Source organism: Brevundimonas sp. FV1ps31S (assembly GCF_058681265.1).
In genome coordinates, this window is record NZ_CM178735.1 from 732,288 (window position 1) to 1,188,431 (window position 456,144).

398 protein-coding genes, 6 tRNA genes, 3 rRNA genes and 3 pseudogenes (1 of these 410 cut by a window edge) are annotated in these 456,144 nt (G+C 66.6%); 229 read left to right on the forward strand and 181 right to left on the reverse strand.

The annotated features are described in order from the left end of the window. Nucleotides 1-36: 36 nt before the first annotated feature. From ACVPT3_RS03430 to msrA, 3 genes are all read right to left on the reverse strand, one after another. On the reverse strand, nt 37-1,884 hold the full coding sequence (locus ACVPT3_RS03430; protein ID WP_492042809.1) for an acyltransferase family protein: 1,848 nt from the start codon (nt 1,882-1,884) through the stop codon (nt 37-39). Nucleotides 1,885-1,999: 115 nt separating this feature from the next. Beyond that, nucleotides 2,000-3,319: a VOC family protein gene (locus ACVPT3_RS03435; RefSeq protein WP_492042810.1), complete on the reverse strand. Its 1,320-nt coding sequence runs from the start codon at nt 3,317-3,319 to the stop codon at nt 2,000-2,002. Nucleotides 3,320-3,432: 113 nt separating this feature from the next. Continuing rightward, entirely contained in the window at nt 3,433-4,083 is a 651-nt protein-coding gene (gene msrA / locus ACVPT3_RS03440) for a peptide-methionine (S)-S-oxide reductase MsrA (RefSeq protein ID WP_492042811.1), read from the reverse strand. 138 nt (nt 4,084-4,221) lie between these two features. Between msrA and ACVPT3_RS03445 the strand changes: the two genes are divergently transcribed. After that, nucleotides 4,222-4,311: transfer RNA gene (locus ACVPT3_RS03445), tRNA-Ser, on the forward strand. Here ACVPT3_RS03445 and ACVPT3_RS03450 read toward each other — a convergent pair. Continuing rightward, nucleotides 4,279-5,520, reverse strand: a complete 1,242-nt coding sequence (locus ACVPT3_RS03450) for a recombinase family protein (RefSeq protein ID WP_492042812.1) — start codon at nt 5,518-5,520, stop codon at nt 4,279-4,281. The genes ACVPT3_RS03445 and ACVPT3_RS03450 overlap by 33 nt on opposite strands. Here ACVPT3_RS03450 and ACVPT3_RS03455 point away from each other — a divergent pair. From ACVPT3_RS03455 to ACVPT3_RS03475, 5 genes are all read left to right on the forward strand, one after another. Then, nucleotides 5,519-6,202, forward strand: coding sequence for a hypothetical protein (locus ACVPT3_RS03455; RefSeq protein WP_492042813.1), 684 nt, complete (start codon nt 5,519-5,521; stop codon nt 6,200-6,202). The genes ACVPT3_RS03450 and ACVPT3_RS03455 overlap by 2 nt on opposite strands. Nucleotides 6,203-6,320: 118 nt before the next feature. Beyond that, entirely contained in the window at nt 6,321-6,893 is a 573-nt protein-coding gene (locus ACVPT3_RS03460) for a DUF1353 domain-containing protein (RefSeq protein ID WP_492042814.1), read from the forward strand. A 499-nt stretch (nt 6,894-7,392) separates the two neighbouring features. Then, complete coding sequence (locus ACVPT3_RS03465; RefSeq protein WP_492042815.1) at nt 7,393-9,528, forward strand: TonB-dependent receptor; 2,136 nt, start codon at nt 7,393-7,395, stop codon at nt 9,526-9,528. Nucleotides 9,529-9,601: 73 nt separating this feature from the next. Continuing rightward, nucleotides 9,602-10,948, forward strand: coding sequence for an MFS transporter (locus tag ACVPT3_RS03470; protein WP_492042816.1), 1,347 nt, complete (start codon nt 9,602-9,604; stop codon nt 10,946-10,948). Between the two features lie 96 nt (nt 10,949-11,044). Next, nucleotides 11,045-13,003 carry a cellulase family glycosylhydrolase gene (locus ACVPT3_RS03475; protein WP_492042817.1) on the forward strand — a complete coding sequence of 653 codons (1,959 nt, stop codon included), beginning with the start codon at nt 11,045-11,047 and terminating at the stop codon, nt 13,001-13,003. A gap of 16 nt (nt 13,004-13,019) precedes the next feature. Here ACVPT3_RS03475 and ACVPT3_RS03480 read toward each other — a convergent pair whose 3' ends face one another. From ACVPT3_RS03480 to ACVPT3_RS03490, 3 genes are read right to left on the reverse strand one after another with little or no spacing between them, the layout of a single operon-like run. Then, nucleotides 13,020-14,240, reverse strand: coding sequence for an amidohydrolase (locus ACVPT3_RS03480; RefSeq protein ID WP_492043779.1), 1,221 nt, complete (start codon nt 14,238-14,240; stop codon nt 13,020-13,022). 6 nt (nt 14,241-14,246) lie between these two features. Then, on the reverse strand, nt 14,247-14,954 hold the full coding sequence (locus ACVPT3_RS03485) for a TetR/AcrR family transcriptional regulator (RefSeq protein ID WP_492042818.1): 708 nt from the start codon (nt 14,952-14,954) through the stop codon (nt 14,247-14,249). Beyond that, the gene (locus ACVPT3_RS03490; protein ID WP_492042819.1) at nt 14,951-16,474 is read right to left on the reverse strand and encodes a carboxylesterase/lipase family protein; all 1,524 of its coding nucleotides are present in this window, start codon (nt 16,472-16,474) and stop codon (nt 14,951-14,953) included. The genes ACVPT3_RS03485 and ACVPT3_RS03490 overlap by 4 nt, the downstream gene beginning before the upstream one ends. Before the next feature lie 321 nt (nt 16,475-16,795). Here ACVPT3_RS03490 and ACVPT3_RS03495 point away from each other — a divergent pair, with 321 nt between their 5' ends. Beyond that, nucleotides 16,796-17,881: a DUF2855 family protein gene (locus tag ACVPT3_RS03495; protein WP_492042820.1), complete on the forward strand. Its 1,086-nt coding sequence runs from the start codon at nt 16,796-16,798 to the stop codon at nt 17,879-17,881. A gap of 84 nt (nt 17,882-17,965) precedes the next feature. Here the strand turns inward: ACVPT3_RS03495 and ACVPT3_RS03500 are convergent, their stop codons facing one another. The 3 genes from ACVPT3_RS03500 to ACVPT3_RS03510 all read right to left on the reverse strand — a co-directional run bounded on the left by ACVPT3_RS03500 (nt 17,966) and on the right by ACVPT3_RS03510 (nt 20,537). Next, nucleotides 17,966-18,598, reverse strand: coding sequence for a hypothetical protein (locus tag ACVPT3_RS03500; protein ID WP_492042821.1), 633 nt, complete (start codon nt 18,596-18,598; stop codon nt 17,966-17,968). An 8-nt stretch (nt 18,599-18,606) separates the two neighbouring features. Beyond that, a complete protein-coding gene (locus ACVPT3_RS03505; RefSeq protein ID WP_492042822.1) occupies nt 18,607-20,262 on the reverse strand; it encodes a sulfatase-like hydrolase/transferase in 1,656 nt (551 codons plus the stop codon). A 107-nt stretch (nt 20,263-20,369) separates the two neighbouring features. After that, nucleotides 20,370-20,537 (reverse strand): hypothetical protein, encoded by a 168-nt coding sequence (locus ACVPT3_RS03510; protein ID WP_492042823.1) that lies wholly within the window; start codon nt 20,535-20,537, stop codon nt 20,370-20,372. A 400-nt stretch (nt 20,538-20,937) separates the two neighbouring features. Here ACVPT3_RS03510 and ACVPT3_RS03515 point away from each other — a divergent pair, with 400 nt between their 5' ends. Both ACVPT3_RS03515 and ACVPT3_RS03520 read left to right on the forward strand, forming a co-directional pair. Further along, the gene (locus tag ACVPT3_RS03515) at nt 20,938-22,536 is read left to right on the forward strand and encodes a GMC family oxidoreductase (RefSeq protein ID WP_492042824.1); all 1,599 of its coding nucleotides are present in this window, start codon (nt 20,938-20,940) and stop codon (nt 22,534-22,536) included. Next, the gene (locus ACVPT3_RS03520; RefSeq protein ID WP_492042825.1) at nt 22,536-23,966 is read left to right on the forward strand and encodes a coniferyl aldehyde dehydrogenase; all 1,431 of its coding nucleotides are present in this window, start codon (nt 22,536-22,538) and stop codon (nt 23,964-23,966) included. Before ACVPT3_RS03515 ends, ACVPT3_RS03520 begins: the two co-directional genes overlap by 1 nt. Before the next feature lie 20 nt (nt 23,967-23,986). Here the strand turns inward: ACVPT3_RS03520 and ACVPT3_RS03525 are convergent, their stop codons facing one another. Further along, a complete protein-coding gene (locus tag ACVPT3_RS03525; RefSeq protein WP_492042826.1) occupies nt 23,987-24,358 on the reverse strand; it encodes a hypothetical protein in 372 nt (123 codons plus the stop codon). 240 nt (nt 24,359-24,598) lie between these two features. On the opposite strand from ACVPT3_RS03525, the gene ACVPT3_RS03530 reads away from it, so the two are divergent. From ACVPT3_RS03530 to ACVPT3_RS03540, 3 genes are read left to right on the forward strand one after another with little or no spacing between them, the layout of a single operon-like run. After that, nucleotides 24,599-27,067, forward strand: coding sequence for a TonB-dependent receptor (locus ACVPT3_RS03530; protein ID WP_492042827.1), 2,469 nt, complete (start codon nt 24,599-24,601; stop codon nt 27,065-27,067). A 25-nt stretch (nt 27,068-27,092) separates the two neighbouring features. Beyond that, complete coding sequence (locus ACVPT3_RS03535; protein ID WP_492042828.1) at nt 27,093-28,439, forward strand: DsbA family protein; 1,347 nt, start codon at nt 27,093-27,095, stop codon at nt 28,437-28,439. After that, nucleotides 28,436-29,521 (forward strand): MBL fold metallo-hydrolase, encoded by a 1,086-nt coding sequence (locus tag ACVPT3_RS03540; protein ID WP_492042829.1) that lies wholly within the window; start codon nt 28,436-28,438, stop codon nt 29,519-29,521. The genes ACVPT3_RS03535 and ACVPT3_RS03540 overlap by 4 nt, the downstream gene beginning before the upstream one ends. Here the strand turns inward: ACVPT3_RS03540 and ACVPT3_RS03545 are convergent. Next, nucleotides 29,518-30,156, reverse strand: coding sequence for a TetR/AcrR family transcriptional regulator (locus tag ACVPT3_RS03545; protein ID WP_492042830.1), 639 nt, complete (start codon nt 30,154-30,156; stop codon nt 29,518-29,520). The two genes, ACVPT3_RS03540 and ACVPT3_RS03545, sit on opposite strands and share 4 nt — an antisense overlap. Before the next feature lie 107 nt (nt 30,157-30,263). Between ACVPT3_RS03545 and ACVPT3_RS03550 the strand changes: the two genes are divergently transcribed. Continuing rightward, the gene (locus tag ACVPT3_RS03550) at nt 30,264-30,566 is read left to right on the forward strand and encodes an SCP2 sterol-binding domain-containing protein (protein WP_492042831.1); all 303 of its coding nucleotides are present in this window, start codon (nt 30,264-30,266) and stop codon (nt 30,564-30,566) included. Between the two features lie 20 nt (nt 30,567-30,586). Here ACVPT3_RS03550 and ACVPT3_RS03555 read toward each other — a convergent pair whose 3' ends face one another. Further along, a complete protein-coding gene (locus ACVPT3_RS03555) occupies nt 30,587-31,750 on the reverse strand; it encodes a glutathione S-transferase N-terminal domain-containing protein (protein ID WP_492042832.1) in 1,164 nt (387 codons plus the stop codon). 11 nt (nt 31,751-31,761) lie between these two features. Further along, nucleotides 31,762-32,832: a glutathione S-transferase family protein gene (locus ACVPT3_RS03560; protein ID WP_492042833.1), complete on the reverse strand. Its 1,071-nt coding sequence runs from the start codon at nt 32,830-32,832 to the stop codon at nt 31,762-31,764. 123 nt (nt 32,833-32,955) lie between these two features. Between ACVPT3_RS03560 and ACVPT3_RS03565 the strand changes: the two genes are divergently transcribed. The 7 genes from ACVPT3_RS03565 to agaR all read left to right on the forward strand — a co-directional run bounded on the left by ACVPT3_RS03565 (nt 32,956) and on the right by agaR (nt 41,648). Next, entirely contained in the window at nt 32,956-33,981 is a 1,026-nt protein-coding gene (locus tag ACVPT3_RS03565; protein WP_492042834.1) for a glutathione S-transferase family protein, read from the forward strand. Next, the gene (locus tag ACVPT3_RS03570; RefSeq protein ID WP_492042835.1) at nt 33,978-36,380 is read left to right on the forward strand and encodes a sulfatase family protein; all 2,403 of its coding nucleotides are present in this window, start codon (nt 33,978-33,980) and stop codon (nt 36,378-36,380) included. Before ACVPT3_RS03565 ends, ACVPT3_RS03570 begins: the two co-directional genes overlap by 4 nt. Next, complete coding sequence (locus tag ACVPT3_RS03575; RefSeq protein ID WP_492042836.1) at nt 36,377-37,231, forward strand: formylglycine-generating enzyme family protein; 855 nt, start codon at nt 36,377-36,379, stop codon at nt 37,229-37,231. The genes ACVPT3_RS03570 and ACVPT3_RS03575 overlap by 4 nt, the downstream gene beginning before the upstream one ends. Next, a complete protein-coding gene (locus ACVPT3_RS03580) occupies nt 37,228-37,929 on the forward strand; it encodes a glutathione S-transferase family protein (RefSeq protein ID WP_492042837.1) in 702 nt (233 codons plus the stop codon). Before ACVPT3_RS03575 ends, ACVPT3_RS03580 begins: the two co-directional genes overlap by 4 nt. 5 nt (nt 37,930-37,934) lie before the next feature. Next, complete coding sequence (locus ACVPT3_RS03585; RefSeq protein WP_492043780.1) at nt 37,935-39,725, forward strand: long-chain-acyl-CoA synthetase; 1,791 nt, start codon at nt 37,935-37,937, stop codon at nt 39,723-39,725. Then, nucleotides 39,722-40,726 (forward strand): formylglycine-generating enzyme family protein, encoded by a 1,005-nt coding sequence (locus ACVPT3_RS03590; RefSeq protein ID WP_492042838.1) that lies wholly within the window; start codon nt 39,722-39,724, stop codon nt 40,724-40,726. Before ACVPT3_RS03585 ends, ACVPT3_RS03590 begins: the two co-directional genes overlap by 4 nt. 127 nt (nt 40,727-40,853) lie before the next feature. Beyond that, a complete protein-coding gene (gene agaR, locus ACVPT3_RS03595) occupies nt 40,854-41,648 on the forward strand; it encodes a transcriptional repressor AgaR (protein ID WP_492042839.1) in 795 nt (264 codons plus the stop codon). 17 nt (nt 41,649-41,665) lie between these two features. Here the strand turns inward: agaR and ACVPT3_RS03600 are convergent, their stop codons facing one another. Both ACVPT3_RS03600 and ACVPT3_RS03605 read right to left on the reverse strand, forming a co-directional pair. Beyond that, nucleotides 41,666-43,597, reverse strand: a complete 1,932-nt coding sequence (locus tag ACVPT3_RS03600) for an NPCBM/NEW2 domain-containing protein (protein ID WP_492042840.1) — start codon at nt 43,595-43,597, stop codon at nt 41,666-41,668. 13 nt (nt 43,598-43,610) lie between these two features. Then, a complete protein-coding gene (locus ACVPT3_RS03605) occupies nt 43,611-44,627 on the reverse strand; it encodes an amidohydrolase family protein (RefSeq protein ID WP_492042841.1) in 1,017 nt (338 codons plus the stop codon). Between the two features lie 7 nt (nt 44,628-44,634). Between ACVPT3_RS03605 and ACVPT3_RS03610 the strand changes: the two genes are divergently transcribed. The 11 genes from ACVPT3_RS03610 to ACVPT3_RS03660 all read left to right on the forward strand — a co-directional run bounded on the left by ACVPT3_RS03610 (nt 44,635) and on the right by ACVPT3_RS03660 (nt 62,214). Beyond that, nucleotides 44,635-44,853, forward strand: coding sequence for a hypothetical protein (locus ACVPT3_RS03610; protein ID WP_492042842.1), 219 nt, complete (start codon nt 44,635-44,637; stop codon nt 44,851-44,853). Then, nucleotides 44,850-46,919 (forward strand): glycoside hydrolase family 36 protein, encoded by a 2,070-nt coding sequence (locus tag ACVPT3_RS03615; protein ID WP_492042843.1) that lies wholly within the window; start codon nt 44,850-44,852, stop codon nt 46,917-46,919. Before ACVPT3_RS03610 ends, ACVPT3_RS03615 begins: the two co-directional genes overlap by 4 nt. A gap of 11 nt (nt 46,920-46,930) precedes the next feature. Continuing rightward, the gene (locus ACVPT3_RS03620; protein WP_492042844.1) at nt 46,931-47,836 is read left to right on the forward strand and encodes an EamA family transporter; all 906 of its coding nucleotides are present in this window, start codon (nt 46,931-46,933) and stop codon (nt 47,834-47,836) included. Nucleotides 47,837-47,935: 99 nt separating this feature from the next. Beyond that, on the forward strand, nt 47,936-49,234 hold the full coding sequence (locus ACVPT3_RS03625; RefSeq protein WP_492042845.1) for a D-tagatose-bisphosphate aldolase, class II, non-catalytic subunit: 1,299 nt from the start codon (nt 47,936-47,938) through the stop codon (nt 49,232-49,234). Further along, nucleotides 49,227-50,390, forward strand: a complete 1,164-nt coding sequence (locus tag ACVPT3_RS03630; protein ID WP_492042846.1) for an SIS domain-containing protein — start codon at nt 49,227-49,229, stop codon at nt 50,388-50,390. The genes ACVPT3_RS03625 and ACVPT3_RS03630 overlap by 8 nt, the downstream gene beginning before the upstream one ends. Before the next feature lie 25 nt (nt 50,391-50,415). Then, nucleotides 50,416-51,381, forward strand: coding sequence for an N-acetylglucosamine kinase (locus ACVPT3_RS03635; RefSeq protein WP_492042847.1), 966 nt, complete (start codon nt 50,416-50,418; stop codon nt 51,379-51,381). A gap of 381 nt (nt 51,382-51,762) precedes the next feature. Beyond that, nucleotides 51,763-54,528: a TonB-dependent receptor gene (locus ACVPT3_RS03640; RefSeq protein ID WP_492042848.1), complete on the forward strand. Its 2,766-nt coding sequence runs from the start codon at nt 51,763-51,765 to the stop codon at nt 54,526-54,528. 398 nt (nt 54,529-54,926) lie between these two features. Beyond that, complete coding sequence (locus ACVPT3_RS03645; RefSeq protein ID WP_492042849.1) at nt 54,927-55,397, forward strand: sigma-70 family RNA polymerase sigma factor; 471 nt, start codon at nt 54,927-54,929, stop codon at nt 55,395-55,397. Between the two features lie 8 nt (nt 55,398-55,405). After that, the gene (locus tag ACVPT3_RS03650) at nt 55,406-56,368 is read left to right on the forward strand and encodes a FecR family protein (RefSeq protein WP_492042850.1); all 963 of its coding nucleotides are present in this window, start codon (nt 55,406-55,408) and stop codon (nt 56,366-56,368) included. Between the two features lie 7 nt (nt 56,369-56,375). Beyond that, entirely contained in the window at nt 56,376-59,507 is a 3,132-nt protein-coding gene (locus ACVPT3_RS03655; protein WP_492042851.1) for a TonB-dependent receptor, read from the forward strand. A gap of 340 nt (nt 59,508-59,847) precedes the next feature. Continuing rightward, nucleotides 59,848-62,214 carry a TonB-dependent receptor domain-containing protein gene (locus tag ACVPT3_RS03660; RefSeq protein WP_492042852.1) on the forward strand — a complete coding sequence of 789 codons (2,367 nt, stop codon included), beginning with the start codon at nt 59,848-59,850 and terminating at the stop codon, nt 62,212-62,214. Nucleotides 62,215-62,294: 80 nt separating this feature from the next. Here the strand turns inward: ACVPT3_RS03660 and ACVPT3_RS03665 are convergent, their stop codons facing one another. From ACVPT3_RS03665 to ACVPT3_RS03710, 10 genes are all read right to left on the reverse strand, one after another. Next, entirely contained in the window at nt 62,295-62,900 is a 606-nt protein-coding gene (locus ACVPT3_RS03665; protein WP_492043781.1) for a phospholipase domain-containing protein, read from the reverse strand. Nucleotides 62,901-62,905: 5 nt separating this feature from the next. After that, nucleotides 62,906-63,784, reverse strand: coding sequence for a glycerophosphodiester phosphodiesterase family protein (locus ACVPT3_RS03670; protein ID WP_492042853.1), 879 nt, complete (start codon nt 63,782-63,784; stop codon nt 62,906-62,908). Beyond that, nucleotides 63,784-65,097, reverse strand: coding sequence for a purple acid phosphatase family protein (locus ACVPT3_RS03675; RefSeq protein ID WP_492042854.1), 1,314 nt, complete (start codon nt 65,095-65,097; stop codon nt 63,784-63,786). Before ACVPT3_RS03675 ends, ACVPT3_RS03670 begins: the two co-directional genes overlap by 1 nt. Before the next feature lie 65 nt (nt 65,098-65,162). Next, the gene (locus ACVPT3_RS03680) at nt 65,163-68,063 is read right to left on the reverse strand and encodes a TonB-dependent receptor (protein ID WP_492042855.1); all 2,901 of its coding nucleotides are present in this window, start codon (nt 68,061-68,063) and stop codon (nt 65,163-65,165) included. Nucleotides 68,064-68,207: 144 nt separating this feature from the next. Next, nucleotides 68,208-69,209, reverse strand: coding sequence for a serine hydrolase domain-containing protein (locus tag ACVPT3_RS03685; RefSeq protein WP_492042856.1), 1,002 nt, complete (start codon nt 69,207-69,209; stop codon nt 68,208-68,210). Nucleotides 69,210-69,275: 66 nt separating this feature from the next. Then, nucleotides 69,276-69,905 (reverse strand): TetR/AcrR family transcriptional regulator, encoded by a 630-nt coding sequence (locus ACVPT3_RS03690; RefSeq protein ID WP_492043782.1) that lies wholly within the window; start codon nt 69,903-69,905, stop codon nt 69,276-69,278. A 97-nt stretch (nt 69,906-70,002) separates the two neighbouring features. After that, complete coding sequence (locus ACVPT3_RS03695; protein ID WP_492043783.1) at nt 70,003-71,592, reverse strand: AMP-binding protein; 1,590 nt, start codon at nt 71,590-71,592, stop codon at nt 70,003-70,005. Further along, on the reverse strand, nt 71,589-73,232 hold the full coding sequence (locus tag ACVPT3_RS03700) for a carboxylesterase/lipase family protein (RefSeq protein WP_492042857.1): 1,644 nt from the start codon (nt 73,230-73,232) through the stop codon (nt 71,589-71,591). Before ACVPT3_RS03700 ends, ACVPT3_RS03695 begins: the two co-directional genes overlap by 4 nt. Then, entirely contained in the window at nt 73,232-74,557 is a 1,326-nt protein-coding gene (locus ACVPT3_RS03705) for a spinster family MFS transporter (RefSeq protein WP_492042858.1), read from the reverse strand. The genes ACVPT3_RS03700 and ACVPT3_RS03705 overlap by 1 nt, the downstream gene beginning before the upstream one ends. Before the next feature lie 2 nt (nt 74,558-74,559). Next, nucleotides 74,560-76,866, reverse strand: coding sequence for a TonB-dependent receptor (locus ACVPT3_RS03710; RefSeq protein WP_492042859.1), 2,307 nt, complete (start codon nt 76,864-76,866; stop codon nt 74,560-74,562). A gap of 207 nt (nt 76,867-77,073) precedes the next feature. On the opposite strand from ACVPT3_RS03710, the gene ACVPT3_RS03715 reads away from it, so the two are divergent. Then, complete coding sequence (locus ACVPT3_RS03715; protein WP_492042860.1) at nt 77,074-77,958, forward strand: SDR family NAD(P)-dependent oxidoreductase; 885 nt, start codon at nt 77,074-77,076, stop codon at nt 77,956-77,958. Between the two features lie 52 nt (nt 77,959-78,010). On the opposite strand, the gene ACVPT3_RS03720 is transcribed toward ACVPT3_RS03715, so the two are convergent. Together ACVPT3_RS03720 and ACVPT3_RS03725 are read right to left on the reverse strand one after the other, a co-directional pair. Further along, a complete protein-coding gene (locus ACVPT3_RS03720) occupies nt 78,011-78,418 on the reverse strand; it encodes a hypothetical protein (RefSeq protein WP_492042861.1) in 408 nt (135 codons plus the stop codon). After that, a complete protein-coding gene (locus ACVPT3_RS03725) occupies nt 78,418-79,257 on the reverse strand; it encodes a TIGR02587 family membrane protein (protein ID WP_492042862.1) in 840 nt (279 codons plus the stop codon). Before ACVPT3_RS03725 ends, ACVPT3_RS03720 begins: the two co-directional genes overlap by 1 nt. Nucleotides 79,258-79,353: 96 nt before the next feature. Between ACVPT3_RS03725 and ACVPT3_RS03730 the strand changes: the two genes are divergently transcribed. Both ACVPT3_RS03730 and ACVPT3_RS03735 read left to right on the forward strand, forming a co-directional pair. Further along, nucleotides 79,354-80,088 carry a cytochrome c oxidase assembly protein gene (locus tag ACVPT3_RS03730; RefSeq protein ID WP_492042863.1) on the forward strand — a complete coding sequence of 245 codons (735 nt, stop codon included), beginning with the start codon at nt 79,354-79,356 and terminating at the stop codon, nt 80,086-80,088. Further along, a complete protein-coding gene (locus ACVPT3_RS03735; protein ID WP_492042864.1) occupies nt 80,085-80,819 on the forward strand; it encodes a cytochrome b in 735 nt (244 codons plus the stop codon). Before ACVPT3_RS03730 ends, ACVPT3_RS03735 begins: the two co-directional genes overlap by 4 nt. Here ACVPT3_RS03735 and ACVPT3_RS03740 read toward each other — a convergent pair. Beyond that, nucleotides 80,812-81,639: pseudogene (locus tag ACVPT3_RS03740) on the reverse strand (c-type cytochrome); the annotation flags it as partial. The gene ACVPT3_RS03735 and the pseudogene ACVPT3_RS03740 sit on opposite strands and share 8 nt — an antisense overlap. On the opposite strand from ACVPT3_RS03740, the gene ACVPT3_RS03745 reads away from it, so the two are divergent. The 4 genes from ACVPT3_RS03745 to ACVPT3_RS03760 are packed head-to-tail and all read left to right on the forward strand — an operon-like array spanning nt 81,545 to nt 85,682. Further along, entirely contained in the window at nt 81,545-81,892 is a 348-nt protein-coding gene (locus ACVPT3_RS03745; protein WP_492042865.1) for a c-type cytochrome, read from the forward strand. The pseudogene ACVPT3_RS03740 and the gene ACVPT3_RS03745 sit on opposite strands and share 95 nt — an antisense overlap. Beyond that, nucleotides 81,885-82,841, forward strand: a complete 957-nt coding sequence (gene coxB / locus ACVPT3_RS03750) for a cytochrome c oxidase subunit II (RefSeq protein ID WP_492042866.1) — start codon at nt 81,885-81,887, stop codon at nt 82,839-82,841. The genes ACVPT3_RS03745 and coxB overlap by 8 nt, the downstream gene beginning before the upstream one ends. Then, nucleotides 82,838-85,372 (forward strand): cbb3-type cytochrome c oxidase subunit I, encoded by a 2,535-nt coding sequence (locus ACVPT3_RS03755; RefSeq protein WP_492042867.1) that lies wholly within the window; start codon nt 82,838-82,840, stop codon nt 85,370-85,372. Before coxB ends, ACVPT3_RS03755 begins: the two co-directional genes overlap by 4 nt. Nucleotide 85,373: 1 nt before the next feature. Further along, nucleotides 85,374-85,682 (forward strand): hypothetical protein, encoded by a 309-nt coding sequence (locus ACVPT3_RS03760; protein WP_492042868.1) that lies wholly within the window; start codon nt 85,374-85,376, stop codon nt 85,680-85,682. A gap of 48 nt (nt 85,683-85,730) precedes the next feature. Here the strand turns inward: ACVPT3_RS03760 and ACVPT3_RS03765 are convergent, their stop codons facing one another. The 5 genes from ACVPT3_RS03765 to ACVPT3_RS03785 form a co-directional block, all read right to left on the reverse strand. Next, nucleotides 85,731-87,377, reverse strand: coding sequence for a M56 family metallopeptidase (locus tag ACVPT3_RS03765; RefSeq protein ID WP_492042869.1), 1,647 nt, complete (start codon nt 87,375-87,377; stop codon nt 85,731-85,733). Next, the gene (locus tag ACVPT3_RS03770) at nt 87,374-87,748 is read right to left on the reverse strand and encodes a BlaI/MecI/CopY family transcriptional regulator (protein WP_492042870.1); all 375 of its coding nucleotides are present in this window, start codon (nt 87,746-87,748) and stop codon (nt 87,374-87,376) included. Before ACVPT3_RS03770 ends, ACVPT3_RS03765 begins: the two co-directional genes overlap by 4 nt. A 320-nt stretch (nt 87,749-88,068) precedes the next feature. Further along, nucleotides 88,069-88,893, reverse strand: a complete 825-nt coding sequence (locus tag ACVPT3_RS03775; RefSeq protein ID WP_492042871.1) for a hypothetical protein — start codon at nt 88,891-88,893, stop codon at nt 88,069-88,071. Between the two features lie 117 nt (nt 88,894-89,010). Then, nucleotides 89,011-90,048, reverse strand: a complete 1,038-nt coding sequence (locus ACVPT3_RS03780; RefSeq protein WP_492042872.1) for an oxidoreductase — start codon at nt 90,046-90,048, stop codon at nt 89,011-89,013. Between the two features lie 7 nt (nt 90,049-90,055). Then, nucleotides 90,056-91,492 (reverse strand): helix-turn-helix domain-containing protein, encoded by a 1,437-nt coding sequence (locus ACVPT3_RS03785; RefSeq protein WP_492042873.1) that lies wholly within the window; start codon nt 91,490-91,492, stop codon nt 90,056-90,058. A gap of 131 nt (nt 91,493-91,623) precedes the next feature. On the opposite strand from ACVPT3_RS03785, the gene ACVPT3_RS03790 reads away from it, so the two are divergent. Next, on the forward strand, nt 91,624-93,159 hold the full coding sequence (locus ACVPT3_RS03790; protein ID WP_008259414.1) for an acyl-CoA carboxylase subunit beta: 1,536 nt from the start codon (nt 91,624-91,626) through the stop codon (nt 93,157-93,159). A 62-nt stretch (nt 93,160-93,221) separates the two neighbouring features. Beyond that, nucleotides 93,222-93,482 carry a phosphotyrosine protein phosphatase gene (locus ACVPT3_RS03795; protein WP_492042874.1) on the forward strand — a complete coding sequence of 87 codons (261 nt, stop codon included), beginning with the start codon at nt 93,222-93,224 and terminating at the stop codon, nt 93,480-93,482. Between the two features lie 209 nt (nt 93,483-93,691). On the opposite strand, the gene ACVPT3_RS03800 is transcribed toward ACVPT3_RS03795, so the two are convergent. Further along, nucleotides 93,692-94,054 (reverse strand): GIY-YIG nuclease family protein, encoded by a 363-nt coding sequence (locus tag ACVPT3_RS03800; protein WP_492042875.1) that lies wholly within the window; start codon nt 94,052-94,054, stop codon nt 93,692-93,694. Nucleotides 94,055-94,195: 141 nt separating this feature from the next. On the opposite strand from ACVPT3_RS03800, the gene ACVPT3_RS03805 reads away from it, so the two are divergent. From ACVPT3_RS03805 to tdh, 8 genes are all read left to right on the forward strand, one after another. Further along, a complete protein-coding gene (locus tag ACVPT3_RS03805; protein ID WP_492042876.1) occupies nt 94,196-96,175 on the forward strand; it encodes an acetyl-CoA carboxylase biotin carboxylase subunit in 1,980 nt (659 codons plus the stop codon). 157 nt (nt 96,176-96,332) lie between these two features. Next, entirely contained in the window at nt 96,333-97,712 is a 1,380-nt protein-coding gene (locus ACVPT3_RS03810) for a methylmalonyl-CoA mutase family protein (protein WP_492042877.1), read from the forward strand. Continuing rightward, the gene (gene scpA, locus ACVPT3_RS03815) at nt 97,709-99,865 is read left to right on the forward strand and encodes a methylmalonyl-CoA mutase (protein WP_492042878.1); all 2,157 of its coding nucleotides are present in this window, start codon (nt 97,709-97,711) and stop codon (nt 99,863-99,865) included. The genes ACVPT3_RS03810 and scpA overlap by 4 nt, the downstream gene beginning before the upstream one ends. Further along, nucleotides 99,862-100,284: a methylmalonyl-CoA epimerase gene (gene mce, locus ACVPT3_RS03820; RefSeq protein ID WP_492042879.1), complete on the forward strand. Its 423-nt coding sequence runs from the start codon at nt 99,862-99,864 to the stop codon at nt 100,282-100,284. Before scpA ends, mce begins: the two co-directional genes overlap by 4 nt. A 110-nt stretch (nt 100,285-100,394) precedes the next feature. After that, on the forward strand, nt 100,395-101,225 hold the full coding sequence (locus ACVPT3_RS03825; protein ID WP_492042880.1) for an alpha/beta fold hydrolase: 831 nt from the start codon (nt 100,395-100,397) through the stop codon (nt 101,223-101,225). A gap of 83 nt (nt 101,226-101,308) precedes the next feature. Continuing rightward, nucleotides 101,309-102,250 (forward strand): DUF4232 domain-containing protein, encoded by a 942-nt coding sequence (locus tag ACVPT3_RS03830; RefSeq protein ID WP_492042881.1) that lies wholly within the window; start codon nt 101,309-101,311, stop codon nt 102,248-102,250. A 42-nt stretch (nt 102,251-102,292) separates the two neighbouring features. Next, nucleotides 102,293-103,483 (forward strand): glycine C-acetyltransferase, encoded by a 1,191-nt coding sequence (locus tag ACVPT3_RS03835; RefSeq protein WP_492042882.1) that lies wholly within the window; start codon nt 102,293-102,295, stop codon nt 103,481-103,483. Between the two features lie 165 nt (nt 103,484-103,648). Continuing rightward, nucleotides 103,649-104,701 (forward strand): L-threonine 3-dehydrogenase, encoded by a 1,053-nt coding sequence (tdh, locus tag ACVPT3_RS03840; protein ID WP_492042883.1) that lies wholly within the window; start codon nt 103,649-103,651, stop codon nt 104,699-104,701. A 190-nt stretch (nt 104,702-104,891) separates the two neighbouring features. On the opposite strand, the gene ACVPT3_RS03845 is transcribed toward tdh, so the two are convergent. Then, nucleotides 104,892-106,169 (reverse strand): lytic murein transglycosylase, encoded by a 1,278-nt coding sequence (locus ACVPT3_RS03845; RefSeq protein ID WP_492042884.1) that lies wholly within the window; start codon nt 106,167-106,169, stop codon nt 104,892-104,894. A gap of 182 nt (nt 106,170-106,351) precedes the next feature. Between ACVPT3_RS03845 and ACVPT3_RS03850 the strand changes: the two genes are divergently transcribed. From ACVPT3_RS03850 to ACVPT3_RS03870, 5 genes are all read left to right on the forward strand, one after another. Beyond that, a tRNA-Ala gene (locus tag ACVPT3_RS03850) sits at nt 106,352-106,428 on the forward strand. A gap of 241 nt (nt 106,429-106,669) precedes the next feature. Continuing rightward, a complete protein-coding gene (gene ykgO / locus ACVPT3_RS03855; RefSeq protein WP_008263184.1) occupies nt 106,670-106,795 on the forward strand; it encodes a type B 50S ribosomal protein L36 in 126 nt (41 codons plus the stop codon). Between the two features lie 159 nt (nt 106,796-106,954). Continuing rightward, entirely contained in the window at nt 106,955-107,230 is a 276-nt protein-coding gene (gapR, locus tag ACVPT3_RS03860; protein WP_271164237.1) for a nucleoid-associated protein GapR, read from the forward strand. A 180-nt stretch (nt 107,231-107,410) separates the two neighbouring features. Then, nucleotides 107,411-107,704, forward strand: coding sequence for a hypothetical protein (locus ACVPT3_RS03865; RefSeq protein ID WP_492043784.1), 294 nt, complete (start codon nt 107,411-107,413; stop codon nt 107,702-107,704). Then, nucleotides 107,704-108,285 carry a DUF805 domain-containing protein gene (locus tag ACVPT3_RS03870; protein WP_492042885.1) on the forward strand — a complete coding sequence of 194 codons (582 nt, stop codon included), beginning with the start codon at nt 107,704-107,706 and terminating at the stop codon, nt 108,283-108,285. Before ACVPT3_RS03865 ends, ACVPT3_RS03870 begins: the two co-directional genes overlap by 1 nt. Here the strand turns inward: ACVPT3_RS03870 and ACVPT3_RS03875 are convergent. The 3 genes from ACVPT3_RS03875 to ACVPT3_RS03885 form a co-directional block, all read right to left on the reverse strand. Next, nucleotides 108,282-109,733 (reverse strand): sigma-54-dependent transcriptional regulator, encoded by a 1,452-nt coding sequence (locus ACVPT3_RS03875; RefSeq protein WP_492042886.1) that lies wholly within the window; start codon nt 109,731-109,733, stop codon nt 108,282-108,284. The genes ACVPT3_RS03870 and ACVPT3_RS03875 overlap by 4 nt on opposite strands. Before the next feature lie 114 nt (nt 109,734-109,847). Beyond that, nucleotides 109,848-111,617, reverse strand: a complete 1,770-nt coding sequence (locus tag ACVPT3_RS03880; protein WP_492042887.1) for a DUF4153 domain-containing protein — start codon at nt 111,615-111,617, stop codon at nt 109,848-109,850. A 76-nt stretch (nt 111,618-111,693) separates the two neighbouring features. Next, a complete protein-coding gene (locus ACVPT3_RS03885) occupies nt 111,694-112,179 on the reverse strand; it encodes a DUF1203 domain-containing protein (RefSeq protein ID WP_492042888.1) in 486 nt (161 codons plus the stop codon). 103 nt (nt 112,180-112,282) lie between these two features. On the opposite strand from ACVPT3_RS03885, the gene ACVPT3_RS03890 reads away from it, so the two are divergent. From ACVPT3_RS03890 to ACVPT3_RS03925, 8 genes are all read left to right on the forward strand, one after another. After that, the gene (locus ACVPT3_RS03890) at nt 112,283-114,091 is read left to right on the forward strand and encodes a M3 family oligoendopeptidase (RefSeq protein ID WP_492042889.1); all 1,809 of its coding nucleotides are present in this window, start codon (nt 112,283-112,285) and stop codon (nt 114,089-114,091) included. 258 nt (nt 114,092-114,349) lie between these two features. After that, nucleotides 114,350-114,622: an aa3-type cytochrome c oxidase subunit IV gene (locus ACVPT3_RS03895; protein ID WP_492042890.1), complete on the forward strand. Its 273-nt coding sequence runs from the start codon at nt 114,350-114,352 to the stop codon at nt 114,620-114,622. 165 nt (nt 114,623-114,787) lie between these two features. After that, nucleotides 114,788-115,921 (forward strand): Re/Si-specific NAD(P)(+) transhydrogenase subunit alpha, encoded by a 1,134-nt coding sequence (locus tag ACVPT3_RS03900; RefSeq protein WP_492042891.1) that lies wholly within the window; start codon nt 114,788-114,790, stop codon nt 115,919-115,921. Continuing rightward, nucleotides 115,918-116,148, forward strand: coding sequence for a hypothetical protein (locus ACVPT3_RS03905; RefSeq protein WP_492042892.1), 231 nt, complete (start codon nt 115,918-115,920; stop codon nt 116,146-116,148). The genes ACVPT3_RS03900 and ACVPT3_RS03905 overlap by 4 nt, the downstream gene beginning before the upstream one ends. Before the next feature lie 3 nt (nt 116,149-116,151). Beyond that, nucleotides 116,152-116,487 carry an NAD(P) transhydrogenase subunit alpha part 2 gene (locus ACVPT3_RS03910; RefSeq protein ID WP_183195948.1) on the forward strand — a complete coding sequence of 112 codons (336 nt, stop codon included), beginning with the start codon at nt 116,152-116,154 and terminating at the stop codon, nt 116,485-116,487. Next, nucleotides 116,484-116,750 carry a hypothetical protein gene (locus tag ACVPT3_RS03915; protein WP_492042893.1) on the forward strand — a complete coding sequence of 89 codons (267 nt, stop codon included), beginning with the start codon at nt 116,484-116,486 and terminating at the stop codon, nt 116,748-116,750. The genes ACVPT3_RS03910 and ACVPT3_RS03915 overlap by 4 nt, the downstream gene beginning before the upstream one ends. Before the next feature lie 13 nt (nt 116,751-116,763). Next, on the forward strand, nt 116,764-118,185 hold the full coding sequence (locus ACVPT3_RS03920; RefSeq protein WP_492042894.1) for an NAD(P)(+) transhydrogenase (Re/Si-specific) subunit beta: 1,422 nt from the start codon (nt 116,764-116,766) through the stop codon (nt 118,183-118,185). Further along, the gene (locus ACVPT3_RS03925) at nt 118,182-118,583 is read left to right on the forward strand and encodes a hypothetical protein (protein ID WP_492042895.1); all 402 of its coding nucleotides are present in this window, start codon (nt 118,182-118,184) and stop codon (nt 118,581-118,583) included. Before ACVPT3_RS03920 ends, ACVPT3_RS03925 begins: the two co-directional genes overlap by 4 nt. A 9-nt stretch (nt 118,584-118,592) precedes the next feature. Here the strand turns inward: ACVPT3_RS03925 and ACVPT3_RS03930 are convergent, their stop codons facing one another. Next, on the reverse strand, nt 118,593-118,874 hold the full coding sequence (locus tag ACVPT3_RS03930) for a DUF2442 domain-containing protein (protein WP_492042896.1): 282 nt from the start codon (nt 118,872-118,874) through the stop codon (nt 118,593-118,595). After that, the gene (locus ACVPT3_RS03935) at nt 118,867-119,133 is read right to left on the reverse strand and encodes a DUF4160 domain-containing protein (protein WP_492042897.1); all 267 of its coding nucleotides are present in this window, start codon (nt 119,131-119,133) and stop codon (nt 118,867-118,869) included. Before ACVPT3_RS03935 ends, ACVPT3_RS03930 begins: the two co-directional genes overlap by 8 nt. A 27-nt stretch (nt 119,134-119,160) precedes the next feature. Here ACVPT3_RS03935 and ACVPT3_RS03940 point away from each other — a divergent pair, with 27 nt between their 5' ends. The 3 genes from ACVPT3_RS03940 (at nt 119,161) to ACVPT3_RS03950 (ending at nt 121,202) form a co-directional block, all read left to right on the forward strand. Then, nucleotides 119,161-119,592, forward strand: coding sequence for a cupin domain-containing protein (locus ACVPT3_RS03940; protein ID WP_492042898.1), 432 nt, complete (start codon nt 119,161-119,163; stop codon nt 119,590-119,592). A gap of 2 nt (nt 119,593-119,594) precedes the next feature. Continuing rightward, the gene (locus ACVPT3_RS03945; RefSeq protein WP_492042899.1) at nt 119,595-120,014 is read left to right on the forward strand and encodes a DUF1801 domain-containing protein; all 420 of its coding nucleotides are present in this window, start codon (nt 119,595-119,597) and stop codon (nt 120,012-120,014) included. A gap of 78 nt (nt 120,015-120,092) precedes the next feature. After that, complete coding sequence (locus ACVPT3_RS03950) at nt 120,093-121,202, forward strand: acyltransferase family protein (RefSeq protein WP_492042900.1); 1,110 nt, start codon at nt 120,093-120,095, stop codon at nt 121,200-121,202. 2 nt (nt 121,203-121,204) lie between these two features. Here the strand turns inward: ACVPT3_RS03950 and ACVPT3_RS03955 are convergent, their stop codons facing one another. Next, complete coding sequence (locus ACVPT3_RS03955; RefSeq protein ID WP_492042901.1) at nt 121,205-121,426, reverse strand: hypothetical protein; 222 nt, start codon at nt 121,424-121,426, stop codon at nt 121,205-121,207. Between the two features lie 92 nt (nt 121,427-121,518). Between ACVPT3_RS03955 and ACVPT3_RS03960 the strand changes: the two genes are divergently transcribed. The 3 genes from ACVPT3_RS03960 (at nt 121,519) to ACVPT3_RS03970 (ending at nt 124,934) form a co-directional block, all read left to right on the forward strand. Then, nucleotides 121,519-122,508: a helix-turn-helix transcriptional regulator gene (locus tag ACVPT3_RS03960; protein WP_492042902.1), complete on the forward strand. Its 990-nt coding sequence runs from the start codon at nt 121,519-121,521 to the stop codon at nt 122,506-122,508. 66 nt (nt 122,509-122,574) lie between these two features. Further along, the gene (locus tag ACVPT3_RS03965; protein ID WP_492042903.1) at nt 122,575-124,032 is read left to right on the forward strand and encodes a hypothetical protein; all 1,458 of its coding nucleotides are present in this window, start codon (nt 122,575-122,577) and stop codon (nt 124,030-124,032) included. A gap of 71 nt (nt 124,033-124,103) precedes the next feature. Further along, on the forward strand, nt 124,104-124,934 hold the full coding sequence (locus ACVPT3_RS03970) for a universal stress protein (protein WP_492042904.1): 831 nt from the start codon (nt 124,104-124,106) through the stop codon (nt 124,932-124,934). Between the two features lie 4 nt (nt 124,935-124,938). On the opposite strand, the gene ACVPT3_RS03975 is transcribed toward ACVPT3_RS03970, so the two are convergent. Genes ACVPT3_RS03975 through ACVPT3_RS03985 form a run of 3 tightly spaced genes read right to left on the reverse strand, consistent with a single transcriptional unit; the run spans nt 124,939 to nt 127,022 of the window. Further along, on the reverse strand, nt 124,939-125,211 hold the full coding sequence (locus ACVPT3_RS03975) for a type II toxin-antitoxin system RelE/ParE family toxin (protein WP_492042905.1): 273 nt from the start codon (nt 125,209-125,211) through the stop codon (nt 124,939-124,941). Next, the gene (locus ACVPT3_RS03980; protein WP_492042906.1) at nt 125,208-125,555 is read right to left on the reverse strand and encodes a hypothetical protein; all 348 of its coding nucleotides are present in this window, start codon (nt 125,553-125,555) and stop codon (nt 125,208-125,210) included. The genes ACVPT3_RS03975 and ACVPT3_RS03980 overlap by 4 nt, the downstream gene beginning before the upstream one ends. Before the next feature lie 36 nt (nt 125,556-125,591). Further along, entirely contained in the window at nt 125,592-127,022 is a 1,431-nt protein-coding gene (locus ACVPT3_RS03985) for a helix-turn-helix domain-containing protein (RefSeq protein ID WP_492042907.1), read from the reverse strand. Between the two features lie 156 nt (nt 127,023-127,178). Between ACVPT3_RS03985 and aceA the strand changes: the two genes are divergently transcribed. Both aceA and ACVPT3_RS03995 read left to right on the forward strand, forming a co-directional pair. After that, nucleotides 127,179-128,459: an isocitrate lyase gene (gene aceA / locus ACVPT3_RS03990; protein WP_492042908.1), complete on the forward strand. Its 1,281-nt coding sequence runs from the start codon at nt 127,179-127,181 to the stop codon at nt 128,457-128,459. Nucleotides 128,460-128,480: 21 nt separating this feature from the next. Beyond that, nucleotides 128,481-128,690, forward strand: a complete 210-nt coding sequence (locus ACVPT3_RS03995) for a hypothetical protein (RefSeq protein ID WP_492042909.1) — start codon at nt 128,481-128,483, stop codon at nt 128,688-128,690. A gap of 73 nt (nt 128,691-128,763) precedes the next feature. Here the strand turns inward: ACVPT3_RS03995 and ACVPT3_RS04000 are convergent, their stop codons facing one another. Continuing rightward, nucleotides 128,764-129,846 (reverse strand): hypothetical protein, encoded by a 1,083-nt coding sequence (locus ACVPT3_RS04000; RefSeq protein ID WP_492042910.1) that lies wholly within the window; start codon nt 129,844-129,846, stop codon nt 128,764-128,766. Nucleotides 129,847-129,933: 87 nt separating this feature from the next. Next, entirely contained in the window at nt 129,934-130,869 is a 936-nt protein-coding gene (locus ACVPT3_RS04005; protein WP_492042911.1) for a ribose-phosphate pyrophosphokinase, read from the reverse strand. Nucleotides 130,870-131,061: 192 nt separating this feature from the next. Here ACVPT3_RS04005 and ACVPT3_RS04010 point away from each other — a divergent pair, with 192 nt between their 5' ends. The 6 genes from ACVPT3_RS04010 to ACVPT3_RS04035 all read left to right on the forward strand — a co-directional run bounded on the left by ACVPT3_RS04010 (nt 131,062) and on the right by ACVPT3_RS04035 (nt 137,895). Then, nucleotides 131,062-131,916, forward strand: a complete 855-nt coding sequence (locus tag ACVPT3_RS04010) for an outer membrane protein assembly factor BamD (protein WP_492042912.1) — start codon at nt 131,062-131,064, stop codon at nt 131,914-131,916. A 97-nt stretch (nt 131,917-132,013) separates the two neighbouring features. Further along, nucleotides 132,014-133,711, forward strand: coding sequence for a DNA repair protein RecN (recN, locus tag ACVPT3_RS04015; protein WP_492042913.1), 1,698 nt, complete (start codon nt 132,014-132,016; stop codon nt 133,709-133,711). A 134-nt stretch (nt 133,712-133,845) separates the two neighbouring features. After that, entirely contained in the window at nt 133,846-134,421 is a 576-nt protein-coding gene (locus ACVPT3_RS04020) for a hypothetical protein (RefSeq protein ID WP_492042914.1), read from the forward strand. Beyond that, a complete protein-coding gene (locus ACVPT3_RS04025) occupies nt 134,418-135,290 on the forward strand; it encodes a hypothetical protein (protein WP_492042915.1) in 873 nt (290 codons plus the stop codon). The genes ACVPT3_RS04020 and ACVPT3_RS04025 overlap by 4 nt, the downstream gene beginning before the upstream one ends. A 210-nt stretch (nt 135,291-135,500) precedes the next feature. Continuing rightward, nucleotides 135,501-136,706 (forward strand): saccharopine dehydrogenase family protein, encoded by a 1,206-nt coding sequence (locus ACVPT3_RS04030; RefSeq protein ID WP_492042916.1) that lies wholly within the window; start codon nt 135,501-135,503, stop codon nt 136,704-136,706. 10 nt (nt 136,707-136,716) lie between these two features. Next, on the forward strand, nt 136,717-137,895 hold the full coding sequence (locus ACVPT3_RS04035; protein WP_492042917.1) for a carboxynorspermidine decarboxylase: 1,179 nt from the start codon (nt 136,717-136,719) through the stop codon (nt 137,893-137,895). A gap of 51 nt (nt 137,896-137,946) precedes the next feature. Here the strand turns inward: ACVPT3_RS04035 and ACVPT3_RS04040 are convergent, their stop codons facing one another. The 4 genes from ACVPT3_RS04040 to ACVPT3_RS04055 form a co-directional block, all read right to left on the reverse strand. Next, nucleotides 137,947-138,852 (reverse strand): cobalamin biosynthesis protein CbiG, encoded by a 906-nt coding sequence (locus ACVPT3_RS04040; RefSeq protein WP_492042918.1) that lies wholly within the window; start codon nt 138,850-138,852, stop codon nt 137,947-137,949. Between the two features lie 90 nt (nt 138,853-138,942). After that, complete coding sequence (locus tag ACVPT3_RS04045; RefSeq protein ID WP_492042919.1) at nt 138,943-139,458, reverse strand: hypothetical protein; 516 nt, start codon at nt 139,456-139,458, stop codon at nt 138,943-138,945. Nucleotides 139,459-139,461: 3 nt separating this feature from the next. After that, entirely contained in the window at nt 139,462-140,259 is a 798-nt protein-coding gene (xth, locus tag ACVPT3_RS04050; protein WP_492043785.1) for an exodeoxyribonuclease III, read from the reverse strand. A 105-nt stretch (nt 140,260-140,364) separates the two neighbouring features. Then, entirely contained in the window at nt 140,365-141,294 is a 930-nt protein-coding gene (locus ACVPT3_RS04055) for a hypothetical protein (RefSeq protein WP_492042920.1), read from the reverse strand. A 126-nt stretch (nt 141,295-141,420) separates the two neighbouring features. Here ACVPT3_RS04055 and ACVPT3_RS04060 point away from each other — a divergent pair, with 126 nt between their 5' ends. The 6 genes from ACVPT3_RS04060 (at nt 141,421) to ACVPT3_RS04085 (ending at nt 146,329) form a co-directional block, all read left to right on the forward strand. Beyond that, the gene (locus ACVPT3_RS04060) at nt 141,421-142,506 is read left to right on the forward strand and encodes an MBL fold metallo-hydrolase (RefSeq protein WP_492042921.1); all 1,086 of its coding nucleotides are present in this window, start codon (nt 141,421-141,423) and stop codon (nt 142,504-142,506) included. Continuing rightward, entirely contained in the window at nt 142,503-143,276 is a 774-nt protein-coding gene (locus ACVPT3_RS04065) for an enoyl-CoA hydratase (RefSeq protein ID WP_492042922.1), read from the forward strand. The genes ACVPT3_RS04060 and ACVPT3_RS04065 overlap by 4 nt, the downstream gene beginning before the upstream one ends. A 70-nt stretch (nt 143,277-143,346) precedes the next feature. Beyond that, nucleotides 143,347-143,853, forward strand: a complete 507-nt coding sequence (locus tag ACVPT3_RS04070; protein ID WP_492042923.1) for a GNAT family N-acetyltransferase — start codon at nt 143,347-143,349, stop codon at nt 143,851-143,853. Nucleotides 143,854-143,904: 51 nt separating this feature from the next. Further along, nucleotides 143,905-144,450: a DUF1285 domain-containing protein gene (locus ACVPT3_RS04075; RefSeq protein WP_492043786.1), complete on the forward strand. Its 546-nt coding sequence runs from the start codon at nt 143,905-143,907 to the stop codon at nt 144,448-144,450. Next, a complete protein-coding gene (locus ACVPT3_RS04080; protein ID WP_492042924.1) occupies nt 144,447-145,124 on the forward strand; it encodes a CoA pyrophosphatase in 678 nt (225 codons plus the stop codon). The genes ACVPT3_RS04075 and ACVPT3_RS04080 overlap by 4 nt, the downstream gene beginning before the upstream one ends. Then, nucleotides 145,121-146,329, forward strand: coding sequence for a CCA tRNA nucleotidyltransferase (locus ACVPT3_RS04085; protein WP_492042925.1), 1,209 nt, complete (start codon nt 145,121-145,123; stop codon nt 146,327-146,329). Before ACVPT3_RS04080 ends, ACVPT3_RS04085 begins: the two co-directional genes overlap by 4 nt. Here the strand turns inward: ACVPT3_RS04085 and ACVPT3_RS04090 are convergent. Continuing rightward, the gene (locus ACVPT3_RS04090; RefSeq protein WP_492042926.1) at nt 146,310-147,263 is read right to left on the reverse strand and encodes an endonuclease/exonuclease/phosphatase family protein; all 954 of its coding nucleotides are present in this window, start codon (nt 147,261-147,263) and stop codon (nt 146,310-146,312) included. The two genes, ACVPT3_RS04085 and ACVPT3_RS04090, sit on opposite strands and share 20 nt — an antisense overlap. 69 nt (nt 147,264-147,332) lie before the next feature. Between ACVPT3_RS04090 and ACVPT3_RS04095 the strand changes: the two genes are divergently transcribed. The 17 genes from ACVPT3_RS04095 (at nt 147,333) to ACVPT3_RS04175 (ending at nt 161,158) form a co-directional block, all read left to right on the forward strand. After that, on the forward strand, nt 147,333-147,794 hold the full coding sequence (locus ACVPT3_RS04095) for a DUF4112 domain-containing protein (RefSeq protein WP_492042927.1): 462 nt from the start codon (nt 147,333-147,335) through the stop codon (nt 147,792-147,794). Between the two features lie 144 nt (nt 147,795-147,938). Next, a complete protein-coding gene (locus ACVPT3_RS04100; protein WP_492042928.1) occupies nt 147,939-149,420 on the forward strand; it encodes a DUF2793 domain-containing protein in 1,482 nt (493 codons plus the stop codon). A 145-nt stretch (nt 149,421-149,565) separates the two neighbouring features. Further along, nucleotides 149,566-149,850 (forward strand): hypothetical protein, encoded by a 285-nt coding sequence (locus ACVPT3_RS04105; RefSeq protein WP_492042929.1) that lies wholly within the window; start codon nt 149,566-149,568, stop codon nt 149,848-149,850. Next, nucleotides 149,847-150,230, forward strand: a complete 384-nt coding sequence (locus tag ACVPT3_RS04110; RefSeq protein WP_492042930.1) for a M15 family metallopeptidase — start codon at nt 149,847-149,849, stop codon at nt 150,228-150,230. Before ACVPT3_RS04105 ends, ACVPT3_RS04110 begins: the two co-directional genes overlap by 4 nt. Then, nucleotides 150,227-150,706, forward strand: a complete 480-nt coding sequence (locus ACVPT3_RS04115) for a hypothetical protein (RefSeq protein ID WP_492042931.1) — start codon at nt 150,227-150,229, stop codon at nt 150,704-150,706. The genes ACVPT3_RS04110 and ACVPT3_RS04115 overlap by 4 nt, the downstream gene beginning before the upstream one ends. Then, entirely contained in the window at nt 150,693-150,860 is a 168-nt protein-coding gene (locus tag ACVPT3_RS04120) for a hypothetical protein (RefSeq protein ID WP_492042932.1), read from the forward strand. Before ACVPT3_RS04115 ends, ACVPT3_RS04120 begins: the two co-directional genes overlap by 14 nt. 219 nt (nt 150,861-151,079) lie before the next feature. Continuing rightward, a complete protein-coding gene (locus ACVPT3_RS04125) occupies nt 151,080-151,859 on the forward strand; it encodes a flagellin (protein WP_492042933.1) in 780 nt (259 codons plus the stop codon). Between the two features lie 324 nt (nt 151,860-152,183). Further along, entirely contained in the window at nt 152,184-152,951 is a 768-nt protein-coding gene (locus ACVPT3_RS04130) for a flagellin (RefSeq protein WP_492042934.1), read from the forward strand. Nucleotides 152,952-153,037: 86 nt separating this feature from the next. Continuing rightward, nucleotides 153,038-153,331 carry a hypothetical protein gene (locus ACVPT3_RS04135; protein WP_492042935.1) on the forward strand — a complete coding sequence of 98 codons (294 nt, stop codon included), beginning with the start codon at nt 153,038-153,040 and terminating at the stop codon, nt 153,329-153,331. A gap of 135 nt (nt 153,332-153,466) precedes the next feature. Then, the gene (locus ACVPT3_RS04140; RefSeq protein WP_492042936.1) at nt 153,467-154,291 is read left to right on the forward strand and encodes a flagellin; all 825 of its coding nucleotides are present in this window, start codon (nt 153,467-153,469) and stop codon (nt 154,289-154,291) included. Nucleotides 154,292-154,349: 58 nt separating this feature from the next. Next, nucleotides 154,350-157,043 carry a transcriptional regulator gene (locus ACVPT3_RS04145; protein ID WP_492042937.1) on the forward strand — a complete coding sequence of 898 codons (2,694 nt, stop codon included), beginning with the start codon at nt 154,350-154,352 and terminating at the stop codon, nt 157,041-157,043. Between the two features lie 90 nt (nt 157,044-157,133). Next, complete coding sequence (locus ACVPT3_RS04150) at nt 157,134-157,811, forward strand: hypothetical protein (RefSeq protein ID WP_492042938.1); 678 nt, start codon at nt 157,134-157,136, stop codon at nt 157,809-157,811. Then, nucleotides 157,811-158,236: a PDC sensor domain-containing protein gene (locus ACVPT3_RS04155; RefSeq protein ID WP_492042939.1), complete on the forward strand. Its 426-nt coding sequence runs from the start codon at nt 157,811-157,813 to the stop codon at nt 158,234-158,236. The genes ACVPT3_RS04150 and ACVPT3_RS04155 overlap by 1 nt, the downstream gene beginning before the upstream one ends. 185 nt (nt 158,237-158,421) lie before the next feature. After that, on the forward strand, nt 158,422-158,919 hold the full coding sequence (gene ssb / locus ACVPT3_RS04160; RefSeq protein WP_492042940.1) for a single-stranded DNA-binding protein: 498 nt from the start codon (nt 158,422-158,424) through the stop codon (nt 158,917-158,919). 18 nt (nt 158,920-158,937) lie between these two features. Continuing rightward, the gene (locus ACVPT3_RS04165) at nt 158,938-159,393 is read left to right on the forward strand and encodes a thiol-disulfide oxidoreductase DCC family protein (protein ID WP_492042941.1); all 456 of its coding nucleotides are present in this window, start codon (nt 158,938-158,940) and stop codon (nt 159,391-159,393) included. Then, entirely contained in the window at nt 159,390-160,691 is a 1,302-nt protein-coding gene (locus tag ACVPT3_RS04170) for an SDR family oxidoreductase (RefSeq protein ID WP_492042942.1), read from the forward strand. The genes ACVPT3_RS04165 and ACVPT3_RS04170 overlap by 4 nt, the downstream gene beginning before the upstream one ends. Next, on the forward strand, nt 160,688-161,158 hold the full coding sequence (locus ACVPT3_RS04175; protein WP_492042943.1) for a DUF2269 family protein: 471 nt from the start codon (nt 160,688-160,690) through the stop codon (nt 161,156-161,158). The genes ACVPT3_RS04170 and ACVPT3_RS04175 overlap by 4 nt, the downstream gene beginning before the upstream one ends. 3 nt (nt 161,159-161,161) lie before the next feature. Here ACVPT3_RS04175 and ACVPT3_RS04180 read toward each other — a convergent pair whose 3' ends face one another. Beyond that, complete coding sequence (locus ACVPT3_RS04180; RefSeq protein WP_492042944.1) at nt 161,162-161,542, reverse strand: type II toxin-antitoxin system VapC family toxin; 381 nt, start codon at nt 161,540-161,542, stop codon at nt 161,162-161,164. Continuing rightward, a complete protein-coding gene (locus tag ACVPT3_RS04185) occupies nt 161,539-161,817 on the reverse strand; it encodes a hypothetical protein (protein ID WP_492042945.1) in 279 nt (92 codons plus the stop codon). The genes ACVPT3_RS04180 and ACVPT3_RS04185 overlap by 4 nt, the downstream gene beginning before the upstream one ends. A gap of 95 nt (nt 161,818-161,912) precedes the next feature. Between ACVPT3_RS04185 and ACVPT3_RS04190 the strand changes: the two genes are divergently transcribed. Then, a complete protein-coding gene (locus tag ACVPT3_RS04190) occupies nt 161,913-162,842 on the forward strand; it encodes a DMT family transporter (RefSeq protein ID WP_492042946.1) in 930 nt (309 codons plus the stop codon). A 28-nt stretch (nt 162,843-162,870) separates the two neighbouring features. Continuing rightward, nucleotides 162,871-163,398 carry a DUF1003 domain-containing protein gene (locus ACVPT3_RS04195; RefSeq protein ID WP_492042947.1) on the forward strand — a complete coding sequence of 176 codons (528 nt, stop codon included), beginning with the start codon at nt 162,871-162,873 and terminating at the stop codon, nt 163,396-163,398. Nucleotides 163,399-163,402: 4 nt separating this feature from the next. On the opposite strand, the gene ACVPT3_RS04200 is transcribed toward ACVPT3_RS04195, so the two are convergent. Then, nucleotides 163,403-163,978: a superoxide dismutase family protein gene (locus ACVPT3_RS04200; RefSeq protein ID WP_492042948.1), complete on the reverse strand. Its 576-nt coding sequence runs from the start codon at nt 163,976-163,978 to the stop codon at nt 163,403-163,405. 122 nt (nt 163,979-164,100) lie between these two features. Between ACVPT3_RS04200 and gyrA the strand changes: the two genes are divergently transcribed. From gyrA to ACVPT3_RS04225, 5 genes are all read left to right on the forward strand, one after another. Then, the gene (gene gyrA / locus ACVPT3_RS04205; protein ID WP_492042949.1) at nt 164,101-166,878 is read left to right on the forward strand and encodes a DNA gyrase subunit A; all 2,778 of its coding nucleotides are present in this window, start codon (nt 164,101-164,103) and stop codon (nt 166,876-166,878) included. Nucleotides 166,879-167,050: 172 nt separating this feature from the next. Further along, a complete protein-coding gene (locus ACVPT3_RS04210; RefSeq protein WP_492042950.1) occupies nt 167,051-167,872 on the forward strand; it encodes an aminotransferase class IV in 822 nt (273 codons plus the stop codon). 265 nt (nt 167,873-168,137) lie between these two features. Next, the gene (gene coaD / locus ACVPT3_RS04215) at nt 168,138-168,626 is read left to right on the forward strand and encodes a pantetheine-phosphate adenylyltransferase (protein WP_492042951.1); all 489 of its coding nucleotides are present in this window, start codon (nt 168,138-168,140) and stop codon (nt 168,624-168,626) included. A gap of 8 nt (nt 168,627-168,634) precedes the next feature. After that, nucleotides 168,635-169,522: a peptidylprolyl isomerase gene (locus ACVPT3_RS04220; RefSeq protein ID WP_492042952.1), complete on the forward strand. Its 888-nt coding sequence runs from the start codon at nt 168,635-168,637 to the stop codon at nt 169,520-169,522. A 25-nt stretch (nt 169,523-169,547) separates the two neighbouring features. Beyond that, the gene (locus tag ACVPT3_RS04225; protein WP_492042953.1) at nt 169,548-170,420 is read left to right on the forward strand and encodes a peptidylprolyl isomerase; all 873 of its coding nucleotides are present in this window, start codon (nt 169,548-169,550) and stop codon (nt 170,418-170,420) included. A 307-nt stretch (nt 170,421-170,727) separates the two neighbouring features. Here the strand turns inward: ACVPT3_RS04225 and ACVPT3_RS04230 are convergent, their stop codons facing one another. Continuing rightward, nucleotides 170,728-171,837, reverse strand: coding sequence for a Ppx/GppA phosphatase family protein (locus ACVPT3_RS04230; RefSeq protein ID WP_492042954.1), 1,110 nt, complete (start codon nt 171,835-171,837; stop codon nt 170,728-170,730). A gap of 147 nt (nt 171,838-171,984) precedes the next feature. Between ACVPT3_RS04230 and hspQ the strand changes: the two genes are divergently transcribed. Next, nucleotides 171,985-172,293: a heat shock protein HspQ gene (gene hspQ, locus ACVPT3_RS04235; RefSeq protein WP_492042955.1), complete on the forward strand. Its 309-nt coding sequence runs from the start codon at nt 171,985-171,987 to the stop codon at nt 172,291-172,293. 58 nt (nt 172,294-172,351) lie between these two features. Further along, nucleotides 172,352-173,227: a phenylalanine 4-monooxygenase gene (gene phhA, locus ACVPT3_RS04240; protein ID WP_492042956.1), complete on the forward strand. Its 876-nt coding sequence runs from the start codon at nt 172,352-172,354 to the stop codon at nt 173,225-173,227. A gap of 439 nt (nt 173,228-173,666) precedes the next feature. Here phhA and astB read toward each other — a convergent pair whose 3' ends face one another. From astB to ACVPT3_RS04280, 8 genes are all read right to left on the reverse strand, one after another. Next, nucleotides 173,667-175,001: an N-succinylarginine dihydrolase gene (gene astB, locus ACVPT3_RS04245; protein WP_492042957.1), complete on the reverse strand. Its 1,335-nt coding sequence runs from the start codon at nt 174,999-175,001 to the stop codon at nt 173,667-173,669. Nucleotides 175,002-175,158: 157 nt separating this feature from the next. Beyond that, the gene (astD, locus tag ACVPT3_RS04250; RefSeq protein ID WP_492042958.1) at nt 175,159-176,577 is read right to left on the reverse strand and encodes a succinylglutamate-semialdehyde dehydrogenase; all 1,419 of its coding nucleotides are present in this window, start codon (nt 176,575-176,577) and stop codon (nt 175,159-175,161) included. Then, a complete protein-coding gene (locus ACVPT3_RS04255; protein ID WP_492042959.1) occupies nt 176,574-177,581 on the reverse strand; it encodes an arginine N-succinyltransferase in 1,008 nt (335 codons plus the stop codon). Before ACVPT3_RS04255 ends, astD begins: the two co-directional genes overlap by 4 nt. After that, a complete protein-coding gene (locus tag ACVPT3_RS04260; protein WP_492042960.1) occupies nt 177,582-178,832 on the reverse strand; it encodes a hydrolase in 1,251 nt (416 codons plus the stop codon). It lies immediately after the preceding gene. Nucleotides 178,833-178,887: 55 nt separating this feature from the next. Further along, entirely contained in the window at nt 178,888-183,120 is a 4,233-nt protein-coding gene (locus tag ACVPT3_RS04265; RefSeq protein WP_492042961.1) for a translocation/assembly module TamB domain-containing protein, read from the reverse strand. Next, nucleotides 183,117-184,913 (reverse strand): autotransporter assembly complex protein TamA, encoded by a 1,797-nt coding sequence (locus ACVPT3_RS04270; protein ID WP_492042962.1) that lies wholly within the window; start codon nt 184,911-184,913, stop codon nt 183,117-183,119. The genes ACVPT3_RS04265 and ACVPT3_RS04270 overlap by 4 nt, the downstream gene beginning before the upstream one ends. An 86-nt stretch (nt 184,914-184,999) precedes the next feature. Beyond that, nucleotides 185,000-185,317 (reverse strand): hypothetical protein, encoded by a 318-nt coding sequence (locus ACVPT3_RS04275; protein ID WP_492042963.1) that lies wholly within the window; start codon nt 185,315-185,317, stop codon nt 185,000-185,002. A 30-nt stretch (nt 185,318-185,347) separates the two neighbouring features. After that, a complete protein-coding gene (locus ACVPT3_RS04280) occupies nt 185,348-186,439 on the reverse strand; it encodes a CaiB/BaiF CoA transferase family protein (protein ID WP_492042964.1) in 1,092 nt (363 codons plus the stop codon). Between the two features lie 89 nt (nt 186,440-186,528). Between ACVPT3_RS04280 and ACVPT3_RS04285 the strand changes: the two genes are divergently transcribed. Continuing rightward, nucleotides 186,529-186,605, forward strand: a tRNA-Lys gene (locus ACVPT3_RS04285). A 99-nt stretch (nt 186,606-186,704) separates the two neighbouring features. Here the strand turns inward: ACVPT3_RS04285 and ACVPT3_RS04290 are convergent. From ACVPT3_RS04290 to putP, 4 genes are all read right to left on the reverse strand, one after another. Then, nucleotides 186,705-188,354, reverse strand: a complete 1,650-nt coding sequence (locus tag ACVPT3_RS04290; RefSeq protein ID WP_492042965.1) for a response regulator — start codon at nt 188,352-188,354, stop codon at nt 186,705-186,707. Nucleotides 188,355-188,383: 29 nt separating this feature from the next. Next, nucleotides 188,384-189,886 carry an ATPase domain-containing protein gene (locus ACVPT3_RS04295; protein WP_492042966.1) on the reverse strand — a complete coding sequence of 501 codons (1,503 nt, stop codon included), beginning with the start codon at nt 189,884-189,886 and terminating at the stop codon, nt 188,384-188,386. 155 nt (nt 189,887-190,041) lie between these two features. Beyond that, complete coding sequence (locus tag ACVPT3_RS04300) at nt 190,042-192,072, reverse strand: TonB-dependent receptor (RefSeq protein WP_492042967.1); 2,031 nt, start codon at nt 192,070-192,072, stop codon at nt 190,042-190,044. A 101-nt stretch (nt 192,073-192,173) separates the two neighbouring features. After that, nucleotides 192,174-193,694: a sodium/proline symporter PutP gene (gene putP / locus ACVPT3_RS04305; protein WP_492042968.1), complete on the reverse strand. Its 1,521-nt coding sequence runs from the start codon at nt 193,692-193,694 to the stop codon at nt 192,174-192,176. A gap of 217 nt (nt 193,695-193,911) precedes the next feature. Here putP and ACVPT3_RS04310 point away from each other — a divergent pair, with 217 nt between their 5' ends. Continuing rightward, nucleotides 193,912-194,778: an ROK family protein gene (locus ACVPT3_RS04310; RefSeq protein WP_492042969.1), complete on the forward strand. Its 867-nt coding sequence runs from the start codon at nt 193,912-193,914 to the stop codon at nt 194,776-194,778. A gap of 38 nt (nt 194,779-194,816) precedes the next feature. Beyond that, complete coding sequence (locus ACVPT3_RS04315; protein ID WP_492042970.1) at nt 194,817-195,359, forward strand: hypothetical protein; 543 nt, start codon at nt 194,817-194,819, stop codon at nt 195,357-195,359. 36 nt (nt 195,360-195,395) lie between these two features. Here ACVPT3_RS04315 and ACVPT3_RS04320 read toward each other — a convergent pair whose 3' ends face one another. The 4 genes from ACVPT3_RS04320 to ileS form a co-directional block, all read right to left on the reverse strand. After that, the gene (locus ACVPT3_RS04320; RefSeq protein WP_492042971.1) at nt 195,396-195,704 is read right to left on the reverse strand and encodes a hypothetical protein; all 309 of its coding nucleotides are present in this window, start codon (nt 195,702-195,704) and stop codon (nt 195,396-195,398) included. A gap of 16 nt (nt 195,705-195,720) precedes the next feature. Continuing rightward, on the reverse strand, nt 195,721-196,833 hold the full coding sequence (gene tgt, locus ACVPT3_RS04325) for a tRNA guanosine(34) transglycosylase Tgt (protein WP_492043787.1): 1,113 nt from the start codon (nt 196,831-196,833) through the stop codon (nt 195,721-195,723). Continuing rightward, nucleotides 196,830-197,315, reverse strand: coding sequence for a hypothetical protein (locus ACVPT3_RS04330; RefSeq protein WP_492042972.1), 486 nt, complete (start codon nt 197,313-197,315; stop codon nt 196,830-196,832). Before ACVPT3_RS04330 ends, tgt begins: the two co-directional genes overlap by 4 nt. Nucleotides 197,316-198,628: 1,313 nt before the next feature. Beyond that, a complete protein-coding gene (ileS, locus tag ACVPT3_RS04335) occupies nt 198,629-201,604 on the reverse strand; it encodes an isoleucine--tRNA ligase (RefSeq protein WP_492042973.1) in 2,976 nt (991 codons plus the stop codon). 339 nt (nt 201,605-201,943) lie between these two features. Between ileS and ACVPT3_RS04340 the strand changes: the two genes are divergently transcribed. Further along, complete coding sequence (locus tag ACVPT3_RS04340) at nt 201,944-202,828, forward strand: hypothetical protein (RefSeq protein WP_492042974.1); 885 nt, start codon at nt 201,944-201,946, stop codon at nt 202,826-202,828. A 133-nt stretch (nt 202,829-202,961) separates the two neighbouring features. On the opposite strand, the gene ACVPT3_RS04345 is transcribed toward ACVPT3_RS04340, so the two are convergent. Beyond that, the gene (locus tag ACVPT3_RS04345; protein WP_492042975.1) at nt 202,962-205,871 is read right to left on the reverse strand and encodes a M16 family metallopeptidase; all 2,910 of its coding nucleotides are present in this window, start codon (nt 205,869-205,871) and stop codon (nt 202,962-202,964) included. 248 nt (nt 205,872-206,119) lie between these two features. On the opposite strand from ACVPT3_RS04345, the gene ACVPT3_RS04350 reads away from it, so the two are divergent. From ACVPT3_RS04350 to ACVPT3_RS04365, 4 genes are all read left to right on the forward strand, one after another. Beyond that, entirely contained in the window at nt 206,120-206,290 is a 171-nt protein-coding gene (locus ACVPT3_RS04350) for a hypothetical protein (RefSeq protein WP_492042976.1), read from the forward strand. Nucleotides 206,291-206,815: 525 nt separating this feature from the next. Continuing rightward, nucleotides 206,816-208,066 (forward strand): efflux RND transporter periplasmic adaptor subunit, encoded by a 1,251-nt coding sequence (locus ACVPT3_RS04355; RefSeq protein WP_492042977.1) that lies wholly within the window; start codon nt 206,816-206,818, stop codon nt 208,064-208,066. 2 nt (nt 208,067-208,068) lie between these two features. Next, the gene (locus tag ACVPT3_RS04360) at nt 208,069-208,749 is read left to right on the forward strand and encodes an ABC transporter ATP-binding protein (RefSeq protein ID WP_492042978.1); all 681 of its coding nucleotides are present in this window, start codon (nt 208,069-208,071) and stop codon (nt 208,747-208,749) included. A gap of 2 nt (nt 208,750-208,751) precedes the next feature. Next, nucleotides 208,752-209,957 carry an ABC transporter permease gene (locus ACVPT3_RS04365; protein WP_492043788.1) on the forward strand — a complete coding sequence of 402 codons (1,206 nt, stop codon included), beginning with the start codon at nt 208,752-208,754 and terminating at the stop codon, nt 209,955-209,957. Between the two features lie 35 nt (nt 209,958-209,992). On the opposite strand, the gene hfaD is transcribed toward ACVPT3_RS04365, so the two are convergent. Genes hfaD through hfaA form a run of 3 tightly spaced genes read right to left on the reverse strand, consistent with a single transcriptional unit; the run spans nt 209,993 to nt 212,641 of the window. Further along, the gene (gene hfaD / locus ACVPT3_RS04370; protein WP_492042979.1) at nt 209,993-211,252 is read right to left on the reverse strand and encodes a holdfast anchor protein HfaD; all 1,260 of its coding nucleotides are present in this window, start codon (nt 211,250-211,252) and stop codon (nt 209,993-209,995) included. Beyond that, nucleotides 211,179-212,195, reverse strand: a complete 1,017-nt coding sequence (gene hfaB / locus ACVPT3_RS04375) for a holdfast anchoring protein HfaB (protein ID WP_492042980.1) — start codon at nt 212,193-212,195, stop codon at nt 211,179-211,181. Before hfaB ends, hfaD begins: the two co-directional genes overlap by 74 nt. Next, nucleotides 212,192-212,641, reverse strand: a complete 450-nt coding sequence (gene hfaA, locus ACVPT3_RS04380; protein WP_492042981.1) for a holdfast anchoring protein HfaA — start codon at nt 212,639-212,641, stop codon at nt 212,192-212,194. The genes hfaB and hfaA overlap by 4 nt, the downstream gene beginning before the upstream one ends. A gap of 118 nt (nt 212,642-212,759) precedes the next feature. Here hfaA and ACVPT3_RS04385 point away from each other — a divergent pair, with 118 nt between their 5' ends. The 10 genes from ACVPT3_RS04385 to ACVPT3_RS04430 all read left to right on the forward strand — a co-directional run bounded on the left by ACVPT3_RS04385 (nt 212,760) and on the right by ACVPT3_RS04430 (nt 224,399). Continuing rightward, nucleotides 212,760-213,476: a rhomboid family intramembrane serine protease gene (locus tag ACVPT3_RS04385; protein WP_492042982.1), complete on the forward strand. Its 717-nt coding sequence runs from the start codon at nt 212,760-212,762 to the stop codon at nt 213,474-213,476. A gap of 93 nt (nt 213,477-213,569) precedes the next feature. Continuing rightward, a complete protein-coding gene (locus tag ACVPT3_RS04390; protein WP_492042983.1) occupies nt 213,570-213,998 on the forward strand; it encodes a CBS domain-containing protein in 429 nt (142 codons plus the stop codon). Between the two features lie 633 nt (nt 213,999-214,631). Further along, nucleotides 214,632-216,092: ribosomal RNA gene (locus ACVPT3_RS04395) — 16S ribosomal RNA — on the forward strand. A gap of 179 nt (nt 216,093-216,271) precedes the next feature. Beyond that, a tRNA-Ile gene (locus ACVPT3_RS04400) sits at nt 216,272-216,348 on the forward strand. 88 nt (nt 216,349-216,436) lie between these two features. Further along, a tRNA-Ala gene (locus tag ACVPT3_RS04405) sits at nt 216,437-216,512 on the forward strand. A gap of 200 nt (nt 216,513-216,712) precedes the next feature. Continuing rightward, nucleotides 216,713-219,493: ribosomal RNA gene (locus ACVPT3_RS04410) — 23S ribosomal RNA — on the forward strand. A gap of 87 nt (nt 219,494-219,580) precedes the next feature. Next, a 5S ribosomal RNA gene (gene rrf, locus ACVPT3_RS04415) occupies nt 219,581-219,695 on the forward strand. Together the 16S, 23S and 5S rRNA genes with 3 tRNA genes alongside form the textbook arrangement of a ribosomal RNA operon. A gap of 90 nt (nt 219,696-219,785) precedes the next feature. Then, nucleotides 219,786-219,862: transfer RNA gene (locus ACVPT3_RS04420), tRNA-Met, on the forward strand. Nucleotides 219,863-220,100: 238 nt separating this feature from the next. Beyond that, entirely contained in the window at nt 220,101-220,367 is a 267-nt protein-coding gene (locus ACVPT3_RS04425; RefSeq protein ID WP_492042984.1) for a hypothetical protein, read from the forward strand. A gap of 330 nt (nt 220,368-220,697) precedes the next feature. After that, nucleotides 220,698-224,399, forward strand: a complete 3,702-nt coding sequence (locus tag ACVPT3_RS04430; protein ID WP_492042985.1) for a hypothetical protein — start codon at nt 220,698-220,700, stop codon at nt 224,397-224,399. A 695-nt stretch (nt 224,400-225,094) separates the two neighbouring features. Here the strand turns inward: ACVPT3_RS04430 and ACVPT3_RS04435 are convergent. Beyond that, nucleotides 225,095-225,325, reverse strand: a complete 231-nt coding sequence (locus ACVPT3_RS04435) for a helix-turn-helix domain-containing protein (RefSeq protein WP_128115729.1) — start codon at nt 225,323-225,325, stop codon at nt 225,095-225,097. A gap of 135 nt (nt 225,326-225,460) precedes the next feature. Here ACVPT3_RS04435 and ACVPT3_RS04440 point away from each other — a divergent pair, with 135 nt between their 5' ends. From ACVPT3_RS04440 to ACVPT3_RS04455, 4 genes are all read left to right on the forward strand, one after another. Further along, entirely contained in the window at nt 225,461-225,841 is a 381-nt protein-coding gene (locus ACVPT3_RS04440) for a hypothetical protein (protein ID WP_492042986.1), read from the forward strand. Beyond that, a complete protein-coding gene (locus ACVPT3_RS04445) occupies nt 225,838-226,278 on the forward strand; it encodes a HEPN domain-containing protein (RefSeq protein ID WP_492042987.1) in 441 nt (146 codons plus the stop codon). The genes ACVPT3_RS04440 and ACVPT3_RS04445 overlap by 4 nt, the downstream gene beginning before the upstream one ends. Beyond that, on the forward strand, nt 226,275-226,529 hold the full coding sequence (locus ACVPT3_RS04450) for a sigma-70 family RNA polymerase sigma factor (RefSeq protein ID WP_492042988.1): 255 nt from the start codon (nt 226,275-226,277) through the stop codon (nt 226,527-226,529). Before ACVPT3_RS04445 ends, ACVPT3_RS04450 begins: the two co-directional genes overlap by 4 nt. Nucleotides 226,530-226,710: 181 nt before the next feature. Continuing rightward, the gene (locus ACVPT3_RS04455) at nt 226,711-226,935 is read left to right on the forward strand and encodes a helix-turn-helix domain-containing protein (RefSeq protein ID WP_492042989.1); all 225 of its coding nucleotides are present in this window, start codon (nt 226,711-226,713) and stop codon (nt 226,933-226,935) included. Nucleotides 226,936-227,155: 220 nt separating this feature from the next. Here ACVPT3_RS04455 and ACVPT3_RS04460 read toward each other — a convergent pair whose 3' ends face one another. From ACVPT3_RS04460 to ACVPT3_RS04510, 11 genes are all read right to left on the reverse strand, one after another. Further along, nucleotides 227,156-229,435: a hybrid sensor histidine kinase/response regulator gene (locus ACVPT3_RS04460; RefSeq protein WP_492042990.1), complete on the reverse strand. Its 2,280-nt coding sequence runs from the start codon at nt 229,433-229,435 to the stop codon at nt 227,156-227,158. After that, nucleotides 229,425-230,072, reverse strand: a complete 648-nt coding sequence (locus ACVPT3_RS04465; RefSeq protein WP_492042991.1) for a chemotaxis protein CheX — start codon at nt 230,070-230,072, stop codon at nt 229,425-229,427. The genes ACVPT3_RS04460 and ACVPT3_RS04465 overlap by 11 nt, the downstream gene beginning before the upstream one ends. Next, the gene (locus ACVPT3_RS04470) at nt 230,069-230,449 is read right to left on the reverse strand and encodes a response regulator transcription factor (protein ID WP_492042992.1); all 381 of its coding nucleotides are present in this window, start codon (nt 230,447-230,449) and stop codon (nt 230,069-230,071) included. The genes ACVPT3_RS04465 and ACVPT3_RS04470 overlap by 4 nt, the downstream gene beginning before the upstream one ends. Nucleotides 230,450-230,520: 71 nt before the next feature. Further along, nucleotides 230,521-230,781: a hypothetical protein gene (locus ACVPT3_RS04475; RefSeq protein ID WP_492042993.1), complete on the reverse strand. Its 261-nt coding sequence runs from the start codon at nt 230,779-230,781 to the stop codon at nt 230,521-230,523. Then, nucleotides 230,778-232,700 (reverse strand): chemotaxis protein CheA, encoded by a 1,923-nt coding sequence (locus ACVPT3_RS04480; protein WP_492042994.1) that lies wholly within the window; start codon nt 232,698-232,700, stop codon nt 230,778-230,780. Before ACVPT3_RS04480 ends, ACVPT3_RS04475 begins: the two co-directional genes overlap by 4 nt. Beyond that, nucleotides 232,700-233,530, reverse strand: a complete 831-nt coding sequence (locus ACVPT3_RS04485; RefSeq protein WP_492042995.1) for a CheR family methyltransferase — start codon at nt 233,528-233,530, stop codon at nt 232,700-232,702. The genes ACVPT3_RS04480 and ACVPT3_RS04485 overlap by 1 nt, the downstream gene beginning before the upstream one ends. A 17-nt stretch (nt 233,531-233,547) precedes the next feature. Beyond that, nucleotides 233,548-234,639 (reverse strand): chemotaxis-specific protein-glutamate methyltransferase CheB, encoded by a 1,092-nt coding sequence (gene cheB, locus ACVPT3_RS04490; protein WP_492042996.1) that lies wholly within the window; start codon nt 234,637-234,639, stop codon nt 233,548-233,550. Then, nucleotides 234,636-236,096, reverse strand: a complete 1,461-nt coding sequence (locus ACVPT3_RS04495) for a chemotaxis protein CheW (protein WP_492042997.1) — start codon at nt 236,094-236,096, stop codon at nt 234,636-234,638. The genes cheB and ACVPT3_RS04495 overlap by 4 nt, the downstream gene beginning before the upstream one ends. Continuing rightward, nucleotides 236,093-238,003 carry a methyl-accepting chemotaxis protein gene (locus tag ACVPT3_RS04500; protein WP_492042998.1) on the reverse strand — a complete coding sequence of 637 codons (1,911 nt, stop codon included), beginning with the start codon at nt 238,001-238,003 and terminating at the stop codon, nt 236,093-236,095. The genes ACVPT3_RS04495 and ACVPT3_RS04500 overlap by 4 nt, the downstream gene beginning before the upstream one ends. 343 nt (nt 238,004-238,346) lie before the next feature. Then, nucleotides 238,347-239,006: a hypothetical protein gene (locus tag ACVPT3_RS04505; protein ID WP_492042999.1), complete on the reverse strand. Its 660-nt coding sequence runs from the start codon at nt 239,004-239,006 to the stop codon at nt 238,347-238,349. A gap of 213 nt (nt 239,007-239,219) precedes the next feature. Next, nucleotides 239,220-240,383, reverse strand: coding sequence for a site-specific integrase (locus tag ACVPT3_RS04510; RefSeq protein ID WP_492043000.1), 1,164 nt, complete (start codon nt 240,381-240,383; stop codon nt 239,220-239,222). Between the two features lie 1,057 nt (nt 240,384-241,440). Between ACVPT3_RS04510 and ACVPT3_RS04515 the strand changes: the two genes are divergently transcribed. After that, a complete protein-coding gene (locus tag ACVPT3_RS04515) occupies nt 241,441-243,756 on the forward strand; it encodes a GH92 family glycosyl hydrolase (RefSeq protein WP_492043001.1) in 2,316 nt (771 codons plus the stop codon). On the opposite strand, the gene ACVPT3_RS04520 is transcribed toward ACVPT3_RS04515, so the two are convergent. Beyond that, a complete protein-coding gene (locus tag ACVPT3_RS04520; RefSeq protein WP_492043002.1) occupies nt 243,753-245,141 on the reverse strand; it encodes a glycoside hydrolase family 47 protein in 1,389 nt (462 codons plus the stop codon). The two genes, ACVPT3_RS04515 and ACVPT3_RS04520, sit on opposite strands and share 4 nt — an antisense overlap. Before the next feature lie 133 nt (nt 245,142-245,274). After that, on the reverse strand, nt 245,275-247,242 hold the full coding sequence (locus ACVPT3_RS04525) for a calcineurin-like phosphoesterase C-terminal domain-containing protein (protein ID WP_492043003.1): 1,968 nt from the start codon (nt 247,240-247,242) through the stop codon (nt 245,275-245,277). A 485-nt stretch (nt 247,243-247,727) separates the two neighbouring features. Between ACVPT3_RS04525 and ACVPT3_RS04530 the strand changes: the two genes are divergently transcribed. Further along, nucleotides 247,728-250,664 (forward strand): TonB-dependent receptor, encoded by a 2,937-nt coding sequence (locus ACVPT3_RS04530; protein WP_492043004.1) that lies wholly within the window; start codon nt 247,728-247,730, stop codon nt 250,662-250,664. Nucleotides 250,665-250,838: 174 nt separating this feature from the next. Further along, nucleotides 250,839-251,594, forward strand: coding sequence for a DeoR/GlpR family DNA-binding transcription regulator (locus ACVPT3_RS04535; protein WP_492043005.1), 756 nt, complete (start codon nt 250,839-250,841; stop codon nt 251,592-251,594). Here ACVPT3_RS04535 and ACVPT3_RS04540 read toward each other — a convergent pair. Next, entirely contained in the window at nt 251,570-252,820 is a 1,251-nt protein-coding gene (locus tag ACVPT3_RS04540) for an MFS transporter (RefSeq protein ID WP_492043006.1), read from the reverse strand. The genes ACVPT3_RS04535 and ACVPT3_RS04540 overlap by 25 nt on opposite strands. 261 nt (nt 252,821-253,081) lie before the next feature. Between ACVPT3_RS04540 and ACVPT3_RS04545 the strand changes: the two genes are divergently transcribed. From ACVPT3_RS04545 to ACVPT3_RS04570, 6 genes are all read left to right on the forward strand, one after another. Further along, nucleotides 253,082-254,320 (forward strand): putative DNA modification/repair radical SAM protein, encoded by a 1,239-nt coding sequence (locus ACVPT3_RS04545; RefSeq protein WP_492043007.1) that lies wholly within the window; start codon nt 253,082-253,084, stop codon nt 254,318-254,320. Further along, nucleotides 254,320-255,906, forward strand: coding sequence for a UdgX family uracil-DNA binding protein (locus tag ACVPT3_RS04550; protein WP_492043008.1), 1,587 nt, complete (start codon nt 254,320-254,322; stop codon nt 255,904-255,906). Before ACVPT3_RS04545 ends, ACVPT3_RS04550 begins: the two co-directional genes overlap by 1 nt. A 227-nt stretch (nt 255,907-256,133) precedes the next feature. Then, entirely contained in the window at nt 256,134-257,252 is a 1,119-nt protein-coding gene (locus ACVPT3_RS04555) for an MlaE family ABC transporter permease (RefSeq protein ID WP_492043009.1), read from the forward strand. Beyond that, the gene (locus ACVPT3_RS04560) at nt 257,249-258,052 is read left to right on the forward strand and encodes an ABC transporter ATP-binding protein (protein WP_492043010.1); all 804 of its coding nucleotides are present in this window, start codon (nt 257,249-257,251) and stop codon (nt 258,050-258,052) included. The genes ACVPT3_RS04555 and ACVPT3_RS04560 overlap by 4 nt, the downstream gene beginning before the upstream one ends. 12 nt (nt 258,053-258,064) lie before the next feature. Beyond that, nucleotides 258,065-259,003: an MlaD family protein gene (locus ACVPT3_RS04565; protein ID WP_492043011.1), complete on the forward strand. Its 939-nt coding sequence runs from the start codon at nt 258,065-258,067 to the stop codon at nt 259,001-259,003. Beyond that, on the forward strand, nt 259,000-259,650 hold the full coding sequence (locus ACVPT3_RS04570; RefSeq protein ID WP_492043012.1) for an ABC-type transport auxiliary lipoprotein family protein: 651 nt from the start codon (nt 259,000-259,002) through the stop codon (nt 259,648-259,650). Before ACVPT3_RS04565 ends, ACVPT3_RS04570 begins: the two co-directional genes overlap by 4 nt. Nucleotides 259,651-259,653: 3 nt before the next feature. On the opposite strand, the gene ACVPT3_RS04575 is transcribed toward ACVPT3_RS04570, so the two are convergent. The 3 genes from ACVPT3_RS04575 to ACVPT3_RS04585 all read right to left on the reverse strand — a co-directional run bounded on the left by ACVPT3_RS04575 (nt 259,654) and on the right by ACVPT3_RS04585 (nt 262,129). Beyond that, nucleotides 259,654-260,607: an SRPBCC family protein gene (locus ACVPT3_RS04575; protein WP_492043013.1), complete on the reverse strand. Its 954-nt coding sequence runs from the start codon at nt 260,605-260,607 to the stop codon at nt 259,654-259,656. Nucleotides 260,608-260,768: 161 nt separating this feature from the next. Then, complete coding sequence (locus ACVPT3_RS04580) at nt 260,769-261,425, reverse strand: 3-oxoacid CoA-transferase subunit B (RefSeq protein ID WP_492043014.1); 657 nt, start codon at nt 261,423-261,425, stop codon at nt 260,769-260,771. Continuing rightward, complete coding sequence (locus tag ACVPT3_RS04585; protein ID WP_492043015.1) at nt 261,425-262,129, reverse strand: CoA transferase subunit A; 705 nt, start codon at nt 262,127-262,129, stop codon at nt 261,425-261,427. Before ACVPT3_RS04585 ends, ACVPT3_RS04580 begins: the two co-directional genes overlap by 1 nt. A 186-nt stretch (nt 262,130-262,315) precedes the next feature. Between ACVPT3_RS04585 and ACVPT3_RS04590 the strand changes: the two genes are divergently transcribed. The 6 genes from ACVPT3_RS04590 to ACVPT3_RS04615 all read left to right on the forward strand — a co-directional run bounded on the left by ACVPT3_RS04590 (nt 262,316) and on the right by ACVPT3_RS04615 (nt 267,930). After that, nucleotides 262,316-263,341: an SAM-dependent methyltransferase gene (locus tag ACVPT3_RS04590; protein ID WP_492043016.1), complete on the forward strand. Its 1,026-nt coding sequence runs from the start codon at nt 262,316-262,318 to the stop codon at nt 263,339-263,341. A 34-nt stretch (nt 263,342-263,375) separates the two neighbouring features. Next, entirely contained in the window at nt 263,376-263,789 is a 414-nt protein-coding gene (locus tag ACVPT3_RS04595) for a DUF2177 family protein (protein WP_492043017.1), read from the forward strand. A gap of 90 nt (nt 263,790-263,879) precedes the next feature. Then, a complete protein-coding gene (locus ACVPT3_RS04600; protein ID WP_492043018.1) occupies nt 263,880-264,764 on the forward strand; it encodes an SGNH/GDSL hydrolase family protein in 885 nt (294 codons plus the stop codon). 2 nt (nt 264,765-264,766) lie between these two features. Then, entirely contained in the window at nt 264,767-266,023 is a 1,257-nt protein-coding gene (locus tag ACVPT3_RS04605) for a GDSL-type esterase/lipase family protein (RefSeq protein WP_492043019.1), read from the forward strand. Further along, the gene (locus ACVPT3_RS04610; protein WP_492043020.1) at nt 266,023-267,426 is read left to right on the forward strand and encodes an MBOAT family O-acyltransferase; all 1,404 of its coding nucleotides are present in this window, start codon (nt 266,023-266,025) and stop codon (nt 267,424-267,426) included. Before ACVPT3_RS04605 ends, ACVPT3_RS04610 begins: the two co-directional genes overlap by 1 nt. A 15-nt stretch (nt 267,427-267,441) precedes the next feature. Next, nucleotides 267,442-267,930, forward strand: a complete 489-nt coding sequence (locus ACVPT3_RS04615) for a hypothetical protein (RefSeq protein WP_492043021.1) — start codon at nt 267,442-267,444, stop codon at nt 267,928-267,930. 61 nt (nt 267,931-267,991) lie between these two features. On the opposite strand, the gene ACVPT3_RS04620 is transcribed toward ACVPT3_RS04615, so the two are convergent. Further along, nucleotides 267,992-268,453, reverse strand: coding sequence for a peptidylprolyl isomerase (locus tag ACVPT3_RS04620; RefSeq protein ID WP_492043022.1), 462 nt, complete (start codon nt 268,451-268,453; stop codon nt 267,992-267,994). 73 nt (nt 268,454-268,526) lie between these two features. On the opposite strand from ACVPT3_RS04620, the gene ACVPT3_RS04625 reads away from it, so the two are divergent. Continuing rightward, nucleotides 268,527-269,237, forward strand: coding sequence for an RlmE family RNA methyltransferase (locus ACVPT3_RS04625; RefSeq protein ID WP_492043023.1), 711 nt, complete (start codon nt 268,527-268,529; stop codon nt 269,235-269,237). A 21-nt stretch (nt 269,238-269,258) separates the two neighbouring features. On the opposite strand, the gene ACVPT3_RS04630 is transcribed toward ACVPT3_RS04625, so the two are convergent. After that, a complete protein-coding gene (locus tag ACVPT3_RS04630; RefSeq protein ID WP_492043024.1) occupies nt 269,259-269,807 on the reverse strand; it encodes a DUF2061 domain-containing protein in 549 nt (182 codons plus the stop codon). Nucleotides 269,808-269,934: 127 nt separating this feature from the next. Here ACVPT3_RS04630 and guaB point away from each other — a divergent pair, with 127 nt between their 5' ends. From guaB to guaA, 5 genes are read left to right on the forward strand one after another with little or no spacing between them, the layout of a single operon-like run. Continuing rightward, a complete protein-coding gene (gene guaB, locus ACVPT3_RS04635) occupies nt 269,935-271,392 on the forward strand; it encodes an IMP dehydrogenase (protein WP_492043025.1) in 1,458 nt (485 codons plus the stop codon). Between the two features lie 4 nt (nt 271,393-271,396). Further along, nucleotides 271,397-271,789 (forward strand): MAPEG family protein, encoded by a 393-nt coding sequence (locus tag ACVPT3_RS04640; protein WP_492043026.1) that lies wholly within the window; start codon nt 271,397-271,399, stop codon nt 271,787-271,789. A 16-nt stretch (nt 271,790-271,805) separates the two neighbouring features. Then, nucleotides 271,806-273,107 (forward strand): RsmB/NOP family class I SAM-dependent RNA methyltransferase, encoded by a 1,302-nt coding sequence (locus tag ACVPT3_RS04645; protein WP_492043027.1) that lies wholly within the window; start codon nt 271,806-271,808, stop codon nt 273,105-273,107. Further along, nucleotides 273,107-273,811, forward strand: coding sequence for a 5'-methylthioadenosine/S-adenosylhomocysteine nucleosidase (locus tag ACVPT3_RS04650; protein WP_492043028.1), 705 nt, complete (start codon nt 273,107-273,109; stop codon nt 273,809-273,811). The genes ACVPT3_RS04645 and ACVPT3_RS04650 overlap by 1 nt, the downstream gene beginning before the upstream one ends. After that, nucleotides 273,808-275,370: a glutamine-hydrolyzing GMP synthase gene (gene guaA, locus ACVPT3_RS04655; protein ID WP_492043029.1), complete on the forward strand. Its 1,563-nt coding sequence runs from the start codon at nt 273,808-273,810 to the stop codon at nt 275,368-275,370. The genes ACVPT3_RS04650 and guaA overlap by 4 nt, the downstream gene beginning before the upstream one ends. A gap of 719 nt (nt 275,371-276,089) precedes the next feature. Here guaA and ACVPT3_RS04660 read toward each other — a convergent pair. Together ACVPT3_RS04660 and ACVPT3_RS04665 are read right to left on the reverse strand one after the other, a co-directional pair. After that, on the reverse strand, nt 276,090-276,611 hold the full coding sequence (locus ACVPT3_RS04660; protein ID WP_492043030.1) for an RNA polymerase sigma factor: 522 nt from the start codon (nt 276,609-276,611) through the stop codon (nt 276,090-276,092). A gap of 8 nt (nt 276,612-276,619) precedes the next feature. After that, nucleotides 276,620-276,991 carry a hypothetical protein gene (locus ACVPT3_RS04665; protein WP_492043031.1) on the reverse strand — a complete coding sequence of 124 codons (372 nt, stop codon included), beginning with the start codon at nt 276,989-276,991 and terminating at the stop codon, nt 276,620-276,622. Nucleotides 276,992-277,156: 165 nt separating this feature from the next. Between ACVPT3_RS04665 and ACVPT3_RS04670 the strand changes: the two genes are divergently transcribed. From ACVPT3_RS04670 to ACVPT3_RS04680, 3 genes are all read left to right on the forward strand, one after another. Continuing rightward, nucleotides 277,157-279,175 (forward strand): M13 family metallopeptidase, encoded by a 2,019-nt coding sequence (locus tag ACVPT3_RS04670; protein ID WP_492043032.1) that lies wholly within the window; start codon nt 277,157-277,159, stop codon nt 279,173-279,175. A gap of 179 nt (nt 279,176-279,354) precedes the next feature. Further along, nucleotides 279,355-280,926, forward strand: a complete 1,572-nt coding sequence (locus ACVPT3_RS04675) for a serine hydrolase domain-containing protein (protein ID WP_492043033.1) — start codon at nt 279,355-279,357, stop codon at nt 280,924-280,926. 255 nt (nt 280,927-281,181) lie between these two features. Further along, nucleotides 281,182-282,180, forward strand: a complete 999-nt coding sequence (locus ACVPT3_RS04680) for a polysaccharide deacetylase family protein (protein ID WP_492043034.1) — start codon at nt 281,182-281,184, stop codon at nt 282,178-282,180. Nucleotides 282,181-282,368: 188 nt separating this feature from the next. Here ACVPT3_RS04680 and ACVPT3_RS04685 read toward each other — a convergent pair whose 3' ends face one another. The 20 genes and pseudogenes from ACVPT3_RS04685 to ACVPT3_RS04780 form a co-directional block, all read right to left on the reverse strand. Then, the gene (locus ACVPT3_RS04685; RefSeq protein WP_492043035.1) at nt 282,369-282,839 is read right to left on the reverse strand and encodes a nuclear transport factor 2 family protein; all 471 of its coding nucleotides are present in this window, start codon (nt 282,837-282,839) and stop codon (nt 282,369-282,371) included. A 75-nt stretch (nt 282,840-282,914) separates the two neighbouring features. After that, nucleotides 282,915-283,961 (reverse strand): serine hydrolase domain-containing protein, encoded by a 1,047-nt coding sequence (locus ACVPT3_RS04690; protein WP_492043036.1) that lies wholly within the window; start codon nt 283,959-283,961, stop codon nt 282,915-282,917. 373 nt (nt 283,962-284,334) lie between these two features. After that, a complete protein-coding gene (locus tag ACVPT3_RS04695; protein ID WP_492043037.1) occupies nt 284,335-285,774 on the reverse strand; it encodes an IS1182 family transposase in 1,440 nt (479 codons plus the stop codon). Nucleotides 285,775-285,921: 147 nt separating this feature from the next. After that, nucleotides 285,922-286,164, reverse strand: a complete 243-nt coding sequence (locus ACVPT3_RS04700) for a hypothetical protein (RefSeq protein ID WP_492043038.1) — start codon at nt 286,162-286,164, stop codon at nt 285,922-285,924. Between the two features lie 459 nt (nt 286,165-286,623). Then, nucleotides 286,624-286,841: pseudogene (locus tag ACVPT3_RS04705) on the reverse strand (hypothetical protein); the annotation flags it as partial. A 20-nt stretch (nt 286,842-286,861) separates the two neighbouring features. Beyond that, the gene (locus tag ACVPT3_RS04710) at nt 286,862-287,908 is read right to left on the reverse strand and encodes a DUF2891 domain-containing protein (RefSeq protein WP_492043039.1); all 1,047 of its coding nucleotides are present in this window, start codon (nt 287,906-287,908) and stop codon (nt 286,862-286,864) included. Nucleotides 287,909-287,910: 2 nt separating this feature from the next. Further along, the gene (locus tag ACVPT3_RS04715) at nt 287,911-288,876 is read right to left on the reverse strand and encodes a DUF979 domain-containing protein (protein WP_492043040.1); all 966 of its coding nucleotides are present in this window, start codon (nt 288,874-288,876) and stop codon (nt 287,911-287,913) included. Then, a complete protein-coding gene (locus ACVPT3_RS04720; protein ID WP_492043041.1) occupies nt 288,873-289,616 on the reverse strand; it encodes a DUF969 domain-containing protein in 744 nt (247 codons plus the stop codon). Before ACVPT3_RS04720 ends, ACVPT3_RS04715 begins: the two co-directional genes overlap by 4 nt. 53 nt (nt 289,617-289,669) lie before the next feature. Further along, a complete protein-coding gene (locus ACVPT3_RS04725; protein WP_492043042.1) occupies nt 289,670-293,275 on the reverse strand; it encodes a hydantoinase B/oxoprolinase family protein in 3,606 nt (1,201 codons plus the stop codon). A 137-nt stretch (nt 293,276-293,412) separates the two neighbouring features. Next, nucleotides 293,413-294,537: a P1 family peptidase gene (locus tag ACVPT3_RS04730; RefSeq protein WP_492043043.1), complete on the reverse strand. Its 1,125-nt coding sequence runs from the start codon at nt 294,535-294,537 to the stop codon at nt 293,413-293,415. Then, on the reverse strand, nt 294,534-296,150 hold the full coding sequence (locus tag ACVPT3_RS04735) for an ABC transporter ATP-binding protein (RefSeq protein ID WP_492043044.1): 1,617 nt from the start codon (nt 296,148-296,150) through the stop codon (nt 294,534-294,536). Before ACVPT3_RS04735 ends, ACVPT3_RS04730 begins: the two co-directional genes overlap by 4 nt. Continuing rightward, on the reverse strand, nt 296,147-297,010 hold the full coding sequence (locus ACVPT3_RS04740) for an ABC transporter permease (protein WP_492043045.1): 864 nt from the start codon (nt 297,008-297,010) through the stop codon (nt 296,147-296,149). The genes ACVPT3_RS04735 and ACVPT3_RS04740 overlap by 4 nt, the downstream gene beginning before the upstream one ends. Next, nucleotides 297,007-299,586 (reverse strand): ABC transporter substrate-binding protein, encoded by a 2,580-nt coding sequence (locus tag ACVPT3_RS04745; RefSeq protein WP_492043046.1) that lies wholly within the window; start codon nt 299,584-299,586, stop codon nt 297,007-297,009. Before ACVPT3_RS04745 ends, ACVPT3_RS04740 begins: the two co-directional genes overlap by 4 nt. 51 nt (nt 299,587-299,637) lie before the next feature. Next, entirely contained in the window at nt 299,638-300,957 is a 1,320-nt protein-coding gene (gene aptA, locus ACVPT3_RS04750; protein WP_492043047.1) for an omega-aminotransferase AptA, read from the reverse strand. 192 nt (nt 300,958-301,149) lie between these two features. Further along, a complete protein-coding gene (locus ACVPT3_RS04755; RefSeq protein ID WP_492043048.1) occupies nt 301,150-303,375 on the reverse strand; it encodes a TonB-dependent receptor in 2,226 nt (741 codons plus the stop codon). A 274-nt stretch (nt 303,376-303,649) separates the two neighbouring features. Further along, nucleotides 303,650-304,201, reverse strand: a complete 552-nt coding sequence (locus ACVPT3_RS04760; RefSeq protein ID WP_492043049.1) for a cupin domain-containing protein — start codon at nt 304,199-304,201, stop codon at nt 303,650-303,652. 5 nt (nt 304,202-304,206) lie between these two features. Then, nucleotides 304,207-305,493, reverse strand: a complete 1,287-nt coding sequence (locus ACVPT3_RS04765; RefSeq protein WP_492043050.1) for an acetylornithine deacetylase/succinyl-diaminopimelate desuccinylase family protein — start codon at nt 305,491-305,493, stop codon at nt 304,207-304,209. Nucleotides 305,494-305,503: 10 nt separating this feature from the next. Beyond that, nucleotides 305,504-306,643 (reverse strand): 3-isopropylmalate dehydrogenase, encoded by a 1,140-nt coding sequence (gene leuB / locus ACVPT3_RS04770; RefSeq protein ID WP_492043051.1) that lies wholly within the window; start codon nt 306,641-306,643, stop codon nt 305,504-305,506. Then, nucleotides 306,624-307,388 (reverse strand): glucose 1-dehydrogenase, encoded by a 765-nt coding sequence (locus ACVPT3_RS04775; protein WP_492043052.1) that lies wholly within the window; start codon nt 307,386-307,388, stop codon nt 306,624-306,626. Before ACVPT3_RS04775 ends, leuB begins: the two co-directional genes overlap by 20 nt. Before the next feature lie 12 nt (nt 307,389-307,400). Beyond that, nucleotides 307,401-308,846, reverse strand: coding sequence for an aldehyde dehydrogenase family protein (locus ACVPT3_RS04780; protein ID WP_492043053.1), 1,446 nt, complete (start codon nt 308,844-308,846; stop codon nt 307,401-307,403). Nucleotides 308,847-309,120: 274 nt separating this feature from the next. Here ACVPT3_RS04780 and ACVPT3_RS04785 point away from each other — a divergent pair, with 274 nt between their 5' ends. The 7 genes from ACVPT3_RS04785 to ACVPT3_RS04815 all read left to right on the forward strand — a co-directional run bounded on the left by ACVPT3_RS04785 (nt 309,121) and on the right by ACVPT3_RS04815 (nt 317,040). Next, the gene (locus ACVPT3_RS04785; RefSeq protein WP_492043054.1) at nt 309,121-310,626 is read left to right on the forward strand and encodes a CoA-acylating methylmalonate-semialdehyde dehydrogenase; all 1,506 of its coding nucleotides are present in this window, start codon (nt 309,121-309,123) and stop codon (nt 310,624-310,626) included. Nucleotides 310,627-311,245: 619 nt separating this feature from the next. After that, complete coding sequence (locus ACVPT3_RS04790) at nt 311,246-312,961, forward strand: O-linked N-acetylglucosamine transferase, SPINDLY family protein (protein ID WP_492043055.1); 1,716 nt, start codon at nt 311,246-311,248, stop codon at nt 312,959-312,961. Nucleotides 312,962-312,965: 4 nt separating this feature from the next. Beyond that, nucleotides 312,966-314,033: a class I SAM-dependent methyltransferase gene (locus ACVPT3_RS04795; RefSeq protein ID WP_492043056.1), complete on the forward strand. Its 1,068-nt coding sequence runs from the start codon at nt 312,966-312,968 to the stop codon at nt 314,031-314,033. Then, nucleotides 314,033-314,815: a phytanoyl-CoA dioxygenase family protein gene (locus tag ACVPT3_RS04800; protein ID WP_492043057.1), complete on the forward strand. Its 783-nt coding sequence runs from the start codon at nt 314,033-314,035 to the stop codon at nt 314,813-314,815. The genes ACVPT3_RS04795 and ACVPT3_RS04800 overlap by 1 nt, the downstream gene beginning before the upstream one ends. After that, on the forward strand, nt 314,812-315,585 hold the full coding sequence (locus tag ACVPT3_RS04805) for a class I SAM-dependent methyltransferase (RefSeq protein WP_492043058.1): 774 nt from the start codon (nt 314,812-314,814) through the stop codon (nt 315,583-315,585). Before ACVPT3_RS04800 ends, ACVPT3_RS04805 begins: the two co-directional genes overlap by 4 nt. After that, nucleotides 315,546-316,145, forward strand: coding sequence for a GNAT family N-acetyltransferase (locus tag ACVPT3_RS04810; protein ID WP_492043059.1), 600 nt, complete (start codon nt 315,546-315,548; stop codon nt 316,143-316,145). The genes ACVPT3_RS04805 and ACVPT3_RS04810 overlap by 40 nt, the downstream gene beginning before the upstream one ends. A gap of 148 nt (nt 316,146-316,293) precedes the next feature. Continuing rightward, the gene (locus ACVPT3_RS04815) at nt 316,294-317,040 is read left to right on the forward strand and encodes a GNAT family N-acetyltransferase (RefSeq protein ID WP_492043060.1); all 747 of its coding nucleotides are present in this window, start codon (nt 316,294-316,296) and stop codon (nt 317,038-317,040) included. Here ACVPT3_RS04815 and ACVPT3_RS04820 read toward each other — a convergent pair. From ACVPT3_RS04820 to ACVPT3_RS04830, 3 genes are all read right to left on the reverse strand, one after another. Further along, a complete protein-coding gene (locus ACVPT3_RS04820; protein ID WP_492043061.1) occupies nt 317,037-318,083 on the reverse strand; it encodes an aspartate aminotransferase family protein in 1,047 nt (348 codons plus the stop codon). The genes ACVPT3_RS04815 and ACVPT3_RS04820 overlap by 4 nt on opposite strands. Before the next feature lie 85 nt (nt 318,084-318,168). After that, complete coding sequence (locus tag ACVPT3_RS04825) at nt 318,169-319,194, reverse strand: aminotransferase class I/II-fold pyridoxal phosphate-dependent enzyme (protein WP_492043062.1); 1,026 nt, start codon at nt 319,192-319,194, stop codon at nt 318,169-318,171. A gap of 186 nt (nt 319,195-319,380) precedes the next feature. Next, nucleotides 319,381-320,319, reverse strand: a complete 939-nt coding sequence (locus ACVPT3_RS04830; RefSeq protein WP_492043063.1) for a phytanoyl-CoA dioxygenase family protein — start codon at nt 320,317-320,319, stop codon at nt 319,381-319,383. Between the two features lie 440 nt (nt 320,320-320,759). On the opposite strand from ACVPT3_RS04830, the gene ACVPT3_RS04835 reads away from it, so the two are divergent. The 3 genes from ACVPT3_RS04835 to pseI are packed head-to-tail and all read left to right on the forward strand — an operon-like array spanning nt 320,760 to nt 323,331. Continuing rightward, nucleotides 320,760-321,752 (forward strand): hypothetical protein, encoded by a 993-nt coding sequence (locus tag ACVPT3_RS04835; protein WP_492043064.1) that lies wholly within the window; start codon nt 320,760-320,762, stop codon nt 321,750-321,752. Then, a complete protein-coding gene (gene pseH, locus ACVPT3_RS04840; RefSeq protein WP_492043065.1) occupies nt 321,752-322,309 on the forward strand; it encodes a UDP-4-amino-4,6-dideoxy-N-acetyl-beta-L-altrosamine N-acetyltransferase in 558 nt (185 codons plus the stop codon). The genes ACVPT3_RS04835 and pseH overlap by 1 nt, the downstream gene beginning before the upstream one ends. Beyond that, nucleotides 322,306-323,331 (forward strand): pseudaminic acid synthase, encoded by a 1,026-nt coding sequence (gene pseI, locus ACVPT3_RS04845; protein ID WP_492043066.1) that lies wholly within the window; start codon nt 322,306-322,308, stop codon nt 323,329-323,331. The genes pseH and pseI overlap by 4 nt, the downstream gene beginning before the upstream one ends. A 79-nt stretch (nt 323,332-323,410) precedes the next feature. On the opposite strand, the gene ACVPT3_RS04850 is transcribed toward pseI, so the two are convergent. Further along, nucleotides 323,411-324,811 (reverse strand): ATP-binding protein, encoded by a 1,401-nt coding sequence (locus ACVPT3_RS04850; RefSeq protein ID WP_492043067.1) that lies wholly within the window; start codon nt 324,809-324,811, stop codon nt 323,411-323,413. Continuing rightward, nucleotides 324,808-325,521 (reverse strand): response regulator, encoded by a 714-nt coding sequence (locus ACVPT3_RS04855; protein ID WP_492043068.1) that lies wholly within the window; start codon nt 325,519-325,521, stop codon nt 324,808-324,810. Before ACVPT3_RS04855 ends, ACVPT3_RS04850 begins: the two co-directional genes overlap by 4 nt. Before the next feature lie 221 nt (nt 325,522-325,742). Here ACVPT3_RS04855 and ACVPT3_RS04860 point away from each other — a divergent pair, with 221 nt between their 5' ends. The 4 genes from ACVPT3_RS04860 to ACVPT3_RS04875 are packed head-to-tail and all read left to right on the forward strand — an operon-like array spanning nt 325,743 to nt 334,654. Further along, nucleotides 325,743-326,966, forward strand: a complete 1,224-nt coding sequence (locus ACVPT3_RS04860) for an efflux RND transporter periplasmic adaptor subunit (protein ID WP_492043069.1) — start codon at nt 325,743-325,745, stop codon at nt 326,964-326,966. Nucleotides 326,967-326,970: 4 nt separating this feature from the next. After that, complete coding sequence (locus tag ACVPT3_RS04865; protein WP_492043070.1) at nt 326,971-330,096, forward strand: efflux RND transporter permease subunit; 3,126 nt, start codon at nt 326,971-326,973, stop codon at nt 330,094-330,096. Further along, a complete protein-coding gene (locus ACVPT3_RS04870; protein ID WP_492043071.1) occupies nt 330,093-333,281 on the forward strand; it encodes an efflux RND transporter permease subunit in 3,189 nt (1,062 codons plus the stop codon). Before ACVPT3_RS04865 ends, ACVPT3_RS04870 begins: the two co-directional genes overlap by 4 nt. After that, nucleotides 333,278-334,654, forward strand: a complete 1,377-nt coding sequence (locus tag ACVPT3_RS04875; protein WP_492043072.1) for an efflux transporter outer membrane subunit — start codon at nt 333,278-333,280, stop codon at nt 334,652-334,654. The genes ACVPT3_RS04870 and ACVPT3_RS04875 overlap by 4 nt, the downstream gene beginning before the upstream one ends. 205 nt (nt 334,655-334,859) lie before the next feature. Here the strand turns inward: ACVPT3_RS04875 and ACVPT3_RS04880 are convergent, their stop codons facing one another. Further along, nucleotides 334,860-335,876, reverse strand: a complete 1,017-nt coding sequence (locus ACVPT3_RS04880) for a LacI family DNA-binding transcriptional regulator (protein ID WP_492043073.1) — start codon at nt 335,874-335,876, stop codon at nt 334,860-334,862. 293 nt (nt 335,877-336,169) lie between these two features. Here ACVPT3_RS04880 and ACVPT3_RS04885 point away from each other — a divergent pair, with 293 nt between their 5' ends. The 3 genes from ACVPT3_RS04885 to ACVPT3_RS04895 all read left to right on the forward strand — a co-directional run bounded on the left by ACVPT3_RS04885 (nt 336,170) and on the right by ACVPT3_RS04895 (nt 339,502). Next, nucleotides 336,170-337,081 carry an alpha/beta hydrolase gene (locus ACVPT3_RS04885; RefSeq protein ID WP_492043074.1) on the forward strand — a complete coding sequence of 304 codons (912 nt, stop codon included), beginning with the start codon at nt 336,170-336,172 and terminating at the stop codon, nt 337,079-337,081. Further along, nucleotides 337,078-338,070: an alpha/beta hydrolase gene (locus ACVPT3_RS04890; protein WP_492043075.1), complete on the forward strand. Its 993-nt coding sequence runs from the start codon at nt 337,078-337,080 to the stop codon at nt 338,068-338,070. Before ACVPT3_RS04885 ends, ACVPT3_RS04890 begins: the two co-directional genes overlap by 4 nt. A 91-nt stretch (nt 338,071-338,161) precedes the next feature. Further along, a complete protein-coding gene (locus ACVPT3_RS04895; RefSeq protein WP_492043076.1) occupies nt 338,162-339,502 on the forward strand; it encodes an MFS transporter in 1,341 nt (446 codons plus the stop codon). A gap of 31 nt (nt 339,503-339,533) precedes the next feature. On the opposite strand, the gene ACVPT3_RS04900 is transcribed toward ACVPT3_RS04895, so the two are convergent. Both ACVPT3_RS04900 and ACVPT3_RS04905 read right to left on the reverse strand, forming a co-directional pair. After that, entirely contained in the window at nt 339,534-340,457 is a 924-nt protein-coding gene (locus ACVPT3_RS04900; RefSeq protein ID WP_492043077.1) for an alpha/beta hydrolase, read from the reverse strand. Between the two features lie 19 nt (nt 340,458-340,476). Then, on the reverse strand, nt 340,477-341,580 hold the full coding sequence (locus tag ACVPT3_RS04905) for an alpha/beta hydrolase fold domain-containing protein (protein WP_492043078.1): 1,104 nt from the start codon (nt 341,578-341,580) through the stop codon (nt 340,477-340,479). Nucleotides 341,581-341,840: 260 nt separating this feature from the next. Here ACVPT3_RS04905 and ACVPT3_RS04910 point away from each other — a divergent pair, with 260 nt between their 5' ends. The 4 genes from ACVPT3_RS04910 (at nt 341,841) to ACVPT3_RS04925 (ending at nt 348,070) form a co-directional block, all read left to right on the forward strand. Then, nucleotides 341,841-342,905, forward strand: a complete 1,065-nt coding sequence (locus ACVPT3_RS04910; protein ID WP_492043079.1) for an alpha/beta hydrolase — start codon at nt 341,841-341,843, stop codon at nt 342,903-342,905. 132 nt (nt 342,906-343,037) lie between these two features. Then, nucleotides 343,038-345,203 carry a TonB-dependent receptor gene (locus tag ACVPT3_RS04915; RefSeq protein WP_492043080.1) on the forward strand — a complete coding sequence of 722 codons (2,166 nt, stop codon included), beginning with the start codon at nt 343,038-343,040 and terminating at the stop codon, nt 345,201-345,203. A gap of 171 nt (nt 345,204-345,374) precedes the next feature. Then, entirely contained in the window at nt 345,375-347,177 is a 1,803-nt protein-coding gene (locus ACVPT3_RS04920) for an alpha-amylase family glycosyl hydrolase (protein ID WP_492043081.1), read from the forward strand. After that, nucleotides 347,174-348,070: an ROK family protein gene (locus tag ACVPT3_RS04925; protein ID WP_492043082.1), complete on the forward strand. Its 897-nt coding sequence runs from the start codon at nt 347,174-347,176 to the stop codon at nt 348,068-348,070. The genes ACVPT3_RS04920 and ACVPT3_RS04925 overlap by 4 nt, the downstream gene beginning before the upstream one ends. A 27-nt stretch (nt 348,071-348,097) precedes the next feature. Here ACVPT3_RS04925 and ACVPT3_RS04930 read toward each other — a convergent pair whose 3' ends face one another. Next, on the reverse strand, nt 348,098-348,532 hold the full coding sequence (locus ACVPT3_RS04930) for a hypothetical protein (protein ID WP_492043857.1): 435 nt from the start codon (nt 348,530-348,532) through the stop codon (nt 348,098-348,100). A gap of 32 nt (nt 348,533-348,564) precedes the next feature. Here ACVPT3_RS04930 and ACVPT3_RS04935 point away from each other — a divergent pair, with 32 nt between their 5' ends. Continuing rightward, nucleotides 348,565-348,765 (forward strand): hypothetical protein, encoded by a 201-nt coding sequence (locus ACVPT3_RS04935; protein WP_492043858.1) that lies wholly within the window; start codon nt 348,565-348,567, stop codon nt 348,763-348,765. Here the strand turns inward: ACVPT3_RS04935 and ACVPT3_RS04940 are convergent. After that, a pseudogene (locus tag ACVPT3_RS04940) lies at nt 348,688-348,906 on the reverse strand (hypothetical protein); the annotation flags it as partial. The gene ACVPT3_RS04935 and the pseudogene ACVPT3_RS04940 overlap by 78 nt on opposite strands. A 290-nt stretch (nt 348,907-349,196) precedes the next feature. Between ACVPT3_RS04940 and ACVPT3_RS04945 the strand changes: the two are divergent. Next, entirely contained in the window at nt 349,197-349,829 is a 633-nt protein-coding gene (locus tag ACVPT3_RS04945; protein ID WP_492043083.1) for a response regulator transcription factor, read from the forward strand. Between the two features lie 45 nt (nt 349,830-349,874). Here ACVPT3_RS04945 and ACVPT3_RS04950 read toward each other — a convergent pair whose 3' ends face one another. Further along, on the reverse strand, nt 349,875-351,797 hold the full coding sequence (locus tag ACVPT3_RS04950; protein WP_492043084.1) for a PAS domain-containing sensor histidine kinase: 1,923 nt from the start codon (nt 351,795-351,797) through the stop codon (nt 349,875-349,877). Between the two features lie 183 nt (nt 351,798-351,980). Here ACVPT3_RS04950 and ACVPT3_RS04955 point away from each other — a divergent pair, with 183 nt between their 5' ends. From ACVPT3_RS04955 to ACVPT3_RS04965, 3 genes are read left to right on the forward strand one after another with little or no spacing between them, the layout of a single operon-like run. Next, on the forward strand, nt 351,981-352,502 hold the full coding sequence (locus ACVPT3_RS04955) for a Dps family protein (protein WP_492043085.1): 522 nt from the start codon (nt 351,981-351,983) through the stop codon (nt 352,500-352,502). A 40-nt stretch (nt 352,503-352,542) separates the two neighbouring features. Beyond that, nucleotides 352,543-352,923 carry a response regulator transcription factor gene (locus tag ACVPT3_RS04960; protein ID WP_492043086.1) on the forward strand — a complete coding sequence of 127 codons (381 nt, stop codon included), beginning with the start codon at nt 352,543-352,545 and terminating at the stop codon, nt 352,921-352,923. Next, a complete protein-coding gene (locus ACVPT3_RS04965) occupies nt 352,920-353,219 on the forward strand; it encodes a UBP-type zinc finger domain-containing protein (RefSeq protein ID WP_492043087.1) in 300 nt (99 codons plus the stop codon). Before ACVPT3_RS04960 ends, ACVPT3_RS04965 begins: the two co-directional genes overlap by 4 nt. 61 nt (nt 353,220-353,280) lie before the next feature. Here ACVPT3_RS04965 and ACVPT3_RS04970 read toward each other — a convergent pair whose 3' ends face one another. Continuing rightward, the gene (locus tag ACVPT3_RS04970; RefSeq protein ID WP_492043088.1) at nt 353,281-354,957 is read right to left on the reverse strand and encodes an FAD-dependent oxidoreductase; all 1,677 of its coding nucleotides are present in this window, start codon (nt 354,955-354,957) and stop codon (nt 353,281-353,283) included. A gap of 199 nt (nt 354,958-355,156) precedes the next feature. Between ACVPT3_RS04970 and ACVPT3_RS04975 the strand changes: the two genes are divergently transcribed. Beyond that, entirely contained in the window at nt 355,157-355,732 is a 576-nt protein-coding gene (locus ACVPT3_RS04975; protein WP_492043089.1) for a helix-turn-helix domain-containing protein, read from the forward strand. A 6-nt stretch (nt 355,733-355,738) separates the two neighbouring features. Here ACVPT3_RS04975 and ACVPT3_RS04980 read toward each other — a convergent pair whose 3' ends face one another. From ACVPT3_RS04980 to ACVPT3_RS05005, 6 genes are all read right to left on the reverse strand, one after another. Next, nucleotides 355,739-357,328, reverse strand: a complete 1,590-nt coding sequence (locus ACVPT3_RS04980; RefSeq protein WP_492043090.1) for an MFS transporter — start codon at nt 357,326-357,328, stop codon at nt 355,739-355,741. Next, complete coding sequence (locus ACVPT3_RS04985; protein ID WP_492043091.1) at nt 357,325-357,747, reverse strand: DoxX family protein; 423 nt, start codon at nt 357,745-357,747, stop codon at nt 357,325-357,327. Before ACVPT3_RS04985 ends, ACVPT3_RS04980 begins: the two co-directional genes overlap by 4 nt. A gap of 2 nt (nt 357,748-357,749) precedes the next feature. Then, nucleotides 357,750-359,633 carry an amidohydrolase gene (locus ACVPT3_RS04990; RefSeq protein ID WP_492043092.1) on the reverse strand — a complete coding sequence of 628 codons (1,884 nt, stop codon included), beginning with the start codon at nt 359,631-359,633 and terminating at the stop codon, nt 357,750-357,752. A 77-nt stretch (nt 359,634-359,710) separates the two neighbouring features. Beyond that, complete coding sequence (locus ACVPT3_RS04995; RefSeq protein WP_492043093.1) at nt 359,711-359,929, reverse strand: DUF1427 family protein; 219 nt, start codon at nt 359,927-359,929, stop codon at nt 359,711-359,713. Continuing rightward, nucleotides 359,926-360,081 carry a hypothetical protein gene (locus ACVPT3_RS05000; RefSeq protein ID WP_492043094.1) on the reverse strand — a complete coding sequence of 52 codons (156 nt, stop codon included), beginning with the start codon at nt 360,079-360,081 and terminating at the stop codon, nt 359,926-359,928. Before ACVPT3_RS05000 ends, ACVPT3_RS04995 begins: the two co-directional genes overlap by 4 nt. Nucleotides 360,082-360,116: 35 nt before the next feature. Beyond that, entirely contained in the window at nt 360,117-360,776 is a 660-nt protein-coding gene (locus ACVPT3_RS05005; protein ID WP_492043095.1) for a hydrolase, read from the reverse strand. Between the two features lie 327 nt (nt 360,777-361,103). Here ACVPT3_RS05005 and ACVPT3_RS05010 point away from each other — a divergent pair, with 327 nt between their 5' ends. Together ACVPT3_RS05010 and ACVPT3_RS05015 are read left to right on the forward strand one after the other, a co-directional pair. Then, a complete protein-coding gene (locus ACVPT3_RS05010) occupies nt 361,104-362,078 on the forward strand; it encodes an alpha/beta fold hydrolase (RefSeq protein ID WP_492043096.1) in 975 nt (324 codons plus the stop codon). 10 nt (nt 362,079-362,088) lie between these two features. Next, entirely contained in the window at nt 362,089-362,430 is a 342-nt protein-coding gene (locus ACVPT3_RS05015) for an efflux RND transporter permease subunit (protein ID WP_492043097.1), read from the forward strand. Nucleotides 362,431-362,510: 80 nt separating this feature from the next. On the opposite strand, the gene ACVPT3_RS05020 is transcribed toward ACVPT3_RS05015, so the two are convergent. The 5 genes from ACVPT3_RS05020 to poxB form a co-directional block, all read right to left on the reverse strand. After that, entirely contained in the window at nt 362,511-365,675 is a 3,165-nt protein-coding gene (locus ACVPT3_RS05020; RefSeq protein WP_492043098.1) for an efflux RND transporter permease subunit, read from the reverse strand. Nucleotides 365,676-365,677: 2 nt separating this feature from the next. Then, the gene (locus ACVPT3_RS05025; RefSeq protein WP_492043099.1) at nt 365,678-366,838 is read right to left on the reverse strand and encodes an efflux RND transporter periplasmic adaptor subunit; all 1,161 of its coding nucleotides are present in this window, start codon (nt 366,836-366,838) and stop codon (nt 365,678-365,680) included. 105 nt (nt 366,839-366,943) lie between these two features. Beyond that, a complete protein-coding gene (locus ACVPT3_RS05030) occupies nt 366,944-367,285 on the reverse strand; it encodes a hypothetical protein (RefSeq protein ID WP_492043100.1) in 342 nt (113 codons plus the stop codon). Nucleotides 367,286-367,686: 401 nt separating this feature from the next. After that, nucleotides 367,687-368,883: an MFS transporter gene (locus tag ACVPT3_RS05035; RefSeq protein ID WP_492043101.1), complete on the reverse strand. Its 1,197-nt coding sequence runs from the start codon at nt 368,881-368,883 to the stop codon at nt 367,687-367,689. A 104-nt stretch (nt 368,884-368,987) separates the two neighbouring features. After that, nucleotides 368,988-370,706 carry a ubiquinone-dependent pyruvate dehydrogenase gene (gene poxB / locus ACVPT3_RS05040; RefSeq protein ID WP_492043102.1) on the reverse strand — a complete coding sequence of 573 codons (1,719 nt, stop codon included), beginning with the start codon at nt 370,704-370,706 and terminating at the stop codon, nt 368,988-368,990. A gap of 64 nt (nt 370,707-370,770) precedes the next feature. Between poxB and ACVPT3_RS05045 the strand changes: the two genes are divergently transcribed. The 15 genes from ACVPT3_RS05045 to ACVPT3_RS05115 all read left to right on the forward strand — a co-directional run bounded on the left by ACVPT3_RS05045 (nt 370,771) and on the right by ACVPT3_RS05115 (nt 384,552). After that, complete coding sequence (locus ACVPT3_RS05045) at nt 370,771-370,893, forward strand: hypothetical protein (protein WP_492043103.1); 123 nt, start codon at nt 370,771-370,773, stop codon at nt 370,891-370,893. Nucleotides 370,894-371,084: 191 nt separating this feature from the next. After that, entirely contained in the window at nt 371,085-371,654 is a 570-nt protein-coding gene (locus tag ACVPT3_RS05050; RefSeq protein ID WP_492043104.1) for an SRPBCC family protein, read from the forward strand. Nucleotides 371,655-371,685: 31 nt separating this feature from the next. Then, complete coding sequence (locus tag ACVPT3_RS05055) at nt 371,686-372,858, forward strand: zinc-dependent alcohol dehydrogenase (RefSeq protein ID WP_492043105.1); 1,173 nt, start codon at nt 371,686-371,688, stop codon at nt 372,856-372,858. 335 nt (nt 372,859-373,193) lie between these two features. Beyond that, entirely contained in the window at nt 373,194-373,280 is an 87-nt protein-coding gene (locus ACVPT3_RS05060; protein ID WP_492043789.1) for a potassium-transporting ATPase subunit F, read from the forward strand. Between the two features lie 12 nt (nt 373,281-373,292). Continuing rightward, a complete protein-coding gene (gene kdpA, locus ACVPT3_RS05065; RefSeq protein WP_492043106.1) occupies nt 373,293-375,002 on the forward strand; it encodes a potassium-transporting ATPase subunit KdpA in 1,710 nt (569 codons plus the stop codon). Nucleotides 375,003-375,017: 15 nt separating this feature from the next. After that, nucleotides 375,018-377,084: a potassium-transporting ATPase subunit KdpB gene (kdpB, locus tag ACVPT3_RS05070; protein ID WP_492043107.1), complete on the forward strand. Its 2,067-nt coding sequence runs from the start codon at nt 375,018-375,020 to the stop codon at nt 377,082-377,084. Between the two features lie 21 nt (nt 377,085-377,105). Beyond that, nucleotides 377,106-377,684 carry a potassium-transporting ATPase subunit KdpC gene (kdpC, locus tag ACVPT3_RS05075; RefSeq protein WP_492043108.1) on the forward strand — a complete coding sequence of 193 codons (579 nt, stop codon included), beginning with the start codon at nt 377,106-377,108 and terminating at the stop codon, nt 377,682-377,684. Between the two features lie 85 nt (nt 377,685-377,769). Then, complete coding sequence (locus ACVPT3_RS05080) at nt 377,770-380,364, forward strand: DUF4118 domain-containing protein (RefSeq protein ID WP_492043109.1); 2,595 nt, start codon at nt 377,770-377,772, stop codon at nt 380,362-380,364. Nucleotides 380,365-380,388: 24 nt separating this feature from the next. Then, the gene (locus tag ACVPT3_RS05085; protein WP_492043110.1) at nt 380,389-381,078 is read left to right on the forward strand and encodes a winged helix-turn-helix domain-containing protein; all 690 of its coding nucleotides are present in this window, start codon (nt 380,389-380,391) and stop codon (nt 381,076-381,078) included. Between the two features lie 85 nt (nt 381,079-381,163). After that, the gene (locus ACVPT3_RS05090) at nt 381,164-381,790 is read left to right on the forward strand and encodes a peroxiredoxin (protein WP_492043111.1); all 627 of its coding nucleotides are present in this window, start codon (nt 381,164-381,166) and stop codon (nt 381,788-381,790) included. Then, nucleotides 381,787-382,200 carry a metalloregulator ArsR/SmtB family transcription factor gene (locus ACVPT3_RS05095; RefSeq protein ID WP_492043112.1) on the forward strand — a complete coding sequence of 138 codons (414 nt, stop codon included), beginning with the start codon at nt 381,787-381,789 and terminating at the stop codon, nt 382,198-382,200. Before ACVPT3_RS05090 ends, ACVPT3_RS05095 begins: the two co-directional genes overlap by 4 nt. Before the next feature lie 217 nt (nt 382,201-382,417). Beyond that, a complete protein-coding gene (locus ACVPT3_RS05100; RefSeq protein ID WP_492043113.1) occupies nt 382,418-382,864 on the forward strand; it encodes a hypothetical protein in 447 nt (148 codons plus the stop codon). A gap of 225 nt (nt 382,865-383,089) precedes the next feature. Then, nucleotides 383,090-383,482, forward strand: coding sequence for an NADH:ubiquinone oxidoreductase subunit NDUFA12 (locus ACVPT3_RS05105; RefSeq protein WP_492043114.1), 393 nt, complete (start codon nt 383,090-383,092; stop codon nt 383,480-383,482). Further along, entirely contained in the window at nt 383,479-384,159 is a 681-nt protein-coding gene (locus ACVPT3_RS05110; protein ID WP_492043115.1) for a DUF2155 domain-containing protein, read from the forward strand. The genes ACVPT3_RS05105 and ACVPT3_RS05110 overlap by 4 nt, the downstream gene beginning before the upstream one ends. A 27-nt stretch (nt 384,160-384,186) precedes the next feature. Then, the gene (locus tag ACVPT3_RS05115; RefSeq protein ID WP_492043116.1) at nt 384,187-384,552 is read left to right on the forward strand and encodes an EF-hand domain-containing protein; all 366 of its coding nucleotides are present in this window, start codon (nt 384,187-384,189) and stop codon (nt 384,550-384,552) included. A 30-nt stretch (nt 384,553-384,582) separates the two neighbouring features. On the opposite strand, the gene lepB is transcribed toward ACVPT3_RS05115, so the two are convergent. The 5 genes from lepB to aroQ form a co-directional block, all read right to left on the reverse strand. Then, on the reverse strand, nt 384,583-385,368 hold the full coding sequence (lepB, locus tag ACVPT3_RS05120; protein WP_492043117.1) for a signal peptidase I: 786 nt from the start codon (nt 385,366-385,368) through the stop codon (nt 384,583-384,585). Between the two features lie 81 nt (nt 385,369-385,449). Then, a complete protein-coding gene (gene aat / locus ACVPT3_RS05125) occupies nt 385,450-386,136 on the reverse strand; it encodes a leucyl/phenylalanyl-tRNA--protein transferase (protein WP_492043790.1) in 687 nt (228 codons plus the stop codon). Further along, entirely contained in the window at nt 386,133-387,485 is a 1,353-nt protein-coding gene (gene accC, locus ACVPT3_RS05130; protein ID WP_492043118.1) for an acetyl-CoA carboxylase biotin carboxylase subunit, read from the reverse strand. Before accC ends, aat begins: the two co-directional genes overlap by 4 nt. 9 nt (nt 387,486-387,494) lie before the next feature. Next, complete coding sequence (gene accB / locus ACVPT3_RS05135; RefSeq protein ID WP_492043119.1) at nt 387,495-387,983, reverse strand: acetyl-CoA carboxylase biotin carboxyl carrier protein; 489 nt, start codon at nt 387,981-387,983, stop codon at nt 387,495-387,497. Nucleotides 387,984-388,030: 47 nt separating this feature from the next. Further along, nucleotides 388,031-388,477 carry a type II 3-dehydroquinate dehydratase gene (gene aroQ, locus ACVPT3_RS05140; protein WP_492043120.1) on the reverse strand — a complete coding sequence of 149 codons (447 nt, stop codon included), beginning with the start codon at nt 388,475-388,477 and terminating at the stop codon, nt 388,031-388,033. Nucleotides 388,478-388,592: 115 nt separating this feature from the next. Between aroQ and thiS the strand changes: the two genes are divergently transcribed. Beyond that, complete coding sequence (thiS, locus tag ACVPT3_RS05145) at nt 388,593-388,790, forward strand: sulfur carrier protein ThiS (RefSeq protein ID WP_492043121.1); 198 nt, start codon at nt 388,593-388,595, stop codon at nt 388,788-388,790. Here the strand turns inward: thiS and ACVPT3_RS05150 are convergent, their stop codons facing one another. Together ACVPT3_RS05150 and ACVPT3_RS05155 are read right to left on the reverse strand one after the other, a co-directional pair. Further along, entirely contained in the window at nt 388,791-389,177 is a 387-nt protein-coding gene (locus tag ACVPT3_RS05150; protein ID WP_492043122.1) for a type II toxin-antitoxin system VapC family toxin, read from the reverse strand. It abuts the gene before it with no gap. Then, complete coding sequence (locus ACVPT3_RS05155) at nt 389,174-389,419, reverse strand: type II toxin-antitoxin system Phd/YefM family antitoxin (RefSeq protein WP_492043123.1); 246 nt, start codon at nt 389,417-389,419, stop codon at nt 389,174-389,176. Before ACVPT3_RS05155 ends, ACVPT3_RS05150 begins: the two co-directional genes overlap by 4 nt. Before the next feature lie 115 nt (nt 389,420-389,534). Between ACVPT3_RS05155 and ACVPT3_RS05160 the strand changes: the two genes are divergently transcribed. Further along, nucleotides 389,535-390,317, forward strand: a complete 783-nt coding sequence (locus ACVPT3_RS05160) for a HisA/HisF-related TIM barrel protein (protein ID WP_492043124.1) — start codon at nt 389,535-389,537, stop codon at nt 390,315-390,317. 381 nt (nt 390,318-390,698) lie between these two features. On the opposite strand, the gene ACVPT3_RS05165 is transcribed toward ACVPT3_RS05160, so the two are convergent. Further along, entirely contained in the window at nt 390,699-391,454 is a 756-nt protein-coding gene (locus tag ACVPT3_RS05165) for a tRNA1(Val) (adenine(37)-N6)-methyltransferase (protein WP_492043125.1), read from the reverse strand. A gap of 165 nt (nt 391,455-391,619) precedes the next feature. Between ACVPT3_RS05165 and ACVPT3_RS05170 the strand changes: the two genes are divergently transcribed. Both ACVPT3_RS05170 and ACVPT3_RS05175 read left to right on the forward strand, forming a co-directional pair. Further along, complete coding sequence (locus ACVPT3_RS05170) at nt 391,620-392,594, forward strand: polyprenyl synthetase family protein (RefSeq protein ID WP_492043126.1); 975 nt, start codon at nt 391,620-391,622, stop codon at nt 392,592-392,594. Continuing rightward, nucleotides 392,584-393,237, forward strand: coding sequence for a squalene/phytoene synthase family protein (locus tag ACVPT3_RS05175; RefSeq protein ID WP_492043127.1), 654 nt, complete (start codon nt 392,584-392,586; stop codon nt 393,235-393,237). The genes ACVPT3_RS05170 and ACVPT3_RS05175 overlap by 11 nt, the downstream gene beginning before the upstream one ends. Here ACVPT3_RS05175 and ACVPT3_RS05180 read toward each other — a convergent pair. Both ACVPT3_RS05180 and trmFO read right to left on the reverse strand, forming a co-directional pair. Next, the gene (locus ACVPT3_RS05180; RefSeq protein WP_492043128.1) at nt 393,234-393,713 is read right to left on the reverse strand and encodes a DUF2867 domain-containing protein; all 480 of its coding nucleotides are present in this window, start codon (nt 393,711-393,713) and stop codon (nt 393,234-393,236) included. The two genes, ACVPT3_RS05175 and ACVPT3_RS05180, sit on opposite strands and share 4 nt — an antisense overlap. Nucleotides 393,714-393,732: 19 nt before the next feature. After that, nucleotides 393,733-395,148 carry a methylenetetrahydrofolate--tRNA-(uracil(54)-C(5))-methyltransferase (FADH(2)-oxidizing) TrmFO gene (trmFO, locus tag ACVPT3_RS05185; RefSeq protein ID WP_492043129.1) on the reverse strand — a complete coding sequence of 472 codons (1,416 nt, stop codon included), beginning with the start codon at nt 395,146-395,148 and terminating at the stop codon, nt 393,733-393,735. Between the two features lie 76 nt (nt 395,149-395,224). Between trmFO and ACVPT3_RS05190 the strand changes: the two genes are divergently transcribed. After that, the gene (locus tag ACVPT3_RS05190) at nt 395,225-396,019 is read left to right on the forward strand and encodes a hypothetical protein (RefSeq protein ID WP_492043130.1); all 795 of its coding nucleotides are present in this window, start codon (nt 395,225-395,227) and stop codon (nt 396,017-396,019) included. A 100-nt stretch (nt 396,020-396,119) separates the two neighbouring features. Further along, nucleotides 396,120-396,920 (forward strand): hypothetical protein, encoded by an 801-nt coding sequence (locus ACVPT3_RS05195; protein WP_492043131.1) that lies wholly within the window; start codon nt 396,120-396,122, stop codon nt 396,918-396,920. Between the two features lie 25 nt (nt 396,921-396,945). Here the strand turns inward: ACVPT3_RS05195 and uvrA are convergent, their stop codons facing one another. Further along, nucleotides 396,946-399,891, reverse strand: coding sequence for an excinuclease ABC subunit UvrA (gene uvrA, locus ACVPT3_RS05200; RefSeq protein WP_492043132.1), 2,946 nt, complete (start codon nt 399,889-399,891; stop codon nt 396,946-396,948). A 130-nt stretch (nt 399,892-400,021) separates the two neighbouring features. Here uvrA and ACVPT3_RS05205 point away from each other — a divergent pair, with 130 nt between their 5' ends. Next, a complete protein-coding gene (locus ACVPT3_RS05205; RefSeq protein WP_492043133.1) occupies nt 400,022-400,264 on the forward strand; it encodes a hypothetical protein in 243 nt (80 codons plus the stop codon). Further along, the gene (locus ACVPT3_RS05210; protein WP_492043134.1) at nt 400,261-400,548 is read left to right on the forward strand and encodes a type II toxin-antitoxin system RelE/ParE family toxin; all 288 of its coding nucleotides are present in this window, start codon (nt 400,261-400,263) and stop codon (nt 400,546-400,548) included. Before ACVPT3_RS05205 ends, ACVPT3_RS05210 begins: the two co-directional genes overlap by 4 nt. A 2-nt stretch (nt 400,549-400,550) precedes the next feature. Here ACVPT3_RS05210 and ACVPT3_RS05215 read toward each other — a convergent pair whose 3' ends face one another. After that, nucleotides 400,551-401,045: a group III truncated hemoglobin gene (locus tag ACVPT3_RS05215; protein WP_492043135.1), complete on the reverse strand. Its 495-nt coding sequence runs from the start codon at nt 401,043-401,045 to the stop codon at nt 400,551-400,553. A 230-nt stretch (nt 401,046-401,275) separates the two neighbouring features. Between ACVPT3_RS05215 and ACVPT3_RS05220 the strand changes: the two genes are divergently transcribed. Next, nucleotides 401,276-402,886, forward strand: a complete 1,611-nt coding sequence (locus ACVPT3_RS05220; RefSeq protein ID WP_492043136.1) for an ABC-F family ATP-binding cassette domain-containing protein — start codon at nt 401,276-401,278, stop codon at nt 402,884-402,886. On the opposite strand, the gene ACVPT3_RS05225 is transcribed toward ACVPT3_RS05220, so the two are convergent. Further along, complete coding sequence (locus tag ACVPT3_RS05225) at nt 402,883-403,332, reverse strand: tRNA (cytidine(34)-2'-O)-methyltransferase (RefSeq protein ID WP_492043137.1); 450 nt, start codon at nt 403,330-403,332, stop codon at nt 402,883-402,885. The genes ACVPT3_RS05220 and ACVPT3_RS05225 overlap by 4 nt on opposite strands. Nucleotides 403,333-403,526: 194 nt before the next feature. Here ACVPT3_RS05225 and petA point away from each other — a divergent pair, with 194 nt between their 5' ends. The 5 genes from petA to ACVPT3_RS05250 all read left to right on the forward strand — a co-directional run bounded on the left by petA (nt 403,527) and on the right by ACVPT3_RS05250 (nt 409,832). Continuing rightward, complete coding sequence (gene petA, locus ACVPT3_RS05230; protein WP_492043138.1) at nt 403,527-404,069, forward strand: ubiquinol-cytochrome c reductase iron-sulfur subunit; 543 nt, start codon at nt 403,527-403,529, stop codon at nt 404,067-404,069. Nucleotides 404,070-404,085: 16 nt separating this feature from the next. Further along, on the forward strand, nt 404,086-405,414 hold the full coding sequence (locus tag ACVPT3_RS05235) for a cytochrome b (RefSeq protein ID WP_492043139.1): 1,329 nt from the start codon (nt 404,086-404,088) through the stop codon (nt 405,412-405,414). Between the two features lie 32 nt (nt 405,415-405,446). Then, nucleotides 405,447-406,292, forward strand: a complete 846-nt coding sequence (locus ACVPT3_RS05240) for a cytochrome c1 (RefSeq protein ID WP_492043140.1) — start codon at nt 405,447-405,449, stop codon at nt 406,290-406,292. Nucleotides 406,293-406,443: 151 nt separating this feature from the next. After that, a complete protein-coding gene (locus tag ACVPT3_RS05245) occupies nt 406,444-408,111 on the forward strand; it encodes a M28 family metallopeptidase (protein WP_492043141.1) in 1,668 nt (555 codons plus the stop codon). Nucleotides 408,112-408,182: 71 nt separating this feature from the next. Then, entirely contained in the window at nt 408,183-409,832 is a 1,650-nt protein-coding gene (locus ACVPT3_RS05250; protein ID WP_492043142.1) for a M28 family peptidase, read from the forward strand. A 60-nt stretch (nt 409,833-409,892) separates the two neighbouring features. On the opposite strand, the gene ACVPT3_RS05255 is transcribed toward ACVPT3_RS05250, so the two are convergent. Together ACVPT3_RS05255 and ACVPT3_RS05260 are read right to left on the reverse strand one after the other, a co-directional pair. Beyond that, entirely contained in the window at nt 409,893-410,906 is a 1,014-nt protein-coding gene (locus ACVPT3_RS05255) for a DUF6607 family protein (protein ID WP_492043143.1), read from the reverse strand. Between the two features lie 6 nt (nt 410,907-410,912). Continuing rightward, nucleotides 410,913-413,117 carry a TonB-dependent hemoglobin/transferrin/lactoferrin family receptor gene (locus ACVPT3_RS05260; RefSeq protein ID WP_492043144.1) on the reverse strand — a complete coding sequence of 735 codons (2,205 nt, stop codon included), beginning with the start codon at nt 413,115-413,117 and terminating at the stop codon, nt 410,913-410,915. Between the two features lie 108 nt (nt 413,118-413,225). On the opposite strand from ACVPT3_RS05260, the gene ACVPT3_RS05265 reads away from it, so the two are divergent. After that, complete coding sequence (locus tag ACVPT3_RS05265) at nt 413,226-413,762, forward strand: hypothetical protein (RefSeq protein WP_492043145.1); 537 nt, start codon at nt 413,226-413,228, stop codon at nt 413,760-413,762. On the opposite strand, the gene ychF is transcribed toward ACVPT3_RS05265, so the two are convergent. From ychF to ACVPT3_RS05305, 8 genes are all read right to left on the reverse strand, one after another. After that, nucleotides 413,755-414,849, reverse strand: a complete 1,095-nt coding sequence (gene ychF, locus ACVPT3_RS05270) for a redox-regulated ATPase YchF (RefSeq protein WP_183195761.1) — start codon at nt 414,847-414,849, stop codon at nt 413,755-413,757. The two genes, ACVPT3_RS05265 and ychF, sit on opposite strands and share 8 nt — an antisense overlap. A 69-nt stretch (nt 414,850-414,918) precedes the next feature. Further along, entirely contained in the window at nt 414,919-415,407 is a 489-nt protein-coding gene (locus ACVPT3_RS05275) for a copper chaperone PCu(A)C (protein WP_492043146.1), read from the reverse strand. Nucleotides 415,408-415,422: 15 nt separating this feature from the next. Continuing rightward, a complete protein-coding gene (locus ACVPT3_RS05280) occupies nt 415,423-416,778 on the reverse strand; it encodes a PepSY-associated TM helix domain-containing protein (protein ID WP_492043147.1) in 1,356 nt (451 codons plus the stop codon). Continuing rightward, nucleotides 416,778-418,844 carry a TonB-dependent receptor family protein gene (locus ACVPT3_RS05285; RefSeq protein ID WP_492043148.1) on the reverse strand — a complete coding sequence of 689 codons (2,067 nt, stop codon included), beginning with the start codon at nt 418,842-418,844 and terminating at the stop codon, nt 416,778-416,780. Before ACVPT3_RS05285 ends, ACVPT3_RS05280 begins: the two co-directional genes overlap by 1 nt. A 66-nt stretch (nt 418,845-418,910) precedes the next feature. Then, nucleotides 418,911-419,297 carry a DUF2946 family protein gene (locus ACVPT3_RS05290; RefSeq protein ID WP_492043149.1) on the reverse strand — a complete coding sequence of 129 codons (387 nt, stop codon included), beginning with the start codon at nt 419,295-419,297 and terminating at the stop codon, nt 418,911-418,913. 37 nt (nt 419,298-419,334) lie between these two features. Continuing rightward, entirely contained in the window at nt 419,335-419,955 is a 621-nt protein-coding gene (gene pth, locus ACVPT3_RS05295; protein WP_492043150.1) for an aminoacyl-tRNA hydrolase, read from the reverse strand. A gap of 87 nt (nt 419,956-420,042) precedes the next feature. Continuing rightward, the gene (locus ACVPT3_RS05300; protein ID WP_492043151.1) at nt 420,043-420,666 is read right to left on the reverse strand and encodes a 50S ribosomal protein L25/general stress protein Ctc; all 624 of its coding nucleotides are present in this window, start codon (nt 420,664-420,666) and stop codon (nt 420,043-420,045) included. A gap of 144 nt (nt 420,667-420,810) precedes the next feature. Further along, nucleotides 420,811-423,195 carry an ATP-binding protein gene (locus ACVPT3_RS05305; RefSeq protein ID WP_492043152.1) on the reverse strand — a complete coding sequence of 795 codons (2,385 nt, stop codon included), beginning with the start codon at nt 423,193-423,195 and terminating at the stop codon, nt 420,811-420,813. A 52-nt stretch (nt 423,196-423,247) separates the two neighbouring features. Here ACVPT3_RS05305 and ACVPT3_RS05310 point away from each other — a divergent pair, with 52 nt between their 5' ends. The 6 genes from ACVPT3_RS05310 (at nt 423,248) to phoB (ending at nt 429,954) form a co-directional block, all read left to right on the forward strand. Then, nucleotides 423,248-424,660, forward strand: coding sequence for a sensor histidine kinase (locus ACVPT3_RS05310; protein WP_492043153.1), 1,413 nt, complete (start codon nt 423,248-423,250; stop codon nt 424,658-424,660). A 143-nt stretch (nt 424,661-424,803) separates the two neighbouring features. Beyond that, nucleotides 424,804-426,234, forward strand: a complete 1,431-nt coding sequence (pstC, locus tag ACVPT3_RS05315) for a phosphate ABC transporter permease subunit PstC (protein WP_492043154.1) — start codon at nt 424,804-424,806, stop codon at nt 426,232-426,234. Then, nucleotides 426,227-427,531, forward strand: coding sequence for a phosphate ABC transporter permease PstA (gene pstA, locus ACVPT3_RS05320; RefSeq protein WP_492043155.1), 1,305 nt, complete (start codon nt 426,227-426,229; stop codon nt 427,529-427,531). Before pstC ends, pstA begins: the two co-directional genes overlap by 8 nt. 4 nt (nt 427,532-427,535) lie before the next feature. Next, entirely contained in the window at nt 427,536-428,516 is a 981-nt protein-coding gene (gene pstB, locus ACVPT3_RS05325) for a phosphate ABC transporter ATP-binding protein PstB (protein WP_492043156.1), read from the forward strand. Beyond that, on the forward strand, nt 428,516-429,244 hold the full coding sequence (phoU, locus tag ACVPT3_RS05330) for a phosphate signaling complex protein PhoU (RefSeq protein ID WP_492043157.1): 729 nt from the start codon (nt 428,516-428,518) through the stop codon (nt 429,242-429,244). The genes pstB and phoU overlap by 1 nt, the downstream gene beginning before the upstream one ends. A 20-nt stretch (nt 429,245-429,264) precedes the next feature. Beyond that, nucleotides 429,265-429,954 (forward strand): phosphate regulon transcriptional regulator PhoB, encoded by a 690-nt coding sequence (gene phoB, locus ACVPT3_RS05335; protein WP_271163955.1) that lies wholly within the window; start codon nt 429,265-429,267, stop codon nt 429,952-429,954. On the opposite strand, the gene ACVPT3_RS05340 is transcribed toward phoB, so the two are convergent. The 3 genes from ACVPT3_RS05340 to ACVPT3_RS05350 are packed head-to-tail and all read right to left on the reverse strand — an operon-like array spanning nt 429,930 to nt 431,502. Beyond that, the gene (locus ACVPT3_RS05340) at nt 429,930-430,259 is read right to left on the reverse strand and encodes a type II toxin-antitoxin system RelE/ParE family toxin (RefSeq protein ID WP_492043158.1); all 330 of its coding nucleotides are present in this window, start codon (nt 430,257-430,259) and stop codon (nt 429,930-429,932) included. The genes phoB and ACVPT3_RS05340 overlap by 25 nt on opposite strands. Beyond that, nucleotides 430,256-430,537 (reverse strand): hypothetical protein, encoded by a 282-nt coding sequence (locus tag ACVPT3_RS05345; protein WP_492043159.1) that lies wholly within the window; start codon nt 430,535-430,537, stop codon nt 430,256-430,258. Before ACVPT3_RS05345 ends, ACVPT3_RS05340 begins: the two co-directional genes overlap by 4 nt. 41 nt (nt 430,538-430,578) lie before the next feature. Beyond that, nucleotides 430,579-431,502, reverse strand: a complete 924-nt coding sequence (locus ACVPT3_RS05350; protein ID WP_492043791.1) for an Hsp33 family molecular chaperone — start codon at nt 431,500-431,502, stop codon at nt 430,579-430,581. A gap of 209 nt (nt 431,503-431,711) precedes the next feature. Between ACVPT3_RS05350 and ACVPT3_RS05355 the strand changes: the two genes are divergently transcribed. The 3 genes from ACVPT3_RS05355 (at nt 431,712) to ACVPT3_RS05365 (ending at nt 437,088) form a co-directional block, all read left to right on the forward strand. After that, nucleotides 431,712-433,154 (forward strand): SDR family oxidoreductase, encoded by a 1,443-nt coding sequence (locus ACVPT3_RS05355; RefSeq protein ID WP_492043160.1) that lies wholly within the window; start codon nt 431,712-431,714, stop codon nt 433,152-433,154. Between the two features lie 121 nt (nt 433,155-433,275). Further along, nucleotides 433,276-435,168, forward strand: coding sequence for a phosphoglycerate dehydrogenase (gene serA, locus ACVPT3_RS05360; RefSeq protein WP_492043161.1), 1,893 nt, complete (start codon nt 433,276-433,278; stop codon nt 435,166-435,168). Between the two features lie 114 nt (nt 435,169-435,282). Next, the gene (locus ACVPT3_RS05365; protein ID WP_492043162.1) at nt 435,283-437,088 is read left to right on the forward strand and encodes an autotransporter domain-containing protein; all 1,806 of its coding nucleotides are present in this window, start codon (nt 435,283-435,285) and stop codon (nt 437,086-437,088) included. A gap of 22 nt (nt 437,089-437,110) precedes the next feature. Here ACVPT3_RS05365 and ACVPT3_RS05370 read toward each other — a convergent pair whose 3' ends face one another. Next, nucleotides 437,111-437,674: a GGDEF domain-containing protein gene (locus ACVPT3_RS05370; protein ID WP_492043163.1), complete on the reverse strand. Its 564-nt coding sequence runs from the start codon at nt 437,672-437,674 to the stop codon at nt 437,111-437,113. Between the two features lie 180 nt (nt 437,675-437,854). On the opposite strand from ACVPT3_RS05370, the gene purE reads away from it, so the two are divergent. Continuing rightward, nucleotides 437,855-438,346: a 5-(carboxyamino)imidazole ribonucleotide mutase gene (gene purE / locus ACVPT3_RS05375; protein ID WP_492043164.1), complete on the forward strand. Its 492-nt coding sequence runs from the start codon at nt 437,855-437,857 to the stop codon at nt 438,344-438,346. Then, the gene (locus tag ACVPT3_RS05380) at nt 438,347-439,429 is read left to right on the forward strand and encodes a 5-(carboxyamino)imidazole ribonucleotide synthase (protein WP_492043165.1); all 1,083 of its coding nucleotides are present in this window, start codon (nt 438,347-438,349) and stop codon (nt 439,427-439,429) included. A gap of 203 nt (nt 439,430-439,632) precedes the next feature. Here ACVPT3_RS05380 and ACVPT3_RS05385 read toward each other — a convergent pair whose 3' ends face one another. Beyond that, nucleotides 439,633-440,280, reverse strand: a complete 648-nt coding sequence (locus tag ACVPT3_RS05385) for a COQ9 family protein (protein WP_492043166.1) — start codon at nt 440,278-440,280, stop codon at nt 439,633-439,635. Nucleotides 440,281-440,479: 199 nt separating this feature from the next. Here ACVPT3_RS05385 and rpsU point away from each other — a divergent pair, with 199 nt between their 5' ends. Continuing rightward, nucleotides 440,480-440,740: a 30S ribosomal protein S21 gene (rpsU, locus tag ACVPT3_RS05390; protein ID WP_492043792.1), complete on the forward strand. Its 261-nt coding sequence runs from the start codon at nt 440,480-440,482 to the stop codon at nt 440,738-440,740. Nucleotides 440,741-440,919: 179 nt separating this feature from the next. On the opposite strand, the gene ACVPT3_RS05395 is transcribed toward rpsU, so the two are convergent. From ACVPT3_RS05395 to ACVPT3_RS05425, 7 genes are all read right to left on the reverse strand, one after another. Further along, nucleotides 440,920-442,281 carry an ABC transporter permease gene (locus tag ACVPT3_RS05395; protein WP_492043167.1) on the reverse strand — a complete coding sequence of 454 codons (1,362 nt, stop codon included), beginning with the start codon at nt 442,279-442,281 and terminating at the stop codon, nt 440,920-440,922. Next, nucleotides 442,278-443,222 carry an ABC transporter ATP-binding protein gene (locus ACVPT3_RS05400; RefSeq protein ID WP_492043168.1) on the reverse strand — a complete coding sequence of 315 codons (945 nt, stop codon included), beginning with the start codon at nt 443,220-443,222 and terminating at the stop codon, nt 442,278-442,280. The genes ACVPT3_RS05395 and ACVPT3_RS05400 overlap by 4 nt, the downstream gene beginning before the upstream one ends. 75 nt (nt 443,223-443,297) lie before the next feature. Continuing rightward, a complete protein-coding gene (locus tag ACVPT3_RS05405; RefSeq protein ID WP_492043169.1) occupies nt 443,298-445,184 on the reverse strand; it encodes a CocE/NonD family hydrolase in 1,887 nt (628 codons plus the stop codon). 66 nt (nt 445,185-445,250) lie between these two features. Then, the gene (locus tag ACVPT3_RS05410) at nt 445,251-445,886 is read right to left on the reverse strand and encodes a M23 family metallopeptidase (RefSeq protein WP_492043170.1); all 636 of its coding nucleotides are present in this window, start codon (nt 445,884-445,886) and stop codon (nt 445,251-445,253) included. A 210-nt stretch (nt 445,887-446,096) separates the two neighbouring features. Continuing rightward, entirely contained in the window at nt 446,097-446,321 is a 225-nt protein-coding gene (locus ACVPT3_RS05415) for a YdcH family protein (protein ID WP_492043171.1), read from the reverse strand. Nucleotides 446,322-446,357: 36 nt separating this feature from the next. Next, nucleotides 446,358-446,834 (reverse strand): TIGR02444 family protein, encoded by a 477-nt coding sequence (locus ACVPT3_RS05420; protein ID WP_492043172.1) that lies wholly within the window; start codon nt 446,832-446,834, stop codon nt 446,358-446,360. Then, a complete protein-coding gene (locus ACVPT3_RS05425; protein WP_492043173.1) occupies nt 446,831-447,430 on the reverse strand; it encodes a UbiX family flavin prenyltransferase in 600 nt (199 codons plus the stop codon). Before ACVPT3_RS05425 ends, ACVPT3_RS05420 begins: the two co-directional genes overlap by 4 nt. A 116-nt stretch (nt 447,431-447,546) precedes the next feature. On the opposite strand from ACVPT3_RS05425, the gene ACVPT3_RS05430 reads away from it, so the two are divergent. Further along, nucleotides 447,547-447,720: a YdcH family protein gene (locus ACVPT3_RS05430; RefSeq protein ID WP_008262715.1), complete on the forward strand. Its 174-nt coding sequence runs from the start codon at nt 447,547-447,549 to the stop codon at nt 447,718-447,720. A gap of 104 nt (nt 447,721-447,824) precedes the next feature. Here ACVPT3_RS05430 and ACVPT3_RS05435 read toward each other — a convergent pair whose 3' ends face one another. Beyond that, complete coding sequence (locus tag ACVPT3_RS05435; protein ID WP_492043174.1) at nt 447,825-448,490, reverse strand: DUF1013 domain-containing protein; 666 nt, start codon at nt 448,488-448,490, stop codon at nt 447,825-447,827. Between the two features lie 220 nt (nt 448,491-448,710). On the opposite strand from ACVPT3_RS05435, the gene ACVPT3_RS05440 reads away from it, so the two are divergent. Further along, nucleotides 448,711-449,307, forward strand: a complete 597-nt coding sequence (locus ACVPT3_RS05440; RefSeq protein ID WP_492043175.1) for a beta/gamma crystallin-related protein — start codon at nt 448,711-448,713, stop codon at nt 449,305-449,307. Here the strand turns inward: ACVPT3_RS05440 and ACVPT3_RS05445 are convergent. Beyond that, nucleotides 449,304-450,275 (reverse strand): NAD(P)H-quinone oxidoreductase, encoded by a 972-nt coding sequence (locus tag ACVPT3_RS05445; protein ID WP_492043176.1) that lies wholly within the window; start codon nt 450,273-450,275, stop codon nt 449,304-449,306. The genes ACVPT3_RS05440 and ACVPT3_RS05445 overlap by 4 nt on opposite strands. A gap of 91 nt (nt 450,276-450,366) precedes the next feature. Here ACVPT3_RS05445 and ACVPT3_RS05450 point away from each other — a divergent pair, with 91 nt between their 5' ends. Further along, nucleotides 450,367-450,570 (forward strand): DUF1192 family protein, encoded by a 204-nt coding sequence (locus ACVPT3_RS05450; protein ID WP_492043177.1) that lies wholly within the window; start codon nt 450,367-450,369, stop codon nt 450,568-450,570. A 106-nt stretch (nt 450,571-450,676) separates the two neighbouring features. Further along, nucleotides 450,677-451,192, forward strand: coding sequence for a protease adaptor protein RcdA (rcdA, locus tag ACVPT3_RS05455; RefSeq protein WP_492043178.1), 516 nt, complete (start codon nt 450,677-450,679; stop codon nt 451,190-451,192). 48 nt (nt 451,193-451,240) lie between these two features. On the opposite strand, the gene ACVPT3_RS05460 is transcribed toward rcdA, so the two are convergent. Both ACVPT3_RS05460 and rpmE read right to left on the reverse strand, forming a co-directional pair. Beyond that, the gene (locus ACVPT3_RS05460) at nt 451,241-452,788 is read right to left on the reverse strand and encodes a L,D-transpeptidase family protein (RefSeq protein WP_492043179.1); all 1,548 of its coding nucleotides are present in this window, start codon (nt 452,786-452,788) and stop codon (nt 451,241-451,243) included. Between the two features lie 180 nt (nt 452,789-452,968). Continuing rightward, nucleotides 452,969-453,193: a 50S ribosomal protein L31 gene (rpmE, locus tag ACVPT3_RS05465; protein WP_492043180.1), complete on the reverse strand. Its 225-nt coding sequence runs from the start codon at nt 453,191-453,193 to the stop codon at nt 452,969-452,971. A gap of 136 nt (nt 453,194-453,329) precedes the next feature. Between rpmE and ACVPT3_RS05470 the strand changes: the two genes are divergently transcribed. Then, nucleotides 453,330-455,213 (forward strand): ABC transporter transmembrane domain-containing protein, encoded by a 1,884-nt coding sequence (locus ACVPT3_RS05470; RefSeq protein ID WP_492043181.1) that lies wholly within the window; start codon nt 453,330-453,332, stop codon nt 455,211-455,213. A gap of 111 nt (nt 455,214-455,324) precedes the next feature. Here the strand turns inward: ACVPT3_RS05470 and ACVPT3_RS05475 are convergent, their stop codons facing one another. Beyond that, nucleotides 455,325-456,144, reverse strand: partial view of a glycerophosphodiester phosphodiesterase gene (locus tag ACVPT3_RS05475; RefSeq protein WP_492043182.1) — the 3' portion only. It continues 209 nt past the right edge of the window; the window shows 820 of its 1,029 coding nt (coding positions 210-1,029); its start codon lies beyond the right edge, outside the window — the gene reads right to left on this strand; it ends in the stop codon at nt 455,325-455,327.

The following is a 456,144-nucleotide window of genomic DNA, read 5'->3' on the forward strand; positions in this document are numbered from 1 at the left end:
CGCAATGTTGATATAGGCGAAAAATATCAGAGATATTTAACTAGGTTCGCCGGCGGTGCGGTCATTTAGCCCGTCGTGCGGCGACTCCAGCGCGATGCGCAGCAGTTTACGGTCCAGAACCCAGGCCGCAACCCCCACCCAGCAAACCAGCACCAGAGCGTAGGCACGCTCCCAATAGCCGACATTGGCGTCGTTGACCGTGCCGGGAAAGACGAGATGTTTCGTAACGACGGTCAATATCGCCATTATGACAAAGGTGACGGTGAGGAAGATCTTCAGCCGCGGCACGTCCCGGCGCGAGGCCAGACCCCATAGCAGAAGCACCGGCGCCAGCTGGATCCCCAGGGCCAGGTTGATGATCATGTGGCGCGGATCGGGCCAGGGATAGAGGGTCGAGGCCGACATCCCGGCGCCGGCCAGGACGAAGACCACGGCGATGACGGCCCCCGCGACCCGCGCCGCGGTCAGGGCGTAGACGGCCAGGCCGAAACCGATCCCCGCCAGGGCCGCCATGAGCCCGGCGACGAAGACCCCGCCGTTGAAGATCATCGGCGCCCGGGCCGTCGCTCCGCCCAGTTCGCTCAGATACTGGGTGGCGTTGTTGAAGCCGGGGTAGGCGGCGATGGCGGCGGCCACCACCGTCAGGGCCAGAAGCGGCGCGGCCACGCCCACCGCAAGCAGTCGACGGCGACGGTGATAGGCCCCCGAGGGTCGGCGCAGCGCCTGCAGATCCAGCGGCCAGGGGCGGTCGTGCAGCGGCTTGAGCCCCCACAGCGGACGGATGGCCGGAATGCGTTTCACGACCTCATAGATCGCCAGACTGCCCAGGAAGGTGATCAGGATCAGCGACAGGGCCTCCAGGCCCACAGGCAGACGGGCGGTGCGGATAATCCAGACGGCGGCGACCAGCACGGTCTGGTGGGCCAGATAGAGGGGGAAGGTCGCCTCGGTCAGATAGGTTAGGACCGGGCCGCCGCGAGACCGCAGATGCCGGCTGCCGAAGCCCAGGATGGCGACGATCACCGCCCACTGGTCCAGGCCGTACACCATGGCCTTGGGCACGCCCCAGAAGGCCCGCCCGCCCGGATGCCAGACCTGGGCCATCATGATCGGCAGGGCGACCGCGGCCAGACCCAGGGCGACCCAGCGATAGCGCTCCATGTCGCGCCAGATCGTCTCGCGCCGGACGATGCAGAAGCCGAACAGGAAGGCCCCCAGCGACAGGGCGTGATTGTACCAGTCGGCGTGCAGGACATTGGTCACGCCGAACCAGGGAAACAGCAGGATGCGGATGGCGATCAGATAGAGGATCGGCAGGATCAGGACGCGCGGCCCCCGGAGAATTGTCTCCAGCCCGTTTCCGATCCGGTCGATCAGGCCCGGCGCGCGCCACAGCGCCACCGTGACCAGACTATAGGCGGCGATATAGACGATGAACCACAGGTGGTTGACCGGAACCCCGTCGGCCAGGCCGCTCCAACTGAACTCATGCACCATCCAGGCGGCGAAGCCCGCCAGGCCGCCGGGCCAGCCGGCCTTGTCCATCGCCTCGATCCACGACTGGATCGGCACCAGGACCACGGCGCCGAACAGCAGGGGCGGGACCAGTCGCGCGAACCGGGCCCGCGCCACTTCGCGCGGGGTGCGGCGGAAGGTCATGAACCGCAGCGCCGCCCCCGAGACCAGGAACAGCAGGGTCAGCCGCCAGGGATTGGTGATCAATATGGCTTCACGCATCCACCCGAAGGTGTGGACGCTGTGCACGTGCCAGCCGTAGACTCCGTAGACCAGACCCACATGATACAGGATCAGCAGGCCGAAGGCGCCGACCCGGATCCAGTCCAGATCATGACGGCGCGCGGACGGGGAGGTGGAGGGTGACACGGCCGCGTCTATGATCCGGAGCGCGGCGCGAGGCAATACGGCGGATGGTCTCGGGCCAGGGGCGCGTCGCGCCGCAACCGTTCATTTCCGCGCGGCCGGGCAGGAGAAGCGGGGGCTATCCCGCCTCAGCCATGCCGAGCGCCTTCATGGTCGAGGCGATCGAGGCGTCCTGTTCGGCCTGGTACAGAGCCATTTCGTCCAGGACCGACCGGCCCAGGGCCTGTTCGAAATCGGCCCTGGCCGGATCGACGGCGTAGGCGGCGCGCGCCTCTGCGCCCAGGTTGGACTGGAAGATGCCGGCCGCGCTGACGGGCAGGAAATCCTCGTAGGTGAGCGGCTCCGCGACGACGTGTCCCAGGGCAATCAGGGCCTCGAGATCTTCGGTCTGGGCGGGGGTCGCCAGGCCCTGCGGCGTCGCGCGATACCGGAACCAGGCCAGGCCGTCGCGGCGCAGCGCCGTCCAGTCGTCGGGCAGGGCCGAGAAATCCTTCGTCGCCAGCGCGGAGTCATAGAGGGCGCGGCCGGCGAGGGTCAGGGCGCAGCCGCGCTGTTCGATCTCGCCGAACCGGGCCGTGTGGACCCCTTGGACGGCGCCGTCGGCGCCGGGGAAGGCGATGGCCTCCTGCAAGGCCTTGAAACTGGTCTGGCGCAGCAGGATGGGGCAGGCGCGGGCGGGCGGGCCCTCTATCGTCTCCTTGGGCGTCACGCCGCGTTCGGGCATGGCGGCCTGGGCCGCGTCGATGTCGAGGGTGCGCGGCGTCAGATGGTTGATGTGCGGCCCCCTGAAGCTGACCACGTCGGCGATCAGCCGGTGGGCGGCGACCAGCCGTTCGTAAGTCTCCGCGCTGACTGTCGCCTCGGCGTGCCAGCGGAAGGTCTCCAGCAGTTCCGAGACGAAACGGTCGGCCTGGTCCTCGTCCAGCCCCCCGGCGGTTTCGGCCGCCTCGATCAGGGCGCGGGCGCCGGGCGTGAAGATGTCGCGACGGGCCAGGGCGGCGGCCGCCTCCCGACGCAGGGCCTCGTCTTCGATCAGCTCAAGCCGCAGCAGCGAGCAGAAGACCCGGAACGGATTGCGCGCCAGGGCCGCCGGCTCGACCGGGCGGAAGGCCGTCGAATGAACCGGCACCCCCGCCGGGGCGAGATTGTAGTAGCTGACGGGAACCATGCCCATGATCGCGAAGGCCCGGGCGATCATGGCCAGCTCCTGGGCCGTGCCGACGCGGATGGCGCCGTGCCGTTCCTGGGACAGCCGCGCCAGTTCGCCCGACGCCGCCAGCCGATCCGCCTCCGCCCGGTCCCCCTTCAACGCGTCGGCGTTGATGTCGGCCACCAGGCTCAGCAGTTCGCCGTACTGCGGCACCTCGGCCCGGTACATGGCGGACAGGGCCGCCGAGAAGCGGGCGCGGATGTCGTCAGGATGGACGAAGGCGGGCATGGATGAAGCTCCCTGGACGGTTTTCGCCCTTCCCTACGCCGGTCGGCCGCCGACGCAAAGCCGACGGTCGCGTACGCTAGCCTGGGCCGCAGGCGGAGAGCCGCCGTGCCCGATCAGGCCTCGACGCCGACCCCGATGGGGCAGACCACGCCGGTCCCGCCGATGCCGCAATAGCCTGCGGGGTTCTTGTCCAGATAGGCCTGATGATAGGCTTCTGCGTAATAATAGGGGCCAGCCGGCTCGATCTCGGTGGTGATCGTTCCGCGCCCCGCCTGGGTCAGGGCGGCCTGATAAGCGTCGCGCGACGCCTCGGCCTCGCGCTGCTGGGCGTCGTTCAGCGTATAGATGGCCGAGCGATAGGTGGTGCCGACATCATTGCCCTGGCGCATGCCCTGGGTCGGGTCGTGGTTCTCCCAGAAGGCCTTCAGCAGTTCGGCGTAGGTAATGGTCTTCGGGTCGAACACCACCTTGACCACCTCGGTATGGCCGGTGCGGCCGGTGCAGGTCTCTTCATAGGTGGGATTGGGCGTGACGCCGCCGGAATAGCCGGCCGAGGTCACCCAGACGCCTGGCAGTCGCCAGAAGATCCGCTCCACGCCCCAGAAGCAGCCCATGCCGAAGATCGCCGTCTCGAATCCGTCCGGATAAGGGCCTTTGAGCGGATTGCCGCTGACATGGTGCAGCGTGTCCGTCGCGAGTGGCTCGGCACGGCCGGGCAGGGCGGTTTCGGCAGTGGGCAGTTCGGCGCTCTTGTTGAACAACATGGGCATGGTCTCCGGAGGAAAATGACTTCAGCGCTATATGGGGACGTCAGAGGCGCTTGCCGAGGGGGCCATGGTGTTCTATCAGGCCCGCCTCCCGCCGGATCGACCTCCGGCGGCGCGCACGACGTGGCGTGGAACGGACAGGTGGCGGAGTGGTCGATCGCGCACGCTTGGAAAGCGTGTGTAGGTGAAAGCCTACCGAGGGTTCGAATCCCTCTCTGTCCGCCACTTCAGTCCCTGAGTGGGCACTGCTGCTGCATTGCCGTTCGCGGCTAGCGTCTGAAGCAGCCGGTCCTTCGATCCCATAATACGAACCTCGCCTGTATGAACCTCGACCCTCTGGGCCAGAGCGCGCAGGTGGTCGCGGCGATAGCCGCCGCCATCCAGGCGCATGCGCTGGCGGGCCGTGCGAGCGAAGCGCTTCAACATCTCCGGCGTGATGGCTTGGCACCTTGAGCCGTTCAGCAGAGCCTGGGCGCGGTCGGCGTCGGCTCTGGCCTGGTCCCGGACCGCCTTCAGGCCGTCGAGGCGATCCTTCAGCGCCGGGTCGTCCAGATCGGCCACACCGGCCTCTATGGCGTCATACAGCCGCTTCAGCCTCTGGCTGGCCTCCGTGGCGCGCTTGTTCAGTTCGGCGATGTGGTCCCGCCGACGCTCTGCCTGCTCCTGGCGCCGGTCGAGCACAGCCTCCAGCACCTCTTCCAGCCGCTGGGGCTGAAGCAAGCGCGTCTCCAGGTGCTGGGCGACCAGATCGTCCAGCTTTTGCATCGGGACCGCCATGCCATCGCAGGCGGTCGGGCCTTGGCGAGCCTTGATCGAGCACGCGTAGTAGCGATAGCGCCCGCCCTTGCCGGTGCGGATGGTCATGGCGCCGCCGCACTTGCCGCAATGGATCAGGCCCGTCAGCAGCGTTGGGCCGGATACCACCCGCGCAGGCATGACCTTCGGGTTCCGGGCCTTGAGAAGCGCCTGAACGGCGTCGAAGGTTTGCCGGTCGATCAGCGAGGGCACGGAAACCAAGACCACTTCGCTGACCGGCTTCTTCTTGCCGTCCTTGTCCTTCCGATTGAACTCGTGCTCGCCAATGTAGGTGCGCCGGGTCAGGATGCGGTGCACCTGACCGATGCCCCAGCGCCCGCTGTCGCGCGTGAAGATGCGGCGACCGTTTAGGTAAGAGACGATGGCCTTGATTCCCATCTGGCCAGAGGTACCGTCGCCCTGGAGCGCCAGCCGGTACATCAATCGCACCGTGTCGGCGTGGAGCGGATCGATCTCCAGCACCTTCTTGACCTTGGTCCCGCGCGTCTCGGCCGCGACAATGCGATAGCCGAAAGGCGGACGCGCGCCGTTCCAGAATCCCTGCCGCGCATTCTCCTTCAAGGCGCGGGAGACGTGCTTGCCGTTCTCTTTGGACTGATACTCGTCAAACAGGGCCATGAACAGACTCTATGACAACCCGCGCTGGCGGGAGGAGCACATAGGGTGGGCCGTTCGGACCGCTCCGACGCTTTTTGCGCAGTACGAGCGCAAAGACAGCGACACGACCGCCGACGCCGAAGAGACCAATAATCTCAACTTCGGGCTCCAGACGTCGGGCTTCCTGCAAACCCGAGGTGATTGGACGCGAACCCACTATTTCGTCCTCAACGGCCGGTTCCTGTCAGACGACAATCTGGACGCTCGCGCCTGGTCGGCCGTGGCCCGCGTCACGCCTGACCTGGCGTTGCCGGGGTTTGACACGCCCCTGTACTTCGCCGCAGACCGCGCGACCTTCCGATGGCTCGTGACAGGAGTGGCCGACTACGAAGCGGTCGATGAGCCGGGGGCGAAAGTGAAATGGGCGACCAAGCCCGAGTTCGGACGGATCGGTATCGATGTCGAAGGGGAGGTCCGGTTCTTTGTCGATATGGAGCAAAAACAAGCCTTCCGCATGAACCTGTCCTATGGCCTGCGCGAAGCTCTGTCCGGGAGTGAAGGCGACGCCGACCTTCTTACCGCCAAGCTCCTATTCGAGCCGACCCCGAGCTATTCGTTAGGTCTGGTCTATCGTCGGGGAAGCAATCTCGACAGTTTCGAAGCCGTTGATCAATGGACGGTGACAATAGGTGTACGCCGGTGATGCCGCTCCCGGAGGCTGGGCCGACCCACGACTATCCGGCGCGTCACGGCCGGCGCCGGCCGGGGCAGAGCCGGGCCTTGGGCGGGAAACTCCATCGGAAGTCGGGAGGGAAGAGGGGATGAGCGCAAAATTTGGGACCTTCAGCGGCGAGCCGGAGACTGTATGGCTGACGTCGCCGCTCGGTGGCCGGCTGATGCGGCTGACGGCCGATTTCACCTTCACCCATGCGAGGGACGGGCGGATTTGGTCGGCGCCGAAAGGCCTGGTTCTGGACGGGGCCAGTATTCCGCGATCCCTTTGGACCGTCGTGGGGTCACCGTACACGGGCGACTACAGGCGCGCCTCGGTGGTTCACGATCAGGCATGCCTAGACTATCCCACGGAAGGCCCTGAGCGAAAGGCGGCCGATGTAATGTTTGAGGCGGCGTGCCGGGCCGGGGGCTGTTCTGCCCTTCAGGCTAAAGTCCTCTACGCCGGGGTCCGCGTGGGGTCCCGCCGGTCACGATCCTCGCTAGTCGAGAGGGATGAGGCAAACGCGATCTGGTTCGATCTGCCGGAGGAGGAGGAGGCGCTTCGGGCGCGTTTCGTCACCATGGGACGCGAGCTCGCCGTGACGGAAGGCCTAGTGGACGAGGAGCCCGAAACCGCAGTGGCCGAGGTCGATGCGCTGTTGGCCGCGCACGGGTTCTAGTGATGTTGCGACCAGGCTGTGGCGACGCCTCGACGGTACCGCCTGCAGGTCGCTCGGGCCGTCCGGAGCGCTGGTCGCGATCAGCGATCGGTTGAGCCCACCATGAACCTCGACAGGCAGACTAGTTTTGTCCTGGCGCACAGATAATGCTGTCCCCGACGATTTGATGAATTGTCGGCGTTGTAGCTGCCCGGGCCTTACGCCTTAGCTCACCGGTCTTCCGGCTTTCCGGCCTTCGGCAGGACGCGCTGCTTCGAGTTTGGCGCACTCATTCACATCCGGAACCACCGAACCACGCAGGCGGGACGCCGTGCCCCCGCAACCTAGCGGTCACACGGCCGGTCGTGGACGTCAAAGATGTTCATTCTTTCATGAATGACCGTTGACGAGGCCGGCCTTCGGTGAAACACCTTTGCGTATGGCGACGGAGATCGCCTTGGAAACACCAGCGAGAAGGGGGCCTATGATGGGTCGCAGCATTTGGATTTCGAGCTCAGCCTTGGCACTGATCTGGTGCGGGGCGGCTCAGGCGCAGCAGGCGGTCCCGGAGCCGGACACGAGTCCGGCGCTGGAGGAGGTTGTGGTCACGGCGGAGCGCCGCACCAGCAACCTGCAGCAGACGCCGATCGCAGCGGCGGTCTTCAGCGGCGAGCAGCTGCAGAACAAGGGTGTGACCAATATCGAATCCCTGCAGTTCGCCGCACCGTCAGTGACTGTCCAAAATTCGGGCATGGGCAACAGCTTCAATATCCGCGGGATCGGCAAGACCGAGAATTCCTCGAGCATCGGCGTGGGGGTCATCACCTACCGTGACGGCGTCGCGGTCTTTCCGGCCTATCTGCAGAACGAACCCCTCTACGACATCGCGAGCCTGGAGCTGCTCCGCGGTCCCCAAGGGACGTTCGCCGGCCAGAACGCCACGGGCGGAGCGGTCTTCATCACCCAGAAGAACCCAGACCTGTCGGGCGTCGGGGGCTATTTCACCGGCCAGTTCGGCAACTATGAGCATGTCCGCCTGCAAGGCGCCTTGAACCTGCCGATCGCCGACACCCTGGCCGTCAGGCTGGCCTTCAACACGGACCAGCGCGACAGCTTCTATAATGTCGTCGAGGGCGCCCCCACCGAAGGCGAGCCTGGCGCCGTGGACAATCAGAGCTACCGCGTCAGCGTTTTGTGGCAGCCGACCGACGCTCTGCGCGTCCTGTTCAAGACCGACTACAGCAAGTTGGATCTTGGGGGCTATCCCACCACCCCCGTCGGCTCGACGGACGGTCTGTTCGACATCCGCACCAACGGGCCGTTCGCGGCTCAGGACGAGATGCTCCGGTCCGTTCTGAACATCAGTTATACGTTCGACAACGGCATGATCCTGCGGTCGATCTCGGGCTATCAGGACGGGAGTTCGCTGGTCGATTCCGATACGGACGGAACTGCGACCCTGCCGTTCACCTCCCACATCGACGTGAGCCAGAGGCTCTGGTCACAGGAGTTCAACCTGATCTCGCCCGACACCGGCCCGCTGCGCTGGATCATCGGGGCCTATTATCAGGATGATCTGATCACCTTCCCCGAGGGCGGGTACATCACCACCCAGTATCTGTCGTCGACCGTGCCGCTCCTGATCGCGACCACCCTTGAGGGCCGCAATCCGAAGACGACTGCGGCCGCCTTCGGCCAGGTGAGCTATGATCTCACCGACCGGCTGGAGCTTCAGGCGGGGGCGCGCTTCTCGCGCTCGACGGTCGAGAACGACGCCGTCAGTGCGATCCCGGCCCTGGGGCTTTCGATCACCCAGGACGACCGGGTCGTGGATGAGAAGGTCACCGGCAAGGTCGCGCTGAACTGGACGCTCGATGAGGACAACTTCCTCTATGGCTTCGTGGCGACCGGCTACAAGGCCGGCGGGCTGAACGGCCCGAACATCCTGGGCGTCACCCCGGGAGCCTTCGAGGGTGAGGAGGTCGTCGATTTCGAGGCGGGCTGGAAGTCCACCCTGCTGGACGGACGCCTGCGGACCCAGATCGGCGGCTACTACAACATCTACGAGAACTTCCAGGTCATCATCGGCGACCCGACCACCCCGACCATCACCACCATTTCCAATGTCACCGGCGAGACGAAGATCTACGGTCTGGAAGCCTCGGCCCAGGGGCGTTTCGGAGCGCTCGGGCTTGATGCCGGATTGTCGCTGTCGCACTCGGAGCTGGGGGACTTCTTCGCCATTGACCAACGGGGCTCCCTGACGGGCGGGTGTGACCCTGACACCGGTCCGGCCTCGACAAACTGCGTCAATGTCGGGGGCAACGCCCAGACCTATGCGCCGGAGATGACGTTCAATCTGGGCCTCGAATACGACTTCGTCGTCGCCGGCGGCCTGCTGACGCCTCGCGTCGATTACAGCCATATCTCCGAGACCTTCGGCACCATCTTCGCCAATGAGGCCCGTGGCGACCGGCTGGAGCCCCGCAATATCGTCAACGCCCAGCTGACGTTCGAACCCTCGGGCGGCGCCTGGAAAGTGCAGGCTTACGGGACCAATGTCTTCGACGAGGAATACATCGGCGCCGTGAAGAGCGGGCAGCGCTATGCGGGACCGCCGCGCCAGTATGGCGTCCGCATTACCCGCAACTTCTAGACGCCAGGGCGGGAGCGGCCATCAGGGCGCTCCCGCCACCCAGCCAACCGTGCCGGTACCGAGTAGATCAGAGATGACCACATCGTCCGTGGAGCCGGTCGCGCCGCTCGCGCCTCAAAGCTCAGGCGGCAGGTTTCGCAAGACCGGCTGGAGCGTCATCTGGCTGCTGACCCTGACCACCTTTTCGGCCCTGACCGTCGGCGGGCTCCTGGCTCCCCTACAGGAGGCAGCCAAGGCTGAACTCGGGCTCACGGACCTTCAACTCGGCATGATCATCGGCACGGCGACGGCGGTTCCGGTCGCCGTCCTGTCCCTGCCGATCGCCTGGATGGTCGATCACGGGACACGCATCCGGCTTCTGATCGGGCTCTCCGTGCTCTGGGCGGCCGGGACCATCGGCACCGCCTTCGTGCAGGACTTCTACAGCCTGTTCGCCGCCCGACTGGTCGCCGGCATCGGCGCCGGCACCGTCTTTCCTGTCGTCGTCTCCCTCCTCGCCGACGTCTGCATGCCCGAACGCCGGGGGCGGTCGATGCTGCTGGTCTCGATCGGGGCCTGGGCCGGGGCCGCCGCCGCCTTTGCCCTCGGCGGGGCGCTGTTCGGCTATCTCTCCGCCCATCCCGGGGCCGGCCTGCTGGGCCTCGCCCCCTGGCGCGAGAGCCACCTTCTGGTCGGCATAGGCGCCGCCCTGCTGGTCCTGCCCCTGTTCCTGATAAAGGAACCGGCGCGGCACGAGGTCGAACAGACGAGCACGGCGCTGGGCCCGACGCTTCGCGCCTTCTGGAAACGCCGCCGGTTTCTCGGGCCGTTGTTCGTGGGTCAGTTTTCCGGATCGCTCGCTGAGGGCGCAGCCGCGCTCTGGGTCGGCTCGGTCCTGATCCGCCAGTACGGGCTGGGGCCCGCCGAGTTCGGAACCTGGATCGGGCTGGTCATCCTGGGAGCGGGGATCCTCGGGTCCCTGATCGGGGGGTATACGGCCGACGCCGGCCAGAAGCTCAGGATGCGCGGCGGCATTCTGCTGCCGGCCCTGATCGCCACCGCCATCAGCATACCGGCTAGCCTGTACCCGATCATGCCGACGGTCGGCGGCTTCGCCCTGGTCCTGTTCGTCCTGCTGGTGGGAGGGACCATCGTCAATCTGGTCAACGCCGCCGCCATCGCCGTGCTGATCCCCAATGAGGAGCGCGCCACGAGCCTGGCGGCGCTGAAGATCATCGGCACGCTCGTCGCCGGGCTGGTGGTCCCGCCGGTCATCGCAGGAATGACCACCCTGCTGCCGGGGCCGTCGGGCCTCGGCCAGGCCCTCGCCTGGCTGGGGGGCGTGACCGGGGTGATCTCCCTGATCGGCTACTGGCTGGCCATGGTCAACGCGCCCGCGTCCGTGGCGTCGGAGCCGGTTGCATTTGGGCCCGCCGCCTGATCCCGGCTTTGACCTGTTTCAGACCGAGTCTGAGGATCGGACATTTACCTGCCGGGGCCGCCCCGGCGCTTTTTTATTCTTTAGTGGCTGAAACTCATGGCTGAACGTGACGACAAGGCGAGAGCGGCGGCCCTCGCTCCCCTAACCCGGGTAAGCTTCGGGGAGCGCGCCTTCCGGGATCAACAGGGGCGTGATCTGATCCTTCGGGGCGTCAACTTCGGCGGCGACAGCAAGGTCCCGTTCAGCCCGGCTCAGCCGACCTATCTGCCGACGGACTTTGCGGACCACAGGACGGTCAGCTTCATCGGACGGCCGGCGCCCCTGGACGAGATCGACAGCCATTTCGCCAGGATGCGGCACTGGGGTTTCAACTGCCTGCGGCTGCTGACGACCTGGGAGGCCGTCGAGCACGCGGGCCCCGGAATTTATGATGAGGCCTATCTCGACTACTATGCCGAGGTCTGTCGCCTGGCCGGCGCCCACGGCCTGTATGTTTTGGTCGATTTCCATCAGGACGCCTGGGCGCGGATGTCCGGGGGCGACGGCGCACCCGGCTGGACCTTTGAGGCGGCGGGGCTCGATTTCACCCGCTTCCATGCCTCCGGCGCGGCCCATGTCATGCAGCAGGCCTATGATCCGGTGCTGGGCGGACGCCAGGACAGCTACCCGGTCATGAGTTGGAGCGGGAACTACGCCCGGCCCGCCAATGGCGTGATGTGGACACTGTTCTTCGCAGGCCGCGATCTGGCCCCCGACGCGAAGGTCGCAGGCGTGCACCTGCAGGACCTGTTCCAGGATCACTATCTGGGAGCCATGCAAGCCCTGGCCGCCAGGCTTGTCGACATGGATCATGTCCTGGGCTTCGACACCCTGAACGAGCCGGGCGCCGGCTATATCGGCAAAGGCCTGTCGGACCCCATCGTCCGCTATCGGGGGCCGATCTGGTCGGCGCTCGACGGTCTGGCCCTTCTCTCTGGCCTCACCCGCACCCTGCCGGTCGTGGCGCCCGGTCAGGGGATCTGCGGCGAGACCCGACTGAACACCGATGGGGTCGCCGTCTGGTTGCCTGGACGCGAGGATCCATTCCGCGCCGCCGGTGTCTGGGACATCCGCGAGGGGCAGGCCGTCGCGCTGAAGGAGGACCATTTCAAACTTAGGTCCGGCCAGCCCATCGATGTGGGCCGGGACTGTATGGCGCCCTTCTTCCACCGTGTCGCCAGGGGTGTGCGCGCGCTGCGTCCGGATTGGCTGCTGTTCGCGGAGGTGGATCCGTTCGAGGCCTTCATGGGCCATGGCTTCCCCGACGGATGTCCGCTCAATACGGTCAACGCCAGCCACTGGTATGATCTGACGACCCTGGTGACCAAGACGTTCGACCTAGAGGGCAAGCATGTCCTCACTGGTGAGCCGCGCGACACGCGCGCTGCGATCGAACAGAACTATGTCGCCGAGATGAGCCGTATTCGGGCTGCAGGGGACCGTCTTGAGGGCGAGGCGCCGACCCTGCTCGGGGAATGCGGGATTCCGTTCGACATGAACGATGCGCAGGCCTACCGACGCTGGGCCGAAGGAGAGCGTGGCCCGCAACTCTGGGAGTCACACACTCTCGCCCTGGACATGATGTACAATGCGATCGACCAGCTGGGCCTGTCCTCGACCCAGTGGAACTATACGGCGTCCAATCGCAACGATCCGATGATCGGCGACGGGTGGAACCAGGAGGATCTGTCGATCTGGTCGGCGGATCAGGCGGCGACGCCGGGTGATCCGAACAGCGGTGGACGCGCGGTGGAGGGGTTCTGCCGCCCGTTTGTCCGGTCCGCTCAGGGACGACTTCTCCGCCAGCGGTTCGATCGCGACAGCGGCGTTTTCGAAGCCGAGATCGAGGTGCGCGGGACTGCGACAGGCCCAACGGAAGTCTATGTGCCGTCCGTCCAGTACCCGAACGGCTATGATCTCGCCGTGAGCGGCGGAGCGGTGGTTCGAAACGACGCCCAGATCGTCAGCATTGCCGCGGACGGCGAAACCCTGGTCGTGAGGGTCACGCGCCGCTGACCGCCGCGCGGCCTCCTCACCGCTGCGGCTCAGGTCTTTCGGCCAGCCGCGTCTCCTCAAAGAAGGTCTCGACCAGGGCGGTCCAGAAGGCCACGCCCGATTCCAGAGCGCCGTCATTGAAGTCGTACCGGGGATTGTGGAGCAGGCATCCGCCCTCGCCCGGGCCGTTTCCGAAGCCGAGGTAGGCCCCCGGCGCATGTTCCAGCATGAAGGCGAAATCCTCGGACCCCATGACGGGCGCGATGTCCGTCGCGACGCGCTCATCTCCCACGGCGCGCCGGGCGGCGCGGGCGGCGAGCTCCATCGCGGCGACATCATTCACCAGCGCCGGATACCGCTCGCGATAGGCCATGGTGATCCGCACGCCATAGGCCGTGGCGACCCCCTGACGATGGGCCTCCATCCGGCGCCGGATCTCCTCGATCACCGGGCGTTCGAACCAGCGCAAGGACCCGCCCAGCGTCACCGCGTCCGGCAGGATGTTGTGCGCGGTCCCGCCTGAAATCATCGTCACAGCCAGAAGCGCGGCGGAACTCGCCGGCGTCTGGCGTGGCACGATGGTCTGAAACCCCATGATCAGGGCCGCCGCCGCGACCACGGCGTCACCGCCATCGGCGGGATTGGCCGCATGTCCGCCCTCGGCCTCGATCCGGATGTCGAAGGTGTCAAAACCCGCCAGCATGGCGCCGGGCCGCGTCACGAACCGGCCCACCTCCAGGCCCGGGAGATTGTGCAGGGCGAAAACCTGGCGAACCGGGAACCGTTCGAACAAACCCTCCTCGACCATACGCTGCCCGCCGCCTTCATTCTCTTCGGCGGGCTGGAAGATGAAGACGACGTCGCCGGCGAACCGGCCGCGCTCCTGGACCAGATCGACGATCCTGCGCGCTGCCCCCAAAAGCATGGCGGTGTGGCCGTCATGGCCGCAGGCGTGCATCACGCCGGGACTCCGCGAGCGGTGGCTGGCCCCCGTCGCTTCCTCGATCGGCAGGGCGTCCATGTCCGCCCGCAGACCAAGGGAGGGCGCGTCCGGCCCTCCCGTTCCGCGCAGGATCCCGACAACCCCGGTGCCGGCGATCCCGGTGTGAACCTCCAGCCCCCAGTCCCGCAGACGTTCGGCGACGAAGGCCGAGGTTCTGTGCTCCTCGAAGGCCAGCTCAGGGTGGGCGTGGAGGTCGCGCCTCCAGGCCACGATCTCGGCGCCGTGCCGATCAAACCAGGTCTCCAGGTCCGCCATCACGCCTCAACCGTCACTGCCGTGTTCCCCCACGCCGGACTGCCGCAGGGCTTCAAACCCCCCGGTGAAGACGACTTCCATCGCCTCGCAGATGGCGAGCATTTCCGAAGATCGGCACTGACCGCCCGACAGCACGTCGATCCGTCCGGTCTGGGCGAGCGAGAGCGTCAGGGCTCCGGAGAGCAGATGGTAGAACCAGAAAAGCTGGCGCTCGGGCGCCTCCGGGGCGATGCGTCTGAGCAGGGCGATGAAGCGCTGGACCACGGGGTCGAAATGCTGATGCATGGTGTCGCCGCCCCAGACAGGGGTGTTGTTCACCTGCGCCACCAGGGCCGCATAGTTCAGCCAGGCGGGATCGCCCTCCTCCAGCAGGAGGAACATCGGCTTGAGGAAGGCTTCGATGACGCCGCGCACGGCCATGGCCTGGCCGTGTTCCGCCTCGTAGCGGTTCAGACTGTCCAGACGCATCTGGTTCACCACCTCGGCGCGACGGCCGAACGTGGCGCTGAAGAGCCGTGTCTTGTCCTCGAAATAATAGTGGACCAGGGCCGTATCCACGCCGGCTTCTGCGGCGACCGCCTTCAGGGTGACACCGTGCAGGCCGTCCCGCGCAAACAGGGCTTCGGCCGCATCAAGGATGCGGTTCATCGCCTCCTCGCGCCTTTGCGCCTTGGACTTGATGGGGGGGCGGGGGCGGGCGATGCTGGCTGTCATCGGCTAATCCTAACTGAAAACAACCTCCGCAGGCGATCCCGGGCCCGTATCAGAAGGATGAGCAGGCGAGCCTTGCGTTCGTGATGGTCCAGAGACGCCTTCCACCAGCCCGGCCGCATCGTTCCGCCCGGCGTCCTGTCGAAGACACGCCACGCATCCTGTGTACGGTCATAGGCGGGCCAGTCCGCACCAGGATCCCCGTCCCGGGCAAATGCGATCCAGCGCGCGTGGACGCCCGCAGCGACAGCACGATCCGCAGCGGTCGCCGACGGGGCGCCGTCCGGCCGATGATCCAGCGTCTCGAAGACATGAAAGATCTCGGCGCCGTGGGCCGCGCGGTTCATGGTTTCGCGGCGCGCCTCCTCCACATAGTCGAAGGCATAGAGCCACGCTCTGGACCGGCGCGGTCGGGCGGCGATCCAGCGCGCAGGGCCGGCGAACCCGAAGTCCCGGAAGCCCAGGCGGACAAGCTGGTCCTCATCGCCCGCAGCCTCGGGGTACAGCCGTGCGAGAGCCGCGTTCGGCTTGATCATCGACCGGAACCGCTTCACGCCGTCGCCATAATTCAGCAGTGAATCCTCGCCGCTGTTGACCCCGATCATCAGCGGGATGTCGGCAAAGTCTCCGCGAGCGAAGGCGCTGATCGGGTCGCGCACCAGCAGGCGACCGTCGATGACCGGTCCGAAACCGCCCTCGACCCCGGCAAGACGGTCCGAGGGCACAGCGCGTAGTTCGGCGGCGTCCGTCCCTGCCACACCTAGGGCGGTCATGGCGGCCACGCCTCGGGCTTCGGCCGTCTTCAGCGGCGTCGCCGGCAGCCAGCCCCCGCCGGACTGGACGATCGCCTTCTGGAACAACCCCCTCGCGCGGGGCGCCGTCATCAGGGCCAGGATATCCAGTCCGCCCGCAGACTCGCCGAAAAGGGTGACATTGGCCGGGTCGCCCCCGAAGGCGGCGATGTTGTCACGGACCCATTCCAGGGCGGCGATCTGATCCAGCAGGCCCGGAGCGCCGAGGGGCTGGTCGTTCGGAGCTTCCCGCGTCAGGGCAGGGTGGGCGAAGAAACCGAAATGACCCAGCCGGTAGTTGACGGTGACCAGAACGACGCCGTCCCGGGCAAAGGCTTGGCCGTCGTAGAAGGGCAGGGATCCCGCGCCCATGCGGTTGGAACCGCCGTGCAGCCAGACCATGACGGGCGCCCCGCTCTCGACCTCGGTCGGAGCCCAGATGTTCAGCGTCAGGCAGTCTTCAGATGTGGGTTCAGGCGCGCCCCCGATCGAGACGATGTCTGCGACATCCCGAGGGCCGGCCTGCGGCCCGGGGAGCCCGAACTGACCTGCGTCACGTTCGCCCTTCCAGCCCGGATGCGGCTGCGGCGGGCTCCAGCGGAGCTGACCGACCGGAGGCGCCGCATAGGGCGCCCCGCGCCACACCCTGGCGTCCCCCTCGCGCCGCCCCCTCAGCAATCCCGCAGGCGCGTGAACAAGCGGCTGCGCCTCTTCCATCGTGATCCGATCCATTCTTTCCATCCCGCCCGGCTCGCGCCGTGTTCTTCATCCGGCATTTGGACGATCATGGCAGAAGCCCCGTCGGCCTGACTAGGTCATTCATTGTATAATGAACGAATACCTTCGCCAGCGCCTCGCCACCGCGCCTTGCCTCGTTGAATGTCTCCAACCAATCCGCTTCATGGCGCGATGACGCCTGATCGGCGGTGATTGGCGGCGCTGGCGGCGTGAATCCGGTCGGGACCCGAAGAATGCAGCCGACAATCTCTTTTCTATTAGCATATCGAGTGCCATAAGTTTGGCGTTGAGCAAGGCTGAGCCGGAGACGAGCCGATGACGGACCTTATCCAGATCCAGGTGGGCAGGAAGGCCCTTCGGACTGCGCGGATCGAAACCCTGGCCCTGCCCGTCCCGGCGGAGGGCGAGGTGCTGGTGGCGGTCGACCGGTTCGCCCTGACGGCCAATAACATCAGCTATGCGGTCACAGGCGATGTCATTGGATACTGGGGCTTCTTCCCGGTGGACGCCGAGTGGGGGCTCGTGCCGGTCTGGGGCTATGGCACGGTGATCGCCGCGAACGCCGCTGGGCTGGCGGTCGGCGAGCGTCTCTACGGTTTCTTCCCGATGGCCTCCCATGTGGTGTTGCAGCCGGGCAAGGTCACGGACGGGTCCTTTGTGGATGTCGCCGCGCACCGACGCGCGCTGCCGGGCCTCTACAACCTTTACTCCCGTGTCGCGGCAGACCCGCCGGAAATCGCGGCCATGGGAGACGAGCGGTGCCTGTTCTTCCCGCTCTTCGCCACCTCCTACATCCTGGCGGACTATCTGGAGGACAACGCCAATTTCGGCGCGACGCGGGTCTTGATCGGCAGCGCTTCGTCAAAGACGGCCTTTGGCTTGGCGTGGCTGCTGGCCAGGGCTGCGGACAAGACGCTGGAGGTGGTGGGCCTGACGTCTCCCGGAAACGCCGCCTTTACGGAATCGCTGGGCCTCTATGACCGGGTCCTGACGTACGATCAGGTCGATACGCTTGAGACCGGCGTCCCCACCGCCCTGGTGGACATGTCCGGATCAGGGGCGGTGATTGGCGCCGTCGATGATCATCTGGGGGAGGACGTGGTCCTCAGCGCCATCGTCGGGGCGACCCACTGGGACGCCAGACGGCACAAGGGCGAAACCCGAGGCGCGACCCCAGCCTTCTTCTTCGCTCCGGCCCAGTTCGGCAAGCGCGAGCAGGACTGGGGGCCCGGCGTCGTGATGCGCCGCGCCCAGGAGGCCAGCGCGCGGATCGCGGCCGACGCCCGCACCCTGCTGGACGTGCGTCATGACCGCGGCCCCGAGGCCGTGCGCGACGCCTGGGTGGAAATGGTGGACGGGCGCACGCCGCCCAATATCGGGGTGATGCTGAGCGTGGTCTGAGCCCTTCAGATTGTCGGCCCTATGGTCCGCCCATGAGGATCGCGACCTGCCTTAAAGCTGAGCCATCAGGCGCTCCCGCGTTGATCAGACCGCTGTCCAGATGAGGTGGCCCAGCGCGGCCGTCAGGCCCAGCATCAGGGCCAGCGCCAGCCGCGGTCCGGCGACAAGGCCGGATAAGGGGCGGGCCGGAAAGGCCATGGCGTGGGTCAACGCCGCCATCTTCAACTCGTGAGCCTGGAGGAAGCGGGGATTGGTGGCGAGAACCATCATGTCGCGGCGGCTGCGATATCGCATCAGGCCCGTTATGCTCCAGCCGGGGTCCTGCGGCACGTTCAGCGCGTCCACATAGCCTGAAATTTTGCGGTAGTTCAGCAGCGGCAGTCCGCCGTTGACGATCAGGGTGGGGGCGAAGACGGCGAAGTAGGCCTTCAACATCGACCGGCCGCTTCTCTCCTGTCCCGTCACCGGATCGGCGACCTGACCCGGCCGGACCCGGATCAGATTGACCATGATGAACTCCCGGCCGTCATCGTCTTCGAGGAACCGGCGGATCTGGGCCATGTCGTTCAGACCGGCCGGCCACAGGGCCTCCGCCCTCGCCATGAACTGGTCGATCTCATGGGCCTGGATCGGCCCGCGCCAATTGTCATACCAAAGGCGAAACCCGAGGTAGAGCCCCGCCGCAGCCGCCCAGATCATCCAGGGGTGAGCTTCCATCGCCGGTCTCAGTTCGACCAGGTGACATAGGTGTCGCCCGGCTGAATACGCTCCTCGCCGGTACGGTCCACACCCACGGGCGCTTCGACGAGCGCCGGCCACATCGTCCGGCCCTGACGCGCATTGTGGGCCTCGAGTTCAGCGGTCAGAGCGGCCACGATATCCGGGCGGCGGGCTGAAAGGTCGTGCTGTTCCGTGGGGTCCGAAGCCAGGTCGAAGAGCCAGGTTCGGTTGGGTCGGTCCAGCACCTGAAGCTTCCAGTCGCCAGACCGGACGACGCGATACCCGCCCGATCTCCAGAACAGGGAGGTGTGCGGACGTCCCGAGGCCGCGCCGGTCAGGAAGGGTGAAAGATCGACGCCGTCCATCTTCCGATCGGCGGGCAGGGCGGCCCCGGCGGCGGCGGCGGCGGTGGCGTAGATGTCGAAATGCGAGACAGGCGCGGTCAGCCGGGCGCCGGCGGGTATGCGCTTTGGCCAGTGCATGAAATAGGGCACGCGGATGCCGCCTTCGAAGAAGGTCAGCTTCCACCCGCGGAAGGGCTTGTTGATCTGCGGCAGGCCCAGGTAGTTGGCCCCGCCATTATCGCTGGTGAAGACCACCAGGGTATTCTCATCCAGTCCCTGCGCCTTCAGTTCGTTCATGATGCGTCCCACGCCCCTGTCCAGGGCCACGATCATCGCGGCATAGACGCGCTCGCGGTGATTGGTGATGTGGCTGAGGGCGTCGTAGTCGGACTTCAGCGCCTGAAGCGGCGTGTGCGGCGCATTGTAGGCCAGATACATGAAGAACGGCCGGTTTCGGTTGGCCCTGATCCCGGCCAGCGCCTGGTCGGTCAGATAGTCGGTCATATAGGCGTTGGGATGGAACCGGTCGCCGCCGTTGTACTGAACGCTGTAGGGCAGATTCGCCCATAGGAATTTGTCGATGGGATCAAAGTCCTGACGGGAGTTCACAACGTTCGGATCATTGGCGGGGAGAAACATCTGGGCGCCGACGATGAAGCCGAGGCTTTCATCGAACCCCTGTTGTTCGGGGCGCATTCCATCGGTCTCCCCCAGATGCCATTTGCCGAGGTGGATCGTGTGGTAACCGCGGCCCTGCATCAGTTCCGCCAAGGTGATTTCCGAAGCGGGCACCCCCATCTGTTCATACGGCGGCGTGTCCTTCACCCGGTCGCGCCGGAAGACCGGTCGCGGTCCATCGCCGCGCGGCGCGAGCGTCGGGATCAACTGGGCCAACTGGACGGGAACCGCCGTGAATTCGAAGCCGAACCGGGTGGGATAGCGACCCGTCATCAAGGCCGCGCGTGACGGCGAGCAAGTCGCATTGCCGGCATAGCCGGTGGCCAGGACGGCGCCGGTCTGCGCCAATCCGTCAATGTTTGGGGTGCGGACGGTTCCATTCCCGAGCCCGCCGTTCAGGCTGATGTCGTTGAAACCGAGATCGTCCGCCAGGATGACGATGACATTGGGTGGCCGATCCGACGGGGCCGCGGGCGGCGTTGCGGGACCCGCGTTCCAGACGACCTCTCGGTTGGGCCCGACCTTGGGCCCACGCCAGCCCGCGATATGAAGGATCACATAGTCCTTGAGGGCCAGCCCGCCGAAGCCCAGGACGACCAGCCCTGCGAGCGCCCCCACGATCCACAAACCACGCTTCATAGCCGCTCCTCGTCAGGCTCTTTCGGCCTGTGCCCCGATATATTGGCATGCAAGATGCCGATATATCGGGGCGGCTGTAAAGCCCTGCGGAAACGCAGCCCTATCCCTCAGCTTCTCCGGTCGGCAGACAGACTGGCAAGCCAGGCGATCGCGACCAAGAGCAGCAGGACGGTGTTGAACATCTCGCCCGGCGCCTCGACCGGCAGGGGCTTCCACGCTTCGAGGACCAGGACCGCGCCCGTCGTCATCATGGCTTGCAGGCCCAGGGTGACCAAGTCCCTTCGCGCCGCCAGTAGAAAGGTCTCAAAAAGACCGAGCGAGAACGCTTTCCGACCGTTCTTCTGCGCACCCCTAGCGACTTCAAATCCAGATCTGCGTTCGGTTGCGTGCCCCGACATGCTTGAATAATAATGCATCATGAGTGCAGATAGATTTCAACTTGTATTCGCCCCGTCCAGAGAGAGGCCAATGCCGCAAATCATCGCTGCCGACGGTCTTGCCACGCGACTGAGGAAGGCTCTGGGCATGACAGACGCGCCCTGGTCATGGTGGTTCGTCGAGGCGACGGGCAGGCCTGTTCTTGCCGACGAAGGGTCCGTGACGGGGATGAACCCGGGAGCGGGAAGGGGGCGACCGATCACAGCCTCGCTGTTGCTGCAGTCGGCGGCTTAGCGCGTGGACGGCGGGGTTTTCGATTTCATCATCGTGGGGGCAGGCTCGGCGGGGTGTGTGCTGGCTGAACGCCTGTCGCGGGATCCGGCCCATTCGGTTCTGCTGTTGGAGGCCGGCGGATCGGATGACAGCGCGCGGGTGCGCACCCCTATGCTGATGGGCCTGGCGATTCAGTCCCGGTCCTTCAACTGGGGTTATGAAACCGAGCCTCAGGCGGAGTTGAACGATCGCAGACTCTACTGGCCGCGCGGTCGGACACTGGGCGGATCGAGCGCGATCAACGCCATGCACTATATTCGCGGCGCCCCTGAGAATTACGACGAGTGGCGTGACGTCTACGGCTGTGAGGGCTGGGGATGGGGCCAGGCCCTGCCGGCCTTTCGCGAGGTGGAAGGCCAGTGCCGGGGGGCGGATCACTGGCACGGAGCCGACGGTCCGCTCACGGTTCAGGACGTGCGCCCGCTGAATCGGCTGACGGAGGCGTTTTTCGAGGCCGGCGCCGGCCTGCAGTATCCGCGCAATCCGGATTTCAATGGCGTCGCCCAACTGGGATTCGGCCCTTATCAGGTGACCCAGCGCGGCCTGCGCCGCTGGAGCGCCGCTGACGCCTTTCTGAAGCCGGCGCTCGTGCGGCCGAACCTGACGCTGCGCACCGGGGCGCTGGTCCGCAGGGTCGAGCTGGAAGGCGGCGTCGCCACGGGGGTGGAGGTCGAGATCGCGGGGCAGCGCCAAACCCTCTCGGCGCGCGAGATCATCCTGTGCGGCGGCGCGGTCAATTCGCCCCAACTGCTGCAACTGTCCGGCATTGGCGACGCCGCAGACCTGCGCGCGGCCGGCGTCACCCCCAAAGTGGATCTGCCTGGCGTGGGCCGTAATCTGCAGGATCACATCGATATCATCGGCCAGATCTCGACCCGAAGCGCCACGTCGATCGGCCTGTCGCTGCGGGCCATGCCGACCCTGATCGGCGGGCTGGCGGCCTGGATGGGCGGCCGCCCCGGGCCGATGTCGACCAACCCGATACAGGGCGGAGCCTTCGTGCGCTCGTCATACGCCGGGGATCTGCCGGATATCCAACTGGTGTTCACGCCCGGTCTGACGGCGCCGCATGGCCGGGGCCTGCCGTTGGGCCACGGGGCCACGCTTCACGCCTGTGTCTTGTATCCCGAGAGCCGGGGCCGGATTCGGATCACCTCGCCCGATCCCACGGTTCCTCCCGCCATCGATCCGGCCTATCTCACGGCCGGCCGTGACATAGAGGTGCTGACGGACGGACTGGAGATGATCCGGACCCTGCTGGGCTCCGCGGCCTTTGCGTTCGACCGGCGGGCAGAACTGCTGCCGGGGCCGGATCGGATCCAACGATCGCAACTGATGGATGATGTGCGCGCCAGGGCGGAAACCCTCTACCATCCGGTCGGAACTTGCGCGATGGGGACGGGAGACCTGTCGGTGGTTGATACGAAGTTGAAAGTCCGCGGCGTGCGAGGTCTGCGCGTTGTGGACGCCTCGGTCATGCCGCGTCTGATCGGCGGCAACACCAATGCGCCGACGATCATGATCGCCACGCGCGCGGCGCCGATGATTCTGGAGACGAACTGATGCCCCATTCTCGCGAGACCGCCTCCGACATCGCCGCCATCGGCCCCTTGATCGCGGCGCAGAGGGCCGCCTTCGCGCGCCAACCGCGGCGGCCGCTCGCGGATCGCCGCGCCGACCTGCTGGCGATCGAACGGCTGGTGCTGGACCACGAGGGGGATATCGCCGAGGCGATCAATGCGGACTTTGGCGGCCGTTCCCGCAATGAGACCCGGTTGGTCGAGATCGCCGTCACTGCTCAGGCGGCGCGACACGCCCGCGCCAGCCTTGGGCGCTGGATGGCGCCGCACGCCGTGCCGACGCCGCTTATGGCCGCGCCTGGGCGCTCTCGCATTCGGCATGAGCCCAAGGGCGTCGTCGGTATTGTCTCGCCTTGGAACTATCCGGTTCAGCTTACGCTCGTCCCGTTGGTCGCAGCGCTCGCGGCGGGGTGCCGCGCCCTCATCAAACCATCGGAGCTTACGCCGCGCACCTCGGGTTTGATGGCGCAGTTGCTGGCCGATCATTTCCCGACCGATCAGGTGGCTGTAGTGACCGGCGACGCCGAGGTCGCTGCGGCCTTTTGCGCCGAGCGTTTCGACCACCTGTTCTACACAGGGTCCACTCGGGTCGGGCGTTCGGTCGCCGAGGCGGCCGCCCGTCATCTGTCCCCCGTGACCCTCGAACTCGGGGGCAAGTCGCCCGTCATCCTGGCCGCCGATGCGCCGCTCGAGCGGCTGGCCCACCCTCTGGCCTGGGGCCGGTTCCTGAACGCCGGGCAGACCTGCGTGGCGCCCGACTATGTCCTGGCGGTCGGCGACCGGTCCGAGGCCGTGGGGCGAGCGGTCATTCGTCAGGCCGAGATCTTCTATCCCGCCGTGGGCGCCAACGACGACTACACCGCCATCATTTCGGACCGTCATTACGCTCGGCTCAACGCGATGATCGAAGAGGCGCGAAGCCGAGGGGTTCATATACTGCAAGCCGGGCATGACGCTCAGGCGGCGGCGCGGACCCGGCGAATCCCGCCCACTGTCCTGATCGACCCGCCTGCCGACCTTGCGGTCATGCGCGAAGAGATATTCGGACCGCTGTTGCCCATCGTGTCGACGGCCTCGATCGACGCCGCCTGCGCCCACGTGAACGCCGGGGAGAGGCCGCTGGCCCTGTATGTCTTCAGCGACGACCCGCGCGTGGTGCGCCATGTGCTGGACGCCACTCATTCCGGCGGGGTTACGGTCAACGCCACCATGCTGCACCTCACCAATGAGAACCTGCCGTTCGGGGGCGTGGGCGAGAGCGGCTCTGGCGCCTACCATGGCCAGCGCGGCTTCGAGGAGTTCAGCCATGCCCGCAGCGTGTTCGAGGCGGGGCGCTGGCACGCCAGTCGGCTGATCGCCCCCCCTTACGGGGCGGTTTTCCGCATGATCTCCGGGTTGGCCCTCAGGTCCTGAGACTGACGGCCTGAGGAGGTTCAGGGCAGGGTGCGGTAGCCCAGCACGAGCAGACTCAGCATCAGGACCTCGACGATGATCAGGGTCAGCGCCGTCTTGCCGCTGTTGTCCAGAACGGCGCTGACCAGACGGCCGGCGATGATGGCCGCCAGCATGATGATCGGCGCAATCAGCACGTCCCCGCGATTGCGGACGGCGGCATATACGGCCGATCCGCCGATCAGCGCGAAGACGCCGAGAAAGTCGCCGCGCAACGTCGACAGCCCCAAGGGACCCACCGCTTCGAGGCCCAATCGGGCCGCCGCGCGAGCCGGAGTAAGCAGAAAGCCGAGCGCCAGAGGCAGGGTAAGGCCGCCGACGAGCAGCAGTGCGATTCTAAGAGCTGTGATCAAGGCGGGACTCCTTCGTTGGGAAGCGATGACACCCGGAGCGACAAAAGAAGCGTTTTTGCGCTGAGGGCCGGTTCTCCCAAAAAGCCATATTCCCGAAGGCTCGCAGCGGCAAAGCCTAATGAGAAAGGTCTGGCTTTATTTTGGCACTAATGGTGCTAATGTATTTCAAAGTCCGCCGTTCTAAACGAGATTGGGCATTAACGAGACCCGCAAACGGGCGGGCGATCCAGGGGGAAGACGATGAAGGTCACTACAAGAAAGGCCGCTGCACGACTGGGCGTATCGCTGCTGTCGCTCACGGCAGCCATGGCGGCGGGCGTTCCTGCCATCGCGCAGGATAGACAGGAGGAACCGGACCAACCGGTCGTGTTGGACGAAGTCATCGTCCTGGCGACCAAACGCCCCGAGACTCTCTTCGACGTTCCTGTGGCCGTGACGGCCTATTCATCCGAACAGCTGCAGGCCGCCCAGGTCCGCGACGTCCGCGACCTGCAGATCGTGGCTCCGACCCTGGTGGTGAACTCCAGCGCCGGCTCTACACAGACCATATTCACCATCAGAGGAAACGGCACTCCGGGGCAGAATACGGGTCTGGAGCAGTCGGTCGGCGTCTTCATAGACGGCGTGTACCGAGGGCGTCCGGGCGCGGCCCTCGGAGATCTGGCCGACGTCAGCCAGATCGAGGTCTTGCGCGGCCCTCAGGGCACGCTGTTTGGCCGCAACACATCCGGCGGCGTCATTAGCGTGCAGACCCAACCCCCGGCGTTCGTCCCTGGCGCACAGCTGGAAAGCTCGTTTGGCGATTACGGCTATCGCCAGGTCCAGGCCTCCGTTACTGGCCCCGTGGTCGGGGACGTCCTGGCGGGCCGTCTGACGGTGAGTTCGCAGGAGCGAGACGGTTATATCGAGGACACCGGCACGGGCGACACCTACAATGATCGTTCGCGATGGGCCGTGAAGGGCCAGTTGCTGTGGGATATTTCGCCGGCCGCGACCCTTCGCCTGATCGTGGATCATTCGGAGACCGATGAGGTCTGCTGCGTCGCCGTGCCGATCTTCTACGGGCCGACCGCCTCAGCCATGACAGCGCTGGGCGGTGTTCTCCGCTCGGGCACGGCCGGGACCTACGGCGGCGTCGCCGGGGTGTTCGTGGACAACAGCGTCTATGAGGTCGCTCTCAACCCCGCCAGCCAGCCTGTCGACGACTCGTCCGAGGACGAGGGCGTCTCAGGCCAGTTGGACTGGAACCTCGGGTCCACCGATCTGACCGTCATCGCCGCGCGACGCACCTACAAGACCCTTCCGACCACGGACGCCGACTACAGCAATCTGGATCTGCTCAGCCAGACCAGCGGCCAGGACATAACCGAAGGCTCTCTGGAGGTGCGGCTCGCCTCCGCTGATCCCGACGCCCGGCTCGATTGGCTGGTCGGCGCCTTCCTGTTCAGTCAGGACATTTTTGCAGATCAGGACTTGCGGTACGGGACGCAGTTCCGCGCCTATCTCGAGGCCATTACGCCGCGGGTGACGGTTGCGCCGGGCGTGACCGTGCCCGTTCTGACCCGCCTGGAGCAGGTGACGGGTCGGCCAGTCGGCACCTTCGGGGCGGCCGGCGTGGCCGTGAACGACGACTATGACTACGAAAGCCGCAGCGCCGCTGTCTTTGGTCAGGCGACCTGGTACGCTACCGAAAAGCTCTCGATCACCGGCGGTCTGCGGTATTCTCGAGAGGAAAAGAGCGCGGACTATCGAATTCAGTCGCTGGATCCCCTGTCCCAGATCCAGTTCGTGGGCCCCTTGGCGCCCTTTGCGGCGCTAAAAAGCCTGCAATATTTCCCGGCGGTGAACCCCTTCTCCACCGACTTCAAGGACGATGACCTTTCGGGCACGGTAAGCGCGGCCTGGGAGGTGAACGACGGCGTCAACCTGTTCGCCCGCTACGCCCGTGGCTACAAGTCTGGCGGTTTCAATCTCAGCCGGACCGCAGCCCAGACCACCCCCGGCAATCCCGTCGCCGATCCCGACCGTGTGGTCTTCGACCCCGAGACCGTGGACGCCTGGGAAGCGGGGGCCAAGCTTCGATTCTGGAGTGGCCGTGCCCAGGTCAACGCCAATGTCTTCTATCAGACGCTGGACAACTATCAGACCAACGGCTTCGACGGCACGGGCTTCCGGATCGTCAATGCGGGCGGGCTGGACAGCCGGGGCCTCGAGTGGGACTACCGGATCCAGTTGACGGACAGCCTCGTTCTGGACGGCGGCGGCACTCTTCAGGACGCCGAGTACACGGACTTCGCCAACGCCACTCCGACCGCCGCGCAGATCGTCGCGGGACAGACGGTGCAGGACCTCAGTGGGCGGACGCCGAACTTCGTTTCGGACATTCTGGTGTCGGGTGGAATCACCTGGTCGGCGCCGCTCAATGCGTCGCTCGGTCTGAAAGCCAACCTGAACTACCTGTATCGGTCCGACTATATGACGGCTCAGGATCTCGATCCCCTCTCGTTGCAGGAGGGTTATGTCCTGATGAACGCCAGTGTGGGCCTGGGGGCGCTGGACGGGCGGTGGGGGGCTGAGATCTGGGTTCGGAACCTGACCGACGAGCGGATCGCCAACATCGTGTTCGATACGCCGTTCCAGACCGGTAGTCAGAGCGCTTACATGGAAGCGCCCCGAACCGTCGGCGTAACGCTGCGGCGCAAGTTCTGACCACCACGGACGTCAGGAGGCGGCTTTGGGACTGCGTGCGATCATCGGCCCTCTGGTCGCTCAGTCCATCACCTCGACCCGTCGACGCGACGCGCGGCGGCGGCGGTTCGAGGCCGAGCGCATCCGCAGGGGGCGACCGCACGAGATCCTCTATTTTCATCAGGTGGACGATCCCTATTCGGCCCTGACGGTCCAGAAACTGCCGGAGGTGGCGGCCCGCTACGGAGTCAGGATTACGCCGTATCTGGTCCCGCCGCCGCCAGATTGGGCGGCTCCCGAGCGCGCCCGGCTGGAGTCGTTTTCGCGCAGAGACGCGGCCCTGATCGCTCCGGCCTGGGGCCTGGATTTCGATGGTGTTCGCCGGCCGTCCGCGGCGGACGTTGATCGGGGGCAGGCTGTTCTGCAGGCCGCGATTGCAGCGGGGCGATTTTTCGAGGCGGCGTCGGGCGTCGCTCGCGCCATCTGGAGCGGCCAGGCTCTGGACCAGGCCGCCACTGTCTTCGGCGTCGCGTCGACGGCGGAAACCGAAGCGGCGCTGGCGGCGGGCGAGCGGTTGCGACATCGTCTCGGTCACTATCTGGGGGCGACGCTCTTCCATGCCGGAGAGTGGTACTGGGGACTGGATCGTCTGGGTGATCTTGAAGCCCGTCTACAGGCCCTGGGGCTCGGCGACGGCGCGCGGGCCGACCTGGTCGCCGAACGGCCGCGGGTTCGCCTGGGCGAGACCGCCCGAACTCCCGACGCGAAGACGCCCGCGCTGGAGATGTTCCTGTCCTTTCGCAGCCCCTACACCTGGCTGGCGATCGACCGCACGAGGGCCTTGGCCCGTCACTATGGGGTGTCGCTGCACCTGCGCTTTGTCCTGCCCATGGTCATGCGCGGCCTGCCGGTCCCGGCCGCCAAACGGAACTATATCCTGCGCGACTGTATGCGCGAGGCCGAGCGGTTCGAGCTGCCCTTCGGTCGAGTGGCCGATCCGGTGGGCCGTCCTGTGGAGCGGGGGCTGGCGATCCTGCACGGCGCCGCAGATACCGGTCGCGCGCCGGACTTCGCATCCTCGTTTCTGCGCGGCGTGTTCGCCGAGGGCGTGGACGCCGGTTCGGACCGGGGTCTGCGCGGCTTGGTCGAACGCGCCGGTCTCGACTGGCGCGACGCGCAGGACTGGATCGCGGATGAAGGCTGGCGGTCGGTGGCCGAGGATAACCGCCGCGCCATGTTCGCCGAAGATCTCTGGGGCGTGCCTTCCTTCCGCTTCGGCGGATTGGCGACCTGGGGACAGGACCGTCTTTGGCTGGTCGAGGCCGCCATCGTCGACTCGCTTGGTGGAACGCCTTCCAACGCATCTCCCGTCACTCTCAGGATCCTACCATGACCTTGCGGCGCATCGCCTTGGCTTTTGTCGTGCTTCTCGCCCTGGCGATCGGAGCTCTGGCCGTCTTCCAGCGTCAGATCGGCGCCCGGGTGCTGGAGCGGATCGCCGATAGTCAGGTCGGCCGCGACATGGTCGCGACTTTGCCGGACGGCCTCAGTGTGGCGCTGTGCGGCACGGGGTCCCCCATGCCGGACCCGACGCGGGCGGGTCCTTGCAGCGCGGTCATGGTCGGCGGCAAGGTCTTCCTTATCGATAGTGGTGAGGGCAGTGCGCGCAACCTGGCGCGTATGGGTATTCCTGCCGCCAGGATCGAAGCGATCTTCCTGACCCATTACCATTCGGACCATATAGACGGGTTGGCGCCTGTGCTGCTCCAGCGCTGGGTGGGGGGCAGCCATACACGGCCCCTGCCGCTGTTCGGCCCCGAGGGCGTGGATTCGATCGCCGCCGGGTTCAACGCGGCCTATGCGTTGGACGGCGAATACCGGACCGCTCATCATGGGGCCGCTCTTACGCCCCCGTCAGGACATGGCGCGACGCCCCAGACCTTTCGAGCCGAAGCGGCGGCGGCTCCGAACGGCCTTGTCGTCTATCGCGCCGACGGTCTGGTCGTGACCGCCTTCACCGTCAATCATGAACCGGTCGCGCCGGCCGTCGGCTACCGGTTCGACTATGCTGGCCGCAGCGTGGTCTTCAGCGGCGATACAGCCGTTTCCTCGCATCTGAACACCATGGCCGCAGGCGCGGACCTGCTGGTCCACGAGGCGCTGCAACCCGCCTTGCTGTCAGCCATCGACGAGCGACTGGACAATCGCGGCCTCGCCAATCTGGCCCAGATCATGCGCGACATCGTCGACTATCATTCCACCCCGGAGCAGGCGGCGGACGCAGCAAGGGCGGCGGGCGTCGACGCCCTGGTCCTGAATCACCTCGTGCCGCCTCAGCCGCTCGATTACGGCTACGCCGCCTTCCTCGGCGACGCGAAGAAACACTATGCGGGACCGATCACAGTGGGCGAGGACGGCATGTTGTTCAGCCTTCCGCGCGGAACCGACACGATCATACGCAGGCGGCTGTTCTAGCCGGCAGCCTGGCTCGACGCCGAGCGTGCGGCCTGCAGCAGCGCGCGCAGGGTATGCTCCATGACACGCCGCGCCTCGACCACCGTCAGGTGCTGGTCCCGGCGCAACCCGATCCACGTCGGCCATGACGAGGCCGAGACCATGGATTGAAGGAATAGCGGGCGCTCGGCGTCCGGAGCCTCGGCTAGAGAGGCGGAGAAGATCGCGTTCAAATAGCTGCTGTGGGTGATGTCATCCTCGCTCAACATCCGGTCGATCACCGGGTTCTCGGCCCGCATGGCGCCGGCCACCGCCCGGGCGGGGGTCACATATTCCCACAGTCGTCCCAGCCGCTGGGCCACAGCCTTGACCCGCTCGGGCTCCGGCATCTGGCTGATGTCTGGTGAGCCAAACCGGGCGAATACCTCGTCGCGTTGCAGATGGGTGGCGGCGATAATCAGTTCATTGGTGTCTGAGAAATGCCGAAACACCGAGCGGCGCGACACATTGGCCCGGTCCGCGACGGCGTCCATCGTCGGCATCTGACGCGTCTCACGCACCAGATCCAGCAGGGCCCGCGCAATGGCGAAACGACTACGCTCGCTGCGAACACGTCGTCCGTCCACCGCAGGTTGGACGTCAGCGGAATCAGCCAAAGGGAGGGGCTCCAAATATTGACATTCTGAATGCCATAACACTAGGCGGGCATGGTCACCAACTGCGCCATTCGGCGCAATCAGGCAAATTACCGAAGGAGCCCGACATGACGCTAGACGAAATCACATCCCAGATCCGCGCGCGGGTCGCTGGCAACGGCGGCGTCAAGGGCAAGATTGTGAAGTTCCAGTTCGGAGACGACGGAGCGATCAGGATCGACGCCACGGGTGAAGCCGTGACAGTCGACAATGAAGACAGCGCAGCGGATTGCACCGTCAAGATCTCCAAATCCGACTTCCTCGACATGGCCGCCGGAAAGCTGAATCCGACCGCCGGCTTCATGTCCGGCAAGATCAAGATCGACGGCGACATGGGCCTGGCCATGCAGCTGGGCGCCATCCTGAACTGATCGAACCTGAGGGCGATCCTTCAAGTCGATGGATCGCCCCAGATCTCGCGATTTTCGGCCCGCAAGAGCCGACGACGCGCCTTCAGGGTCAGCCAGGGCGCCAAACCGAGAGGCTCCAGATACTGCACCACCGTCTGCGCGTCAGCCGGTGAAAGCCGATCGAACGCATCGGTTACGGCCTGAAGTTTAAAGACGCTGAACGCCCTGAGCGCCGTCGTCATCGGCGTGCCCATAAGGTCGAACGCGACGACGCCCCTGGGGCGTCGCTCGCGCTCCGGAGACTGCAACGGATCGCCCGCTGCGATCTCGGGGTGTTCGGCCAGCCAGCCGTCGAGACCTGCGACCTGGGCGGCCAGTTCTGCGCCATAGATATCGCCCACGATCTTGAGCACGGGCGCCAAGGTCGGCGGAACCGCATCGTCCGCGACATAGGTTTCAGACATGCCGGGGAACTCCGGCATGTCGGCGTCCGCTGCGATCATTCTTTCGACCCAGCGCCACACGAAATAGGCGCGCGTCTTCATTTGATCTGCGGGGAAGGGATCGCGCGAAAGATGGGCGTGGAAGGCGGCGATAAGTCCGAAATCCCCAACGCACGGCGCGCCGCCAAGCAGATAGGGCACGCATTGGAAATGCCGGTTCAGCGCGTCCAGCAACGCTTCATATCCGGCTTCGATCACCGGCATTGTCTGGAGTGAAACGCCCAGCGCCGGCAGGTAGCTCTGCATTTTCGTCATCGCCCCCCCTGCGACGGTGTCCGCGTCCGAAGAGTCTGCGCCCGGCGCGATGCCAGCTGCAAAGGCGATGCGCAGGAAGGCCAGATTCTGGTCCAGGTAGTTCCAGCGATAATGCATCGCTGTGCGGATCATGCCCTCGTCGCCGAACACCTCGAAAATACGGGCGATCAGCGCATGGCGCGGCGTCGACGGATAGATCGACACCGAGCTGGGGAAAGCCTCTTCGACATGCTGCAGGATGTCGGCCGTGTCCTGGATGATTTGTCCGTCGGGCGTTTCAAGAACCGGGATGATCAAGCGACCCATCGAGGGGGCGATCTCGCCCACGAACCGCGGGTGGCTGATCAGCCGTTCCTGAAAGGGGGCCCGGCGTTTGCGCAAATGGGCGCGGGCCTTGCCCGAGAACATGGAGACGGGCATGGCATAGAGGACATAGGGTCGGTTCATTCGGTTTCCGATCAGCGTGTAGGGCGACCCCAGCGGTCGCGAAGGCCCCCGGCCGGGCCGTCAGGCTTGGCTTCGGCGACGGGCGAAAACGAGGGAAGCAACAGGTCGGCCCCAAACGCCGTCGCCACACGGGCTGCCGCCGGGGCCGCTAGCGCCGTGTGTTCACGCTGCAGCTGCGACAGGCGTTCGGCTCGATAGGGGTTCGGCCTGTAACGGATCGTCGTCGAGGGGCCGATGCGGTGAACCACCGTACCGGCCCTGGCGGCGACAGCGGCTGCATTGGCCGCCATCTCCGGCAGGAACCGCGTCCTTATGAGATCGAACAAAGGCGCCAGATCCTCGGGGATTGTATTCAGCGTCCGCGCATCCACGCCGTCTGCGCCCCGCAGCGCCCACAGCCGTGTGACCCAGGCTGCGACGGCCGGCGCGCGCGCCCGCATGATCCGCCCTGGCGTGGGGTCGCAGTGGAAATGCCGAAACAATGGGCCGAACAGACCGATATCGGCGCGTGTCGGCGCATCCCCCAACACCCAGTCGCGCCGCCGCAGGACCGGCTCCAGCGCATCCAGAAGGCGCAGGTAGTCCGCTTCGATTTCCAGCCGGTTGCCGCGGTTCACGCCCTCCCCGCGGAGGTAATGCATGCGTTGACGGGTCAAAATAAACTGGCGTTTCAGCGCCGTCGGGCCCGCCACATCGCGCAACATGCCTGATGCGAGTCGCCCGCTCAGCAGTCGGGCGTCGTCAGTGAAAGCCCAGCGGTAATAGAGGGCCGGCCGCCACAGATGCTCGTCGCCGAACGCCTCGATCAATCTTGCGATGAAGGCGCAGGCCGGGTCGCCGGGCGTCAATGTCGGTGCGGGATGTTCCGCCTCCAACGCGTCGATGATCCGGACCGTGTCCGTCATCCAGCGCCCGTCGGGCATCTCCAGCTGAGGCATCTGACGCACGCCGGTGAAACCGGCCAGCCGACGAAAAGCGCCGGCGTCCATCTCTTCGAGCCGATAGGCCAACCCCTTGGCGCGCAGATACCCTTCCAGCTTGCCGGTGAAGTAGGAGATGTCCAGCCCGTGTACCGTAAGCATGAAGCTCTCCCCGACCAGATAGATTGACCCGCCGTCCTGCGGATATCATTATGGCATCATGGATGCCAATAGTGGCCGGCGAAACGGTTCGGGCGGAGGACAATGATGAACGAGGAAACGGTCGTGGGAGGCCTCTATCAGCTGAAAGGGGCGATCGGTTCGCCCTATTCGATGAAGATGCGCGCGGTTCTCCGCTACCGGCGCATTCCCTTCGTGTGGGAGGGCGGCATGGCCGGCTTCGTCGCGGCCCAGTCCATGAAGGCCAAGGTCGTTCCCGTTCTGGTCACCCCTGAAGGTGAGGCGTTCAATGACTCGACGGCGCTCATCGCCCTGTTGGAGGCCCGTCATCCCGCCGTCCGCAGCCTGGTCCCGGCGGACGCGGCTCTGGGTTTCCTGTCCATGTTGCTGGAGGATTTTGCGGACGAGTGGCTGGCCAAGGCCATGTACGCCTATCGCTGGGCGCGACCCGTGGATCAGTTGCAGATGAGCCGCTGGCTGGCGTTCGACGCGCTGCGCGGGCAAGGGGCGATCCAGATCGAGGAACAGGCGCAGGCGTGGCGGGAGCGCCAGGTCTCGCGTGTGGATCTTGTCGGGGCCGGCGAGGCGGCGCAACCGGTCCTTGAGGCGTCGGCCGACAGGATTATGGCGGCCCTTGATCGTCAGGTGGTCGAGGTCGGCTATCTCTTTGGCCGCCGGCCCAGCGCCGCCGATTTCGCCTTCTATGGTCAGCTCAGCCAGCTTGCCACCGATCCGACGCCGCAGGGTCTGATGAGGGCGCACTATCCGTGGCTTTACCGCTGGGTCCAGACGACCGAGGATCTCTCGGGAGAGCCCGAGGGGGCCTGGGACGTCACGCTGGACACGCCGTGCCTGCGTCTTCTGCTCACCGAATGCGCCACCCACTATCTGCCGTATTTCGCCGCCAACGCCGCCGCCGTGGCCTCGGGCGAGTCCATGTTTCAATACAGGGCCGACGGCGACCTACTGACCCAGGCCGCGAATAAATACCAAGCCAAATGCCTGCTGGCGCTGGTGCAGGCCTTTGAGGCCCTGGAGGCCGGGGATCAGGCGCGCCTCGTTCCCCTGCTGTCGGAAACCGGGTGCCTGCCTTACCTCCGCAAGGCTGTCGATACGGAAGCTGCGGCATGACCGGTCAAGATCCGGACGCCCGTCCGCCGCGCCGCATCGACCGCAGATCCCTGCTGATCGGCGCCGCCGGGGGCACAGCCGCCGCAACCGGCGGCGCCCTGGCCGTCGGCGCGGTCCGCGCGGCGATGGCTCCCTATGTCACGCCGTCCGCCGTCGCCGAGGGACAGCCGGCCAAGGTCCGTGAGTCCTTCCAAGATTCCAGACCGTCTTATGCGCGGCTTCCGACGGCCCCGGATGGGGCGCCCAATATCATCACCATCGTGCTGGACGATGTCGGGTTTGCGGATCTGGGCTGCTACGGCAGCGAGATCAGAACGCCGAACCTCGATGCCCTGGCCCAGGCCGGCGTGCGATATTCCAACTTCCGGACCTGCGCCATGTGTTCGCCCACTCGCGCGGCCCTGCTCACCGGGTTGAATTCCCATTCGGCGGGTATGGGGTGGCTGGCGGACATCGACAGCGGCTATCCCGGCTATCGTGGGGATCTCACGCGCGAGGCGGCGACCCTGCCCGAGATCCTGCGCGACGCCGGATGGTCGACCTTCCTGTCGGGCAAATGGCATGTGAACAATTCGGCCAGCAACGGGCCCTCTGGTCCTTTTCACAACTGGCCGACGTCGCGCGGGTTCGAGGGCGCCTACTGGTTCCAGGGCCATTCGACGGACTATTTCAAGCCCGCCGAACTCTACGACGGCGTCGCTCCCATCCCACCGCCGGCGGTGGAGGACTACTATATCTGTGATGACCTGGTTGATCGGGCCATCCGCTACATTCGGACGCAGAAGGCGGTCTCGCCCGACAAGCCCTTCCACCTGCAATTGGCCTTTCCCGGAGCCCATTCGCCGCTCCAGGTTCGGGGGCGCGAACGGGACGTTTACAAGGGCCGCTACGACATCGGTTGGGACGCCGTCCGCGCCGCGCGGCTCGAGCGCCAGAAGGCGCTGGGGCTTTTGCCGCCGACGACCAGCCTGCCGCCCCTGTCGTTCGGAGCGCGTCCCTGGGCATCGCTAAGCGCCGTCGAGAAGCGGGTCTTTGCGCGGTACATGGAGGTCTACGCCGCCATGATCTCGAACATGGACGCCAATATCGGCCGGCTGATGCAGACCCTGCGCGAGCTGGGGCAGTCGGACGACACTCTGGTTCTGGTCATGTCGGATAATGGCGGTTCCGGCGAGGGCACCCCCGACGGCTCGCCCAACGTCTTCGCGCCCGCCTTCGGACGGCCGGTCCCGATCGAAAAGGCGGCCGAGCTCTATGACGTCATGGGCGAGGATGCGACCTTCCCCCACTATCCCATGGGCTGGGCCTGCGTTTCGAACACGCCTTTTCGGCTTTACAAACAATATGCTCATCTGGGCGGGGTGGCGGATCCCCTGATTGTGTCCTGGCCTCGCCGTATACGCGAGGGCGGTCAGGTTCGGGACAAGTTCGTCCATGTTGTGGATGTCCTGCCGACCCTTCTCGAGGCGGCTGGGGTTGCTCGACCGGCGACCTATATGGGTCTGCCTCAGAAGCCGCTCGAAGGGGCCAGCTTCCTCGCCAACATCTTCTCCGCTGGGGCGGACACCCGGACTGGGCAGTACTACGAACTGGGTGGAAACCGCGCCTATGAGGATGGGCGTTGGCGGCTGACCTGCCGACATACCCGCGGCAAGGATCAGGACGAGGACGTCTGGGAGCTCTATGATCTGAGCGCGGACGTCAATGAGATGCGGGATCTGGCGTCCGCTCATCCGGAGATCGTGCAACGACTGAGGGCCGCCTGGCAGGCCGATGCGGAGAAGTACGGCGTCTTTCCTTTGGACGACCGCAACCTGATGCTCAAACTGGTGCAGGACCGCCAGCTGAAGGGCATTCGGCCCCGCTGGGAGTTTCACCCTCCGGTCGACCGGATCGCCTACGACGTGGCTCCGCTGGTCTGTGGCCTGGATCACAAGATTACGGTCGATCTCGAATGGGAGCCGGGTCAGGACGGGGTGCTTGTCGCCTCCGGCTCGAAACACGCCGGCTATGTCCTGTATGTCGAGGACGGTCGGCTGACTTATGAGTACAGCCTCGTGCCCTGGGGCGAGCGGATCGTGGCCAATGCGCCGCTTCGACGCGGTCAGAATACGGTGCGCTATGTCCAGACCATGACCGGCCGGCCATTTGACGGTCGAGGGGCCCTGTTCGTGAATGGTCGCAAGGTCGGAGAGCGCACTTGGGAGCAGGCCTTGTTCGCGACCGGTTATGACGGTTTCACCATCGGCGCGGATTTGGGAAATCAGGTTTCGGCTCACTACGCCGGGCCCAATCCGTTCGGCGGCCGCATCGCCCGTGTCCTGATCGAGGTCGACAACAAGCCGACCAATCCCGTGGAGACCCGACGCTTCCTCGACCGCATGGGGATGACGGTATGATTCCGGAAGCCGCGACGGCGGCTATGGCCGTCATCCCGGGCGGAAGCTTTCACCTGGGATCGGACGACCATTATGCGGAGGAGCGGCCGGCGCGTCGTGTCGAGATGGCGAGCTTCGCCATCGATATCGGCCCCGTGACCAACGCCGCTTTCGCAGCCTTCGTCGCCGCCACCGGCTGGGTGACGACGGCGGAACGGCTGCAGCCCGCAGGCTCTGCAGTCTTCACCATGACTTCCGAACCGGTCGATCTGGCCCGCCCAGACCAATGGTGGGGATTTGTGGAAGGCGCGGCCTGGCGTCGGCCCGAGGGCCCCGCCTCGTCCGTGGAAGGTCGTGACGATCATCCCGTGGTTCATGTCTCCTTCGAGGACGCCCAGGCTTACGCGACCTGGGCGGGCAAGCGGCTGCCGACCGAGGCGGAATGGGAGGCTGCGGCCCGAGGCGGGCTGGACGGAGCCGTCTATGCCTGGGGCGACGAGTTCGCCCCCAATGGCTCGGTCATGGCCAATGTCTGGCGCGGCGCCTTTCCGTGGTGGTCAGAACGCCCATCGCCCGGGACGTCCCCGGTCGGCGCCTATCGCGCCAACGGCTATGGCCTGTTCGACATGATCGGGAACGTCTGGGAATGGACCGCCGACCGATTTGACCGCGGGGCGACATGCGGCTGCTCTGCGACCGTTGTCGGCGAAATCAGACAGGCCTTGAAAGGCGGTTCCTTTCTGTGCGCCGGCGAGTACTGCGCCCGCTACCGCCCGGCGGCGCGCATTGGCCTGCCGCGGGAAACCTCGACCGCCCACATCGGCTTTCGTTGCGCCCGCGACCTGCCTTCTGGACTGGAATTCACCCGATGATCGATCTCTATACCGCACCCACGCCGAACGGCTGGAAAGCCTCCGTCGCGCTGGAGGAACTGGGGCTGCCCTACGAGGTGCACGCCATCGATCTCCTGTCCGGCGCCCAACGCGCGCCCGACTATCTGGCCATTAATCCGAACGGTCGAATCCCGGCGATCGTGGACCGAGACGCCGGAGACTTCGCCGTGTTCGAATCCGGGGCCATACTGATGTACCTGGCCGAAAAGACCGGCCGACTGATGCCTGCCGATGCAAAGGGCCGCAGTCTGGTCATCCAGTGGCTGATGTTCCAGATGGGCGGCGTCGGTCCGATGATGGGCCAGGCCAATGTCTTCCATCGATATTTCCCCGAGAAAATTCAGGTCGTCATCGACCGCTATCAGGGTGAAAGCGGCCGGCTGTTCGGCGTGCTGGACGCCCGGCTGGCGGATCACGAATGGCTGGCTGGCGACTATTCCATCGCCGACATCGCCAACTGGTGCTGGGTGCGGACGCACAAGTGGTCGGGCGTGGACATTACACCCTATGCGCATTTGCAAAGGTGGGTCGCTGCGATCGCGGCTCGTCCGGCGGCCGACAAGGGCATAAAGATTCCATTCGATCTCGACGCCCTGATGGCGGCGACCCGTGACGGACGCGAGACCTTCGCCAAGGGCGGCCAGACCCTGGTGAACATGGGCAGGCCCGAGGCGTGACGTCGATGTGGGCCGCCATGCGTCGCGAGATCCGTTTTCTGACCGGCGGTCTGCGCACCCTGGCGCGGGTGTCCCGGCTCAAACCCGGGGCACGGGTCAATGTCGCCGATGATCTGGAAGCCGCCGTCGACCGTCACGCCCACCGGACGGCCGTGCTGTTCGAGGATGTGCGCTGGACCTATGCCGATCTTGACCAGAGGGCCAATCGCTATGCGGCCTGGGCCCTGGCGCTAGGAATCGCGCCGGGTGCGACGATCGCCTTGTTCATGGAAAATCGCCCCGACTATCTCGCGGTCTGGTTCGGCATGGCCAAGGTCGGGGTGGCGACGGCCCTGATCAACAGCCAGCTGATCGGCCAAGGATTGGCGCATTGTATCGACACGGCCGGCGCCGACCATGTCATCGTCGATGCACCCCTGGTCCAGGGCTGGCATTCAGCCTTGCCGCATCTGAAGACCCAGGCAAAGGCGTGGCTGTCGGGCGGTGTCGCCGACGACTGCGCCCTTCTCGACGACCATCTCGCTCGCGCTTCGCCCGACCGTCCGGATCGCGCCGCGCGGGCCGGCTGCCGGGCCGAGGATCTGGTGCTGCTGATCTTCACGAGCGGCACCACGGGGTTGCCCAAGGCCGCGCGGATTACTCATCTGCGCACTCTCCTGACCATGCATTCCTTCGCCGCCGCCACAGGGGCGGGGGCGCGGGACGTGATTTACGCGCCTCTGCCGCTTTATCATACGGTCGGCGGCGTCTGCGCTCCGGGGATCGCCTTGACGACAGGCGGGGCGATCGTCTTGCGCCGACAGTTCTCGGTCACCGCCTTCTGGAGCGACTGTGTCCGGTATGACGCCACCCTGTTCCAGTATATCGGCGAGCTCTGCCGCTATCTGGTCAATGCCCCGCCCCATCCTGACGAGCGGCGTCACCGCCTTCGATTGGCGGTCGGCAATGGTCTGCGGCCCGATGTGTGGGACCGTTTTCAGACACGCTTCTCCGTCCCCCGGATTCTGGAATTCTACGGCGCCACGGAGAGCAATCTGACCCTGTTCAACTTCGACGGGGGCCCCCACGCCGTCGGCCGAGCGCCCGCCTACATGAAATCCGCCGTGAACCTCGCCCTGATCCGCCACGATCCGGTCTCTGAACGTCCAGAACGGGCCGCCTCAGGGCGCTGCATAGCCTGTGTCGATGACGAAGTCGGCGAGGCCATCGCCCGGATCGATCCAGCGAAGGCCGCGATGCGGTTCGAAGGCTACTCCGATCATGGCGCGACCGAGAGCAAGGTGCTGCGCGACGTCTTCGAGCCGGGAGACGCCTGGTTCCGATCCGGCGATCTGATGCGGCGCGACCGCCTCGGCTACGTCTATTTCGTCGATCGGATTGGCGACACCTTTCGCTGGAAGGGCGAAAATGTCTCCACCACCGAGGTCGCAGGCGTCCTGTCTTCCGCGCCGGGCGTGCTGGAGGCGAATGTTTATGGCGTCGAAGTGCCGGGCTGCAATGGGCGCGCCGGCATGGCGAGCCTGGTGGTGGATCAGACCGTGTTCGATCCTGATCAGACACGTCGCGTCGTCCAAGAGGCTCTGCCCGCCTATGCGCGTCCCTTGTTCCTGCGCCTGACGCCGGCCATGGAGACGACCGCCACCTTCAAACAGAAGAAGACCGAGGCCGTTCGCGAAGGCTTTGATCCTCGTGTCGTCGCCGATCCCATCTTGTTCGATGATCCCCGGATCGGGGGATATGTCCCGTTCTGTGAGACCCGGTACGCAGAGATCGTTTCCGGGGCGGTTCGTCTATGATCCGGCGGCTTTTCTCAGCCGGCGTGGCGGCGGCCGTTGCTCTGGTCGGCCTCGGAAATTGCGCGCCGCCCGCCATCCGTTCCGCCGTCTGTCCAGCGACGCCGACGGCGGACGACCCCGGGGCGCTGGTTCTCGTCCCCGCAGGCCGTTTCATGATGGGCGACGACGTCTATGCAGATGAGGGGCCGCCGCAGCCGGAGACGGTGGCGGCCTTCCGCATCGACGTCACAGAAGTCACCAACGCCCAATTCGCCCGGTTCGTGAAAGACACGGGCTACGTCACCGTCGCTGAACGTCCGGTCGATCCCCGGCAGTATCTCGGTCTGCCGGCAGGCGCGGTGCAGCCGGGCTCAGCGGTCTTCCGTTTCGACGACGCCCGCTTCGATCCCCGCGACGCCTCGACCTGGTGGGTGTTTGTCCCCGGCGCCTCCTGGCGACGTCCGGAAGGGCCGGGCAGCGACCTTCGCGGGCGAGATTTTCTGCCGGTTGTCCACATCGCCCTGGCTGACGCCCAAGCCTATGCGCGCTGGGCAGGAAGACGGCTGCCGACCGAGATCGAATGGGAATGGGCGGCTCGGTCCGCTGACCCCGATGTGACGAATTTTGATCGCCAGCCGACCCAGGCCAATACCTGGCAGGGCGTGTTTCCGGTCCTGGATCAAGGCCAGGACGGCTACAAGGGGCCTGCGCCGGTGGGGTGTTTCGCGGCCAACGGCCTCGGCGTCCACGACATGATCGGCAATGTCTGGGAGTGGACAGCGGACGCCTACAGGACGACGCGGTCCGCGAAGCCTACGCCGGGCGACCCCGGCGCCGATCCCCGCCAGCCGGGCGTGCCCGTCGGCGTGATCAAGGGCGGAAGCTATTTGTGCGCCTCCAACTATTGCATGCGGTATCGGCCCGGGGCGCGTCAGGCGCAGGATCTGACACTCGGCGCGTCTCACATCGGTTTCCGCACCGTCGCCCTAACGCCCGGTGAAGCCGCCACTCCGTCATCCTGACTCAGTGATCGACCACTGCCCGGGGTTTGCGTCGGGGGACATGCCCGCTCGCGCTTTCGTTTTGTAGGCAAAGTGAAAACGGGATATGCAGGGTGGCGGCAGTTCGCCGTCTTGGGAGATGAAGTGCATGGCGGACGGGTCCCGCGCAATCTCGCGCGATACTTCAGAGCGTCGGCGTGAAATCACGACCATGATCCGAGCCCGCGGCAGCGTTCAGGTCGCAGCCCTGTCGGACATGTTCAATGTTTCCATGCAGACCATCCGCAAGGATCTGCACTATCTCGAGGAACGGGGCGTCGCGACGCGCGCCTATGGCGGGGCGATCAGCACCGAGGTCGTGAACGCCCCGGTCGAGCCGGCTATCGAGACGAAACGGGTCAGCCACACCGAAGCCAAGGAGCGCGTGGGCAGACTGGCGGCAGGCATGGTCGGGCCCGGCGAGTCCATCATGCTGGACTCCGGCACGACCACCTTGCAGATCGCGCGCTTCCTGCCGGACGACGAGGATCTGACCGTCGTCACGAACGATTTCGACATCCTCACGGTGCTGACGCAGAAACGAAAGATAAAGATCGTCATGCTGGGCGGGGAGCTGCGTCGGCGGAACATGGCCTTCTACGGCGCCCAGACCGTCGCGGCCCTGGACGACCTGTTGCTGGACAAGCTGTTCCTGGGCGTGGACGGGCTCGACATCGAGCGGGGCGTCACCACCCACCACGAGCCCGAGGCGCAACTGAACCGCCGTATGGTCGAAACCGCACGCGAAGTCATCGCCGTCACCGACGCCTCCAAGTTCGGCAAGATCTGCCTGCACCGCATCATCGACGTGGCGGACCTCGACGCCCTGATTACCGACACCGGCGCGCCGGCCTATATCGACGAGGCCGCCGAACGACTGGGCTTCCGGCTTCACAAGGCCTGAGGCGTCGCTCGGACGCCTCAGCGCCGCAGGGCCGCGTCGCCCCAGGTGACGACAAGCGGGAGGTCGCTGGTCAGAGTCTCCGACCGGGCCACGATCTCCACGATGCCCACGCCGCGGATGTCGGCGGACAGGGCGGCCGGCGCGGCGCCAAAGCCCATGGGCGCGCTTTCGGCGAGCAATCGGCCGTCGCCGTAGACGGCGAACCGCACGGTGTCGCGGGTGTTGCGGGTGGAGTCGTCCACGCCGACGCTGGCTTGAAAGCGAGTGTAGCCCGTGTTGCGCACTTCCAGGCGCGAGTTGGTCAGCACGCCGATGCCGGTCTCGAAGCCGTGGCCCGAGATCCTAAGCGCCTCGTCATAGGGAGTGGCGTCGGCCTGTGCGCCGCCCCAGCCGGCATAGGTTGGTCGCTCGCCCGAACCGCGGGTCTCGCCCCAGGCGTTGCGCATCCGGTGCACGACGGGATCGGGCTCGGGCGCGATGACGCCGTCGACCGCCACATTCACATTGCCCGGGATCTCGGAAAGATAGACGCCGTCGGCCAGTTGGCGTTCGCCAGCCGCCCGAAACACGAGGGTCTGACGGGGGGCGAGGGTGAAGCTTGTCTCGCCCGTGAAGGTCGATGTGGTCTTGTCCCAGAGGTCCCGCATCTGGATAGGCGCGCCGGCGGCGAACTTCAGCTGGGCCGCCGTCAGGGTGACGTCCGTTTCGGCCAGGCCCCGGTTGAACAGGGCCACGGCCTTGTCCCTGTTCGACAGCGTCTTGACGATGATCTGCACGTCGTCCGAGGCGTAGGTGATGACGCCCTGATGGCCGCCCGGATCCTGGTTCAGCCGCACCAGGTCGGCGTTGCCCCAGATGTCCATCAGGCTCTGCGGGGCTTGGCGTAGATCGTAGCTGATCAGCAGCGGCGCGTTGATCATGGCCCATAGGGCGAAGTGCGATCGGGCCTCGGTCAGGTGGTCCTGATCGAAGTCGCCGTGACCGACGAAGAGGATGTCCGGGTCGTTCCAGGCGCCCGGCTTGGCGTAGAGGGCGCGGGTCGAGGCGCTGTCGAAATTGTGCAGCATCCGCGTCCAGGTCGGGGTGATGTCGCCGCTGGTGCGCCATAGGTGCCCCACGTCCTTGCCCCAGGCCCGGACATTGGCCGAGCCCCAGTTGCAGATGGCGAGAATATAGTCGCCGTCCGGATTGTGCCGGACCAGGGCGTCGGCGACCTGCTCATAAAGAGCTTGAACAGCGGGAACGTCGGTGCGGTTGATCGAGACCTGGTCGATCAGGGGCGGCACGGGCGTATAGGCGTGCTCGGCGACGAGCGGGTTCTCGGGGCCGTAGACATTGATGCCGCAGGCGTCGACCTTGATGTAGTCGAAGCCCCAGTCGTTGAAATACAGACCGATGTCCTGATCCACGTGGCCGTGGAGGCCGACTTCGCGCTCGGCGGTCGTGCCTTCCGGGAGGTTCGGAGAATGCAGGTCATAGGCCTGGGAGCAGGCGTTGCGCCCGATGTCGGTGTAGATGCCGGCCTTCAGGCCCATCGCGTGCAAGGCGTTGGTGAAGGGCCGGAAGCTGGAATCCGCGCCCTCGATCTGCGCCGATGGAAAGATGGCGGTGCGGATCTCCAGTCGGCCGTCCGGCTGTCGGCGCCTCAGCCACCAGCCGTCGTCGATATTGACATAGGTGTAGCCGAGTTCTGACAGCCCGCTGTCGACCATGGCCTGGGCCGCGCCCAGCACCTTGGCCTCGTCGACCTCGGTGCGGAAGGCGTTCCAGGAGTTCCACCCCATCGGCGGGGTTCGCGCTTGCGACCGCTCGGGGATGGACCATGCGCCGGTGGCGGCCAGGAGATCGGGCAGGGGGTCGGGCGGGGAGCCGGTCTGGGCGAGGGCCGGCCAGGCAAGGCTCAGAAGGCCACAGGCCGCGACTGAAATGAGGAGGGAGCGCGCGGTCATGGAACGGCTCCGATCAGCGGCCCGGACGGGAGAAGAATACGCGACGCGCATTGGCGGAATAGATCTTGTCGATCACCGAGCGGGGCAGGGCGAGCCCCTTCGCTTCGGCGTCGATGTCATCGACACGCTGGCTGTTCCCGGTGGCCAGATAGGTCCAGTCCGAGGTCCAGACGTCGTGGGCCGACTGTCTGAAGGCCTGCGCGTCTTCGCCTGGATTTAGCGTCAGGTCAGTGCCGTAGAGAATGCGGTCCTGGTACTTGATGAAGAAGTCCCGCACCTTCCGATGGTCCCGCACGGACTGGTACTGGATCTGGGCCATGCGGGCCGCCAGTTCGATGACGGCGTTTGGATGGGCGTCCAGGAATTTCGCCGCCTCATCGACGCTCCACTCCAGGCTGGCCATATGGGCTCCGACGAACTGCAGGTTCGGGTTGCGCGCCGCCATAGCGTCGCGCCTGGCCATCAGGGCCTGATAGCTCGGCATCTCGGGGTGCAAATACATGTGATATTCGGGGTGGGCGGAGAAGTAGAGCCGGTCGTTGCGGGTCGTCATCTGCTCGATCGGCAGCCAGCAATTATAGGGTTCGCCCTGGTGTGCGATCAGCGGCACATGGGTTGCGGCGAGATGGCTGAAGACCGGGTCGAAACCGGCGTCGTCGATGAAGATCAGACGCCCCTCGGCGTCACGCTCGACCATGCCGATATTTTTCCACACCTTCACGGCCACGGCGCCCTGGCGGACTTCGGCGTCGATCTGGGCCTTGGTGCGGTCCGCCCAGCCGGCCTGGCCGAACCCCTGCATCGAGAAGGTGGCGGCGTAGTGGAAGCGCTCGGGGTTCGCCTGGGCGTAGTGGTGCGCGACTGCGGCCTGATCGCTGATCGACGGGAAGGCGGGGTAGTCGACATTGATCGACAGGATCTCGAAATTGTCGGCCGCCGCCTGGTCCAGGAAGGCGTCGTCGGCGACATTGACGTGCACATGGGCGTCGATCTTGCGCACCGTAGCAAAGTCGGCGGCGTCGTAGGTCATCCCGGTCTTGAGCGTGCTGCAGGCGGACATCGCGCAGAAGACGAGCGGCGCGGCTGCAGCCCAGGACAAGCGGATATTGAACTTCATGACGACCTCCATTCAGCCGGAAGGGGCAGGCGTCGAAACGAACGCCAATGTTTCGTTGTGCGTCTTTTTGTTTGCCTTTGGAAAGGGGCCTATGCAAGGTTATTTCCAGGCTGATCGTCAAAAGAGGGTGAGACGATGATGACGAAACCCCTTCTGCACCGCCGTGGCCTGCTGGCCTTGTTGGGTGGAACTGTCCTGGCCGCTGGAGCAATCGGACCCCGCCGCGCTTGGGCGGGTCCGGTGGTGGCGCGCGCGGGCGATCAGGCCCTTACGGTCGAGTTTGACTCGGCCCTGAACAGCCGGCTGATCTCCAACCTCGCCGGCCGTCCCGCCGCCCTGACCGAGTTCGGCCCCTCGGAAACCGTGACGCTTCAGGATGATCGGATCATCGACAGCTTCGCGTTCGTCGATCAAAGCCAGATCCCGGTCAGCGATATCCACGGCGAGGGCGTTCGGCACACGGTGCGCGGCGTTTCCGCCGAAGGGCTGGAAAAGAGCGTCAGCCTGACCTTCTATGATCGCTATCCGGGCTTTCCCCTGGTGAAGGTCGTCTGGCGCAGCACGCGGGGCGCGCCTGTCGCCATCAAGAGCTATCGCCTCGGGGCGCATGTGCTGAAGTCGTCCGGCGCGGGCTTCTGGTCCTGGTCCGGCTCGACCCATGCTGACCGCCGCGACTGGGTTCAGCCCGTGGGCGATGGCTTCGAGCAGGCCAATTTCATGGGCATGAACGCCTCCGACTACGGATCGGGCACGCCCGTCGCCGACGTCTGGCGGCCTGACGCCGGCGTTGCTGTCGGCCATATCGAGCTGACGCCGAAACTGATTTCGCTGCCGATCATCGCCTCGCCCGGCGGGGCCTCCGTGGCCATGGAAGAGGCGCGGGCCGTGACGTTGAACCCGGGCGACGCCATGAGCTCGCTCGACGCCTTCATCGCTGTGCACCGACGCGACTATTACGCGACGCTCGACGCCTATCGCCGGGTGATGGCGGATCGAGGCCTGGCGGCGCCGAAGGCTCCAGACGGATCCTATGAAGCCATCTGGTGCGCCTGGGGCTACGACCGCGATTTCACCGTCGCCGAGATCGAGGGCACCTACGCCAAGGTCAAGGATCTGGGCTTCAAATGGGCGGTGCTGGACGACGGCTGGCAGACCAACGAGGGCGACTGGGCGCTGGATCCCCGCAAATTCCGCAGCGACGCAGACATGATCGCCTTTGCCCGCAACATCCGCGCGGCGGGCCTGAAGCCCAAGCTGTGGCTGGCGCCCCTGGCGGTCGATCCGGGGTCGGACCTGCTGCACGACCACACCGACATGCTGCTGCTGGACGAGAACGGCGCGGTTCAGGACGTGACCTGGTGGAACGCCTTCTACCTGTGCCCCGCCTATCAGCCGACCCGCGACTACACCCAAGCGCTGATCCGGAAGATGATCGGCGAGTGGGGCTACGAGGGCCTCAAGCTGGACGGTCAACACATGAACGGCGTGGCCCCTTGTCACAACCCGGCTCACAATCATGCGCGCCCGGAGGAGTCGGTCGAGCAACTCCAGAACTTCTGGAAGATGGTCTACGACACGGCTCTGGACGCCAATCCGCAGGCCGTGGTGGAGTTCTGTCCGTGCGGGACGTCCTACGCCTTCCACAATCTGCCCTATACCAATCAGGTTCCGGCGTCCGATCCGCTGTCGTCCTGGCAGGTGCGCCTGAAGGGCAAGTCGCTGAAGGCCCTGATGGGGCGCGACGCCGCCTACGCCGGCGACCATGTCGAGCTGAGCGACGGCGGCGACGACTTCGCCTCGTCCGTCGGCATAGGCGCGGTGATCTCGACGAAGTTCACCTGGCCGAACGAAGGCCGGGGCAAGGACGCCAACTTCCGGCTGACGGCCGAACGCGAGGCGGTGTGGCGCAAGTGGGCGGACGTCTACAATGCGAAGATGCTGCCCAAGGGCCAGTACTTGGGGGAGCTGTACGATATCGGCTTTGACAAGCCGGAAGCCCACGCCGTCGAGAAGGACGGCCGGCTCTACTACGCCTTCTATGCGCCGGCATGGGACGGGCGGATTGAGCTGCGGGGGCTGGGCGCAGGCGACTATCGCCTGACGGACTATTTCAACGGCGCGGACCTGGGCACGGTGACCGCGCAGACCGCACGCATTCCCGTCCGTTTCGAGCGCTTCCTGCTGATCGAAGCCACCCCCATTTAAGGCTGACGCCCGTGACCGACCCGACTTCGCCTGCCGCAGCGCCCATGGTCGCGTCCCGACGCTGGCTGGTTTTCGCCCTCATGACCGTGGGTCTGTGGGGGGTGTGGGGCGCATTCGCCAGCGTCTCGGCGCAGCGCGGCTTTCCCGAAACGCTGGTCTATTGCGTCTGGGCCCTCACCATGGTGCTGCCCGCCCTTATCGTGCTGAAGCGCGAGAAATGGCGGCTGGACCGCGATCCTCTGTCGATCCTTTACGGCCTGCTGATCGGCTTGACCGGCGCCGGGGGGCAGATGGTGCTGTTTTACGCCGTGACGACCGGGCCAGCGTATCTGATTTTCCCGATCATCTCCCTGTCGCCATTGGTCACCATCCTGATGTCGCTGGTCCTGCTCAAGGAGCGCACCTCGCGTCTGGGCGCGCTGGGCGTGGTGCTGGCCCTGGTCGCTCTGCCGTTGTTCGACTTCTCCCCCCAAGGCTTCTCCTTCTCCCAGGGCGCGGCCTGGTTCCCGCTGTCGCTGATCATCATGCTTTGCTGGGGCGTGCAGGCCTTCTTCATGAAACTGGCCAATACGCGGATGAGCGCCGAGAGCATCTTTTTCTACATGATGCTTAGCGGTCTCCTGCTGACGCCGGCGGCGATCGCGATGACGGACTTCTCGAAGCCGATCAACTGGAGCTGGGACGGGCCAGGGCTGGCCGCCGTCATACAGATGCTGAACGCCGTGGGCGCCCTGTTCCTCGTCTATGCCTTCCGGCACGGCAAGGCGATCGTGGTGGCCCCGCTCACCAACGCCGGCGGCCCTCTGGTCACGGCCGTCATCGCCTTGCTGATCGTCGGCGTCATGCCGGGTGAACTGAAGATGGTCGGCCTGGCGCTGGCCTTCATCGCCGCAGCGCTTCTGGCCTCCGCGCCCTGAGACGCACAGACCGAAACCGATCGTGAGGTTTCGATTTCATTGCTTTGGTTGCGTTTCGTCTCGGTTTCGCTAGAGTCGTCCCGTTGAAAAGGATTTCTCATGAAGGCGATGCTTGACCTCGTGGCGCGGCACAAATCCGGGCAGGCCTGCGGCATCTATTCTGTCTGTTCGGCGCACCCGCTCGTCCTGGAGGCCGCCTGTGTCCATGCCCTCAAGACGGGCGTCGATGTCCTGCTGATCGAGGCGACCTGCAATCAGGTCAATCAGGACGGCGGCTACACCGGGATGACGCCGGACAAGTTCCGTGATTTCGTTCACGCCATAGCCCGCGACGCTGGCCTGCCGCTCGGGCGTCTGGTCCTGGGGGGCGACCACCTGGGCCCCAACCCGTGGACGAGCCTTCCCGCCGAAGAGGCCATGGCCAAGGCGGAGGTGTTGATTGAACACTATGTCGCGGCCGGCTTCCGCAAGATCCATGCGGACTGCTCCATGTCCTGCACGGACGATCCGACCCCGCTGGCGGAAGACGTGATCGCACGACGCGCCGCGCGTCTGATCAAGATCGCCGAAGCGACACAGCAGCGTGTCGGCGGCGAGGCTTGCGTCTATGTCATCGGTACGGAAGTTCCCGTGCCGGGCGGCGCCGCCGAGGATCTGCCCGAGCTGGAGGTGACAACGCCCCAGGCGGCGATCGCGACCTTGGACGCTCATCGGGCCGTCTTCGCCGAAGAGGGTTTGTCGCAGGCCTGGACGCGGGTCATCGCCATCGTCGTCCAGCCGGGCGTCGAGTTCGATCATCGCAAGGTCATCGACTACGACCGCGCCAAGGCGGTCCGCCTGCGCAGCGCCCTGGACGACCAGCCGCACGTGGTCTTTGAAGCGCACTCGACCGACTACCAGACCCCCGCAGCGCTGAAGGCCCTGGTCGAGGACCATTTCGCCATTCTCAAGGTCGGCCCCGGCGTGACCTTCGTCCTGCGCGAGGCCCTGTGGGCTCTGGACGCCATCGAGCGTGAATGGATGGGCGAGGACCGGGCGTCAGGCTTGCGCTCAATCGCCCTGGAGCGGATGACGGCGGAGCCGCGCAACTGGGCCAAATATTACCACTCCGACGGCGACGCTCTCCGGTTTGACCTGCAGTACAGCCTGTCGGACCGGATCCGCTATTACTGGCCGGATCCTGTCATTTCCGCCGCTCAGGACCGGATGTTCGCCAACCTCGTCGACAACCCGCCGCCCATGGCGCTGATCAGCCAATATCTGCCGGCCGCCCACGCGGCCTTGCGTGACGCCGGCCTGCCCTCAAATCCGACCAATCTGGTGATCGCCCATATCGGCGCGACCCTGGAAGCTTATCGGACCGCCTGCACCCCCGAGCCGGAGTTTGCTCATGTCTGACGTTATCCAACTGGGGCTCGAGGAGTCCGAACTGGAACGGTTAGGCGGACTATGGACCGCCCGTGAGATCGCACAACAGCCGGCCATGCTGCGCGAGACGCAAAAGCTGCTGATGGCGCGCCAGGGCGAGATCGACGGGTTCCTTGAGCCGCTTCTGGCGGAGCCCGGGCTTCGGATCATATTGACGGGGGCGGGGACCTCCGCCTTCGCCGGCGAATGTCTGGCCCCCCTGCTGTCGGCGCGCCTTGGCCGTCGGGTCGAGGCCATCGCCACCACGGACCTGGTCTGCGCCCCCCATCTGTATTTCGAGCCTGATACGCCGACCCTGCTGGTGTCGTTCGGCCGCTCGGGCAACAGTCCTGAAAGCGTGGCGGCGATCGAGTTGGCGGACCGGTTGGTCAAACGCCTGAGCCACCTGGTCATCACCTGTAACGCGGAGGGCGCGCTGGCGGCCTATGGTGCGGCCCCCAGAGGGCTGACCATCCAATTGCCAGAAGCGACCCACGATCGCAGCTTTGCGATGACGTCCAGCTTCTCGTGCATGACCTACGCCGCCCTGGCCGTCTTCAGCGGGGTCGCCGTCATGGACCAGAGGGTCGAGGCCATTGCACGCGCCACCCAGGGCGTTATCGCGGACTACACCTCTGTCATGCGGACGGCGGCTGCCGAAGGCTATCAACGGGTCGTCTATCTCGGCAGCCACATCTTCAAGGGCCTGGCGCGGGAGTCGGGGTTGAAGCTTCTGGAACTGACGAACGGGGCCCTGGTGACAATGTTCGATTCACCGCTGGGGTTCAGGCACGGGCCGAAAACCATCGTCAATAACCGGACCCTGATCTTCGTCTTCTTCTCGAACGACGCCTATACACGCAGCTACGACATGGACCTGCTTGAGGAGCTGCGTCGCGACAACGACGCCGCCCGGGTCGTCGCCATCACCGCGCAAGACGGTGTGGGGCTACAGGCGCGGGACGAAATCAGGGTGGGGGGCCTGGCGACGGCGGACGACGCCGACCTGCTCTTCCCCTATATCGTCGCGCCTCAGATCCTGGCCTTCTTCGAGTCGCTGCGGCTCGGCCTCAGGCCGGACCAGCCCAACACCTCCGGCACGGTCAACCGCGTCGTGCAGGGCGTTCGGATTCACGAGTTGGGCTGATGGCCTGGGGCGAGGGGCAAGCGGCGTGAAACAATCGGCCGGCTATTTTCTGGGCGTCGACGGCGGCGGCACAAAGACCGCCTTTGTGCTGATCGACGGCGCGGGGCGGGAGGTCGCCCGACACGAAGGCGGCTCCAGCTACCACGTCGAGATCGGGGTTGAGAAACTTCACGTCGTGCTGGATCAGGGCGTCCAATCGGTTCTGAACCAGGCGGGCGCATCGACAGCCGATGTCCGCTTCGCCTTCTTCGGCCTGCCTGCCCACGGCGAGGATTCCAAGATCCAGCCCATGCTGGACGTAATCCCGGAAGCCTTATTGGGTCACCGCCGCTACGCTTGCGGCAATGACATGATCTGCGGATGGGCCGGCTCTTTGGCGGGAGAGGACGGCATCAATATCGTCGCCGGCACAGGCTCCATCGGTTACGGCGAGCGTCAGGGTCTGTCGGCGCGCGGCGGCGGATGGGGCGAGGTCTTTTCGGACGAGGGGTCTGCCTATTGGATCGCCGTCCAGGGTCTCAAGGCCTTCTCGCGCATGTCCGACGGCCGCCTGCCGAAGGGGCCTATGCACGAGCTTTTGGTGCAGGAGTTTGCACTAGCGACGGACCTCGACCTCTGCGCCCACATCTATTCCAAGAGCACGCCGCAGCGGGACCGGATCGCGGCCGTGTCCCGACTGGTTGCGCGGGCGGCTGCGAACGGCGACCAGGCCGCAAGGCGGATCTTCACGGAGGCCGGCCACGAACTGGCGGAGATCGTGGACTCGATCCGGCGGCGGCTGGCGTATCGGCCGGGCGAACGCGTGACCCTGTCCTATTCAGGCGGCGTGTTTCAGAGCGGCGATCTGATCCTGGAGCCGTTCAGACAGCGGCTTTCGGCCTGTTCGGCGGATTATCATCTCGTGACGCCACGCTACAGCCCGGCGATCGGCGCAGCCATCTATGCGGCTCGTCTGGCGGGCGCGCCGTTCGACGTGACCGTCAACGCCTAGTCGCCGATCTTCGTAAACTCCTTGGAGCATCAAGAGCTGCGCGGTTTGGCCCGCAAAAGGCGTTGAAATTCTGCTGTCTCCTCACCCCTTCAGTTCGGAGGCGTCTTGCCATGTTCGCGTCCGGACATCGCCTGGGCGGTAGCTCTCAAGATGTTCGGGGCATTTCCGACACGATGACGACACTGGGGTGGAAGTTTCGTTACGTATCTATTTGACAGTTTCGCGAAACCGTAGTTCCCTTTTGTAGCGTTTTCTTGGCTCTGAACCGAAGCCTCGGACTGAGCCAAGCGGCGTTCGTCGATCATGCGAGCAAAGGGGATCGCAATGTCACGTCGTCTATCACTTCGAACGGCCGCTCTAGCGGGGGTCGGATTTGCAGCCTTGTTGTCCGTCAACACGGCTCACGCCCAGTCGGCCGCCGCTGACGAGACCGAAACAACGGCTGATCAGGCTCAGTCGGTCGACGAGATCGTCGTCGTGGGGACGCGGGGCAGCATCGCCCGGGCTGTGGGTCTGAAGCGTGAATCCGGCACGGTGCAGGATTCCATCAGCGCTCTGGAACTCGGCATGTTCCCGGACGACAACGTCGCCGATTCCCTGAGCCACATCACGGGGGTGTCGATCTCGAGGACCGCCGGCGGGGAAGGGCAAAGCGTCAGTGTTCGCGGCTTGGGCCCCGAGTACACGCTTTCGACCTTCAACGGCCGCATCCTGGCCACCGACGGCGCCGGGCGAGACTTCGCCTATGACGTGCTGCCGTCCGACGTGATCAGCGGCGCCGACGTCATCAAGGGCGCGGAAGCGGCGAACACCGAAGGCGCCATCGGCGGCCTGATCAACCTGCGCTCGGCCAGCCCCTTCGATCAGCGTGGCCAGCACGGTATCATCCGCGTCGAAGGCGACCGCAACCTGATGTCCGAGCTCGACGGAACCAAGCTGTCGGCCGTCTACAGCAACACCTTCTTAGACGACACCTTCGGGCTGATCCTCGGCGTTGTGGCGGAGAGGCGCGACGACCGGACGGACGTCGCCGGCAATGACGGCGGCTGGACCCGCAACCCCGACCCGACCGACGAAAGCTGGCTGTGGGGCAACGCCTGGGGCGGCAATATCGACCCGAATGGCAATGGCGAGCTGGACGTCGAGGAGTACGGCCTCATCGGCCCCGGCCAATTCCGCGTGGGTTCGATCCTCGAGGAGAAGAAGCGCAACGCCTATACGGCAAAGCTGGAATGGCGCCCGAACGACCGCTTCCGCCTGGTCGTCGACGGCCTGTCGACCAAGCTGGACTCGCCGCAGGTCGGCTACCAGCAGTCCTTCTATACGCTGTATGCGCCGGGCCGGTGGTCGAACATGGTGATCAACGACGGCATCGTCACCAGCTTCGACATGGACAATCCCGACCCGGAGCAGCGCCTTAATCCGGAGCTGTTGAACCAGACCTCCTACCGCGTGGTCGAAACCCAGCTTTACGGCGTGAACGCGCAGTGGGATGTGACCGACAGCCTGACCCTCACTGGCGATGTCTATCGCTCGACGTCCAGCCGGAATTCGGGTGGTCAGGACAGCTATGTCGTCCTGCGGATGAACCAGGCTAATACCGCCCACGTCGAGCTGACCGGCGCCTACGTGCCGGATGTCACCGTCAGCTTCGATGACGGGCGCGATCTGGCCAGTGGGCTGGCCAGCGGCGCGTTTACCGACGCCGATTTCAACACCCATTATTTTTCGCTCGCAGGCGATAATATCGAGGACGAGATCAATGGCGCCGCCTTCAGCGGTCGCTGGACCGCCCACAGGGGTTGGCTCGACAATGTGCAGTTCGGCGTCAACTATACGGATCGCCGGAAGTCGCGCGACCTGGTCAACAACTCGCTGACAGGGGGAGCCGACTATTACTCCGGCGACTATGCGATCAATGTCGGCGATCTCGGCGGCGGGGTGATCTCCAACAGCTTCAACCTGCCGAACTTCATGAGCGAGGTGAACGCGAACTTCCCGCGCACCTTCCTGGCCTTCGACATCGCCAGCTACCAGGCGGCGCTGGCGGCCTATGACGGCAATCCGCGCCCCGGCGGCGGCGCCTACAGCTACGCCGCGGCCGCACCCGTCTGGAACCCGCTTCAGAGCTATCGCGTCAGCGAGGAATCCTGGGCCGGCTTCGTCCAGGCCAACCTGTCCGGCGAACGCTGGAGCGGCAATATCGGCGTGCGCGTGGTCCAGACGAACACCAGCGCCCAGGCCTGGGACGCCAAAATTCTCGAGATCGTCGAGAACGGCGCCTTCAACTACACCGCCGTGTACGACGACCCGACGGCCATCACCCAGGACAACGACTACACCTATGTCCTGCCCTCGATAAACCTGAACTACCGCATCACCGAAGATCTGCGTCTGCGTCTGGGCGCGGCAAAGACAATGGCCCGTCCGTCGGTCGAGACCCTCGCGCCGACAAACACCACCGAGAGCGTATCCTGGGGCGAGTTCACCCAGATCTACGGCGGCAATGCGGCTCTGAAGCCTTATTCGGCCGTGCAGTATGACGCGTCGCTGGAATACTATTTCCGTCCGAACTCGATCTTCAACGTCGCGGTGTTCAAGAAGGACATCGAGGACCAGATCACCACCAGCTGGGAGCCGGGCCAGGACATCGGCGTGCCGGGCTATCTGTTCAACGTCCAGCGACCGATCAACGGCGACACGGCCGAGGTGCACGGGGTCGAAGTCGGCCTTCAGCACTTCCTGGACAACGGTCTGGGCGTGCGGGCGCAATACACCCGCAACTGGTCCAAGAGCTATGTCGGGGATCTGGAGCGGCCGCTGGAGGGCATCGCGCCGTCGGTCTATTCGCTCGGCCTCTTCTATGAGCGCGGGCCGTTGTCGATGAGCGCCTCGGCGGACCACACGGACGGTTTCGTCACCGCGATCAACGTCCTGGGCGAAGGCTACAACGAGGAAGCCGACCCCATCACCTGGGTCACGGCCCACATCTCCTACAAGGTGACGGACGACATCGACATCTCGTTGGAAGGTCAGAACCTTCTGGATGAAGCCAACACCTACTCCATCAATGGCAATCCGCTGCTGCCACAGGGCTATTATCGCTATGGCGCATCGTACAAGTTGGGCATGAGCTACCGGTTCTAGCCCCTGGCGCGACCCTGAGTTGGAAGTCGCCGCATGGTGCGCGGCGTCTCAAGACGCGCGGGTCGATTGGGTTTGCCGAAGCCCACGACACGTCTGAAGTTAATTGGCCTTTGCGCGCGTAAAGCCTCGTGGTTCTTCGTCGGATTTGCTGGAAGCCTTAAAGCCGCGCGAGGTCCGCACTTCAGCCCCAGCTGATGTGCGGACCTCGCGTGTCGCGTTACAGCCTATGTTGATGCAACGTCAGATTTATTCGCTGAGAGTCTTTGACTTTGCCGGTGGGTGATCTGCGGCTCGCGTGATTTTTTCTTGGCTCTGTTTTCGTAACGTCACCGTTGAGCCGTAATAGCCCCGCCAGCGGGGTGTGCATGGCGGTTCAGGATCCAGGTGCGGGAGGCGTGTTGGCGAAGAACGCCCCGCGCTTGCGCGCCTTCGTCAGAAGCCGCGTCAGAAACGACGCGGACGCGGACGACATCAGCCAGGAAGCCTATGCCCGGGTTCTGGCGCGTTCGCGCGGCGGGCCCCTGAAGGATCCGGTGGCCTATGCCTTCCGCGTCGCTCTCAACCTGCTCAGCGACAAAGGCCGCACGGGCGCGCGCGGCGGCGAGGAGGAAATCGCCGATGACATGGCTTCGGCCGATCCGTCTCCGTTCGAGGTGCTGGACATGAAGCAGAGAGCCGATCTGTACGCCCGCGCCCTGCGGGCCATGCCGCGCCTCAGGCGAGAGGTCTTCATCCTTCGACAGTCCGCCGACCTGGGCTATCTGCAGATCGCCGACCGCCTCGGCATTTCTGTCGAGGCTGCGCAGAAACACTTCAGCAGGGCGGTCATTGACGTGCGTCGCGCTATGGATACGGAGCGCGTCCTATGAGCGATGGAATGCGCACCACAGAAGAACAGGCGGTGCTGTGGGCCGACCGCCGCAGGCGTGGGTCGCTTGATGCGGATGAAACGCGTCGCCTCGACGACTGGCTGGCCGCTGGATCCGAACGCCTCGAGATGCTGGACCTCCACGAGAAGGTGCTGAGCGATCCGGCCTTGGCGACGGCGACGCGGATGGTGGCCGCCGACGGCGCCCGACCGGTCCGCACGGCCTGGCGACTGACGCCCCGGCCGATCTGGGCGGTGGGGTTCGGCGCGGTCGCCGCCGCCACGGTGGCCGCCGTCTTGCTCTGGCCCTCGCAGGGGCGGCTTGTTCACGAGACACTGGCGGGAACGGTCGGCCAGACCGTGCAGGCCTCCCTCGACGACGGCTCTCTGGTGCAGTTGAACGGTGACAGCCTCGTGCGGACGTCTTTCGGCGCCGGACGCCGCGACGTCTATCTGAAGGGCGAGGGGTTCTTTGCGGTCGCGAAGGACGCAAGGCGGCCCTTCTCGGTCTTTACCGCGACCCATCGGATCACCGCGCTCGGAACGCGCTTCAACGTCGATGAACGCAGCGGCGGGGCGGTCGAGGTCAGCGTCCTGGAAGGGCGGGTCGAGGTGGTGGCGCTGAAACATCCGGATCAGCGCCGGGTGCTGAGCGCCGGGGCCCGCCTGCTGGCGCGAGACGGCGAGCTGAGATCCGCGGCGACCACGCACCTGGACGTGTCGGCCGACACGCCGGACTGGACCCAGGGCTGGATCGACGCAGAGGACATGACGCTGTCCGACCTGCTGGTGGAACTGGAACGACAGTCGCCCGGTTTCCGCGCCGGGTTCGCCGATCCTGAACTGAGCAAGAGCCGGATCAGCGGGCGGTTCGAGACGGACCAGCCTGAAAAGGTGCTGGGGGTGGTTGCGGACATGCAGGGCTTGACCTTGCGTAAGGACGCCTCCGGCCGTCTTCTGATCGACCGGTGAGCCCAGCGTGAAACCGGGGCGGGCATCTGTTCTGGGCGCGGCGATGCTGGCGGGGGTGACGCTTTGGAGCACAGCGGCGATCGCGGCGCCATCGGCGGGCGACGTCCGACGCTTCCAAATCCCGGCAGGACCTCTGGCCCAGGCGCTTCGAGATCTCTCGCGCCAGGCGGGGGTTGCGGTGATCGCGGACGCGGATCTGGTGCGCGGTCGCACTGCACGGGACGTCAGGGAACGAACGACGGCGGGGGCCGCCCTGGCCGGCCTGCTGGCCGGCAATCCCGATCTGAGCAGCCGTATGGTGGGCGACACCCTGATCGTTGAGCGCGCCGCGCCCGCCCCGGCCTCCGCGCCGCCGCCGTCGGCGGAGCTGGAAGAGGTCCTGGTCCTGGGGCGCCCGGGGGCGATCCAGGAGGCGCTGGAGATCAAACGCGACTATGACGGCGTCAGCGATGTGGTCAGCGCCGACGATCAGGGCCTGCTGCCGACCAGCAATATCGCCGAGAGCCTGGCCCGGCTGCCCGGCGTCAACGCCGTTCGAAATCACCAGACGGGCGAGGGCGACCGGCTGACTGTGCGGGGCATGTCGACCGAATGGAACGCCTATCGGATCAACGGCGTGCGACTGGGCGGGGCCGGGTCGCGGGCGGACAAGTTCTACCGCGGCGTTCGCCTCAGCTATCTGCCGCCCGAGGGGGTGCAGAGCCTGATCGTCCGCAAGACGCTGACGCCGGATCTGGACGGAGACGCCCTGGGGGGGCTGATCGATATCCAAACCCCGACGGCTTTCGACGCCGGTCGGGACTATGTGAGGCTGTCGGCCGAGACCGGGTGGCTGACACGGTTCGACCAGCCGAAATCGGAAAAGCTGGCCCTGGCGGTGTCGCATCGCTTCTCTGACCGGCTATGCCTGTTTCTCGCCGCCAACTGGAGCGACGCGCGATCCAAGTTCGAGATGGTCGGCGGCGACAGCGACGACCTGCCGACGGTCTGGTACGACACCACCTATTCGACCGGTTGGGACTTCGACAGCTTCGTCATGCGCGGCATGGAGCTGGCGGTCGGCGAGACCCAGGTCCGACGGGTCGGGCTGAACGGCAGTCTGGACTGGCGGGGCGCACAGCAGGACCTGCACCTCCGCGTCCAGTACAATCGCTATGAGGGCGAGGAGTATCGAAACCGCCTGAACTTCCGCAATGACGGCCTGGCCGGAACCGAGCGTCTGGTTCAGGTTGACAGCAGCGTGACCGGTCTCGCTCAGCCGGATGAGATGGTGGTCGGGTCCGATCCAGAACTGGGCCGCATCTACGGCTATACGACTGTGCAGATGAAGGACGCCGATGGGGACGGGCGGATCACCGACGCGGATCGCACCGCGCGCTCGGTCTACAGTCTGGCCGGCGCCTCGGGCGTATGGGATCCGATGGGGTTCCGGTTGAGACGGTTCTGGGAAGCGACCGAGGAATCCGGCCTGCTGTCGTCCATCACGCTGGGCGGTCGTCGCTGGGGCGGTCCCTGGATGTTCAACTATGACGTGTCCGTGTCCCGGTCGCAGGATGATCTCGACAACGGCGCGACCCTGGAGTTCAGGACCGACGCCGTCGAATGGTTGGGCAATCGCGGCGTCGAGGTGATCGAAACCGGCGACCCGCGCTTTCGGCTGTGGGGCCTGAACGCTGCGGGGCTGGCCGCAGTACAGGATCCCGCCGCTTACGACTTCAAAAGCCTGACCAACGGTTGGGAACAGACTTCGGAAACCCTGGCGCAGGCCCAGTTCGACCTCGCCTATGCCACTGGCGGCGGACTGCTGGACTCGATCAAGCTTGGTGGGCGCTACATGTACTCGGATCGCCGGAGCGCCGCCGGCGCGCGTCCCGATCTGATCGGACCCGAGACAATGGCCGACCTGGAGGGGCTGTTCGGCGCAACGGTGACCGACCTGTTCGACGGCCGATACACCGGCGACCACCAACTCGGCGTCGTACTGGACAGCCGGCGGATGCTGGCGGAGATCGAACGCGCCTATCGCGGGGACAGCGCCTATTTCATCGTCGATCCCGAGTTCGAGGCCGATGAGGATTCCGAGAATTTCCGTCTGAAGGAACAGGTAGCCGCCGGCTACGTCATGGCGACCGCGCGATGGGCGGACACCGAGTTTACGGGCGGCGTCCGGGTCGAGCACACGCGTACGAATGTGGGCTTTCCTGTGCTTGACGCGATCCGCGGCGACGGCCGAGCCCACCGTCGGAACAGCTTCACCAATATTCTCCCTTCCGTCCATCTGCGGCGCGCCCTGGGCGGCGAGGCCGTGCTGCGCGCCGCCGTATGGTCCAGTTTCGCGCGCCCGGACATCGCGCGCATGACCACGGCGCGGCAGTATGTCTATGATCAGGATCCCGACGACGACGGCGAAGCCAATCCCGAGACCGACTGGGTGCTTCTGGAAGTCCGTGAAGGCAATCCCGACCTGCGGCCGATGGAGGCGATCGGCTATGATCTGTCTCTGGAACACTATGGGCGGTCGACGGCCTGGTCGGCGGCCCTGTTCCACAAGGACATCCGCAACTTTCTCTACAGGGCGTCGACCAGTTCGATCCGGGACGGCGGACTTGAGGATCGGGGGGACGAGGACGGGGTGCCGGTCCGGGCCTATGTCAATGGGCGACGCGCGCGGATCAGCGGCGTCGAACTGGCGATGCGCCACGGATTCGACTGGGCGCCTGCGCCGCTGGATGGCTTGGGCGTCACGGCCAATCTGACCTGGCAGGTCAGCCGCGCCGACGCCAACATCTCTTGGCGCGCAGGCGACGTGCTTCCGTTCACAGAAACCCCGGAGACCTTGGCCGCCGTTGAGCTGTTCTGGCAGGGAGGCGGCTGGGAGGCGGCGGTGGGCTGGAGCCGCCAAGCCGGCTTCCTTGAAGGCATGGATAGTTTCGCCAACGATCCTTACGAGCAACCCTACAGTTTCGTCGATGTGAGTCTGCGCCGGCGCCTGGGGGGCGACGGTCTGGCGTCAATCCAGATGCGCAATGTTCTGAACAGCCATACCTATTGGTACACCTTCGGCTCGGGTTCTGAGAATTTGCGCGAGTATATCCGCACCGGGCCGACCGTGACGCTGGCGATCAGCCGCAGCTTCTGACGACCTCGCAAATGCGAACCAAGTCGCAGCCGCGGCGGGATTCCGTCACGTCAATATGGCCTCTAACCCAGTCAGTAACACTGCTTATGATGAAATTATAAAATCTGAAGGGTAGTTCGCCGTATTTGCTTGATTAAGCTAATGAACGCAGGCTGTGAACTAGATTAATTGGTTTTTGCGTTCTGGTTAGAATATTCGTTAAATAACACCGGGAAGAAATGTCTTGAAATCGCTATATCTCAGCGTTGCTCTGGCTCCCTTTTTAATCGCTACCCCGTCGTTTGCTCAAGCCGAGCAGGCCCCGACGCGCCAGACGGCGTGGGAGGCCAGTCGCACCAGAGTGAATGACGATGTCGTTGTCACCGGCGTCGCCAAGGCGCGGGACCGGCTGGACAGCGCCACCTCGACCAGCTCCATCGACGACGTCGAGATCGCCAAGATCGGCGCCTATTCGATCAGCGACCTGGTCCGCACCGTTCCCGGCATTCGCGCCGAAGCCTCGCTGGGCGAGGTCAATGGCAACTACACCATCCGCGGCCTGCCGATGGTCGGATCCGGCGCGAAATACGTGCAGTTTCAGGAAGACGGCCTGCCCGTTCTGGAGTTCGGCGACGTGCTGGGCATGTCCCCGGATTATTTCATCCGTTATGATCTGAACGTCGGACAGATCGAGTCGATCCGCGGCGGTTCGTCCTCGACCTTCGCGTCCAATGCTCCGGGCGGCGTGATCAATCTCATCTCCCAGACCGGCGAGGTCGAAGGCGGCTCATTCCTGGCCTCGGCCGGACTGGACTACGACACCTATCGCGGCGACTTCGACTACGGCGGTCATCTGAGCGATACGCTTCGCTTCCATGTCGGCGGCTTCTACCGCGAGGGAGAGGGGCCGCGAGAGTCCGGTTTCCAGGGCAACCACGGCGGTCAGATCAAGGCCAACATCACCAAGGAATTCCAGGGCGGCTTCGTGCGTCTGGAGGCCAAGTTCCTCGACGACACGGTGATCGGCTATGGCCCGGCGCCGCTGCTGGTTTCGGGGACGAACGACGACCCCGACTACAGCCATGTGCCGAACTTCTCGATCACGGGCGATACGCTGACGGCGTCCAACACCAACAGGTTCCCGCTGATCAACGGGGATAACGCCCTAACCGAGGCCAACCTGAAGGATGGCAATCATGCGGTCGTGCGCGCGTTCGGCTTCCAGACCCGCTTCAACCTGCGCGGTTGGACCATCGCCGACCACATGCGCTACGCGGATCAGTCGGGTTCCGCCGACATGAACTATGCGCTGGCCGTCTTCCCGGCCTCGATTGCGCCCTTCGCGCTCGGCGGCAGGCCCGGGACCCTGGCTTACGCCAGCGGACCGCAGGCAGGACAGGCCATCAATCCGGCGACGCTGAACGGAAACGGCCTCGTCTCCTATTCGATGCTGGCCCACACCGACATCGACAGTATGGACAACTTCACCAACGACCTGCGCGCCAGCCGGGTCTGGGAGATCGGCGGCGGCGAGCTGACGACTACCTTCGGCGTCTATAACGCCGAGCAGGACCTGAAATACGATCGCCAACTGATCCCCTTCCTTCAGGATGTCGTCGGCGGCGGCCGGTCCTCTTTGGTGGACATCTTCAACCTGAACGGCACGCCTCGGACGCAGGACGGCGTGGTCAACTTCTACGGTCCGACGCCGAGCTCCAACTCCCGCACCGACGTGACCTACAGCGTCTTCGCTCCCTATGGGTCGTTGAACTATCGTCTGGGCAAGCTGTCGCTGGGCGGCTCGGTGCGCTTCGACAACGGCGACGTCAGCGGTCACACCACCGCCAATGGTACGACCGATGTGCGGACCATCGACGTCGATAATGACGGCGTCATTTCCGAGGCCGAACGCACCTTCGCCTTCGCTCCGGCCGCCAACGCCACACCGGTCGACTACAGCTACGACTATGTGTCGTACTCGCTCAGCGCCAACTATCGTCTCTCGCAAAGCCTCTCGACCTTCGCCCGCTACAGCAAGGGCGCGCGGGCCGGCGCCGAGGCCATTCTGTTCTCGCCGGCGATCAGCACGGTAGACGGCGCTCTGGTCGATTCTGAGGCCGCCTATGATCCGGTCAAACAGGCCGAAGTCGGTCTGAAATTCCGCACCGAAAGCCTGTTCGCCAACGTCACCGGCTTCTGGGCCGAGGTGCATGAGACGAACCAGCAGATCAAGCCGGACGCCAACGGCATCACCCAGCGCGTGCTCGTTCAGCGGGGGTACAAGGCCTATGGCGCGGAGTTCGAGGGCGGGGTGCGTCGCGGTCCGTTCAGCCTGACGGCCGGCGCCACGGTGACCAGCGCCGAGATCACCGAGGCCGAAGATCCGGCCCTGGTCGGCAATACGCCACGGCGTCAGGCGGACGTCATCTTCCAACTGATGCCGCAGTACGAGACCAACCTGTTCACTGTCGGCGCCAGCGTTGTCGGCACTACGGAAAGCTATGCGCAGGACACCAATCGCCTGACGATGCCCGCCTACGCCACGGTCAACGCCTTCTTCCAGGTTCGGCCTATGGATCGCGTCGTCCTGTCGCTGAACGCCAACAATCTGTTCGACGAAACGGCGATCACTGCCGTGTCGGTGGACTCCTTGCCCGCCAGCGGCGTGGTTATGGCCCAGACGCTGGCGGGTCGCACCGTAACGGCCGGCGTGCGCATCTATTTCTGATCGCGCATAGGCTCACCGGAAAGGTTCGAGGGCGGGGTCGCGAGGCCTCGCCCTTCGACATGTTCCGGCGTGGGGCGGCGCTAGGCTTCGCTGATGTCCTGCGGCATGCGCACCCGACCCGCAAAACGACGGCGAAAAGCGCCGCCGACCCGTGAAATCGAGACGTCGTACCAGCCGTCCGGCTGCACCGGCACGCGGATATGGGGACGGTCGCCGGCGCGGACTCTCGAACGTCGCGCCGCTCGCCCGCCGGTCTCGTCGATGACGCAGAACCAAGCGGTCTCTGCACTTGTCAGCCCCAGGATCAGACCCAGTCCTCTACGTGCTGGAACCAGCCTGGCCGAAGTGGCGCCGTCGTCCACCAGGCGACCCGCGAAGCGCCTGTACAGGCCGTCGGGCGCGACGATGTGAAGATCATAGGGGTCGGCCGGCCAGTTCAGCGACAGCGCCTTGCCGGCCTTCAGACGATAGCGATGCGCCGGGGGCGAAACCGCAAGGCCGTCGTATAGGTGGAACACCGCCTCGTCCGGCCCGTCATTGCGGATGTCCAGCGTCAAAAGACTCTGGTCGAAATCGAGCCGGTCCTGGATCGCGAGGGGGAGGGGCGGCGTCGGCGACCGGCCGCCGCAAGACAGGAACGGACCTTCGATGGAAAACGCCGCCTGAATGTCCCGGCCTTGGAACATCCGCGTCACTGCGCCGCCTCCAGGCCGCAAGCCGACAGCGTGCGTCGCAGGTCTTGGGGCCGGTCGGTCTGAATCACATTGGCGTCCAGGACGAGCAGAGCCTCCAGTCGGGCGCAGACATCGGGCGCGCCTGAGGCGACGGCGGTATCGACATCGCCCAGGCTGTTGACCCAGACGCGTGCAGGCAGGGCCCGAATGTCCGCCCTCAACTGCGGCGCCAGCGACTCCGGATCGCCGTGGACCACCACCGGCGCCAGACCACGCATGGCGGCCGTCAGGCCGTCCGGACGGCTGATGCGCGGCATCGCCATGGCCTTCGGCGCCAACCGTCGCACCTGCGCCAGCACTTCGCTGTCGGAGTCGAAGAACAGGACCTGGTCCGTCATGCCCAGCCCGTCGACCACAGCGATGATGGGGGCGACGCGGTCCGTCTTGAGGTCCAGATCCACCAGCACGCGGCCGCAGGCGGTGCGCAGCGCCTCGACCAGGGTCGGCGGCGGCTCCGAACTGTCTTCCAGCCGCAGCGCCCGCACCTTGGCGTAGGTCAGGCTTTCGGCCTCGCCGACGCCGCCGGTGGTGCGGGTTACGGTCTGGTCGTGCATCAGGAAGGGGACGCCGTCGGCGGAGACCTTGACGTCGATTTCGATGATGTCCGCGCCGGCCCGCACGGCTTCGTCGATGGCGGCCAGCGAATTCTCGGGCGCGTCTATATGGCCGGCCCGGTGCGCCGCGATCAGCAGGCCGCCGCGCGGCTTCGCCAGCTCGGCCTGAAGGCGCGACATGACAGCGGTTTGTCCGCAGACCGGATCGGCCAGGGCCGGCGTCGCCGCCAGCCCCGCCGCCAATGCTGCAAGCAGTCCGAATATCGCAATACGTGCTGTCACTACTGGTCCTCGCGCCGCAGGATCAGCTCCGGCGTCGCCGGCTTCAGATCGGTCAGACGCGCCGGACCCGCGCCGGGCTTGTCCAGCTGGAAGGCGTCGTACGGCGCGCCGTCCATGGTGAAGGCCCGCACCGTCAGTCGGGCCGCAGAGACCTCGACCTGCTGGAACACCTGCACGCCGCTGGCCTTGCGCTCCGTCCAGTTCAAGTCGCCCAGCGGATACTGCTTCGGCCCGACGTTGGAGACCATATAGACCGGGCCCTGATCGTGGGGGCGACCGCGACCATAGGTGTGGTCATGGCCGGCCAGCACCAGGTCGACATGATAGCGGTCGAACAGGGGTTGCAGCACGGCGCGCAGTTCCTCGCCGCTGCGGCCCCGGGCGGTGGAATAGAGGGGGTAGTGCAGGAAGACGACCGTCCAGCGCGACGGGTTGTCGGCCAGTTGCCGCTCCAGCCAGGCCACCTGATCCTGTGCCGCCTGCGGGTCTTCGTCGATCATGTCGGCGTCCAGCGAGATGACCCGCACGCCCTGATAATCGACCCGATAGACGGTCTCGGTCAGAACGTCGGACGGGCCGTTCTCGGGCAGGGTGAACTGGAGCCGCCACTGGGGCGCCAGCAGCTGCGGGGTCGAGCCCTGGGGCTTCATGTATTCGTGGTTGCCCGGCGTCATCAGCGACGGGGTCTCGGCCAGACGGTGGGCGTCCATGTCGAACCACTCGCCCCATTCCGCGTCGTTGTCGGCCCGGTTGATCAGGTCGCCGGCGAACAGCATGAAGGCCGCGTCCGGGGTCTGGCGCAGGGCGCGGCGCACGGCCAGGCCGCCCATGGAGCGGATGTCGTTCTGGACGTCGCCCATATAGAGGAAGGTGAAGGGGCGGGCCTCGGCGGCGGCGGTCTTCACCTGGCGCCAGGGCGACCAGGCTCCCTCCTTGCCCACGCGATAGACGTACTGGGTGTCGGGGGTCAGGCCGGTCAGCCGCACGCTGTAATAGTCGGCGGCGACGTTCTGTTCGTCTCGTGTCGTGAAGGCGGCGGAGGTGCGCTGCGCCGGTAGGCGGACGGCCTGGGCCGGATAGGCCGGCCCCGGCGTCAGGGGCGCATATTCGATGAAGCCGTCGCCCGCGCCCGCTTCGGCGCGCCAGTTGAAGGCCAGGCTGGTCGACGGCGTCTCGGTCAGATTGACGATGACGCGTTCGGGCAGGGACGCCGTCTGGGCTTGCGTCTGGGCTTGCGTCGGGGCGGTCTGGATGGCGGCGAAGGCCAGGACGCTGCAGGACAGGGTCGCGGCGAGGCGCAGGGACAGGCGCATGAGGTATCCTCGATGTCTGGAAAAGGCGCCGCTCGCGGGAGATCTCCCGCGAGCGGCAGGCGCGATCAGAGCCGCCAGTTCAGGTTCAGGCTCAGGTAACGACCGTTCTCGATGTAGTCGCGGACGCCGCCCTTTCCTTCACCGAAGGTGTAGAAGTAGGTGTAGTTGTCCAGCAGGTTCTGCACCTTGAAGGTCGCCGTCAGGTTCGGCGTGATCTGACGCCGCGCCATCAGGTCCACGAAGTGATAGTCCTGCTCATAGGGGTCGTTGCCGAAGTCCTCGATGTCTTCCAGCGACACGTCCTGATAGTTGTAGGCCACATAGGCCTCCCAGCCGTTGCGTTCCCAGAACAGTTCCAGGTTCACGATGTGGTCAGGGGTTTCCATGAAGGGCAGGGTGTAGCCTTCCGGGTGCCATGACAGACCGGTCTCGGCTTCCGAGCGCTGGATTGTGGCGTTCACCGCCACGCCCAGGCCGTCGAACGGCACCGGCAACCAATGAAGCTGCTGGCGGGCGTTGATCTCGACGCCGCGGATCTCGGCCTTGCGGCCGTTCATCGGCATGGATACGGGCACGCCCGACGGATCTTCGAACTCGCCCTCTGTGCCGTTCTGGATGACCGAGGACGATGAGCGGAACAGGAACTTGTCCAGATCCTTGTAGAACAGGGCGACCGAATAGGCGCCGGTGCGTCCGTTATAATATTCCGCCGACAGATCGTAGTTGACCGAGGTCATCGGCTCCAGGTCGGGATTGCCCTGGACGATGCCGGCCAGCACCCATTCGCTGGTCGGGTTGGTCACGCCGTCGCCGTCGGGATCGCTCTCGTAGCTGTATTCCTTGACCGAGGTCATCCGGTTGATGTCGGGACGCGAGACGCTGGTCCAGATCGCCGCGCGCAGCTTTGCGTTTCGGCTGACGTCATAGTTGACGTGGATCGAGGGCAGCCAGTTGGTGAAGCCCGAGGTGTCGGTGGTGTAGTCCTCGCCCCGCACCGGATCTTCGGTCCAGGCGCGGATGTCGTTGCTGGTGTCTTCGACCCGCACCCCGGCGATTACTTCCGCCGCGCCGAAACGGGCTGTGCCCATGACATAGGCCGACACCACCCGTTCGTCGTAGAACCAGGTCGAGGCGTAGTCGATCGAGTTCGCCTCGTTCAGCGTCAACAGGGTCGAGTTCCCGGCCTTGGCGCGTTCGATCTCGGCCATCATCTTGTCGGTGTCGATGACGGCGCCGAGTTGATATTGGCCGGTGTAACGGCCGTCGAACATGTCGGTGATCGCTTCGCCGAACAGGGCGGAGTAGTCGGCCATCGTGCCCTGCGGCTCCAGGTCGATCAGCGAGCCTTCCAGGCGCTCACGCTCGGACTTGTAGTATTTGGCGCCGACGCGCACCTCTTGCAGCCAGGAGCCGGTCGGCTCGTAGCGAAGGTTGAACTGGGCCTGGTTCAGGGTTTCCTTGGCGCCGCCATAGCTGCCGCTCAGGCTGGAGGCAGTGTATTGGGTCAGGTCCTGGACGCCGGCCATGCCGGCGGGGTTCAGCACCCATTTCAGGTATTGGGGATCGCTCTGGCTGACGATCTCGACGCCTTCGTTGCCCTTCCAGAGATAGGCGTTGCGGCCGAAATACATCTCGTAGCTATCGACGATATTGTCCTCGGATTCCGAGTGAGACAGGTCGTAGTCGAGTGTGAACTGGCCGAGGCGGCTTTCGCCCCCGAAGTTGACCATCTGCAGCACGCCCTCCGTCGTGCCGCCTTCCCAGTAGCGACGCAGGCGGAAGCCCTTGGGATCCCACGAACCCGACGAGCCGTTCAGGCTGTAATAGCTGTTAGAGCCCTTGTCCGCGTCGGTGATCACGCCGTCCTTGTCGCGGTCCACGATCTGGGCGGTGGTGTAGTTGTAGATGGCGCCCTTGGGGCCATAACCGATGACGGCGTTCGCGGGCTGGGTCAGGTCGCCGCGCGACTTGTCGACCTGCTCCAGGCGCGCCGAGACGCTGGTGCCGGCCTCGTTGCGGAAGTTGAGGCGGTTCCTGAACTGGGTCTCTTCGTACTCGTTGTACTGGCCGCGCAGGTGGAAGTCGTGATTTTCGCCGCGCCAGTCCAGCGAGCCGTTGAAGCCCCAGCGCGTCACGTCGGTGTCGCCGGTGGACATTTCCAGACCGCGGGTCACGAAGGTCTCGGGCTCGAAGTCCAGGCTCTGGGTCGTGCTGTACCAGGTGCGGGGCATATTATCCCCGGAGTTGCCGATCTGCTCGAACTGCGAGGCGCGCTCCGAATAGTTGCCGGTCACGAACAGACCCAGGCGCTCCGAGAACTGCTTGCCGAAGGCGACGTCGGCCGCCCACGAGGTCCGGTCGTCGCGCTGTTGCAGCAGGGTGCCCTCGATCGAGCCGGCGACATGGGTCGGGTTAAAGTCGAAGGCGGTCGGCGTCTTGATGTCGATGGTGCCGCCGATGGCGTCGCCGTCCATATAGGGCAGCAGGCTCTTGTAGACGGTGATCGCATCCACGCCCGACGTCGGCAGGAAGCTGAGACGCACGCCGCGGAAGAAGTTATCGTTCGGCGATCCGGTCCCGCCCATGCGCACGCCATTGACGGCGTAGGCGTTATACTCGGTCGCCATGCCCCGGATCACGACCCGGTCGCCTTCACCGGTGAAGTGGTTGCGCACCGCCGACACGCCGGGAATGCGCGATGCGGCTTCGGTCAGGTTCGACGAGGGCAGCTTGCCCATGTCGTCGGCGCTGACGCTGTCCGAGATCATGTCGTTGTTGCGCTTCTCGTCGATCGAGCGGCGCAGGCCCTGAAGATAGCCGGTGACGACGACCTCATCGAGCACCGGCGCGGCGGCCTCTGCGGGCGTCGCGCCCGACTGCGTCTGGGCTGCAGCCCAGTGCGGAAATGCGGCGACGAGCGCCAGGCCGCCGGCGGCGGCCATATAGCGAGATTTGGTCTTGAGCATCTGATCCCCCGTGATCTGCTTTGGCGCAGACGGGGGAGAGACGGGCCGATCAGCCCTTGCTGACAGCCGTCATCAAGATTTCATCCTCCTGTCGCCGATCCGAAGATTTGGGGCGTGGCCGGGTGAAATGTTGAGGACGGCGCTTCAGCCGGCCTGCAGAACCGTCGCCAGCAACTCGTCTGCGAGCATGGCGGAGGTCGGGCTGTTCCCCTGCCGGACAAGGACCAGACGTCGGGACGGCGCAATCAGGACCATCTGCCCGCCCGCTCCAAGGGCCGCCACCGTGTCGCGGGGCGCCGAGGGGAAACGAACGCCGCCTCCCTGCCCGAGGGCGTCGAACCCGGCTCGGGCATTCGACCACCAAAGAAGCCCATAAGACGGATTGAGCGGCTGGGAGGGCTGCGTCAGGGAGTCGAGCGTCGACCGGGCGACCAGACGACGGTCCTGCCAGACGCCGCCGTTCAACACCATGTTCCCGAACCGGCTTAGGTCGCGGGCTGTCGATGCGGCGCTGTAGTAGTTGGTCACAGGCCCGCGCTCGCCTGCGCCCTGGGACGTGATCCAGGTGGTGTGGACCATCCCCAAGGGGCCGATCAGCCGATCCAGGGCGAAATCGGCGACCCGCCGGCCCGTCGCCCGTTCGAGAATGTGGAAGAGCAGATGATAGGCTGCGGTATTATAGGCCCAGCGGGTTCCCGGCGGGGCACGCAAAGGCGCGGCGGCGTTGACGAGGAACTGGTCGCCGGCGACGCCCCGCAGGGCGAGGCCGCTGTCGTCCAGCCCGGACGTCATGCTCATCAGGTGGCGCAGCGTGATCGCCTGGCGGTCGTCCGCCCCCCAGGCCGGAATGAAGTCGGCGGCGGGTTGGTCGAGGCTGCTGAAGGCGCCGTCTTCCAGAGCCATGCCGATCAGGACGGCCAGCAGGCTCTTGGCGACCGACGCCACTTCGCGAGGGCGCTCGGCGTCCCAGCCCGGCGCGTACCACTCCGTCACGATCCGCCCATCGCGTGTGACGATCAGGCTTGTGCTGGACTGGCGCCCGGCGAGCAAGACCGCGTCATCTGCATCCGCGTTCCCGGCGGCGGAGGCGTGGGGCAAGCCGCCGAACATCACTGTCGCAGCGCCCAAGGCGGCGCGACGCGTCAACCGACGGCAGGGCCGGGCCGAAGCCTTAATAGCGATCGGCGTTTCGGTTGCCATCGGAGGCCTCTCTCAGTCGGTCGCAGGACGCGGATTGCAGATGGACAGGAAGCCGGCGGCCATGAACGAGGCCATTCGGGCCTTGATCGCCTCGAAGTCGTCGGAACTGCAAAGACCGTCGGACAGCCGGTCAATCCGCCCGGTGCGCGCCAGGGTCAGCATCAGTCCGCCCGTGACGAAATGATAGCCCCAGAAGATGTCTTCCTCGGCGCAGTCCGGCAGCGCCTTCTTCAGCAATTCAATCAGTCGTCGAACGACGGGGTCGAAGTGGAGGTCCATCAGCTCGGCCCCGTATGACGTGTTCGAGACCTGGGCGCTCAGAACGCCGTAGTTCTTCCAGACTTCGCCCCCCTGGCTGTAGAGATCCAGATCGGTGTCGAGGAAGGCGCGCAAGGCGCCCTCGACGGTGGGTCGACCGTCGGTTGCGGCGTCGTAGTCGTCCAGGGCCTTCATGCGCAGGGCGATCGTCACCTCGGCGCGGCGGGCGATGACGTCGTCGAACAGCTTCTTCTTGTCGGTGAAGTAGTAGTTCAGAAGGGTGTGATGAACGCCCACCTGTTTGGCGACGTCCTTCAGCGTCACCCCGTACAGACCGTGGAGCGAGAACAGATGCTCGGCCGCGTCGAGGATTTGCTCCATCATGTCGGCGCGCTGTTCGACCTTGGTCCGGCGACGACGCGGCCGGGGCGCCTCGCCGACGGGGCCGCCGCTTTCGATTTCCGCCACCAGAGATCTGTTTTCAGGCGTCGCCATAGTCTGTTCTCAATCGCATCTTGTCGATCTTTCCGGTCGATGCGAGCGGCATCTGATCCACCCGGACGATCGCGTCCGGAATCCACCACGGCGCAACCCGGTCGCGCAAGGGCGCAATAATGCCCTCGTCCGAGACGCTCGCATCGCGCGCCTGGATCACCAGTATGGGGCGCTCGCCCCATTTCGGGTCGGCCCGCCCGATGACCGCAGCCAGGGAGACGTCGGGGTGCTCGTTCACGATGGCCTCGATCTTGGCCGGGTTGATCCACTCCCCGCCGGATTTGATCAGGTCCTTGGCGCGTCCGGTGATGATCAGCTCGCCGGCCTCGTTGATCCGCGCCAGATCGCCGGTGGCGAACCATCCGTCGGCGTCGGTGGCGCTCTCGGCGTGGCCGAAATAGCGTTGCACGACCGAGGGGCCGCGCGCGCGTAGGTGACCCTCGCCGGCGCGCTGGTCCGGCAGAGCCCGGCCGTCGGCGTCGGTCAGAAGCAGATCGACCCCAAACGCCGTTCGCCCCGAGCTCAGGGCGGACCGTCCGGGGTCGTCGGGCGAAGCGCAGGCGCCCAGGGGCGAAAGCTCCGTCATGCCCCAGCTGGTCTGAACGGTCGCGCCCAGCCGCTGTTCTATCCGCTCCATCAAGGCCGGCGCCAGCGGGGCGCCGCCGACGACCACTCTTTGCAGGGTCGGGGTCTCGACGCCGGTCTGTTCCATATGCTCCACCACTCCCAGCCACACGGTGGCGATGCCGACGGCGACGGTCACGCCTTCCGTATTGATCAGCCGCGCCAGGCTGGCGCCGTCCAGGTCTCGACCCGGGAGGACAAGACGCGCGCCCGACGCGGGGGCGGCGAACGGCAGCCCCCAGGCATTGGCGTGGAACATGGGCACCGCCGCCAGCACCCGGTCGGACGCCGACAGGGCCATGACGTCAGCCTGAAGCTGGCGCAGGGTGTGCAGGAAGCTGGAACGGTGCGTGTAGGTGACGCCCTTGGGCCCGCCGGTCGTTCCAGAGGTGAAGCACAGGCCGGAGGGCGTGGTTTCCGGGAAGTCGCCCCAGACCACATCGTCGTGCGCCGTCGCCAGCATGGGCTCCAGGGCTTGCGGCGTGGGGCCGGGTCCATTGGCCGCGACCGCGCCCGGCTCGCCGCCAATCGTCAGTATGCGCTGCAGCGAAGGCGCGCGCGCGGCGATCCTGCGCGCCAGGGGCGCGAGGTCGGCGCTGGCGATCACGATCCGCGCCTGGGACTGGCCGACCATGTCCGCCAGCTGCGCCTCGGTCAGGCGGGGGTTGAGGGTGTGACAGACCGCCCCCATGCCCATGACCGCGTACCAGGCCTCCACATGCTCCTGGGTGTTCCACGCCAGGGTGGCGATCCGGTCGCCGGCTCTTGCGCCCAGCGTCTGGAGCACGGCAGAGACCCGGACCGCCCGCGCCTTGAGATCGGCATAGCCGATCCGCTGGATCTCGCCGTCGCCGCGCGCGGTCACGACTTCGGCCTTGGGCCGCCATTTGGCGGCGTGGGTCAGGAACTTGTCGATGGTCAGGTCATAGGCCTGCATCTCGCCGTCGATCATGGGCACGCTGGGGTCTGTGGGGGGAGGGGAGGGGAGATGACGCCGAAATTCCAGTTCCAGGGAATGGAGCCCGCGACACGGCGACGACAGACGACCGTCTCGTGAAGCTCGAACATTCCGGGCATCAGGCGCTCGCGGACGGCCGGCTCCCGTTCGAAATCCATGTAGGCGCGTGCGTCGCCATAGGCGGGCCAGTCCGGTTGGCCCGGCGCTGTCGGCACGCCCGTTCGGGCGAAATTGGCCCAGTAGGCCAGCATGGCGTCTGACAATTGTCGCTCGGTCGGCGTGTCCGGAATCTTGGGCCAACGCGGCGGGGTCCGGTCTGCGTTGCCGAAGACGAACGGCAGTTCCGAGGCGTGGAAGGCGTGAAGATTCGCCTCGTCCATCGCGGGATAGCCGTGGTCGAAGAAGTAGAGGAAGCCGGCCTGGCCCGTTCTGGCCTGTCGGCGGACAAGGCGTTCGGCGGTCCAGCCGTATAGGCCGTCCCGGGGCACGGCCAGCAGGCTTTCTGCCAGATCAGCCGACGGGTAGAGGCGCAGGAATTCATTCGCCAGGCTGCCGTAACGGTCGTGGATTTCCTGTTCGTAGGCGGCGGGATCGGCAGGCGGCGACGGCGGCAACAGGAACCGCAGCGAGCGGATCTCGCCGGCGTTGAACCCCGCCAGAAGCGGAACCGGCGCCTGCTCGCCCTGATCGAAGACCTGGACGAGTTGCTCGGGTAGAACCTTCCCGTCGATCGTGCCGAAGGGCGCGTACCGCTTGGCCAGGGACGAGGTGGTCAGGGTCTGGGCGTCCATGGCGCGCAGATCGGCCAGATTTTGCAGGCCCAGCTGCGCCTGCAACCAGACGCCGACGGATTCGGCCGCCGGGTCGCCGTGGCGGCTCGAACGCAGTTCAGGGGTCGAGATCATATAAGCGCTTTGGGCGATCGCCCGGTCGAACAGGCCCCGCGCCTGGGGCGAAGCCATCAGATACATGACGCTGAGCGCGCCCGCCGACTCGCCGGCGATCGTCACATTCTCCGGATCACCGCCGAAGGCTGCGATGTTCTTCCTGATCCATTCCAGGGCGGCGATCTGGTCAAGCAGGCCGTAGTTGCCGGATATGTTCTGACGCGACTCCGCGCTCAGCTCGGGGTGGGCGAGATAGCCCAGGACGCCCAGGCGGTAGTTGATCGACACCACCACCATGCCCTGCGAGGCCGCCATCCGGGCGCCGTCGTACATGGGCTCATCGCCTGCCCCCGTGCTCAGCGAGCCGCCGTGGATCCAGACGAAGACCGGCGCATCATGCGCGTCCTTCGGCGTCCAGATGTTGAGGAACAGGCAGTCCTCGCTCATCGTCGGCGCTTCGCCCGCATAGATGCTCTCGCCGCGCGCCACGGGCTGGTGGCAGGCTGCCCCGTACCGGGTGGCGTCGCGGGTCTGGCGCCAGGGGGGCATCTCGACCGGCGGGCGCCAGCGCCGCCAGCCGGTCGGCGGCAGGGCGTAGGGCACGCCCTTGAAGACGGTGAAGCCGTCCAGCGCCTCGCCCCGAAGGGGACCTGCGGGGGCCTCGATGACGGTCTGGGCCGAGGCTGCTCCGCTGAGGGTTAAGCCGAGGGCGAGCGTCGCGGCCGCGGCGCGCAGTCCATGTTTCATCACGACGCCTTCTCCTTCACTTGACGCCGGATCTTTCCGGCCAGCCCCAGGAACAGCAGGATGGCCAGCCCGTAGAAGGGCAGCAGGGTGTAGAAGGCCATCTGCAGCGAATTGTCGGGGTTCGTGCGCGCGAAGAAGTCGCTGGCCGCGCCCAGATAGGTGGGGCCCAGGCCCAGGCCGATCAGGTTCATGATCAGCAGCAGCAGGGCGCCGGACAGCACCCGCTGATCGGGTCGCACCTCTTCCTGCACCAGGGTCACGGCCGGCGAGAGGTAGAAGTAGTTCAGCCCCATCGGCAGGGCGAGGAAGGCCAGAGCCAACGGCCAGCTCGGCGCCCAGATGAAGGCGGCGAAGAAGGGCATGGCGACGGCGAGGCCAATGGCGGGAAGATAGGCGTAGGCCGTCTTGAAGCGTTTGCCGAACCGGTCGATCAGTCGGCCGGAGACGTACATGCCCAGGCTGACGAAGACGCCGACCAGCAGGGCGTACCAGACCGCGACCTCGCTGAGGGTCATGCCCTTCTCACGCATCAGGAACAGGGTGGCGAAGTTCAGCAGGGCGTAGGTGACGAACTGGGTGGCGCCGCAGGCCAGGGCCATGCCTCGCAGCACCGGATTGGCGAAATACACCCGGCAGGTCGACCAGAAGCCGGCCTTGGGAACAGGCGCGGCGTCCGCCGGAGGCTGGGTCTCCAGCGGGGCGTCCAGTCCGCCCTTCCTCGGCTCGCGCACGAACAGCCAGACCACTACGGCCGTGATGACCCCCACGACGCCGACCGCCAGGAAGGCGTCGCGCCAGGAATAGGCCGCCGCGATCGAGGCGCCGAAGGCGACCCCCATGGCCTGACCGATGGGGGGACCCAGGTTGAACAGGCTCAGGGCGGTTCCGCGCCGACCCGACGGGAAATAGTCCGAGATGATAGCGTAAGAGGGGGGGACCCCGCCGGCCTCGCCCACGCCCACGGCCATCCGCGACATGGCCAGTTGCGCATAGTTGGTCGAAAGGCCGCAGGCGGCGGTCGCCGCGCTCCACAAGCCGCAGGCCAGGGCCAGGACCCTGACCCGGTTGGTGCGGTCGGCCAGCCAGCCGACCGGGATCGCCAGGACGCAGTAGAAGAGCGCGAAATACAGGCCGCTGATCAGACCCAGCTGTCCGTCGGTGACGCCCAGCTCGTCCTGGATCGGCTTGGCCAGGATCGACAGCAGCTGCCGGTCCAGGAAGTTCAGGACATAGACGAAGCACAGGATCGCCAGAACGAACCAGGCCCTGGCGCCCGGGCGCGCGTCTGGCGCGCCCGGGACCGTGGTCGGAGATGATCCGGCCATCCTCAGAACTCATACCCGACGCGCACGCCGACCGTTCGCGGCCGCGTGCGGCCATAGCGGCCGTCGAGGAAGGCCTCGGGATGGATGTAGTTGACCGAATGGTCGTCGAACAGGTTCTCGACGTAGGCGGCGACCGTGTACTTGTCGAAGGCGAAGGCCAGGTTGGCGTTCACGAGGGTGTAGCTGTCGGTGTCGTCATAGGTCGGCAGGGGCACGAGCGGACGTCCCGGCGTGTTCGGGAAGCTGTTGGGGAAGCTGCCCACGTGGGACACGGCGACAGAGGCGTTCGCCACCACGTCCGACCAAGGCCGCCATTCATAATTGACCCGCACCGAGCCCTGGGCCTTCGGCCCGGCCAGTCGTGCATCCAGGACGGCGCCGGAGATGGCCGCCTCTTCGGACGTCAGGTCGTCGACCTTGGCCTCGTTGAAGCCGGCGGTCAGGGCCACCGTCCAGCCGTCGGCCGGGACGGCGGTGACCGACATCTCGATCCCCTTGCTGGTGGCGCCGCCGATATTGGTGGCGAACTGGACCGAGTCCGAGACGCGGTTGGCCTGGACCTGGATGTCGTTCCAGTCGATCCAGTAGACGGCGGCGTCGGCCATCAGGCGGCCGCCGAACCACCGCCCCTTCACCCCGATCTCGTAGTTGGTCAGATTGTCGGACGTGGCGCCGTCTGGAATGGTGATGTCGTCCGGGAATCCGGCCGGCGGGGCGGCGCCGGCGCGGGCGTTGACGATCGGGGGCCGGAAGCCGGTGGACACCGCCGCATAGGTGGTCACCGACGGTGAAGGCCGCCACGACAGGCTGAGGCGATGCGACAGGCCGCTCTCTTCGGCCTTGACGCCCTCGACCGCAGTCGGCGCGTACACTCTCGGATTGAGCGAGCCGGGGGACGGAATGCCGAGGACCGTCGCTACATAGGCTCGCGAGAAGTAGTCAGATGTGTAACCACCCTGTTCGGTGAAACCCTGGGCGTCGGTCGTGCCGTAACGGAGGCCGCCGGTGATCCACAGGTCCGGCGTGAACCGGTAGGTCAGCTGGCCGAAGGCTGCGACCTCGTGGCTGATGAAATGCGAGCCGAACCGCAGATAGTATTCATCCGGCAGTCCTGTGAACCCCTGCTCCGCTAGGAATTCCTCGCTGGAGCGGTAGTTGTAGTCGACGTCTCGCCGCTTGCGGAAATAGAAGCCGCCCAGCGACCAGTCGAAACGTCCGCCCGGATCCGACACCAGCCGCACCTCCTGCACGAAGGTGTCGTCCCAGGCGTCGGCGTCGAGGGCGAAGGGGAAGGCCTGGGCGTAGGTCCCGGCGAGGTCGACGTAGAAGAGGCCCGTATAATCCGACTGGGTCGTCGAACTGGTGAGCAAGGCCCCGTCGAACTGGTATTCGAGGGTCAAATTGTAGTTGGTCATGTCGCTCTGGAACAGATCGGGTCGATCCGTCAGACGGACGTATTCGCCCCGATCCGGGTTCGTCAGCGAGGAGTCGTGCGGGTTGCTGATCTCGTTCGACACCATGACCCGGGCCGAAAAGCGCTCGTTGGGCTCCCATTGCAGGATCGCCCGGCCGCCGTACTGGACGAGGGAGTTGGCGTTCTCAATCCCCGTCCCGACGTTGTCGACCCAACCTTCCTCGTGCCGCGAGAAACCGACCACGCGCAGGGCCAGTTCGTTCTCGATCAGTGGAATGTTGACCATCGCATTGTAGCGCTGGCGCAGTCCGCCCTCCTCCATGGTTCCGAGATCGACCAGGGCCGAGGCGTCGAACCGGGTGGGGTCGGGGTCGTGCGTCAGGATGCGCAGCGCCCCAGCCAGCGAGCCTGAGCCGAACAGCGTCCCTTGGGGGCCGCGCAGGAATTCGATCCGCTCCACGTCATAGAGGCTGGGATCGAGAATGGTGGAATTGCCGTTCGACGAGATCGGCAGTTCGTCCAGATAGATGGCGACCGTGCTCTGCAGATTTGCGCCATAGCCGTTGGTGGCGATGCCGCGCGCCGTGAAATTGTTGAAGTTGGCCGAGGCCCGGTTCAGCACCACGCCCGGCGTGGCGGTGGCCAGACCGTCGTAGTTGACGATCCCACGCTCGTTGAGGTCCTCCTGAGACAGGGCCGTGATGCTGACCGGCACGTCCCGCAGCCGCTCCGCACGCCGCGTGGCGGTGACGATCACTTCCTGGACGGCCGACGGTCGGTCCCGATCCTCATTTTGCGCGGTCTGGCCGGATTGATCCTGAGCCCAGGCCGTCGCTGGAGCCAAGGCCACGACATGCGCAGCCACGCACGCCGAAGCGAGCAGTATCGCCTTCATCTGATGTCCCTCCCAATACGCCGATCATGACCGTCGGCGCTTGAACGAGAGTGGGACACGGCTTGCGACCCTTGTCAATATTCCCTCTCACGTGCGTGAGTGTCTGGTATGGCTGTGCGCCTATAACTCACTCACAAGATAGCGAGTATTGAACCTGCCCGGTGATCGTGCAACTTGGCCGCAAACACCGATCAGGGGAGGAACCGAATGATCAATCTCAAGGGGCGAAACGCGGTGGTCACGGGCGCAGGCGCCGGTCTGGGGCGCAGCCATGCCCTTGCGCTGGCCCGGCATGGCGCGAGGGTGCTGGTCAATGATCTGAACGCCGAGGGTGCGGAGGCCGTGGTCGAGGAAATCCGCGCCGCCGGCGGCGAGGCGGAGGCCGTCGCCTGCAGCGTTACGGATCGCGTCGCCATCGCCGCCATGATCGACGACATGGTCGCCCGCTGGGGATCGATCGACATCCTGGTCAACAACGCCGGCATCCTGCGGGACCGGACCTTCGCCAATACCACGCTCGAGGATTTTCAAGCGGTCCTCGACGTTCATGTCATGGGTTCGGTGATCGTCACCAAGGCCGCCTGGCCCCATATGCGGGCGCAGACCTATGGCCGGATCGTCTTCACCACCTCGTCGTCGGGCCTGTACGGCAACTTCGGCCAATCAAACTATTCGGCCGCCAAGATGGCCGTGGTCGGCCTCATGCAGACCCTGGCGCTTGAGGGCGCCAAATACGGGATCCGCGTCAACTGCCTGGCGCCCAGCGCCGCGACGCGGATGACCGAGGGCCTGTACTCCGAAGACGACCTGAACGGCCTGTCGACGGACCTGGTCAGCCCAGGCGTAGTCGCCTTGTCCGCGGAGGGCGCGCCCACCCGCGCAATCCTGCTCGCCGGGGCCGGCGCTTTCGAACAGGCCCATATCACGATGACCCGCGGCATCTATGTGGGCGAGGCGCCGGACGCCGCCGAGCAGATCGACGCGCGGTGGGCGGACATAGGACGACGCGACGGCGAGACCGTGCCGGACTCGGGCGCCGCCCAATACACCCATGAAGTCAGCCATCCTGATCGGCTGGCCCTGGTCGATTGAGCGTCAGGGCGGGGCCGCGCCGGCGTTGGCTATGGTCGGCGACGGGTCTGCTTCACGGTTCGATCCAGCCGGCCACCCGCAGGCGCAAGTCGGTGCGGGGGTCTTGGGTGAAGCCCAGGACGATGGCGGCCTCGCCGCCGGCGGGCACATAGTCGATCGTGGCGGAGGCGGTCTCGGCCCCGGCCCGCCCTTCGATCTGCACGTCCGCCGCCGTCTCGCCGCCCAGGTTCCGAACCTCGACCTCCGCCAGCCATTGACCGTCGGCGGCGCGGATTTCGACGACGCGCGAGCGGATATCGGGCGGACGGGCCTCGCCGAGGCCCTGGGACAGGATGACGGCGAGACAGGTCAGCAGCAGGACCAGGCCAAGGCCGCCCATCACCCAGGCCAGGACGGGCGGGCCCGGCTCCGCATCCGGCTTGGCCGTGCCGGCGGTCTTCCTTTTCGACGCGGTCGCCATCAGACCAGCAACCGGGCGGCGGCTGCGCCGATCGCGCCGGGGAATCCGAGGACCACGATGGTCTTCGCCGTCTCGAACACGCCATGGCCGTCCAGCGCCCCGAACAGCCACAGGACATAGACGCCGGTCAGCAGGACGAGACCGTAACCCGCCAGGGTGAAATGGACGAAGGCGGTGAAGGGATGGCCCTGTTCCTCCTGGCCCGCGAAGCCGGCCAGATAGACGATGACGTGCATCAGGCCGACGGACAACACCAGCAGGCCGACCGTCTGCCAGGGCGCCATCCGATAGGCGATCAGCCGGGTCTCCTCTGTGGGAGCGATGTTCAAAGCCAGGAAGAGGGCGCCCGCCACCATCAGAAACAGTTCGCCGGAATAGCGGGCCTCGGCCTTTTCAGCGTCGTTCCGGTCCGCGCCGAACTGTCGACGGGCCAACAGGGCGCCCATGGCGGCGGGGACCGCCTGCAGGACGATCTGGCCCACAGCGGCCCGCAGCGGCGCGGCGCCGTCGATCACGCCGATCAGGATCAGCAGGAAGCCGCTGGTGACGAAACCGACCGCCAGTGCGGCGAAGACGTCGATGACGGCATGACCGATCCCCTGATTGCGACTGAAACCGGCGAAGACCGCGAGACCGAGCAGCAGGGGCAGGCCGCTGAGCAGGAAGACGGCCAGCCGCACCGGATCCAGCGTCAGACCGTAGCCCCACATCTCCATGGTCATCAGCAGGGGGAGGCCGAACAACAAGGCTCCGCCGAAGGCGCGACCGAGGTCGCGGCTGTAATGGGTCTCGCGAGTGGATTGAAGCGCTTGGGCGGCCATGAGGCCCCAACGCAGCACGGACCAAACCGCTCCGCTTATGCAGGCGCCGGACGCGCTCGGAACTCTTGGACGGGGCCGACGATTTATGTCCGATACCCTGGGGAGGTTGAGCTGATGACCGCGAACACCGTCTGGACGCCCTATTGCGGCGCAGCCCCCCTGGCGGGAGAGTGGCGCTGGAACCTGGATCCGGTCCTTATCGCAGTGCTCGTCGGGGTGCTCGCCCTGACCATCTGGCGTTCGTCCGGTCGATCCCGCACCCTCGGCCTGGCCGCGACGGCTGTTCTCGCCGTGATCTTCATCTCACCCCTCTGCGCGCTGAGTTCGGCCCTGTTCTCGGCCAGGACCGTGCACCACGTCCTGCTGGTGGCGGCCGCCGCGCCTCTGATCGCCTGGGCCGGGCCATTGCGACGGGTCGGGCCGCTGGGCCTGGCGACGGCGGTTCAGGCGGCGGTGCTGTGGGGGTGGCATGCGCCGGCGGCCTATGGGGCGGCCCTGTCTCATGACGGCGTCTACTGGCTAATGCAGATCAGTCTTCTCGCGACCGCCGTCTGGTTTTGGGCCGGCGTCCGGGCGGCGTCTCTGCCGTCGGCGGTCGGGCATCTGTTGGTCGCCATGGTGGCCATGGGACTGCTGGGCGCCCTGCTGACCTTCGCCGGGCAGGCGATCTATGCGCCGCACCTCGCGACTACACAGGCCTGGGGGCTGACGCCGTTGGAGGATCAGCAGACGGCCGGGTTGATCATGTGGGCGCCGGCGGCGGCGATCTATCTGGCGTCGGCCCTGCTGGTGCTCGGGCGCTGGATCGGAACCGAGCAGCCGGTCATGCACGCGGATGTCCGCCCGTGATCGATCGGCTGATCGGAAACATTCTGGAATGGGCGGCCGGCCACCACGACCAGGGCCGCTACTCGCCCGTCGCCATCCTGTTTCACTGGAGCATGGCCGGTCTGATGATCTTCCAGCTGTTCTGGGGCTGGTGGATGGGCCGTCAGCCGGTGGGGGGCGGCAAGGTGGCGGCGCACGACCTGCACTATGCGATCGGGGTGCTGATGCTGGTCCTGGCCATGGGACGGGGCGCCTGGAAGCTGCTGGCGCCGGGCCCGATCAATGATGCGGACAAGCCCGGCTGGGAAAGCACGGCCGCGACCTTCACCCATTATCTGTTCTACACCTGCCTGTTTGGGCTGCCGCTGACCGGCTGGGCCATGATCTCGGCGACGGCCCGAGACCAGGAGCTGACGCTGCTGGGCCTGGCGGCTTGGCCGCTGATGCCGATGCAGGACTTGTCGCCGATCCAGCGCTGGCAGGTCGAGGCGGTTGCCGAATGGATGCACTGGGGCCTGGTGATCACGCTTCTGGTGTTGATCCCCCTCCATGTCGGGGCGGCGCTGAAGCACCAGATCATCGATCGGGACGACGTATTCCACGGGATGTTGCCGGTTGTGCCGCAGCTGTCGCGGCGGCGGACGCGCTGGCAACGTCGGTACCGGGCGATCGAGAAGCGGGTGCGTTCTGCAGCCAGACGGCTAGTTCCCGGATTTCTTCATCGCTCAGACCGGCTACGGCCTCGGTCATGACGCCGCGCGGGTCATTGCGCCGCTCTCTGTTTCGCCACTTGTGCAACTGGTCGATCGTATAGGCCGCCGGCTGGCCCCAGATAGCGGGATTTCCAGCGCCTACGCCTTCCCCGGCGACGCCATGGCACGTGGCGCACGGGGCCACGCCACGGCCGAGATCGCCCTTCAGATAGAGCGGGGGTGGAGTGATCGACGCGTCGATCGGTCGCGCCGGCGCGGGCAGGGAAGCGTACCAGGCAGAGACGGCGCGCCGGTCGCCGTCGTCCAGCCAGCGCGCCACCTCCGTCATCACCGCGTTCTGACGAACTCCACTGGCGTAGTTCTCCATCTGCTTTTGCAGATAGCCCGCGTCCAGACCGGCGAGGCGCGGCACGCTGACGCCGTCGCCGCCGCCGTCCAGGCCATGGCAGGTGAAACAGGCGTTGGCCGCGCCACCCTCGCCGCCGCTCATGGCGATGACCTGGCCCGTGCGCGTAAATGCCGCGCCCGTTTCGTTGGTCGCCGGAGAGCAGCCGGCGACCGCGAGAAACAACGACAGGGACGGGAACAGGGCGCGCACCAAGGTCCAACTCGGGGGACAGACTGCGGTTCCGCTTCGCCGTTTCGGCGGACGCTGGACAGGAACCTTGGCTTGGCGGGTGTGTTCCACCCAAGAATGGGGCAAGGACCAGGGGACTAATGGCGAAGCGGCCAGACCAGCAGAGATCGGCGTGAGGTGGGGCCTGTTGCCCCTCGCCGCGCTGTTGTGCGCCTGCTCTGACAAGAGTGATCCGTCGCGCACCATCGCGGGTGCGGACGCGGCGCGGGGTCTGTCCGTCATTCAATCGGTCGGTTGCGCCTCCTGCCATGTGATCCCAGGCTTGGCCTGGCCCCAGGGTCGCGCCGGCCCATCACTGACGGGGTTTGCGGAGCGTTCGATGCTGGCGGGCCGTTTTCCGAACCGGCCGGATATTCTGGTCGACTGGCTGATCGACGCGCCGTCGCTGGCGCCCGACACCGGCATGCCGGCCATGCCCCTGACCCGAAGCCAGGCCAGGGACATCGCCGCCTATCTGTATGACCTCGATGACTAGATCCGCCGCCGATGGCACGGCCGCCTGGCCTCCCCCCGCACTGGACCCCGCCGGGCCGTTCGCAGAGCCTTTGCACACCCTGTCCTGGGTGCTGTTCGGCATGGGTCTGATCGTCACCCTGATCGTGGCGGCGGCCCTGGCGATCGCCCTGTTCGGCCCACGCCGCTGGCGCGAACGGCTGGGGGGGCGAAAGCTGGTCTGGATCGGCGGCTTCGCCTTTCCGGTCGTCGTGTTGAGTGGACTGTTGATCTACGGGCTCGGCCTGACCAGCCACCTGACCCAGGAGCCCGAGCCGGGCGAGATGCGGATCCGGGTGACGGGCGAGATGTGGTGGTGGCGGGTGGCCTATCTGGACAGCGACGGTCGCGAGGCCTTCCAGGACGCCAATGAACTGCACATCCCGACCGGGCGGCCGGTGGTGCTGGAACTGGACTCGGCGGACGTCATCCACAGCTTCTGGGTTCCGCGCCTCGCGGGCAAGGTGGACATGATCCCCGGACGGCGGAACCTGATGCGCATCCAGGCCGACCAACCCGGCGCCTTCGGCGGCCAGTGCGCCGAATATTGTGGCGGGCCGCACGCGTTGATGGGGCTGGTGGTCGTGGCGCATGCGCCGGCGGACTATCAGACCTGGGTCGCGCGTCAGTCGCGGCCCGCCGTCACGGCCGCCGCCGCCATGCCCGGCGTCGCGGTGTTCCAGCGCGCCGGATGCGGGGCCTGCCACACGGTCGCCGGAACGGTCTTCAACGGTCAGGCCGGGCCGGATCTCAGCCATGTGGGATCGCGCCGTACCTTGGGTGCGGGCATATTGCCGAACAATCAGGGGACGCTGGCCGGCTGGATCTCGGACAGCCAGGCGATCAAGCCCGGCAACCGGATGCCGGCCTATCCGGTCCTGACGGGTCAGGAACTGCGCGACGTCTCCGCCTGGCTCGAGAGCCTCAAGTGACCTCCGAAACCGGCTTCGACACCAAACAATACGCGCGTTTCCCCACCACGGGGGAGCGTCCCGCCGAAGAGCTGAAAGAGCTCGAGGATCTGTGGTGCGCACCTAAGGGGTGGCAGTGGATCACCGCCATCAACAACAACTATATCGGCGTCTATTACGTTGGGGCGGCCATGCTGTTCTTCGTGCTGGCGGGCGTGCTGGCCGTGCTGATTCGCGCCCAGCTGGCCGTGCCGATGAGCGGCTTCCTGGCGACCGAGACCTATAATCAGATCTTCACCGTGCACGGCACGATGATGATGTTCCTGTTCGCCGTGCCGGCGGTGGAGGCGCTTGCGGTGCTGCTGTTGCCCCAGATGCTGGGCGCGCGCGACCTGCCGTTTCCGCGACTGTCGGCCTATGCCTTCTGGGCCTATCTGATCGGCGGTCTGGCCTTCTTCTGCTCGCTGTTCTTCGGCCTGGCGCCGAATGGCGGCTGGTTCATGTATCCGCCCCTGTCGTCCACGACCTATTCACCGGGCATCAATGCGGACTTCTGGCTGCTGGGGATCGGCTTCATCGAGATCTCGGCCATCGCCGGCGCCATCGAGATCGTCGTCGGCGTGCTGCGCAATCGTGCGCCGGGCATGACCCTGGCCCGGATGCCCGTCTTCGCCTGGGCCATGCTGATCTTCGCCGGAATGATCCTCATCGCCTTCCCGTCGGTCATTCTGGCCACGACCCTGATGGAACTGGAGCGCGTCTTCGGCTGGCCCTTCTTCGATCCGCTGAAGGGCGGCGACCCGATGCTGTGGCAGCACCTGTTCTGGTTCTTCGGCCATCCGGAGGTCTACATCATCTTCCTGCCGGCGGCGGGGGCCATGTCGACCATGCTCCCCGGCATAGCCCGTACGCCCCTGGTCGGACATACGGCGGTGATCCTGGCCATGCTCGCGACCGGGTTCATCAGTTTCGGCGTGTGGGCGCACCACATGTTCACCACCGGCATGCCGACGATCTCGACCAGCTATTTCTCGGCGGCCTCGATGGCGGTCTCGGTTCCGGCGGGAATCCAGGTCTTCGCCTGGATCGCCACCATCGCCGCCGGACGGATGCGGTTTTCGGTGGCCGGCCTGTTCGTGCTGGGGGCGCTGATCACATTCACCATGGGGGGGCTGACCGGGGTCATGGTGGCCATGGTCCCGTTCGACTGGCAGGTGCACGACACCTATTTCATCGTCGCCCATCTGCATTATGTGCTGATCGGCGGCATGGTCCTGCCCTTCTTCGCCGCCATCTACTATTGGCTGCCGATGTCCTCCAGCCGTGCGCTGAGCGAACGGCTGGGGCGGTGGGTCTTCTGGCTGATCTTCTCCGGGGTCCATATCACCTTCCTGCCCATGCATTTCAGCGGCCTGATGGGCATGCCGCGCCGCGTCTTCACCTATCTGCCCGGCCGAGGGCTGGAGCTGCCCAATCTGCTGTCGACGGTTGGAACCGTGGTGGTCTCCGTCGGCGTCATCCTGTGGATCATCGACATGGCGCGGAATTTCCGTCCGTTCGGGACCTCCGCCGGCAATCCGAATGATGCGCCGGGACTGGAGTGGTTGCCGACCGGCAACTACTCCGTGCGCTCCATCCCCGTGATCAGCAGCCTCTATCCACTGTGGGAGCAGAAGGCTCTGGCGCGTGATGTCGAGGCGGGGCGCTACCTGCTGCCCAATGCGCCGACCCATGGCCGCGAGACTCTGGTCACCTCTACCCTGAACGCCGAACCTCAGTATATTCAGCGTATTCCCAAGCCTTCAGCCTGGCATGTCTGGGCGGCGGTGTTCACGGCCGGGTTCTTCCTGCTGCTGACGGTCCAGGCCTATACGGCCTCGGCGATCAGCGGCGTCCTAGCGGTCTGGTGCGTGATGCGCTGGTGCTGGATGCTGGACCGGCCCCGTATCGACGACGAGGTCGACATCGGCGCCGGCATCCGGGTTCCCACCTATGTCAGCGGCCCATCCAGCCATGGCTGGTGGGCGATGGTCACGACCTTGATCGTCGCCGGCATGGTGCTGGCGATGGCGGCCTTCAGCTATGTCTTCCTGTGGAGCCGCAATCCCCAGGACTGGGTCGCGCCGCCGGGCCTGGGGTCGTTGAGCCTTGTCGTGGCGGGTTGCGTCATCGGCGCCGGTCTGGCCTGGACCTCCTGCCGGGTGCTGGCGCTCGACCGGCCCCGCAGCCCGGTCATCTCCACGCTTCTCATGGTGCTGGCCATCGCTTCGGTGACGGGGGCCTGGGGCGTTGATCTTCAGGCGTGGCGGGCGGGGCCCTTGCTCGCCTCGGCGACCGGTCAGGGGGCGACGGTCTTCGCCCTCCTGTCCTGGCAGGGTTTCTTTGCGTCGATATTGGTCCTGATGGGGCTCTACGCCGTGCTGCGATGGGCGTTCGGCCATGTGGAGGCGAGCCGGCCCTCCACCTTCCAGCTGATCGGCCTGTTCGTCGCCTACACCGCCGGGCAGGGGGCCTTCATGAGCCTGCTCACCCATCTGTTCCCGGGAGGCTGAGATGAGGGCCTGGGCCTGGATGACCGGCGGCCTGATCATCTGGGCTGCGCATTTCATGGGCCTGTACGCCCTGGCCAGCGCGGCCGACGTGGTTTCGACGGCGGATGATCCGGCATGGAGAATGGCGGGTCTCGCCTTCAGCGCGGTCTGCGTCGGCCTGGCCGGGGTGCTTCTGCGTGTCGCCGTGAAACGCCTGTCCAAGCGTCGGGATCAAGGCGGTGTGTTTCGTGACCAGCTCGCCGCTGCGGGCGCAGGCATCGGCGGGATCGCCATGATCTGGCAGACCCTGCCGACTGTGCTCGGCTACTAAAGCGAGGTTCGCCAGGGAGCGACACCCGCCGACAAGGTCCGTTCAAGCCTAATCGTGAGAGCGAGCGTCTTGCGCAAGGCGGTCGGCGTCGCGTTCCAACTGGTCGGCCTTGGCGGGCAGGCTGGCGGCGACGGCGAGGAGTTCGGCGTCGGTGACTCGGTTGCCCCGGCTGCGGTTGTCGGCGATCTGGCGGGCGCGGTAGGCGGGGTCGCGCAGGCGAATGGCCTCCGCCCGCATCTCCTGCGCGCCCTCGCGCATCTGTTCGGCGCCTTTGGACATCTGGCGACGGGCGTCCACGCGGGCGCTGGCGGCCTGGAGCCGGGCCTGTTCGCCCATGCGCCGGGCCTGTTCGCCCAGAGCGCGAGCCTGGGCGGCGCGAGCGCGGTCCTGGGCCCCGTCGAGGCGGGCGATCTCGGCCCGGGCGCGGCTTTCCTCGGCTTGGCGACGGCTTTCGGCGGCGTTCCGACGGGCCTCCGCGGCGCGGGCGCGGGCCTGCTCAGCCTGGGCGCGGGCGTCGGCTGCAGCGCGTTCCGCTTCCGCGGAGGGGACGCCGTTGTACGTGTAGGTATAGCTGGAGCGGAAGACGGGCGGCGCCGGGGGAGCAGGCGGAGCGGGAGGCGCGGGTGGGACGACCATCGACGGCGGTGCGGGCGGTTCCGGCGGGGCGGGCGGAGCCGGGGGCGGGGCCGGCTCGGGCGCTTCAGGCGGCGGGGGCGGGCTGGTCCAGTCCTGACGGCTCAGTTCGAGAGCGGCGAGAGGCGTGGCGACGGCGGCGAGGGCGGCGACAGTCAGGGCGACGGTCAGCGGGCGACGGCGGGACGGGGTGTTCGACATGATGCAGGCGATCCTTGTCTTCAGGGTGCGGGCGTCGGCGGCCATGGGGCTGGCGGCGCAGGGAATGGAGCGAGGGACGGGATGGGCGGCCAGGCGGACCAGGGCGCGGGCGTAGACCTGACGGTCCACGGTGGTCAGGGCGTCGGCGTCGGCGGCCTCTTCGGAGCGGGCGACCAGGTCGAGGTGCAGGGCCCAGACCAGGGGGTTGAACCAGAACAGGGCCAGGCTGAGCCGCGACAGGACCAGGAAGACCCAGTCTTTGCGCCGCAGATGGGCCAGTTCGTGAGCGAGGATGGCGGGGGCGGCCTGGCGTTCAGCGAGACTGGTCGGGTCGACCAGGATGACGCCGGGCGCGGCGCCCCAGCTGAGCGGGCCGGACAGCCGGTCGTTGGCGATCAGGCGCGGCGGCTGGCCGGTGGTCTGGGTGTCCAGCGCGGTGCGCCAGGCGGGGCATTTGACGGGTCGGCCTTCCTGGGTCCAGCGCTCGAGGGTTTGCAGGCCCAGCAGCAGCCGGCCGGCGACCGCCGCGACGCCGATCAACCAGATCAGGCCGACGATCAGGGCTGGCGTGGGCCAGGGCAGGGCGCCGGAGATTTCGACCCCGGCGACGGGGCCGACCTCGCCCTGCCACATGGGCATAGTCTGTGGTGTGATGAGGGGCTCGGCGGCGGGCAGCAGGGCCAGCTTTAGCGACGGCAGGACCGCCATGATCACCGGCAGGGCCAGCAGCAGACAGGTCACGCCGCGCAGGATGTCGACCCGGTCAACCGGCCGCTGAGCCAGAAGACGCGAACAGGCCAGGCCGGCGCCGGCGATCAGGCTGGACTTGACCAGCAGCGAAAGGAGAAGGGTCCAGGTCACGAGTCGCGCTCCACGGATTCGTCGATCATCCGTTCCAGGGCGGCGGCCTCTTGCGGCGTCAGCTTCTGGCCCAGGCCCAGCAGGGCGGTGGCGGCGCTGGCGGCTGAGCCGGCGAAGAAGGTGTCGATCATCCGCTGCAGGGCGCCGGCGGCGACGGCCTCGGTGCGTTGGACCGGGCTGTAGACATAGCCGTCGGGGCCAGGGGTGCGTTCAATCAGACCCTTGGCCTCGAGCCGCGACAGCAGGGTGCGGACGGCGGAGTCGCTGATCGGGTCGGACAGGGCGTTGCGGACGGCGGCGGCGGCGCCCTTCTCGAGCCGACACAGGGTCTCGAAGACCTCGCGTTCGCGGCGGGGCAGGGATTCGATCATGACGCGGTTCCCGTGGCTGTTGGCGCTACACCTGTAGCGCTACATGCGTAGCGGATTGGGGCGGGAATGAGGCGAAAGGATGAACTCGCGGTAGGGCGGGAATTCATCACCTCCCCACCGGCGAAGGCCGGCGGCGAGGACAGGCCGGAGCGTCAGCGAACGCCAGGAGGGGGCGGCGCGGTTTCAGACGCTGGTCCGGTCATCACCACCGCCGGAGTCGCCCCCTCTTGGTCGCAAGCGCGACCTGTCCTCTCCGCGCGCCTTCGCGCGGAGAGGTGAAAGTCAGAGCAGAACCTCGCGCCCTCTCCGCCCCGTCGCCGTCATTCGATCGTGACGACGTCAGGGTCGCACAGGTAGTAGCCGCACAGGACAGTATATTCGCCCCGGTCGCAGGTCTCGGGATCGGCGATCACATCGCCCGCCGCGTCGAGATTGGTCGCTGCGGTCGATCCGGGCTTGTGAGACCAGTAGTCGTCGCTGTCCTTGCGGTACCAGTGGAAATCCTCGTCCGGCCAGATGACCAGGCAGATGATCTGCCCGTCATCGGGATTCTGGGCCGGATCGCCGGTCTCGACCTGACCGTCGCGTTCCGAGGCGGCGCCCACATCCGCGCAGTCGAAGTCGGTGAACACCGCGCCGGAACCGCGGCCCGGCTGGGCGAAGGTGTTGGTGATCAGGTTGTTGGCGTAGTTGTAGCAGTTGTTGTTCGCCATGACGTCCGGGTCGTCGTTCCAGACGCCGGGATCATAAGGAGGGGCGCCGAGGAGGTCCGTGGTCGGGGGCGGTGCGTTCTCCAGACGGTCCAGAGCCCGCAGCACCGCCGCGCGCGCCCTGTCGGACACGACTGAGCCGGCGGTTTCGAGCAGCCACCTTTCGGTCCCGTGGTCGGGCAGTCGGACCGCGCCGCCGTCGCCGGAGTTCAGGCGACGGCCATGCAGGAAGGCGTGCGATGGAAGACGGCCCTTGCTCGCCGTCTGCAAGGTGAAGCCGCGATACCCAAGCGTCCTCGGCTGCTGGACGGCGCTTTCGGTGACCGCGGCGCCCCGCGCGAGGGCGGCGCCGAGCGTGGCCTCTTGCTCTGACGACAAGGTCCAGCGGGGATTGGGGCGGCCGGAATAGATGTGAAGCGTTACGGTGACTGACATGGAAATCCTCCCGAGTTGCATCCATAAGATGTATTAATCGGGCGACCAGATCAATCTAAAGTTGTCTACTCCCGGAGATTTGTTCAATCTTGGCGAGTGGAGACTGGCGGAACCTCGCTAGAGAAGGACTTCTCGGCCGTTGGCGGCGCTGCGCAGTCCGGCGTCGAGGATGCGCATGACGGTCAGGGCCTGGTCGGCGGGGACGGGCGGCGGGCCTTCGCCGCGGATGGCGTCGCGGACGGCGGCGTAGAAGGCCGGATAGTCTCCGCGTTCGGGGGGCGGGGTGGTGCGCACGGTTTCGCCGTCGATCTGTTTCGTCAGGACGCCGGGCGAGGGGTCCAGGCCCCAGTCGGCGTCGCCGGGGCGTAAGCCCGCCTTGGACTGGTTCTCCTGGGCGTCGAGGCCGTGTTTGACGAAGCTGCCGCCCGTGCCGTGGACGACGTAGCGGAGGCTGGCCTCGGCGGCGAGGTGGCTCATGTTCAGGATGACGCGCAGCCGGTCGTAGCGCAGCAGGACGTGGGCGTAGTCGATGGCCGTGGCGCCGACGCGCTGGGCCTGGAGGTCGGCGTAGACGGCCAGGGGCGGGCCGAACAGCTGGACCGCCTGGTCGATCAGGTGCGGGCCCAGGTCGGCCCAGACGCCGCCGTCGCGCTGGTCCTTCCAGCGGTCGGTCACGGTCGGGCGGAAGCGGTCGTAGTGGCTTTCGAACACGGCGACATCGCCCAGTTCGCCCTGGTCGATCAGGCGGCGCAGGGTCAGGAAGTCGGCGTCCCAGCGGCGGTTCTGGAAGACGCTGAAAACGCCGGGCGACGCGGCGGCGACTGTGGCGACGGCTTGCGCGTCGGCCAGGGTGGCGGCGAAGGGCTTGTCCACCACCACCGACTTGCCGGCCTGAAGCGCGGCGATGGACTGTTCGGCGTGCAGGACGTCGGGGGTGGCGACGACGATCAGGCCGATGTCGTCGCGGGCCAGGGCGGCGTCCAGGTCGGGCAGGACCGCGACGTCCGGCAGGTCGGCGTGGACGGCTTCAGGGCGCGACGAGACGACGGCGGTCAGGGTCAGGCCGGGGGTGGCGGCGATCAGGGGGGCGTGGAAGGTCTGGCCCGCCAGGCCGTAGCCGACGACGGCGACGCCGATGGGTGCGTGTGAGGTCATGCCCCGATCAATAGCGGTCCGGGCGGGGTCCATCCAGCACATAGGGCACCACGCCGCGCTCGTTCTCGGGGACGTGAAGGGCGCGGTCCAGGGGCGGGAAGGCGCGCTGGGTGCAGTCGGTGCGCTCGCAGATGCGGCAGCTGACGCCGATCCGGGCGGCGGGGCCGTTCAGGTCCAGACCGGCGGCATAGACCAGGGATCCGGCGTGCTCGACCTCACAGCCCAGCGACAGGGCGTAGCGGCGGTCGTTGGCCAGATAGGAGCCGCTGGGCTTGGACACGGAGCGTGCAATGGAGATGTAGCGCGAGCCGTCGGGCATCTCGGCCAGTTGGACCCCGATGCGGTCGGGCGTGGCGAAGGCTTCGTGCACGTTCCACAGGGGGCAGGCGCCGCCGAAGCGAGCGAACTGGAAGCGCGTCGCGCTGTGGCGTTTGGTGATGTTGCCGGCCATATCGACGCGGGCGAAATAGAAGGGCACGCCGCGCCAGCCGGGCCGTTGCAGGGTCGAGAGCCGGTGGCAGACTTGTTCGAAACTGACCTGGAAGCGGGTGCGCAGGCGGTCGATGTCGTGCTTCTCCGCCCGCGCCGCTTCGAGGAAGGCGCGATAGGGCAACAGCAGCGCGCCGGCGGCGTAGTTGGCCAGGCCGACGCGGGCCACGTCGCGCGCGGCCTGGGTGCGGAAGGCGGCCTGGTCCAGCTCGGTCTCGATGAGGTCGCGGAAGGACAGCAGGGCCAGCTGGTGGGCCAGCTGGAACGATCGGGTGGCGCCGGGCTGCCAGGCGTCGAGGCTCAGGATCCGGCTGGCGGGGTCGTAGCGGCGCAGGGCCTCCTGGCCGGCGACATAGACGGTGCGGACCCCGTGCCGGTCGGCCAGTAGGGTCTCCAGCGCCCGTTCGATCGGGCCGTCCTGGGGGATGTCGGCGGCCAGGGCCTCGGCCGCCGTGTCCAGGCTGTCGACGTAGTTGTCGCGGTAGTGGAAGAAGTCGCGGACCTCCTCATAGGGCAGCAGGGCGACGCGGGCGCCCAGTTCGTCGCGGCCCAGGGTGTCGTCCAGCGCCTTCACCCGCTCGTCCAGCTGGCGGAAGGCCTGGTGCAGGGCCAGGAACTGATGGGCCAGGCGCGGGGTATTGGCGACGGCCTGTTTCAGCTCGGCCGCCGTCGGGGGTTCGGCCCCGCCGCTGACCGGACCGGCGATGTCGGTGGTGGCCTCGCGCAGGTCGGCGATCAGGCGGGCGTCGCCCTCCAGATCGAACAGGCTGGCGTCGATATGGAAGGCGCGGGTCAGGGCGATCAGGACGCGGGCGGTGGCCGGGCGCTGATTGGTCTCGATCTGCGACAGATAGGAGGGCGACAGACCCAGACGTTCGGCGCAGGCCTCCAGCGTCCAGCCGCGCGCCTCGCGCAGCTTGCGCAGTTTGGCGCCCAGAAAAAGCTTCTCAGCCATTCGCAACTTTGCTGTTCATAAGGACGTCCTTTGCAAGTCCACGCAGCTCCGCATCTTTTGCAAAGTTGCGTTTGCGTATTTGCGATGAAGCCGCCACTCCTTCCCTCACGAACAAGAGGCGTAAACCCATCATGACTCAAGCCATCCTTGAAGAACTGGAGCGTCGTCGCGCCGCCGCCAAACTGGGCGGTGGGGAAAAGCGTATCGCCGCACAGCACGCCAAGGGCAAGCTGACGGCGCGCGAACGCATCGACGTTCTGCTGGACGAGGGCTCCTTCGAGGAGACCGACATGTTCGTCGAGCACCGCAGCCACGACTTCGGCATGGAGACGCAACGCATCCCCGGCGACGGGGTGGTGACGGGGCGCGGGACCATCGGCGGGCGGCTGGTCTATGTCTTCTCCAAGGATTTCACGGTGTTCGGTGGCAGCCTGTCGGGCGCCCATGCGGCCAAGATCGTCAAGTTGCAGAAGATGGCCCTGACGACGGGGGCACCGATCATCGGCCTGTTCGACGCCGGCGGGGCGCGGATCCAGGAGGGGGTCGAGAGCCTGGCCGGTTACGCCGACATCTTCCTGCAAAACACCCTGGCCAGCGGCGTCATTCCCCAGATCAGCGTGATCATGGGGCCGTGCGCGGGCGGCGACGTCTATTCGCCGGCCATCACCGACTTCATCTTCATGGTGAAGGACACGAGCTACATGTACGTGACCGGCCCCGATGTGGTGAAGACGGTCACCAACGAGGTCGTCAGCCACGAGGATCTGGGCGGGGCGCGGGTCCATGCCGGCAAGTCGGGCGTGGCGGACGGGGCGTTCGAGAATGATCTGGAAGCCCTGTCGGAGGTGCGCCGCCTGATCGGCTTTTTGCCGCTGTCGAACCGCGAAAAGCCGCCGGTGCGCGAGAGCTACGACGAGCCCGAGCGGGACGAGCCGTCGCTGGACACCCTGATTCCGGCCAATCCGAACCAGCCCTATGACATGAAGGAGCTGATCCTGAAGGTGGTCGACGAGGCCGACTTCTTCGAGATCGGCGCCGATTTCGCCAAGAACATCATCTGCGGCTTCGGCCGGCTGGACGGCCAGACGGTTGGGATCGTCGCCAACCAGCCCCAGGTGCTGGCGGGCGTGCTGGACATCGATTCAAGCCGCAAGGCCGCGCGGTTCGTGCGCTTCTGCGACGCCTTCGACATTGCGCTGGTGACCCTGGTGGACGTGCCGGGCTTCATGCCGGGGACGAAACAGGAGTACGGCGCCCTGATCAAGCACGGGGCCAAGCTGCTGTTCGCCTATGCCGAGGCGACCGTGCCGAAACTGACCCTGATCACGCGCAAGGCCTATGGCGGCGCCTATGACGTGATGAGTTCGAAACACCTGCGCGGCGACGTCAACTACGCCTGGCCCACCGCCGAGATCGCGGTCATGGGCGCCAAGGGGGCGGTCGAGATCATCTTCCGCAAGGAGGCCGGCGACCCGGCGGCCCTGGCCGCGCGCGAGGCGGAGTACAAGGACCGGTTCGCCAATCCCTTCGTGGCGGCGGGGCTGGGCTATATCGACGACGTCATCATGCCGCACGGGACAAGGCGGCGGTTGGTGAAGGCGCTGCGGACGCTGAAGAACAAGGTCCAGGAGAACCCCTGGAAGAAGCACGATAATATTCCGCTTTAGGTGATGAAACACGTCCTCTTCATCTGCTCGCGCAATCGGCTGCGCAGCCCACAGCTGAACAGGTGTTCGCCAACTGGCCGAACATCGAAGTGGCTTCTGCGGGTCTGGCTCCGGATGCCGAAGAGTTGGTGACGGGGGAGATGGTCGAGGAGGCGGACATTATCTTTGTGATGGAGAAGCAGCATCGGGCGAAGCTGGCGCGGCGGTTCAAGCCGCAGCTCCGCAAGGCGCGTGTCGTTTGCCTCGATATCCCGGATGATTACGCCTTCATGCAGCCCGAGCTCGTGGCGGTGTTGAAGACGAAGGTGACGCCGTTCCTATGAGTGGATTTCATCATAACGCCCGATGGGTGCAGTTGGAGCCCGCTTGTTCGCTCTCCACCCCCCTGTCGTCATCCTCGGGCTTGTCCCGAGGATCCATACGCTCGGTGTCGGCCTGTGCGCACCGGCCTCGACGGAGTCTATGGATCCTAGGCACAAGGCCTAGGATGACGGGGAGGGGTGCGGGGATGACGGAGAAAGAGGAAGGGGCGTCACGTCTCTTCCGGGGGCGTCCAGTTTCGATAGACTTCCGGGTCCGGCTCTGCGCCCGTCGCCCGGACCAGACCGTTGAACAGGTCGTCCCAATGCGGGTTGGTGCGTTCGATCAGGTTGGCCTTCCAGTCGCGGGGCCAGCGTTTCAGAGACTTTTCGCGCTGGATCGCGCCGACGATGGTGTCATGGAATTCGTACCAGACCAGGCGTTTGAGGCCGAACTGCTTGGTGAAGCCGTCGATGAGGCCTGCTCTGTGTTCGCCGACGCGCGTGACAAGTCGGCTGCTGACGCCGGTGTAGATCACGCCGTGTTTTCTGTTGGTCATCATGTAGCAGCCGATCAGGCTGTCGCGACCGACCATCTGTTTCTCCCCCACACCCCGTCATCCTCGGGCTTGTCCCGAGGATCCATACGCCCGGTTTGGGCCGGTGAGCCCCGGCCTCGACGGAGTCTATGGATCCTAGGCACAAGGCCTAGGATGACGATTATGAAGGACTGAACCATGTTCTCCAAAATCCTCATCGCCAACCGGGGCGAGATCGCGGTTCGGATCATCAAGACCTGCCGCCGCATGGGCATCAAGACCGTGCAGGTCTATTCGGAGGCCGACGCCGGGTCGTTGGCGGTCGAGATGGCGGACGAGGCGGTGTTGATCGGGCCGGCGCCGGCGGCGCAGTCCTATTTGCTGGCGGACAAGATCGTCGAGGCGGTGCGCCAGACGGGGGCGCAGGCCGTGCATCCGGGCTTTGGGTTCCTGTCTGAGAACGCCGGGTTCGCGCGGCGGCTGAGGGACGAGGGGATCGCCTTTATCGGGCCGAACCCCGAGGCCATCGAGGCCATGGGCGACAAGATCAGCTCCAAGAAGCTGGCGGCCGAGGCGGGGGTCTCGACCGTGCCGGGCCATATGGGGCTGATCGAGACGCCGGAGGAGGCGGTCAGGATCGCCAACCAGATCGGCTATCCGATCATGATCAAGGCCTCGGCCGGCGGCGGCGGCAAGGGCATCCGCGTGGCCCATTCGGACGCCGACATGGCCGAGGGGTTTGCGGCGGTGAAGGCCGAGGCGCTGAACGCCTTCGGCGATGATCGGGTCTTTCTGGAAAAGTTCATCATCGACCCGCGCCACATCGAGATCCAGGTGCTGGGCGACAAGCACGGCCATGTGGTCCACCTGTTCGAGCGCGAATGTTCGATCCAGCGCCGCAACCAGAAGGTCATCGAGGAGGCGCCCTCGCCCCTGCTGGACGAGGCCACCCGCGCCGCCATGGGGGCGCAGGCCGTCGCCCTGGCCCAGGCGGTGAACTATGACAGCGCCGGCACGGTCGAGTTCGTGGCCGGTCAGGACAAGAGCTTCTACTTCCTGGAAATGAACACCCGGCTGCAGGTCGAGCATCCGGTGACGGAGCTGATCACCGGGGTCGATCTGGTCGAACAGATGATCCGTTCGGCCTGGGGTGAAAAACTGGCCTTCGAGCAGAAGGACCTGAAGATCGACGGCTGGGCCATCGAGAGCCGGATCTACGCCGAGGACCCGTATCGCGGCTTCTTGCCGTCCATCGGGCGGCTGGTCCGTTATGAGCAGCCGGAAGAGGGCGATCAGGGGGATTATACGGTCAGGAACGATTCCGGCGTCCGCGAGGGCGACGAGATCAGCATGTTCTACGACCCCATGATCGCCAAACTGTGCGCCTGGGGCGAGACGCGCGAGGACGCGGTGACGGGCATGGCCCGGGCGCTGGAGGACACCCACCTGTCGGGCCTGGGGCATAATGTACCCTTCCTGGCGGCGGTGATGGACCAGGAGCGGTTCAAGTCGGGCAATCTGTCGACCAGCTATATCAAGGACGAATTCCCGGACGGCTTTAACGGCCTGCGCCCGACGGTGGAGCAGGAGCGGATCCTGATCGCCTCGGCGCTCGCTATGCACGAGGTCATCGCCGAACAAGACGGCGACCCGTCGGACCGCACCGACTGGATCGTGATGATCGACAAGACCCCGCACGGCGTCGGCCTGTCCTACGACGAGGACGAGGAGATGATCCTGACCCTGACGGGCGGGGGCGACATCCGCCTGTCGGACATCGACTGGCGGCCCGGCCTGGCCCAGTTCAAGGCCGAGCTGGATGGAGAGCCCTTCACCGCCGAGGTCAAACGCGTCGCCGACGGCTTCGACATCCGCCACCGCGCGGTGCGGGCGCGGGTGCGGGTGCTGCGGCCCCATGTCGCCGAACTGTATGCGCGCCTGCCGGAGAAGGTCGCGGCGGACACCTCCAAGATGGTGCTGTCGCCGATGCCGGGGCTGGTGGTGTCGATCCCCGTCGTGGTGGGCCAGGCGGTCAAGACCGGCGAGACGGTGGCCATCATCGAGGCGATGAAGATGCAGAACATCCTGAAGGCCGAGCGCGACGGGGTGGTGAAGGCGGTGGGGGCCAAGGACGGGGATCCGGTCGCGGCGGATGACGTGCTGGTGGAGTTCGGGTGATGCGGAGCGTGGGTTCGCCGCCACTCTCTCCGTCGTCATCCTCGCCCTTGTGGCGAGGATCCATACGCTCGGTGTCCGCCTGTGCGCACCGTCCTCGACCGAGTCTATGGATCCTAGGCACAAGGCCTAGGATGACGGCGTGTGGGTGGGCGGCCGCATGAGCTTCCCCACACCCACACCCCTCGAATGGCGCGAGGCGGCCCAGAAGGCGTTGAAGGATCGGCCGATAGAGGCGCTGATGTCCCTCGACGCCGACCAGTTAGTGACGCGGCCGCTGTACGCCGGGGCGACCGGCGTTCAACCCATCTTCGCGCCGCGTCCGTCCGACTCCGAAGGCCGCGCCTGGGATTTGCGGACCCTGGTCGAGGGGGATGATCCCGAGGCGGTCAACGCCGCCGTCCTGACCGATCTAGAGAACGGCGCCGCCTCGGTGGTGCTGAAGGGCCGGGTGTTGGCGGATTCCGCGCCCTTGGGCCGGGCGCTGGAAGGCGTTGCGCTGGAGCTGGCGCCGGTGGCGCTGGATGCGGGGATCGACGGGCCGGAGGCGGCCAATGCCTTGGCGGTCACAGCCAAGGGATCGCCGCGCGCCAAGCTGAGGTTCCACATGGACGTGATCTCGGCCTTCGCCGAGGCGGGCGGGGCGCCGCGTTCGGTCGAAGAGCATCTGAGCCTGGCGGCCAATACGGCGGCGCGGCATGCGGGGGCCTATCCCGACGCGACCTTCTTCATGGCCAGCGGGCGCGTGGCGCACGAGGCGGGCGGATCGGCGGCGCAGGAGCTGGCCTTTGCGGCCGCCAGCGTGGTGGCCCATGCGAAGGCGGCCGTGGACGCCGGGATGTCGGTCGAGGCGGCCTTGCGCGGCACTGTGGTCGGCCTGTCGGTCGATGCGGAATATTTCGACAGCCTGGCCAAGGTCCGGGCCATGCGGCTGATCTGGGCCGCGTTGATGCGAGCCTTCGGGGTCGAGACGCCGGCCGTGATCGAGGCGCGGTCGTCGCGGCGGATGCTCAGCAGCCGCGATCCCTGGCCCAATCTGCTGCGGCTGACGGCGGCGGGGTTTGCGGGCGCCGTGGGGGGCGCGGACGTGGTGGTGCTGGACGGATTCACCCGCGCCTCGGGCCGGTCCGACGCCTTTGCCAGGCGGCAGGCGCGGAACACACAGCTGGTGCTGATGGAAGAAGCCAATCTGGGCCGGGTCGATGATCCGGCGGCGGGGAGCTGGTATCTGGACGCCCGGACGCGGGATCTGGCCGAGGCCGGCTGGGCCGAGTTCCAGATGATCGAGGCCGAGGGCGGTCTGGTCGAGGCCCTGAAGGGGTCGGTGATCCAGCCGCGCATCGCCCGCGCCAGGGCCCTGAGGGAGGCGGCCCTGGCGAAGGGCGCGGCCCAGATCATCGGGGTGACGAAATATGTGGACGCGGACGTGCGTTCCGCTCCGGTCGAGGCGGGCGGTGAGGAGGGGGCGGCGGTGGAGCGGGTGTGGGAACCTCTGAGCCCGATCCGCTTCGCCGCGGCCTTTGAGGAGGCGGCTCAATGAGTTTCCCCGATTTTAGAAAGATCGCCCTGGACCTTGGATCGACCGGACAGGGGCCGACGCGCGAGCCGTGGCTGACGCCCGAGGGGCTGACGGTCGAGACCGCTTACGGCGCCGAGGCGCTGGAGGGGCTGGATCACCAGGACGGTTTGCCGGGCTTCGCGCCCTTCGTGCGCGGGCCCTATCCGACCATGTATGCGGGCAATCCCTGGACCATCCGCCAGTACGCCGGCTTCTCGACCGCCGAGGAGTCCAACGCCTTCTATCGTCGCAATCTGGCGGCGGGGCAGAAGGGGCTGAGCATCGCCTTCGATCTGGCGACGCACCGGGGTTATGACAGCGACCACCCGCGGGTGAAGGGCGATGTCGGCATGGCGGGGGTGGCCATCGACAGCATCTATGACATGCGGACCCTGTTCGACGGGATCCCGCTGGACCAGATGTCGGTGTCGATGACGATGAACGGGGCGGTGCTGCCGATCCTGGCCCTGTATGTCGTCGCGGCGGAAGAACAGGGCGTGCCGCACGCGGCCCTGACCGGGACCATTCAGAATGACATTCTGAAGGAGTTCATGGTTCGGAACACCTACATCTATCCGCCCGAGCCCTCGATGCGGATCATCGCCGACATCTTCGCCTGGACGGCGCAGGAGACGCCGAAGTTCAACAGCATCTCCATCAGCGGCTATCATATGCAGGAGGCCGGGGCCTCGGCGGATATCGAGCTGGCCTATACGCTGGCGGACGGGATCGAATATCTGCGGGCGGGCGTCGCGGCGGGCATGCCGATCGACCGTTTCGCGCCGCGGCTGAGCTTCTTCTGGGCCATCGGCATGAACTATTTCATGGAGGTGGCCAAGATGCGGGCGGGCCGCCTGCTGTGGGCCGAGGCGGTGCGGAAAGAGGGCGGGGTCGATCCCAAGTCGTTGAGCCTGCGCGCCCACTGCCAGACGTCGGGCTGGAGCCTGGCGGCGCAGGACGTGTTCAACAATGTGCCGCGCACCATGGTCGAGGCTATGGCGGCGGCGGGCGGGCAGACGCAGAGCCTGCACACCAATGCACTGGACGAGGCCCTGGCCCTGCCGACCGACTTCTCGGCCCGGATCGCGCGCAACACCCAGATCCTGCTGCAGTCGGAGACGGGGCTGACCAAGGTCATCGATCCCTGGGGCGGCAGCTTCTATGTCGAGCGGCTGACGCACGAACTGGCCGAACGGGCGCGCGCCCACATGGCCGAGGTCGAGGCCCTGGGCGGCATGGCCAAGGCCATCGAGGCCGGGATCCCCAAGCTGCGGATCGAGGAATCGGCCGCCAAGACCCAGGCCCGGATCGACACCGGGCAGCAGACGGTGGTGGGGGTGAACAAATATCTGAACCCCGTCGTCGACGATATTCCGATGCTGAAGGTCGATAATGCGGCGGTGCTGGCCGCCCAGATCGACAAGCTGAAACGGCTGAGGGCCGAGCGGGATCAGGCCGTGACCGATGCGGCGCTGAAGGCGCTGACGAACGGTGCGCGGGGCAGCGCCAATCTGCTGGAGCTGGCGGTGCAGGCGGCGCGGGCCAAGGCGACGGTGGGTGAAATCTCCGACGCGCTGGAGGCCGCCTTTGGGCGCCATGTGGCGACGGTTCAGACCGTGTCGGGCGTTTATGCCAAGGAGGCGGGCGCCGATCCCCGCTTCGCCCGCGCCCGCGAGATGGTGGCGACCTTCGTCGAGAATGACGGCGGGCCGCCGCGCATCCTGATCGCCAAACTGGGTCAGGACGGGCACGACCGGGGCCAGAAGGTGGTGGCCACCGGATATGGCGACCTGGGCTTTGACGTCACCGCCGGCGCCCTGTTCCAGACCCCGGCCGAGGCGGCGCGCGATGCGGTGGACAAGGGCGTCCATGCGGTGGGGGCTTCGTCTTTGGCGGCGGGGCATTTGACGTTGGTGCCGGAACTGAAGGCCGAGCTGGAGAAGCTGGGCCGGCCCGACATCATGATCGTGGTGGGCGGCGTCATACCGCCGTCCGACGTCCAGCCCCTGCTCGATATGGGCGCAGCCGCCGTCTATCTGCCCGGGTCGGCCATCGCCGACACGGCGGTGGACCTGATCGAGAAGCTGAACCAGCGGCTGGGTTACGCCCAGCCCGCGCCTAAGGAGATCGCATGATCGGCGCCCTGAACCATGTCGGGGTCGCGACCCCGTCCATCGCGGACTCGATCAAACTGTATCGCGACATTCTGGGGGCGACGAAGATCGGAGAGCCGTTCGACCTGCCGGCGCAGGGGGTGAAGGTCTGTTTCATCGACACGCCGACGGCCCAGATCGAGCTGATCGAACCCTATGACGAGACCAGCCCCATCGTCGGCTTCCTGGCCAAGAACCCCAAGGGCGGCCAGCATCACGTCTGTTTCGAGGTCGCCGACATCCACGCCGCCGTCGCCGAGATGCGGGCGAAGGGCGTCACCATCCTGGGCACGGGCGAGCCGCGTATCGGGGCGCACGGGACGCCGGTGGTCTTCCTGCACCCGCGCGACATGGGCGGGGTGCTGATCGAGCTGATGGAGACGCCGAAGAGTGGCCACTAAATTGGCAACGATGAGTTTCAATCGTTTCGATTTCTGACCGTTTGGGTTCCTGCCACTCTGTCTGTGTCGAACGGGGCTGGCCCGTTCCAGAGATAAGAACGAGCAGTCCCATGACCACTTTCACCACCACAGACGGCGTCGACATCTTCTTCAAGGACTGGGGTCCCAAGGACGGCCCGGTCGTGATCCTGAGCCACGGCTGGCCGCTGAACGCAGACAGCTGGGAGAACCAGGCCTTCTTCCTGGCCTCGAACGGCTATCGAGTCGTCACCCATGACCGTCGGGGCCACGGCCGCTCGACCCAGGTGTGGGGCGGCAACGACATGGACCACTACGCCGACGACCTGGCGCAGCTGATCGAATATCTGGACCTGAAGGATGTCTCCCTGTTCGGCTTCTCGACCGGCGGGGGCGAGATCGCCCGCTATGTCGGCCGCCACGGCACGGGCCGGGTCGCCAAACTGGGCCTGATCTCGGCGGTGCCGCCGCTGATGCTGCAGACCGAGGCCAATCCTGACGGCTTGCCGATGGCGGTGTTCGACGGCATCCGCGCCGGCAGCGTCACCGACCGGTCGCAACTGTATCTCGACCTCGCCTCGGGTCCCTTCTTTGGGTTCAATCGCCCCGGCGCTAAGGCGTCGCAAGGCATGATCCAGAGCTTCTGGGCTCAGGGCATGATGGCCGGGTTCAAGAACACCTATGACTCGATCAAGGCCTTCTCGGAGACCGACTTCAACGAAGACCTGAAGAAGTTCGACCGTCCGACCCTGATCGTCCACGGCGACGATGACCAGGTGGTGCCGATCGACCGGGCTGGCCGCGCCTCAAAGGAACTCGTCCCTCACGCCGAACTGAAGGTCTATCCGGGCGCGCCGCATGGCCTGACCGATACGCACAAGGATCAGCTGAACGCCGATCTGCTGGCCTTCCTGCGCGGCTGATTTAACCACCCATGACCGGCCGCGTCTCCCACCCGGAGGCGCGGTCGACTTGCGCGGCCGGGAGCCTTTCGTCAGCTTGACCGTTGATCACCCGAACGGAAGACCTGACCATGATGCGCCGCCTGACCGCTTTCGTCGTCCTCGCCGCCCTGACGGGGGTCTCCGCCTGTCAGCAGGCCGAGCCGGAGCAGCCGGTCGCCCCGGTCGAGCCCCAGCCGGCGCCGGCGTCCGCCGCTCCGGCTGTGGGCTACGCCTGCGAGAGCGGGGCGATGGTCGAGGCGCGGTATCCCGACACGGCGACGGCGCAGCTGGCCTACAAGGGTCAGACCTATGATCTGCGCTCGGTCGAGGCGGCCAGCGGCGCCCGCTATGTCGGCTCGGGCGTCGAGTGGTGGACTGCGCCACGTGATGGCCAGGAGCGCGCGACCCTGAGCCGGCTCGGCCCCAACGAGGAGGTCGGGGTGGCGGTGCTGGAACAATGCGCGCGGCCCGTGGCGACTGCGGCGCCCGCCTCGCGGGTTCCGCAATCTCTGCCTGGCCAGACGACTACGGCCGCGCCCGGCGGCGTCCTGCCTGCGTCCACGCCCTGCAAGGGACCGCAGCTGAGGCTGGCGGCCGAGGGCGGCGACGCCGGGGCGGGCAATCGGGTGCGCAACTTCAGCCTCCAGAACCTCGGCGCCCAGGCGTGCAGCCTGACCGGCTATCCGGGCGTGACCTTGCTGGACGGGCAGGGGCGGCCCCTGACGTCGATCCGCGCCGATCAGAGCCCCGGCAGCTATTTCCGCCAGGGCCAGGCGCCGACGCCGGTGGAGCTGGCGCCCCGGGCCAAGGCCTATTTTGAGGTGGCGTGGAGCGTCGTGCCCGACGAGACGATGCAGAAGACCTGTCCGAGCGCGGCGACCCTGCGGGTCACGGCGCCGAACGATACGGCGGCGGTCAGCCTGGCCTTCGCCTTCCAGCCCTGCGGCGGCAAGGTCCGCGTCAGCCCGATCCGGGCCGAGGCCGATCCCGAGATGGCGACCTAAGACGGGTGGAATCCCGGTCGAAATCGGCGTAGGTCGCGGCTCATGACCCAGAGCTTCTACGACCGCGTCGCCGGCGAACTGACCGAGATCGACGCCCAGGGCCTGACCAAGCCCGAACGCATCATCGCCTCGCGCCAGGGGCCGGTGATCCAGGTGGCCGGCCGCGACGTGCTGAACTTCTGCGCCAACAACTATCTGGGCCTGGCGGGCGACGAGCGGGTGACCCAGGCCGGGGTCGCGGCGCAAGCGAAGTGGGGCGCGGGCACGGCCTCGGTCCGCTTCATCTGCGGCACCCTGGAGATCCACAAGGAGCTTGAGGCCGCCATAGCCGGCTATCTGGGTTTCGAGGACGCCATCCTGTTCGCCGCCGCCTTCGACGCCAACGGCGGCCTGTTCGAGCCCCTGCTGGGCGAGAACGACGCCATCGTGTCCGACAGCCTGAACCACGCCTCGATCATCGACGGGGTGCGGCTGTGCAAGGCCAAACGCTATCGGTTCGCCAACTCCGACATGGACGAGCTGGAAAGCCGCCTGAAGGAGGCCCGCGAGGCCGGCGCCCGCGACATCATCATCGCCACGGACGGCGCCTTCTCGATGGACGGCTATATCGCCAAGCTGGATGAGATCCGGGTGCTGGCCGACAGGTACGACGCCCTGATCATGGTCGATGACTGCCACGCCACGGGCTTCCTGGGTCCGCAAGGCAAGGGCTCCTTCGCCCATCACGGGGTCGAGGTGGATTTCGTCACCGGCACCTTCGGCAAGGCTCTGGGCGGCGCCATGGGCGGCTTCATCTGCGCCAAGAAGTCGGTCGTCGAACTGCTTAAACAGCGGGCGCGGCCCTATCTGTTCTCCAACGCCCTGGCGCCGGCGGTGTGCGGGTCTTCCCTGGAGGCCATCCGCATCGCCCAAGGGTCGGAGGGGGACGCCCTGCGCACCCGTCTGTCGGCCAATGCTCACCGCTATCGCAACGCCATGGCCGATGCGGGCTTCACCCTGCTGGACGGCGAGCATCCGATCATCCCGGTCATGCTGGGCGACGCCAAACTGGCGCAGGATTTCGCGGCGCGGGCGCTGGAGCTGGGCGTCTATGTGATCGGGTTTAGCTTCCCGGTCGTGCCGCGCGGCCAGGCCCGCATCCGCACCCAGATGTCGGCGGCGCATTCGTTTGAGCAGATCGACCGGACGGTTGCGGCGTTTACGCAGGCGGGGCGGGAGCTGGGGGTTATCTGACCCCTCGCTCCGTCACCCTCGGCCACATTATTCCCGTCATCCTCGGGCTTGTCCCGAGGATCCATAGACTCCGTCGAGGACGGTGCGCACCGGCTAAAACCGGGAGTATGGATCCTCGGGACAAGCCCGAGGATGACGATCTTAGAGTTTTTAGGAGACGCCGTTATGGCTGAATCGATGAAAGCCCTGGCCAAGACCGCGCCGGGCGTCGGTCTGGAACTGATCGACGCGCCGATCCCCGAGGCGGGACCGGAGGATGTGCTGATCCGGGTGCACCGCACCGCCGTGTGCGGCACCGACATCCATATCTGGAACTGGGACGAGTGGTCCCAGAAGAATGTCCCGACCCCGATGATCACCGGCCACGAGTTCGCCGGCGAGATCGTCGCCGTCGGCAAGGACGTGGATCGTCCGCTGAAGATCGGTCAGCGCGTCTCGGCCGAAGGGCACGTCATCGACCTGAACTCCGAAGCGGCCCGTGCCGGTCATTTCCACCTGGACCCCAAGACGCGCGGCATCGGCGTCAACCGCCAGGGCGCCTTCGCCGAGTTCGTGGTGGCGCCGGCCTTCAACGTCATCGAGCTGCCGGACGACGTGCCCTATGAGATCGGCTCGATCCTGGATCCCTTCGGCAATGCGGTGCACACGGCGCAGCAGTTCGACCTGCTGGGCGAGGACGTCCTGGTCACCGGCGCCGGCCCCATCGGCATGATGGCCGCCGCCGTGGCCCGCCACGCAGGCGCGCGCACCGTGGTCCTGACCGACATCAACGACTTCCGGCTGGAGCTGGCGCAGAAGGTCGCGCCGGGCGTCCGCACCGTGAACACGACCAAGGAAGACATCCACGACGTCATGAAGGAGCTGGGCCTGAAGGTCGGGTTTGATGTGGCCCTGGAGATGTCGGGCTCGCCCATCGCCTTCAAACAGTGCGTCGATACCCTGATCATGGGTGGCGGCATGGCCATGCTGGGCATTCCCGGCAAGCCGATGGAGACCGACTGGGGCGCGATCATCCTGAAGGCCCTGACCATCAAGGGCGTCTACGGCCGCGAGATGTTCACCACCTGGCGCAAGATGTTGGGCCTGCTGAAGGCGGGGCTGGACCTGAGCCCGCTGATCACCCACCGGCTGGACTATGCCGACTATCGCGAAGGCTTCGAGGCGATGAAGTCGGGCCAGTCGGGCAAGGTGGTGCTGAACTGGGACAAGGTGGCGTGAGCGAACTTCACCTCCCTGTCGGCGGAGGCCGACGGGGAGGACCGGTCGCGCAGCAACCAGGAGGGGGCGACTCCGACAGTGGTGATGAACGGCTCAGCTTCTGACGCCGAGTCGCCCCCACCTGGCGCTCGCTGACGCGATCGCCTGTCCTCCCCGCGCGCCTTCGCGCGCGGGGAGGTGATCTCGCCCCTCAGTTCGTCTTGCGGATCAGTTCGTCGGCCAGGGCGGCGGTCAGATAGCCGTCGGCGATGCGGCCGTTGGCCTGCTGCCAGCGGCGCAGGGCGGCGCGAGTGTTGGAGCCGATCACCCCGTCAATGCCTTGAGTGTCATAGCCCAGCCGCGTCAGGGCGGCCTGGGCGCCGATCCGCTGTTCGCGCGACATGGAGGCGTCATTGGGCCAGGCCTTGGTCAGGCCCGGCTTCCCCATGATCCCGTCCGCCGTCAGGCCGATGGCCAGGGCGTAGGAGACCGAGTTGTTGTAGCGGCGGATCACATAATGGTTCGGCAGGGCCAGGAAGGCCGGGCCGTTGGCACCCTGGGGCAACAGAATGGTCGCGTCCTCGACCGCCTCGGCGCCGGTCGGTGTGCCGCCCTGGGCCAGGCGCACGCCCTTGGCCGCCCAATAGGCCCAGTTGTGCTTGGGCCCTTCGGCCTCGGCGTAGTTGAAGCCGGCGGGCAGGATCACTTCGTAGCCCCAGCCCTGGCCTCGCTTCCAGCCGGCCTGGGCCAGCAGATTGGCGGCCGAGGCTAGGGCGTCCGCGTCGTCGGCCCAGATATCGACCTTGCCGTCGCCGTCCTGATCGACGCCCAGGCGCAGATAGTTGTCGGGCATGAACTGGGTCTGGCCCATGGCCCCGGCCCAGCTGCCCTTCAGGCCCGCGCGCTCGCGGCGGCCGTCGACGACGATGTCCAGAGCGTCCTTCAGCTGGGCCTCGGCCCAGTCGCGGCGGCGGCCGTCATAGGCCAGGGTCGCCAGCGAGCGGATGACGTCATAGTCGCCCTGGACCTGACCGAAGGCGCTTTCTTGGGCCCAGACCCCGACCAGGATTTCCGACGGCACGCCGAACTTCTGAACCACCGGCCACGGCACGCGGTCGATCCGCTGCTTGGCCTGGGCGATTCGCGAGGCGGTCACGGCGTTCTGGACATAGGCGCCGGCGGGCTTGGAGAATTCGGGCTGGTTGCGGTCCAGCCGCACGACCGAGGGGTCGGGGGTCAATCCCGCCAGTTCGCGTTCATAGTCGGCGCGCCGGGCGCCGCCCTTGCGCGCCAGGAAGCCCTGTTTCCAACCCTCGAACCCCTGCTGATCATAGGCGGCCAGGGGCGGCGCCTGGGGCGTGGGCGCCGGGACGACCACCGGCGGGGCGGGTTCGGGTGTCGGCGTCGGCAGGCTGACGGGCGGTTCCGGCAGCATTGGCGCACAGGCGGCGACCGAGACGATCAGGAGCAGGCGATAGGAAAAGCGCATGAGATTCAGACTACAGCCCCCGAGCCCATAGGTGAAATGACATACGCGCGAATGGGCCTCACGCGCCATCAAAGCGCCTGTGGCGCGAAAGCGTTGCCGCAAACTCCCCTGTTGACGTCGTTAACCCTCAATTTCATCGACGCGCTAACGCACTGCGGCGTATTGGCGCAGGGTGCTCTGACGGCCTGATGGCGGAGTGGCGACGCAACGGGCGTGCAACCCCGAAAACCCTCCGTTCGACTCGGAGGTCAGGCCTCCATGTTTTTTGGTGCTATCGCGCTTCGCGCTACTTGAGCACATGATTTTGGGTGCTACCGCCCTTCGGGCTACGTGAGCACGGGGCGGGGGAACGCCCTTGTTGGCCAGGCGGGGATTGGCTTTTGTGTGGTTTCGGCCCGTAGCGGGTTGACCTTCTCCAGACCGCTCTCTATACGACCGCCTCCGCCGCGATCCGCCCGGATCAGCGGCTTTCTTATTGGCTTCTCTCAGGACGTCCGACCATGAAGGTCCGCAGCTCGCTCAAGTCCCTGAAGACCCGTCACCGCGACTGCAAGGTCGTGCGTCGCAAGGGCGTCGTCTTCGTCATCAACAAGACCGACCCGCGCTTCAAGGCGAAGCAAGGCTAAGCTGCGTCTGTTTGCGCGCCGCGTTGGCGGCGTGCGCACGCAGGGTTTTGCTGACGATCCACAGGCTGCGGGCTTTGTCCGCGGCCTTTTTCGTGTTCGCGGTTGAGTCGCGCCTTGCGGCATGGTTAGCGTCCGCGCCTGATTTCTGGAGTATTCCCCATGGCTGACGACGCCTCGTTCGACGGTGGTCCCGACGTTCTCACCGCGACGGCCCAGGGCCGGCTGCGCACCATCATCGAGCGCCTCGAACGCCTCGAGGAAGACAAGCAGGCCGTCATGACCGACATGAAGGAGGTCTTCGCCGAGGCCAAGGGCGAGGGCTATGACGTCAAGATCCTGCGCAAGGTCATCCGCATCCGCAAGCAGGACAAGGCCAAGCGCCAGGAAGAGGACGCCATCCTGGACCTCTATATGTCGGCCCTGGGCGAGATCTGAGGCTGACCCGGCTTGAAGCGCACCCCCTTCAAGCCAGGCGGCGGCCTTTCGCGCTCAGGCGAGCCGAAGGGCGGTAACGGGTTCAAGACGCGCTCAAGCAGCCCGAAGGGCGATGGCGCACCCAAGACGGCTCCGCCGAGCCCGTTCGAAGTCCAGCGTGAGGCGGCGAAACGCGCCGCTCTGAACGCATTGAAACGCGCCCGCCGCTCGGCAGAGAAGGCGGGCGTTTCTCTGTCCGAATGGGAGGGTGAGTTCCTCGATTCGGTCGGCGAGCGGGTGAAGACCCACGGCCGCGCCTTCGCCGACCCCGAGAAGGGCGCGCCCGGTCAGGCGCTGTCGGCCATGCAAGGCCGCAAGCTGAAGGAGATCACCGCCAAGGCGAAGGGCGAGGAGCCGAAGCGGCGGTGGGGACGCAGCAAGACGTCTGGCTCGAATCGACCTCAGGATGACGGCGACACAACGGGGGAAGACTGATGTACGCTATCCTAGCCGGCTTTCGCCGCTTGGCGGATTTCAAAGGACGGGACAGGCGATCGCAGTTCTGGCCGTATGCCCTGACCGTTGTCGGACTGTCCTTCGTCGGGCTTTGGTTGGGTATGATCCCGACGATGACCGCCGTGTTTGAACAGGCGTCTGCGGCCGCAGCGACAAACCCCGAGGCGGCGACTGTCGTCAGCGGCCCGGGTCACTACTCGGTCGAAATCCACGACCCGACGTTCATGCCGGATATGGGCCCGTTTTTCATGGTTCTGAGGATCGGCGTGGCGGCGGTCGTGATCCTCTTGGCCGCCGCCGTGACGCGCCGTCTGCATGACACCGGCCGAGCGGGCTATTGGGGCCTGCCGCCTGTAGTGTTCCTGACGATCGGCCTGACGGCGTTTCCCGCCGTGATGACCAGCGTCATGCAGGAGGATGCGCTGAACATCGGCCTGTTCATGCTGCTGGTTCTCAACAACGTCCTCTACATGGCCAGCCTGATCGGTCTCGTCATCCTGCTTGTGCTGGACGGCAAGAAGACGGTGAACCGCTACGGTCCTCCGCCGGCTGGATCTTAGCCCGCCTCTTTCAACTGCCCCTCCAGCCCCTGTTCGCGCACCTTGCGGTACAGGGTGGAGCGGCCGATGCCGAGGCGGCGGGCGATTTCGGACATGTGGCCGGCGTAGACCTCGATGGCGTGCTGGATCAGGTCGCGTTCGATGTCTTCCAGGGTCCGCAGATGGCCGCGGTCGTCGAGGATGCGGATCGGTTGGTCCGGCAGGGGCGGCAGGTCGGCGTAGGAGGGCGCCTGAACTCGAGGCGCAGCCGTCGCCGCCTCCGGCATCGGCGCCACGACGCCCGAGATGGACGGGAAATCATAGGGTTGCAGGAAGGGCGAGTCGGCCAGGACGATGGCGCGGAACACCGCGTTCTCGAGCTGGCGAACATTGCCGGGCCAGTCGAAGGCCTGGAGCATGGCCAGGGTCTCGGGCGCGCAGCCCATGATCCGCTTGCCTTCCTCGGCGTTGAACCGGGCGATGAAATGATCGACCAGGGCCGGGATGTCCTCGCGGCGGTCGCGCAGGGACGGGGCCTCGATCGGGAAGACGTTGAGCCGGTAGAACAGATCCTCGCGGAAGGCGCCGTCCTTGACCTGTTGGGCGGGGTCGCGATTGGTGGCCGAGACGATGCGGACGTCGATCTTCACGGGCCGTTTGCCGCCGACCGGATCGATCTCGCTCTCCTGCAGGGCGCGCAGCAGCTTGACCTGGAGGTCCAGCGGCAGTTCGCCGATCTCGTCCAGGAACAGGGTGCCGCCGTCGGCCTCACGGAACTTGCCCAGGGTCTTGTCGACGGCCCCGGTGAAGGCGCCCTTCTCGTGACCGAACAGGATGGATTCCGCCAGATTGGCGGGCAGGGCGCCGCAGTTGACGGCGACGAAGGGCTTGCCGGCCCGGTCGCTGGCGCCGTGCAGGGCGCGGGCGATGACCTCCTTGCCGACGCCGCTCTCGCCGGTGATCAGGACGGGGATGGAGGATTTGGCCGCGCGGGCGCCGAAGGCCTTGACCATCCGCATGGGGGCGCTGTCGCCGATGATGTCGTCGAAGCTGGCGCGGCCTTGCGCGCGCTTGGTCAGCCGGCCGACCTCGGCGGTCAGTTGATCCAGCTTCAGGGCGTTGCGCACCCCGACCAGCAGGCGTTCCGGTCCGACCGGCTTGACGAAGAAGTCCTGAGCCCCGGCCTGCATGGCCTTGACCACGGTGTCGATGCCGCCGTTGGCCGTCAGGACGATGACCGGGGTGGTCACGCCCGCGCTGCGCAGCTCGGCCAGGCATTCCAGCCCCGACATCTCGGGCATGACCATGTCCAGCAGGATCACGTCGGCGCCGCCGCCGCGCGTCATCCGGTCGATGGCCTCGCCGCCGCCGGCCGCATGGACCACGGCGTGACCGTCGCGTTCGAGCACGGCCTGCAACAGGCGGCGCTGGGTCGGATCGTCATCGACGACCAGAACGGTCTTGGCCATGGGGTGTCCCTTGTCATCACCGAGGGGCCGCCGGTGATCCCGACTGGCCCGTTTCGGGACGATTTCTAGGGGGACGAGGTGAAAATCGGGTGAGAGGGCGTGGTGAGCGGGGGGTTAACGCGGCCGCCCTGTTTCACAAATGCTATCTGGTTGAGCCTGCAATCTTACACCTCCGACGACCAAGTCTGGCAGAGTCGCCTTAGTCGTGGCGACGCCTTTCGATATCTCAGCCTCGAGCTCGTCGGCGTCCGTCACACAATCGGTCGTATAGCGCGCGAGGCGTCGCCATTGGCCCATCTCATCCAGCCAATAGGCTGTGACGTTCCGGTTGGACGCCACAAGCAAGTCCTCCCGACCGTCACCGTTCAAGTCTTGCAGCCGCGCGGTGCAGGGGCGGCAGCTGTAGATAAGGTCATCGTGCTGCTTCAACTGCGTGATGAAGCTGGTCGGAATGGTCTGCCCGGGGACGGGTCGAATGCGGATGCCGGAAATCAGCTCGTCGCGCCCTAACGAGGGCGCGCCCAACGGATCAGTCCGCGCCTTGGCGGCGCGGGCCAGTCGTGCCGTCTCGGTGTCGCTCGACTTAGTCAACGTCTCGAGCGCAGCTATGCCGGCCTTGCCGCTGTCGAAGCGAAGGAAGTCGTAGTCGAAGTCGCTGGCTGCAACGTCGCCGCGCGCTACCCGCGCGACCTGGTCATTCACCGACATCCGGGCGGGATCGGCCAAGGGGCTGAATAGGGCCAGGATGACCGCGACCGACAGGACGGCGGCGAGGATATTGGTCGGCTCCAGCGGCTTCATCCAGGGGCCGGGCCGCACGGCGGCGAACAGATAGCCCAGGCCATAGACCGCGCCGACGACCGCGCAGGCCGTGGCGATGATCCGATCCGGCGTCAGCCCGTGCTGGCCGATGCGCAGCGCCAGTCCCCAGAAGGCCAGCCCTACCAGCGGGGCGATCAGGGCCGAGGCGACCCGGACGCCGTAGCGCAGCACCACCGGAGGCCGATGGTCAGGACGTCCGTCCTGATAGGCGGTGTTGATCAGCACGATCAGGGCCGCCGCCGCCGACAGGACCAGGGCCGTCGCGCTGCCCGTCTGCCACAGGCCGTCCAGCCCGGTGAAGGGCAGGGCCAGCAGGAAGCCGCCGACCAGCACGGTAATGACCAGCAGCAGCCAGGACAACAGCATCAGGGCCACGGTCCGCACGCCCCGGATCAGGCCATCGCGCACATCGGTCAGATGCACGGCTGTGGCGAAGGCCAGGCCGGTCAGGGGCAGGGAGAACCAGCTTTCTTGCAGCAGGTCGCTGAGGAAGCTGAGCCCGATGATCTTGAAAAGACTCGCCCCGAGCAGAAGCAGCAGCCAGAAGGCGCCGGCGAAGCCGATGGACAGCACGCCCTGCACCCCCGCCATCCAGGCGGCGTCGAAATAGGCGGGATAGGAGGCCGCCAGCCGGCGCTCACGATCCGCCGGCACGATCAGATGGTGGGCGATGAACAGGGCCGCCGCCGCGAAGACGAACAGGGGGAAGGTCGCCTCGCGGGCGCCGTCGGCCTGGCGGGCGATGTCGTGCCAGGCCAGGAAGGCCAGCGCCGCGCCCGCGATCAGGCTCCAGATCACATAGACCCACAGCCGCAGCTTGCCGACGCCGGACAGCAGGACGGCGGGCAGGAACAGGGCGGTCAGCAGGGCCGGCGCGAACAGGTCGGGATGGCGCTGCGACCAGCTGGCGCTGTCGCCCTCGGTGGCGCGCAGCAGCAGGTACAGGACGATGCCCTGCACCAGGCCGACCGCCAGGCGTACGATGGCGATCCGGCGGCGGTCGCCGTCCGGCGTGGCTCCGCCCCAGCCCGTGCCGAGAATATTCGCCGTTTCAGTGGTCATGACGCGCCCTTTTGCCCGGCTCGGGGCCCGAGTGGGCGACCAACCTGGGCGCGCCATCTAACCGAAGCGGGGGCGTTCAGGGAAGCGTCGCCTCGACCCGGCAGGCGCGGGCCAGATAACAACCGCGCGGGGCGAAATGGATGTGGACCTGGTCCAGGGCCGGATGGTCGAACGCCTCGGCCAGCCGCGCATCCAGATCGGCGCCGTCGATCACCAGCCCCTCCACCATCATGTTGCGCCGGTCATAGAGGCGCAGCGACAGCGGACGTTTGGTCAGCATCTCCGGCGCCGGCCCGGTGATCGGCGCCTGTTCCACCGCCGACTCGCGCACGAAAATCGGGCCGGCGGCGCGATAGGGCGAGGTCGGATCGGTCAGGTGGGCGTGATTGACCAGCACCAGCGCCTCTCCGGCGTCGGCGTCGCGCAGACTGACCCGGCAGGGGGCGCGGCCGGGGCCGTCGGCGACCCAGCGGCGCGCGCCGACGGCGGCTAAGTCATTATCGGACATGGCGAAATAGGGCGCGAAGGGCGCCAGGGGCAGAGCTTCGATACGATAGGTCATGAGGGATCTCCGGGGTAAGGCGATCTGCTTGCGATAATCCGCGCGCGTCGTCTGGCGGCTTGCGGCCGTTGCATCGGCCTCGTCGCGCCCCCACAAAGGCGGCATGAACGCCCCCTTCAAAGCCCCGCCCCAGTCAGCGCCCGTCGAAGCCCCGCTGTGGGACCTGACCGACCTCTATGGTTCGCGCGACGACGTCCGGATCGCCGCCGACCTGGCCAGGGCCCGCGCCCTGGTGGACGAGATGAACGGCCTGCAAGGCCGGCTGGCAGGGCAGGGCGGCGATCCCGCAGTCTTGGGCGCCGCGCTGGATCGGGCGATCAGCCTGTATGAACAGGCGTCGGACGTGCTGGGCGCCCTGGGCGCCTACGCCTTCCTGGCGGCGTCGACGGCGCGGGACGACGCGGGCGCGCAGGGGTTCGAGGCCGATGTGCGCGAGAAGATCACCGCCATCGCCACCCCGACCGTCTGGCTGACCCTGGAGATCAACCAGATCGACGACGCAGCGCTGGAGGCCGCCCTGACCGCCCACGCCGGCGCCGCCCGCTGGCGGCCGTGGCTGCGGCGGGTGCGAGCGATGAAGCCGCACGAGCTGTCGAGCGAGCTTGAGACCTTCATCGCCGAACGCGGCCCGATCACGGCCCAATGGCCGCGCCTGTTCGATGAGCAACTGGCGGCCTTGCGCGCCAAGGCGGGCAATGAAAGCCTGACCCTGGCCGAGGCCCTGAACCGGCTGTCGGACGCCAAGCCCGCGCGCCGCAGGGCCGCCGCCGAGGGCCTGTCGGAGGCCTTGGCCGCCCGCGCGCCCACCCTGGCCCTGGTGCTGAACACGGTCGCCGCCGACAAGGCGATGGAGGACCGCTGGCGCGGCTTCAAACGGCCCGCCGACGGCCGCCACCTGGGCAATGAGGTCGACGGCGAGGCGGTGGACGCCATGGCCGAGGCGGTGGCCGCCGCCTATCCGCAGCTGTCGCACCGCTATTATGCGCTGAAGGCCAAGGCCATGGGCAAGGCGCGGCTGGACCACTGGGACCGCAACGCCCCGATCGAGACCACCGCCCCGCGCGCCTTCACCTGGACCCAGGGGCGCGAGATCGTGCTGGACAGTTTCGCGGACCTGGGCGGCGAGTTCGCCGAACGGGCGTCGGGCTTCTTCGAAAAGCCGTGGATCGACGGCCGCGCGCGGCCGGGCAAACAGTCGGGCGCATACGCCCACCCGGTCACCGCGAACCGCCACCCCTATGTCTTCCTGAACTGGATGGGCGAGCGGCGCGACGTCCTGACCCTGGCCCATGAACTGGGCCACGGGGTGCACCAGACCCTGGCGGCGGACCAGGGCACGCTTCTGGCTGACACGCCCCTGACCCTGGCCGAGACCGCCTCCATCTTCGCCGAGGGTCTGACGTTTGATCGGCTGTTGGCGACGGCGCCCAAGCGCGAGCAGCGCGGCCTGCTGGCCGGGCGGATCGAGGACGGGCTGAACACCGTGGTGCGCCAGATCGCCTTCCACCGGTTCGAGACCCGGTTCCATGACGAGCGGCAGAAGGGCGAGGTCTCGCAGCAGCGGATCAACGAACTGTGGCTGACCGAGATGGGCGCCTCGCTGGGCCCGGCGGTGACGCTGAACTCCGGTTACGAGCACTGGTGGGCCTATGTCAGCCACTTCGTCCACTCGCCCTTCTACGTCTACGCCTATGCCTTCGGCGACCTGCTGGTGGCGGCCTTGATGGAGGCGCGGCGGGCCGATCCGACGGGGTTCACCCCCCTGTATCGCGACCTGCTGGCCGGGGGCGGGGCCAAGACCTATGTCGAGGCGCTGAAGCCCTTCGGCCTGAACCCGCGCGACCCGGCCTTCTGGAGCGTGGGCTGCAAGCGGCTGGAACGGTTGGTGGATCAGTTCGAAGCCCTGGGGTGAGGCTGGGGCGTGGGGCGGCGGGACCCTTTCGCCGTTCCCCGGTCCTAATCCCCCATTCCCGTCATCCTAGGCCTTGTGCCTAGGATCCATAAACACAGGCGTATGAAGTCTGCGCACCCCGTCCGACACCGGGCGTATGGATCCTAGGCACAAGGCCTAGGATGACGATTGGAGAGGGCGGACATGACGCGTGAGTGTGCTTGAGCGGCGCTCAACCCGCGCTATAGTCGCGTCAACGACAAGACCGAGGGAGCTCTCATGGCCAAGGCCCAAAACCCCGCCACCGCCGAAGCAGACGCCGACGCGTCCGCCTATGTCCGGGGCGGGATGCAGATCAATGAACAGGCGGCGACCTTCAAACTGTTCATGGACCTGGCCAAGTGGGGCTCGCTGGCCGTGGCCTGTCTGCTGGTCTTCCTGACCCTGTGGTTCCACCCGGGCGGCAGCTTCATGGCCGCCTTGATCGGCGCGGTGGTGCTGGGCGTCGTGGGCTTCGTCGCCCTGAAGCCCAAGGCCGACGCGGGGCACTAATTTCTTTCGTCATTCCGGGCGAAGGGCCGCTTGGCCCGTAGACCCGGAACCCAGCGGCGCCGAAGGCGAAATGGGGCCGCCGCACAATGACGAAAGGTGATTGCTTTGACGGCGCGCTCGGAAGGCGCCTAGTCTCGCGTCCCAAAGAAGAACAAGGGGATTCGCTTGGCCGTCGCTATCGCCGCCACCCGTGAACGTCGCGAAGGCGAGACGCGCTGCGCCGTCACGCCTGAGACGGTCAGGAAGCTGATCGCCCTGGGCGCGACCGTCACGGTCGAGGCCGGGACCGGCCTGGGTTCCTCCATTCCCGACGCGGACTATGTCGCCGCCGGCGCGGCAGTGAAGCCCGACACCCGCGCGGTGCTGGACGGCGCCGACATCGTGCTGAAGGTGCGCGGCCCCACCGCCCAGGAGACCAGCGCGCTCAAGCCCGGCGCCATCGTCATCGCCATGCTGGACGCTTGGCGCGACAAGGCCACCGTCGAGGCCCTGCGCGGCGCCAACGCCACCGCCTTCGCCATGGAGTTCGTGCCCCGCATCACCCGCGCCCAGGTCATGGACGTGCTGTCGTCCCAGGCCAATCTGGCCGGATACCGGGCGGTGATCGAGGCGGCCTACGCCTATGGCAAGGGCTTCCCGATGATGATGACGGCGGCCGGCACGGTCGCCGCCGCCAAATGTTTCGTCATGGGCGTCGGCGTCGCCGGGCTTCAGGCCATCGCCACGGCGCGGCGTCTGGGCGCCGTCGTCACCGCCACCGACGTCCGTCCCGCCACCAAGGAACAGGTCGAAAGCCTGGGCGCCAAATTCCTGGCCGTCGAGGACGAGGAGTTCAAGAACGCCCAGACCGCCGGCGGCTACGCCAAGCCCATGTCGACCGAGTACCAGGCCAAACAGGCCGAACTGACCGCCAGCCATTTGGTCAAACAGGACATCGTCATCACCACCGCCCTGATCCCCGGCCGCGCCGCGCCGGTGCTGCTGACGGCGGCCCATGTGGCCTCGATGAAGCCGGGCTCGGTCATCGTCGATCTGGCGGTCGAGGCGGGGGGGAATGTCGAGGGTTCGAAGCTGAACGAGGTCGTGACCACGGCGAACGGCGTGACCATCGTCGGCTGGTCCAACCTGCCCGGCCGCATCGCCGCCGACGCCAGCGCCCTCTACGCCCGCAATCTGGCGGCCTTCGTGGGGCTGATGATCAAGGACGGGGCTTTGGCCGTGGATCTGGAGGATGAGATCCTGAAGGCGGCCGTTGTGACGCACGGCGGGGCCGTGGTGCATGAGGGGGTAAGGGGATGATTACCGAGCTCAAAATCTATCTTGGTCTTTGCGTCGGGATGACCGTGGTCTTGGCCGGTCTAACGATTTGGCGGCCCGACGCAGACGCGCAAATGGCGGTGATCCTGGTGCCGTTCGTCATCCTGGCGGCGTTGGCGCGGTCCAACATACAACTCGCCAAGCGGATTGAGGTGCTGGAGGGTCAGCAGCGCGTTGGCGATCTCGAGCGATCTGAGGGCAGGATATAGGTCATGGAACACGTCGATCCCACCGTCTTCCGCTTGGCCATCTTCGTCCTGGCCATCTTCGTCGGATACTACGTCGTCTGGAGCGTGACGCCGGCCCTGCACACGCCGCTGATGGCCGTGACCAATGCGGTGTCCAGCGTCATCATCGTCGGCGGCCTGATCGCGGCGGCGGCCGTGTCGGGCGACGTCACCGGCCCCAGCGCCTGGATCGCCAAGGGCGCGGGCGTGCTGGCCGTGACCCTGGCCAGCGTCAACATCTTCGGCGGCTTCATGGTCACCCGGCGGATGCTGGCCATGTATAAGAAGAAGGAGCGGCCGGCTCCCAAGAGCGCGGCATGATCGATCCCGCCCAGATCGCCATCACCGGCTCCTGGATCGCCACCGGCCTGGGCTTCGGCCTGTGGCTGTACGGCTGGTTCGGGACCAAGATCCCGATCAAGCGCCAGCGGCTGCACGACTGCGGCATCGCCCTGGTCTTTTCGGCCATCCTGGTTCGGGTCGTAACCCAGGACCGGCCGTTGGGCGTCTTCGAATGGGCCCTGTTCTTCATCGGCCCGCTGTTCATCGCCGCCGCCCTGTGGCGGCTGGCGCGCACGTCTTGAGGGGAGAGGCGTGATGAACGCATCCTTGGCCGCACTGGCCTATCTGGTTTCCGGCGTCCTGTTCATCCTGTCGCTGCGCGGCCTGTCCAGCCCCGAGACCAGCCGTCAGGGCAACACCTTCGGCATGATCGGCATGGCCCTGGCCATCGGCGTGACCCTGCTGACCCTGGGGACCACCGGGGCGCTCGACACGGTGACCCTGGCCCTGATCGCGGGCGGGGTCGTGGTCGGCGGCGGGGCCGGCGCCCTGATCGCGCGGCGCGTGGCCATGACCGACATGCCCCAGCTGGTCGCCGCCTTCCACAGCCTGGTCGGCATGGCCGCCTGCCTGGTCGCCATCGGCGCCGTCTATGCGCCCGAGGCCTTCGGAATCCTGTCCGAGGACGGGACGGGCATCAAGACCCTGTCGATCATCGAACTCAGCCTGGGCGTCGCCATCGGCGCCATCACCTTCACCGGCTCGGTCATCGCTTTCGCCAAGCTGAACGGCAACATGTCAGGCGCGCCGATCATCCTGCCGGCGCGGCACCTGATCAATGTCGGCCTGGCCCTGGGCCTAGTCTTCCTGATCGGCATTCTGATCGGCACCGGCGGGGCGGCGACCTGGGCCTTCTGGGGCGTGTTCCTGATCGCCCTGGTGCTGGGCGCGACCCTGATCATCCCCATCGGCGGCGCCGACATGCCGGTGGTGGTGTCGATGCTGAACTCCTATTCCGGCTGGGCGGCGGCGGCCCTGGGCTTCACGCTCGAGAATATCGCCCTGATCATCACCGGCGCCCTGGTCGGGTCGTCGGGGGCGATCCTCAGCTACATCATGTGCAAGGGCATGAACCGCAGCTTCATCAGCGTCATCCTGGGCGGCTTCGGCGGCGCGGACGCCGCGGCCGGTCCCGCCGGCGCCAAGGAGACGCGGCCCGTCAAACAGGGCTCGGCCGAGGACGCCGCCTTCATCATGAAGAACGCCTCCAAGGTCATCATCGTGCCCGGCTACGGCATGGCCGTGGCCCAGGCCCAGCATGCGCTGCGCGAAATGGCCGACAAGCTGAAGGAGGAAGGGGTCGAGGTGAAATACGCCATCCACCCCGTCGCTGGCCGCATGCCCGGCCACATGAACGTCCTGCTGGCCGAGGCCAATGTCCCCTATGACGAGGTGTTCGAGCTGGAGGACATCAACGCCGAGTTCGCCACCGCCGATGTCGCCTTCGTCATCGGCGCCAACGACGTCACCAACCCCGCCGCCAAGACAGACCCGACCAGCGCCATCTACGGCATGCCGATCCTGGACGTGGAGAAGGCCGGGACGGTGCTGTTCATCAAGCGCGGCATGGGCTCGGGCTATGCCGGCGTCGAGAACGAGCTGTTCTTCCGCGACAACACCATGATGCTGTTCGCGGATGCGAAGAAGATGGTCGAGGGGATCGTGAAGGGGCTGTGAGCACCGAAGTCCGAACCTATGTGCGGTTCGTCTGCTTTCAGAACATCGGCCGTCAGCGCAGCCGCCTTGGATTGTTTAAGGCCATCGACGAAGCGGTGCAAAGCGATCACGCGCCGAGTTGGGCAGTGGTTGAGGCGCGAGCATTGAGCGCTTGGTTCAACGCGAATCTCGCCATTCCAAAAACCTTCTCAGCGGGCGGACATAAGGGCTACGGGCAACCCGGACTCTCCTGGTTCAAGCCTGTGGCCCAGGAGCACATCCGTCAGATGCACCGATTGAAGCTGGCCTTGGAGGCCTGCGGCATTCACGTCGAAGTCCTGACTACTCGCGATCCGGGCCTTGTTGTCTGGCAGGACGAGCATCAACTCGTCGCCGAGCCGCGGGGGCGGAAGTTCTGAGGCGCAGGTTCACGCCGCCTCGCTTACCGGTCGCAACGTCCCTGCCTCACGCATCAGCCTGTGCGCATTGATCGGATCGATGTCGCAGCCGTTGGGCCAGGTCGGGACGCCCATCTCGACGAAGACGCGGGCGAAGAAGACGGGGTCCTTCAAGGGTTCGGTCATCGGCCCCAGGGCCATGAATTCGCTCAGATCGATGACGCCAAGGGTGTCGTCGTCGAACACGATCTCCAGTCGGTGGTCGGCCAACGCCCGAACGCGGCGGGCCCGGACCATCTTGATCTCAGTCATCCGACAGACCCTCGATCCTGAATGTCGGCTGTCCCGACACGGCCAAATCCCAATTCCGCATCAGATCGACGCGGTTCTTCACCAGCCACTCTACCACATAGCGGGTTTCGCGTCGCGGCAGCCGACCGGCGATGACCTTGCCCGTCCTGATGTCGAACAGCGCTTCGGCGTCGCCGTAAAGAGCATGGAGGTGCGGCGGCGCATGATCGAAGAAGTTGATGCGCACCACGATGCCGAAGAAGATCGATATGATGGGCATGTCTCATGATTATCATAGGTTGTGTTTATGTCTAGTTTTGATGGCGTAGTCGCCGCCGACATCATCCGCCTGCTCGACCTCCAGCCCCATCCCGAGGGCGGGCATTATCGCGAGACCTTCCGCGATCCACGCACGGTCGAGGGGCGGTCGGTGGGGACGGCGATCTATTTTCTGCTGGCGGCAGGCGAACGGTCGCACTGGCACAGGGTGGACGCGGCCGAGATCTGGCATTTCCATGCGGGCGCGCCTCTGGCGCTGGAGATCGAGGGGCAGGGCGTCGTGACCTTGGGCGTCGACCTGGCGGCGGGGCAGAGGCCGCAGGCGGTGGTTCCGACCGGGGCGTGGCAGGCGGCGCGAAGCCTGGGCGACTGGACCCTGGTCGGATGCACGGTCGCGCCGGGGTTCGAATTTGCCGGTTTCGAGCTGGCGCCGGATGATGGGCCGCCTCAGGAGGGGTGATCATGGCCAGCGCGCCCCAGACTCGTTCGGTGAAGACCCGACCGACCGACGCCTCTGTCGATGACTTCATCGCCGCTGTCGAGGACCCGCGCCGACGGGCCGACGCCGGGGTCGTGTGCGCCCTGATGGCCGAGGTGACCGGCGAGCCGGCGGTCATGTGGGGATCGTCCATCGTCGGCTTCGGCCATACCGACGGGCCGACCGGCGACTGGCCGCTGATCGGCTTCTCGCCCCGCAAGGCCAACCTGGTCCTCTATGTCGCCGGCTTCCCAGGGCGGGAGGATTTGGTGGCGAAGCTGGGCAGGGTGAAGACCGGCGTGGGCTGTATCTACGTCAACCGGCTGGACCAGGTGGATGGCGCGGTGCTGCGCGACCTGTGCGACCAATCCGTGGGGGCGATGCGCGCCCGCCATCCGGGGTGACGAGGGCCGTCCAGCCCATCGTCTCGCCAACCGCTGAAACCCCTATCGCCCGAACGTGACCAGCGCTATCACGCATCCGTGAACGCCCTGTCCAAACCCGTCCCCGTCGCTCATCGCCGTTTCGAGGCCTTGGATTCCCTGCGCGGGGTGTGCGCCATTCTGGTCGTCATGTTCCACATGCCGGTGGCCAGCCATTGGCGGACCTGGGACTTCATTCAGCACGCCTATCTGTTCGTCGATTATTTCTTCGTCCTGTCGGGCTTCGTCATCGCCCATGCCTATGCCGAGCGGCTGAAGACGGGGGCGGACGCAGGGCGGTTCATGGTGCGGCGGTTCGGGCGGATCTGGCCGATGCACGTGTTGATGCTGGCGGCCTATGTCGGGTTGGAGCTGGCGCGGCTGGTCTTCCATTTCGATAGTGCGGCGCCGTTTACTGGGGACCGGTCGGTGTGGGCCATCTTCACCAATCTGGCCCTGGTTCAGGCCTGGCACGTCCATCCGCATCTGACCTGGAACGGGCCGTCGTGGACGCTGAGCGCGGAATGGGCCTGTTATCTGATCTTCGCCGGCCTGGTGCTGGTCGCGCCCAAGCGGTTCCGTTGGATCGGGCTGGTTCTGGCCATCGTCGGCGGCGTTCTGGTGGTCAGCTACGCCCGGCGCTGGATGAACACCACCTATGATTTCGCCGTGCCGCGCGCGGTCTATGGCTTCTTCCTGGGCTGCCTGTTGCAGGGTCTATGGATGAACATCCCGCGCCTGAAGGGACTGGCCGCCACGGGGCTGGAGATCGCGGCCGTCGTCGGAACTTGCGTCTTCGTGGCCTGGGCCCAGGGGCCGGTGACGGTGGCTGTGACCCTGGTCTTCGTCGCCCTGGTCTGGGTGTTCGCGGGCGAGGAAGGGCGGGTGTCGCGGCTGCTGGATCATCCGGCGCTGGTGACCCTGGGGCGCTGGTCCTTCGCCATCTACATGGTCCACATGTTCATCCTGACCGTGATGCTGATCATCGCGCGCAAGCTGGACTGGATGCCGGGTGGACGACGCGTCGATTTCGGCTCGGTCTGGCTGAACGACCTGTTCGCGCTGGGCCTGTTCGGCTTCATCGTCGTGATCGCGGTCGTGGCGCACAATCGGGTCGAACGGCCGGCCCAGCGCCTGATCGACCGCTGGACCAAGCCGAAAGCCGCCTGAGTTCAGGCCGCCATCAGCCAGGGCGTTTCCGGGTCCGACCGGGCCTCGTCCCACAGGGCGTCCTCGTCCGAATAGCGGGCGATGGCGGCGGCGGAGATGACGTCCACCACCTGTTCCTCCAGCCGATCCCAGATGACGGCCAGGTCCGACGAGCCGTCGGCCTCGCACGGGACGATCAGATAGCGGTTGGCGTTGACGGCGCGGGTGGGTTGGAAACGAGCCATGTGATGATCTCCTGAAGCGGTCGGCCTCTTGTCGATGAGGATGTTATGGTGCACTGATGCGTCAGAAACGGACGTATCATTCAGGAGCGACGGTGAGACACGACAAGGCGGCCATGGTGATCGACCTGGCGCGGCGGCTGGCCGCCAGCGCCGAAGGCCTGACCCTGGACGAGATGGCGCGCGACATGCGCGTCAGCCGCCGCACCGCCGAGCGGATGCGCGACGCCGTCTTCATGCTGTTTCCCACGGTCGAGGAGGTGTCGGACCCGCCGTCGAAACGCTGGCGCATCCGCGGCGGGCTGTCGGCCTTCGAACAGGCGCCGACCTCGACCGAGATGCTGGAACTGTCAAAGGCGGCCACGGCCCTGCGCGCGGCGGGCGAACCGGCGCGGGCGGCGGCGCTGGAAGGGCTGGAGCGCAAGCTGAAGGCGGCGATGCGCTCCACCACCCTGAACCGGATGGCCCCGGATCTGGAGGCCCTGGTGCGGGCCGAGACCATCGCTGTCCAGGCCGGACCGCGCCCGTCGGCGGACGAAGGCCTGCTGACCGCCATTCGCGGGGCGGTGCTGGCGCAACAGCCGCTGGGCTTCACCTATTCCCGGCCGGGCGCCGAACCGCGCCGCCGCACCGTCGCCCCGTGCGGCGTCATGTTCGGCCGCGCCAACTATCTCGTCGCGGCCGACCGTGAGACGGGCCGTATCCAGACCTTCCGCCTGGACCGGATGAGCAGCGTCGCCCCGCAGGACGGGGTGGCGGTGCCGCCCGCCGACTTCGACCTGGGCGTCTTCGCCAGCCAGTCGTTCGGCATCTATCAGGACGAGATCGAGGAGGTGGTGCTGCGCATCGCCCCCGAAGGCGCGGCCGAGGCCAAGAGCTGGCGCTGGCACCCCACCCAGACGTTCGAGGATCAGGCGGACGGCGCGGTCATCGTGCGGTTCCGGGCCTCGGGCATGCGCGAACTGGCCTGGCACCTGTTCACCTGGGGCGAACAGGCGGTGATCCTGGCGCCGGAACGGCTGAAGGCGGTCATGGCCGGGGAACTGGCGGCGGCCGGACGCGCTCTGGACGCGGCCCGCGGATGAACAAGGCTTAAGGTGACGCCGACGCCGGCCGTCGCTATCGCGGTTCCGCCCCTATCGGAGATCGTCATGCGTCTGAAGTCGGCCCTCATATCCTGCGCCCTCGCCGGCCTGTCCGGTCTCGCCGCCTGCGCCACGCCCGCCGCCGCTCCGTCGCCCGTCTCCTTGTCGCAGGTCGCAGCCGAGCAGGGACCGGTGGCCGTTTCGGTGGTGCGCGACGGCGACCGCTGGACGGCGGACTATGTGCTGGACCGCGACGCCCCGGCCTGGGCCTTCTTCCGGTCCGCCCTGTTGCGCGAGACGCGCCAGCCCTGGCGACCGGCCTGGTGGCGGGTCGAGACCCCCGGCGTGGTGCTGGAGCGGATCGGCGACTATGATGTGCTGCGCTCGCTGGATGGCGGGCCTGTCCCCCGTCGCGTCCGCATCATCATGACGCCGCAGGAAGGGGATCTGGAGGCCCAGTATGATCCGGCCCTGATGTTCTCGGACGGAACGGTGGCCCTCTATTCCGGCCAGTTCGACCTCTTTCCGCTGACCGGCGCCGGCGCCGCTCGCGACCTGCCGCGCGATCTGAACGGCGTCGATGTGCCGGGCGGTCCGGCCCGGATCACCTGGCGGGACCGGGCCGGTCCCGTCCTGTTCAAGGGCGACCGCAAGGCCGAGGTCACGGCCCTGGACGTCGACACCTATGTCCTGTTCGGCGAGGCCTCGACCCGTCTGGGCGACGGGGTCGCCACCGTGATCGACCCGGGTCTGCCGCGCTGGCTGGGCGACGAACTGGGCGGTTTCACGCCCCGCGTCATGGCCTATTACGCCTCCCGGCTGGGCCAGGCCAAGGGCGACACCCCGACCCTGATGGTCAGCTGGACCGGCCCGACGGACTCGATCACCAGCATGGGCGGCAGCGTCCTGCCCGGCCTGATCTCGATGAATTTCGAGGGGGAGGGGATTGTGGACCCCGACGCCCGCGTCCTGGCCCGCGCCCGCTGGTTCATCGGCCACGAGGCGGCGCATTTCTGGCTGGGGTCGCAGGGGCTGAAATATCAGTACGCGCGCGAAGCCTGGATCACCGAGGGCGGCGCTGACCTGATGGCCGTGCGCGCGCTTCAGGCCCTGGATCCCGCCTATGACGCGCATGCCGAATTGCAGCGCGAGGTGGATGACTGCGCCCGGCTGGCCGCCGGCAAGGCGGTTTCGTCGGCCGCACAGAGGGGTGAGCACCGGGCCTATTACGCCTGCGGCGCCGTCTGGGGCATGGTCATCGAAGCCGCCCAGCGTCGAGCCGACGGCGGCGACTTCTTCGACGTGGTCGCCGGGTTCCAGCGGCGGGACAATGAGGATGGAATCCTCAGCCGCGACGAATGGTTGGGCGAACTGACCCGCCTGTCGCGCGACCCCACCCTGGCCAATGATGTCTCGATCATGCTGGACCAAGGCGTCGCCGATCCGTCGGCCGTCATCGCCCGCCTGTTCCAGCGCACCGGCGTGGGCTTCCGGTTGGAGGACGGGCGGGTGATCCTGACCTGACGGTTTGACGCGGATCAAGGCGCGACGGGCCCGAAAGGCGCATCCAGGCTGTGGCAACAAGGAGCATCGCCATGACCTATGCGAGCCTGATGGTCTATGTGGACGACGAGGCCGACAATGTCGCGCGGATCGGTTTCGCGCGGGACCTCGCCGCCATTCATGACGCGAGCCTGATCGGCATATCCGTCAGCGAACCGGAGCCTCCCCTGGTGGACGCCTATGTCGCCGGCGGCATGGCGGGCGAGATACTCACCCTGCGGCGGGACCAGGCGGACGGCGAATTGTCCGCCGCCAAGGCCCGTTTCCTAGAGGCGATGAAGGACACCGGCATCACGCATGAGTGGAGGGCCGAGACCGGCTATCCCGCCTCCTGCGTCTCGCACCATGCGCGCGCGGCGGACCTGATCCTGGTGGGCCGTGACGCCGGGCGTCTGCCCTATCGCGCACCGGACGCCGGCGACCTGATCATGAACATCGGCCGACCGGTCCTGGTCGCGCCGCCCCGGGCCTCGGCCGCGCCGGTCGACGGCGTCGTCCTGGTGGCCTGGAAGGAAGGCCGCGAGGCCCAACGCGCGGTCGCCGCCGCCCTGCCGCTGCTGAAACAGGCGCGCGAGGTCAAGGTGGTCGAGATCTGCGCCTCGACCGACGCCGCCGCTGCGGCCGCCCGCGTCGCCGACGTGGCCGCCTGGCTGCGACGCCACGGCGTCGTCGCCGAAAGCGAGGCCAAGGTGCGGGATGAACGTCCCGCGGGCGACCGTATCCTGGCCCTGGTCGAACAGATGGGCGCCAATCTGATCGTCTCCGGCGCCTGGGGCCATTCGCGGATGCGGGAATGGGTGCTGGGCGGCGTGACCCAGGCCCTGCTGAACCGCAGCCAGTCCTGGCTGCTGCTGAGCCACTGAGGCCTCAGCGGTCTTCGCGAGCGTGGAAGATGCGGGCGACCACGACGACGTCCGCATCGACGCGATATTGGACGACATAGCCGCTGTCGCCGAAGGGGATGTAGAGGTGGCGTAGACCGTCCAGGTCGATCCCGATCATCGGTGTGTCCGCCAGCCGGCCTATGGACCTGGTGATGATATGGCCTGCTCGTCGGGCGGCGTTTGGATTGACGCCCCGCAGAAAGCCGATGACCCGTCGGCGATCCTGAATCGCATCGGGCGACAGCCGTATCTTCAAGCCTTGGCCTTCAACATGGCCTCGATCTCAGCCTCGAAATCCGCCGCCCAGTCTTCGAATTCTATGAACTTGCCGGTGCGGTCGTATTCAGCCAGCCGACGTTTGGCCTCGGTGGTGTCGTAAGGCGTGGTCGGAGGCCAAGGCTCTGGGTTGTCCACGACGAAGGCGGCGTCCTTCTCTCGAACTTCGAAGTCGCCGGAGGCGTCGTCACGCCCGCTCGCGAGCGCCTTGTCGAGAATCGCGACAGCATAGGCTTCCGGCTCCATGCCCGCCTCACGCGCAGCTGCCGTGAGCCGCTCAAGCGCCTCGTCGGTCAGGGGCAGGGTCAGGACATGATCGGCCATGATCCAAGCATGTCACAACTATGAGTAGTTGTGAACTCACATCGCTGCGAACGGATAGGGGCTGACCGATTTGGACCAGTCGTCCACGGCCAGGGGCCGGTCGATCGGTGCGGCGGCGCGTTCGGCGCAGGGGTGGCGGTGGCACAGGCGGCAGGCGGGGCCGATGGGCGTGACCTCGGGCCGCTCCAGATCCAGGCCGTGGGCATAGGCCAGGCGGGGGGCGTGGCGCAGCTCGCAGCCCAGGCCGACGGCCAGGTCGTGGGCGTCGCCATAGCCGTCGTGGCCCTGGCGTTCCACTGTGCGGGCGATGGTGAACCAGCGGCCGCCATCGGGGGTCTCGATGATCTGGGTGATGATCCGGCCCGGCGTGCGGAAGGCGGAGTGCAGCCGCCAGCGCGGACAGGCGCCGCCGAAACGCGAGAAGGGAAAGGCGCCCGCCGCATAGCGTTTGGAGATATTGCCCGCCTGATCGACCCGCATCAGGAAGAAGGGCACGCCCCGCGCCGTCGGCCGCGACAGGGTCGTCAACCGATGCGCCGCCTGTTCGTAGCTGACCCCGAACCGGGCCTGGAGCCGCGCCAGATCATATCCGGTCTCTTCCGCCGTGCGCTGGAAGGCGGCGTAGGGCATCAGGATGGCCGCCGCTAGGGTATTGGTCAGGGCGACTTTCAGCAGGGATCGCGTCGGGGCGTCCGGGGCGTTCGCGGCCTGGACCATGTCGTGCAGGGCCGGGCCGTGTTCGACCAGGGCCAGCTGATAGGCGATGGCGAAGGCGCGCGACGACGGCCCCAGGGTCTCGGACAGCAGCAGACGGCGGCGGTGCAGGTCATAGCGCCGGGTCCATTCCACCATGACCTCGGCCGGCAGGGTGCGGACGCCCAGATCGTGTTTCGCCGCCAACCGTTGGCGGGCCGCCGGTTCGAAGCCGTCGGCGTGGGCGGGCGCCTCGGCCGCAAGGGCCTCGGCCAGGGCCTCGCCCATCTGGTCCAGTTCGGGGAAGTGGTTGCCGCGCGACTGGATGTATTCGCGCACCCATTCGGCCGGGCTGGTCTCGACCAGGCCTTCGCCGTTTTCGGTGGCGGCGCGGGCCCGGGTGCGGCCGTCGTCGAAGGCTTGATATAGTCGCAACAGTGCGTCGGCGACGCCCGGCGCCTCCTCCAGCAGTTGCACCAGTTCGTGGCGGGGCAGGGACAGGCCCTTGAACAAGGGGTCGGTCAGAACCTCGCCCAGCCGCGCCTCGTCCGCCGCGCCGCCCTGGTTCAGGCTGCGCAGATCGACGTCATAGGTCTCGGCCAATCGCAGCAGCAGCTGGGCCGAAACGGGCCTCTGATTCCGCTCTATGTGATTGAGATAGCTGGGTGAAACGCCCAGGTCGGCCGCCATGGCCGTCTGGGTCAGGGCCAGGTCGCGCCTCAGCCGCTTCAGCCGTGCGCCGAGGAAAAGCTTGCGATCGGCGGCGATTTCCATGGTCGGAGAATGTCACATTATGACTGACTATGCAAAGTCATGATGTGACAAACTGACATCAATGATCGGCGCGATCCTGTGTCATTCGTGACTTTAGCGTGTTCTTGTCCCTGAGACGGCGGCTGCGGCCGCGCTATTCAGAGACCGAGTTCGACCATGACCACCTTCGCCGATCTGGTTCCTTCGCCCGCCGGCCGTTTCGACGGCATCGAGCGCCCCTACACCCCGGAAGACGTCCTGCGCCTGCGCGGATCGGTGCCGGTCACCCACACCCTGGCCGAGCGCGGCGCCAATCGCCTGTGGCAGTTGCTGCACGACGAGCCCTTCATCAACGCCCTGGGCGCCGTCACCGGCAACCAGGCCATGCAGATGGTCCGCGCCGGGCTGAAGGCCATCTATCTGTCCGGCTGGCAGGTCGCGGCCGACGCCAATACGGCCGGCGCCATGTATCCGGACCAGTCGCTGTACCCGGCCAACGCCGCGCCGGAACTGTGCCGCCGCATCAACCGCACCCTGCAGCGCGCCGACCAGATCGAGCACGCCGAAGGCGGCGCCAAGCGCGACTGGTTCGTCCCCATCGTCGCTGACGCCGAGGCCGGCTTCGGCGGGCCGCTGAACAGCTTCGAGATCATGAAGGCCTTCATCGAGGCGGGCGCCGCCGGCGTCCACTTCGAGGACCAGCTGGCGTCGGAGAAGAAGTGCGGCCACCTGGGCGGCAAGGTGTTGATCCCGACTCAGGCGCATGAGCGCAATCTGGTCGCCGCGCGGCTGGCCGCCGACGTCATGGGCACGCCGACCATCACGGTCGCCCGCACCGACGCCGAAAGCGCCCAGCTGATCACCTCGGACATCGACGAGCGCGACCAGCCCTTCATCGATCGCGACAACCGCACGCCCGAGGGCTTCTTCCGCCTGAAGGAAGGCACGGGTCTGGATCATTGCATCGCGCGCGGCCTGTCCTATGCCAACATCGCCGACCTACTGTGGTGGGAGACCAGCCATCCGGACCTGGACGACGCGAAGAAGTTCGCGGAAGCCGTGCAGAAGAAGCATCCGGGCAAGCTGATGGCCTACAACTGCTCGCCCTCCTTCAACTGGAAGGCCAAGCTGGATGACGCCACCATCGCCAAGTTCCAGCGCGAGCTGGGGGCCATGGGCTACAAGTTCCAGTTCGTGACCCTGGCCGGCTTCCACGCGCTGAACAACTCGATGTTCGAGCTGGCGGACGGTTATCGCGATCGCGGCATGGCGGCCTATTCGGAGCTGCAGCAGCGGGAGTTCGCCAACGAATCCATCGGCTACACCGCCACCCGCCACCAGCGCGAAGTCGGCACCGGCTATTTCGACCAGGTCGCCACGGTCATCTCCAACGGCACGTCTTCGACGACGGCGCTGAAGGACTCGACCGAGACCGCCCAGTTCACCCACGCGGCTTAACCCCAAAAAGGAACCGCCCAAATGGAACCGCTGACCCGAACCGAAGCCATTATAGACTTCTGCCTGGCGCCCCTGGCGCTGGACGCCGGCGCCGAGGCGGAACGCGAGGTGCGCCGTCGCATGACGCACGTGCTGCGGACCTATCAGGCCAAGGTCGCCAATCCGATCGCCGTGGACTTCTCGTCCATGCCGTCCCAGGTGATCAATGAGGCGGCTCACGGCTACGAATAGGCGCGCGTCGGAAATGGAAAGGCCCGCCCCGAGCGATCGGAGCGGGCCTTTTTTCGTCGTGTCGTCCCGGGTGTCAGCTCGACGGGGTTGGCGCCGACGACGGCGTCAGGGTCACCTGAACCGGGGTCTGGCTCGGACGATCCGGCGGTTCAGCGCCGGCGTCCAGCAGTTCGCCGACCGAAACCTGGGGCGAGATCACGGCCTGGGTGGCGCAGGTGGCCAGGTCGCGCGCGATGTGGCGGCCAAGGCAGAACATGTCCTCATAGCTCGGACGCGATGCCGCCAGGCACTGGAACAGCATCAGCTTGGACATGTTCAGGCAGAATTCGCTGTTGGTCTCGACCACGAGTGCATCGGTATTGGCGCGCGCCTCATCGCCTGCCGCGCCGAGGGAGGCCAGGGCGGCGATCGCCAGGGAGCGGGTTACGGCCGGCGTATAGGGCGGCGCCTTGCGCGACGCTTCGACGTCCAGCCCGCGGCCGGTGTTGGCGGCGGTGAACAGACGGCTGGATTCCTCCGCCGACGGCAGCATCGTCGCCGCCGACAGGGTCTTGGCTCCCTCCAGTCGCACTTCGCGGTTCGGGATATGGGTGACGGCCCAGCGGCGGCGCGGATCACGGCGTTCCTGCACCGTATAGGCGTCGGCCTCCACGGCTTCGGCGATGGCCCGGATTGCGGTCGCGTCCTTGCCGATGGTCGCCGCGATCAGGCCGGCGGCGGCGTCGGCGCCGGGCAGTGTGGCGGCATAGGCCGGATCTGCAACGATGCGCGCCACCATTTCCTGACGCTGCACCGGATCCACGGCGAACTGACGTACGCCGGCGACGAATTCGGGCGACTGCAGCGCGATGATGGATCCGTAGGCGATCAGCCCACGCGACAACTGGGCGGGTTCATAGGCCGAGCCTTTGCGGATCGCCGCCTGAATGGATTCCGCGTCCGGGAAGCCGCCCGGCTGGATGGTCTCGGCCTCCCGCAGGAAGGCCACATAGATGGAAGCGGCCTGGGCCACGCCTTCGTTCAAGGTGACGGGCGGCGGCGGGGGAGGAGTAGGAGGCGGAGCCGCCTCGGGTTCCTTGGTGCTGCAGCTCGCCAGGAAGGCGGCTGCCGCGAGGGCGGCGATCGACAGGCCGCGGGTCATGAAGGCCTTGGGCATAGGGGCACGTCCACAGATACTGAAAGCCCCGGCAAGGGGCGCGTACTTGAAGGCGCTTATAACGTGCCGAAAGCGGTTTGCCGAAGATTAATCGAACAACTTCGATACGGATTCTTCGTTGGCGATCCGGCGGATAGCTTCACCGATCAGCGGAGCCACGGAAACCGTGCGGATTTTGGAGCAGTTCAAAACTTCGTGGGGCTGTTCGATCGAGTCGGTGATCACCAGTTCCTTCAGCGGACCGTCCGTGATCCGCTGCACGGCCGGGCCCGACAGGACGCCGTGGCTGATATAGGCCGAGACCTCGGTCGCGCCCTGATCCATCAGGGCCTTGGCCGCATTCACCAGGGTGCCGCCGGAATCGACGATGTCGTCGAACAGGATGCAACGACGGCCTTCTACGTCGCCGATGATGTTCATGACCTCGCTCTCGCCCGCCTTGGGACGGCGTTTGTCGACGATGGCCAGGTCGGCGTTCAGACGGCTGGCCAGCGAGCGGGCCCGCACCACGCCGCCGACGTCGGGCGAGACGATCATCAGGTCGTCACCGCGCGAATAATGTTCGCGGATGTCCTGGGCCAGGACCGGGGTGGCCACCAGATTGTCGGTCGGAATATCGAAGAAGCCCTGAATCTGGCCCGCGTGCAGATCCATGGTCAGCACCCGGTCCGCGCCGGCGCGGGTGATCAGATTGGCCACCAGCTTGGCCGAGATCGGCGTGCGGCCGCCGGTCTTCCGGTCCTGACGGGCATAGCCGAAATAGGGCATGACGGCCGTGATCCGCCGGGCGGAGGCGCGCACCAGCGCATCCGTGATGATCAGCAGCTCCATCAGATTGTCGTTGGCCGGATAGCTGGTCGACTGAAGGATGAAGACGTCCTCGCCGCGGACGTTCTCCTCGATGACGGCGAAGACCTCGTTGTCGGCGAAACGCTTGACCTGGGCCTTGGTCAGCGGTCCGTCCAGGTGGTCCGCGATGGCCTGGGAAAGGGCCCGGTTGGAGTTGCCTGAGAGCAGCTTCATCGGCTGGTCATCCTTTCGCCGTCATCCGACCCCCATGAACGGCGGTCGGTTGGCGCGCTCTTTACCAGCGGAGCCGGGCAGGGCAAGTCGTGGACGGAGAGTTTTCGTCGGCATGGCGTGTCCCGGTCGTGGGTGCTAGAGATCGCCGCGTTCGTTTCCGGAGGCTTGGCCGCAAGCCGGTCTCCGCTCGTCATGGGGTCGTCCTTGTCCGTTTCTAAGTTCCGTTCCGGCCTGGTGCTGATGGCCGCGGCGGCCGCCGCTCTGACAATTTCGGGTTGCGCCGGCAATAAGCGTCCCAAGCTGGCCTATGAAGAGCGGCCGGTCGAGGCGCTCTACAACACCGGTTATCAGCGTCTGGAACAGAAGCGCTGGGCCGACGCCGTCGACTATTTCCAGGAGGTGGAACGCCAGCACCCCTATTCGGACTGGGCGCGTCGTTCGATCCTGATGCAGGTCTACGCCTACTACCAGAACAACAATTACGCCGAAGCCATCGCGGCCTCGGACCGGTTCATCTCCCTGTTCCCCGGCAATCCGTCGGCGGCCTACGCCTTTTACATGAAGGCGGTTTGCAATTTCGAACAGATCACCGACGTGGGCCGCGACCAGGGCTACGCCAACGCCGCTCTGGCGGGTCTGAAGGACGTCGCCCGCCGCTATCCGGGCACCCCCTACGCCACCGACGCCGCCGTCAAGATCGACATGGTCAACGACCAGCTGGCCGGCAAGGAAATGAACATCGGCCGCTATTATCAGCGCGCCAACCAGCCGCTGGCGGCCCTGAACCGCTACAAGGCCGTCATCGCCAACCCCGAGTTCCAGCGCACCTCCCACACGCCCGAGGCCCTGTATCGTCTCGTCGAGGTCAATCTTCAGCTGGGTCTGAAGGAAGAGGCGACCCGCAACGGCGCCGTTCTGGGCTACAACTTCCCCGGCAGCCCCTGGTACGCCGAGGCCTACGCCCTGCTGACCGAAAACGGCCAGGCCCCGGAAAAAGCCCCCGAGGCCAAGCGCGAATCCTGGCTGCAACGGATCATCCCGGGCTGATCGTCCAGGAGGGGCGGGGAAATAACCTTGTGTATCCCTGCGCATCTCTCGATTCTGTCGGCGTGATCCTGATTCGTTCCACCGGCGACCGACTCCCATGCTGACCGCCCTTTCCATCCGCGACGTCGTCCTGGTCGACGTGCTGGATCTCGACGTCGAGACCGGCCTGACCGTGCTGACGGGCGAGACGGGGGCGGGCAAGTCGATCATTCTGGACGCCCTGGGCCTGGCCCTGGGCGGGCGCGGCGACGCGGGCCTGGTGCGAAACGGCGCCAAACAGGCTGTGGCCACCGCCATCTTCAGCGCCCCGGACGACCCGGACCTGCTGGCCCTGATCGCCGACAAGGGATTCGAGGTCCAGCCGGGCGAGGACCTGATCCTGCGCCGGGTGCTGAACGCCGACGGCCGCAGCCGGGCCTATGTCAACGACCAGCCCGCCGGGGTCACGGCCCTGCGCGAGATCGGCGCCGCCATGGTCGAGGTTCACGGCCAGCATGAGACCGTCGGCCTGCTGGACTGGCGCACCCACCGGGGCCTGCTGGACGCCTATGGCGGGCTTCAGCCCCAGCTCCAGGCCGTCGCCGCCGCCTCGACCAAGCTGAAGGCCGCCGAGGCCAAACTGGCCGAGCTGAAGGCCCAGGCCGCCGACGCCGCCGCCCGCGTCGAGGAAATCACCCTCAACCTGTCCGAACTCGACGCCCTGGACCCCCGCGCCGACGAGGAGACGGAACTGGCGGGCGAACGCGCCCTGCTGGGCGCCGCCGAAAAAGCCATCGCCGATCTGGCCGACGCCCGGACCCAGCTGGGCGGCGACAAGCTGAGCCAGAAACTGGGCGCCGCCCTGCGCGCCGTCGAACACGCCCGCCAGCGCGCCGGCCAGGCGGGGGCCGAGGGCGACCACCCGGTCATCGTCAAACTGTCCGCTGCCGTCGAGGCCATCGACCGCACCATGGTCGAGGCGGCCGAGGCGGTCGCCGCCGTGGACGCCGCCGCCGACGCCTTCGACTATGAGCCGGGCCGCCTGGACAAGGCCGAGGAACGGCTGTTCGCCCTGCGCGCCGCCGCCCGCAAGTTGAACACCACGGTCGACGCCCTGCCGTCGCTTCGCATCCGCCTGCGCGAACAGCTGCGCCTGATCGAGGACGGGGAGGAGGCCCTGGCCAATGCGGGCCGCGAGGCCGCCGAGGCCGCCGAAGCCTACGACCTGGCGGCCACCTTCCTGACCTCCGCGCGCGAGGCGGCGGCCGACCGCCTGACCGCCGCCGTCATGGGCGAACTGGGTCCGCTGAAGCTGGAGCGCGCCCGTTTCCGCGTGGCGCTGGAGCCGATCGAGGGCCGGCGCGGCCCCGACGGGGTCGAGACCATCCGCTTCCAGATCGCCACCAACGCCGGAACCGACTTCGGCCCGCTGGACGCCATCGCCTCGGGCGGCGAACTGGCCCGGTTCGCCCTGGCCATGAAGGCCGCCCTGGCCAGCCGCGAGGACATGCGCCAGCCGGTCATGATCTTCGACGAGGTAGACCAGGGCGTCGGCGGCGCCGTGGCCGAGGCCGTCGGCTCGCGCCTGAAACGCCTGTCCACCGGCGCCCAGGTCCTGGTCGTCACCCACAGCCCCCAGGTCGCCGCCCGCGGCCACGCCCACTGGAAGGTGATGAAGGCCGACCACGAGGGCACGACCACCACCACGGTGGTGGCCCTGGACGACGCGCGCCGTCAGGAAGAGATCGCGCGGATGCTGTCAGGGGCGGAGATCACCGATGAGGCGAGGGCGGCGGCGCGGGCGTTGATCGGGTAGGGGCGTTGGGAACGACTGTTCGCGGCTTTTGAGCCATCGCGGCAGTTGACGATTTCCCTTCCGACAGATCAGCGATTTGGTCGTAGCTGTTGTGAGGTGCTTATCTTTCCGCGAGACTGATGGTAGAATTGGGCATGCAGCTTCAGTGGGATGAGCATTTCCTAGAGATCGTGGTACCGGCTTGGCAGGATTACTTGGGTGCCGAGACGAATCTATCAAGCGCGATCAATGGAGAGAATGATACTCTGAAAAGAGCGGCTCGATATCGGGCTCTCCGCTTCGGGGGCGCCGCTAGCTTCTACGTTCACCACTTTGCTGAGATCGTTCAACGCGCCCGGCCTGATTGGCTGCCGCACACGGTTACCGATCTGGGAACGATCAGAACTTGGGTCGCCGGACATTGCACTGCGCTTCGGTCGGACACACTCGTCACGGACGTGAAGCTCATCCATGATGTTGCGGACGCCCTTAAACATGCCGAGCTTACTCTTAAGCCGGAACGTCGTCTGGTCTCGGCGAACGACGCCGTTCTTGTCTCAAGGGCTGGCTACGGCGGGGGCGACTACGGCGAAGGCAAATATGGCGGCGCTGAGCAGGTTCTTATTCTATCAAAAGGCGGCCCGCGAGCTCTCAGCGGCGTCCTGCAAAACGTAATTGACGCGTGGCGGCGCGCGGCCGGGTTGCCCCTACCTGAAATAGGGGAGTCATGACTCAGTTTGCGGTCGAGCAGCGCCTTAACCCCGCGGGGCCGCTTATCTGGAAAGAGCTCTATACTTGGTATCAGCCCCTTACCGACTGGCTTGCCTTTGACCTTCGCGCAGGAGGGGCTGAGCGCCTGCGATCTCTTGGCGAGCAAGATATCTGCTGGGATGACTGTGACTGGCTCGACCTCGTCCTTAAGCCTGAGGCTTCCGATGACATCGAAACCATCATCCAGTCATTAGGCGACGAGTTAGATAGAGTGCTGCTGAGAACGTATCATGGCTGTCGCCTGGACGATGCCGGCGTTTTTCACCGAGAAGGGCTTTTGGTGAACGATCCCACAAAGCTGGAAAATGAGGTTCGCCGGATTGTTGCTGAAGAGGAGGCTTTGGCTTGGATGAGACCCTCTCTCGAGGACAGGATTGCCGCCTACGACTTTAGGGAGCGTGACACCGGCAAGTTATATCTCTGTCTAGATGATCGCCCACAGCTGGACCATATCGGGCACTACGCCCTTTACGGAAGTGAGTGGATCTCAGCGTTCCTGCCTGCAAGTGGGCGTCATGTGATGAGATCGCGCGGCGTGCCGACAATAGTTGAATGCGACATACCGCTGTCTTGGACAACACCAAGGACGCGAGACGCTTTAGCGCGCGCCTTCCTTCAAGAATGGACCCACCAGACAGTCAATTCGCCGAATTGGCTACCGGCGCGGGACTTTTCGATCATTCTACATCACAGAGTGCCACCTGAGCACATCGTCGGGCACTACCACCCTGCTGTACTCAAATGCCCTTTCGAGGGTAGGCGTCAGCATGTGTCAGCCGCAATCAAGTGCCCGAGTTGTGGAACCGATAGTGCGATAATAGCGCCTTAGAACCGGATAGATCCTGGCGTATGGATCCCAGGGACAAGCCCTGGGATGACGGGGAAAGGGGAGGGGCGGCCGGCTCCCGGCCAAATAACCCCCCGAATTCTCCCCCAACGCCCCCCGCATTAGCGGTCCTGTCATCATCGTGCTAAGAGCCCCGCCCTTTATAAGGGCGGCGATGTCGCCAGAGCATTTCAGTCTTCAGGAGAAGCACACATGAGCAGGGTGCTGGTCATTGGCGCCGGCGGCGTCAGTTCCGTCGCGGTCCACAAGATGGCGATGAATGCGGACATCTTCTCGCACATCACTCTGGCGAGCCGCACCAAGTCGAAGTGCGACGCCATCGCCGAATCCGTCAAATCGCGCTTCGGCGTGACCATCGACACGGCGGCGATCGACGCCGACGACGTGGCGGCGACCACGGCCCTGATCCAGGCGGTCAAGCCCGCCCTGGTCGTCAACCTGGCCCTGCCGTATCAGGACCTGGCCATCATGGACGCCTGCCTGGCCGCCGGGGTCAACTATCTCGACACCGCCAACTACGAGCCGCGCGACGAGGCCAAGTTCGAATACAAGTGGCAGTGGGCCTATCAGGACCGCTTCAAGGACGCCGGGCTGATGGCCCTGCTGGGCTCGGGCTTCGACCCCGGCGTGACCTCGGTCTTCACCACCTATACGAAGAAGCACCTGCTGGATTCGATCGAGACCCTCGACATCCTGGACTGCAACGGCGGCGACACCGGCCTGCCGTTCGCGACCAACTTCAATCCCGAGATCAATCTGCGCGAAGTGACCGCCCCGTCGCGTCACTGGGCCGACGGCCAGTGGGTCGAGGGTCCGGCCCTGTCGCACAAGCAGACCTTCGATTTCGAGGGCGTGGGTCAAAAGAACATGTACCTCATGTACCATGAGGAGCTGGAATCGCTGGCAAAATTCTATCCGGAAATCAAGCGCATCCGCTTTTGGATGACCTTCGGCGACTCCTATCTCAAGCATCTGGAAGTGCTCGAGAACATCGGTATGACCTCGATCGAGCCGATGATGTTCCAGGGCCGCGAGATCATCCCGATCGAGTTCCTGAAGGCCCTGCTGCCGGAACCCTCGTCGCTGGGCCCGATCACCAAGGGCAAGACCAATATCGGCACCATCGCCACCGGTCTGAAGGACGGCGCGGCCAAGACGGTCTACGTCAAGAACATCTGCGATCACCAGGAAGCCTATGCCGAGACCGGCAACCAGGCCGTCAGCTACACCACCGGCGTTCCCGCCATGATCGGCGCGGCCCTGATGCTGACCGGCCAGTGGAAGGGCGAGGGTGTGTTCAACATTGAACAACTGAACCCCGATCCCTTTATGGACATGCTGAACAAGCACGGTCTGCCGTGGACGGTCGAGGAACTGCCCGCTCCGCTGGACTTCTGAGGATACGCCCATGGTCATGCAGACCCAGGCCGGCGGACCGGGCGCCTTCGCCCGGTTCGACCTGAACCGCGTCCCGTCGCCCGCCTTCGTGGTCGACGAGGTCGCGGTGCGTCGCAACCTGTCGGTCCTTCAGGACGTCGGGGCGCGCGGAAACGCCCGGGTCCTGCTGGCCCTGAAGGCCTTTTCCATGTGGTCGCTGGCCGACGTCGTCGGGGAATACCTCGACGGCGTCTGCGCCTCCGGCCTGTGGGAGGCGCGGCTGGCGCGGGAGTTCTATCAGGGCCACCTGACCACCTATTCCCCCGCCTACAAGCCCGCCGACCTGCCCGAGATCCTGCGTCTGTCGGACACGGTCATCTTCAACGCTCCGGACCAGATCGCCCGCTTCGCCGATCTGATCGCCGCCGCCCGCGCAGAGGGTCAGGTGTTCGACATCGGCCTGCGGCTGAACCCGGAGCATTCGGAAGGCGAGGTCGCCAAATACGACCCCTGCCAGCTGGGCTCGCGCCTCGGCTTCCCGGTGTCGCAGCTGACGCCGGTGCATCTGGACGGCGTCGACGGCCTGCACATCCACGCCCTGTGCGAACAGGGGTTCGAGCCGCTGGAGCGGATCTGGCAGGCCGTGGAGCCGAAGCTCGCGCCCCTGTTGCCGGATCTGAAATGGATCAACCTGGGCGGCGGCCACCATGTGACCCGCGCCGACTACCGCATCGACGCCCTGGTCGGCTTCCTGAAGGATCTGGGCGAGCGCTACGGGCTTCAGGTCTATATCGAGCCGGGCGAGGCCATTGCGCTGGACGCCGGCATATTGGTGGGCGAGGTGCTGGACACCTTCCACAACGGCATGGCCATCGCCATCACCGACATCTCGGCGACCTGTCACATGCCGGACGTGATCGAGGCGCCCTATCGCCCGGCCATGCTGAACGAGGCCGAGGGCGGCGTGACCTATCGGCTGGGCGGCCCCTCCTGCCTGGCCGGCGACATCATCGGCGACTATGGCTTCGCCACTGCGCCGACGCCGGGAACCCGCATCGCCTTCCTGGACCAGGCCCACTATTCGATGGTGAAGACCAACACCTTCAACGGGGTGCCGCTGCCGGCCATCGCCCTGTGGAACAGCGACACCGACGCGCTGAAACTGGTCCGCGAATTCGACTATTCAGAGTTTCGTGACCGCCTGTCCTGACTGATAGAACCTCGACAAATTCTCCAGAATTTGTCGAGGGTTTCTCCAGATTCAGACCGCCAGAATCCAGCCTTCTTCCTGCTCGACCTGGGCGATCAGCTCGGGCGTCGCGTCCTTGGGTGGACCGAAAGCCTTGGCCAGATCGCCGGCTTCGTCCATCTGGGCCAGGGCCTCGGCGGTCGACCGGACCTGGGCCTGATCCTTGAACTCGCCCTCATTGGGCTTGCCGTCGAACATGGACGGCCAGACCTCGACCACCAGGGCCGACAGGGGCTCGACATCCTCGGGCGTCAGCGCGCGCCAGCCGGTGCCGAACGGCCAGACGGTGCCCGAAGACCCCAGGCTTTCCAGTAACCTGCGCACGGCCGGGATGCCCACCAGCGTCTGGCCGCCCACGGCGCCGGCGCCGTGCATCTGCCACACGCTCTTGGGCTGCAGCTTGCCCTTGCGCGCCGCATTCTCGGTCGCCCGGAACTCGGGAATGTCGGCGCCTGCGCCGACCGGAGGCTTGGTCGTGGTCAGCCAGCGCTGCGCCTGCTTGGCCGGGGCGCCCCACAGCGGCCAGGCCTCGTCCGTCATCAACCGGTTCATCTTGGCTGCCACCTGATAGCGGTTGTTCGTATTATCGGCCTTGTCCACGACGTTGGACGCGATGAATTTCCACATGGCTTGCCAAGGGGTTCCGTCCAGCTTCAGCCGCGCGGCCGTGCCGACCGGATAGCCGAAATTGAAGTCCAGCCCGACCAGAACCCTGTCGCCGCGCTTCCTGTGATCCGCCAGGATCGAGGCCAGCAGGGCCTCGCCCTCGGCCCGCGTGGCGACATTGTGCGTCTCGGTATAGAGGCGGAACCGCACGTCGCGCTTGGCCACCCCGATCCACAGCGAGGTGTCGCCGAGTTTCTTGGTTTCGGCGGCGGTCCAGTCGGCGACGACATAGGCGTCGAATAGGCGGGCCAAGGCGGCCTCCCGTAAAAAGGCGTGTCGTTAGGAATGAGCGGGGGTTCTAGACCTCTCGCCGCCCAATCGGAAGGGGGCGATGGGTTTCCGTCAGCCCTTCAGCAGGGCTTCCAGGTGCGACAGCCAGCGCCGGCCCAGCCGCAGCGCCTCGCCGGGAGAGCCGGTCTCGCCTGCAAAACTGGCGCCCCAAAGGGCCAGCTCGAACTCGGGATGGCGGGCGTCCGCGAACATCAGCCGCAGCACCACCTGTTCGGCGTCGGGCGCCAGAACGTCCAGCGCCTTGCGCGCCTCGCCGCGCCGGATGCGGGCGACCACATGGCCGTCGACGATGATCTCGCCGCCCTCGACCTCCTCGAAGGCGTAGGCCAGGCCGTGGGCGCCGTTGGCCCACAGCACCACCACCTGTTCGATGTCGAAGTTCAGGGCGCAGGCCCGGCCCTCGCGCGGTGAAACCGCCTCGACCTCAGGCGGGACGCCCAGGGCCTTCAGCAAGGCGCGGCGGATGCGGCGCGGCGGTTCCATCCACCAGGACAGGGCCAGGGCCAGGGTCGTCAGCAGGGCCGCCGCCAAGGCGATCAGCAGGATCACCCGCACGACCTCGGCCATGGCTCAGACCTCCGTCCCGGCCGACAGGTCGATATCGACCACCACCGGCACATGGTCGCTGGGCTTGTCCATGTCGCGCGCATCGCGATGAGTCTCGATCCCGCGTAGACGGTCCGCCGCCTGGGGCGACAGCAGGGCGAAGTCGATGCGGATCCCGTGGTTCCTCTGCCAGGCGCCGGCCTGGTAGTCCCAGAAGCTGTAGGTGCCGGCGGGTTCGCCTCCGACCTCATGCGCGTCGGCCAGGCCCAGGTTCTTCAGGGCGCGAAACGCCTGGCGGCTCTGGGGCTGGAACAGGGCGTCGTCGGTCCAGGCGGCCGGGTTCTTGGCGTCTTCCGGCTCGGGAATGACGTTATAGTCGCCGCACAGGGCCAGCGGCTCCTCGAAGGCCAGCAGGCCGCGCGCGTGACGGTTCAGCCGTTCGAACCAGGCCAGCTTGTAGTCGAACTTCTCGGTCCCGATCAGATTGCCGTTGGGCAGATAGATGGACGCCACCCGGATCGGCCGGGGGGCTTCGATCACCGCTTCCAGATAGCGCGCCTGTTCGTCGGTCTCGTCGCCCGGCAGGCCGCGCCGGATGTCCGACAGCGGATATTTCGACAGCATGGCCACGCCGTTATAGCTCTTCTGACCGTGGGTCTCGACATTATAGCCCAGGCTCTCGAAGGCCTCGCGCGGGAATTTCTCGTCCACGCATTTGATTTCCTGGAAACAGGCGACGTCGGGGGCGGCCTGCTCCAGCCAGGCCAGCACGGTGGGCAGGCGGGCGTTGACCGAGTTCACGTTCCAGGTGGCGATGCGCATGACGGCGACGGTAGGGCGCGTCACGGTTTCGGAAAAGAGGCCGCGCAAAACAAAAGGGCCGCCGGATCGCTCCGGCGGCCCTTCATGCGTCTGGTCTGTAGCGTATTACAGCCGGCCGGCCGGAGCCGCTGGAGCCGGAGCCGCGGCGGGCGCCGGGGTCAGGGTGCAGCCGCCGCCGATCTGTTGCGCCGTGGCGCAGGGATAGACCTGCTGGACGGCGTGTTCGGCGTTGGTGCGGGCGATGAAGCCGTCGCCGGCGGCGCATTTGGCTTCATAGAAGCGGCCATTGGTGTTCTGGCCCATCAAGCGCGCCTCCGTGACGTCGCAAGCGGCGGCGTCGGATCCGGCGAGCCAGGTCTTCACCGACGCGGCGATTTCAGTCGGAGTCGTGAACCGGCATTCCGCACGCTCGGCCACGACCTGGACGCACTCGGTCTTGTTCCAGGCGCCGGCGATCTTCTTGATCCAGTAGCCCTGCTCGGCGGCGCAGCCGACCTCGTAGACGATGGCGTCTTCGTTCGACTTGCCCACGACCCGGACCTCGTCGACGGTGCAGGGGACGGCCGCCTGTTCGGCGTATTCGCGCAGGAAGCGTTGGGTGTCCAGGTTGGCCGGGATCGCGCACTGAGGACCGACGTCGGCTTCCGGGTTGGAGGCGCGAACCGTGGCTGCAGAGTTGGCCAGCACGACGCAGTCGGTCGCAAGGGGAGGAGTCTTGGACTCGATCATGTAGCCGGGGCCGGCCGCGCACGCGATCTCATAGACCGAGGTCTTTTCGGCGGTCGTGCCCAGAAGCTTGGCCTCGGTGACCTGGCAACCGGTGTTGGCCAGATTGGCCTGTTCCTGGGCCGCAGCCGTGATCTGTTCAGGGGTCAGGCGCGGCGCCCGCTCGCGGTTGCGGGCGGCCCGTCCGCCGGACGGACGCGTCGCGTTCTCGCGGGGATCGTCGGGGTTGTCGGTCTGGGCCGCGACAGGCGCGACGGTCGCGGCGCTGATGGCCAGCGCGATCAGCGCGACGGCGATGCGAAACTTCATGGGAACACCTTGGGGGCTGTGTCTGCTGCTTGTCGTGTGGCGTCGTATTGGGTCGGGGTCAAGGCGTCGGCTGGACGAGGGCGTTCGATCCAGCCTAGAGTTCGAGCGTTTCTATTGGAGACGGACTTGGCCGACGGACAGGCGACGACAAAGGCAGGCCGCGACGGCAAGGGGGTGAGCTATCCGCTGTCCCTGACGCCCGCGCCCGGTGAAACCATAGAGGTCGCGCGCGGGGTGTGGTGGCTGCGGTTCTCGCTGCCTTTCCAGCTGAACCACGTCAACGCCTATGCGATCCGGGACGGCGACGGCTGGACGCTCGTCGACACAGGGCTTCGGACGCCCGATTCCGTCGCGGCCTGGGAACAGGTCCTGTCTCAGGGGCTGGAGGGGCGACCGGTCCGTCGACTGATCTGCACCCATATGCACCCCGATCACATCGGCCTGGCGGGGTGGCTGTGCGAGAGGACCGGCGCGCCCTTGCTGATGTCGCGCCTGGAATATGTCACCGCCCGCATGTTGATGGCCGAAGAGGCCGGGGACGCACCAACGGATGGTGAATTCTACTACCGCGCCGCGGGTTGGAGCGAGGCTCAGATCGAGCGTTGGCGCGCCGACTACGGCGGCTTCGGCAAAGGGGTGTCGCCCATGCCGCGCAGCTATCTCCGGCTGTCGGATGAGGACAGTGTCGAGATCGGCGGCGATGAATGGACCGTGGTCGTCGGGTCGGGTCACAGCCCGGAACATGTCTGTCTGTGGCGACGGTCCGACGACCTCTTCATCGCCGGAGACCAGATACTGCCTCGGATTTCATCGAACGTCTCGGTCTGGCCGACCGAGCCTCTGGCCGATCCGCTCGGCGACTGGATGGACTCCCTGGTCAAGCTGCGCGCGCTGCTGCCTGCAGGGGCCTTTATCCTTCCGGCGCACGGCGAACCCTTCTACGGCGTCCACGCCCGTCTCGACGCTCTGGAGCGCGGGCATGAGACGGCGCTGAAACGGCTTGAGCGGACCTTGCGTCAACCGTCTAGGGTGATCGACGGCTTCCCGGCCGTGTTTGGTCGGGCGGTCGGAGACGGAGTGCTGGGCATGGCCACGGGCGAGGCTCAGGCGCACCTGAACTATCTGGAAAAGCGCGGCCGCGCCCAGCGGACGCGTGACAAGAACGGCGTCGACTGGTGGACAGCCGTCAAACAGGACGAGGAAACGACGTGAGCGAACATATCCGCACCCAATTGGCCGACGGCGTCCTGACCCTGACGCTGGACCGAGCCGACAAGAAGAACGCAATCACCCAGGCCATGTATTCAGCCCTGTCCGAGGCCGTCGAACAGGCGCGGACCGACGATACGGTGCGGGTGCTGCTGCTGCGCGCCGAGGGCGACAGCTTCTCGGCCGGCAACGACATCGGCGATTTCATCGCCATCGGTGCCCAGACGGAACAGCCGTTCGACATGTCGGTGTTCCGCTTCCTCAAGGCGCTGGCCGATCTCGACAAGCCGTTGGTGGCGGCGGTGAAGGGGCGGGCGGTCGGCATCGGCCTGACCATGCTGCTGCACTGCGACCTGGTGGTGGTGGCCGAGGACGCCCTGCTGTCCGTGCCCTTCGTCAATCTGGCCCTGGCGCCCGAGGCGGCCTCCAGCCTGCTGCTGCCGGCGGTGATCGGCCATCAGCGGGCGTTCGAGATGTTCGCCCTGGGCGAGCCTCTGGACGGCAAGACGGCCCTGGCCTGGGGTCTGGCCAACCGCGCTGTCCCGGCCGATCAGGTCGAGGCGGCTGCGGCGGATCTGGCGGCCAAGGTGGCGGCGCGCGCGCCCAACTCCATCCGCAAGACCAAGCGGCTGATGCGCGACGCCGAAGGTCTGTGGGCGCTGATGCAACGCGAGGGCGAGGCCTTCGGGTCGCAGATGAAGAGCCCGGAGGCCATGGAGGCCTTCATGGCCTTTACCCAGAAACGGGCGCCGGACTTCTCCAAGATCGGTTGACCGTCACAAGACCGCGCCTTGATTTGGCGCGGCTTTGGTTCTAGGTGCGCGCGCCCCTGTCGGAGCGGTCATGTCGCACGCCCTAGTCCAGAATACGCTCCCCGCCGCTGTCGTCAGCTGCATCGACGTCGAGACTCCGGCTGACGCCGCCTGTGTCGAGGCCCTGGTCATGGCCGCCTTCGGGCCGGGCCGGTACGCCAAGACGGCCGAACGGCTGCGGGAGGGATCGCGACCGACGGCAGGCTTTGTCGCCCGGCGCGATGGCCGGCTCGTCGGTTCGGTGCGGCTGTGGCCGGTGACGATCGGCGAGACGTCCGGTCTGTTCCTGGGACCAATCGCCGTGGACGCCGCCATGCGCAGCGACGGTCTGGGCGCCGAACTGGTTCAAGCCTGTATCGACGAGGCCAGAGCGACGGGCGCGGGCGGGGTGCTGCTGGTCGGCGATCGGGCCTATTTCGAGCGTTTCGGCTTCATCGGGGCTCCGGATGCGCGCCTGCCCGGGCCTGTGGATCGCCGCCGGGTGCTGTGGCTGGCGATCAAGGCGGATACGGCGTCGGGCCTCGTTAGGATCGGCTGAGGCTTTCCCGGACGGCGCACCGCGCCTAAGTCATGTCCCATCATGACGAATATGGACGAAGCCAACACCGGTCTGAACGCAATCGCCGAGGCGGCGAAACAAGCCCCCGGCCGAGAGCTGCCCCCGGTGCACCTGTGGCGCCCCGAGCATTGCGGCGAGATCGACATCCTGATCCGTAGGGACGGCGTCTGGCTGCACGAGGGATCGCCGATCGGCCGCCCGGCTCTGGTGCGGCTGTTCTCCACCGTCCTGCGCAAGGATCCCGACGGCTATCATCTGGTGACCCCGGTCGAGAAGTTGCGGATCGCTGTCGAGGACCTGCCGTTCCGGGCCGTGGCGCTGCGGAGGGACGGCGATGACCTGATCTTCACCACCGACGTCGGCGACGAGGTCCGGGCCGGAGCGGCCGATCCGATCGTGGTGGAGACCGACGCGGCCACGGGCGAACCGGCGCCGCGCGTCCATGTGCGTCGAGACCTGTGGGCGCGCATCAGCCGTTCGGTCTTTTACGAACTGGTCGAGGCCGCCGAGACGGTGGAGGATCGTCTGCAGGTGCGATCCGGCGGTCAGGTCTTTTCGCTGGGGTCCGTGACATGAGCCTGGACACCTTGCGGCATCGGCTGGTTGATCGTCTGACGCCGGTCGAGACCTGGCGGCCGGAGTGGGTGGCGGCGCGGTCGGACTTCGATCTCAATCCCCAGGCCGCCCGGCCGGCACGGGATCTGAGGCCGGCGGCGGTGTTGATCCCCGTGGTGGCGCGGCCCGAAGGCGCGACGGTGCTGCTGACCCGGCGGGCCGACACCCTGGTGCGGCACACGGGCCAGATCGCCTTTCCCGGCGGACGGCTGGACCCCGGCGAAACCGCCGTCCAGGCCGCGCTGCGCGAGGCGGACGAGGAGGTGGCGCTGAACCCCGCGGCGGTCGAGGTTCTGGGTCTTTCCGACGCCTACGAGACCGGCACGGGTTTCCTGGTGACGCCGGTGATCGGCTGGCTGCGCGAGCCGCCCGAGACGACGCCGTCGCCTGATGAGGTGGCCGAGGTGTTCGAGACGCCGTGGGACTTTCTGATGGATGCGGCGAACCATCGCCGCGACTTCTACGACATGGACGAGGGGCTGAGGCGCTGGTTCTGGGCCATGCCCTGGGGCGAACGCTATATCTGGGGCGTGACGGCCGGCATCCTGAAGGGGCTCCACGCCCGGCTCTACGGCGACGAACCTGCGCCGGAGATCGCGGCCGAGGTGGACGCGGCCGAACAGGGGGCGGCATGAGCGTGTCGATGCTGGGCCAGCCTTGGCTGGAGGCGCCGGCCACCCGGGCGGTCATGGCGGCCCTGGAGGCTGCCGGCGGCCCCGACTGCGCCCGCTTCGTCGGCGGCTGCGTCCGGAACAGTCTTCTGGGGCGGTCGGTGGACGACATCGACATCGCCACGCGGCTTAGGCCGGAACAGACGATGGCGGCCCTGAAGGCGGCGGGACTGAAGGCCGTGCCGACCGGGCTGGAGCACGGCACGGTCACCGGGGTGTCGGAGCGCAAACCCTATGAGATCACGACCCTGCGTCGGGACGTGGAGACCGACGGGCGCCGGGCGGTTGTCGCCTTCACCGAGGACTGGGCCGAGGATGCGGCGCGGCGGGATTTTCGCCTGAACGCTCTCTACGCCGATGGGGAGGGGACGGTATTCGACCCGACCGGCGGCGGTTTGACGGACGCGGCCGAGGGGCGGATCGTCTTCGTGGGCGAGGCCCAGACGCGGATCCGCGAGGACTATCTGCGCATCCTGCGCTTCTTCCGGTTCCAGGCCTGGTACGGACGCGGCGAACCCGATCCGATCGGGTTGGCGGCGTGTGCGGCCCTGAAAGACGGCATGGCGCGACTGTCGGCCGAGCGGGTGTCTAAGGAACTGCTGAAGCTGCTGGCGGCGCCGGATCCCCGGCCGGCGGTCCGCGCCATGGCCGACACGGGCGTTCTGTCCGAGGTCTTGCCCGAAGCCCAGCCTCTGGCGCTGTTCGAAGCCCTGTGCGCATCGAGCCTGGATCCGGTGCTGCGTCTGTCGGCCCTTCTGCCGGCGGACGCGGAGACCGTCGTACGCACGGCGGAGCGCCTGCGGCTGTCGAATGCGATGCGTGACCGGCTGGCCGCCGCCGTGGCCGATGGGCCCGCCGTGACGCCCGGTATGACTGATGCGGAGGCGCGAAAGGCCATCTACCGGCTGGGGCGGGCGGTCTTTGAGGATCGACTGAAGAGGGCCGAGGCGGCGGAAGGCGGGGACGGCGCCCGCTTAAGGCGTCTGGCCGAGGCATGGGCGGCGCCGAAAATGCCGGTGGGGGGGCGCGATCTGGCGCATCTCGGTCTGAAACCCGGCCCGGAGACGGGGCGAATCCTGAAAGCCTTCGAGGACGCCTGGGTCGCCGACGATTTCCCCGACCAGGGTCACGAGGCGCGGGTAAGGGCGCTTATGGCTCCGCCCGAGTAAATTCCGTGATCACCGGATAGTGGTCCGAGCCTGTGGGCCGCCCGATGCGCCGGCTGATCAGGGCCAGGTCTTTGGAACGATAGACCTGGTCGATGGTGATGCCCAGGACGCCGGGCAGGCGACTGGGCCAGGTGCCCGGGAATCCGGGGGCGGGGACCAGGTTCAGATCACGCTGGATCTGACGACCGATGCGGGCGGTGGAGACGCTGTTGAAATCGCCGGCGATGACGGTCGGACCGGGCGCCGCAGCCTGGCGCCGGGCCGTCAGGGCCATGACCTGGGTGATCTGGCCCCACTGATACTCATATGGCCAGGGCCGGGTCAGATGGACGCCGAAGACGGTCACGGGCCCGAGCGGCGTGTCGACGACGGCCCCGATCGCGCTGAGACCGTCGGGCCGCGAGGGCAGTCGGCCCGAGATCGGATAACGCGAAGCCACGATGGACAGGGCCCTGCCGCTGGGGTCTTGTTGACGCCCCATGACGGCGCGATTGGGATAGCCGGCCAGGATCTCGTCCAACCGGTCCGAAGGCGCGTCGCCGACCTCGACCAGGACGACGATGTCGGCGTCCGCGGCGGCGATCGAGCCACGGATGGCGTCGACATCCGTGTTTCTGACCCAAAGATTGGCCGAATACAGCCGGACTATCGGCTGGCCCGCTGCGGGCCGGCCCAGGGGCGGCGCCCACTGGGGCCAGACGGCGAAGACCAGGACCAGGACGGACGCGCCGCCGACGGCCGTGGCCGGCCACAGTCGCAGGACGGCGCAGACCAGGGTCAGCGATCCGGCCGCCAGCAGCATCGGAGCGGTGAATTGGGCCAGGATGTCCACCCAGCGATGACCGATCCCGCTGAGGGCCGCCGCGCCGAAGAGGGACAGGCCGACCAGGATCAGGAAGGCCGCCGTATTGACCGCTGGCTTCAGCAGGGACATCCGTTGTTGCCTTTCTTGGTGAACGCTGTTGGCTATGCCGCGTTAGGGCGACGCTGGGAAAGGCGCGACATGGCTAGACGGTCGATCAAGGATATCGAGAAGATCTGGTCCAATGTCGAGGGGATCAAGAAGCTGTCGGACAGGGTCATCGGCATCGGGCCGTTCGGGATCGGCATGGATGGCCTGCTGACCTGGGTGCCGGTGGTGGGCACCGTCTATACCGTGGGCACGGGGGGCTGGCTGATCCTGCAGGCGATCCGGGCCAAGGCCTCGCCGGCGACCCTGGCGCGGATGGCGGCCTATATGGCGGTCGACACGGCGACGGGAACCGTGCCCCTCGCGGGAGACGTGGTCGACACCTTCTTCCCGGGACAGCTTCTGGCGGCCAAGGCGCTGCAGAAGGACATCGAGACCAGCCACTGGGTCGAGGACTCCGCAGCCAACGCCAAGGCCAGCGGCGACCACGAGCGCCATCTCGAGACGGTCAGAAACGACAGCAAGCTGAGGCGCGTCGTCTATCTGCACGACTGAATCTGGCGCGTCCACGCGCCCCGGATTGCCTAATCCCAGAAGTTTTCCGCTGTAAATCCAGCGGGCTGGCCAGAAATTCCGCCGTTCAGCGCGCCTGGGTCGCCGGCGCCTCCAGACTGGTCTCCGACATCAACGGAGACCCTTATGAGCGACGATTTCACAGCGCGTCTGGCCCTGCCCTATCTGGCGGCGGGGCAGATGCAGAAACACGTGACCCTGAACGCGGCCCTGACCCGGCTGGACGCCCTGCTGCAGACGGCGGTGGTCAGCGCCACCCGCGCGACCTCGCCTGAAGCCCCCTTCGACGGCGATCTCTTCATCCTTCCCCAGGACGCCCAGGGTCCGGGATGGATCGGCCGCCCGGCGGGAACCCTGATGCGGTTCGAGGCGGGCGGCTGGAGCGTCGTACCCACCCCGGTCGGCCTGATCGCCCTGGTCCTGGACGCAGGGATCATGATGGTGCGCCTCGACGCTGGCTGGAGCCCGCTGGGGCTCAGCCTGGGCGAAGTGCAGGCCCTGTCCCGGCTGGGGATCGGCACGACGGCGGACGCCGGCAATCCGCTGGCGGTCAAGAGCAACACCGCCCTGTTCACCGCGCGCGGAACGGGGGAGGGAGGCGACGGGGACCTGCGTCTGACGCTGAACAAGGAAGCGGCGGGCGACGTCCTGTCGCTGCTGTTCCAGAGCGGCTACGGCGGCCGGGCCGAACTGGGCCTGGTCGGCGACGAGGACCTGAGCCTGAAGGTCAGCGCGGACGGGGGCGCATGGCGGCGCGCCTTTGCGGTCGACCGTGCGTCGGGGCGGATCGCTTTCGATGCGGGCGCGACACGGCGCGAGACCACTGCCTTCACCCATGACGGCCTCTACGAACCGCCCGCCTGGGCGGGCTGGATCGAGGCGGTCTGCGTCGGCGGCGGCGGCGGCGGCGGATCGGGCATGGCGGGAGCGTCCGGCTCAGCGCGCTTCGGCGGGGGCGGCGGCGGCGCCGGCGGGCTGACCGAGATCCGGTGGTCCGTCGCGGATCTGACCGGGGCCCTGACGATCACCGTCGGCGCCGGCGGCGCCGGCGGGACGAGCGCCGCCGGGGCGGGAACACAGGGAGGCGCGGGCGGCGCCTCGACGGTCAGCCAGACCGGTTCGGTGCTGGCGCGGGCGGGCGGCGGATCGGGCGGGGCGGGCGGAACTGCGGCGGCGGGCGTGGGCGGCGACGGCGGCCTGGGGCTGAGGGCGGCCAATCCCGGGGGCTCCAGTTCGACTTCCGCGACGGCGGCGGCCGGCGGCGAGACCGCCTGTCCGGACGGTCCGGGCGGCGGCGGCGGAGGCGGCGGCCTGGCGACAAGCAATGTCGCCCGAGCCGGGGGCGTCGGCGGCGCGGGCGCTGGCGTGGGCCGGCGAGCCTCCGGCGGCGTTGCGGGCGCGGCGGGCCAGGCCTCGTCCCTGCCCAACCTGTCCTGGGTCGGCGGCGGCGGCGGCGGCGGGAACGCGGCATTAAGCGGCGCCAGCTCGACGGGCGGCGCCGGCGCCATCTTCGGCGCAGGCGGCGGCGGCGGGGGAGCGGGCCTGAGCCTGTCCGGCGCAGGCGGCGCGGGCGCGGCGGGCGTGGTCCGCATCACGGCTGTCGGATGAACCGCCGGCCCCCAGCACGACCCGTCGAGGTGCTCGAGGCGGAGGCCTGGGACGCGCCCGAAACACTGAACGACGCCGACCGGCGTGCTCACACCGGATTCGACGGCCCCTGTGCGGGCGGAATCCATGAAGAGGAGGACGACCTATGACCGATCCACGGCTTTCCGCCGCGTCTCCGCCGGACCAGCCTCTCGCCGAGGCGCGGTGGCTGTGGCGCAGGCTGTACGCCTTCACCATCAGCGCCGGCCTGTGGCTGCTGTTGATACGCACCGTGGCGCGAATGCCGGCCGAGAGGCTGCCCCGGGTGGCCGACGGCCTGATGGGGCTGATTGCGCTGATCCTGGTTCTTTATCTCGTGGCCCCGACGGCCCAGCAGTTGGCGACCCTCGTCGCCACTACGCGGTTCAGGGCGCTGGGGGGCCGGCCATGAGTTTTCGGCTATCCGCCCGATCACGCGCGCGGCTGAATGGCGTCCACCAAAGCCTGACCGCCGTGGTCGAGGCGGCGATCATCCGAAGTCCGGTGGATTTCATGATCACCGAGGGACTGCGCACGGCCGCGCGTCAGGCCGCCCTTGTCGCGGCCGGCGCCAGCCGCACGCTGAAGTCGCGCCACCTGACGGGCCATGCCGTGGACGTGGCGGCTCTGGTCGACGGCCAGGTTCGCTGGGACTGGCCCCTGTACGCCCCGATCGCGGAGGCCTTCAAGGCGGCGGCGCACGAGCGGGGCGTTCCCATTGTGTGGGGCGGCGACTGGAAGACGCTGCGCGACGGGCCCCATTTCGAACTGGACAGGAGGGCCTTCCCATGAGGGCGATGGCGTTTCTGAAGCTCCTGCCGCCGTGGGCCTGGGGCACGGCGGGAGTCGCGACGGCGGGCGCCGTGGCGATCCTGCTCGGCGCCCTGGGCTTTCGCTGGGATCCGCTGGACCTCCAGCACCGGCGGATGGTCGCGGCGGAGGCGCGAGCCGCTGCGGCCGAGGGGCAGGCCCAGGCCGAGGCCGCGGCTCGCCGGCTCGAGACCGAGGCGGCCGACGACCAGTTGCGTCGCCTTGACGATTTTCAACAACAGCAGACGGCGGCGACGCGGGCGACCGCGACCGCCGTCGCACAGGCAAGGACAGCCGATGACGCCGAAACCCCTCTGGAAAGCCGCCGCGCCGATCGTCTGCGCGGCCATGACCGCGAGCTGTGCCGCCTCGCCCCCGACCTCGACGGTTGCGCCGCCCAGGCTGAACCTGCCGCCGGCGGCGACGCGGTCTTGCGCCCTGGCGGTGCTGCCGGCTGAAGCCACGACCGCCGATCTGGACGCCGCCTATCTGCTGCGTGGGGCCCAGATCCTGGCCTGCGACGCGGCGCGGCGTCTGGCGGTCGAGACCCTCTGGGCCGAACGGGCGATGCAGGACGATCAGAGACTCGGAGGAAAAAAGAGCCAGCCTTGATCCGAGGGGCAAAAACGACTCGGCAACTTCTGCCGTCGCCTGGCGGGAGTTGCCGGGCGTCCTGTTGCGAGCAGAATAATTATTCTGAAAAATCAAAGGGAAATGCTTGGACGCAACCCGCTTCAAGCTGGCCCCGCCCTTGCTTTCTAGAGATCGAGCAAAATGCTCCTGGCGCTAAAATGGCGCTGGACATCACACGAAGTGAAGAGGACAGCCAAAATGGCTAACAACAGCATCAACGTGAACGTCGGCGCCATGGTCGCGCTGCAAAACCTTAACGCGTCCAACAAGATGTTGGACGTGACGCAGAACCGTGTCTCCACGGGGATGAAGGTTTCCAGCGCCAAGGATAATGGCGCGATCTTCGCCATCGCGACGAACCAGCGCGCCGAGATGGGCGCGCTCAACTCCGTGATGCAATCGCAACAACGCGGCCAATCGATCGTCGACGTCGCCCTCGCCGCCGGCGACACCGTCGTCGCCGCCCTGACTGAAATGAAGGCCCTTGCCGTGGCCATCGAGGCGGGCGGCAGCTCGGCGACGACCACCGCGCTCCAAAACGACTACGACGCCCTGCAGGACGAAATCGACAAGGCTCTGGCCGGCGCCAACTTCGACGGCGTCAACCTGTGGACCGACGGCGCCGTGACCGGCGTCATCACCGACACCTCCGGCGGCACCTTCTCCATCGGCATCGCCGCCGCCAGCGACGGCACGCCCACGGCTACGACCGCAGCGGCGGTTCAGACCGCGATCGACGCCTTCACGGCCGATCTGGCGACCCTGGGCACTCAGTCCAAGTCTCTGGATCGCCAGGTGACCTTCACCAGCAAGCTGCAGGACGCCGTCGAAGCCGGCATCGGCAATCTGGTCGACGCCGATCTAGCCAAGGAAAGCGCACGCCTGACCGCACTCCAGACCAAGCAGCAGCTGGGAGTTCAAGCCCTGTCGATCGCCAACTCGTCCAGCTCGATCCTGGTCAGCCTGTTCCGATCCTAAGCGCGCGGGCGCATCGGCCTCTCTGGCCTGCGCCTCAAAATCAAACGTCAAAAAGGCGGTCGGACCTCGGTCCGGCCGCCTTCTTGCTTGGCTGGCAGCTTTTGCCCGGCAGAGTTTTCCTACCTGGTCGGCAAGATTTGCCTCACTCGGCGAAATCTGCCGGGAAGGATTAACATAAACAACCATATAACGCTTATAAAACAATAGCCTGTAGGGCGGCGAGTTAACGGTTCCTGGCCCGGCAATTGCTTCACTTCAAATGGGCAAAAAGCTCCCGGCTGTCAAAATGACGCCGGACATCACGAAGTGAAAAGGACAGCCAAAATGGCTAACAGCGTTAACACGAACTATGGCGCCAACATCGCTCTTCAGAGCCTGAACGCCACCAACAAGTCCCTGGCCATGACGCAAAACCGCGTCAGCACCGGCCAGGCCGTTTCGTCCGCCAAGGACAACGGCGCCATCTTCGCCATCGCCACCAACCAGCGCGCTGAAATGGCCGCCCAAGGGGCCGTCAAGCAATCGCTGCAACGTGGTCAGTCCATCGTCGACGTCGCTCTGGCGGCCGGCGAAACCGTCGTCGCGGCTTTGACGGAAATGAAGTCGCTGGCCGTCGCCATCGAAGCCGGCGGTTCCTCCGCCACGACCACCGCTCTGCAAGCCGACTACGACGCCCTGCAGACCGAAATCGACAGCGCTCTCGCCGGCGCCAACTTCGACGGCGAAAATCTGTGGACCGCTTCGGTTTCCGTGATCACCGATACGTCGGCGTCGACGTTCACGGTCGGCATGGCCTCGCCCGCCGACGGCACCCCGGCCGGCGCCACCGCTGCTCAAGTCCAGACCGCAATCGAGGCCTTCACGGCCGACATGGCGACCCTGGGTTCGCAGTCGAAGTCGCTGGACCGTCAGGTCACCTTCGCCGGCAAGATGGAAGACGCCCTGGAAGCCGGTATCGGCAACCTGGTCGACGCCGATCTGGCCAAGGAAAGCGCCAAGCTGACCGCCCTGCAAACCAAGCAACAGCTCGGCGTGCAGGCGCTGTCGATCGCGAACTCGTCCAGCCAGATCCTGCTGAGCCTGTTCCGCTAAGATGATCGGCCGGGGCGGCGGACGCCGCTCCGGCCCTTCACTCCCGTTTGAATCCAGAAGGGCGCGGATCTTCCGCGCGAGGAGCCATGGCTGACAATGTCGCGAGCGTGTCCTCGGTAAACTTCTTTCCTCCCGATCCTGCCGACGTCACCCCTGCCCCCACCCCCGCGCCGTCGCAGCCTTCGCTGCAGGCCGAGGATGCGGCGGAATCGACCAACTATCGCCTGACCATCGAGTCCGCCGAAAACGGTCGCTTTGTATACACGATCAGTGATCCGATCACGGGCAAGGTCGTGCTGAAACTCCCGCGGGAAGTCGTTCAGACTCTCGCCGATGACCCGGGCTACCGGGGCGGAAATCTGCTGAAGACCTCCGTCTAGACGAAGGGTGTTCAGGTCGAAGACTGCAACGCCTCCGGTTTGCCGGACGGCGCTATCGTGGTTTCTTCGCCGTTAACCATACGCTCACGACTCATGGTTAATCGTGTAGGGAACAGAAGTCCGGGGCTTGAAGCCATGACCACTAGCGTACACACCAACACCTCGGCGATGATCGCCCTGCAGAATCTGAACCGCACCAACGACCAGTTGGCGGCGACCCAGGGTCGAGTGAGCACCGGCCTCAAGGTTCAGGGCGCCAAGGACAACGCCGCCGTGTGGGCGGTCGCTCAGGGACAGCGAGCGGACAAGGGTTCGCTGGAGTCGGTGACGACCAGCCTGAATCGTGCGACCTCGATCGCCGACGTGTCGCTCGCTGCGGGCGAGCAGATTTCGGATCTCCTGATTGAACTGAAGGCCAAGGCGACGGCGGCGGCCGAACCCAGCGCCACGGCCGCCACCCGCGCCTCGTATGACCAGGAGTTCCAGGCCCTGCTGGGCTCCATCGGGTCGTTCTCGGCCAATGCGACGTTTGACGGCGCCAATATTCTGGACGGCACATCGACCGTCGCGTTGGATTTCCTGGCCAACGCCGACGCAACCGAAACCATTTCCCTGAACCGCCAAAACCTCACCGTCGCCGGCCTCAGCCTGACAGGTGAGGATTTGACCACCCAGGCGAACGCCGCCGATGCCCTGACGGCGGTGACAGCCGCGATCACGACGGCAAGTTCGCGTCTCGCGGAACTGGGCGCACAGGCCAAACAGATCGAACGCCATACGACCTTCGTCAGCAAGCTGTCCGACTCGCTGGAATCCGGCATCGGCAACCTCGTGGACGCCGATCTGGCCAAGGAAAGCGCCCGTCTTCAGGCGCTTCAGGTTCAGCAGCAACTCGGCGTGCAGGCCCTGTCGATCGCCAACCAGGCGCCGCAGGTCATCCTGTCGCTGTTCCAGAACTAGGCCCGACTTAAGAGTTCGTTATCGGCCCTCGGCGCATTCTGGGTAGCGGAGCCGATCGATGATCAACAACAGCTATCTGTTGGGACTGTACGGGGTGACGTCGTCAACGACGTCGTCCACGTCAAGCACGTCCACGACTCCAACCAAGCGCACCCAGCCTACGGCGCCCTGGACGGCGACGGAGAATGTCCCGACCGCCAGCGAAATGGTGCGGTCCGCCTTGGCGGGCCGTCGCATCGTCAACGAGGCGTCGGTGGACGTCGATCTGGCCTCAGCCTCCGACGACTATCGCAAGCTTTTCGCGACCTATCAGGCTCTCAACACGCTGTCCGCCCTGGCGGACCGGGCCGCCACCCGGGGCGTCAGTGCGTCGGAATCCGCTCTGCTGAACAAGCGGTTCGCCTCCGGAATGGCCGAGCTTTCGGCCTATCTGGCCGCAGCGAAGTTCGAAGGGTTCAGGATGGTCGACGGCGTCGCCCAGAACACCGTCAAGACAACCGCAGAAATCGAGAAGACGTCCAGCACCTTCATCACCGCGCCGGTGCACGAGGGGGCGCTCACCGAGACCGTCGACGCCTTCGAAGGCGACGTGCGCTTCTCCATCGGCGTCTCGATCGGGGGCGGCGCGCAGACGACGATCGACATCGACCTTGCGGACATGGGCTCGACCCCCCGCACATTCGACAATGTCACCGCCTTCATGAACGAACAGCTGGATGCGGCGGGCGTGGAGACCCGCATCGGGCGTGAGCAGATTCCAGGCGCCTCAAAGACGGTCAAGGTGGGGGACAAGACCGTCACCTTGCCGGCGGGTCCGGACCAGTGGGCGTTGAAGGTGTGGGGCGGGGCGGGTGAAACCGTCTCATTCTCCGCAGCAGAGACCTCCGACGCCGTCTATGTCACCCAGACCACTGGCGCTGGCGCGGAACTTCTGAAGTTCCAGGCCGACGGCGGAAGCGCGCCAACGGCGACGCAAGGGTTGGGCGAGACCTTCTGGGTCGAGGGAAGGGCCGGTCAGGTCGCCCTGCCGGACGGGGTCGCCGCCGTGCGGGACAGCGCCGTGGCCGCCGACGGCTCCGTCTGGGTGCTCGCCGACCTGACGGAGGGCGAAGACGCCCAACCGATCAAGGGGCAGCGCGACGTGGCCCTGATGAAGTTCGATTCCGCCGGGAACCTGACCCAGACCAAGCTGCTGGGGGCGGCGTCCAGCGCCAATGGCTTCTCGCTCGCCATCGCCGACGACGGCCGGATCGCGGTCGCCGGCTCGGTGACCGGCGCCCTGGACGCCGGCAAGAGCGGCGACGACGCCGCTGTCGCAGACAGTTTCGTCACCGTCTTCGACGCTTCGGGGCAGGAGGTCTGGACCCAGCGGCGCGGCGCCAAGGCCGCCGACGAGGCGACCGAGGTCAGCTTCGGCGCCGACGGCACGGTCTATGTCGCCGGTCGGTCGCGCTCCATGATGCCGGGCTCCGAGGGCGCGCTGGGCGGATGGGATGGCTACCTCCAGGCTTTCGGCGAGCATAGGCTGACCCCGACCTCGCCGCTCAGCGGTCTGATGGTGGGCGCGACCCAGTTCGGCACGGCCGGCGACGACAATGTCCAGGCCATGACGACCTCCGGCTCGAACCTCTATACCGCCGGGGTGGAGAACGGTCGGATCATGGTCCGTCAGTTCACGCTGGACGCCTCGGGCGCCCCGACCCTGGCGTCGACCCGCGATCTTGGCGCGGCTCAGGGCGGGATCGCCGGGATCACGGTCGACAACGGCCAGGTCATCCTGACGGGCCAGACCGACAACGCCGCTCTGGACGTCGGCGGCGCGACGAATTCACATGCAGGCGGCACGGACGTGTTCGTGGCCGTTCTGGACCCCGACCTGCAACCTTCCGCCAACGAGCGCCTGACCTATTATGGCGGCGCCGGCGTGGATACGGCGTCCGATGTTCAGGTCAAGGACGGCAAGGTCTGGATCACCGGCGTCGCCGACCGCCCCGGCGATGCCGCCAAGACCGATCCGACCCAGGCCTATCTGGCGCGGTTGGACCCTCTGACCGGCGCCGTCGAATACAGCCAGGCCTGGCGCGCCCAGGGCGACCAGGCGGTGACGGGCAGCCTGACGGTCGTGTCCGGCGGCGCCAGTGTTCTGGACAAGCTGGGCCTGCCGCAGGGCGAGATCATGCAGTCGGATTCCAAGCTGCTGACCGTCGCCACCTCCGCCCGCGCGGGCGACCAGTTCAGCATAACCCCCGGCAACAGCACGCGGGCCATAACCGTGACTATCGCCGCGAACGAGACGATGGCGAGCCTCGCCAAGAAGATCACTAGCGCCTCGAACCGGCAGCTCATCGCCACCGTGGTCACCGACAAGAAGGTCTCGCCGCCGACCGAACGGATCGAGATCAAAGCCGCCGAAGGCAAACAGGGCGCCACGGTCTCGTCGGGGGCGGTCGGCAAGGACGCCCTGGGCGCTCTGGGCCTGTCGCCGGGCTATATCGGGAACACGGGCGACAAGGAAAAGAAGGCCTATGGCCTCAATCTGACCAATGCGCTGAACCTTAGCAACGCCGACTCCATCAAGGCGGCGAACGACGCCCTGGCGAACGCCCTCACCGCGGTCAGGGCGGCTTACAAGTCGCTGGCGCCGTCGACCGCCGCCATCACCAACACCCAGACCGGCAACAAGTCGTCGACCGCCTATCAGCAGACGCAACTGGCCAACTTCCAGGCCGCGCTCAACCGCCTGACGGCCTGATCCGAGCCTCATCGCCCTATGCGACGGCTAGGCGGTTGACGCCCGGCGCCGGTTCCGGGTTATTGGGCGCCTCAGTTGCGAAAGCCCCCCATGGCCCTTCCGAACGACAATCGCGTCATCATCGCCATCGGCGCCGGTCTGGTGATCATCGCCGCCGTCGTGCTGGCCCTGATCTTCACCGGCGGCGGCGACAAGACGTCCGAAGCCCCGCCCGCCGCCAAGGGCGGGCTGACGGTCGATCTGGCCGACGCCCCCTCGCTGGAGCCGACCCGCGAACTGCGCTGCTTCGTCGACGGTCAGTTCGTCGGCATGGCGACCCTGGCTGACTGCGCCCAGCGCAACGGCCTGGCCACCGACGCCCTGGATGTCGGCATTGACGAGACGGGGGCCCTGGCCGCCGCCCCGACCGCCGCCTTCGCCCCGCCGCCGGAACTGCCCCCGGTCGAGATCGCCGAGGCGGATCCGATGCCGAGCCCTGCTCCTGGAGCGGTTGCGCTCAGCAACCCCGCGCCGGCGTCGTCGGGCGCCCAGTGCCTGCGTCACACCGGTTCGGACTGGCGCGTCCTGTCCAGCGGCATGAGCCTGAACGCCTGCGTTCAGGCCCTGTATGCCGGAACCTGCGTGCGTCCCGGCGACGCCCAGTACGGCCGCTGGGGCGATACGACGCTTCGCCTTGTCCCGCGTCGGGTGGAACAGTCGGGCGACAACAGCCGTTTCCGCACCCTGGCGGAGCAGGACCGCAACTGCCAATTCCCGGGTCTGAACTGATGCGCTTGCTCGCCCTTTCCGTCATCGCCGCCGCCGCAGCCTTGGGCGCCTGCTCCAACGAGCCGAAGTTCGAGTTCGAACCCGGCGTCTGCTATTTCGTCGCCACGCCCGACGGTCAGCCGCCGCGCCTGCAGAAGATGGGCGAGAACGTCGCCCAGATCGAACTTTGCGCCGGTCAGCTGGAGGAGATGCGTCTGCGCTTCCTCCGTATGGGCGGCTCGAACCAGGAAGTCGCCGGCGCCTATCAGGGCCGATTCATCTTCGTGGACCGCGAGGGTGTGAAGTTCGGCAAGAGCCTGACGGGCAGCCGCTTCTTCGCCATGGCCCGCACCGGCGACGGCCGCCTGGCCATCCCCGGCGCCATCCAGCGCGACGAGACCGGTCGCCCGATCGCGATCGCCGCGCCGCCCCCCGAAACGAAATAGGGCGCCGGTCTGATCGCAGAAGAGGCTTGCGTGGCGTGAACAAAGGTGGAACATTTCGTTAATCCACCGGTTTGGCGGGTCTGATGTCGAATGCGGCTGGCGGTGACCGACGGCGGCTCTAAGACATCCGGCTGAATTACGGAGCTGGCGAGGGACTCGCCGCTCCCTACGAGAAGGAAGTTTCCATGGCGGGCAGCGTCAACAAGGTAATTCTGGTCGGCAATCTGGGCCGCGATCCTGAAATCCGGTCGATGCCGAACGGCGACCGCATCGCCAACCTGTCGATCGCCACTTCGGAAACCTGGCGCGACAAGTCCTCGGGCGAGCGCAAGGAAAAGACCGAGTGGCACCGGGTCGTCATCTTCAACGACAACATCGTCAAGGTGGTCGAGAACTACGTAAAGAAGGGTTCGACCGTCTATATCGAGGGCGCGCTCCAGACCCGCAAATGGACCGACCAGCAGGGCGTCGAGAAATATTCGACCGAGATCGTGGTCAGCCGCTTCAAGGGTGAACTGACCATGCTGGGCGGCCGCGCGGAAGGCGGCGCCTCGCAAGGCGGCGGTTACGGCGGCGGTGGTCGCGGCGACGACGACTATTCCTCGGGCTTCTCCACCGGCGGCGCCAACAAGCCGAGCGGCCCCAAGGAAAGCTACGATCTGAACGACGACATTCCGTTCTAAGCTCGATCCGAACCAACCATGGGGCGGGGGCCTTACAGCTATCGTGAGGATCCCGCCGTCCCGGCCTTCCCGGACAACCGGCCCCTGGTCCTGTTCGACGGCGATTGCGCGCTCTGCTCCGGCTCGGCGCGCAAGATCCTGAAGACCGACCGGGCCGGCATATTCCGGCTGGCGCCGACCCAATCGGCCTTGGGGCAGTCGCTTTTAACGCATTATGGCGTCAGTCCCGACGACCCCTCCACCATGCTGCTGATCCAGCACGGCGTTGTGCGCCAACGCTCCGACGCCGTCCTGGCCATCGCCGCACAACTGCCCGTGCCTTATCGCTGGGCGCGCATCGGTCGGATCGTGCCTCGGTTCATTCGCGACCGCCTGTACGACTATGTGGCGCGTCGCCGCCGCCGTTTTCCCGGGCCGACCTGGTGCGCCCTCCCTCCTGCGGACGTTGACCTGAACGATAGGGTGCTGGGATGAGCGACCGCGTGCTGGTGCTGGGCGCCAACGGCTTCATCGGGTCGCATGTGGCGGCGGCCCTGTCCGCCGAAGGTTGGAGCGTGCGAGCCGGGGCGCGACGCATCGCCGAACCGGCCCGTCGCGCCCCGACCTTCGACTGGGTCACTGCCGACTTCTCTAAACTGACGACGACCGAGGCCTGGGCGCCGCTTCTGGACGGGGTGTCGGCTGTGGTGAACTGCGTCGGCGTCCTGCAGGACGGCGGCGGCGACAGCACCCGCGCCGCCCATATCGAAGGGCCGCGCGCCCTGATTGCCGCGTGCGAAGCGGCGGGCGTGTCTCGGCTGATCCACATCTCCGCCGTCGGCGCGGATGACGACGCGGGCACCGACTACGCCCGCACCAAGGCGCAGACCGAACGGCTGGTCGAGGACAGCGCGCTCGACTGGCTGATCCTGCGGCCGTCGCTGGTGGTGGACCGGGCGGCCTTCGGCGGCACGGGCCTGATCCGGGCGCTGGCGGCCTTTCCGCTGTTCTCGCCGGTCGTGGGCGGCGACCAGACCTTCCGCCCGATCCCCTTGGGCGACCTGACCGCCGCCATTGTCGCGGCCTTGCGGCCCGGCGCTCCGTCGCGTCTGACCCTGGACATGCCGGGACCGGAGGCGGTGACCCTGGCCCAGATGGTGCGCCTCTATCGCGGCTGGCTCGGCCTGAAGCCGGCGCCGGTGGTGCGCGTCCCGCGCGCCCTGGCCGCTCCGGCCGTGGCGGTCGGCGATCTGCTGGGGCGGTTAGGCTGGTCCTCGCCGATCCGCACCACGGCCATGCGCCAGATGGACCATGATGTGTCCGGTCACGACAACGGCTGGGCCGAGCGCCTCGGCGTGTCGTCGCGCGGCTTCTCGCGCTTCCTGGCCGAGACCCCGGCCTCGGTCCAGGACGTCTGGCACGCCCGCCTGTGGTTCGTCCGCCCGCTCTCGATCCTGACCCTGGGCCTGTTCTGGCTTATCACCGGCCTGATCAGTTTCGGCCCGGGCTGGAGCGGCGCCGTCGCCATCCTGCACGAGGGCGGCTATGGCCGCTGGGCCGGGCCGGTCGCCTGGTGGGGCGCCCTGCTGGATGTCGTGCTCGGGTTGGCGCTGTTCGTGCGGCCCTGGACGGCGCGTGTGGCGATCTTCATGTGCCTGGCCACCGTCGGCTATCTGATCGCCGGCACGCTCAGCCTGCCGCACTACTGGATCGACCCCTTGGGGCCGTGGCTGAAAGTCCTGCCCATGATGGCGCTGTGCCTGTTCGTGGCGGCGACGGACGCCCGCCGATGAGCCTCTATTTCGCGCTGAAGATCATCCACATCCTGTCCGGCGCCGTCCTGTTCGGCACGGGGGCGGGCATCGCCTTCTTCATGCTCCGCGCCCACGCCACGCGCGACGCCCGCACGGTCGCCGAGGTGGGACGGATCGTCGTCCTGGCCGATTTCGTATTCACCGCCAGCGCCGTGGTGGTCCAGCCCATCAGCGGCCTGGGCCTGATCCATCTGCAGGGCTGGTCTCTCACCAGTCCCTGGCTGCTGGCCGCCTATGGCCTTTATGTCTTCGTCGGCGTCTGCTGGCTGCCGGTCGTCTGGATCCAGTATCGGATGATGAAACTGGCCGAACAGGCGGCGGGGCAGGGGGCGGCGCTGCCGACCGCCTATCATCGGCTGTTCCGCTGGTGGTTCGCCATGGGTTGGCCCGCCTTCGCCGGCGTCCTGGCCATCTACTGGCTGATGGTCGCCAAGCCGACCTTCTGAGCCCTACCAGACCGCCTGGTCGAAATGGCGTAGGATCATCTGGTCGGCAGTGATCAGCTTCGCCCCGTCGGCCATGGCGTTGGCGACGATCAGGCGGTCGAACGGATCGCGCGTCCAGGCGAAGCGGCAGGCTTCCAAAGACACCTCGGACAGGGAAGCGGTGGACTGCACCAGACCGATCTGGTCCTCAAGGGCCGAGATCATGGCCGGGACGGACGGCGGGCTGATGCGCCCAAGCTCTGTAAGGATTTCCAGCTCCACGATCACCAGAGGCGAAATCACGGGAACATCCGTGCGGCGCAGCAGCCGTCGTGCGGCCTCGCCCAGATTTCTCTCCTTACGAAGATAAAGCCAGGCCACGATCTGAGTGTCGAGATGGGTCACTTGTCGCCAAAATCGAATTTGGCGTCCGGATCCCAGGTCCAATGGCTCTTGTTGGTGTCGATGTCGTCCGCCCAATCGTCGGCGCCTTCCCGCACGCCTTGCGCCATATAGGCGTCCCAGCGTTCCTCGGGCGTCGTCGGCTTGGCGGGCGTCTCGGCGATCAAGGTCAGCCGCCGTCCGCCGCGCCGGATCACCAGCGGTTCGCCGGTTTCCAGCACGCTATCGACCAGCCGGAACAGGTCTTTACGCAGAGCGGTCAGGGTGACTTCGGCCATATGTACATGCTGCGCTTGAGACATGTACATGTCAATGCAACGAGCCGACACGCCATTTGACGGGCGAAGCGGCTCACGCCGTGCGATAGGCGGGCATGACCGACGTCGCCCCCGCGCCATCCACCCCGCCGGCCTCCAAGCCTCACGCCCTGTCCGGGCTCGAGATCGCCGCCATCTTGGCGATCATCGTCGTCTGGGGCGTCAACAACGCGGGCGCCAAGTTGGCGACTGAGACCCTGCCGCCGCTGCTGGTCGGCGCGATCCGGTTCGGCATCGCCACCGCCTGTTTGCTCGTCTTCGTCCGCCCGCCCTTCCCGGACTGGAGAAGCCTGACGCTGATCGTCATCCTCGGCGGGCCGATCCAGTATGGCCTAGCCTACACCGCCTATTGGATGGCGACTGACGTCAGCCCCGTGACCGTGGCCAACCAGCTCTGGATCCCCTTCACCGCCCTGTTCGCCTTCCTGATCCTGGGCGAGCGGCTCAGCAAGGCCGCCCTGATCGGCATGGGGGTGGCCTTCGTCGGCGTGGCCTGGATGACGCTGGACGCCCATGCGCTTCAGGACTGGAAGGCCATCCTGGTCGCCATCGCCGCCGGCGCCGCCTGGGGCGTGACGACGGTCGTCGCTCGCCGCACCACCTCGATCCCGCCGCTGAAGATGCAGGGTCTGCTGGCCCTGGGCGCCTTCCCGGTCATGGCCTTCGGCTCGGCCGTGTTCGAACATGGGCAGTGGGAGGCGGTGAAGGTCGCCAGCCCCATGGTTTGGGCCGCCCTGCTATGGGCCGGGATCACCTCGTCGGTCCTTGCGACGACCCTGCTGTTCTGGCTGGTCCAGCGGCGCGAGGCGGGGCGGGTGACGCCCTATCTGCTGGTGACGCCGGTGGTGTCGATGCTGATCGGCTGGGGCCTGATGGGGGATGTGCTGACGCCCCAGATCCTGACCGGCTCGGCGATCACCATGGGCGGGGTCGCCCTGGTCGCCCTGGCCGAACGGGGCTTGCGCGCGGGCGCCGCCAAGGCTTGATCTAGGGCCGCAGTTTCCGGAGCCGGCCATGCACAACCCCCTCGACCCCGATCATCTGTCTCGCCGCTGGCTGGGCCGCGGCCATGCCGAGCTGGACGCCGACGAACGGCAGGTGGTCGACAGCGCCGCCGCGCGCCGGCCGGTGTCGCGCGACATCAACGAGACCTTCGACGACCGCCAGAGCTTCGGCGACCGGCTGGCCGACCATGTGGCGACCTTCGGCGGGTCTTGGACCTTCCTGATCGCCTTCGGGGCCTTCCTCGCAGTCTGGACGGTTCTGAACCTGATCCTGGGCCGCGAGGCCTTCGACCCCTATCCCTTCATCTTCCTGAACCTGATGCTGTCGATGGTCGCGGCCGCCCAGGCCCCCATCATCATGATGAGCCAGAACCGCCAGGCTTCGAAGGACCGGCTGGACGCCGGCAACGACTACCAGGTCAACCTGAAGGCCGAGATCGAGATCATGGCCCTGCTGGACAAGGTGGAGCACCTGACCGCCCGCCAGCAGGAACAGACCGAAATGATCGAGCGGTTGTTGGCCGCCAAGGGCCGGTAAGGCCTCAGCTCGCGCTCAACGCCGCGCAGGCCACCCGCTCGCCGGCCCCGCCGATGGGCTGGCTCGAGTGGTCGTCGGGATTGGCGTGGATAATGATCGCCGAGCCGTCCGCATCCCACAGCCACTGGCCCGGTCCTTCTGACGAAATCCGCGCGCGGGTGGTGAACAGTTCGGCGTTCACCTTTCCGTCGGCGCCGGCGTAGACGTTCGGCAGGTCGCCGTCGTCCGGCCCTGCGGCGTTCAGCAGCCCGTGCGGCGCCTTGGGCTCGCCGTGGTTGATATGGGCGCCGGACGAGGTGAACGGCGCGGCGCATTCGCCGGTCGCATGGATATGGATCCCGTGCCAGCCGGGCGTCAGGCCCGAGGCCTCGACCTTGATCACCAGGCCGGTCGGGCCCTGACGCAGATCGACGCGGCCGATATTGGCGCCCTGGGCGTTGATCAGAACGGCCTGTCCGGTGGCGCCGACGGGCGCCCGTTCGGCCTGCATCTGGGCCGCGTCGGCGGTCGAGGCGCAGGCTGCAATCAGGGCCAAGGGCGAGGCGAGGAAGAAGGCGGCGGCGAGGCGTTTGGCGCGCATGTGGAAAGTCCTTTCAGAGACGGGCTTTCACGGCGACGTCGCTTTGCCACCGAGGCCCTTGGATGCTAGAAATCGTCACAGCGGATCACGTTCCGATTCCGGCCGCATAAAGCCACGCTTCCTTGACCGACGACAGCTACGAAAACGCCGCAACTCCGATCAACGGTGGAGGCGGCGGCTCCGATATTTCCACGATCACGATCGAGGACGAACTGAAGCGTTCGTACCTCGACTACGCCATGAGCGTGATCGTCAGCCGCGCCCTTCCCGACGCCCGTGACGGCCTCAAGCCGGTTCACCGTCGCATCCTGTATTCGATGCACGACCTGAACATGACGCCCGAGCGCAGTTATTCGAAATGCGCCCGTGTGGTCGGCGATGTGCTGGGCCGGTTCCACCCCCACGGCGACGCCTCGGTCTATATGGCCCTGGTGCGGATGGCTCAGCCCTTCTCGATGGGTCTGATGCTGGTCGACGGCCAGGGCAACTTCGGTTCGGTCGACGGCGATATGCCCGCCTCGATGCGTTACACCGAGGCCAAGATGGCCCCGGCCGCCGTCGCCCTGATGGCCGACATCGACAAGGACACCGTCGATTTCCAGCCGAACTACGATGAGAAGGAGCTGGAGCCCGTCGTCCTGCCGGCGCGGATCCCGAACCTGCTGGTCAATGGCGCGGGCGGCATCGCCGTCGGTATGGCCACCAATATCCCGCCGCATAATCTGGGCGAGGTCGTGGATGCGGCCCTGGCCCTGCTGGACGATCCCAACGTCTCCGACGACGCCCTCTTGGACATCGTGCCCGGTCCTGACTTCCCGACCGGCGGCGAGATCATGGGCCGCACCGCCCCGCGCAACGCCCTGCGTGATGGTCGCGGTTCGGTCATCGTGCGCGGTCGCGCCTCGGTCGAGGAGATCCGCAAGGATCGTGAGGCCATCGTCGTCACCGAACTGCCGTTCCAGGTCAACAAACAGACCCTGATCGAACGCATCGCCGAAATGGTGCGCGAGAAACGTCTGGAAGGCATTTCCGACGTCCGCGACGAATCCGACCGCCAGGGCATGCGGATCGTCATCGAGCTGAAGCGCGACGCCTCGGGCGACGTGATCCTGAACCAGCTGTGGCGCTACACGGCGATGCAGAGCTCGTTCGGCGTCAACATGCTGGCGCTGAACCACGGCCGGCCCGAGCAGATGGGCCTGCGCGACCTGCTGCAGATCTTCCTCGACTTCCGCGAGGAAGTCGTCGTCCGACGCGTCAAGTTCGAACTGAACAAGGCCCGCGACCGCGGCCACGTCCTGGTCGGTCTCGCCGTCGCCGTCGCCAATATCGACGAGGTCATCCACATCATCCGTTCCTCGGCCGATCCGACCGAGGCGCGCGAACGCCTGCAGGCCAAGCCCTGGCCCGTCGGCGACATGATGGCCCTGGTCGAGCTGATCGCCGACCCCCGCAGCGTCGTCATCAACGGCGACAGCCTGCAACTGACCGACGAACAGGCCCGCGCCATCCTGGCCCTGACCCTGTCGCGTCTGACCGGCCTGGGCCGTGACGACATCTTCGGCGAGGCGAACGGCCTGGCCGACACCATCCAGGGCCACCTGACCATCCTGTCGGACCGCAAGAACGTCCTGGCCATCATTCGCGACGACCTGATCGACGTGAAGGACAAGTTCGCCGTCCCGCGTCGCACCCTGATCGGGGAAGGCGACGGCGAGATGGAGGACGAGGACCTGATCCCGCGCGAGGACATGGTCGTCACCGTCACCCACGGCGGCTACGTCAAGCGCGTCGCCCTGAACGCCTATCGGACCCAGCATCGCGGCGGCAAGGGCAAGTCCGGCATGACGATGAAGGACGAGGACGCCATCACCGGCGTCTTCAGCGCCTCGACCCACACCCCGGTCCTGTTCTTCGCCACCAACGGCAAGGCCTACAAGCTGAAGACCTGGCGCCTGCCGCTGGGCAATCCGCAGTCGCGCGGCAAGGCCTTCGTCAACCTGCTGCCCATCGAGCCGGGCGACAGCATCATGAACGTCCTGCCCCTGCCCGAGGACGAGACGACCTGGGGCGACTACGACATCATGTTCGCCACCCAGGCGGGCGACGTGCGCCGCAACAAGCTGTCGGACTTCGCCACGGTCAACCGCGCCGGCAAGATCGCCATGAAGCTGGAAGGCGACGACCGCATGGTCGGCGTCGGCCTGTGCACCGCCGACGACGATATCCTGCTGACCACGGCCCTGGGCCGCGCGATCCGTTTCAAGGCCGACGATGTGCGTGTGTTCAAGGGCCGGGATTCGACCGGCGTCCGGGGCGTGCGCCTGCAGGACGGCGACGAGGTCATCTCCATGGCCATCCTGGGCCGCGTCGACGCCACGCCGGAAGAACGCTCGGCTTACGTCAAACACGCCAACGCCATGCGCAAGGCCCTGGCCGGCGCGGAGGCGGAAGAGGATGTGGCGGCTCCGGCTGAGGCTGAAGACGAGGTCGCGGACGCGGCTCTGACCGTTGAACGGATCGCCCAACTGGGCGCCGCCGAACAGTTCATCCTGACGGTTACCGAAACCGGATTCGGCAAACGGTCCTCGGCCTATGAGTATCGCCGCACCGGTCGCGGCGGCCAGGGTCTGACGGCTCACGGCCTGGGCGGTCGCGCCGGCACGCGCCTGGCGGCGGCCTTCCCGGTCGAGGAAACCGACGACCTGCTGCTGGTCACCTCGGGCGGTCAGATGATCCGCACCCGTATCGACCAGGTCCGCATCGTCGGCCGCTCCAGCCAGGGCGTCACCATCTTCCGCACCGGCAAGGACGAAAAGGTCGTCTCGGTCGAACGCCTGCCGGAAAGCGGCGGTTCGGATGAGGCGGACGTCGCGGGTGAAGAGGGCGGCGAGGACTGATTGATACCCTCTCCCAGCGGGAGAGGGCTTGAGCGCACGGCGGCGAAGCCGTCGTCCTTGCGCGAAAGGGTGAGGGGCGCGGTGGTGCGAGCTGGCCCACCGGCGGACCCTCATCCGGCCCTTCGGGCCACCTTCTCCCCACGGGAGAAGGAACACTGAACGGGAGCTGGCGGTGGACATCCTGATCGACGGCGAACCCGCCACGCCTGAGGACCTGGCCCATCAGGCCCTCGTCAACTACGGCGCCTACACCTCATTTCGCGTCGAGCACGGCGCCGTCCGGGCCCTGGACCTGCATCTCGCCCGCCTGGACCAGGCCGCCGTCGAACTGTTCGGCGAAAGCCCCGGCGAGGCCGAGTTCCGGCGTTTGATGGCGGTCGCCGTTGAAGGGCATGACCAGGCATGGCTGCGGGTCAGCCTGTTCTCGCCCGAGATCGGCCATCGCAATCCGTCCTTCGTCGGGCGGCCCAAGGTGATGACCGTCGTCTCGCCGCCCCCGCCGCCGCTGGCCACCCAAATGCGGGTGACGGCTGTGCCCCATGGCCGCGAAACCCCCCACCTGAAACACGTCGCCACCTTCGGTCAGACGCGCGTGCGCCGGGCCGCGCGGGCGGCGGGCTTCGACGACGCCCTGTTCATCGACGACCAGGGTCATGTGTCCGAGGGCGTGACCTGGAACATCGGCTTCATCCAGGGCGACCGCATCGTCTGGCCCCAGGCGCCGATGCTGGCGGGCGTGACCCAGGTCCTGATCGAGCGCGGCCTGTCCAGGCTGGGGCTGACCGGGCTGGGCCTATCGTCGCAGACCCGGCCGGTGCATGTGTCCGAACTGGCGGGATTCGATGGCGCATTCCTGTGCAACAGCGCCACGCCGGCCTGTCCCATCACTGCAATTGACGACACGGTTTTCGCCGTCGATCCGACCCTGCTGACGGCGATCGAATCCGCCTGGGCCGCCAATGATCCGCTGCCCTTGACGGCCTCTCTTTCCTAATTCTGGAGGAAAGTTCCAGCAGGTTCAACGCCTTCGTCGGCCAAACCGATGATCGGCGCGCCTGGGTGTCCGCCTGGTCCACACTCGCTCGATGATTGATATGACGCCAAAACCCGCCCCGCTGTTCCCCCCGCCTGCATTGGCGGTTTGGCGGTTTGTCACCCTGTTTTTACGACACGCCTCTACGCCAACCGGCTGCTAGGCCGAACCTTTCGCACCTGCTAAGTCACGCCGAACAGCAGGCGACAGGCTGGGGAGACACGCCATGCGCATCGGACTCTATCCGGGCACTTTCGATCCGGTGACCAACGGTCACACCGACATCATCAAGCGGGCGCTGAAGCTGGTCGATCGCGTGGTCATCGGCGTGGCCCAGAACGATGACAAGGGGCCGCTGTTCACCACGGCCGAACGAGTCGAGATGCTCCAGGCCGAGGTGGCCAACCTGGGCGGCGACATCCTGGTCCAGCCCTTCTCGACCCTGCTGATGCATTTCGCGGAAGAGCTGAACGCCAATGTCATCATTCGCGGTTTGCGCGCGGTCGCCGATTTCGAATACGAGTTCCAGATGACGGCCATGAACCAGCGCCTCAATCAGGACATCGAGACGGTATTCCTGATGGCCGATCCGCGGCATCAGGCCATCGCCTCGCGGCTGGTCAAGGAAATCGCCCGTCTGGACGGCGCGATCGACAGTTTCGTCAGCCCCGCCATCGCTGCGCGCGTGCGGGACAAGGTCAAGAACAGAGGATGAGTGCGTCAATGCGTCTTGGTGTGATCGCGGCGGCCGCCGCCGCTCTTCTGGCGTCGGTTGCGACCCAGGCCCCGGCCGTGGCCCAAGCTCAGGCTGCGGCCCAAGCCCCGGTTCAGGCTCCCGCTGCGGACTGGCGCACCGTCGCGCCGGAGAACCTGCTGGTCATCGACACGCCGAAGGGCCGGATCCTGGTCGAGTTGACGCCGGTCGCCGCCCCCGCCCACGCCGAACGCATCCGCACCCTGGCTAACCAGGGCTTTTACGACGGGCTGAAGTTCCACCGCGTCATCCCCGACTTCATGGCCCAGACCGGCGACCCGCAGGGCACCGGCGAGGGCGGCAGCGAACTGCCCGATCTGAAGGCCGAGTTCAGCTTCCGTCGCGGTCGCGACGCCGGATTCGTCGCCGTGCCGAACGCGGGGCAGGGCGTGCGCGGCCTGGTCGGCGTCCTGCCGGTCGAGACCCAGCCCGACGCCCAGATGATGATCACCGCCGACTTCAAGGTCAGCGCCCACGGCCTGTTCTGCCCCGGCGTCCTGGGCATGGCCCGCGCCGGCGCCCCCGACACCGCCAACAGCCAGTTCTTCCTGATGATGGGCGACCGGGATCAGTTGAACGGCGTCTACACCGCCTTCGGCCGCGTGGTCTCGGGCCTGGACGTGGTGAACAAGCTGAACAAGGGCTCCGACGCCGACGACGGCAAGGTCGCCAACCCCGACGTCATGACGCGGGTCCGCATGGCCTCGGCCCTGTCGGAGGGCGAACGTCCCACCGTGCGGGTGCTGAACCCCGCCAGCGCCGCCTTCGCCGAACGGATCGCCGCGACCCGCACCGCGCGCGGCGGCGGTTTCAACATCTGCGACGTCCAGCCGGTGGCCGAGGTCGTCGGCGGCTAGGGATTTCATGAGGGGGCAGGGGGCTATGATGGTTCGAAACGCACTGATCGCGGCGGGGCTGACGGTTCTGTTGTCGGGCCCCGTCCTGGCGCAGGACGCGGCCGTTCCGCCGCCCCCGCCCGGTCCGACCGAATGGCGCGCCGTGGCCCCCGACAATCTGCTGGTCATCGACACGACCAGGGGCCGGATTCTGGTCGAACTGGCGCCCGAGATCGCCCCGGCCCATGTCGAGCGGATCAAGCTGCTGGCGTCGCGCGGCTTCTATGACAATCTGGCCTGGCACCGGGTCATCGACTGGTTCATGGCCCAGACCGGCGACCCCTTGGGCACCGGCGACGGCCAGAGCTGGTATCCCGACCTGAAGGCCGAGTTCACCTTCCGTCGCGGCCCGGACATGGCCTTCACCCCCGCCGCCGCGCCGGCCGGGGCCCTGGTCGGCTTCTACCATTCCCTCCCGGTCCAGACCCAGCCCGACGCCCTTATGGCGGGCACGGCCGACCGCAAGGTCCACGGCTGGGGCCTCTATTGCCCGGGCGTCGCCGGCATGGCCCGCGACGAGGGCAATGACACCGCCAACAGCCAGTTCTTCCTGATGCGCCAGGCTTATCCCGCCCTGGACAAGCGCTACACCGTCTGGGGCCGCGTGGTGGTGGGGCTGGAGGTCGTTCGCGCCCTGAAGGCCAGCCCCGAGCCCAGCGGCGTCGTCGTCGATCCCGACCGCATGACCCGCGTCCGCCTGGCCTCCGACCTGCCCGCCACTGAACGCCCGGCGGTGCAGATGCTGAACACCACATCGCCGACCTTCCGCGCTCTGATCGACCAGGCGCGCCAGGCCAAGGGCGCAGACTTCTCGGTCTGCGACATCGACGTGCCGGTGCGGATGGCCACGGCGGGCTGAGGATTTACGCTTGTTTTTTACCCGGCAGACATGTCACCATCACAACCCTTACGGAGGTCGAGGCGATGAAAATGCGGTCTTTGATAGGTGTGACAGCGGTGGCTCTTCTCTCGGCAGGCTGCGCCTCTCAATCCGAGATCGCCATGGGCCGCATGTGCTCGGACGAAGCCTGCTTTCAAGCCCTGCGCGCGTTGAATGAGGGCCGCGCCCCGTCGCCGCATCAGATGACCACGCAAGAGTTGTCTGAGCTGGGAGAAAAGCAGGGAATACGGCCGCCGAAGGCGTAGGAGCGCCATAAATCCGGAGATTAGGCCGCCGGCCCCCGACCCCGGCCGCGTCTCCGCCTGCGCCGCTTGGGCGGCTTCTTGTCCTCCCGCATCTGCTGCAACAGCAGGCCTTCGCGCAGGCCCCGATCGGCGACCCGGACCCGCTCCGACGGCCAGGCCCGCTGAATGGCCTCCAGGATCGCCGCCCCGGCCAGGACCAGATCGGCCCGGTCCGGCCCGATACAGGCCTCCTTGGCCCGGCCGTCCGGCCCCAGGGCCTTCAGCCGCTCCGCCGCGGCCTCGCAGTCGCCGCGCGTCATCCACAGGCCGTCGACCCGGTCGCGATTGTAGCGGGGCAGGTTCAGGTGGATGCCAGCAAGGCTGGTGATCGCGCCCGAGGTGCCGATCAGATGGGCCCGGTCCCGCCGCAGCAGGTCCAGCATGCCCGGATCCTCGATCCCGCCCCCGGCCAGGGCCGCGCCCATATCGGCGACCATAGCCTCGTACCATTGCTCATGTTGGGCTTCGCCCGCCCCCTCGGGCTCCGGGTGCCGTTCCGCCAGGGTGACGACCCCCAGGGCCGCCGACATCCAGCCGGTGGTCGTCCAGTCCGACCCCTCGCGCTTCAGCCAGGACAGTTCGGTCGATCCCCCGCCGACATCGATGATCATCACGCCTTCGGCCCTGGGGTCGATCAGGTTCAGACAGCCCTCGACCGCCAGCCGCGCCTCTTCCGCCGGATCGATGATCCGCAGCCGCAGCCCGGTGCCCTTGCGCACCCGATCAATGAACTCGGCCCCGTTCTCGGCCGCCCGGCACGCCTGGGTCGCGACCGCGCTCAGCCGGACCGACTCCACGCCCTTCCTGACGATCCGGTCGGCGCACAGGGCTAGGGCGTCATAGGCCCGGTCCATGGCCCGCGGGTCCAGCCGGCCCGTCCGGGACAGGCCTTCGCCCAGCCGCACGATCCGGCTGAAACTGTCGACCACCCGAAAGCCGTCGCGGGACGGCCGCGCGATCAGCAGCCGACAATTATTGGTCCCCAGATCGAGCGCGCCATACAGGGGCGCATCCCGACCCGACGCATCCCGCTCGCGGGAAGGCTGGGACCGCTCGTCGCGCCGTCGGGGCGCGCCGTGGGTCTCCGGCATGGGCCGTCATTCCGATGTGGGCGGTCCAAAGCGGCGCCCGTCCCGATCAACCTAGCCCGCCAAGATCGTCCGCGCCAAGCCATTCTGTCAGGAAGATGAACAGACCTGCGTGGATCAGGGTCATCGGGCCAAGCGTAACAAGAGGCCATGACCCAGGTCCACACAGCCCGCTTCGCCATCGGTCAGATTGTCCGCCACCGCGACGACGCCTTCCGCGGCGTGGTGATGGACGTCGACCCCGCCTACAGCGGCCCGGCCATCGACACGGGCGCGGTTTCGCCGCACCAGCCCTTCTACCGCGTCTTCGCCCTGGGCGAGGACGGCGGCTTCGTGGCCTATGCCGCCGAGGGCGTGCTGGAGGAAGGGCAATCGGTTCTGCTGCCCGACGACGCCCAGCGCTGGTTCACCATTGATGCTCATGGCCATCACGCGCCCCTGCACGAAGCCATTCACTGACCAGGCCTTTGAACGGGCGCCGACCGGGCGTTAGGATGGGGCAAAAGAGGAGCGTCCAATGTCCGACTTCGAACACGTCTTCGAACAGCCGCCTGAAGGCGCGGCCGCCGACTGGACCATTCCCCAGAACTGGGCCGCCTATACGGAGGTCGAACACCAGACCTGGGACACGCTTTACGCGCGCCAGATGAAGATCCTGCCCGGCCGCGCCTGCGACGCCTTCCTGCGCGGCCTGGACTCGCTCGACCTGAACGCTGGCGGCATTCCCGACTTCGAGGTCATCAATCCCAAGCTTCAGGCTCTCACCGGGTGGACCGTCGTTTGCGTGCCGGGTTTGGTGCCCGACGAGGTCTTCTTCGACCATCTGGCCAACCGCCGCTTCGTCTCGGGCCAGTTCATCCGCAAGCCGGACCAGCTCGATTATCTGCAAGAGCCGGACATCTTCCATGACGTCTTCGGCCATGTGCCCATGCTGACCGACCCCGACTTCGCCGCCTATATGGAGGCCTATGGCAAGGGCGGGCAGCGCGCCGCCGGGCTGGGCATGTTGCCGAACCTGGCTAGGCTTTATTGGTACACGGTCGAGTTCGGCCTGATGAAGGAGGCGGAGGGACTACGCATCTATGGCGCCGGCATCGTCTCGTCATCGACCGAGAGCGTCTTTGCTCTGGAAGACCTGTCGCCGAACCGTCTGGGTTTCGACCTGGAGCGGGTGATGCGGACCCTGTACCGGATCGATGACTTCCAGCAGGTCTATTTCGTCATCGACAGCCTGGAAGCGCTGAAGGACGAGACGTTGAAGGACTTTGGCCCCGTTTATGACGCCTTGAAGGGTCAGGCCGACCTGCCGATCGAGACCGTCCTGCCGACCGATCAGGTCTTCACGCGCGGCACCCAGGCCTATGCGGCGAAGGGGGGCCGGTTCGCCGCCTAGAGCTCTAGCGTGTGAAGGAGACCTTGATGTTTCCGCCCCCCAACGCGGAGGTCACCGTACACCCGCGACCGTCCCCGGTCGGTTCGCAACCTTCCCAGCGAATCCTAAACCCCGCATCATTCTCGGCCTGCAAGTGGACGACCTCTCCGACGGGGCGTCTGATCCAGCAGGTGCGCGGCGCGCCATAGGAGTCGTATTTCGAGCGGGACGCGCCACAACGGATTCCTGCAGGATCACTGCGGACCAGAGTCGTCGTGGGAATATCGCCCTCGACGGTCACGGACACCAAGGGCGACAGCCTTTGTCCCACAACCATGATGTCGTCCAACTCCGCCGACTGGGACAGAAAGAGCGTTAGAACGAAAAAGAGAGACGACATCGGACGGTCCATTTCGACGGAGCGTCGATATTCTTTCTGGGCGGCGCGTAAACAAGCGCGTCAGAGTTGAAAGGGATAAAAGTCGCCGCCGAGTTTCAGGATTGCGGTCAGAGCGTCCAGCGCGCCTCGGCTTTCTTCCAGCAGGGCCGGATCAGCAAGGTCGGCAGGCCGCAGCTCTTCCCTGTACCAGCGGCTGGCCCAGTTTGAGAGTTCGGCGTGTAGAGCCTCGGTGAAGCGCATGGCCGGATTGGACGCCGCCAGTTCCGCCTCGTTCAGCACGACCCGCAGACGCAGGCAGGCAGGCCCGCCGCCGTTACGCATGGATTGGCGCACATCGACATACAGAACCCGGCCGATGGGGCCGTTGGAGGCGGCGAGGGTTTGCGCTACGGCGTGGCTACGCGGGTTGTCGCGGGTTTCCGTCGGACAGATCAGGGTCAGCCGATCCTCGCCCGGGATACGCACCAGCATCGAGTTGAACAGATAGCTGCTGATGGCGTCCGCGAGCGGCAGATCGGCGGAAGACACCTCGACGAAGATCGGTTCGAACAGGCCGTCCGCGGCGCGGCGGATGGCTTCCAGCGTTCCGACGGCGTCTTCAAACGCCAGGTCGTGGAAGAACAGGGTGTCCAGCGCCCCGACGCAGACCACGTCATTGTGGAAGGTTCCGCCGGCGATGGCGGCCCTGGACTGTTGGGCCAGAACCGGTCGGCTGGCTGCGTGGCGACGGGCGACGGCTTGCGAGGCCTCGCGTGTTTGACGGGCAGGGTAGGGGCCCTCCCAGGGCTCGAACGCCTCACGGCCCCAGACCAGCAGATTCACCCCCGGCGCGCCATGATCGGCGCACAGGCGCACATGGTTTGCGGCGCCCTCGTCGGCGAGGTGGGCGACCGAGGGCAGGGCGTCGTGGACGGCGAACCGGTCGGCATCGGGGAACAGGGCGTCCAACGCGCGCTTCGTCTGCTGGTGTTCCAGCGACCGGTGCAGATTGGTGCCAAGATTGGCGGGGGTGAAATGCACCCGGCCGTCAGCGGCGTCGGCGCTGGGCGTCACGGTCGCGGCGTTGGCGGCCCACATGGGCGAGGCGGAACAGGCGGCGGCGGCGAAGGAGGGCGCGTCCTTCCAGGCCCGCTCAAGCACTTGGGCGTCCGAACCCGTGAAGCCCAGCGTCCGTAGGAAGGGGATGTTGGGCCGTTCGTGCGGCGGAAGGACGAACTGGGGCAGGCCCAGGTCCGCCAGGGTCTTCATCTTGTCGAGCCCCTGCAACACCGCCGCGCGCGGGTTCGACGCTTCGCCCTTGTTCAGGCTGGAGGCCAGATTGCCCGGCGACAGACCGGCGTAAGAGTGCGTCGGCCCGATCAGGCCGTCGGCGTTGGCTTCGACGGCGTAGGTCATTCGGCCCTCTCCCCTTGCGGGAGAGGGAGGTCGCGCACGGCTGCGCAAGCCGTCGTCCTGGCGCGAGCGGGTGAGGAGTCACGCAGGCGGCCGGCAGAGAGAAACCCCTCATCCGACCCGCTGCGCGGGCCACCTTCTCCCGCAAGGGGAGAAGGAATCACGACCGTAACCCCTTGATCTCGCCTTCGATGTTCGCGACCGCGTCGGCCTCGAAACTGGCGACCGGATAGGCGCAGTAGTCGGCGGCGTAGTAGGCGCTGGGGCGGTGGTTGCCGCTGGCCCCTAGGCCGCCGAAGGGCATGTCGCCCGCCGCGCCGGTGGTCGGACGGTTGAAGTTGACCACGCCCGCGCGGATGCGGCGGATGAAGTGGTCCCAGTTCGCCGGATCGTCGCTGACCAGACCGGCGGACAGGCCGTAGCGGGTGGCGTTGGCCGCCTGGATCGCGGCGTCGAAGGTCGGGACGCGAACGACTGACAGGAAGGGGGCGAACATCTCCTCGTCGGGAACGTCGATCCCGGTCACGTCGATGATGGCGGGTTTGACGAAGGCGCCTGGCAGGTTGGCGACGGGACCCGAGGCGCGGATGACCTTGGCTCCGGCGTCAATCCGTTCTTGCAGCGCTTTCAATGCGGCCTCGGCCGCTCGGGCTGAGATCAGCGGTCCGGCGTAGGGTTCTGGGTTGCTGTCCCAAGGACCGAAGACCAGCCGATCGGACAGGGCGGCGATGGCTTCGATGATGGCGTCGCCCTGCGCTCCCTCCGGCACGATCAGGCGCCGGGCGCACGAGCAGCGCTGGCCGGTTGTGATGAAGGCGGACTGGACCGCGATGCCGGCCACCGCCTCAGCGTCCGCCGCATCCCAGACCACCAGAGGATTGTTGCCGCCCAGCTCCAGCGCCAGGATGACGTGCGGATCGTCGGCGAACTTGCGGCGGAAGTGAGCGCCTGCCGCGCCTGAGCCGGTGAACATCAGGGCGTCGATCCCGGCGTCGAGCAGGGCCGCGCCGGTCTCGCGCCCGCCCTGGACGACATTGACCACGCCGGTCGGTAGATCGGCGGCGGCGAAGGCCTCGGCCATGACCTGGCCGACCAGGGGCGTCTCCTCCGACGGCTTGAAGACGACGGTGTCGCCGGCCAGCAGAGCCGGGACGATATGGCCATTGGGCAGATGGCCGGGGAAGTTGAACGGGCCCAGCACCGCCGCCACGCCGTGTGGACGGTGGCGCAGGGTCGCGCGGCCGAAGGCGGTGTCGCTTGTTCGCTCTCCGGTGCGTTCGTCATAGGCGCGGATGGAGATGTCCACCTTGCCGACCATGGCCACCGCTTCGGTCTTGGTCTCCCACAGGGGCTTGCCGGTCTCGCGGGCGATGGCCTCGGCGATCCGGGGCGCGCGGTCCTTCAGCACAGCCTGATAGCGTTTGACGGCGTCGATGCGGTCGGCGCGTGGGGCGTCGGCCCAGGCGGGGAAGGCGGCGCGGGCGGCGGCAACGGCGACCTGGACCTGGACCGGACTGGCGGCCTCGCCCTCCCAGTTGGTGGCTTCGGTGGCGGGGTCGGTGGATTTGAACAGGGTCATGATTTCACGCGGACGATGGCGCCGGCCTTGATCTTCAGGGCGGCGGCGGTTTCGGCGGTCAGGCGGGCGATGTCGCCGTCGATGTCGGCCTTGGCGCGGACGGCGCGGAAGGCGGCGATGCTGTCGGTCGAGATCAGGGCCGGCAGTTCGGCCTGGACCGTATCGACCAACTCGACCGTCAGGCGGCGGGCGTCGCGGACGGTGCGGATATTATCCCGCCCGCATGAAACAGTGGGGCCGGCGTCGAAGATGTCGACCAGGCCGTTGGGGCGGAAGCCTTCGCTCTCCAGCAAGGCCATGGCGGGCACCCCCTGGGGGTGGACCTTGCCGATCACGGCGCGCGCCGGTTCCGGCAGCAGCTCGGTATAGATGGGGTGGCGCGGGGCCAGGTCGAGGATGAACTGCTTGTCGGTCGAGCCCGTCATCCGGTCGGCGTCGTCGAACGCCATCGGGAAGAATTTGTGCGCCACATGGTCCCAGAAGGGGCAGGCGCCGTCGGGGGTGAAGACCCCGCGCAGTTCGGCCAGCACATTCTCGGCAAACAGTTCGGGCTGGGCGCCGATCAGCATATAGCGCGACTGGCTGAGCAGACGGCCCGCGCCGCCCTTGCGCCGGTCTGCCTTGAGGAACAGCGAGCCGACCTCGGTCCAGCCGGTACATTCATTGACCAGCACCAGGGTCTGGTGGTCCAGCTTGACGCCGATGGACGGAGAAGAGGCGGTATTGTTGACGACGCGGAACGAGAAGAACGGCCGTTTCAGGCCCACCGTCGCCTTGACCGAGCCGACCCCGTCGATGTCGCCGGTGTCGCCGTCCTCCAGCATCAGCGTGTACCAGGCCTCTTGCCAGCTGACCTCGCCGCGGAAGCTGGCCTGGCTGAGCTCAAGCCGGTCGGACAGGACGTCGGGATCTTCGGGCAGGCTGGTGAAGCCGGGGCCGGACAGGATGGCCAGTTCCAGCAGATAGTCGAGGTCGGCAGGGCCGGCGGGACGGACGACGAGCATTCAGAGGGTTTCCATCCGCAGGGCTTTGAGTTTGGCCGCGTCGATCTCGCCCGAGGCGATCTTGCACAGGATCAGGGCGCTGAGCTGGGCGCGTTCGACGAAGCTGTCGGGCCAGGCGAACTCCTGGTCCGAATGGATCTCGCCGCCCCGGACGCCGAGGGTGTCGATATTGGGCAGGCCGGCGGCGTGCAGATTATTGCCCTCGCACACGCCCCCCGACGGCTTCCAGGCGATGGTCTGGCCCAGCAGAGCGCCGGCTTGTTTCACCGCCTCGAACAGGGCGGTCTGGGCGGCGTCCATCGGCTTGGGCGCGCGGGTGAAGCCGCCGTGCAGGTCCAGGGTGAGGCCCTCGAACGGCGGCGCGGCGGCGATGGCGCGAACCGAGGCGTCGATCCAGTCGGCGGCAGCCTTGTCCGGGACGCGGACGTTGAACCGCACGACCGCATTGTCTGCGACGACGTTCAGGGCGCCGCCGCCGGAGATCTTGGCCACATTGACGGTGACCCCTTCATGCTGGCCGTTCAGCCCGTGCAGGGCGGCGGCGATCATGGCGGCGCCGGCGACGGCGTTGCGGCCCTCGTCAAAGGCGCGGCCGGCGTGGGCGGCGCGGCCCGTGACGATCAGGTGATAGTTGCCGCTGCCCTTGCGCGCTCCGGCCAGGGTGCCGTCCGCCAGGGCCGGTTCATAGGTCAGGCCGACATGGCCGCGCGCGCCCAGTTCCGCCAGCAGGGTGGCGGAGGCGGGGGAGCCGATCTCTTCGTCGGGGCTCAGCAGCACGGTCCAGCCGACGCCGTGCCGATCGGGGTGGGTCTCGAAGGCTTCGAGGGCGGCCAGCAGCACGCTGATCCCGCCCTTCATGTCGGCGACGCCCGGGCCGTTCAGGGCGCCGTCCGCGCGGGTCGTGACGGTCTGGAAGCGGCTGTCGGCAGGGAAGACCGTGTCGTAGTGGCCGGTCAGGACGACCTGGAGCGGCGCCTCCGGGCGGGCGGTGATCTTCAAGGCGTCGGCATGGGCCTCTGCGCGCACCGAGCCGTCGTCGGCGACGGTGGTCGAGCCCTGGGTTGGAATGCGTTCGACGACAGCAGGCAGGGTCTTCGCCTCGGCCTCAAGCGCACCCAGCACGGCGTTCAACCCGGCGGCGTTGCGGCTGCCGGAGTTGAGGTTCGCCCAATCGATGGTGCGGCCGATGATCGCCTCGCGTCGCGCGGCGACGTGGTCGAGGACGGCCTGGTCCGAGGTCAGAATCCGCATTGCCGGATCCTAGCGGTCGCGACGCTAAAGGTGAAGATCGCGCCTTCAGGTGGACCTAGTTCCTGTTCGGGCGGCGGTCGGCGCGCTGGCCGGCTTCGCGGCTTTCGCGGCGCCAGCGGATCGACAGGCTGGTGTCGCCCTGGCCGCCGAACTGCGAGCTGATGGCCAGGTTGCGGCGCGGTTGCCATTCGACCTTCACGGCTGCGCCGCCCTCGCCGCCGCCGATGACCTCCAGATAGACGTCGTCGGTGATGTAACGGCCACCGGCGACGGTCACGGCCGAGGCTTCGCCGCCAAAGGACAGACGATCAAGACCCGCCAGTTCGCGCAGGTTTCCGATCACATCGAAGCCGCCGCCGCCGGCCAGGGCGGCGACACCTGCGGCCAGCTGGGCCGCTTCGAACGGCGACAGCTGAGAGGCCGAGCGGCCGAACAGCACCTGGGACAGAATCTCGTCCTGGGGCAGGGCGGGGGTCGAGGTGAGAGCGATCTTGGGTTCGGCGGCCGTGCCGGTGACATTGATCGAGGCTGTGAGGGCCGTGTCTTCGCGCGTCGCCGACAGATTCAGGCGGATGTCCGCTGGATCGGTCGAAAGGGTCAACCGGCCGGACTCGTCGAACACGAACCGCTTGCCGGCGAACTCGTAATCGCCACGCACCACATTGGCCGTGCCGGTCAACTGCGGCTGTGCGATGGTGCCGCGCACTCGCGCATTCACGTCCAGCACGACATTCAGGCCGCGGCCGCTGACCCGAACCTTGCCGCCGGTCGAACGCAGGGCGATGTCCAGCCCGATCTGGGGTCCGCGCTGGCGGGTCTCGCTCTCCTCCGGATCGCCCCCTGGTCGATTGATCTCGACCACGTCCATCGAGACGATGCCGGTCGAGCCTGGTACCTCGGGCTCGATCCGGGCTTCGTCGATATTGATCTGACCTGACAGCTGGATATTGCCGTCCTGGCCGCGGACGATGGTGATCGGGCCGGAGGCCCGGGCCTCGCCGATGTCGTTGTCGATGACGCGGAAGCGGGTGAGATTCAGCTGGGCGGTCGAACCTGATCCCTCGCGCAGACCGATCCGGCCCTGACCAGAGACAGTCCCGCCGGCGGTGTCGTTGGCCGTGAAGGTCTCGATCTGAGCCGTCGTGTCATCGAAACGGGTCCTCAGGGTCAGGTCGTCGAGGACCAGGCCCACGGCTTTTTCACGATAGGAGCCCTGCGTCAGGTCAAATCGGCCGTTCAGGCGCGGCGCGGCCAGGGTTCCGGCGAGGGTCGCCTGTCCCGCCACCTGTCCCGCCAGGCTGCGGTCGCCCCCCAGGAACAGGTCCCAGATCGGCTGGATCTGACCATTGATCGACACATTGCCCGACATTGGCCGCTGACGCGCGATCGCCAGGCGAAGGGGGGCAGCCGAGGCTTCGACCGGCAGGGTCACATCCGCCGAGGCCTGAACCGCGTCCTCGTCGGAAGCGGTCGCCTTGATGCTGAGACTGTTGTTGACCAGGGTGGCGTCCAGCCTGCCGTCGACGGCCAGACCGCGCGGCGCGTCGATGCTGCGGATGTTCTGCAGGGTGACGTTTGCCGAGCCCGACAGATCGTCGCCTGCGCCCCGCAAGGCGATCCGGCCGGTGGCGCGGCCGCGCAACTCGGGCGACAGGGTCTGAAGGTCCACGCTGGTCAGGTCGGCCTGGATGATCGCCGTCCGGGCGTCCTGGCGCAGGTCGGCCAGCAGCACGCCGCTGCCGACGCCCAGGTCCACATGCGCCGTTCGCTGTTCGCCGTTCAGGCTGATCGAGGCGGGGCTCCGCGTGGTGAAAGCCACCTCACGCACCCGACCTCCGCCGCGCAGGGTCAGGGTCTGGGCGTCGCCGCGTCGGGAATAGACGCCCGTGCCGTTGAACTGGGCCGGCACGCCGCCGCCGACGTCCAGCGCCACGGTGAAGGGAAGATTGTCCAGGGCGCCGCGCCCGTCCAGGTCGATAGTCCGAACCACCCAGCTCTGACCGGCCAGGCGGACGTTCCGCCCGCTGACATCAAGGATGGCGCTCTCGGAGCCTCCGCCTTCGGTCAGGCGAATCCGACCGTTGGCCTCGCCGGAGGCCAGGAAGGCCCCGGCGCGGGCGGTGAAGGTCAGATCGGCGCTGGAGGGGATATTGTTCGCCAGCGCCACCGCGCCCTGGGCCGCGACGCCGCCGGCGTTGACGTCAAGATCGGTCAACCGGATCCGATCGCCGCCCAGGAAGAAGTTCCCGGACGCACGGGCCGGTCCATAGTTCGACCCGCTGGTCACTGTGACACGCCCGTCCGAAGCGTCCGCGCCCCGGCGGAAACTCAGGATCAGGTCGGCGTTGGTCAAGGTCAGCGCGCCGGCCGTGACCTTGTCGAAGCCGGCGGTCAGGTCGATGCGCGGCTGCGACAGCGTCCCGGTCAGGGCGCCGCGTCCGTTCATGTCGCCGCCGATTTCGACCGGTCCGACCCCGAACGGCCCGCGCGCGTTCCAGTCCAGCGCCAACCGCAGCCGGCCGTCCGTTTCGATCAGGCCCTTGGCGCCGGCGCGGCCGGCCGCGCTGGTCAGTTCGCCGCGATCGACCTCGATCCGGCCGTCGTTCAGCTTGCCGGCCAACTCAAGGCGCGGCGTGCGCCCCAACAGACGATCCAGCTCGTCCATTCCGACAGACAGGTTGCGCCCCCGGCCGTCGAAGCTCAGCATCCAGGGCGCGCCGCTTCTCGCCGAGGAGGCGCGGATGGGGCCGCCGAAGGCGCCGCTCCCCCCGGGCAGGACACGCGAGGCGTCGGTCAGCCGGGCGTCGCCGCGGAAGCCCATTCCGCCCAGCAGATTGCGCGATCCCGATCCGTTCAACGTCAGCCCCTGGCCCTCCAGGTCGATCTTTTCCAGCAGAAGGGCGCCGTCCTTCATCCGCGCCGCTTCCAGCTGGACGTGCGGGGTCGCGCCCAGCAGGCCGCCGATCACGCCCTCGGACGAGCCGCCCACGGCGCGGATGTCGCCGTCCAGATCCATCCGCCCGTCGCGCACCTGGACGTTCAGGGGGCCGGTGATGCGGGTGGCGCGATAGCTGGCAAGGTTGGCGTTCAGCAGGGTCGCCTGGCCCTCCAGCGTCCAGGTCTGGGCGTCGCCCTTGAACAGGCCGGAATAGGCGGCCGGGCCGGCGACATCCGAACCGATCAACCGGCTGAGCGAAGCGGCCTGAATGTTCAGTCGGATTCCGTCGGGCGAACTGCGGTCGGACAGGCGGATGACGCCCTGGGCTTCCGAGGCGATATTGTCCGAAACCAGTTTCCAGCCGACGCCCTGGAAGGCCTTGTCCCTGGCCGGAACCATGGCGAAGCCGAAGCGGGCGGTTCGACCGACGCGCTCGACGAAGGGCGCGAACAGGTCCGAGCCGCTGAAATCGAAGAAGCCGGAGACGCGCGATCCGTTTTCGCCAAATCGGCCGTCGACGATCAGCGGCGTGAACCGCCCCGTCTGGACCTTGGCGTGGACGATGTCGGCGTTCACGACGGCGACCGCCGAAAACGGCTCATCGGGCGAATAGCCCATGGCCCCGGCCAGCGGACCGCCCCGGGCTTCGTTGGCGCGCAGATCGACGCGGGTTTGCTCCAGCTTGCCGCCGAAGGTCGCGGCAAGCCGCAGATAGTCGCCCGGTCGATTGAGGCTGTCGGCCTTGACGCTGGCCTGTTTGGCGCCCCGCCGCGGCAAATCGATATCGCCCGACAGGTCCCAGCGCCCGTATTCCTTGGAGAAACCCTCCAGCAGTTCGACCCGGGCGGAGAATTTGTCGATATCCACGTCGATCGGCTGAGGCCCGCCCGGCTCGCCGCTGGGCGCGTCGAGGACAGGACGACGGATCAGCTGGATCACATCGGCGCTGATCTCGCTGGCGTGGAAACGGCGTGTGACCAGCGGCCAGTACGACCAGTCGACACGAACGTTGCGGGCGTCCAGCCAGACGCCGTTCCGATCGGTGACGGTGACACGATCCAAAGTGAAATCGTCGAACAGGTCGCCTTTCAGCCCGTAGACGTTGATCCGCCCGTAGCGACTGACCTTCTGGCCCTGGACGAAGCCGGTCACCAGGTCGCGCCCCGCGTCCGAGACGATATACATCCGCCCGCCGATGAGGGCGATGATCAGCAGAAGCAGCAGGCCGCCGACGACCCCGCCTGCGACAAGGGCCAGCAACTGCGGCAGGCTGCGCTTCCTGCGCACCTCGGCGGAGGTATCATCCCCCGTGGCGGGATCGGGCGTGGCGGACGGCGGAGCTTCGGTCAAAACGCCTGCCCGATGCTGATGTAGATCTGGAAGGCCGAATCGCCGTCGCGCTTGTCCAGAGGCACGGCGACGTCGGCGCGGATCGGGCCGAACGGCAGCATGTAGCGGACCCCCACCCCGGCGCCGTAACGCATATTGCTGAAGTTGGGGGTCTCCTGAAAGCCCACCGCGCCGGCGTCGACGAAGGCCACGGCCTGGAAGCTCTCGCCTATGTCGCGGCGCACCTCCAATGACGTCTCGAACAGCGACAGACCGCCGCGCGGGGTCTGGTCGGGCAGTTCAGGATTGACGCCCTGGTAGGAATAGCCGCGCACCGAGCCGCCGCCGCCGGAATAGAACAGACGGTCGGACGGCACGCTCAACTCGCCGCCGCCGATGATCGCGCCGACGCGCAGTCGGCCGGCGAGAACGGTCCGGGCCTGGTCCTGCAGCGGCAGATAGGCGGTGGCCTGGCTCTCGGCACGCAGGAACAGGATAGTGTCCTCGCCCGCCACCGCAGTCGGCTGGACCGAGGCGGTCAGCCGCCAGCCCCGGGTCGGGTTCAGCGGATTGTTCGAATTGTCGATATAGGCGCTGGTTCGTCCGGTGATGATGGCCAGGTCGCGGTCAAAGGTGACGGCGCTCGGCGGCACGGAGGTGTAGTCGTACCGGTTCTCGTTGTACTGGCCCGCGTCCAGGCCGATGCCGTAGTTGAAATACGACGTCCGTCCGATGCGCTGTTGTAGTTCGGCGGCCAGGACAAGGGCGGTGCGCTCGTAGGCGTCTGTGTCTTCCTTGACCACGCCGGCGCTCAGCTTCAGCGTTCGACCGGGCTTGCGCCAGTGGGGCAGGGAGAGGTCTGCGCCGACGCGGCTGTCGATGTCGGCGAACCGGGTCTCCATGACCAGGGTGTCGCCCCGTCCGAAGCGGTTGTAGCGCGTCCAGATGAAGTCCACGCCCGCGCCCTCAGCCGTGGACCAGGTGGCGCCTGCCTCGATGACACGGCGCGGTCGGTCGTTCAGAGTGACGATGATGGGACGGTGTCCGTCGGCGTTGGTCTGATCGATCGGGCTGAGAGCGACGCCTACGCCGTCATAGACGCCCGTATCCAGCAGCCTGCGCTCCAGTTCGGCCACCTGTTCAGGATCATAGCGGTCGCCTGCGGTCCAGGGCGCGAGGCCCGCGACCCAGTTCGGATTCGTGCGGCCGGCCCTTTGCAGCACAACTCCGTCGAGCAGGACCAGCTGACCCGAGTTGATCCGGTACTCGGGGGCGACGGTGAAGGCGGCGTGGTCGACGACGACGCGACGCGGCTCGGCCTTGGCGTCGGCATAGCCGCCGCGGGTCAGGTTGGCGACGATGCGACCTTCGCCGGCGATGACGTCCACGGCCCGGCCCGGCGCTCCGGCCTTCAATCCGATCGCGTCAAAGGCCGCGGCGGCGCTGTCGCTGTCGGGCGCGGGGTCGGCCCACGCGATACTCGGTTCGGTCAGCAGGAAGCGCCGGCCGGGCTGAACCGAGACGATCGCCGCCGGTCGCTCCTCGCCCTCGACCACGTCCTCAAGCACAGGCTGGTAGTAGGCTTCGGATCTCAGCAAGGCTTCGGCTGCGGACAGGGCCCCGCGCGCGCGTCGCCGGGCCTCGAACCGGCTTTCAGGCGCGCCGTCCACCTCGCCCACCGCGCGTTCAAGCATCCGCCGTAGATCGGCGTCCATGTCGCCCCGAATTTGGGCGCGTGGATCCGCCTCGGCGGCCTGGGCGACGAGGCTGCAGATCGCCAGGGCGGCGAGGAACAGGGTGGGCCGAAACGTCAAACTCTAGCTTTCGTCAAGGAGGCGGACTCCAGGTCGGCTCCCAGCACGTCCCCTCGCATCCGGTTGTGGCGGCGACGCGGCGCGCCTCAGTAAAACAGTGTCTCGCTTTCGGGCTGAACCGATTGTTCGGATGTCCGTTCCTCCGGCGGAATAGGGTCGGCGGGCGGGGTCGCGGCCGGATCGGTCGCTTCCGGCGCCACGACGGGTTCCTCGGCGATCTCGGCTGGGGGCGCCTGATCTTCCATTGGCGAAACATCCGCCTGTTCTTCGCGATATCCCGACTGCGAGTCGTCGCAGCTCGCAAGAATCAACGCGCCCAGCGTTGTCGCGGCCAGAACGAAGATCGAGCGTCTCATCAGAAGAATTCCCCGGGGCGTCAGCCGTTGCAACGCCTGCGGCGCCACGTCGTTCCATAGCGCTGAAAATGGCGGTGGTCATCCGGCTTTGTCGCCCCAGAGCGCCCGTGCCTCTTCGAGCGACAGGCGTCGACCGGCGGGCGGAGCCTCCGCCTCCAGTCCATCAAAGCGGGGACTGGGGGCCGGAAAGCCGCCCTGAAAGGTCGATCGCGCTCGATTATGTGGATGCGACGGGGCTTCCGTCAGGCTGAGGACGGGGGTGACGCAGGCCTCGGTCCCCGAATAATGCGCGATCCAGCCGTCACGGTCCCTCATGGCGAACAGGGCTGCGAACCGGGCGTGGAGCGAAGGCCAGCCGGCGATGTCATATTGAGGCGCCTGCGCCGGATCGATCTCCAGCCCTGACAGTAAGGCTGCGTAGAAGCGGGGTTCCAGCGCCGCGACAGCGACGAATCGGCCATCGCGACAGGCGTAGCAGCGATAGAAGGGCGCCCCGCCGTCGAGCAGGTTGGCGCCCCGATGCTCGCTCCAGAGTCCCTGGCCGCGCAGGGCGTGAAAGAGGCCGCCCAGCAGGGCCGCGCCGTCGGTCATCGCGGCGTCCACAATACGGCCGCGTCCAGTGCTGCGGGCCTCCAGCAGGGCGGCCAGCACGCCGACCGTCAGCATCATGGCTCCGCCGCCATAGTCGCCGACCAGATTGAGCGGCGGCGCCGGCGGATGGTCCGGTTCCCCCATTGCGTTCAGCAGGCCCGTAAGGCCGAGATAGTTGAGATCGTGCCCCACTTCCCCCGAAAGCGGGCCCGTCTGGCCCCAGCCGGTGACTCGACCGAAGACAAGCCCCGGACGCCGCGCTTGCAGCACCTCCGGACCATAGCCGAGCCGTTCCATCACGCCGGGCCGAAATCCCTCGATCACCGCGTCGGCCTGATCAACCAGGGCGAGGATCGTCTCGCGATGGAGCTCGGACTTGAGGTCCACGGGTACGGCGGCGCGGCCTCGGTGCAGCACGGCGCCGCCAACCTCGTCGAACGCGGCCGGACCAGCCGAAGCGTCACGGGTCAGGCGCAGGACATCGGCGCCCATATCCGCCAGCATCATGCCGGCGAACGTCACCGGCCCCAGGCCGTCAAATTCGATGATACGCAGTCCGTTCAGCGGTTTCATCCGCATTGAGTAGCAGACCCGGTCTTGACCGGAAGGGCGGATTGCAACAGAAGGCGCCCTTCGACGGTTTGGGTCCGCCCCGAACGTCGCACGGTGCGTCCTTAGCTCAGTTGGTTAGAGCATCTGACTTTTAATCAGAGGGTCCTCGGTTCGAGCCCGAGAGGACGTACCATTTTGTCGGCATCCTGACGGCGCGCAGCGCCTGAACGCCCGGATGAACTCGGGCTGGTCGCCGTCCGACAGCGCGGACTTTCAGCGCCCCAGTCTGGAGTTACGCCGCAGTCACCAGCAACCGGGATAATTTTTCAGCCAATTCGCCCGGCTCGAAGGGTTTTCGAATCAGCTTGTCATCAGGGGTCGACGCCAGGGCCTCGGCGTCGGCATAGCCGGTCGCGAACAGGACCGGTGTGCCGGAGCGACGGTTCTGCATCTCGCGCGCAAGATCGGCCCCGTTCAGGCCCGGCATCGCGTAGTCCAGGATCACGGCTTCTATATCTGTTCTTTGCTCGAATATTTCCAACGCTGCGCCGCCGCTGCCCGCCTCGACGACCGCGTAGCCCAAATCTTGCAAATACTCGACCGTCACCTCACGGACCGCGTCGTCGTCATCGACCACGAGCACCACGACATGGTCTCCGTAAGCGGCCTGCGGCGCCGCATAGCGCGGCGTCTCTTGAACGGGGGCGTTATCGGCGCGGGGCAGGAAGATCCTGATCGTCGTGCCCTCGCCCAGCCTGGTCTCGATCGTAACGCCGCCGCCGGACTGTTTGGCCAAGCCGAACACCTGACTCAAGCCGAGGCCTGAGCCCTTGCCCACAGCCTTGGTGGTGAAGAAGGGTTCAAAGGCGCACGCCAGGACCTCGTCGGTCATGCCGGAACCGTTGTCGGTCACGGAGACCATGACGAATTCACCGGCCGGGGGCGCCTCGGGGGAGAACGACGCCTCGGTGATCACATTCTCCGTTCGGATCAGCAAGGTCCCCCCCACCTCCATGGCGTCACGGGCGTTGATCGCAAGGTTGAGGATGACCAGTTCGATCTGGGTAGGGTCGATCATCGCCGACCACAGACCAGCGGCGAGTTCGGGCTCTCGAATCTGGACGCTGCCGCCCATGGTGCTTTGCAGCAGATCGCGCATGTTCCGCACCGTGTCATTGAGATCGACGGCGCGTGGCTCCAGCTTCTGGCGACGCGAGAAGGCCAGCATCTGGGCGGTCAGTTTGGCACCGCGTCGAGAGGCCTCGCTGATCATGGAAAGCCGGCGCACCAGGGCGGGGTCTTCCACACGCTTCTGAATTTGCTCCACATTGCCGATGACGACGGTCAGCAGGTTGTTGAAGTCGTGGGCGACACCGGAGGTCAGCTGCCCGACCGCCTCAAGACGCTGGGCTTGGCGCAGGGCGCTTTCAACCCGCTCTCTTTCGCCGATCTGTGTAGCCAGCTGCCGGTTCGCGGCCTCAAGCTCAGCCGTGCGTTCGACGACCCTGCGCTCCAACAGGACTTCGTCCTCGCGGATACGGTGGATCAGTTCGCGGGCCTCGTACTGCCGCCGTCGCCCGCGCAGGGCGGTGCGTACAGCGCTGAGCATGGTCGTGGGATGGAAGGGGCGTTCCAGAAAGCCGACATTGCCCAGGGCGTCCGACAGTCGTCTGGCGGCCGGGTTGCGTTCGACGCTGCCGCCCCTCTGGGTCAGAAGAAGGAAGGGGAAATCCGACCAGGAAGGCTGGCCCGCGACCCAGGCGGACAAGGGCGACAAATCGCCGTCGCGAAGCACCTCGTCGACGATGACCGCCAGGCCGGCGCCGTCTTCGATCTGGTGTAGCAACTCGCCCAGACTCGAGCAGGCGGTCGTTGTCAGGCCGGCTTCCTCAAGAATCGTCGCTGCGATGAAGGCGTCCCGCCCGAAGGGGGCGAGGATCAACGCGCGCTCCGACCGCTCGCCTGAATGGATCATGCAGAGGGTTCGCCGAGCAGACCGCTGCCCTGTCCGACGAAATTGGGCACGCCGCGCAAAATCCCCTGGAAGCCGGTCAAGGGCTCGCCCAACGTCAATCCGTCAGACCCGATATTATATTCCCGGATCGTCTTTTCATGCCGACCCGCGCGTTTCTTGATTACCGAGACGGCCCGCCGCACATTCCCCATGGCTTCGAAATAACGGAGCAGGATGACGGTGTCGGCGAGATAGGTGACGTCGATCGGCGCCTTCATTTCTCCTACCAGACCATGCTGGGCCACCGTGAGGAAGGTCGAGGCGCCCTGGCGATTGAGATATTGCAGCAGTTCGTGAATGTGCAACACGAGGAACTGCTCTTGCGGCATGGCCGCCTGGTAGCCGTTCAGGCTGTCGATCACGACGGTCTTGATCTGCTGTTTGGCGACGCAGTCCCGCACTCTCGCGGCGAATTCGCCAGGCGACAGTTCTGCGGCGTCGATCTGCTCGATGATAAGCCCGCCCGCATCGCGCATAGCCTCGAGGTCCATGCCAAGTGGCTTCACGCGATCGAACAACAGGCCCAATTCCTCGTCGAAGATGAAAAGGGCGGCGCGTTCGCCACGCTCCACCGCGGAAACGGCGAAGTTGAGAGCGAACAACGACTTTCCGGTTCCGGCGGGCCCGAGAATCAGGGCGCTGGACCCTCGCTCGATGCCGCCTCCCAGGAGCGCGTCGAGCGCGCTTACACCGCTTGAGGTCAGGGTGCGGTCAAATCTTGTGCGATGCTCTGATGCGACGATACGGGGATAGACCTCAAGCCCCCCGGTCTTGATGGTGAAGTCGTGATGGCCGCCCCTGAAACGCCGCCCGCGGTATTTGATGACGCGGACCCTGCGCCGTTCCGCGCCGTACTCAGGCGCCAGCTCCTGCAACTGTATCACCCCGTGCGCAACGCTGTGTACGGTCTTGTCGTTCACGTCGGTCGTCAGGTCGTCGAGCAGAAGAACAGTCGCGCCGCGTTTCGCGAAATAGTGTTTCAGGGCCAGAACCTGCCGACGGTAGCGCAAGGAGCTTTGCGCGAGGAGACGGATTTCCGACAGGCTGTCGATCACGACACGTCGCGGTCTATGGGTTTCGACCGCCTCGAAGATCATGCGAGTCGTCTCGCCGAGTTCCAGGTCGGACGAATAGAGCAGGCTCTGCTGCTGCTGTTCGTCGAGCAGGCTTTCAGGCGGCACCAGTTCGAAGATTTCGATACCGTTCAGCGACCAGTGGTGAGACTCGGCTGTGCCGCGAAGCTCGTCTTCTGTTTCGGACAGGGTGATGTAGAGCGCGGCCTCGCCCAATCGGGCGCCCTCGAGCAGAAATCCCATGGCGGCGGTCGTCTTGCCGGTTCCTGGCGCGCCCTCGAGCAGATAGACTCGATCCCGCTCAAGTCCACCCGCAAGGACATCGTCCAGACCTTGGACACCGAAGGCTGCTTGGTGCGTGGCCCCGCCGGATGTCTGGTCGCCCATTGGTCTCATCATGATTGATAGCCGGGCTGTAACGCGCGGCGGGCGACTTGGTTACATCGCCCCCGATTGCCGGATTGCCACGGTAGGACGCCCGCCAAAACAGAAAGGCGGCGCCCGGCCGGGCGCCGCCCTTCAAAGTTCAATCCCACCAAGCGTCAGAAACGATAGGCGACGCCCACGCGCAGGTTTCGTCCCGGCAGAGGGGCGATGTCCTTGAGGAAGGAGACGTGTTCGCGCGCCTCCTCGTCCGTCAGATTCCGCGCCTCGGCGAACACGGTCACGTTCTGCTGCGTGAAGGGCCGCACCGCCACCGAGGCGTTGACCAGGGTGTAGTCGTCGGTCGGCAGCTCGAATTCGTTGGCGACGCGATCCTGTTTGCCGACATGGCGCACCTCGCCGCTGACGTCGAACCGGGTGGACGTCCACGCCAGGCGGCCGGTCAGGGAGTAGGGCGGAATCCGCGCCGCCGGACCGAAGTCGGTCTCGGCGTGGACATAGTCGGCCGCGCCCTCCAGCGACAGCTTGCGGTCGCCGTCCTGCCACAGGGCATAAGCCCCTTCCAGTTCGAAGCCATAGAATTTCGCGTCGGTCTGGACGAACTGATAGACGGGGAAATACTCGTCTTCCTCGTCGAAATAGAACTCCTCGCCGGTCGGACGTTCGTCGATGAAGCCGTCGTACCACGAGTGATAGACGTGCAGATCGCCGGAGAAGCGCCCCCGGTCGTAATGGGCCGTGCCCTCCACCGTGGTGACCTTTTCGGTGTCCAGCGTCAGGTCGCCGGTCTCATAGGCCGCAGTCGCGATATGGACGCCGTCGGCGAACATTTCGACCTCGCTGGGCGCGCGTTCGTTGTGGGCCAGGCTTAGGCCGAGGAACAGGCCCTGGGCCGGGCGGATGAAGGCGGCGGCCGAGGCCGACCAGTTGTCGAACTCGCGATCCACCTGGCTGGATCCGCCGATTGGGGTGGCGCTAAGCTCGCGGCGGTCGTAGCGCAGCCCGCCCTCGAAACCGTGATTTCCCCTGTCCAGGCGCTGCACCGTGTAGATGCCCAGTTCGTCGATATCGACGGTGGGAACGAACGCCTCCTCGCCGATGGCCTCGAAGTTGCGCGACAGGGCCTGGACGCCGACGGCGCCGTTCCAGCCATTGCGCTCGCGCTGGACCAGATCGGCGCGGCCTTCCCAGCCGTCGGAGTTGAAGATGGTGCCGGGCTCGCCGACGTCCTCGAACTCGGTGTGGGTGTAATCGGCGTGGCCGTAGGATCCGCGCAGGGCCGAGAAGGGGCCACCGTCGAAGCGATATTCGCCGCGTGCGTCCCAGCGCTCCTGGTTCAGCTTGATGAAGACGGACTCCTCGGCGACCGTGCCGTATTCGCTGTCGGTATTCTTGTAGGAGACGCCGGCGAAGCCCTTGTCGCCGATATAGGACCCGCCGACGCCCCAGGCTTCAAGCTCGGTATAGCTGTTAGGCTGGCTGCCGGTGTCTTCGCGCTCGACGCCTTCGGCGTCGGCCAGACGCTGCGACACGGCCGGCGCCGGGATGTCGTAGTCGTCGGTCTTGCGCTTCACGCCATCGATATTGAAGGCGAAGTGGCCGCCGCCCACCGTGACGCGCGCGAAGGCGCCGCGTCCATCGTCGACGCTGGAGGCCTGGGTCGAGACGACGCCGTTGACGCCGCCTTCGGGGATTTCGGTCGGGATCCGGTCATCCAGCACATTGACCACGCCGCCGATCGCAGAGCCGCCATAGACCAGGGTGGCCGGGCCGCGAATGATCTCGATGCGGTTGGCCTCGGCGGGATCGGTCGCGACCGCGTGGTCGGGCGACACGGAACTGGCGTCGATCAGGCCGATGCCGTTGGTCAGCACCTGCACCCGCGGGCCGCTGAGGCCGCGGATGACGGGACGGCTGGCGCCCGGCGCGAAATCGGTGGACCGGATGCCGGGCCGGCCGGCGAGCAGGTCGCCCAGCGACGAGGCCGGCGCTGTGGCCAGGGTCTGTTCGTCCAGCACGTCGGTGGCGATCACAGAGGCGCGTTGGCTGATGCCATAGGGCGCGCCCGTCACGATGATGTCGTCCACCGCAGCGGGCGCGTTCTTCGACTGCGCGGCGGCGGCGCCGGCCAGAACGGACGAGGCGGCGGCGGCCAGCAAGAGAGAGCGGGAAACGGAGGAGACGCGCATGTGGACGGCTTTCTGTCAGAGATGCGCTGTTGTTATGAGATAACGTCACATGTGGTCAAGGCGCGCCGGCATGGGGCGGAATGGATACGTCCTACTGTGGCCTATGGGAGACGGCTGCCTCTGACGGGGGCGGCCGATCGCTCGGCCGCAATCATTTCGTCGAAGGTCTGGCCGACAGGCGCGGGCGCCGGCCTTCCGAAGCGGGCGACAGCCAGGGCGACGAGGCTGCTGACGATGAAGCCGGGCACGATCTCATAGATCGCATCGGACGGAGCGAGGCCGCCGATGGTGAAGGGCGCGTACAGCCAGATCAGGACCGTGACCGCGCCGCTGACCATGCCGGCCAGGGCGGCGTCGGCCGTCATCCGCTTCCAGTGGAGGCTGAGAAGAATGACGGGCCCGAAGGCGGCTCCGAATCCGGCCCAGGCGTTGCCGACCAGGGAGAGGATGTTGCTGGACCGGTCGAGCGCAAGCCCGATCGCGACCACCGCCACGGCCAGGGTCGCCAGCCGCCCGACGAGCACCAGCTCCGACTGGCTGGCGTCCCTGCGGAAGAAGGTCTTGTAGAAGTCCTCGGTCAGCGAACTCGACGACACCAGAAGCTGGGACGAGATCGTGCTCATGATCGCCGCCAGAATGGCGGCCAGCAGGAAGCCGGTGACGTAGGGGTTGAACAGGGTCTGGGACAGGACGATGAAAATCGTCTCGGGGTCGTCGAGCGCCAGACCGGTGCGGGTCACATAGGCCAGGCCAGACACGCCGCAAAGCACAGCGCCGATGACCGTGACCAGCATCCAGGACATGCCGATGCGGCGGGTCGTCGGCATGTCGCGGACGGACCGGACAGCCATGAAACGGACGATGATGTGGGGCTGGCCGAAATAGCCGAGGCCCCAGGCCAGGCTGGAGATCAGCCCCAGAACCGTGACGCCCGAAAACCAGGACAGATAGTCCGGCTGGACGGCGCTTACCGCGGTCGCGGTATCCGACCAGCCGCCCAGGCGCGCCATGGTGACGATCGGCACGATGATCAGGGCCACGAACATGATGCAGCCTTGGACGAAGTCCGTCAGGCTGACGGCCAGGAAGCCGCCGAAGAGGGTGTAGGCGATCACGACGGCCGCCGTCAGGATCAGACCCGCGCGGTAGTCGAAGCCGAAGGACGCCTCGAATAATTTCCCGCCGGCGACCATGCCGGCCGAGGTGTAGAGGGTGAAGAAGACGATGATCACCAGGGACGCGAGCACGCGCAGCCGGCTGCCCCGGTCGTCAAACCGTTTCTCGAGAAACTCGGGAATGGTGACCGCGTCTCCGGCAAGCTCGGTATAGACTCGCAGTCGGGGGGCCACCAGCCGGTAGTTGGCCCAGGCCCCGACCAGAAGCCCGACGGCGATCCAGGCTGCGCTCAATCCCGAGACGAAGATCGCGCCGGGAAGCCCCATCAGCATCCAGCCGCTCATGTCGGAGGCGCCCGCCGACAGGGCGGCGACGCCCGGCGACAGCTGGCGGCCGCCCAGCATGAATTCGGAGACATTGCTGGTCGATTTGCGCCAAGCGTAGACGCCGATTCCGAGCATCAGCACGAAATATCCGCTCAGAGACACAAGGGTTTCGATCTTCATCTCAGGCTTTCGGTGCTTTGGAAGGGGCCGCGCGGGCCTTGCGGCGCCGGACCGCGCACGTGCATTTTTCTGGTCGCGAGGCTGATTTCGGCCCCCTGCCGAATTCACCGCCGTCGCCCCTATCTTTATGATCGCCCTCGACGAAAGGCAAATTCCCTGGGACTCTCGGGGACTGGCCAGCGGCTGAACTGCGGCCGCAACAGGTTCTGGAGACGGGATGAGCCAGCCGGTGTTTTTGGCGGTCGAGACGGGCGGGACCAAGATCGTCTGGCGTATGGCGGATGCGTCGGGCGGGGTGCTGGGCCAGGGACGGTTCGCCACCGGACGGCCCGAAGCGGCGGTCGAGGCTCTGTTCGCCGCAGCGACAGGCCGACCTGTCGCCGGCCTGGGCGTCGCCAGTTTCGGCCCTCTGGTGGTCGATCCGCAAGCTGCGGATCGTGGCCTGATGCTGGCGACGCCCAAGCCGGGCTGGGCCGGGTTCAATCTGTCGAAGCGCCTGGCGGAGCGTCTCGACGCCCCGTTCGCCGTGGACACCGACGTCAACGCCGCCGCCGTGGCGGAGGCGAGGCTGGGGGCGGGGCGGGGCGCGCGAGCGGTCGCCTATGTCACCGTCGGCACCGGGATCGGCGGCGGACTGTGCGTCGACGGGCGGACGCTGAAGGGGGCGCTGCACCCCGAGATCGGTCATCTGTTCGTCCGGCGTCTCGAGGGCGACGACCAGCCGAGCGCCTGCGGCTTTCACTCCGACTGCGTCGAGGGGCTGGCGGCCGGGCCGGCGGTGCAGGCGCGGCTGGCGGGGCGCAGGCTGGAGGAGGCCGAGGCGGTGCGGGCCGTGGCGGCCGACTATCTCGGCCAGTTGGTCGCCGGCCTGCTGTTCGCCTGGGCGCCGGACCGGATCGTGTTCGGCGGCGGGGTCATGTCCACGCCGGGGCTGATCGCGGAGGTCGAGCACGCGGCGCGGCGCTGGGTCAACGGCTATGGCCCGTCGGTCCTGATGGGCGAAAACGGTTTCCTGGTCCCGGCGGCGCTGGAGGACGCGGGGCTGGAGGGGGCCATGCTGATGGCGCGGGATCTGGTCGCCTGACGGTTCTATGAGCGTGGCTTCCGTGGTCTAAGGGCCGGATGAAGCCGATTTTCCAGCTCGCCCTCGTCGCCCTCGTCCTGTCCGGCTGCAACGCCGGGCGTTCCGCCATGGGCGGGGCCGAGGAGATCGGCGCCGGATTTGGCGAGGCCGTCACCGCGCCGCTGGATGATTTCAATCTGCGGCGGCAGTTGATTCCGACGGTGCTGTTGCAGGCCGAGGCCAATCCCTATGATCTGCGCAATCTGAACCAGTGCACGACCATCGGGGCGGAGGTGGCGCGGCTGGACGAGGCCCTGGGGCCCGACACGGACGAGCCGCCGCGTCAGGACGGGTCGTACGCCAGCGAACGGGCGGCCGATGCGGCGGCAAAGGCGGCGCTGGACGCCATTCGCGGCGCCACCACCGACTTCATTCCAGGACGAAGCTGGATCCGCCGGCTCAGCGGGGCCGAACAGCATAGCCGCCATGTCCAGTCGGCCATCCAGTCGGGACGGATGCGGCGGGCCTTTCTGAAGGGGATCGGCATGCAGAGGAACTGCGCTCCCCCGGCTGCGCCGAGCTGGTTCCGGCCGAAGCGGTAGGGGCGGCTTGGCCGTTCGCCCCTCGACCGACGGGATCTAACGTCTGCCCGCAGGCCGGCGCTTGTCGGTGCGATCACCTCTGATCTGAACCGCGCCGTCCTTGGTGAAGGCCTCGAAGGAGGATTTGTCGATGTTGCGGAACTCGCCGGTCCGGTCCCAGTCCCAGTCGAAGGAGATCCGTTCGCCCTTGTGCGCGAACTTGCCGGACCAGTGGGCGAAGAAGGAATATTTGTCGCCGCCGATGATGACGACATGGCGGTGCAGGGCCGTCTCGTTCCCCGCGTCGCGGGGCGGCTCTTCCAGATAGGTGCTGTAGGCGTGGAAGCCTGACTTCTCGATACGCATCAAATGGTTCCGGGGGTCAGTTCGACACATGCCGCGCGTGGAGGTCGCGGCGGAACTGTTCGAATCGGCCTTCCGAGATCGCGGCGCGCATGGCGGCGGTCAGGGCCTGGTAGAAGGCGATATTGTGCCAGCTGAGCAGGACCTTGCCGAGGATTTCGTCGGCGCGGATCAGGTGGTGCAGATAGGCCTTCGAATACTGCGACGACGGGCCGTCGATCGCGGGGTCCAACGGATCCTGGTCCTCGGCGAAGCGGGCGTTCTTCAGGTTCAGCGGACCCTCCCAGGTCCAGGCCTGGCCGTGGCGGCCGGCGCGGGTGGGCAGGACGCAGTCGAACATGTCGACGCCGCGATAGACGGCCTCGACCAGATCGACCGGCTTGCCGACCCCCATCAGATAGCGGGGACGGTCGGCGGGCAGCATTTCCGGGGCGTAGTCCAGCACCGCACACATGGCCTGGTGGCCCTCGCCGACGGCGAGACCGCCGATGGCGTAGCCGTCGAAGCCGATCTCCTGAAGCTGATCCGACGACTGGCGACGCAGGTCCTCATAGGTCGAGCCCTGCTGGATGCCGAACAGGGCCTGGTTCTCGCGCTCGCCGAACCGGGCCTTGGAGCGGGCGCCCCAGCGGATCGACAGCTCCATGGCTTTCTGGGCGGCGTCCCGCTCGGCCGGCCAGGAGACGCATTGGTCAAGTTGCATCGAGATGTCGGCGCCGATCCGGTCGGCCTGGATCTCGATCGAGCGTTCGGGCGTCAGGACGTGTTTGGAGCCGTCGATATGGGAGGAGAAGGTCACGGCCTCCTCCTTCACCTTCGAGATGCCGGCCAGGGACATGACCTGGAAACCGCCGCTGTCGGTCAGGATCGGCTTGTCCCAGCCCATGAATTTGTGGAGCCCGCCCAGACGCTCCATCCGCTCGGGGCCGGGGCGCAGCATCAGGTGATAGGTGTTGCCCAGGAGGATGTCGGCGCCGGTCGCCTTGACCTGGTCCACCGTCATCGCCTTGACCGTGGCGGCCGTGCCCACAGGCATGAAGGCCGGGGTGCGGATGTCGCCGCGCGCAGTCTTCAGCACGCCGGTGCGGGCGCGGCCTTCAGTGGCGGAAATCTCGAAGGGGAAGGGCATCAGGCGATCAGTCGTTCTAGCCGTTCGATCCGCGCCAGATCCTTGGGGCGGCCGAACAGGCGGTAAAGGGCGATATGGTCCCGGATGTCGGGCACGAACAGCGGGACGTCGTCGATGAAGACCGGACGGCGCGACGTAAAGGCGACCGGCCGCCATTCGGCGCCGTCGCGGGTCTCGAGCCCGGCCATGACCTCGACCAGGATCGGCTGATCCGGGGCGCGGCCGAAGACGGCGGAGCGGAACAGGCCCTCGCCCGGATCGGCCACGACCTGTCCGTCCAGGGCCGCCAGCAGGGCGCGGGCGTCGCGCGGGGCGCACAGGACGTCGATGTCGGGCACATGCAGGTCGGTCAGGCCGTAGAGGGCCATGGCGGCGCCGCCGAAGATCCACCACGGCTGATCCAGATCGCGCGCGGCCTCGCCGACGGCGATCAGGCCGTCCTGAAGGTCTTGCGGGAGATCGAGGTCGAAGTCGTCGGGGCTCACGGGGCGATCTTTCGTCAGGGGACGGCATTTAAGGGTTTGGGCGAGGGAAGGCTACAGGGCGAGCGGAAGCGACGACGCGCTTTCGCTGCGAAGTTGGAGGCCCATCGCGAGTGGAGGGCAGGACGGAGCGCCGGGCCTCGCCCGGGATGGATTAGTTTTTACCGTTTCGACGAAGACAGACGCTCCGCACGCAGGGTGTTTCTGCCGGCCGGGGATATTGAAGCGGCAGTTGTGATGCCTCTTCCCCAAGGCCTGCGTCAGGTCGGCGATCCCTGCGAAGGACCGTCCCGAGTGCGACCGGGTTCCTAACCCCGTGTCCTCCGCCGACGTTTCTGCGCGGGATGAGCCCACCGATGCACCGTCATGCGGCGCGGGGGGATCCCACCCCCGCCCCTGATCCCTACGCTCCCGCCGCCGCAAGGTCGCAGGCCTTACGAGCCCTCCTAGCGACGAGACCGGGGAGGATTATGCGCGGGTTTTGAGGGGTGATTAGAAGTGGGGGGTGAGATTCTGTTAGAGCGTTGAATTCCTTGAGAGCGAGGCAGCGTCATTGTGCGCGCTGGCTCACCTCCCTGCGCGCGAAGGCGCGCGGGGAGGTAAGTTCGGCACAGAAGACCTTCCCCCGCTTGCGGGGGAAGTGTCAGGCCGTGGCGCGCAGCGACACGCCTGACGATGGGGGAAGTCTTACTTCAGGCGACACTCCCCCCTCCGAGCCTGGTCCGCTTCGCGGACGCCGGCCCACCTCCCCCGCAAGCGGGGGAGGGTCTGAGGAGCAAGTCACCTCTCCGCGCGCGAAGGCGCGCGGGGAGGACAGGTCGCGCTTGCGACCAGGTGGGGGCGACTCCGGCGGTGGTGATGACCACGCCAGCGTCTGGCGCCGAGTCGCCCTCTCCTGGCGCTCGCTGACGCTCCCGCCTGTCCTCCCCGCCGGCCTTCGCCGACGGGGAGGTGAATGTGGCGGTCACAGACCTTCCCCCGCTTGCGGGGGAAGTGTCAGCTCGTCGAGCGGAGCGAGACGGCTGACGATGGGGGAAGTCTTCCTTCAGGCGACACTTCCCCCTCCGAGCCTGGTCCGCTTCGCGGACGCCGGCCCACCTCCCCCGCAAGCGGGGGAGGGTCTGAGGAGCAAGTCACCTCCCTGCGCGCGAAGGCGCGCGGGGAGGACAGGTCGCGCTTGCGACCAGGAGGGGGCGACTCTGACGGTGGTGATGACCACGCCGACTTCTGACATCGAGTCGCCCCCTCCTGGCGTTCGCTGACGCTCCCGCCTGTCCTCCCCGTCGGCCTTCGCCGACAGGGAGGTGAGTGCGGCGTCAGCCCCGCGTCTGGTCCCAATACCGCACCGCATCGGCGTCGCGGGCCGACAGGTCGGGGTAGGCGGGGTCGGAGCCGACGTCGGGCACTCGCCGCCAAGAGCGGGCGCATTTAGGGATGTCTAGCTTTTCAACGGTTGGCCAAACTCGCTCGTCATCCGACCGTACAGCCGCCAAATCGTCAGGATTGTTGCCAACTCCTTCGTAGATCTTAGCGCTACTGGTCCTGAAAACTTCTGCAGAATCTAGACCCAAGAATGCTCTGTAGAGCTCGGGATCATCAATCCAAACAGTAATGTGAGCATCAAGCGCGCCTCCGATAATCTTTTGGCCACGCTTCAGTTCGAGGGCGTCATTGCACACTGAGATGACCCGCTGAACCGCCGCCCACCGCTTTTTCTCTTTGTCATTCTCCCACTCAGCCGGCGTCTCCGGGATCACCCGCGCGCAGTTCGTCCCACCCTCAGGGAACCGCGTCGTCCAGGCCTCTTCCATCGTGAACGGCGTCAACGGCGACAGCCAGGCGGTCAGGCGCATGAAGACCGCGTCCATCACCGTCCGGGCCGCGCGGCGACGCATTTCATCGGGGCGGTCGCAGTACAGGCTGTCCTTGCGGATGTCGAAATACAGGGCCGACAGGTCGTTGGAGCAGAACTCCAGCACCGGGCGGACCACGTCCTGGAACCGGTATTCGGCATAGGCCTGGCGCACATGGGCGTCCAACTCCCACAGGCGGTGCAGGACGAACTTCTCCAGCGGTGGGAACTGGTCGTAGTCGGTCAGACGCTCGGCCTCGTCGAAGTCGGCCAGGGCGCCCAGCAGATAGCGGACGGTGTTCCTCAGCTTGCGATAGGCGTCGACAGTGGTCTGCAGGATCTGTTTGCCGATCCGCTGGTCCTCGGAATAGTCGACCAGCGACACCCACAGACGCAGGATGTCCGCGCCGCTCTCCTTGATGATGGTCAGGGGATCGGTCGTATTGCCCTTGGACTTGGACATCTTCTCCCCCTTCTCGTCGAGGGTGAAGCCGTGGGTCAGGACCGCCTTGAACGGCGCGCGGCCACGGGTGCCGCAGCCTTCCAGCAGCGACGACTGGAACCAGCCGCGGTGCTGGTCCGAGCCTTCCAGATACAGGTCGGCGGGCCAGTGCGCCGGGCGGTCGCCCGTATAGCCGTGCTCGGGCAGGCGCGGGTCCAGGGTGAAGGCGTGGGTCGAACCGGAATCGAACCAGACGTCCAGGATGTCCTCGACCTTTTCATACCGGGCCGGGTCGTGGGCGCCCAGGAAGTCGGCGTCCGGCGCGGTGAACCAGATGTCGGCGCCGTGTTCGGCGACGGCCGAAACGATCCGGGCGTCGACCTCGGCGTCATGCAGGGGCTGGCCGGTCTGTTTGTCGATGAACATGGCCAGCGGCGTGCCCCAGGCGCGCTGACGGCTGACCAGCCAGTCGGGACGGCCCTCGACCATCGACCGGATGCGGTTGCGGCCGGCGGCGGGGTGGAAGGCGGTGTCGTCGATGGCTTTCAGCGCCGTCTCGCGCAGGCTGTCGCCCGAGGCCAGGGACTCGTCCATGCGGATGAACCACTGCGGCGTATTGCGGAAGATGATCGGCGCCTTGGACCGCCAGCTGTGCGGATAGGAGTGTTCCAGCCGGCCGCGCGCCAGCAGATTGCCGGCCTCGATCAGCTTGTCCATCACGGCGCCGTTGGCGGGACCGAACTTGCCGGTCTTCTTGCCCTCGGTCTCCAGCACCTTCAGCCCGGCGAACAGGGGAACAGAGGGGTAATAGGCGCCGTCCGGATCGACCGTGTCCGGCACCTCGTGATGACCGTGGGCCTTCCACACCTCGAAGTCGTCGGCGCCGTGGCCCGGCGCGGTGTGGACGAAGCCGGTACCGGCGTCGTCGGTGACGTGGTCGCCGGCCAGCAGCGGCACGGAGAAGCCATAGCCGCTGTCCAGCGCCGCCAGGGGGTGGGCGCATTCCAGGCCCGACGGATTGATGTCGTAGACGCGGGTCCAGGCGGCGATCTTGGCGGCCTTGAACACATCCTCGGCCAGCTTGTCGGCGACGATCAGGCGGTCGCCCGGCTTGGCCCAGGGCGCAAACTCCAGCCCCTCTTCCATGGCCGTGACCTCATACAGGCCATAGGCGATCTCGGGGCCGTAGCTGATGGCCCGGTTGGCCGGGATGGTCCAGGGGGTCGTGGTCCAGATGACGATGGACGGGGTGCTGCTGCGGAAGGCCAGCAGGTCGTCGGGATGGTCGTCGGACACGCCCGTGACCGGGAATTTGACCCAGATCGTGGGGGAGACATGGTCGTGGTATTCGATCTCGGCGTCGGCCAGGGCGGTGCGCTCTACCGGCGACCACATGACGGGCTTGGAGCCGCGATACAGCTGGCCGGAGTTCTTGAACTTATGGAACTCGGCGACGATGGCCGCCTCGGACGTGAAGTCCATGGTGGCGTAGCGGTTGGCGAAGTCGCCGGTGATGCCCAGGCGTTTGAACTGGTCGCGTTGCAGGTCGATGTATTTGCCCGCGTATTCGCGGCAGGCGGCGCGGAACTCGTCCTTGGAGACCTCGTCCTTGCGGCGGCCCTTGGCGCGGAACTGTTCCTCGATCTTCCACTCGATCGGCAGGCCGTGGCAGTCCCAGCCGGGGACATAGTCGACGTCGTAACCGAGCAGGAACCGGCTGCGGACCACGAAATCCTTCAGCGTCTTGTTCAGCGCATGGCCGATGTGGATGTCGCCGTTGGCGTAGGGCGGGCCGTCGTGCAGCACATAGAGGGGCGCGTTTTCGGATTGCCGCTGCGCCCGGAGGCGCCCGTACAGGTCGCCCCACTGCTCCAGGATCAGCGGCTCCTTCTGCGGCAGGCCGCCCCGCATGGGGAAGGGCGTCTCGGGCAGGAAGACGGTGTCGCGATAGTCGCGGCCGGAGGGGGTGTCGGTTTCGGTGACGGGGGCGTCGGCCATGGAAAGTCTCGGCGTCGTGGGGGTGAGCGTTCGCATCTTCGTTCGCCCTATCGCGCTTCGCGCTGCTTGAGGGCGGCATCCTTCGCCCCAGGGGGCGGTCGTCCCGGCGTGCACGGGGCCATGGGCCCTAAAGCGCTACGCCGGGCGGCTAATCGAAATCAGGCGAAGAAAGACGCGGACGGTCATTGTGCGGGCGGTCTAGCAGACGGATGCGGCATTGCGCCATCCCGAACACCGCCTCGTCTCAACGGAAACGAAAGGCTTTTGGGGTCTTGGTTAAGGTTGGATCGTCCGGAAGTCTGTTCGGGCGACATGAGAATTCGTTCGGGAGTCCCGCCGATGCGGCAGCGGATCAGGAATTGGATGTTGGGTCTGGCGGCCGGCGTGGCCGTGCTGGGCGCAGGGAGCGCCGCCCTGGCGCAGTGCTCCAGCGGCTGCACCCCCGACCCCTGCACCTCGTGCCAACCGCCAGAGCCTCCGACGCCCCCCTCCTGCGGCGGCGGCGGATCCTGCGGCGGCGGGAACGGCGGCTGGAACTCGAACACCAACGTCAATGTGAACGTCAACGTCAATGCGGGCGCCAGCGCCAATGCGGTGGCTGGGGCGAACGCCGGCGCGCGGTCCTATCTCAATGCGCGGGCGGGCGGGTTCTCGGGCAGTTCCGGCGGGGGCGGCGGCGCGGCCTATGTGACCGTGGACCAGCCCTATCCGACCACCATCCAGGGCCTGGCCGTCGAAGGCCTGGTGCAGACCGTCCGCACGCCCTTCACCGCCTATCGCCGCATGATGAAGCGGGTGGTGATCCAGGCCGTCTGCATCGATGACCGCCAGGTGCCGCACCCCGCCTCTCAGGTCCGGCCGGATCGCGAGATCGCGGAGGGATATGAAGGCGAGCTGTATCGCTGCCTGGCGGGCACCTGGCTGCAGGCGACGCTCGCGGACTATCAGGGCGAGATCAAATTCGACCACGGCGAGACCCTGACCTGCAGGAAGCACGAGGCGCTGTGGTTCGGCGGGGAGGGGCGGCTGGAGTGCCGGCCCGAGAAGCCCGAGCGCGACTGCAACGAGCGGTCGCTGCTGCGGCGCTACGGGGCCGGGGTGAAGATCCTGACGATGTACCGCGAGGAAGAATACACCGAATACCGCGAGGAACAGGTCCAGAGCGCGACCGTCATCACCGGGGCCATCACCCTGGACGGCGGCGTCGGCGGCCGGGTGTTCTGAACCGGACCTGACGCGACCCGTTCACGCCCGGCTCAGGCCGCGTAAAGCAAGATAAGACCGTCGGCTCTCCGTCGACGATCCTGACGACTGGCCCCGGTTCGCAAGAACCGGGGCCTTTTTCGTCGCGTGGGCCCTATTGGGCGTTCAGCTTGTCGGACACGATCTCGAGGCGCCAGGCGGTGTCGGGCTTCAGATACTGTTGCGCCAGACGTTGCAGGTCGGCGGCGGTGACCGCCTCCAGCACCGCGATATTGTTGCGGGTCTGGTCCAGCGAGGCCGGGTCGGACTGGGCCTCGGACAACTGGGTCAGCCAGTAGCCGTTGTCAGCCATGCTGCGGCGCAGGCGTTCGACGGCGGGACGGCGGGCGCGGTTCAGCTCGTCGTCGCTGACGGGGGTGTCGCGCAGGTCGGCGACGATCTGGTCGACGCTGGAGAACAGTTTGGCCAGGGACTCCGGCGGGGTCTCGGCGCCGACGGAGATATAGCCGTAGCCGGGGAAGACGCCGGAGACGCTGGAACTGGCGTTGGGGGCGTAGGCGATGCCCTGTTTCTCGCGGATCTCCTCGTTGACGCGCAGTTGCAGGACCTCGGACAGGATCGCCAGCTGACGCGCCGTGGTGCGATCATGGATCTGGTCGGTCGTGGGCCAGGCGACCAGGCCCAGGGCCTGTTCGGCGGGGCCTGTGTGCGTCAGCCGGACCGGGGTCGCGGTCGGGGCGGGGAAGCGACGCTGGTCCGAGCCGGCGAGCGGGGCCGGCGCCTCGCCCCGCGCGGGCAGGGCGCCGAAGGTCGAGGCCACGGCGGCGACGACGGCGTCCACATCGACATCGCCGACGACCGTGATCTCGATCGGACCCTGGGCCAGGGCCGAGCGGACGCCGGACCGGATGTCCTCGATGGTCACGGCGGCGACCTGCGGGGCGGTCGGGGAGGTCTCGCGCGCATCGCCGCCAGCCAGCAGGCCCGAGCCGTCACGCTGGAAGACGCCGCGCGGCGTGGCCGCGAGCTGGTCCAGGATCTGCGGGAACAGGGCCTGGGTCTGCAGGAAGGGGGCGGCGCGCAGGCCCGGATCGGTCAGATAGGCGGCCAGAACCTGCATCTCCAGCTGGAGATCGGCCGGCTTGGTCGCGCCGCTGAAGACATAGGCGTCGGTCGTCTGCGACACGTTCACGCTGTAGGTGCGGCCGCTGAGGGTGCGGTTCAGCTCGTCCACGCTGAGCTTGCCCAGCCCGCCCGGCCCCATGACCGTGCTGGCCATGCTCATGGGCGAGAAGGCGTCGGCGGGCAGGCCCAGTTCGCCGATGCCGGTGCGGGCGCTGACCAGGATCTGGTCGTCGCGGAAGTCGGTCTTCTTGATGTTGAGCCGGACGCCGTTGGGGAAGGCGACCAGGACGGCGCCGAGGTCGGCGACCTCGGTGCGGCTGGAGGGGACGCCCGGCGCACCGAAGTCGGCATAGGGCCATTCGAGCTGGGCCTGGGCGGCGGGCGCCTCGACCGGAACCGCGCTGGACGCCGTCAGGGCCGCGGTCACGGCCGCTTCGCCGCCCTCGACCGGAACGGGGCTGGTGAACAGGAGCAGCGGCCCCTGGCCCTGGAACACGGCCGCGGCGGCCTGATCGACCTGCGCCACCGTCAGGCCTTCGACCGCCCGGTTGAACAGGTCGAGATTGGCCTGGGGCGTGGAAAAGACCTGGTTGTCGTTGACGGCGCCGAGCAGGCCGGTGGCCAGGGCCGGGGTGGACCGGGTCGCGGCGGCGGCGACGGCGTTCTCGAGCGACGTCCGCGTATCGGTGATCTCGCGCTGGAGTTCGGCCTCGGTGACGCCGAACTGCGCCAGGCGACGGCTTTCCTGTTCGACGGTCTCGAGCGCGCGCTTCCATTCACCGGGGTTGAAGGCCACCGCCAGGGTGCCGGCGTCCAGACTGTCGAACAGCGACTGATAGCCGGCGCCGGCGCCGAGGAAGGGCGGATTGTCGGCCCGCGCCATCTCGCCGAGGCGGCGGTTCAGGACGGCCAGGCCCAGGCCGCGGCGGATGTCGGCGGTGCGTTCGGCGGCGGTGTCGGGGTCGAGATCCGGCGTCTTGATCCAGTTCAGCTCGATCCGGGACTGGACGCCGGGTTCGACGATGATGCTGGTCTCGGGCGCGCGGGCGGCGACGACGCCCAGATCCGGCTCGGCCCCGTCGGCGGCCTTGGGCGTCCAGTCGGCGAAGGCCCCGCGAATCCGGGCCTCCATCGCGTCCACGTCGAAGTCGCCGACGGCGATGAAGGTGGCGCGCGACGGACGGTAATAGGCGTCATAGAAGTCGACGAACCGCTGGCGCGGCGCCGTGCGGATGATGTCCAGATCGCCGATCGGCAGGCGTTCCGACAGGCGCTGGCCGGGCGCCAGCAGGGCGAGCTGGGTCTTCAGCACGCGGAACTGCGGCGTGTCGCGCAGCCGTTCCTCGCCGACGATGACGCCGCGCTCGGCGTCGATGGCCTCCGGCGCCATCAGGGCGGCCGACATCATTTCGCGCAGGATGTGCAGCGAGGCGTCGACCGTCTCGTCCTGGGTGTTGGGCAGCTCCAGCATATAGGCGGTCTGGTCGAAGCTGGTGAAGGCGTTGGTGTCGGCCCCGAAGGCCAGACCCAGGCGTTCGAGGATGCGCAGCATCTCGTTCTCGGGAATCTCCTGGGTCCCGTTGAAGGCCATATGCTCCATGAAGTGAGCCAGGCCCTGCTGGTCGTCCCGCTCCATCAGCGAGCCCGCGTCGATGCGCAGGCGGAACGACGCCTGTCCGGGCGGGGTGGCGTTCCTCAGCAGGGCGTAGCGCATGCCGTTGGGCAGCAGGCCGTAACGGACGGCGGGATCGGCGGGGATGTCGCTGGTCGCCTGGGCCCAGGAATCTGAGGGGGGGACCTGGGCCTGGGTTTGTGTGACCTGAGCCTGAGCCGTGGCCTGGGCGGCGGGCGCGAAGGCCAGGACGGGGGCGGCGAAGGCCCCGGTCGACAGGGCGAGGGCCGAGGCCGCAACCAGCAGCAGGCGACGTGCAGAACGCATGAGATTACTCCGAAAGACCGCAACCCCCGATGGAGCGGCTGATGTCTGGAGTAGGGGAGGGCGGGGGCGAGGGCAAGGCGACGATTGGCCTCGCTTCCACAGCACAAAAATCCCAAGCTTCTTGTTTTGCCGAGGAGGTGAGAACACGGATATTTGAGGCGGGTAAAATGTCTTATGGGTTGTGCTGGATGCACCCTAAGGGTGATGTTGACTTCACCCGCGCATTTGCGGGTTAGGAGAAAGCAACCATGAAACGCAAGATCATCGCTTCTCTGGCCTCGGTGGGGCTGATGACTGCCGCGCTCGGCCTTCCAGCAGCAGCGTGGGCGGAAGCCCAGACTGCGGCCGCCGCAGCCGAAGTGTGCTGGGACGTCCCCTTCACGGATTGGGAAATCTGTGTGACCGTCCGCCCCAAGTAACTCGCGCCTAACGGGCGGATATCGGTGGGAAGGGCGCCCTTCCCACCCACCTGCATCTTAACGAGGCCTCTGTGGCGAAATACATGTTTGGCCGCGTTCTCTTATTCGCGGTGCTAGCGGGTTGCTCTGCCCCTTCTGCAGCGCAGACTTGGAATGTCGGCGATCTTCAGGGGTCATGGTCTCTTATTCTTAAAACTGACCCTTCACGCGGCGCGCGTATTCGCATCACCCCAGACGAAGGCGGTGTGGGCGCGCGAACCGTGACCTCCCAGACCTTCGCCCTCGATGTGTCGGTCCGTGATGGCCAAATCGCCGGTTGTAGGTTGAACCCCGGTGCGGGTGACGACCGCTGTACAATTCGAGACGGAGTATTTTACGTTGAGACAGCCGATCCTTCTCGCCCCGCAATCGTCTTTGCGTTGGAAAGGCGCACGGCGACTCGATTTGAGGGCGGCGCTGCACTGAACCTGCCGTTCTTCGGACGTCAAACGGTTGGTTCCGCCGTCATGGTCAGGGTGCGCTGAGGTGTGGTTACGCCTTTTCCGCGGCGTTCGCCGACGGCCCCGAACGACGCTGGCCATTGGCCTCCTTCTCATTGTTGCGGGCGTCCTAATCTCTGCCAGCATCCCGGCGCGTGTAGACTATCGCTCTGTTCCTGCTGCGCGCGGCGACATAATCGAGACGATTGTCGCTAGCGGAGTGCTGCAGCCCGAGAGGACGGTCGAGATAGGCGCGGAAGTTTCCGGTGTCGTGCGAAGCGTGGACGTGGACTTCAATGAAGTCGTGAGAACCGGGCAGGTTCTCGCGACGATCGACAGCGCGCAGATCGAGGCGCAAGTAGCGGATTCTCTTGCCGGCCTGGATGTAGCAGAGGCCGCCGAGATCGAGACCTCTGCGGCCGTCCGGCGCGCACAGGCCGCTCGCGATCTTGCGGCCCTTGATGAACGCCGCAAAGCTGTTCTCCTCGAGCGAGGGTTTCTCAGTCAGCAAGCCTATGACCAGGCGCGCAATAGTCTCCGCCTTGCCGCGCGCGATGTGGATGCAGCTGAGGCGCGCAAAAATTCGGCCGGCGGCAACGCCCGCCGCGCGGCGGCTAGCCTCGCTCGTGTTCGAACCGAGCGGCTTAAGACCGTGATCGTCGCTCCGATTGATGGAGTAGTGATCAGCCGCAAGATCGAGCCCGGTCAAACCCTAGCCTCGTCCTTCCAGACGCCCACTCTGTTTGTCATCGGGTCGACGCCTAGTCAGATGGTCCTGCTCGCCTCGATCGATGAGGCGGATGTCGGCAGAGCTCGGGCGGGGCAGTCGGCGGTATTCAAGGTCAGCGCCTTTCCGGGCCGAACATTCAGCGGCATTGTCAGACAAGTCCGGCAAGACCCTGTTAAGGAAGACGGCATCACCAGCTATGTGGCCGTTATCGCGGTCAATAATCCAGATTTGGTCCTGTTGCCGGGCATGACCGCCTCTGCGGAAATCGCCACATCTGAGAAGCGTGGCGTGGTCACGGTCCCTACCGAAGCGCTTGATTACGAGCCGTCGCCCGGCGGGGGAATCCCAAAGGTGTCCATTGCTGTACGCCGCAAGGGCGAGGCCGCCGAACCAGTGGCCGTGCCGAGAGCGGTGCGCGTAGCCAATCCCGACGGCACGCTGTGGCGTATCGATCCGGACGGCGGCCTGTCTCCAGTTCACGTCCGGCTTGGCGCGAGGAGTAGCCGGGGAGTTGAAATTCTTGAGGGCGATGTGAAGCCGGGCGATGCTTTCGCAGCCGAGCTTTAGGCATGTCGTGCGCTTTGGAAGCCCGCTCGATTTCCAAGTCTTATCGTCGGGGAACCGAAGTGGTTCGGGCTGTGGTCGATGTCGACCTAAGCCTCCAGCCTGGTTCTATGACGGCGCTTGTCGGACGTTCAGGGTCTGGAAAATCGACGCTGCTTCAGATTCTCGGCTGTTTGGACACGCCCGATAGTGGCGTGTTGACGATCAATGGTCGCGATGTCACGGGCGCCGCTCCCGCGACCCTCGCGCGCATTCGGGGCGCGGAGATCGGCTTCGTCTTTCAGCATTTCAGTCTACTGCCGCGCGTCAGCGCGCTTGATAACGTGGGGCTGCCCCTGGTCTATGCTGGCGTAGCCAAGGCGGAGCGCCGCAGCATAGCTGTCGCCGCCCTGGAGCGTCTCGGTCTGGGGGAGCGGCTTCTGCATACAGCCGCCGAACTGTCCGGCGGCCAGCAGCAGCGGGTCGCGATCGCACGGGCGCTGGTGCGGGATCCCGCAATAATCCTGGCGGACGAGCCGACTGGAGCGCTGGACGAGACCTCGGCGCGAGACCTGCTGGAGATCCTCCGGAGGCTCTGTGACGAGGGCGCGACGATGCTGATCGTCACCCATGACGCCCAGGTGGCGAGCTACGCCGATCGCGTTTTGGAAATGCGGGACGGACATCTAGGGGAGCGCCGACCTTGACCATGTTCGAGCGCCTGGCGTGGAATCTTGGCGTGTCTTGGGATGCGCTTTCCACGCATCGCAGCCGTTCGATCCTGGCGACATCAGGCATCGCGATCGGCATTGCCTCGGTCATCATGATGACCGCGATCGGCGCGGGCTTGAAGGCGCAGATCTCGTCAGGCGTCAGCGCCCTGCGCGCCAATACCGTATTTCTTCTGCCCGGCGACGCCGCGACAGCTATCCGTCCACGCGACGCCCGTTTGGGCGTGGGCGATCTTCGCATCGCAGCCGCCCTGGGCGGGGATGCGTTCGACGCCTCCGGGCAACTCCGAAGCCGGGCTTTGGCGCAGAACGGCGGGGCTTCGAGCACGGTCGATGTGGTCGGAGCCGACGTCGCCTATGCGACCATTGCAGCACTTACGCCCGACAGTGGACGCTTGCTCAGCAGCGACGATGTCGATGCGGCGCGAATGGTGGCCGTCATCGACACGCTCGTCGCGTCCGATCTGTCGCGGTCTTCGCGCGCTGGGGGGCAGATCTCCATCGCCGGACGGCCATTCACCGTGATCGGCGTCATCAAGGCTCCGCCGGGCGCAGGCGGCGGAACTGTCATCATCCCGGTGTCCACAATGCGTCAGCGCATCCCCGGCGCGGCCTCGCGACCGGGCGAGTTGACGTCCATCATGGTCGGAATCAATCCGGGCAGCGACGGCGAGGATGTCGCGGCTGATCTCGCCGCTGGTCTTCGTGTCTCGCGGCGTCTCAGTCCGGGCGAAGAATTGCCGCTACGAATCTCCACCTCTGCTGAGTTCGCGCGTCAAGCCGAGGGCGTCGTCACCGCCTTGCAGGCGGGGCTCATCGCCATCGCCTCGATCAGCCTGTTTGTGGGCGCTATCGGGGTCATGAACATCATGCTGGTGGCGGTGCGGGAGCGCACGTCGGAAATCGGGTTGCGTCTGGCCGTCGGCGCAACGCCTCGTAACATTCTGGACCAATTTCTCACCGAGGCGGCGCTTCTGTGCCTGATCGGCGGGTTGATCGGCGTAACGGTGGGAATCGCCGCCGCCGGCGCGATCTCGGCCGTGTCGGGTTGGCAAGCCTGGCCTTCGCCCTTGGCTGTGGTCGTTGCGATTCTTGTTTCGGTCAGTGTCGGCATGATCGCCGGCCTGGCTCCGGCTCGGGCGGCAGCCGCCCTTCCGCCGATCGTGGCGATCCGGCGAGAATAGCGCCCCTATCCCAATTCTCCCGGCACGGTCCCGCTTCACCCGCCCGGACGGCTCACATAGAAGGTGGCGCTGTTCCCCACAGCAGTCGCCCCCACCACGGCCGTGCGGCCGGAGCCTATGGTGGCGTTCGTCGTGGCGGTGACGTTTCCGTCGTTGGTCTGGCTGTTGGTGATGTTGACCTCGCCGCCGCACTGGGAGCAGGCGTAACCAGTGACGCTGTTGCCGACCGCCTCGGCGCCGACATAGGCGTCATAGCCGTTGACGCCCGTATAGGTCGCGGCGGCCTCGACCCCGCCGGTGTTCAGCTGGATGTTGTCCAGCTCCAGATAGATGTCGTTGTTGCCGGCGATCACCTCATTGGCGACGGCGCGGGCCGAGACGACGGTCTGGCCCTGCAGATTGGTGCGGGCCCGGGAGACGGCGCGGACCCGGCCCTGGTTGGTCTGGTCGGTGGCGGCGACCAGCGAGCCGCCGGCGTTGTACAGGACGGTCTGGTTGGCGCCGGCGTTGGCGCGGGCGGCCAGGTTCCAGGCGTTGTCGATATAGACGTCGGTGCGGGCCTCGACCGTCGAGGGGGCGTTGGTCTGGCGGATCGTCAGATCCTGGTGCGAGGCGCCGTCCGTTGAGGCTTGGACCCTGTTGGCCACGGCCTCGGACGAGAGGTCGGCCGGGGCGGGGACATACTGGACGTCGGCCAGGGTCTCGGCAAAGACGCCGGTCCGGGCCGACTGGTCGATCGCGCCGGTGATCGACGAGGAGGGGCCGCCCAGAGCGACGCTGTTGGCCACGGCCGCCGAGCCGCCGGCCAGGCCGCTGAGGACATGGGCCGTCGGGGCGTCGATGTCGGTCGTGGCCTCGACGCGGTCGCCGGTCGCGGTCTGAACCGCATCGACGACGAAGGTCGCGCCCTGGGTGGCGACGCCGAGATGATTGCCGCGCGCCCCGGTGGTCGAGACGACCGAACGCTCGGACTCGCCGTTCAGGACCAGGACCGTGTTGGCGCGGGTCGGACCCGTCAGGGTCTGGCGCGAGGACAGGCCGCCCGACGTGTCCTCGATCCCGCCTGAGAGCGAATTGCCGGTCGCGGCGTTCGTCACCGTCAGCTGGTCGACCGAGATGTTCAGGTCGATCTCGCCCGTGACCTCGCCGGTCTGGGTCTGGGTGCTGGAGCAGGTCGAGCCGGTCTGCGGGTCGCAGACCGGCGTCGCCTGGGCCAAGGCCTCAGTAGCGGCTAGGGCGAACGTCGCCGTCGCGGCGATCATGCCAGCGAGACGGATCGGCGCGGGTCTGGCCATTGTTCGTCTCCGTGGTGGGATAGGCCGGGTAATAGCCGCCGGTCGGGCCGACGGTGGACTCGCCAAGGGGATCATTGGCGGCGTTGAGGCAGATTTCGGGGCCGGGCGCCCCGTAGAGATTGGCCATGAACTCGACCGTGGCCCGCTCGACCAGGGCGCGGACGGCCAGCTGGGTGGGCTCCATGCCGCCCGAACCGGCCGAGATGTCGAAGACATTGCCGTCCAGGAAGTCGAACACGCCGGCGGAGATTTCGCGGCCGATGATCTGTTTCTGGTAAGAGACGACGTCGACCACCTCGAGGGTGGTGGTCTGGACCAGGCGAAGGTCCATGGCGATGTTCATCACATAGACGCGGTGGGTCAGCAGGGTCGAGCCGGGACGCGCCGAATCCACCTCGCCCTGACCCGCGTCGAACCCGCCCGAGCGGATATTGTAGTTCACCTCGGTGACGCCGCCGACGATGTAGAAGTCCGAGCCCGGCACCTGGCCGGCCAGGATGCGACGGTACTGGGTGTCTTCGGGGCCTTGGGCGCCGGCCGGCCGGTCGCCGATCAGCTTGTTGTTGGCGTAGCGCAGTTCCAGCTCGGACACCGAGGTGTCGTAGCGTTCGACGATCTGGGCGCCGGCCTTGGCCAGGGCCGAGGTCGCCATCAGCGAGGCCCCGCCGGTGATCTGGCGCCCGCCGTCGGAGGAGACCGTGCCGGTATAGTCGCTGATCCGGCCCACGGCCATGCGCGGCGACGGCAGGTTGTAGCGCCGGGCATAGTCGGCCAGGCAGTAGAGGGCGGTCGAATAGGGGGTCGGATTGGCGGTGACCGGCGCATTGCCGATCGGGGTCGCATAAAGGCCCGACGGCCCGGCCGACGGACTGACGCAGCCGGCCAGGAGGGCGGCGACGGCCGTGGAGACGGCGCTGATGCGAAGAAGGGTTCGACGGCTCATGGCAGGGTGATGTTTCCGTTCAGGGCCGTGCCGGCGTTGATGTCGCCGTTATTGGTCTGTTTCGAGTTGACGATGACGGTGTTGTGGCTGCCCTGGACCACGACGTTTAGCTGGTTGCCGATGGCGGTGGAGCCGCCGATGGTCGCGCCGCTGCTGCTGGAAGAGCCCGCGCCGGCATAGGCCGAGGCCACGCCGCCGGACTGGCTGGAATAGGAAGAGGCCCCCGACTGGATCAGGCCGTTGACGATCAGCCGGTTGCCGTTGGCGTCGCGGGTCGAGCCGGTCGTGGCCGCGCCGGTCGTGCTGCGGGCGGAGCCATAGCCCTGCTGGAAGCGGGCGGCGCCGCCGGAGCCCGTGGTCTGGGCGGCGGCCAGGGTCGGGGCTGCGGCCGCGACCAGGGTCGCGAGCACGAACGGCAGGGGGGCGATCCGCCTCTTGACCGGCATGTGAAGGACTCCTGGCGCGCTGACCGACGACGGACCGAAATCATGATCCGCGCCTAAACTGCGTTAAGGTTATTAAGAACCGCTTGAGATCGACGAAGGGCTTGCCCATTGGTGGGGCATGTCCGAGCCCGACGGCCGATTCGACGGCCCGCCCCAATTCGAGAAGCCCACGTCCGGGAAGCCGACATCCGAGAAGATGTTCAACGCCCCGCTGCCGGCGGTGCTGATCGCCCTGTCGATGCCGTTGCTCTTCTTCTTCCAGCTTCGACTGCCCGACATGGGCGCGGGGATGGGGTTCGCGCCCGCCGATCTGGAGAACGGACGCTGGGGCGGCCTGCTCACCGCCATGTTGCTGCACGGCAGCTGGCCCCACGCCCTGATGAACGCGGTCGGGGCCCTGGCCTTCGGCGCGCCGGTGGCGCGGCTGTTCGGCGACCGGATCGGGCCGACCGTCTTCCTGCTCTTCTATATAGGGTGCGGCGTCGCCGCCGCCCTGGGGTATGGCCTGGTCCACTGGGGTTCGCCCGAGCCGATGTGGGGGGCGTCCGGCGCGGTCTTCGGCCTGATCGGCGGCGCCACAAGGCTGATGGGCGGCCAGGGCCGGGTGCTGGGCCTGTTCGACCGGCGGGTGGTCAGCGCCTCGATCGCCTGGATGGGGGTGAACGCCGTCGTCGGCCTGATCGGTTATGCGCCCGGGGCGGACGGCGCCCGCATCGCCTGGGAGGCCCACGCCTTCGGCTTCCTCGCCGGCCTGCTGGCGATCGGACCCCTGGCGCGGGCCTTCGGCAAGGGGCCGCTCCGTCCGGCTGCGGACAGATCCGAATCAGGGGTTTGATTCCGCCGCCGGCCTGAGCGATCATGGTTTTCGAGCGGCCCTGTCGCCATCCCGGCCCCGCGGTCGTCTCTTAACCATAGAGAAGGAGCCGCGATGTTCGTCGCCGAGATCCTCAAGACCAAGGGAAACGCCGTCTTTTCCATCGCGCCCTATCTGACGGTGGCGCACGCCTGCGCAGAGCTGGAGCTGAAACGGGTGGGGGCCCTGGTCGTCCGCGACGGCGATACCGTCGTCGGCGTGTTCTCCGAACGGGACGTGGTCAAGGCCCTGGCGACCGATGGGCCGACCGCCCTCGGCCGCCCGGTCGGCGACTATATGACGGCCAAGGTGATCTTCGCCGAACCGGGGGAGGCCATGTCCGCCCTGATGACGCGCATGACCGACCGGAGGATTCGCCATCTGCCGGTGATGGAGGCGGGGCGACTGGTCGGCGTCATCTCCATTGGCGACGTCGTCAAATGCCAGATCCAGGAACACGCCCGCGAGGCTGAAAGCCTCAGAACCTATATAGCGGCGGGCTGAGCGGGGCGCCCGAAGCGGACCGCGGATCGGGAGTCTGCGAGAATCTTCGCGGGAATGTCAGAATCCTGTTGCAGACGAAATGGCCCCTACGTATAGGACCGCCTCGCTCGGAAACGGGCCGGCCCTGAGGGCTTCGGAGCTTTGGTTTCGGGGTTTTTGAGGGGAAGAAAGAGTTGAGAAACTTCTTGCTTTCCTGGGTTGGTTTCAATAGGTTCCGCGCTCCAATCGAATCGCCGAACGGTTAAGAGGAAGGCCTCTGCGTTTTCCTCCGGTGATTTTTTGTGGTTTTGAGGGTTCGCTCTCGGGTCTGCAAAATCTCTGAAAAGAGCGGTTGACACGAGGTTCGCGGTTCTCTAAATCGCCGCCTCCGCCGACGACGAGGCGCTAAACAAGTCGGGCCGCTGATGCGGTTTAGGTCTTTGACATTGTTGATATGGAAAGAGAAACGCAGGCGGCGGTGTTCTAGCGATGACCCTAGAGGTCATCATACGACACTGACTATCTGCGGTCTTTTTGAAAAGATACCATGCGTCGGTCTTCGGATCGATGACGTGGGAACTCGTCAATAAAATACGTAGAACTAATGCCAAGGCGCACTTCGGTGTGTCTTCAAGCTTAGGTCAGAAGTCAACTCAACCTGAGAGTTTGATCCTGGCTCAGAGCGAACGCTGGCGGCAGGCCTAACACATGCAAGTCGAACGAACTCTTCGGAGTTAGTGGCGGACGGGTGAGTAACACGTGGGAACGTGCCTTTAGGTTCGGAATAACTCAGGGAAACTTGTGCTAATACCGAATGTGCCCTTCGGGGGAAAGATTTATCGCCTTTAGAGCGGCCCGCGTCTGATTAGCTAGTTGGTGAGGTAAAGGCTCACCAAGGCGACGATCAGTAGCTGGTCTGAGAGGATGATCAGCCACATTGGGACTGAGACACGGCCCAAACTCCTACGGGAGGCAGCAGTGGGGAATCTTGCGCAATGGGCGAAAGCCTGACGCAGCCATGCCGCGTGAATGATGAAGGTCTTAGGATTGTAAAATTCTTTCAGTAGGGACGATAATGACGGTACCTACAGAAGAAGCCCCGGCTAACTTCGTGCCAGCAGCCGCGGTAATACGAAGGGGGCTAGCGTTGCTCGGAATTACTGGGCGTAAAGGGAGCGTAGGCGGACATTTAAGTCAGGGGTGAAATCCCGGGGCTCAACCTCGGAATTGCCTTTGATACTGGGTGTCTTGAGTGTGAGAGAGGTATGTGGAACTCCGAGTGTAGAGGTGAAATTCGTAGATATTCGGAAGAACACCAGTGGCGAAGGCGACATACTGGCTCATTACTGACGCTGAGGCTCGAAAGCGTGGGGAGCAAACAGGATTAGATACCCTGGTAGTCCACGCCGTAAACGATGATTGCTAGTTGTCGGGATGCATGCATTTCGGTGACGCAGCTAACGCATTAAGCAATCCGCCTGGGGAGTACGGTCGCAAGATTAAAACTCAAAGGAATTGACGGGGGCCCGCACAAGCGGTGGAGCATGTGGTTTAATTCGAAGCAACGCGCAGAACCTTACCACCTTTTGACATGCCTGGACCGCCAGAGAGATCTGGCTTTCCCTTCGGGGACTAGGACACAGGTGCTGCATGGCTGTCGTCAGCTCGTGTCGTGAGATGTTGGGTTAAGTCCCGCAACGAGCGCAACCCTCGCCATTAGTTGCCATCATTTAGTTGGGAACTCTAATGGGACTGCCGGTGCTAAGCCGGAGGAAGGTGGGGATGACGTCAAGTCCTCATGGCCCTTACAGGGTGGGCTACACACGTGCTACAATGGCGACTACAGAGGGTTAATCCTTAAAAGTCGTCTCAGTTCGGATTGTCCTCTGCAACTCGAGGGCATGAAGTTGGAATCGCTAGTAATCGCGGATCAGCATGCCGCGGTGAATACGTTCCCGGGCCTTGTACACACCGCCCGTCACACCATGGGAGTTGGTTCTACCCGAAGGCGCTGCGCTGACCGCAAGGGGGCAGGCGACCACGGTAGGGTCAGCGACTGGGGTGAAGTCGTAACAAGGTAGCCGTAGGGGAACCTGCGGCTGGATCACCTCCTTTCTAAGGATGCTTCTCCAGGCCGTCTCTCACGAGGCTGTCTATTGAGGCTCCAATAAACTGCGGGACGCCGCCGTCTCCGTTTCTCTTTCCACTTTCGTCATCGACGCATCGACCATACGGGTTGATGTATTGGTGACGCGATCGCGAGCCTGGGCCTTTAGCCCGGCTGTCGCTGCCATAGGCCCGTAGCTCAGGTGGTTAGAGCGTACGCCTGATAAGCGTAAGGTCGGCAGTTCGAGTCTGCCCGGGCCTACCAGCTCATGCTGGTTGCTGGGGTTGGCCTCCAGCCCACAGGCAGTATCGTATGACAGCTCTCCTGGGCTTTGCACCGTTCCTGTTGGAATGGGGCCATAGCTCAGTTGGTAGAGCGCCTGCTTTGCAAGCAGGATGTCGTCGGTTCGACTCCGTCTGGCTCCACCAGGACCTTGTGATCGCATTCGAGTTTGCCGTTGGCCGTAAGGCTGGCGTGCATTGAAATCGTGAAGGAAGAACGTGACCGGCTCCCCTGAGCTTGTAGGTCTTGTTCGAGAAGAAGACATTGTCTGACAAAAATCAGGCTTGGTCCCCCGGCAACTTTCCAGTCGGGCGGAATAAACCAAGCATGAGTTTTGCTGAGAAACGATCAAACGTTGAAGGGCTTCTGACGGATGCCTTGGCGTAGAGAGGCGATGAAGGACGTGGCAAGCTGCGATAAGAACCGGGGAGGCGCTAGCACCCTTTGATCCGGTTATTTCCGAATGGGGAAACCCACCTTTACAGTCTTCCAACTCTGTTTCTTCGGGAACAGCGATTGGCGGATTGTTTAAAGGTATAATGAGCTGAATACATAGGCTTCATTAAGCGAACCCGGGGAACTGAAACATCTCAGTACCCGGAGGAAAGGACATCAACCGAGACTCCCGTAGTAGTGGCGAGCGAACCGGGACCAGGCCAGTGCTCTTGTGAAATAAAGACGAACGATCTGGAAAGGTCGGCCATAGTGGGTGAAAGCCCCGTAGTCATCAAATAGCAAGAGACTCGAGTAGGGCGGGACACGTGAAATCCTGTCTGAACATGGGGGGACCACCCTCCAAGCCTAAGTACTCCTCTACGACCGATAGTGAACAAGTACCGTGAGGGAAAGGTGAAAAGCACCCCGACAAGGGGAGTGAAACAGATCCTGAAATCGGAAGCCTACAAGCAGTCGGAGCCCCCAAGCGGGGTGACGGCGTACCTTTTGTATAATGGGTCAGCGACTTCATGTGTCGAGCAAGCTTAAGCCGTTAGGTGTAGGCGCAGCGAAAGCGAGTCTGAATAGGGCGCTAAGTTCGACGTATGACGACCCGAAACCAGGTGATCTATCCATGAGCAGGTTGAAGGTTGGGTAACACCAACTGGAGGACCGAACCCGTGAATGTTGAAAAATTCTGGGATGACTTGTGGATAGGGGTGAAAGGCCAATCAAACCTGGACATAGCTGGTTCTCCGCGAAATCTATTTAGGTAGAGCGTCCGACGAATTCCTTGGGGGGTAGAGCACTGGATGGTTGCGGGCTGCGCGAGCGGTACCAATACTAACCAAACTCCGAATACCCAAGAGAACTATCGGGCAGACACACGGCGGGTGCTAACGTCCGTCGTGAAAAGGGAAACAACCCTAACCATCATCTAAGGCCCCCAAGTCACGGCTAAGTGGGAAACGATGTGGGATTGCTTTGACAATCAGGAGGTTGGCTTAGAAGCAGCCATCCTTTAAAGAAAGCGTAACAGCTCACTGATCAAGCGATCCTGCGCGGAAAATGTAACGGGGCTCAAGCCGTGCGCCGAAGATATGGGTTTGCAGTTTACTGCAAGCGGTAGCGGAGCGTTCCGTAGGCCGGTGAAGGTCAGGCGTGAGCCTGGCTGGAGGTATCGGAAGTGAGAATGCTGACATGAGTAACGATAAGAGTGTGAGAGACACTCTCGCCGAAAGACCAAGGGTTCCTGCGTAAAGCTAATCTGCGCAGGGTTAGTCGGCCCCTAAGGCGAGGCTGAAAAGCGTAGTCGATGGGAAGCAGGTAAATATTCCTGCACCAGCTGGAAGTGACGGATGGCTTAACTCGTACCCACTTATTGGATTGTGTGTGCGGGGGCGTTGTCCCAGGAAATAACTCCAGCAGAGACCGTACCCGAAACCGACACAGGTGGTCAGGTAGAGCATACCAAGGCGTTTGAGAGAACTGTGCTGAAGGAACTCGGCAAATTGCACGCGTAACTTCGGAATAAGCGTGACTCACCCTGGGCAACCAGGACTGAGTGGCACAAGCCAGGGGGTAGCGACTGTTTAGCAAAAACACAGGGCTCTGCGAAGCAGCAATGCGACGTATAGGGTCTGACGCCTGCCCGGTGCCTGAAGGTTAAAGGGAGTTGTGAAAGCGACGAACTGAAGCCCAGGTAAACGGCGGCCGTAACTATAACGGTCCTAAGGTAGCGAAATTCCTTGTCGGGTAAGTTCCGACCTGCACGAATGGCGTAACGACTTCCCCACTGTCTCCAGCACAGGCTCAGTGAAATTGAATTCCCCGTGAAGATGCGGGGTTCCCGCGGTCAGACGGAAAGACCCTATGAACCTTTACTATAGCTTCGCCTTGGCGTTAGCGACCGTATGTGTAGGATAGGTGGGAGACTATGAAACCGGGGCGCCAGCTCTGGTGGAGTCGTCCTTGAAATACCACCCTTACTGTCGTTGACGTCTAACCGAGGGCCGTTATCCGGTCCCGGGACATGGCGTGGTGGGTAGTTTGACTGGGGCGGTCGCCTCCTAAAGTGTAACGGAGGCGCGCGATGGTGAGCTCAGAGCGGTCGGAAATCGCTCGTCGAGTGCAATGGCATAAGCTCGCCTGACTGCGAGACTGACAAGTCGAGCAGAGACGAAAGTCGGCCATAGTGATCCGGTGGTCCCGAGTGGAAGGGCCATCGCTCAACGGATAAAAGGTACTCTAGGGATAACAGGCTGATTTTGCCCAAGAGTCCATATCGACGGCAAAGTTTGGCACCTCGATGTCGGCTCATCACATCCTGGGGCTGGAGCAGGTCCCAAGGGTATGGCTGTTCGCCATTTAAAGTGGTACGTGAGCTGGGTTCAGAACGTCGTGAGACAGTTTGGTCCCTATCTGCCGTGGGTGTTCGAAGCTTGAGAGGATCTGTCCCTAGTACGAGAGGACCGGGATGGACATACCTCTGGTGTACCTGTCATGGCGCCAGCTGTGCAGCAGGGTAGCTAAGTATGGAATAGATAACCGCTGAAAGCATCTAAGCGGGAAACTAACCTCAAAACAAGGCTTCGCTGAGGATCGTGGAAGACTACCACGTTGATAGGCCAGGTGTGGAAGTGGGGCGACCCATGAAGCTTACTGGTACTAATAATCCGATCGGTTTGATCGTTTCTCAGCAAAACTCATTCGATGATTGCTCCTTGACCGAAGCAATCTCAGACAATGTCTTCTCATCATCCGCTGTCCGCCTTGTTGACCTGGTGGCTATGTCGGAGGTTCCCCACCCGATCCCATTCCGAACTCGGTCGTTAAGCCCTCCAGAGCCAATGGTACTTCGTCTCAAGGCGCGGGAGAGTAGGTCGCCGCCGGGTCTACAAGGCGGACAGCCGATGATGAAAACCAAATCACCGCAATCAGCGGTCTTCTCGAACCGTTCTTCCTCACGAAAAACTACCGTTTGCCGCGGGATGGAGCAGCCCGGTAGCTCGTCAGGCTCATAACCTGAAGGTCGTAGGTTCAAATCCTACTCCCGCACCCAAGATTTAGCCCGCTATTCCAACAGGATAGCGGGTTTTTCTTTGACCAAATTTCGCGCCCCAGATCCACACGTGGAAGCCACGTGGAAGCGGCAGGACCGCAAACCCCGGCGGGGAGGGGGCTCAATCACGTTTTGCGGCGCGAGAGGATTACACGCAGAATCCCGAGTCGTTGCCTTGCATCGTTCGGCGTGGACAACCGTGGCAAGTATCGCCTAGCTTGCAGGCGAGGGTGGCGAGATGATCGAAACGAGCTCCAACTCAGACGAAGTCTTGGAGGCGCTCGCCACCTCCGCAGGTGAGATCGCGAAACAGCGCCTCATTGCTAGAGGCGTGACGCACCTCGATCAGCTCACGATGGAGGACTCTGAGCCCGAACTTCGGTGCGCCTGGCATGAGGCAGCCGCTCAGTACTTTCCAAACGCCGAACCCCACGCTCTTAAAGAGGCGGTCGACGAACTGTTAGAGGCTATGATCGCGGGCGCCGCAGAGGCCCATCGCGGGTGACGCAGCTTCACCCGTGAGTGTTACTCACGAGAAGTGGTTGAGCGATGTCGCTGAAGCGGCACAAGCGGTGGTTGGACTATCGGCGCAACGTCGACTTTGCTGGATTTGGAACTGCCCGTCATAATTAGCCCACAGCTCAGATTGCCAGCCTGACTTGGGACGACGCGATGGATACGCCATCTGATAAAAAGCGACAGCGTTCGATATCGGCGGTCAACCGTCCAGCCGAGGATCGGGTAGCGGAGGACGCGCAAAACGATGGACTGGATTTCGGCAGGGCAACTTGACACTTGGGGACGTTCGGAAGCCTCGCGCGAGAACTTTCCCAAGATGATCGCCGACCTGATCCGGGCGACGGCGGACCACATCACCGATTTCCGGGTTCCGTGGGGCGAGAGCAGCCAAGTGCGGGGGTACGACGGGTCCGTGACCTCCGAAGGCGCCGAGCCTTGGGTGCCGGCGGGCGAGTCGATCTGGGAGTTCGGTTCCAGCAGCGAAGACGTCGGCCCCCGCGCCAAGTTCGACAAGGACTACAAGTCCAAGACCAAGGCCATTCCGGAGGCTCGGCGCAAAAGCCTGACGCTGGTTCTCGCCAGCGCCCGGCGGTGGAATGACGCCAAGAAGCCCCTGGCGGACTGGATCGCGGAGCAGCGGGCCAAGGGTGACTGGAAGGACGTCAAGGCTTTCGACGGCATTGCCATGGCCCACTGGCTGAGCGAAGCCCCCGGCGTCGCCGCCAAATTCGCCCGCCAGCTCGGCGTCGTTCCGCCGGGCGTCCGGTCGGTCGATCAGTTCTGGGATGAATACTCGCGCCGCTTCGAGACGCCGCTGACCGAGGATGTTCTGCTGTGCGATCGGGAGAATCAGGCCGATGCGCTCGTGGATCGACTGATCGGCGGGGCGGGACCCATCAGCCTCGCGGCGGATTCGCCGGAAGAGGTCATCGCGTTCGCCGTGGCAGCCATCCGCAGGGCCGATCCCGTCAAGCGCGAGTATCTCGACGCCCGAACCTTGGTCGTCGATACCGAGCAGGCGGCGCGGGAACTGACCCGGTCCAACCTAGTGCTGCTGCCGAGGGCCGGCGCGCGCAACCTCGCCTCATCCCTCGCGCAGTATGGCCCGACGCTTTGCGCCGTCGGCGGCGACCTGCCCCAGCGGACCACCGAGCAACTGGCCCGCGCCACGGGCCACCGCATGACGGAGGCCCTGAAGACCATGGGGCTGGATGAGCATAAGGCGGCCTTGGTGGCCCGCGCCTCGGGGCGCAGCGTCACCATCCTGGCCCGAACATTTCCGGCCAACCCGCTGGCACCCAAGCCGAACTGGCACGCCCAGGGTCAGGCCCTCATCCCGGCCTTGCTCGCCGGGGGATGGGACGCCCTGAAGCCGGCTGACATCCAGGTCGTCGGAAGCCTCGTCGCCGACGGATCGATCACAAGCCTGGAATCTGCCCTGCGGGGCCTGAAGCGCATGGATGACCCGCCGATCGAGTTCATCGGCTCCGTGTGGAAGATGCGTGCGCCGGTCGACGCCTTTGTCCAACTCGGCTATCTGATCGGTCCCGAGGATCTCGACCGTTTCCGGGCCGCGGCCACGACTGTTCTGTCCCGCATCGATGCGCCGCCGTCGCCGGACGCCCTTTTCCGGCCCGATCCCGACGCCGACAGCCGGTTCAGCAGTTGGCTGCGCGACGGCCTGACCACCACCCTCCTTCAGATCGCGGTTCTGAGCGAACAGGCGGGACTGCAGATCCCGGGCACCACCCCGAAGGCCTGGGTCGATAGCGTGGTCGCCGAACTGCCCGGCCTGACCGATGACCATCGGCTGATCGCCAGTCTGCGCGCCGAACTGCCCCTTCTCATGGAGGCGGCCCCAGACCCTTTGCTGGGGGCCCTCGAGCGTCTGCTCGAGGGCGGTAAGCTAGCCCCGCTGTTCGTGGAGGAAGAAGGTCTCCTCTCCCCGTCCAGCGATCATGTCAGCCTGCTTTTCGCGCTCGAGACCTTGGCCTGGGATCCGGCCTACCTCGTCCGGATCTGCATTTTGCTGGCCCGCCTTGACGGCATCGATCCCGGCGGCCGGATTGGCAACCGGCCCTTCAACAGCCTTCGCGAAATCCTCGTCGCCTGGGCACCCAGCACCTACGCCGATTCCGCCCTGCGTCTGGCGGCGATCGACGCGGTCCTGCGGAGCGCGCCGGCCACCGGATGGCGGCTTCTCCTTGCCCTGCTTCCCGCCCATCATGACGTAAGTTCACCAACCCAGAAGCCCCGCTTCCGGGAAGCGGGATCGTCGGTCAAACCCTCGCTCACGAACCGGGACGTCGCAGAGATGTTCCAGGCCGTCATTGACCGCGTGCTCACGGGCGCGGAAAACGATCCGGCCCGTCTCGGCGATCTCGTCGACCGGCTGGACCGGTTCGATCCCGACAGCCGGGCTCGCGCGGTGGTGCTCATCGAAGCCTATCTGGCCACGGCGTCCGAGGGCGACCGGGAGCCGCTCTGGACCAAGATCCGCGATCTGCGGAACCGCCACCGGAAGTTCGTGGGTGCTGCCTGGGCGATGCCGGCGGAAGCGCTCGACGATCTCTCTCGCCTCGTGGACGCCTATGGCCCCGCCGACGTCGAGGATCGGATCGCCTGGCTGTTTGACGACTGGTTCCCCGATATTCCCGGCAACGACGATGACGACGAAGGCGTCATCCAGGTGGCGCGCGAAAATGCTCTCGCTCCCCTTCTGGACCGACCGAACGCCCCGCATCTGCTCCTTGAGCTGGCGAGCGGCGTCAAACTGCCGTGGTCTGTCGCCCAGGCCGCCGTGCCTCGACTGTCCGATGTCGCCCAGGCCCTCCCCTTCGTACAGGCGGCCCTCGGCTCGGACGTGGCCGGGGCGCTCGATTTCGCCGCCGCCTTTTCGGCGATGGCGCGCACACGGTTCGAGGCCGTATGGGGCGACGCCCTTCCCCTGATCATCGCCACCGCCGGCGTTCCCATCGACCGGTCGGTAGTGCTTGTTCTCAACTGGCCGGACGAGCCGGAGACGTGGGACTATGTCGAGGGTCTGGGCGGCGACTTCGACGCGGAATACTGGGCGCGCAAACGCCCTTGGCCGCTGAAGGGCGATGAGGCCTCGGTGCTGCGCGCGGCCGGGCGCTATGTGGACGCCGGAAGAGCCAGCGCGGCCCTGGAGGCGACCTCCAGCCGCCTCGACATCCTTCCCTCGCCCGTGGTGCTGAAACTGCTCGACGCCACGCTGGACGAGATCAACCGCGCGGCGCAGCCGGTGGACCAGATGTTCGGCTATCGCGTGGGCAAGGTTTTCGACGCGCTGGACAACCGGGCCGACGTCTCGCTCGACGATATCGCCCGGCGTGAATATGCCTATCTACCCCTTCTCCAGCATTCCAGACGAGCCTTGGCCATTCACGGCCTAATGGCGACCAGTCCCGACTTCTATCTGTCAGTGCTGCGCGAAGTCTTTCCGACCAAGGCGGGCGAAACCGCGGACGCCGCCGACAACGACCCGTCGGACGAAGCGGCGGCTGAACGCCGCAAGGCCCGGGTCAGCGCGGCCTACACCCTGTTGTCCGAGTTCAAGCGCCTGCCTGGCCTGGACGGGACCGCCGTCGATCTGGAGGCGCTTCGGTCCTGGGTGGAGGCCGTCCGCGCAGGAGCCGAGTCGGATCGGCGCGAGGTCACAGATATCTACATCGGCCATATCCTGGCCCATGCCCCGCCCGATCCCGACGGCGCCTGGCCTCATCGCAGCGTGCGCGACCTTCTCGAGGGCCTGAACGCTCCGGAGGTCAGTCAGGGGCTGCTGACCGAGCGCTTCAACATGCGCGGCGTCTTCAGTCGTGGCCTATTCGAGGGCGGCGATCAGGAACGCGCCTTCGCCCGGACGTATCGCGACTGGGCGCGCATAGCTGCGGGATCCCCGAAGACCGCACGACTTCTCGAGGCGATCGCTGCGGACTGGGATCAACGGGCCGAGTACGTCGATATCCGCGCTGAGCAGCAGAAAATGCTGAGCTAACTGCGAGCGGACACCGGTGTTGAGAATCACTCTCACCGCGGAGCTTCAGGCAGCAGTACGATCCGCTTGGCGGATACAAAGGGCGGAGACCAAGGAAACGCAGAAAGCCCGATATTTTGCCTGTGGCCGGAGCAATCCAGGACCACGCTGGAATGCCTGTGACGATGCCCCGCGAGTCCGATAGCAGCATGTGCCTCGACGGCTCGACGACCGCTCAGACGGTCCCAAGCCCGCCGTCGATGAGCCCGGAAGAGTGCACGGCGCGCCCCGAGTTCTCCCAAGAAACACGGATCCAACCTCAAAGCGTCGATTCTCGCGTCTACTCGTCCATCGGAGTACACTGGCGACCACCAGAGAAAGGAGGACGGTCATGCCGGAGAAAAAAGAGAGGAGCCCGATTAAGAGGGCAAGATAAAAGCCGCAAGGTGCGGACGGGGTTGGGGGCTAAAACGGCGAGCATTTTCAATCACATATCACAAGGCGCACAGACGCCGTCACCTTTTCATTGCTTCTATGTCTCTGAAAAGGCTAGCGAAAACGCAGCTTTTTTGACCAGCAACGCATACTCAAGTGCGCTAGGACAGTGCCGACCGGTCAAGGGCGGCTTCGCCGTCGCTGCGCGATTGGCGCGTATGGCGCCCACCCCTGACAGCCCGCCCCTGTCCCGGCGTAGGGCCATCATGCGTTGAGCATGATCAGGTTTTCAGCCTGACTCCAGGCCCACCATTGGGGTCGGCGGGAAGAAATAGAACTCCGGCCTCTTCCAAGGCTTCCTGGATGCGGGCCATGTTTGTGGTGAGGATCGCTCCCTTCCCAGTCTCAAAACGGAGGATCGTGGAGTCGGCTACTCCCGACAACGCGGCGAGCTCTCGCACGCTAATTCTCAATGCCGCGCGGGCCATTCGAACTTGTGACGCATGCAGCATGACCGAAATTCCTTCTTACGTGGCGGAATTTCGTTGACTTGCTCGCCGAAATTCAGTCGAGTGTAGTGGAGATTCCATCAAACTCCACCGTTCAGCACTCACTGAGCGACCGAGCTGCCGCGCGGGAGGTCACGCATGTCTGATGATCAGAGACTCACTTGGCATCGAAACTGGCTTGCTCTGGATGACCAGCACAATCGTCACCTCGATGCGTGGTGCGAGCTGAATGGTGGGCTGGAGCGGCAGCCAGGGTGGTTCGCCCTAACGGACGCTGAAAAGGACGCTGCGCAACATGCCAGCGGCCTGTCCGATTTGGAGGCGCTCCTGCGTATCATGCATCGACGGCTTGTTCGGTCATTGCGCAAGATTCCTACCAGTCCGAGTCGCGACTTCGATGCCGTGTTGGCGAACCTCCGCGTTGCCGAGCGGCTAAGTCCTCCCGAAGAGAACGCGGTGGTCCACGGGATACTGAGGCGAGCGGTTCGCGACCTCGATGCGATCCGAAGGGCGTCATGAGAAATCGGCGGCGCCGCGAGCCAGATAGGGCGCTCGCTCGCGCCTTCGTCAGGAATGCGCGAGCCTTCCACGAGATGGGGCAGGCGGCTAAGGGCCGGGAAGGGTCGTCATCCGCCTACTACGTAGCCATCGCCATCGAACTCGGCCTGAAGGCATATCTCCTGCATCGCGGCTTCTCTGACGATTGGACTCGCGTCTGGCTCCGTCACGATCTTAGCAAGGCGCTCCGCTGCGTCAGGATGCTGGGGTTCGAGGCTGTCCCTGGAGGCATTGCCGAACTCGCTGCCGTGCTCGGTCCGCTTTATGGGTGCGGTGCCCTGCGTTCAGGAATCAAGCCAAGCCTCCCGCTTCTGCCCGAAGTCGTCGATCAAACCATCTGCGACCTTTTGGGCGCGGTTGAGGCCGCGATAGCTATCGTGAACGGGACCGATCAATGAGTCTGCCGCCATCGCAGTTGGACGACGATGACCGCGAGCGCCAAGTTCTTGTTCGGGCGATCCGGCGGCTCCCTCGCCGCCATCGGGATGTCTTCGTCCTCCATCGCTTCACCGGAATGCCTGTGGAGCAGATCGCCGAGCGCCTGGGCATCGAGACCAGAGCGGTCGAAGCGCGTCTGGCAGGGGCACTCGGACGCCTGAGCCGCGCCGTCGAGCAGGCGGGCGATGGAGGGGCTCCTGAATGCGAATGAGGGTCTAGGGCAGGATAGGCTTTGCGCCGGCATTGTCAGACAAACGCCGATCATTAGCCGATGAGCGAGCCAGCGGAGCGCTTCCCCCGCCCGCCTGGAGGCCGCAGTCTCACGGTCGGATGCCTCGGGATTTCTTCGGATTTGGAAAGGAGGAATCGTGACGGCGTAGGAGCGCCCACCCATGTCCCGCCAACGTCTTGAACAACTGCGATACCTGCGGACCGCTGAGGCTGCGGCGCTCCTGCGCCTCTCTCCCCGAACGCTTGAGAAGTACCGCGTGCATGGGACAGGTCCAGCTTATCGAAAGGCGGGCGGCACGGTGCTCTATGTGGTGGACGAACTTATCAGCTGGGTGGAGTCTAGCCGTCGTAGTTCCACAGGGGATGACCAAACCCACGATTGCTAGAGGCCTCTAGCCTCAGCTGCAGCATGTCGAAGCCAGCGAGCTCTCGGTAAGACCGACTCTGACTCATAGCGGCGGTTGGGTAGGTCCGCTTATGGCGGCAGATCTCGCTACGAGGCCAAGCAACCACCTTCGCCGACCAACCGGCCTCCGGTAGTCGGGAGTTTAACCCAAACTACTGATGAAACTGAGAGGCCTTTTTCTGTCTCAACCGACACTGAGCCTAACCGGTGGACAGGGCGCTCATCAATTTTCGGATCCGTGCGGCGAACGTGTCGATGGTGAAGGGCTTCGTGATCATCGACATCTCCGGGCCCAGGAAGGCGCTGCGGTCGGTGGCCTGCTCCGCATAGCCTGTCATGAACAACACTCGAAGCTGCGGCTGGAGTTTGAGCGCCATATCCGCCAGTTGCCTGCCGTTCAAACCGGGCAGACCCACGTCGGTAACAAGTAGATCGACATGCTGGGCACGCAACTGGATTAGGGCGCTTTCCGCCTCGGAGGCCTCCAGCGGCTTGTAGCCGATCTCCGTCAGGACATCGAGAACCAGCAGACGCACCGATGGGTCGTCCTCGACGACGAGAATGGTCTCGCCCTGACCACGAGGCGTAAGCTTCGGCTGATCGTCCTCGGCCGCCGGGACCGAGGCGGCACGCGGAAGATAAAGGTCGATGGTGGTGCCTGCTCCGGGCTCGCTGGCGATTGAGACACCGCCGCCCGCCTGCCGCATGAATCCGTAGATCATCGACAGGCCGAGACCCGTTCCCTGTCCGATCGGCTTGGTGGTGAAGAAGGGGTCGAAGACGCGGTCGATGACGTCCGGCGGAATCCCGGCTCCGGTGTCGTGAACCCGGATGTGAACATAGTCGCCGGCGGGCACGGTCAGGTCCGTATCCGCGCCAAGGCTGACATTCGCGGTCTCCAGCGTTAAGACGCCGCCGTTCGGCATGGCGTCGCGCGCATTGATCGCCAGATTGAGTACCGCGCTTTCCAACTGGTTGGCGTCGCTCCAGGCCGGCCACGTCGCTGTGTCGAGACGCACCTGCAGCCGGGTCTGCTCGCCCAGCGTCCGGGTGAGCAGATCCTCCATCGACGCGACAAGTTCGTTGACGTCGACGGCGCGGGTGTCGAGCGACTGCTGGCGGGAGAAGGCCAGCAGACGATGGGTGAGGCCGGCGGCGCGTTCGGCCGAGGTCGAGGCCGCGTCCATGAACCGGTCGAGATCCTGCGTGCGTCCGTCCGCGATCCGCCGGCGCATGATGTCGAGGCTGCCGATGACCCCGGTGAGCATATTGTTGAAGTCATGGGCGAGGCCGCCGGTCAGCTGGCCGACCGCTTCCATCTTCTGGCTCTGCCGCAGCTGTTCCTCGAGCTGTTTGCGCTGGCTGATGTCACGGCCCGTGAGGAAGAGTTCGTCGTCCTGCCCCGCGCCGCTCCAGTCGATCCAGCGATAATCGCCGTGGGCGTCGCACACCCGGCTTTCGAAGCTCTCGACCGGCCCAAGGTCCCCCAGGCCCTCGATCATGCGTCGCAGGCCGGCCCGGTCGTCGGGATGGATGAAGGCGTCAAAGGCCCGGCCTTCGAAATAGCCGTCCTCGTATCCGAGAATTCGGCCCCAGGCGGGATTGGTGGCGCGCAGGCGCCCGGTGCGGTCGGCGACGACGAGGAGGTCGCGCGACAGGGCCCAGACGCGGTCGCGTTCCTGGGTCCGGGCCTCGACCCGTTGTTCCAGCGTCGCCGCCAGCTCGCGAAGACGGGCCTCGGCCAGTTTGGCGTCCGTGACGTCATAGATCACGCCGACGAAGCGGACGCCCAGCGGGCCGCCGTCGCGGATCAGTTCGCCGCGCCGCGCAAGCCATCGTTCAGCGCCGGTGTCGGCGCGCTGGATGCGGAATTCGGAATAGGCCGACTGCTGTTCCGGCGCGGTCTCAATTGCGAGAATGATCGGCGGTTCGCCCGGCGCCACGACGGCATTGATGGTGCGAACGGGCAGGGCGTCGGCCGGAAGCAGGCCGAGCAGGGCGCAGAACTGTTCGGACACGCTCGCTGTGCCGAAGCCGCTGACATATTCGAAGCTGCCGACGCCGCCGGCGGTTTGCGCGATGCGGAGCTGTTGCTGGACACGCTTCTGTTCGGTGATGTCGCTGAGGACGCCGGTGAACCGCGCGGGCGCTCCGGCCTCATCCAAGGTCAGCCCCCCCTTTGCCAGCACCCAGCGGACGCCGCCGTCGGGATGGCGCAGCCGATACTCGCGGGCGAACACTTCGGCGCCGTGCAGGACCCCGGCGACGGAGATACGGACCCGCATCCGGTCCTCTTCGTCGATCGCGGAAAAGAACGTCGCGGTCGGCATCCCCTCGCGCGCCATATCGCGATCAAGACCGTACAGTTCGGCGAACCGGGCGTCGGCGCGCAGGCGGTCTCCGGCGATGTCCCAGTCCCAGGCGCCGCTGGCACCCTCAAGAGACCGCCCCTCAGGCGTCAGCGAAAACTCAGGAGGCATCGGCGCCGACGATACGCTCGAGGAACTCGGCGATCAGCACCTTGAGCGCCTCGATCGACGGCAGGTCCATCAGCATAGCAATATAGCCGCGGATGTCACGACCGCTGACCGAGAAGTTGATGTAGAGGAAAAGCACCACCCCCGTCGTGCTGGACGGGTCGGTATCGGACAGCTCGAACAGAACCTGGCCATCGCCGCGGATGACCGCCGGCAGGGACATTTCCAGCGGCCGCTTCAGCATATTGGCCATGGTCGCCAGGCAACCGTAGAGGACCACATTGCCGGTCTCGGACAGGGCTTCGTCCTCCATCTCGAGCACGCCGGCCTCGTCCAGCTCGTCGCCGGTCACCGCCCGCACGAGGGCTAGGCTGTTGGCCTCGGGGAAGATGAGCAGGGCGCGGCCCGAGAAGGCGCCTTCGAAGTCCTGGCGCACGGCGACGAGATCGCCGCCTTCCCGTTCGCGGATCAGGGTAGCAGCCACCCGTCGGCTGACGATTTCCAACGCCGGCACCGACAGAAGGACCTGGTGTCCGATCATCTTGCGCAGGCTGGCCGCTGCGCGGCTGACGCCGATGTTGACCAGCTCGGTCAGGGCGTCCTGCTCGAGGTCGTCCAGATATCCGCCGGTCTGGGTCACGCCTTGAGGGACCGCAGTTTGAGGGACGCTCCGGACAGGAAACCGCGGACGCTGTCCTCGGTTACCGGCTTGGCGATGAAGGAAACGTCGGCGTCGCGCGCCCGCGCGATGATCTCATCCTGAACGTTGGCAGTGGCAAGGGCGATCGGCATGGCCGGGTGGGCGGCCCGAAGCTCTTCAGCGAGGTCCAGTCCGTTCCGGCCCGGCATATTGTAGTCGAGGATCGCCAGATCCACTGCGCCATCCGCGATCTGCGCCAGGGCCTCGTCCGCATTACCGGCTTCCACCCGCGTCCATTCCGGCTGCAGGGCCGCGACCGCCTTGCCTAGAACGATCCGGGCCAGCTTGCTGTCGTCGACGATGAGAAGGGTAGTCATACGCGGTTGCGCCCCTTGTTTCCGGGATGGGATGGCAACGTCTTATAAGCGCCACTGAACGGTCTGTCCCGTCAAGTCTCGGGTTTGGCTTCAAACTTTGACGCGAGAAATGGCGTCAACCACGTCTCCAGAGACGGGTTGCCGACATAGCCGACGGCTTTCGGCGCGAAGACCAGCAGGACCTGCAGCACGGCCCCGTGGAGATCCGAACAGGCCGACAGATCGACGGTCGTTTCCGGAGCCGCGATCAGGGCGTTCGCCAGAGGCTCGGCGTCCTCAACCCGGGCCACGCCTGCGATAACGATCCGGTCGGAGCCCACGGCGATGCTCATCGGACGAGGGCCTTTACGTCGAGGACCAGCAGGAGCTTTCCATCGCCAAGCAGGGTGGTGCCGGTCGCGCCCGGGACGGCGGCCAGCAGGCCGGCCAAGGGTTTAAGGACGACATCCAAACGCGCCTGAACGCTGTCAACGCCCAGGGCGAGGCGGCCTTCCGCGCCGTCGACGATCAAGACCGTCAGGCCGCTGTCGGGAGCCGCCGGAACGCCGGGGGACACCAGATCGCGCAGACGGACATAGGGGAGCACGGTTTCCCGGACGACGATCGCGGATCCTAACCGGACGGGCGTGATCTCTTCAGCTCCGATACGCAGTGTTTCCTGAACTTCGGAAAGCAGTAGCCCGAACCGCTCACCCCGCGCCTCTACGACCAGCACCCGCGTCATCACCACGGTCAGCGGAAGGCGCAGCGTCAGTGCGGAGCCTTGGCCCGGCGTGCTGTCGATCGCGATGCGGCCGCCGAGTCCCCTGACGGCCTCACGCACCGCATCCATTCCAACGCCGCGTCCGGAGACCGCGCTGACGTTGGAGACCGTCGAGAAGCCGGGCAGGAAGATGAGTTCCAAAGCCGACTGGTCGCTCAGGCCGTCCAGATCGATGCGGTCGCCAAGGCCCCGAGCCCGGGCGACCTCGCGCAGCCGCGCCGGATTCATGCCGCGACCGTTGTCACGCACCTCGACCTCCACCTCGTCACCGTCCACCCGCGCGCGGATGGACAGGGTCGCCCGGTCAATCTTTTCGGCGGCGCGCCGTTCGACGGTGTCCTCGACCCCGTGGTCGAGCGCGTTTCGCACAAGGTGGAGCAGAGGCTCGTACAGGCCGTCGACGACGCCCTTGTCCGCCTCGACCGCATGGCCCCTGACCTCGATGTCGACGGACTTTCCGAGTTCAGCCGCCAACTGGCGGGCCTGCCGTTCGAGGCGACGCAGGACCGGCGACAGGGGTGTCATGCGAAGGCGCATCACGCCGCGATGCAGATCGGTCGTCAGCCGGTCGATCATGGCCTGAACCCGCGCCAGCTCGCCGTCGGGGTCAGCCAAGCCTAGCAGAGCGTTCTTGGCGATGACGAGCTGGTCCGCCTGATCGGCGAGCGCGTCGACCTGTCGACCATCGACCCTCAGGCTGGTCGAAGCTGTACCAGTCTTGTCGGATGGGACCGCGGTCGGGACGTTGTCGACAGTGTCGCGATCCGTCGACAGGACGATGTCCGCTTGGTCCTTCACCAGACGGAGGGCGTCGGCGACTCCGTCGAGGTCCGCTCCGGACAGCAGTTGGAACTCTAGCCGGCATAGGAAGGGATCGTAGTCGGCCGACAGGTCCGCCGGTCCCGTCGATACCTCCAGGGCGCGGAGGTCGGGCACAGCGCGGGCGATGGCCAGGGGATCGTCGCCCCGGAAGAAGGCCTGGGCGTCGGGGCGATAGCGGGCGGCCGTCAGTCGTCCACGCACCTCGGGATGGCGCAGCCTGAGGCTCTCCACCCAGCCGACATCCGGAGCGGCCTTCGCCAGCGCTCGGTCATCATCATCAGCCCCGCCGAGATATTCTGTGAGCCGCGCCACGAGATGATCGGCGTCCCTGTCGGCGTCGGCGTCCAGCGCGCCCACGCGACCGACGTCCTCCAGCCAGGTGTCGGTGCGATCAACGACGGCGAGAAGCACGTCGATCAGGTCGCCGGTCACCGCGAGCCCTCCCTTGCGAACCGCGTCGAGCACGTCTTCGGCCCAATGCAGCACCCGCCCCATAGGCGCCAGATCGAACAGTCCGACCGATCCCTTCAGGGTGTGAATGGCCCGAAAGGCGCTGTCGATCAGGGCGGCGTCTTCCGGGGTGCGTTCAAGCGCCAGCAAGTCCTGACCCGCGCGCTGCGCCAGTTCAGGGCCCTCGATCAGGAACTGTTCGAGCAGTTCGTCCATCACACCGGCCTTTGATAGACCATCGCATCCGGAAAGCGCCGGAGCTCGAAGGCATCGGAAATCCGGCTCATGGATTCCGTATGTCCGAGGCAAAGGAAACCCCCGGGGACCAAGGCGTCGAACAGATGGCCGACGGCGATCTTGCGCGCGGCGTCGTCGAAATAGATCAGGACGTTGCGGCAGAAGATGACCTCGAACCTGCCGTGGTCGGCCATCGAGGCGCGGTCGATCAGATTGGCGGGCGACAGGCTGATCGATTCCCGGAGGTCATCGATGAGCTGGCGTTGGTGGTGACACGTCGGCTTGAAGTAGCTTTCCAGCACCGAAGTCGGCAGTCGCGACAGGGCGCGGTCGCGGTATTCGCCAGCCGCCGCCGCGGCCAAGGCGTGGCTGTCGATGTCGGAACCGAGAATCTCGACATTATAAGCGTCGACCAGCCGCCAGTTCTCCAGCAGCCACAGGGCGATGGAATAGGGCTCCTCGCCACTGGAGCAGGGGTTGGACCAGATGCGGATCCTGTCGCCCGGCACCTTGCCGCGGATCAGCTCCGGCAGGAGGTTGTCCGAGAGACATTTCAGCTGGTGGTCTTCGCGATAGAAATAGGTTTCGTTGACCGTGAAGGCGTTGACCAAGGCTTCGCCCTCAGCCGGATCGGCGCGCAGCAGGCCGAAGTAGAAGGTGAAGGACTCCGTCCCGTTCGCCTTCATCCGGTCGGCTACCCGCCGCTCGATGTAGTAGCGCTTCTTCTCGCCGAAGATCATGCCGGTGCGGCGATAGAGGAACTCGCAGATCTGCTCCAGGCTCTCGGCGGTCAGGTGGAAGTTCGCCATACCCGGCGTTCCCCGGCTCATCGAGCGCGGACCGCTGAGGCCAGATGGGCGCCGATGTCGCCAAGGTCGGCGATGACGGTCGCGCCGCCGGCCTTGGCCAACTCGCCAGGCATGCCCCAGACAACCGCGGTCTGCTCGGACTCCGCGACGGTCCAGCCACCTTCGGCCTGAAGGGCGGTCATGGCGGTCGCGCCGTCATTGCCCATTCCGGTCAGCAGCACCCCGGCGAGTTTGTCGGCGGGCATGACCTGACGCGCGCTTTCGACAAGACGATCGACGCTCGGATGCCAGCGCCGGCGTTCGTCTTGGGGAGCGGGGAGGGCGAAAATGCCGCCAGCCCGTCGCGACAGGATCATGTCGGCGTCGCCTCGCGCGACCACCACAAGCCCGGGCTCCAGCCGCGTCGCCTGCGCCGCCTCGACCACGCGAAGGCGACAGAAGCCGTCCAGCCGGCGCGCCAGGGAGCCGGTGAAGCTGGCGGGCATGTGCTGGGCGATTACAATCGGCCACGGGAAGTCTTCGGGCAAAGCGCCGAGGACCGCATCGAGGGCGGGCGGGCCTCCGGTTGAGGCCCCGATCACGACTAGTCCGGGCAGATCGCCGCCGGACGGCTGGTCAGAAGGCTCGGGCGGCTGGCGCGCCGAGACGACCGGAGCGCGCGCTGCGCCTTGCGTCTTCATCCGGACGCGTTCGGCCAGCCGATGGGTGCGACGGACCCGCGCCGAGGCCGCCGAGCGCACCGTATCGATCAGCTCGTCGGCGAGGGCGTCGATCTTCAAGGAAACGGCGCCGGTCGGCTTGGCGACGAAATCTACGGCGCCCAAGGTCAGGGCCTCGAGCGTCTCCTCGGCGCCCTCCGTTGTCAGGGCGGACAGCATGACCACGGGGCAGGGGCGCTGGAGCATGATCCGGTCCAGCGTCTCCAGCCCGTTCAGGCCCGGCATGTTGATGTCCAGGGTGATGACGTCGGGGCGGAAGGTCTCGAGCTTCTCCAGCGCCTCGACGCCGTCGCGCGCGAAGGCGAGTTCGAACCCGTCGTCCCGTCCGAAAACGTCCGCGAGCAGACGACGCATCAGGGCGGAATCGTCAACGACCAGCAGCTTGATCACGCGGGGGAGCCGAGCTCCGCAGAAAGGGCGGTCAGGACGTCCGCCTCAGCCTGGTCCAGCAGAGTCCGGGCGTTGGCGATCAGGATCACCGTTCCGTCGGGATTGCGGGCCACGCGGTCGAAGATCGCGCGATCGTCGGCCAACAGCTCCGAGGCCGACGCCAGGTCGGACCGCGGGATGGCCCGGATGCCGGCGACGGCGTCGACGATAAAGCCTGCCTGAAGCGCGCCCCCCGCCGTGACGATCACCTTGCGCGCGCCCGCGGTCGCGCGGTCGGCGCCGAAACGTTTGCCCTGATCAATCACCGGAATGACTCGGCCCCGCAGATCCATCACGCCCTCGATAAAGGCCGGAGCATTTGGAACCCGGGTGAGGGTTTCGGGAGCCGTGACCACCTCGTCGATGTCGGCGATGGGCAGGCCGTAGGTTTCCCCGCCGAGCTGGAAGATCAGGAAGGTTTCAGTGTCCTGCGTCGTATCCACGGCCACCGTCTCAAGCTCCTGTCGGCCATCGGCCATGATCTGTTCAAGCGCTTCGGGCCGGAACAGGCGTTCGGGCGACAGCAGACTGACCACCCGGCCTGATCCAACGCGGGCCAGCGCCTCGATGGCGGCTTCTCCGCCGCCGCGATTGAGCAGGGCGGGGGCGGGGCCGATGGCGCTGTCCGGAATTCGCAAGACGACCTGCAGGCTGTCGACCCGTAACCCCGCCAGGGCGGCGCCGATCCGCAGGACGACCAATTTTCCTGGCGTCGTCGGCGGGACCAGCCCCATCAGGGCGGCGAGGTCCACGACCGGCAGGACGCCGCGGCGATAGGGGGCGACGCCAAGATCGGCGCGCTCGCCATGCGGCAGGGGCGCGATGCCCGTCGGCGTGTTGATCACCTCGACCACGGCAGCGATCGGCAGGCCGTGGGTCTGCCCGGCGACGGTGAAGGTCAGGATTTGCGTCGTCGCCTCGACCTGTTCGGCCTCGGCAGAAACCGAAGTGCCCGCCAGCGGACGGCTCGACGCGCCGCCGGCCCTTGCGGTTCCGAAGGCCGCCAGAAGCGCGGCATCCAGATCCACCACCCGGATCGCTTCACCCTCGGCGACGAATACCGAGGCCTTGCCGTGCCCGGAGGCCTCCATGGCGCCCAGTCCGATGACCGCGTCGACTTTGAGGGCGAGGGGGCGGTCGAGATCCATCACGATCGACCGGGTGGCGGCGGTCGTCGGCGTTTCCGCACGTCCGAACAGTCGCGCCGCCGAAATCATCGGCAGCACGGCGCCGCGCGCGCTCGCCACCCCCTCCACGCAGGCAGGCGCATGGGGCACGCGGGTGACGGCGAGGTCGCGTGCGACCTCACTGATGATCGCGGAAGGCACCGCCATGGTCACGCCATCCACCCGGAACCGGAGCACCTGGACCGACGCAGCATCCGTCGGGGTTCGGGACGCGACCTGTGACGAGCTCATGCCGCGCCGGTTTTCAGTGCGTCCGCGAGCGAGGCGATCTCCTCGATCGCCACCGCGAGGTCTTCCGAGCTTTGGGCCTGTTGCCGCGCGGCGGCGGCAGCCTGGACAGAGGCGCCCGAGGCCTCCTCGGCCGCAGCGGCGATCTGGCGGGTGCCCACGAGCACTTCATTGACCGTCGCCAGGATCGCGCTGGATCCGTCTAGGATCGCTTCAGAGCCGTCGCGAATGTTGGTAAGGTCGCTCTCCACCTCCGCCAGCCGTTCGTCGATCATGCGATTACGTACGACCTCGGCGCCGGCGCCGGCGACAATGGTTTCCAACTCGCGCCGCGAGGCGAGCGTCTGGGCCTGAATGAGCCAGACACGATCCTTGATCCGGTCGGCGTTCTCGCCGGCGTCCCTCGCCAGTCCGCGGATGTCGGAGCTGACCAAGGCGAAGCCGCGTCCCGCTTCCCCGGCGCGAGCGGCCTCGACCGACCCACTGACGGCCAGCATGGTGGTTTGGACGGCCAGCAGGGCTATGCCGTCGACGATCTTGTCGATCCGGCGGCCGAGCGTCTCAAGGCCGCCCAGCAGGGCGATCACCTCGGTGGTCTCCGTCAATCCGTGGGCGACCCCGGCGGACAGGGCGGCTACGGCGGCGCGGCCGTCGGCGACGCGGGTCCGGGTCTCGGAGGCGCGGGTCAGCGAGCGTTCGGCGACATCACGGGCGACCTCGGCCGACCTTTCGATCTGGCTCATCGCTGTGGTGGCCTGCTGGGTCGCGCTGGCCTGAATCTGGGCACCGCGACTGATCTGATCGACCGCTGCGAGGATTTCGGTGGCCGCGCCGGAGAGTTGCTGAACGGCCGCCGAGAGCTCCTCGGCGGACACGCTGACCTGCTCGGCCGCGGCGGCCGCGCCGGTTTCGCCCTGAAGGACATCGCTCAGCCGGGCCAGTTCTTCAGACGTCTGCTGGCTTTGTTCGAGCGATACGGTCTGCTGCTGCACAGCGCGCTGGGCCTCGCCGGCGGCCGCCGCCTGTTCTTCGGCGGCGGAGGCGACGCTTTCGGCCCCCTTCTGCGCCTCGCGCAGCGCGATGTCGGCCTCGATGGCGGAGGTCAACACCGTCTCGGCGTCGCGGGACATGTCTCCCGCCTCCTGCCGCACGGACTGAAGGTCGGTGGAGACCTTGCCGGCGGACGCGGCGCCGTCGGCGGCGGCCTGAGCGGCGGCCTTGACCCGGGTGGCGATGATCTGGACCTCGGAGGCGATGTTGTCCGCTAGGCTCTGGACGTCGCGAGCGCGGGTTTCGGCGGTTTCCGCCAGTGCCCGCACCTCGTCAGCGACCACGGCAAAACCGCGTCCGTTGTCGCCGGCGCGGGCCGCTTCGATGGCGGCGTTCAGCGCCAGCAGGCTGGTGCGGTCCGAGATGTCCGCCACCGCCCGGGTGATCTCCCCGATGGCACCGGCATGCTCTTCAAGAGCCGAGATGGCAGCAACCGCGGCCAGTTGCCGTTCGGCCGTCGACCTCACGGAGGCGATGGAGCCTTCGATCTGGACCGCGCTCTCGGTGATCGCCGTCTGCAGGGCTTCGGTGCGCGTGCGGGCGTCACCTGCACGCGTCCGGGCTTCCCCGAAGGCCTCTCCGAGACTGGCGACGGAGGCCAGGGATTCATGGGCGGCGCCGGCGGCTTCTTCAGCCCCGCCGGCGATCTGTTCCAGGGCGCGGCGCAGCTCTTCCGCCGCGCTCGCGGCCTCGGCGATGCCGCCGGAGAGTTCCTGGGTCGCGGCGGCGACACGCTCGACAGCGGTGTGCCCGCCGCCCGCGAGAGATCTTGAGCCCGCCCGCTTTGGCGCGGGGGGCGCGGCCTTCGGCGTGCGTCCCGCACCCTGACCAGACAAAGCTGTGGTCTTGACCAGCGCCATTCACGAACCTTTTTTTCGAATACCGTCCGCACGCTAGACCATCCCGTCGGGCCGGTCACGGACGTAGACGGCTCATTAGTGTATCACGCTGCCAGACACAGTCACGGAAAGACCGGCATGGGGGATGGACGCCCAAACATCGGCGCGAGCTGCCTGCACTGCCGGGACTTCCGACAGATTAGGTACGTCGCCAATCGGACATGTGCGCGATCATGAGGGTCTGCTTTTCGGCGCACATTGAATGTCCGTTACTGGCGGCTATCTCAGCAGCCGCCTTTTTCAACGAAATCGGCGCAATTCAGAAGTCGATCCGGAGGGTTCAGGGGCGAACAACGTCCCGTGTCTACGGACGGAGGGCCAACAGAGCTGAAATACGCTCAATGCGATCAAGCCAAGTTGCGCCTGCCGGCCTGCGCCACTCGATCAGAAGCCGTATGCTCGTATAGTCATCCGCGAGTTGCCGCCCGAAGATCGGTTCGTGGTGTGCGATCCGGTTGCGGAAATGCCGAATGTCTTGGAGCAACCGAAACGCCTGCGCTCGTGCCGCCGGTGTTGGGACCGCCGGGGAAAGGCCGGGGAAGACGGCGTGCATATGCGGCGCCCAAAGGCGCTGGTCCTGGCCGACGGTGAAGACCTTTTCCCAGAAAGCGAAGTTAAGATCCGCGACGACCTTGCCGGTGGTCGGCTGCTTCGCTGCGACGGCCCGAAGATTGACCTGGGGATTGTAGTGATGGGGTTTCTTCGGTGCGGGTAGGCTTCGGATGAAGCCGTTGGACCACGGCCAGTTGGGGCCGTGAACGCGCTCAATAGCCTCGACTACGCCGTTGCGGACCGCGACTTCACATATGTGTAGCGGGACGATGAAGGCCGCCGAGACCTCGGCATTCCAGACGTAGAGCCGCAAGGCGCTAGCCGTGTCGTTTCCGCAGGCCCGAAGATAGGTCGCAAATCGCGGTCCAGAGATGATCGTCGGCAAATCGCGGAGTTCGTCGTCAGTGAACATTTGAAAACCCTGACGTCTCCGGACAGGGCAGGGGGCGCGCCGGTTGACAGGTTTTCACGCCTTCACCATTATATATTGCATCGGCTTTGAGACACGCGGGCGCGAGCCCCCCCTCATTGTCAACGGAAGAAGGAAAGCCCGTCAGAAATGGCGGGCTTTCTGCTGTCTGGCGGATGACTCGGTCGCAGCCTTGATACAGTCGGTGGTGACGGGTCATCCGAGCGCCGCCGCCAGCCGTCCCGCAATCCTCGTTGCGGCCTCTTTGACCGGATTGTCGGCGAGGTGAGCGTAGCGAACGGTGGTCTGGACCTGGGTGTGTCCAAGCAGTTTTCCAATCATCGGGAGACCCTCGCCGCCCAGCACACCGTCCGATGCGAAGGTATGGCGAAGATCATGGATGCGAACGTCGTCCAAAGCCGCCGACGCCCGGATGCGACGCCACGGATGCTGAAGATCGGTCAGGTGGGTTCCCGGCAACTTCCCGACGATGACGTAGGGATTGCCGTCCACCTCCGGCAGCTTGCGTAGGAGTTCAACGACGGCGGCGCCGAGGTAGACGGTCTTAGCCCCGGTCTTGCTGTCAGGAAGGCGAATCCGAGATGCGCCCAGATCGACATAGCTCCACTTGAGCCGCTGGATTTCCCCAAGCCGGCAGCCGGTGAGGAGCAGAAGGCGGAATGCTGCGACGGCGAAGCGGCTTTCCGCGCCTGAGCGCTCGGCCTCGTTGAGGGCCGCGCCCAGGCGCTCGATCTCTTCGGGCGACAGGAAGCGCTCGCGCTTCCGCTCCGGGAAGGGACGAACGTCGTCACAGGGGTTGGTGCGCCGATCCCGCATGCCCCAGACCTCCGCGAGGTTCATCATCTTGGAGAGCACGCCCAGAACCCGATTGGATTGATACGGGGTGTTGGCGTACTTGCCGTGAAGCTCCGCCGCGTCGGCCGAGGTCACCGTCCTGACCCTCTGCCTGCCGAAGAACGGATTGATGAAGAGTTCGACCGCCCGCCGGTACTCATACTGGGTCGAGGGTTTGCAGCGCACCTCGACGTGCTCCTTAAGAAAGCGGGCGCCCAGTTCGGGAATGGTCGCCGCCTGGCGCTCAATATCCCGGAGTGTCGCGGGATCGTCGCCGCCGCCCCGCACGGCGCCCAGCATCCGGTTCGCCTCGCGGCGGGCGATCTCGGCCGTGACTGGTCCGTGCGGACCGATCATCACGCGTCGGGTCCGACCATGCCGACGGTACTGGATCAGATAGAAGCGCTTGCCGCTCGGCATGACCCGCACGCCGAAGCCAGGCAGATCCTCGTCGAAGACAATGTAATCTTTCTCGCGAGGCTCAAGCCGGTCTACCGCTCGCTTCGTCAGCTTCTCATTGGCCATGCCAGCATCCTTTCTCAGACACCGAACTTTCTGACTCTCCGATTCCGTGGCAGCGAGGTGGAAGCGAGAGGCTGGAAAGCTGGGCGAAATACATCGCAGAAAAGATGATTGAGAAGCTCGCGGAGATCAACAGTAACCTAAGTGGTGTATGGTTCTGTCGTACATTTGGATGCTTCAGGGTATTAAAGGAAAACGCTAAAAATCGTCCTCATAACCTGAAGGTCGTAGGTTCAAATCCTACTCCCGCACCCAACGATAACGACACCCCCGTCGCGTAAGCGCCGGGGGTGTTGTCGTTTAGGGTCTTGGAACGCTCGTCCAGCCAATCCAGGATCACGCCGAACTCGCCATACAGCGTCGCGTGCATCTCGCCTCGCTCGGCGCCCGGCGTGAGCACCAACTATCGATCAAACCGCGAAGAGCCGTGGCGGCCTCGTCGCGTTCGGCCGGATGGTTCAGCGCCTGCGTCAGACGCGTACGCTTCTTGCGATAGGTCTCGGCCATGCGCGGGTGGAGATCGACAGGACCGATGGCAGTATCCGCTTGCCGCCCTCCAGCCTCATGGCTGAGGCTGCACGATTGCAACTTGTCAGACCCCATAGCCGGCGCCGCGACTGGCGAACAGGGGCGGCCGGGCTCAGCAGCCGCATTAGGGCGCTGAGAAAACGGTATCGGCCCACCAAAACAGACTGGCGGTCACCTACGACATAACCGCCGCCGATCGCGCCACTGAAGCAACGAGTCACGGCCTGGCGAGGGTCACGCCCGCTTGTAGCCGCTAGCGTCCTGCAGCATCTTGAATGCTGCCCGGTAAAGCCGACAACCTCGCTGCCATGATCAAGATGTTCATGGACAAGGAGAGCGTCTGCGGAGGCTCGAAGTCTCTGGTCAAAGACCGCTATCGATCCCGGCGTCTTCCCCGGCGCACCGTCGCTCAGGAACTTGATGGCCGGCCTGTCGCTCGCAGAGAGAAATTCTCCGGATCAGGTCACGCCTTCTCCGACTATCTCGTGGGCCCCTGTCGCGCTATCGATCACGAGGGACTTTGGAGGTTGGGATGGCGAAGTGGAGTCTGGCGCTGGCGATGGCCGCGTTGCTGACGGGGCCGGCGTTGGCGCAGGGCCCGGCCTCGCCCGTTGATGCTGTCGACGTCTTCATCGGCACGGCGGGCAAGGGCCATACTTTTCCGGGGGCGGTCGCGCCGTTCGGCATGGTGCAACTGAGCCCCGACACCGATTATCGCCCTTTCCGCCAGTCCTATGACTGGGCCGCCGGTTACCGCTACGACGACCCGACGATCTTGGGCTTCTCGCACACCCATTTTTCGGGCACCGGCCATTCCGACCTTGGCGACGTGCTGATCACGCCCCTGGCGGGTGAAATCCAATGGGACCCGGGCGATCCGGCCCAGCCAGGCTCCGGCTATCGATCCCGCTACGACAAGGCGTCAGAGACGGCTGACCCGGGCTATTACGCCGTGACCCTGGCCGACAGCGGCGTGCGGGCCGAACTGACCGCCGGCCTGCGCACGGGTCTGCACCGCTATATGTTCCCGGCGGGCCAGGAGGCGCGGATCCTGCTGGATCTGCGGCCTTCGATCTACGACTATCCGGGCAAGGTCCTGTGGTCGCGCATTCGCGTCCGCCCCGACGGCGTCGTCACCGGGATGCGCGAGACGCGCGGCTGGGCCCCCGGACGTCAGCAGTATTTCGCCATGGCCTTCTCCCGACCGATCGTCGGCCATGCGCTGCAGAACCGCGAGACCGACATCGTCTACAAGGGCTTTCGGCAACCGGGCCGCGGGCTGGACGACCGGGCCCAGGTGCAGGGACGGGCGCTGGAGGCGGCCTTCAGCTTCGGCGCGCTGGACGAACCCCTGATGGTGCGGGTCGCGGTCTCGTCGGTCGACGAAGCCGGGGCGATCGCCAATCTGGCCTCCGAACCCGGGTTCGACTTCGACGCCCAGCGGTCCGAGACGCGGGCGCAGTGGACCGAGGCCCTGTCGGTCGTGGACATCGAGGCGGCACCCGGGATGCGCAAGGGCCTCTATACCGCCCTGTACCACGCCCTGATCGCGCCCTCGGTCGCCTCGGACATCGACGGCCGCTGGCGCGGGCCCGACAATCAGGTGCATCAGCGCGACGCCGTGACCTATTCGACCTTCAGCCTGTGGGACACTTTCCGGGCGGAACACCCGCTGCTCACCCTGGTGCAGCCGGCGGCGCGCAACGCCGACATCGTCAATTCGCTGATCGCGGCCCGCGAGGTCAGCCCCTACGGCATACTGCCGGTCTGGTCGGTCCAGGGGCAGGAGACCTGGACCATGATCGGTTATCACGCCGTGCCGGTGATCGCGGACGCCTATCTGAAGGGCGTTCCCGGCATCGACGGGCAGAAGGCTCTGGACGCCATGATCGCCTCGGCGACCTATCGCCCGTACGGCGGGCTCGGCGACTATATGGACCTGGGTTACGTCCCGATCGACCGGGAGCCGGAGGCGGCGTCCAAGACCGTCGAATACGCCTATGACGACTGGACCATAGCCCGCATGGCGCAGCGGCTGGGCCGTACCGACATCGCGGCCGAGTTCGACCGTCGGGCAGGCTTCTGGAAGAACACCTGGGATCAGGAAACCCGCTTCGTCCGCGCCCGCCTCAGCGACGGCGCCTTCCGCGAACCCTTCGATCCGGTCGCGATCAACTACGGCTCCGACTACACCGAGGGCAACGCCTGGCAGTATTCCTGGTTCGTGCCCCAGGACATGGCCGCCCTGGTCGACGTCATGGGCGGGGATGACGCCACAGTGGCCAGGCTGGACGCCATGTTCGACTACGACAATACCGGCCTGGACTATTCTCATGCCGAGGACATCGCCGGGCTGATCGGACAGTACATCCACGGCAACGAGCCCAGCCACCACTCGGCCTACGCCTATGTCTACGCCGGCCAGCCCTGGCGCACCCAGGAACGGCTGAAGCAGATCGTCGAAAGCCAGTACCATTCGGGACCCGCCGGCCTGGCGGGCAATGACGACGTCGGTCAGATGTCGGCCTGGCTGATGTTCACGGCCATGAGCTTCTATCCGGTCACGCCGGGCTCGGGCCAGTATGTGATCGGCCGCCCGTTCACCGAGCGCACGACCCTGAACCTGCCGAACGGGCGCAGGTTCGTGATCTCGACGGCCGGGCTGGCGGACGCCAATCGCTACATCCAGTCGGTGACCCTGAACGGCCGGCCGCTGGACCGGACCTGGATCGGCCACGACGAGATCACGGCCGGCGGCGAACTGCATTTCGTCATGGGCGCCGAGCCCAACCGGACCTGGGGCGCTGATCCGGCGGTGCGACCCTATTCGATGTCGGACGGCCGCTAGCGCACGAACCCGCGCAGCACATTGGCCTCGGTCGACAGCACCAGTCGGCCGAGGTCGATCCGCTTCGGCTCGGCGAACATCAACCAATAGTATTTCATCTGCTCCGACCACCAGTAGCCGGGGCAGTTGTCGCCCTGGGTCATTGGCCGGGTCGAGATGTCGGTCAGCGCCGTGTACCCAAAGGCGGCCTTGGAACTGGCCTTCATCTGGCGATAGTGGTCCGCGGCGATCACGCGGTAGCGGTCGTTGCGGTCGCCCAGCCAGAGGTTCAGACAGGCGTCGGCCACCTCAGGTCGCAGCCCGGTGCGCAGGGTGCGGGGCCGCCCGGTGGTGACCTCGATCGACTCCGGCACAATGCCGTAGCGGGCCTGCATCGTCTCATAGGTCTTCAGGAAGTCGTCGCCTTCGACCTTGAACCCGGCCTGGCCCAGCAGGCCGGCGAGATAGGCGCCCAGCACGGTCTGGGACGTGTTCGTCACGGCGCCGGTCTCGTAGTCGACCATGGGGAACCACAGCAGACCGTCGTAACGCTTGCCCTGATGGTCGATCATGGCCTTCAGACAGTCCTGCGCCGCACCCTTCAGTTCCGTGTCGTCGAACAGGTCCCAGGCGTCCCAGAGGTATTCGTAGAAACTGTCGGCATAGACGTCGATCGAGGCGTTGCGGCTGATGAACCGGCCCGTTTCCGCGTGGATGTTGGCGGCCATCAGGCCGATGTCCGACCGCATGTTCAGGGCGTGCAGCATCGCGCGCCGCGCCGCCGCATGATATTTCGGATCGCCGGTCAGACGGCTCAGCACCCCGAATTCGGCGATATAGGTGCCGATCTCGGCCAGATTGGTCTCGGGGTCGCGCACGGCGCCGGTCCGCAGGTTCACATAGCGATAGGGCAGACCGTGCGGCGAGGCGTCGAAGGCTTTCAACAGGCGATCCGCCAAATCCCGCGCCTTGACCAAAAGCACCGGATCGCCACAGGCCAGATGCGCCGACAGCAGTCCCCCGACCAGCCGTATATTGGCCTCGAAGACCTGGATGTCGCCGTCGATATCGAAGTCGAGGCTTGTCTTGACCCAGTCGACCCCGGCCTGGAACTCGGCGTCCAGTTCCATCAGCCAAAGGGTGTCCAGGGCCTCGATCAGGGACAGGCCCAGGTCGTGGCCGTCGATAAAGAAGCTCTGCGCCGTGCCCGAGACCGGATTGATCTCGTCGCGCCCCCAGGCCCGGGCGACATAGGCGCGCCAGGCCCATTGAAACTCGGTCCGGACGTCCTGGGCCAGGGCGTTCCAGTCCAGCGGCGCGGCGTCCGTTCGCCGACCGGCGCCGCTCGCCAGCGTTCCCCCGATCAGGGCGACGGCGGATCGGCGGGTCAGGGAAGACAGGCGCATGACGTGGGTTCTCGGTTGAATGTCGCCCCGTGTCTTATCACGAAGCGGCCCGTTGAAAGCCCCGCGCCACGCCTGATCCGAGCGGAAGGTGTCGGGGCCTCTGCAGCGGCGCCATGGAGCCTGATCCGGTCCGTCAGTCTTCCGGCACGCGCAGGCCGTCTTCAAAGGCGTTCCAGGCGTCAAAGCGGAACGTCGGTTGAGGCCGCTGGGAGCGAACTTCGAAAACCAGGGTCTCAGTGGCTGGAGATCCCTGCGGACGGACAGCCTGAACCTGTGCGGAATGGGTTCCTTCGGCCAAGCCCGTGGGGATGGGGAAGCGCCACAGGTGCGAACCATGATCGGCGGCCGAGCCTTGCGGGCGCGGCGGGGCAGGGGCGGCGGAGCCCTGGCGACCCTGGATATAGCCCTGGTTCAGCGGTTCGCCTGAAGCGCTTTCGATGGCTGTTCTGGCGACGGTCAGTTGGCGTTGCAGGGCGAAGGGATCGGCGTAGTCGGGACCCGTATGGGCCGGTTCTCCCCGGGCCTGTTGGGTGCGTTCCATCCGTTGAGGCGCGCCGCCGTCGATCGACACCGTCGCATCGGTGTCGCTGTCGCCCATCCAGATATTGGCGGTGAGCCAGACGCCCGCCTCGATCTCCTGCGGCGTCAGCAATCGCACATCGGGCAAGTCCTGAATGCTTAGTGGCGGCGCATCGCCGCGCTTGTGTTCCGGGGAGTCGCGCCAAGCCAGCAGCACCCGCGCCCAGTCGCGGAAGGCCGGCGTGCTCATGGACAGCCACATCGCCTTTTCGGTCGGCTGACCCGAGGCGAGATAGTCGAGGGTGTAGTCGCCGCCGCTGATGCGCATATCGATATAGCCGCGCGGCGATCCATCGCCCTGCAGGCTCATGGGCGTTCCGCCGATGTCGAAATCGCCGCCCCACCAATCGCCGGCGACCGCGCCGGCGACCACGTGACGGAAGGGAATCGCGTCCACGCCGACGGACAGTTTCCAGCCCTCGAAGGAGTCGCCTGGCGCAAGGTTCTCCAGCGTATGACTGTGCCCTGACAGGTCCAGAACCTTGCGGCCTTTCAGCATCTGATACAGTTCGGCCGCATTGTCGGTCTGATGCTGCCATTGCTCGCGGTTGTCGAAGCCGACAAGCGGGATATGGTGCCCGATCACGATCAGCTTGTCCGGATCGGTCGCCTTCACCAGATTGTCGATGAACCTCATCTGGTCGTCGGTGAATCGCCCGTTATAGGTCTTGCGCGGGTCTTCGCCGCAGAAGTCGCGTCCAAACCGCTCGTAGTCGACCCGACCGCAGGGATAGACGACATTGTCGAGCCCGATGAACAGGACCTGCCCGATTTCAAAGGCGTAGGTGGTCGGTCCATAATCGCGGCGCCAGGTGTCCGAACTGTCGGCGTCCCGGTCGGCGTCGGAATCGTAGTCGTGGTTGCCCTGCACCCACCATTGGGGAACGCCCGCATCGCCCAGCACGTCGGCAAGGCGCGGGATCAGGCCCAGGTCGTCGCCGACGACATCGCCCAGCATGAACAGACAGGCGGGACGGTCCGGTCGGTCTTTCAGTTCGCGCACGAGGGTGTCGCGCGCATAGCCGACCTCCTGATTGGTCGTGGCCTGAATGTCGCCGATGATGGCGCAGACGAAATCGTCTCCCGTCGCACTGGGGGCCAGCGGGAAGTTGACGGCTGCGGGCAGCGGCCCGGTCGGCGCCAGGCCGCCGTAGCGCAACGGCTTGGGCGAACCGGCCGGTTTGTGTTCATAGGCGAACTGGGGGACGAAATTCCTGTCCGTCGGCGTACGCCACCCGCGGGGCTGGATGACGAAGACGCTCATGTCGGCGCGGGCCGGGAGCTGATACCGGCCGTCCGCCCCGGTGATCGCCACATCGCGCCCGTTCGAGACTTTCACGCCCGCAATCCCGTCTTCGGCGCCGTCCAGGCGTCCGTCGCGATCAAGATCATTGAACACCACGCCGACGACATGATCCGGCGACGGAGCCTGCCCCCTGACGATCTCGATCGTCGCGAAATACGGGTCGGTCTCCGCCGCTGAAGCCTGGCTCGCGCCGACAACGATCACGGCGCAGCTCAACAAGCCGCTCCAATTCCTGATCGGGAAACCCATGGCCTCTTCCGTTTCCACCCGCGCGCCGCCGGCGCTTCGGGCATTAAACCAACATAAAATAAACAGATCTGGTCACGCTCGTGAGGTGGCGACGAACACGTGCCCGTCGACCGGCAACCTGTGGATCGCAGTATTTCAGCGGTTCCTTGCGGTTTTGTGACGGCTGCGGCGCTTTCCTGTGAGCTTGATGGCCTGGTGAGGCTTTTGGCGATTGTGTTGGGTTTGTTTTGAAAAAATGACCATAAGTCACAAAACTCCAACATTGCCCCGGTATCACCCGATGCGTCCTGGAGGGGCTAGGGGAGCGGTCGCCAAATGTCCGCGTCGACGCCGTCCAGAGAAGTCATTCAATCTGGGGACTACCGATGAATCGCATGCGACGAACTGCCCGTCATGCCTCCGCTCTGCGCGCCGCGCTTATGCTGGGGACCGTGTTTCCCGTCATGGCTATCATGGCTCCGGCCGTGCAGGCCCAGGACTATACCAATGTCGCCGCGACAGGGCGGGTGACGGATCCAGCGGGTCGACCGATCCCGGGCGCGACGGTGAGCGTCACCTCCAGCGATCGCGGCGTGACGCGGTCCGCGGTCGCCACGGAAAGCGGCGCTTATGCGATTCCGCAGTTGGCGCCGGGATCCTATGATTTCACCATCACGGCCGAAGGTTACGCTCCGTATCGGGAAACCGGCGTCTCCCTGGTCCGTGGAGCGGGCGCGGCGAACACGTTCACGCTCGTGTCGTCCAAGGCTTCGGCCGAAACGGTCGGTGAGATCGTCGTCCTGGGCTCGCGCAAAAGGGTTGTGGCTTTCGAGGACGCCACCACCGGGGCCATTATCAATCTGGGCGAAATCGACCAGCGCGTGCCGATCGCCCGGTCGCTGCAGGACGTCATCCTGATGGCGCCGGGCACGGTGCGCGGCTCCTCCGGTTCGAACGCAGGTTTCGCCGACCAGGTCGCGATCAGCGGCGCTTCGTTCATTGAAAACGCCTATTATGTGAACGGCCTGAACATCACCAACTTCCGCATGGGTCTGGCCCCTGTAGAGGTGCCGTATGACTTCTACCAGTCCGTCGAGGTGAAGACCGGCGGCATGTCGGCGGAGTTCGGTCGGGCGACCGGCGGCGTGGTCAACACCGTGACCAAATCAGGCTCCAACGAGTTTCACGCCAGCGTCCTGAATACCTGGGAGCCGGACGGTTTGCGGTCGACTTCGCCGGCAACCTACAAACGCGACTACGAGGGGGTGGAGCAGTCGCGTCGCGAGACCACGTTCCAGGCCAGCGGCCCGATCATTCGCGACCGTCTGTTCATCTATGGCCTCTATACCGACCGCAAGTTCGAGTCCTTCACGCCGGATGCGAACCAGGACAACGCCACGCGTGTCGAAAACAGCAGCCCGTTCTGGGGCGTGAAGCTCGACGGCTACATAACCGACGACCACCATGTCGAGTTCACCTATTTCGACACCACCAACGAGACCCGCACCCGCGATCTTGAATATGATCGCGCCACGGGTGCGGCGGGCGCCGAGACGGGCGGCGTGAACGGACGGGGCGGCGGCGAGAACTATGTCGCGCGCTACACCGGCGCCCTGACGCCCTGGCTCACCGTGTCCGCCGCCTATGGGGTGAACAAGTTGCGGGACGGCACCTTGCCGCTCGATATCACCAATGAACGGGTGATCGATTATCGCTCCTCGGACGCCGGCGTGGACATCGGCCTTAACAAGGTCACCGACGCCTTTGGCTACACGGACGATGATCGCGAATTCTTCCGCGGCGACGTCGATCTGAACTTCGAACTGGCCGGCACCCACCATGTCCGCTTCGGCTATGATCATGAAACCGATACGTCGGAACAGATCCACCAGACGATGGGGGAGGGGTTCTACAAAATATGGAAGGCGGGGGCGAGCGACGCCGCGCGTCTGGGGATCGCCCCAGGCACCGAATATTACACGACCCGGGTTTACAGCAACAACGGCGTCAGCACAGTCAAGAACGACGCCTTCTATATCCAGGACGACTGGGCGCTTCTCGATGACCGGCTGAAGCTTCAACTCGGGGTCCGCAACGACCGGTTCTCGAACCAGGGCGTGAACGGCGAGTCCTATTATGAATCGGGCGACCAATGGGCGCCTCGACTGGGCGCCTCCTACGACCTCCGCGGCGACGGACTCACCAAGGTCTATGGCTATTACGGCGAATATTTCCTGCCTCTCGCCGGCGATATCAATCTGAACGTGATGGGCGGGCGGATTACCTATACGCGCTACAACCTGCTCAACGGGCTTGATTCAACGAAGAACACCCCTCTGGCGGGCGCGCCCATTCTGGGCGCAAGCGGCTTTTCGGCCTGTCCCGACACGGGAACCGCCAACTGCGAAGTCCAGGCCGACGGATCGCCCGCCGATCCTTCCGGCGCCATCGCCCACAATCTTAGCCCGCAGTCGTCACGTGAGTTCATTCTCGGGATGGAGCACCGCTTCTCGAACCGTATTCGCGCCGGAGCCTATTTCACGCATCGCAAGCTGGACGATGTGATCGAAGACCTCACGGTCGACTTCGGCGCCCGCGCCTACTGCGTCACCCAGGGCTTTTCTGAAGCCGCCTGCGCCGCCGCCTATCCGGGCGGCAGCAACTGGGTGATCGCCAATCCGGGACGCGACGTCACCACCAAGATCAACCCCTTGCCCGATGGATCGACCCCGACCGTGACTCTGAAGGCGGCGGACCTGCTCTATGAAAAGCCGATCCGCAAATACAACGCCGTGACCCTGACCTTCGATCGGGAGTTCGACGGCGTGTGGGGCGTGTCCAGCACCTATACCTGGGCGATGGACAAGGGGAATTATGAGGGCGGCGTCCGGTCCGAGAACGGCCAGCTGGCCGTCAACCGGGTTTCCGACTTCGACTCGCCCGGCTTCCAGAACGGCGCCTACGGCTATCTGCCCAACGACCGGCGTCACACCTTCAAGGCCTACGGCAGCTACCGTCCGCTCGATTTCCTGGATCTCGGCGCCAACATGACGGTCCAGTCGGAGCGTAGCTATAGCTGCATCGGCACCGTGCCGACCGAAGTCGATCCCTACGCCCACGGCTATCATGGCTACAGCTACTACTGTAACGGCGAACTGGTCCCACGCGGCACGGCCTTCAAGGGCGACTGGGTCTACCAGTTCGACGCCAGCGCCGTGGTGCGCGTGCCGATGAAGGGGCTCGACGCCTCTGTGCGTCTGGACGTCTTCAACCTGTTCAACAACAAGGCGGTCACGGCCTATAACGAAGCCGGTCAGCTCAGCAATGATCAGCCGAACTCGAACTACCGACAGCCGGAAGCCTATCAGACGCCGCGATACGTCCGGCTGCAGTTCCGCGTCGGCTTCTGATCCGCGATCGGGGACGGTGCGGCCAGCGCCGCGCCGTCCCCGAACCTCGCGCGATCAACCGATTTCAAACACGGCCCGGCTTAGGCTAGACCGATCAGGCGTCGGGTGTTGGTCCAGCGGTCGCTATGGCGTCACGGGGCCGGAGCGACCCGTCGGCCGAGGGAAAAGGACATCATGCTGAAACGATCGGCCCGCCAACGCGACATCGTGGCGATGCTGCGGGGCGGAACGACCTGGTCGGTGATCGGGCTGGCCCAGGAACTCAACGTCTCCGACGAGACCATCCGTCGTGAACTGCGCGTGCTGGAGGAACAGGGGGTCGTCACGCGTGAGCACGGCGCCGCCCGTCTCGCATCACAGACGCGCGAAGGCCCCCTCCATGAGAGGATGGAGGAAAACGCCGACGCCAAGATGCGCATAGCCCGCGCGGCGGTCGAGTTCGTTTGCGACGGCGACATCCTGTTCATCGATTCAGGAACGACCTCCTGCTATATCGCGCGTCAGCTGGTTGAGCGTCGTTCGCTGACGGTGATCACCAACTCCCTTCAGGTGGCGACCGAACTGGGAGGGATCAACGACAACCGTCTGTTCCTCGCCGCCGGCGAGATGGACTATGAATACCGCGCCTTTTCGGACTCAAACGCCCAGAGCTACGTCTCCGGCTTTACGCCGCATCTCGCCATCCTGTCGGTGGGCGCCATCAGCGCCGATCGCGGACTGATGGATTTCCACCCGGGCGAAGCCACAATGAGCCGGATCGCCTATGCGACGTCCCAGAAGGTCCTGTTGGGAGCGGACTCGTCGAAATTCGGACGTCATGCGCTGATGCACACCGCCGGCCTGGACGACGTCGACATTCTGATTACGGAAAAGCCCCTGGACAAGGTCTTCGCCCAAGCCTTCGCTCATGCCGAGGTCGTCATCGCCTGATCCCTGGACGAGAGGGGGCTGGCCAGCAGGGCCGCGACAAGCGCCAGAGCGGCGCCAAGCAGCGCGACCCCCGCATGGATCAGCCAGAAGGACGCCATGTCCAGCGATTGAAAATAGCCGCCGGCAAAACCGACCCAAAGGCTGGCGAAGAAGCCGTACAGGTAAAACAGCCCGCCCCATCCGCCCGCCCGGCCTTTCGGCGCAAGACCGGTGGCGAGACTGAGGCCCGACGGCCAGACGAGAACGACGGCCAGGTCGACCAACAGCAGATAGGCCAGGAGCCAGGCCAACGAAACCGAGGACCCGCCAACCCGGTCCGCCAAGATCAGGACGAGATATCCGGCAGCGCAGGCCAGACAGCCCAGCACGATCTGCACATGGGGGCCTATAACCACGCCGCGGCGCCCCAAGAACCCGGACACCGCCTGCACGATGAAAATGACCAGGATCGTGAACAGACCATCGAGGGCCAGCAGCCATCCGACTGGAACGGCGCCGAAGCCGAAATCCAGATCGACGTTGTCCTGAGCCCAGACGAGAACGATGTTGCCGATCTGGCCATAGGCGGCGAAGCAGAGGTAGCCGGCCAGCAGTACGAGCCAGAGGCCCGAAACGGCCCGAAGCCCTGACGCCCTTTTGTCCCCTGCAGGGTGTTCCGAGCGGGGCGCCGGCGCCTCTCCGGCAGTCGCTTTCACCAGGAGCCTATAGGTCACGACGCCCGCGACGACGCTGACCGCCGCCAGAACCAGCGCATGACGCCACCCGAACGCCAGGGCGACAGCGCCCATGGCCAGAGGTCCGAAGACCACCCCCGCGTTTAGAAAAACGAGGTAGTATGAATAGGCGCGCCTGCGTTTGGCTTCCTCACCGAAGAGACCGCCGAACTGGGCCGACAGATTGCTCTTCAACAGGCCCGCCCCGGACGCGAATAACAGCAGGCCCGGGAGAAAGCCGTGCAGGGACGCCATCAGCAGAAGTCCAGCCGCCATACTTGCGCCGCCGGCCAACACAGCCGCCCGACGCCCGATCAAGAGGTCGCCGACAAAGCCGCCCAGAGGGATGAAAAGATAAACGAGCGCATTGGCGACGCCGTAGATATAGGAGGCCAGGGCCACCCCAGCGCCATCCCTGCTGGTGATGGAGCCCAGCAGGCCTTGCAGCCACGCCATGCCCAAGACGGAAGCGGATGCAGGCATGACCTGGTTGATCAGCAGGAGCGTGAGCATCGACTTCACGCCTGACAGGGCGAAACGCTCCCAGAATTCCGTCAGTGCCAATCCTGCGAAGTGTGGATTGAGCAGCCCAACCAGATTCCTCGGCAGCCTCATTGCTGCGCCCCCTGCTTCGCATCGACACAGCCCATGCCCCTACTATGGTGACAGGGTGATGACGTCTGCTGCGGCCGCGACGCGCCGCCATTTCCGACAGAGGTGCAAAACTTACTGCTCCGCTGGACCCCAGGCCTAATCGGAACGTATCATGAACATATGGCGCGTCTCGACCTTAGGAAAAAACTGTCGATCCTGGCGGATGCGGCGAAATACGACGCCTCATGTTCGTCCTCGGGGACGTCGAAGCGGGACTCGGTCGGGGGCAAGGGGATCGGTTCGACCGAGGGTATGGGAATCTGCCACGCCTATACGCCGGACGGGCGGTGCGTCAGTCTGCTGAAGATATTGCTGACCAATTTCTGCATCTACGACTGCGCCTATTGCATCAACCGGACGTCGTCGAACGTGGAGCGGGCGCGGTTCGATGTGGACGAGGTGGTGGACCTGACGCTGAACTTCTATCGGCGGAACTATATCGAGGGGCTGTTCCTGTCGTCGGGCGTGATCCGCACCAGCGACTATACGATGGAACAGCTGGTCCTGGTGGCCAAGACGCTGAGGGAGGTCCACGATTTCCGCGGCTATATCCATCTGAAGCTGATCCCCGAGGCCGATCCGAAGCTGGTGGAAATGGCGGGCCTGTATGCGGATCGGCTGTCGGCCAATATCGAACTGCCGCGCGACGAGGCCCTGGCGCGGCTGGCGCCGCAGAAGGACGTCGGGGTCATCAAGAGGGCGATGAGCCAGGTGCGGCTGGGTGTCGAGGCGGCCAAGCCCGGCAAGCGCGACAAGATCAAGCCGCCCAAATTCGCGCCGGGCGGACAGAGCACGCAGTTGATCGTTGGGGCGGACGGGGCGCCGGACACCGAGATCCTGGACCGAAGCGCCTCCCTGTACGGCGGCTATGGGTTGAGGCGGGTCTATTATTCGGCCTTCAGCCCGATCCCGGATTCCAGCTCGGTCCTGCCGCTGTCCAAGCCGCCGCTGATGCGCGAGCACCGGCTGTATCAGGCCGACTGGTTGATGCGCTTCTATGGCTTTTCCGCACCCGAGATCGGGGAAGGGACGGCCGAGGGTATGCTGGACCTGGCGGTCGATCCGAAGCTGGCTTGGGCGCTGAACAAGCGTGCCCTGTTTCCCGTCGATGTGAATCGGGCGTCGCGCGAGATGCTGTTGCGGGTGCCGGGGCTGGGGGTGAAGGCAGTGGACCGGATCATATCGGTGCGCCGGTACCGAACGCTGAGGCTGGAAGACGTCGGGCGGCTGACGCGGTCTGTGGAGAAGCTGAGGCCGTGGATCACGGCGCTGGACTGGACGCCGGGCGGCCTGACCGATGCGGCGGACCTGAAGGCGCGGGTGGCGACGCGGACGCCCGAACAGTTGAGCCTGTTCTGATGCGGACGACGGTGCTGGCGTCGGAGACGGATTTCGACGGGTGGAGAGTGGCCGCGCGCGAGATGCGGCGGGCCGGGGTTGAGCCGGGCGCGGCGCGGTTCGTGGTGGCGGGGGCGGCTGCGTCCGAGGAGGGCTGTTTGTTCGAGGATCCGGCTACTTTTTCTCACCCGCCCTCCACACTTCGTCATCCTCGCCCTTGTGGCGAGGATCCATACGCCGTGATGAAGACGGGGGGCACGCTGGAAACACCGGGAGTATGGATCCTCGGGACAAGCCCGAGGATGACGGATTTGGGGAACAGTGAGCGGGCAAAGTCTGAGTTCTCGGTTCCCGCCGCCTTCGTCGATCTGGCGCGCGAGGTGATCCTGCACCGGTCCGCCGATCGGTTCGACCTGCTGTATCGGCTGCTGTGGCGGCTTAGGGATGAGCCGGATCTGATGAAGGTGATCTCGGACCGGGACGTGGCCGAGGCGATGGAGCGGGCCAAGAACGTCAGTCGGGCCTCGCACAAGATGAAGGCTTTCGTCCGGTTTCGGCAGGTCGAGGATGCGCAGGGCGAAGCCTGGGTCGCCTGGTTCGAACCGCCGCACCGGGTGCTGGAGAAGACCGCGCCCTTCTTCCAGCGACGGTTCACGACGATGCGGTGGTCGATCCTGACGCCGGACGGAGCGGCCCATTGGGATTCGGAGCGGTTGAGCTTCGGGCCGCCGGCCACACGCGACATGGCGCCGGCCGAGGACGAGATCGAGGAGTTCTGGAAGACCTACTACGCCTCGACCTTCAACCCCGCGCGGTTGAAGGTGAAGACGATGCAGGGCGAGATGGCCAAGGGCTATTGGAAGAACCTGCCGGAGGCGGCGTTGATCCCGGAACTGGTGGCGGCGTCGTCGGTTCGGACCGATGTCATGGTCGCCACGCCCGCCCCCGAACCCAACGCCCGTTTCGCCCACGCCGTCGCGCGCGACCTGCACGCGGCGCGGCCGGACGCCGAGGCGGTTGCCGACAGCCTGGCTGAAGTCGAGCGGGGGGTTCAGGCCTGTCGGCGCTGTCCGCTTTATCGCGACGCGACCCAGGGCGTGTGCGGCCAGGGCCCGAAAACGGCGCGGCTGATGATCGTGGGGGAACAGCCGGGCGACCAAGAGGATCTGGCGGGCCGACCTTTCGTCGGACCGGCGGGCCAGGTGCTGGACGCCGCACTGGAAGAGGCCGGGATTGACCGGTCGGACGTCTATGTCACCAACGCCGTGAAGCATTTCAAGCATGAGCCGCGCGGCAAGCGGCGGCTGCACAAGACGCCGAACGCCGGCGAGGTCCAGGCCTGTCGTTGGTGGCTGGACGCCGAGCGTCGGTTGGTCCAGCCGAAAGTGGTGCTGGCCCTGGGGGCGACGGCGGGCCTGGCGATCCTGGGACGCAGGCCGGCGGTGACGAAGGAAAGAGGGCGCCCCCTGGCGCTGGATGGTGGTGCGGTCGGGATGCTGACGGTTCACCCGTCCTATCTGCTGCGGCTGCCTGATGCGGCGGCGAAGGCCGAGGCGCGTCGTGGATTTGTTGATGATCTGATCGCGACCCGGCGTCTTATAAGCTGAAGATCCGAACGAATACGGGGCGGCGGCGTTTGCATGGGTCGCCAGCGTGGCGGTTAGGGAGATCAGATGGGGCGCGCAGCTTCGACACAGTGCGAAAGGAAAGCGCAGCGCCTATGTCATCGCACGTTGACTGTGGGCGGGGGCTTGACCATTAGGCGGGACAGGATTTCGGCAGTTCCTTGCGTGGGTTGGGATCGTCCGAGGCCCGTTCTGACTTCCGGGGCGCGATGAGCCAGACCGATTACGAAATCACGGATGCGGGCGACGGCGCGGCGAAGCTGCGCCTTGTCGGCGACTGGACGACGACCGCGCTGGGGCGGCTGCCTCAGCGACTGGACAAGGATCTGGACGGCCGCAAGATCGCGAGCGTGGACACCCGTGACCTGGGCCGGTTCGACACGGCCGGCGCTCTGGCCCTGGTGCAGGCGTCGCATTGCGGCGTGCCCCAGTCCGCGTGGACGGATCGGCCCGAGGCCGGCCGCATCTACACCATGATCGAAACGCTCGAGCGCAAGAGCTCGCCCCCGCCGCAACGGCCGGACGCCTTTACCCGCACCTTCTCCAAGATCGGGCGCGGGGTTTATGATTTCGGGGCTGAGGCGATGCTGTCCCTGGCCTTCCTGGGACGCCTGATGGCGGCGGTGGTCGAGGCGGCCAAACACCCTGGCGGCATCCGCTGGCCCGCCTGGGTCAGCCAGGCCGAACGAGCCGGTCTGGACGCCATCCCGATCGTTATGGTGACGAACTTCTTCATCGGCGCGGTGGTGGCCTTCATCGGGGTGGATCTGCTGACGGATTTCGGCGCCCAGGTGTTTGCGGTGCAGCTGATCGGCGTGGCCATGTTCCGCGAGTTCGCGGTGGTGATTGCCTCCGTTCTGCTTGCCGGACGTTCGTCATCGGCCTTCGCGGCCGAGATCGGCTCGATGCGGATGAACCAGGAGGTCGACGCCATGCAGGTGATGGGCGTCAATCCGTTCCAGGCCCTGGTCGTGCCGCGTCTGGCCGCCCTGGTGCTGATGCTGCCGCTGCTGACCTTCATGGGCATGATCGGAGGACTGATGGGCGGGCTGATCGTCTGCTGGACCTCGCTGAACCTGGGGCCGGCCTTCTTCTTCCAGCGGCTGGTCGAGGATGGAACCATGGCGCAGCACATGATGGTGGGGCTGGTGAAGGCGCCGGTCTTCGCTCTGGTGATCGCGGCCATCGGCTGCCGTCAGGGGATGTCGGTGGCGGGTGATGTGGAAAGCCTGGGGCGGCGGGTGACCGCGGCGGTGGTGCAGGCGATCTTCGCCATCATCCTGCTGGACGCGGTCTTCGCCCTGATCTTCCTGGAGCTGGACATATGACCGACGCGACGATGTCGGCCGCCGCGCCGGAAGACAAGGTCGAGAACCTGATCGAGGTGCGCAGCCTGCTGAGCCAGTTCGGCGACCGGACCATCCATGAGAACCTGGATATCGACCTGAAACGGGGCGAGGTCATGGGCGTGGTCGGTGGATCGGGCGCGGGCAAGACCGTGCTGCTGAACACTATCATCGGCCTGAAGGAGCCTGAAGGCGGGTCGGTCAAGGTGCTGGGCTATGACCGCGCCACCCTGGCCGGAGACGAGGCCGCGGACATTGAACAAAGGACGGGCATCCTGTTTCAGCAGGGGGCGCTGTTCTCATCGTTGACCGTGCTCGAGAATGTGGCCTCGCCGCTGGTGGAGCACACCAAGCTGCCGAAGTCGGTCATGTACGAACTGGCGGAGCTGAAGATCGCCATGGTGGGCTTGAAGCCCGAGCACCATCACCTGAAGCCCGCCGAACTGTCGGGCGGGATGAAGAAACGGGCCGGTCTGGCGCGGGCTTTGGCGCTCGATCCCGAACTGGTGTTTCTGGACGAACCGACGGCGGGGCTGGACCCCATCGGGGCGGCCGCGTTCGACGAACTGATCCGACAGTTGTCGGACGATCTGGGCCTGTCCGTCTTCATGATCACACACGACCTCGATAGCCTGTACGCCATCTGTGACAAGGTGGCGGTGCTGGCGGACAAGCGGGTCGTCGAAAAAGCCACGGTGCAGGAGCTGGAACGCTCCGATCATCCGTGGATCAAAGAATACTTCCTGGGGCCGCGCGGTCGCGCGGCCACCAAGGCGGCTTGAGGAGAGCCAGGTATGGAAAGAGATGCACATTACGCCGCCGTCGGCATCGCCACCGTCGCCCTGCTGGCGGCTCTGGCGGTGTTCACGATCTGGCTGGCCCGGTTACAGTTCAACAGCGACTATGACCTGTACGACATCGTCTTCTACGGGCCGGTAAACGGGCTGTCGGAAGGCGGCGAGGTGCATTTCAACGGCATCCGCGTGGGCGAGGTGACGGATCTGAACATCGACACCCAGCGCGGCGACCAGGTCATCGCCCGGGTGCGGGTGGACGGCACGACGCCCGTCCGCGTGACCTCGCGCGCCCAGCTGGAGCCGCAGGGCATCACGGGCCTGAACTATATCCAGATCACCGCCGGTTCGCCCAACAGCGCCCTTTTGAAGGACCAGTATCCGGACAATGTGGTGCCGGTGCTGCAAAGCCAGCCGTCGCCGATCGCCGAACTGCTGAGCGGGTCGGGCACGGTGCTGGCCCAGACGGTGGACGCGCTGAACCGGATCAACCGGGTCATGTCCGACGACAATATCCGCAGCTTCTCGACCAGCGTGAAGAACGTCGAGGCCCTGACGACCGAGCTGGAGGCCCGCAAGGCCATCTTTGCCGAGCTGGAAGCAGCGGTGAAGAACGCCAACGCCACCATCCTGGAATACCAGGGACTGGCGGCGGACCTGCGCGTTGTCGTCAACACCGACGGTCGCGAAGCCATCGCCAACATCAACCAGGCGACGGCGGAGGCCCGCACGGCCATCGCTTCGGCCAACCGGTCCATTACGGGCCTGGAACGACCGTTGGGCGACTTCGCGACGTCCAGCCTGCCGCAACTTAGCGGAACCATAGAGGAACTTCAGGAGGCGACCCGTTCGCTGCAGCTCCTGATCGATGACGTCCGCACCAGTCCGCGGGATTTCATCGCGAAACCGCAATCGAAAGAGCTGGAGGTGCAGCCGTGATCCGTTCCCTGGTTCAACTGGGCGCCGTCGCCGGCGTCATCGTGTCGCTGAGCGGCTGTTCGCTGCTGTCCACGCCGGATCCGGTGCAGAACTACCGGTTCGGCCTGCCGCTGGACGCGCCCTCAGCCGAGGGCGACACGCCCGCGCCGCTGTCGGTGTCGATCCGCCGGATCGAGTTCCCGGAGGCGACCGGCGACGACCGGATCCTGGGCGTCACCGGGATCGAGACGGCCTATATCGGCGGCGCGCGCTGGGTATCGCCGGCCTCGACCCTGTTCGACGACAGCCTGAAGGCGGCCTTCGCCAATCGGGCGGACCAAATCCGCGTCCTGGGCCGGCGCGAGCCCGGCACGCCGCCGCTGGTGCTCCAGGTGTCTGTGACGACGTTCGAGGCGCGCTACGCCGCGCCGGGGGCGACGCCCGATGTAGTGATCACCGCCCGCGCGCAGCTGCGGTCGACGCCTGAGCGCCGCGCGGGCGGAGAGGCGGCCATTCGCCCTGAACAGGCGCGGTCCGTGGAGCGGGTGTTCACGGTCACCCAGCCGGCCAGCGAGAACCGGGTGTCGGCCATCGTCGCCGCCTTCGACACGGCGACGCGGGACATCAACACCCAGATCGCCGACTGGACAATTCAGTCGGCGAAGTGAGGCTCAGGTGACCCATTGGAGGGACTCGGCTTCGACCGGGTTCCTGTAGGGGGCGTCGTCGCGCTGGGCGCGGAGCAGGGCGGCCTTTGAGGCGAAGTAGAAGGCGGACGGGCGATCCGGGTCGCCGGCGAAGACCAGCGGCAGGTGCGGACTGCGGCCTTCCAGCCGTTCCAGTATGGCCACGTCCTGACGCAGGAAGGTCCGGCCCCAGGCCGACAGCAGCGGGCTGCCGAACCGCAGGGCGGCGACCGAGCAGAGGATCAGGTTGCGGATCACGACGTCGCCCTCCGCCTGAGGCGTGACGGTGGTCAGATTGATCAACTCGAACCCGCGCGCCGTGACGCGCTCGAGCCGGATCGACGGCAGGCGGAACTCGATGCTGACCTTGCGGTCTTCGGACACCAGATCATAGGCGGGGGTGGAGGCGAAGGCGTCGGCCGCGACAGCGGTGAAGCCGAAGGGCGAGGGGCTGTAGCTCTTGGTCTTGGTGCGTCGCGCCTGGCTGCGCCACCACCAGGCGTTATGGATCATCGGCACATGGGCCGGGTCCAGCAGGCCCAGGACCGCCTGGTCGTAATCGGCGCGCGCGGGGGCCTTGGAATAGGCGATCAGGGCTAGGGGCGCCTCGGGCGTCGGAGGAAGGTCCGGCGGGGCGATGGAGCCGGCGGGGCAGGCCCAGATCAGTCCCAAACGGTTGATCAGTCGCCACCCGCCACAGGCGGTCGTCTGGACGGCGTCCGGCGCGATGGTCGCGGGCAGGTCGATCCACTCGCCATGAAGCCGGGCCCGCGAGGCGGTTCGGATCCGTGCGGCGCGCACGGGGTACCAGGCGTGGAGCGGAGCGCCGAAACGGCGGTCGCCCGGCTGGCGCGCGATCAGACGGGCGCTGAGGTCGAGCGCGTCCGGCAGGGCGGGGCCGTCGGAGTCTGCGGGCCGCGCCTGGAGCGAAGTCGCCATGTGACGGAGGTCGCCTGTTCGCGCCGTTTGGGGCGTCGGGAACCGGGGGCGGGCGCCCGGGGTCGCATCCCGAGGGGCACAGACCCTTGAGACGAATCGACACTAGCGGGCGTGGGGTCGCCCAACAAGGTTCGATTAATCGACCCTGGAACGGTCGAAGATCAGGTCGCCTTCAGTCCCTGCGACACCGTGTAGGCGGCCTCCGTCTTGGTGGCGACCTCGTCCAGGGTGACGCCGTCGGCGAGTTCGATCAGTTCAAGGCCTGCGCCGTTCGGCTTGACGTCGAAAGTGGCCAGGTCGGTGATGATGCGGCTGACCACGCCCGTGCCGGTCAGGGGAAGGGTGCAGGATTTCAACACCTTGGACTGGCCGTGCTTGTTGGCGTGTTCCATGACCACGACCACGCGTTTGACGCCGGCGACCAGGTCCATGGCGCCGCCCATCCCCTTCACCAGCTTGCCGGGGATCATCCAGTTGGCGATGTCGCCGTTCTGGGCCACTTCCATCGCGCCCAGTATCGACAGGTTGATATGGCCGCCGCGGATCATGGCGAAGCTGTCGGCGCTGGAGAAGTAGCTGCTTTCCGGGATCTCGGTGATCGTCTGTTTCCCGGCGTTGATCAGGTCGGCGTCGACCTGATCCTCATACGGGAAGGGGCCCATGCCGAGCATGCCGTTCTCGGACTGGAGGGTCACGGTCATGCCGGCGGGGATGTAGTTGGCGACCAGGGTCGGGATGCCGATGCCGAGGTTGACGTAGAAGCCGTCCTGCAGCTCTTGAGCGGCGCGTTCAGCCAGTTGTTCGCGAGTACGAGCCATTATGCGGTCTCCCGGCTGCGGACGGTGCGCTGTTCGATGCGCTTCTCGGACACGGTCTGGACCAGGCGATCGACGTAGACGCCGGGCGTGTGGATGTGGTCGGGATCAAGCGAGCCGACGGGGACGATCTCCTCGACCTCGACGACCGTGACCTTGCCGGCGGTGGCCATCATCGGGTTGAAGTTGCGGGCGGTCTTGCGGAAAACCAGATTGCCGCGCTCATCGGCCTTCCAGGCCTTGACGATGGACAGGTCGGCGATCAGGCCGGTCTCCATGACGTAGTCGCGGCCGTTGAAGTTGCGGACCTCCTTGCCTTCGGCGACGAGGGTGCCGACGCCGGTGGCGGTGAAGAAGGCGGGAATGCCGGCGCCGCCCGCGCGGATGCGCTCGGCCAGGGTGCCCTGGGGGTTGAACTCCAGCTCCAGCTCGCCGGCCAGATACTGGCGCTCGAACTCCTTGTTCTCGCCTACGTAGGACGAGATCATCTTGGCGATCTGGCGGGTGCCGAGCAACTGGCCCAGGCCGAAGCCGTCAACGCCGGCGTTGTTGGAGATGACCGTCAGGCCCTTGACGCCGCTGTCGCGCAGGGCGGCGATCAGGTTTTCGGGGATGCCGCACAGGCCGAAGCCGCCGGACATGATCGTCATGCCGTCGAAGGTCAGACCCTCCAGCGCGGATGTGACGTCAGCGTAGATCTTACCCATCGCTCTCCCTTTTCACTGCCTGATGAATATCGGCGCGTTTGACCACGCGTAACGCGGAGGGGGGCGGGGGGCAAGTCGGGAGGCGGGGGAGGCGCTGCATTTTCCGGCGTCCATCGTTCAGACCCCTCGCATCCGTCAAAGCCGGCCCGGCGTAATGTGAAGCACAAGCCTGACCACGGACGCCCCATGAGCCTGACCAATGTCGCCATCCGCCAGTTGCAGGACACGCCCTTTCCCGATTTCGTGACCCGGCCGGCGATCGACAGTCTGGTGACGGAGGCGCGCAAGCGCCTGGATCGTGACGGGCCGCATGATGAGGCGGCCTTTGCACGCGAGATGGCCGAACGGGTCATCGCTGAACATGCGGATGCGGCGAACCGTCAGCATTACGAACTGCCGCCCGAGTTCTTCCGCCTGTGCCTGGGCGAGCGGCTGAAATATTCGTGCTGCCTGTATCCGACGGGGACGGAGACGCTGGATCAGGCCGAGGTGGCGGCCCTGCTGGAGACCTGCGTCCATGCCGATCTGGCGGACGGTCAAGCCATTCTGGAAATGGGCTGCGGCTGGGGTTCGCTGTCGCTGTGGATGGCCGAGACCTATCCCCGCGCGCGGATCACGGCGGTGTCGAACAGTCACGGCCAGCGCAAACATATCGAAGGCGAGGCGAGGGCGCGGGGGCTGACCAATCTGACGGTCGTGACCCAGGACATGAACCTGTTCGACACCGACCAGAGGTTCGACCGGATCGTCTCGGTCGAGATGTTCGAGCATATGGCCAATTGGCGCGCCCTGCTGACCAAGGCGAAGTCCTGGCTGAAGCCGCAGGGGCGGATGTTCATCCATGTCTTCACCCACCGCGACGCCCCGTATCGGTTCGACCACACCGACGGTGGCGACTTCATCGCCCAGCATTTCTTCACCGGCGGGATCATGCCCAGCCACGGGCTGATCCGGCAGTTCCCCGACCTGTTCGCGGTCGAGCAGGAATGGACCTGGAACGGTGGACATTACGCCCGCACCGCCAATCACTGGCTGGCCAATATGGACCGCAACGCCGCGCGGATCGCCGTGCTGATGCGCGAGACCTATGGCGACGACGCCAGGCTGTGGACCCGGCGCTGGCGGCGCTTCTACCTGGCGACCGCCGGCCTGTTCGGCAACGACTGGGGCTGCACCTGGATGGTCAGCCATTGTCGCCTGAAGCCCGCCTGAAAACTCGCCCGCAAACCCGCCTGAGGAGGCCGTCGTGATCAAATATGTCTTCGCCTATCTGGGAGCCGGGATCACCTTCGCGGTGATCGACGCCGTCTGGCTGACCACCATGACCAACCGGTTCTACAAGCCCGTGCTGGGGCCGATCCTGGCGGACAAGCCGGACATGAGGGCGGCGGTTCTCTTCTATCTGATCTCCATCGCCGGGACGGTCTTCCTGGCCATCGCCCCGGCCCTGAAGGATGGAAGCTGGACGCGGGCGGCGATCAATGGGGCGGCGCTGGGCTTCGTCGCCTACGCCACCTATGACCTGACCAATCAGGCGACGCTGGAGATTTGGCAGACCAAGTTGACCGTCGTCGATCTGATCTGGGGCACGGTCCTGACCACGATCTCGGCGACCGGCGGCTATTTCGCAGCCCGCTGGGCCGAGGGTCGTTTCGGCTGAAGCTGTTCTGTGTTTCGCCTGACGCGGGACCGGCATGGCGCAGGCCGGGGTCGTTAAGCTATAGCTAACCCTGTTTCGACGGGGGCGGACTTGCGCGCAGGCATCAACGGATTGACGGCGGCTCTGGTGGTCGGGGTCGTGATCGGCCTGGCTCTGACGCCGGACGGGCGCGGTTGGCTGCGCCATCCGACTCTGATGCTGGGTGGAGCCGCCAACGCCTCGGCCAGTCCGCCCGCAGTAGTCACGCCGGTCGAGAGCCCGGCGGCCGACCCAATTGCGAAGACGACTGTGACGCCGTTGAAGGCGCGGCTCGCGCAGGGCGAACTGAGGATCGGGGTGTTCGGCGATTCGATGGCGGACGGTCTGTGGGCCGCCCTGTACCGTGACCTGCATGGCGAGAAGGGGGTCACTGTGACCCAGTTCAGCGCGGTCTCCACCGGTCTGTCGCGCTATGACTATGTGGACATCCAGGCCAAGACGGCGCGGCAGTTGAGCGAGACGCCGGTCGATGCGGCGGTGGTGATGTTCGGGACCAATGACGCCCAGGGCATCAGCCTGGACGGGGTGATCCATGATTTCGGCACGCCGGGCTGGAAGGCGGCCTATGGGAAGCGGATCGATGATCTGGTCGGCCTGCTGCGGGGCAATGACGTGGCCGTCTATTGGGTCGGTCTGCCGAAGATGAAGCGGGCCGGGTTCGACGCCAAGATGGCGGTGATCAACGCGGTGGTGCGCGAACGGATGGCGGCGCTGAACCTGCCCCTGATCGAGACGACCGGCGTCACCGCCGACGCGGCGGGCGAGTACGCGGCCTATCTGCCCGGCGCGAGCGGGCGGCCGCAGCTGATGCGGGCCAATGACGGGATCCACATGACCATGGCCGGCTATCGCCGCATCGGTGCGCCGGTGGCGGAGCGGCTGAAGCGCGACTCGGGCCTGGATGTTGCGGCGGCTCAACCGCAGACGACCGGCTGACCATGAGCCTGGGGGCCGTGGGGGCGGCGGTGCTGATGCTGGGGATGCAAAGCGGGACCGAGGTCCCCTATGCGCCCATGCCCGCGCCGGCGCCGGGGGCGTCGGTCTGTCCCGATGGGATCTGCGGCGTCGAGGCGCTGGAGGGGGTGTTCGAGGCCCTGGCGGCGACCGAGGCGGGAGAGCGAGACCGGCCCGTCCACATCCTGCAGATCGGCGACAGCCATACGGCCGGTGACCGGATCACCGGCGCCTTGCGCGCACGGATGCAAGCCCGGTTCGGAGCGGGCGGGCGCGGGGTTTTGCCGCCAGGGGTTCCCTATGCCGGCTATGGGCCGATGCAGGTCGAGGTGACGGCGCGCGACTGGCCCATATCGGTCGCGCCTCTGACCGGGCCGGACGGGGCGGCGACCCTGAGGGCGGGGTTGGGCGGGGCGCGGTCGGAGACGGGCGAGGGGGCGGTGCTGAACCTGACCGCCGAGCAGGGCGCGGCCTTCGACATCGTGGGGCTGTGTGGCGACAGCGGGCCGCTCGCGGGACGGATCACGGCAACGACCCCGGATGAGACGGTCGAAGCGGACTTCCGCGCGACCGAGGCGGCGCCCCTATGCCGGAGCTTGCGGCTGGGCGCTGCGACGTCTTCCGTCAGGCTGAGCCCGACGGGGGCCGTGACCCTGCACGACGTCTGGATCGAGCGGAGCGGGCCGGGCGTGGTCGTGTCCAGCCTGGGCGTGGTCGGGGCGAAGTTGCGGGATCAGGCGGCGCGGGATCAGGCGGTGGTCGCGGCGGAGCTGGAGGCGTGGCGGCCGTCGCTGATCATTCTGGCCTTTGGCGTCAATGATGGATTTGAAGGGGTGGAGGCCGAGGCCTACGCTGGCCTGCTGCGGGGGCAGATCGAGCGGCTGCGGCGGCTGGCGCCGGGGGCGTCGCTGCTGATCCTGGCGGCGCCGGAGGGGCTGAAGTCAGGTTTGGCGGGCGGTTGTGACCCGGACGGATCGCGGGCGGCCCCGGCGGCTCTGGCGGTGGTCCGGGATGTGCAGCGTCGGGTCGCGGGCGAGACGGGCGTCGCCTTCTGGGACTGGTACGGACGGATGGGGGGCGACTGTTCTGCGGAGCGGCTGGCGACCAGCCCTGAGCCCTATATGCGGCCCGACCGGGTGCATTTCACCTCGATCGGGGCGGAGTGGATCGGCGGGGTGCTGAGCGACGATCTGACGGGGGCCTATGATCGCTGGACGGCGGCGCAGGGGGAGGCGGACTGATGCTGTTTCCGACCCTGGCCTTCGCGGTCTTCTTCCTGTTCGTCTATCTGGTCAGCTGGAGCCTGGATCGGGAGAACGGGCGGCGCAAACTGTTCCTGCTGCTGGCCAGCTGGTTCTTCTACGCCCAGTGGGACTGGCGGTTCGTGGGGCTTCTGATCGCCTCGGCCGTGCTGAACTGGGGCGTGGCCGCTCTGATCGTGCGCAGCGACCAGGCGGGACGGCGCAAGCTGTGGGTCGGCCTGGGCGTCGCGGCCAATCTGACCATCCTGGGATTCTTCAAGTATTACGGTTTCTTCGTCGAACAGGCTGTTGATCTGCTTGCCCAATTCGGTTGGGAGCGGGACCTGCCCCTGTTGCAGGTGGTGCTGCCGGTGGGGATCAGCTTCTTCACCTTCCAGGGCATTAGCTATGTGGTCGACGTCTATCGCGGCAAGACGGCGCCGGCCCAGAGCCTGCTGGACGTCATGCTGCTGATGAGCTTCTTTCCGCATCTGGTGGCGGGGCCCATAGTGCGGGCGTCGGACCTGTTGCCCCAGTTCGCGCGGGTGCCCCGGCTGACGCGCGAGATGGCGACCCATGGGCTGCTGCTGATCGTCTGGGGCCTGTTCAAGAAGACGGTGATCGCGTCCGAGCTGGCGACGCGGCTGGTCGATCCGGTCTTCTTCGATCCCTCGGCCTATGGGGCGATCGACATAGCGGCGGCGGTCTATGCCTATGCGGTCCAGATCTATTGCGACTTCTCTGCCTATTCGGACATGGCCATCGGGATCGCGGCCCTGCTGGGCTATTCCTTCCCGCGCAACTTCGACCAGCCGTACCGGGCGGCCTCGATGCAGGCCTTCTGGCGGCGGTGGCATATCAGCCTGTCCAGCTGGCTGCGCGACTATCTCTATGTGCTGCTGGGCGGGGGTCGGAAGGGGCTGTGGTCGTCGTGTCTGAATGTGATGATCACCATGCTGCTGGGCGGCCTGTGGCACGGGGCGGCCTGGACCTTCGTGGCCTGGGGGGCGCTGCACGGCGGGGCGCAGGTCGTCGAGCGCCTCGGTCGTGCGGTGGTCAAGGATCGCAAGGTCATCCCGACCTGGCTGGGAATTCTGATCACCTTCCACGTCGTCTGCCTGGGCTGGATTCTGTTCCGGGCCGAGACCTTTGACCTAGCGATGCAGATGCTGGCCGGACTGGGGCGGTTCGAGACGTTCAGCCTGGTGACGCCCTTCGTGCTGGTGTTGATCGTCGGCGGGCTGGCCATGCACGGGCTGCCGCCGCGCGCGGTCGAAGGCCTGGCCGAGCGGCTGAAGACGGCGCCGTCGCCGACTCTGGGGGTGCTGATCGGGGTGGCGATACTGTTGGTCGAGGCGATGCGGCCCGAGGGCGTGGCGCCCTTCATCTATTTCCAGTTCTGAGGCGTTGATCCGACGATGAGCGATCCCAAGGACCCGGTCGAGCCCTTCCCGACACAGGCGTACCCGCCGGTGTCGCCGTTTCCGCCCTTGGAGGAACCGGCGGCGGCCGATCCGCCGAGCGATTGGATCGGTGGTGCGGACGCCCATGACCTGCCGACGCGCGATAACGCCCTGATAGCCCTCGGACGGTTCGCCTTTCCCCCGGCGCCGGCTCTGGACGAGGAGGGCCAGGCGTCACGCGCGCGACGGTGGACCAGCCAGACCCTGTTTATGGCCTGCGCCTTCCTGTTGGTTTTTAATGCGGGATCGGTTCAGAACTGGGCGCGCCAACAGCCGCCGGGCTGGGCTCAGTCAACAGTTGATCGACTGGCCACGGTCTGGATCGAGCAGCTGGCGCTGCTGGGCGCGGACCAGCCGATCCAGGGGCTGCGCGAGGTCTGGCGTGAAGCGCAGGCGACCCGGTTCGACGGACGGCGCGGCGCGGGAGCGCCGCCTGCCGGTTAAGGCAACGGCCTGGATCGTACCGGCGTCGCCGCCGATACGATCCAGAAAGGCGAGGCGCTGTTTAGTTGACCGTCGCCTTGACGATCTTGCCCGGCGCGCGGGGGGGCTCGCCCTTGGGCAGGGCGTCGACGTGTTCCATGCCGGATTCGACCTGGCCCCAGACCGTGTACTGGCGGTCCAGGAAGGTGGCGTCGTCCAGGCAGATGAAGAACTGCGAGTTGGCGCTGTTCGGATCCGAGGTGCGGGCCATCGAGCAGACGCCACGCACGTGCGGCTCGGCCGAGAACTCGGCCTTCAGGTTCGGCTTCTTGGAGCCCGAAGTGCCGGTGCCGGTCGGATCGCCGCCCTGGGCCATGAAACCGGGGATCACGCGGTGGAAGACGACGCCGTCGTAGAAGCCTTCCGACGCCAGTTCGGTGATGCGTTCGACGTGGCCGGGGGCCAGGTCCGAACGCAGTTTGATGACCACGTCGCGGGCTTCGCCGTCGCCGGTGTCCAGGGTGAAGGTCAGGGTGTCGGCCATTTCGGTCGTCCTCTTGGGGGTTGATTTGAGGCGGGACATAGCCCGCAACGCCGGTCGGGGCTATGTGGGAACGATGAGTGAAGATGAAAAGCCGCAGGAACGTCGTCGAATGGTGAGGCCGCCCACGGGCGGAACCGCCGCCGGGCGCGGCATGGGCACCAAAATGAAGACGGCCGACACCAAGTCGATGTCGAGCCAGCAGTGGATCAAGCGTCAGCTGTCCGACAAATGGTCCGAGAAGGCGCGGGCCGAGGGCTGGCGTTCGCGCGCCGCCTTCAAGCTGATCGAGATCGACGACAAGTTTCATCTGATCAAGCGCGGCAGCAAGGTGATCGACCTGGGCGCGGCGCCGGGCGGCTGGATCCAGGTGGCGGTCAATCGTGGGGCGGGCGCCGTGGCGGGCGTGGACCTGCTGATGATCGAACCGGTTCCGGGCGCGACCCTGTTCCAGGCCGACTTCACCCATCCGGGCGTGGACCAGCAACTGATCGACGCCATCGGCGGGGCGCCGGACCTGGTGCTGTCGGACATGGCGCACAATACGGTCGGCCATCGCCAGACCGACCACCTGAAGATCATCGCCCTGATCGAGATCGCCGCCGACTTCGCCATCCGCACCCTGCGGCCGGGCGGGAATTTCGTGTCCAAGAATTTCCAGGGCGGCGACGCCGGCGGGGTTCTGGCGCGGCTGCGCGAGGAGTTCGAGACGGTCAAATACGTCAAGCCGGCGTCCAGCCGGAAGGACAGCGCCGAGGTGTTTCTGGTGGCGCTGAACAAGCGGTAGGCGGCGGCCGCGCGACGAGGTTTAGGCCGTCGCCGGCTGCCGGCTGGCGCGGCGCTGTTCGATCCGCGTCCAGATGCGGTCGTGCAGGGTGAAGAAGACCGTCTGGACCAGCGGTTCGATGGTGCCGATGGCCAGGGCCGTGCGGAGGTCCTGGGTCAGGGCGAAGGCGACGGCCACGGCGACGGTGAAGTGCATCACGCCATAGGTCACGGTCTTGACCGCCACCTGTTTGAACGAGCGGGGCAGGGCGTGGCTGTGGCCGTGCCCATGATGGTCGTGGACGCGGGCCTGTTCGTCGGGCGACATGATGTCGAGCCGGGCGGTGAAAGCCTCGGCCGCCTCTTCGATATTGGAGGCCATCCGACGGCGTTCGATCCGGTGCCAGACGCGGTCGTGGATCGAATAGGCGATGGTCTGGAAGAAGGGTTCGACCATCCCGACCGCCAGGGCGATGCGCCAGTCGCGGGTGATGGCGAAGGCCACCAGGACGGCCACGACAAGGTGCATGACGCCATAGCTGGCGATCTTCAAAGCCAGTTTGCGCGCGGTGCTGAGGATGACGCCGACCATGTTGCAAGAATGGTCATTGGCCGCCTCGGTTGCAAACCAATAAAATCTATTGGGTCCATAAGCCGCAAGACCCTTGCCGTAGCCCCCCGCACCCCGTTATACGCGGCCCGCAAAACGGAGACTCCCTATGGAGATACGCGAAGGACTGACCTTCGACGATGTTTTGCTCGAACCCGGCCCGTCCGAGTTCATGCCGGCGATGGTCGATGTCTCGACCCAGCTGACACGCGACATCAAACTGAACATCCCGCTGCTGTCGTCCGCCATGGACACGGTGACGGAACACCGCCTGGCCATCGCCATGGCCCAGTCCGGCGGCCTGGGCGTGCTTCACCGCAACATGACCATCGAGGAGCAGGCCGATGAGGTCCGCGCCGTCAAACGCTATGAGAGCGGGATGGTGGTCAATCCGGTGACGGTCGGGCCGCAGACGACCCTGGGCGAGGTTCGCGAGATTGTGGCGCGCAAGAAGATCACCGGCTTCCCCGTCGTTGATCCGGCGACCGGGAAGCTGGTCGGCATGCTGACCCACCGGGACATGCGGTTCGAGAACGACCTGAACCTGACGGCCGCCTCGCTGATGACCACGGGCGACCTGATCACGGTGCGCGAGGGCGCGAGCCGTGAAGAGGCGCGCGACCTGCTGAAGACCCGCAAGATCGAACGGGTCATCGTGGTGGACGAAGACTATCGGGCCGTCGGCCTGATCACCATGAAGGACATCGAGAAGGCCCAGGCCTTCCCGCATGCGGCCAAGGACGACCAGGGTCGTCTGCTGGTCGGGGCGGCCTCGACCGTCGGGGACGCGGGCTATGAGCGGGCCATGGCCTTGGCCGACGCCGGCGTGGACGTAGTGGTGATCGACACCGCCCACGGCCATTCGGCCTCGGTCGCCCAGGTGGTCGAGCGCATCAAGCGCGAGAACAACCGGCTGCAGATCATCGCCGGCAACGTCGCCACCTATGACGCGACGCGGGCCCTGATCGACGCGGGCGCGGATGCGGTCAAGGTCGGCATTGGCCCCGGCTCCATCTGCACCACCCGCATCGTCGCGGGCGTGGGCGTGCCGCAGCTGACGGCGGTGATGGACTCCGCGCGGGCCGCGCGCGGCACGGGCGCCTCGGTCATCGCCGACGGCGGGATCAAATACTCGGGCGACCTGGCCAAGGCCATCGCGGCCGGCGCGAACGTGGCCATGATGGGCTCGATGTTCGCCGGCACCGACGAGAGCCCCGGCGAGGTCTTCCTGTACCAGGGCCGGTCCTACAAGTCGTACCGCGGCATGGGTTCGGTCGGCGCCATGGCGCGCGGCTCGGCCGACCGTTACTTCCAGAAGGAAGTCTCGTCCGAGAAACTAGTGCCCGAGGGCATCGAGGGCCAGACGCCGTACAAGGGGCCGATAACCCCGGTTCTGCACCAACTGGTCGGGGGGCTGCGCGCCTCCATGGGCTATGTCGGCGCCGGCACCATCGCCGACTTCCAGGAGCGCGCCCGCTTCGTGCGCATCACCGGCGCGGGCCTGCGGGAGAGCCACGTCCACGACGTGATGATCACGCGCGAGGCGCCGAACTACAGACAGGGATAAGGCCATGACGACCGAACTGACCTATCTGGCCCTGACGCTGATCCTGGCGCTGGTGCAGGTCTTCTTGCCGGCCGGGGCGCGGACGGTCGAGTTCGGCTCGAAGTGGAATGCGGGGCCGCGCGACCAGACGCCGGCGGCGAGAAAGCCGCTGACCGGCCGTCTCGAACGCGCCCAGGCCAACCTGTATGAAACCCTGCCGTTGTTCATCGGCGCGGTGCTGATCGCCCATGTGATCGGGGCGTCCGGCGCCCTGACTGTGTGGGGGACGGCCCTCTATTTCTGGGCGCGCGTCGTCTATGTGCCGCTCTACGCCCTCGGTATTCCCTATATCCGGTCGCTGGTCTGGCTGGTCTCGCTCGCGGGACTGGCCATGGTCCTGGCCTCCCTGTTCCTTTGATCTCTGAAAGTCCGCATTGACCCCAGCCGCCCGTCTCGCCGCCGCCGCCGCCGTCCTGGACTCCATCGCCCAGGGCAACCAACCGGCGGAAACCGTCCTGAAGGCCTGGGGGACCGCCAACCGCTATGCCGGGTCCAAAGATCGGCGGGCCATCGCCGATCATGTCTACAAGGTGCTGCGCGCGCGCGGCCGACTGTCGTGGATCATGGGTGGGCGCGAGGATGGCCGGGCCCTGGTGATCGGTTCTCTGCACGCCATTGACGGCCTGTCGCTGGAAGAGATCGAAGCTCTGCACTCGGGCGACGGATATGGCCCGCGGCCCCTGTCGAAACAGGAACGCAGCCGGATCACGGCCGGGCAGGGCGAAGTTCCCGGCTGGGTCGCCGCTGGCCTGCCCGAGTTCGTGGTCGAGGATTTCAAGGCCACCTTCGGCGAGCGCTGGGCCGAGGAGGCCCACGCCCTGATGGCCCCGCGCGCGCCCATCGACCTGCGGGTCAATGGCGCGACCGCCACGGTGGACGCGGTCGAGGCCGAGCTGCGGGCCGCCGGTCTGGAGGTCTCGCGCACCCCCTGGTCCGAATGGGGCCTGCGCGTGCCGTCGGAGCCGCCGCCCAATATCCAGGCCCTGGACGGGTTCAAGGCCGGTAAGTTCGAGATCCAGGACGAAGGCAGCCAAGTGGTCTGCTGGCTGGCGGGCGCCGAACCGGGCACGACGGTGGTGGATTACTGCGCCGGCGGCGGCGGCAAGACCCTGGGTCTGGCCCAGGCCATGAACAGCCAGGGCAAGTTGATCGCCTCCGACGTCGTCAACAAGCGGCTCGAGAACATCCGGCCCCGCCTGCAACGCGCGGGTGTCGAGGCCGAGCTGGTGCTGATCGGTCAGAACGGCGGCGGACTGGAAGCCGTCAACGGCCAGGCCGATCTGGTCTTCGTCGACGCCCCCTGTTCGGGGTCGGGCACCTGGCGGCGTCGGCCCGAGGACGCATGGCGGCTGACGGCGGAAGAGGTCGAAAAGCTGCACGCGCTCCAGGTCCGTATCCTGAGCCAGGCGACCAAGCTGGTGAAGCCGGGCGGGCGTCTGGTCTATGTCACCTGTTCGATGCTGGCGCGCGAGAACGAGGCCAGCGCCGACGCCTTCGAGACCGCCAACCCGGACTTCCGCCCCGTTCCAGTGGCCGACGTCCTTTCGGCGCCGCAGCTGACCGAGGCCGCGCGGGTGAAGTTCGCCGAACTGGCGTCCGGCGCGCGCCTGCGCCTGTCGCCGGCCTCGGCCGACACCGACGGCTTCTTCGCCGCCGTCTATCAGCGCGCCGCCTGATGGGGGCTGGGCTGGCGCGGCACGGCGAGGTTTCAGTCCTCTACGTCATGGCTGCGCCCGCCGAATATGGCGACCACCTCCGCGCCCGCATCCAGCCCCTGATGACCGGCGTGGGCCCGGTGGAGGCCGCCGTCGTCCTGACCGCCGCCCTGGCGCGGCTGGAGGCGGCGGGCGACCTGCCGGACCTGATCGTGTCGTTGGGGTCGTGCGGCTCGCGGGTGCTGGAGCACGCCTGCGTCTATCAGGCCGCGTCGGTCGCCTATCGCGACATGGACGCCAGCGCCCTGGGTTTCGCCAAGGGCGTGACGCCGCTGCTGGACCAGCCTGCGGTCCTGCCTCTGCCTTGCCCCATCCCCGGCGTGCCGACCGCCACCCTGTCGACCGGCGCCAATGTCGTCTCCGGCGCCGCCTATGACGCCATAGACGCCGAGATGGTGGACATGGAGACCTGGGCCCTGGTCCGGTCGGCCCAGACCTTCGGTGTGCCCCTGGTCGCCCTGCGCGGCGTGTCGGACGGCCGCGCCGAACTGAAGGCGCTCGAGGACTGGACCTCGACCCTGCACCATGTGGACGAGAACCTGGCCGTCGCCCTGGACCGTCTGATCGCCGTGCTGGAGGCCGACGGCCTCGCCGCCCTTGAAATCCCGGCCGCACAAGGCCAAGACCCCGCGCAACCTCCCGCCCCGGATTCGATCACGCCATGACCACGCCGCACGACCACCAGAAGGTCCTCATCGTCGATTTCGGCAGCCAGGTGACGCAGCTGATCGCGCGCCGCCTGCGCGAAGCCAGCGTCTATTGCGAAATCCATCCGTTCCAGAAGGCCGAGGCGGCGCTGGCGGGGATGAACCCGGCGGCCATCATCCTGTCGGGCGGTCCCGAGAGCGTGCACGAAGAGGGCAGCCCCCGCGCGCCCCAGGCCGTGTTCGAGGCCGGGGTGCCGGTGCTGGGCATCTGCTACGGCGAGATGACCATGTGCGAACAGCTGGGCGGCAAGGTCGAGGGCGGCCACACCCGCGAGTTCGGACGCGCAGAGATCACCGTCGAGAAGGCCTCCCCCCTGCTGGCCGACCTGGCCCCGGTCGGCGAGGAAGAAACGGTCTGGATGAGCCACGGCGACAAGATCGTCGCCATCCCCGCGGGCTTCGACGTCGTCGCCTCTTCGGCCGGTTCGCCCTATGCGGTGATCGCCGACGAGACCCGTCGCTTCTATGGCGTGCAGTTCCACCCCGAGGTGATGCACACCCCGCGCGGCCACCAGATGTTGAAGAATTTCACCCACGGTATCGCCGGGCTGAAGGGCGACTGGACCATGGCCGCCTATCGCGACGAGAAGATCGCCCAGATCCGCGAACAGGTCGGCGACGCCAAGGTGATCTGCGGCCTGTCCGGCGGGGTCGATAGCTCGGTCGCGGCGGTGCTGATCCACGAGGCCATCGGCGACCAGCTGACCTGCGTCTTCGTCGACACCGGCCTGCTTCGCAAGGACGAGGCGACCCAGGTCACCACCCTGTTCCGCGAGCATTACAACATCCCGCTCGTTCACGTTGATGCGTCGAAGGAATTCCTGGGCGAGCTGGCGGGCCAGTCGGACCCGGAGACCAAGCGCAAGATCATCGGCCGGGTCTTCATCGAGGTGTTCGACCGCGAGGCGAACAAGATCGAGGGCGCTGAATTCCTCGCCCAGGGCACCCTCTATCCCGACGTGATCGAGAGCGTCTCCTCGTCCAGCGGCAAGGCTCACGTCATCAAGAGCCACCACAACGTCGGCGGCCTGCCCGACTATATGAAGCTGAAACTGGTCGAACCCCTGCGCGAACTGTTCAAGGACGAGGTTCGCGCCTTGGGCCGCGAACTGGGCCTGACCGACGCCTTCGTGGGCCGCCACCCCTTCCCCGGGCCGGGCCTGGCCATCCGCATCCCGGGCGAGATCACGCCCGAAGCCGTCGAGACCCTGCAACAGGCCGACGCCATCTATCTGGACGAGATCCGCAAGGCCGGCCTGTACGATGATATCTGGCAGGCCTTCGCCGTCCTGCTGCCGGTCAAGACCGTGGGCGTCATGGGCGACGCCCGTACCTACGAAAAGGTTCTGGCCCTCCGCGCCGTCTCCTCCACCGACGGCATGACCGCCGACTTCTACCAGTTCCCCTGGGACGTCCTGGCAAAGACCGCGACGCGAATCATCAATGAGGTCCGCGGCGTGAACCGGGTGGTCTACGACGTGACGTCGAAGCCGCCCGGGACGATCGAGTGGGAGTGAGGGGCGGCGGGCATGGGGGAGCGGCCTCTGGCGAGGGGATTCGCGGATGAGAGGGACTGTAGCGGTCGGGTGGGATAGCGAGAATCCGTAGCCCTACGGTGGTAGAGGGCGGGAGACAGGCTCGACCTTTCGTGCGTCCTTAGGGGCCGATCCTGACTGAGGCTGTGTAAAACCCGACTCGCAAAGAATTTTGAGCAACATCCTGCCCTTAAAGGCTGTAGGGGTGCTTTTCTTTGCATTTACTCAGCCGACTTCAGCCGAAGGCGGGCAGATTATTGCGCCGAAAATCGGGTTCGATGCGTTTTTACACGGCCTCGACTCAACCCGGACTTTCAGATCGTCTGCTGCTGGCTGGCCCTGAGCTCGGGCGGACCTCATCACGCATCAGGAGAGGCCATGGCGAGGTCGCTCCAACCCCATCGGATGACCAGTCGTAGCTGAGCACCCATACGCAGACGACGCCGGCAACCAGCCAGGCGGCCACGGGAAGGCTGGCGTCGCCGCCCCACCTCGCCAGAAACAACACGCTACAGACCATGGCCAGTCCGATGCTTCCATCCCACCCCGCGCGCCGCAACCAGCCGCTACGGAACTCCGTTCTCCGCGCCTCGGCGGCGACCAGACGGTCCACCTGCGACGCGAAGCGATAATCCGGAGGTCGTTCGTGGGGCGAGAGAGTCGCGCGAATTTCGGCATCCATCTGTTCGACCTTCACAGGTTCAGGCTCCCCTGTCCAAATTGGCGCGGAGATCTCGCTTGGCCCGGGAGACAATACTTTTCAGCGTACCCAGGGGCGTTTGAAGGATGTGGGCGGCTTCGGCGTGCGTCCAACCCTCTCCCTCGCAAAGCTGCAGAGCTGCCCGTTCGACAGGACCAAGCTGGTCGATGGCGGCGCCGAGATCCATGCGCATCGGGTGGTCGGGTTCGAGGCCGGCGTCGGCGGCGAGCAGGGCGGCGCCGGCGGTTGTGCGGAGGGCCAAGCCGCTTCTGCGTCGGTCGTCGAGAAACATCCGCCAGCCGATCCTGTAGAGCCAGGCGGCGTAATTTCCTCGACTATCGAACTGCCGCGCTCGCCGCCAGGCGCGCAGGAAGGTCTCCTGCGCCAGGTCGTCGGCGAGAGCAGGGCCGGCCGAACGCGCCAGAAAGGCTCTCAGGCGTCGCTCATGGCGCAGAACCAGTTGTGAGAACGCCTCGCGGTCCCCGGCGGCCGCCCTGGCGTTCAGGACCGCATCGTCCTCCATGTGATCGATCAGGTCCGTTGGCGCCGAAGCACGACGAGGCCGTAGATCAGCATGGCCCCCCCAACCAGACCGGGAAAGACCGCGACCCCCAACGCCAGGCGAATCGTCGCTTCCTGACCCTGGATCAGACCGAACGCTGCGGTCGCCAGGCCGATCGCGATCAGGATCAGGCCGTTTCGAACTTCTACGGCGGCTCCCGGGCCCGCGGGGCGATCAAACGCCTGGGCCAGAATCTCGGGTGCGATCCGGTCGCCGGCGTCGAGGGCCCGCCGCATCGCCCTTTGCACGAGCGCGAGGCGCGCAAGGCGCAGCACCTGAACGGCGATGACGAGGAAGACGATCGAAATCACGACCGCGCCGGCGAAATGGGGTTCCAGCATGAAGTCTCCGATCCGTTGGTTTCCAGCCATTGACGCATCTGGACCCGATATGGATGACGCTTGTGAACCGGCGAGACAAATATTTCGCACCCGATCATCCAGCGGGACCCGGGATGCGTCACCTCACGGACAGCCCGACGCGGGGCTGACTGCGAGACATTCAAAATGACGCCTCTACGGTTCCTGCCCCTGGTCGTGGCCGCCCTCGTGTTCGGGGCCGCGCCAGGAAACTGTCTGGCTCAAGCCCCTCTGATTGAAGCTCCCCAGACTGAAGACATCGACGCCGTGGACCTCTCCGTGAGGCCCGGCGACGACTTCTATGCCTACGCCAACGGCCGGTGGCTCGATGAAACGACCATTCCCCCGGATCGCGCCTGGGTGGGAACCACCCAGACCCTGCAGGACAATGCCGCGCGGCAGACCGAAGCCCTGATCCTCGAAGCCGCGGCGCGGCCCGGATCAAGGATCGGCGACCTCCACGGCAGTTTCATGGACGAGGCCTCCATCGCCTCAAGAGGTCTGGACCCCGTCCAGCCCTGGTTGCAGGCGATTGCGGCCTCTTCGGACCACGCCGCGATCGCTCGAACCATGGCGAGCCTCGCACGCTTCGACATCGGCGGCCTGATCGGGTTCGGCGTCGGGCAGGATGACCGTGTGCCTGACCGCAGCGCCCTGACCCTGAAACAGTCCGGTCTGGGCATGCCCGGTCGGGACTACTACCTCGCCGACGATCCGCGTCTTATTGAAGTGCGAGGCCAGTACGCCGCCTATCTCGCGACCTTGCTGAGACTCTCAGGCGAAGATCGGGCCGTGGAGCGGGCCGCCGACGTGGTGGCCTTCGAAACCCGGCTCGCGGAGGGGCACTGGACGGCCTCCGACTCTCGCGACGCGGTCAGGACCTATAACGCCATGACAAGGGCCGATCTGGACGCGGGCTCGCCAGGATTCTCCTGGAGCGCCTATCTCGATGGCCTGGGGGTCCCTCCAGCCGCCGCCCTGATCGTCGCCCAGCCCAGCGCGCTCGCGGCCGAAGCGAGGGTGTTCCTGGCGACCCCCGAGCCCGTGCTGCGGGACTATCTGAAGCTTCGGCTGCTCAGCAGCTACGCGCGCTTCCTGCCCCCGGCCTGGGAAGAGGCGCGCTTCGGCTTCTTTGGCCGCGTGCTAACCGGCGCGACGGACCCCGCGCCGCGCGCCGCCCGGGCCGTCATGTTGGTGAGCAATTCGCTCGCGGATGACGTGGGGCAGATCTATGTGGCCCGACATTTTTCTCCGAAGGCCGAGGCCCAGGTCAGGGCGATAATCGACAATCTGGTCGCCGCTCTGGACGACAAGTTTGCGCGTTCGTCCTGGATGTCGCCGCAGGCGCGTCAGATGGCGCGCGAGAAACTCGCGGCCACCACCATCCAGATCGGCCATCCCGCCCGCTGGAGAGACTACTCCGGCCTTCGGATCGCGCGGGACGACCTGATCGGCAATGTGTCTCGCGTCAGCGCATTCCGCTTCGCCGAAATGATGACGGATCTCGACAAGCCCTTTGACCGAACGCGTTGGGGCGCTCCGGTCACGACCGCGAACGCCTATGCCAGCGCGGCCGCCAACGACGTGGTGTTCCCGGCGGCCTACCTGCAATCGCCGCTGTTCGATCCGGACGCCGATCCGGCGGCCAACTACGCCGGCCTTGGCGCCACGATCGGTCACGAACTCAGTCATCTGTTCGATGACCAGGGACGAAAGTTCGATGTCACCGGCGCCTTGGGCGATTGGTGGTCGGTCGAGGACGAGCGCGCGTTCGTCGACAGGCAGGAGGCGTTGATCGCCCAGTACGACCAGTATGAGCCTCTGCCCGGCGTCCACGTCCGAGGCGCCTTGACCATCGGCGAAAACATCGCGGATCTGGCGGGGCTCGAGATCGCCCTGGACGCCTTTCATCGCTCGAACGTCCCGGAGCCGTCTCTCCCGAACGGCTTCACGCCGGACCAGCGCTTCTTCCTCGCGTGGGCGCGAGCTTGGCGCGCAAAATACCGTGAAGACTATCTCCGGCGCCAGCTTCTGGGCGATCCTCATGCACCGGCCAGGGAACGCATGCTCACGGTTCGGAACCTCGATGCCTGGTATGACGCGTTCGATGTCAAAGCCGGTGACGCCCTGTACCTGCCGGAAAGGGAGCGCATTCAGATCTGGTGATTTCCGGCCCGCATGTTCGGGCCAGGCGCGGTTCAGGCTGATGCGTGCCGGACATCACCTGTTCAATCGCGCAAGCGTCTGCACAGCTTGCGCAGCGACTGAGGGCGACGGTCCTCGCCTGTTCGGTTTTGCCGCCAGCGAGCGATAAGTCATTTCCGAGTTAAACGGAGGAGTAGTCGATGAAACGGATACTGGCGACTGCGGGCGGATGCCTGATCTTTTGGACGGGAGACGTCGCCGCCCTGGCTCCGCCTCAAACGACCCGCCCTGTTCAGTCCGCTGCGCCTCCGGCCGAAGCGCCGACGCGGACGCCGGAGGATCGGGATCTGCTCTCCGCCCTCGATGGAGGCCTGCGTCCCAATGTGATTCCTGCAGGCCAGCAGGCTCCCGGTTGGTCGCTGGCCGAGCGCATGCGTCAGTACAATGTGCCCGGAGTGGCGATCGCGGTCGTGAGGAATGGCGAGGTGGTGCGCTCGGTCGGCTACGGCCTACGCCAGGCTGGTACGCAGGATAGGGTTGATGGCGACACCCTGTTTTCGGTCGGGTCGATCAGCAAGGTGGTGACGGCCTCGACGACCTTGCGTCTGGTCGCTCTGGGGCGGCTGGATCTGGATCGCAATGTCGGCGACCACCTGACGCGGTGGGCCTTGCCGCCTTCCGCCGAGGTTCCTCAGCCCCAGGTCAGTCTGCGCATGCTGATGTCGCACACCTCCGGGCTGGGCGTGCACGGCTTCGCGGACTATCAGCCCGATGAGCCCTTGCCGACCCTGCTGCAGGTGCTGGAGGGAGAGGCTCCCGCCAAGGAAGACGCGGTGCGCTTCAGGAATGCGCCCGGACGGGTCCAGGATTATTCCGGCGGCGCGGTTACCGTCGAGCAGGCCGTGCTGGAGGACGCGACCGGCCAGCCGCTCGAGGCCTTGGCCGAGGCCCTGGTCTTTACGCCGCTCGGCATGCGGCGAAGCACGTTTGAAAGCCCCCTGTCGGCTGCGCGCGGCAATATCGCCCGGGCGCATGACGGCGACGGCGCGCCCACGGCCCTTCCGCGCGGCTGGGAGAGTTTCGGCGAGAGCGGCGCCTCCGGCCTGTGGACCAGCGCCAATGATCTCGGCCGGCTCGTGAGCGGCCTGATCAACAGCTACCAGGGCCGATCCGACTTCCTGCCGCAACCGCTTGCGACGGCGATGATGACCGAGGTGTCTCCGGGCGCCTTCGGCCTGGGGCCCAAGCTGGGCGGCGCCGGTCCCGGCCGGTACTTCTTCCACCTTGGGGCCAACGAAAGCTATCTGGCCTTTATGGAAGGCTATCCGGAGACCGGCGACGGCTTCGTGATCCTGACCAACGGCAGCAACGGCGGCGCGCTCGTCACGGAGGTGCGCAACGCCCTGGCCGACGCGATCGGCCGGGGGGGCCACGCCCCGGTGCAGGCCGTGGCGCTGCGCCTGCCGCCCTCGCCGGACTATGCCGGGCGCTACCGCCTCGACCCTGCCGTGCCGATGGACCTGAGCCGCGCCGCGGCCGACAGCTTCGACCATGACGCCTTCGAGATCAGCATCACCGACGATGCGGTCGCGGTGACCCTGCCGGGCCAGGAGCAAGCGACGACGTTGCTGCCCCTGGGTCCGTCGCACTTCGTTCAGGCCGGGCTTTACACGATCGGATTCGAGTTCCGGCGCGACGCCTGGAACCGAGTGCGCGGCGTGACGGTCTCGATACCCGAAGCGAATTCGATCACCTATTATCAGCGGGAATGAGCGGCTGTTCGGGCGGCGTCCGGCGGTCTCCTCGAGAAGATCGAGGGGCTGCGGGCGCCGCCAACAGACTTTCGCCGTGCCCGACGATTGAACACTGCAACCCGATGTCCGGAGACCCGGCGGGTTCTGAACCAACGACGGAATGACCCTTTGCTGGAGGCTGGTGAGACAATGCTGATGAGGAATGTCGAGATCTATAGTTGCTCCCTCCGGAAACGGCCGATGAGGGGGCGCCCGCAAGCCCGGACGCAGGTCATGGTCGGGTTTGGTCTCGCCTTAGTTCTTGGTGCGGGGGGCTTCTTCGGGCCGACGCCCGCGTCGGCGCAGGATCGCTCCACTGACCGGAGCGTTGCGATCACCTTCGACGATCTGCCGTATGCAGGCCCCGTCGGCGAAGAGGAAGGCGCGCTTACGCCGACCGAAATCGTCGTGCTGAATGCGCGGGTTCGCGAGACCCTGCAGAGATTCTCCGCACCGGCGACCGCCTTCGTCGTTGAAACGACGGTGGAAGCCTTGGGGAATGAGGCGATCCCAGTTCTAGGCGCCTGGACTGACGGCGACTTTTCGCTCGGGAACCACAGCTATTCCCACGCCGACACCAACGGACTCGATCTCGCCGGAATCGAGCAGGAGATCGTTCGCGGCGAAACCGCGATCCGTCCCCTCATGGCAGAGGCGGGCAAGCCGCTGAAGTTCATGCGCTTCCCCATGAACCATACCGGAGACACCGAGGAGAAGCGGGCCGGCATTGAGGCCATTCTTCAACGTTTGGGCTATGTCTCCGCTGCGTCCACGATCGATACGTCCGACTACATGTTCGAGCGCGCCTACCGCACGGCGCTGCTCCGGGAGGACGAGGCGTGCGCCGCCCTTGTCCGCCAGAGCTACTTGCGGCATTCCGCCGTCCAGATCGACTACTACGCCGACCTCAATCATCGGGTCTTGGGTTACGCGCCTCCCGACGTCGCCCTGCTGCATCTGAATCGGATCAACGCCGATACGCTAGCGGATCTGCTGAACCTGTACGTGTCGCGCGGCTACCGGTTCGTCACCCTCGATGAGGCGCAAAGCGATCCCGCCTACACCCGGGCGGCGACGTTCGTTTCGCGCTACGGCCCCATGTGGGGATACCGCTGGGCCCGGGAGAGAGGCGTCCGCGTCAATGGCGCGGCCGAGGCCGAGCCTCCCGAGTGGCTTGCGCGATATGCGGACACGGAGGCGGAGACGTGCGGTGAAGCGCCCGAGGCGGCGTGACCGACAGACGCCTCCACCGGGGCGGCGGAGTGAAGCCGCCGAACAGGATGGCGCCCGCATGACCGAATGCCAGCCAGCCGGTCAGTTTGAGATCGTTCGGACCTGGAGGGTTCAGAAGCAACCCCAAGGCGCGCAGCGCCTTGGAAGGCGATCGCTACGGCGCACGGCGCTTAGAAGTACGGGTTCTCTTACTGCGCCACACGGACGACGTGAGCGGAAATCGCCCGCCATCGGCCGTCGCGCCTGACGTACACGTCGGCATAATCGTTCGTCGCGCTGAACGCACCATCCCCCGTCGTCCCCGACATCGCGGCCCGGCCGGTCACCATGGCAGAATCGCCGAACACCAGGATTCTGAGATTGGTCCAGGACAACTGATCGATCGTCCGATCCGGGCGCGTCGCGACGGCGATCAGATCGGTCTTGGTCATCAGCCGGTCGCCCGGATAGACGGCCTGAAAATCGTCGGCCAGGATGCGTTCGAGAGCCGCTCCGTCGTGAGACCTGTAGGCGTTCAGCCAGTCCCGGTTCAGGGTTTCCAGTTCCTTCTGGTCGGCTTCCGCCACAGCACCGGACGTCATTGACTGGGAGACGACAGGGGGGGCGGGGCTTGCCGACGGGTCGGCCATCAAGGCGGCGAGCGCAGCGAGGATAATCATCGGATGGGTTTCCTTAACATTCCAGGACTTTGACGAGCTGAGGGCAGGCTTCTGCGTTCGGGTTTTTGATGACCTCTACGCCCAGCGGGCGTCCAGCAATCGAAGCGCGATCCGGTCCATGGTCTGCTGCGACATGTCGGTGTTGTTGAGCAGGACGACGGTGCGCTTCTCGTCCAGCACATGGGCCAGCACCGAGCGGTAGCCGTCGGTTCGCCCGGTCTCCCAGGCCGCCTGACGCGTTCCGTCGGGCGTCGCCAGCAGGGCGACCCGGCCGCCCAGGGCGTAGTGCTGCTCCGGCACGGTGATCTTCAGCATTTCGGCGCGGGAGGACGGCGTTAGAAGCGGGGTGTCGAAGACGCCCGAGGCCGCGCGCAAAAGATCGTCGGCGGTGCTGCAGAATCCGCCCGCGGCGGCCAGGAACAGGGGGCGCGGCGACATCTTCAGGACGGGCGGGGAAACAGTGCTGTAGGCCCTGGCTGTGTCCGGGAGGTCGGCGAAGCCCGGCTTCATCACCGCCGTATCCCTGAGTCGCAGCGGCGTGATCACCAGATCGTCGACCACCCGCTCGAAGGGCCGTCCCGTTGCGGCCTCGACCATGGCGATGACGAGGATCCAGTTGGTGATGGCGTAGTCGAACCGGGCGCCCGGCTCGAAGATCAGATCGCCGGAACAGAAGGCGTGCGCCGCCTCGGCCGCGCTCAGGGTGGAGGTCTTCAGCGTGGGATCGGCCTCGGCCGCCGGGCCATAGAGGTTGGGAATGCCGCTGGTGTTGCTGAGCAGCTGGCGCAAGGTCACGCGCCCGCCCGCGTCCTTGCGGAAGGACGGCAGGCTTTCGGCCACCGTGGCGTCCAGCTTCATCACGCCCTGCTCGACCAGTTGCAGCACCGCGAAGACGGTCAGCCATTTGGAGATGGAGGCGATGACGTAGCGATCGCGAACCGAGGCGGCGCGCCCGGCCTCGGCGTCGGCGACGCCATAACCCCTGCGGAAGGTGGCCCGCCCATTCTGGCCCAGCAGGACGACGCCGTTGAAGCCGAACTCGGCGACGACGCCGTCGATGCGATCCTGTTCCGTCGCGGCCAGGGCCGGACCCACGCCCGCCATCGCCAATACGCCCGCCATTACGGTCCGTCGATCAAACATGAGAAAACCCGATACGCCGACGGGAGGAGTTCCGACGGCGAAGGCTAGGCGGAGCGCGGGGTCGGCCGAAGTGAATTCGCGGTAAGCTTGGCGGACCCGCTCACTGAACGGCTTGACAACGACCTTGCACCCCAAGGGGCCGCCGATGCGGGCCCCTGAGCAGCCGTTGGAAGGCATCGGGGACTCTGAACTCTCCCCCGGACCGGGTGGAGGATCAGGGACGGGCCCGGGTCCCGATAGAGGACGACATCGCCCGAATTTTACCTCGGCCGAAATCCTGAGTGAGGCCGTGTAAAAACGTGCGGAGCTGGCTCGAATCGGATCAGGCATTCAGGCGCAGAGCGCCTTCGCCTCAGGCTCTGATCGCGTCCATCAGGGGCTTGGTCCCCAGCACCGCCATCACCCGCTTCATATTGTAGGCTAGGATGTGGAGACTGATCTCGGTCTTCACGTTGGGCAGGCGCTTCATCAGGAAGTGGGTGTGGCCCATCCAGGCCTTGATGGTGCCGAACGGGTGTTCGACCAGGCTTCTTCGGACGCGCATGGCGCGTGGCGTCAGGTCCATTCGGGTCCGCAGGGCGTCGATGACGGCCTCATGTTCCCAGCGGGTGATCCGGCGTTCGAGGCTGGGCGTGCACTGAGGTTTCAGCCGGCAGCCGGTGCAACTGGCTCGGTCCCAGTAGCGATGCAGCGTTTGACCGCGTTCAATGGTCGTCATGTGATGCGGCAGCAGGGCCCCGGATGGGCAGCGGTAGACGTTCTGGTCAGGCAGATAGACGAAGTCTTGCTTGCCGAACCGGCCATCCGCCTTGGCGCCGGAGGTCAGGGGTTTGGGCACGAAGGGCGTCACGCCCAGGCCATCGCAGGCTAGGATCTCCTCGCCGGAGAAGTAGCCCCGGTCCGCCAGCACATCGAGCACCTCCACGCCCATCGCATCCTTGGCCTTGCTCGCCATCGCGGTTAGTTGCTGCCGGTCCGAGCCGGTCATGACGACCTCGTGGGCGACGATCAGGTGATGCTCGCCTTCAACGGCCGACTGGACATTATAGCCGACGATGCCGCTGCCCCGACCGGATGTCGCCATGGCGCGGGCGTCGGGATCCGTCAGGGAGACCTGGCCGTCAGGCGCCGCCTCGACCTCGGCCTCCATAGTCTTCAGCATCGCCATCTGGGCGCGCAGCCACGCGACCTTCTCGACCAGGCGGTCGGATCGGGCTTCTACCCCTTGTCCCTCGTGACGGTCCGCCGTGTCGAGGTCCTGCAAGTAGCCGGCGATGTGCTCGGCGACCTGCTCGATCCGTCGCTTCACCTTGTAGGCGGTGAAGTTCTTGTCGCGGGTGTTCACCGCCTTGAACTTCGAGCCGTCGATGGCGACCAGGGCCGCGCCGAACAGGCCGAGCTGGCGGCACAAGACCACGAACTGGGCGCATGCCGCCTGGATCGCCGAGCCGTTCTCGCGGCGGAAGTCGGCAATGGTCTTGTGATCCGGAGCCAGTCGCCCCGTCAGCCACATCAGCTCGACGTTGCGCTGCGCCTCGCGTTCCAGCCGCCGGCTGGACTGCACCTTGTTCAGATAGCCGTAGACGTAGAGCTTCAACAGCATGGCCGGGTGGTAGGCCGGGCGGCCCGTCGCCGCCGGCGTCATACCCTGAAAGCCCAGCCCCCTCAGGTCCAGCTCATCGACGAAGACATCGACCACCCGGACCGGATTATCCTCGGCCACATAGTCGTCGAGACATTCGGGAAGCAGCGTGGGCTGCCAGCGATCTGCACCCTGAACGAAGCGGCTCATACCCACCTCCTGCTGACCCCGGAAGGCTAACCTAATTCGCTCATTCGGACGACGTTTTTACACAGCCTCCTGAGTATTTTCAGAAGCCCGCCGCTGATGACGGGCATACAGACGGCAGCTCTTGGAAGGGCTGGGAAAAAGGCTCGGTCAATCAGCATCTTCCGCTTCGATGAGCCATCGAGTGGGAGTAGGGGGCGGCGAAAAAGCGGCGTAGACTCTGACGAGGAATTCGCTGATCGCGGGGCGAGATTGGCGAGCGGGTGTGGACGGATCAGCTTCGAACACCTCGCCGACAGCTCGCAAACGCTGCTGCAGACGAGGTGCCGCGAAGTCGAGATAGGCGCGGAGCTTCAACGGTTGGCGCTGGCGCGCGGCGTGGATGATCTGCACCGGGGAGGGAGGTGTAGCCCGCTGCCGGATAACTTCGCGATGGACGCTCTCCGCCGCCTGATTAGTTATATGTAGGCGTCGCTAACGCCGGCTGCTGCAGCGGCGATTACCGCATCGGCCGTTTTCACGGAATAGCCGGGCGGATCATGACGGTATGCTCGCCGCGTGGGCCGGCGAATGACCAGTCTCGCCAGAGTTCGAGGCTTTCGTAGGCGATGCAGGCGTGGCCGGCGGGGGGCGGGCAGGGCGGTTGCACCGCGGCGGTCGAGATCGTCGGCGCTGGCGCAGGTGACCCAAACGCACCTCGCCGACACGGTGCGCGACCACGGAACTGTTGGGAAACTTGCCAATCCGCTCGGCCACATCGACATGAGATTCGACGAGGCGGTGGTGTGCCGACGTCGGGCTGACGGCCATGTAGCCTGGCACTGGAACGTCGGCATCATCGCGCCGCCGCTGCTAAACAGACGATTGAGGTGCGGTTGATCCATTTCGCTCGCCGCTGAGGTTGCCGTTCAGATGCCAACGCCGGTCCAGCGCTTGGGCGGTGGCGGCGAAGAGGAACTCGTCTTTGCGCCGTTGGACCCCTGCAGGCGCAGTCGGTCCAGCTTCAGGATCCGTTTGAGGTGGGCGAGCAGCATTTCGACCTTCTTTCGCTCGCGCCGGGAGATGACGTATAGACATTGGCGAGGCTGCCTTATGAACCGCGCGGCCCATTGCGATTGGGCCCGGCCTCCGGCGGCTGCAGAGCCAGCAGGGCGAAGCTGGCCAGCCAGTGCTCGCCCATGTAGTCGCCCGTGACATGGGGCAGGGCGACCGCCAGATGATCGGTCGCCGCGCGGTGGGTGACCGGCGCCAGGGGATGATCCATCGGCAGGGCGGCCCCGATGGCGCGCCAACACCAGCCGCGGCTCAGGTTCAAGCCGTCGAGATGGGCGATCTTGCCGTCGGTGCGGTCACTGACGCGGGCGGGCGACAGCAGTGTGGCGGGCTGGCCCTCTCCCAGGCGGGGCAGGAAGGCATCGAACCAGATTCGAAAATCTTCCAGCGGGAGGACGCGCCGCATCAGTTCCGCCTCCATCAGGGCCGGGGACAGGAACTCGTCCTGGGAGGGCTCCCAAGCCTGGCAGTCGTTATCGTCGGCGTGCCAGCGCAGGGCGGCGTCGCGGCAGGCCTGTGCCAGATCGGCGTCGTGGGCGTCAGCGTAGTCGAGGGTCAATCTAAGAGCGAAGGCGGTGTTGTAATGGGTTCCGACCCGCACCGGATAGTCGGCCAGCGGCAGGAAGGCCTTGAACCGGTCGGCGAAGACCTGGGCCAAGGGACGCAGGGTCTCGAACCAGCGCCGGCCCTCTTCGGTCTCGTGGCGGCCGAGTTCGGCGCTCAGCATCAACAGCCAGGCCCAGCCGTAAGGACGTTCGAAGCCGCGCGCCTCAGGCCGGGCCAGATAGGCGGCTTCGCCTGCGACATGGTCCGGCGTGAACAGGGCCTCGGCCGTCGTGCGGATCTGTCGGGCCTCCGTCATGTCGGGGTGCAGGCGATAGAGGGTGAACAGGGTCCACCAGCCGTGGACGCACGAGTGCCAGTCGAAACTGCCGAAGAAGATCGGGTGCATGTCGCGCGGGGTGCGGGCGTCCTGCGGTCCGGTCAGCACATGCATGATGTGGTTCGGATACTCGCGTGTCACATGGCCCAAGGCCGTCGCAGCAAAGCGGGAGGCGAGGGCGGCGTCGAGGCTGTGCGTCATGATCAGAACCGGAAGGCGAGAAGATACATCAGCAGCATATTGGCCAGGAGCATGATGGCGGCGGTGGGCAGCTGCGCGCGGATGACGCCGTTCACGGGCGCGTTGCGGTCGGGCAGCTCCAGCAGATTGGCGGGCACGACGTTGAAGTTGGCCGCCATGGGGGTCATCAGGGTGCCGCAGAATCCGGCCAGCATCCCGATGGCGCAGACGATGGACGGATCGCCGCCGAACTGGCGCACGACGATGGGCAGGCCGATGGCGGCGGTCATCACGGGAAAGGCGGCGAAGGCGTTGCCCATGATGACGGTGAACAGGGCCATGCCGGCGCAATAGGCGAAGACCGCCAGGAAGGCGGACGTCATGGGCAGGACCCGCGCGATCAGGTCGCCGACCACCTGGCCCACGTCGGCGGCCAGGAAGACAGCGCCAAGCGAGGCCAGCATTTGGGGCAGGAGCGCCGCCCAGCCGATCGAGTCCATCAGGCGACGCCCCTCCTGAACCGGGGCCATGACCGGCGGACGGAACCAGGCCAGGGCCGCGATCAGGGCGACGACGCAGCCCAGGCCCAGCGAGATCAGCGTCGTCTGCACCGGCGAGATCAGCCAGGCCCCGGCGGGCGTGTATTTGGCGAGCAGCGTCCCGCCGACGGCGATCAGGGGCACCATGAGGGCGGGCGCGAACAAGGCGTTCCCCCAGCGCGAAGCGCCGGCTTGACGCTGTTCGCCAGTGGTGGTGACGGGGTTGCCGACGCCCAGCTTGCCCGTCGCGCCGATCACGACCAGCGCGATCACGAGCAATCCGTTGCCGAGGCCGCCCAGCCACGAACCGAACAGCAGGGAGAGGGCGATCAGCCCCCAGAACAGCGCGCTACGGAGCCGGGTGGGGTTCAGCGGATCTCGCAGGCTGAGGATCGAGAAGGCCGCGAACATCAGGCCGGTGGCGACATAGGCGTGTTCCAGTGTGATCATCGGCCGGCCTCTGTCTGATCCGCATTCCTGATCGTATCGGGGACAGTCATGTCCTTCCCAACCTGACGGTCGAACATCAGCAGGCGGGCGCCGTGGACGACCAGAGCGACAATGGCGGTGGGGATGGCCCATAGCGAGACGTGCAGGGCCTCGACCCGCACCCCGGCCTGTTCAAGGAAGCCGACGATCAGGACGATGGAGCCGATGGCGATGAAGATGTCCTCACCGAAGAACAGGCCGATGTTGTCGGTGCCGGCCGCCATGCCGCGGATGCGGAAGCGGGCCTTGTCCGTCAGGGGACCGTGTTCGGTCTCGGCCGCGCCCTCGGCCATTGGCGCGATCAGCGGGCGGACCATCTGCGGATGGCCGCCCAGGGAGGTTAGGCCCAGGGCGGCTGTCGCCTGGCGCACCACCAGATAGATCAGCATCAGCCGCCCGGCGGTCGCGGCCCTGACCCGGGTCACAAGATCACGCGCCCGCGCCTGCAAGCCGACCCGTTCCAGCAGTCCGATCACCGGCAGGACCAGCCAGGTGATGTGGAAATAGCGGTTATCGTTGAAGGCCTCGCCGAACCGGCTGATGGTGTCGATCGCCGCCGTCAGCAGGGCGCGGGCGTCGACGCCCGGTCCGACTGCGGCCAGAACCCCGGTCGTGATCGCCGCGACCAGAACGACCACCAGCGGGTTGATCCGGGCGACGAAGCCCGCGACCACCACCGCAATCCCCCAAAGCACCAGCATGGTTCATCCCCCTCCGGACAAAGGATTGCGCGGTTCGGTCGGCTCAGGAAGCCTTATTCGCCGAAGCCGCCGCCGCCCGGCGTCTCGATGACGAAGACGTCCCCGGGCGACATCGAGACTTCGGCCGTCGAAGTCAGAGGATCGACTGTTCCATCCACCCTCTCGATTCGGTTGACGCCCGTCGCGCCTGGTCCGCCGCCGTCCGCGCCGAAGGGGGGGACGCGCCGGCGGTTCGACAGGATGGCGGCGGTCATCGGCTCCAGGAAGCGGATGCGGCGCACCGCCCCGTCTCCGCCGCGCCAACGCCCGACGCCGCCGGAGCCGCGCCGGATGGAGAATTCCTCCAGAAGGACCGGAAAACGGGTTTCCAGCACCTCAGGATCGGTCAGGCGGCTGTTGGTCATATGGGTCTGGACCGCGCTCGTCCCGTCAAAGCCCGGGCCCGCGCCGGCCCCTCCGGCTATGGTCTCGTAATACTGCCGCGCATCGTCGCCGAAGGTGAAGTTGTTCATCGTCCCCTGGCTGGCCGCCAGCACGCCCAGCGCGCCGTACAGGGTGTCCACCACCGCCTGGCTGGTCTCGACATTGCCCGCGACCACGGCGGCCGGATACCGGGGGTTCAGCATCGATCCCTCCGGCACGATCAGTTCGATCGGCTTCAGGCAGCCCTCGTTCAGCGGAATGGCGTCGTCCACCAGGGTGCGGAAGACATAGAGGGTCGCCGCCCGTGTGATGGACAGCGGCGCATTGAAATTGGTCGGCCTTTGCTCGCTCGTTCCTGTGAAATCGACCACGGCGCTGCGCGCCTGAGCATCCACGTCGATGCGGACGCGAATGACCGCGCCGTCGTCCATTTCATAGGCGAAGGCGCCGGGTTTCAGAGCGGCGATGGCGCGCCGCACGGCTTCTTCGGCATTGTCCTGGATATGGCCCATATAGGCCGCGACGACAGGTCGGCCGAACTCCGCGGTCATGCGGACCAGTTCGTCGGCGCCGCGCGTACAGGAGGCGACCTGCGCCTTCAGGTCGGCCAGGTTCTGATCGATATTGCGCGAAGGATGACGGCCCGAGGCGAACAGGGCGCGGGTCTCGGCTTCGCGCAACCGTCCCGCCTCCACCAGCAGGAAATCGTCGATCAGCACCCCCTCGTCCTCCACCGTCCGCGACGAGGCGGGCATGGAGCCCGGCGTGGTTCCGCCCACGTCGGCATGATGTCCGCGCGCGGCGACGAAGAAGGCCGGAACGGCGTCCTCGTCCAGGAAGACGGGCATGATGACGGTGATGTCGGGCAGATGGGTGCCGCCATTGTAGGGGGCGTTCAGCATATAGACGTCGCCGCGCGTCATGCCGCCGCCGCCGCGTGATGCGATGACGGTACGAATGCTCTCGCCCATTGAGCCCAGATGGACCGGGATGTGCGGGGCGTTGGCGATCAGGGCGCCGGTCGCGTCGAATATGGCGCAGGAGAAGTCCAGACGCTCCTTGATGTTCACCGAATAGGCGGTGGCGCGCAGGGCTTCACCCATCTGTTCGGCGCAGGCCATGAAACGGCTGTTGAACACCTCCAGCATGATCGGATCGACATCCGTGCCAATGGCCGTGCGAGCGGGCAGGGGGACGACCCGCTCCAGCAGCAGATTGGCCTGGGCGTCGATCGTCGCGCGCCAACCGGGCTCGACCGCGGTGGTGCCGGTGTCTTCCAGCAGTATGGCCGGCCCATCGACGGCCAGGCCCGGCGTCAGGCCGTCGCGACGATAGACGGGGGTGGGGCGGTCCTGACCGGCCATGCGGACGTTCAGTTCGGCGACGGTCTCCAATGATCCGGTTGCGGGGGGTGGGGTCGGCCTCGACGGCGCCTGGTCCGAATGGCCGACGGCCTCCACTTCCAGGGTCTCGACAATCAGGGCCTTGTCCTCGGCGAAGAAGCCGAAGCGGCGGCGATGGAGGGCCTCGAAGGCCTCGGCCATCGCATCGGCGGGACCGAAGGGCACGACCAGCGGCGTGTCGGATCCAGCGAACTTGATCTCCGCCCGCGCGACGGTCGAGACGGCGCCGGCCGCGAAACCCTGGGCTTCAAGATCGGCCCGCGCGAGTGTCGAGAGCGCAGAGATCCTGTCGGCCAAGACCCTGTCGCGCGTGGCGTCCAGGGGCGTCGCCTCGGTCGCCTGGCGCACGGCTCTCACCTCGGCCAGGCCCATGCCGTAGGCGGACAGCACGCCCGCGAACGGATGCAACAGCACCTTGGTCATGCCCAGGGCGTCGGCGACCAGACAGGCGTGCTGCCCGCCGGCGCCGCCGAAACAGTTCAGCACATAGCGGGTGACGTCATAGCCGCGCTGGATCGAGATCGAGCGGATCGCCTCGGCCATGTTCTGGACGGCGATGGTGACGAAGCCCTCGGCCAGCTCGCCTGGCGTCGTGGCGCGTCCGGTCGCAGCCTCGACCTCGGCGACCAGGGCGTCGAAGCGGAGGCGTACGGCCTCGGCGTCCAGCGGCTGGTCGGCGTCCGGCCCGAAGACGGCGGGGAAGAAGTCGGGGCTCAGCTTGCCCAGCATCAGGTTGCAGTCGGTCACCGTCAGGGGGCCGCCGCGCCGATAGGCGGCGGGACCCGGCACGGCGCCGGCCGATTGCGGCCCGACCCGCATCCGCCCGCCCTCGAACCGGCAGATGGAGCCGCCGCCTGCGGCGACCGTGTGGATGCTCAGCATCGGCGCGCGCAGCCTCACCCCGGCGACCACGGCGTCAGAGGTTCGTTCGTATTCGCCGGCGAAGTGAGAGACGTCGGTCGAGGTGCCGCCCATATCGAAACCGATGGCGCGGTCAAACCCGGCCGCCTTAGCCGTCTCCGCCATGGCCACCACGCCGCCGGCCGGTCCGGACAGGATCGCGTCCTTGCCTCGAAAGGCGTCGGCGGCCGTCAGTCCGCCCGACGACTGCATGAACTGAAGCGGCGTCGCCGGGCCCAGGTCAGCGCCGACCCGCTCCACATAGGCGCGCAGGATCGGCGACAAATAGGCGTCGGCGACAGTGGTGTCGCCGCGTCCGATCAATTTGATCAGGGCGCCGACCTCGTGGCTGACCGAGACCTGATCGAAACCGACGTCGCGCGCGATCTCGGCCAGCCGTTTTTCGTGATCGGGGAAACGCCAGCCGTGCATGAGGACGATGGCCACAGCCCGCAGGCCTGCAGCATGGGCGGCGGTCAGATCGGCCCGTGCCCGATCCTCGTCCAGACGACGATCCACGGCGCCGTCCGCCCTGACCCTTTCGCCGATCTCGACGACCCGATCATACAACTGGTCGTTCAGGACGATGTTGCGCACGAACAGCTCGGGCCGCGCCTGCCAGCCGATGCGCAGGGCGTCGCCGAAGCCCGCAGTGATCGCCAGCACGGTCGGCTCGCCCTTGCGTTCCAAAAGGGCGTTGGTCGCGACCGTCGTGCCCATCCGCACATCATCGACCAGACCAGACGGCAGAGGCCCGGACTCGACATCGAGGATGCGTCGAATCCCTTCGACGGCGGCGTCGGCATAATGTTCCGGATTGACCGACAGCAGCTTGTGCGTCCGGAGCGCGCCATTGGGCGCGCGGGCGACCACGTCGGTGAAGGTGCCGCCCCGGTCGATCCAGAATCTCCAACGCTTCGTCGACACGGTCATGAAGTGCTTTTACGGCGAACTCGCCGGGTGAAGCCAGCACGCGAGGGTCAAGGCCGCCGCAGAGGCGCCGGCCTTGACGCGACCTGATCCGGAAGCCGACGCCACCCTTTTGATGACGCCATCAATGGGGCCTGAGCCTAGGCTTCAAGTTCCCGCCAGGTCTTTCCCGTGACGCCTTGATAGTTGGTGGCGTGATAGACGCCCCGCGCGATGGCGCGGGCCAGGACGTCGGCGGCGACATTGCCCAGCTGAGCCACCGCCACCTGGCGCAGGGCCGGGTTGTCGATCGTCTTCTTGCCGGTGGACAGGCAGAACAGGGTGTCGCCGTCGAAGGGGGTGTGGCTGGGGCGGATGGCGCGGGCCATGCCGTCCTGGGCCATGATGGCCATGCGCAGGCATTCGACCCGCGTCAGGGCCACATCGGTGGCGATGCAGGCGATGGTGGTGTTCTCGCGCGGCCGGGCGCGGAACTTGGACAGGCCCCAGTCCTCGGCCGAGGCGTGCAGGCCGGCGGCGCCCAGCCCGCCGAACTCATCGCCGATCTCATAGGGAGCGGCCCAGAAGGTCTTGCCGCCGGGGGCGACGACGGAGCCGACGCTGTTCACCGCCACGACGGCGCCGACCGTCCAGCCCGCCTCCATCACCGCCGAGGCCGAACCGATCCCGCCCTTCAGCGCCCCGGCCTCGGCGCCATAGCCCGCGCCAGCGGCGCCCAGGTCGAAGCGGTCGCCCGCCGCCTCCAGCGCCTGAACGGACAGGCGGCGATACGGCGGCTCCATCTCCCACTGCTTGTTCCCGCCGTTGGCCAGGTCATAGAGGCAGGCGGTCGGGATGATGGGCGAGGGGGGCACGCCCGGCGCCCCGCCCATGCCGTAGCCGCGCCCGCGCATCCCCATCCAGGCGGCGACGCTGTCGGCTGAACCCAGGCCATAGACCGAGCCGCCCGACAGTATGATGGCGTCCACCTCTTGCACGAGGTTCTCGGGGCGCAGGACGTCGGTTTCGCGCCCGGCGGGGCCGCCGCCGCGCACGTCCACGGCGGCCGTGGCGGGCTTTTCGGCCAGGATGACGGTGACGCCGGTGCGCACGTCTGCGTCGTGGGCCTGGCCGACCTTGATCCCCTCGACATCGGTGATCAGGTTCAGCGGGCCGGTGCGGCCTGAGGCGCGGGCGGCCGATCCGGCGGGCTGCGCCTTGGCCGAGGCGGCGGAGGAGGCGGCGGCGCCGATCAGGGCCGAGGCGAGGACGGTTCTGCGGTTCATCGGGCGTCTTCCTTTTCCAGAGCGGGATTGCGGACCAGATCCGGCGTCGCCGCCAGAAGTTTCTGCGTATAGGGGTGCGAGGGGGCGGCGAAGACGGCGGAGGTCGCGCCCTGCTCGACGATCTTCCCGGCGTGCATGACCAGAAGCCGGTCCGTCACGGTGCGCACCACGCTGAGATCGTGGGTGACGAAGAGGTAGGACAGGCCCAGGCGATCCGACAGGTCGGCCAGCAGGTCCAGCACCTGGGCCCGCACCGAGACGTCCAGGGCCGACACCGCCTCGTCAAGGCAGACGACCGAGGGGTCGGTGATCAGGGCGCGGGCGATGGCGATGCGCTGGCGCTGGCCGCCGGAGAACTCATGCGGATAGCGGTCTGCAGCGCTGTTGGTCAGGCCCACCCGTTCCAGCATTTCGTCAATGCGGCGCCGCGCCTCGTCCGGGGCGGGCCTGGCGTCCAGCAGGTGGAAGTTTTCAGCCACCAGATCCCGGACTTTCCAGCGGGGGTCGAAGCTGCCGTAGGGGTCCTGGAACACCACCTGGATATCGCGTCGGATGGCCTTCAGCGCGGCGCCGCGCGCAGTGGTGATGTCGCGGCCCCTGACCCGGACGCAGCCCGCCTGGGGCGCTTCCAGCGCCAGTATGGCGCGCAGCAGGGTGGACTTGCCGCAGCCGCTTTCGCCGACCAGGCCGACGCTCTCGCCCGGCTGGATCGACAGGCTGACGTCGTCCACGGCGCGGAACGTCTTGGACCGGCCGAACAGGGCGGGCGCGCCGCCGTAGTCGCGAACCAGGCCCTGGACCTCCAGCACCGGGGCGGCGTCCGCCTGGGGCCGACTGCGGCGCACGGGCGCGTGGGTGGCGTTGGCCAGCAGACGTTGCGAATAGGGGTGGGCCATGCCGGACTCGATGCGCCCGACGGGGGCTTCCTCTACGAGCTCTCCGTCCTTCATCACCGCCAGTCGATCGCAGGTCTCGGCCACCACGGCCAGGTCGTGGGTGATGAGGATCAGCCCCATGCCGTCCTCGCACACCAGCCGCTTCAAGAGCTCCAGCACCTGGGCCTGGGTGGTGACGTCCAGCGCCGTCGTCGCCTCGTCCGCGATCAGCAGCTTGGGCGTAAGGGCGATGGCGATGGCGATGGCGACGCGCTGCCTCTGGCCGCCCGACAGTTCGTGCGGATAACGGCTCAAAGGGAAGCGTTCAGCGGGCAGGCCGACCCGGTCCAGCATGGCGCGCGCGACGGCCAGCGCCGCCTTGCGTGACACCGTCTTGTGCAGGCGCACCGTCTCGGCGACCTGATCGCCGATGGTCATGACCGGGTTCAGGGCGGTCATCGGCTCCTGGAAGATCACGCCCACGTCGCGGCCGCGCACCTTCTGCAGGGCGGCGTCAGAGGCGCCGGAGACGAGCTGGTCGTTCAGGCGGATGTCGCCGGTCACGGTCGCGCGCGGCGGGGTCAGGCCGATGATCGCCAGGGCCGTCATCGACTTGCCCGATCCGCTTTCGCCGACCAGGCCCAGGATCTCGCCGGGCGCGACGGACAGGCTGACGCCCTTCAGGATCGGCGTGGCGCCGATCGACAGGTTCAGGTCGCGGATGTCCAGGACATTCATGCCGGGCGCTCCCGCCGCACGCGGGGGTCGAACAGGTCGCGCAGGCCGTCGCCGGTCAGGCTGAGCCCCAGCACGGTCACGAAGATGGCCAGGCCCGGCATGATCGCCAACCAGGGCGCGAAGCCGATCATGGTCTGGGCCTCGGCCAGCATCCGGCCCCAGCTGGGCGCAGGCGGCTGGGCGCCCAGGCCGACGTAGGATAGGCCCGCCTCGGCCACGATGCCGACGGCGAACTGGATCGCCGCCTGCACGACCAGCAGGCTCATCAGATTGGGCAGGATGTGTTGGAGCGAGATCAGGGTCTGGGACTTGCCCGCCGTGCGGGCGGCCAGGACGTATTCGCGGGTCCAAAGCCCCCGCGCCGCGCCGCGCGCCACGCGCGTGAAGACGGGAATGTTGAAGACGCAGATGGCGATGACGGCGTTGATCGCCCCCGGCCCCATGACGGCGGTGATCATGACCGCCAGCAGCAGGGCGGGAAAGGCGAAGATCAGGTCGTTGCCGCGCATGACCAGCTCGTCGATCCAGCCGCCTCGCGCCGCCGCCAGAAGGCCCAGCGGTGTGCCGATCCCGGTGCCGACGCCTACGGCGACGAAGGCGACGATCAGGGAGTTCTGCGCCCCGGCCATGATCATCGACAGGACGTCGCGCCCGAAATGGTCGGTCCCCATCCAATGGGCGGCCGAGGGGGGCGCCAGTTTGGCGGCGATGTCCACCGCCGCCGGATCGTAGGGCGTCCAGACCAGAGCGATCAGGGCGGTGGTCACCACCACTGCCGTCAGGGCGAGGCCGGCGACCAGCGACAGGGGCCAGCGGGCGCGCGTCTTGACCGGCGCAGGCAGGGCGATGACCTCGGTCATGCGCGACGTCCCCTCAGGCGCGGATCAGCGAACAGATAGGCCAGATCGATCAGGAAACTGACCAGGACCACGGCGAACACCAGCACCACGACCACGCTTTGCACCACGATCAGGTCGCGCTGGGTAATGGCCTGGAAGACCAGACGGCCCAGGCCGGGCAGGGAGAAGACATTCTCGATGATGATGCCGCCCGCCAGCAGGAAGGGGAACTGAAGCCCGAGGATGGTCAGGACCGGGACCCAGGCGTTCCGCAGGGCGTGGCGCCACAGGGCCTGACGGACCGACAGCCCCTTGGCGCGGGCGGTGCGGACATAGTCCTCGTTCATCGTGTCCAGGAGGGCGGTGCGCAGCACGCGGGCCAGGATGGCGGTCTGGGGCGCGGCCAGGGCCACGGCCGGCAGGATCAGGGCCTTGAAGGCGGGCCAGAATCCGGCGCCCCAGCCCGGAAATCCGCCCGCCGAAAACCAGCCCAGCTGCACCGAGAACAGCAGGATCAGCAGCATGGCGATCCAGAAGTTGGGTAGGGCGACGCCGACCTGCGTCACCCCGATGAGCCCGGTGTCCACCGCCGTGCCCCGCCGGCCGGCGGCGGCGACGCCGATGGGCAGGGCCGCCATCAGGGACAGGACGGTGGCCATCAGGGCCAGGGGGGCGGAGACGGCCAGACGCTCGGCGATCAGGCCGCCGACCGGCACCTGATAGGTGTAGCTGGTTCCGAACCGCCCGGTCAGCAGGTCGCTCAGCCAGGCCAGGTAGCGCTCCAGCCCCGACCCCTCCAAGCCCATCTGCTGGCGCAGGGCGGCGATGGATTCGGGGCTGGCGTTCAGACCCATCATGTAGCTGGCCGGGTCGCCCGGCACGACCTGAAGCAGCAGGAAGATCACTAGGGTCGCCGCCAGCAGCGTCACGGCGTGGCCGCCCAGCTTCTTCAGCACCCAGGCTGCGCCGAACCGCCAGGCGACGAAGGCCAGGAGGGCGACGCCCGCGATCAGGCCGATCCAGCCCCAAGGCAGACCGCCGCCCGTGCGTCCATCCGCCGTCTGGCCCGCCGCGCCCGCTCCGGCCCAGGATGCGCCGGTCACGTCGTTGGCGGCTATGGGCGCGTTGATCCACAGGCCGCTGAGGCCCGCCTTCCACACCCCGATGCGCGACGACTGGAACAGGAAGCCGTTGACGGCGTCCTCTGCGATCCGGCGTTGCAGGTCGGCCAGCAGGCGGGTGCGCGTCGCCTCGTCCGGCGCGGCCTGGACCTGTTTCAGCAGGGCGTCGAACGCGGGGCTGTCATAGCCGAAGTAATAGTCCTTCCGGCCATAGATGTCGTAGTCCATCGGCTCGACGTGTTCGACGATGGTCAGGTCGAACTGGCGGCGCTTGAACACCTGGTCCAGCCACTGGGCCCATTCCAGGTTTTCGATCTTCGCCCGGACACCGGCCTGGGCCAGCTGGGAGACCAGCACCTCGCCGCTGCGCCGGGCATAGGGGCGGGGCGGCAGGCGCAGGGTGACGTCGACGCCGTTCGGATAGCCGGCCTCGGCCAGCAGTTGACGCGCCCTGGCCGGATCGTGGGGATAGAGGCCGGTCAGATCGACATAGCCCGGCGCCTGGCGCGAATAGTGGCTGCCGATCGGCTGGCCGAACCCGAACATGGCCCCCTGGATCAGGGCGTCGCGGTCGATGGCGTAGGACAGGGCGCGGCGCACCCGCACGTCGTTGAACGGCGGGCGGGCGTTGTTGATCCCCAGGATGACCTTGCCCTCGGACGCGCCGACCACGACGCGGAAGCGCGGATCGCGCTGGAACTGGGCTGCATTCTCGGGCGCGGGATAGTTGGGAAAGGCGTCCACGTCGCCGGCGCTGACGGCGGCGAAAGCGGCGGTCGGATCGCCGATGAAACGGAAGACGACAGTGTTCAGGCGGGGCGGCCTTCCCCAGTAGCCGTCGCGGCGCGCCAGGGTCAGCTGGCTGCCGCGCCGCCAGCTCTGAAGCCTGAACGGGCCGGTCCCGACCGGGGCGACGGCCTCGGTCGCCGCGCTCTTGGGCGACACCATCACCGCATCGCCCCAGGCCAGGACATAGGCCAGGGTCGCCATCGGCCGGGACAGATGGATACGGATCGTGGCCGGATCCACGACCTCGACCTTTTCGATCGGGGCGAACAGGGCCTTCTGGGCGTTGGTGGAGCCGGGCGCGGTGATGCGGTCCAGCGCGAACTTGGCGACCGTGGCGTCAAAGGGCGAACCGTCCGAAAAGGTCACGCCGCGCCGCAGGTGGAAGGTCCAGGTCAGGCCGTCGGGCGACGCCTCCCAGCTTTCGGCCAGAAGCGGCGCCACCGCGCCGTTCTGCGTCAGCCGGGTCAGGCCCTCGAAGATGTTGGCGTAGACGACCTCGTCCACCGCCGCCGCGGCGCCCGAGGTCGGATCGAGGTTCGGCGGCTCCAGCGGCAAGCCCAGCACCAGTCGGTCGCGGGAGGTTTGCGCCTGGACGACGGCGGGCAGGGCGGCAAGGCCCAGCAGCAGGGCGACCGCCAGCAGGGCGCGGCCGAACCGGCTCCAGACCCTGTTTGCCGATCCCCGCATCACGCCGTGTCGTCTCCCCTTCGCTGATGTAGCATCGCCCAGATCGCCGCGTCAGAGCGTGTTTGTAAGAAGGCCGGCCAGGCCCCCGATCAGTTCGTCGATCTGGGCCTTGTCGATGATCAGCGGCGGCGACAGGGCGATGACGTCGCCCGTCACCCGGATCAGCAGGCCGGAATCGAAGGCGCGGTGGAAGACCTCGGTCGCGCGGGCGCCTGGCGCCTCGGGCCGGGGGGCCAGTTCGACGGCGGCGACCAGGCCCAGGTTGCGCACGTCGATGACGTTGGGCAGGCCCTTCAGACCATGCACTGCGTCTTCCCAATAGGCGCCCAGGTCGTGCGCGCGGTCGTACAGCCCCTCGGCCTCATAGACGTCCAGGGTCGCCAGGGCGGCGGCGGCGGCCAGCGGATGGCCCGAATAGGTGTAGCCGTGAAAGAATTCGATGCCCGGACCGCCCGCGCCGTTCACCACGGCGTCGTAAACGCCCTTGCTGACCCCGACGGCTCCCATCGGCACCGCCCCGTTGGTCAGGCCCTTGGCGCAGGTCAGAAGATCGGGAATGACGCCCAGGGTCTCAGCCGCCGTCACGCCGCCCACGCGGCCGAATCCGGTGATGACCTCGTCGAAGATCAGCAGGATGTCGTGGCGCGTCGTGATTTCGCGCAAGCGCTCCAGATAGCCGACCGGCGGCACGATGACCCCGGCCGAACCCGACAGCGGCTCCACGATGACGGCGGCGATGGTCTCGGCGCCGTGCTGGGCGATCAGGGTCTCGAGTTCGTCGGCCAGATGCGCGCCCCAGGCCGGCTGCCCGCGCGAGAAGGCGGCCTCTTCCAGGTTCAGGGTGTGGGGCAGGTGATCAACGCCGGGCAGGGTCAGGAAGCCGCGCTTGTTGTTCTCCAGCCCGCCCACGGAAATGCCGCCGAAGCCGACGCCGTGATAGCCCTTCTGCCGGCCGATCAGGCGGGTGCGGTTCTCGAATCCGCGCGCCCGTTGATAGGCCAAAGCGATCTTCAGGGCGCTGTCGACCGCCTCGGAGCCCGAGCCGGCGAAGAAGACGTAGTCGATGTCGGCGGGGAACAACAGGCCCAGCCGCGCCGCCAGTTTGAACGCCAGCGGATGGCCCAGCTGGAAGGTGGGGGCGTAGTCCAGAACCTCGGCCTGACACTGGATCGCTTCCACGATGGGGCGGCGGGCGTGGCCGGCGTTGACGCACCACAGGCCCGCCGTTCCGTCCAGAATCCTGCGGCCCTCGGGCGTGAAATAGTGCATGTCCTTGGCCGAGGCCAACAATCTGGGGTGGGCTTTGAAGCTGCGGTTCGCGGTGAACGGCATCCAGAAGGGATCAAGGTCGTTGGCAGCCTGGGCGGTCATGCAGGGGTCCTTTCGCGATGACCAATAGCGGATGAAAGGCCCCCGAAGGAAAGCCTGTTATTCCGGCGATTCAACATGCTGAAAAGATTGGAGTTGTCTGCGTTCCGATCAGGATTTCGGGCGGCGTGATCAGGGGCGTCGCCAAGGCCGCGGCGGGCGACGCGACGCGGGGCCGCGCCGCCCGGCCGGGCCTCAATAGGCCAGGCTCAGCCGCACGCCGATGGTGCGGGGCCGACCCGGCTGGGCGATGTCGGCGGTCGTGAAGAAGTTGCGCGTCAGGTCATATTCCTGATCGAACAGGTTGCGAGCCCAGAAGGCGACCGACCAGTTGGCGTTCTCTGGCCCGACCGTCACGCTGGCGTTGGCCAGCCAGTAGGCGGGTATGTCGTACTTGGTCCCCAGCCAAGACGGATAGTCGTCGCGATAGCTGTAGTTGGTCTCGGCCGTGACGGCGAAACCGCTCAGCGTCCAGTCGTAGCTGATCGACCCGGCGTAGGACCAGGCGGGGAACAGGATGGGATCGCCCGATTTGTCGACATAGACGGCGGCGCCCGCAAGGCGAGAGGCCGCGACGTCCATGGCCTCATACTCGTCGTACTCGCCCTTCTTGTAGCTGAGCGACTGGCTGATCCGAAGGCCGGCCGCCGGCCGCAGCACCGCTTCCAGTTCGGCGCCCCAGATGTGCGAGGACGGGACGTTGGTGAAGCGGCCGACCGGCCCGTTCTGGCCCCAGACGGCCGACAGCACCTGCTGGTCCGTGTAGTCGTAGAAATAAGCCGCGCCGTTCAGCTGGAAGGCGCGCGAGGGGTCGGCCTTGAACCCGACCTCATAGGCCCAGAGGATTTCAGGATTGAAGGGCTCGATCCCGCTGCTGTCGCCTGTGTTGTAGGTGGTGAAGCCGCCCGACTTGGCGCCCCGGCTGGCCGAGCCGTAGATCAGGAGGTTGTCGGTCGGCTTGAACTCCAGCGCCGCCTTGCCGGTCAGGGGCGTCATCTCGGTTTCGACGGTGGTGGGCGGCAGGGCCGTGGCGCCGCCGAAGGCTGAGCCGAAGCCCTGAAGCTCGCGCGTCTCTTCCTCATAGCGCAGGCCTAGAATAGCCTTCAGCCGGTCGCTGATGGCGTATTCGCCCTGGCCGAAGACGCTCCATGACGTGACCGACTGGTCATAGGTGACCTCGGCGTAGGTGCCGTAGATATCGATGAAGTCCGAAAAATAGCGTTCGTGCAGATCCTGCTTGGACGCATAGAAGCCCGCCACCCAGGTCAGCGGACCGCCCGTGTCGGAGGCCAGGCGCAGTTCCTGCGAACTGACGTCCACGTCGCTGCCGAAGAAGGTGTCAGCCTCGACCGAGGAGCTGGAATCCCAGTCGCCGTATTCGCTGCGCTCCAGCGTCTCAAAGCTGGAGATGCTGGTCAGGGTCATGCCGTCCAGCGCCAGATTGGCGTTTAGCGACGTGCCCCAGGAGGAGTTGTCGCGTCCCGGCTTGGCGTCGGCGCTGCGGCCGATGGCGGCGGCGAAGCGGGGTGAAATCCCCCAGCCGGTCTTGGAGTGGTCCGTATCGGCCGGGATCAGGCTGCCGCCCGCCGCGCCGCCGCGCGTCGTCAGGTCTCTGAGCAGATAGAGGCCCTGGTTCTCGGACTTGTCGATGCCGCCATGCACGTCCAGCAGCAGCGACAGGCTCTGGTTCGGATCCCAGGCGATCAGGGCGCGGGCGCCGGTGCGGTCGGCGTCGCCCAGGGTCTCTCCCGTATCGCGATTGCGCTGCCAGGCGCCGCCCTGTTCGGTCGACAGGGCCAGGCGTCCGCGCAGGCCCCCGCCCAGCGGGCCGGAGGCGTAGCCCTCCGCATGGAACAGGTCATAGCTGCCCCATTCCGTCATCAGGCCGGCGGACGGGTCGTCCGTCGGGCGCTTGGTCACGAAGCTGATGGCGCCCCCGGTGGTGTTGCGGCCGTACAGGGTCCCCTGCGGGCCACGCAGCACCTCCACCCGGTCGATGTCGAAGATCAGCCCCTGGGTCATGACCGGGACCGGATAGGCGACCTCGTTCACATAGACGCCGACGGTGGGCGAGTTGTTGGAGGCGTAGTCCTGAAAGCCCACGCCGCGCATGCGGAACTGGGCCGCCCCGCCGCCGAAGGCCGGCTCGACCTCCAGGTTCGGGGTGACGTTCTGAAGCTGGTTGACGTTGGTGACGCCCTGTTTCGTTAGGGTCTCGCCGCTGAGGACGCTCAGGGCGATGCCCACGTCCTGAGCCGCCTGTTCGCGGCGCTGGGCGGTGACGATCACCTCGTCCACCCATTCGGCGCGCTCGGCCTTGGTTTCCTGCGGTTGGGTTTGGGCCTGCGCGACGGACGCCAGGCTGATAGACGTCAGGGCGGCGAGCGCCCCGGCGGATACGCTGACCAAAAGACGATTCATTGCCTAACCCCCTCTGAGGCTGCGGATCGTTCTGAGCGATTTGCGCGGCCGACCGGCGAGACTACGGGGCCCGCCGTCCCTGTGATCAGCCTGGGGCGGCCCCGTCGAGCCGGACGGCCTTGACCGACAGCTCCCGTTCCATCCCCCGCCGCCACATGAGAAGTAGCTGACTAAACGCGAGGCGCGGCAAGCCTATTTCTTCCGGGAGGCAAGCCGCTGACATTACTCTATAATAAAGACACTTGATCAGGATTCTGATCAAATAATCGACTTGTCAGAAAGTCGGGGGCGTGCAGGCGCTGATCACGACGCAGGGCGTGTCGCCCACATTGCGGAAGCGATGGGGCAGGACGCTGGGAAACAGATAGCCGTCGCCGGCCTTCAGCACCCGCGACTGACCGTCCACCATGACCTCCAGACGGCCCGAAATGATCAGTCCGCCCTCCTCGCCTTCGTGGGACAGCATGACCCGGCCGCTGTCCGATCCGGGCTGGTAGGTTTCGTAGAGGATCTGCAGGCTGCTGGCTTGGCCCGAGCCCAGCTGACGATAGGACACCTCCCCGCGCGAGATGTCGGTCAGTTCGTCGTGGCGATAGAAGTATTTGGTCGGGGTCTCGAACTCGGAGCTGAAGAATTCGCCCAGAGACACGCCGGCCGCGTCCAGCAGCCGCTTCAGCGAGCCGACCGAGGGGCTGGTGCGGCCGCTTTCGACCAGGCTGACCGTGCTGGAGGGAATGCCGGCCTTGCGGGCCAGGGCGCGTTGAGACAGGCCCAGGCGATCGCGCAGGGCGCGCAGGCGTGGACCGATGATGTTCTCGGCGTCCACCGCTCCTAGCTCCGTCGTCGGGTCAGAAGGCCGTAGGCGGCGCGCGCCATGACCTTGGCGGAGTTGATCATGTCGTCGATGCCGACCCATTCGTCCGGCTGGTGCGCCAGATCCAGCACGCCGGGGCCGTAGGCGATGCAGTCCTTCAGCCTGCCGATGCGGTCGACATGCTTCTGGTCATAGGTGCCGGGCGAGCAGACGAACTGGGCGCGCCTGCCCAGGACCGTCTGGATGGCGGCGGCGGTCGTGCTGGCCACCGGGCCGTCGCGGTCGGCCATGCTGGGCGCCACCTCGAACAGGTCGCGGATTTCGTAGCGGAAGCCGTGCCGCTGGGCCGCCAGTCCGTCCAGGACGCCCTTCACCTCGCCCTTCACCGCTTCCAGCGTTTCCTCGATCAGGAAGCGCCGGTCGATGATCATGCGGGTTGAATCCGCCACGCACGGCGCGGGCAGGCCGTCGAAACCCTCGGCTTGGCCGCCATGGATGGAGTTGATGTTCATCGTCGACTGGCGCGCGCCCTCGGGCACCACCGGCATGTCGGTATGGCGGGCGGCCATGGCGGGATAGAGCTTGGATTCGAACGCTTCCAGCACGGCGCCCATGTGGCGGATGGCCGAATCGCCCAGGAAGGGCATGGAGCCATGGGCGATGCGGCCCTTGGTCTCGATCTCGGCCCACCAGACGCCGCGGTGGCCGATGCAGACCCGGTCCACGTTCAGCGGCTCGGGGATGATGACGTGGTTGACGCGCGGTTCGGAGAACCAGCCCCGCTCCGCCAGATAGGCCACGCCGCCGTACCCGCCCGACTCCTCGTCGACCGTGCCCGAGATTTCCAGCGCGCCGGGCAGGGGCAGGCCGGAATCGATCAGGGCCTCGACCGCCAGGATGGAGGCGGCCAGGCCGCCCTTCATGTCGCAGGCGCCTCGGCCGTAGACGCGGCCGTCCTTGACCTCTCCGCCAAAGGGATCGACGGTCCAGCCGGCGCCGACCTCGACCACGTCGATGTGGCTGTTGAAGTGGACGCAAGGGCCGGGCGCGGCGCCTTCCCAGCGGGCTATGACGTTCGTGCGCGGATATCTGTCGCTGTCGCCCGGCGAGCCTTCGCCCCGGACGTATTCGACCTTGAAGCCGCGTCCCTTCAGCCGTTCGCCGATATATTCGGCGCAGGGGCGATAGGCCTCGCCGGGTGGATTGACGGTCGGAAAGCGGATCAGGTCCTGGGTCAGGGCGACCAGGTCGTCGGTGCGGCCGTCGATCAGGTCCATGACGGTCTCAAGGGTCGGGGCGCTCATCGGTCGATCCTCATGCGGGCTCTGCATCCAGCGCGGCCAGAATCGCGTCGGTCATCTGAAGGGTGGAGACGGGGGCGACGCCGGGCTGGGATACTGTTCTCTGGGCGATGTCGGGGGTGCGGACGCCGTTGGACACCACCCGACGCACCGCACCCTCCAGCCGGTCGGCCAGGTCCGACCGGTCGAAGGACCAGCGCAGGCACAGGGCGAAGGACAGAATGGCGGCGATGGGGTTGGCGACGCCCTGGCCCGCAATGTCCGGCGCGGAGCCGTGGATGGGTTCGTACAGGCCCCGGCTGCGTCCGCCCTGGCCGAGGCCGGACAGGGAGGCTGAGGGCAGCAGGCCCAGCGACCCGGTCAGGGCCGCCGCCGCGTCCGACAGGATGTCCCCGAACAGGTTGTCGGTCACGATGACGTCGAACTGGTCCGGCCGCCGGACCAACTGCATGGCGCAGTTGTCGGCGTACATGTGCGACAGCGCCACGTCGGGATAGTCGGAGGCGACCTCGCCGGCCACCGCGCGCCACAGGGCGCCGGTCTCCATGACATTGGCCTTGTCGACGGAGCAGAGGCGGCGCTTGCGGCTGCGGGCCAGTTCGAAGGCGGTGCGGCAGACGCGGGCGATTTCGGCCTCGGTATAGGCCTGGGTGTCATAGGCGCGGCGGGCGCCGTCGGCGTCGACCTCATTGGCGCGGGGCAGGCTGAAATAGACGCCGGCAGTCGCCTCGCGCACGATCAGGATGTCCAGGCCCCGGATCAGCTCGGGCTTCAGCGCCGACGCGTCCAGCAGTTCGTCGAAACAGACCGCAGGCCGCAGATTGGCGTAGAGGTCCAGCGCCTGGCGCAGACGCAATATGCCCATCTCGGGCCGCTGGGCGCGGGGCAGGTGGTCCCACCTGGGACCGCCCACGGCGCCGAACAAAACCGCGTCGGACGCCAGCGCCTGATCGACCACAGCCTCGGACACGGGCGCGCCGACGGCGTCGATGCTTGCCCCGCCCGCCAGGCCTTCGGTCAGGTTCAGGCGTAGGCCGGCGTTGCGGCCGAACCAGTCCGCGACGCGCATTGTCTCGCGGATGATCTCGGGGCCGATGCCGTCGCCCGGCAGGACCAGCAGGTTGAAGACGCGGTCAGATGCAGCGGCCACCATCGACCTCCAGCGCTACGCCCGTGATCATCGAGGCGTCGTCCGAACAGAGGAAGGCCGCCGCCGCGCCCATGTCCTCGGGCGTCGAGAAGCGGCCGATGGGGATGGAGGCCAGGAATTTGGCCCGCACCTCGGTCGTGTCGGCGCCCATGAAGGTCTTCAGCAGCGGGGTGTCGCCCGCCACCGGGTTCAGCGCGTTCACCCGGACCTGGAAGGGCGCCAGCTCCACCGCCATGGCCCGCGTCGCCGTGATGACCCAGCCCTTGGAGGCGTTGTACCAGGTCAGGTTGGGCCGGGGGCTGACCCCTCCGGTGGAGGCGATGTTCAGGATGGCGCCGGACCGCTGGGCCTTCATCGCCGGCACGAAGGCCTTGGACATCAGATAGAGGGCGCGCATGTTGACGGCCGCGATGTGGTCAAAGGCCTCGTCCGACAGTTCGTCCAGCGGCTGGGGCGTATGGCCGACGCCGGCGTTGTTGACCACGATGTCGATCCCGCCCAGCCGGCGGTGCGCGGCCTCGGCCAGGCCCGCGACCTGTTCGGCGTTGGCGACGTCTACGGTCAGGCCCAGATCAGCGTCGCCCAGCTCGGCCGCCAGGGCCCGGGCGGCGTCGCCGTTCAGGTCGGCGACGATGACGCAGGCGCCTTCCTCGGCGAAGCGGCGCGCGATGCCGGCTCCGAAGCCCGAGGCCCCGCCCGTGATGATCGCGCGCTTGCCGTCCAGCCGCTTCGATCTGTTCCCCTCCAAGGCGTTGCTCCCCTATCCGTGGTGGGCCGCGACGGTCTTCAGGGCGGTGAAGGCGTACAGCGCCTCGAACCCCTTCTCCCGCCCGTGACCCGACTTGCCGACGCCGCCGAAGGGCAGTTCGACCCCGCCCGCCGCGCCGTAGTTGTTGATGAAGACCTGACCGGCGCGCAGCCGTTTCGCCAGCCGCATCTGCCGCCCCCCGTCTGCGGTCCACACCCCGGCGACCAGGCCGTAGGGCGTGCCGTTGGCGATGGCGACGGCCTCTTCTTCCGTCTCGAAGGGGATGACCGCGACGACCGGGCCGAAGATCTCTTCCTGCGCCAGCGGATGATCGGGCGCGACCCCGGCGAACAGGGTGGGGGCGACATAGGCGCCGCCCGGGGGCAGGTCCGCCAGGGTCGCCTGGGCCACGATCAGGCCGTCGGCGCGGCCGCGTTCGATATAGGCCGCGACCATCGCCTGCTGCGTCTTCGACACCAGCGGGCCGACGTCGCGGTCGTCCATAGCGGGACCGACGCTGAGGGCGGCGAACCGCTCTGCCATGCGGCGCACGACCTCGTCATAGACGCCGCGCTGGACCAGGACGCGCGATCCGGCCGAACAGGTCTGGCCTGCGTTCTGGATTCCGGCGTTGACCAGGAAGGGTAGGGCCTTGTCCAGGTCGGCGTCCTCGAACACCAGCTGGGGAGACTTGCCGCCCAGCTCCAGCGTCACCGGCACGGCGTTGACCGCCGCCGCCTGCTGGATGGCCACGCCCACGCCGGTCGAGCCGGTAAAGGACAGGTGGTTGATCCCGGGATGGGCCGCCAGGGCGGCGCCCGCCTCGGCCCCCGCGCCCGTCACGACGTTCAGGGCGCCGGTCGGCAGGCCGCAGTCGGCGGCGATATGGGCGAAGGCCAGGGCGGTGAGAGAGGCCTGCTCGGCCGGCTTCAGCACCACGGCGTTGCCGACGCACAGGGCGGCCGCCACCGAGCGGCCGATGATCTGCATCGGATAGTTCCACGGGATGATGTGCCCCGTCACTCCGTGCGGCTCGCGCAGAGTGTAGACAGTGTAGCCATTCTGGAAGGGAAGGGTCTCGCCATGCAGCTTGTCCGCCGCGCCGGCGTAGAATTCGAGGTAGCGGGCCAGGGCGACCACATCGTTGCGCGCCTGTTTCAGGGGCTTGCCGACGTCCAGCGCCTCCAACTGGGCCAGCATGTCGATGCGGGCCTCGACCGCGCGTGCCATGCGGGCCAGGAGGCGGCCTCGCTCAACCGCCGTGGCTCGGCCCCAGTCGCCGTCGAAGGCGGTGCGCGCGGCCTGGACGGCGGCGTCCATGTCGGCGGGGGTTCCGGCCGCCAGACGTCCCATCTCCTCGCCCGTGGAGGGGTCCTCGATCGGCAGGGTCGCGCCGCCTTCCGCTGCGCGCCAGAGGCCGCCGATGAAGACCTGATCCGTGGCGAAGGCCGTCGTCATGGGCGTCTTGTCCTCCCCACGGCCGCGTCTGCGAGACCGTCGATCCGACAGTGGGCCTGATTATGGATTGTGCAACAAGTCCTTTACGGCGTCCGCGTAAGTTATTGATTTTTCGATCAGGTGATCAGAAAATCGAGCGTTTCTGCTCCTGATGGACAGACACGCTGTTGTGACTTTCCAATCAGGCAACTTGTGCCGTTTTTGGCCTGCTGGCGGGTGAACTTGCCGCCTGAGAGAGCATCGGTAGCAAAAATTGTCACAGGGATATTGAAGTATGGTGCGCGACATTCGCCATTTCATCGACGGCTCGGCTTTCGACGGCGCTTCGGGTCGTTTCGGCGACGTCTTCAATCCCAACACCGGAGAGGTCCAGGCCCGCGTACAACTGGCCAGCGTCAGTGAAGTCGATCGCGCGGTCCAGGCGGCCCAGAACGCCTTCGACGGCTGGGCCAGCACCAATCCGCAACGCCGCGCCCGCGTCATGTTCGAGTTCAAGCGCCTAGTCGAGGCGCGGATGGACGAGCTGGCCGAGCTTCTGTCCAGCGAGCACGGCAAGGTCATCGCTGACTCGAAAGGCGACATCCAGCGCGGACTGGAGGTGATCGAGTTCGCCTGCGGCACCCCCCACGCGCTGAAGGGCGAATACACCCAGGGCGCCGGCCCGGGCATCGACGTCTACTCCATGCGCCAGCCGCTGGGCGTGGTCGCGGGCATCACCCCGTTCAACTTCCCCGCCATGATCCCGATGTGGATGTTCGGGGTGGCCATCGCGGTCGGCAACACCTTCGTGCTGAAGCCGTCGGAACGGGATCCGTCCCTGCCGGTGCGGCTGGCCGAACTGATGCTGGAGGCCGGGGCGCCCAATGGGGTGCTGAACGTGGTGCACGGCGACAAGACGGCGGTCGACGCCATCCTGACCCACCCGCTGGTCCACGCTGTCAGCTTCGTCGGCTCGTCCGACATCGCCCACTATGTCTATCAGACCGGCGCCGCCAATCATAAGCGGGTCCAGGCCATGGGCGGGGCCAAGAACCACGGCATCGTCCTGCCTGACGCGGATATGGCCCAAGTGGTCAAGGATCTGACCGGCGCCGCCTTCGGCAGCGCGGGCGAGCGCTGCATGGCCCTGCCGGTGGTCGTGCCGGTCGGCAAGAAGACCGCCGACGAGCTGCGCGAGCGACTGGTGGCGGAAATCCCTGCGCTGCGGGTCGGGGTCTCGACCGACGCCGGCGCCCACTATGGTCCCGTCGTCACGGCCCAGCATCGCGACCGCATCGCCGGCTGGATCGAGAAGGGGGTGCAGGAAGGCGCCGAACTGGTCGTCGACGGCCGCGACTTCAGCCTGCAGGGGCACGAGAAGGGCTATTTCATCGGCCCGTCGCTGTTCGACCATGTGAAGCCCGACATGTCCTCCTATCAGGAGGAGATATTCGGCCCGGTGCTGCAGATCGTCCGCGCCGAGACCTTCGAGGAGGCCCTGGCCCTGCCGTCGAACCACCAGTACGGCAACGGCGTCGCCATCTTCACCCAGAACGGTCGCGCGGCGCGCGACTTCGCCGCCCGCGTCAATGTCGGCATGGTCGGCATCAATGTGCCGATCCCGGTGCCGGTCGCCTATCACACCTTCGGCGGCTGGAAGCGCTCGGCCTTCGGCGACATCAACCAGCACGGCATGGAGGGCGTCCGCTTCTGGACCAAGACCAAGACCGTCACCGCCCGCTGGCCCGACAGCGCGCTGGAGCATGCGGACAGCTCGTTCGTCATTCCGACGATGCGCTGAGGTCGTCATGGCTGGCGTCGTTCGACGACAGTGATCTGTATCGCCCATCTAGCGGCGTTCGTCCTGGTCGCGCCTTTCAGCTTTCATACGCCGCTCACTTACTGGCAGTGTGAGGTCCGCGTGCTCGATACGATCAGGCGCCGAGCCCCCTGACCCTCAAGAGAAGGCGCTGATAAATCAGCGCCTTCTGGACCGCAGAGCCATCGAGTGGAGTGAACAAGTACGCGAAGTTGGCGTGAGCTGAGGCCGCGCCTGGCGCGTCTCGGACCTCCGCTAGCCAAGGCGATGCTAGTGACTTAGGTCTCGACCTCATCCACGGCGGCGCGCCAATCCGTCAAAATCGCGATGTCCGTCAGCGGGCTGGACCTATACCCTCGTCGTTGAGGTCGAAAGCCTGCTTCGCATAGAGAGGGCCGGAGCGTGGCGCAGCCAGCGGGCGTGTTTTCGCATTAGAGGTCACGTCCGTCTCTCGAGAATCGTGAGATCAATCCAGCGTCGAGAAGGTCGTATCGCAGGCTGGGTCTCGCAAGGGGGCTCGCATTCAGCCTGCCACATCTCATTAACGCCTCGTTTAACGAAGCGGACCAACTTGAACATAAAAGACAGACGGTCGCCCATCATGCCGGTTTCCCCTGCCCTCGAGGACGTCACTTTCCCGCCGACCCTGGAGGACGGACGCGGCGCCCTTGCCCGTGGAGATGCGGACCAAGCGGTCGAACTGTTCTATGCCATAACGCAGAACAAGCCTGCTGACTGGGAAAGCCGATACTGGCTTTACAGCGCGCTTGTTGCAGCCGGACATGAGGGTCTTGCGCGTCAAATTCTGACCGATGCCTGCAATCTGCATGCGGTTGCGGTCATGCGGGCGGTCGGCGTGGAGATGGAGCGGTTCCGCTCCGATCCCGCCTACTGCGGTTCCGTAGGTCGACAGTTGTATATCGCCGATCAGATGGGGGCGGCGACCCTGGCTCTGAGCAAGGCGCTGGATTTCGACAATCTCGCCCCGGATGTTCTGGTCAGTTACGGCCTCTCGATGCAGCATCAGGGTCGGATGGCCGAGGCGATCGATGTCTTTACCCTTGCCGTCGAGCGTTTTCCCGGGGCTGCAATCCACGGCTTTCTGATCTACGCACTGTTTCACGGGCCTGACCGTCTGAAGCAGGTCTCCGACGAGGCGCGCAGATGGGCCGCGCTCTACGCCGCGCCGCACATATCGGGGACGAAGACGATCGCCAACTCGTCGGCCGTAAATCGACGTCTGCGGATCGGCTATGTCGGCCCTAGCTTCTCGCGCAATCAGGTGGCCCAGTTTCTTATTCCCGTTCTTGAGTCTCACGACCCAGCGTCCGTGGAAGTCTTCCTCTATTGCGCGGATCCATCCGTTGAGGTCGGCCTGCCAGAAGCCTGTACAGTCAGGGCGATCGGGGCGATGCCGGACGCCGAGGTCGTCGAGCAAATTCGCGCTGATGGGATCGATGTCCTCGTCGACGTCTGGGGTCACACGGCTGGCAGCCGGCTATCGGTCTTCGGGCATCGTCCGGCGCCCGTGCAGGTGGCCTGGATAAATTTCGTGCAGACCACCGGACTGAGCAGTATGGACTATGTGCTGCACGCCGACAGCATGGACGCCCCCGGAACAGCGGATTATTTCGTCGAGAAGATTTGGCGAATGGGCGACATCATGGCCCCCTATCGACCGGCGCCGGATCGCCCCGATCCTGCGCCGACGCCGGCGCTGCGCAACGGTTACGTCACCTTCGGATCTTTCAACAATCCGGCGAAGATCAGCGAACAGACAGTAATCGCATGGGCGGAAATCCTTCGGACCCGTCCGACGAACCGGCTGCTGTTCAAGTACCGCTACTACGTGGATCCCGTCTTGCAACGGACCACGCAGGCTCGATTTTCCGCCTATGGGGTCAGCCCCGAACAACTGCAGTTCCAAGGTCACAGCAAGGGGGCGGACTACCTGAACGCCTTCTCCGAGATCGATCTGGCGCTCGATCCCTCGCCCTGCACGGGCGGGACCACCACATGCGACGCCTTGGCGAACGGCGTGCCGGTCCTGACGCTCGAGGGCGACGACTTCTTCTCGCGGATTGGCTTGCCCGCGCTTGTGCCGTGCGGGCTGACCGAGTTGATCGCGAACGACTGGGGCGACTACGTCAGGCGCGCCTTGGACCTGACCAGCGACGCTTCACGCCTTGACGGTCTCCGTCAGCGGGTTCGCCCCGCGTTCGATGCCTCGCCCTACCGTGACGAGGTCGGCTTCACGCGCAATCTCGAAAGTATTTTCCGCGAGATGCACGCGCGTGCGATCGTGGACGCACAGTGAAGTCATGACCGAAACGGTCCTCGTCTTTCCGGCCGGGACGCCGGACGCTCTGAAATACCGGAGCGAGGCGGCCGAACGGGGACATCGTGTCGTCGGGGCGTCGTCTCTTGCGTGGAATCCCGAAGCGGGCCGCTACGACAGCTGGGAGTACCTGCCCTATGTCCATGATCCTGACTTCGCCGAGGCCTTGCGACGCCTGATCGAGCGTCTGGGGGTTACGGCCATCTATTCTCCTCATGAAGTCGTCAGCGCCCATCTTGCCGAAGTTCTTCCGGGCCTCTCGACGAATGTCAGCTTGATCAGTGTCTCGCCGCTTCTGGCCAAGGAACGGGCTTACCGCGCCCTCTGGGACCGCGCAGACGAGATCCGCGCTGCGCCCGACTGGTTCGGCGGCGGCGCCCCGCGTCTCGCCGGTCCCCGGCTGGCCGGTCTCTTGCGGTTCGTGGACGACGTGCCCGGCATGTCCGACAACGACAAGATCGCGGCGATGATCGAGGTCGCGCGTCACGTTCCAGCCGGAGATATCGTCGAGATCGGTTCGTGGTGGGGCCGGTCAGCAGCCCTTTTGACCCTGCTGTCACGCCATCACGATCTTGGTCCGGTTCTGTGTGTCGATCCATGGCGAGCCGAGGCCTTGGCGCAGGGCGTGGCGATGTTGGACAAGGCCAGCGCAGCCATGAACCTGGACGACGCTCTCACCATCTTCGAGACCAATCTCGCGCCCCTTGCGGACGGGCGAGTCAACTATATTCGCGCCACCTCGACTGTGGCCGCCCAACACTATTGTCCCAGCTTGACTGTAGAGACCGAGGTCCTGGGCCGCACCGTCTATACGGGCCGGATCGCCCTTTTGCATATCGATGGCAACCATTCTCTGGAGCGGGTGACCGAGGACGTTGAGAACTGGACGCCGCACATGGCGCCTGGGGGCTGGGTAGTTTTTGACGACTATGTCTGGGCCTTCGGCGATGGACCTCGAACCGTAGGCGACGCCTGGTGCGCGCGTCACGCGGACCGGATCGCCCGCAGCTTCGTCATGGGCACCGCCCTGTTCGTCCAACTGGAACCCTAATGACCTTGGATCAGAGCCGGATTGACGAACAGATGCGGACCTTGGGATGGGTGCGCTTCGAGGGCGTGCTGGACGCAGACCATGTCGCCGCCTTGGGACGAGACGCAGAGGCCCTCTATGCTGAGCGCCGCATGGTCCAGGTGCGGAACGGCGTCGCCGCCAATATGGAGGGCGCGGGTCATCATGCGCTCGGCCTGGACAACAGTCTGGATCGTCTTGTCGGGGATATGCCCTTGATGGACCAGATCGAGCACTATTTCGGTGGCAAGACCATTCTGCTGAATTTCGGGGTGACGCTGCATCCGCCGGGGGTCACGACCTATACGCACAAGCCCCATAGGGACATCCGGACCTGGTCCAACGGTTTTAGACTGTCGCTGAACATGCTGGTGATGCTGGACGACTTCACCGTTGAAAACGGCGCGACCCGACTGCTGGAAGGCTCGCACCGCGTAGAGGACATGCCCTCGGCGGACCATTTTGCCCAACAGGCTATTTCTCTTACCGGCCGGGCAGGGGACATCATTCTGTTCGACAGCCTGGCGGTTCATAGTGCGGCGCCCAATCGTAGCGCCGCGCTGCGCCGCGGCCTGACGCTTTGTTTTGGCCGTCCATTCATGAAACCGCATATGGACTGGCCCCGCTTCCTGCCCGTCGAGACCCATTCCGGCCTGACGCCGACAGCGCGCCAACTTCTGGGGTTTCATGCCCGGGTGCCGACCAGCGTCGAGGACTATTATCAACCCCCCGAAAACTGGTCGTTCAAGGCGGATCAGATATGAGCGCGACAGATCAGATGACCCACCCGAGCGCCGTTGCCTCGGCCGAACGTCACCGGTTGGCTGCGGCCGTGGCCTCCTACGGCGAGGGCGCAGCTCCGTTCGACGCCCTGATGCGCGGGTATATGATGCGCGCCTTTTCACCCTGGTTCGCGGACGGCGCTTGCCTTCAGGTCGGCTGCGCGCACGGCGACCAGACCAGCCTGCTGCTTGAGCGGTATGACGACCTGACGGTTCTGGAGCCCGATCCCACTTTCGTCGCTCACACGCGCAAACGGCTGGGTGATCGTGTGGTCCTCATCGAGGCCCTGCTCGAGGACTACGAGACCGATCGGCGGTTCGACACCATCGTATTTTCGCACGTGCTGGAGCACGTCGCGGACCCGGTGGCCGCCCTGCGTCGACTGGGCGCGCTCCTGGCGCCCGGCGGGCGTCTCTATGTGGTTGTGCCCAACGCCGAGGCTCCATCGCGACGCATCGCGGTGAAAATGGGCTTGCTCAGCCATCTGGAAGCCCTGTCGGCCGCGGATGAGGCGGCGGGTCATCGCCGTGTCTACAGGCTGGACACCCTGCAACGCGACGTCGCAGCCGCGGGACTGAACGCCGAGCACAGCGGAGGAATTTTCTACAAGCCCCTGGCCAATTTTCAGTTCAACGGCCTGATTGGAGGTCCGCTGATCAGCGACGATTTCCTCGAAGCCTGTTATGCCCTTGGCCAGGAACGGCCGACCGAATGCGCCAGCATCTTCGTCGTCGCAAAGGCTGCAGGATGAGCATTTCAGGTCGCCGAGTACGTCTGCGAGCGCTGGAGCCGGGCGATATTCCGCTGCTGCATCGCTGGGCCAATGACCCTGCCATTTGGAGGCAGTTGGGCGGCTGGCAATTTCCCTCCAGCGAGGCGAGCACCGTGGCGTGGCTGGACGGTCTGGCGACCGACCGGTTGAATCAGCGTTTCGCGATCGAACGCTTGGAAGATGGCCTGCTGCTCGGTACGGCCAATCTCGTCGCCATAGACTGGAAGAACGGGACCGCCTTCCACGGCATGATGCTGGGCGCCGCCGAGATACAGGGCAAGGGCTATGGTCTCGATACGGTCATGACGGTCATGCGCTATGCCTTCGACGAGCTGCGGCTGGAAAGGCTGGACGGCGACATAATCGAATACAACGCCGCATCGCACCGGCTCTATGTCGGCAAATGCGGGTGGCGCGAGGAGGGCCGGCAAAGAGGCTGGCATTTCCGCGAGGGGCGTCGCTGGGACAGGATCCTCGTCGGCGTCACACGCCAGGACTATGCCGATCTAGTCGCCGAAAACCGTTACTGGGACAGCTGAGCTCGTGCATCCCTATGCGAGCCTGGCTTACGCCCACGCGCTAGGCCACGCGGGACGGCCGGTGCCCGTACCGGAGTGGGGCGTCCCGATTCTGGCGCGCTCCGTTCCTCGGGATCTCAATCCCGCCCTTGGCCACGGCGAGGATGCTATGGGCCTCTATCCCTTGACGGCGCTTGCGACGACCGCAGACTTGAGCGGCGGACTGGAGCGGTTGCGCGGCCTCGGTCTGATCTCGGTCGTTCTCGTGCCTGATCCGCTTGCCGGCCCCCCGCGGGAGCGTCTCTCGGAGACGTTCGGCTTCGTCCAGCCGTTCAAGGCCCACCTGACCATCGACCCCGCCCGCGGCCGCTACAGCCCCAGCCGTCATCATGCCGAACGCATCCGCCGCGGACATCGCCGGTGCCGAATCGACGTCGGCCCCTTGCCGCTCTGGCTCGAAGACTGGAACCGCCTCTACCGGGGTCTGGTGGCCCGCCGGGGTATCTCCGGGGTCGCCGCCTTTCCCGACGCCAGTTTCGAGGTCATGGGGAAGGATCCGGCGCTGGTGGCCTTCGCAGCCTCGGTCGGAGACCATGTCGTCGGCATGACGCTATGGTTCGCCTGCGACGGCGTCATCTACAACCACCTGACTGCGGTGGATGCGGATGGATACGCCAACGGCGCCAGTTTCGCCCTTTACGACACAGCCATCCAACATTTCGAGGGGCAGGGCGTGGTCAACCTGGGCGGAGGCGCCGGGATCGGCTCCGGAGAGGGGGGGCTCTTTGCCTTCAAAAGCGGTTTCGCCAATGGAGAGGTCATGACTTCGCTGTGCGGTGCGGTTCTCGATCCCGCGCGATATGCCGCCCTGAGCGCCGGCGTGGAGACCGGATTTTTTCCGGCTTACCGCGCTTAAGCGGTGCGGAGAGGTGGCGAGCCTGCGAATTTCAGGACGGCGTCGACGATGCGCATCATCTCTGGCCGCCCGTAACGGCCGTCCAGGGGCAAGGAAACACAACGATCGCTGAGCCGGTGGGCGGCGCCAAATTGGCCGGGAGAGGGAAGGTTCTCCCAATGGCGAGCAGCCCAGATTCGCTGGTCGGCAAGATGGGCGACGAGATCGGCTGCGTTCGAGACGACGATAGGAAAAGCCAGGGGCGCGAATTGCGGAGCCGCATCGGGCCACAGCGCAAAGGGAGCCAGATGTGCAGCGAGGCTTTCCCAGTTGCGGCGGCGGGCGTCTGCTTCGGGCTGGATTTCTACTAGATCGAGGGCGGCGAGGGTTCGATCGCTGCAACAGCGGGGCTCGGCATCGTACGCTGTCTCGCGGGCTCGGTAGTCCGGGAACCATGTGTCGGGATCCCGCCCCTCGGCGTCCGCATGCCGGCCGTCATTGGCCGTCCACAGGTCGGGCAACCCGGGCCGGGTCGGGGGAGGCGGCAGGTCTGACCCAACGAGAAGGCCGCCATCAGCCACGCCCAGCAGCTTGCGCGGACTGTAAAGCCGGATTGCCCCCGGGATGCCCGCTCCCGGGTCCAGCGCCTGGGCGCGGTCCTCGATGATCAGGAGGGAGGGAAAGTCAGAAGCCAGCATCTGGAACTGGGTCTCGGGCGGGCGGCCAAACCAGGCGATCGTCAGGACCGCATCGTCGGGCGCCAGGCCGGCGCGCACCGCCTCGACATCGCAGTTGAGTTGATCGTCCACCCCGTACCAGATCGGTTCCACTCCGGCCCTTGTCACGCCTTCGACCAGAGCGCCGCAAACATAGGCCGGCAGCCAGAGCCGTTTCACTTGGCGGGCCACAAGCAGAGCGGCGAGGGCCGCGCGGGCGGTCGCGAAAGCGCGGTTGTCGCTTTGTCCAGCCGTCCAAGCCGACCACACTGTCGTCGCGCATGACGACGAGCTGGCCCGGTCAGCCGCAGGGATAACGCTGCCGATGCCTTTGGGCGGTGTTCCCATCAGGTCGACTCTGTCCTTCCTGTTCCGTGAGGGGGAGGGAGCCGACACTGCCGCCATCGGGGAAAGGGTTGTGCGACACCCAAGGTCAACGGCCTGCAAGCGCCAAGCTCAGGGCGGCGGCGACACGCGAAATATCATCCCCGTCCATGTCGATCGCGAATGGCAGGCCCAGCACGGAACGGCTTAGGGTCTCGGTCACGGACAGATCCCCACGCGGGCACTCAGCGAAGGCCGGATTCGCGTGACAACCCCGGTCCCACCAGCGCCGGGTGTGAATGTCATGATCCTGGAGTCCGTGTTCAACGGCGTCAACCGATCCGTTCGGGAGGCCCACGGAGCACACGCTGGTGACCCAGCCGTCGCCCCAGCCCGGCTGGAACTGAACGTCAGGAAGAAAGGTCATGGCGGCCTTCATCATCAGCGCGGCGCGTAAAAACTGCAGCCGGTCGGTCTCCCAGCGGTCCAGGGCGGCCAGACCCACGGCGGCCGCATACTCGCTGAGCTTCGCATTCGTCGCCGCGATGTCCGAGAGGCGTGAGCCGCGAAAGCCGAACGTCGTTGACTGCCTGACGCGCGCCGCCAGGTCGGCGTCCGTCGTCGCCAGAAACCCACCTTCGCCGATACCGAGGACCTTGGTCGCGTGCAGGCTTACGACGGTGGGGATTTCCGCTGCGCGTGCCTGATCGAACGCGGCGGCGGCGTCCAGCACGACGGGCAAGCCGGCGTCTTCGCGCAGCGCTTTCCAAGCTTCGAGATTCGGCATGGCGCCGAAGGCGGCGACAACGATCGCGGCCGAGACCGGAGCGGGCGCCCATGCGAGGGCGTCGCGCACGGTCGCAGGTCGAAGCATCCAGTCGTTCGGGTCCACGTCGAGAAACAGGGGGGTCAGGCCGGCGGCGATCACCGCATGGGCTGTGGCGACGAAGGTGTAGGACGGAATGGCGACCAGGCTGCCCTTCGCGAGGTTCAGCGCATTTAGGGTCAGGGTCAGGGCCTGGGTTGCGTTCACGCAGGTGACCACCTTGGAACCCGCCTCGAAGCGCTCCGCAAGTCGGGATTCGAACTCCGTGAGAAGAGGGCCAAAGTTCGAATAGCTCCGGGCCGCGTCCATGCGACGCAGATACGGGAGAACAGCGTCAGCGTCGGGAAGGCGCGGACGAGCCGCTGGAATAAATCGCCGAGCGAATTCGAGGGACTGATGTTCGACGGCGATGGGGTCAGACATGTTCAGGGCTGCGCAATTTTCTCGATGAGAAGATGTTGGGCACGATTCATGCGGCGTTGGCACGCAAGGGGGTCAGCCCTCGACCGTGCGCACCAGGTTGTTTTTGATCTGCGCGGATCCGTCCGCAGCCAGATCCATCCGCGTCGTCTGCAGGAGAAGCGGGCCCCGAATGGCGGCGTTCACGGCGGTAAGTCCCCCTGCGGAAGATGACCGCCGGCTGATTAGATAACGCAACGAGATACGTTCGTGGTCGGCAGTATCCGGCTGAGTTCCATGCAGGGTGAACGGGTGCCAGAGGGCGGCAAAGCCTGTTTGACCTGTCAGAACGGTCTGTCGCACCTCCACAGACTGCCCATCCGGGCTGTCGTAGAGCCAGGTTTGCGCGTCCTTGCGCGAGAGCCCGTGCGGGAAGGTTGTCGCGCCGAGCACATGGCTGCCCTCAAGCAGGAAAAGCGGCGCGTCAGATCGGGCGACCGGATGAAGGTAAACATACAAGGTGACAAAATCCGCTTCCCGGTCTTTGAAGTCGATGATGTCCTGGTGGAAGTCGATCCCGTAAAAATAGGTCACATCCCGGTACTCGGGTTTCACATAGGGGCCCAGATTGTTGACGGGGGCGCCTTCGATGCGCGCCTTCAGCCAGTTTGGAATCGACCGGGATGGGACGCCGCAGACAATCTTGCGGTCCGTGATGACATAGTCAGGTCCAAGCACCTCTGTGAGGGCGCTCACCATACCGCGATCCTGCTCAACAAAAGCCAGCTCTGCGTCGAACCGTTCAAGAAGATTTCGCCCAGGGCGAGGGTTTACGCCGCGATACTGCGGATTGAGGTCGAAGGCTTTTTCTTCCAGGAACAGGCTCTCGTCGAACCTACGCACGGCCCTGATCTTGTTCAGCAGTGCTGTCGCGCCTGCGGGGTCCAGCGGCCAGTCGAACCGATATGCGCCATCAGAGATCAGGGCCTCTGTCACAGATGGCCCTATGCTGGTCTTCTCGGCCGCCGTGCTCATTGCCATCCCCCGTTCTTAGTCGTTTGCATGTTGTCCTGCGGCGGCGAACCGCTCGTGAGCCGCGAGCGGAAAGAGGTTCTCAATCTTGCGAGCCCTCGAAAGTTGAGGGACGTTCGGATCAAACTACCCTGATTCCGGTCCGGATCGAGCGGTTAGGGTTTCGGCGGCAAAGTCAACGGAGCGTCGACTGTATCGTCAGAGTCGTAGTGCGGCGACTTCGATTGTCGCGGCGGGTTGTTGAGACTGTATTGTCAGTTCAATAGTCGTGCATCGCAGCGGCAAATCGCGTAGCCAGGCGAGAGGATAACCCGGCCGAATCCTTTCGCGGGGACATTAAGCGCCATGACCCACGTCGAACTCGAGGTTCAGGACATCGACGCCAAAGTGGATTGGCGGCTGACCGAACGCCAACATCGTCTGCCTCATTCCGGCGCATCGTGATGCCCACGCCGGGATTGCTTGTCGTCTTCACCGAAGGCGATCGGGTCCGGGGGCTCGGCCACGTCAGTCGGTGCAGCGCATATGCGGAAGCCTGGTTGCTGAGAGGCGGACAGGTTTGCTGGATTCTGGACGGTGATGCGGTCGCTGTCGCAGCGATCGGCTCCGGGCAGGACGTGATCCAGCGTCGCTGGCAGGAGGAGGGGGAGACCCCGAGCGGTATCCGGGCGGACATCGCTCTGGTCGACAGCTATGCCGCCTCGGCCGAGGCCATGGAGACGATCGCATCCAATTCTGGCGTCACAGTCTTCATCGATGACCTGGGCTGGTCCTATCCGTCGGGCGTGGTCGTTCACCCGGCCCCCGATCGGCCGGTCTCCGAGACATCCGAACGCGAAAGGGTGCTGAACGGTCCGTCGTGGCAGCCTTTGCGTCCGCCGTTCTGGGATCTGCCGGAGCGCCTGCCCGCGCGGCCTGACGTCGAGCGGATTCTGGTGATCTTCGGCGGCGGCGACCTGCACGGGATTGGCGTGCCCATGGCCCGTTTGGCCCAGCAGGCCTACCCTGCGGGGAAGATTGATCTGGTGCTGGGCGCCGGCCAGCCAGCGCCGCCCGCGATGCCCGGCGTGTCCGTCCATCAGGCGATCGACGCCGCCGCCATGGCGTCCCTGATGCTGGCCGCGGACATCGCAATCAGCGGTGCGGGGCAGACGGTGTTCGAACTCGCCCGGTGTGGAACGCCGGCCATCTTCGTCGGAATCGCGGCCAACCAGAAGGCCAATCTCGATCACTGGCCGGCCTTGTGCGGCTATATTGTCGCGGGCGTTTGGGACGCTGCGGACCTCGAGGCGCGCGTGAAGGCGGCGATGGGTCAACTGCGGGATCCCGTCGTGCGACAGAGCATCGGCGCCAGAGCCGCAGGCGTGGTCGACGGGCAGGGCGTTCGACGCCTGTTCGATCATCTCGAACGGTCCATGGTTCAGGAGCGCGTCTGATGCGTTACGCCGACTGCCGATTGCGGCCGATGGTCGAGGGGGACCGCGCCCTCGTCCTGTCGTGGCGCAATCAGGATCGCATACGCGCCAATATGTACAGCGACCACATCATCACGGTCGACGAGCATGACCGTTGGTTTGATCGCAGCCAGGCGGACCGATCTGCCGTCTATCGCATATTTGAATACGGCGACCGGCCGGTCGGCTTCGTATCCTTCACCGAAATTGACCGGACCCATGGCCGCGCCAACTGGGCCTTCTATCTGGGAGAGACGGACACTCCGCGCGGATCGGGCGCCGCCATGGAACTGCTCGCGCTGGACGAGGCGTTCGGGCCGGTCGGAATCCGCAAACTGTGCTGCGAGGTGTTCGCCTTCAACGGCGGCGTCGTCCGGCTGCACGAGCGGTTTGGCTTCACCCGCGAAGGCTTGCTCGCGAAAGCGCGTTTAAAGGGTGGCGAGTTGCAGGATATCATCTGTATGGCGCGGTTGGCCGACGACTGGCCTTCTGATCGGGCGGCATTGATGGCGAGCGTATTCAAGGAAGATGCGGCATGAGCTTCACCTATCCGGACCATGTGTTCATGGTGGCGGAGCTTTCGGCCAACCATGGCGGTTCGCTTGAGGTTTGCCTTGAGACCGTGCGCGCCGCGGCCGCCGCCGGGGCCGACGCGATCAAGGTCCAGACCTACACGGCGGACGGGATCACGCTTGACTGCCAGACGACGCCTTTCCAGATCAACGACGGAACCCTGTGGGACGGCGCGACGCTGCACGACCTCTACCTCGAGGCTCAAACGCCGTGGGAATGGCATGCGCCGATCCAGGCGGAGGCCCATCGCCTGGGGCTGACTTTCTTCTCGTCGCCGTTCGACCTCAAGGCTGTCGATTTCCTGGACGAGATGGACGTGCCGATCTTCAAGATCGCTTCGTTCGAGATCGCGGACATCCCGCTGATCGAACATGCGGCGTCCAAGGGGCGCGCGATGATCATCTCCACCGGCATCGCCAACATGGGTGACATCGAGGAGGCGATCGCGGCCTGTCATCGGCAAGGCAACCATGACATCACCCTGCTGAAATGCACCTCGGCTTATCCGGCGCTGCCGTCGGACGCCAATCTGGCGACGATACCGGTCTGGGCGAAGACCTTCGGCGTCAGGATGGGGTTGTCGGATCACACGACCGAGAATGCGGTCGCCATCGCCGCGGTGGCGCTGGGCGCCCGGGTGATCGAGAAACACTTCATTCTCGACCGCGCCATCGGCGGGCCTGACGCCAGCTTCTCACTGACGCCGGACGATTTCGCCAGCCTGGTCAAGGGAGTCAGGATCGCTGAGCAAGCGATCGGCGGTGTCCAGTCTGGACCCACGGGCCAGGCCCTGATCAACCGCCGCTTCGGTCGATCCCTGTTTATCGCAATGGATATGAAGAAGGGGGAGGCTTTGACACCCGACAACCTTCGTTCCGTCCGCCCCGGCGACGGCCTCCACCCCCGGCATTATCGCGAGCTCCTCGGGCGCAGACTGCGGCAGGACGCTGTGAAGGGCACGCCGCTGGTCTGGTCATTGCTGGACTGACGGACCATGGGGCAATTCGGCGCCAGATGCGCCCGCAGCCCGTCCAGTTCCTCTAAGCGATCAATCACGCGCTGCTCGGCTAAGAAGGCGCTTGCACCGCCTTTTGCAGACGCAGCGAGGCCCGAAGCCCGCCTTCTGGCCGGTTGGCCAACGTCAGCTCGCCGTCCATGTCCCGCGCCAGGCGCGCCGCGATCGCCAGGCCAAGGCCCGAGCCGCCGGTCTCTCGGGAACGCGAGGTTTCCAGCCTGACGAACGGTTCCATGACGGCGGTCAGCTGGTCCTCAGGGACGCCGGGACCGGCGTCGTCAATCTGGACCACCACATGATCCCCAGCATCGACCGTTCTGATACGGGCGCTTCCCGCATAGCGGATCGCGTTGTCGATAAGATTCGCCAGGCAACGTTTGAGGCCCTGAGGACGGGCTTCAACATCACAGTCGCAGCCATCGATGAAGACGATGTCGTGGCCGGCGTCCCGCTCGTCGTCTGCAAGCGCCTCGATAAGCGCGTCAAGATCCACCACGGCGAGCGGTTCCGTGCTGGGCGTGTCGCGTGCGATCTCCAGGCCTTCGCGCGCCAAGGCCTGCATGGCCGCAAGGTCGCCCAGCAGTCGTTGTCGCAGGTCCGCATCCTCGACCTTCTCCAACCTCAGGCGCATGCGGGTCATCGGGGTCTGGATGTCATGGGTGACGGCGGCGAGAACCTGGCTCTTGGCGGCGATCGACGCCTTTAGGCGGCTTTGAAGGCTGTTCATCGCGTGGGCGGCGCGGAGCACCTCGACTGGGCCGGTCTCCGGCATCGGCGGAGCGTCCAGGGATTCCCCCAGGGCCTGGGCGCCAGCCGCCATGTGGCGAACGGGGCGTGTGGCGATGCGGGCGACGACGAGAGACAGCAGGGCGGCGGCCAGAGCCAAGGCTAGAAGGAAGCCGGGGTCGAGCAGTCTAGGACGAACAGCCTGCGGCGGGGCCCAGACGGCGATGCTTTCCCTGATCTGATCTGAACTTAGTTCGACGATCCAGCAGGTTGGCGGCCCCAGTCCCAGCGAGGCGGCCTGACTGAGGACTGCTGCCTTAGTTTGGCTGTCTCTTTCCGGCCAGCCGGGCTCGGGCTCGGCCCCGTGGCAGGCGTCGGGCGAGACGCGAGAGGCCATAGCCTGGACAGCGCCCAATCGACCATCCGCCAGCACACGATTAAGCGCCGGATCCGGCTTCAGATCGACGGCGGTGCGGGGGGGGATGCGAACGCTGGTGGCGCCACGCGCGGCCAGGTCGCGCGCTTCCGACGCGCCGATTCGCTGGCCCAGATTGACATAGGCCTGGATACGGTCGGCGGTGCGTTCAGTCTGGAAGGCGGCGATATCTGCATGCTGGCGCAGATCGGCGATACTGAGCGAAACGACCGACGCAGCGCCCGTGCCCACCAGCAACAGGAAGAAGATGCGTCCTGTCAGCGAGCCGAAAAAGGACTGGAGCCGGGTCACGACAGGCTCACCGTCGCGGCCAGAACATAGCCCTCGTTGCGGATCGTCCGGATCAGGACCGCGCCTTCGTCGCCGAACTTCTGGCGCAGACGGCTGACCTGGATATCCACGGCGCGATCGAGAACATCCTCCTGACGCACGGCGCCGAGATTGATCAGCTGTTCGCGGCTGAGTACGCGATTGGCGTAATCGACCAGAACCCGAAGCAGCCGGAACTCGGCGCCCGACAGCATCACGACCCGGCCGGCGGGGTCGTTCAGCAGGCGCTGCTCCATATCCAATGTCCATTCATTGATCGTCGCCCGCCGTGCCTCCAACGGCGCCAGATTGGCGGGCAGGGACTGGGTGCGCCGAAGGACATTGCGGATGCGCGCGATCAGCTCGCGCGGCTCGAACGGCTTGGTCAGATAGTCGTCGGCGCCCATTTCCAGGCCCAGGATCCGATCGACGGCTTCGCCGCGCGCGGTCAGCATGATGATCGGCGTCGCAGAGGTCGCCCGGATATCCCGGCACAGTTTCAGACCGTCCTCGCGAGGCAGGTTCAGGTCCAGCAGCACCAGGTCAGCAGTCCAGACGGCCATGATCTCGCGCATGCGTCCGCCGTCGCCCGCCGTCTCGACCTCGAAGCCCGCCATCGCCAGTTGTTCGGCCAGCAGGGTGCGAATGTCGCGATCGTCGTCGACCAGCAGGATGCGGGATGGAGTCTCCATCAGCGCATTATGCGCGGCCAGACGGGGAGGGGCTCGCCTCATTCGATGTCCGTTGTTCTCAAGTCGCGGTCTGACACGTTGCGACACACCTTTGCCGCCCCTCGACACACTGAGACAAGGCGGAACCTCAAATGGCCGCTAGCAGGGATACTATCGCCGTACAGAATTCAGACGCAGAGCCGACGACCATGAGCCTTGAGCCTCGCCCTTCCCATACGCGGATGCGCCAGCTGACCCGTCGGCAGAAGCTGATCGGCGGGGCTGTCGTGGTCCTGATCGTTGCGGCCCTTGCCCTGGTTGTGGTTCGGTCGCTCGGGACGGAGACGACGCCGGGCGCCGGCGGGCCTGGCGGCGGGCCGGGCGGTCCCGGCGGCGGGCCTCGGACTGCCGCCAGCACGGTCGGCGTCGCCATGGCGACGACGGCGGACGTCCCCGTGATGCTGGATGCGATCGGCACCGTCGTGCCGGCCGGCCTGGTCACCGTCCGGCCGCAGGTGTCCGGCGTCATTTCGGAGATCTATTTCACCGAGGGGCAGATGGTCCGCAAAGGCCAGGTGCTGGCCCAGATCGATCCCCGGCCCTTCCAGGCCGCCCTGACCCAGGCCCAGGGGCAGTTGCAGCAGAACCAGGCCCAACTGACGGCGGCGCGCGTCACCCTGGCGCGTTACGAGACCCTGCTTCAGCAGGACTCGATCGCGACCCAGGAGGTCGATACCCAAAGGGCCCTGGTCGAGCAGTTGGAAGGGGCCGTCACGGCCTATCGCGGGGCGGTGCAGACGGCTCAGCTGAACCTCGGCTACGCCCGCATCGTCGCCCCCGCCAGCGGACGCATCGGTCTGCGCGTCATCGACGCCGGCAACTATATTGCGGCGGGCGATTCCTCCGGCCTGGCCGTCATCACGACCCTGAGCCCCATCGACGTCGAATTCACCGTACCCCAGGCCCAGATCGCCGCCATTCAGCAGCGGGCCTATTCCGGCGCCCGTCTTCCGGTGCTCGCCCTGGATACGACGCGGGAGAAGACGCTGGACACGGGCGTCTTCTCTACCCTGGACAATCAGGTCAGCACGACGACGGGGACGGTGCGCGGCAAGGCGCGCTTCCCCAACGCCTCCGGAGCCCTGTTCCCCAGCCAGTTCGTCAATATCCGCATGACCCTGGACACGCTGCGCGACGCCGTCACCGTGCCCTCGACTGCGGTGCGTCAGAATGAAAAGACCTCCTTCGTCTGGGTGGTCGGCGCCGACAGCACCGTGTCGCAGCGCCCGGTCGTGACCGGCGTGGCGACCACCACCACCGTCGTCATCACATCGGGGTTGAAAGCCGGCGAGAAGGTGATCACCGAGGGCGGCGACCGTTTGACGGAAGGCGGCAAGGTCGCCGTCGCCGGTCAGGCCCGTCCGCAGCGCCAGGGCGGTGGTCAGCGTCCGAGCCAGGGACGCTGATCGAATGAACCCCTCCCGTCCGTTCATCCAGCGGCCGGTCGCGACCTCGCTGTTCATGCTGGCCATCGTGCTGGCGGGCCTGGTCGGCTTCCGCCTGCTGCCGCTCTCGGCTCTGCCCGAGGTCGACTATCCCACCATCCAGGTTCAGACCCTCTATCCCGGCGCCAGCCCGGAGGTGATGAGCCAGACCGTCACAGCCCCGCTGGAACAGCAGCTCGGCGAAATGGCCGGGCTGGAGCGGATGAGCTCGATCAGTTCGGCCGGCGCCTCGGTCATCACCCTGCAGTTCGGCCTGTCCGAGACGCTGGATGTGGCCGAGCAGGAGGTTCAGGCGGCGATCAACGCCGCCGACGCCCTGCTGCCCGCCGACCTGCCGGCGCCGCCGGTCTACGCCAAGATCAATCCGGCCGATGCGCCGGTGCTCACCATCGCCGTTACCTCCGACACCCTGCCGCTGACCGAGGTGCAGGACCTGGTCAATACCCGGCTGGCGCAGAAGATCAGTCAGACCTCAGGCGTGGGCCTGGTCTCGCTCAGCGGCGGCCAAAAGCCGGCGATCCGCATCCAGGTCGACGTTCAGCGACTGGCCTCCTACGGCATCACCCTGGAGGAGATGCGGACGGCGATCGAGGCCTCCAACGCCAATGGCGCAAAGGGCAGTTTCGACGGGCCGACCCGGTCCTATACGATCAACGCCAACGACCAACTGCTGACGGTCGCCGACTATGAAAACCTGATCATCGACTATGTCGACGGCGCGCCGGTGCGGCTCAAGGATGTCGCCAAGGTCGTGAACGGGGCCGAAAACTCGCGCCTCGCGGCCTGGGCCAACGAAAAGCCGGCCATCCTGCTCAGCGTTCAGCGCCAGCCCGGCGCCAACGTCATCTCGACCGTCGACGCCATCAAGGCGCGTCTGCCTGAGCTTCAGGCCCAACTCCCAGCCTCCCTTGATATGACGGTCCTGACCGACCGCACGACCGGCATCCGCTCGTCGGTGCACCACGTCGAGATCGAGCTGCTGTTGGCCATCGTCGGCGTGGTGCTGGTGATCTTCCTGTTCGTGCACAGCCTTCGCGCCACCCTGATCGCCAGCCTGGCGGTGCCGATCTCGCTGATCGGCGCGTGCGGGGCCATGTATCTGCTGGGCTACAGCCTCAACAATCTCAGCCTGATGGCCCTGACCATCGCGACCGGCTTCGTCGTCGACGACGCCATCGTCATGATCGAGAACATTTCGCGCCATCTGGAAAAGGGCGAGAAGCCGATGCAGGCGGCGCTGAAGGGCGCCAAGGAGATCGGCTTCACCATCATCTCGCTGACGGTGTCGCTGGTGGCGGTGCTGATCCCGCTGTTGTTCATGGGCGACGTCGTCGGGCGGCTGTTCCGAGAGTTCGCCGTCACCCTGGCCATCACCATACTGATTTCGGCGGTGGTGTCCCTGACCCTCACCCCGATGCTTTCGGCGCGCTGGCTGAAGACCCATCCCGAGGCCGAGGTGAAGGGGATCAGCAAACATGCCCAGCGCGTCTTCGAGAAGGTCGAAGCCTGGTACGAGAAGGCCCTGGTCTGGGTGCTGGACCGCCAGAAGGCGACGCTGGTGGCAGCGCTGGGCACCATGGTCCTGACCGGCCTTCTGGTTCTGGTCATTCCCAAGGGGCTGTTCCCGACCCAGGACACCGGCCAACTGCTGGCGCGGGTCGAGGCCACCAGTTCGGTCTCCTTCGCCCGAATGACCGACCTTCAGCAGCAGGCGGCCGCCGCTATACTGGCCGACCCGGCCGTTGAATCCCTCAGTTCCACGGTCGGCGTCGATGGATCGAGCACGTCAGCCCTGAACGTCGGCCAGATGACGATCAATCTGAAGTCCGACCACGGCTCGCAGCAGAAGGTCATGGAACGACTGAAGGCCGAGGTCGCCGAAATCGCGGGCCTGCGCCTGTTTGCCCAGCCGACCCAGGACCTGACCATCGACACCGAGACGGGGGCGACCCAGTATCGGCTGTCGGTCGAGGGGGCGGATACGCCGACGGTCAACGCCTGGGCCGGCAAGATCGCCGCGGCCATGGCCGAACAGCCCAAGCTGCGGAACATCTATAACGCCGCCGAAGCGACGACCCCGGCGGCCCAGATCTCGATCGACCGCGACACGGCCGCCCGCCTGTCGATCACCGCCTCCGAGGTCGATGAGGCGCTTTACAGCGCCTTCGGCCAGCGGATCGTCTCGACCATCTTCACCGAGACCAGCCAGTACCGCGTGATCCTGGAGGCCGATCCCGGCATCCTGACCACGCCGCAATCCCTGGCCCAGTTGAACCTCCAGGCGTCCGGGGGCGCGACCCCTCTGGGCGCCTTCGCGTCGATCGCCGAGAAGGAGGCGCCGACCCAGGTCACGCGCGTGGCACAGTTCCCGGCCGCCACCATCGGCTTCGACGCCGCGCCGGGTGTGTCGCTGGGCGCCGCCGTCAGCCAGGTTAGCGCCGCCCTCAAGGCCGCCAAAGTTCCGGCCAGCGTGACGACCAGCTTCCAGGGCGCGGCCGGGTCGTTCGAGGGATCCCTGTCCAACCAGATGTGGCTGATCCTGGCGGCGGTGGTGTGCGTCTACATCGTGCTGGGCGTGCTGTACGAAAGCTACGTCCACCCGCTGACCATCCTGTCCACCCTGCCTTCGGCGGGGGTGGGGGCGCTGTTCGCCCTGTGGATCACCGGCAATGACCTGGGCGTCATCGGCATCATCGGCCTGATCCTGCTGATCGGGATCGTGAAGAAGAACGCGATCATGATGATCGACTTCGCCATCGACGCCGAACGGACCCAGGGCAAGTCGGCGCGCGAGGCCATTTTCCAGGCCGCCATCCTGCGTTTCCGGCCGATCCTGATGACCACCATGGCGGCCCTGCTGTCGGCCGTGCCCCTGATGCTGGGCATGGGGGAGGGCGCCGAACTGCGCCGTCCGCTGGGCATCGCCATCTTCGGCGGTCTGCTGGTAAGTCAGCTGCTGACGGTCTTCACAACGCCGGTCATCTATCTGGCCTTTGACCGGCTGGCTCCGGCAGGTCGCAGAACGGGCGCGGCGGGCGCGGGCGAGGGCGATGAGCCGGCGGCGACCGTCGATCCGGAGCCGGTCCGGTGAACCTGTCAGAACCCTTCATCCGCCGGCCGATCGCCACGGTGCTGCTCAGCCTGGGTATCGCCCTGGCCGGGGTCGCGGCCTTCTTCGTCCTGCCTATCGCCCCCCTGCCGCAGGTCGATTTTCCCACGATCTCCGTTCAGGCGAGCCTGTCCGGAGCCAGTCCCAGCACCATGGCCTCCAGCGTCGCCACGCCGCTGGAGCGCCGGCTAGGCGTGATCTCGGATGTCAACGAGATGACGTCACAGAGCTCGACCGGATCGACCCGGATCAATCTGCAGTTCAACCTGAACCGCGACATCGACGGCGCCGCGCGCGAGGTTCAGGCCGCCATCAATGCCGCTCGCGCCGACCTGCCCGCGACCCTGCGCAGCAACCCGACCTATTCCAAGGTCAATCCGTCCAGCGCCCCGGTCATCATCATGGCCCTGACCTCGGACACCAAGACGCCGGGCGAAATCTATGACGCGGTGTCCAATGTCGTCACCCAGCGCGTGGCCCAGGTGGACGGGGTCGGCGAGGTCGAGATCGGCGGCGGCTCCCTGCCGGCGGTGCGGGTGCAGGTCAATCCGTTCCAGCTGAATCACTATGGCGTCAGTCTGGAGGACGTGCGCGCCTCTATCGAGGCCGCCAACGCCGACCGACCCAAGGGGACGGTCGAGGGCGAGGGACGGCGGTTCCAGATCTACACCGACGCCGCCGGCAAGACGGCGGCCGACTACGCCAGCCTGATCGTGGCCTGGCGCGACAACGCCGGCATCCGTCTGTCCGATGTCGCTGAGGTGACCGACAGCGTATCGGACACCCGCACCCTGGGCCTGTTCAACGGCAAGCCGGCGATCATCATCCTGATCACCACCGAGCCCGGGGCCAACATCATCAATACGGTCGACGCCGTTCGCGCCGTCGTTCCCGAGCTTCAGGCCCAGCTGCCGGGCGACATCAAGATCCAGGTCGCCTCGGACCGCACCAATTCGATCCGGGCGTCTCTGCACGAGATCGAGGTGACCCTGGTGGTGTCGCTGATCCTGGTGGTGCTGGTGGTCTCGGTCTTCCTGCGCAGCGCGCGGGCGACCTTCATCCCGACCGTGGCGACGGTGGTGTCCCTGCTGGGCACCTTCGGCGTCATGTATCTGATGGGCTTTTCGCTGAACAACCTCAGCCTGATGGCCATCACCGTGGCGACGGGCTTTGTCGTTGATGACGCCATCGTGGTTCTGGAGAACACCCAGCGCCATATCGAGGCGGGGATGGAGCGGTTCAAGGCGGCCCTGCTGGGCGCGCGCGAGGTCGGCTTCACCGTTCTGTCGATCAGCGTCTCCCTGGTGGCGGTCTTCATTCCCCTGCTGTTCATGGGCGGTCAGAGCGGGCGGCTGTTCCGCGAGTTCGCTGTGACCCTGTCGGCGGCGGTGCTGATCTCGTTGGTCATTTCCCTGACCCTGACGCCGATGATGTGCGCCTATCTGCTGAAGCCGCGCGAGGAAGGCCATCGCGAGGGCCCGGTGGGCCGTTGGCTGGAGGCGGGGTTCACGAAGCTTCAGAACGGTTACTCCTGGTGCCTGGACTGGGCCTTGCAGTCCAAGCGGATCGTGGTTCTGTCGTTGGCGGCGGTGATCGGGCTGACGGCCTATCTGTATGTCGTCGTCCCCAAGGGCTATTTCCCGCAGCAGGATACGGGTCAGTTGATGGCCGGGGTCCGCGCCGACGAGAGCGTCTCCTTCCAGTCCATGTCCTCCAAGCTGAGGAAGGTGGTCGCCATCATCGACGCCGATCCGTCGGTCGACACTGTCGTCGGCTTTACCGGCGGCGCGCGGTCGGGCGGCGCCTTCATGTTCGTCAATCTGAAGCCTCTCGCCGAGCGCGATGGGGAGAAGAGCGCCGCCGTCATCGCCCGTCTGCGTCCGAAGCTGGAAGCCGTCGAAGGGATCAGCATCTTCCTGAACCCCGTCCAGGATTTGCGTATGGGCGGGCGGTCGTCGAACTCGACCTACCAGTACACTCTGATCAGCGATTCCAGCGCCGATCTGCGCCAATGGGCCCAGAAGCTGGAAACCGAGATGAAGACCCTGCCCGAGCTGATCGACGTCGACAGCGATCTGGCCCAGAACGGGGTCGAGACCTACCTCACCATCGACCGCGACGTCGCCGCCCGCCTGGGCGTCACCCCCCGCGCCATCGACAACAGCCTCTACAACGCCTTCGGCCAGCGGCAGGTGGCGACCATCTACGAGGACATCAACCAGTATTCCGTCATCCTGGAATGGCTGCCGCAGTTCGCCCAGGGCCCGGAGGCGCTGGCGGATATTCACGTGCCGACGTCGTCTGCGAGCGACGCGGCGGAGACCAGCGTCACCAATCCGGCGTTGAAAAATCCGTCGACCGGAAACGCCCTGGCGACAAAGGTCACGCCTATGACGCCTCTTTCGGTCGTGGCCGCCGTCAACCAGGCCCCGACCGCGACGACGGTGAATCACCAGAACGGCGAACTGGCGACGACCGTCTCATTCAACCTGGCCGAGGGCGTCTCCCTGTCCCAGGCCCAGGCGGCTGTGACCGCGGCGGCCGAGCGTATCGGCATGCCGATTAGCGTACGCGGCGCCTTTGCGGGACAGGCGGCCCAGGCCCAGGCGCAGAACCAGGAGCAGCCTCTGCTGATCCTCGCCGCCTTGGTGTCCATCTATCTGGTGCTGGGCATCCTGTACGAGAGCACCATCCACCCCGTCACCGTCCTGTCGACCCTGCCGGCGGCGGGGGTCGGCGCGGTCCTGGCTCTGATGCTGTTCGGCATGGAGTTCACCATCATTGCCCTGATCGGGGTCTTCCTGCTGCTGGGCATCGTCAAGAAGAACGCCATTCTGATCATCGACTTCGCCCTGGACGCCCAGCGCTCACGCGGGCTGACGGCGGTCGAGGCGGTCCGCGAGGCGTCGCTGCTGCGGTTCCGGCCGATCCTGATGACGACCCTGGCCGCCGGCCTGGGCGTCCTGCCCCTCGCCATCGGCTTCGGCGAGGGCTCCGAGCTGCGTCAGCCGCTGGGAATCACCATCATCGGCGGGCTGATCGCCAGCCAGATCATGACCCTGATCACCACGCCGGTGGTCTATGTCTATCTCGACAAGCTGCGAAGAAAAACGGGCGACGAGCGCGCCCTGGCCCGCGGCATCGAAACGGAGTCTTCCCCCGCATGAGACCCTATGCCCCCCTTCTGTTGACCGCCGCCCTGTTGGCTTCGGCCTGCGCGGTCGGACCGGACTATGGTGTTCCCGCCACCCCGGCCGTGACCGCCTTCAAGGCGCCGGAAGGCTGGCGCGTCGCCCAGCCGTCGGACGCGCTGGACCGGGGCGACTGGTGGACCCTGTTCGGGGACGAGACCCTGAACGCCCTGGCCGTGCGCGCCGAGACGGCGAACCAGACCGTCGCCGCCGCTGAAGCCGCCTATCGGCAGGCGCGGGCCGCCACGCGTGAAACCCGGGCCAGCCTGTTTCCCAGCGTCGCCCTAGACGGATCGGGCACGACTTCGGGGGCCTCGGGCGGCGCCGACAGCGACACCTACCAGGTCAACATAGGCGCGTCCTGGGAACCGGATTTCTGGGGCCGCATCCGCCGCTCGGTCGAGGCGAACGACGCTTCGGCCGAGAGCAGCGCGGCCGATCTGGCCAGCGCCCATCTGTCGATCCAGGGTGAACTGGCGGTCAGCTATCTGAGCCTGCGCGAAGCTGACGCCGAACTCGCCCTGCTGGACCGCACCATCGCGGGCTATGAGCGGGCGCTGGAGATCACCCGCAACCGCTATGAAGCCGGCATCGCGCCACGCACCGACGTGCTGCAGGCCGAGACCACCCTGGCCAGCGCTCGTTCCGAGCGGATCGGTCTGGAGCGGACCCGCGCCACCTATGAGAACGCCATCGCCGTCCTGGTGGGCGAACCGGCCAGCACCTTCAGCCTGGCGGCGGCCGACTGGACCCCGACCGTGCCGGACGTGCCGGTGGGGCTGCCGTCCGCCTTGCTGGAGCGCCGGCCTGACATCGCCTCGGCCGAGCGGGCGGTCGCGGCCGCCAACGCCCAGATCGGGGTTCAGCAGTCGGCCTTCTTCCCCACCGTGTCCCTGACGGGATCAACCGGCCAGACCGCCTCCAGCCTGGGCGACCTGTTCGAGAGTTCCGCCAACGTCTGGTCGCTGGGCCTGGGTCTGGCCCAGACCGTCTTCGACGCCGGAGCGCGCGGGGCGGCGGTCGAGCAGGCGAGGGCGTCCTATGACGCCGCCGTCGCCGCCTATCGTCAGACAGTGCTGGAGGCCTTCCAGGATGTCGAAAACCAGTTGACGGCCACCGACGTGCTGCGTCGCCAGTATGCGGAGCTCGAGACCGCCTCCCGCGCTGCGGACCAGACCGAGGCCATGATCCTGAACCAGTACCGCGTCGGCACGATCGCCTACACTGACGTGGTGACGGCCCAGGTTTCCGCCCTCAGCGCACGGCGGGCCCTGCTGCAGGCCGCGGTCGACCGCCAGACGACGGCCGTGGCCCTTATTCAGGCCGTTGGCGGCGGGTGGCGTCTATAGTTTTGAACATGAAGATCGTTCAGCTGGGACCTTTGAAGCGCTGCCGGAGTAATCGAACTGCGCCTCGATATTAGGTCCTTCGACGCCCCTGATTTGGCCCGGGCGACTCAAATGATGTCGCGATCACGGGCTTTTTAAGCCGTTCAATTTCTTCGTGTTTCGAAGATGCTGACGTCAGATCGGCGTCATGATCGGTCGCTTGGCCTCAGGGCGCCGAGCTCCGCACAATCAGTTGCGGCGCGAAAATCCTCGATGGCGCGTCTTCACCCGCCATTCGTCTCAGCAGGATGTCCACCATGGCCTCGGCCCCGCCCGCGATATCCTGCCTGACCGTCGTCAGGGGCGGTGTGGCGTGGATGGCGATCTCCAGGTCGTCGTAACCCACGACGGCGATGTCGCCCGGGGCGGACAAGCCGTGTTCGTTCAGGGCGCGCAGCGTCGCCAGGGCGATAATGTCGGTTGCGGCGACCACGCCATCGATGGTGTCGTCGGCGTCGAGAAAGCCGCGAATGGTCTCGTAGGCGGTCTGGGGGGTCAGATGGACGGGCAGGGCGTGGGCGGGCGCGGCGACCCCGGCCGCAGCATGCGCATCGAGAAAGCCTTGGTAGCGTTGTCCGAGTTCCGGATAATCTGGATTGCCGAAGAAGGCGAGCCGTCTACGACCGCCGTCCAAAAGATGTCGCGTGGCCATCTCTCCGCCCAGGCGATTATCCGTGCCGACGACAGTCTGGGTGAAACCCGCGAATTCCGCGCCCCAGACAACCAGGGGCCGATACCGATTCGCCACCTTTTCTATGACGCTCATCTGGTCCGATTGACCGATCACGATGACGCCGTCGACGCGGCCGCATTCCGCGATTTCGGACAACCAATTTTCGCCGCGGGGAATGACGCGGGACAAGAGCAGATCATAGCCCCGCGCCGTCAGGGCGTCGGCCAGATGCCCCAGCAGGGTGATGAAGAAGGGATCCGAAACAGGTTGTCCCACCTCGTGCCCGAGCGGCAGCACCACTCCTACGGCGTGCGAGCGGCCGGTTCGCAGATTTCGGCCCACGACATTGGGCCGGTAGCCGTGTTCCAGCGCGAGGGCGGCGACACGCTCTCGGGTCGAAGCCTTGATGACAGGATTGCCGGCGAGGGCGCGTGACACGGTCGAAGTGGACAGGCCGGCCAGACGGGCGAGGTCGGCCAGGGTCGCAACAGGTTTCACCTCGGTGGTCATGAATGTCGAATGGCCCGCCCGCGACAGGAAATCAACGGCATGCGGCGCCCCATTGCGCCCGGCCGCCAAGCCGCGTAGAAAAACGGCAAGAGCCGCAATCGATTGCAATGTGGCCGCCGGAGGACTTTATGCAGATATCCCGACGTGCATTGCACGCTGGCTTGGCCGGCGGCGTCTTGGCGAGCTTAGCCGGTGGGCGGTCCTTTGCCGCCGCGAAAAGTGCGGATCGATCTGGAGCGCACGACCCGCTGGCCCTCGTCGATCCCGAACTGCGGGCAAGCGCGGCCGCTCAGTTGGCGCAGCCCCTGCCGATGCTGACCGTCGCCGGTCTGCCGGCCCTGCGCGCGTCCTGGGCGGCGCCCGAGCCCCTGGCGTCCCCGGCCCCGGCGGTCGATGAGCGGTTTATTCCGGGCCTCGCCGGCCAGCCTGAGGTGGCTGTTCAGGTCATAGGCGGCCGGAAGGACGGGCGCGCGCGGCCCGCCATCCTTCACATCCACGGGGGCGGGTTCATATCCGGGCGGGCGCGTAACCTTACGCCCTTCTGCCAGGACCTGGCTGCGCGCTTCGACTGTCTGGTCGTGAACGTGGATTATAGGCTGTCGCCTGAGACTGCCTATCCGGGGGCGGTGCAAGACAACTACGCGGCGCTGAAGTGGCTCTACGACAACGCGACTGAGTTGGGCGTGGATCGCAGCCGCATCGCCGTGATGGGCGAAAGCGCCGGCGGCGGACACGCGGCGCTTGTCGCCATCGCCGCGCGGGACCGCGGCGAGATTTCGCTCTGCCTGCAGGTGCTGCTCTATCCGATGCTGGACGACCGGACGGGCAGTCGCGAGGCCCTTCCGCCTCATATCGGGGCGATCGGCTGGACCGCAGCCGCCAATGCTTTCGGCTGGACCGCCTTCCTCGGGGTTCCGGCGGGCTCGGCGCGGGTTCCGGCCGGCGCGGTTCCCGCGCGCGTCGAGGACCTGCGGGGGCTTGCCCCGGCCTTTATCGGGGTCGGAGCCATCGATCTGTTCGTCGACGAGGACATCGAATACGCCCGACGTCTTATCGCCGCGGGGACGCCGACGACGCTTGTCGTGGCGCCCGGCGCCTATCACGCCTTCGATTTCGTCGTGCCTGAGGCGAGGGTGTCGCGCGATTTCACACAGGCATGGCGGACGGCGCTGGCGACAGCCTTTGCCGAGCCGGTGCCCGCGTGAGCCGTCCCTTTGCGATCGACCGTCGTCGTCTCCTGGCCGCAGCCGGTGTCGGCGTTCTGGCGGCGCCCGCCGCACGCGCCGACGACGCTTCGCCTCCCCTCTCGCCTCTGGGGCCGCTTCCTGCCGCCTGGGGTCGAGCGCAAACCTTGCCGCTTTGGCCAGATGGCGCGCCGCAAACCGGTTTTCAGGCGACCCCTGCGCCCAGTGACTTCCCGCCCGGCTTCTTCAGAAATGTCGCAGAGCCGTTTCTGAAGGTCTTTCGTCCCGCCCGTCCCAATGGTCGCGCGATCCTCGTCACCCCGGGCGGCGCCTACGCCTTCGTCGTCGGCACGCATGAGGGCGCCGCCACCGCCCAGGCCTTCGCGGATCTGGGCTACGTCGTCTTCGTCCTGATCTACCGTCTGCCGGGCGAGGGTTGGTCAGATCGGTGGAACGTCCCTTTGCAAGACGCGCAGCGGGCGATGCGGCTGATCCGCGCCCGCGCCGGAGCGTTCGGCATTTCGCCGGAGCGGGTGGCGGTGCTGGGCTATTCGGCCGGCGGCCACCTGGCGGCCTCGCTCGGCGTCGACTACGCCCCAGGCCTCTATCCGCCTCGTGACGCGATTGATGCGGTTGACGCCCGGCCTTCGGCTATTGGGCTGATCTACCCGGTGATCACCCTGGCCGCCCCGCTGACCAATCCCCAGACCGCTCTATCCCTGCTCGGCGAGGCTCCGACCGAAGACCATGTCCTGCTGCGGTCGCCGCAAAGACATGTGGACGCCCAGACGCCGCCGACCTTCCTGGTCCATGCGCTGGACGATACGGCCGTGCCGCCCGAAAATTCTCTGATGATGCTGGAGGCCTGCCGGGGGGCGGGCGTCAAGGTCGAGGCGCATCTGTTCCAGGAGGGCGGACACGGATTCGGTCTGGGGGCGTCGGGCGCGCCCGCGAGCCAGTGGCCGATCCTGTTCCAGGCTTGGCTGGACCGGCTCTTCTCTGACGGCTGAACGACGCCCGCCCTGGGGCGTCCGCGCCCCGTCCGGCGCTGTCCACAGAACATATTCAACAGGCGCGGTCTCGCGCAGCGAGGGGATCTTCATGACCGGCGCGTACAAGCCCAACCTGCCGTTCTGGCGCATCATCGAGATGAACATCGGGTTTCTCGGCCTGCAGTTCAGTTTCGGTCTGCAGCAGGCCAATATGGCGCCCATCTATTCCTACCTCGGCGCTGACGAGGCCAGCATTCCGCTCCTGCAGCTGGCCGGGCCTCTGACCGGACTGCTGATTCAGCCGATCATCGGGGCGATGAGCGACCGGACGGACTCGCGATGGGGACGACGGACGCCCTATTTCCTGGTCGGCGCCGTCCTGTGCGCGATCGGCCTGTTCTACATGCCGCTCAGTCCGACCATTCTGGCCGCGGTCAGCATGTTGTGGATCCTCGACGCAGGCAACAACATCACGATGGAGCCGTATCGCGCCTATGTCAGCGATCGTCTGAACACGCATCAGAGACGGCTCGGCTTCCTGTCGCAGAGCGCCTTCACAGGGCTCGGCCAGATGCTGGCCTATCTGTCGCCGTCGATCCTGGTGAATCTGCTCGGGTTCGATATCAACGCGGTGGATTCCCACAATATCCCGATCATCACGCGGATCGCCTTTACGGTCGGGGCCGTCCTGTCTTTCGGCACCATCCTTTGGTCGATCATCCGGGTGCCGGAGTTGCCCCTCACCCCGGCCGAGCGGGCGGCGATCAAGGCCCGGCCGCTGACGCCCATCGGGACCCTTGTGGAAATCTGGGACGCCATCCGCGACATGCCGTTGACGATGCGAAAGCTGGCGTTGATGAGCCTTTTCCAGTGGTACGCGATGTTCGCCTACTGGAACTACGTCATCTATTCCATCAGCCGTTCGGTCTATGGGCAGTCGGATCCGCTATCCGAGGGCTTCCGGCGGGCTGTGTTGGACAATGGCGAGATGGGCGGCTTCTACAACGGCGTCGCCTTTGTCGCCGCCTTCGCCCTGGTGCCGTTGGCCCGGCGTTGGGGCGCGGCGACCACCCATGCCGTCTGCCTGGTGGTCGCGGGCCTCGGCATGTTCGCTATCCCCCATATCACCGACAAGGTCTGGCTTTTCGTGCCGGCGATAGGCGTGGGCCTGGGGTGGGCGAGCGTCATGGGCAACCCCTACATCATCCTGTCGAACGCCATCCCTCCGGAGCGGACGGGCGTCTATATGGGCATATTCAACATGATGATCGTGACGCCCATGTTGTTGAACGCGGTCACCATGCCTCTGTATTTCAACAGCTTGCTGCAAGGCGATGCGCGCAATGTATTGATGTTGTGCGGCGTGCTGATGGCGGCTGCGGCGGTGTGCGTGTTGTGGGCGCGCGACCCCAAGGGGGAAGCGGCTGCGCCGGTCACAGCGACGACCTAGCCGGTCGTACAGATCCGGCGCCGTTTAGGCGTCAGCGCGCTGACGAAGTTGCGTCGGGGAGCAGAAACGCGAGAGCCTCATCCAGTCGGTCGCGCCAGGCGGCTTCGTTGTGGCCGACGCCTGGGAAGGTGTGAACGGCGAGATCGTGATCCAGTCGATAGCCGAGAACGATCATGGCTTCGATCAAAGCGCGGTGTGACGGGCCGTAGAAGCGGTCGATGTCGAGTTCGCTACGATCAAGCCAGAAGCGGTGGCGGCCGGCGGCCGGAAGATCAGCGAGGGCGAAGGCCCCGACGGCGGCGGCCACCTGTTCAGCGAACCCCTTCGGCATCGCCTCCGTCTCATCGACGGGGAGGAGACTGAGATGCGCCGACAGGGCCGCAGCGCCCGCGAAGACGTCGGGGTGGCGGGCCAGCAGTTCAATCGCCGCCACGCCGCCCATGGAGGCGCCCGCGACGAAGGTGGTCGCCGGGCCGGGCAGGGTGGCGAAGGCCGCGTCGACAAAGGGCTTGATCCGGTGGACGACGAGCTCTGCATAGGCGGACGATTGCGCAGACCCGTCCCAGGCGGTCTCCACGGCGTCGCGGGCCGAAACCGGCGCGCGGTCCAGGATCAAGGCGGGCGCATATTCAAGGAAGCGTTCCGACGAGCAGGCGACGCCCACCGCCATAACCGGCGGAATACGTCCGGCGTCGATCAGCCGGGACAGGCTGGCGTCGATTTCCCAGGCGGCGCCGAACGGCACGCGCCGGGCGTCGAACAGGTTCTGGCCGTCCTGGACATAAAGCACCGGCAGTGGGCGGTCCCGATCAACCCCGTCGGGACGCCAGGCGAACAGCTCGCGTCGCGCGAGGGGGGCGCAAGGGAAGTCGCTTGCGACGAACAGCCGACCGCGCCCTGATGGGGGATCGACTTCGGTCAGGGCGACGTCGCGATGTGGCGGATGCGCGGGCATTGGGGAGACGCGCCTCCGATCAGCGCCCTAGCCGACGGTCAAAGAAGCGCAGCATGACGTCATAGGCTTGGCGCGATTCCGGGATGTCGGCATTGTAGAAGAAGCCGTGGAACAGGCCTTCCCAGACATGGAGCTCGGCGTCTACGCCCAGCCGCACCAGCTGGGTATGTGTGTAGACGGCCGAACTCAGCTCGAACCCGCGGGTGCCGGTAATGATCAAGGTGGGAGGGAATTCCCGCATCACGGCGTCAGAGACGGCCGGCGCAACGAGGGGGTCCTTCGGATCGGTTCCGACCAGATAGGGCAGGAGTGTCCTGTCGGGATCGGCCGGACCAGGCCAGGGCGCCGGCGGGCGAGCGTCGCCGATGGGGCCGTTGACATAGTCGGCGTCACCGCCAAAGCCGGCAGCCGACAGGGTGGATCCGGCGCAAAAGACCCCGATGGCGCCGGGACGCGGCAGGTCGTGAGCCTGGAACCAGGCGACGGACATGGCCGTCAGCATGCCGCCGGCCGAACAGCCATAGATGCCGATATTCTCCGCCGGATAGGTCTTCAGAAGCTCGCGATAGACGGCGGCGACATCTTCGCTGGCGGCAGGAAAATGGTGTTGAGGCGCTTGCCGGTAATCGACCGCAACCACGCGAATGCGGCCCAGAGCGGTCAACGGCATGGATTCCAGTTCGGCGCAGCCGGGGAAGCAGGCCATGAAGCCGCCCCCGTGGAGATTGATCAGAACCCTGTTCTGGTTCTCTGACGCGATCCCGGCCTTGGGCGTGTAATCATAAACGTGGACGCCGCCGAGCCTTGTGTCCTGGCGCTCATAGGCGAATTGCGCTTTCTGACTGGCCAGGTAGGGCTGCATGAAGACGGGAACCCCGTCCTTCTCCATCAGCAGCTCGGGCTGCTGCATCTGTTTCAGGTGCTCGGCCACATAGGCCTGAGCCTGGGGGCTGAGCAGGCGCGATACCGGTACGGCCATCGCAGGCGCATGAACCGTTCCGTCCGCATCGACAACGACGGGTGCGGGCTCGCGCGGCGCGGCGTCCTGGGCCATCGAAGGCCTGCCCGTCGACAAGGGAATAAGCAGGGCTGCCGCCATGCACGCCAGTCGCCACGTCTTCATAGTCTTCTCCCCTTTATGTATCGACGCTTCAGCGCCGACTGTTGCGGCGACGGACCCTGTCGGGCCCTAACCGCAATCGTTTGCATGCCTGATGGTGAGGGCAAGTCGCGGAGGAGGCAAGGCCGAATTATGGATAAGCTTGTCCGTCAGCACCTAAAAGGCAATCGATTGCGAGATTAGTAAAAACGACTTGCAATCGATTGCGAAGCGGGTAGCTTTCCCCAGCAGAACGGCACAAGCCGACGCGCGGGGAGGTCCGCATGAGGATTCGCAGACGGGACATGGCCTTTGGGCTGGCGACGGCGGCCATGCTGGCGGGTCGCGCATCGCCCGTGCGCGCGGACGGCGTCGATCCGGCGCTATTGGCGCGTGTCGACCCGGAACTGCGCGCGGGAGCGCAGACCCTTCTGAGCCGGCCTCCGCTGACCTGGGCGCGGGACCAACTTCCCGCCTTACGCGCCGTGCCGCCCCTGGAGACACCCGTTTCGACCGCTTCGGCGGCCGTGGAGCGCTTGAAGGCGCCGGGCCGACCGGGCCACCCGGACGTGGCGTTCGAGCTCATCGGTCGCCGCGAAGGCCGACGAAACCGCCCGGCCATTATTCATATCCACGGCGGGGGCTTTATCCTCGGTCGGGCTTCGGATTCCACCGCCTTGTGCCAGAGCCTCGCGGATGAGTTCGACTGCGTCGTCGCCAATGTCGACTACCGGCTTGCCCCCGAGACGACCTTCCCGGGCCCCATGGAGGATTGCTACGCGGTTTTGGCCTGGGTCCATGATCAGGCAGACTCCCTGGGGGTAGACCCGGGGCGGGTGGCGGTGATGGGCGCGAGCGCGGGCGGTGGATTGGCGGCCATGGTTGCGATCGCGGCCCGTGATCGCGGCGCCCACCCCCTCTGTTATCAGGTGCTGATCTATCCGATGCTGGACGACCGGACCGGAGCGACGGTCTCCGTGCCTCCCTTTATCGGTGCGATCCTGTGGACGCCCGCCGGCAATCGCTTCGGCTGGACCAGCTTTCTCGGCATGCCGGCAGGGTCTGCTTCGGCGCCTTATGGCGCGTCGCCGGCGCGTCTGGAGACGTTTTCCGGCTTGGCGCCGGCCTTCATCGGGGTGGGGGGGCTCGATCTGTTCGTCGATGAGAACCTTCAATACGCAAGACGTCTTGTGGCCGCCGGGGTGCCGACGCGTTTCCATCTGACGCCCGGAGCCTATCACGGGTTCGATTTCATCGCGCCCGAGGCGCAAGCCTCGAGGGCGTTCACCGCCGCGTGGAAGGCCGGGTTGCGGGCCGCCTTCGACTCAGGTTCGACCGGGTCAGGATGAACGCAGGCCGAGGCCGCGGTCTGACCGCAGCAACAGGGAATTCATGTCATCGGACATGAAGCGCCGTCTTTCAGTCAGAGGGCGGTAAAGAAAAGCAAACGATTGCTTAAGCGATCTAAAGGGGAGGAAACCATGTTCAACACCATTAAGATGCGGGTCCGTCGCTACGGACTGACTGGGAGCGCCAGCCTTGTGGCCTTGGCTTGCGGCGCGACCTTGGGCGTGACGCCGGCGTGGGCTCAGGACGCGACCGAGCCGGCGGCCCCGGCCGAACTCGGCGAAATCGTCGTGACGGCCATGAAGTCCGGGGAGCAGCAGATTTCACGCGTTCCGCTGGCGATCCAGGCCTTCTCCGAAGAGACCTTGAAGGACAAGGGCGTGCGCGATGGCGGAGATCTGATCTCCCTGATTCCGGGCGCGTCTCAGGCCCAGGAGATCGGCGCTGGCTATCGGGTGTTCTCCTTCCGCGGCTCCGGCGCCGGCGGTGCGGTCGGGGATGGGATGGTCGGCTATTATCTTGATGATACGCCGTTCGGCGTTCCCAACTTCCAGGCGGCGCCGCCTGTCCAGTATTTCGATCTGGAACGTGTCGAGGTTCTGCGTGGTCCCCAGGGCACGCTCTACGGCTCAGGCTCGATGGGCGGAACCATCATCTATCGCACCCGCAATCCCAGCCTTGACCATGTCACGGCTCAGCTCGAGAGCGAGGTCTCGACGACAGAGAATGCGAGCGATCCCAACTACAGGATCGCCGGGGCCGTCTCCGTGCCCCTGATCCAGGACGTGCTCGGTCTGCGTCTGAGCGGCGGCTACGATTACCGCCAAGGCTATAACGACATCTACTCCGGCGCGCCCACGGGAGAACCGCGCGAGACCGACGCCAATACAGTCGTCTCCGAGGACCTTCAGGCCATCCTGCTGTGGACCCCGAACGACCGCACCACGGTCCGCCTTCGCGCCTGGAAATTCAGCACGGACCAGGACTATCTGAACGTGATGAACTCGGTGTCGCCGCCCTACGCCGCCTATCAGGGCGATGTGGTGGGCTACGACCGTCGTCGGGCTGAATACTATTCCAGCACCATCACCCACGAGTTCCAAAACTATACGGTCACCAACGCCACCTCCTATCAGAAGTCTCTTCCGGGCGGTTTCCAGGTGGGCTTGAACCTCGGCGCGCCGCTCGGGATCGGCACCCTGACGAACGGCGGGGACGCGGACAACTTCGTCAACGAGTTCCGCGTCGCCACCTCGGGAGACGGGCCCCTCCATGTCGTCGGGGGCGTCTTCTACCAGAAGGCAGAGGGCCTCTATACCTTCAACCTCGACTTCCCCAGCCTCCAGCTCAGCGGCCAGACGATCACGCGCACCGAGAACGCGTCGATCTTCTCGGAGGTCAGCTACGACCTCATGGGCGGCAAGCTCGTGCCCCTCTTCGGGCTGCGCTATTTCAAGGACACGCGCTCGGCGGATTCGATCTCGAACGGGGAGGCGGTCTACAGCGAATCCGAGCCCGAAAAGGTGACCTGGCGCGCCAATATCGCCTATTATCCGGTGGAAGACTGGCTGGTCTTCTTCAACGCCGGCACCGGGTTCCGCAGCGGCATTCTCCAGTCGCAGGCCCAGGCCAATGCGGTCATCGCCGATGGAATTCCGACCGACGTCGCCTTGACGCCAGACGAACTGCTCAATCTCGAATTCGGGGTCAAGGGCACGCTTCTCGACGGCCGGCTGCGGCTCGCCAGCAGCCTCTATGAGATCAACTACGAGAACCTGCAGACCGAGATCAACACCTCGATCGGCCTGACGGCCTACGCGAATCTCGGGGATTCCCGGACCCGCGGGATTGATATCGAGGCGTCGTGGGACACGCCGCTGGAGGGCTTGAACCTCACGGTGGTCGGCAATGTGAACGATTCCGAGTTCACCGATGTGTCCGCCGCCTTCGCCACGGCCAATCCCCGCTATGCCGAGGGGCAGGATCTGATCAACACCCCGCCCCACAACTGGCGGCTGGATGCCAACTACGACCGCACGGTGGGCCGATACGACGTCTTCGCCAACGCCTCCTACACCGCCGTCGGCCGCAACCGGATCGCAGATTCCACGATCGACACCCTGGACCCCTATCAGCTCTACCGGGCGAGCGTGGGCGTGCGGTTCGACCGCTACGAGCTTCGACTCTACGGCGAAAACCTGTCCGACGAGCGCGGACCGACGGCCGCCAACGGTACGACCCTGCTTGCCGGCCCGCGGCCCCGGACGATCGGCCTGACCCTCCGCATGGAGTGGAACTGAACATGGGAGGCGGCGCGTCTTGCGGCGCGCCGCCGAACCGCGTGGCGGCGACGGCTCACGGCTTTCGCCAAGCGGCTCCGGCCGTTCTTCGACGACATCCTCGCCGGGCGGCGCCGCCGCCCGGCGAGACCCCTTCTTATCGTGCAGGCCTAGATGACTGAATGTGCCGACATGGCGAAAGCCGCCGAGACTCCGCAGGGTGCGCCCCTGGGGGACGCGGCCCTGGAGATTTTGAGGGCCAGACTCGGTGATCTGTACGGCGGCGACGTCGAGGGGCTCATGTCCAGGGTGGTGGGTCGCATCTCTGCTGCGGCGGACGTGCGCTCTGAGGCGCTGAAGGCGATAGACGTCGAGCGTCGTCAGGATCCGCGCTGGGTGGGTCAGTCGGGACAGACGGTCTACACCTTCTACGTGGATCGGTTTGCGGGCGACCTGAGCGGCCTCATTGACCGCCTCGACTATCTTCAGGATCTGGGCGTGCGCTGGCTGCATCCGCTTCCGCTGCTGAAGGCGCGGCAGGGCGACAGCGACGGCGGTTTCGCTGTTCAGGACTATCGCGAGGTGGAGCCCGCGCTTGGCGACATGGGCGGCTTGGAGCGGCTTGCCGACGAACTTCGCGCCCGCGGCATGGGGCTTCTGCTGGACGTGGTCTGCAATCACACGGCGCGGGAGCACGAGTGGGCGACCCGCGCCCGGGCCGGCGATCCGAAGTTTCGCGCCTTCTACCACCTGGTCGCGACCGAGGCCGAGGTTCAGGAGTGGGAGGAGACTCTCGTCGATGTCTTTCCCACCACCGCACCGGGAAGCTTCACTTATGACCCGGACCTGCAGTCCTGGGTCTGGACGACCTTCTATCCCTTCCAGTGGGACCTGAACTATTCGAACCCCGAGGTCTTTCTCGAGATGCTCGATGTTCTGCTGTTCCTGGCGAACAGAGGCGTGCAGGGCTTTCGGCTCGACAGTGCCCCCTTCCTCTGGAAACGGAAGGGCGCCAACTGCCGCAACCAGCCCGAGGCCTATGCGATCATCGAGGCCTTCCGGGCGGCGTTGGACCTGGCGGCGCCGGGCGTGCTGTTGTTGGCGGAGGCGATCGAAAGTCTCGACGACGTCCTGCCCTTTTTCGGCGTCCAGAGCCCTGGATGCGGTCTAGCCTACAACAACGGCGTCATGACTGCGCTGTGGGGCGCTTTGGCCGACCAGGACGTCGCCGTGGTGCGGACCGTCCTTGCGGCGGCGAGCGCCCGGCCCGATCACGCCGCCTGGCTGAACTATGTCCGCTGTCATGACGACCTCATCTGGAACGCCCTGAGCGCCTATGCTACGCCGCAGGATCTGGAGCGTTGGTCGTCGTTCTACGGCGGTCAGGGCTTCTCGGGCGGGCGCAGTTTCCAGACCGCGCCTGGGGGCGTTCCATCGACGAACGGCATGACGGCCGCCCTGGTCGGATTGGGGCGCGAGGATGTCGATCCGGACGAGGCGATGGCGCGGCTGACGCTGCTCTATGGTGTGATCCATGCGCTCGACGGTTGGCCGCTGATCTATATGGGCGACGAGATCGCCTTGGGGAACGACACCGACTTTCTCACCGATCCGCTGCGCGCTGGCGAAGGACGATGGCTGCATCGACCCGTCATGGACTGGGCGAAAGCCTTGGCTGCCCGCGACGGCGGCGCCGGCTCAGCGGCCATGACGGCGATCCGTCGCTTCGGCGACGCCGCGCGACGGATCGAAGCCCTCGATGTGCGCGGACGCGCCCTGCCGATACAGATGGGCGATCCCGCCGTTCTGGCGTTCTCACGGACGGACGGACGAGCTTTTCTGTGCCTCGCCAATTTCTCGAACCGGCGTGTCTCGGTCGAGCTTCCTTCCGGCTTCGATGGGGCAAGACGTGAGGTTCTGAGCGCCTCGACGTCTTCTGGCCGGGCGATGGAATTGCCGCCTTATGGGATCTCCTGGCATGTGATGGAGCCATGAAGATGTACGCAGGCGTTGAAATCGGCGGCACCAAGACAATGGTCGCCTTCGGCCGTTCGCCGCAGGACCTGACGGATCCCGTCCGGATCGAGACACGGGGGCCGAGCGAGACGCTTGCCGAGGTCGCGCGGGTTGTCGAAGCCCATGCGAATGCGAAAGGGCTGGCCGGGATCGGGGTCGCCAGTTTCGGCCCCGTTAGGCTTGATCGTGACGCAGAGGATTACGGACGAATTCTGAAGACGCCCAAGGCTGGCTGGACAGGCGCGGACCTTCTGGCGCCGTTACGCAAATTCGGCGTGCCGGTCGGGCTGGCGACCGACGTCGGCGGCGCCGCATTGGCGGAAGGCGAATGGGGCGCCTGCGCCGGCCTCAAACACTATCTCTATGTCACCGTCGGAACCGGCGTCGGGGTCGGCGTTGTCGCCGATGGCCAACTGGTGCACGGCGTTCTGCACCCCGAGGTGGGGCATCTTCTGGTCAGGCGGACGGAAGGGGACGACACCTTCGCCGGCGTCTGCTCCTTCCACGGCGACTGTCTGGAGGGGCTGGTCAGCGGCCCTGCGATCGCCGCACGTCTTGGCCGACCCGGCGAAACGGTCCCCGTAGATCATCCTGTTTGGGACCTCGTGGCGGATTATCTCGCGCAGATGGCGACCACGCTCACGCTTGTTCTCGCGCCGCAGCGGATCGTGTTTGGCGGCGGCGTGGGCAGCCAAGACGTACTGCTCGGCCGCGTGCGAACACGTCTAAAGGTTCAGCTGGGCGGCTATCTGCCTCATCTTGATGATGAGGGCGTGCTCGGCGATTATCTGGCGGCTCCAGCGCTAGGCGCGCGTTCCGGTGTCCTGGGCGGCGTTATTCTGGCTCGGAACGCCAACGAAAATCGATCTTGATGTGATGCAATCATCCTGACGCCTTGGTCAGGACGAGGGCTGGCTTCCGCAGATATCTGGAGACCTTGCAGGCGTGCTCGATTGGCCGATCAGCTTGAAGCCATCTGACGGCTCCAGGAAGAGGTCAGGCGGATTGGTCAGGTAAAGGGCGCGGAGCCACAGTGTGGTCAGGAACCGCGCCACATCGTCCGGCGTCGGATGGGCCTGTTGGAGCGTAGGATTCCGATAGACGAAATACTCAATGAGGAAGTTGTCCACCATGCCGGCGAGGGCGTAGGCGAGCGACAGATACTGCGCGTCATCGACGAACGCCTCCGGAAATTGGCGACAGAGATTTGTGGCGATCCTTCGGTTCCAATCCAGGGTGAGGTTCCGCCACATGGAGGCGAAGGGGGCAGATTCCTCGTGCACCTCGAACAGGCACCGCATGGCGCCGGGATTGGCGCTGTACAGGGAGACCATATGTTGGTTGGCATAGTGGTCGCCTCCAGCGGATGCTCGCTCTTCGGCCGCGCTTCCACGGCGCCCCGGAAGCCGTCGAGCAGTTCGGCCAGCACTTCCTGGGTGATGTCGATCTTGCTGGGAAAATAGTGGTAGAACAGACTGACCCTGACGCCCGCCTCGCGGGTGATGTCTTCCAGACGTATCTGATGGAAGGCGCGGTCCTGCAGAAGACGGCTCAAGGCGTCCTTTAGCCGTTGGCGGGTGGCGCGGCCGCGTCGAGTGACCGGCGGGGCCGGCTTGACCTTGACGGCATTGCTACGGCGTCCGGCCATGGTCCGACCAGCGGGCCGGCCGCTGGCCGCTCCGGGCTTGCGAGCCTTGGGCTCTGTCATGCGTTTCCGTCCAAGATGTCTTCGCCCGGGTGTTTTTACCCGTTTGCAAGTCCGGAAGACCAGAATTTGACTCGTGAAGGCTGGACGGCCGCAGGCGGCGGGCGAGCCGGACTGGCCACCCTTTGGCCCCTCGCGCGCCTATATGGCGTTGGAGGGCCCGCCTGAGCCGCGCGCCGATCCGGTCCGGTTGAACAGCCTGCGCCTTGACCCGGCTGCAAAGACAGGCCGGATCATTGCATTGCATTTTCAGCTTTCGTAGTCAGACGGCTCAGACTTGCGAGGAGGGGCGGTTGAGCGGAGCGGAGCTGGAGAGGCCGGTCGTGATCGTGATCGACGACGATCCCATGGTGCGCCGCGCCCTGGACTCGCTCTTTCGCTCGATCGGCCTGGCGACCGCTCTGTACGAATCCGCGACCGCTTTTCTGGCGAGCGAGCCGCCGAACGCCCGCAGTTGCATCATCACCGATGTGCGAATGCCCGGCGTAAGCGGCCTGGATTTTCAAAAAGCTCTTGCATCTCAAGGGGTGACGACGCCGGTCATCCTGATCACCGGTCATGGCGACGTGCAGATGTCGGTCCGAGCGATGAAGGCGGGAGCGGTGGATTTTCTCACCAAACCCTTCCGCGACCAGGACCTGATCGACGCTGTCCACGAAGCCCTGGAACGCGACCGCCGCATCCGCGAGCGCGCCAGCGACATCGCGGGCGTCGAGGCGCGTTACGCCCAGCTGACCCCGCGCGAGCGGCAGGTGATGGACTTGGTCGTCGCGGGCCTTATGAACAAGCAGACGGCGGCGGAGCTTGGCCTCAGTGAGATCACCGTCAAACTGCATCGGTCCAGCCTGATGCGGAAGATGGAGATCCATACAGTGGCGGATCTGGTGCGTCTTTCCCAGGATCTGAAGTCCCAGGCGCAGGCCTGAAGCCTAGAACGTGTTGGGGAGCCGGAGCCTTGCTCCCTGGACCGGTCAGGCCTTGGGCGGGTTCGACAGGAGCGGCAGGCAAATCGACAGCCGCGCCCCCGCGCCCGGTTCGGAGACAATCCTGATCGAGCCCTCGTGAGCCTCTACGGTTGACCGGCAGATGGCCAGGCCCAGGCCCATCCCGTCCGGGCGCGTGCTGAAGAAGGCGTCGAAGGCGCGCTCGGCGCCGTCCGCGTCGAATCCGGGTCCATTATCGATGATGTCGATGATCGCATGGCGGTCCTGGAGGCAGGTCCGCATGTCGATGGCGGGGGCAGGGGTTCCGGCCGAGGTCATGGCCTGGGCGGCGTTCGTCAGCAGATTGACCAGCGCCTGCTGAAGCAGCACGCGGTCTGCCTGAACATAGCCGTCGGCGGCGGCGAGCGTGACGCGGACCGGAATGTTCAGACGCTCGAGATCGTGGCGAACCAGCCGCAGCGCCCCGACGGCCAAGGCGTCAACGGCGACCGCCTCGGTCTCGGGACGGGCTCGACTGACCAGTTTGCGCACGCGCTTCACTACGCCGGTGGCGTGGCGGGTGGCGTTCAGCACGTCCGCCAGGGCCTCACGCGTCTCTTCGAGGTCGGGCGGAGACCGGTCCATCCAGCGCAGCGCGGCCTCGGCTGAGGTCATAATGGCGGCCAGGGGTTGGTTCACCTCATGGGCGATGGAGACGGACAGTTCCCCCATGGCCGCCGTACGGATAGCGTATTCGGCCTCTTGCTTCGCATGGTCGAAGGCGAGCTGCAGGCGGCGCCGTTCGGTGATGTTCAGCACCACGGCCTGCACCCGGTTCGCTTCGTGCCCCGGCGGCGGGAAGGTGATGGCGACGATGATCGGGATCGACTCGCCGCGCCCGTTTAGAACTTCGGTTTCCGCCTGATAATAACCGCGCCCCTCGTCGAAGGCGATCAGGAAGTCGATGAAGGTTCCTTCCGTCGCCGGCAGGATTTCAGCCAGGCTGCGGAAGAAATTCTCCTTTCGCTCGACGCCCATCAGTTTCAGGGCCGTGTCGTTGACGTCGGTGATGGGGATCATCTGCTGGGCGTCGCGGACGAACTCGGGATGTTGGAGCAGATAGGCGTGAAGATCCTCCACCCCCGATTCCCGAAGCCCCTTGAGCGCCGCGCGCAGGGGGCCGAAGTCATGCTCCCAGATGCCGACGGCCAGGGTGTTGAAGATGCTGCGATACCGCACTTCACTGGCGCGCAGGGCGGCGTCGGCCGCCTTGCTGGCGGTGACGTCCGTGTTCGATTCCAGAATGACCGGGGGCTTTCTGAGATCGTGGTTGTCCAGGGTCCAGCGGCTCAGCACGATCAACCGGCCGCCGTCGCGGCATTGATGGCTGATCTCGCCTTCCCACAGGCCATTGGCGAACAGATGATCGTTGATGCTGTCCAGCGCCGTCGGAAATCGGGACTGAAGGAGCTCGTGGGCGTTTTGTCCGACGGCCTCCTGCCGGCTCCAGCCGTACAGACGCTCGGCCCCGCGGTTCCAGAACAGGATCTGACCGTCTGGCGAACGCGTGAAGATGGCGTCGTGGGTCACGTCCAGAAGTGCGGCCTGACCAACAAGGGTCTGGCGGTCGCGAAGCGTCTTGACGATCAGAAAGCCGGTGATGCTGATGGCGGCGACACTGACGCAATAGCGGAGCAGGGTCGCGAACTGCGGGTTCAGCCCGTGGTCGAACAGCAGACTGAAGGTCGCCAGGCCGATCATGCCGCAAAACAGGATCTTGACCCGGCGGATAGACAGGAAGTCTCCCAACATGAGCAGCGGCACGACATAGAAGACGGCGACCGCGCTGATCAGCGGGGTGAAGGTGTCGAGCAGGAAGATGACAAGGATCAGCACAGGGCTGATGAGCAGACGCAGGCGGCGCAGGAGCGCCGCAGCCGAGAGGCCTTGATCGTGTCGGGCTGAATCCACTGGCAGTCCCTTCCGACCGTGTTTGCGGCATCACGCTAATAAGCGTGCGGCGTGGGGGCAATGACAGGCTTCGTCGCCGGGTCGCAAGACCACGCGTCTGTTCAAATTCCACGCGTCCGATGCAAGAGCGGCGAAGACGGCGGGTCTAACGTCCAGATCAGGGACAAGCCTGGAAGGAACGTCATGGACCGCCAAACTCTCGAAACCCGCCGCCTGGCTCCGCTCAGGACCCCCACGGGTCTGACGGCCGAGGCGATCCAGGACATCAGCGGCGCGATGAACGCCCTGCTGGCCGATGTCTTCGCCCTGTATCTGAAGACCAAGAATTTCCACTGGCACATGTCGGGGCCCCACTTCCGCGATTATCATCTGATGCTGGACGACCAGGGCGACCAGATTCTGGCCATGACCGATCCGATCGCCGAGCGCGTGCGCAAGATCGGCGGCGCGACCCTGCGCTCCATCGGTCAGATCAAGACGCTTCAACGCGTGCTGGACAATGACGCCGACTATGTGAGCCCCGAGGACATGCTGGCCGAGCTGCGCGACGACAACGGCGACCTGGTCCAGCGCATGCGCGCCGCCCATACGGTGTGCGACGAACAGGGCGACGTGGCCACCGCCAGCCTGCTGGAGAACTGGATCGACGAGACTGAGCGTCGCGTCTGGTTCCTGTTCGAGGTCAGTCGTCACGGAAACGCCTGACACATTGGCGGTCCCGCGTTCCGGCGCCGAGATTTCCGCAATGCAACAGCCCCCCCTTATTGCGGTCGTCGACGACGACGGCATGGTTCGCACCAGCCTGACGCGGCTGTTGCGGTCCATGGGGCTTCGGGTCCAGGCGTTCGAGTCCGGCGAGGCCTTCCTCGCGGCTTCGGACCTCGCCGTCGATTGCGTGATTTCCGACATGCAGATGCCGGGCATGAACGGCCTGGCTCTGCAGCGTCGGATCGTCGCCGAACGACCGGATCTTCCGGTCATCTTCATGACCGCCTTTCCGGATGAGCTGACGCGTTCGCGCGCCATGGCCGCCGGAGCGGGCTGCTACCTGGAGAAGCCGTGTTCCGCCGACGCCCTGTCGCGCTGTATTGAACGCGCGCTCCACCCTGCAAGGAGGCCGACATGACCTGTTCGCACCTGAACACCCTCAAGCGCGTCACGCCCAGCGCGGCGGGGTGCGAGGACTGTCTGAAGACGGGCAGTTGGTGGGTGCATCTACGGCTTTGCCGTGAATGCGGCCATGTCGGCTGCTGCGACGAGTCGCCGAACCGGCACGCGCGCGCCCACTTCCACGCGACCCAGCACCCGATCATCGAGGGTTACGATCCGCCCGAAGGTTGGGGCTGGTGCTATGTCGACGAGCAGGAAGTGGATGTTGGAAGGCCCACGCCGCATCCCGGGCCGATCCCCCGGTTCTTCTGAACCGCCTTGAAAAAGGACGGCCGCCCCCGATCCGGAGGCGGCCGTTCTTGCGTTCCAGCCCTCAGTCGCGGCCCAGCGAGGCCAGATAGGCGTGAATGGCCTGGACCACGACCGAGCCCTCGCCGACGCCGGCGGCCACCCGTTTGACCGAGCCGGCGCGGACGTCGCCGACGGCGTAGATCCCGGCCCGCTCGGTCTCATAGGCCGAGGCCCCCGGCCGCAGGTCCGGCGTCTGGCCCGGCCGCAGACAGGTGACGACAAAGCCGCTGTCGTCCAGCGCCAGACAGTCCGCCACCCATTCGGTATTGGGCCGGGCGCCGATCATGACGAACAGGGCGTGGGCGGGGATCCGGGTCGTCTGGCCCGTGCGGCGGTCGGTCCAGGCCACGCCGGACAACAGCCGGTCGCCCTCCAGCTGGGTCACCTCGGTGTGGGGATACAGGGTGATGCGGGGCGAGCGCAGGATGCGCTGGACCAGATAGTCGGACATGGTCTCCGACAGGCCGGGGCCGCGCACCAGCATATGGACGTGGCCGACGTGGCGCGACAGATACATGGCGGCCTGGCCGGCCGAATTGCCGCCTCCGACCACGACCACGTCCAGGCCGCTGCACAGTTTCGCCTCCATGGCGGTGGCGGCGTAGTGGATGCCGTGGCCTTCGAACCGGGCGTAGTCGGGCACGTCCAGCTTGCGATAATGGGCGCCGGTCGCCACCACCACGGCGCGGGCCTGGACGATCTGATCGTCTTCCAGCCGGATCCGGAACGGGTGGACGCCGCAGTCCAGGGCGACGGCGCCACGCGAAATGGCCATGCGCGCACCGAACTTCTGCGCCTGGATCAGGGCGCGCCCGGCCAGGGCCTGGCCCGAGATGCCGGTGGGGAAGCCCAGGTAGTTCTCGATCTTGGAGCTTGTGCCGGCCTGGCCGCCGGGCGCCAGGGCCTCGATCACCGCCGTCGACAGGCCCTCGGACGCGGCATAGGTCGCCGCCGCCAATCCGGCCGGACCGGCCCCCACCACCACGACGTCCCAGACCTCGTCCGGGTCGAACCGCTCGGTCAGGCCCAGATGGTCGGCCAGTTCCGGCAGGCCGGGATTGGACAGGACGGAGCGGTCGGGCGAGATCACGACCGGCAGATCGCCGCCCCCGACCGCGAACACCTCCATCAGCTGAGCCGCCGCAGGATCGGTCTGCGGATCGACCGTACGCAATGGGTAAGAGTTGCGGATGATGAACCGCTCAAGCCGTTGGGTGTCGCCGTCGTTGGGATCGCCGATCAGCACCACGCCGGCCTGGGCGTGATACAGGAACCCCATCCGGCGCAGGATGAAGGCCCGCATGATCAGTTCGCCGATGTCGGGCTCAGACGACATCAGCCGGGCCAGGTCGTCGTGGTGGACGCGGATCACCCGCCCCGGACCGGTGGATCGCCCATCCACCAGCAAGGCGCGTTCCGAGACCTGGTCCAGTTCGCCCGTGAACTGATGGGCCTGGTGGGTCACCAGCAGTTCGTCGGCGCCCTGGTCGTTCTGGCGGATGATGGCGATCTCGCCTTCGACCACTACGAAGAAGTCGGCGCGCCGGTCGCCGCGCCGGAACAGCACCTGGCCCGCAGCCACGGCTTCTTCGTCGCCATAGTTGCGCACCCGGTCCATCATCTCGTCGCTCAGGCGGGGATAGACCTGGGCGGTGCGGGCATAGGGGTCTTCGGTGATCAAGGGATCGGCGGACGCCATGGCGGTCCTCCAGGAAGGTCTGTGATCGGGCCATCATCGCCGCGATCCCGGTTTCCCGCTTGTACCAAACCTGCGCCGCGCCGACCCCATACCAAAGGTTAGGCGCCCAAGACCAAGTCGGGGCCTGACCAACCGATCGTTCAATGGCGGACAGGGACGGCGCTCGTCAGTTTGGTCAGACCAAAAGCCGGAGGCCGCAATGACTGACCTAGCCACAACCTTCTCCGATACTCGGGTGACTGCGCCGTCGCTGGAGAATCTGGGCCCGACCGCCTTCCGCATCCTGGCGGAAGTGGATGGGGCGCTGGACCGCAACGCCGCCGCTGCGCGTCATGGCCTGGCGCAGCTTCAGGCCCTGTTGCGCGTCCTTCCGGTCTGGTCGGGCGAAGCCTATGACCGGTCGCGCGAACCGGCCCGCGAGGCCGAGCCCGCACGCGGCGGCCTGGCGGCCTGGCAGATGAAGCGGGTGGCCGAGTTCGTGAGAGAGAACCTGGACGATCGAATCCATGTTGAGGATCTGGCCTCGCGTGTCCGGCTCAGCGCCAGTCACTTCTGCCGCGCCTTCAAGATCACGACCGGCGAGACCCCCCACGCCTATGTGATGCGTCGCCGCCTGGAGAAGGCCAAGGCCATGATGTTGAGCACCGACGAAAGCCTTTCCCACATCGCCGACGCCTGCGGACTGGCGGATCAGGCGCATCTGACCCGCCTGTTCCGCCGCCATCTCGACGCCACGCCCTTTCAATGGCGCCGCGACCGCCGTCTGGCCGCCTGAGCCGCCTCAGGTCGCGGGAGCGATCAGGTGGCGGACGCGGGGCGGTTGGTCGCCGATGTGGAAACGCTGGATCTGTTCCTGGGTCAGCCGGTCGTCATGGGTGATGCGCTGGTGCTGTCGCAGATGCTCCAGCCAACTGGGTACGACGAAGCTCTCGACGACCAGGCCCGGTTCGGCCGCATCCTCGAACAGACGCCAGTCTAGGGCGCCGTCGCGTTTGCGAACGGCGCTGAACGGCCTGATCGCTTTCACAAACTCGGCGACCTGGGTCGGGTCGATCCGGTACTCGATCAGGATCATCACCGGGCCGCGATCCGGCGCCGGTTCGCCCGCGACGGTCGGCTCGACCCAGTGGCCCGACGGCGTCAGGTCCAGGGCGCCGGTCGCCGGCAGGCGAAAACGCAGGGCGGTCCCGGTGGCGAGCAACAGGGCGATCCCCGCGACCGTCAGGGCGGTGGCGACATCGGTCCGGCTGGCCAGACCGCCCCAGACCAGGCTTCCCGCCGTCATGGCGCCCTGGAAAACCAGCAGATAGATCGCCAGGGCGCGCGCCTTGACCCAAGTCGGCGCCGCCATCTGGGCGGCGACGTTCAGGGACGACAACATGGTGATCCAGGCCAGACCGGCCAGGATCATCACGCCTCCGGCGAGGATCAGGTTTGCGACATGGGCCAGCGCCAGTGTGGCCATGGCGAAGACGACCGACCCAAAGATGGACAGGCTGTTGCCGCTGACGTGTTTTCGCACCCGCGCCAGCACGGTCGCGCCCAGGATCGCGCCCAGGCCCATACAGCCCAGCAAGGCGCCGTATCCCGCCGCGTCCAGCCCCAGCGTCCGCCGCCCCACCACGGGCAGCAGGGCCCACAGGGCGCTTGAGAACAGGAAGAAGGCGACCGACCGCAGCAGCACCAGTTGCAAGGCCGGCGCATGACGGGCGTAGCCATAGCCCGTGCGCAGGGCGGCGAAGAAATGCTCGGGCGGCAGGTTGTCCACCCTCGGCTGCCGCTTCCACGCGATCAGCACCCCCAACACCGCCAGGATCGAAACGGCGTTCAGCGCATAGACCGCCGCCGATCCTGCGACGGCGACAATCACCCCGCCCAGAGCCGGGCCGATCGCGCGGGCGATATTGATGCCCAGGCTGTTCAGGGCGATCGCGTCGGCCAGGGCCGGCTTCTCGACCAGCTCGGGCACGATGGCCTGAAACGCCGGGGCGCTGAGGGCGGCGCCCAGGCCCATGACGGCGGTCAGGGCCAGCAGGATCAGGGGCGTGATCAGGTTCAGGGCGGTGACCGCCGCCAGGGCCGCTGCGCCGACGAGGATCAGCGTCTGCGACGCGACCAGAAGCTTGCGCCGGTCGACCACATCGGCCAGCGCCCCGCCGGGGAGGGCGAACAGGAACATCGGCAGGGTCGTCGCCGCCTGGACCATGGCCACCCACAGCGGGCTGGGCGACAGGGAGGTCATCAGCCAGGACGAACCGACGTCGTTCATCCATGTGCCGATGTTGGAGACGATGGTCGCGATCCACAGGGCGCGGAACAGCGGCGTGGCCAAGGGGCCGCGGCTTGCAGCGGGGGCGGGCGCGCCGCTCATGCGCGGCGGCGCTCGGCCAGGACGGCCGCCAAGATTAGTCCGCCGATCAGGCCGAGGTTGGCGGTGAAGGCGTTCATGTCGTGGAAGCGCGCCATGGGATCAGACAGGGTCCAGAAGGCGTGGCCGATCAGGTTCGCCAGGCCGGTGAAGACGCCCAGGGCGCCGGCGCCCAGCCAGGTCCAGCGGCTCAGGATGACGGCCAGAGACCCGCCGATCTGCAGTAGGATCACGCCGACCGCGACCGCCGCCGCCGGCTGCAGCCCGAAATGGGCCGCCTCGCCGACGGCCGAGGCGAAGTCGAACAGTTTCAGCACGCCGCTGATCCAGAAGGGCGAGGTCAGCAGGATCCGGGCGATCAGGGCGACGCCCGGGGCGTCGAGCAGGTCGGCGATAGGGCGGGGGGAGGTGGCAGCCTTCATGATCACACCGCCCAGCAGGCGCAGCCCAGGGCGCCCCAGAAGGATTTGGCGTCGGCCGCCGGGGCCTGAAGCCGGGCGGTCGCCGCATGGTCATGGCCGTGGACGCCGCAAGCGGTCGAACAGCCGCAGGCCGCCGCGACCTTGGCGAAGAAGCCGGTCCGTTCCTGAGTCTTGGTCGTGTGATAGCCGCCGAACGCGCGGACCGGCGACCAGTCGGGCGTCGGCGGCGGGATCGGCGGCGCTTCGCGGCTGAAGTCGCCGGCCCCCCAGACGATCTTTCCGCCCAGCAGCGTCAGGTCGCTTTCGATATGGACGATCTCGTCCTCGGCCACCGAGAAATAGTCGCGGTCCAGCACGACCAGATCCGCCAGTCGGCCCACCGCGATGACGCCCTTCTTGCCTTCTTCGTTCGAGAACCAGGTATTGGCCTCGGTCCACAGACGCAGCGCCGCCTCGCGGTCCTGGCGCTGGGCGGGCGGATACATGCGCAAGCCGCCCAGGCTCTTGCCCGTCACCAGCCAGCTCAGCGAGACCCAGGGATTGTAGGAGGCCACGCGGGTGGCGTCCGTGCCGGCCCCGACCGGCACGCCGGCGGCCAGCATCCGCGACACCGGCGGAGTGTTCGCCATGGCTTCGACGCCATAGCGTTCGGCGAAATCCTCGGCCTGGTACATCATGCGGTGCTGCACGGCGATGCCGCCGCCCAGGGCCGCGATCCGGTCGATGTTGCGTTCGCTGATCGTCTCGGCGTGGTCGAAGAACCAGTGCAGGCCGTCGAACGGAATGTCCTGATTGACCTTTTCATAGACGTCCAGCGCCCGGTCGATGGTCTCGTCATAGGTGGCGTGCAGCCGCCAGGGCCAGCGTTGCTCGACCAGTTGGCGGATCACCGGCTCCAGGTCGGTCTCCATATTGGCCGGCATGTCGGGACGCGGCTGGCGGAAGTCCTCGAAGTCGGCGGCGGAATAGACCAGCATCTCGCCGGCGCCGTTGTGGCGGTAATAGTCGTCGCCCTGGCCGGGCCGAACCTGTTTGCCCCAGGTCTTGAAGTCGGCCAGCTCTTCCTTCGGCTTCTGGGTGAACAGGTTGTAGGCCAGACGCACGGTCAGCTGACCGTCGGCGTGCAGCTTCTCGATGATCTCATAATCGTCGGGATAGTTCTGGAAGCCGCCGCCGGCATCGATCACGCTGGTCACGCCCAGCCGGTTCAGCTCGCGCATGAAATGGCGGGTGGAGTTGAGCTGGTACTCCTCCGGCAGCTTCGGCCCCTTGGCCAGGGTCGAATAGAGGATCATCGCATTGGGCTGGGCGATCAGCATGCCGGTGGGCTCGCCCGCGGCGTCGCGCTGGATCTCACCGCCCGGGGGATTGGGCGTGTCCTTGGTATAGCCGACGGCGCGCAGGGCGGCTCGGTTCAGCAGGGCGCGGTCATACAGGTGCAGGATGAAGACCGGCGTCTCGGGCGCGGCGGCGTTGATTTCGTCCAGGGTCGGCAGGCGTTTTTCGGCGAACTGGTGGCGGGTGAAACCGCCGACGACGCGCACCCACTGGGGCGGCGGGGTGTTGGCCGCCTGGGTCTTCAGCATGGCCATGGCGTCGGCCAGACTGGGCACGCCGTCCCAGCGCAGCTCCATATTATAGTTCAGCCCGCCCCGGATGACGTGAGTGTGGCTGTCGATCAGGCCGGGCGTGACCCGCCGACCGCCCAGGTCGATGATCTTGGTCTCGGGTCCGGCGGTCGGGATGATCTCGCGCGCCGAGCCGACGGCGGCGAACACCCCGTCCTTCACGGCTACGGCGTCGGCGTTCGGATTGGCGCGGTCCAGGGTGGTGAAGCGGCCGCCGTGCAGGATCAGGTCGGGAGCGTCAGTTGAAGAGTCGGTCATGGAGGAAGTCCGTGCGAAGGCGGCGGGAGCCAGTCCGGCTAGGCCGAGGGCGGTGAGGGCTGTGCGGCGGGTCTGGCTCATCGGGTAACGCCGGGAACGGAATCGGCGGGCGGCGCGACGGCCGGCGGCGACGGGTTCAACCTGTGCCGCACATATTGCGTCCCCTGTTCACCCAGGAGAATGCCCAGTAGTCCCAGCAGGGCCACATAGGGCGGGGCCGGAGAACGGACGTTGAGCAGGCCATAGAGACACCCGACCAGCAGGCCCACGGCCAGGGCGATGACAAGGGGTTTCATTGCGCGTCCTGTCTTTGGTCGATCGAAACGGGGTCGCTGGCGGGGAAACTGTCGCTCAGCGCCTCGTCCAGGGCCTGATCCAGGGCCTGTTCGCGGTCCGGATCGGGCGCCGCCGGGACGTCCGTTTGCTCACTGTCGATGCGGTCGGTCATGGCGGCGCCTTTCTGGTCAGCAGATTGGAACGGGGTCAGCCTTCGCGGGCGTGTTCGCCCAGCATGGCGCGGGCGTACTGAAGCCCCACGCCGTAGGCGCCGCCGAACTTCACCGCAGCCCCGGTGGTGGTTTCATAGGTCTCGCCGCGCGCCCAGTCGCGTTGCAGCTCGAGCAGATACTGGATCGAGGTCATGGGCCGGGCGCCGGCCTGGATCATCCGCTGGACGGCGCGCTCATGCGCCTCGTTCGAGACGTCGCCCGAGGCGTCGGTGATGACGAAGACTTCGAAGCCCTGGTCGATGGCCGACAGGACCGGACCGACGATGCAGACCGAGGTCCACAGGCCGGCGATGACGATGCGCGACTTGCCGGCGCGGTTGACGGCGTCGGTCACCTGAGAGTCTTCCCAGGCGTTCATCGTGGTGCGGTCATAGACGGGGGCGTCGGGCAGGGCGTCCTTGATCTCGCTGAAGATCGGGCCGGAGAAGGTCTTCTCCGCCACGGTGGTCAGTATGGTCGGAACCTTGAAATCTCGCGCGGCTGTCGCGACCAGGGCGGTGTTGGTGCGCAGGGCGCCGATATCGATCGAGGCGGTGGCGAAGGCCATCTGCGACTGGTGATCGACCAGGATCAGGGTGTGGTCAGCGGGGGTCAGCAGGCCTTTGCCGGCGGTCGGGGTGGCGGTGGCGGTCATGGTCAAATCCTCTGGTTCAGCCGCGCTGCGGCGTTTCGATGAAGGGAGTGTGCCTGCGCTTTCGAATGTCCGAAATGGAAACTAGCAAAACTCATCGTTTCTATTTCTGGTCTAATTTCGGGCGATTCCGGTCCTGGACGACCAGTGGCTTGGCGGAAGCCTGTGCGTATCCGGCCGTCTGGTCTTGGACCGAAACGCTCAAAAGCGGTCGTCGCGGCGGCGCTCGATCACAGCGGCATGGTCCAAGACCAGCGCCTTCGGGCCAGTCAGTTTGCCAGCGTCGATTACGGGCGCGGCCGCACCGCGTGACCCTTGGAACCTGTGCAAATGACGGCATTCGTATCCGACTTCCCCCAGGCGTCTCGTCGCGGCCTTTTGGCCGGCGGAGCGGCGCTCGGGCTGTCCTCCCTCATCCCAACCATCGCATCGGCGGGCGCGACCAGCGCCTCGGCCTCCATCACCGGAGATGACACCATGTCTTACGTCACCACCTCGGACGGCGTTCAAATCTACTACAAGGACTGGGGCCCCAAGGACGCCCAGCCGATCGTCTTCCATCACGGCTGGCCGCTGAGCTCGGACGACTGGGACACCCAGATGATCTACTTCCTGCTGAAGGGGTTCCGTGTCGTCGCGCACGACCGTCGCGGCCATGGTCGCTCCAGCCAGGTGTCCGAAGGCCATGACATGGACCACTATGTCGCCGACGTCGCGACGGTGACGGCCCATCTGAACCTGCGCAACGCCGTCCACATCGGCCACTCGACCGGCGGCGGCGAGGTCGCCCACTATGTCGCCCGTCACGCCGACCGCGTGGCCAAGGCCGTGCTGGTCAGCGCCGTGCCTCCGATCATGCTGAAGACCGTCGCCAACCCGGGTGGTCTACCGATGGAAGTGTTCGATGGTCTGCGCGCCAGTCTCGCCGCCAACCGGACCGAATTCTATCGCGCCCTTGCCGCCGGACCCTTCTACGGCTTCAACCGTCCCGGCGTGACGACGCTGGAGGCGGTGGTCGACAACTGGTGGCGCCAGGGCATGACGGGCGGCGCCAAGGCCCACTACGACGGCATCAAGGCCTTCTCGGAAACCGACTTCACCGACGACCTTAAGGCCATCCAGGTTCCGACCCTGGTGATGCACGGTGACGACGACCAGATCGTCCCCTATGCCGACTCCGGTCCGCTGTCGGCCGCCCTGCTGAAGAACGGAACGCTGAAGACCTACGCCGGCTATCCGCACGGCATGTTGACGACCCACGCCGACGTGCTGAACGCCGACCTGCTGGCCTTCATCCAGTCCTGATCGAGCGGACATGAAGAGGCCGCCTCGCAGCGATGCGGGGCGGCCGCCTTCCGTTTGGGCAATAGCCGCCGACGAGAAGGCCGACGGACGTAGACCTTGGTCTTCCAAGTGGCGGTGTGAGCGAAATGAGGCAGCTCTTGTCGAGGCGACGGTGCTCCGGGCTCGACCGGCCCTGCTGACGGCCCTCGCCGCTGTGCTGGCATTCCTGCCCCTGACGCTGTCGACCTTCTGGGGCGCCCTCGCCGTCGTCCTGATCGGCGGAACGCTGGCGGGGACCGCTCTGACGCTCTTCTTCCTGCCCGCCCTTTACGCCCTCTGGTTCCTCGGCCGGAAGGCGAAGCCCGATGTCTGAGCAGATTGATCTGTGAAGTCCCGCCTGTGCGACGGTCCGAGTTCGGCGAGGTCGCACAGGCGTTCTTCAGTTGCTCCGCGTCATTTCGGAGCCGGAACGGATCGCCACTGCGCCGCAAGGACCGGTAGGACCATCAATGTCAGCAGCGTAGCCGTGGTCAGCCCGCCGATTACCACCGTGGCCAGCGGCTTTTGCACCTCGGCCCCCGCGCCCGCCGCAAAGGCCATCGGGACGAAGCCCAGCACCGCGACCAGGGCCGTGGTCAACACGGCGCGCAGGCGGCTGACGGCGCCGTGAAGCGCCGCCTCGCCCGGCGGGTCGCCCTCGGTCAGTCGCTGTCGGATGGCCTGCATCAGGACCAGGCCGTTAAGCGTCGCCACGCCTGACACAGCGATGAAGCCGACCGCCGCGCTGATCGACAGTGGCATCCCGCGCAAGGCCAGCGCCAATGCGCCGCCGACCAGGGCCAGAGGGACACCGGCGAACACCAGGGCCGCGTCCTTCCACGACCGAAGCGCCAGGACGAGAAGTAGGCCGATGGTCAGGAAGACGAGGGGCACGATCAGCGCAAGACGCGCCGAGGCCCGCTGCAGGTTTTCGAACTGCCCGCCCCAGTCGATCCAGCCCGACGGCGGCGGCTGGACCTGATCGGCGACCTTGCCTTGAGCCTCGGCGACAAAGCCGCCCAGGTCGCGGCCGCGGACATTGGCCTGGACGATCATGCGACGCTTGCCGTCGGCGCGGCTGATCTGGTTCGGGCCCTCGGCAACGTCGAAGCGAGCGACCGAGGACAGGGGCACGGTCGGGGCGCCGGCTTGGGCGTTCTCCGGCATGACCGGTAGTTGCTCCATGACGGTCGGATCGGCGCGCAGGGCGTCGTCCAGCCGCACCACCACATCGAACCGCCGGTCGCCCTCATTGACCTGACCGGCGGCGCGGCCGGCGAAGGCGATGGCCAGGGCGTCGGCGGCGTCGGAGGCATGGACGCCCTGCGCCGCCGCCACGGTGCGGTCGACGCTGGCGGTGATGGTCGGCTGGCCGGACACCTGTTCGACCCGTACGTCCGCCGCGCCTTCTATTCCCTTCAGGACGGCCGCGATCTGCTGCGCCGTACGGTCCATGGCGGCGAAGTCGTCGCCATAGATCATGACCGCCACGTCCGACCGGACCCCGGCGATCAGTTCGTTGAACCGCATCTCGATGGGCTGGGTGAACTCGTAATTGTTGCCCAGCAGGCTGGACAGTCGCACCTCCATGTCCGCCACCAGATCGGCCTTCGCCAGTCGCGGCTCGGGCCAGTCGCTGCGGTCCTTCAGGATGACGAAGGTGTCCGAGATCGACGGGGGCATGGGGTCCGACGCGACCTCAGCCGTGCCGGTGCGTGTGAAGACGCGCTCGACCTCGGGCATGGCCTTCAGAGCGCGTTCGACCTGGAACTGCATCGCCTGGCTCTGTTCCAGCGAGGTCGAGGGAACGCGCAGGGCCTGGACCAGGACGTCGCCCTCATCCAGTTGCGGAACGAACTCGCGACCTAGCGTCAGAAAGGCGATCACACCTGCCAGCAGCGCCAGCCCCGCGCCGGTCAGCACCAGCTTGGGCCGGGCGATGGCGCCCTCCAGCAGCGGTTGATAGCGGGCCTTGGCCGCGCGCGTCAGTCGCGTCTCCTCGTGATCCACCCTGGGCTCCTTGACCAGCAGGGCGGCCATGGCGGGAACGAAGCTGAAGCTGAGCACGAAGGCGGCGGCCAGGGCCAGCATGACGGTGGCGGCCATCGGCCCGAACATCTTGCCCTCCACCCCCTCGAACATCAGCAGTGGCGCATAGACCAGCAGGATGATCGCCTGACCAAAGGCGGCGGGACGCGCCATTTCGCGGGCTGAGGCCGCCGCTACCGACAGGCGTTCAGCGACGGTCAGGGGCCGGCCCGTGTCGTGCCGGGCGATGCCGAGGCGACGCAAGGTGTTCTCGATCACCACCACGGCGCCGTCGACGATCAGGCCGAAGTCCAGCGCGCCGAGGCTCAGCAGATTGGCGCTGATGCCGAACCGGTTCATCGCCGAGGCGGCGAACAGGAAGCTGAGCGGAATGACCAGGGCGGTGATGATCGCGGCCCGCACATCGCCCAAGGCGAAGAACAGCACGGCGACGACTAGCAGGGCGCCCAGCAGCAGGTTGTGCTCGACGGTGCGAATGGTCGCCTCGACCAGTTCGGTGCGATCCAGTTCGGGCCGCAGGTTCACGCCGGGCGGAAGGCTGGGCGCGATGGCCTTCAGCCGTTCGCCGACGCGGCGCGCTACCTCTCGCGAGTTCTCGCCCTGAAGCATCAGGGCCGTACCGACCACGGTTTCGCGGCCGTCGGCGCTGGCCGACCCCAGGCGCGGGGCCCGACCGATCTCGACCGTCGCCACGTCCGATACGCGGATCACCTGGCCGCCCCGGTTCAGGATCGGCGTCTGGGCCAGGTCGCTCAGGCTTTTCAGACGGGCGTCGGCGCGCACGATATAGGCCTCGCCCGCGCGGTTGACGTAGCCCGCGCCGGCGATGCGATTGGCGTGCTCCAAGGCCTCGACCAACTGCACTAGGCCGACGCCGTAGGCGGCCAGCCGGCTGGGGTCGGGATGGACCGCATACTCCTTCACATAGCCGCCCAACACGTCCACCCCGGCGACGCCGGGCACAGTCTTCAGCTGGGGCGCGACGAGCCAGTCCTGGACAGTGCGCAGATAGGTGGCCTTCTCCTGATCGGTGACCAGACGCTCGCCCTCGGGCGTGACGTAAACGGCGCCCGGGCGAGCCGCCGGACCCGTCAGCTCCAAGGTCCAGATATAGACCTCGCCCAGGCCGGTCACGACCGGACCCATCGACGGCGACAGCCCCGCGGGCAGGTCCTCGCGTGCGGCCTGCAGCCGCTCGTTGACCAGGTTGCGGGCGAAATAGATGTCGGTCGCGTCGGTGAAGACGGCGGTGATCTGCGAGAAGCCATGGCGCGACAGGGACCGGGTCTCAGTCAGGCCCGGCAGGCCGGCCAGCGCCGTCTCCAGCGGGAAGGTGACCTGGCTTTCGACCTCCTCGGGGCCGAGCGCCGGCGCGACAGTGGTGATCTGCACCTGGCGATTGGTGATGTCGGGCACGGCGTCGATGGGCAGGTGCAGCAGTTCGCGCCCGCCCAGAACCGCCAGGACGACGGCCAGTCCGACGACCAGCCAGCGGAAACGCACCGAGGCGTCGATGATCCGGTTCAGCATGATCAGTGTCCGTGCTCGGCTTCGCCCTTGGCCAGTTCGGCCTTGAGCAGGAAGGCGCCGGCGCCGGCGATACGCTCGTTGCCGGCCAGGCCGGACACGATCTCGATACGACCGTCTGACGTCCGCCCGGTCACGACGGGCCGCGCGCGGAACCCGCCGCCCTCTTGCACGAAGACGGACGGCGCGCCGTCTATGGTCTGCACCGCGTCCAGCGGGACGACGGGGGTTCCCGTCCCAACGCCGGCCGAGACGCCGGCCGAGACGCGGGCCGACACGACGGACCCCGCTGGGGGCGTCTCACCGGACGGCCGCGCGCGAACGATGACGGCGCCGTTGGCATTGGCTGGCGCGATAGCGATGACGACGCCCGACACGACACGCGATCCCGCGACCGTGCTTTCCAGCGTGTCGCCGACTTTCAGTATCGAGGCGGCTGAGGGCGGGGCCTCGAACATCAGTTCGACGCGGCCCGGGTCGGCGACGGCGGCGACCTGCAAGGCCTCTTCATGCAGCACCTGACCCGGTGCGGCGCTCAGGCGGGTGACGACGCCGGCGATGGGGCTGCGCACCACCGTCAGGCCGTCGGACCCCGGCGCGCCGAAGGCGCCGACGCGGGCGCGGGCGGCCCGGTGCTGGGCCTCGGCGCGACGCGTCTCGGCGGCGGTGACGTCCAGCCGGGCCTGCGAAACCCAGCCCTGTTCGAAGAGGGTGCGGTCGCGACGTTCGGCGGCGCGGGCCGCCTCGACCGTCGCGCCGGCCGCGTCCGCGTCGGCGCGAGATGCGGCGCCGTCCGGGCTTCGCACGGTGATCAGCGGCGAGCCGGCGGCCACGCGATCACCCAGGCCGACATGGACCCGCACCACGGCGCCGCCCAGCGGAGCATCGACGGCGGCCTCGGCGCCGGGCGCAAAGGCGACGCGGCCCGGCAGCTTCAGTTCGGCTCCGCCCCCGCGCTGGACGGCGATGACGGACACGCCGGCCCGTGTCGCCTCCTGGGGCGTCAGGGCGACGAAGGCCTCTTCGCCAGCCTCGTCGGCGTCGCCCGCCTCGGCATGTTCGGCCTCGGTCTGGGGACGGTCCAGAATGCGGGCGGCGCCGAAGCCCGCACTCAGAGCGATGACTACGGCCGCGCCGGTCATCAGCCAGTGTTTCTTCAAGGTCATGATCGATCCTCGCCCGGCGCACGGCCGGGCCCAGAGTTCAGGACGCGCGGCGTCTCCGCCACGCGCAGGGCTCAGGAAGGGCTGGACGCGAGGTCCGGCCGCGGATCAGAGTCTGGGAGGCCGCTCGGGACCGTCAGGCCACCCAAGCGGGGAGGCGATGCTGTCGCTCCAGGCCTCGGGCTGGCCGAAGACCGCGAGGAAGCGCGGCGTCGCCATGTCGTTGGACACAGCGGGATGCGGCGCGTGGCAGCAGCCGTTGGCGCACGCCGGGCCACAGTCAGGGCACTGGATATCCTCGCCGGACACCGCCTCGACGATCTCGAAGTTGGACGGCGTTTCCGCCCCGCAGGCATGGCTTTCGAAGGCGGGCATGGCGAAAACCAGCGTCAGCAGCAGAGTGCTGACGAAGCCAAGTCGACGGACCACTTCCCGCAGAGCTTTAAGCATCACAGGTGCTCTTATCACCCACGGACGGCAAAGTCTTCGCCGCAAACGGCAGCGCTTCATCATACCGCCATACGTAGCGATGGGCCCTCTCGGGATGCCGGCGAGCACAGCAGCGCAGGTCACTCTTTTTCCAGCGCCGAACGTCTGGTTTTCGCATGGAGTCCGACGACCGCCCCTGGCGCTAAGCCGTCCTAGCCTCGTGTAGTGGTGGCTGGAAAATTGCCCGTCTTTCAGACAGCGATTGAGCCACTCCTAAGTGGTCCCGACACCCGGCCGCCAGACCGGCGCGACGACCGAACGGTCAGGCTGACCTTTCAGCACGACAACCTCATGGCCGTTCCGGATCAGGGGCGCCATTGCCAGCAGCCGCCACGGGGCGCCGACAATGCCACTTTCCTGGCTCAGCGTCCCTTGGCCAGGCTGCGGGCCTGAAGCAAGGTGGCTATCACCGCCGCTACTGCCCCAAGCGCCACGACGCCAATCCAGTCGAACCGCGTCCAGGCGACTGTGGCCAGGGCCGATCCGGCGGCCCCGCCCAGGAACATCGACCCCATAAACAGGGTGTTCAGCCGCCCTCGCGCCTCGGGACGCAGGGCGTAGACAATGTGCTGGTTCGAGACCAGGGCGCTCTGCACGGCGAAATCGAGCAGGATCACCCCAACCACCAGGCCGGCGATGGAGGTCCAGGCGCCGAAGATGATCCAGGACGCCAAGGTTAGAAGCGCGCCCAGGGCGATCACCTCGTGCGGGCCGCGCTTGTCTGCGATCCGTCCGGCGATGGGGGCGGCGACGATGCCCACGGCCCCGACCACGCCGAACAGACCCGCCGCATCGGCCCCCAGATCATAGCGCGGCTCCTGCAGATGTAGGGCCAGTATGGTCCAGAAGGCGGCGAAGGCGCCGAACAGCAGGGCCTGGGTCGCCGCCGCCAGGCGCAGGGCGGGAAACTCGCGCCAAAGATCAACCAGGGTGCGCAAAAGGGCGGGATAGGACAGGCGGCTGTCTGGGCGGCTGGTGGGCAGGACGGCGGCCATCAGACCGCCCGCGATCAGCGCCAGGGGCGCGCCCAGCCAGAACATCTCACGCCAGCCGGCGTGGGCGCCGACGAAGCCCGCCAGGGTCCGGCTCAGCAATATGCCGCACAGGACCCCCGACATGACCACGCCCACCGTCGCGCCCCGCTTCTCGGGCGAGGCCAGGTGGGCGGCGAAGGGCACGATCTGCTGGGCCACCGTGGCGACGATCCCGACGACCAGCGAGGCCACGATCACTAGGGCCGCGCCCGGCGCAACGGCGGTCGCCGCCAGGGCCAGGGCCAGGACCACGAACTGGCCGACGATCAGCCGCTTGCGCTCGACCAGATCGCCCAGCGGCAACAGCAGGAACAGGCCCAGAGCATAGCCGAGCTGCGTCACGGTCGGCACGAACCGGGTCGCCTCGCCCGGCAGGTCGCGTTCCATCAGACCCAGCATCGGCTGGTTGTAATAGATGTTGGCCACCGCAATCCCGGCGGCCACGGCCATGGCGAACATCAGGCCCCGTCCCAGGCCGGCGGAGGTTTCGGGGGCGGCGGACGCGGGTCGGGTTTCGGCGGTCATCGGAACGTCTTTCTGCACCTCGAACGATCCGCCCTTGTCGCCCGGATGGTCCGACCGGGTCTTGTACCGGCGTGTCGTGAGACGCCGCCTCGAACCGCTGCGGCCTAGAGGTTGGTCCGGGCCAGTTTGATCACCTCGTCGCCGCGCCCGTTCATGATGGCCTTCAGCATGAACAGACTGAAGCCCTTGGCCTGTTCCAGCTTGATCTTGGGCGGGATGACCAGTTCCTGGCCGGCCGTGACCACATCGACAAGCACCGGGCCGGGATGGGCCAGGGCCTGAGTGATGACATCCTCGAGCTGGTCGGAATCTTCGACGCGGAAACCCTTGATCCCCATGGCCGTCGCCATGGCGGCGAAGTCGGGGTTCTTCAGATCGGTGCCGGTGTCCAGGAAGCCGCCCGCCTTCATCTCCATGGCCACGAAACCCAGCGAGCCGTTGTTGAAGACGATCACCTTCAGCGGCAGATCCAGTTGGGACAGGCTGATGAAGTCGCCCATCATCATGGTGAAGCCGCCGTCGCCCGACAGGGAGATCACCTGTCGGCCCGGCGCGGCGGCCTGGGCGCCTATGGCCTGAAGCATGGCGTTGGCCATGGAGCCGTGGTTGAAGGACCCCAGCAGCCGCCGCCGCCCGTTCATCTTCAGATACCGCGCCGCCCAGACGGTCGGGGTGCCGACGTCGGCGGTGAAGATCGCATCGTCGGACGCCAACCGGCTGACGACCTCGGCCAGATATTGCGGATGGATGGGCCGGCCCTTCGCAGACGGGCGCGCCAGATCGTCCAGACCCGCGCGGGCCTCGCGATAGTGTTTGCGCGCCGCCTCCAGGAAACGCGGCGACCGATCCGGCTTCAGCTGCGGCAACAGGGCGGCGACGGTTTCGGCGACGTCCCCGACCACGCCCTGGGCCAGATGGGCGCGCTTGCCCAGGCTGGACGGGTCATGATCGATCTGAATGATCCTGGCGTTCGACGGATAGAAATTGCGATAGGGGAAGTCGGTGCCCAGCATGACCAGGGCGTCGCAGTTCATCATGGCGTGATAGCCGGACGAGAAGCCGATCAGGCCGGTCATGCCCACGTCGTAGGGATTGTCCCATTCGACATGTTCCTTGCTACGTAAGGCGTGGACCACCGGCGCCTGAAGCGCCTCGGCCAGGGCCAGCACCTGTGCGTGGGCGCCCGCGCAGCCGCTGCCCGCCAGTATCGTCACCTTCCCGGCCTGGTTCAGCAAATAGGCCGCGCGCGCCACATCGGCGACGGCGGGGGTGATGCGCGGCTTGCCGGGCGGGGTCCAGTCGGGAGAGGCGCCTTCCGGCGCCGGGGCCAGTGCCACGTCGCCGGGCAGGACGATCACCGCCACCCCGCCCTTGCCGACGGCGGTGTTCAGGGCGCGCGCCAGGACGGCCGGCATCTGGGCCGGATTGGACACCAGTTCGCAGAAATCGCTGCACTCGCGAAACAGTTCCTGCGGATGGGTTTCCTGGAAATAGCCCAGCCCGATCTCTGACGAGGGAATATGGGCGGCGATGGCCAGGACCGGCGCGCGGTTGCGGTGGCAGTCGAACAGACCGTTGATCAGATGCAGGTTTCCCGGTCCGCAACTGCCGGCGCAGACCGCCAGCTCGCCGGTGATCGCGGCCTCGGCCCCGGCGGCGAAGGCGGCGGTCTCCTCATGGCGCACATGCATCCATTCGATCTGGCCGAACCGTCGGAGGCTGTCGTTCAATCCGTTCAGACTATCGCCCGTGACGCCCCAGATCCGGCTTACGCCGGCCGAGGCGAGGGTCTTGGCCAGCAGGTCCGCCACCGTCGTCGCCATGAGCTCGTCCTTGTGAAATTACACCGCAGGGTGCGGGAATGAATCGATCGAGTCTTGTCTGGAAATGCGCCAAAGCGTGGCCGGTTCGAATCTCGACGTGGGCGGCCAGGGGCGTATCGGCGGCGACGACAAGATCATAGCCGTCCTGCGCGAGCAGTTTGGCGCGTTCATAGCCGCTTCCGGATGAGGCGCCGGTCCCGACGGCCAGGGGGGGGCGGGCGGTTTCGGCAGCGGTCTGGGCCAGGGTGTCTGTCATAGGGCCGCCGACGGTTGGGTCAGGCTTCCAACCCTCGGCAGCCGCGCCTGTTCCCTGTCCGACAGTGGGAACGAAGCCTCGGCGCGGTGGTTGACGCTATTCAGCTGACCGGAGCTAAGTCCATGTCTTATAGTGAAGTTTCGACCGACGCTGATGTCGGGTCGACGGCCTTCGTCGATAAGGATCGACGCGAGGGGGAATATGAGGCGTCCAGCCTCAGAGCGGTCCTGATCAATCGGCCGCGAGAGGAATTGTACGCCTATTGGCGCGATCTCACGAACCTGCCGACCTTCTCGGAAACTGTGAAGTCGGTGGAGCTTCTGGAGGCCGGCCGCTCTCGCTGGATCGTCTCCGGACCGGGCGACAAGGATGTCGAACTGACCAGTGAAATCACCGAGGACGTGCCCGGCGAGCGCATCGCCTGGACCTCCAGCGAAGGGTCCGACGTCGATCATGAAGGTTGGGTGTCGTTTAAGGACAACCCCTTCGGTCGCGGCACGGAGGTGCGCGTCTTCATCAGCTATGCGCCGCCTGCCGGATTCGTCGGCAAGGTCGTCGCCAAGGTGATGCAGCGCGAACCCCGCATTCAGGCCCGGCGGGAGCTCCGTCGCTTCAAGCAACTGATGGAGACGGGCGAGATTTCGACGTCCAAGGCGCCCGACGCCGCCCCCCGCGCCTCGCGCCACTTCTGAACTTCCGACCTCACTCGATAAGGAGCCGCCCATGCGCGCCCTCACCTGGCACGGCAAACACAATGTTCAGGTCGACACCGTCCCTGACCCCCAGATCGTCAATCCGCGCGACGCCATCATCAAGATCACCGCCACCGCCATCTGCGGTTCGGACCTGCACCTTTACGACAGCATGATCCCGGGCATGTCCAACGGCGACATTCTGGGCCATGAGTTCATGGGCGAGGTGGTGGAAGTCGGGCGCGGAAACACCAGCCTGAAGAAAGGCGACCGCGTCGTGGTGCCCTTCGTCATCGCCTGCGGCCAGTGCTTCTTCTGCGAGCGGTCGATGCCGGCGGCGTGCGACAACTCCAACCCCGCCGACAAATCCGACGCCACGGAGATCGCCTATGGGCATTCCGTCGCCGGCCTGTTCGGCTATTCCCATCTGACGGGCGGGTTCGCGGGAGGACAGGCGGAATACGCCCGGGTGCCCTATTCAGACTATGGGCCGATCAAGATTCCCGACGGGATAGAAGACGAGACGGTGCTGTTCCTGTCGGACATCTATCCCACCGGCTGGATGGCGGCCGAGAATGCGCAAATCCAGCCTGGCGACACTGTTGCGATCTGGGGCTGCGGTCCCGTGGGTCTGTTCGCGATCAAGAGCGCGATCCTGCAGGGGGCCGGCCGCGTCATCGCCATCGACCGCCATCCCAACCGTCTCGCCCTGGCCAAGGCCAACGGGGCGGAGGTCCTCAATTATCATGAGGTGAAGGTGCGCGAGGCCCTGCTGGAAATGACCGCAGGCCTGGGCCCGGACAGCTGTATCGATGCGGTGGGCATGGAAAGCCACGGCTTCTCGCCGGACAATGTGATTGACGCGGTCAAACAGGAGACCCGGCTCGGCACGGATCGTCCGCATGTGCTGCGCGAGACCATCATGGCTGTGCGAAAGGGCGGCACGGTTTCGGTTCCGGGCGTCTATGGCGGGGTGGCCGACAAATGGCCTGTCGGGGCCTTCATGGAGAAGGGGCTGACATTGAAGACGGGCCAGACCCATGTGCAGCGGTATCTGCCACAACTGTTGCAACTGATCCTGGAGGGACGGATCGACACCACGGACTTGATCAGCCATCGCCTGCCTCTGGAACAGGCGCCCGAGGGCTACAAGAATTTCAAGGAAAACCAGAACGAGTGGACCAAGGTGGTGCTGAAGCCGTAGCTGAGGCCGCCTCGACCTGTTCCGGATGCGTCGAGGGTCTGATCCGAGCGCGCCCGGACGCTGGCGGGATAGGTGGTCGTGGGGCGTGCGCCCCACGTTACTCTCTGTGAGGCCCGCATAGGCAGATCGGTCGTACGTCGGATCGGCCACAATTTTTATGCTCCCTTTATGCGGAAGCAGGATTCCCGCATCGCACGCTTATGCCCGACGATGGTCTGCTGACGGCTCAGTAGAGCTGGAGGTGTCGGCATGGCCGATCTGATTTTCCTGGCGTTGGGCGGCGGGCTGTTTCTGGCCTTCGCCGTTCTCGCCGTTGCGTTGAAACGGGTGTGACGATGGTGATCGATGTCCTCTGGGGCGTCGGCGCCGTCGGCGTCGCCGTCTACATGATCGCGGCCCTGCTGCGCCCCGAGCGGTTCTAGGGAGCCGCTGTCATGACTATTCAAGGATGGGCGGAAATCGCCCTGACCATCGGCCTCGCCGCGCTGCTCGGCTGGCCGATCGGCGTCTACATGTCGCGTGTCTGGAATGGCGAACACACCTGGCTGGATCCGCTGCTGCGGCCGGTCGAGCGTCTGTTCTATCGCGCCTCGGGCGTGAACCCGGCTCACAGCCAGGGTTGGCTCGGTTATGCCGGCGCCCTGCTGGCCTTCAATGCGGCGGGCTTCCTTCTGCTGTACGCCCTGCTGCGCTTCCAGGGGGGGCTGCCGATCAATCCGCAGGGCTTCTCGGACCTGTCGCCGGACCTGGCGTTCAACGTCGCGGTCAGCTTCGTCACCAACACCAACTGGCAGTCCTACGGCGGCGAGACGACGATGTCGCACTTCAGCCAGATGGCGGGCCTGACGGTGCAGAACTTCCTGTCGGCCGCGACCGGCGCCGCCATAGCCGCGGCCCTGGCGCGCGCCTTCGTCGCCAATCGCGGCGAGGGGGTCGGCAATTTCTGGGCCGACATGACCCGTACGACGCTGTGGGTGCTGCTGCCCCTGTCGATCGCCCTCGCCATCGTCCTGGTCGCTCTGGGCGTGCCTCAGACGCTGGACGCTTCCGCGACCGCAACCGGGCTGGAGGGCGGGTCGCAGACCTTGTCGCTGGCCCCCACGGCCAGCCAGCTGGCGATCAAGCAACTGGGCATCAACGGCGGCGGGATCTTCAACGTCAACTCGGCGCATCCGTTCGAGAACCCGACCCCGCTGACCAATCTCATCACCGCCGTCTCGATCAATGTGCTTGGATGGGCCGCCTTCTTCGCCTTCGGCCGCAGCGTTCTGGCCAGAAGGGACGTGAGGGCGCTCGCGATCGCCGCCCTGGTGCTGCTCGGCCTTTCGGGCGCTGCGATGTACGCCATCGAGACCCAGCCGGCGCCGGCGCTGGTCGCGGCCGGAGTCGACGCCTCGGCCAATATGGAGGGCAAGGAAGTTCGCTTCGGGGTCCCGGCCTCGGTCGCCTGGGCGACCATGACCACGGGGGCGTCGAACGGCTCGGTCAACTCCATGCACGCCAGCTACATGCCCCTTGGCGGAGGCTTGCAGATGTTCCTGATGCAGCTGGGGGAGATCCTGCCCGGCGGGATCGGCTCGGGCATCGCCGTCATGGCGGTCATGGCCCTGCTGGCCGTCTTCATTGCAGGGCTGATGGTCGGTCGCACGCCGGAGTATCTGGGCAAGAAGATCGAGGCGCGGGAAATCCAGTACGCCATGGTGGCGGTCTTGGTCCTGCCTCTGGCCATTCTCGGCTTCTCGGCCGTGGCGGCGGTGCTTCCGACCGCGCTGGAAGGGCTGTTGAACAACGGTCCGCACGGCCTGTCGGAGATCCTGTACGGCTACACCTCGGCGGCGGCGAACAACGGCTCGGCCTTCGCCGGCCTGACCGCCAACTCACCGTGGTGGAACACGACCCAGGGGGTGGGGATGCTGATGGGCCGGTTCGTGCCCGCCATCGCGGTCCTGGCCATCGCGGGCAGTCTTGTGGTCAAGCCCAAGCTCACCCCCAGCGCCGGCGCCATGCCGACCCACGGGCCGCTGTTCATCGGCCTTCTGATCGGCGTCATCCTCATCCTCGGCGGGCTGCAGTTCTTCCCCGTTCTCGCCCTTGGCCCCCTCGTCGAGCATTTCCAGATGCTCGACGTGCTGGCCGGGCTCTGACCCGGATTCCCTGACATGACCTTTGTAAATCCCGAACGCCCGGACGCGGCCCCGGTCGCGCCCCTGGCCGGCGGCCTGTCCGGCCCCCTGCTTGGCCGGGCCTTCACCGACGCCGTCGTCAAACTGCACCCGCGCCGCCTGCTGCGAAACCCGGTGATCTTCACCACCTGGATCGTCGCCCTGCTGGCCACGATCTCGGCCGTGGCGGCCCTGGCGGCCGGCGAGGCCGCAGGCTTCGCGCTTCAGCTGGCCGTCTGGCTGTGGGCGACCGTGCTGTTCGCCAATATCGCCGAAAGCGTCGCCGAAGGGCGCGGCAAGGCGGCGGCGGACTCCCTGCGCGCGACGCGGGTGACGACGAAAGCCAAGCTGATCGTCGACCCCACGACCGGTCTGACCGTGCCGACCGCCGCGAACGAACTTGAAATCGGTTCGATCGTCCTGGTCGAGGCCGGCGACGTCATTCCTTCGGACGGCGAGATCGTCGAGGGCGTCGCCTCGGTCAACGAGGCCGCCATCACCGGTGAATCCGCGCCGGTGATCCGCGAGGCCGGCGGCGACCGTTCCGCCGTCACGGGCGGCACCACGGTGCTGTCCGACTGGATCAAGGTACGGATCACCGCCGAGGCGGGCTCGACCTTCCTCGACCGCATGATCGCCATGGTCGAGGGCGCGAACCGGCGCAAGACGCCCAACGAACTGGCCCTGTCCGTCCTGCTGGCGGGCCTGACCCTGGTGTTCCTGATCGCGGTGGCGACGCTGCTGGGACTGGGCGCATATTCGGGCGTGGATCTGGACCCGATCGTGCTCGGCGCCCTGTTCATCACCCTCATCCCCACCACGATCGGCGGCCTTCTTTCGGCCGTCGGCATCGCCGGGATGGACCGGTTGCTGAAGGTCAATGTGCTCGCCAGCTCCGGCCGGGCGGTCGAGGCTGCGGGCGACGTCGACACCCTGCTGCTCGACAAGACCGGCACCATCACCTTCGGCAACCGGATGGCCACGGAAGTGATCCCCGTTCCCGGCGTACGGCCCGAGGCGGCCCTGCGCGCCGCCGTCATGGCGTCTCTGGCCGACGAGACGCCCGAGGGCCGTTCGATCATTGAACTGGGCCGCACGGCGGGCCTGGCCGTCGACCTGCCCGCCGGCGCCAAGGCCATCGCCTTCTCGGCGATGACCCGCCAGTCAGGCGTGGACGTGGACGGCAAGTCCTGGAGGAAGGGCGCGATCAATGCGGTGCTCAAGTCTCTGAAACTGGTCGACGCCGATGTGCCGGCCGAGTTTCGCCAGACGGTTGACCGTATCGCCCGGTCGGGCGGCACGCCGCTGGCGGTGGTCGAGAACGGCGCTCTCGTGGGCGTCATCCACCTGAAGGACGTGATCAAACCGGGCATGAAGGCGCGCTTCGCCGACCTGCGCCGCATGGGTCTGCGCACGGTGATGATCACCGGCGACAACCCCGTCACCGCCGCCGCCATCGCCTCGGAAGCGGGCGTCGACGACTATCTCGCGGAGGCCACGCCCGAGGACAAGATGCGCCTCATCAAGGCGGAGCAGGCGAAGGGCCGATTGGTCGCCATGTGCGGCGACGGCGCCAATGACGCGCCCGCCCTGGCGCAGGCCGACGTCGGCGTGGCCATGCAGACCGGCGCCCAGGCCGCGCGCGAGGCCGGCAACATGGTCGATCTCGACAGCGACCCGACCAAGGTCATCGAGATCGTCGAGGTCGGCAAACAGTTGCTGATCACCCGCGGCGCCCTGACCACCTTCTCGATCGCCAACGACGTGGCCAAGTATTTCGCCATCATCCCGGCCATGTTCGTGGTCGCCCTGCCGGCGCTCGGCGCGCTCAACATCATGGGGTTGCACAGCCCCGAGAGCGCCATCCTGTCGGCGGTGATCTTCAACGCCCTGGTGATCGTCGCCCTGATCCCCCTGGCCCTGCGCGGGGTCAAGTACCGGGCCATCGGGGCCGGGGCGCTGCTGTCCCGCAACCTGCTGATCTACGGGCTGGGCGGCCTCGTCGCCCCGTTCGTCGGCATCAAGCTCATCGACATCGTCGTTTCCGGCCTCGGCCTGGCCTGACCCCTTCGCAAAGTGAACTCCATGCTCAGCCAACTCCGTCCGGCGGTCGTAATGATCGCCCTCTTCACCCTCCTGCTCGGCGTGGCCTATCCGTTCGCGGTCACCGGCGTCGCCCAGCTGGCCTTCCCCGCGCAGGCGAACGGCAGTCTTATCCGCCGTGCAGACGGCCGGATCCTCGGCTCGGCCCTGATCGGTCAGCCCTTCTCCGAGGCGCGTTATCTGCATCCGCGTCCCTCGGCCGCCGGCGACGGCTATGACGCCTCGGCCTCTTCCGGTTCGAATCTGGGACCGCTCAATCCCGACCTGGCCGAACGGATAAGGACGGACGCCGCCGCCATCCGGGCCGATACGGGCGCCACGGTCGTACCCGCGGACGCCGTGACCACCTCCGCCTCGGGCCTCGACCCCGACATCTCTCCGGCCTACGCTCGGCTCCAGGCGGCGCGGGTGGCGCAGGCGAGGGGAGTGGACGTAGGCGTGGTGCAGCAGGTGATCGACCAACACACCGAGGGCGCCCTGCTCGGCTTCATTGGTCAGCCGCGCGTCAATGTGCTGCTGACCAACCGGGCGCTCGACGCCCGCTTCCCCGCCGCGACCTGACTTGCCGGAGGCTCCGCGCCCTTTAGATCCGTCGAAGGTCGCTGCAAGGCGTCCCAGACGCGGACGGCTGAAGGTGTTCCTCGGCATGTCGCCGGGGGTCGGCAAGACCTATGAAATGCTGCGCGCCGCCCGACGCCGAAAGGCCGAGGGCGGCGATGTCCTGGTCGGAGTGGTCGAGACCCACGGGCGGCGCGAGACCGAGAGCCTGCTGCGCGGCATGGAGGTGCTGCCGCGTCGACCCATCGACTACAAGGGTCGGGTCCTGATGGAGTTCGACATCGACGCGGCGCTGGCGCGACGGCCCGACCTGTTGCTGGTCGATGAATACGCCCATTCCAACGCGCCCGGTTCGCGCCACACCAAACGCTGGCAGGATGTCGAGGAGATCCTGTCGGCGGGCATCGACGTCTGGACCACGCTGAACGTCCAGCATCTGGAAAGCCTGTCCGACGTGGTGCTGCGCATCACCGGCGTGCGCCAGCGCGAGGCCGTGCCCGACAGCGCCCTGAGCGGGGCCGACGACATCGAAGTCGTGGACATCACCCCCGACGAACTGCGCAAGCGCCTGTCCGAGGGCAAGGTCTATGTGCCCGAGACCGCGCGTCTGGCCTCCGAGAATTTCTTCAAGGTCGAGAATCTGACCGCCCTGCGCGAGCTGTCGCTGCGGCGGGCGGCGCAGACGGTGGACGATCAGCTGCTTGCGACCCTGCGGGAGCGGGGCGTTGAGGGGCCCTGGGCGGCGGGCGAGCGCATCCTGGTCCTGGTCGGGGGCGACGCGATCGCCGCCTCCCTGGTCCGCGCCGGCCGCCGATTGTCGGACATGATGATGGACGCGCCCTGGACCGTGGCCCATGTCGAACGACCCAGCCGGCCGGTCTCGGGCCCCGACAGCGCCGCCCGGCTGAACCAGGCTTTCAGGCTGGCCGAGCAGCTTGGGGGGCGGTCGATCGTCCTGACCGGCGATGATGTCGTCAAGGCGGTGATGGACTACGCCCATCGCAACAACGTCACCCAGATCGTCATCGGCAAGGGCCGCGACAGCCGCATCGGCGAACTGCTGGGCCGCTCCCTCGCGGGGGCGCTGCTGCGCGCCGCAAGGGGCGCGGCTCTGCATGTGGTGACGGAACAGGCCGGCGTGCGTCCCGAAAAGACGCCGAAGGCCTCCGAGCCCGCCCTCCCCGGCCATTGGCGGGGCTATGCGGTCGGGGCGGCCTTCATAGTGGCGGCGACCGGCCTTGCCCTGGGGCTCGATCGCGCCTTCGAGCGGGTCGATCTGGGGGTCGTCTATCTGTCGGCGGTGCTTGCGGCGGGTGTTCTTTACGGGCTCAGGCCGGCGCTGGCGGCCGCGACGGTGGCCTTCCTGACCTATAATTTCCTGTTCCTGGCGCCGCGCTACACCTTCGTCATCGGTTCACCCACCGATGTCCTGACCCTGATCGTTTTCTGGGCGGTCGCGTCGGTGACCGGCGGGCTCGCGGGCCGGGTGCGGGATCAGGCGAGGAACGCGCAGCGCCGGGCCTCGGCGGTGTCGGCGCTTCTCGCGGCCAGCCAGGCGCTGGCCGCCGCCGATGATCGTCTCGAAACCGCCCGGGCGCTCGCCGAGCAGACCGCCGCCGCCGCCGGCGCCAAGGCGATCGTCCTATTGCCTCAGGACGGAGACATCGTGCCGGTGGCGGGCGCTCCGGAACTCGAAAAACTGGGCGCCGCCGCCATGGCCGCCGCGCGGTGGGCGTGGGAGCGGGGCGAACCCGCCGGGCACGGCACCGGAACCCTGCCCCAGACCAGCTGGACGTTCAGGCCCCTGCAGGGCGTCCGCGCCCGGTCCGGCGTCGCGGGGATCGAGGCGGATTCCCTGGCGCCCGGGTCGGATGAGGAGCGGCTCGCCCTGGCGCTGCTGGAGCAGGGGGCCGTGGCGCTGGAGCGGGCGCAACTGGCCGGCGACGCGGTCGAGACCGAGACCCTGCGTCGCACCGACCGTTTTCGCGGCGCCCTGATGAACTCGGTCAGCCACGATCTGCGCACCCCGCTTTCGACCGTGCTTGGCGCCGTCACGACCCTGATCGACTATGGGCCGACGTTGAAGCCGGACGTCCGCCAGGACCTGTTGCTCAGTATCCGCGAGGAGGCGGAACGTCTCAGCCGCTATGTCGGCGATCTGCTGGACATGACCCGGCTCGAAGGCGGCGCGCTCAACATCAAGACGGACTGGACCGATGTGCGCGACGTCCTGAACGCGGCGGCGGACCGGGTTTCACGCCGGCTCGGCGCCCGCCGCGTCACGCGGGACTTCCCGGTCGAGCTCAGCATGGTCAGGATGGACCAGGGCCTTCTCGAACAGGCCCTGGTCAATATTCTGGAGAACGCCATCGCCTACAGCCCTGACGGCTCGACCATCGAACTCGCCGCCTATGAAGATCATCGCTCGGTGGTCATCAGTATCGAGGACGAGGGCAAGGGGATCCCCACCGCCGCGCTGGAACTGGTGTTCGACAAGTTCCGCCGCATGGAGGCGTCGCCCGACCGCTCGAAGGGGGCAGGCCTGGGCCTGGCCATCGCCAAGGGCTTCGTCGAGGCCATGAACGGCCGGATCGCCGCCGCAAGTCCGATCGTGGGCGACCATGGCACACGCATATTGATCAGCCTGCCCAAGGCGGTCGCGACCCATCCCAACCTGCTGTAGAATCCCCAACCTGTTGTAGAATCCATGTCGCCCGTCAGACCTCGCATCCTCGTCATCGACGACGAACCACAGATCCACCGCTTCCTCTCGCCGGCTCTGGACGCCGCAGGCTATGAGCCCAGGCGCGCCGACAGCGGCCAGGAGGGGTTGCGCGGCATCGCCCTGTGGAGCCCTGATGCGGTGGTGCTCGACCTCGGCCTGCCCGACATGGACGGCAAGGACGTGCTTGTTCGCGCCCGCGAGTTCTACGCCGGGCCGATCATCATCCTGTCCGCCAGAGATCGCGAGGCCGAGAAGATCGAGGCGCTCGACCTCGGCGCCGACGACTATGTCGAAAAGCCCTTCGGCGTCGGTGAACTCCTGGCCCGGGTGCGGGCCCACCTGCGTCAGACGGCCGGTCGCCGCGAACCCGCCGGTCCGCTGACGATCGGCGATGTGGTCATCGACCTCGAGCGTCGGGAAGTCACCCGCGCCGGCGCCGGCGTCCGGCTGACGCCCAAGGAATACCAGGTCCTCGCCCACCTTGCCCGCGACGCCGGGAAGGTGATCGGCCATGGCGCCTTGCTGACTGCGGTCTGGGGGGCCGCCCACAAGGACGACACCCAGTATCTGAGGGTCCTCATCGGCCAGCTCCGGCAGAAGCTGGAGGCCGACCCGGCCCAGCCCCGGCTGATCGAGACCGAACCCGGCGTCGGCTACAGGCTCAGGGACTAGAAATCCGTCCGCGCGCGGCGATGGCCGCCAGATCATTTATTAATTGGCGAAACTATGTATATCGGCAGCTATGGATACGAATTCGATGACAGAGGCTCCGATCATCCGCCCATTGCGCATCAATGATCGCGCCCCGGATTTCTCGGCGCGCACGACCCGGGGTCAAAAGCGTCTGAGCGACTATCGCGGGCGCTGGCTCGTGCTGTTTTCCCATCCGGCGGACTTCACCCCGGTCTGCACCAGCGAGTTCATCGGCCTGGCCCGGCGACAGGCCGAGTTCACGGCCCTTGGGTGCGAACTCATGGCGCTATCGGTCGACAGCCTCTATGCGCACCTGGCCTGGCTGAAGGACATCCATGACCGTCTGGGCGTGAAGGTCGAGTTTCCGATCATCGAGGACCCCTCGATGGTCATCGGCCAGGCCTTCGGCATGTTGGACCCCGCCTCGCCCGACAGCGCCACCGTCCGGGCGACCTTCGTGATCGATCCCCAGGGCGTCATCCGCGCCATCAGCTGGTATCCGATGACGGTCGGTCGTTCGGTTGAGGAACTGCTGCGTCTGCTGAAAGCCCTCCAGGCCACCGATCGCGAAGGCGCATCGGCGCCCGAAGGCTGGACCGAGGGCGCGCCCCTGCTGGAGCCGGCCGCTGTCGATCTGGATGACGCCCTGGCCGACGGCGAGCTCTGGTACTATCGGGAACGTCGCACGTGACCTCCGTCGATCCGGAGGTGATGGAGCAGTTGAAGGCGAAGGCGCCCCAGGCGGCCGATCTTCTTCGTCAGCTCGCCAACGCCAACCGTTTGCTGATCCTGTGTCATATCTCTCAGGAAGAACGGTCCGTCGGCCAGCTGGAACAGGATCTCGGCATCCGCCAGCCTGGCCTGTCCCAGCAGCTGGCGGAGCTGAGGCAGTCCGGCCTGGTCAAGACCCGTCGGGAATCGCGTTCGATCTACTATTCCATCGCCGACGACCGCGCCGCGGCCGTGATGGCCATGCTCTACGAAATCTTCTGCAAGGACGCGACGGCGGTTGTGGGACGTCTCCGCGCGGAAGAGGCGCCGGTCTCTCCGCATCCGCGCGGCGACGCCGCCCGGTTCGCCAGGATCATTCCCGAATCGTGATTGGTGGTCGTGCGTCAGCAATGCCTCGCGCTCTTCCGGGCGCTGTCAGGCGTTACAGGCCGGACAGGGGCCGGGGCGTGTGCTCATAAAATCGCCGATCCCACGGGGCCGCTTGCAAGTAGCAAGTCAATGTGAGTTCACGACTCGTTGCGTACGTTCGAGCGAGCGTCGCTATGAGGAGCTTACAGGGCAAGCATTTTGGTGTTTGGTCGGTAGAATGAACTCGAAGGCATTCCCCTTTCATGATGGTTACCTTGTAGCCGTCTCGGTGACAGAGCACGCCGCCGTTCTTGGTCTCAAGCAGGCTGGAGGCGACGAGTTCGTGATGACGCTTGGCGGCGTAGAAGCCTTGAGCCTTGACGGGTTTCGTGAGGGAAACATCATACTCGACCTATGGATGGTCAGCGGAAAACAGCCCACCAGCAAAGATTTGCAAACCATCGAACTCGCCGAAGTGATGGAAATCCTTTTTCCCGGCCCCCATCCCGAAGCAGCGTCTGAATATCACGAGAAACACGCCGCGATTATCGAGACGAAGTTGGAGAGGGTGCGTAGCGGGCAGGCGGCACTCGTCCTGATGATCCCGGCATATGGGGCTGATTTGTATGCATTCTGCGGTTCGGTCGTTCTTGACCCGCCCGTGCCTACGCTCCCTCTCCGCTAAGGTCCGCTAACCACCCGTTGCGGCGGTTCGGGACGTCTGCTGTTCGGCAGGCCGCTGCGCATCACTTAATGGGTACACGACCTAAGGCGCGCGGACGATGACGGCCTGACGTTCTCTGTCTGGCAGGCAAGCGCGGCTCGGTGCTGGACGAAATCGGCGCGGCTTTCTATGATCACGTCCGGCCGCAGGATTTGTCCGCGGCGTCTTTCGCGTAGGTTTGACGACGTGCTGAACAAGATTTTCGCTTGGTGGAACGGGGCCACGATCGGCACCCTCTTCACGATCGCCAAGCGTGGCCGTTACGTCGGAACCGACGAGATCGGCAACAAATATTACGAGGCCAAGGACAACTCGAGCTACGACGGCCGCAAGCGGCGCTGGGTCGTGTACGAGGGCTATGCCGAGGCCTCCAAGGTGTCGGCCGACTGGCACGGCTGGCTGCGCTACACCTTCGACCTGCCGCCGACCGAGGCGCCGCTGCCGCGCCGGGCGTGGGAGAAGGACCATCTGCCCAACTTCACCGGCACGCCGATGGCGTGGCGCCCGCCGGGCTCCCTGGCCGCTGACGCCAAACGCCCGGCCGCCACGGGCGATTATCAGGCCTGGACGCCCGAGTGAGACCGAATCGCCTCCTGCTGGGCGGGGCGGCCGTCGTTGCGGCGCTCAGCGCCGGGGCGGTGACCGCCAGCGTGCTTCAGGATGCGCCGCGGGATGCGCGGCCCGTCCAGGGCGGGTCGCAGGACGTCATCGGCGGCATCATTCGCGATACGCCCGCCTCGCCGGCGGGCCAGGCGCCGGTCGAGGCGCCTCCAGCGGGGACCCCCGCCCCCCGCGCGCCTGTGGCCACAACCCCGCCCCCGGCCGTGATCATCGCCGAGGACGAGGCGGTGGCCGAGAAGGCGGCGGAGGAAGAGGCGACCGAGACTGCGGTGGTGGAAAAGGCCATCGAACAACCCGCGACGCCAGCTCCTCGCCAGCGGCGCAAGTTCGCCATCATCCAGGCCATCGACAAGACCACCGCCGAGACCATGAAGTTCGAGGTCGAGGTTGGCGGCCGGCCGGTGCGGTTCAACAAGAATCTGATCTTCAGCGTCCGCGCCTGCGAGATCTCGACGCCGGACGAACTGACCGAAGACGCCATCGCCTATGTCGACGTTTCCTTGCAGGCTCGGGGAAACAACCCGGCGGCGGAACCGCGCCAGATCTTCCGGGGCTGGATGTTCGCGTCGTCTCCCGCCGTCAGCGGGCTGCAGAACACCAATTACGACGCCTGGGTGGTCGGCTGTAAGAACTAGGGCGGGTGGCAATCCGGGGAGGCAGGCGTGAATTCTGAGCCACGGGTCGGCAAGCGACCGCCCAAGAAAAGCGAGACGGTCGAGATTCGGCTGCCTCATGCGACCAAGATCGCCTTCATGGCCCGCTGCCGGGCCGACGGTCGCACGGCCAGCGACGTCATCCGCCGCTTCATCGAAGACGAACTGAGCCGGCCGGCCGGCGCGCGCGCCTCGATCCGGACGGGTTGGCGCCCGTTGGTCGCGGCCGCCGTCGCCGGGCTGGCCCTGGGCGCCGCCGCGCCGTCCCTGGCCCAGTCCGTCGCGTCGGATCTGGCCCGGGACCGGGCGGCCTTCGCGCGGCTGGATCGCGACCATGACGGCGCAATCCGCCTCGACGAGTTCCGCGCGCGCTAGGACGGCGCCCCCGTGGCGAGCAGCCGTTGTCTAGCGGATGCGGAGCAGGAACCGGTCCCAGTGAAGGTTCAGCCAGGTCCAGGGTTTGCCGAGGCCTGCGCCTGGCTTCCATGAGGCGGCCACGAACTCCGCCCTGCCGACGATATTCTCCGCCGGCAGGAGGCCGACGCCCTGATCGGTCGGCCAGCGGCTGTCCAGCGAGTTGTCGCGATTGTCCCCCATCATGAAATACTGGCCGGCGGGCACGCGATAGACCGGGGTGTCGTCGCCGGGCTGATCGGGTCCGCCGTCATAGGTCACATAGGTTTTGCCGCTCGTCAGGGTCTCGCGAACCTCGCGCACCCGCCGGAGCGGCGCGTCATGGTCGGCGGTCAGGCCCAATGGAGTCTGATGGATCGCTGTCCCGTTGACGAAGACGACCCCGTTCCGGACCTGTACGCGATCGCCGGGCAGGCCGACGACGCGTTTGATCCAGACCTGGTCCGGGTCGTGCGGGCGGCGGAAGACCACGACCTCGCCCCGCTTGGGGGAGCGGCCGAACAGGCGCCCGTCCATCACCGGCGGATTGAAGGGCAGGGACGCCCGGCTCCAGCCATAGGCGTATTTGGACACGACGATATAGTCGCCCGTCACCAGTCCGGGCTCCATCGAGGACGAGGGGATGGTGAAGGGCTGGAACAAGGCGATTCTGACGATCGTGGCCAGGATCAGGGCGAGCAGGACGGTGACGCCGATTTCGCGCAGCTCGCGCATCGGTGACGGAGCCGGCATGGCGTCGGCGGGGGCGGTCAGGGGCTGGGTCAGGGGCTGGGTCATGGGCGGATCAGGCCGCCGGATCCCCGGCTTCGCCACAGGGATGTTGTCGGGACAGGCCGGGGATCTTGTCCGGACAGTCGATCAACCCCGGGCCAGGGCCTGTTCCACCGCCTCTGCGCCCGTCATCGGCGCCGTCAGGGCCGTCTCGTCCGCCGCCACCTTCAAGGCGGGCTTCAGCCGTCGCAGATAGGCCGCCTGCGGCGTCTCGACGGTGCCGAACTGGCTGAGATGTTCGGTCAGGAACTGGGCGTCCAGCAGGGTCCAGCCGCCCTTGCGCAGCCGCGCGACCAGATGGACCAGGGCCACCTTGGAGGCGTCGCGTTCGCGGCTGAACATGCTCTCGCCGAAGAAGGCGCCCCCCAGTGAGACGCCATACAGGCCGCCGACCAGCCGCTCGTCCTTCCAGCATTCGACCGAATGGACGAAGCCCCGGGCGAACAGGTCGGCGTACAGACGGCGGATCGGGGCGTTGATCCAGGTTTCCTCGCGCTCGGGCCCCTGGGCCGCCGCGCAGCCCTCCAGCACGGCCTCGAAGGCGGTGTCGACCCGCACCACGAACGGTTCGCTGCGCACGGTGCGACGCAGCCGGGTGGGGATGTGGAAGGCGTCCAGCGGGATCACCCCCCGCTGCTCGGGTTCGATGATGAAGACGCGCGGGTCGTCCCGCGACTCGGCCATCGGGAAAACGCCCCGGGCGTAACAGGCCAGCAGGTCCTCGGGGCCAAAGCCGCCGAATGGCCCGCTGGCGCTGTAGTCGGGCTCGGTCAGGCGTCGCCCTTCTGACGGGCGGCCCACTTCTCCAGCCAGTGGATGTCATAGTCGCCGGACAGGATGTCGGGCTCCTGCAACAGCTTCTGGAACAGGGGAATGGTGGTGTCGACGCCGCCGATGACGATCTCGTTCAGCGAGCGCTTCAGCCGCGCAATGGCCTCTTCGCGGTCGCGGCCGTGGACGATCAGCTTGCCGATCAGGCTGTCGTAATAGGGCGGGATCGAATAGCCGGCGTAGATGGCGCTATCCAGACGCACGCCCAGGCCGCCGGGGGCGTGGAAGTCGGTGATCTTGCCCGGCGAGGGGGTGAAGGTCTCGGGGTTCTCGGCGTTGATCCGCACCTCGATGGCGTGGCCTTTGAACTCGATGTCCTCCTGGGTGAAGGACAGGGGCAGGCCGGCGGCGATGCGGACCTGTTCGCGGACCAGGTCGACGCCGGTGATCATTTCCGTAACCGGATGCTCGACTTGCAGGCGGGTGTTCATCTCGATGAAGAAGAACTCGCCGTCCTCCCACAGGAATTCGATGGTGCCGACGCCCAGATAGCCGATGGCGGCGATGGCCTTGTTGACCGTCTCGCCGATCTGCTTCCTGCCTTCGGCGGAAAGTGCGGGCGAGGGGGCCTCTTCCAGCACCTTCTGGTGGCGGCGCTGCAGCGAGCAGTCACGTTCGCCCAGGTGCACGACATTGCCGTGGCTGTCGGCGATGACCTGGATCTCGATGTGGCGCGGCTTCTGGAGATAGCGCTCCATATAGACGGCGCCATTGCCGAAGGCGGCCTTGGCCTCGGACTGGGCGGTCTGGACGGCCTCGACCAGATCATCAGCCGTCAGGGCGACCTTCATGCCGCGTCCGCCGCCGCCCGCCGCCGCCTTGACGATCAGGGGGAAGCCGATGGTCTTGGAAGCCTCGATGGCGGCTTCGACGGTCTCGACCTCGCCCTTGGAGCCGGGGACCACCGGGATGCCGGCGTCCATGACCGTCTGTTTGGCGCTGATCTTGTCGCCCATGACCCGGATATGTTCGGGCTTGGGACCGATGAAGGTCATGCCGTGGGCTTCGACGATCTCGGCGAAACGGGCGTTTTCCGACAGGAAGCCATAGCCGGGGTGGATCGCCTGGGCGCCGGTGATCTCGGCCGCCGCGATGATCGAGGGGATGTTCAGATACGACTTGGCCGCCGAGGCGGGGCCGATGCAGACGCTCTCGTCCGCCAGCCGCACCCACATGGCGCCGCGGTCGGCTTCCGAGTGCACGGCGACGGTGGAGATGCCCATCTCCTTGCACGCGCGGTGGATGCGCAGCGCGATCTCGCCGCGGTTGGCGATCAGGACTTTGGTGAACATCAGGGCGCCTTAGGCTTCCAGCAGGACGAGGGGCTCGCCGAACTCGACCGGCTGGGCGTCGCCGACCAGGATCTCGACCACGACGCCGTCGCGCGGGGCCTGGATCGGGTTCATTGTCTTCATGGCTTCGACGATCAGCAGGGTCTGGCCCTTCTTGACCTTGTCGCCCGGCTGGACGAAGGCCGGGGCTTCCGGAGAGGCCTGCAGATAGGCGGTGCCGACCATCGGCGACTTCACCTCTTCGCCGGCGCGGGCGACGATGGTGGCCGGGTCCGACGGCATGGAGACCGGAGCGGCGGCAGCCACGGGCGCGGCGGCCGGCGCGGAGGCGGCGGCGTACTGGACCGGCGCGGCGTGCATGGTGATCTCACGCGCCACGCGGATGCGCAGCTCGCCGCGCTCGACCTCGACCTCGGTCAGGTCGGTTTCGTTCAGGATCTCGGCCAGCTGGCGAACCAGGGCGGCGTCGATCTCGGCGTGTTTCTTGTCATCGGCCATTGCGGTGCGCCTTTGTCTTTCGTCTTGGAATGCGAACGGGTCGGCCCTCAGGCGCGTTCCCGAACCTTGGTAAGAGCCGCCTGGACGGCCAGTTCATAGCCGGCTGCGCCGAAGCCGGCGATGACGCCGGTCGCCGCGGACGACACATAGGAGTGATGGCGAAACGCCTCGCGCGCCGCCGGATTGGACAGATGAAGCTCGATCACCGGAATGGTCAGGGTCTTCAGCGCGTCGTGCAGGGCGACCGAGGTGTGGCCATAGGCCGCCGGGTTGATGATCAGGGCCTGCGCGCTCTCACGCGCCTCCTGGATCCAGTCGACCAGCACGCCTTCATGGTTGGTCTGGCGGAACACGATCTGCGCCTCGCCCGCCGCCGTCACGCAGCGCTGTTCGATGTCCGCCAGGGTGTCGCGGCCATAGATCTCCGGCTCCCGAACCCCGAGGAGGTTGAGATTGGGGCCGTTAAGCACATAGATGACGGACGTGTCGGACATCGCTTCTCGAATCGAGGCTCCGGAATCGGGCGACCTCTGACGGTTCAGGGCCGGCCTTGTAGCTTAGGCGCGGCGCGGGTCAAAGCGCAGCGTGGAAACGGATTGACCTAACGTCATGCACATTCAAGTCAACGGTGATCAACGCGAGGTCCATGCGACGACCGTGACCGAACTGGTCGAAGAACTGGCGCTGGACCCCCGCAAGGTGGCGGTCGAGCGTAATCTGGAGATCGTGCCCCGGTCGCTGCACGCCGTCACCGCCCTGGCCGAGGGGGACCGGATCGAACTGGTCCAGTTCGTCGGCGGCGGGTGATCAGACGGCCAGTATGGCCTCCTCATAAAGGGTGATGTCGCGGTCGGCGGTCATCAGTATCAGGTTTTCGCAGCGCGCCTGTGCGATCAGGGCGCGGTCGAACGGGTCGCGGTGCAGCAGCGGCAGGGCCTGGACGGCGAGGCCGTGCAGGCTGGTGAAATCGATCTCGTTGTAGCCGTTGGCCAGAAACTGATTTCGCAGCCGCTCCGGATCCAGCTGGAAGTCGAGCCGTTCCAGCCGGCGCTTTATCCCAATCTCCCAGATGCTCACCGCGCTGAAGAACAGGAGGTTATGCGGATCTTCCAGATAGCCGCGCGCCCTGGCCGACAGACGCTCGGGCCGTGTCGCCGTCCAGACCAGCAGATGGGTGTCCAGCAGGATGTTCACGGCTTGCCGTAGAACATCTCTTCGATTTCGTCCTTGAACGGCGTCTTGATGTCCTCCGGGATGACGCCTTCGCCCTCCATGAAGCCGATGCGTTGCACGACCTTTTTCGGCGCCTCGTCCAGCGGGACCAGTTTGGCCACGGGCTTGCCTGCCTTGGCGATGGTGATGGTTTCACCCTTGGCGGCCCGGTCCAGCAGGCGCGACAGGTGGGTCTTGGCCTCGTGGACGTTGACCGTTTCCATGTGTCGCTCCGGGTGAACTTAGTCCACTTAGTTTAGTCCATCGGGGGCCGTCTCGCAACGCGGCGTGATCGATCCGCCCTTTCGCATCGGGCGCGACAGGACTAGGTCACCACCCATGACCGATACAGCCCCCGAAACCTGGTCCGTCGCCGGCCGCACCTTCAACTCGCGCCTGATCGTGGGCACCGGCAAATACGCCGACTACGCCCAGAACGCCGCCGCCGCCGAGGCGGCGGGGGCCGAGATCGTGACCGTGGCCGTGCGCCGGGTGAATCTGACCGATCCGAACCAGCCGATGCTGGTCGATTATGTGAAGCCCGACCGGTTCACCTTCCTGCCCAACACCGCCGGCTGTTTCACCGGCGAGGACGCGGTGCGCACCCTGCGGCTGGCGCGCGAGGCGGGGGGCTGGAGCCTGGTCAAGCTGGAGGTCCTGTCCAACACCGCCCACCTGTATCCCGACATGATCGAGACGCTGCGGGCGCTGGACCTGCTGATCAAAGACGGGTTCGACGTCATGGTCTATTGCACCGATGACGTGGTCATGGCCAAGCGGCTGGAAGACGCCGGGGCCGCCGCCATCATGCCGGCCGCCGCGCCGATCGGCTCGGGCCTGGGCATCCAGAACGAGGTCAATGTGCGGTTGATCGTCGAACAGGCCAAGGTGCCGGTTCTGGTGGACGCCGGCGTTGGCACGGCCTCGGACGCGACCCGGGCGATGGAGCTGGGCTGTGACGCCGTGCTGATGAACACCGCCATCGCCGGGGCCAAGGATCCGATCCGGATGGCGCGGGCGATGAAGCATGCGGTGATCGCGGGGCGCGACGCCTATCTGGCGGGCCGGATGGCCAAGCGGATGTACGCCGACCCCTCGTCGCCGCTGGCGGGCTTGATCTAAGGCGCGTTTCCAGACCCTCTCCCGCTTGCGGGAGAGGTGGCCCGGCGTCCGCGCAGCGGACCAGGGTCGGAGAGGGGAGTGTCGCTCGGCAGCGGGACTTCCCCCATCGTCAGCCGTCTCGCTACGCTCGACGAACTGACACTTCCCCCGCAAGCGGGGGAAGATCTTAGGCCGCCATCGCGCACAATGACGCTGGTTCCGTCCCAGGGTTTTCAACCGCTTGCCTGTTTCTCGCGCCGTCGTTCCCACCGGGGTTCGCCGCGCCCGTAAAATGCGCCCCATGACCCACGGCGGCGCCATCTCAATGCATAGGTCTGTCGCCTTGGCGGTTTGGCGGTTTGGCGGTTTGTCACCCTGTTTTTGCGACAGGGCGCCAGCCGCTCACCAATCCAGCGCGGCCTCGCCCCTCAGGATCGCCTCGGCCTCGGGCGTGTGTTTCGTCCCCGAACGGTCGTGCAGCACCAATGGCGGCAGCAGGCGCAGGGGCGCCTTGCCGGTCTTGATCGCCTGGACCAGCACCCGTTTGGCGGGTTCGTCGGCGAAGGGTTGCACCGGGCGGATGGCGAAGGACCCGGCCTTTTCCCCCAGCAGGGCCAGCAGGTCCGCCAGACGGTCGGCCCGGTGGATAATCACGATCCGGCCCCCCTCACGCACCGATTTCAGCAACAGGCCGATCCAGGCGGCCAGGCCGTCGTCGGCCATCCAGGCGCCCTGTTTGCCCGGGGCCGGCGCGCGCAGGGCGCCGGGGTCATCGAAGAAGGGCGGATTGGACACGGCCCAGTCGAAGGGCGCCAGGTCCAGGGCGCGAAACCCCGCCGCCACGTCGCCGGTCAGGACGTTGGTGCGGTCCCCGAAACCGTTCAGCGCCGCATTCTCGCGCGCCAGATCGGCGGCGAGCGAATCGCGCTCCAGCCCCGTCAGGCTCGCCTCCGCATGACGCGCCGCGATCTGCATCAGCACGGCGCCGGCGCCGCAGCCCGCCTCGAACAGCCGCTCGCCCGACCTGGGCGCGACAGCGGCGGCCAGCAGCGCCGCGTCCATGCCGGCGCGATAGCCGCGCGCGGGTTGCCGCAGCCGGACGCGGCCGTTCAGCAGGGCGTTCTCCACGACATCCGGCGCGGCGGGAACGGTGTCCAAACCTCAATCTCCTTGACCCTCAGAGGGTCGATCACCATTGTGCGCGCCATCGCGATCCGGCAAGCGGACGCGGTCGGAATTAGCTGCGCGGCGGACGTCGCGCGACGTGTGAAAGAATATCCCTTGGACGCTGTCCCTGCCGCCTCTCCCCGTCCGAAGGGGGATGTGAACGCCCTCGTCCGGCTGGCCGGATCCGACATGGCCGAGGTGGATGCGCTGATCATCGACCGGATGCAATCCGACGTGCCGATCATCCCAAAGCTGGCCGAACACCTGGTCTCCGCCGGGGGCAAACGGTTGCGGCCGCTGCTGACGGTCGCCGCCGCCCGCGCCTCGGGCGCTGACGGCGACATTCTGTCGCCCAAGAAGCTGGCCGCGGCGGTCGAGTTCATTCACACCGCCACCCTGCTGCACGACGACATCGTCGATGCGTCCGAGCTGCGGCGCGGCAAGGTCGCGGCCCACCTGATCTGGGGCGCGCCCACCAGCGTCCTGGTCGGCGACTTCCTGTTCGCCCGCGCCTTTGAACTGATGGTCGAGACCGATTCGATGCGGGCCCTGGGCATTCTGGCCCAGGCCTCGCGCGTGATCTCGGAAGGGGAGGTGCTGCAACTGACGCGCGCCCACGACCTGAACCTGGATCAGGCCACCTATCTGCAGATCATCTCGGCCAAGACCGCCGAACTGTTCGCCGCCGCCGCCGAGGCGGGGGCCGTGGGCGCCGGCGCCGATGTGGCCGCGACCGCCGCCCTGCGCGACTACGGCATGGCCCTGGGCATCGCCTTCCAACTGGCCGATGACGCCCTGGATTACGGCGCGACCGCCGAGGCCCTGGGCAAGAACGCCGGCGACGACTTCAACGAAGGCAAGGCCACCCTGCCGCTGCTGCTGGCGGTGGCCCGCACCAAGGGGCGCGAGGACGCCTTCTGGGAGCGGACCGTGACCAAGGGCGAGCGCACGCCGGATGATTTCGCCCGCGCCCGCGAGCTGGTCGTCGGCTCGGGCGCCATCGGCGCGACCCTGGATCTGGCCGGCGATTATGCCGATCAGGCCAAGGCCGCCCTGTCGGTCCTGCCGGCCTCCGACTGGCGCGCGGCCCTGGAAGACCTGGCCGATTTCGCCGTTTCGCGTGCCGCCTGAAGCTGATCCGGCGGCGGTGGCCGGAACCCTGGACGCCCAGGTTCGCGCCGCCGACCTGGATCGCTGGCTGTCCAGCCGCCTGGTCGCCGACGAACGCGCCCGCGCCGACCTGATCGCGCTCTACGCCTTCGAGGCCGAGCTGATGTCGATCCCCACGCGGGTGACCCAGCCCCTGCTGGCCGAGATGCGCTACACCTGGTGGGCCGAGCAGATGGACGGGGTCTTCGCCGGGATCCCCCGCAAAGGCCATCCGGTGCTGGAGGCCCTGACCGACCTCGTCGCCCGCCACGCCCTTGACCGCGCCCCCTTCGACGCCCTGATCGAGGCCCATATCGGCCGCGTCCACGGCGAGCCCCACGACCTGGACGCCTTCTACGTCGGCCCGATGCAGGCGGCGGTCCAGGTACTGGCCGGCCCGGGCTACGCCGAGAAGGTGGTCGAGGCGGGCCGTGTGCGGGGGCTGGGGCAGGTCGGACGGGCCGACGAGGCAAGGGTCGCGCGCCCCAAGGCCAACGCCGCGTTGAAGGGCTTGCCGGCAGAGGCTTTCCCGGCCGTCGCCCCGGCGACATGTGTCTGGCAGGATGAACCCGAGCCGCTCAAACGCCTGCGGCTTCTTTGGGCGATATTGCGGGGCCGAATCTAGATTTCCGTCTGCCGGGCCATCAAGCGGCGGACGATCCTTTTGTGAGCAGGACCTATTAGACCGATATAGGCCCTTCCGGCCCAACCATGACGATCCACCAATGTCGCGACCCGCATCTGACGCGGGGCCGTCGGCAACAGGGTGACCAGAATTCGAAAGTCGAGATGGCTGTCGTTGAAGCCCAAAACGATTTCGTCGGAGGTTTCGGAAACGACGGGAAACCCCGTTTCGCCGCCCAGCGTAAATGTCGCTGGCTTGAGGCCGGCCAAGGCCGCCAGTCGGTTGCGCAGCGCCAGCAACGCCGTCGGCCAACCGCCGGTCTGCCGAAGCATATGTTCCAGCGCGGCCCGCGCATTGGTCGCCGTCGTTTCCGTCGCGAAGGCGTCCCCCCAATTGGCCTGTGGCAGGGCAGGGTGCCGCATCAAGGACGGCACAGGGCGGATGAGGGACGAAGCCTGGAGCATGGACGAACCCATAGGCTCTTCCCTCAAGCGGTCATGTGGACAGATTGTCCTGGGATTCAGCGTCCCGCCACGCCTTCAGGCTCTCCATCGCCCGGATGCTCTGCAGCCGCTTCTTGGCCCGGCCGCGTTCCTTCGGGTGGATGCGCTTGCCGTCGTCATCGACCTTGGGCGCCTCCAGCGGGGGCAGCAGGCCGTAGTTGATGTTCATCGGCTGGAATTTCGAGCCTTCCAGATGCCCGCCGGTGATGTGTTCGACCAGGGCGCCCATGGCGGTCTCGGGCGGGGGCGCCGACAGGTCGCGGCCCAGGGCTTGCGCTGCGGCGAGGCGGCCGGTCAGCAGGCCCATGGCCGCGCTCTCGACATAGCCTTCGACACCCGTGACCTGGCCGGCGAAGCGCAGGCGGGGCATGGCCTTGAGCCGCAGCTGCTTGTCCAGCAGCTGGGGGCTGTTCAGATAGGTGTTGCGGTGCAGGCCGCCCAAGCGGGCGAACTGGGCGTTCTGGAGGCCAGGGATCATGCGGAAGGTCTCGGCCTGGATTCCGTGCTTCAGCTTGGTCTGGAAACCGACCATGTTGAACAGGGTGCCCAGGGCGTTGTCCTGACGCAGTTGGACGATGGCGTAGGCCTTGACCAGCGGGTCGCGCGGATTGGTCAGTCCGACCGGCTTCATCGGCCCGTGGCGCAGGGTCTCGCGACCGCGCTCGGCCATGACCTCGATGGGCAGGCAGCCGTCGAAATAGGGGACGTGCTCCCAGTCCTTGAACTCGGCCTTGGGTCCGTTCAGCAGGGCGTCGATGAAGGCCTCGTACTGGGGCTTGTCCATCGGGCAGTTGACGTAGGCGGCGGCGTCTCCGCCCGGGCCTTCCTTGTCATAGCGCGACTGACGCCAGGCGATGTCGAAATCGATGCTGTCGGCGTGGACGATGGGGGCGATGGCGTCGAAGAAGCTGAGGCTTTCCTCGCCCGTGGCCTTCAGGATGGCCTCGGCCAGGGCGGGCGAGGTCAGAGGGCCGGTGGCGACAATCACATTGTCCCAATCCTCAGGCGGCAGGCCGCCGATCTCCTCGCGGACGATGGTGATCAGCGGGTGGGCCGCCAGCTTCGCCGTCACGGCGGCGGAGAAGGCGTCACGGTCCACGGCCAGGGCGCCGCCTGCCGGCACCTGGTTGACGTCGCCGCAGGCCATGATGATCGAGTCCAACGCCCGCATCTCGGCGTGCAGCAGGCCGACGGCGTTGTATTCCCAATCGTCCGACCGGAAGGAGTTGGAGCAGACCAGTTCGGCCAGGCCGTCGGTCTGGTGGGCGTCGGTCTTGACGCCGGGGACGCCGCGCATCTCGTGCAGGATGACGGGCACGCCGGCCTGGGCGATTTGCCAGGCGGCCTCCGAGCCGGCGAGGCCGCCGCCGATGACGTGAACGGGGGAAGGAGAGGGGGAAGCAGTCATCGCGGCCTTCTAGCCGCCGTCTGGCGTGATGTCATGATCCCCTGCTATGTCGGCGCAGGGATATGGGGGCGTGAGCGTGAGCAGTCATCGTCATCTGCGGCTGGGTCAGGCCCTGTCGGCGGCCTTCGGCAGCCTGCCGCGTTTCTGGACGGGCGCCTGGGGCGCGATACTGGCGTGCGCCGTGGTCTGGGGTGCGGCCGATCTGGCGCCGCCCGGGAACGGGCTTGTCGCGGCGGCGGTCAGCCTGATCGCGGGCCTTGTCCTGACCGGCGCCGTGACCCGTGTCGCCGTGACAGAGGATCTCGAGGCGGCTCGTCGCCTGGGACTGGGGCCGGCGGGGCTCCAGTTCGGCCTGCCCGAGCTGCGACTTCTGGGCGCCGCCCTGCTTTGCGCCGTCTTCATGGCCATGATCCTGTCCGTCGTCGCCCTGCTGCTTCTGGCTGTGTTCGGGATGGCGGGTCTGGACGCCGAGGCGATCAACCAGCGGAACTGGCCGTCGGTCGGACCGGTCTGGAAACTCGTGATTTTGGCCGTCGTGAGCGCATCGGCGTCTTACGGCGTCCTGGTGATGGTCGTGCGGTTGTCGCTGTTCGCCCCGGCGACCCTGGGCCGGGGTCACATGGTCTCCCTGAACAGCATGGGCATCGCCCAGGGCAGTTTCTGGCCGTTGCTGGGCGGGCTCGCGGTCGTGGGCCTTCCGGGCCTCGCCCTCGTCGTGCTGACCGTCACGGGCCTTCTGGGCGGACTGGTCGGCGGGATGATCCGTGCGGCGGTCTTTGCCGGCGTCCAGGCGCCCCTGGGCTTGAGTTTCCTTGGCGCAGCCTATCGCCGGCTGGAATACTGGAAGCCGGAGGCCACGCCGCGCGGCTGACGGTTCCGCCGTCATCGTTCGCCCACTGGTCGACAGCACGCCGCAGGACGCCGCCCTCGTGATGGTCTAGGGTCGCGGCGAATCTGGTCTGGAGTCAGTCATGAGTTTTTCCGCCACCGATGCGGCGTTCGAGGGCTTTCGCGTCACGCGCCAGAATCCGACGGCGTTGCTGCTGTGGGCCGTCGTCTGGCTGATCGGTCTCATCGTCAGCGCCTTGATCGCGGCCCCGATCATGGGTCCCCACATGGCCGAGTTGCAGGCGGCGAACGGCGACGTCAACGCCCTGTCGCCCGAGGCCCTGCAGGCTTTCGTCCTGGCCATGGCGGGGTTCTTGCCGCCGCTTATCCTGGTGCAGGCCCTAATCATGCCGGCGGTCTATCGCGCCGTGCTTCGGCCCGAGGCCCGTCGTTTCGGCTATATTCGGATCGGCAAGACAGAGGCGTGGATGCTGGGCGTCCTAGTCATACTGGCCGCCATCCAGATCGCGTCGAACATCGGCGCGGATCTGCTGACGAGGGGCGCGACCGCGGTGGGCGGCATCGGGGCGGCGCTGGTCGTCAATCTGGCGACCTTCGCGGTCACGGTCTGGCTTGCCGCGCGGCTCAGCCTCGTCGCCCCTCTGGTTATGGTCCGTTCCGGCCTGCCGATCCGCGAGGGTTGGAAGCGTAGCGGCCCGATAGTCTGGTCGCTGCTCGGGGTCCTGTTTCTCAGTCTGGCCATGGCCCTGCTGGTCGGTCTGCTGCTGGCCCTGATTGGCTGGCCCCTGTCGGCGGCGATGGGCGGAGCGGGCGCGGGCGTAGCCTCGCTGCTGTTGATGATCCTGATGGGGCTGGGCGCAGCCCTTCTCACCACCCTGATCTGGAGCCCCTTCGCGGCGATCGTCAAACAGCTCGAAGGCTGACGACCAAGGCGCCAGCCTTCTGGGGTCAGGCTGACGCCTTCGCCCGCTTCTTCTTCGCCGGTTCACCCACCGACCCGCCGAGGGCCGCGACCCGCGCCTTGCGGCGGGTCTCGTGCCGGTCCAGCACCTCCTTGAGGTATTTTCCGGTCCAGCTGGCGCTGTTGTCCGCCACCTGTTCGGGCGTGCCGACCGCGACGATCTCGCCGCCGCCGTCGCCGCCTTCGGGACCGAAGTCGAGCAGATAGTCGGCGACCTTGATGACATCCAGATTGTGCTCGATCACCACGATGGTGTTGCCGGCCTCGACCAGTTCCTGAAGCACCTCCAGCAGTTTGCGGGTGTCCTCGAAATGCAGGCCCGTGGTCGGCTCGTCGAGGATATAGAGGGTGCGGCCGGTCGCGCGTTTCGACAGTTCCTTGGACAGTTTGACCCGCTGGGCCTCGCCCCCGGACAGGGTGGTCGCCGGCTGGCCCACCTTGACGTAGCCCAGGCCTACCCGTTCCAGCGTCAGCATCTTGTCGCGGATCGGCGGCACGGCCTTGAAGAAGGTCGCGGCCTCCTCGACCGTCATGTCCAGCACGTCCGAGATGGACTTGCCCTTGAACACGATCTCCAGGGTCTCGCGGTTGTAGCGTTTGCCCTTGCAGACGTCGCAGGTGACATAGACGTCGGGCAGGAAGTGCATCTCGATCTTGATGACGCCGTCGCCCTGGCAGGCTTCGCAGCGGCCGCCCTTGACGTTGAAGCTGAACCGGCCGGGGCCATAGCCGCGCGCCTTGGATTCCGGCAGGCCGGCGTACCAGTCGCGGATCGGGCCGAAGGCCCCGGTGTAGGTCGCCGGGTTCGAGCGCGGGGTGCGGCCGATCGGCGACTGGTCGATATCGATGACCTTGTCGAAATGCTCCAGCCCCTCGATGCGGTCGAAGGGGGCGGGGGCTTCGGACGCATTGTTCAGGCGGCGCGCGGCGGCCTTGTAAAGGGTCTCGATGGTGAAGGTCGACTTGCCGCCGCCGGACACGCCGGTGATGCAGGTGAAGGCGCCGACGGGGATCTCGCCGGTCACGCTCTTGAGGTTGTTGCCGCTGGCGCCGCTGATCTTCAGCATTCGCTTGCGGTCGATCGGGCGGCGGCCGTCGGCGGGAATCTCGATCTCGCGCTCGCCGGTCAGATATTTGCCGGTCAGGGAGTTGGGGTTGGCCATGACCTCGGCGGGCGTGCCCTCGGCGCAGACCTGACCGCCGTGGACGCCGGCGGCCGGGCCCATGTCGATGACATAGTCAGCGGTCAGGATGGCTTCCTCGTCATGCTCAACGACGAGCACCGAGTTGCCCAGGTCGCGCAGCCCCTTCAGGCTTTCCAGCAGGCGGGTGTTGTCGCGCTGGTGCAGGCCGATGGAGGGTTCGTCCAGCACATAGAGGACGCCGGTCAGGCCCGAGCCGATCTGCGACGCCAGACGGATGCGCTGGCTCTCGCCGCCCGACAGGGTACCGGAGGAGCGCGACAGCGACAGGTAGTCGAGGCCGACGTTATTCAGGAATCGCAGCCGGTCGCCGATCTCCTTCAGGATGCGGCGGCCGATCTCCATCTGCTTTTCGCTGAGCGCCTCGGGCAGGGCCTGAACCCAGTCGTAGGCCTTCTTGATCGACAGGGTGGAGACATCGGCGATGTCCTGGCCCCCGACCTTGACCGCCAGGGCCTCGGGCTTCAGCCGCTTGCCGTGGCAGGCGTCGCACGGGGTCTCGGACTGATAGCGGGCCAGCTCCTCGCGCACCCAGGCGCTGTCGGTCTCGCGCCAGCGGCGCTCCAGGTTCGGCAGCACGCCCTCGAACGGCTTGGAGACCTCGTATTTGCGGGCGTTGTCGTCGTAGGTGAATTTGATCTTCTCGGCGCCGGTTCCATACAGGATCGCCTTGTGCGCCTGGGCCGGCAGCTCGCGCCAGGCGACGTCCATCGAGAAGCCGTAGTGGCGGCTGAGCGACTGAAGCGTCTGGGTGTAGAGAGGCGAGGGACCGCGCGCCCAAGGGGCGACGGCGCCCTTGTGCAGGCTCTTGTCGCGATCCGGGATCACCAGATCGGCGTCGAAGGCCAGCTTGACCCCCAGGCCGTCGCAGACCGGGCAGGCGCCGAACGGGTTGTTGAACGAGAACAGCCGCGGCTCGATCTCCGAGATGGTGAATCCGGACACCGGGCAGGCGAACCGTTCCGAGAACAGCAGGCTGCGCGGCGCGGTCTCGCCCTCGGCCACGCTGGCCCATTCGGCGTTGGCGATGCCGTCGGCCAGACCCAGCGCGGTCTGAAGACTGTCGGCGTAGCGGGCTTCCTGGTCAGGCTTGGTGACGATCCGGTCCACGACGATGTCGATGTCGTGCTTGAACTTCTTGTCCAGCGTCGGGGCTTCGTCGATCGGATAGAATTGCCCGTCGATCTTCAGCCGCTGGAAGCCCTGGCGCTGCCACTCGGCGATTTCCTTCTTGTATTCGCCCTTCCTGCCGCGCACGACCGGGGCCAACAGCAGGATGCGCTCGCCGTCGGGCAGTGCGACCAGCTTGTCGACCATCTGGCTGATGGTCTGGCTCTCGATCGGCAGGCCGGTGGCCGGCGAATAGGGCACGCCGACCCGCGCCCACAGCAGGCGCATATAGTCGTGGATCTCGGTGACCGTGCCGACGGTCGAGCGCGGGTTCTTCGACGTCGTCTTCTGTTCGATGGAGATGGCCGGGGACAGGCCCTCGATCAGGTCCACGTCCGGCTTGCCCATCAGTTCCAGGAACTGTCGCGCATAGGCCGACAGGCTCTCGACATAGCGGCGCTGGCCCTCGGCGTAGATGGTGTCGAAGGCCAGGGACGACTTGCCCGAGCCCGACAGGCCGGTCATCACCACCAGTTGTTCGCGGGGGATGTCGAGATCCACGCCCTTGAGATTATGCTCGCGAGCGCCGCGAACGCGGATGAAGTTGTGCTTTTCGGTCATGCTGTCCGGGAACGCGGGTAGGGCCGGTCGGGTCCGGCGCGACATCGCTATATGGGGATGAATTGCGCGATTGAAGCAAGAACAATGTGCGAACATTGCGGCTGCTGTCCGCGTGAGATATTGTTGCGCCATGGCTGACGGGTTCGACATCCATCTCGATGAGGATCAGGCCCGCCAGCTGAAGGCGGCGGCTGAGGCGGCGGGCGTGGACCCGACGGCTTTTGCGCTCGACTTGATCGCTTTGGGGACCCAGCCCGACTGGGCTGAGGACGAACGTCGCTTTGCCGAATACGAGCGGACGGGAGAGTTCGTCAGCCCCGAGGAGTGGTTGGGCGGGTTACGTGAAATGATCGACGACAAGTTCAAGGCGTGACCGTCAAGGTTCGCCTGTCGAGACTGTCTCTTGTCGATAGGGAGCGAATATTTCTTTTCCTGGCGGAGACAGATCGAGCGGCGGCCTATCGCGCCTTGGACCTGCTGGCGCAGGGCTTTGAGGACATCGCAGCTTTCCCGCAGATCGGGCGAGCGGCGCCCAAGGGTTATCGATGTCTGGTGCTTCGGTTCGGTAGGGGCGGTTATGAGATCCGATATCGTCTGGTCGCCGATCAGGCTTTGGTCACCCGCATCTTTCATACACGCGAAGACAGGTCCTCTTGAAGCTAGTCCGGGGTCCACGCCTGCGTCGGCCGGACGAACCGTTCGCCCTTGGCCAGCATCACCCCGCTAGCGGTCGCGACGCCCAGTTCCAGGCTTTCGGCGATGCGGCGGGCGCGTTCGATGAAGTGGGCGGCGGCGACGGGCGGGCACAGGTCGCCGGCCGTCTCGACGAAAACCTCCAGCCAGCGATCGAAATGGCGGGCGTCGATCGGCAGGGGCAGGTGTTTCGGCATAGGTCGCCCCTGATAGACCCCGGTCGACAGGGCGACGGACGACCAGAACAGCTTCATCTGCGCCAGATGAGGGCCCCAGTCCGTGATGCGGTCGGCGAAGATTGGGCCGATCAGACGGTCGTCGCGGACGCGAGTGTAGAAGGTCTCGACCAGGGCGTCGATCATCGCCTCGTCTATGCCGGTCTCGTCGCGCAGGCGCTGGACGGCGGCTTCGCGGCGCGCGGCGGCGCCGGCGGGGTCTTCGATGCGGAAACGGCTTTCCATGGAGTCGTCCTAGCGGTCTGGAGAGCAGATCGCCACTGGACCGACGGTCCGCCCCGGCCCCGGGGATTTCACGCGGCCGTGTTCGCCTCAGGGACGACACGGGCTTGCGCATTGCGCAAATACGACCCATCCTCCTGTCTCTGACGAGTTTTGAGCAGGAGGCTCGAAGATCATGATCATCGCACTGGCAACCGGTTCCGCCCTGTCCGCCATGCTGCTCGTGATCCTTCATGCCAACCAGCCAAAGCCGAAGCGCGTCCCTGTCCGCGCTCGCGACCCTCGACAAGGTCGCCGCTAGGACGCCCGTCGGCGTTACGCTTTTCGACAATCTGAGCCTGACGTTCGGGCCTGAGCGCACCGGCGTCGTCGGTCGCAACGGCGCGGGCAAGAGCACCCTGTTGCGCTTGATCTCGGGCGACCTGTCGCCGGCCGAGGGCGTGGTGACGCGCGTCGGGACGATTGGCGTGCTGGATCAGCGCCATGATCCTGCGCCGGACGAGACGGTCGCCCAAACTCTGGGCGTCGGCGAAGCCCTGGCGGTGATCGAGCGGGCGCTGGCCGGCGAGGGCGACGCAGAAGATCTCGCGAACGCCGACTGGACGCTCGAGGTGCGGATTGCCGAGGTCCTGGCCGAGGTCGGGCTGGGGGACCTGGTCATGGACCGGGTGACGATCAGCCTGAGCGGCGGAGAACACACCCGGCTGCGGCTCGCTGGCCTGTTGCTGGCGCGGCCGGACCTGATCCTGCTGGACGAGCCGACCAATCATCTGGATGTCGAGGCGCGGCGACTGATCGCGGAGGTGCTGAGCCGCTGGGACGGTGGGGCCGTGGTGGTGAGCCATGACCGCGATCTGCTGCGGCGCATGGACCGGATCGTCGAGGTCTCCAGCCTGGGCGTGAGCGTCCACGGCGGAAACTACGACCTCTACGCCGAGCGCAAGGCGACTGAGAGGGCGGCTGCGGAGCGTGATCTGGCGAGTGCGGAACGGACGGTCGCCCGCGTGGGGGCGGAGGCCCAGCGCCGCACGGAGATGAAGGCGAAGCGCGACGCAGCCGGACGGCGCAAGGGCGCCAAGGGCGACATGCCGAAAATCCTGATCGGCGCGAGGGCGGAGCGGGCCGAGAACAGCGGCGCCGGCGACCGGCTGCTGGCGGCGCGGCAAGCTGCAGAGGCGGAGGCGGCCCTGGCGTCGGCGCGCGAGCGGGTGGAACACGCCCGCGCCCTGTCGATTCCCATGCCGTCGAGCGGACTGGCGTCAGGACGCACCGTGCTGGTGCTGGAGGATGCGGCCTGGGAGACGCCGGAGGGGCGAATCGTCGTTGGGCCGGTCAGTCTGCGGCTGACAGGGCCGGATCGGGTTGGGATCACGGGGCCGAACGGCGCCGGCAAGACGACCCTGCTGCGACTGATGTCCGGCGCGCTCGAGCCGACGACGGGGCGAGTTGAACGGCCGGTGCGGGCGGTGCTGCTGGACCAGGACGCCGCGATCCTGAAACCGGATGAAACCCTGGTCGAGGCTTGGCGGCGGCTCAATCCCGAGGGGTCGGTCAACGACGCCCAAGCGGCGCTGGCGCGGTTCCTGTTCCGAAATACGGCGGCGCATCGCAAGGTAGGCGCGCTGTCGGGCGGCGAACGTCTGCGGGCGGCCCTGGCCTGCGTCATGACGGGCGCGAAGCCGCCGCAACTGCTGATTCTGGACGAGCCGACCAATCACCTGGATCTCGACTCGCTCGTCGCCGTGGAAAACGCGCTGCGGGCCTATGACGGCGCCCTGATCGTTGTCAGCCATGACGCCGATTTTCTGGACGCCATAGGGATCGAGCGGATAGTCGCCCTCTAGCCGACGTCGCCGGTTTGCCGCAGTCCCTCCCACAGGGCGATGCCTGCGGTCACCGACAGGTTCAGCGAACGCGCTTCGGGGCGCAGCGGAATCACCACGCGGGCGTCCGCGGCGGCGTGGACATAGTCCGGAGCGCCGGACGTTTCCTTGCCGAACAGCAGCGTGTCGTCAGGCTGGAAGGCGAAGTCGGGCAGGGGCGTGGCTCCGCGCGTGGTGAACAGAATCAGCCGTCCCGCAGCGCGGTTGCGCTGAAACGCGTCCCAATCGGTATGGCGGCGCATATGGGACAGGGGGCCGTAATCGAGCGCGGCCCGTTTCATGGCGCGGTCGTCAAAACGAAAGCCCGTAGGCTCCACGACGTGCAGTTCCACGCCGAAACAGGCCGACAGCCGTATGCAGGCGCCGACGTTCTGAGGAATGTCAGGTTGAAAAAGGGCGAGACGCATTCTAAGCCCTAGGTATACGCGACCTGGGGGTTTGTCGCGGCCTGTTTGCGAGCGTTTCGCAAGAAACGTCAGCGACTTGCGGTTCAAGACCGCAAATACAGGCCGAGGGGAATGCTGGGCGTCGTTTTTAGGGTTCGTGCCGTACCAGAGGAACGCCAATAGAGGTGTTCCCGGCGGTGTTCGAGAGGTGAGACGTGGCCGAAACGGGTGTGCTTCCGGAAGGCGAGGGCGATCCGAATCGCCGCGACTTCATCCATATTGCGGCCGGGGCCGCCGCTGCGGGGGCCGGGGTCATGGCCGTCTGGCCGCTGATCAACCAGATGAACCCCGCCGCCGACACCCTGGCGCTGGCGTCGATCGAGTTCGACCTGACCAAGGTTCAGGAAGGCCAGCAGGTCGTCATTAAATGGCAGGGCAAGCCGGTGTTCGTGCGGTACCGCACCCCGGCCGAACTGCAGCGCGTCATCGCCGACGACCATGCGCCGGACCTGAAACAGCCGCAGACTGACGCCGAGCGGACCAAACCGGGCCATGAGCAATATCTGGTAGTGGTCGGTTCGTGCACCCACTTGGGCTGTGTCCCGACCTTCGGCGCCGGCGACTACGGCGGCTGGTTCTGCCCCTGCCACGGTTCGCACTATGATGCGTCCGGGCGGATCAGAAAGGGGCCGGCGCCCCTGAACCTGATCGTGCCGGACTACGAATATACGTCCGACACCCGCGTAAGAATCGGTTGAGGGCGAAGGGGAGGACATGAGCGAACACGAATCCACCTACGTCCCGAAAACGGGCGTCGAGAAGTGGCTGGACACCCGGCTGCCGATCATCCGCTTCGGCGCAGACTATATGTCGCTGCCGACACCCAGAAACCTGAACTACTGGTGGACCTTCGGCGGCATCCTGGCGCTGTGCCTGATGACGCAGATCGTCACCGGCATCGTTCTGGCCATGCACTATACGCCGCACGTCGACATGGCCTTCGCCTCGGTCGAGCGGATCATGCGTGACGTCAACGGCGGCTGGCTGATCCGTTATGTCCACGCCAACGGCGCGTCGATGTTCTTCATCGCCGTCTATCTGCACATGCTGCGGGGCCTGTACTACGGCTCGTACAAGGCGCCGCGCGAGATGATCTGGATCATCGGCTGCGTGATCTTCTTCCTGATGATCGCCACCGCCTTCCTGGGTTACGTCCTGCCCTGGGGCCAGATGTCCTTCTGGGGCGCCGAGGTGATCACCAATCTGATCGGGGCCATTCCGGTGATCGGCGAGCCGATCCTGATCTGGCTGCGCGGCGGACCGGCGATCGACAATGCGACGCTGAACCGCTTCTTCTCGCTGCACTATCTGCTGCCCTTCGCCATATTGGGCTGCGTCGTCCTGCACCTGTGGGCGCTACACTCGGCGGGTCAGAACAATCCGGTCGGCATCCTGATCCCCGCCGATCGCTCGAAGAAGGACATGCTGCCCTTCCACCCCTATTTCACGCTGAAGGACGGGTTCGCGATCATCCTGTTCCTGCTGCTGTTCGCGATCTTCGTCTTCTATCAGCCGAACGCCCTGGGCCACGCCGACAACTATATCCCGGCCAACCCGCTGCAGACCCCGGCGCACATCGTGCCCGAGTGGTACATGCTGCCCTTCTACGCCATCCTGCGCGCCATCCCGGACAAGTTCGGCGGCGTGGTGGCCATGTTCAGCGCCATCGGCGTGCTGTTCATCCTGCCCTGGCTGGATACGTCCAAGGTGCGGTCGATGCGCTATCGCCCGACTATGCGGACCTTCTTCTTCATCTTCCTGGTGGTGGGCGTGGGTCTGGGCTGGTGCGGCGGTCAGCTGCCGGACGCCCCGGTCATTCCGGGGTTCGCGGGCTTCAATTTGGGAGATGGCAACATCAACTCCTACCTTTGGCTGACGCGGCTGTTCACGGTCTACTACTTCGTCTTCTTCGTGTTCATCATGCCGTTCGTCGGCCTGAAGGAAACGCCCTTGCCGATCCCGGCGACCATTTCCGAGCCGGTCCTGACCGGCGCGGACGCGATGCCGGCGCTCGCTCCGGCCTCGCCTGAGAAGAAGGGGTGAGGGCCATGATGATCGGAAAAATCAAAGTTTCGATGTCCAGAATCATCGCCTCGACCGCCGTGGCCGTCGGTCTTCTGGCGGCGGCTCCGGCCCTGGCGGCTGGCGGAGCGGCTCATCCGCGCTCGGGCGGGTTCAGTTTCGAAGGGCCGTTCGGCGTCTATGACCAGGGCCAGCTGCAGCGCGGCTACAAGGTCTACCAGGAGGTCTGCGCCGCCTGTCACGGCATGAACCTGATGCACTATCGCAATCTGGGCGACCGCCACGGGCCGTTCTGGAATCCGAAATACCCGAACCCGAACGACAATCCGGTGGTGAAGGCCCTGGCCGCCGAGGTGCAGGTGCCGGATATCGATAGCGAGACCGGCGAAGCGATCCAGCGCGACGCGACGCCGGCCGACAAGTTCCGCAGCCCCTATCCGAACGCCACGGCGGCGGCGGCGGGCAATGGCGGAGCGGCGCCGCCCGACCTGTCGGTGATGGCCAAGGCCCGTCACGACGGCGCCAACTACATCTATTCGCTGCTGTCGGGGTATCGCGCGGCGCCTGCGGGCCTGCAGATCCGCGACGGCCAGCACTACAACCCCTATATGGCCGGCGATCTGACGCCCTTCTGGACGGGCGATCCCCACCATGTGCCGGAGGGCGGCTTCATCGCCATGCCGCCGCCCTTGCAGAATGGCCAGGTCACCTATGACGACGGTTCGCCCCAGACGGTTGACCAGTACGCCAAGGATGTGGCCGCGTTCATCGCCTGGACGTCCGAGCCGAAGATGGTCGAGCGCAAACAGGCCGGCTTCGGGGTGATCATCTTCCTGCTGATCTTCGCGGGGCTGACCTACGCCAGCTATCGTCGGATATGGAAAGGCGTCGCCCACTAGGCCTCATCTGATCCTCAGCCGCATAGAGCCCGCCGAGCGTCGCCTCGGCGGGCTTTTTGCTGTGCGGCAAATGTCGCAGGACACGGAATCGACACGATGGATTTCGCCGCCTAGGGTCAGGCTCCTGTTTCCGGCTGTGGGGCCTTTGTTCATGCGTATTGCCACTTCCTTCGCCGCCGTGCTGCTGGCCGGCGCCGCCCTGTCCGCCTGCGCCGCCGCGTCCGGCCTTGAAATGGTTCAGACGGCGCCTGCCTTCGACGCCGCGCAGATTTCCGAGGACATCCGTGTTCTGTCGAGCGACGCCTATGAAGGCCGTGGCATCGCGACCCCGGCGGAAGACAAGGTGGTCCGCTATCTGAGCGACCAGTACGCCGCCGCCGGCTTCCAGCCGGGCGGTCCGAACGGCCAATGGACCCAGGATGTGATCCTGAACCGGTTCGTCCAGTCGAACGTCCAGGCCTCGCTGAAACTGGGCGACTGGAGCCTGCCGATGACCCAGGGCCGGCAGGTGGCCATCTCGACCCGGCGCCCGGCCGAACACGTCAGCCTGAAGGACGCGCCCCTGGTCTTCGTCGGCTATGGCATCAACGCGCCCGAGCGGAACTGGAACGACTTCAAGGGTCAGGACCTGCGCGGCAAGATCCTGGTCGTCCTGGTCAATGACGCCGATTTCGAGGAGCCGGCGCTGAACACCTTCGGCGGCAAGGCCATGACCTATTACGGCCGCTGGACCTACAAGTACGAAGAGGCGGCCAAGCATGGCGCGGCGGGCGTCCTGATCGTGCATGAGACGGTGCCGGCCTCGTACGGCTGGGCGACGGTGGCCAACTCCTGGGGCGTGCCGCAGTTCGACATACTGCGCCCCAACGCCGCCGAGGAACGCGTGGCGATGGAGGGCTGGATCCAGCGCGACGTAGCCGTGGACCTGTTCCGCCGCGCCGGCCTGGATTTCGACGCCCTGAAGGTCCAGGCGCGCAGCCGCGACTTCCAGCCCGTGCCCCTGCCGGGCGCCGCCTTCTCCACCGAGTTCGACGTGGCGACCAACCAGGTCACCAGCCACAATGTCATCGCCCGCCTGCCGGGCGCGACCCATCCGGATGAAACCGTGCTGTACACCGCCCATTGGGACCATATCGGCATGGGCGAGCCGGACGCGACGGGCGACCGCATCTTCAACGGCGCCGTCGACAACGCCTCAGGCACGGCCGGCCTTCTCGCCCTGGCCCGCGCCTATGGCCAGGCGCCACGCACCGAGCGGTCGGTGGTGATGATCAGCTTCACCGGCGAGGAAAGCGGTCTGCTGGGATCGGAATACTACGCCGTCAATCCGGTCTATCCCCTGGCCAAGACGGTCGGCGGCTTCAACATGGATTCGATGAACGTCTACGGCCGGGTCACCGGCCTGGGTGTCACCGGCTATGGCCAGTCCGATTTCGACGAGCGTCTGGCTGCGGCGATCCAGTCGCAGGGGCGCACCCTGGTTCCGGATTACGACAATGCGGCGGGCACCTATTATCGGTCCGACCACTTCCCCCTGGCCAAGCGCGGCGTGCCCATGGCCTATGCCGCCAGCCGAGGCGATTTCCGTGATGAACCGATCGCCCAGCGCGAAGCGTCGCGCGCCGAATACGGCGCCAAACGCTATCACCAGGCGGCGGACGAATGGTCTGCGGACTGGGACTATAGCGGGATGATCGAGGATCTGGCGGTCTTCTACGACGTGGGCAGGGGCTTGGCGAACGGTCGTGACTGGCCGCAATGGAAGACGGGGTCCGAATTCGGTCCGGTCCGCGCCACGACTGCGTCCGAGCGTCGTTGAGGCGTCGTCCAGCGCCGGGCCGGGACCCGGTCCCGGCCTTTTCCATCCGCCCCTGGTATCGAGCTTCAGTCATGCTTCTTCGTCGTTCGCCGGTCGTCGCCTTGGCGGCGCTGGTGGTTTCCGCCTGCGCCATCGCGCCGGTCAGCACCGCGAGCCTGGCCGCCGACCCCTTCGTCACCGCGTCGGCGGCGGATCCCCGGTTCAGCCCCGAGCGGCTGTCCGACCACATCAAATACCTGGCCTCCGACGAGCTGGAGGGGCGCTTCCCCGGCCTGGTCGGCGAGCGGCTGACCCTGGCCTACCTCCAGGCCCAGTATGAGGCGATGGGGCTGGAGCCCGGCGGTCGGGACGGGTCCTGGCTGCAGCCGGTCGATCTGGTGCGGTTCACGCCCGAACGCGCGCCGACGGCCGCCTGGGTCGGCGCCGACGGCGTCAGCCATCCGTTGATTTCGGGACAGGACATCACCCTGCGGGCCGGGCCGGCCGATCCGACGGTGAGGATCGAGGGCGCGCCTCTGGTCTTCGCCGGCTATGGGATCGTCGCGCCAGAACGGGGCTGGGACGACTACGGCGACGGGGATCTGACGGGCAGGGTGGTGGTGATCCTGCGGGGGCAACCCGAGGCCATGGGGGCGGATCCCAACTTCTATGGCTCAACGACGCACAAGACGCAGGAGGCGTTGAAGCGCGGGGCCGAGGGCGTGATCACTCTTCAGGATGACGCCGGTCGCTGGCGCCGGGCCGTGGGCGGAGCCGAGCGACCGCGGATGGCCGTAAAGGGCGCGCAGGATGTCCGGTTCGACGGATCGATCAACGCGGCGGCCGCGACAGCGATAGGCGGCGCAGACCTGGACGACGCCGTGGCGCGGGCGAAGGCCGCAGCTCTGGGCGGGGCGCTGGACCTGGGCGCCCGACTGACGCTGGACATCGCCGAAACGACCGATGTCATTCATTCCAACAATCTGCTCGCCAAGATCCCCGGCGCCGCGCGGCCCGATGAATATGTCGTCTATTCCGCGCACTGGGATCATATCGGCAAGGCCAGGGAGCCGAACGCCGACGGCGACGACATCTATAACGGCGCCTGGGACAACGCGTCCGGCACGGCGGGTCTGATCGAGATGGCGCGTGCCTTCAAAGCCGGTCCGGCGCCCGAGCGGACGGTGATCTTCCTGCACGTCACGGCCGAGGAGCAAGGTCTTCTGGGATCCGAGGCCTATGCTGCCGATCCCGTCTATCCGCTGGCCAGGACGGCGGCCGACATCAATATCGACATGCTGCCCTTCACCCCCGCGACGCGGGACGTGGCCGTGTTCGGCGTCGGCAAGTCGGAGCTGGAGGATATTCTGGGCCGGTTCGCCCGGGTTCAGGGCCGGACAGTCACAGGCGAAGGCTATCCGCAGGAGGGCTTCTACTACCGGTCCGATCATTTCAACTTTGCGGCAGGCGGGACGCCGGCCCTGATGCCCTGGACGGGGCGTGACTTCGTCGAGGGCGGCCTTGAGGCCGGCACGGCCTATTACGAGGGTCAGATGGCGCGCTATTACCACAAGCTGACCGACGAATGGCGGGCCGACTACGACTTCACGGCGGCGCTGCAGAACCTGGATCTGCTGTACCGGCTGGGCCTGACGGTCGCGAACAGCGAGACCTGGCCCGCCTGGAAGCCGACCGCCGAGTTCAACGCCATCCGCGACGCCACCGCCGATCAGCGGCGTTAGACACGAAACGGCGGCCCGGAGGGGAGCCCGGGCCGCCGTCGATCATCCGCAGCTGCGGGGTCAGCGCGCGGATGTCGCCTGGGCGATCAGGACGCGGGCCTTGGCGACCGCGTCCGCCTCTGTGGTTTCGCCGTCGGCCAGGGACTGGGCCAGGTCCATCAGCGGCGCCCCGGTGACAGCGCCGGTTTCGGCCTGCTGTTGCAGATGGACCCCGTTTCCGGCGACGATGGCCGCGTCCCAGGCGTCGCGCACGGCGGCCCAGAATCCCTGTGTCTTCGCCCAATAATCGTCGCCGGCCTGGGGTGAATAGCTGGTCGAACGATCGTAGGTGTTGATCACATCCTCCTGAACGACAGCGACCGGCTCGCCGTCGGTCTGGCCGGACATCTTGATGTTGTCCTGGATATGGACCCAGCCGTTCGGTGTCAGGATGTGGCGGTTGGTCCCCAGATAACGGTCATAGACGGGATTTCTCACCGCATCGCGCCGCGCCAGCGGCCGCCAGGTCGGGTTGGACGTCCAGGCCGACAGGCCGTTCTCATAGGTCCAGCGGCCGACGCCGCCGTACCGGGGCGAGTCGTCTGTTTGCCATACGGTTTGGGACCAGGCGCCGTCGCGTTGATCGGCCGGAACCGGCGTCAGCACCCACTGGTTCGGCCCGGCGTAGGTCAGCACCGTCTGGGGCTGATAGACCCAGTCCTGACGCCAGTGTTTGATGACCATGACCTGGCCCTCATGCTCCATGACCAGGATGTGCTGCAGGCTGATCTTGTCGCCCTGATCATAGACGACGCGGACGATCTCGCTGCCGCCCGACAGCTTCTCTTCCAGCGGATCGTAATCGGCTTGGAAGCCGACGTTCTCGCGCATGTCGAAATGGACGCGGTACTGGCCAGCCTGCACCAGGATCGACTGGCGATCCCGTTCGAAGGCGCTGGCGGGGGTGGAAGCCGCAGCCGGGGCGACAACTCCGGTTTCCAGCGCCTGGGCGGCGGGCGCCCCGGCGGTCAGCAGGGCGGCGGCGATCAGGATGGCGCGCATGGGGCGGGGGCTCTTGATGTCGGAGGCTTGCATGATCGCTTACAGACGCAGGGTCAGGGACAGGCCGAAGTTGCGGCCCGGCTGGGTGTAGGCGTCCTTGATGGACGAGGCGGCGGACAGGCCGCGCACGTCGCTCCACCAGCCGTATTTCTCGTCAAGAACGTTGAAGGCGCCGGCCCGCAGTGTGGCGCGCTCGGTGACGTTCCAATAGGCGGTCACATCGAGCAGGGTGAAGCTGTCGCCGGTGTAGCAGGCCGATCCGCACGAGAGTTCATAGGTGGCGGCGTCCTTCTTGTCCGACCAGGTCACGACAGCCGAACCGCCCCAGACGCCCGAAGGCGCAGCATAGTTCAGTCCGCCGACCAGCTTGATCGGATCGACGCTGCTGAGTTGGGTCTTCTCGCCGTCCGTTTCCTGCTCGCCGTCCGCAAAGGCGGTGGAGACGATCAGGCTGACGCCGTTGTTCCAGGCGATGTCGGCCCGGGCTTCCAGCCCCCAGATGTCGACATTGGTCAGGTTGACGTACTGATAGATCAGCGGATCCACGCCCGGCACGCCCGTGCCCGACACCACCACCTGTTCGATGAAGTTGTCGTAGTGGGTGCTGAAGGCCGTGGTCTGGAGCCGCAGTTCACCCCCGAAGGCCGCGATGTCGCGGAACCGCAGGCCGCCTTCGATACTGTCGCTGGTCTCCGGCTCCAGGTCCGGGTTGGGGATCGAGGTGTAGCCGTAGACGGGATTTTCGAAATAGTTGTTCACCTGCATCGGCGACGGCGCGCGGAAGCCCTCGGCGTAGTTGGCGAACAGGCCGAAGCGACGGTCGGCCCACCAGACGACGCCCAGCTTGGGCGAGATATGGTCTTCCGACTGGCCCGTGGCGGACGCCGGGAACAGGGCGTCGACTTCCGGCGACAGGTCGTACCAGTCGTAACGCACGGCGGGGATGATGCTGAGCGCGCCCCCCAGCAGTTCGATCTCGTCCTGAATGAACAAGCCCGCCAACTGGTAGTCGGTCTTGGGGAAGGCGCGGGTCGGGAAGGTTTCGCCAACAGGCGGGGTGACGCCATCGCGGACGCCTTCCTGCGTGGTCATCGACCAGTCGCCGCCGACCGTGACACGGTGTTCCACCGCCTCGCCCGCGCCGAAGACGCGCGCGCCCTGGGCGGCCAGGCCGTAGACGGTGTTGTCGAAGGTGGTGTCGCGAACCCGGTCCACGGCCGGGGTACGGTCTTCATAGGTATATTGGCGGGTGGTCGCATCCTGCCAGTAGGCGCTGACGGAACCGCTTTCGAAGCCGGCGAAGTCCTGGAAGCGCCACTCGCCCTTGAGGCTGTCGCGCTGGGTTTCGTCATGGGCGGTGACGCCCAGAACCGTCGCCGATCGGGCGGTCAGGGCGTCGCCGTCCATTTCGGAATCGAGATGGTCATAGGTCAGGCGCAGCGAATGGCCGGGCGCCACGTCCCAGACCAGCTTGGCCAGGATGGCGTTGGAGGTGAAGTCCTGCGGGTTGGGCTGGGTCCGGGCTGAACCGACGCCCCCGACCTCGCCCTGGTTCTCCGTCTCCTGGTGATCGCGGCGGGTGTAGGCGAGCAGGCCCGAAACCGACCCCGTGCGGCCCGCGAAGGCCAGGCTCTCGGTCCAGCCTTCGTCCGCCGAATTATAGGCCGCCCGCGCCCGTGCGCCGAAATCCTGGCTGACCTTCAGGAAATCGGACGGGTCCTTGGTGGTGAAGGCCACAGCGCCGGCGACGCCGTCCGAACCATACAGGGCCGAGGCGGGGCCGCGCAGGATCTCGACCGACTTGACCATGTCCAGGTCGTTGTAATCGCCGCGCCCCACGGCCTGGGCGCCGAAGCTGAAGCCGCTGGGCAGGCGCACGCCGTCGTTGATGATCAGCACGCGGTCGCCGCCCATGCCGCGAATGGTGAAGCCCGAATTGCCGTCGCGACCGCCGCCTGACAGCGCCAGGCTGAAGCGGGCGGGCGAGGTCGGCACGCTGACGCCGGGTTCGAACCGGATCAGGTCCTTGATGTCGGTGGCCAGCAGGGCCTCGATCTGGTCGGCGTTGATGACGCTGACCGTGGCGGGGGTGCGCGAGGCCAGGCGTTGGGACCGCGTGCCGATGACGATGACCGGATCGACGTCGGTCGCCGGCGTATCGGGCGTTTCGGCCCATGCGGACGGGGCGATCAGGACCGAACCGAAGGCGGCTGCGGCGGTGGAGAGGAGGAGTAGGTTGCGCATAATGGCCCCGCTTGATGACAGGCGGGGGTATTACTGCGAACGATTATCAGAATCAACCGCAATGAACTTGGGGTGTGAACCTTAGCTTTGGCGCGGTGTTGTAGGCCGATGAAATATGCGTCGTTCCCGATGGTTGCGGCCATCGCCCTGCTGACCGCCTGTGGAGACAACAGGGTCAATCCCCCGGACGAGCCGGCGCAGCCGCTCAGGACGCCCGAGGCGATGCAGCAGGTGGAGGCGCCGGGGCCGTCGTCTCTGGCCGGTCGCGGCCCGCGCAGTTTTGTGGGAATCTGGGCCGCCAATCCCGTCTGGTGCGCCAATCCTCAAGGCGAGCGGGCGCCCATCACACTGACGCCGATGCGGTACGAAGCCCCTGGCGTCGCCTGCGACATCGCTCGCATCGACGAGACCGGTTCGGGCTATCTGGCGACCTTGGCCTGCGCCGCACAGGGGGGGCAGGCCAAGAGCGAGCGGGTGCATATGGCCGCCACGGGCGACGTGATGAACCTGACCTACATCGACCGGGGCATGAAGACGGTGAAGCTGGCGCGCTGCCCCGGCTCGCCCCGCGCGCCGGATCCCGCCAATCCGCTGGAAAGCATGATGAAGAAGGGGTCAGAGGCCCCCGCTTCGAAACCTAGTTGAACAGGAAGTTCATCACGTCGCCGTCCTTGACGACATAGGTCTTGCCTTCCGCGCGCAGCTTGCCCGCCTCGCGCGCCTTGGCCTCGCCGCGCAGGGCGACGAAATCGTCGAAGGCGATGGTTTCGGCGCGGATGAAACCCTTTTCGAAGTCGGTGTGGATGACGCCGGCCGCCTGGGGCGCGGTGTCGCCGACATTGATGGTCCAGGCGCGGGCCTCCTTGGGGCCGACCGTGAAATAGGTCTGAAGCCCCAGCAGCTTGTAGGCTTCGCGGATCAGGCGGTTCAGGCCGGGTTCTTCCAGACCCAGGGTCTCGAGGAACTCCTTCTGCTCCTCGTCGTCCAGGACGGCGATCTCGGACTCGATCTGCGCGGAGATGACGACCGAGTTGGCGTTGTCGGTGGCGGCGCGGGCGGCGACCTTGTCCGACAGCTCATTGCCCTTGTCGGCCGAGCCTTCCTCGACGTTGGAGACATAGAGGGCGGGCAGGGCGGTCAGCAGTTGCAGCATGTGCCAGGCCTTGGCGTCTTCCTTGGACACTTCGGCGGTGCGGGCAGGCTTGCCGGCGTTCAGCTGGGCCAGGGCCAGGTCGACCAGTTTCAGCGTCAGGCCGGAGTCCTTGTCGCCGCCCTTGGCGCGCTTCTCCAACTGGGGCCGGCGGCGCTCCAGGCTTTCCATGTCGGCCAGCATCAGCTCGGTCTCGATGATCTCCAGATCGGCGATCGGATCGATGCGGTTCTCGACGTGGGTGATGTCGTCATCGACGAAGCAGCGGGCGACGAAGGCCACGGCGTCGCAGTCGCGGATATTGGCCAGGAACTGGTTGCCCAGGCCTTCGCCCTTGGACGCGCCGCGCACCAGGCCGGCGACATCGACGAAGGTGATGCGGGCGGGGATGATCTCCTTCGACCCGGCGATCTCGGCCAGGGCGTTCAGACGCGCCTCGGGCACGGCCACGTCGCCGGTGTTCGGCTCGATGGTGCAGAACGGATAGTTGGCCGCCTGGGCCGCCGCCGTCTTGGTCAGGGCGTTGAACAGGGTGGACTTGCCGACATTGGGCAGGCCGACGATCGCGACTTTAAGAGCCATGGTATTCCTCGTGAGCGCGAGCCTTTAGCGGGTTCGATCCCGTTTGTCAGGCTCGCGCTTCAAAAGGCGTCAGTGCGCGCCGTGATCCATGCCCGCCATGGCCGGCTGACGCACCGCCGCCTGCACCGTCACCTCAGGCGCCGAGGCGAATTTCAGGGTGATGGGCACAGTCTCGCCGGCCACCAGGGGAGCGGTCAGGCCGATCAGCATCAGGTGATTGCCGCCGGGCGCCAGGGCGACCGACTGACCGGCGGGAAGCGGCAGGCCCTCGGTCAGCTGGCCCATCTTCATCATGCCGTTCTCGGTTTTCATCTCATGGACCTGAAGCTCTCCGGCGCGCGGCGTGGCGCCGCCGGTCAGCCGGTCGTCGGTGGTGGCGGTCAGGGTGACGTAGCAGCCGCCTGCCTTGGCCCCGTTCGGCGACGGGCGGCACCAGGCGTCAGAGGCGGTCACGGCGGCGACCGCCTCAGGGGCAGGGACCGGCTTATCCGCCGGCGCATTACAGGCTGTCAGGGTCAGGGCGACTGCGGTCAAAGCGAGGGACAGGTGGGTTTTCATGGCGTCGGTTCTCTTTCAGGAAACGGCGGGGCGTCGCCGGATCATCGGCCGCACGGCTCGATCGAGCAATACGGCGACGACCAGGCTCAGCCCCGTCAGGGGATAGAGGAGGGCGAGGGGCAGGACGATGCCCAGGACGGCGGTCCGGACGCGTGGTCCCGGCGGTGCGGGCGGGGCGCCGAGACGCCCGCGCGACAGGTTCGGCGGGTGGCGCTTCCACCACATGACCAGGCCGCTGATCGCCAGCAGCCAGACGCCGATACAGCCCAGCAGCATGACGATCCGGTTGACCTGTCCGTACTGGGTCCCCTGGTGGGTGTAGATGCCCCATTCGATGGCCTTGGCGCCGGCGCCGAACCGGTCGTAGTCGAGGTCGGCCAGCAGGCGGCCCGAGGCGGCGTCCACATACAGCGACCGGCTGTCCTGGACCCGGCGGGCCTGGGTCGTGATCGTATAGGCCGTGCCCGAGGCGGCGGGAATGGAGACGGCGTAGGGCCGGGCGAGACCCGCGCCGTCGGCCGTCTTCAGCACCCGGTCCAGGGCTCCGTGACCGGCGTGGTCGTGGGCCATGACCATGCCGTCCATGGCCCAGCCCGCGCCGAGCGGCTGATCGTGATGTTCGGCGCGCTGCCAGGCCCCGGCGACGGGCGCAGGCGGGCGGCCCAGACCGCTGGACTTGACGACGTCCATGACCGTGTCGCCCCAGAAGGCCGACCAGGGCATGCCGGTGACCGCCAGGAACAACACGACCCCGCCGACATAGACGCCGGTCAGGGCGTGCAGGTCGCGCCAGAAGGGACGGCGTCGAGTGTCGGTCGTCTTGGGCGAGAAGGTCGCAACCGCCCGTCCGCGCGGCCACCACAGATAGAGGCCGGTGGCGAACAGGATGATGGTCCAGCCCGCCACGATCTCGACCAGGATATTGAACGGCCGACCCAGCAGGGTCAGGCTGTGGGTCTTCTTGACCAGTTCCATGAACCCACCGGCGGGAATGACGCCGGTCGCGCGGCCGGTGTGCGGATCGATGAAGACCGTCTTCTGCACCCCGTCGGGCCGATCCACCCGCAGGCGGACGGCCTGGTTCGCCCGGGCGGGCATGACCAGATTGGCGACCCGACCGCCGCCGGCGGCCTGGGCCGCCGACGCCAGCCAAGTCTCGGGGGACGCCTGAGACTGAACCGCCGGCACGCGGATCATGTCGCGATAGAGCGCGGCGTCGATCTCGTCCTTGAACAGATACAGGCCGCCCGTAAGGGCCAGCAGCATCAGCACGGGCATGACGAAGACGCCGGCGTAGAAATGCCAGCGCCAGACGGCCCGGTAGGCGCCGGACAGATCGTCCGGCGCCTGGGTTGCGACCTTGCCGGCCATCAGTAGCTCATCCTGACGCCGACATAGGCCGAGCGGCCTTCGCCGGGGAAGAAGACGGTGGTCGATACGCTGGCGATCCTGGCGTCGGTTACGGCGCTGAAGTTCGAAACATAGGCCTCGTCGAACAGGTTGCGCACGTCGGCGAAGACGGTCAGGCCGTCCCTGACGTCCCATCCCAGGTTCAGGTTCGCCACCGTATAAGCGGGCGACTTCAACTTATTGGCGTAGTCGACCCAGGCATCCGCCATCGACCATTCCACGCTGGGGGCCACGAACCAGCCGGCCGGGTGATCATAGCGCAGTTCGGCCCGGTACAGGTGCGGCGGCACGACCGGCAGGTTATTGTCGCCGTAAACCTTGTCTCCGTCGAAGTGGAAGTCGGAGAAGGCGTAGGTCTGGCGCAGCCGCCATTGCGGCGCGATCCGCCAGTCCAGCCCCGCCTCGATCCCCTGGTGAACCGTGGGCCCGGCGTTGAAGGTGGAGGCGGGAATGCCCAGCGCGTTGTCGATCACGAAGTTCAGCAGCTCATGGTCCAGGTCGGCGCGATAGGCGGTGACGTCCCAGGTCACCGGGCCGCGGCGGCCGCGCGTGCCGACTTCCCAGGTCACGGCTTCCTGCGGGACCAGGGGCTGATAGCCGGCGGCGGTCGGCGACAGGGCCGAGAAGTTGGGCGGCTCGACCGAGCGGGTGACATTGGCGAAGATCTGATCGCCTTCCTCGCTTTCCCACAACAGGCCGGCGCGGGGGGCGAACCAGTCGAAGGTCTTATCGACGGTCAGATCGATCGTGCCGGCGACGCCGGGGACCACATAGCTTTGATAGTCCCGCTCGGCGCGGCCCCAGGTTCCCCCGGCGACCAGGGCCAGGCGGTCGGTGACGAACAGCCGCCCCTCGCCGAAGACGTCCAGCCCCTTGCCGTTCTGGAAGCTGCGGGCGCGTAGACCGTTCTGTTGTCCGTCGAGGTTCGCCCACTGTTTGGCGTCCAGATCGCCCTGGCGGTACCAGGCGCCGTAGAAGGCGTCGGCGCGCATGCCAAAGACTTGGCCCTGCCAGTCGAACCGGCCGAAGGCGCCATAGTTGCGGCTTTCCTGGTCGATAACCTGGAAGATGGGGTGGTCCAGATCCTTCCAGGTCCCATAGACGGCGCCCTCGAACACGGTGGACTCGTCTAGCCGCCAGCGCGTCTGCAAGGTCGTTCGGATCGATTGCATATTGCGCTGGTAGTTCAGTGTGACGTTGCTCAGCGTCGCCGTCTGGGGCTTGGTCAGGGCGTCCGACAGGCTGAGACTGCCGGGGATTTCCTGATGGACGTCCCCGCCCGAGACCAGCAGGCGCACCTCGCGGTCCTGACCGAAGCTGCGGCCGATATTGGCGGACAGGTGCAGGGACTTGCCCTCGCTCTGCTGACGCCAGCCGTCAACAGTCTGGCCGGTGACGGCGGCGAAGCCGTCCCAGTCGCCGCGCACGCCCGCGACCTCGGCATGGGTGCGCACCGTGCCATAGGAGCCGCCGTCCAGACGCAGGCTCAGGTTCGAGGTCGCCGTACGGCCGGTCGGTGTGACCAGATTGACCGCCCCGCCCAGCAGGGCGCCGCCGAAGCGCAGGGCGTTGCCGCCCTTGTAGACCTCGGTGTAGCGGGCGATCAGCGGGTCGATCAGCTGGAAGTCGCCGAAGCCGTCGGCTTCGTTGAACGGCACGCCGTCCTGGGCCAGCAGGGTGCCGCGATTGTGGCTGGAGTTGCCGATGCCCGAGCCGCGGATCGACAGGCGGATGTCGCCGCCCCACTTCTTCTGGGCATAGACGCCCGGCGCGTCGCGCAGCACGTCGGCCAGGTTGGGCGCATAGCGGTCGGCGTAGGATTCGGCCGAGACGACGGCGACCGCGCCGGGCGTGCGAGACAGACGTTCGCGCGCCTCGGCGACGACGGCGGGGTCGTCGGCGTTGCGCCGGGCGGTGACAATGACGGTGTCGAGGACGGCGGGCTCGGAAGCCTGTTGGGCCAAGGCAGGGCTGGCCAATGAGGCAAGCAGCAGGGCGCAAGGCGCCGCGGTGGTCTTGAGAGACATGATGATCCTGAAGTCAGAACGAGAAGGACGCGCGGGCGGTGGGCCGGCGCGGGCTTTGGGTCTGGTTCAGGCGTGGGGTGGTGCGGTGGACGGCGGGCGCGGCGGGGCGCGGGCCGGCGGCGGGGGGCTGACGCGGGCGGGCGAATAGACGACCGTCTCGACCGTGTGGATGACCGGCGCAGGTTCGGGCGCGGGGGGCGTGGGCAGGGCGGCGGCCAGGGGCACGACGCAGGCGGCGCACTTGGCGCCCATATGCTTGTTGACCGGGCCGTCCATGCCGCCGGACTGGATGGTCTGCGGCCCTTCGGCGGAACAGATGACCAGAGGCTGGCCCGGCTGGGCCGCCGCCAGGGCCCCGAACGGCAGCAGGGTTCCGAGCACAAGAGCGAACACCGCCGCCAAGAAGGCGAGCGACTTCGATGTCGACCAATGATCGGCGCCGGAACGGGTCACGCGTCGCCTCTACGGCGTTTCGCCGAGGGCGTACAGGCTACAGTTCGCCGCGCGCCGCCTGGCGGGGGCTGAACTTGGGCGCGGGGGCCAGGCGCATGACCTCGCCCTGATAGCGTTCGTCGTCGCCTGCGGCGGCGAAGGGCAGGGCGTCGGCGCAGGCCTGGAGCAGGGCGTCCAGCCAGGGCTGTTCCGCCTTGTGGAAGTCGCCCAGCACATGGGGCATGACCATCTCCTTCTCGCCGGGATGACCTATGCCCATGCGGGCGCGCCGGAAGTCGGCGCCCAGATGGCTGATCAGCGAGCGGACGCCGTTCTGGCCCGCAGCGCCGCCGCCCGTCTTCATGCGGAACCGGCCGGGCGCCAGATCGATCTCGTCGTGGAAGACAATAATCTCCGACGGCTTGATCTTGTAGAAGCGCGCCGCCTCGCCCACGGCCCGTCCGCTCTCGTTCATATAGGTCTGGGGCTTCATCAGCAGGACCTTGACCGGCCCGTTGGCTGTATCGACCTGGCCCTCGCTGACGATCGACTGGAACTTGGCCCGCTCCGGCCCGAACCGCCAGCGCCGCGCAATCTCATCGGCGGCCATGAAGCCGATGTTGTGGCGGTTCTTCTCGTACTTTGCGCCCGGATTGCCGAGCCCGGCGATGATGATCATGGCGTCCTCATGCCGTGTGCGTCGCACAAAGAAAAGCCCCGCCGCGGCGAACCGGGCGGGGCTTGATCTTGTCGAAGCGACGAAGGCTTAGCCTTCGGTGCTCTCGGCCGGAGCCTCAGCGGCTTCGTCAGCAGCAGCCGACAGGGCGGCGGACGAGACCTTGATGGTGGCGATCACGAAGTCGCGGTCGGTGATGGTCGGCTCCGCGCCCTTGGGCAGGGTGATGTCCGAGATGCGGATGGTGTCGCCCATCTGCGCCTTGGCCAGGTCGACGACCAGTTCTTCCGGAATGCTGTCGGCCTTGACCAGGATTTCGACCGCGTGGCGGACGACTTCCAGCGAGCCGCCCTGACGCGCGAACGGCGCTTCGTCGGCGTTCTTGAAGTGAACCGGCACTTCGATCTTGACCGGGGCGTGCTCGTCGACGCGCATCAGGTCAAAGTGCAGGGGGCGGTCCGAGACCGGGTCGAACTGCACGTCCTTGGCGATGACCGGCTGGGTTTCATCGCCGTACTTCAGCGTGACCAGGTGGCCCAGCAGCTTGCCGGTGTAGAGGGACTTGCGGAAGTCCTTCTCGTTCACCGAAACAGCGACGGGGGCCTTGTCGCCGCCGTACAGGACGCCCGGCACGAAACCGGCGCGACGGGTGGCGCGGGCGCCACCGGTGCCGACGCCATCGCGGACGTCCACGTTCAGAATGATCTCGGCCATCTGGCTCGCCTCAACAACAACGGAAACACCGCGCCAACCCTGGGCCCGCGCGGCGGGGTCATGAACCCTCGAATTCAAGAGCGCGGGCTATTACACGCATCATGACGGATGTGCAACCGCCATGGTGAGCGACAGTCCCGGCTGCTAGGCGGCCTCGACCGCATCTTTCAGCAGGCTGGTCGGGTCGGCGATGATCGCCAACAACTCTGCGGCGTTGAACGGCTTGGCCAGATGGTGGTCGGCGCCGGCCGCCCGTCCGGCGGCGATATGCTCGGGCATGGCGTTTGCGGTCAACATGACCACAGGCGTGCGAGGACCGCCGATCGCCGTTTCATGGAGGCGGATTTCGTGCGTCGCCGTCAGTCCGTCCATGACTGGCATCTGCATGTCCATCAGCACGAGGTCGAAGTCCTGGGTGCGGAACGCCTCGACCGCCTCGGCTCCGTTCTCGGCGATCGAAATCTCGCACGATGTCTGAGCCAGGATTAATTCGATGACGCGGCGGTTGGTCGGATGGTCGTCGGCGACCAGAACGCGAACGGTCCTCCGGCCGAGCTTGCTGACGACCGACCTCGCGGAAGCTTCGAGTCGTGCCGGCGCTTGGCAGGCGACCAGGGGAACGGTCAGGATAAAGGCCGAACCACCGCCGGGTTCACTTTCGCAGTCGAGATCGCCGCCCATCATTTCGGCCAGTTGGCGGCAGATCGACAGACCCAGCCCCGAACCGCCGAATTTGCGGGTGATGGCGCCGTCGGCCTGTTCGAATCGGCTGAACAGGCGATCGCGGGTCGCGGCGTCGAAGCCGATGCCTGTATCCTCGACGGTGAAGCGGAGGGTCGGAGCGCCGTTCTTTTCCGGACCGCGCTGAACGGTCAGTCCGACGAAGCCCTGGCTGGTGAATTTGACGGCGTTGGAGACCAGATTGGTCAGGATCTGTTTGAGGCGCACCACGTCGCCGCGAATCCAGAGCCCGTCCTCCAGGTCGATATCCACGTAGAAGCCCAGGTGTTTTTCGCGCGCATTCTCTGCGTAAAGCTGCGCCGCCTCACGCACGGCCAACGCCAGTTCGAAAGCGTCCTCGGTCAGTTCCAGCTTGCCCGATTCGACGCGGGCCAGATCCAGAATATCGCTGAGCAGCGTCTGGAGCGTGCGGCCTGAGGCTTGCATCAGGTCCAGCATCTCGCGCTGATCGGCCGTCAATTCCGTCTTCGAAAGGGCTTGCGAGAGGCCGATCACGCCGTTCAGCGGCGTGCGAATCTCGTGGCTCATATTCGCCAGAAACTGGCTCTTGGCGATATTGGCGGTCTCCGCCGCATCTCGCGCTTCGCCCAGAGCGCGGGCGTTTCGCTTGAGCGCGGTTATGTCGTTGCACACCGTCACCGTGCCGCCCTCGGGGGTTCGACGTTCCTGGATCTGCAGCCAGTGGTCGCCCCCCACCTGCTGTTCAATGGTCGAGGAGGCCTGGCGTCGCACGCGCAGGCGTTCCGCGATCCATTCCTCCTCGCGCCCGATAGCCTCGTCATACCGGCCTTCGTTTATGCCGATCTGGAGGACTTCGCGGAAAGTCATGCCCCGCTTGAGGAAGGGCGCGAGCTCCGGATTCACCTCGGCATAGCGTGCGTTCCACAACACTAGGCGGTCGTCGACGTCATAGAAGGCCAGACCGTCCGACATGGCCTCGACGGCTTGACGGATCTGACGCAGGGCGCGAGCCCGCGCCTGATAGGCTGACCACACCTGGGCGGCTCCGATCCCCATGATGATCAGCGCGATGATCAGATTCACCGTCCACATCGCGTCCGACGACAACCCCGTCGGTGGAGCAGCGACTGGGGCCGCCGCGACGGTGATCGCGGCCATTCCGACGAAATGCAGAAAGAGGATGGCGAGCGATGCGCCGATGCTGGCGGACATCAACCGGATTAGTCCTCCCTGCCGATACAGGAAGGCGCTGATCCCGGCGATCGCCATGGCGCCGATAATCGACACTGCGACCAGACCCGGATGCAGGCTGATGAGCCCGTCCTGAGTGCGAAGCGCAGATAGACCCATGTGGTGCATGACCGCCATTCCGGCGACGGCCACCAGGGCGCCGAGAATGCGTCGGACGCCGCTGTCGCCGGACAGGGTGGCGAAGACGGCCAAGCCGGTCGTCACGAAGATCAGGAGCGCCGCGCCCAAGCTCATGCCGATATCGTAGCTCAGGCCCCCGGCGCCCATGTACCCCTGCATAGCGATGAAATGTGTCGCCCATATCGTCATGGACGCCATCGATCCCGCCAGGATCGCGAGATTTCTTCGGCGGGCGCCGCTGTTTATGCGCGCCCTGCCGATATATCGGGCGGAAGACCCCATGCCGACGAGGCACACGAGGACCGCCAACAGGGTCACTCGCCAATCGTGGTCATGCGCGATGCAGTAGATTATTCGGTCCACGACGCCCCCTTCGCGCTGAGATTGCCCGAAACTCCTAAACAAACCGTGCGGGCGAGGGCGATAAAACCTCCGCTTCTGTCGACGCGTCGTCACAGAATCCGTGCAAGGATCGGATTCCTTCGCCTTACGGGGTCACACGCCGCCCATGCCCTACGAATCCTCGCCTTCGCCCGTGGCGCCGATCTCGACCTCCCGTCTCTGGACGGTGGGCACCAGTATCGCTATCGCCGTGGTTGTTCTGGTGGGGCTCGCCTTCGTCCATCCGCAGATCGCCAACTGGCTCATCGGAGGCGCGGTGCTCGTGGCCTTCTCGGCCTGGATTCTGAACGCCCAGTCGTCTTCAGCCGCGCCGCTTCCGGAATCGCCGGGCGCTCCGGCCGAAAGGTCCTCGGACCCGATGACGGCGGACCTGCTGGACAGGGTCTTCGAGGCGCTGGACGATCCCGTGCTGATCATCAGCGGCGGCGAGCCCGACGACATCGCCGGCCGCCGCATCCTGATGGCCAACAATGCGGCGCGTGATCTGCTGCGAATCCAACGGCAGGGCGCCTTGCTGGTTCAGGTGATCCGCGAACCCGGCGTGCTGGAGGCTGTCGACGAGGCCCTGTTCGGCGGCGTGTCCCGCACCACCGACTATACCACGGGCGGGCAGAGGGATCGGCGATGGCGGGCCTGGACCCGGCCCCTCGGCGGCGGGGAAAGTCTGGGACATGACGTCCTGGCCATGGTCATCATGCGCGACGAAACTGATGCGCGGCGCACCGAAATGATGCGCGTCGATTTCCTGGCCAACGCCAGTCATGAACTGCGCACGCCCCTCGCGTCGCTGAGCGGCTTCATCGAAACCTTGAAGGGACATGCACGCGACGACGTCGCGGCGCGGGACCGTTTTCTGGATATCATGTCCGCCCAGGCAGATCGGATGGGGCGGCTGGTGGCCGACCTGCTTTCGCTCAGCCGCATCGAGTTGAATGAACATATACCGCCTTCGGGCCGGGTCGATCTCGACCGCGCGGCGGCCGACGTCGTCGACGCCGTCAGCGTTCTGACTCAGGAGAAACAGGTCGAGGTCCAGGTCGATCGGGGCGAGGCGAGGGCGTCGATAAACGGTGATCGGGACGAGATACTGCAGGTGGTTCAGAACCTGCTGGACAACGCGATCAAATATTCGCCGAAGGGCGGGGGCGTGGAAATATCCGTGCGGTCCGACCTGTCGTTCGACGAGGCCTGGGCGTCGCGGATGCCGGGGGCCACACGCCTGCCGCTGGTCACGCCCGATCGCGCCGTCGGCGTCCTCTATGCCGCCGTCACGGTTCGCGACCACGGACCCGGCATGGCGCGCGAACATCTGCCGCGCCTGACCGAGCGATTCTACCGCGTCGAAGGTCAGAAGAGCGGCGAGCGACAGGGAACCGGCCTGGGCCTCGCCATCGTCAAACACATCATCAACCGCCACCAGGGTGGTTTAATGGTCGAAAGCGCGCCCGGCCTGGGCGCCGCCTTCACAGCCTGGTTCCCGATGGTGGTGGAACGCCGAGACGCGCGCCCAACCGCCTGATATCCGTCCACGGACGGGCGCTGTTACCGAACTGTCATCAACTCGTCTTAATCCGCTGACCATTCACAGGCAGTAGTCGCGCCGCGTCGAGCCCGGATCCCCGGTCGTCTTTCGATTCGCGCCTGCCCCGCTTCGGACCCGGAATGATCTGGATTTATCTGCTGATCCTCATCGCGCTTAGCGTCGCCGCCTTCCTAGGCGGACGCGAACTTGCGCGGCGCCGCGCCATCGGCGCCAAACCCCACTCACGCCCCGGTCAGCACGGCGCCTACGCCCTGATCTGGGTCGCCGCGCCGGCCCTGCTGGTCCTGATTCTTCTTAGCGTCTTTTCGGCTCCGTTGGAGCGGCAACTGACCGCCGCCGGCACGCCGGACGCCGTGGCGGCGCTTGAACCCTTCCGTCGGGACGCCTTCTTCGCTGACGCCCACCGGGTGGGGCGCGGCGAGCCCGCCCTGCAGATCTGGGAACGCCCGCTGGCCGAGCTGGTGCCGGCCGAGGCGCGCCGCATGGTTCGCATCGAGCGCACCTTGCAATGGGGAGGGGGCGTCGCAGCGGTCCTGGCCGCCATCCTGGGCGGCCTGTTCGCCTTCACGCAGATCAAGCCCCAGACACGCGCCCGCAACCGGGTGGAGGGTTGGGTGTACGGCGCCCTGTTCGTCTGTTCGGCCATCGCCGTCCTGACCACCTTGGGCATCATTGCTTCGCTGGCCTTCGATTCGCTGCGCTTCTTCCAGAAGGTGCCGGTCTTCGACTTTCTGCTCGGGACCCAGTGGAGCCCGCAGACCGCCATTCGCGCCGACCAGATCGGTTCGACGGGCGCGTTCGGCGCCGTGCCTCTGTTCGCCGGCACCCTGCTGATCATGCTGATCGCAATGTGCGTGGCGGCGCCGATCGGCCTGCTGTCGGCGATCTATCTTTCCGAGTACGCCGGCCGCGGGACCCGCGCGGTCATCAAGCCGCTCCTCGAGATCCTCGCGGGCGTACCGACGGTCGTCTACGGCTTCTTCGCCGCTTTGACCGTGGGGCCGATCCTTCGCGTCTTCTTTAACGAGATCGGCCTGTTCCTGATCGGCGGACCGCTGGACGGTCTCGGTCATTATCTGGCCCTGGTGCAGAACCAGATGGCCCTGACCGCCGGCGCCGTGATGGGGATCATGCTGATCCCGTTCGTGTCGTCCCTGTCGGACGACATTCTGAACGCTGTGCCGCAGTCGCTGCGTGACGGTTCGTTCGCCATGGGCGCCACCAAGTCCGAAACGGTGAAGCGGGTTCTTCTGCCCGCCGCCTTGCCGGGCATCGCCGGGGCTCTGTTGCTGGCGGTTTCGCGCGCTATCGGCGAGACCATGATCGTGACCATGGCTGCGGGCCTCGCCGCCAATCTGACCTTCAATCCGCTGGATACGGTGACGACAGTCACCGTGCAGATCGTGACCCTGCTGACCGGCGACCAGGAGTTCAACAGCGCCAAGACCCTGTCGGCCTTCGGCCTGGGCCTGACCCTGTTCCTGGCGACCCTGGTGCTGAACATCGTCGCCCACCGGATCGTCCAGACCTACCGGGAACAATATGACTGACGCGACCCCCGATCAGATCGCAGGAGCGGCCGCGAAGGGTCGCCTGGAGCGTTTGCGCGCCGGCCTCAAGCGTCGTCACGCCAAGGAGGCGCGCTTCAAATGGGCCGGACGTTTGGCCATCGCCGCCGCCATGGTCTTCCTGGCCGTGCTGCTGGTGCGCATCGTCGAACAGGGGCACACGGCCTTCTACACCCACACGGTCACCGTTCCGGTCTATATGGACCCGGCGCGCATCGACCGCGCCTATCCCCAGGGCTCGAACTTCGCCCAGCTGGCGGCCGAGCAGCAGTTGGCCCGCTGGGGCATGACGGACGATGCGACGGGCAGCGCCTCCAGCGAGATGAAGGGGCTGTTCTCCTCTGAAATGAAGTTCGTCGCCGCCGAACTGGTGGCTAAACGTCCTGACGTCATCGGCGAGACCGTGCCTCTGGCCGCGCCCTTGTCGGACGACGCCGATCTCTATCTCAAGGGCGAGATCTCCAGGGACACGCCGGAAGACCAGCGCCGTCTGACCGACCGGCAGATCAACTGGCTGGATCGGATGCAGGCCGAGCGCGTGGTCGGCTCCCACTTCAACACCGCCCTGTTCACAAACGGCGACTCGACCCAGCCGGAGCTGGCCGGCGTGCTGGGCGCCGTCGTCGGGTCGGCCCTGATGCTGATGGTGACGGCCCTGATCGCCATCCCGCTGGGCGTCGGAGCCGCCATCTGGCTCGAGGAGTTCGCCCCGAAGAACAGGCTGACGGACATCATCGAGGTCAATATCAACAACCTCGCGGCCGTGCCCTCCATCGTCTACGGCCTTCTGGGCCTGGCGCTGTTCATCAACTGGATGCATCTGCCGCGCGCCAGCCCGATCGTCGGCGGTCTGGTGCTGGCCCTGATGGCCTTGCCGACCCTGGTCATCGCCACCCGCTCGGCCCTGAAGGCGGTCCCGCCGTCCATCCGCGAGGCCGCCCTGGCCATGGGCGCCTCCAAGACCCAGACCGTGTTCAGCCACGTCCTGCCGCTGGCCATGCCCGGCGTCATGACCGGCGCGATCATCTCCATGGCCCACGCCCTGGGCGAGACCGCGCCCCTGCTGCTGATCGGCATGGTCAGTTTCGTGCCGGGCGTGCCGCACGCCATCGACCAACCCGTCGGCGCCCTGCCGTCGCTGATCTACATCTGGGAGAACGCCTCCGAGCGGGCGTTCCACGAACGCACCGCTGCTGCGATCATCGTTCTGCTGGTCTTCATGATCATCATGAACGCGGCGGCCATCATCTTGAGGCGGCGCTTCGAGCGCCGGTGGTAAGAGAATGAAATTCCGTATTTTCCGCTCCGCCGAAGACCAGACGGGCGCTGGCCGTCCCGATCCGACCGAGACGCCACGGATGGGCGGCCAGGTGCTGCCCCATGCCGACGCTCCCGCCCCTGTACCGGGCGACCAGGTGGAACCCCAGGGTGACGCCGTCGTCGAGGCCCACCGCGAAGACGCGACCCGTTCGGCCGGCCCGACCGTGGTCGTCAGCCCTCCGAACGGTCCGATCAAGATCGCCGCGCGCGACGTCTCGGTCTTCTATGACGGCAAACAGGCGCTGTACGACGTCTCGCTGGACATTCCGGACAAGACCGTCACAGCCCTGATCGGCCCGTCGGGCTGTGGCAAGTCGACCTTCCTGCGGACCATGAACCGCATGAACGACACTATCGCGGGCGCCAAGGTGACCGGCCGGATCGCCATGGACGACGAGGACATCAACGACCGCTCGATCGACCCGGTGCTGTTGCGCGCGCGCGTCGGCATGGTGTTCCAGCGTCCGAATCCCTTCCCGAAGTCGATCTACGAAAACGTCGCCTACGGACCCAAGATCCACGGCCTGGTCAGCGCCAAGTCCGAGATGGACGGGGTCGTCGAGAGCGCGTTGAAGCGGGCCGGTCTGTGGGAAGAGGTGGCTGACCGCCTTCAGTCGTCGGCCATGGGCCTGTCGGGCGGGCAGCAGCAGCGTCTGGTCATCGCCCGCGCCATCGCCGTGAACCCGGAAGTGATCCTGATGGACGAGCCCTGCTCGGCTCTGGACCCCATCGCAACCGCGCGGATCGAGGAACTGATCGACGAACTGCGTGAGCGGTTCTGCATCGTCATCGTCACCCACTCGATGGCCCAGGCCGCGCGGGTGTCGCAGCGCACCGCCTTCTTCCACATGGGCCGTCTGGTCGAGACCGGGGACACGGAAGACATCTTCCAGAACCCGCGTGAGCGCCGCACCCTTGATTATATCACCGGAAGGTTCGGCTGATGAACCAGCATACGGTCAAGGCCTACGGAGACGAACTGAACCAGATCACGGCCGAGGTCGCCCGCATGGGCGGTCTGGCCGAGGCCCAGGTGTCGGACGCCATCGATTCCGTCGCGCGGCGCGATATCGCCCTGGCGCGCGCGGTGGTGGAGCGGGATCTGAAGCTGGACGCCCTTCATCGGGACATCGAGAAGAAGGCCATTCGGCTGATCGCCCTGCGCCAGCCGGTCGCTAGCGACCTGCGCCGCACCCTGGGCGCCATGAAGATGGCGTCCGATCTGGAGCGCACTGGCGACCTGGCCAAGAATATCGCCAAGCGAGCGCTGATCCTGGCCGAGAGCGAGCCGATGCAGCCCCTGACCCGTTCGATCGAACGGATGGGTCGGCTGGTGTCGACGCGGCTGCGTGACGTGCTGGACGCCTATACCGCGTCTGAACTGGATCGCGCCGTCGCCGTCTGGCAGACCGACGACGAGGTCGACGAACACTACAACTCGCTGTTCCGCGAGCTGCTGACCTATATGATGGGCGACCCGCGTACGATCGGCGCCTGCACCCATCTGCTCTTCATGGCGAAGAACCTGGAGCGGATCGGCGATCACGCGACCAATATCGCCGAGACCGTCCACTACGAGATCACCGGCGACGACATGCTGGGCGAACGCCCGCGTGCGCATCCCGGCGCCGAAGACGAAGCCTCTACCCCCAATCTGTCGACCTCGCACTAAGCCGATACCGGAGATCTGACGTGCAGCCCTATATCCTTGTGATGGAAGACGAGGACGCGCTGGCGACCCTGCTTCAGTACAACCTCGAGAAGGAAGGTTACGACGTCACCGTCGCCGCCGACGGCGAGGAGGGCATGCTCCAGATCGACGAGCGTCAGCCCGATCTGGTGCTGCTGGACTGGATGTTGCCCAAGCTGTCGGGCATCGAGGTCTGCCGTCGCATCCGGGGCAAGGCGGAGACCCGCAACCTGCCGGTCATCATGCTGACGGCGCGGGGCGAGGAAAGCGACAGGGTCCGGGGTCTGGACACGGGCGCCGACGACTATCTGACCAAGCCGTTTTCGATGGTCGAGCTGATCGCGCGCATCCGCGCCGTGCTGCGCCGCATCCGGCCGGGCCTTGCCGACGACCGGCTGAACCACGGCGACATCATCATCGACCGCGTCTCGCACCGGGTGAAGCGTTCGGGCCAGGAAGTGCATCTGGGCCCGACCGAGTTCCGCCTGCTGGATCATTTCATGCAGCACCCGGGCCGGGTGTTCAGCCGCGAACAGCTGCTGGACGCCGTCTGGGGCTCGGACGTCTATGTCGAAGCCCGCACGGTGGATGTACACGTCGGCCGGCTGCGCAAGGCGCTGAACATCGGCGAGAGCGCCAACCCGATCCGCACCGTCCGTTCGGCGGGCTATTCGCTGGATCTGGAAGGCTGAGGGTCAGGGAATATCCCCTGCAAATCGCGGCCGCCTGACCATAGGCGGACTATTCGAACCTCTTGATCATAGATCTTGAAGGCCACGCCGACGCGGTGTTCGAACACGGCGATCCGTAGTCCGGGGTGGAGGTCCTCGCGGGCCTCGCCCCGCTGCGGGAACAGGTCGAACTGGGCGCAGAAGTTCAGCAGCCTTTGGGCGTATCGGTCTGCGGTCGTCGAGCTGGCTTGGTCGGTGATCCAATCATGGATTGATCCGAGGTCCTCGATGGCCTGCGGATCGAACGTCACCGCCCGCAACTTCACTCGGCGCGAGTCCGCGCCGAGTGCCTTTTCCTCAACAGGTTCAGCACCTGTTCCGCGGGGACCCCGGGCGTGTTCTCGCGCTCGATCCGTTCCAGAGTAGGCACGACTTCGGTCCGCAGCCAGTTTTCCACGCCGGGGTCCTGACTCAGCAGGTAGGTTTCAAGGCTCTCCACCACATAGGCTTCGGCGCTTTCTGAAAAGCCCGAGGCGACCTTGGCGTCGATTTCGCGCGCGGTCTGCTCGGGCAGTTCGACGGTGATCTTGCGGGTGGCGGCCATGGAGCGATCCTCTCACGAAACCGCGCCCGCCGCCACGCACGTCAGATCTGTTCAGCCACGATCTCGTCCGGCTCTAGCGCATAGACGGTGGCGCAGTATTCGCAGGTGACGCGGATCTTGCCGTCGTCCTCGACCATGTCGGCGCGCTCCGACGGATCGAAGGAGGCGAGGACTGAGGCGATGCGGTCGCGAGAACAGCGGCAGACCGCCGTCAGTTCGCGCGCGCCCTCCAGCCGTACGCCGTCTTCGTGGAACAGCCGGAACAGCAGGGTTTCCGGCGAGATGGTCGGATCGATCAACTCGTCGTCGCCCAGGGTGCCGAACAGGGCCCGGGTGCGGTCCCAGACCTCCTCGGTCGAGCCGCGCGCCTCGTCGCCGGCGATGATCTGGATCATCGCCCCGCCCGCGCGCCACTGCGAACCGGCCTCGGTCAGCACCTCGCCCACGGCCAGCCGCACCTTGGTCGGCACCTGTTCGGACTGCTGGAAATAGTGTTCGGCGCACAGGGACAGGCTCTCGCCCTCAATGGGGGTGATGCCTTGCGTGCGTTCGAAATCGGGGCCGCGATCCAGGGTCATGACGAAGACGCCCTGGCCCAGCAGGGTCTGGGCGCCGGGGCGGGCGAAACCCTTGGAGGCCTCGGCCACCTCATCCTCGTCATAGCGGCAGTAGCCGCGCAGCGAGCCGTCGGTGCCGTAGTCGGCGACGACATAGCGCACGGGTCCGTCGCCCTGGGCTTGGACCATCAGGCGGCCTTCGAACTTCAGGCTCGAGCCGATCAGGGCCGCAAGCGCGCAGGCTTCGCCCAGCAGGGCGGCGACCGGCTCGGGATAGGCATGAGCGGCCAGGATCTTGTCGATGGTCGCGCCCAGGCGCACCAGGCGGCCGCGCACGGGCCAGCCCTCGATCTGGAAGGCGGCGGCCAGGTCGTCGGAAACGGCGGAGTGAGGCGCGTGATCGGTCACGGCGAGGTCCTTGGAAGTCGTCATTTCGGGATCGCGGCTATTTAGGCATCCAAAGCCCCGTTGATAAGGGGGCGAGGTCAGTGGTGAAAATCGGCGGATCAGGTCGGCGCGATCAAAGGCGCGCCGTCGCCTCGAAAAACCTGTAGAATCCGGCTCTACAAACCATGGAGAACCTCGAGAATTTGTCGAGGCGGAATGCAAGGACGAACATGCGCGCGAAACCTGTTCTGAAGCCGCTGGGCGAGCAGTCCATCGTCGTCACCGGCGCTACGTCGGGCGTCGGTCTGGCGACGGCGCGTCGGGCGGCGCGCGCGGGGGCCAAGGTGTTTCTGATCGCGCGGGGCGAGGCAGACCTTCGGGCGCTGTGCGAAGAATTGCAGGCCCAGGGATCGCGCGTGGCCTGGGCGGTGGCCGATGTGTCGGACGCGGAGGCGCTGAAGGCGGCGGCCGAGAAATGCGTGCGGCTGTTCGGCGGCTTCGACACCTGGGTCAATAACGCCGGGGTGGGTCTGTTCGGGTCGATCCGCGAGACGACGCTGGAGGATCAACGGCGGCTGTTCGAGACCAATTACTGGGGCGTGGTCAATGGCGCGATGGCGGCGGTCGACCATCTGCGGACGCGGCCGGGCGGCGGGGCGATCATCAATGTCGGCTCGATCCTGTCGGACCTGCCCCTGCCTGTGCAGGGCGTCTACGCCGCGTCCAAACATGCGGTGAAGGGGTTCACCAACGCCTTGCGTATCGAGCTGTTGCGCGAACAGGCGCCGGTCGCGGTCAGCCTGGTCAAGCCCGGCGCGATCGACACGCCCTACAGCCGGCATGCCCGGAACCTGACGGGGCAGGCGATGCACAATCCGCAACCCGTCTATGCGACCCATGTGGTCGCCGACACCATTCTGTACTGCGCCACCCATCCGATCCGCGAGATCACCGTCGGCGGGGGAGGGCGCGTCATTGCGTCTTTCTACTCAGCCTTGCCGGGGATTGCGGAACCTCTTCTGGCGCGGTTCGCTCCTTCGCTGATGCGGGACCGCCGTTCCGCCTATCGGCCGTATGACGACGGGCTCTACGACCCGACCGAGGACGGCCTTGATGAAGAGGTTCACTATCCCATGGTCCGTAATTTCAGCGCCCTGGCCGAAGTCCGCAAACATCCGGGCGTCACCGCCGGCAGCCTCGTCGCCCTTGCGGCGGGCGCCGTCGTGGTCCTGTATCTGACCCAGCGCAGCGGACCGACGCGCTATCAGCGCATCAAGACGCGTATTGATCCGCGCGGATGGGTGGACACGGATGAACTGCGCGAGCGTTTTCATGACGCCGTCGACGCCTTCCGCCACCGGGCCGAAGACGCAGGCGAGCGCGCCGGAGACTTCTCCCGTGAGACGCGCCATCGCGCGGCTGACGCGGCTCATGATGCGCGGGGCCGCGCGGATGAATGGTTCCGCTCTACCCGCAAGAGCTCGAAGAAGGCGCTGAAAAACCAAGGCAAGAGGGCGCGCCGTTACGCCGACGACGCCGGGGCTTATGCGCGTGATCATGCCCGTGAAGGCGGCGCGCTTCTGGCCGTCGCCACCATCGCCGCCGCTGTCGGTGCGGCCGTGCTGGAAAGCCGTCGCCCGGACAGCCACGTGCGCCGCATCGCGCGCTTCTGATATTTCTTGCCGCCCGCCGACGTGAAAATCCCGACGGGCGGCAAGGTTTAAGCGCAACTGATCGCCTTCATCAGCACGGCTCGGCTTTGCCGCAGGCGCGAAGGCCGCTAAGACGCCGCCCATGAGCGCGCGCCCCACACTGATCTTCGACTTCGATTCGACCCTGGTCGCCTTCGAGACGCTGGAAGCCCTGGCCGATATCGCCCTGGCGGACTCGCCCGAGGCGGAGAAGACCCGCGCCGAAATCGCGGACCTGACCGACAAGGCCATGGCGGGCGAACTGGCCTTCGGCGAGGCGCTGCGTCGTCGGCTGTCCCTGCTGCCCCTGACCCGCGCCCATGTCGCGACCCTGGCCGAGACGGCGCCGGATCATCTGACCGCCTCGGTGCGGCGCAACCTGAACTTCTTCCAGCAGCACAAGGGCAAGGTCGTCATCCTGTCCGGCGGCTTCCGCGAGGTGATCGCGCCGGTGGCCGAGATGTTGGGCGTGTCGCCGGACCGGGTGCTGTGCAACGACCTGGTCTATGACGCCGAGGGGCGGGTCACGGGCGTGGACGACGCCAATCCCCTGTCGCAGGCCGACGGCAAGCCTGCCGTCATCCACGCCCTGAACCTGCCGGGTCGGGTCGTCGTGATCGGCGACGGCTGGAACGACGCCGAGGTCAAGTTGGCGGGCGCCGCCGACGCCTTCTACGCCTTCACCGAGGTGGCCCGCCGCGCACCGGTGGTCGAGGTCGCCGACGCCGAGGCCGCTTCTCTGGACGAGGTGCTGCACGCCGAGGGCCTGGTCGGCCGCTGGTCCTTCCCGCGCAGCCGGATGAAGATGTTGCTGCTCGAGAATATCCACCCCGCCGCCGTCGAGCGGCTGGAGGAGGCCGGCTATTCGGTGGAGACGGTCAAGGGCGCCCTGGACGAGGACGACCTGATCGCCGCCATCAAGGGCGTGCATGTGCTGGGCATCCGCTCCAAGACGACCGTCAGCCGCCGGGTGCTGGAAGAGGCCGACCGGCTGATGGCCATCGCCGCCTTCTGCATCGGCACCAACCAGATCGACCTGGACGCCGCCTCGGACCATGGGGTGGCGGTGTTCAACGCCCCCTATTCGAACACGCGCTCGGTCGTGGAACTGGCCATAGGCCTGATGATCGTCCTGATGCGCGACGTGGTCGACAAGTCGGCCGCCATGCACGTGGGCCAATGGAACAAGTCGGCGACCGGGTCGAAGGAGTTGCGCGGCAAGACTCTGGGCATTGTTGGCTATGGCGCCATCGGCAGCCAGCTGTCGGTGCTGGCGGAGAACCTGGGCATGCGGGTGCTGTTCTATGACCTGTCGGAGCGGCTGGCCCTGGGCAATGCGCGACGGATGCGGTCGCTGGACGCCCTGCTGGCCGAGAGCGACGTCGTCACCCTGCATGTCGATGGGCGCAAGGAGAATAGCGCCATCTTCGGCGCGGCCCAGTTCGCCCGGATGAAGGAGGGGGCGCTGTTCCTGAACCTGTCGCGGGGCCATGTGGTCGATGTCGGCGCCCTGGCCCAGGCCATGGGCTCGGGCCGGGTCGCGGGTGCGGCGGTGGACGTCTTCCCAGAAGAGCCGCGCACCAATTCGGATCCGTTTGAAAGCCCGCTGCAGGGCCTGAAGAACATGATCCTGACGCCACACATCGGCGGTTCGACCGAGGAGGCGCAGGAGGCCATCGCCGAGTTCGCGGCCGAGCGACTGCTGGGCTATCTGAACCGGGGCGACACCACCTTCAGCGTCAATCTGCCCAACGTGCAACTGGCCGAGGTGTCGGGCGCGCACCGCATCCTGCACATCCACAAGAACCAGCCGGGCGTGTTGGCCGAGCTGAACCGGGCCCTGGCGGCCGCGGGGCTGAACATCCTCGGGCAGCACCTGAAGACCGACGAGCGCACCGGCTACGTCATCACGGACGTGGACCGGGACTATGACCCCGAGGCGCTGCGGACGCTGAAGACCGTGCCGGGAACGCTGAAGTTCCGCACCCTGCACTGACGAAACGACGCCTTATCTTCCGAAGGCTGACGTAACGGCATCTTGCACTCACCGCAGAGTGGCGCATCCTCCTTTGTAACGGTCGCGATACACGACGACCGTGGGAGGAAATATATGTCACGTTATCTCACCGGCGGCGCCGTCGCCGCCCTGGTCCTCGCCGCCTGCGCCTTTGCGGGCTCGGCCTCGGCCCAGACCTACAACCGCCTGGTCGTGTTCGGCGACAGCCTGAGCGACAACGGCAACCTGTATCTGGCGTCTGGCGGCACGCAGCCCCCGAGTCCGCCCTATTACCAGGGGCGTTTCTCGACCGGTCCGGTTTTTACCGAACTGCTGGGCTTCAACGCGGTCAACTTCACAGGCTCCGTCAGCGGCAGCATCAACTACGCCTTCGGGGGCGCCCGCACCGACGCCTCGGCCGGCCCGCCGCCAGGCATGCTGACCCAGCTGGCCGCCTATACCAGCCGGGGCGGGACCTTCGGATCCAATGACCTGGTGAGCGTCCTGGGCGGCGCCAATGACATCTTCCAGGGCCTGCCCGCCGCCGGCGCCTCGTCCAATCCGGTGGGGGCCATCACCCCTGTCGCGACGACGGCGGCCGTCAACGTCAACAGTCTGGTCAACAGCGTCGCCGGAGCGGGGGCGGGGACGATACTGGTCACCAATCTGCCCAAGCTCAGCCTGACGCCGCAGTTCCGGGGCACGGCGGCGGCGCCCCTGGCCGACTATGCGGTCACCACCTTCAACACCGCTTTGCTCACGGGGTTGAACACCACGGCGGCCGCGCGGCCCGGCAGCAACATCATCATGATGGACCTGTTCAAGATCGGCGACACTCTGGCTGCCAATCCCGGTCAGTTCGGCATCACCAACGTCACCCAGGCCTGTTTCAACGGGGTGACGGTCTGCTCGAACCCAAGCAGCTATTTCTACTTCGACGGGGTTCATCCGACCGCAGCCGGGCACCAGATCATCGCCCGTCTGGCGACCGACTACCTCTATTATGGCGACATCGGCTCCCAGGCGGCCTTGCAGGGCGAAACTGCCTTCCGGCACCGTGAAGACGCGCTGGATGCGGCCAGCGAGGCCCTGTCCGGGCGCGAAACCTGGGAGGCCGGGGTAGCGGTCACGGCCTCGGCCATGGTCGACAGCGTGGACACGGACGCTCGGGGAGCGGTCACTGAATCGTCCAGCGACGGCTGGGGCGGTCGGATCGCGCTTGAGGCCGGACCGTCGGAGAACTGGCGGTTCGGCATGGCCGGCACGGCGCGCAAGACCGATGTCGAGAGCCAGGCCCTGACCTTCAACGTCGAGAGCTTCGGCCTGGACCTGTACGGCGGCTGGCGGTCGGGCGACCTGTTCGTCAATGCGGCGGTCGGGGTGGCGCGCGACAATATCGACGACATCGAGCGCACCACCAGCCTGGCGCCCATCGTCCACACGGCCGAGACGCGCGCCTTCAGCACCGGGGCGCGACTGCAGGGCGGGATGTGGTTCGACATGGGGGGAGTGGCCCTGTCGCCGCGCGCCGCCGTGACCTGGGCCACCAGCGACGTCGACGGCTATTGGGAGCAGGGCGTCGCCGCCCAGTACGAGTACGAAGACCGCGAGATGAAGGCGATCAGCGGCGAGGTGGCCCTGCGGGCCGAGGCGGAGATGGGCGGGTTCGGCCTGTTCGCCGAGGGCGGCTATCGCGATGCGCTGGACGACAGTTCCGACCCGGTGCGCGTCGGCCTCTACAATAACCCGGCGCAGGTGCTGGAGCGGGAGGTCGAGGATCCGTTCGGCGGACAGTTCCTGGCCTCGGCAGGGGTCGAAGGCTCGCTGGGCCCGGTCAAGGTGACGATCGCCTATCGCGGCCGGTACGGCGAACACGCCGACAGCCATATGGGCGGCATTCAACTACGGCTGCCGTTGTAAGAGGGAAGGCGGGGAAGGGGCCTCAGCGCCCCTTCTTGCGCACCCACATGGCGGCGTCGGCCTCGGTCAGCCAGACCTCGGGGTCGGTGTGGCCGTCCCAGGCGCGGACGCCGAACGAGCCGCCCAGTTCGGTCCGGCGGCCGTCCCAGACGAAGCCTTCAGTCCTCAGCGCCTCGGCCAGCTGGCGCGCCTTGGCCCGCCCCTCTTCGAGGCCGGCGTTCAGCATCAGCAGGGCGAACTCGTCGCCGCCCAGCCGACCCACGGCGTCCGATTCGCGCAGGTGCGCCAACAGCATCCGCGCCACGGCGACCAGGGCGGCGTCGCCGGCCGCGTGGCCCAGCCGGTCGTTGACGCCCTTGAACCCGTCCATGTCGAGATACAGCAGAACCGCCGGCACCTCGTGGCGCTGGCAATAGGCCATGGTGCGTTGAAGGGCGGCGACGAAGCCGCGCCGGTTGAGGGCAGGGGTCAGGACGTCGTGGTCGGCCGCCGCCTCGGCCGCGGCGGCGCGCTGTTTCCAGGCGTCCAGCTCGGCGCGCAGGCGCGCGATCTCGGCGGTCAGGTCATGTTCGGCCACGTCGGTCACGGCGCAGTCAGGCTCCCGCCGCGCGACTCAGCCGGACGCGCGTTGCACCGATGTTAGAGGCTGAACGGCCGAGATTGAAGGCGGCGCCTTGTCGAAACCCGCGCCAAACCCGGCCTGTTTGGTTGCGGGGGGGCTCCGCGTGCTGTAACGGGCGGCCTTTCCGCGAGGGGCCTTGAAGATATGGCGACTTCCGCAACGCCGGTGGCGATCATCATGGGCAGTCGGTCCGACTGGCCGACGATGAAGCTGGCCGCCGACAGACTGGATCAGTTGGGCGTCGCCTGGACGGCCAAGGTCGTCAGCGCGCACCGCACGCCCCAACGACTGGTCGAGTTCTCGACCGGAGCCAAGGCGGCGGGTTTCAAGGTCATCATCGCCGGCGCCGGGGGCGCGGCCCATCTGCCGGGCATGGCCGCCTCGATGACCGAACTGCCGGTGCTGGGCGTGCCGGTCCAGTCCAAGGCCCTGAAGGGCATGGATAGCCTGCTGTCCATCGTGCAGATGCCGGCCGGCGTGCCGGTCGCGACCCTGGCGATCGGCGAGGCGGGCGCCGCCAACGCCGGCATACTGGCCGCCCAGATCCTGGCGCTGTCGGACGAGGCCCTGGCGGAACGCCTTGCCGCCTTCCGCGCCGCCCTGACCGATTCCGTCGCCGAAACCGTCGAGGACTGAGTGCCCGATCTGCCGCTTCCCCCCGGTTCGACCCTCGGCATCCTCGGCGGAGGCCAGCTGGGCCGGATGCTGAGCCAGGCCGCCTCGCGTCTCGGCTTCGACGTGGTCATTCTGGATCCCGAACCCGACAGTCCGGCCGGCCGGGTCTCCGCCGCCCAGATCGTCGCCGCCTATGACGACCCCGAGGCCCTGACGGCGCTCGGTCGGGCGGCCGACGTCGTGACCTTCGAGTTCGAGAACGTGCCCGCAGACTCCATCGAGCGCCTGGCCGAGGCGGGCGCCCTGGTCGCGCCGGGGCCGACGGCCCTGCGCGTCTCGCAGGACCGCGTTGACGAGAAGACCTTTCTGAACGCGGTCGGCGCCCCGACGGTGGCCTTCGCCGTGGTCGATACGCTTGACGATCTGGTGGTGGGCCTGACGGAACTGGGCCTGCCCGCCCTGCTGAAGACCCGCCGCGAAGGCTATGACGGCAAGGGCCAGGTCTGGATCCACGCCATCGAGGACGCGCCCGCCGCCCTGGAAAGCCTGGGCGGACGCCCGGCGATCCTGGAGGCGCGAGCCACCTTCGTGCGCGAACTGTCCGTCATCGCCGCGCGCGACTGGGACGGCCATATGGCGGTCTATCCGCTGGGCGAGAACCGGCACGAGGGCGGCGTCCTGCGCACCACCCTGGCGCCCGCCGCCGTGGACGAGAAGACCCAGGTCCGCGCCCGCGCCATCGCCGAGGCGATCCTGGACGGCCTGGATTACGTCGGCGTCGTCGGCGTCGAACTGTTCGATCTCGGCGACGACGTCCTGCTGGTCAACGAGATCGCCCCGCGTGTCCACAACACCGGCCACTGGACCCAGGACGGCTGCGTCTGCGACCAGTTCGAGCAGCATATCCGCGCCGTCGCCGGCTGGCCTCTAGGCCCGACGACGGCTCATGCCCGCGTCGAGATGAAGAACCTGCTGGGCGACGAGGTTGAAGAGTGGCGGGTGCTGTCGACTAAGGCGGATGAGCGTCTGCATCTCTACGGCAAGGCCGAGGCCCGGCCTGGGCGCAAAATGGCGCACGTGAACCGGGTGCTGGGGGCGCTGTGAGCCGCCGAACGGACGTTAAGAACAGGTCCTGCTGATCTGCGATCCACCCGCGATCAGTGTCGTAACAGTGACGCAGTCGTCCGAGTTCAACGCGGCGATACTATCGCCAACGGTCCATCCCATCAGGCCGAGTGTGACCGCGATGGCCAGCAGGCCGATGGCGCGAGGCTTGGAGCTCGTGGCTTCCAGAATTGTGGCCTCGTTCAAACCGTCCTCCCATACCGCAACCGACTCAGCGCGTCCGTCACCTTGCGGAACGGCGCTTCGAAGTCCTTGCCGGCCTTCCACTTTTCGAAGGCCATGACGTTTTCGATTCGCCGCGCGACGAAGGCCTCCGCCGCCTCGCGGCCGTCGAACCAGCGCATGGTCAGGGCGGGGATCAATATGCCCGACAGGATGGTGCGCTTCGAATAGTGGTTCCAGTCGGTCGATTCGTCGCCGGCCCAGCGCCACAGGTGGTCGGCCGTTTCCCACGCCAGCTTCAGCCCCAGATCGGCGTTGGTCGGCAGGGCCAGGAAGGCGGCGCAGCGGCGGGTCGCCTCCAGGTCGGCGGCGCCGGCCTCCATCCGCTCGGACACGGCGCGGGCGATTCGTTCGCGAATCTTCAAAGACTTGGCCTCGATCTCGCCCAGGGCCTCCAGCGCCCGCGCGTCGTGGCGGCGTGACAGCAAGGCGGCCAGGTCCCGCGCGCCGTTGGGCAGCAGCAGTTCCTCGTCGCCACGCGACAGGCCGCACGCCTCGCAGGCCTCGCGCACCAGGCGCGCGTTCCAGCCCAGGGCGGGCGCGCGGGCGACGGCGGCGTCCAGCACGGCCTGTTCTGTCCGGTCGGCCCAGTCGATGGTCTCTATCATGGTCTGACCATACGCCTGTCTCGCCGGGGTTTCGAGCCTTCAACAATGGGCGCGACGATCTGGTCACGCGATCTGGACAGAAAGGGGCGGCTCGTGTACTAGCGCGCCTTCATCCGAGGGCTTGGCTTTCGGACGCTGATTTTATTTGTTCGCCCGTCTCCCTCACAGGACGCGGCGGGCGGCCAAAGGAGAGTTCAACCTGGTACAGATTTTCGTTCGCGATAATAACGTCGATCAAGCGCTCAAAGCCCTGAAGAAGAAGATGCAACGCGAAGGCAGCTTCCGCGAGATGAAGCGCCACGTGCATTACGAAAAGCCGTCGGAAAAGCGCGCCCGTCAAAAGGCCGAAGCTGTCCGTCGCGCCCGCAAGCTGGCTCGCAAGCGCGCTCAACGCGAGGGCCTGCTGCCCGCGCCGAAGCCCCGCGTGCCCGGCGCTGGCGCCGGTGGCGGCAGCCGGTAAGACCCATTCTTGGGGTTTTGGCGTAAGCCAACAGATTTGAGGCCGCTTCCTTCGGGAAGCGGCCTTTTTCTTGTCTCCTGCTGCGAAGCGGTGGAGGAAGTCTTGAAATCCCACAGACCTGTGATGCGGTGAAAACCCCCTCCCGTCGCTAGGCGACAGGGAGGGGGCGGAATCGGCGCCTAGGCCCGCCCGCTGATCGCGCGTCCGAACGTCTTCCAGCTCAGCTTCACGTCCGACAAGGCCCCCGCCCGGAATGCTCGTCCGGCGATCCACACCATGAAGGCGGCGGTGGCGAACATGCCGATCAGGGTCAGGACGATCTCGATCAGAGGCGGATCGCTGGGCGCGCGCGCGCTCATCAGGAAGGGGGTGAAGAAGGGAATCCACGACAGCACCTTGACCACCGGCGCATCCGGGCTGGTCAGGGCCATCTGCATGACCAGGATCGGCACGACCAGGATCATCATGATCGGCCCCATCAGGGTCTGGGCGTCGCGCGGCGTCTCGCAGAAGGCGCCGATGGCGGCGAACAGCACGGCGTACATCAGATAGCCGCCGACCATATAGGCGATGAAGTATAAGAACAGGCCGTCGTGCAGCAGCACCTGCCCGACGTCGATCGCCGTCTGGGGCGCGGCCGACAGCAGGCCGAACGCGCCGATGCCGCCCCACACCGCCATCACCGTCAGGGTCAGCAACGCCACGCCCAGCACCTTGCCGGTCAGGATCTCGGTCGCCGAGGCCGAGGACAGCAACACTTCCAGGATCTTGTTCGACTTCTCCTCCATCACGCTGTTCAGCAGGATCGAGGCCCCGGTGATGACCAGCGACCACAGCAGGAAGCCGGCGCCCAGGCCGATGTAGGAGGGCAGGCGGTCGCGCATCGACACCTCGCCGCCGCTGGCCGCATTCGGCGAAAAGGCCTTCACCTCGGGCTTGAAGGCTTCGATCTCCTCGACCAGGGCAGGGGCTACGCCGGCCGCCGTCAGAGCTTGGTCGCGATAACCGGTCCGCAGGGCGTCGCGGACGAAGCCCGCCACCTCGTTGTCATTGGCCCGGCTGGTCCAGACCTGGGCGGCGGGCTTCCCGTCCATACGGTTCAGGAAGACCACGGCGTCGAGGCGGCTTTCCTTGGGCGCGCGCTTGTCCAGGGCCTGCCGAATCGCCGTCTCTCGCGCTTCGCCCGGCGCCGACATGGTGATGACGGATGGAGCCTCGACCAGGCGGATTCTAGGTGCGCTCAACGAGGCTGCGGCGCGGCCGGCGGCGGCCTGACCCTTGGCCACGGCCTCCTGCACCTGTTCGTCCTGGCGATCCCGGTCGGCTTGCAGAGCGTCACGCACCACGGCGGCCAAGCCGGTCGCGGCGGCGCCTTCCTCGATCACCGCCACCGTCTTGATCGGTTCGGCCGAGCGGATCAGCAGGGGGATGCCGCCGCCCAGCACGGCGAACATCGGAAAGGCCAGCAGCGACAGCCAGAAGCCCACGGTCTTGGCGTAGGCCACATATTCGCGCCGCGCGATCAACAAGACGCGTTTCATTGGACCATCTCCTTGACCGCCGGCTGATCCGGATTGTCGCCCGTCAGGCCGATGAAGGCGTCGTGCAGCGTCGGCTCCTTCAGCGCAAAGCCGCGAACGTCCAGCCCGCCCAGGAAGGCCGCCTTCAGCGTCTCCTGTCCGCCCGCGCCGTGCGCCAGTGCGATCTTCAGCCGTCTCGTCTCGCCGTCTTGGGACATGACATCCACCCCGGCCACGCCCGGCAGGGCCGCCGCCGCTTCGGGCGGGATGGCCCCGTCCAGCTCCAGGAATCGCGGCGAGGTCGCCTTGGCCTGATCCACCGAGCCCTCGAACGCCTTGCGTCCCCGCGCCAGCAGCACGACCTTGTCGCACAGCCGTTCGGCGTGCTGCATCACATGGGTCGAGAACAGCACCGTCGCGCCGTTGGCGGCAAGATCGCGGATCATCGCCTCCAGCCCCTGCTGGTTCATCGGATCCAGACCGGAAAAAGGCTCGTCCAGGATCACGAACTCGGGCTGGTGCACGACCGAGGCGATCAACTGCACCTTCTGCGCCATCCCCTTGGACAGCTCCTTCATTTTCTTGCGTTGGGCTGCGCCCAGGCCCTGCTGCTCCAGCATGATCTTCGCGCGCCTCTTGCCCTCGGCGGTCGGCAGGCCCTTCAGCGCGCCGAAGAAGGCGATGGCCTCGACCGGCGTCATCTTCTTGTAGAGGCCCCGCTCCTCGGGCAGGAAACCGATCCGGTCGCGCACCTGGCGCCCGTCGCTTGCGCCCAGGATCTCGATCCGCCCCGACGTCGCGGGCTGCAGGCCCAGGATCATGCGCAGGGTCGAGGTCTTGCCCGCCCCGTTCGGCCCCAGAAACCCGCAGATCGAGCCCTTCTCGACCTGAAAGCTCAGATCGCGCACGGCGTCGAAATCGCCGTACCGCTTGCTCACCCCGTCCAGCGTCAACGCCGCCATGTCGCCTCCCTTGTCCCAGCCGTCAGCCTAGAAGGGGTCGGCAGGGGACGCCAGCGGCTTCGGCGTCGCGCCGCCTTACTTCAGCACCGGCAGGTCGATGTAGGAGGCGTCTTCGCCGGCGTGGTGGATGGCGTTGTCGGCTGTGACGCCCCGGCTTTCCGTCTCGTTCGGGCCGCCGGTGTTCAGGTTGCGGACGAATTTGGGGAAGTTGGAGCTGGTCACCTCGACCCGGATGCGATGTCCCGGTTCGGAGGTGTTGCTGATCGTCATCGGGGTGGGTTGGACCGTCGCCACCTGGCCGGGCGTCAGCGGCGTGGGACGGTCGTAGCCGTCGCGATACCGGGCGCGCATGATGGTGTCGCCCAGAATATAGGCCGTGCCGTCCGGCGCCACGTCCACCAGCTTGACCGCGAAATCGGTGTCCGGCGCCGAGGACGACACCTTCAGCACCGCGTCGATGAACCCGGTGACCTGCATCGGCTCGCTCAGCGGCTCGGACGTATAGACCAGCACGTCATTGCGCGCCTCGATCGGCCGCTGGTCGAAGGCGCCGGCCGTGACCAGGCCGCCGTTGCAGCAGTCGCCGCCGCCGATGGTCTGGACCGGGTTCATCGGATCATAGCGATAGCGGTCCGCCTGTTCGCCCGCCGGCGGGGCCTCAAGGCTGAGGCGCCCGTCGCCGTTCAGGCTGTTGGCCGCCCCGCCCGAGCGCAGATACATCCGCACGGTCTTGACCCCGGCCGGCGGCCACTGGGCGGCGGTGCGCCATTCGTTCTCGCCCATGTTGAAATAGCGGACGTGCGGCGTGCTGTCGGGGAAGGCGCGGCGCTCGCCCTTCAGCCAGCGGTCGAACCAGGCGTGGACCATGGCGTCGCTGTCCAGGCTGGCGTCGCCCAGCGGCCGGTCGCCCGACCTGTAGTCCGGCCCCAGACCGCCAAAGGCGCAGTGGTTGTTGGGCCCGACCACGACATACTGGTTCTCGGCCGCCTCGCGGTCCTGGGTCGTCGAACGGGCGTGGTTGAACAGCTCCATGTTCGGGCCGATGGAGACGTCGTACCAGCTGTTGAACCACAGCGACGGCACGCCCCAGCCCATGTCGTCGTGATACAGGCCGCCCTCGCGCCAGGCCGGATCGGCGGGGGTGCGGGCGATCAGTTCCTCGAACGTGCCTGCCGGCTCGCCCAGGTCCTTCAGCATCTCATCGACGGGCAGGTGGCGGATCTGACTGGGCCAGTTCACCTCGGGCTTCTTGGCGTCCAGGTCGTTGTAGCGGACGATGCGGGCGCGGGTTTCCTGGTCGATGTCCATCGGGATCTGCGCGCGCTGCGGATTGTCGACGCCGTACAGCCAGACGAAGAACAGGTTGCGCGGCACGCCGCCCGTGTACCAGTTGCCCTGTTCCTGGAACCGGCCGACCTTGCCGATGCCGGCGCCCGAGGCCTGGGGAACCATGGCGGCGTGGGCAGGGTGGTTCTGCGCCGCCAGGGCCAGCTGCCATTCCGCCGACGACGAGCAGCCCAGGGTGCCGACCTTGCCGTTCGACCACGGTTGTTCCGCGATCCAGGTCAGGGCGTCATAGCCGTCGGTCTGGGGGTAGCCGAGGATTTCATAGTCCCCGCCCGAGAAATAGCGGCCCCGCTCGTTCTGGATCACGAAGGCGTAGCCCTGTCTGACCCAGCTCAGGGCCGAACGGGTGGTGCGGGCGCTGTAGGCCAGTTCATTGTAGGGCGTCCTGACGAAGACGGTGGGCAGCGGACCGTCGACGTTCTTCGGGCGGTAGATGTTGGTCGCCAGGCCCACGCCGTCGCGCATCGGGACCATGACCGCCATCTGCACCTCGGCGATGCGCGACAGTTCGGTCTGGGCGGCGGCGTCGCTGTAGCGGCCGTAATCCTGGGCTGCGGCGGCGACAGGCGTGGCCGCCAGAATGCCCGCGACGACGGCGGCGACGAATCTGCTCATTACCCAATCTCTCCCGAAAGCCGGGCGAGGTTAGGCCGATTGCGTCCCGTGTCGCAATGTCACGGCTCAGGCCTTCGCCTTCACCGCCACGCCAAAGCCGCGGCCCAACACCTTGGTCGGGTTCACTTGCCCGCCGTTGCGACGGACCTCGAAATGCAGGTGGGGGCCGGTGGAGAAGCCGGTGGAGCCGACCAGCCCGATCCGCTGGCCGGGCTTCACTGCGTCGCCCGTCGCCACGTCTATGCGGCTCAGGTGGCCATAAACGGTGCTGAGGCCGTTGGGGTGACGGACCTCGATGAAATTGCCATAGCCGCCCGCCTCGTAACCGGTGCGGACGATCCGCCCTTCGGCGGCGGTGAAGACGGACGTGCCCTTGGGCGCGGCGATGTCGACCCCCTTGTGCGCGCGGGCGCGGGCCTCGATGGCCAGTTTGCGCAGGCCGAAGGGCGAGTTGATCGCATAGCCGCGCACGGGGGCGGAGAAGACGATCTGACGCATGACCGGTCCGGGGGCCTCGACCTCGGCGCGGACCGGAGGCGCCACCGGCGCCGTAGAGGCGGCCAGGGGCGCCGGCTCAGGCGTTACGCCGGGCGCAGCGGCGGCGGCGAGAACCGCCACGGCCGCAAAGGCGGCCGTCTGGCCGCCATGGATCAACAGGGTCTTGCAACGCGCCAGGGGCGCGTGGGTCAGCAGGCGTCGCATTCGGCGGCGTCTCCAGCGTGTTCACGCTCTGGTATGGCGGGATACGGCGGCCGGACGCGCGTCGCTTCCCTGAGGGAGGCGGGCTTATGCCTATCGGCTGGGGCGACTTTTGGGCCGTCGTCGGGCGGCGGTTCGTCGCAGGCGTCAGGCGCGAGGACGGCACCGAGATATTGCACCGCGGCCCTTCGCCCGGATTCAATCGCACGGCCGTCAGGCGATGATGTCGGGCAGGATCTGGTCCTCGATCTTCACGATCTCGTCCTTTAGGATCAGTTTCTTCCGTTTCAACCGGGCGATCATCAGCTGGTTGGGGATGGCGGTGTCGGAGAGGGCCTGGATCGAGGCGTCCAGCTCGGCGTGTTCGCGCCGAAGCAGGGCGAGGCGGGCGTGCAGGACCGCTTCTTCTTCGCTGATTTCCGGAACGTCGTCATTCATCGTGCAATCCCCGGCGCGCTTATAGCCATGCGCGCCTCAAGCCGGAAGGGCGTCTGCGAGCCGGACCAGGGCGGGACGCGGCGTCACCGGCGCCCAGACGCGGGCTGTGGCCACCAGGGCGTCGATGGCGGGGCGGGGCGAGCCGGCCGTCGTCGCGTCAACGGGAACAAGCGCCTCCAGCGCCTCGAGCAGATGGCGTTCGGCTTCCAGTTCCAGCGCCTTGACGCGCTCGCGCACGGCCTGACGCGGACCGTCGTCTATGTCGGGGATCGGGGCCTTCAGAGTGCGGCGGATCGATCGCAACGGCGCGACCACGACCCCGTCCCAGGCGTGCGCGGTGTCACAGGCGGCCTCCAGGGTCTCGGCGTCCGGCGCCCGGCCCGTCGTGGCGAGCCAGGCGGACCACAGCAGCAGGGGGACGTTCTGGTTGTGGCTGTCCTGCAGCGCCACGCAGGCGTCGCCCACGCCGGGCGCCCCATAGGCGGCGACCGCCCAGTCCCACAGCCCGCTCATTTCAGACCGCTCCAGCGTTGGACGGCGCTCCAATCCAGGCCGAAGAGGTCCAGGCTCCGGCCCACCGACTGGTCCACCATCTCCATGATCGACGCCGGGCGGGCATACAGGGCGGGCAGGGGCGGAGCGATGATCGCCCCCATTTCGGCCAGGGCCGTCATCGTCCGCAGATGTCCCAGGTGGAAAGGCGTCTCGCGCACCATCAGCACCAGGGGACGGCGCTCCTTCAGGGTGACGTCGGCGGCGCGGGTCAGAAGCGACGAGGTGACGCCGGTGGCGATCTCGCTCATCGTCTTCACGGAACAGGGGGCCACGATCATGCCCAGAGTCTTGAACGAGCCCGAGGCGATGGTGGCGCCGACGTCGGCCAGCTTGTGAACCACCGACGCCTTCGACATCAGGTCGTCCGGGGACAGGTCGGTCTCCTGCGACAATGTGAGCAGGGCGGCCTTCGTCACCACCAGATGGCTCTCGACCCCCAGGTCCTTCAGCGCGTCCAGCACGCGCGCGCCGTAGATTGCTCCGGAAGCCCCTGAAATTCCGACGACCATTCGATAGGGAGGCTTGCGTATGGCTCCGTTCACATCATCGACCATTTTTGGGGTCAGCCTCCGTCGGGTTCGGCTAGGCGGGCCGTCACCGGAATGTGATTCCACAGCCCGCCAAACCGGGCGCTCACTCTACTGGTCCCTAACCTAAGGAGGCGCAAGCCATGACCATCGAGGCTCGTATTCGCGAACTGGGTAATCGTCATCGCACCCTGGATCAGACGATCCAGAAGGAGCTCACCCGTCCGTCCGTGGACACGTTGCAGGTCAGGGAGCTGAAGCAGAAGAAGCTTCGGCTGAAAGAAGAAATCACCAGTCTGGAGGCGCGGGCCCACTAGGGCGCTCGACCTCCCGAAATGACGACGGCCCCGGAGAGCGATCTCCGGGGCCGTTTTTATAAGTCCTCATCCTCGGGCTTGACCCGAAGGTGACGGAATCAGGATCAGTCCTTCGTCCCGAACACCGACTCCGCCGTGGGCTCGGCGCCGGGGCGCTGGCGGGCTTCCGGCACGAACTCGGGTTCGGCCTCGACCTCCTCGACGGGCTGCAGAGTGCCGCCGCCCTTTTTCAGGTCGTCCTTGGTCTTCTTGTCGGCGGCCTTCTTGACGATCTCGTCCAGGGCCAGCTGACCGACCAGGCCCAGGGTCACGGGATCGACCGGCTTGATATTGGCGCTGTTCCAGTGGGTGCGGTTGCGCACGCTCTCGATGGTGGACTTGGTGGTCCCCAGCATCTTGGCGATCTGGGCGTCGGTCACTTCCGGGTGGTTGCGCACGAACCAGGCGATGGCGTCCGGGCGGTCCTGGCGACGCGAGACCGGGGTGTATTTCGGCGCCGGCTTGGCCGACTTCATCAGTTCGGCGTGACGGCTGACGATGGCCTTCAGGCGATAGTTTTCGTCGGCCTGGGCCTTGTCCAGTTCCTCACGCGTCAGTTGACCGCCGGTGACGGGATCGACGCCGCGGATGTCGCGGGCCACGTCGCCGTCGGCGATGCCGCGCACTTCCAGCGGATGCAGGCCGCAGAAATCGGCGATCTGCTCGAAGCTGAGAGAGGTGTTGTCGACCAGCCAGACCGCAGTGGCCTTCGGCATAAGAATGTCGCTCATGGGGCGTTCGTCCCGGAATGGTGGGGCCGCCGAATGGGGGTTCGGCTGGCGTTGGATACGACGGCGCCCGGCCTTTCGACCGGGCGCTTATGGTTTCGATATAGGCCTATTCGCCCGAAAAGAAAACGCCGCCGAACATTCACGTACAGCCAAGGTTCATGTGCGCTGGGGCAACCTTCGCGTTATTAGAGGCTTTCGCCTTTGGGAGAGGAGAACCAACATGTCCATTCTGCTTGGCGCCGCCATGGCCGCAGCCTTGGCTTCGGGCCAGGACGTCACCGCACAGCGTGTCGCGCCGCGCGGCAGCTATACCCGGTCCTGCACCGAGGCCTATACAAACCGGGGCCGGCTTTACGCCGATTGCCGCGACATCCGGGGCCAGATTCGCGGCACCTCGATCGAGCTGGCGCGCTGCGGCAATGAGGAGATCAGCAACGACAACGGCCTGCTGGTCTGCGGCCGTTTCCGCGGCGAGTACGAAGACAGCCAGCCGAGTCGTCCGGGCGGCGGCAACGGAGGCGGCGGTTGGGGCGGTGGCAACGGCGGCGGCTGGGGTCGGTCGTCCATCACCGTCTACGAGAACTCGAACTTCCGCGGCGCCTCACGGGAATTCACCGGCGAGGACCGCAACCTTGGCCGGACGCCCTTCAACGATCGGATCAGCTCGGTCCGGGTTCAGGGGCGTTGGGAAGTCTGCACCGACGCCGAATTCCGCGGTCGCTGCCGCATCGTCGAAGGCGAGATCCGCAATCTGAACGGCGGGTTCAACGACAGTATCTCGTCGATGCGCCCTGTTCGCGGCGGCGGTCGCAACTAGGCGGTCAGTACGAACTTGCCGACGTGATCGCCCGCTTCCAGCGCGCGATGGGCGTCTGAGGCCCGCTCCAGCGGAAAGGTCGCCTGCACCGGCGGCCTGACTGCCCCCGACACGATCCACGGCCAGACCGTCGCCTCAACGGCGGCGGTCAGTCGGGCCTTTTCGTCGGCGTGGCGGCTGCGCAGGGTCGAGCCGGTCAGCACCAGCCGTTTCAGCATGATCCGCATCAGGTCGACTTCGACCTTGGAGCCGGACAGCGAGGCGATGACGACCCACCGCCCGCCGGGATTCAACGCCTTCAGGTTCATCTCGGCGTAGTCGCGTCCCACCATGTCCACCAGCACGTCGGCGCCGCCCGCCTCGGCGATGGCGGCGGTCAGGTCGTCGGTCCGCGCATCAAGGCTGACGTCGGCGCCCAGGGCCTTGGCCGCCGCGGCCTTGTCGGCCCCGCGCGAGGTGGCGATCACCCGCGCGCCTGCGGCCTTGGCCATCTGGATCGCCGTCACGCCGATGCCGCTGGTCGCCCCGTGGATCAGCAGCGTCTGTCCCGCCTTCAGTCCTCCCGCCTCGAACACATTGGCGAACACGGTGAAGACGGTCTCGGGAAGGACAGCCGCCTGGGCGTAGTCCAGTCCGGTCGGGATCGGCAGCACATGGCGGGCGTCGACGGCGGCCCGCTCGGCATAGCCGCCCCCGCCCAGCAGGGCGCAGACCCGGTCGCCGACGGCCCAGCGCGTCACGCCTTCGCCCACGGCCTCGATCTCGCCGGCCACCTCAAGCCCCAGTATGTCCGAGGCGCCGGGGGGCGGGGGATAGCCGCCGTCTCGCTGAAGTAGGTCGGGACGGTTGATCCCCGCCGCGTGGACGCGGATCACGACCTGGCCGGCGCCGGCGGTCGGATCGGGTCTCTCGGCGATGGTCAACGCCTCGGCCGGGCCTGATCCGCCCTTGATCTCGATGACCCGCATGTCGCCTCCGCTTGCAATCGTCCGTGTCCGGGCGTTCAGATAGGGGCTCCGGCCCGCTGTGGCCACGACAGGACGATGAAAGGCGACGAAGATGTTCGAGGATCTCGAGCCCCGCCCGAAGCGTGGAGAGGCGCTGACCATGATCGGTCGCGAAGACCTTGACACCTATTCGATCGAGGATCTGGACGAGCGAATCCAGGCTCTGGATCATGAAATCCAGCGGACGCGCACCGCCATCGAGGCCAAGAAGGCCAAGAAAAGCGCCGCCGATTCCCTGTTCAGCTTCCGCTCCTGATCGCCCTCGCCTCAAATCCGTGGCATGACGGTTGCAGTCCTGACGACAAACGCCCCGCCTTGGGTCAAAGTCAGAACGAGCGTCCGAACCCATGATGATGTCCCCCATGACCCTGAGCGATTCCCAGAGCACGGGCTCCACGGCCGACCGCGGCCGCAAGGTTCAGGATTTCACCCGTTCCGAACTATTTGACCGCACCTTCCGCGAGGGCATGGAACTGGTCGAGGACACGGCCGCCTATCTGGACGGCGAGGGACGCCGCGATTCCAAGATGCTGTCGCGCGCCGCCGCCCTGGCCTATGCCGCCGAGAGCATGAAGCTGACGACCCGCCTGATGCAGATCGCCTCATGGCTGCTGGTGCAGCGGGCCGTGCGCGAGGGCGACATGACGCCTGAAGCCGCCTGCGAGCCCCGCTACCGGCTGAACGACCGCAAGATCGAGAGCGAGCCCAGCCACGCTGATCTGCCGATCGCCCTGGTGGAATATCTGGTCCGGTCCGAAAAACTGTTCGACCGGGCCCTGTACCTCGATCGCCGCATGTACCTCGACGTTCAGGAAAAGACGCCGCAGAACCCGGTGCTGAGCCAGATGGGCTTGTTGGAAGCGGCCTTCAAGGGTTGAGGCGACCAGCGTCTCCCTCCCCACAGGGGGAGAGAGAAGATCGTCACCCTACGGCCCGACGTCGTTGGCGTCGCGCCGGCCGTCGTCGATCGGCTTGGGCAGACTGACGGCGATGCCCAGAGCCTGAGCCAGCTTGTCGTCACGGCCGTAGATGTCCTCACGGAACGCCACTCGCCCCTGGCCGTCTACGAAGGCGGTCCAGTAAAGCAGGCGCACGGTGATTTCGCGGCCGGTGGTGACGCGGGTGGTCTCGCGCGTATCCTGGGCCGTGTCGAACTCGGCCAGCTTGACCGGGTCCGGCGACAGCAGCAGCCGGGCGAATTCGACCGCGTTCTGAACCCGCACGCAGCCGTGGCTGCGCTGGCGCATGGACAGGTTAAAGGCCGCCTTGGACGGGGTGTCGTGCAGGAAGATGGCGTAGCTGTCGCGAAGCTCGAACTTCACATAGCCCAGGGCTGACTTCGGTCCAGCGCGCTGGATCACCGTTCCATCTCTGACGAACATGTCGTTGGCGGCCAGATAGCCCGGCCCCTTGGGCAGGATCTCGCGGCGCGCGATCCCGGCCGGGACGTACCAGGGCGGATTGGCGACGACCGAGGCGAAGGGCTTTTCCAGGCTGGGGGTCTGGTTCTCGGCCGAACCGACCACGACTCGGTTGGAGTGGACCGGCTTGCCGTCCTTCCAGTAGACCATGATGGCGGCGGCGGTATTGACCTCGATCCGCTCAGGCGCGACGTCGCGCTTCAGCCAGCGGCGGCGTTCCAGGTTCAGGGCGATCTGGCGCGCGCGATCCTCGGCCGAGGCCGACAGCGACCGCTGGGTGCCCGTTCCGATACGCCCGTCGGCCGCCAGCCCATGCCGGAGCTGGAACCCCTGCAACGCCTGCTGCAACTCGTAACCATAGGTCAGGCCCTGCGCCTTCAGCCGCGCGCCGTCCGTCGCCGTCAGGTCCCCCTCGGCCGTCAGACGGTCTATCAGCGCCGGGACGCGGCGGTCGCTCATGTTCGGCTCGAGGGTCGGACCGGCCGGGAAGACGGGCCAACCGCCCTGGGCCGCCAGGCGACGATACCGGACATAGCCCGCCGACAGGTTCTGGTAGCCCATGTCGGTGGGCGCCAGGCCTTCGAACCAGTCCAGCAGCAGATTGCGGGCCAGGGCGTCGCTCATGCCGCGCGGCAGGTCCACGCGGTTCTTCTGCATCTCCCACAGGTCTTCGACCGTCTCCGGCCGAACCTTGCCCTCGGCCAGGATACGTCCATAGGCCAGGGCGGCTGCGGTGGTGCGCAGATCGGAGGAGGCGCGATCGGCGGCCAGGCCGACGAAGTCGAAATAGTCGCCCGCCGACAGGCCGTGGCGCTCCGCCCGGCCCGCGACGGCGTTCAGCGCCCGCATCCGCTCGGCGTTCCACACCGGCCGCCAGCCGTTCATCTCATAGAAGGCGCGGACGTCGGCCTGCTGGGTCTCGGGCAGACGCGAAATCTGGTCATTGAAGCTGTTGTAGAAGGCGGTCGCCTGCGGAGCGCGCTGCACCGTCACCTGCTGTGCGCGCGCTGTGGAGGCGAGGGCCATGGCCGCCGTCGCGACGCCCAGACCCATTTCCCGTCTATTCATAACCTGTCCGCTTCTCGATGGGTCGATCCCCGTGAACCGACGCCCGTACTGCCGTATCCGAACGCCGGCTACGTTACCGACGTTCCGGACAAACAAAAAGCGCCGGTCATCCGACCGGCGCCCTTCGTGATCCGATTGCCGCGATGTGTCGCAGCCAGGACGCGCTTACTTCTTGATGAAGCCGGCGAACTTGTTGTTGAAGCGCGAAACGCGGCCGCCGCGGTCCATCAGGTGGGCGTTGCCGCCGGTCCAGGCCGGGTGGGTCGACGGGTCGATATCCAGGTTCAGCGTATCGCCTTCCTTACCGTAGGTCGAACGGGTCTGGTAGGAGGTGCCGTCGGTCATCACCACATTGATGAAGTGGTAATCGGGGTGCGTGTCCGCTTTCATGGTCGTCGTCCGGTCTCTGGCGCGATGACGATGCCGACCGTCGCTGCGCATGAAATGAGAAACCCGCCAGAAAATCCGGCGGGAATGAGGGGCGGCGTTTACACCGGGGGGCGTTCCGGGGCAAGAGGCAGTCGAAATGACCGATCAGACCGCCGCCCCCGCCCGTTCCGCAAGCATTCCCGCGGGGCGCGCCTCAGGCGCCGGTGCGGTCGAAGGCCGCCCAAGCGCCGGCGCCCTGCTGGCCGAACAGATGAGCGAGGCGGGCGAGAAACGCGCCAAACGCCGCGACATCCGCCCCTTGGCGCGCCTGATTCCCTATGCGCTGCGGCACAAGGGTCATGCCCTGATGGCGGTCTTCTGGCTGCTGTTGTCCACCACGGCCTCGCTGGGCCTGACGGCCCTGGCGCGCGGGGCTATTGACCATGGGTTCGAGGCCGGCGGGGCCAATCTGAACATCTGGTTCCTGCTGCTGGGCGCCAACGCCCTGTTCCTGGGCCTGGCCACCGCCGCCCGCTACTTCTACGTGACCCGCACCGGCGAACGCGTCATCGCCGATGTCCGCAAGGGCCTGTTCGGCCGCATCCTGACGCTGGACCCGTCCTTCTACGCCCAGATGCGTACGGGCGAGGTGCTGTCGCGCCTGACCACGGACATCGCCCTGGTCGAGACGCTGATGACGACCTCCATCTCCTATGCGTTGCGCAACTTCCTGACCCTGATCGGCGGTGTGATCCTGCTGTTCTTCGTCAGTCCGAAATTGACCGGCTTCGTCCTGCTGATCGTGCCCTTCCTGCTGGGTCCGATCTTCATCTTCGGTCGTAAGGTCCGCAAACTGACCGTCGCCTCCCAGGACCGGTTCGCCAACGCCGTGGGTTTCGCGGGCGAGAGCGTGGACGCCATCGAGACGGTCCAGGCCTTCGGGCGTGAACGCAGCGCCATCGCCCGCTTCGGCGCGGCGGTCGAGGACGCCTTCTCCGCCTCGCTCACCCGGATGCGCGCGCGGGCCTGGATGACCGCCCTGATCATCGTCGTCATGTTCGGCGGCGTCACCCTGGTGCTCTGGCTGGGCGCGCAGGACGTGGTGGCGGGCGTCATGACGCCGGGCGCCCTGCTGCAGTTCGTTCTCTTGTCGGTCTTCGCCGCCGGCGCCGTGGGCGCCCTGGGCGAGAGCTGGGGCGATGTGCAAAAGGCCGCCGGCGCCATGGAGCGGATCGAGGAACTGATGCGGGCTACCCCCGACATCGCCCCGCCGGCCCAGCCCACGGCCTTGCCGTCGCCGCCGCGCGGCGAGGTGTCGATGTCGGCTGTCGGTTTCTCCTATCCCGGCCGCCCCGACCTGCCGGCCCTGAAGGGGTTCAGCCTGACCGTGCGGCCGGGCGAGACCGTGGCCCTGGTCGGTCCCTCGGGCGCCGGCAAGTCCACCGTCTTCCGCCTTCTGCTGCGCTTTTATGATCCCCAGACCGGCGTGGTCTCGGTCGACGGCGTCGATGTGCGCCAGGCCGATCCCGTCGCCGTGCGCGACCGTTTCGCCTGGGTGTCGCAGGAAACGCCGCTGTTCTCCGGCTCGGCCCTGGAAAACATCCGCTTTGGCCGTGAGACCGCCACCCTGGAAGAGGCCCGCGCCGTCGCCGAAAAGGCCCAGGCCCTGGGCTTCATTGACGCCCTGCCGGAAGGCTTCGACACTCCGCTGGGCGAACGCGGCAAGAGTCTGTCCGGCGGTCAGCGCCAGCGCTTGGCCATCGCCCGCGCCTTGGTCCGCGACGCCCCTATCCTGTTGCTGGATGAGGCGACAAGCGCGCTTGATGCGGAAAGCGAGCGGCTGGTCCAGGCCGCCCTCGATCAGGCCATGCAGGAACGCACCACCCTGGTCATCGCCCACCGCCTGGCCACGGTGCTGCGCGCCGATCGGATCGTCGTCATGGAAGACGGACGGGTGGTGGAGGAGGGGACGCACGCCGAGCTGGTGGTCAAGGGCGGCCTCTATTCGCGCCTCGCCGAACTCCAGTTCAGGGCGGGGTGAGCCTGGGGATGCAGGTTGATCTGCTCCCGCTCAACCGGGCCAGACCGTTGCCAGCCAGGCCCGTGCGCGCCTCGTGCCTACAGCCGGCAGCCAGAGCCTCGGCTCAAAAAATCAATGGCTTTGTCGCGCCAAGGCCGGAAAGTCGCTGAACACTGCGTCCACCCCCGCCTCGGCGAAGGCGGCGGCGTATCCCGCCATGTCGCCGTGCTCCGCAAAGCCTTCGCCCCGCCGCCGCTCGACGGGCAGAAAGGCGTTCTCGGCCCTCAGGGTCCAGATCACCACCTTCAGCCCCGCCGCATGGGCGTCCGCGACCAAGGCGCTCGGCGCGGTCGTGCGGCCCTCGGCGTCGCGCGGCAGGACCAGGGTCATCTCCGGCGCGACCCAGTCGGCATAACCGGCCATGGCCTTCAGCCCCTGCGGCGTGATCATCTGGGCATAGGTGACGTCCGGCCGGTCCGCCGGTCCGCCCGCGCTGCTGACCAGCTGGGCCAGGGGCGTGTCGATCCGTGTCGCCAGCCGCTCCAGCGGCCCGACCTCGAAACACTGGATGATGATCGGGGCGTCGGCGCCGGTCAGGCCCAGCCGTTCCAGTTCGGCGACGAAGCGATCCTCCATCGGCAGGCCGATCCCGGCGAAATAGGTCGGGTGCTTCAGCTCGGGCCCCACCGCAATGGTCCGGCCCGTCCGGGCCGAGGCCTCGCGGGCGATGGCGACCACCTCGTCGAAGGTCAGGATCGGCTCGCGCCCGTCATAGGCCGCGCTGCCGGGCCGGAAGGCGGGCAACCGCTCCTTGGCCCGCAGCGTCTTCAGCTCGGCCAGGGTGAAGTCCTCGGTGAACCAGCCGGTGGTCGCAACCCCGTCGATGGTCTTGGTGGTCTTGCGATCCGCGAACTCCAGCCGCTCGCCCACATCGGTCGTCCCGCCGATCTCG

What these genes read in the sequence shown, in the direction of transcription:
- ACVPT3_RS03435 (WP_492042810.1), bottom strand. Translation starts at nt 3,319, where the DNA reads ATGCCCGCCTTCGTCCATCCTGACGACATCCGCGCCCGCTTCTCGGCG.
- msrA (WP_492042811.1), bottom strand. Translation starts at nt 4,083, where the DNA reads ATGTTGTTCAACAAGAGCGCCGAACTGCCCACTGCCGAAACCGCCCTG.
- ACVPT3_RS03455 (WP_492042813.1), top strand. Translation starts at nt 5,519, where the DNA reads ATGAACAGACTCTATGACAACCCGCGCTGGCGGGAGGAGCACATAGGG.
- ACVPT3_RS03450 (WP_492042812.1), bottom strand. Translation starts at nt 5,520, where the DNA reads ATGGCCCTGTTTGACGAGTATCAGTCCAAAGAGAACGGCAAGCACGTC.
- ACVPT3_RS03460 (WP_492042814.1), top strand. Translation starts at nt 6,321, where the DNA reads ATGAGCGCAAAATTTGGGACCTTCAGCGGCGAGCCGGAGACTGTATGG.
- ACVPT3_RS03470 (WP_492042816.1), top strand. Translation starts at nt 9,602, where the DNA reads ATGACCACATCGTCCGTGGAGCCGGTCGCGCCGCTCGCGCCTCAAAGC.
- ACVPT3_RS03475 (WP_492042817.1), top strand. Translation starts at nt 11,045, where the DNA reads ATGGCTGAACGTGACGACAAGGCGAGAGCGGCGGCCCTCGCTCCCCTA.
- ACVPT3_RS03480 (WP_492043779.1), bottom strand. Translation starts at nt 14,240, where the DNA reads ATGGCGGACCTGGAGACCTGGTTTGATCGGCACGGCGCCGAGATCGTG.
- ACVPT3_RS03485 (WP_492042818.1), bottom strand. Translation starts at nt 14,954, where the DNA reads ATGACAGCCAGCATCGCCCGCCCCCGCCCCCCCATCAAGTCCAAGGCG.
- ACVPT3_RS03490 (WP_492042819.1), bottom strand. Translation starts at nt 16,474, where the DNA reads ATGGATCGGATCACGATGGAAGAGGCGCAGCCGCTTGTTCACGCGCCT.
- ACVPT3_RS03495 (WP_492042820.1), top strand. Translation starts at nt 16,796, where the DNA reads ATGACGGACCTTATCCAGATCCAGGTGGGCAGGAAGGCCCTTCGGACT.
- ACVPT3_RS03500 (WP_492042821.1), bottom strand. Translation starts at nt 18,598, where the DNA reads ATGGAAGCTCACCCCTGGATGATCTGGGCGGCTGCGGCGGGGCTCTAC.
- ACVPT3_RS03505 (WP_492042822.1), bottom strand. Translation starts at nt 20,262, where the DNA reads ATGAAGCGTGGTTTGTGGATCGTGGGGGCGCTCGCAGGGCTGGTCGTC.
- ACVPT3_RS03520 (WP_492042825.1), top strand. Translation starts at nt 22,536, where the DNA reads ATGCCCCATTCTCGCGAGACCGCCTCCGACATCGCCGCCATCGGCCCC.
- ACVPT3_RS03530 (WP_492042827.1), top strand. Translation starts at nt 24,599, where the DNA reads ATGAAGGTCACTACAAGAAAGGCCGCTGCACGACTGGGCGTATCGCTG.
- ACVPT3_RS03540 (WP_492042829.1), top strand. Translation starts at nt 28,436, where the DNA reads ATGACCTTGCGGCGCATCGCCTTGGCTTTTGTCGTGCTTCTCGCCCTG.
- ACVPT3_RS03550 (WP_492042831.1), top strand. Translation starts at nt 30,264, where the DNA reads ATGACGCTAGACGAAATCACATCCCAGATCCGCGCGCGGGTCGCTGGC.
- ACVPT3_RS03555 (WP_492042832.1), bottom strand. Translation starts at nt 31,750, where the DNA reads ATGAACCGACCCTATGTCCTCTATGCCATGCCCGTCTCCATGTTCTCG.
- ACVPT3_RS03560 (WP_492042833.1), bottom strand. Translation starts at nt 32,832, where the DNA reads ATGCTTACGGTACACGGGCTGGACATCTCCTACTTCACCGGCAAGCTG.
- ACVPT3_RS03570 (WP_492042835.1), top strand. Translation starts at nt 33,978, where the DNA reads ATGACCGGTCAAGATCCGGACGCCCGTCCGCCGCGCCGCATCGACCGC.
- ACVPT3_RS03575 (WP_492042836.1), top strand. Translation starts at nt 36,377, where the DNA reads ATGATTCCGGAAGCCGCGACGGCGGCTATGGCCGTCATCCCGGGCGGA.
- ACVPT3_RS03580 (WP_492042837.1), top strand. Translation starts at nt 37,228, where the DNA reads ATGATCGATCTCTATACCGCACCCACGCCGAACGGCTGGAAAGCCTCC.
- ACVPT3_RS03585 (WP_492043780.1), top strand. Translation starts at nt 37,935, where the DNA reads ATGTGGGCCGCCATGCGTCGCGAGATCCGTTTTCTGACCGGCGGTCTG.
- ACVPT3_RS03590 (WP_492042838.1), top strand. Translation starts at nt 39,722, where the DNA reads ATGATCCGGCGGCTTTTCTCAGCCGGCGTGGCGGCGGCCGTTGCTCTG.
- agaR (WP_492042839.1), top strand. Translation starts at nt 40,854, where the DNA reads ATGGCGGACGGGTCCCGCGCAATCTCGCGCGATACTTCAGAGCGTCGG.
- ACVPT3_RS03600 (WP_492042840.1), bottom strand. Translation starts at nt 43,597, where the DNA reads ATGACCGCGCGCTCCCTCCTCATTTCAGTCGCGGCCTGTGGCCTTCTG.
- ACVPT3_RS03605 (WP_492042841.1), bottom strand. Translation starts at nt 44,627, where the DNA reads ATGACCTACGACGCCGCCGACTTTGCTACGGTGCGCAAGATCGACGCC.
- ACVPT3_RS03615 (WP_492042843.1), top strand. Translation starts at nt 44,850, where the DNA reads ATGATGACGAAACCCCTTCTGCACCGCCGTGGCCTGCTGGCCTTGTTG.
- ACVPT3_RS03625 (WP_492042845.1), top strand. Translation starts at nt 47,936, where the DNA reads ATGAAGGCGATGCTTGACCTCGTGGCGCGGCACAAATCCGGGCAGGCC.
- ACVPT3_RS03630 (WP_492042846.1), top strand. Translation starts at nt 49,227, where the DNA reads ATGTCTGACGTTATCCAACTGGGGCTCGAGGAGTCCGAACTGGAACGG.
- ACVPT3_RS03650 (WP_492042850.1), top strand. Translation starts at nt 55,406, where the DNA reads ATGCGCACCACAGAAGAACAGGCGGTGCTGTGGGCCGACCGCCGCAGG.
- ACVPT3_RS03665 (WP_492043781.1), bottom strand. Translation starts at nt 62,900, where the DNA reads ATGTTCCAAGGCCGGGACATTCAGGCGGCGTTTTCCATCGAAGGTCCG.
- ACVPT3_RS03675 (WP_492042854.1), bottom strand. Translation starts at nt 65,097, where the DNA reads ATGCGCCTGTCCCTGCGCCTCGCCGCGACCCTGTCCTGCAGCGTCCTG.
- ACVPT3_RS03680 (WP_492042855.1), bottom strand. Translation starts at nt 68,063, where the DNA reads ATGCTCAAGACCAAATCTCGCTATATGGCCGCCGCCGGCGGCCTGGCG.
- ACVPT3_RS03690 (WP_492043782.1), bottom strand. Translation starts at nt 69,905, where the DNA reads ATGATGGAGCAAATCCTCGACGCGGCCGAGCATCTGTTCTCGCTCCAC.
- ACVPT3_RS03695 (WP_492043783.1), bottom strand. Translation starts at nt 71,592, where the DNA reads ATGATCGACGGCGAGATGCAGGCCTATGACCTGACCATCGACAAGTTC.
- ACVPT3_RS03700 (WP_492042857.1), bottom strand. Translation starts at nt 73,232, where the DNA reads ATGAAACATGGACTGCGCGCCGCGGCCGCGACGCTCGCCCTCGGCTTA.
- ACVPT3_RS03705 (WP_492042858.1), bottom strand. Translation starts at nt 74,557, where the DNA reads ATGGCCGGATCATCTCCGACCACGGTCCCGGGCGCGCCAGACGCGCGC.
- ACVPT3_RS03710 (WP_492042859.1), bottom strand. Translation starts at nt 76,866, where the DNA reads ATGAAGGCGATACTGCTCGCTTCGGCGTGCGTGGCTGCGCATGTCGTG.
- ACVPT3_RS03715 (WP_492042860.1), top strand. Translation starts at nt 77,074, where the DNA reads ATGATCAATCTCAAGGGGCGAAACGCGGTGGTCACGGGCGCAGGCGCC.
- ACVPT3_RS03720 (WP_492042861.1), bottom strand. Translation starts at nt 78,418, where the DNA reads ATGGCGACCGCGTCGAAAAGGAAGACCGCCGGCACGGCCAAGCCGGAT.
- ACVPT3_RS03730 (WP_492042863.1), top strand. Translation starts at nt 79,354, where the DNA reads ATGACCGCGAACACCGTCTGGACGCCCTATTGCGGCGCAGCCCCCCTG.
- coxB (WP_492042866.1), top strand. Translation starts at nt 81,885, where the DNA reads ATGACTAGATCCGCCGCCGATGGCACGGCCGCCTGGCCTCCCCCCGCA.
- ACVPT3_RS03760 (WP_492042868.1), top strand. Translation starts at nt 85,374, where the DNA reads ATGAGGGCCTGGGCCTGGATGACCGGCGGCCTGATCATCTGGGCTGCG.
- ACVPT3_RS03770 (WP_492042870.1), bottom strand. Translation starts at nt 87,748, where the DNA reads ATGATCGAATCCCTGCCCCGCCGCGAACGCGAGGTCTTCGAGACCCTG.
- ACVPT3_RS03775 (WP_492042871.1), bottom strand. Translation starts at nt 88,893, where the DNA reads ATGTCAGTCACCGTAACGCTTCACATCTATTCCGGCCGCCCCAATCCC.
- ACVPT3_RS03780 (WP_492042872.1), bottom strand. Translation starts at nt 90,048, where the DNA reads ATGACCTCACACGCACCCATCGGCGTCGCCGTCGTCGGCTACGGCCTG.
- ACVPT3_RS03785 (WP_492042873.1), bottom strand. Translation starts at nt 91,492, where the DNA reads ATGGCTGAGAAGCTTTTTCTGGGCGCCAAACTGCGCAAGCTGCGCGAG.
- ACVPT3_RS03790 (WP_008259414.1), top strand. Translation starts at nt 91,624, where the DNA reads ATGACTCAAGCCATCCTTGAAGAACTGGAGCGTCGTCGCGCCGCCGCC.
- ACVPT3_RS03800 (WP_492042875.1), bottom strand. Translation starts at nt 94,054, where the DNA reads ATGGTCGGTCGCGACAGCCTGATCGGCTGCTACATGATGACCAACAGA.
- ACVPT3_RS03805 (WP_492042876.1), top strand. Translation starts at nt 94,196, where the DNA reads ATGTTCTCCAAAATCCTCATCGCCAACCGGGGCGAGATCGCGGTTCGG.
- ACVPT3_RS03810 (WP_492042877.1), top strand. Translation starts at nt 96,333, where the DNA reads ATGAGCTTCCCCACACCCACACCCCTCGAATGGCGCGAGGCGGCCCAG.
- scpA (WP_492042878.1), top strand. Translation starts at nt 97,709, where the DNA reads ATGAGTTTCCCCGATTTTAGAAAGATCGCCCTGGACCTTGGATCGACC.
- mce (WP_492042879.1), top strand. Translation starts at nt 99,862, where the DNA reads ATGATCGGCGCCCTGAACCATGTCGGGGTCGCGACCCCGTCCATCGCG.
- ACVPT3_RS03825 (WP_492042880.1), top strand. Translation starts at nt 100,395, where the DNA reads ATGACCACTTTCACCACCACAGACGGCGTCGACATCTTCTTCAAGGAC.
- ACVPT3_RS03835 (WP_492042882.1), top strand. Translation starts at nt 102,293, where the DNA reads ATGACCCAGAGCTTCTACGACCGCGTCGCCGGCGAACTGACCGAGATC.
- tdh (WP_492042883.1), top strand. Translation starts at nt 103,649, where the DNA reads ATGGCTGAATCGATGAAAGCCCTGGCCAAGACCGCGCCGGGCGTCGGT.
- ACVPT3_RS03845 (WP_492042884.1), bottom strand. Translation starts at nt 106,169, where the DNA reads ATGCGCTTTTCCTATCGCCTGCTCCTGATCGTCTCGGTCGCCGCCTGT.
- ykgO (WP_008263184.1), top strand. Translation starts at nt 106,670, where the DNA reads ATGAAGGTCCGCAGCTCGCTCAAGTCCCTGAAGACCCGTCACCGCGAC.
- gapR (WP_271164237.1), top strand. Translation starts at nt 106,955, where the DNA reads ATGGCTGACGACGCCTCGTTCGACGGTGGTCCCGACGTTCTCACCGCG.
- ACVPT3_RS03870 (WP_492042885.1), top strand. Translation starts at nt 107,704, where the DNA reads ATGTACGCTATCCTAGCCGGCTTTCGCCGCTTGGCGGATTTCAAAGGA.
- ACVPT3_RS03875 (WP_492042886.1), bottom strand. Translation starts at nt 109,733, where the DNA reads ATGGCCAAGACCGTTCTGGTCGTCGATGACGATCCGACCCAGCGCCGC.
- ACVPT3_RS03880 (WP_492042887.1), bottom strand. Translation starts at nt 111,617, where the DNA reads ATGACCACTGAAACGGCGAATATTCTCGGCACGGGCTGGGGCGGAGCC.
- ACVPT3_RS03885 (WP_492042888.1), bottom strand. Translation starts at nt 112,179, where the DNA reads ATGACCTATCGTATCGAAGCTCTGCCCCTGGCGCCCTTCGCGCCCTAT.
- ACVPT3_RS03890 (WP_492042889.1), top strand. Translation starts at nt 112,283, where the DNA reads ATGAACGCCCCCTTCAAAGCCCCGCCCCAGTCAGCGCCCGTCGAAGCC.
- ACVPT3_RS03895 (WP_492042890.1), top strand. Translation starts at nt 114,350, where the DNA reads ATGGCCAAGGCCCAAAACCCCGCCACCGCCGAAGCAGACGCCGACGCG.
- ACVPT3_RS03905 (WP_492042892.1), top strand. Translation starts at nt 115,918, where the DNA reads ATGATTACCGAGCTCAAAATCTATCTTGGTCTTTGCGTCGGGATGACC.
- ACVPT3_RS03910 (WP_183195948.1), top strand. Translation starts at nt 116,152, where the DNA reads ATGGAACACGTCGATCCCACCGTCTTCCGCTTGGCCATCTTCGTCCTG.
- ACVPT3_RS03915 (WP_492042893.1), top strand. Translation starts at nt 116,484, where the DNA reads ATGATCGATCCCGCCCAGATCGCCATCACCGGCTCCTGGATCGCCACC.
- ACVPT3_RS03920 (WP_492042894.1), top strand. Translation starts at nt 116,764, where the DNA reads ATGAACGCATCCTTGGCCGCACTGGCCTATCTGGTTTCCGGCGTCCTG.
- ACVPT3_RS03930 (WP_492042896.1), bottom strand. Translation starts at nt 118,874, where the DNA reads ATGACTGAGATCAAGATGGTCCGGGCCCGCCGCGTTCGGGCGTTGGCC.
- ACVPT3_RS03935 (WP_492042897.1), bottom strand. Translation starts at nt 119,133, where the DNA reads ATGCCCATCATATCGATCTTCTTCGGCATCGTGGTGCGCATCAACTTC.
- ACVPT3_RS03940 (WP_492042898.1), top strand. Translation starts at nt 119,161, where the DNA reads ATGTCTAGTTTTGATGGCGTAGTCGCCGCCGACATCATCCGCCTGCTC.
- ACVPT3_RS03945 (WP_492042899.1), top strand. Translation starts at nt 119,595, where the DNA reads ATGGCCAGCGCGCCCCAGACTCGTTCGGTGAAGACCCGACCGACCGAC.
- ACVPT3_RS03955 (WP_492042901.1), bottom strand. Translation starts at nt 121,426, where the DNA reads ATGGCTCGTTTCCAACCCACCCGCGCCGTCAACGCCAACCGCTATCTG.
- ACVPT3_RS03965 (WP_492042903.1), top strand. Translation starts at nt 122,575, where the DNA reads ATGCGTCTGAAGTCGGCCCTCATATCCTGCGCCCTCGCCGGCCTGTCC.
- ACVPT3_RS03970 (WP_492042904.1), top strand. Translation starts at nt 124,104, where the DNA reads ATGACCTATGCGAGCCTGATGGTCTATGTGGACGACGAGGCCGACAAT.
- ACVPT3_RS03980 (WP_492042906.1), bottom strand. Translation starts at nt 125,555, where the DNA reads ATGGCCGATCATGTCCTGACCCTGCCCCTGACCGACGAGGCGCTTGAG.
- ACVPT3_RS03985 (WP_492042907.1), bottom strand. Translation starts at nt 127,022, where the DNA reads ATGGAAATCGCCGCCGATCGCAAGCTTTTCCTCGGCGCACGGCTGAAG.
- aceA (WP_492042908.1), top strand. Translation starts at nt 127,179, where the DNA reads ATGACCACCTTCGCCGATCTGGTTCCTTCGCCCGCCGGCCGTTTCGAC.
- ACVPT3_RS03995 (WP_492042909.1), top strand. Translation starts at nt 128,481, where the DNA reads ATGGAACCGCTGACCCGAACCGAAGCCATTATAGACTTCTGCCTGGCG.
- ACVPT3_RS04000 (WP_492042910.1), bottom strand. Translation starts at nt 129,846, where the DNA reads ATGCCCAAGGCCTTCATGACCCGCGGCCTGTCGATCGCCGCCCTCGCG.
- ACVPT3_RS04005 (WP_492042911.1), bottom strand. Translation starts at nt 130,869, where the DNA reads ATGAAGCTGCTCTCAGGCAACTCCAACCGGGCCCTTTCCCAGGCCATC.
- ACVPT3_RS04010 (WP_492042912.1), top strand. Translation starts at nt 131,062, where the DNA reads ATGGGGTCGTCCTTGTCCGTTTCTAAGTTCCGTTCCGGCCTGGTGCTG.
- recN (WP_492042913.1), top strand. Translation starts at nt 132,014, where the DNA reads ATGCTGACCGCCCTTTCCATCCGCGACGTCGTCCTGGTCGACGTGCTG.
- ACVPT3_RS04020 (WP_492042914.1), top strand. Translation starts at nt 133,846, where the DNA reads ATGCAGCTTCAGTGGGATGAGCATTTCCTAGAGATCGTGGTACCGGCT.
- ACVPT3_RS04025 (WP_492042915.1), top strand. Translation starts at nt 134,418, where the DNA reads ATGACTCAGTTTGCGGTCGAGCAGCGCCTTAACCCCGCGGGGCCGCTT.
- ACVPT3_RS04030 (WP_492042916.1), top strand. Translation starts at nt 135,501, where the DNA reads ATGAGCAGGGTGCTGGTCATTGGCGCCGGCGGCGTCAGTTCCGTCGCG.
- ACVPT3_RS04035 (WP_492042917.1), top strand. Translation starts at nt 136,717, where the DNA reads ATGGTCATGCAGACCCAGGCCGGCGGACCGGGCGCCTTCGCCCGGTTC.
- ACVPT3_RS04045 (WP_492042919.1), bottom strand. Translation starts at nt 139,458, where the DNA reads ATGGCCGAGGTCGTGCGGGTGATCCTGCTGATCGCCTTGGCGGCGGCC.
- xth (WP_492043785.1), bottom strand. Translation starts at nt 140,259, where the DNA reads ATGCGCATCGCCACCTGGAACGTGAACTCGGTCAACGCCCGCCTGCCC.
- ACVPT3_RS04055 (WP_492042920.1), bottom strand. Translation starts at nt 141,294, where the DNA reads ATGAAGTTTCGCATCGCCGTCGCGCTGATCGCGCTGGCCATCAGCGCC.
- ACVPT3_RS04070 (WP_492042923.1), top strand. Translation starts at nt 143,347, where the DNA reads ATGTCGCACGCCCTAGTCCAGAATACGCTCCCCGCCGCTGTCGTCAGC.
- ACVPT3_RS04075 (WP_492043786.1), top strand. Translation starts at nt 143,905, where the DNA reads ATGGACGAAGCCAACACCGGTCTGAACGCAATCGCCGAGGCGGCGAAA.
- ACVPT3_RS04080 (WP_492042924.1), top strand. Translation starts at nt 144,447, where the DNA reads ATGAGCCTGGACACCTTGCGGCATCGGCTGGTTGATCGTCTGACGCCG.
- ACVPT3_RS04085 (WP_492042925.1), top strand. Translation starts at nt 145,121, where the DNA reads ATGAGCGTGTCGATGCTGGGCCAGCCTTGGCTGGAGGCGCCGGCCACC.
- ACVPT3_RS04090 (WP_492042926.1), bottom strand. Translation starts at nt 147,263, where the DNA reads ATGTCCCTGCTGAAGCCAGCGGTCAATACGGCGGCCTTCCTGATCCTG.
- ACVPT3_RS04095 (WP_492042927.1), top strand. Translation starts at nt 147,333, where the DNA reads ATGGCTAGACGGTCGATCAAGGATATCGAGAAGATCTGGTCCAATGTC.
- ACVPT3_RS04100 (WP_492042928.1), top strand. Translation starts at nt 147,939, where the DNA reads ATGAGCGACGATTTCACAGCGCGTCTGGCCCTGCCCTATCTGGCGGCG.
- ACVPT3_RS04105 (WP_492042929.1), top strand. Translation starts at nt 149,566, where the DNA reads ATGACCGATCCACGGCTTTCCGCCGCGTCTCCGCCGGACCAGCCTCTC.
- ACVPT3_RS04110 (WP_492042930.1), top strand. Translation starts at nt 149,847, where the DNA reads ATGAGTTTTCGGCTATCCGCCCGATCACGCGCGCGGCTGAATGGCGTC.
- ACVPT3_RS04115 (WP_492042931.1), top strand. Translation starts at nt 150,227, where the DNA reads ATGAGGGCGATGGCGTTTCTGAAGCTCCTGCCGCCGTGGGCCTGGGGC.
- ACVPT3_RS04125 (WP_492042933.1), top strand. Translation starts at nt 151,080, where the DNA reads ATGGCTAACAACAGCATCAACGTGAACGTCGGCGCCATGGTCGCGCTG.
- ACVPT3_RS04130 (WP_492042934.1), top strand. Translation starts at nt 152,184, where the DNA reads ATGGCTAACAGCGTTAACACGAACTATGGCGCCAACATCGCTCTTCAG.
- ACVPT3_RS04135 (WP_492042935.1), top strand. Translation starts at nt 153,038, where the DNA reads ATGGCTGACAATGTCGCGAGCGTGTCCTCGGTAAACTTCTTTCCTCCC.
- ACVPT3_RS04140 (WP_492042936.1), top strand. Translation starts at nt 153,467, where the DNA reads ATGACCACTAGCGTACACACCAACACCTCGGCGATGATCGCCCTGCAG.
- ACVPT3_RS04145 (WP_492042937.1), top strand. Translation starts at nt 154,350, where the DNA reads ATGATCAACAACAGCTATCTGTTGGGACTGTACGGGGTGACGTCGTCA.
- ACVPT3_RS04150 (WP_492042938.1), top strand. Translation starts at nt 157,134, where the DNA reads ATGGCCCTTCCGAACGACAATCGCGTCATCATCGCCATCGGCGCCGGT.
- ACVPT3_RS04155 (WP_492042939.1), top strand. Translation starts at nt 157,811, where the DNA reads ATGCGCTTGCTCGCCCTTTCCGTCATCGCCGCCGCCGCAGCCTTGGGC.
- ssb (WP_492042940.1), top strand. Translation starts at nt 158,422, where the DNA reads ATGGCGGGCAGCGTCAACAAGGTAATTCTGGTCGGCAATCTGGGCCGC.
- ACVPT3_RS04165 (WP_492042941.1), top strand. Translation starts at nt 158,938, where the DNA reads ATGGGGCGGGGGCCTTACAGCTATCGTGAGGATCCCGCCGTCCCGGCC.
- ACVPT3_RS04170 (WP_492042942.1), top strand. Translation starts at nt 159,390, where the DNA reads ATGAGCGACCGCGTGCTGGTGCTGGGCGCCAACGGCTTCATCGGGTCG.
- ACVPT3_RS04175 (WP_492042943.1), top strand. Translation starts at nt 160,688, where the DNA reads ATGAGCCTCTATTTCGCGCTGAAGATCATCCACATCCTGTCCGGCGCC.
- ACVPT3_RS04185 (WP_492042945.1), bottom strand. Translation starts at nt 161,817, where the DNA reads ATGGCCGAAGTCACCCTGACCGCTCTGCGTAAAGACCTGTTCCGGCTG.
- ACVPT3_RS04190 (WP_492042946.1), top strand. Translation starts at nt 161,913, where the DNA reads ATGACCGACGTCGCCCCCGCGCCATCCACCCCGCCGGCCTCCAAGCCT.
- ACVPT3_RS04195 (WP_492042947.1), top strand. Translation starts at nt 162,871, where the DNA reads ATGCACAACCCCCTCGACCCCGATCATCTGTCTCGCCGCTGGCTGGGC.
- ACVPT3_RS04200 (WP_492042948.1), bottom strand. Translation starts at nt 163,978, where the DNA reads ATGCGCGCCAAACGCCTCGCCGCCGCCTTCTTCCTCGCCTCGCCCTTG.
- coaD (WP_492042951.1), top strand. Translation starts at nt 168,138, where the DNA reads ATGCGCATCGGACTCTATCCGGGCACTTTCGATCCGGTGACCAACGGT.
- ACVPT3_RS04220 (WP_492042952.1), top strand. Translation starts at nt 168,635, where the DNA reads ATGCGTCTTGGTGTGATCGCGGCGGCCGCCGCCGCTCTTCTGGCGTCG.
- ACVPT3_RS04225 (WP_492042953.1), top strand. Translation starts at nt 169,548, where the DNA reads ATGATGGTTCGAAACGCACTGATCGCGGCGGGGCTGACGGTTCTGTTG.
- ACVPT3_RS04230 (WP_492042954.1), bottom strand. Translation starts at nt 171,837, where the DNA reads ATGCCGGAGACCCACGGCGCGCCCCGACGGCGCGACGAGCGGTCCCAG.
- hspQ (WP_492042955.1), top strand. Translation starts at nt 171,985, where the DNA reads ATGACCCAGGTCCACACAGCCCGCTTCGCCATCGGTCAGATTGTCCGC.
- phhA (WP_492042956.1), top strand. Translation starts at nt 172,352, where the DNA reads ATGTCCGACTTCGAACACGTCTTCGAACAGCCGCCTGAAGGCGCGGCC.
- astB (WP_492042957.1), bottom strand. Translation starts at nt 175,001, where the DNA reads ATGACCTACGCCGTCGAAGCCAACGCCGACGGCCTGATCGGGCCGACG.
- astD (WP_492042958.1), bottom strand. Translation starts at nt 176,577, where the DNA reads ATGACCCTGTTCAAATCCACCGACCCCGCCACCGAAGCCACCAACTGG.
- ACVPT3_RS04255 (WP_492042959.1), bottom strand. Translation starts at nt 177,581, where the DNA reads ATGCTCGTCGTCCGTCCCGCCGGCCCTGCCGACCTCGACTATCTGCTG.
- ACVPT3_RS04260 (WP_492042960.1), bottom strand. Translation starts at nt 178,832, where the DNA reads ATGCGGATTCTGACCTCGGACCAGGCCGTCCTCGACCACGTCGCCGCG.
- ACVPT3_RS04280 (WP_492042964.1), bottom strand. Translation starts at nt 186,439, where the DNA reads ATGCGGATGAAACCGCTGAACGGACTGCGTATCATCGAATTTGACGGC.
- ACVPT3_RS04295 (WP_492042966.1), bottom strand. Translation starts at nt 189,886, where the DNA reads ATGGGCGACCAGACATCCGGCGGGGCCACGCACCAAGCAGCCTTCGGT.
- ACVPT3_RS04300 (WP_492042967.1), bottom strand. Translation starts at nt 192,072, where the DNA reads ATGCGCGTCTCCTCCGTTTCCCGCTCTCTCTTGCTGGCCGCCGCCGCC.
- putP (WP_492042968.1), bottom strand. Translation starts at nt 193,694, where the DNA reads ATGAAGATCGAAACCCTTGTGTCTCTGAGCGGATATTTCGTGCTGATG.
- ACVPT3_RS04310 (WP_492042969.1), top strand. Translation starts at nt 193,912, where the DNA reads ATGAGCCAGCCGGTGTTTTTGGCGGTCGAGACGGGCGGGACCAAGATC.
- ACVPT3_RS04315 (WP_492042970.1), top strand. Translation starts at nt 194,817, where the DNA reads ATGAAGCCGATTTTCCAGCTCGCCCTCGTCGCCCTCGTCCTGTCCGGC.
- ACVPT3_RS04320 (WP_492042971.1), bottom strand. Translation starts at nt 195,704, where the DNA reads ATGCGTATCGAGAAGTCAGGCTTCCACGCCTACAGCACCTATCTGGAA.
- ileS (WP_492042973.1), bottom strand. Translation starts at nt 201,604, where the DNA reads ATGGCCGACGCCCCCGTCACCGAAACCGACACCCCCTCCGGCCGCGAC.
- ACVPT3_RS04340 (WP_492042974.1), top strand. Translation starts at nt 201,944, where the DNA reads ATGCGGCAGCGGATCAGGAATTGGATGTTGGGTCTGGCGGCCGGCGTG.
- ACVPT3_RS04345 (WP_492042975.1), bottom strand. Translation starts at nt 205,871, where the DNA reads ATGCGTTCTGCACGTCGCCTGCTGCTGGTTGCGGCCTCGGCCCTCGCC.
- ACVPT3_RS04350 (WP_492042976.1), top strand. Translation starts at nt 206,120, where the DNA reads ATGAAACGCAAGATCATCGCTTCTCTGGCCTCGGTGGGGCTGATGACT.
- ACVPT3_RS04360 (WP_492042978.1), top strand. Translation starts at nt 208,069, where the DNA reads ATGTCGTGCGCTTTGGAAGCCCGCTCGATTTCCAAGTCTTATCGTCGG.
- ACVPT3_RS04365 (WP_492043788.1), top strand. Translation starts at nt 208,752, where the DNA reads ATGTTCGAGCGCCTGGCGTGGAATCTTGGCGTGTCTTGGGATGCGCTT.
- hfaD (WP_492042979.1), bottom strand. Translation starts at nt 211,252, where the DNA reads ATGGCCAGACCCGCGCCGATCCGTCTCGCTGGCATGATCGCCGCGACG.
- hfaB (WP_492042980.1), bottom strand. Translation starts at nt 212,195, where the DNA reads ATGAGCCGTCGAACCCTTCTTCGCATCAGCGCCGTCTCCACGGCCGTC.
- hfaA (WP_492042981.1), bottom strand. Translation starts at nt 212,641, where the DNA reads ATGCCGGTCAAGAGGCGGATCGCCCCCCTGCCGTTCGTGCTCGCGACC.
- ACVPT3_RS04385 (WP_492042982.1), top strand. Translation starts at nt 212,760, where the DNA reads ATGTCCGAGCCCGACGGCCGATTCGACGGCCCGCCCCAATTCGAGAAG.
- ACVPT3_RS04390 (WP_492042983.1), top strand. Translation starts at nt 213,570, where the DNA reads ATGTTCGTCGCCGAGATCCTCAAGACCAAGGGAAACGCCGTCTTTTCC.
- ACVPT3_RS04425 (WP_492042984.1), top strand. Translation starts at nt 220,101, where the DNA reads ATGATCGAAACGAGCTCCAACTCAGACGAAGTCTTGGAGGCGCTCGCC.
- ACVPT3_RS04430 (WP_492042985.1), top strand. Translation starts at nt 220,698, where the DNA reads ATGATCGCCGACCTGATCCGGGCGACGGCGGACCACATCACCGATTTC.
- ACVPT3_RS04435 (WP_128115729.1), bottom strand. Translation starts at nt 225,325, where the DNA reads ATGCTGCATGCGTCACAAGTTCGAATGGCCCGCGCGGCATTGAGAATT.
- ACVPT3_RS04440 (WP_492042986.1), top strand. Translation starts at nt 225,461, where the DNA reads ATGTCTGATGATCAGAGACTCACTTGGCATCGAAACTGGCTTGCTCTG.
- ACVPT3_RS04445 (WP_492042987.1), top strand. Translation starts at nt 225,838, where the DNA reads ATGAGAAATCGGCGGCGCCGCGAGCCAGATAGGGCGCTCGCTCGCGCC.
- ACVPT3_RS04450 (WP_492042988.1), top strand. Translation starts at nt 226,275, where the DNA reads ATGAGTCTGCCGCCATCGCAGTTGGACGACGATGACCGCGAGCGCCAA.
- ACVPT3_RS04455 (WP_492042989.1), top strand. Translation starts at nt 226,711, where the DNA reads ATGTCCCGCCAACGTCTTGAACAACTGCGATACCTGCGGACCGCTGAG.
- ACVPT3_RS04460 (WP_492042990.1), bottom strand. Translation starts at nt 229,435, where the DNA reads ATGCCTCCTGAGTTTTCGCTGACGCCTGAGGGGCGGTCTCTTGAGGGT.
- ACVPT3_RS04470 (WP_492042992.1), bottom strand. Translation starts at nt 230,449, where the DNA reads ATGACTACCCTTCTCATCGTCGACGACAGCAAGCTGGCCCGGATCGTT.
- ACVPT3_RS04475 (WP_492042993.1), bottom strand. Translation starts at nt 230,781, where the DNA reads ATGAGCATCGCCGTGGGCTCCGACCGGATCGTTATCGCAGGCGTGGCC.
- ACVPT3_RS04480 (WP_492042994.1), bottom strand. Translation starts at nt 232,700, where the DNA reads ATGGACGAACTGCTCGAACAGTTCCTGATCGAGGGCCCTGAACTGGCG.
- ACVPT3_RS04485 (WP_492042995.1), bottom strand. Translation starts at nt 233,530, where the DNA reads ATGGCGAACTTCCACCTGACCGCCGAGAGCCTGGAGCAGATCTGCGAG.
- ACVPT3_RS04495 (WP_492042997.1), bottom strand. Translation starts at nt 236,096, where the DNA reads ATGAGCTCGTCACAGGTCGCGTCCCGAACCCCGACGGATGCTGCGTCG.
- ACVPT3_RS04500 (WP_492042998.1), bottom strand. Translation starts at nt 238,003, where the DNA reads ATGGCGCTGGTCAAGACCACAGCTTTGTCTGGTCAGGGTGCGGGACGC.
- ACVPT3_RS04505 (WP_492042999.1), bottom strand. Translation starts at nt 239,006, where the DNA reads ATGTTCACTGACGACGAACTCCGCGATTTGCCGACGATCATCTCTGGA.
- ACVPT3_RS04510 (WP_492043000.1), bottom strand. Translation starts at nt 240,383, where the DNA reads ATGGCCAATGAGAAGCTGACGAAGCGAGCGGTAGACCGGCTTGAGCCT.
- ACVPT3_RS04515 (WP_492043001.1), top strand. Translation starts at nt 241,441, where the DNA reads ATGGCGAAGTGGAGTCTGGCGCTGGCGATGGCCGCGTTGCTGACGGGG.
- ACVPT3_RS04520 (WP_492043002.1), bottom strand. Translation starts at nt 245,141, where the DNA reads ATGCGCCTGTCTTCCCTGACCCGCCGATCCGCCGTCGCCCTGATCGGG.
- ACVPT3_RS04530 (WP_492043004.1), top strand. Translation starts at nt 247,728, where the DNA reads ATGGCTCCGGCCGTGCAGGCCCAGGACTATACCAATGTCGCCGCGACA.
- ACVPT3_RS04535 (WP_492043005.1), top strand. Translation starts at nt 250,839, where the DNA reads ATGCTGAAACGATCGGCCCGCCAACGCGACATCGTGGCGATGCTGCGG.
- ACVPT3_RS04540 (WP_492043006.1), bottom strand. Translation starts at nt 252,820, where the DNA reads ATGCTCACGCTCCTGCTGATCAACCAGGTCATGCCTGCATCCGCTTCC.
- ACVPT3_RS04545 (WP_492043007.1), top strand. Translation starts at nt 253,082, where the DNA reads ATGGCGCGTCTCGACCTTAGGAAAAAACTGTCGATCCTGGCGGATGCG.
- ACVPT3_RS04550 (WP_492043008.1), top strand. Translation starts at nt 254,320, where the DNA reads ATGCGGACGACGGTGCTGGCGTCGGAGACGGATTTCGACGGGTGGAGA.
- ACVPT3_RS04555 (WP_492043009.1), top strand. Translation starts at nt 256,134, where the DNA reads ATGAGCCAGACCGATTACGAAATCACGGATGCGGGCGACGGCGCGGCG.
- ACVPT3_RS04560 (WP_492043010.1), top strand. Translation starts at nt 257,249, where the DNA reads ATGACCGACGCGACGATGTCGGCCGCCGCGCCGGAAGACAAGGTCGAG.
- ACVPT3_RS04565 (WP_492043011.1), top strand. Translation starts at nt 258,065, where the DNA reads ATGGAAAGAGATGCACATTACGCCGCCGTCGGCATCGCCACCGTCGCC.
- ACVPT3_RS04575 (WP_492043013.1), bottom strand. Translation starts at nt 260,607, where the DNA reads ATGGCGACTTCGCTCCAGGCGCGGCCCGCAGACTCCGACGGCCCCGCC.
- ACVPT3_RS04580 (WP_492043014.1), bottom strand. Translation starts at nt 261,425, where the DNA reads ATGGCTCGTACTCGCGAACAACTGGCTGAACGCGCCGCTCAAGAGCTG.
- ACVPT3_RS04585 (WP_492043015.1), bottom strand. Translation starts at nt 262,129, where the DNA reads ATGGGTAAGATCTACGCTGACGTCACATCCGCGCTGGAGGGTCTGACC.
- ACVPT3_RS04590 (WP_492043016.1), top strand. Translation starts at nt 262,316, where the DNA reads ATGAGCCTGACCAATGTCGCCATCCGCCAGTTGCAGGACACGCCCTTT.
- ACVPT3_RS04605 (WP_492043019.1), top strand. Translation starts at nt 264,767, where the DNA reads ATGAGCCTGGGGGCCGTGGGGGCGGCGGTGCTGATGCTGGGGATGCAA.
- ACVPT3_RS04610 (WP_492043020.1), top strand. Translation starts at nt 266,023, where the DNA reads ATGCTGTTTCCGACCCTGGCCTTCGCGGTCTTCTTCCTGTTCGTCTAT.
- ACVPT3_RS04615 (WP_492043021.1), top strand. Translation starts at nt 267,442, where the DNA reads ATGAGCGATCCCAAGGACCCGGTCGAGCCCTTCCCGACACAGGCGTAC.
- ACVPT3_RS04620 (WP_492043022.1), bottom strand. Translation starts at nt 268,453, where the DNA reads ATGGCCGACACCCTGACCTTCACCCTGGACACCGGCGACGGCGAAGCC.
- ACVPT3_RS04625 (WP_492043023.1), top strand. Translation starts at nt 268,527, where the DNA reads ATGAGTGAAGATGAAAAGCCGCAGGAACGTCGTCGAATGGTGAGGCCG.
- ACVPT3_RS04630 (WP_492043024.1), bottom strand. Translation starts at nt 269,807, where the DNA reads ATGGTCGGCGTCATCCTCAGCACCGCGCGCAAACTGGCTTTGAAGATC.
- guaB (WP_492043025.1), top strand. Translation starts at nt 269,935, where the DNA reads ATGGAGATACGCGAAGGACTGACCTTCGACGATGTTTTGCTCGAACCC.
- ACVPT3_RS04640 (WP_492043026.1), top strand. Translation starts at nt 271,397, where the DNA reads ATGACGACCGAACTGACCTATCTGGCCCTGACGCTGATCCTGGCGCTG.
- ACVPT3_RS04650 (WP_492043028.1), top strand. Translation starts at nt 273,107, where the DNA reads ATGGGGGCTGGGCTGGCGCGGCACGGCGAGGTTTCAGTCCTCTACGTC.
- guaA (WP_492043029.1), top strand. Translation starts at nt 273,808, where the DNA reads ATGACCACGCCGCACGACCACCAGAAGGTCCTCATCGTCGATTTCGGC.
- ACVPT3_RS04660 (WP_492043030.1), bottom strand. Translation starts at nt 276,611, where the DNA reads ATGGAGGACGATGCGGTCCTGAACGCCAGGGCGGCCGCCGGGGACCGC.
- ACVPT3_RS04665 (WP_492043031.1), bottom strand. Translation starts at nt 276,991, where the DNA reads ATGCTGGAACCCCATTTCGCCGGCGCGGTCGTGATTTCGATCGTCTTC.
- ACVPT3_RS04670 (WP_492043032.1), top strand. Translation starts at nt 277,157, where the DNA reads ATGACGCCTCTACGGTTCCTGCCCCTGGTCGTGGCCGCCCTCGTGTTC.
- ACVPT3_RS04675 (WP_492043033.1), top strand. Translation starts at nt 279,355, where the DNA reads ATGAAACGGATACTGGCGACTGCGGGCGGATGCCTGATCTTTTGGACG.
- ACVPT3_RS04680 (WP_492043034.1), top strand. Translation starts at nt 281,182, where the DNA reads ATGGTCGGGTTTGGTCTCGCCTTAGTTCTTGGTGCGGGGGGCTTCTTC.
- ACVPT3_RS04685 (WP_492043035.1), bottom strand. Translation starts at nt 282,839, where the DNA reads ATGATTATCCTCGCTGCGCTCGCCGCCTTGATGGCCGACCCGTCGGCA.
- ACVPT3_RS04690 (WP_492043036.1), bottom strand. Translation starts at nt 283,961, where the DNA reads ATGGCGGGCGTATTGGCGATGGCGGGCGTGGGTCCGGCCCTGGCCGCG.
- ACVPT3_RS04695 (WP_492043037.1), bottom strand. Translation starts at nt 285,774, where the DNA reads ATGAGCCGCTTCGTTCAGGGTGCAGATCGCTGGCAGCCCACGCTGCTT.
- ACVPT3_RS04710 (WP_492043039.1), bottom strand. Translation starts at nt 287,908, where the DNA reads ATGACGCACAGCCTCGACGCCGCCCTCGCCTCCCGCTTTGCTGCGACG.
- ACVPT3_RS04715 (WP_492043040.1), bottom strand. Translation starts at nt 288,876, where the DNA reads ATGATCACACTGGAACACGCCTATGTCGCCACCGGCCTGATGTTCGCG.
- ACVPT3_RS04720 (WP_492043041.1), bottom strand. Translation starts at nt 289,616, where the DNA reads ATGCTGGTGCTTTGGGGGATTGCGGTGGTGGTCGCGGGCTTCGTCGCC.
- ACVPT3_RS04725 (WP_492043042.1), bottom strand. Translation starts at nt 293,275, where the DNA reads ATGACCGTGTCGACGAAGCGTTGGAGATTCTGGATCGACCGGGGCGGC.
- ACVPT3_RS04730 (WP_492043043.1), bottom strand. Translation starts at nt 294,537, where the DNA reads ATGAACCGCAGAACCGTCCTCGCCTCGGCCCTGATCGGCGCCGCCGCC.
- ACVPT3_RS04735 (WP_492043044.1), bottom strand. Translation starts at nt 296,150, where the DNA reads ATGAATGTCCTGGACATCCGCGACCTGAACCTGTCGATCGGCGCCACG.
- ACVPT3_RS04740 (WP_492043045.1), bottom strand. Translation starts at nt 297,010, where the DNA reads ATGACCGAGGTCATCGCCCTGCCTGCGCCGGTCAAGACGCGCGCCCGC.
- ACVPT3_RS04745 (WP_492043046.1), bottom strand. Translation starts at nt 299,586, where the DNA reads ATGCGGGGATCGGCAAACAGGGTCTGGAGCCGGTTCGGCCGCGCCCTG.
- aptA (WP_492043047.1), bottom strand. Translation starts at nt 300,957, where the DNA reads ATGACCGCCCAGGCTGCCAACGACCTTGATCCCTTCTGGATGCCGTTC.
- ACVPT3_RS04755 (WP_492043048.1), bottom strand. Translation starts at nt 303,375, where the DNA reads ATGAATCGTCTTTTGGTCAGCGTATCCGCCGGGGCGCTCGCCGCCCTG.
- ACVPT3_RS04765 (WP_492043050.1), bottom strand. Translation starts at nt 305,493, where the DNA reads ATGAGCGCCCCGACCCTTGAGACCGTCATGGACCTGATCGACGGCCGC.
- leuB (WP_492043051.1), bottom strand. Translation starts at nt 306,643, where the DNA reads ATGGTGGCCGCTGCATCTGACCGCGTCTTCAACCTGCTGGTCCTGCCG.
- ACVPT3_RS04780 (WP_492043053.1), bottom strand. Translation starts at nt 308,846, where the DNA reads ATGACGACGGCCTTCGCCACGGATCAGGTCTTCATCGGCGGCCTCTGG.
- ACVPT3_RS04785 (WP_492043054.1), top strand. Translation starts at nt 309,121, where the DNA reads ATGGTGCGCGACATTCGCCATTTCATCGACGGCTCGGCTTTCGACGGC.
- ACVPT3_RS04790 (WP_492043055.1), top strand. Translation starts at nt 311,246, where the DNA reads ATGCCGGTTTCCCCTGCCCTCGAGGACGTCACTTTCCCGCCGACCCTG.
- ACVPT3_RS04795 (WP_492043056.1), top strand. Translation starts at nt 312,966, where the DNA reads ATGACCGAAACGGTCCTCGTCTTTCCGGCCGGGACGCCGGACGCTCTG.
- ACVPT3_RS04800 (WP_492043057.1), top strand. Translation starts at nt 314,033, where the DNA reads ATGACCTTGGATCAGAGCCGGATTGACGAACAGATGCGGACCTTGGGA.
- ACVPT3_RS04805 (WP_492043058.1), top strand. Translation starts at nt 314,812, where the DNA reads ATGAGCGCGACAGATCAGATGACCCACCCGAGCGCCGTTGCCTCGGCC.
- ACVPT3_RS04810 (WP_492043059.1), top strand. Translation starts at nt 315,546, where the DNA reads ATGCGCCAGCATCTTCGTCGTCGCAAAGGCTGCAGGATGAGCATTTCA.
- ACVPT3_RS04815 (WP_492043060.1), top strand. Translation starts at nt 316,294, where the DNA reads ATGGGCCTCTATCCCTTGACGGCGCTTGCGACGACCGCAGACTTGAGC.
- ACVPT3_RS04820 (WP_492043061.1), bottom strand. Translation starts at nt 318,083, where the DNA reads ATGGGAACACCGCCCAAAGGCATCGGCAGCGTTATCCCTGCGGCTGAC.
- ACVPT3_RS04825 (WP_492043062.1), bottom strand. Translation starts at nt 319,194, where the DNA reads ATGGACGCGGCCCGGAGCTATTCGAACTTTGGCCCTCTTCTCACGGAG.
- ACVPT3_RS04830 (WP_492043063.1), bottom strand. Translation starts at nt 320,319, where the DNA reads ATGAGCACGGCGGCCGAGAAGACCAGCATAGGGCCATCTGTGACAGAG.
- ACVPT3_RS04835 (WP_492043064.1), top strand. Translation starts at nt 320,760, where the DNA reads ATGCCCACGCCGGGATTGCTTGTCGTCTTCACCGAAGGCGATCGGGTC.
- pseH (WP_492043065.1), top strand. Translation starts at nt 321,752, where the DNA reads ATGCGTTACGCCGACTGCCGATTGCGGCCGATGGTCGAGGGGGACCGC.
- pseI (WP_492043066.1), top strand. Translation starts at nt 322,306, where the DNA reads ATGAGCTTCACCTATCCGGACCATGTGTTCATGGTGGCGGAGCTTTCG.
- ACVPT3_RS04855 (WP_492043068.1), bottom strand. Translation starts at nt 325,521, where the DNA reads ATGGAGACTCCATCCCGCATCCTGCTGGTCGACGACGATCGCGACATT.
- ACVPT3_RS04860 (WP_492043069.1), top strand. Translation starts at nt 325,743, where the DNA reads ATGCGCCAGCTGACCCGTCGGCAGAAGCTGATCGGCGGGGCTGTCGTG.
- ACVPT3_RS04865 (WP_492043070.1), top strand. Translation starts at nt 326,971, where the DNA reads ATGAACCCCTCCCGTCCGTTCATCCAGCGGCCGGTCGCGACCTCGCTG.
- ACVPT3_RS04875 (WP_492043072.1), top strand. Translation starts at nt 333,278, where the DNA reads ATGAGACCCTATGCCCCCCTTCTGTTGACCGCCGCCCTGTTGGCTTCG.
- ACVPT3_RS04880 (WP_492043073.1), bottom strand. Translation starts at nt 335,876, where the DNA reads ATGACCACCGAGGTGAAACCTGTTGCGACCCTGGCCGACCTCGCCCGT.
- ACVPT3_RS04895 (WP_492043076.1), top strand. Translation starts at nt 338,162, where the DNA reads ATGACCGGCGCGTACAAGCCCAACCTGCCGTTCTGGCGCATCATCGAG.
- ACVPT3_RS04900 (WP_492043077.1), bottom strand. Translation starts at nt 340,457, where the DNA reads ATGCCCGCGCATCCGCCACATCGCGACGTCGCCCTGACCGAAGTCGAT.
- ACVPT3_RS04905 (WP_492043078.1), bottom strand. Translation starts at nt 341,580, where the DNA reads ATGAAGACGTGGCGACTGGCGTGCATGGCGGCAGCCCTGCTTATTCCC.
- ACVPT3_RS04910 (WP_492043079.1), top strand. Translation starts at nt 341,841, where the DNA reads ATGAGGATTCGCAGACGGGACATGGCCTTTGGGCTGGCGACGGCGGCC.
- ACVPT3_RS04915 (WP_492043080.1), top strand. Translation starts at nt 343,038, where the DNA reads ATGTTCAACACCATTAAGATGCGGGTCCGTCGCTACGGACTGACTGGG.
- ACVPT3_RS04920 (WP_492043081.1), top strand. Translation starts at nt 345,375, where the DNA reads ATGGCGAAAGCCGCCGAGACTCCGCAGGGTGCGCCCCTGGGGGACGCG.
- ACVPT3_RS04925 (WP_492043082.1), top strand. Translation starts at nt 347,174, where the DNA reads ATGAAGATGTACGCAGGCGTTGAAATCGGCGGCACCAAGACAATGGTC.
- ACVPT3_RS04930 (WP_492043857.1), bottom strand. Translation starts at nt 348,532, where the DNA reads ATGGTCTCCCTGTACAGCGCCAATCCCGGCGCCATGCGGTGCCTGTTC.
- ACVPT3_RS04935 (WP_492043858.1), top strand. Translation starts at nt 348,565, where the DNA reads ATGCTCGCTCTTCGGCCGCGCTTCCACGGCGCCCCGGAAGCCGTCGAG.
- ACVPT3_RS04955 (WP_492043085.1), top strand. Translation starts at nt 351,981, where the DNA reads ATGGACCGCCAAACTCTCGAAACCCGCCGCCTGGCTCCGCTCAGGACC.
- ACVPT3_RS04960 (WP_492043086.1), top strand. Translation starts at nt 352,543, where the DNA reads ATGCAACAGCCCCCCCTTATTGCGGTCGTCGACGACGACGGCATGGTT.
- ACVPT3_RS04965 (WP_492043087.1), top strand. Translation starts at nt 352,920, where the DNA reads ATGACCTGTTCGCACCTGAACACCCTCAAGCGCGTCACGCCCAGCGCG.
- ACVPT3_RS04970 (WP_492043088.1), bottom strand. Translation starts at nt 354,957, where the DNA reads ATGGCGTCCGCCGATCCCTTGATCACCGAAGACCCCTATGCCCGCACC.
- ACVPT3_RS04975 (WP_492043089.1), top strand. Translation starts at nt 355,157, where the DNA reads ATGACTGACCTAGCCACAACCTTCTCCGATACTCGGGTGACTGCGCCG.
- ACVPT3_RS04980 (WP_492043090.1), bottom strand. Translation starts at nt 357,328, where the DNA reads ATGAGCGGCGCGCCCGCCCCCGCTGCAAGCCGCGGCCCCTTGGCCACG.
- ACVPT3_RS04985 (WP_492043091.1), bottom strand. Translation starts at nt 357,747, where the DNA reads ATGAAGGCTGCCACCTCCCCCCGCCCTATCGCCGACCTGCTCGACGCC.
- ACVPT3_RS04990 (WP_492043092.1), bottom strand. Translation starts at nt 359,633, where the DNA reads ATGACCGACTCTTCAACTGACGCTCCCGACCTGATCCTGCACGGCGGC.
- ACVPT3_RS04995 (WP_492043093.1), bottom strand. Translation starts at nt 359,929, where the DNA reads ATGAAACCCCTTGTCATCGCCCTGGCCGTGGGCCTGCTGGTCGGGTGT.
- ACVPT3_RS05000 (WP_492043094.1), bottom strand. Translation starts at nt 360,081, where the DNA reads ATGACCGACCGCATCGACAGTGAGCAAACGGACGTCCCGGCGGCGCCC.
- ACVPT3_RS05005 (WP_492043095.1), bottom strand. Translation starts at nt 360,776, where the DNA reads ATGACCGCCACCGCCACCCCGACCGCCGGCAAAGGCCTGCTGACCCCC.
- ACVPT3_RS05010 (WP_492043096.1), top strand. Translation starts at nt 361,104, where the DNA reads ATGACGGCATTCGTATCCGACTTCCCCCAGGCGTCTCGTCGCGGCCTT.
- ACVPT3_RS05015 (WP_492043097.1), top strand. Translation starts at nt 362,089, where the DNA reads ATGAAGAGGCCGCCTCGCAGCGATGCGGGGCGGCCGCCTTCCGTTTGG.
- ACVPT3_RS05020 (WP_492043098.1), bottom strand. Translation starts at nt 365,675, where the DNA reads ATGCTGAACCGGATCATCGACGCCTCGGTGCGTTTCCGCTGGCTGGTC.
- ACVPT3_RS05025 (WP_492043099.1), bottom strand. Translation starts at nt 366,838, where the DNA reads ATGACCTTGAAGAAACACTGGCTGATGACCGGCGCGGCCGTAGTCATC.
- ACVPT3_RS05030 (WP_492043100.1), bottom strand. Translation starts at nt 367,285, where the DNA reads ATGCTTAAAGCTCTGCGGGAAGTGGTCCGTCGACTTGGCTTCGTCAGC.
- ACVPT3_RS05035 (WP_492043101.1), bottom strand. Translation starts at nt 368,883, where the DNA reads ATGACCGCCGAAACCCGACCCGCGTCCGCCGCCCCCGAAACCTCCGCC.
- poxB (WP_492043102.1), bottom strand. Translation starts at nt 370,706, where the DNA reads ATGGCGACGACGGTGGCGGACCTGCTGGCCAAGACCCTCGCCTCGGCC.
- ACVPT3_RS05045 (WP_492043103.1), top strand. Translation starts at nt 370,771, where the DNA reads ATGCGCCAAAGCGTGGCCGGTTCGAATCTCGACGTGGGCGGCCAGGGG.
- ACVPT3_RS05050 (WP_492043104.1), top strand. Translation starts at nt 371,085, where the DNA reads ATGTCTTATAGTGAAGTTTCGACCGACGCTGATGTCGGGTCGACGGCC.
- ACVPT3_RS05055 (WP_492043105.1), top strand. Translation starts at nt 371,686, where the DNA reads ATGCGCGCCCTCACCTGGCACGGCAAACACAATGTTCAGGTCGACACC.
- ACVPT3_RS05060 (WP_492043789.1), top strand. Translation starts at nt 373,194, where the DNA reads ATGGTGATCGATGTCCTCTGGGGCGTCGGCGCCGTCGGCGTCGCCGTC.
- kdpA (WP_492043106.1), top strand. Translation starts at nt 373,293, where the DNA reads ATGACTATTCAAGGATGGGCGGAAATCGCCCTGACCATCGGCCTCGCC.
- kdpB (WP_492043107.1), top strand. Translation starts at nt 375,018, where the DNA reads ATGACCTTTGTAAATCCCGAACGCCCGGACGCGGCCCCGGTCGCGCCC.
- kdpC (WP_492043108.1), top strand. Translation starts at nt 377,106, where the DNA reads ATGCTCAGCCAACTCCGTCCGGCGGTCGTAATGATCGCCCTCTTCACC.
- ACVPT3_RS05080 (WP_492043109.1), top strand. Translation starts at nt 377,770, where the DNA reads ATGTCGCCGGGGGTCGGCAAGACCTATGAAATGCTGCGCGCCGCCCGA.
- ACVPT3_RS05085 (WP_492043110.1), top strand. Translation starts at nt 380,389, where the DNA reads ATGTCGCCCGTCAGACCTCGCATCCTCGTCATCGACGACGAACCACAG.
- ACVPT3_RS05090 (WP_492043111.1), top strand. Translation starts at nt 381,164, where the DNA reads ATGACAGAGGCTCCGATCATCCGCCCATTGCGCATCAATGATCGCGCC.
- ACVPT3_RS05100 (WP_492043113.1), top strand. Translation starts at nt 382,418, where the DNA reads ATGAACTCGAAGGCATTCCCCTTTCATGATGGTTACCTTGTAGCCGTC.
- lepB (WP_492043117.1), bottom strand. Translation starts at nt 385,368, where the DNA reads ATGACCCAGCCCCTGACCCAGCCCCTGACCGCCCCCGCCGACGCCATG.
- accC (WP_492043118.1), bottom strand. Translation starts at nt 387,485, where the DNA reads ATGTTCACCAAAGTCCTGATCGCCAACCGCGGCGAGATCGCGCTGCGC.
- accB (WP_492043119.1), bottom strand. Translation starts at nt 387,983, where the DNA reads ATGGCCGATGACAAGAAACACGCCGAGATCGACGCCGCCCTGGTTCGC.
- aroQ (WP_492043120.1), bottom strand. Translation starts at nt 388,477, where the DNA reads ATGTCCGACACGTCCGTCATCTATGTGCTTAACGGCCCCAATCTCAAC.
- thiS (WP_492043121.1), top strand. Translation starts at nt 388,593, where the DNA reads ATGCACATTCAAGTCAACGGTGATCAACGCGAGGTCCATGCGACGACC.
- ACVPT3_RS05155 (WP_492043123.1), bottom strand. Translation starts at nt 389,419, where the DNA reads ATGGAAACGGTCAACGTCCACGAGGCCAAGACCCACCTGTCGCGCCTG.
- ACVPT3_RS05160 (WP_492043124.1), top strand. Translation starts at nt 389,535, where the DNA reads ATGACCGATACAGCCCCCGAAACCTGGTCCGTCGCCGGCCGCACCTTC.
- ACVPT3_RS05180 (WP_492043128.1), bottom strand. Translation starts at nt 393,713, where the DNA reads ATGGGTTCGTCCATGCTCCAGGCTTCGTCCCTCATCCGCCCTGTGCCG.
- trmFO (WP_492043129.1), bottom strand. Translation starts at nt 395,148, where the DNA reads ATGACTGCTTCCCCCTCTCCTTCCCCCGTTCACGTCATCGGCGGCGGC.
- ACVPT3_RS05195 (WP_492043131.1), top strand. Translation starts at nt 396,120, where the DNA reads ATGAGTTTTTCCGCCACCGATGCGGCGTTCGAGGGCTTTCGCGTCACG.
- uvrA (WP_492043132.1), bottom strand. Translation starts at nt 399,891, where the DNA reads ATGACCGAAAAGCACAACTTCATCCGCGTTCGCGGCGCTCGCGAGCAT.
- ACVPT3_RS05205 (WP_492043133.1), top strand. Translation starts at nt 400,022, where the DNA reads ATGGCTGACGGGTTCGACATCCATCTCGATGAGGATCAGGCCCGCCAG.
- ACVPT3_RS05215 (WP_492043135.1), bottom strand. Translation starts at nt 401,045, where the DNA reads ATGGAAAGCCGTTTCCGCATCGAAGACCCCGCCGGCGCCGCCGCGCGC.
- ACVPT3_RS05220 (WP_492043136.1), top strand. Translation starts at nt 401,276, where the DNA reads ATGCCAACCAGCCAAAGCCGAAGCGCGTCCCTGTCCGCGCTCGCGACC.
- ACVPT3_RS05225 (WP_492043137.1), bottom strand. Translation starts at nt 403,332, where the DNA reads ATGCGTCTCGCCCTTTTTCAACCTGACATTCCTCAGAACGTCGGCGCC.
- ACVPT3_RS05235 (WP_492043139.1), top strand. Translation starts at nt 404,086, where the DNA reads ATGAGCGAACACGAATCCACCTACGTCCCGAAAACGGGCGTCGAGAAG.
- ACVPT3_RS05240 (WP_492043140.1), top strand. Translation starts at nt 405,447, where the DNA reads ATGTCCAGAATCATCGCCTCGACCGCCGTGGCCGTCGGTCTTCTGGCG.
- ACVPT3_RS05245 (WP_492043141.1), top strand. Translation starts at nt 406,444, where the DNA reads ATGCGTATTGCCACTTCCTTCGCCGCCGTGCTGCTGGCCGGCGCCGCC.
- ACVPT3_RS05250 (WP_492043142.1), top strand. Translation starts at nt 408,183, where the DNA reads ATGCTTCTTCGTCGTTCGCCGGTCGTCGCCTTGGCGGCGCTGGTGGTT.
- ACVPT3_RS05255 (WP_492043143.1), bottom strand. Translation starts at nt 410,906, where the DNA reads ATGCAAGCCTCCGACATCAAGAGCCCCCGCCCCATGCGCGCCATCCTG.
- ACVPT3_RS05260 (WP_492043144.1), bottom strand. Translation starts at nt 413,117, where the DNA reads ATGCGCAACCTACTCCTCCTCTCCACCGCCGCAGCCGCCTTCGGTTCG.
- ACVPT3_RS05265 (WP_492043145.1), top strand. Translation starts at nt 413,226, where the DNA reads ATGAAATATGCGTCGTTCCCGATGGTTGCGGCCATCGCCCTGCTGACC.
- ychF (WP_183195761.1), bottom strand. Translation starts at nt 414,849, where the DNA reads ATGGCTCTTAAAGTCGCGATCGTCGGCCTGCCCAATGTCGGCAAGTCC.
- ACVPT3_RS05275 (WP_492043146.1), bottom strand. Translation starts at nt 415,407, where the DNA reads ATGAAAACCCACCTGTCCCTCGCTTTGACCGCAGTCGCCCTGACCCTG.
- ACVPT3_RS05280 (WP_492043147.1), bottom strand. Translation starts at nt 416,778, where the DNA reads ATGGCCGGCAAGGTCGCAACCCAGGCGCCGGACGATCTGTCCGGCGCC.
- ACVPT3_RS05285 (WP_492043148.1), bottom strand. Translation starts at nt 418,844, where the DNA reads ATGTCTCTCAAGACCACCGCGGCGCCTTGCGCCCTGCTGCTTGCCTCA.
- pth (WP_492043150.1), bottom strand. Translation starts at nt 419,955, where the DNA reads ATGATCATCATCGCCGGGCTCGGCAATCCGGGCGCAAAGTACGAGAAG.
- ACVPT3_RS05300 (WP_492043151.1), bottom strand. Translation starts at nt 420,666, where the DNA reads ATGGCCGAGATCATTCTGAACGTGGACGTCCGCGATGGCGTCGGCACC.
- ACVPT3_RS05310 (WP_492043153.1), top strand. Translation starts at nt 423,248, where the DNA reads ATGCCCTACGAATCCTCGCCTTCGCCCGTGGCGCCGATCTCGACCTCC.
- pstC (WP_492043154.1), top strand. Translation starts at nt 424,804, where the DNA reads ATGATCTGGATTTATCTGCTGATCCTCATCGCGCTTAGCGTCGCCGCC.
- pstA (WP_492043155.1), top strand. Translation starts at nt 426,227, where the DNA reads ATGACTGACGCGACCCCCGATCAGATCGCAGGAGCGGCCGCGAAGGGT.
- pstB (WP_492043156.1), top strand. Translation starts at nt 427,536, where the DNA reads ATGAAATTCCGTATTTTCCGCTCCGCCGAAGACCAGACGGGCGCTGGC.
- phoU (WP_492043157.1), top strand. Translation starts at nt 428,516, where the DNA reads ATGAACCAGCATACGGTCAAGGCCTACGGAGACGAACTGAACCAGATC.
- ACVPT3_RS05345 (WP_492043159.1), bottom strand. Translation starts at nt 430,537, where the DNA reads ATGGCCGCCACCCGCAAGATCACCGTCGAACTGCCCGAGCAGACCGCG.
- ACVPT3_RS05355 (WP_492043160.1), top strand. Translation starts at nt 431,712, where the DNA reads ATGCGCGCGAAACCTGTTCTGAAGCCGCTGGGCGAGCAGTCCATCGTC.
- serA (WP_492043161.1), top strand. Translation starts at nt 433,276, where the DNA reads ATGAGCGCGCGCCCCACACTGATCTTCGACTTCGATTCGACCCTGGTC.
- ACVPT3_RS05365 (WP_492043162.1), top strand. Translation starts at nt 435,283, where the DNA reads ATGTCACGTTATCTCACCGGCGGCGCCGTCGCCGCCCTGGTCCTCGCC.
- purE (WP_492043164.1), top strand. Translation starts at nt 437,855, where the DNA reads ATGGCGACTTCCGCAACGCCGGTGGCGATCATCATGGGCAGTCGGTCC.
- ACVPT3_RS05385 (WP_492043166.1), bottom strand. Translation starts at nt 440,280, where the DNA reads ATGATAGAGACCATCGACTGGGCCGACCGGACAGAACAGGCCGTGCTG.
- ACVPT3_RS05395 (WP_492043167.1), bottom strand. Translation starts at nt 442,281, where the DNA reads ATGAAACGCGTCTTGTTGATCGCGCGGCGCGAATATGTGGCCTACGCC.
- ACVPT3_RS05400 (WP_492043168.1), bottom strand. Translation starts at nt 443,222, where the DNA reads ATGGCGGCGTTGACGCTGGACGGGGTGAGCAAGCGGTACGGCGATTTC.
- ACVPT3_RS05405 (WP_492043169.1), bottom strand. Translation starts at nt 445,184, where the DNA reads ATGAGCAGATTCGTCGCCGCCGTCGTCGCGGGCATTCTGGCGGCCACG.
- ACVPT3_RS05410 (WP_492043170.1), bottom strand. Translation starts at nt 445,886, where the DNA reads ATGCGACGCCTGCTGACCCACGCGCCCCTGGCGCGTTGCAAGACCCTG.
- ACVPT3_RS05415 (WP_492043171.1), bottom strand. Translation starts at nt 446,321, where the DNA reads ATGAATGACGACGTTCCGGAAATCAGCGAAGAAGAAGCGGTCCTGCAC.
- ACVPT3_RS05420 (WP_492043172.1), bottom strand. Translation starts at nt 446,834, where the DNA reads ATGAGCGGGCTGTGGGACTGGGCGGTCGCCGCCTATGGGGCGCCCGGC.
- ACVPT3_RS05425 (WP_492043173.1), bottom strand. Translation starts at nt 447,430, where the DNA reads ATGGTCGATGATGTGAACGGAGCCATACGCAAGCCTCCCTATCGAATG.
- ACVPT3_RS05430 (WP_008262715.1), top strand. Translation starts at nt 447,547, where the DNA reads ATGACCATCGAGGCTCGTATTCGCGAACTGGGTAATCGTCATCGCACC.
- ACVPT3_RS05435 (WP_492043174.1), bottom strand. Translation starts at nt 448,490, where the DNA reads ATGAGCGACATTCTTATGCCGAAGGCCACTGCGGTCTGGCTGGTCGAC.
- ACVPT3_RS05440 (WP_492043175.1), top strand. Translation starts at nt 448,711, where the DNA reads ATGTCCATTCTGCTTGGCGCCGCCATGGCCGCAGCCTTGGCTTCGGGC.
- ACVPT3_RS05445 (WP_492043176.1), bottom strand. Translation starts at nt 450,275, where the DNA reads ATGCGGGTCATCGAGATCAAGGGCGGATCAGGCCCGGCCGAGGCGTTG.
- ACVPT3_RS05450 (WP_492043177.1), top strand. Translation starts at nt 450,367, where the DNA reads ATGTTCGAGGATCTCGAGCCCCGCCCGAAGCGTGGAGAGGCGCTGACC.
- rcdA (WP_492043178.1), top strand. Translation starts at nt 450,677, where the DNA reads ATGACCCTGAGCGATTCCCAGAGCACGGGCTCCACGGCCGACCGCGGC.
- ACVPT3_RS05460 (WP_492043179.1), bottom strand. Translation starts at nt 452,788, where the DNA reads ATGGGTCTGGGCGTCGCGACGGCGGCCATGGCCCTCGCCTCCACAGCG.
- rpmE (WP_492043180.1), bottom strand. Translation starts at nt 453,193, where the DNA reads ATGAAAGCGGACACGCACCCCGATTACCACTTCATCAATGTGGTGATG.
- ACVPT3_RS05470 (WP_492043181.1), top strand. Translation starts at nt 453,330, where the DNA reads ATGACCGATCAGACCGCCGCCCCCGCCCGTTCCGCAAGCATTCCCGCG.